General features: G+C 71.8%; 396 protein-coding genes, 4 pseudogenes and 1 riboswitch (2 of these 401 cut by a window edge). Of the genes and pseudogenes, 191 read left to right on the top strand and 209 right to left on the bottom strand.

Annotated features, from left to right (window positions below; translation table 11 throughout):
* Nucleotides 1-786 carry the 3' portion of a hypothetical protein gene (locus tag AB0C28_RS08010; RefSeq protein WP_357842101.1) on the top strand. Its footprint begins 144 nt before the window's first position, so 786 of the gene's 930 nt are visible here — the last part of the coding sequence; its start codon lies beyond the left edge, outside the window; it ends in the stop codon at nt 784-786.
* Nucleotides 787-899: 113 nt separating this feature from the next.
* Complete coding sequence (locus AB0C28_RS08005) at nt 900-1,415, top strand: hypothetical protein (protein WP_346111317.1); 516 nt, start codon at nt 900-902, stop codon at nt 1,413-1,415.
* Between the two features lie 16 nt (nt 1,416-1,431).
* Here the strand turns inward: AB0C28_RS08005 and AB0C28_RS08000 are convergent, their stop codons facing one another.
* Nucleotides 1,432-2,238: a methyltransferase domain-containing protein gene (locus AB0C28_RS08000; protein ID WP_358073424.1), complete on the bottom strand. Its 807-nt coding sequence runs from the start codon at nt 2,236-2,238 to the stop codon at nt 1,432-1,434.
* Between the two features lie 143 nt (nt 2,239-2,381).
* Here AB0C28_RS08000 and def point away from each other — a divergent pair, with 143 nt between their 5' ends.
* From def to AB0C28_RS07975, 5 genes are all read left to right on the top strand, one after another.
* Nucleotides 2,382-2,915 (top strand): peptide deformylase, encoded by a 534-nt coding sequence (def, locus tag AB0C28_RS07995; RefSeq protein WP_358073423.1) that lies wholly within the window; start codon nt 2,382-2,384, stop codon nt 2,913-2,915.
* A 7-nt stretch (nt 2,916-2,922) separates the two neighbouring features.
* The gene (locus AB0C28_RS07990; RefSeq protein ID WP_357842091.1) at nt 2,923-3,561 is read left to right on the top strand and encodes an XRE family transcriptional regulator; all 639 of its coding nucleotides are present in this window, start codon (nt 2,923-2,925) and stop codon (nt 3,559-3,561) included.
* The gene (locus tag AB0C28_RS07985; protein ID WP_357842088.1) at nt 3,554-5,023 is read left to right on the top strand and encodes a pyridoxal-dependent decarboxylase; all 1,470 of its coding nucleotides are present in this window, start codon (nt 3,554-3,556) and stop codon (nt 5,021-5,023) included. The genes AB0C28_RS07990 and AB0C28_RS07985 overlap by 8 nt, the downstream gene beginning before the upstream one ends.
* A gap of 118 nt (nt 5,024-5,141) precedes the next feature.
* The gene (locus tag AB0C28_RS07980) at nt 5,142-5,558 is read left to right on the top strand and encodes a CBS domain-containing protein (RefSeq protein ID WP_357842085.1); all 417 of its coding nucleotides are present in this window, start codon (nt 5,142-5,144) and stop codon (nt 5,556-5,558) included.
* Between the two features lie 109 nt (nt 5,559-5,667).
* Complete coding sequence (locus AB0C28_RS07975) at nt 5,668-6,024, top strand: MmcQ/YjbR family DNA-binding protein (protein WP_357842082.1); 357 nt, start codon at nt 5,668-5,670, stop codon at nt 6,022-6,024.
* A gap of 112 nt (nt 6,025-6,136) precedes the next feature.
* On the opposite strand, the gene AB0C28_RS07970 is transcribed toward AB0C28_RS07975, so the two are convergent.
* Complete coding sequence (locus AB0C28_RS07970) at nt 6,137-7,027, bottom strand: hypothetical protein (protein WP_358073422.1); 891 nt, start codon at nt 7,025-7,027, stop codon at nt 6,137-6,139.
* A 102-nt stretch (nt 7,028-7,129) separates the two neighbouring features.
* Between AB0C28_RS07970 and AB0C28_RS07965 the strand changes: the two genes are divergently transcribed.
* Genes AB0C28_RS07965 through ptsP form a run of 8 tightly spaced genes read left to right on the top strand, consistent with a single transcriptional unit; the run spans nt 7,130 to nt 13,684 of the window.
* The gene (locus tag AB0C28_RS07965; protein WP_358073421.1) at nt 7,130-7,891 is read left to right on the top strand and encodes a DeoR/GlpR family DNA-binding transcription regulator; all 762 of its coding nucleotides are present in this window, start codon (nt 7,130-7,132) and stop codon (nt 7,889-7,891) included.
* Complete coding sequence (gene pfkB / locus AB0C28_RS07960) at nt 7,888-8,832, top strand: 1-phosphofructokinase (RefSeq protein ID WP_357842074.1); 945 nt, start codon at nt 7,888-7,890, stop codon at nt 8,830-8,832. Before AB0C28_RS07965 ends, pfkB begins: the two co-directional genes overlap by 4 nt.
* A gap of 35 nt (nt 8,833-8,867) precedes the next feature.
* Nucleotides 8,868-9,977, top strand: coding sequence for a PTS mannitol transporter subunit IICB (locus AB0C28_RS07955; RefSeq protein WP_357842071.1), 1,110 nt, complete (start codon nt 8,868-8,870; stop codon nt 9,975-9,977).
* Nucleotides 9,978-9,980: 3 nt separating this feature from the next.
* A complete protein-coding gene (locus AB0C28_RS07950) occupies nt 9,981-10,289 on the top strand; it encodes a PTS lactose transporter subunit IIB (protein WP_357842068.1) in 309 nt (102 codons plus the stop codon).
* The gene (locus AB0C28_RS07945; RefSeq protein ID WP_346111329.1) at nt 10,282-10,707 is read left to right on the top strand and encodes a PTS sugar transporter subunit IIA; all 426 of its coding nucleotides are present in this window, start codon (nt 10,282-10,284) and stop codon (nt 10,705-10,707) included. Before AB0C28_RS07950 ends, AB0C28_RS07945 begins: the two co-directional genes overlap by 8 nt.
* Complete coding sequence (locus AB0C28_RS07940) at nt 10,704-11,708, top strand: zinc-dependent dehydrogenase (protein ID WP_357842065.1); 1,005 nt, start codon at nt 10,704-10,706, stop codon at nt 11,706-11,708. Before AB0C28_RS07945 ends, AB0C28_RS07940 begins: the two co-directional genes overlap by 4 nt.
* A gap of 10 nt (nt 11,709-11,718) precedes the next feature.
* A complete protein-coding gene (locus tag AB0C28_RS07935) occupies nt 11,719-12,000 on the top strand; it encodes an HPr family phosphocarrier protein (RefSeq protein WP_357842062.1) in 282 nt (93 codons plus the stop codon).
* Nucleotides 11,993-13,684: a phosphoenolpyruvate--protein phosphotransferase gene (gene ptsP / locus AB0C28_RS07930; RefSeq protein WP_357842059.1), complete on the top strand. Its 1,692-nt coding sequence runs from the start codon at nt 11,993-11,995 to the stop codon at nt 13,682-13,684. The genes AB0C28_RS07935 and ptsP overlap by 8 nt, the downstream gene beginning before the upstream one ends.
* Before the next feature lie 59 nt (nt 13,685-13,743).
* On the opposite strand, the gene AB0C28_RS07925 is transcribed toward ptsP, so the two are convergent.
* The 3 genes from AB0C28_RS07925 to AB0C28_RS07915 all read right to left on the bottom strand — a co-directional run bounded on the left by AB0C28_RS07925 (nt 13,744) and on the right by AB0C28_RS07915 (nt 18,034).
* Nucleotides 13,744-16,260: an ATP-dependent Clp protease ATP-binding subunit gene (locus AB0C28_RS07925; protein ID WP_358073420.1), complete on the bottom strand. Its 2,517-nt coding sequence runs from the start codon at nt 16,258-16,260 to the stop codon at nt 13,744-13,746.
* Between the two features lie 93 nt (nt 16,261-16,353).
* The gene (locus tag AB0C28_RS07920) at nt 16,354-17,388 is read right to left on the bottom strand and encodes an aldo/keto reductase (RefSeq protein WP_357842053.1); all 1,035 of its coding nucleotides are present in this window, start codon (nt 17,386-17,388) and stop codon (nt 16,354-16,356) included.
* A gap of 4 nt (nt 17,389-17,392) precedes the next feature.
* Nucleotides 17,393-18,034 (bottom strand): SDR family oxidoreductase, encoded by a 642-nt coding sequence (locus AB0C28_RS07915; protein ID WP_357842050.1) that lies wholly within the window; start codon nt 18,032-18,034, stop codon nt 17,393-17,395.
* 23 nt (nt 18,035-18,057) lie between these two features.
* On the opposite strand from AB0C28_RS07915, the gene AB0C28_RS07910 reads away from it, so the two are divergent.
* Together AB0C28_RS07910 and gndA are read left to right on the top strand one after the other, a co-directional pair.
* A complete protein-coding gene (locus tag AB0C28_RS07910; RefSeq protein WP_346113881.1) occupies nt 18,058-18,750 on the top strand; it encodes an HAD family hydrolase in 693 nt (230 codons plus the stop codon).
* A 74-nt stretch (nt 18,751-18,824) separates the two neighbouring features.
* The gene (gene gndA, locus AB0C28_RS07905) at nt 18,825-20,249 is read left to right on the top strand and encodes an NADP-dependent phosphogluconate dehydrogenase (RefSeq protein WP_357842048.1); all 1,425 of its coding nucleotides are present in this window, start codon (nt 18,825-18,827) and stop codon (nt 20,247-20,249) included.
* A gap of 47 nt (nt 20,250-20,296) precedes the next feature.
* Here the strand turns inward: gndA and AB0C28_RS07900 are convergent, their stop codons facing one another.
* Nucleotides 20,297-21,076, bottom strand: a complete 780-nt coding sequence (locus AB0C28_RS07900) for an acyl-CoA thioesterase domain-containing protein (RefSeq protein WP_357842045.1) — start codon at nt 21,074-21,076, stop codon at nt 20,297-20,299.
* A 4-nt stretch (nt 21,077-21,080) separates the two neighbouring features.
* A complete protein-coding gene (locus AB0C28_RS07895; RefSeq protein WP_357842042.1) occupies nt 21,081-22,025 on the bottom strand; it encodes a WYL domain-containing protein in 945 nt (314 codons plus the stop codon).
* 63 nt (nt 22,026-22,088) lie between these two features.
* On the opposite strand from AB0C28_RS07895, the gene AB0C28_RS07890 reads away from it, so the two are divergent.
* Nucleotides 22,089-23,171 (top strand): epoxide hydrolase family protein, encoded by a 1,083-nt coding sequence (locus tag AB0C28_RS07890; protein ID WP_358073419.1) that lies wholly within the window; start codon nt 22,089-22,091, stop codon nt 23,169-23,171.
* A gap of 49 nt (nt 23,172-23,220) precedes the next feature.
* Nucleotides 23,221-23,649 carry a type II toxin-antitoxin system PemK/MazF family toxin gene (locus AB0C28_RS07885; RefSeq protein ID WP_357842036.1) on the top strand — a complete coding sequence of 143 codons (429 nt, stop codon included), beginning with the start codon at nt 23,221-23,223 and terminating at the stop codon, nt 23,647-23,649.
* Between the two features lie 94 nt (nt 23,650-23,743).
* On the opposite strand, the gene AB0C28_RS07880 is transcribed toward AB0C28_RS07885, so the two are convergent.
* Complete coding sequence (locus AB0C28_RS07880; protein ID WP_357842033.1) at nt 23,744-25,084, bottom strand: 6-phospho-beta-glucosidase; 1,341 nt, start codon at nt 25,082-25,084, stop codon at nt 23,744-23,746.
* 10 nt (nt 25,085-25,094) lie between these two features.
* Nucleotides 25,095-25,853, bottom strand: a complete 759-nt coding sequence (locus AB0C28_RS07875; protein WP_357842030.1) for a DeoR/GlpR family DNA-binding transcription regulator — start codon at nt 25,851-25,853, stop codon at nt 25,095-25,097.
* Nucleotides 25,854-25,984: 131 nt separating this feature from the next.
* Here AB0C28_RS07875 and AB0C28_RS07870 point away from each other — a divergent pair, with 131 nt between their 5' ends.
* The 6 genes from AB0C28_RS07870 to AB0C28_RS07845 all read left to right on the top strand — a co-directional run bounded on the left by AB0C28_RS07870 (nt 25,985) and on the right by AB0C28_RS07845 (nt 34,115).
* On the top strand, nt 25,985-27,199 hold the full coding sequence (locus AB0C28_RS07870) for a PfkB family carbohydrate kinase (RefSeq protein WP_357842027.1): 1,215 nt from the start codon (nt 25,985-25,987) through the stop codon (nt 27,197-27,199).
* A gap of 3 nt (nt 27,200-27,202) precedes the next feature.
* A complete protein-coding gene (locus tag AB0C28_RS07865) occupies nt 27,203-28,585 on the top strand; it encodes an extracellular solute-binding protein (RefSeq protein ID WP_357842024.1) in 1,383 nt (460 codons plus the stop codon).
* A gap of 2 nt (nt 28,586-28,587) precedes the next feature.
* The gene (locus tag AB0C28_RS07860) at nt 28,588-29,478 is read left to right on the top strand and encodes a sugar ABC transporter permease (protein WP_358073418.1); all 891 of its coding nucleotides are present in this window, start codon (nt 28,588-28,590) and stop codon (nt 29,476-29,478) included.
* A complete protein-coding gene (locus AB0C28_RS07855; RefSeq protein ID WP_357842018.1) occupies nt 29,475-30,275 on the top strand; it encodes a carbohydrate ABC transporter permease in 801 nt (266 codons plus the stop codon). The genes AB0C28_RS07860 and AB0C28_RS07855 overlap by 4 nt, the downstream gene beginning before the upstream one ends.
* Nucleotides 30,276-30,297: 22 nt before the next feature.
* Nucleotides 30,298-33,021, top strand: coding sequence for a sugar-binding protein (locus tag AB0C28_RS07850; RefSeq protein ID WP_358073417.1), 2,724 nt, complete (start codon nt 30,298-30,300; stop codon nt 33,019-33,021).
* 179 nt (nt 33,022-33,200) lie between these two features.
* Nucleotides 33,201-34,115 carry a zinc metalloprotease gene (locus tag AB0C28_RS07845; protein WP_358073416.1) on the top strand — a complete coding sequence of 305 codons (915 nt, stop codon included), beginning with the start codon at nt 33,201-33,203 and terminating at the stop codon, nt 34,113-34,115.
* A 176-nt stretch (nt 34,116-34,291) separates the two neighbouring features.
* Here the strand turns inward: AB0C28_RS07845 and AB0C28_RS07840 are convergent, their stop codons facing one another.
* Nucleotides 34,292-35,170 carry a hypothetical protein gene (locus AB0C28_RS07840; RefSeq protein WP_358073415.1) on the bottom strand — a complete coding sequence of 293 codons (879 nt, stop codon included), beginning with the start codon at nt 35,168-35,170 and terminating at the stop codon, nt 34,292-34,294.
* Between the two features lie 347 nt (nt 35,171-35,517).
* Here AB0C28_RS07840 and AB0C28_RS07835 point away from each other — a divergent pair, with 347 nt between their 5' ends.
* Nucleotides 35,518-37,020: an FAD-dependent oxidoreductase gene (locus AB0C28_RS07835; RefSeq protein ID WP_358073414.1), complete on the top strand. Its 1,503-nt coding sequence runs from the start codon at nt 35,518-35,520 to the stop codon at nt 37,018-37,020.
* A gap of 102 nt (nt 37,021-37,122) precedes the next feature.
* Entirely contained in the window at nt 37,123-37,839 is a 717-nt protein-coding gene (locus AB0C28_RS07830) for a DUF3152 domain-containing protein (RefSeq protein WP_358073413.1), read from the top strand.
* Between the two features lie 129 nt (nt 37,840-37,968).
* Here the strand turns inward: AB0C28_RS07830 and AB0C28_RS07825 are convergent, their stop codons facing one another.
* Entirely contained in the window at nt 37,969-38,541 is a 573-nt protein-coding gene (locus AB0C28_RS07825) for a helix-turn-helix domain-containing protein (RefSeq protein ID WP_357842000.1), read from the bottom strand.
* A 113-nt stretch (nt 38,542-38,654) separates the two neighbouring features.
* On the opposite strand from AB0C28_RS07825, the gene AB0C28_RS07820 reads away from it, so the two are divergent.
* The 3 genes from AB0C28_RS07820 to AB0C28_RS07810 all read left to right on the top strand — a co-directional run bounded on the left by AB0C28_RS07820 (nt 38,655) and on the right by AB0C28_RS07810 (nt 41,720).
* Nucleotides 38,655-39,440, top strand: a complete 786-nt coding sequence (locus tag AB0C28_RS07820) for an oxidoreductase (protein ID WP_357841997.1) — start codon at nt 38,655-38,657, stop codon at nt 39,438-39,440.
* 83 nt (nt 39,441-39,523) lie between these two features.
* Nucleotides 39,524-40,645 carry an MBL fold metallo-hydrolase gene (locus AB0C28_RS07815; protein ID WP_357841994.1) on the top strand — a complete coding sequence of 374 codons (1,122 nt, stop codon included), beginning with the start codon at nt 39,524-39,526 and terminating at the stop codon, nt 40,643-40,645.
* An 85-nt stretch (nt 40,646-40,730) separates the two neighbouring features.
* Nucleotides 40,731-41,720, top strand: coding sequence for a pirin family protein (locus AB0C28_RS07810; RefSeq protein ID WP_357841991.1), 990 nt, complete (start codon nt 40,731-40,733; stop codon nt 41,718-41,720).
* Nucleotides 41,721-41,856: 136 nt separating this feature from the next.
* On the opposite strand, the gene AB0C28_RS07805 is transcribed toward AB0C28_RS07810, so the two are convergent.
* From AB0C28_RS07805 to AB0C28_RS07780, 6 genes are all read right to left on the bottom strand, one after another.
* Nucleotides 41,857-44,271: a protein kinase gene (locus AB0C28_RS07805; protein ID WP_358073412.1), complete on the bottom strand. Its 2,415-nt coding sequence runs from the start codon at nt 44,269-44,271 to the stop codon at nt 41,857-41,859.
* Between the two features lie 79 nt (nt 44,272-44,350).
* Nucleotides 44,351-45,304: an ABC transporter permease gene (locus tag AB0C28_RS07800; protein ID WP_357841985.1), complete on the bottom strand. Its 954-nt coding sequence runs from the start codon at nt 45,302-45,304 to the stop codon at nt 44,351-44,353.
* Nucleotides 45,301-46,281: an ABC transporter permease gene (locus tag AB0C28_RS07795; RefSeq protein WP_358073411.1), complete on the bottom strand. Its 981-nt coding sequence runs from the start codon at nt 46,279-46,281 to the stop codon at nt 45,301-45,303. Before AB0C28_RS07795 ends, AB0C28_RS07800 begins: the two co-directional genes overlap by 4 nt.
* Nucleotides 46,262-47,809 carry a sugar ABC transporter ATP-binding protein gene (locus AB0C28_RS07790; protein WP_358073410.1) on the bottom strand — a complete coding sequence of 516 codons (1,548 nt, stop codon included), beginning with the start codon at nt 47,807-47,809 and terminating at the stop codon, nt 46,262-46,264. Before AB0C28_RS07790 ends, AB0C28_RS07795 begins: the two co-directional genes overlap by 20 nt.
* Nucleotide 47,810: 1 nt before the next feature.
* Entirely contained in the window at nt 47,811-48,878 is a 1,068-nt protein-coding gene (locus tag AB0C28_RS07785) for an ABC transporter substrate-binding protein (RefSeq protein ID WP_357841976.1), read from the bottom strand.
* Nucleotides 48,879-48,938: 60 nt separating this feature from the next.
* A complete protein-coding gene (locus AB0C28_RS07780; RefSeq protein WP_358073409.1) occupies nt 48,939-51,476 on the bottom strand; it encodes a PA14 domain-containing protein in 2,538 nt (845 codons plus the stop codon).
* A gap of 163 nt (nt 51,477-51,639) precedes the next feature.
* Here AB0C28_RS07780 and AB0C28_RS07775 point away from each other — a divergent pair, with 163 nt between their 5' ends.
* The 3 genes from AB0C28_RS07775 (at nt 51,640) to AB0C28_RS07765 (ending at nt 54,701) form a co-directional block, all read left to right on the top strand.
* Nucleotides 51,640-52,440, top strand: coding sequence for a DeoR/GlpR family DNA-binding transcription regulator (locus AB0C28_RS07775; protein WP_358073408.1), 801 nt, complete (start codon nt 51,640-51,642; stop codon nt 52,438-52,440).
* Between the two features lie 89 nt (nt 52,441-52,529).
* The gene (locus tag AB0C28_RS07770; protein WP_357841967.1) at nt 52,530-54,020 is read left to right on the top strand and encodes a sugar ABC transporter ATP-binding protein; all 1,491 of its coding nucleotides are present in this window, start codon (nt 52,530-52,532) and stop codon (nt 54,018-54,020) included.
* Nucleotides 54,021-54,224: 204 nt separating this feature from the next.
* Nucleotides 54,225-54,701 carry a hypothetical protein gene (locus AB0C28_RS07765; RefSeq protein ID WP_358073407.1) on the top strand — a complete coding sequence of 159 codons (477 nt, stop codon included), beginning with the start codon at nt 54,225-54,227 and terminating at the stop codon, nt 54,699-54,701.
* A 95-nt stretch (nt 54,702-54,796) separates the two neighbouring features.
* Here AB0C28_RS07765 and AB0C28_RS07760 read toward each other — a convergent pair whose 3' ends face one another.
* The 6 genes from AB0C28_RS07760 to AB0C28_RS07735 all read right to left on the bottom strand — a co-directional run bounded on the left by AB0C28_RS07760 (nt 54,797) and on the right by AB0C28_RS07735 (nt 63,485).
* Entirely contained in the window at nt 54,797-55,537 is a 741-nt protein-coding gene (locus tag AB0C28_RS07760; protein ID WP_357841962.1) for a dienelactone hydrolase family protein, read from the bottom strand.
* A 235-nt stretch (nt 55,538-55,772) separates the two neighbouring features.
* A complete protein-coding gene (locus tag AB0C28_RS07755) occupies nt 55,773-56,768 on the bottom strand; it encodes a hypothetical protein (protein WP_358073406.1) in 996 nt (331 codons plus the stop codon).
* A gap of 113 nt (nt 56,769-56,881) precedes the next feature.
* The gene (locus AB0C28_RS07750; protein WP_358073405.1) at nt 56,882-58,510 is read right to left on the bottom strand and encodes a serine/threonine-protein kinase; all 1,629 of its coding nucleotides are present in this window, start codon (nt 58,508-58,510) and stop codon (nt 56,882-56,884) included.
* A gap of 243 nt (nt 58,511-58,753) precedes the next feature.
* Nucleotides 58,754-59,821, bottom strand: a complete 1,068-nt coding sequence (locus AB0C28_RS07745; protein ID WP_358073404.1) for an FAD-dependent oxidoreductase — start codon at nt 59,819-59,821, stop codon at nt 58,754-58,756.
* 129 nt (nt 59,822-59,950) lie between these two features.
* Complete coding sequence (locus AB0C28_RS07740) at nt 59,951-60,973, bottom strand: substrate-binding domain-containing protein (protein WP_357841950.1); 1,023 nt, start codon at nt 60,971-60,973, stop codon at nt 59,951-59,953.
* Complete coding sequence (locus tag AB0C28_RS07735; protein ID WP_358073403.1) at nt 60,957-63,485, bottom strand: glycoside hydrolase family 3 N-terminal domain-containing protein; 2,529 nt, start codon at nt 63,483-63,485, stop codon at nt 60,957-60,959. The genes AB0C28_RS07740 and AB0C28_RS07735 overlap by 17 nt, the downstream gene beginning before the upstream one ends.
* 423 nt (nt 63,486-63,908) lie before the next feature.
* Here AB0C28_RS07735 and AB0C28_RS07730 point away from each other — a divergent pair, with 423 nt between their 5' ends.
* Genes AB0C28_RS07730 through AB0C28_RS07720 form a run of 3 tightly spaced genes read left to right on the top strand, consistent with a single transcriptional unit; the run spans nt 63,909 to nt 67,048 of the window.
* Complete coding sequence (locus AB0C28_RS07730; RefSeq protein ID WP_357841943.1) at nt 63,909-65,225, top strand: extracellular solute-binding protein; 1,317 nt, start codon at nt 63,909-63,911, stop codon at nt 65,223-65,225.
* Nucleotides 65,222-66,136, top strand: coding sequence for a sugar ABC transporter permease (locus tag AB0C28_RS07725; RefSeq protein ID WP_357841940.1), 915 nt, complete (start codon nt 65,222-65,224; stop codon nt 66,134-66,136). The genes AB0C28_RS07730 and AB0C28_RS07725 overlap by 4 nt, the downstream gene beginning before the upstream one ends.
* Before the next feature lie 3 nt (nt 66,137-66,139).
* A complete protein-coding gene (locus AB0C28_RS07720) occupies nt 66,140-67,048 on the top strand; it encodes a carbohydrate ABC transporter permease (protein ID WP_358073402.1) in 909 nt (302 codons plus the stop codon).
* A 25-nt stretch (nt 67,049-67,073) separates the two neighbouring features.
* Here AB0C28_RS07720 and AB0C28_RS07715 read toward each other — a convergent pair whose 3' ends face one another.
* Nucleotides 67,074-67,847 (bottom strand): phosphotransferase, encoded by a 774-nt coding sequence (locus tag AB0C28_RS07715; protein ID WP_357841934.1) that lies wholly within the window; start codon nt 67,845-67,847, stop codon nt 67,074-67,076.
* Between the two features lie 101 nt (nt 67,848-67,948).
* Between AB0C28_RS07715 and AB0C28_RS07710 the strand changes: the two genes are divergently transcribed.
* From AB0C28_RS07710 to AB0C28_RS07690, 5 genes are all read left to right on the top strand, one after another.
* Complete coding sequence (locus AB0C28_RS07710) at nt 67,949-68,665, top strand: response regulator transcription factor (protein ID WP_357841931.1); 717 nt, start codon at nt 67,949-67,951, stop codon at nt 68,663-68,665.
* 64 nt (nt 68,666-68,729) lie between these two features.
* Entirely contained in the window at nt 68,730-70,301 is a 1,572-nt protein-coding gene (locus AB0C28_RS07705; RefSeq protein ID WP_358073401.1) for a HAMP domain-containing sensor histidine kinase, read from the top strand.
* Nucleotides 70,302-70,387: 86 nt separating this feature from the next.
* The gene (locus AB0C28_RS07700; RefSeq protein ID WP_358073400.1) at nt 70,388-71,338 is read left to right on the top strand and encodes a VTC domain-containing protein; all 951 of its coding nucleotides are present in this window, start codon (nt 70,388-70,390) and stop codon (nt 71,336-71,338) included.
* A complete protein-coding gene (locus tag AB0C28_RS07695) occupies nt 71,335-72,021 on the top strand; it encodes a DUF4956 domain-containing protein (protein WP_357841921.1) in 687 nt (228 codons plus the stop codon). The genes AB0C28_RS07700 and AB0C28_RS07695 overlap by 4 nt, the downstream gene beginning before the upstream one ends.
* A 10-nt stretch (nt 72,022-72,031) precedes the next feature.
* Nucleotides 72,032-73,759 carry a CotH kinase family protein gene (locus AB0C28_RS07690; protein WP_358073399.1) on the top strand — a complete coding sequence of 576 codons (1,728 nt, stop codon included), beginning with the start codon at nt 72,032-72,034 and terminating at the stop codon, nt 73,757-73,759.
* A 220-nt stretch (nt 73,760-73,979) separates the two neighbouring features.
* Here AB0C28_RS07690 and AB0C28_RS07685 read toward each other — a convergent pair whose 3' ends face one another.
* Together AB0C28_RS07685 and AB0C28_RS07680 are read right to left on the bottom strand one after the other, a co-directional pair.
* Nucleotides 73,980-74,756: a hypothetical protein gene (locus tag AB0C28_RS07685; RefSeq protein ID WP_358073398.1), complete on the bottom strand. Its 777-nt coding sequence runs from the start codon at nt 74,754-74,756 to the stop codon at nt 73,980-73,982.
* 2 nt (nt 74,757-74,758) lie between these two features.
* The gene (locus AB0C28_RS07680; protein ID WP_357841912.1) at nt 74,759-75,526 is read right to left on the bottom strand and encodes a hypothetical protein; all 768 of its coding nucleotides are present in this window, start codon (nt 75,524-75,526) and stop codon (nt 74,759-74,761) included.
* A gap of 1,127 nt (nt 75,527-76,653) precedes the next feature.
* Here AB0C28_RS07680 and AB0C28_RS07675 point away from each other — a divergent pair.
* The gene (locus AB0C28_RS07675; protein ID WP_357841909.1) at nt 76,654-76,989 is read left to right on the top strand and encodes a hypothetical protein; all 336 of its coding nucleotides are present in this window, start codon (nt 76,654-76,656) and stop codon (nt 76,987-76,989) included.
* A 153-nt stretch (nt 76,990-77,142) separates the two neighbouring features.
* On the opposite strand, the gene AB0C28_RS07670 is transcribed toward AB0C28_RS07675, so the two are convergent.
* Complete coding sequence (locus AB0C28_RS07670; protein ID WP_346115027.1) at nt 77,143-77,700, bottom strand: Lrp/AsnC family transcriptional regulator; 558 nt, start codon at nt 77,698-77,700, stop codon at nt 77,143-77,145.
* On the opposite strand from AB0C28_RS07670, the gene AB0C28_RS07665 reads away from it, so the two are divergent.
* From AB0C28_RS07665 to AB0C28_RS07630, 8 genes and pseudogenes are all read left to right on the top strand, one after another.
* Nucleotides 77,701-77,871 carry a hypothetical protein gene (locus AB0C28_RS07665; protein ID WP_346115026.1) on the top strand — a complete coding sequence of 57 codons (171 nt, stop codon included), beginning with the start codon at nt 77,701-77,703 and terminating at the stop codon, nt 77,869-77,871.
* A gap of 23 nt (nt 77,872-77,894) precedes the next feature.
* Nucleotides 77,895-79,472 (top strand): ABC transporter substrate-binding protein, encoded by a 1,578-nt coding sequence (locus AB0C28_RS07660; protein WP_357841906.1) that lies wholly within the window; start codon nt 77,895-77,897, stop codon nt 79,470-79,472.
* 12 nt (nt 79,473-79,484) lie between these two features.
* Entirely contained in the window at nt 79,485-80,507 is a 1,023-nt protein-coding gene (locus AB0C28_RS07655) for an ABC transporter permease (RefSeq protein ID WP_357841903.1), read from the top strand.
* Nucleotides 80,504-81,382 (top strand): ABC transporter permease, encoded by an 879-nt coding sequence (locus AB0C28_RS07650; RefSeq protein WP_357841900.1) that lies wholly within the window; start codon nt 80,504-80,506, stop codon nt 81,380-81,382. The genes AB0C28_RS07655 and AB0C28_RS07650 overlap by 4 nt, the downstream gene beginning before the upstream one ends.
* Entirely contained in the window at nt 81,379-82,152 is a 774-nt protein-coding gene (locus AB0C28_RS07645) for an ABC transporter ATP-binding protein (protein WP_357841897.1), read from the top strand. The genes AB0C28_RS07650 and AB0C28_RS07645 overlap by 4 nt, the downstream gene beginning before the upstream one ends.
* Complete coding sequence (locus tag AB0C28_RS07640) at nt 82,149-83,057, top strand: ABC transporter ATP-binding protein (protein WP_346115021.1); 909 nt, start codon at nt 82,149-82,151, stop codon at nt 83,055-83,057. Before AB0C28_RS07645 ends, AB0C28_RS07640 begins: the two co-directional genes overlap by 4 nt.
* Nucleotides 83,054-84,139: a M24 family metallopeptidase gene (locus AB0C28_RS07635; protein ID WP_358073397.1), complete on the top strand. Its 1,086-nt coding sequence runs from the start codon at nt 83,054-83,056 to the stop codon at nt 84,137-84,139. Before AB0C28_RS07640 ends, AB0C28_RS07635 begins: the two co-directional genes overlap by 4 nt.
* Nucleotides 84,140-84,224: 85 nt before the next feature.
* A pseudogene (locus tag AB0C28_RS07630) lies at nt 84,225-84,671 on the top strand (cation:proton antiporter); the annotation flags it as partial.
* On the opposite strand, the gene AB0C28_RS07625 reads toward AB0C28_RS07630, so the two are convergent.
* Together AB0C28_RS07625 and AB0C28_RS07620 are read right to left on the bottom strand one after the other, a co-directional pair.
* Nucleotides 84,635-85,231, bottom strand: a complete 597-nt coding sequence (locus AB0C28_RS07625; protein WP_358073598.1) for a hypothetical protein — start codon at nt 85,229-85,231, stop codon at nt 84,635-84,637. The pseudogene AB0C28_RS07630 and the gene AB0C28_RS07625 sit on opposite strands and share 37 nt — an antisense overlap.
* A gap of 142 nt (nt 85,232-85,373) precedes the next feature.
* Nucleotides 85,374-86,381, bottom strand: coding sequence for a hypothetical protein (locus AB0C28_RS07620; RefSeq protein WP_358073597.1), 1,008 nt, complete (start codon nt 86,379-86,381; stop codon nt 85,374-85,376).
* A 133-nt stretch (nt 86,382-86,514) separates the two neighbouring features.
* Between AB0C28_RS07620 and AB0C28_RS07615 the strand changes: the two genes are divergently transcribed.
* Together AB0C28_RS07615 and menC are read left to right on the top strand one after the other, a co-directional pair.
* Nucleotides 86,515-87,297, top strand: coding sequence for a GNAT family N-acetyltransferase (locus tag AB0C28_RS07615; protein ID WP_357841888.1), 783 nt, complete (start codon nt 86,515-86,517; stop codon nt 87,295-87,297).
* A 13-nt stretch (nt 87,298-87,310) separates the two neighbouring features.
* Nucleotides 87,311-88,411, top strand: coding sequence for an o-succinylbenzoate synthase (gene menC / locus AB0C28_RS07610; protein ID WP_357841885.1), 1,101 nt, complete (start codon nt 87,311-87,313; stop codon nt 88,409-88,411).
* Here the strand turns inward: menC and AB0C28_RS07605 are convergent.
* The 7 genes from AB0C28_RS07605 to AB0C28_RS07575 all read right to left on the bottom strand — a co-directional run bounded on the left by AB0C28_RS07605 (nt 88,401) and on the right by AB0C28_RS07575 (nt 98,276).
* On the bottom strand, nt 88,401-89,066 hold the full coding sequence (locus AB0C28_RS07605; protein ID WP_357841882.1) for an ATP-binding cassette domain-containing protein: 666 nt from the start codon (nt 89,064-89,066) through the stop codon (nt 88,401-88,403). The two genes, menC and AB0C28_RS07605, sit on opposite strands and share 11 nt — an antisense overlap.
* Complete coding sequence (locus AB0C28_RS07600) at nt 89,063-90,877, bottom strand: dipeptide/oligopeptide/nickel ABC transporter permease/ATP-binding protein (RefSeq protein ID WP_357841879.1); 1,815 nt, start codon at nt 90,875-90,877, stop codon at nt 89,063-89,065. The genes AB0C28_RS07605 and AB0C28_RS07600 overlap by 4 nt, the downstream gene beginning before the upstream one ends.
* A complete protein-coding gene (locus AB0C28_RS07595) occupies nt 90,877-91,818 on the bottom strand; it encodes an ABC transporter permease (protein ID WP_357841876.1) in 942 nt (313 codons plus the stop codon). Before AB0C28_RS07595 ends, AB0C28_RS07600 begins: the two co-directional genes overlap by 1 nt.
* Complete coding sequence (locus AB0C28_RS07590) at nt 91,819-93,402, bottom strand: ABC transporter substrate-binding protein (RefSeq protein WP_357841873.1); 1,584 nt, start codon at nt 93,400-93,402, stop codon at nt 91,819-91,821. It lies immediately after the preceding gene.
* A gap of 92 nt (nt 93,403-93,494) precedes the next feature.
* Nucleotides 93,495-95,084, bottom strand: a complete 1,590-nt coding sequence (locus AB0C28_RS07585; protein WP_358073396.1) for a helix-turn-helix domain-containing protein — start codon at nt 95,082-95,084, stop codon at nt 93,495-93,497.
* A gap of 34 nt (nt 95,085-95,118) precedes the next feature.
* Nucleotides 95,119-96,429, bottom strand: coding sequence for a serine hydrolase (locus AB0C28_RS07580; protein ID WP_357841867.1), 1,311 nt, complete (start codon nt 96,427-96,429; stop codon nt 95,119-95,121).
* Nucleotides 96,393-98,276, bottom strand: a complete 1,884-nt coding sequence (locus tag AB0C28_RS07575) for a S9 family peptidase (protein ID WP_358073395.1) — start codon at nt 98,274-98,276, stop codon at nt 96,393-96,395. The genes AB0C28_RS07580 and AB0C28_RS07575 overlap by 37 nt, the downstream gene beginning before the upstream one ends.
* 302 nt (nt 98,277-98,578) lie before the next feature.
* Between AB0C28_RS07575 and AB0C28_RS07570 the strand changes: the two genes are divergently transcribed.
* Together AB0C28_RS07570 and tuf are read left to right on the top strand one after the other, a co-directional pair.
* On the top strand, nt 98,579-99,874 hold the full coding sequence (locus AB0C28_RS07570; RefSeq protein WP_357841862.1) for a UDP-glucose/GDP-mannose dehydrogenase family protein: 1,296 nt from the start codon (nt 98,579-98,581) through the stop codon (nt 99,872-99,874).
* Between the two features lie 229 nt (nt 99,875-100,103).
* Nucleotides 100,104-101,312: an elongation factor Tu gene (gene tuf / locus AB0C28_RS07565; protein WP_357841859.1), complete on the top strand. Its 1,209-nt coding sequence runs from the start codon at nt 100,104-100,106 to the stop codon at nt 101,310-101,312.
* 221 nt (nt 101,313-101,533) lie between these two features.
* Here the strand turns inward: tuf and AB0C28_RS07560 are convergent, their stop codons facing one another.
* The 9 genes from AB0C28_RS07560 to AB0C28_RS07520 form a co-directional block, all read right to left on the bottom strand.
* Nucleotides 101,534-104,467 carry a glycoside hydrolase family 2 TIM barrel-domain containing protein gene (locus AB0C28_RS07560; RefSeq protein ID WP_358073394.1) on the bottom strand — a complete coding sequence of 978 codons (2,934 nt, stop codon included), beginning with the start codon at nt 104,465-104,467 and terminating at the stop codon, nt 101,534-101,536.
* A gap of 62 nt (nt 104,468-104,529) precedes the next feature.
* On the bottom strand, nt 104,530-105,813 hold the full coding sequence (locus AB0C28_RS07555; protein WP_358073393.1) for a M20 family metallopeptidase: 1,284 nt from the start codon (nt 105,811-105,813) through the stop codon (nt 104,530-104,532).
* Between the two features lie 100 nt (nt 105,814-105,913).
* Complete coding sequence (locus tag AB0C28_RS07550) at nt 105,914-107,065, bottom strand: amidohydrolase family protein (RefSeq protein WP_358073392.1); 1,152 nt, start codon at nt 107,063-107,065, stop codon at nt 105,914-105,916.
* 216 nt (nt 107,066-107,281) lie between these two features.
* On the bottom strand, nt 107,282-110,686 hold the full coding sequence (locus AB0C28_RS07545) for a phosphodiester glycosidase family protein (protein ID WP_358073391.1): 3,405 nt from the start codon (nt 110,684-110,686) through the stop codon (nt 107,282-107,284).
* Nucleotides 110,687-110,797: 111 nt separating this feature from the next.
* Nucleotides 110,798-112,933: a hypothetical protein gene (locus tag AB0C28_RS07540; protein ID WP_358073390.1), complete on the bottom strand. Its 2,136-nt coding sequence runs from the start codon at nt 112,931-112,933 to the stop codon at nt 110,798-110,800.
* Nucleotides 112,934-113,020: 87 nt separating this feature from the next.
* The gene (locus AB0C28_RS07535) at nt 113,021-115,345 is read right to left on the bottom strand and encodes a hypothetical protein (RefSeq protein ID WP_358073389.1); all 2,325 of its coding nucleotides are present in this window, start codon (nt 115,343-115,345) and stop codon (nt 113,021-113,023) included.
* Between the two features lie 64 nt (nt 115,346-115,409).
* The gene (locus AB0C28_RS07530; protein WP_357841840.1) at nt 115,410-116,288 is read right to left on the bottom strand and encodes a carbohydrate ABC transporter permease; all 879 of its coding nucleotides are present in this window, start codon (nt 116,286-116,288) and stop codon (nt 115,410-115,412) included.
* Nucleotides 116,282-117,271, bottom strand: a complete 990-nt coding sequence (locus AB0C28_RS07525) for a sugar ABC transporter permease (RefSeq protein WP_357841837.1) — start codon at nt 117,269-117,271, stop codon at nt 116,282-116,284. Before AB0C28_RS07525 ends, AB0C28_RS07530 begins: the two co-directional genes overlap by 7 nt.
* Nucleotides 117,272-117,274: 3 nt before the next feature.
* Complete coding sequence (locus tag AB0C28_RS07520) at nt 117,275-118,567, bottom strand: extracellular solute-binding protein (protein ID WP_358073388.1); 1,293 nt, start codon at nt 118,565-118,567, stop codon at nt 117,275-117,277.
* A gap of 180 nt (nt 118,568-118,747) precedes the next feature.
* Between AB0C28_RS07520 and pulA the strand changes: the two genes are divergently transcribed.
* Nucleotides 118,748-121,531 carry a pullulanase-type alpha-1,6-glucosidase gene (gene pulA / locus AB0C28_RS07515; protein ID WP_358073593.1) on the top strand — a complete coding sequence of 928 codons (2,784 nt, stop codon included), beginning with the start codon at nt 118,748-118,750 and terminating at the stop codon, nt 121,529-121,531.
* A 126-nt stretch (nt 121,532-121,657) separates the two neighbouring features.
* A complete protein-coding gene (locus AB0C28_RS07510; protein WP_357841830.1) occupies nt 121,658-122,299 on the top strand; it encodes a hypothetical protein in 642 nt (213 codons plus the stop codon).
* Between the two features lie 109 nt (nt 122,300-122,408).
* On the opposite strand, the gene AB0C28_RS07505 is transcribed toward AB0C28_RS07510, so the two are convergent.
* The 4 genes from AB0C28_RS07505 to AB0C28_RS07490 form a co-directional block, all read right to left on the bottom strand.
* Nucleotides 122,409-123,614 carry a DegT/DnrJ/EryC1/StrS family aminotransferase gene (locus AB0C28_RS07505; protein WP_358073387.1) on the bottom strand — a complete coding sequence of 402 codons (1,206 nt, stop codon included), beginning with the start codon at nt 123,612-123,614 and terminating at the stop codon, nt 122,409-122,411.
* A 107-nt stretch (nt 123,615-123,721) separates the two neighbouring features.
* Complete coding sequence (locus AB0C28_RS07500; protein WP_358073386.1) at nt 123,722-124,501, bottom strand: amidohydrolase family protein; 780 nt, start codon at nt 124,499-124,501, stop codon at nt 123,722-123,724.
* A gap of 126 nt (nt 124,502-124,627) precedes the next feature.
* Nucleotides 124,628-125,314 carry an amidohydrolase family protein gene (locus AB0C28_RS07495; protein ID WP_357841823.1) on the bottom strand — a complete coding sequence of 229 codons (687 nt, stop codon included), beginning with the start codon at nt 125,312-125,314 and terminating at the stop codon, nt 124,628-124,630.
* Between the two features lie 9 nt (nt 125,315-125,323).
* Nucleotides 125,324-127,279 carry a PQQ-binding-like beta-propeller repeat protein gene (locus AB0C28_RS07490; protein WP_358073385.1) on the bottom strand — a complete coding sequence of 652 codons (1,956 nt, stop codon included), beginning with the start codon at nt 127,277-127,279 and terminating at the stop codon, nt 125,324-125,326.
* A 187-nt stretch (nt 127,280-127,466) separates the two neighbouring features.
* On the opposite strand from AB0C28_RS07490, the gene AB0C28_RS07485 reads away from it, so the two are divergent.
* The 3 genes from AB0C28_RS07485 to AB0C28_RS07475 are packed head-to-tail and all read left to right on the top strand — an operon-like array spanning nt 127,467 to nt 130,930.
* Nucleotides 127,467-128,222, top strand: a complete 756-nt coding sequence (locus AB0C28_RS07485; RefSeq protein WP_358073384.1) for a hypothetical protein — start codon at nt 127,467-127,469, stop codon at nt 128,220-128,222.
* Nucleotides 128,219-128,947: an amidohydrolase family protein gene (locus AB0C28_RS07480; protein ID WP_358073383.1), complete on the top strand. Its 729-nt coding sequence runs from the start codon at nt 128,219-128,221 to the stop codon at nt 128,945-128,947. The genes AB0C28_RS07485 and AB0C28_RS07480 overlap by 4 nt, the downstream gene beginning before the upstream one ends.
* 45 nt (nt 128,948-128,992) lie before the next feature.
* Nucleotides 128,993-130,930, top strand: coding sequence for a hypothetical protein (locus tag AB0C28_RS07475; protein WP_358073382.1), 1,938 nt, complete (start codon nt 128,993-128,995; stop codon nt 130,928-130,930).
* Nucleotides 130,931-130,935: 5 nt separating this feature from the next.
* On the opposite strand, the gene AB0C28_RS07470 is transcribed toward AB0C28_RS07475, so the two are convergent.
* The 6 genes from AB0C28_RS07470 to AB0C28_RS07445 form a co-directional block, all read right to left on the bottom strand.
* Nucleotides 130,936-133,182, bottom strand: coding sequence for a hypothetical protein (locus tag AB0C28_RS07470; protein ID WP_358073381.1), 2,247 nt, complete (start codon nt 133,180-133,182; stop codon nt 130,936-130,938).
* A 153-nt stretch (nt 133,183-133,335) separates the two neighbouring features.
* Nucleotides 133,336-134,226, bottom strand: coding sequence for a dihydrodipicolinate synthase family protein (locus tag AB0C28_RS07465; protein WP_357841805.1), 891 nt, complete (start codon nt 134,224-134,226; stop codon nt 133,336-133,338).
* A gap of 179 nt (nt 134,227-134,405) precedes the next feature.
* Entirely contained in the window at nt 134,406-135,272 is an 867-nt protein-coding gene (locus tag AB0C28_RS07460) for a carbohydrate ABC transporter permease (RefSeq protein WP_357841802.1), read from the bottom strand.
* Entirely contained in the window at nt 135,269-136,135 is an 867-nt protein-coding gene (locus AB0C28_RS07455) for a sugar ABC transporter permease (protein ID WP_357841799.1), read from the bottom strand. The genes AB0C28_RS07460 and AB0C28_RS07455 overlap by 4 nt, the downstream gene beginning before the upstream one ends.
* A gap of 60 nt (nt 136,136-136,195) precedes the next feature.
* The gene (locus AB0C28_RS07450; protein WP_357841796.1) at nt 136,196-137,443 is read right to left on the bottom strand and encodes a sugar ABC transporter substrate-binding protein; all 1,248 of its coding nucleotides are present in this window, start codon (nt 137,441-137,443) and stop codon (nt 136,196-136,198) included.
* 85 nt (nt 137,444-137,528) lie between these two features.
* Complete coding sequence (locus tag AB0C28_RS07445) at nt 137,529-138,800, bottom strand: DegT/DnrJ/EryC1/StrS family aminotransferase (RefSeq protein WP_358073380.1); 1,272 nt, start codon at nt 138,798-138,800, stop codon at nt 137,529-137,531.
* A 46-nt stretch (nt 138,801-138,846) separates the two neighbouring features.
* On the opposite strand from AB0C28_RS07445, the gene AB0C28_RS07440 reads away from it, so the two are divergent.
* Nucleotides 138,847-140,052, top strand: coding sequence for a hypothetical protein (locus AB0C28_RS07440; protein WP_346106865.1), 1,206 nt, complete (start codon nt 138,847-138,849; stop codon nt 140,050-140,052).
* A gap of 128 nt (nt 140,053-140,180) precedes the next feature.
* Here AB0C28_RS07440 and AB0C28_RS07435 read toward each other — a convergent pair whose 3' ends face one another.
* The 3 genes from AB0C28_RS07435 to AB0C28_RS07425 all read right to left on the bottom strand — a co-directional run bounded on the left by AB0C28_RS07435 (nt 140,181) and on the right by AB0C28_RS07425 (nt 143,587).
* A complete protein-coding gene (locus AB0C28_RS07435; protein WP_357841791.1) occupies nt 140,181-141,236 on the bottom strand; it encodes a dihydrodipicolinate synthase family protein in 1,056 nt (351 codons plus the stop codon).
* A gap of 248 nt (nt 141,237-141,484) precedes the next feature.
* The gene (locus AB0C28_RS07430) at nt 141,485-142,492 is read right to left on the bottom strand and encodes an NAD-dependent epimerase/dehydratase family protein (protein ID WP_358073379.1); all 1,008 of its coding nucleotides are present in this window, start codon (nt 142,490-142,492) and stop codon (nt 141,485-141,487) included.
* Between the two features lie 75 nt (nt 142,493-142,567).
* Nucleotides 142,568-143,587, bottom strand: a complete 1,020-nt coding sequence (locus AB0C28_RS07425; protein WP_358073378.1) for a Gfo/Idh/MocA family oxidoreductase — start codon at nt 143,585-143,587, stop codon at nt 142,568-142,570.
* Between the two features lie 439 nt (nt 143,588-144,026).
* On the opposite strand from AB0C28_RS07425, the gene AB0C28_RS07420 reads away from it, so the two are divergent.
* Entirely contained in the window at nt 144,027-144,749 is a 723-nt protein-coding gene (locus tag AB0C28_RS07420) for a VIT1/CCC1 transporter family protein (RefSeq protein ID WP_358073377.1), read from the top strand.
* 190 nt (nt 144,750-144,939) lie between these two features.
* Here AB0C28_RS07420 and AB0C28_RS07415 read toward each other — a convergent pair whose 3' ends face one another.
* A complete protein-coding gene (locus AB0C28_RS07415) occupies nt 144,940-145,557 on the bottom strand; it encodes a LysE family translocator (RefSeq protein WP_357843085.1) in 618 nt (205 codons plus the stop codon).
* A 129-nt stretch (nt 145,558-145,686) separates the two neighbouring features.
* A complete protein-coding gene (locus tag AB0C28_RS07410) occupies nt 145,687-148,569 on the bottom strand; it encodes a tetratricopeptide repeat protein (protein ID WP_358073592.1) in 2,883 nt (960 codons plus the stop codon).
* Nucleotides 148,570-148,703: 134 nt separating this feature from the next.
* On the opposite strand from AB0C28_RS07410, the gene AB0C28_RS07405 reads away from it, so the two are divergent.
* Entirely contained in the window at nt 148,704-149,903 is a 1,200-nt protein-coding gene (locus tag AB0C28_RS07405; RefSeq protein WP_357841776.1) for a hypothetical protein, read from the top strand.
* Between the two features lie 245 nt (nt 149,904-150,148).
* Here AB0C28_RS07405 and AB0C28_RS07400 read toward each other — a convergent pair whose 3' ends face one another.
* Nucleotides 150,149-150,502 carry a spore germination protein GerW family protein gene (locus tag AB0C28_RS07400; protein WP_106237201.1) on the bottom strand — a complete coding sequence of 118 codons (354 nt, stop codon included), beginning with the start codon at nt 150,500-150,502 and terminating at the stop codon, nt 150,149-150,151.
* 615 nt (nt 150,503-151,117) lie between these two features.
* Here AB0C28_RS07400 and AB0C28_RS07395 point away from each other — a divergent pair.
* Entirely contained in the window at nt 151,118-151,927 is an 810-nt protein-coding gene (locus AB0C28_RS07395; RefSeq protein WP_357841774.1) for a hypothetical protein, read from the top strand.
* A 110-nt stretch (nt 151,928-152,037) separates the two neighbouring features.
* On the opposite strand, the gene zwf (AB0C28_RS07390) is transcribed toward AB0C28_RS07395, so the two are convergent.
* Nucleotides 152,038-153,417: a glucose-6-phosphate dehydrogenase gene (gene zwf / locus AB0C28_RS07390; protein ID WP_358073376.1), complete on the bottom strand. Its 1,380-nt coding sequence runs from the start codon at nt 153,415-153,417 to the stop codon at nt 152,038-152,040.
* A 1-nt stretch (nt 153,418) separates the two neighbouring features.
* Complete coding sequence (pgi, locus tag AB0C28_RS07385) at nt 153,419-155,050, bottom strand: glucose-6-phosphate isomerase (RefSeq protein WP_358073375.1); 1,632 nt, start codon at nt 155,048-155,050, stop codon at nt 153,419-153,421.
* 218 nt (nt 155,051-155,268) lie between these two features.
* Here pgi and AB0C28_RS07380 point away from each other — a divergent pair, with 218 nt between their 5' ends.
* Nucleotides 155,269-156,060: an SDR family NAD(P)-dependent oxidoreductase gene (locus AB0C28_RS07380; protein WP_358073374.1), complete on the top strand. Its 792-nt coding sequence runs from the start codon at nt 155,269-155,271 to the stop codon at nt 156,058-156,060.
* Between the two features lie 5 nt (nt 156,061-156,065).
* The gene (locus AB0C28_RS07375) at nt 156,066-156,899 is read left to right on the top strand and encodes a helix-turn-helix transcriptional regulator (RefSeq protein ID WP_358073373.1); all 834 of its coding nucleotides are present in this window, start codon (nt 156,066-156,068) and stop codon (nt 156,897-156,899) included.
* A gap of 10 nt (nt 156,900-156,909) precedes the next feature.
* Here AB0C28_RS07375 and AB0C28_RS07370 read toward each other — a convergent pair whose 3' ends face one another.
* Complete coding sequence (locus AB0C28_RS07370) at nt 156,910-158,616, bottom strand: IlvD/Edd family dehydratase (protein WP_358073372.1); 1,707 nt, start codon at nt 158,614-158,616, stop codon at nt 156,910-156,912.
* A 62-nt stretch (nt 158,617-158,678) separates the two neighbouring features.
* Here AB0C28_RS07370 and AB0C28_RS07365 point away from each other — a divergent pair, with 62 nt between their 5' ends.
* From AB0C28_RS07365 to AB0C28_RS07340, 6 genes are all read left to right on the top strand, one after another.
* Complete coding sequence (locus AB0C28_RS07365) at nt 158,679-160,982, top strand: phosphoketolase family protein (RefSeq protein ID WP_358073371.1); 2,304 nt, start codon at nt 158,679-158,681, stop codon at nt 160,980-160,982.
* Nucleotides 160,958-162,139, top strand: coding sequence for an acetate kinase (locus tag AB0C28_RS07360; RefSeq protein WP_358073370.1), 1,182 nt, complete (start codon nt 160,958-160,960; stop codon nt 162,137-162,139). The genes AB0C28_RS07365 and AB0C28_RS07360 overlap by 25 nt, the downstream gene beginning before the upstream one ends.
* 222 nt (nt 162,140-162,361) lie before the next feature.
* A complete protein-coding gene (locus tag AB0C28_RS07355) occupies nt 162,362-162,763 on the top strand; it encodes a TrkA C-terminal domain-containing protein (protein ID WP_346106893.1) in 402 nt (133 codons plus the stop codon).
* A gap of 8 nt (nt 162,764-162,771) precedes the next feature.
* Nucleotides 162,772-163,935, top strand: a complete 1,164-nt coding sequence (locus AB0C28_RS07350; protein ID WP_357841750.1) for a cation:proton antiporter — start codon at nt 162,772-162,774, stop codon at nt 163,933-163,935.
* A 32-nt stretch (nt 163,936-163,967) separates the two neighbouring features.
* Nucleotides 163,968-164,585 (top strand): pentapeptide repeat-containing protein, encoded by a 618-nt coding sequence (locus AB0C28_RS07345; RefSeq protein WP_357841747.1) that lies wholly within the window; start codon nt 163,968-163,970, stop codon nt 164,583-164,585.
* A 22-nt stretch (nt 164,586-164,607) separates the two neighbouring features.
* Nucleotides 164,608-166,512 (top strand): hypothetical protein, encoded by a 1,905-nt coding sequence (locus AB0C28_RS07340; RefSeq protein WP_358073369.1) that lies wholly within the window; start codon nt 164,608-164,610, stop codon nt 166,510-166,512.
* Here the strand turns inward: AB0C28_RS07340 and AB0C28_RS07335 are convergent.
* Nucleotides 166,403-167,326: a helix-turn-helix transcriptional regulator gene (locus tag AB0C28_RS07335; protein ID WP_358073368.1), complete on the bottom strand. Its 924-nt coding sequence runs from the start codon at nt 167,324-167,326 to the stop codon at nt 166,403-166,405. The two genes, AB0C28_RS07340 and AB0C28_RS07335, sit on opposite strands and share 110 nt — an antisense overlap.
* 147 nt (nt 167,327-167,473) lie before the next feature.
* On the opposite strand from AB0C28_RS07335, the gene AB0C28_RS07330 reads away from it, so the two are divergent.
* Nucleotides 167,474-168,460 (top strand): aldo/keto reductase, encoded by a 987-nt coding sequence (locus AB0C28_RS07330; RefSeq protein WP_358073367.1) that lies wholly within the window; start codon nt 167,474-167,476, stop codon nt 168,458-168,460.
* Between the two features lie 98 nt (nt 168,461-168,558).
* On the opposite strand, the gene AB0C28_RS07325 is transcribed toward AB0C28_RS07330, so the two are convergent.
* The gene (locus AB0C28_RS07325) at nt 168,559-169,215 is read right to left on the bottom strand and encodes a copper resistance protein CopC (RefSeq protein ID WP_358073366.1); all 657 of its coding nucleotides are present in this window, start codon (nt 169,213-169,215) and stop codon (nt 168,559-168,561) included.
* A gap of 77 nt (nt 169,216-169,292) precedes the next feature.
* A complete protein-coding gene (locus tag AB0C28_RS07320) occupies nt 169,293-169,904 on the bottom strand; it encodes a hypothetical protein (protein ID WP_358073365.1) in 612 nt (203 codons plus the stop codon).
* Between the two features lie 228 nt (nt 169,905-170,132).
* On the opposite strand from AB0C28_RS07320, the gene AB0C28_RS07315 reads away from it, so the two are divergent.
* Nucleotides 170,133-170,423 (top strand): hypothetical protein, encoded by a 291-nt coding sequence (locus AB0C28_RS07315; protein ID WP_357841729.1) that lies wholly within the window; start codon nt 170,133-170,135, stop codon nt 170,421-170,423.
* A 35-nt stretch (nt 170,424-170,458) separates the two neighbouring features.
* Here the strand turns inward: AB0C28_RS07315 and AB0C28_RS07310 are convergent, their stop codons facing one another.
* The 6 genes from AB0C28_RS07310 to AB0C28_RS07285 form a co-directional block, all read right to left on the bottom strand.
* Nucleotides 170,459-171,499, bottom strand: coding sequence for an acyl-CoA desaturase (locus AB0C28_RS07310; protein ID WP_358073364.1), 1,041 nt, complete (start codon nt 171,497-171,499; stop codon nt 170,459-170,461).
* Between the two features lie 305 nt (nt 171,500-171,804).
* Entirely contained in the window at nt 171,805-172,938 is a 1,134-nt protein-coding gene (locus AB0C28_RS07305) for an FAD-dependent monooxygenase (RefSeq protein ID WP_357841722.1), read from the bottom strand.
* 27 nt (nt 172,939-172,965) lie between these two features.
* Nucleotides 172,966-174,582 carry an MFS transporter gene (locus AB0C28_RS07300; protein WP_357841719.1) on the bottom strand — a complete coding sequence of 539 codons (1,617 nt, stop codon included), beginning with the start codon at nt 174,580-174,582 and terminating at the stop codon, nt 172,966-172,968.
* Between the two features lie 106 nt (nt 174,583-174,688).
* On the bottom strand, nt 174,689-176,089 hold the full coding sequence (locus AB0C28_RS07295) for an FAD-binding oxidoreductase (protein ID WP_357841716.1): 1,401 nt from the start codon (nt 176,087-176,089) through the stop codon (nt 174,689-174,691).
* A 66-nt stretch (nt 176,090-176,155) separates the two neighbouring features.
* Nucleotides 176,156-176,431, bottom strand: a complete 276-nt coding sequence (locus AB0C28_RS07290; protein WP_357841713.1) for a hypothetical protein — start codon at nt 176,429-176,431, stop codon at nt 176,156-176,158.
* Between the two features lie 69 nt (nt 176,432-176,500).
* Nucleotides 176,501-177,397 carry a hypothetical protein gene (locus AB0C28_RS07285; RefSeq protein ID WP_357841710.1) on the bottom strand — a complete coding sequence of 299 codons (897 nt, stop codon included), beginning with the start codon at nt 177,395-177,397 and terminating at the stop codon, nt 176,501-176,503.
* A 254-nt stretch (nt 177,398-177,651) separates the two neighbouring features.
* Here AB0C28_RS07285 and AB0C28_RS07280 point away from each other — a divergent pair, with 254 nt between their 5' ends.
* Complete coding sequence (locus AB0C28_RS07280) at nt 177,652-179,376, top strand: exo-alpha-sialidase (RefSeq protein WP_358073363.1); 1,725 nt, start codon at nt 177,652-177,654, stop codon at nt 179,374-179,376.
* Between the two features lie 318 nt (nt 179,377-179,694).
* Here the strand turns inward: AB0C28_RS07280 and AB0C28_RS07275 are convergent, their stop codons facing one another.
* The 3 genes from AB0C28_RS07275 to AB0C28_RS07265 all read right to left on the bottom strand — a co-directional run bounded on the left by AB0C28_RS07275 (nt 179,695) and on the right by AB0C28_RS07265 (nt 183,153).
* The gene (locus AB0C28_RS07275) at nt 179,695-180,651 is read right to left on the bottom strand and encodes a PRC and DUF2382 domain-containing protein (RefSeq protein WP_358073591.1); all 957 of its coding nucleotides are present in this window, start codon (nt 180,649-180,651) and stop codon (nt 179,695-179,697) included.
* A 239-nt stretch (nt 180,652-180,890) separates the two neighbouring features.
* Complete coding sequence (locus AB0C28_RS07270) at nt 180,891-181,433, bottom strand: DUF4142 domain-containing protein (protein WP_357841704.1); 543 nt, start codon at nt 181,431-181,433, stop codon at nt 180,891-180,893.
* A gap of 139 nt (nt 181,434-181,572) precedes the next feature.
* Nucleotides 181,573-183,153 (bottom strand): alpha/beta fold hydrolase, encoded by a 1,581-nt coding sequence (locus tag AB0C28_RS07265; RefSeq protein WP_358073362.1) that lies wholly within the window; start codon nt 183,151-183,153, stop codon nt 181,573-181,575.
* Nucleotides 183,154-183,456: 303 nt separating this feature from the next.
* Here AB0C28_RS07265 and AB0C28_RS07260 point away from each other — a divergent pair, with 303 nt between their 5' ends.
* Nucleotides 183,457-184,437: an acetylxylan esterase gene (locus tag AB0C28_RS07260; RefSeq protein ID WP_358073361.1), complete on the top strand. Its 981-nt coding sequence runs from the start codon at nt 183,457-183,459 to the stop codon at nt 184,435-184,437.
* A gap of 136 nt (nt 184,438-184,573) precedes the next feature.
* Here the strand turns inward: AB0C28_RS07260 and AB0C28_RS07255 are convergent, their stop codons facing one another.
* From AB0C28_RS07255 to AB0C28_RS07245, 3 genes are all read right to left on the bottom strand, one after another.
* Nucleotides 184,574-184,861 carry a Fe-S cluster assembly protein HesB gene (locus AB0C28_RS07255; protein ID WP_346106929.1) on the bottom strand — a complete coding sequence of 96 codons (288 nt, stop codon included), beginning with the start codon at nt 184,859-184,861 and terminating at the stop codon, nt 184,574-184,576.
* A gap of 186 nt (nt 184,862-185,047) precedes the next feature.
* Complete coding sequence (locus AB0C28_RS07250) at nt 185,048-189,103, bottom strand: hypothetical protein (RefSeq protein ID WP_358073360.1); 4,056 nt, start codon at nt 189,101-189,103, stop codon at nt 185,048-185,050.
* Nucleotides 189,104-189,330: 227 nt separating this feature from the next.
* Nucleotides 189,331-190,284 (bottom strand): NAD(P)-dependent alcohol dehydrogenase, encoded by a 954-nt coding sequence (locus tag AB0C28_RS07245; protein ID WP_358073590.1) that lies wholly within the window; start codon nt 190,282-190,284, stop codon nt 189,331-189,333.
* A 99-nt stretch (nt 190,285-190,383) separates the two neighbouring features.
* On the opposite strand from AB0C28_RS07245, the gene AB0C28_RS07240 reads away from it, so the two are divergent.
* Nucleotides 190,384-191,229, top strand: coding sequence for a helix-turn-helix domain-containing protein (locus AB0C28_RS07240; protein ID WP_358073359.1), 846 nt, complete (start codon nt 190,384-190,386; stop codon nt 191,227-191,229).
* A gap of 125 nt (nt 191,230-191,354) precedes the next feature.
* Here the strand turns inward: AB0C28_RS07240 and AB0C28_RS07235 are convergent, their stop codons facing one another.
* Both AB0C28_RS07235 and AB0C28_RS07230 read right to left on the bottom strand, forming a co-directional pair.
* Entirely contained in the window at nt 191,355-191,873 is a 519-nt protein-coding gene (locus tag AB0C28_RS07235) for a hypothetical protein (RefSeq protein ID WP_357841686.1), read from the bottom strand.
* Nucleotides 191,874-192,048: 175 nt separating this feature from the next.
* Nucleotides 192,049-192,933, bottom strand: coding sequence for an aldo/keto reductase (locus AB0C28_RS07230; RefSeq protein ID WP_358073589.1), 885 nt, complete (start codon nt 192,931-192,933; stop codon nt 192,049-192,051).
* A 98-nt stretch (nt 192,934-193,031) separates the two neighbouring features.
* On the opposite strand from AB0C28_RS07230, the gene AB0C28_RS07225 reads away from it, so the two are divergent.
* The 3 genes from AB0C28_RS07225 (at nt 193,032) to AB0C28_RS07215 (ending at nt 195,509) form a co-directional block, all read left to right on the top strand.
* Nucleotides 193,032-193,850: an SDR family NAD(P)-dependent oxidoreductase gene (locus AB0C28_RS07225; protein ID WP_358073358.1), complete on the top strand. Its 819-nt coding sequence runs from the start codon at nt 193,032-193,034 to the stop codon at nt 193,848-193,850.
* Nucleotides 193,851-193,995: 145 nt separating this feature from the next.
* The gene (locus AB0C28_RS07220; RefSeq protein ID WP_357841680.1) at nt 193,996-194,541 is read left to right on the top strand and encodes a GNAT family N-acetyltransferase; all 546 of its coding nucleotides are present in this window, start codon (nt 193,996-193,998) and stop codon (nt 194,539-194,541) included.
* 206 nt (nt 194,542-194,747) lie between these two features.
* Nucleotides 194,748-195,509, top strand: coding sequence for an SDR family NAD(P)-dependent oxidoreductase (locus AB0C28_RS07215; RefSeq protein ID WP_358073357.1), 762 nt, complete (start codon nt 194,748-194,750; stop codon nt 195,507-195,509).
* 84 nt (nt 195,510-195,593) lie between these two features.
* Here the strand turns inward: AB0C28_RS07215 and AB0C28_RS07210 are convergent, their stop codons facing one another.
* The 8 genes from AB0C28_RS07210 to AB0C28_RS07175 are packed head-to-tail and all read right to left on the bottom strand — an operon-like array spanning nt 195,594 to nt 204,536.
* Nucleotides 195,594-197,135, bottom strand: a complete 1,542-nt coding sequence (locus AB0C28_RS07210; RefSeq protein ID WP_358073356.1) for an aldehyde dehydrogenase family protein — start codon at nt 197,133-197,135, stop codon at nt 195,594-195,596.
* Nucleotides 197,132-198,337, bottom strand: a complete 1,206-nt coding sequence (locus AB0C28_RS07205; RefSeq protein ID WP_357841672.1) for a P1 family peptidase — start codon at nt 198,335-198,337, stop codon at nt 197,132-197,134. Before AB0C28_RS07205 ends, AB0C28_RS07210 begins: the two co-directional genes overlap by 4 nt.
* Entirely contained in the window at nt 198,337-199,515 is a 1,179-nt protein-coding gene (locus AB0C28_RS07200) for a M20 family metallopeptidase (RefSeq protein ID WP_358073355.1), read from the bottom strand. The genes AB0C28_RS07205 and AB0C28_RS07200 overlap by 1 nt, the downstream gene beginning before the upstream one ends.
* Entirely contained in the window at nt 199,512-200,360 is an 849-nt protein-coding gene (locus AB0C28_RS07195) for an ATP-binding cassette domain-containing protein (RefSeq protein ID WP_358073354.1), read from the bottom strand. The genes AB0C28_RS07200 and AB0C28_RS07195 overlap by 4 nt, the downstream gene beginning before the upstream one ends.
* A complete protein-coding gene (locus tag AB0C28_RS07190; RefSeq protein ID WP_357841663.1) occupies nt 200,329-201,243 on the bottom strand; it encodes an ABC transporter ATP-binding protein in 915 nt (304 codons plus the stop codon). The genes AB0C28_RS07195 and AB0C28_RS07190 overlap by 32 nt, the downstream gene beginning before the upstream one ends.
* A complete protein-coding gene (locus tag AB0C28_RS07185) occupies nt 201,230-202,105 on the bottom strand; it encodes an ABC transporter permease (protein WP_358073353.1) in 876 nt (291 codons plus the stop codon). Before AB0C28_RS07185 ends, AB0C28_RS07190 begins: the two co-directional genes overlap by 14 nt.
* Complete coding sequence (locus tag AB0C28_RS07180) at nt 202,102-203,040, bottom strand: ABC transporter permease (protein ID WP_357841657.1); 939 nt, start codon at nt 203,038-203,040, stop codon at nt 202,102-202,104. The genes AB0C28_RS07185 and AB0C28_RS07180 overlap by 4 nt, the downstream gene beginning before the upstream one ends.
* Nucleotides 203,037-204,536 (bottom strand): ABC transporter substrate-binding protein, encoded by a 1,500-nt coding sequence (locus AB0C28_RS07175; protein WP_357841655.1) that lies wholly within the window; start codon nt 204,534-204,536, stop codon nt 203,037-203,039. Before AB0C28_RS07175 ends, AB0C28_RS07180 begins: the two co-directional genes overlap by 4 nt.
* Before the next feature lie 88 nt (nt 204,537-204,624).
* Between AB0C28_RS07175 and AB0C28_RS07170 the strand changes: the two genes are divergently transcribed.
* From AB0C28_RS07170 to AB0C28_RS07150, 5 genes are all read left to right on the top strand, one after another.
* Nucleotides 204,625-205,401 carry a FadR/GntR family transcriptional regulator gene (locus AB0C28_RS07170; protein ID WP_358073352.1) on the top strand — a complete coding sequence of 259 codons (777 nt, stop codon included), beginning with the start codon at nt 204,625-204,627 and terminating at the stop codon, nt 205,399-205,401.
* A 29-nt stretch (nt 205,402-205,430) separates the two neighbouring features.
* Complete coding sequence (locus AB0C28_RS07165) at nt 205,431-206,492, top strand: adenylate/guanylate cyclase domain-containing protein (RefSeq protein ID WP_358073351.1); 1,062 nt, start codon at nt 205,431-205,433, stop codon at nt 206,490-206,492.
* A gap of 82 nt (nt 206,493-206,574) precedes the next feature.
* Nucleotides 206,575-207,330 carry an aminotransferase class IV gene (locus AB0C28_RS07160; RefSeq protein ID WP_357841646.1) on the top strand — a complete coding sequence of 252 codons (756 nt, stop codon included), beginning with the start codon at nt 206,575-206,577 and terminating at the stop codon, nt 207,328-207,330.
* Nucleotides 207,331-207,386: 56 nt separating this feature from the next.
* Nucleotides 207,387-208,907 (top strand): acyl-CoA synthetase, encoded by a 1,521-nt coding sequence (locus tag AB0C28_RS07155; protein WP_358073350.1) that lies wholly within the window; start codon nt 207,387-207,389, stop codon nt 208,905-208,907.
* Between the two features lie 134 nt (nt 208,908-209,041).
* Complete coding sequence (locus AB0C28_RS07150; RefSeq protein WP_357841640.1) at nt 209,042-209,695, top strand: class I SAM-dependent methyltransferase; 654 nt, start codon at nt 209,042-209,044, stop codon at nt 209,693-209,695.
* Nucleotides 209,696-209,748: 53 nt separating this feature from the next.
* Here AB0C28_RS07150 and AB0C28_RS07145 read toward each other — a convergent pair whose 3' ends face one another.
* The 5 genes from AB0C28_RS07145 to AB0C28_RS07125 all read right to left on the bottom strand — a co-directional run bounded on the left by AB0C28_RS07145 (nt 209,749) and on the right by AB0C28_RS07125 (nt 215,896).
* Nucleotides 209,749-211,377: a benzoate-CoA ligase family protein gene (locus AB0C28_RS07145; protein WP_358073349.1), complete on the bottom strand. Its 1,629-nt coding sequence runs from the start codon at nt 211,375-211,377 to the stop codon at nt 209,749-209,751.
* Between the two features lie 79 nt (nt 211,378-211,456).
* Nucleotides 211,457-212,866, bottom strand: a complete 1,410-nt coding sequence (boxB, locus tag AB0C28_RS07140) for a benzoyl-CoA 2,3-epoxidase subunit BoxB (RefSeq protein WP_358073348.1) — start codon at nt 212,864-212,866, stop codon at nt 211,457-211,459.
* Between the two features lie 19 nt (nt 212,867-212,885).
* A complete protein-coding gene (boxC, locus tag AB0C28_RS07135) occupies nt 212,886-214,469 on the bottom strand; it encodes a 2,3-epoxybenzoyl-CoA dihydrolase (RefSeq protein ID WP_358073347.1) in 1,584 nt (527 codons plus the stop codon).
* Nucleotides 214,470-214,500: 31 nt separating this feature from the next.
* Nucleotides 214,501-214,848 carry a hypothetical protein gene (locus AB0C28_RS07130; RefSeq protein WP_358073346.1) on the bottom strand — a complete coding sequence of 116 codons (348 nt, stop codon included), beginning with the start codon at nt 214,846-214,848 and terminating at the stop codon, nt 214,501-214,503.
* A gap of 106 nt (nt 214,849-214,954) precedes the next feature.
* Nucleotides 214,955-215,896 carry a LysR family transcriptional regulator gene (locus tag AB0C28_RS07125; protein ID WP_358073345.1) on the bottom strand — a complete coding sequence of 314 codons (942 nt, stop codon included), beginning with the start codon at nt 215,894-215,896 and terminating at the stop codon, nt 214,955-214,957.
* 66 nt (nt 215,897-215,962) lie between these two features.
* On the opposite strand from AB0C28_RS07125, the gene AB0C28_RS07120 reads away from it, so the two are divergent.
* Nucleotides 215,963-217,279 (top strand): MFS transporter, encoded by a 1,317-nt coding sequence (locus tag AB0C28_RS07120; protein ID WP_358073344.1) that lies wholly within the window; start codon nt 215,963-215,965, stop codon nt 217,277-217,279.
* Nucleotides 217,280-217,340: 61 nt separating this feature from the next.
* Here AB0C28_RS07120 and AB0C28_RS07115 read toward each other — a convergent pair whose 3' ends face one another.
* The 5 genes from AB0C28_RS07115 to AB0C28_RS07095 all read right to left on the bottom strand — a co-directional run bounded on the left by AB0C28_RS07115 (nt 217,341) and on the right by AB0C28_RS07095 (nt 221,650).
* Nucleotides 217,341-218,159, bottom strand: coding sequence for an aldo/keto reductase (locus AB0C28_RS07115; RefSeq protein WP_358073343.1), 819 nt, complete (start codon nt 218,157-218,159; stop codon nt 217,341-217,343).
* Nucleotides 218,160-218,254: 95 nt separating this feature from the next.
* Nucleotides 218,255-218,899, bottom strand: a complete 645-nt coding sequence (locus AB0C28_RS07110) for a response regulator transcription factor (RefSeq protein ID WP_358073342.1) — start codon at nt 218,897-218,899, stop codon at nt 218,255-218,257.
* The gene (locus tag AB0C28_RS07105; protein ID WP_358073341.1) at nt 218,890-220,044 is read right to left on the bottom strand and encodes a histidine kinase; all 1,155 of its coding nucleotides are present in this window, start codon (nt 220,042-220,044) and stop codon (nt 218,890-218,892) included. Before AB0C28_RS07105 ends, AB0C28_RS07110 begins: the two co-directional genes overlap by 10 nt.
* Nucleotides 220,045-220,055: 11 nt before the next feature.
* A complete protein-coding gene (locus tag AB0C28_RS07100) occupies nt 220,056-220,859 on the bottom strand; it encodes an ABC transporter permease (protein ID WP_357841613.1) in 804 nt (267 codons plus the stop codon).
* Nucleotides 220,856-221,650 (bottom strand): ATP-binding cassette domain-containing protein, encoded by a 795-nt coding sequence (locus AB0C28_RS07095; RefSeq protein WP_358073340.1) that lies wholly within the window; start codon nt 221,648-221,650, stop codon nt 220,856-220,858. Before AB0C28_RS07095 ends, AB0C28_RS07100 begins: the two co-directional genes overlap by 4 nt.
* 44 nt (nt 221,651-221,694) lie before the next feature.
* Between AB0C28_RS07095 and AB0C28_RS07090 the strand changes: the two genes are divergently transcribed.
* On the top strand, nt 221,695-223,239 hold the full coding sequence (locus AB0C28_RS07090; protein WP_358073339.1) for a recombinase family protein: 1,545 nt from the start codon (nt 221,695-221,697) through the stop codon (nt 223,237-223,239).
* A gap of 397 nt (nt 223,240-223,636) precedes the next feature.
* On the opposite strand, the gene AB0C28_RS07085 is transcribed toward AB0C28_RS07090, so the two are convergent.
* The 4 genes from AB0C28_RS07085 to AB0C28_RS07070 form a co-directional block, all read right to left on the bottom strand.
* A complete protein-coding gene (locus AB0C28_RS07085) occupies nt 223,637-225,136 on the bottom strand; it encodes a replication initiator (protein WP_358073338.1) in 1,500 nt (499 codons plus the stop codon).
* 211 nt (nt 225,137-225,347) lie between these two features.
* Nucleotides 225,348-226,772, bottom strand: coding sequence for an FtsK/SpoIIIE domain-containing protein (locus AB0C28_RS07080; protein WP_358073337.1), 1,425 nt, complete (start codon nt 226,770-226,772; stop codon nt 225,348-225,350).
* Nucleotides 226,773-226,862: 90 nt separating this feature from the next.
* Nucleotides 226,863-227,168: a hypothetical protein gene (locus AB0C28_RS07075; protein ID WP_358073336.1), complete on the bottom strand. Its 306-nt coding sequence runs from the start codon at nt 227,166-227,168 to the stop codon at nt 226,863-226,865.
* Nucleotides 227,165-227,524, bottom strand: a complete 360-nt coding sequence (locus AB0C28_RS07070; RefSeq protein WP_358073335.1) for a plasmid replication, integration and excision activator — start codon at nt 227,522-227,524, stop codon at nt 227,165-227,167. The genes AB0C28_RS07075 and AB0C28_RS07070 overlap by 4 nt, the downstream gene beginning before the upstream one ends.
* A gap of 163 nt (nt 227,525-227,687) precedes the next feature.
* Between AB0C28_RS07070 and AB0C28_RS07065 the strand changes: the two genes are divergently transcribed.
* Nucleotides 227,688-228,413, top strand: a complete 726-nt coding sequence (locus AB0C28_RS07065) for a GntR family transcriptional regulator (protein ID WP_358073334.1) — start codon at nt 227,688-227,690, stop codon at nt 228,411-228,413.
* 224 nt (nt 228,414-228,637) lie between these two features.
* Here AB0C28_RS07065 and folP read toward each other — a convergent pair whose 3' ends face one another.
* The 6 genes from folP to AB0C28_RS07035 form a co-directional block, all read right to left on the bottom strand.
* Nucleotides 228,638-229,504 carry a dihydropteroate synthase gene (gene folP, locus AB0C28_RS07060; protein ID WP_358073333.1) on the bottom strand — a complete coding sequence of 289 codons (867 nt, stop codon included), beginning with the start codon at nt 229,502-229,504 and terminating at the stop codon, nt 228,638-228,640.
* Complete coding sequence (locus AB0C28_RS07055; RefSeq protein ID WP_358073332.1) at nt 229,505-230,584, bottom strand: hypothetical protein; 1,080 nt, start codon at nt 230,582-230,584, stop codon at nt 229,505-229,507.
* A gap of 1,138 nt (nt 230,585-231,722) precedes the next feature.
* Nucleotides 231,723-232,322 carry a TetR/AcrR family transcriptional regulator gene (locus AB0C28_RS07050; protein ID WP_358073331.1) on the bottom strand — a complete coding sequence of 200 codons (600 nt, stop codon included), beginning with the start codon at nt 232,320-232,322 and terminating at the stop codon, nt 231,723-231,725.
* 450 nt (nt 232,323-232,772) lie between these two features.
* Nucleotides 232,773-233,423, bottom strand: a complete 651-nt coding sequence (locus AB0C28_RS07045) for a hypothetical protein (RefSeq protein ID WP_358073330.1) — start codon at nt 233,421-233,423, stop codon at nt 232,773-232,775.
* 1 nt (nt 233,424) lies between these two features.
* Complete coding sequence (locus tag AB0C28_RS07040; RefSeq protein ID WP_358073329.1) at nt 233,425-233,880, bottom strand: ATP-binding protein; 456 nt, start codon at nt 233,878-233,880, stop codon at nt 233,425-233,427.
* Nucleotides 233,881-233,900: 20 nt separating this feature from the next.
* Complete coding sequence (locus AB0C28_RS07035) at nt 233,901-234,200, bottom strand: hypothetical protein (RefSeq protein WP_358073328.1); 300 nt, start codon at nt 234,198-234,200, stop codon at nt 233,901-233,903.
* Between the two features lie 194 nt (nt 234,201-234,394).
* Between AB0C28_RS07035 and AB0C28_RS07030 the strand changes: the two genes are divergently transcribed.
* Both AB0C28_RS07030 and AB0C28_RS07025 read left to right on the top strand, forming a co-directional pair.
* The gene (locus AB0C28_RS07030) at nt 234,395-235,276 is read left to right on the top strand and encodes a helix-turn-helix transcriptional regulator (protein ID WP_358073327.1); all 882 of its coding nucleotides are present in this window, start codon (nt 234,395-234,397) and stop codon (nt 235,274-235,276) included.
* A gap of 18 nt (nt 235,277-235,294) precedes the next feature.
* Nucleotides 235,295-235,621, top strand: coding sequence for a DUF397 domain-containing protein (locus AB0C28_RS07025; RefSeq protein ID WP_358073326.1), 327 nt, complete (start codon nt 235,295-235,297; stop codon nt 235,619-235,621).
* Nucleotides 235,622-235,972: 351 nt separating this feature from the next.
* Here AB0C28_RS07025 and AB0C28_RS07020 read toward each other — a convergent pair.
* Both AB0C28_RS07020 and AB0C28_RS07015 read right to left on the bottom strand, forming a co-directional pair.
* Nucleotides 235,973-236,098 (bottom strand): annotated as a pseudogene (locus AB0C28_RS07020) (ABC transporter ATP-binding protein); the annotation flags it as partial.
* Between the two features lie 91 nt (nt 236,099-236,189).
* Nucleotides 236,190-239,174, bottom strand: coding sequence for a response regulator (locus AB0C28_RS07015; protein ID WP_357841607.1), 2,985 nt, complete (start codon nt 239,172-239,174; stop codon nt 236,190-236,192).
* 155 nt (nt 239,175-239,329) lie between these two features.
* Between AB0C28_RS07015 and AB0C28_RS07010 the strand changes: the two genes are divergently transcribed.
* The 6 genes from AB0C28_RS07010 (at nt 239,330) to AB0C28_RS06985 (ending at nt 244,144) form a co-directional block, all read left to right on the top strand.
* A complete protein-coding gene (locus tag AB0C28_RS07010; RefSeq protein WP_106250915.1) occupies nt 239,330-240,016 on the top strand; it encodes a response regulator in 687 nt (228 codons plus the stop codon).
* Nucleotides 240,013-240,930 (top strand): glutamate ABC transporter substrate-binding protein, encoded by a 918-nt coding sequence (locus AB0C28_RS07005; RefSeq protein ID WP_358073325.1) that lies wholly within the window; start codon nt 240,013-240,015, stop codon nt 240,928-240,930. Before AB0C28_RS07010 ends, AB0C28_RS07005 begins: the two co-directional genes overlap by 4 nt.
* A gap of 136 nt (nt 240,931-241,066) precedes the next feature.
* Nucleotides 241,067-241,810: an amino acid ABC transporter ATP-binding protein gene (locus AB0C28_RS07000; protein ID WP_358073324.1), complete on the top strand. Its 744-nt coding sequence runs from the start codon at nt 241,067-241,069 to the stop codon at nt 241,808-241,810.
* Nucleotides 241,811-241,818: 8 nt separating this feature from the next.
* Entirely contained in the window at nt 241,819-242,649 is an 831-nt protein-coding gene (locus tag AB0C28_RS06995) for a glutamate ABC transporter substrate-binding protein (RefSeq protein WP_358073323.1), read from the top strand.
* 5 nt (nt 242,650-242,654) lie between these two features.
* On the top strand, nt 242,655-243,323 hold the full coding sequence (locus AB0C28_RS06990) for an amino acid ABC transporter permease (protein ID WP_357841594.1): 669 nt from the start codon (nt 242,655-242,657) through the stop codon (nt 243,321-243,323).
* Entirely contained in the window at nt 243,320-244,144 is an 825-nt protein-coding gene (locus AB0C28_RS06985; protein ID WP_346106994.1) for an amino acid ABC transporter permease, read from the top strand. The genes AB0C28_RS06990 and AB0C28_RS06985 overlap by 4 nt, the downstream gene beginning before the upstream one ends.
* A gap of 25 nt (nt 244,145-244,169) precedes the next feature.
* On the opposite strand, the gene AB0C28_RS06980 is transcribed toward AB0C28_RS06985, so the two are convergent.
* Nucleotides 244,170-245,450, bottom strand: coding sequence for a hypothetical protein (locus AB0C28_RS06980; RefSeq protein ID WP_358073322.1), 1,281 nt, complete (start codon nt 245,448-245,450; stop codon nt 244,170-244,172).
* A gap of 127 nt (nt 245,451-245,577) precedes the next feature.
* Here AB0C28_RS06980 and AB0C28_RS06975 point away from each other — a divergent pair, with 127 nt between their 5' ends.
* Nucleotides 245,578-246,939, top strand: coding sequence for an amidase (locus AB0C28_RS06975; protein ID WP_358073321.1), 1,362 nt, complete (start codon nt 245,578-245,580; stop codon nt 246,937-246,939).
* A gap of 68 nt (nt 246,940-247,007) precedes the next feature.
* Here AB0C28_RS06975 and AB0C28_RS06970 read toward each other — a convergent pair whose 3' ends face one another.
* Nucleotides 247,008-249,125: an ATPase gene (locus AB0C28_RS06970; protein ID WP_358073320.1), complete on the bottom strand. Its 2,118-nt coding sequence runs from the start codon at nt 249,123-249,125 to the stop codon at nt 247,008-247,010.
* 166 nt (nt 249,126-249,291) lie between these two features.
* Here AB0C28_RS06970 and AB0C28_RS06965 point away from each other — a divergent pair, with 166 nt between their 5' ends.
* From AB0C28_RS06965 to AB0C28_RS06950, 4 genes are all read left to right on the top strand, one after another.
* A complete protein-coding gene (locus AB0C28_RS06965) occupies nt 249,292-250,371 on the top strand; it encodes a dihydrodipicolinate reductase (protein ID WP_357841582.1) in 1,080 nt (359 codons plus the stop codon).
* Nucleotides 250,368-250,886 (top strand): carboxymuconolactone decarboxylase family protein, encoded by a 519-nt coding sequence (locus AB0C28_RS06960; protein ID WP_357841579.1) that lies wholly within the window; start codon nt 250,368-250,370, stop codon nt 250,884-250,886. The genes AB0C28_RS06965 and AB0C28_RS06960 overlap by 4 nt, the downstream gene beginning before the upstream one ends.
* Nucleotides 250,883-252,478 carry a GMC oxidoreductase gene (locus tag AB0C28_RS06955; RefSeq protein WP_357841576.1) on the top strand — a complete coding sequence of 532 codons (1,596 nt, stop codon included), beginning with the start codon at nt 250,883-250,885 and terminating at the stop codon, nt 252,476-252,478. Before AB0C28_RS06960 ends, AB0C28_RS06955 begins: the two co-directional genes overlap by 4 nt.
* A 215-nt stretch (nt 252,479-252,693) precedes the next feature.
* Nucleotides 252,694-253,788: a glycerophosphodiester phosphodiesterase gene (locus tag AB0C28_RS06950; RefSeq protein ID WP_357841573.1), complete on the top strand. Its 1,095-nt coding sequence runs from the start codon at nt 252,694-252,696 to the stop codon at nt 253,786-253,788.
* An 87-nt stretch (nt 253,789-253,875) separates the two neighbouring features.
* On the opposite strand, the gene AB0C28_RS06945 is transcribed toward AB0C28_RS06950, so the two are convergent.
* Nucleotides 253,876-254,694, bottom strand: coding sequence for a DUF1206 domain-containing protein (locus AB0C28_RS06945; protein WP_357841570.1), 819 nt, complete (start codon nt 254,692-254,694; stop codon nt 253,876-253,878).
* 118 nt (nt 254,695-254,812) lie between these two features.
* Here AB0C28_RS06945 and AB0C28_RS06940 point away from each other — a divergent pair, with 118 nt between their 5' ends.
* Both AB0C28_RS06940 and AB0C28_RS06935 read left to right on the top strand, forming a co-directional pair.
* Nucleotides 254,813-256,228 carry a tetratricopeptide repeat protein gene (locus AB0C28_RS06940; RefSeq protein WP_358073319.1) on the top strand — a complete coding sequence of 472 codons (1,416 nt, stop codon included), beginning with the start codon at nt 254,813-254,815 and terminating at the stop codon, nt 256,226-256,228.
* A gap of 76 nt (nt 256,229-256,304) precedes the next feature.
* Nucleotides 256,305-257,132 carry a PIG-L family deacetylase gene (locus AB0C28_RS06935; protein WP_358073318.1) on the top strand — a complete coding sequence of 276 codons (828 nt, stop codon included), beginning with the start codon at nt 256,305-256,307 and terminating at the stop codon, nt 257,130-257,132.
* Nucleotides 257,133-257,178: 46 nt separating this feature from the next.
* Here the strand turns inward: AB0C28_RS06935 and AB0C28_RS06930 are convergent, their stop codons facing one another.
* On the bottom strand, nt 257,179-257,325 hold the full coding sequence (locus tag AB0C28_RS06930) for a hypothetical protein (protein ID WP_357841561.1): 147 nt from the start codon (nt 257,323-257,325) through the stop codon (nt 257,179-257,181).
* On the bottom strand, nt 257,322-258,017 hold the full coding sequence (locus tag AB0C28_RS06925; RefSeq protein ID WP_357841558.1) for a hypothetical protein: 696 nt from the start codon (nt 258,015-258,017) through the stop codon (nt 257,322-257,324). Before AB0C28_RS06925 ends, AB0C28_RS06930 begins: the two co-directional genes overlap by 4 nt.
* Before the next feature lie 305 nt (nt 258,018-258,322).
* Between AB0C28_RS06925 and AB0C28_RS06920 the strand changes: the two genes are divergently transcribed.
* Complete coding sequence (locus tag AB0C28_RS06920) at nt 258,323-259,693, top strand: PQQ-dependent sugar dehydrogenase (protein WP_358073317.1); 1,371 nt, start codon at nt 258,323-258,325, stop codon at nt 259,691-259,693.
* On the opposite strand, the gene AB0C28_RS06915 is transcribed toward AB0C28_RS06920, so the two are convergent.
* The 4 genes from AB0C28_RS06915 to AB0C28_RS06900 are packed head-to-tail and all read right to left on the bottom strand — an operon-like array spanning nt 259,678 to nt 263,505.
* A complete protein-coding gene (locus tag AB0C28_RS06915) occupies nt 259,678-260,694 on the bottom strand; it encodes a LacI family DNA-binding transcriptional regulator (protein WP_357843072.1) in 1,017 nt (338 codons plus the stop codon). The genes AB0C28_RS06920 and AB0C28_RS06915 overlap by 16 nt on opposite strands.
* Nucleotides 260,695-260,729: 35 nt before the next feature.
* Nucleotides 260,730-261,548 carry an ATP-binding cassette domain-containing protein gene (locus AB0C28_RS06910; protein WP_357841552.1) on the bottom strand — a complete coding sequence of 273 codons (819 nt, stop codon included), beginning with the start codon at nt 261,546-261,548 and terminating at the stop codon, nt 260,730-260,732.
* On the bottom strand, nt 261,545-262,510 hold the full coding sequence (locus AB0C28_RS06905; protein ID WP_358073316.1) for an ABC transporter permease: 966 nt from the start codon (nt 262,508-262,510) through the stop codon (nt 261,545-261,547). The genes AB0C28_RS06910 and AB0C28_RS06905 overlap by 4 nt, the downstream gene beginning before the upstream one ends.
* 8 nt (nt 262,511-262,518) lie before the next feature.
* Nucleotides 262,519-263,505, bottom strand: coding sequence for a sugar ABC transporter substrate-binding protein (locus AB0C28_RS06900; protein WP_358073315.1), 987 nt, complete (start codon nt 263,503-263,505; stop codon nt 262,519-262,521).
* 151 nt (nt 263,506-263,656) lie between these two features.
* Between AB0C28_RS06900 and AB0C28_RS06895 the strand changes: the two genes are divergently transcribed.
* Nucleotides 263,657-264,703: a carbohydrate kinase gene (locus AB0C28_RS06895; protein WP_358073314.1), complete on the top strand. Its 1,047-nt coding sequence runs from the start codon at nt 263,657-263,659 to the stop codon at nt 264,701-264,703.
* 40 nt (nt 264,704-264,743) lie between these two features.
* On the opposite strand, the gene AB0C28_RS06890 is transcribed toward AB0C28_RS06895, so the two are convergent.
* From AB0C28_RS06890 to AB0C28_RS06880, 3 genes are read right to left on the bottom strand one after another with little or no spacing between them, the layout of a single operon-like run.
* Nucleotides 264,744-268,898: a TIGR02680 family protein gene (locus AB0C28_RS06890; RefSeq protein WP_358073313.1), complete on the bottom strand. Its 4,155-nt coding sequence runs from the start codon at nt 268,896-268,898 to the stop codon at nt 264,744-264,746.
* The gene (locus AB0C28_RS06885) at nt 268,895-270,235 is read right to left on the bottom strand and encodes a TIGR02678 family protein (protein ID WP_357841537.1); all 1,341 of its coding nucleotides are present in this window, start codon (nt 270,233-270,235) and stop codon (nt 268,895-268,897) included. The genes AB0C28_RS06890 and AB0C28_RS06885 overlap by 4 nt, the downstream gene beginning before the upstream one ends.
* Nucleotides 270,232-271,893 (bottom strand): TIGR02677 family protein, encoded by a 1,662-nt coding sequence (locus AB0C28_RS06880; protein WP_358073312.1) that lies wholly within the window; start codon nt 271,891-271,893, stop codon nt 270,232-270,234. The genes AB0C28_RS06885 and AB0C28_RS06880 overlap by 4 nt, the downstream gene beginning before the upstream one ends.
* A gap of 283 nt (nt 271,894-272,176) precedes the next feature.
* Between AB0C28_RS06880 and AB0C28_RS06875 the strand changes: the two genes are divergently transcribed.
* Genes AB0C28_RS06875 through AB0C28_RS06865 form a run of 3 tightly spaced genes read left to right on the top strand, consistent with a single transcriptional unit; the run spans nt 272,177 to nt 275,710 of the window.
* Nucleotides 272,177-273,277: a LacI family DNA-binding transcriptional regulator gene (locus AB0C28_RS06875; RefSeq protein ID WP_358073311.1), complete on the top strand. Its 1,101-nt coding sequence runs from the start codon at nt 272,177-272,179 to the stop codon at nt 273,275-273,277.
* Nucleotides 273,274-274,389: a mandelate racemase/muconate lactonizing enzyme family protein gene (locus AB0C28_RS06870; protein WP_358073310.1), complete on the top strand. Its 1,116-nt coding sequence runs from the start codon at nt 273,274-273,276 to the stop codon at nt 274,387-274,389. The genes AB0C28_RS06875 and AB0C28_RS06870 overlap by 4 nt, the downstream gene beginning before the upstream one ends.
* A 34-nt stretch (nt 274,390-274,423) precedes the next feature.
* Nucleotides 274,424-275,710, top strand: a complete 1,287-nt coding sequence (locus AB0C28_RS06865; protein WP_358073309.1) for an MFS transporter — start codon at nt 274,424-274,426, stop codon at nt 275,708-275,710.
* Here AB0C28_RS06865 and AB0C28_RS06860 read toward each other — a convergent pair whose 3' ends face one another.
* Nucleotides 275,711-276,589, bottom strand: a complete 879-nt coding sequence (locus AB0C28_RS06860; protein WP_357841523.1) for a helix-turn-helix transcriptional regulator — start codon at nt 276,587-276,589, stop codon at nt 275,711-275,713.
* Between the two features lie 103 nt (nt 276,590-276,692).
* Here AB0C28_RS06860 and AB0C28_RS06855 point away from each other — a divergent pair, with 103 nt between their 5' ends.
* From AB0C28_RS06855 to mnhG, 8 genes are all read left to right on the top strand, one after another.
* Nucleotides 276,693-277,388, top strand: coding sequence for an SDR family NAD(P)-dependent oxidoreductase (locus AB0C28_RS06855; protein WP_358073308.1), 696 nt, complete (start codon nt 276,693-276,695; stop codon nt 277,386-277,388).
* A 194-nt stretch (nt 277,389-277,582) separates the two neighbouring features.
* Nucleotides 277,583-278,974: an alpha/beta hydrolase gene (locus tag AB0C28_RS06850; RefSeq protein WP_357841517.1), complete on the top strand. Its 1,392-nt coding sequence runs from the start codon at nt 277,583-277,585 to the stop codon at nt 278,972-278,974.
* A 206-nt stretch (nt 278,975-279,180) separates the two neighbouring features.
* Nucleotides 279,181-281,964, top strand: coding sequence for a Na+/H+ antiporter subunit A (locus AB0C28_RS06845; protein WP_358073307.1), 2,784 nt, complete (start codon nt 279,181-279,183; stop codon nt 281,962-281,964).
* On the top strand, nt 281,961-282,773 hold the full coding sequence (locus AB0C28_RS06840) for a Na(+)/H(+) antiporter subunit C (protein ID WP_357841511.1): 813 nt from the start codon (nt 281,961-281,963) through the stop codon (nt 282,771-282,773). The genes AB0C28_RS06845 and AB0C28_RS06840 overlap by 4 nt, the downstream gene beginning before the upstream one ends.
* 15 nt (nt 282,774-282,788) lie before the next feature.
* Nucleotides 282,789-284,345 (top strand): Na+/H+ antiporter subunit D, encoded by a 1,557-nt coding sequence (locus AB0C28_RS06835; protein ID WP_357841509.1) that lies wholly within the window; start codon nt 282,789-282,791, stop codon nt 284,343-284,345.
* 16 nt (nt 284,346-284,361) lie between these two features.
* A complete protein-coding gene (locus tag AB0C28_RS06830) occupies nt 284,362-284,922 on the top strand; it encodes a Na+/H+ antiporter subunit E (protein WP_357841506.1) in 561 nt (186 codons plus the stop codon).
* Nucleotides 284,919-285,179, top strand: coding sequence for a monovalent cation/H+ antiporter complex subunit F (locus AB0C28_RS06825; protein ID WP_358073306.1), 261 nt, complete (start codon nt 284,919-284,921; stop codon nt 285,177-285,179). Before AB0C28_RS06830 ends, AB0C28_RS06825 begins: the two co-directional genes overlap by 4 nt.
* A 46-nt stretch (nt 285,180-285,225) precedes the next feature.
* Nucleotides 285,226-285,543, top strand: a complete 318-nt coding sequence (mnhG, locus tag AB0C28_RS06820; protein WP_357841500.1) for a monovalent cation/H(+) antiporter subunit G — start codon at nt 285,226-285,228, stop codon at nt 285,541-285,543.
* Here the strand turns inward: mnhG and AB0C28_RS06815 are convergent.
* The 4 genes from AB0C28_RS06815 to AB0C28_RS06800 are packed head-to-tail and all read right to left on the bottom strand — an operon-like array spanning nt 285,492 to nt 289,538.
* Entirely contained in the window at nt 285,492-286,007 is a 516-nt protein-coding gene (locus AB0C28_RS06815) for a DUF6328 family protein (RefSeq protein ID WP_357841497.1), read from the bottom strand. The two genes, mnhG and AB0C28_RS06815, sit on opposite strands and share 52 nt — an antisense overlap.
* Before the next feature lie 50 nt (nt 286,008-286,057).
* Complete coding sequence (locus tag AB0C28_RS06810) at nt 286,058-288,085, bottom strand: xanthine dehydrogenase family protein molybdopterin-binding subunit (RefSeq protein ID WP_358073305.1); 2,028 nt, start codon at nt 288,083-288,085, stop codon at nt 286,058-286,060.
* Nucleotides 288,082-289,053 (bottom strand): xanthine dehydrogenase family protein subunit M, encoded by a 972-nt coding sequence (locus AB0C28_RS06805; protein ID WP_358073304.1) that lies wholly within the window; start codon nt 289,051-289,053, stop codon nt 288,082-288,084. Before AB0C28_RS06805 ends, AB0C28_RS06810 begins: the two co-directional genes overlap by 4 nt.
* Nucleotides 289,050-289,538: a 2Fe-2S iron-sulfur cluster-binding protein gene (locus AB0C28_RS06800; protein ID WP_346114460.1), complete on the bottom strand. Its 489-nt coding sequence runs from the start codon at nt 289,536-289,538 to the stop codon at nt 289,050-289,052. The genes AB0C28_RS06805 and AB0C28_RS06800 overlap by 4 nt, the downstream gene beginning before the upstream one ends.
* 114 nt (nt 289,539-289,652) lie before the next feature.
* Here AB0C28_RS06800 and AB0C28_RS06795 point away from each other — a divergent pair, with 114 nt between their 5' ends.
* The 3 genes from AB0C28_RS06795 to AB0C28_RS06785 all read left to right on the top strand — a co-directional run bounded on the left by AB0C28_RS06795 (nt 289,653) and on the right by AB0C28_RS06785 (nt 293,683).
* A complete protein-coding gene (locus tag AB0C28_RS06795) occupies nt 289,653-290,816 on the top strand; it encodes an acetate kinase (RefSeq protein WP_358073303.1) in 1,164 nt (387 codons plus the stop codon).
* Nucleotides 290,817-290,937: 121 nt separating this feature from the next.
* A complete protein-coding gene (locus AB0C28_RS06790) occupies nt 290,938-293,070 on the top strand; it encodes an ATP-dependent RecD-like DNA helicase (protein ID WP_358073302.1) in 2,133 nt (710 codons plus the stop codon).
* A 70-nt stretch (nt 293,071-293,140) separates the two neighbouring features.
* Nucleotides 293,141-293,683, top strand: coding sequence for an RNA 2'-phosphotransferase (locus AB0C28_RS06785; protein WP_357841482.1), 543 nt, complete (start codon nt 293,141-293,143; stop codon nt 293,681-293,683).
* Nucleotides 293,684-293,816: 133 nt separating this feature from the next.
* Here the strand turns inward: AB0C28_RS06785 and AB0C28_RS06780 are convergent, their stop codons facing one another.
* Nucleotides 293,817-294,371, bottom strand: coding sequence for an NADAR family protein (locus tag AB0C28_RS06780; protein WP_358073588.1), 555 nt, complete (start codon nt 294,369-294,371; stop codon nt 293,817-293,819).
* A 129-nt stretch (nt 294,372-294,500) separates the two neighbouring features.
* Nucleotides 294,501-295,496, bottom strand: coding sequence for a WYL domain-containing protein (locus AB0C28_RS06775; RefSeq protein WP_358073301.1), 996 nt, complete (start codon nt 295,494-295,496; stop codon nt 294,501-294,503).
* A 122-nt stretch (nt 295,497-295,618) separates the two neighbouring features.
* On the opposite strand from AB0C28_RS06775, the gene AB0C28_RS06770 reads away from it, so the two are divergent.
* The 5 genes from AB0C28_RS06770 to AB0C28_RS06750 all read left to right on the top strand — a co-directional run bounded on the left by AB0C28_RS06770 (nt 295,619) and on the right by AB0C28_RS06750 (nt 299,752).
* Nucleotides 295,619-296,803, top strand: coding sequence for an epoxide hydrolase family protein (locus tag AB0C28_RS06770; RefSeq protein WP_357841476.1), 1,185 nt, complete (start codon nt 295,619-295,621; stop codon nt 296,801-296,803).
* A gap of 74 nt (nt 296,804-296,877) precedes the next feature.
* A complete protein-coding gene (locus tag AB0C28_RS06765) occupies nt 296,878-297,099 on the top strand; it encodes a DUF2945 domain-containing protein (protein ID WP_358073300.1) in 222 nt (73 codons plus the stop codon).
* On the top strand, nt 297,096-297,425 hold the full coding sequence (locus AB0C28_RS06760; protein ID WP_357841470.1) for a DUF3140 domain-containing protein: 330 nt from the start codon (nt 297,096-297,098) through the stop codon (nt 297,423-297,425). The genes AB0C28_RS06765 and AB0C28_RS06760 overlap by 4 nt, the downstream gene beginning before the upstream one ends.
* A gap of 322 nt (nt 297,426-297,747) precedes the next feature.
* The gene (locus AB0C28_RS06755; RefSeq protein ID WP_357841467.1) at nt 297,748-299,097 is read left to right on the top strand and encodes a potassium transporter TrkG; all 1,350 of its coding nucleotides are present in this window, start codon (nt 297,748-297,750) and stop codon (nt 299,095-299,097) included.
* A complete protein-coding gene (locus tag AB0C28_RS06750) occupies nt 299,090-299,752 on the top strand; it encodes a TrkA family potassium uptake protein (protein WP_181308564.1) in 663 nt (220 codons plus the stop codon). The genes AB0C28_RS06755 and AB0C28_RS06750 overlap by 8 nt, the downstream gene beginning before the upstream one ends.
* Nucleotides 299,753-299,822: 70 nt before the next feature.
* Here the strand turns inward: AB0C28_RS06750 and AB0C28_RS06745 are convergent, their stop codons facing one another.
* Nucleotides 299,823-300,473: an alpha/beta fold hydrolase gene (locus AB0C28_RS06745; RefSeq protein WP_358073299.1), complete on the bottom strand. Its 651-nt coding sequence runs from the start codon at nt 300,471-300,473 to the stop codon at nt 299,823-299,825.
* 156 nt (nt 300,474-300,629) lie between these two features.
* Between AB0C28_RS06745 and AB0C28_RS06740 the strand changes: the two genes are divergently transcribed.
* From AB0C28_RS06740 to AB0C28_RS06710, 7 genes are all read left to right on the top strand, one after another.
* Nucleotides 300,630-301,406, top strand: coding sequence for a helix-turn-helix domain-containing protein (locus AB0C28_RS06740; RefSeq protein ID WP_358073298.1), 777 nt, complete (start codon nt 300,630-300,632; stop codon nt 301,404-301,406).
* 22 nt (nt 301,407-301,428) lie between these two features.
* Nucleotides 301,429-301,872, top strand: a complete 444-nt coding sequence (locus AB0C28_RS06735) for a CBS domain-containing protein (RefSeq protein ID WP_357841458.1) — start codon at nt 301,429-301,431, stop codon at nt 301,870-301,872.
* A gap of 159 nt (nt 301,873-302,031) precedes the next feature.
* Complete coding sequence (locus tag AB0C28_RS06730; RefSeq protein WP_358073297.1) at nt 302,032-302,685, top strand: TetR/AcrR family transcriptional regulator; 654 nt, start codon at nt 302,032-302,034, stop codon at nt 302,683-302,685.
* A 104-nt stretch (nt 302,686-302,789) separates the two neighbouring features.
* Entirely contained in the window at nt 302,790-303,155 is a 366-nt protein-coding gene (locus AB0C28_RS06725) for an STAS domain-containing protein (protein WP_357841452.1), read from the top strand.
* A 303-nt stretch (nt 303,156-303,458) separates the two neighbouring features.
* Complete coding sequence (locus AB0C28_RS06720; protein ID WP_358073296.1) at nt 303,459-307,430, top strand: HAMP domain-containing protein; 3,972 nt, start codon at nt 303,459-303,461, stop codon at nt 307,428-307,430.
* On the top strand, nt 307,427-309,709 hold the full coding sequence (locus AB0C28_RS06715; RefSeq protein ID WP_358073295.1) for a SpoIIE family protein phosphatase: 2,283 nt from the start codon (nt 307,427-307,429) through the stop codon (nt 309,707-309,709). The genes AB0C28_RS06720 and AB0C28_RS06715 overlap by 4 nt, the downstream gene beginning before the upstream one ends.
* A gap of 212 nt (nt 309,710-309,921) precedes the next feature.
* Entirely contained in the window at nt 309,922-312,033 is a 2,112-nt protein-coding gene (locus tag AB0C28_RS06710) for a DEAD/DEAH box helicase (RefSeq protein WP_358073294.1), read from the top strand.
* A gap of 15 nt (nt 312,034-312,048) precedes the next feature.
* Here AB0C28_RS06710 and AB0C28_RS06705 read toward each other — a convergent pair whose 3' ends face one another.
* From AB0C28_RS06705 to AB0C28_RS06680, 6 genes are all read right to left on the bottom strand, one after another.
* Nucleotides 312,049-313,743 carry an NAD-binding protein gene (locus tag AB0C28_RS06705; RefSeq protein ID WP_357841440.1) on the bottom strand — a complete coding sequence of 565 codons (1,695 nt, stop codon included), beginning with the start codon at nt 313,741-313,743 and terminating at the stop codon, nt 312,049-312,051.
* Nucleotides 313,744-313,886: 143 nt separating this feature from the next.
* On the bottom strand, nt 313,887-316,442 hold the full coding sequence (locus tag AB0C28_RS06700; protein ID WP_358073293.1) for a CHAT domain-containing protein: 2,556 nt from the start codon (nt 316,440-316,442) through the stop codon (nt 313,887-313,889).
* 16 nt (nt 316,443-316,458) lie between these two features.
* A complete protein-coding gene (locus AB0C28_RS06695; protein WP_358073292.1) occupies nt 316,459-316,956 on the bottom strand; it encodes a hypothetical protein in 498 nt (165 codons plus the stop codon).
* The gene (locus AB0C28_RS06690) at nt 316,953-317,642 is read right to left on the bottom strand and encodes a sigma-70 family RNA polymerase sigma factor (protein WP_357841431.1); all 690 of its coding nucleotides are present in this window, start codon (nt 317,640-317,642) and stop codon (nt 316,953-316,955) included. Before AB0C28_RS06690 ends, AB0C28_RS06695 begins: the two co-directional genes overlap by 4 nt.
* Complete coding sequence (locus AB0C28_RS06685) at nt 317,642-319,240, bottom strand: S8/S53 family peptidase (RefSeq protein ID WP_358073291.1); 1,599 nt, start codon at nt 319,238-319,240, stop codon at nt 317,642-317,644. Before AB0C28_RS06685 ends, AB0C28_RS06690 begins: the two co-directional genes overlap by 1 nt.
* A gap of 149 nt (nt 319,241-319,389) precedes the next feature.
* Entirely contained in the window at nt 319,390-320,160 is a 771-nt protein-coding gene (locus tag AB0C28_RS06680; RefSeq protein WP_357841425.1) for a phytanoyl-CoA dioxygenase family protein, read from the bottom strand.
* A gap of 118 nt (nt 320,161-320,278) precedes the next feature.
* Between AB0C28_RS06680 and AB0C28_RS06675 the strand changes: the two genes are divergently transcribed.
* Both AB0C28_RS06675 and AB0C28_RS06670 read left to right on the top strand, forming a co-directional pair.
* Nucleotides 320,279-321,253, top strand: coding sequence for an aldo/keto reductase (locus AB0C28_RS06675; protein WP_357841422.1), 975 nt, complete (start codon nt 320,279-320,281; stop codon nt 321,251-321,253).
* Between the two features lie 107 nt (nt 321,254-321,360).
* Nucleotides 321,361-322,482, top strand: coding sequence for a DUF418 domain-containing protein (locus tag AB0C28_RS06670; protein WP_358073290.1), 1,122 nt, complete (start codon nt 321,361-321,363; stop codon nt 322,480-322,482).
* A gap of 22 nt (nt 322,483-322,504) precedes the next feature.
* Here AB0C28_RS06670 and AB0C28_RS06665 read toward each other — a convergent pair.
* Together AB0C28_RS06665 and AB0C28_RS06660 are read right to left on the bottom strand one after the other, a co-directional pair.
* Nucleotides 322,505-323,653, bottom strand: a pseudogene (locus tag AB0C28_RS06665) (NtaA/DmoA family FMN-dependent monooxygenase); the annotation flags it as partial.
* A 210-nt stretch (nt 323,654-323,863) separates the two neighbouring features.
* Nucleotides 323,864-324,481, bottom strand: a complete 618-nt coding sequence (locus AB0C28_RS06660) for an acyl-CoA dehydrogenase family protein (RefSeq protein WP_358073289.1) — start codon at nt 324,479-324,481, stop codon at nt 323,864-323,866.
* Nucleotides 324,482-324,819: 338 nt separating this feature from the next.
* Here AB0C28_RS06660 and AB0C28_RS06655 point away from each other — a divergent pair, with 338 nt between their 5' ends.
* A complete protein-coding gene (locus tag AB0C28_RS06655) occupies nt 324,820-325,419 on the top strand; it encodes a hypothetical protein (RefSeq protein WP_358073288.1) in 600 nt (199 codons plus the stop codon).
* A 167-nt stretch (nt 325,420-325,586) separates the two neighbouring features.
* Nucleotides 325,587-326,630: an endo-1,4-beta-xylanase gene (locus AB0C28_RS06650; protein WP_357841410.1), complete on the top strand. Its 1,044-nt coding sequence runs from the start codon at nt 325,587-325,589 to the stop codon at nt 326,628-326,630.
* A gap of 57 nt (nt 326,631-326,687) precedes the next feature.
* Here the strand turns inward: AB0C28_RS06650 and AB0C28_RS06645 are convergent, their stop codons facing one another.
* From AB0C28_RS06645 to AB0C28_RS06620, 6 genes are all read right to left on the bottom strand, one after another.
* Nucleotides 326,688-327,227 (bottom strand): hypothetical protein, encoded by a 540-nt coding sequence (locus AB0C28_RS06645; protein ID WP_358073287.1) that lies wholly within the window; start codon nt 327,225-327,227, stop codon nt 326,688-326,690.
* Between the two features lie 56 nt (nt 327,228-327,283).
* Nucleotides 327,284-327,700 (bottom strand): Rrf2 family transcriptional regulator, encoded by a 417-nt coding sequence (locus AB0C28_RS06640; protein ID WP_357841404.1) that lies wholly within the window; start codon nt 327,698-327,700, stop codon nt 327,284-327,286.
* Nucleotides 327,701-327,712: 12 nt separating this feature from the next.
* Nucleotides 327,713-328,651: a sulfite exporter TauE/SafE family protein gene (locus tag AB0C28_RS06635; protein WP_357841401.1), complete on the bottom strand. Its 939-nt coding sequence runs from the start codon at nt 328,649-328,651 to the stop codon at nt 327,713-327,715.
* A 237-nt stretch (nt 328,652-328,888) separates the two neighbouring features.
* Nucleotides 328,889-329,281, bottom strand: a complete 393-nt coding sequence (locus AB0C28_RS06630) for a hypothetical protein (protein ID WP_358073286.1) — start codon at nt 329,279-329,281, stop codon at nt 328,889-328,891.
* A complete protein-coding gene (locus AB0C28_RS06625) occupies nt 329,278-330,702 on the bottom strand; it encodes a hypothetical protein (RefSeq protein ID WP_358073285.1) in 1,425 nt (474 codons plus the stop codon). Before AB0C28_RS06625 ends, AB0C28_RS06630 begins: the two co-directional genes overlap by 4 nt.
* The gene (locus tag AB0C28_RS06620) at nt 330,699-331,859 is read right to left on the bottom strand and encodes a hypothetical protein (protein WP_358073284.1); all 1,161 of its coding nucleotides are present in this window, start codon (nt 331,857-331,859) and stop codon (nt 330,699-330,701) included. The genes AB0C28_RS06625 and AB0C28_RS06620 overlap by 4 nt, the downstream gene beginning before the upstream one ends.
* A gap of 257 nt (nt 331,860-332,116) precedes the next feature.
* On the opposite strand from AB0C28_RS06620, the gene AB0C28_RS06615 reads away from it, so the two are divergent.
* The gene (locus AB0C28_RS06615; RefSeq protein WP_357841391.1) at nt 332,117-333,154 is read left to right on the top strand and encodes a PP2C family protein-serine/threonine phosphatase; all 1,038 of its coding nucleotides are present in this window, start codon (nt 332,117-332,119) and stop codon (nt 333,152-333,154) included.
* 60 nt (nt 333,155-333,214) lie between these two features.
* On the opposite strand, the gene AB0C28_RS06610 is transcribed toward AB0C28_RS06615, so the two are convergent.
* From AB0C28_RS06610 to AB0C28_RS06570, 9 genes are all read right to left on the bottom strand, one after another.
* A complete protein-coding gene (locus tag AB0C28_RS06610; protein ID WP_357841389.1) occupies nt 333,215-334,243 on the bottom strand; it encodes a LacI family DNA-binding transcriptional regulator in 1,029 nt (342 codons plus the stop codon).
* Nucleotides 334,244-334,445: 202 nt separating this feature from the next.
* Complete coding sequence (locus AB0C28_RS06605) at nt 334,446-335,537, bottom strand: ABC transporter substrate-binding protein (protein WP_358073283.1); 1,092 nt, start codon at nt 335,535-335,537, stop codon at nt 334,446-334,448.
* Nucleotides 335,534-336,349, bottom strand: coding sequence for an ABC transporter permease (locus AB0C28_RS06600; protein WP_357841383.1), 816 nt, complete (start codon nt 336,347-336,349; stop codon nt 335,534-335,536). Before AB0C28_RS06600 ends, AB0C28_RS06605 begins: the two co-directional genes overlap by 4 nt.
* Nucleotides 336,346-337,128, bottom strand: a complete 783-nt coding sequence (locus AB0C28_RS06595; protein WP_357841380.1) for an ABC transporter ATP-binding protein — start codon at nt 337,126-337,128, stop codon at nt 336,346-336,348. Before AB0C28_RS06595 ends, AB0C28_RS06600 begins: the two co-directional genes overlap by 4 nt.
* Complete coding sequence (locus AB0C28_RS06590) at nt 337,125-338,045, bottom strand: DUF6282 family protein (protein WP_357841377.1); 921 nt, start codon at nt 338,043-338,045, stop codon at nt 337,125-337,127. The genes AB0C28_RS06595 and AB0C28_RS06590 overlap by 4 nt, the downstream gene beginning before the upstream one ends.
* Nucleotides 338,046-338,113: 68 nt before the next feature.
* Nucleotides 338,114-338,746 (bottom strand): GntR family transcriptional regulator, encoded by a 633-nt coding sequence (locus AB0C28_RS06585; RefSeq protein ID WP_358073282.1) that lies wholly within the window; start codon nt 338,744-338,746, stop codon nt 338,114-338,116.
* Nucleotides 338,747-338,791: 45 nt separating this feature from the next.
* Nucleotides 338,792-339,589 carry a class I SAM-dependent methyltransferase gene (locus AB0C28_RS06580; RefSeq protein ID WP_358073281.1) on the bottom strand — a complete coding sequence of 266 codons (798 nt, stop codon included), beginning with the start codon at nt 339,587-339,589 and terminating at the stop codon, nt 338,792-338,794.
* A gap of 59 nt (nt 339,590-339,648) precedes the next feature.
* Nucleotides 339,649-340,896, bottom strand: coding sequence for a cytochrome P450 (locus tag AB0C28_RS06575; protein ID WP_357841368.1), 1,248 nt, complete (start codon nt 340,894-340,896; stop codon nt 339,649-339,651).
* 98 nt (nt 340,897-340,994) lie between these two features.
* The gene (locus AB0C28_RS06570) at nt 340,995-341,609 is read right to left on the bottom strand and encodes a TetR/AcrR family transcriptional regulator (RefSeq protein ID WP_357841365.1); all 615 of its coding nucleotides are present in this window, start codon (nt 341,607-341,609) and stop codon (nt 340,995-340,997) included.
* Nucleotides 341,610-341,746: 137 nt separating this feature from the next.
* Here AB0C28_RS06570 and AB0C28_RS06565 point away from each other — a divergent pair, with 137 nt between their 5' ends.
* From AB0C28_RS06565 to AB0C28_RS06555, 3 genes are all read left to right on the top strand, one after another.
* Entirely contained in the window at nt 341,747-342,973 is a 1,227-nt protein-coding gene (locus AB0C28_RS06565; protein WP_357841362.1) for a cytochrome P450, read from the top strand.
* Nucleotides 342,970-343,788 carry an oxidoreductase gene (locus AB0C28_RS06560; protein WP_357841360.1) on the top strand — a complete coding sequence of 273 codons (819 nt, stop codon included), beginning with the start codon at nt 342,970-342,972 and terminating at the stop codon, nt 343,786-343,788. The genes AB0C28_RS06565 and AB0C28_RS06560 overlap by 4 nt, the downstream gene beginning before the upstream one ends.
* Before the next feature lie 144 nt (nt 343,789-343,932).
* Nucleotides 343,933-344,175 (top strand): hypothetical protein, encoded by a 243-nt coding sequence (locus AB0C28_RS06555; RefSeq protein ID WP_358073280.1) that lies wholly within the window; start codon nt 343,933-343,935, stop codon nt 344,173-344,175.
* Between the two features lie 68 nt (nt 344,176-344,243).
* Here AB0C28_RS06555 and AB0C28_RS06550 read toward each other — a convergent pair whose 3' ends face one another.
* Entirely contained in the window at nt 344,244-345,452 is a 1,209-nt protein-coding gene (locus AB0C28_RS06550; protein WP_357841355.1) for an acyl-CoA dehydrogenase family protein, read from the bottom strand.
* 52 nt (nt 345,453-345,504) lie between these two features.
* The gene (locus AB0C28_RS06545) at nt 345,505-346,431 is read right to left on the bottom strand and encodes a glucosyl-3-phosphoglycerate synthase (protein WP_358073279.1); all 927 of its coding nucleotides are present in this window, start codon (nt 346,429-346,431) and stop codon (nt 345,505-345,507) included.
* A 214-nt stretch (nt 346,432-346,645) separates the two neighbouring features.
* Between AB0C28_RS06545 and AB0C28_RS06540 the strand changes: the two genes are divergently transcribed.
* Nucleotides 346,646-347,290 (top strand): TetR/AcrR family transcriptional regulator, encoded by a 645-nt coding sequence (locus tag AB0C28_RS06540; protein WP_357841349.1) that lies wholly within the window; start codon nt 346,646-346,648, stop codon nt 347,288-347,290.
* Here the strand turns inward: AB0C28_RS06540 and AB0C28_RS06535 are convergent.
* Together AB0C28_RS06535 and AB0C28_RS06530 are read right to left on the bottom strand one after the other, a co-directional pair.
* The gene (locus tag AB0C28_RS06535; RefSeq protein WP_358073278.1) at nt 347,211-349,250 is read right to left on the bottom strand and encodes a cytochrome c oxidase assembly protein; all 2,040 of its coding nucleotides are present in this window, start codon (nt 349,248-349,250) and stop codon (nt 347,211-347,213) included. The genes AB0C28_RS06540 and AB0C28_RS06535 overlap by 80 nt on opposite strands.
* 329 nt (nt 349,251-349,579) lie before the next feature.
* Nucleotides 349,580-350,443 carry a helix-turn-helix transcriptional regulator gene (locus AB0C28_RS06530; protein ID WP_358073277.1) on the bottom strand — a complete coding sequence of 288 codons (864 nt, stop codon included), beginning with the start codon at nt 350,441-350,443 and terminating at the stop codon, nt 349,580-349,582.
* 165 nt (nt 350,444-350,608) lie between these two features.
* On the opposite strand from AB0C28_RS06530, the gene AB0C28_RS06525 reads away from it, so the two are divergent.
* The gene (locus tag AB0C28_RS06525) at nt 350,609-351,538 is read left to right on the top strand and encodes an NADP-dependent oxidoreductase (RefSeq protein ID WP_358073276.1); all 930 of its coding nucleotides are present in this window, start codon (nt 350,609-350,611) and stop codon (nt 351,536-351,538) included.
* 226 nt (nt 351,539-351,764) lie between these two features.
* Here AB0C28_RS06525 and AB0C28_RS06520 read toward each other — a convergent pair whose 3' ends face one another.
* From AB0C28_RS06520 to AB0C28_RS06510, 3 genes are all read right to left on the bottom strand, one after another.
* Complete coding sequence (locus tag AB0C28_RS06520) at nt 351,765-354,047, bottom strand: SpoIIE family protein phosphatase (RefSeq protein WP_358073275.1); 2,283 nt, start codon at nt 354,045-354,047, stop codon at nt 351,765-351,767.
* Between the two features lie 67 nt (nt 354,048-354,114).
* Nucleotides 354,115-354,747 carry a response regulator transcription factor gene (locus AB0C28_RS06515; RefSeq protein ID WP_358073274.1) on the bottom strand — a complete coding sequence of 211 codons (633 nt, stop codon included), beginning with the start codon at nt 354,745-354,747 and terminating at the stop codon, nt 354,115-354,117.
* Complete coding sequence (locus AB0C28_RS06510) at nt 354,740-356,056, bottom strand: sensor histidine kinase (RefSeq protein ID WP_358073273.1); 1,317 nt, start codon at nt 356,054-356,056, stop codon at nt 354,740-354,742. The genes AB0C28_RS06515 and AB0C28_RS06510 overlap by 8 nt, the downstream gene beginning before the upstream one ends.
* Before the next feature lie 174 nt (nt 356,057-356,230).
* Here AB0C28_RS06510 and AB0C28_RS06505 point away from each other — a divergent pair, with 174 nt between their 5' ends.
* From AB0C28_RS06505 to AB0C28_RS06495, 3 genes are read left to right on the top strand one after another with little or no spacing between them, the layout of a single operon-like run.
* Nucleotides 356,231-356,758, top strand: coding sequence for a hypothetical protein (locus AB0C28_RS06505; RefSeq protein WP_358073272.1), 528 nt, complete (start codon nt 356,231-356,233; stop codon nt 356,756-356,758).
* Nucleotides 356,759-356,797: 39 nt separating this feature from the next.
* On the top strand, nt 356,798-357,286 hold the full coding sequence (locus AB0C28_RS06500) for a PH domain-containing protein (RefSeq protein ID WP_357841327.1): 489 nt from the start codon (nt 356,798-356,800) through the stop codon (nt 357,284-357,286).
* A complete protein-coding gene (locus AB0C28_RS06495) occupies nt 357,283-358,899 on the top strand; it encodes a PH domain-containing protein (RefSeq protein ID WP_358073271.1) in 1,617 nt (538 codons plus the stop codon). Before AB0C28_RS06500 ends, AB0C28_RS06495 begins: the two co-directional genes overlap by 4 nt.
* A 16-nt stretch (nt 358,900-358,915) precedes the next feature.
* On the opposite strand, the gene AB0C28_RS06490 is transcribed toward AB0C28_RS06495, so the two are convergent.
* Nucleotides 358,916-360,067, bottom strand: coding sequence for a hypothetical protein (locus AB0C28_RS06490; RefSeq protein WP_358073270.1), 1,152 nt, complete (start codon nt 360,065-360,067; stop codon nt 358,916-358,918).
* A 532-nt stretch (nt 360,068-360,599) separates the two neighbouring features.
* Here AB0C28_RS06490 and AB0C28_RS06485 point away from each other — a divergent pair.
* Nucleotides 360,600-361,127, top strand: coding sequence for a signal peptidase II (locus AB0C28_RS06485; protein ID WP_358073269.1), 528 nt, complete (start codon nt 360,600-360,602; stop codon nt 361,125-361,127).
* 447 nt (nt 361,128-361,574) lie between these two features.
* Here AB0C28_RS06485 and AB0C28_RS06480 read toward each other — a convergent pair whose 3' ends face one another.
* From AB0C28_RS06480 to AB0C28_RS06470, 3 genes are all read right to left on the bottom strand, one after another.
* Complete coding sequence (locus AB0C28_RS06480; protein WP_358073268.1) at nt 361,575-362,174, bottom strand: DinB family protein; 600 nt, start codon at nt 362,172-362,174, stop codon at nt 361,575-361,577.
* A gap of 125 nt (nt 362,175-362,299) precedes the next feature.
* On the bottom strand, nt 362,300-363,064 hold the full coding sequence (locus AB0C28_RS06475) for a SigB/SigF/SigG family RNA polymerase sigma factor (RefSeq protein ID WP_357841313.1): 765 nt from the start codon (nt 363,062-363,064) through the stop codon (nt 362,300-362,302).
* Nucleotides 363,065-363,307: 243 nt separating this feature from the next.
* Nucleotides 363,308-364,747: a helix-turn-helix domain-containing protein gene (locus tag AB0C28_RS06470; RefSeq protein ID WP_357843067.1), complete on the bottom strand. Its 1,440-nt coding sequence runs from the start codon at nt 364,745-364,747 to the stop codon at nt 363,308-363,310.
* A gap of 290 nt (nt 364,748-365,037) precedes the next feature.
* On the opposite strand from AB0C28_RS06470, the gene aceA reads away from it, so the two are divergent.
* Nucleotides 365,038-366,324, top strand: a complete 1,287-nt coding sequence (gene aceA / locus AB0C28_RS06465; RefSeq protein WP_357841311.1) for an isocitrate lyase — start codon at nt 365,038-365,040, stop codon at nt 366,322-366,324.
* Nucleotides 366,325-366,488: 164 nt separating this feature from the next.
* Here the strand turns inward: aceA and AB0C28_RS06460 are convergent, their stop codons facing one another.
* The 3 genes from AB0C28_RS06460 to AB0C28_RS06450 all read right to left on the bottom strand — a co-directional run bounded on the left by AB0C28_RS06460 (nt 366,489) and on the right by AB0C28_RS06450 (nt 370,426).
* Nucleotides 366,489-368,186 (bottom strand): serine/threonine-protein kinase, encoded by a 1,698-nt coding sequence (locus AB0C28_RS06460; protein ID WP_358073267.1) that lies wholly within the window; start codon nt 368,184-368,186, stop codon nt 366,489-366,491.
* A gap of 315 nt (nt 368,187-368,501) precedes the next feature.
* Nucleotides 368,502-369,338: a siderophore-interacting protein gene (locus AB0C28_RS06455; protein ID WP_358073266.1), complete on the bottom strand. Its 837-nt coding sequence runs from the start codon at nt 369,336-369,338 to the stop codon at nt 368,502-368,504.
* A gap of 110 nt (nt 369,339-369,448) precedes the next feature.
* Nucleotides 369,449-370,426 (bottom strand): alpha/beta hydrolase, encoded by a 978-nt coding sequence (locus AB0C28_RS06450; protein WP_358073265.1) that lies wholly within the window; start codon nt 370,424-370,426, stop codon nt 369,449-369,451.
* A gap of 216 nt (nt 370,427-370,642) precedes the next feature.
* On the opposite strand from AB0C28_RS06450, the gene AB0C28_RS06445 reads away from it, so the two are divergent.
* From AB0C28_RS06445 to AB0C28_RS06435, 3 genes are read left to right on the top strand one after another with little or no spacing between them, the layout of a single operon-like run.
* Nucleotides 370,643-371,467: an ABC-2 family transporter protein gene (locus AB0C28_RS06445; RefSeq protein WP_357841299.1), complete on the top strand. Its 825-nt coding sequence runs from the start codon at nt 370,643-370,645 to the stop codon at nt 371,465-371,467.
* A complete protein-coding gene (locus AB0C28_RS06440) occupies nt 371,460-372,248 on the top strand; it encodes an ABC-2 family transporter protein (RefSeq protein WP_357841296.1) in 789 nt (262 codons plus the stop codon). Before AB0C28_RS06445 ends, AB0C28_RS06440 begins: the two co-directional genes overlap by 8 nt.
* Nucleotides 372,249-372,253: 5 nt before the next feature.
* Nucleotides 372,254-372,994 (top strand): ATP-binding cassette domain-containing protein, encoded by a 741-nt coding sequence (locus AB0C28_RS06435; protein WP_357841294.1) that lies wholly within the window; start codon nt 372,254-372,256, stop codon nt 372,992-372,994.
* Between the two features lie 9 nt (nt 372,995-373,003).
* Here the strand turns inward: AB0C28_RS06435 and AB0C28_RS06430 are convergent, their stop codons facing one another.
* Nucleotides 373,004-373,462, bottom strand: a complete 459-nt coding sequence (locus AB0C28_RS06430; RefSeq protein WP_346109332.1) for a hypothetical protein — start codon at nt 373,460-373,462, stop codon at nt 373,004-373,006.
* A gap of 148 nt (nt 373,463-373,610) precedes the next feature.
* On the opposite strand from AB0C28_RS06430, the gene AB0C28_RS06425 reads away from it, so the two are divergent.
* Nucleotides 373,611-374,147 carry an MFS transporter gene (locus tag AB0C28_RS06425; RefSeq protein WP_357841291.1) on the top strand — a complete coding sequence of 179 codons (537 nt, stop codon included), beginning with the start codon at nt 373,611-373,613 and terminating at the stop codon, nt 374,145-374,147.
* Nucleotides 374,148-374,194: 47 nt separating this feature from the next.
* Nucleotides 374,195-374,926: a YcnI family protein gene (locus AB0C28_RS06420; RefSeq protein WP_358073264.1), complete on the top strand. Its 732-nt coding sequence runs from the start codon at nt 374,195-374,197 to the stop codon at nt 374,924-374,926.
* An 80-nt stretch (nt 374,927-375,006) separates the two neighbouring features.
* Here AB0C28_RS06420 and AB0C28_RS06415 read toward each other — a convergent pair whose 3' ends face one another.
* The 3 genes from AB0C28_RS06415 to AB0C28_RS06405 are packed head-to-tail and all read right to left on the bottom strand — an operon-like array spanning nt 375,007 to nt 378,147.
* Nucleotides 375,007-376,032, bottom strand: coding sequence for an ABC transporter permease (locus tag AB0C28_RS06415; RefSeq protein WP_358073263.1), 1,026 nt, complete (start codon nt 376,030-376,032; stop codon nt 375,007-375,009).
* A complete protein-coding gene (locus tag AB0C28_RS06410; RefSeq protein ID WP_357841282.1) occupies nt 376,019-376,990 on the bottom strand; it encodes an ABC transporter ATP-binding protein in 972 nt (323 codons plus the stop codon). The genes AB0C28_RS06415 and AB0C28_RS06410 overlap by 14 nt, the downstream gene beginning before the upstream one ends.
* Nucleotides 376,987-378,147 carry a DUF2092 domain-containing protein gene (locus tag AB0C28_RS06405; protein ID WP_357841279.1) on the bottom strand — a complete coding sequence of 387 codons (1,161 nt, stop codon included), beginning with the start codon at nt 378,145-378,147 and terminating at the stop codon, nt 376,987-376,989. The genes AB0C28_RS06410 and AB0C28_RS06405 overlap by 4 nt, the downstream gene beginning before the upstream one ends.
* Nucleotides 378,148-378,274: 127 nt before the next feature.
* On the opposite strand from AB0C28_RS06405, the gene AB0C28_RS06400 reads away from it, so the two are divergent.
* Nucleotides 378,275-378,949 carry a response regulator transcription factor gene (locus tag AB0C28_RS06400; protein ID WP_357841276.1) on the top strand — a complete coding sequence of 225 codons (675 nt, stop codon included), beginning with the start codon at nt 378,275-378,277 and terminating at the stop codon, nt 378,947-378,949.
* Entirely contained in the window at nt 378,942-380,291 is a 1,350-nt protein-coding gene (locus tag AB0C28_RS06395) for an ATP-binding protein (RefSeq protein WP_357841273.1), read from the top strand. The genes AB0C28_RS06400 and AB0C28_RS06395 overlap by 8 nt, the downstream gene beginning before the upstream one ends.
* 362 nt (nt 380,292-380,653) lie before the next feature.
* On the opposite strand, the gene AB0C28_RS06390 is transcribed toward AB0C28_RS06395, so the two are convergent.
* On the bottom strand, nt 380,654-381,523 hold the full coding sequence (locus tag AB0C28_RS06390) for a LysR family transcriptional regulator (protein WP_106244972.1): 870 nt from the start codon (nt 381,521-381,523) through the stop codon (nt 380,654-380,656).
* A gap of 555 nt (nt 381,524-382,078) precedes the next feature.
* On the opposite strand from AB0C28_RS06390, the gene AB0C28_RS06385 reads away from it, so the two are divergent.
* Both AB0C28_RS06385 and AB0C28_RS06380 read left to right on the top strand, forming a co-directional pair.
* The gene (locus tag AB0C28_RS06385; protein ID WP_358073262.1) at nt 382,079-383,167 is read left to right on the top strand and encodes a neutral zinc metallopeptidase; all 1,089 of its coding nucleotides are present in this window, start codon (nt 382,079-382,081) and stop codon (nt 383,165-383,167) included.
* Nucleotides 383,168-383,300: 133 nt separating this feature from the next.
* The gene (locus AB0C28_RS06380) at nt 383,301-384,881 is read left to right on the top strand and encodes an LCP family protein (protein WP_357841267.1); all 1,581 of its coding nucleotides are present in this window, start codon (nt 383,301-383,303) and stop codon (nt 384,879-384,881) included.
* Between the two features lie 116 nt (nt 384,882-384,997).
* On the opposite strand, the gene AB0C28_RS06375 is transcribed toward AB0C28_RS06380, so the two are convergent.
* The 4 genes from AB0C28_RS06375 to AB0C28_RS06360 all read right to left on the bottom strand — a co-directional run bounded on the left by AB0C28_RS06375 (nt 384,998) and on the right by AB0C28_RS06360 (nt 390,208).
* Complete coding sequence (locus tag AB0C28_RS06375; protein ID WP_358073261.1) at nt 384,998-386,194, bottom strand: cytochrome P450; 1,197 nt, start codon at nt 386,192-386,194, stop codon at nt 384,998-385,000.
* 393 nt (nt 386,195-386,587) lie between these two features.
* Nucleotides 386,588-388,627: a spermidine synthase gene (locus tag AB0C28_RS06370; protein WP_358073260.1), complete on the bottom strand. Its 2,040-nt coding sequence runs from the start codon at nt 388,625-388,627 to the stop codon at nt 386,588-386,590.
* Nucleotides 388,628-388,724: 97 nt separating this feature from the next.
* Complete coding sequence (locus tag AB0C28_RS06365; RefSeq protein WP_358073259.1) at nt 388,725-389,450, bottom strand: ABC transporter permease; 726 nt, start codon at nt 389,448-389,450, stop codon at nt 388,725-388,727.
* A complete protein-coding gene (locus AB0C28_RS06360; protein ID WP_357841256.1) occupies nt 389,450-390,208 on the bottom strand; it encodes an ATP-binding cassette domain-containing protein in 759 nt (252 codons plus the stop codon). The genes AB0C28_RS06365 and AB0C28_RS06360 overlap by 1 nt, the downstream gene beginning before the upstream one ends.
* 66 nt (nt 390,209-390,274) lie before the next feature.
* Here AB0C28_RS06360 and AB0C28_RS06355 point away from each other — a divergent pair, with 66 nt between their 5' ends.
* Entirely contained in the window at nt 390,275-390,898 is a 624-nt protein-coding gene (locus AB0C28_RS06355) for a TetR/AcrR family transcriptional regulator (protein WP_358073258.1), read from the top strand.
* A gap of 2 nt (nt 390,899-390,900) precedes the next feature.
* On the opposite strand, the gene AB0C28_RS06350 is transcribed toward AB0C28_RS06355, so the two are convergent.
* Nucleotides 390,901-391,209, bottom strand: coding sequence for a DUF4190 domain-containing protein (locus AB0C28_RS06350; protein WP_357841250.1), 309 nt, complete (start codon nt 391,207-391,209; stop codon nt 390,901-390,903).
* Between the two features lie 114 nt (nt 391,210-391,323).
* On the opposite strand from AB0C28_RS06350, the gene AB0C28_RS06345 reads away from it, so the two are divergent.
* The gene (locus tag AB0C28_RS06345; RefSeq protein ID WP_357841247.1) at nt 391,324-392,205 is read left to right on the top strand and encodes an ion transporter; all 882 of its coding nucleotides are present in this window, start codon (nt 391,324-391,326) and stop codon (nt 392,203-392,205) included.
* On the opposite strand, the gene AB0C28_RS06340 is transcribed toward AB0C28_RS06345, so the two are convergent.
* A complete protein-coding gene (locus AB0C28_RS06340) occupies nt 392,202-393,467 on the bottom strand; it encodes a low temperature requirement protein A (protein WP_358073257.1) in 1,266 nt (421 codons plus the stop codon). The two genes, AB0C28_RS06345 and AB0C28_RS06340, sit on opposite strands and share 4 nt — an antisense overlap.
* Before the next feature lie 2 nt (nt 393,468-393,469).
* Entirely contained in the window at nt 393,470-394,084 is a 615-nt protein-coding gene (gene rpsD / locus AB0C28_RS06335; RefSeq protein ID WP_357843064.1) for a 30S ribosomal protein S4, read from the bottom strand.
* 74 nt (nt 394,085-394,158) lie between these two features.
* Here rpsD and AB0C28_RS06330 point away from each other — a divergent pair, with 74 nt between their 5' ends.
* Nucleotides 394,159-394,860, top strand: a complete 702-nt coding sequence (locus tag AB0C28_RS06330; RefSeq protein ID WP_357841242.1) for a DUF2470 domain-containing protein — start codon at nt 394,159-394,161, stop codon at nt 394,858-394,860.
* Between the two features lie 73 nt (nt 394,861-394,933).
* Here AB0C28_RS06330 and AB0C28_RS06325 read toward each other — a convergent pair whose 3' ends face one another.
* The gene (locus tag AB0C28_RS06325; protein WP_358073256.1) at nt 394,934-396,166 is read right to left on the bottom strand and encodes an ROK family transcriptional regulator; all 1,233 of its coding nucleotides are present in this window, start codon (nt 396,164-396,166) and stop codon (nt 394,934-394,936) included.
* A gap of 242 nt (nt 396,167-396,408) precedes the next feature.
* Here AB0C28_RS06325 and zwf (AB0C28_RS06320) point away from each other — a divergent pair, with 242 nt between their 5' ends.
* From zwf (AB0C28_RS06320) to eda, 4 genes are all read left to right on the top strand, one after another.
* Entirely contained in the window at nt 396,409-397,875 is a 1,467-nt protein-coding gene (zwf, locus tag AB0C28_RS06320; protein ID WP_358073587.1) for a glucose-6-phosphate dehydrogenase, read from the top strand.
* On the top strand, nt 397,872-399,854 hold the full coding sequence (gene edd, locus AB0C28_RS06315; protein ID WP_358073255.1) for a phosphogluconate dehydratase: 1,983 nt from the start codon (nt 397,872-397,874) through the stop codon (nt 399,852-399,854). Before zwf (AB0C28_RS06320) ends, edd begins: the two co-directional genes overlap by 4 nt.
* A 162-nt stretch (nt 399,855-400,016) precedes the next feature.
* Complete coding sequence (locus AB0C28_RS06310) at nt 400,017-400,982, top strand: glucokinase (protein ID WP_358073254.1); 966 nt, start codon at nt 400,017-400,019, stop codon at nt 400,980-400,982.
* A 162-nt stretch (nt 400,983-401,144) separates the two neighbouring features.
* On the top strand, nt 401,145-401,756 hold the full coding sequence (gene eda / locus AB0C28_RS06305; protein WP_357841230.1) for a bifunctional 4-hydroxy-2-oxoglutarate aldolase/2-dehydro-3-deoxy-phosphogluconate aldolase: 612 nt from the start codon (nt 401,145-401,147) through the stop codon (nt 401,754-401,756).
* 85 nt (nt 401,757-401,841) lie between these two features.
* Here eda and AB0C28_RS06300 read toward each other — a convergent pair whose 3' ends face one another.
* Nucleotides 401,842-402,750, bottom strand: coding sequence for a LysR family transcriptional regulator (locus AB0C28_RS06300; protein WP_357841227.1), 909 nt, complete (start codon nt 402,748-402,750; stop codon nt 401,842-401,844).
* An 85-nt stretch (nt 402,751-402,835) separates the two neighbouring features.
* Here AB0C28_RS06300 and AB0C28_RS06295 point away from each other — a divergent pair, with 85 nt between their 5' ends.
* From AB0C28_RS06295 to AB0C28_RS06265, 7 genes are all read left to right on the top strand, one after another.
* On the top strand, nt 402,836-403,699 hold the full coding sequence (locus tag AB0C28_RS06295; RefSeq protein WP_358073253.1) for a xanthine dehydrogenase family protein subunit M: 864 nt from the start codon (nt 402,836-402,838) through the stop codon (nt 403,697-403,699).
* 1 nt (nt 403,700) lies between these two features.
* On the top strand, nt 403,701-404,162 hold the full coding sequence (locus AB0C28_RS06290) for a (2Fe-2S)-binding protein (RefSeq protein ID WP_358073252.1): 462 nt from the start codon (nt 403,701-403,703) through the stop codon (nt 404,160-404,162).
* Nucleotides 404,159-406,507, top strand: a complete 2,349-nt coding sequence (locus tag AB0C28_RS06285) for an aerobic carbon-monoxide dehydrogenase large subunit (protein ID WP_357841218.1) — start codon at nt 404,159-404,161, stop codon at nt 406,505-406,507. Before AB0C28_RS06290 ends, AB0C28_RS06285 begins: the two co-directional genes overlap by 4 nt.
* Nucleotides 406,508-406,550: 43 nt before the next feature.
* Entirely contained in the window at nt 406,551-407,375 is an 825-nt protein-coding gene (locus tag AB0C28_RS06280) for an XdhC family protein (RefSeq protein WP_358073251.1), read from the top strand.
* A gap of 132 nt (nt 407,376-407,507) precedes the next feature.
* Nucleotides 407,508-408,281, top strand: a complete 774-nt coding sequence (locus AB0C28_RS06275; protein ID WP_357841212.1) for an IclR family transcriptional regulator — start codon at nt 407,508-407,510, stop codon at nt 408,279-408,281.
* A 257-nt stretch (nt 408,282-408,538) separates the two neighbouring features.
* Entirely contained in the window at nt 408,539-409,681 is a 1,143-nt protein-coding gene (locus AB0C28_RS06270; RefSeq protein WP_358073250.1) for a cytochrome P450, read from the top strand.
* 148 nt (nt 409,682-409,829) lie between these two features.
* On the top strand, nt 409,830-411,950 hold the full coding sequence (locus tag AB0C28_RS06265; protein ID WP_358073249.1) for a protein kinase: 2,121 nt from the start codon (nt 409,830-409,832) through the stop codon (nt 411,948-411,950).
* A gap of 82 nt (nt 411,951-412,032) precedes the next feature.
* On the opposite strand, the gene AB0C28_RS06260 is transcribed toward AB0C28_RS06265, so the two are convergent.
* The 3 genes from AB0C28_RS06260 to AB0C28_RS06250 all read right to left on the bottom strand — a co-directional run bounded on the left by AB0C28_RS06260 (nt 412,033) and on the right by AB0C28_RS06250 (nt 414,660).
* Nucleotides 412,033-412,938, bottom strand: coding sequence for a D-isomer specific 2-hydroxyacid dehydrogenase family protein (locus AB0C28_RS06260; protein WP_357841203.1), 906 nt, complete (start codon nt 412,936-412,938; stop codon nt 412,033-412,035).
* A gap of 79 nt (nt 412,939-413,017) precedes the next feature.
* On the bottom strand, nt 413,018-413,638 hold the full coding sequence (locus AB0C28_RS06255) for a bifunctional 4-hydroxy-2-oxoglutarate aldolase/2-dehydro-3-deoxy-phosphogluconate aldolase (protein WP_358073248.1): 621 nt from the start codon (nt 413,636-413,638) through the stop codon (nt 413,018-413,020).
* Between the two features lie 107 nt (nt 413,639-413,745).
* Nucleotides 413,746-414,660, bottom strand: coding sequence for a sugar kinase (locus tag AB0C28_RS06250; RefSeq protein ID WP_358073247.1), 915 nt, complete (start codon nt 414,658-414,660; stop codon nt 413,746-413,748).
* Between the two features lie 164 nt (nt 414,661-414,824).
* Between AB0C28_RS06250 and AB0C28_RS06245 the strand changes: the two genes are divergently transcribed.
* Nucleotides 414,825-416,036: an MFS transporter gene (locus tag AB0C28_RS06245; RefSeq protein ID WP_357841194.1), complete on the top strand. Its 1,212-nt coding sequence runs from the start codon at nt 414,825-414,827 to the stop codon at nt 416,034-416,036.
* 6 nt (nt 416,037-416,042) lie between these two features.
* Here AB0C28_RS06245 and AB0C28_RS06240 read toward each other — a convergent pair whose 3' ends face one another.
* Nucleotides 416,043-417,041: a PfkB family carbohydrate kinase gene (locus AB0C28_RS06240; RefSeq protein WP_358073246.1), complete on the bottom strand. Its 999-nt coding sequence runs from the start codon at nt 417,039-417,041 to the stop codon at nt 416,043-416,045.
* Between the two features lie 94 nt (nt 417,042-417,135).
* A complete protein-coding gene (locus AB0C28_RS06235; RefSeq protein WP_357841188.1) occupies nt 417,136-418,161 on the bottom strand; it encodes a LacI family DNA-binding transcriptional regulator in 1,026 nt (341 codons plus the stop codon).
* 382 nt (nt 418,162-418,543) lie between these two features.
* On the opposite strand from AB0C28_RS06235, the gene AB0C28_RS06230 reads away from it, so the two are divergent.
* A complete protein-coding gene (locus AB0C28_RS06230) occupies nt 418,544-419,827 on the top strand; it encodes an ATP-binding cassette domain-containing protein (protein WP_357841185.1) in 1,284 nt (427 codons plus the stop codon).
* Nucleotides 419,828-419,869: 42 nt separating this feature from the next.
* Here AB0C28_RS06230 and AB0C28_RS06225 read toward each other — a convergent pair whose 3' ends face one another.
* The 9 genes from AB0C28_RS06225 to AB0C28_RS06185 all read right to left on the bottom strand — a co-directional run bounded on the left by AB0C28_RS06225 (nt 419,870) and on the right by AB0C28_RS06185 (nt 427,264).
* Entirely contained in the window at nt 419,870-420,130 is a 261-nt protein-coding gene (locus AB0C28_RS06225; protein ID WP_357841182.1) for a Txe/YoeB family addiction module toxin, read from the bottom strand.
* On the bottom strand, nt 420,127-420,393 hold the full coding sequence (locus tag AB0C28_RS06220; RefSeq protein WP_357841179.1) for a type II toxin-antitoxin system prevent-host-death family antitoxin: 267 nt from the start codon (nt 420,391-420,393) through the stop codon (nt 420,127-420,129). Before AB0C28_RS06220 ends, AB0C28_RS06225 begins: the two co-directional genes overlap by 4 nt.
* A 203-nt stretch (nt 420,394-420,596) precedes the next feature.
* Nucleotides 420,597-421,781 (bottom strand): hypothetical protein, encoded by a 1,185-nt coding sequence (locus tag AB0C28_RS06215; protein ID WP_357841176.1) that lies wholly within the window; start codon nt 421,779-421,781, stop codon nt 420,597-420,599.
* Between the two features lie 305 nt (nt 421,782-422,086).
* Complete coding sequence (locus tag AB0C28_RS06210) at nt 422,087-422,224, bottom strand: hypothetical protein (RefSeq protein WP_357841173.1); 138 nt, start codon at nt 422,222-422,224, stop codon at nt 422,087-422,089.
* A complete protein-coding gene (locus AB0C28_RS06205; RefSeq protein WP_358073245.1) occupies nt 422,208-423,614 on the bottom strand; it encodes an acyltransferase in 1,407 nt (468 codons plus the stop codon). The genes AB0C28_RS06210 and AB0C28_RS06205 overlap by 17 nt, the downstream gene beginning before the upstream one ends.
* Nucleotides 423,615-423,693: 79 nt before the next feature.
* Nucleotides 423,694-424,671 (bottom strand): cation diffusion facilitator family transporter, encoded by a 978-nt coding sequence (locus AB0C28_RS06200; protein WP_358073244.1) that lies wholly within the window; start codon nt 424,669-424,671, stop codon nt 423,694-423,696.
* A 214-nt stretch (nt 424,672-424,885) separates the two neighbouring features.
* Nucleotides 424,886-426,049: an acyl-CoA dehydrogenase family protein gene (locus AB0C28_RS06195; RefSeq protein WP_357841164.1), complete on the bottom strand. Its 1,164-nt coding sequence runs from the start codon at nt 426,047-426,049 to the stop codon at nt 424,886-424,888.
* Nucleotides 426,050-426,059: 10 nt separating this feature from the next.
* Complete coding sequence (locus AB0C28_RS06190) at nt 426,060-426,572, bottom strand: MaoC family dehydratase (RefSeq protein ID WP_357841161.1); 513 nt, start codon at nt 426,570-426,572, stop codon at nt 426,060-426,062.
* An 89-nt stretch (nt 426,573-426,661) separates the two neighbouring features.
* Complete coding sequence (locus AB0C28_RS06185; RefSeq protein ID WP_357841158.1) at nt 426,662-427,264, bottom strand: ACT domain-containing protein; 603 nt, start codon at nt 427,262-427,264, stop codon at nt 426,662-426,664.
* Nucleotides 427,265-427,591: 327 nt separating this feature from the next.
* On the opposite strand from AB0C28_RS06185, the gene AB0C28_RS06180 reads away from it, so the two are divergent.
* On the top strand, nt 427,592-428,752 hold the full coding sequence (locus AB0C28_RS06180; protein WP_358073243.1) for a thiolase family protein: 1,161 nt from the start codon (nt 427,592-427,594) through the stop codon (nt 428,750-428,752).
* Entirely contained in the window at nt 428,749-429,474 is a 726-nt protein-coding gene (locus tag AB0C28_RS06175; protein ID WP_358073242.1) for an SDR family oxidoreductase, read from the top strand. The genes AB0C28_RS06180 and AB0C28_RS06175 overlap by 4 nt, the downstream gene beginning before the upstream one ends.
* On the opposite strand, the gene AB0C28_RS06170 is transcribed toward AB0C28_RS06175, so the two are convergent.
* Entirely contained in the window at nt 429,434-430,105 is a 672-nt protein-coding gene (locus tag AB0C28_RS06170; protein ID WP_357841150.1) for a DUF998 domain-containing protein, read from the bottom strand. The two genes, AB0C28_RS06175 and AB0C28_RS06170, sit on opposite strands and share 41 nt — an antisense overlap.
* Before the next feature lie 229 nt (nt 430,106-430,334).
* Between AB0C28_RS06170 and AB0C28_RS06165 the strand changes: the two genes are divergently transcribed.
* The gene (locus AB0C28_RS06165; RefSeq protein WP_358073241.1) at nt 430,335-431,801 is read left to right on the top strand and encodes a histidine kinase; all 1,467 of its coding nucleotides are present in this window, start codon (nt 430,335-430,337) and stop codon (nt 431,799-431,801) included.
* Between the two features lie 18 nt (nt 431,802-431,819).
* Nucleotides 431,820-432,497 carry a response regulator transcription factor gene (locus AB0C28_RS06160; RefSeq protein WP_357841144.1) on the top strand — a complete coding sequence of 226 codons (678 nt, stop codon included), beginning with the start codon at nt 431,820-431,822 and terminating at the stop codon, nt 432,495-432,497.
* Nucleotides 432,498-432,510: 13 nt separating this feature from the next.
* On the opposite strand, the gene AB0C28_RS06155 is transcribed toward AB0C28_RS06160, so the two are convergent.
* Nucleotides 432,511-432,810, bottom strand: a complete 300-nt coding sequence (locus tag AB0C28_RS06155) for a hypothetical protein (RefSeq protein WP_357841141.1) — start codon at nt 432,808-432,810, stop codon at nt 432,511-432,513.
* A gap of 96 nt (nt 432,811-432,906) precedes the next feature.
* Nucleotides 432,907-434,160, bottom strand: a complete 1,254-nt coding sequence (locus AB0C28_RS06150) for a right-handed parallel beta-helix repeat-containing protein (RefSeq protein ID WP_358073240.1) — start codon at nt 434,158-434,160, stop codon at nt 432,907-432,909.
* A 416-nt stretch (nt 434,161-434,576) separates the two neighbouring features.
* On the opposite strand from AB0C28_RS06150, the gene AB0C28_RS06145 reads away from it, so the two are divergent.
* Both AB0C28_RS06145 and AB0C28_RS06140 read left to right on the top strand, forming a co-directional pair.
* Complete coding sequence (locus AB0C28_RS06145) at nt 434,577-436,070, top strand: glycoside hydrolase family 13 protein (protein WP_358073239.1); 1,494 nt, start codon at nt 434,577-434,579, stop codon at nt 436,068-436,070.
* Nucleotides 436,071-436,249: 179 nt separating this feature from the next.
* On the top strand, nt 436,250-437,617 hold the full coding sequence (locus AB0C28_RS06140) for a HAMP domain-containing sensor histidine kinase (protein ID WP_358073238.1): 1,368 nt from the start codon (nt 436,250-436,252) through the stop codon (nt 437,615-437,617).
* A gap of 39 nt (nt 437,618-437,656) precedes the next feature.
* Here the strand turns inward: AB0C28_RS06140 and AB0C28_RS06135 are convergent, their stop codons facing one another.
* Complete coding sequence (locus AB0C28_RS06135; protein ID WP_357841129.1) at nt 437,657-439,000, bottom strand: cation:dicarboxylase symporter family transporter; 1,344 nt, start codon at nt 438,998-439,000, stop codon at nt 437,657-437,659.
* Between the two features lie 108 nt (nt 439,001-439,108).
* On the opposite strand from AB0C28_RS06135, the gene AB0C28_RS06130 reads away from it, so the two are divergent.
* The 5 genes from AB0C28_RS06130 to AB0C28_RS06110 all read left to right on the top strand — a co-directional run bounded on the left by AB0C28_RS06130 (nt 439,109) and on the right by AB0C28_RS06110 (nt 445,625).
* Nucleotides 439,109-440,590, top strand: coding sequence for a sensor histidine kinase (locus tag AB0C28_RS06130; protein WP_358073237.1), 1,482 nt, complete (start codon nt 439,109-439,111; stop codon nt 440,588-440,590).
* Nucleotides 440,587-441,264: a response regulator gene (locus AB0C28_RS06125; protein ID WP_357841123.1), complete on the top strand. Its 678-nt coding sequence runs from the start codon at nt 440,587-440,589 to the stop codon at nt 441,262-441,264. Before AB0C28_RS06130 ends, AB0C28_RS06125 begins: the two co-directional genes overlap by 4 nt.
* Before the next feature lie 71 nt (nt 441,265-441,335).
* Nucleotides 441,336-443,372 (top strand): N-acetylneuraminate synthase family protein, encoded by a 2,037-nt coding sequence (locus AB0C28_RS06120; protein ID WP_358073236.1) that lies wholly within the window; start codon nt 441,336-441,338, stop codon nt 443,370-443,372.
* A 28-nt stretch (nt 443,373-443,400) separates the two neighbouring features.
* On the top strand, nt 443,401-444,384 hold the full coding sequence (locus tag AB0C28_RS06115) for a glycosyltransferase family 2 protein (RefSeq protein WP_357841118.1): 984 nt from the start codon (nt 443,401-443,403) through the stop codon (nt 444,382-444,384).
* Nucleotides 444,381-445,625 carry an alpha-2,8-polysialyltransferase family protein gene (locus AB0C28_RS06110; RefSeq protein WP_358073235.1) on the top strand — a complete coding sequence of 415 codons (1,245 nt, stop codon included), beginning with the start codon at nt 444,381-444,383 and terminating at the stop codon, nt 445,623-445,625. Before AB0C28_RS06115 ends, AB0C28_RS06110 begins: the two co-directional genes overlap by 4 nt.
* 22 nt (nt 445,626-445,647) lie before the next feature.
* On the opposite strand, the gene AB0C28_RS06105 is transcribed toward AB0C28_RS06110, so the two are convergent.
* Nucleotides 445,648-446,886 carry a DUF6716 putative glycosyltransferase gene (locus AB0C28_RS06105; RefSeq protein ID WP_358073586.1) on the bottom strand — a complete coding sequence of 413 codons (1,239 nt, stop codon included), beginning with the start codon at nt 446,884-446,886 and terminating at the stop codon, nt 445,648-445,650.
* A gap of 2 nt (nt 446,887-446,888) precedes the next feature.
* The gene (locus tag AB0C28_RS06100; RefSeq protein WP_358073234.1) at nt 446,889-447,833 is read right to left on the bottom strand and encodes a hypothetical protein; all 945 of its coding nucleotides are present in this window, start codon (nt 447,831-447,833) and stop codon (nt 446,889-446,891) included.
* 98 nt (nt 447,834-447,931) lie between these two features.
* Here AB0C28_RS06100 and AB0C28_RS06095 point away from each other — a divergent pair, with 98 nt between their 5' ends.
* The 5 genes from AB0C28_RS06095 (at nt 447,932) to AB0C28_RS06075 (ending at nt 452,532) form a co-directional block, all read left to right on the top strand.
* Nucleotides 447,932-448,753, top strand: coding sequence for an aldo/keto reductase (locus tag AB0C28_RS06095; protein WP_357841109.1), 822 nt, complete (start codon nt 447,932-447,934; stop codon nt 448,751-448,753).
* Between the two features lie 97 nt (nt 448,754-448,850).
* Complete coding sequence (locus AB0C28_RS06090; RefSeq protein WP_358073233.1) at nt 448,851-449,804, top strand: Gfo/Idh/MocA family oxidoreductase; 954 nt, start codon at nt 448,851-448,853, stop codon at nt 449,802-449,804.
* A 117-nt stretch (nt 449,805-449,921) separates the two neighbouring features.
* A riboswitch (cyclic di-AMP (ydaO/yuaA leader) is annotated at nt 449,922-450,058 on the top strand.
* 12 nt (nt 450,059-450,070) lie between these two features.
* Complete coding sequence (locus AB0C28_RS06085) at nt 450,071-450,772, top strand: CHAP domain-containing protein (protein ID WP_357841103.1); 702 nt, start codon at nt 450,071-450,073, stop codon at nt 450,770-450,772.
* Nucleotides 450,773-451,292: 520 nt separating this feature from the next.
* Nucleotides 451,293-451,889 (top strand): hypothetical protein, encoded by a 597-nt coding sequence (locus AB0C28_RS06080; RefSeq protein ID WP_357841097.1) that lies wholly within the window; start codon nt 451,293-451,295, stop codon nt 451,887-451,889.
* A 178-nt stretch (nt 451,890-452,067) separates the two neighbouring features.
* A complete protein-coding gene (locus AB0C28_RS06075; protein ID WP_357841094.1) occupies nt 452,068-452,532 on the top strand; it encodes a type II toxin-antitoxin system HicB family antitoxin in 465 nt (154 codons plus the stop codon).
* 230 nt (nt 452,533-452,762) lie between these two features.
* Here the strand turns inward: AB0C28_RS06075 and hemC are convergent, their stop codons facing one another.
* Entirely contained in the window at nt 452,763-453,749 is a 987-nt protein-coding gene (hemC, locus tag AB0C28_RS06070; protein WP_358073232.1) for a hydroxymethylbilane synthase, read from the bottom strand.
* Nucleotides 453,750-453,917: 168 nt separating this feature from the next.
* Nucleotides 453,918-454,268 (bottom strand): hypothetical protein, encoded by a 351-nt coding sequence (locus tag AB0C28_RS06065; RefSeq protein ID WP_358073231.1) that lies wholly within the window; start codon nt 454,266-454,268, stop codon nt 453,918-453,920.
* Between the two features lie 223 nt (nt 454,269-454,491).
* Between AB0C28_RS06065 and AB0C28_RS06060 the strand changes: the two are divergent.
* Nucleotides 454,492-454,707: pseudogene (locus AB0C28_RS06060) on the top strand (helix-turn-helix transcriptional regulator); the annotation flags it as partial.
* Nucleotides 454,708-454,716: 9 nt separating this feature from the next.
* On the opposite strand, the gene AB0C28_RS06055 reads toward AB0C28_RS06060, so the two are convergent.
* A complete protein-coding gene (locus AB0C28_RS06055) occupies nt 454,717-454,962 on the bottom strand; it encodes a hypothetical protein (RefSeq protein WP_357843109.1) in 246 nt (81 codons plus the stop codon).
* Between the two features lie 274 nt (nt 454,963-455,236).
* Between AB0C28_RS06055 and AB0C28_RS06050 the strand changes: the two genes are divergently transcribed.
* Together AB0C28_RS06050 and AB0C28_RS06045 are read left to right on the top strand one after the other, a co-directional pair.
* Complete coding sequence (locus AB0C28_RS06050) at nt 455,237-455,638, top strand: hypothetical protein (RefSeq protein ID WP_357843106.1); 402 nt, start codon at nt 455,237-455,239, stop codon at nt 455,636-455,638.
* Between the two features lie 206 nt (nt 455,639-455,844).
* Nucleotides 455,845-456,567 carry a hypothetical protein gene (locus AB0C28_RS06045; protein WP_358073230.1) on the top strand — a complete coding sequence of 241 codons (723 nt, stop codon included), beginning with the start codon at nt 455,845-455,847 and terminating at the stop codon, nt 456,565-456,567.
* 38 nt (nt 456,568-456,605) lie between these two features.
* Here the strand turns inward: AB0C28_RS06045 and AB0C28_RS06040 are convergent, their stop codons facing one another.
* A complete protein-coding gene (locus tag AB0C28_RS06040; RefSeq protein WP_358073229.1) occupies nt 456,606-456,746 on the bottom strand; it encodes a hypothetical protein in 141 nt (46 codons plus the stop codon).
* The gene (locus tag AB0C28_RS06035; protein ID WP_358073228.1) at nt 456,743-456,898 is read right to left on the bottom strand and encodes a hypothetical protein; all 156 of its coding nucleotides are present in this window, start codon (nt 456,896-456,898) and stop codon (nt 456,743-456,745) included. Before AB0C28_RS06035 ends, AB0C28_RS06040 begins: the two co-directional genes overlap by 4 nt.
* A gap of 195 nt (nt 456,899-457,093) precedes the next feature.
* Here AB0C28_RS06035 and AB0C28_RS06030 point away from each other — a divergent pair, with 195 nt between their 5' ends.
* On the top strand, nt 457,094-457,762 hold the full coding sequence (locus tag AB0C28_RS06030; protein ID WP_358073227.1) for a hypothetical protein: 669 nt from the start codon (nt 457,094-457,096) through the stop codon (nt 457,760-457,762).
* A 130-nt stretch (nt 457,763-457,892) separates the two neighbouring features.
* Here the strand turns inward: AB0C28_RS06030 and AB0C28_RS06025 are convergent, their stop codons facing one another.
* Nucleotides 457,893-458,453: a dihydrofolate reductase family protein gene (locus AB0C28_RS06025; protein ID WP_357841073.1), complete on the bottom strand. Its 561-nt coding sequence runs from the start codon at nt 458,451-458,453 to the stop codon at nt 457,893-457,895.
* Nucleotides 458,454-458,623: 170 nt separating this feature from the next.
* Between AB0C28_RS06025 and AB0C28_RS06020 the strand changes: the two genes are divergently transcribed.
* Nucleotides 458,624-459,655, top strand: coding sequence for a hypothetical protein (locus AB0C28_RS06020; RefSeq protein ID WP_358073226.1), 1,032 nt, complete (start codon nt 458,624-458,626; stop codon nt 459,653-459,655).
* Nucleotides 459,656-459,758: 103 nt separating this feature from the next.
* Here AB0C28_RS06020 and AB0C28_RS06015 read toward each other — a convergent pair whose 3' ends face one another.
* Nucleotides 459,759-461,373, bottom strand: partial view of an ABC transporter ATP-binding protein gene (locus tag AB0C28_RS06015; protein WP_358073225.1) — the 3' portion only. 413 nt of this gene lie beyond the right edge of the window; 1,615 of the gene's 2,028 nt are visible here — the last part of the coding sequence; its start codon lies beyond the right edge, outside the window; the stop codon is at nt 459,759-459,761.

The raw sequence follows: 461,373 nt of genomic DNA, 5'->3' as shown, positions 1-461,373 counted from the left end.
TGGTCCGGGCACTGCCGCGAGCGGCTGGCCGAGGACGAGGGGCTCCTGCTTGAGCTGATCAGGATGTTCCTGTCCAGGGAGCCGCTCAAGGGCGAGGCCCCCGTGACGCTGACGGGCCTCGGGCTGGTCCGGCAGGAGGAGCCGTACACGCTGAGCTGGCTCGGGCTGTGGGTGGCGCGGCAGATCATCGCCGAGACCACCGGGCAGGACATCCCGGTCATGGGCTCGCTCGCGGACGCCGACGCGACGGCGCTGCTGCACGGACTGCGGGCCTATCCGGAGTCCGAGCGAGCCGAGGAGCTGACCGGCTGGCTGAAGGAGCGGGACCCCGCGCAGGCCGCGGCCGAGATCGGCTCGGTGCTGGGCGCGGTGAGCCCGCTGAGCCGGGCGGTCGGCGTCGAGGTGCTGTCGGCGAACCTCGGCGACGAGGGACGGCGGGCCCTGGCCAGGCGGCTGGAGGAGCCGAAGCTGGGCGCGGTGATCGCCGCCAGGACCGGGCGGGACGAGCGGCAGCCGACGCCGGAGGAGATCGCCTGGGTGCTGGTGGACATGGCGGCGGCGCTGCTGGAGTTCGGGGGCGAGACCGGCGAGGTGATCGAGTCGATCGCGCTGGGGATGGACGCCGAGGAGCAGGCGGGGACGATCGCGATCCTCGCGTTCGGGGACCATCCGTGGACCGGGCAGGTGCTGCGCGTCTTCATCGAGCACCACCCGGACGAGCGCGTCTCGGCCGCCGCCCGCAAGGCTCTGCGCCGCCTGCGCGGCCTGGCCGACGTACGCGGCTGAGGTCCTTGAGGCTCTGCGGCACCTGCACGGCCGGTCGGCATACGGCGGCTGAGGTGTGGCGCATGTGAGCGGAGGTGCGCGTGGGGCGGCGGGGCGCCGGTAGAGTCGGATCGGTGAACGAGCATGCGATCTCTCCTCAGACCGGCATCCTGGGTGACGCGTTCGCCTGCGACTGCGGTGTGCTCCTGGGCGGCCGCATGGTCGCCGAGCTGCACGCCGCCGACAACGGGCTCTGCTCGGCCTGCCTCGGCACGACCAGGGAGGAGCCGGCGGCCGGCCTGACGCGCCCGTGCACGTCGTGCGCCGGCAGCGGCCGGCGCAAGGAGCAGGTGCACTGGCAGCTCGCGTACGCCGAGGCCGAGCATCTGATCACGATGACCGTCGTGCGCGGCGTGGTCGCCGGGTTCGACGGCCCATTCCGCCTGTCGGAGATCGCCGACACGGTCAGGAGCGGGCTGGGGCTGCCCACCGGGCGGCTGCCGGTCGGGCCTCGGGTGCGTGACCTGCTGCTGCAACTGCAGGCGGCGGGCGAGATCACCATGTTGTCGGCGCCCGACGAGATGGTCGGCACCGACATGGTGCTCTACCGCGACCCGCAGTGGCAGCGCGCCCGCACCCTCGGCCTCTGACCGCCCGCGAGCCCTCTCAGTCGCGGGCGGGGAGCCGGCAGACGATCTCACCGTGCAGGAGGGACAGCCAGCCGTCCTCCGCCCGGACCCACTCCAGCCACCCCTCCGACATGCGCCGCAGGCCGGCCTGCGTGGCGGCGCCGGTGGCCAGGGCCTGTTCGGCCATCGCCGAGCTCAGGATCCGTTCCGCCCACATCCCGCCCCACCACGCCCGGTCCTCGGGGGTGGCGAAACACCAGGTGGAGGAGGTGGCGGTGACGTCCTCGAAGCCCGCCTGCCGGGCCCATGACAGCAGCCGCCGCCCGGCGTCAGGCTCTCCGCCGTTGCCGCGGGCGATGCGCTGGTAGAGCTCCATCCACTCGTCCAGCGCCGGCACCCGCGGCCACCAGGTGAACGCCGTGTAGTCGCTGTCGCGGGCCGCCACGTAGCCGCCCGGCTTGGTCACCCGCCCCATCTCCCGCAGCGCCAGCACCGGATCGCCGACGTGCTGGAGCACCTGGTGCGCGTGCACGACGCAGAAGGTGTCGTCGGGGAAGCCGAGCGCGTGCACGTCGGCGACGGCGAAGTCGACGTTCGTCAGCCCTCTGGCGGCCACCTCGGCCCTGGCCAGGCCGAGCGTCTCCTCGCTCACCTCGGACGCCGTCACGTGCCCGACCAGGCCCGCCAGCTCGGCGGTGATCGTGCCGGGGCCGCTGCCGATGTCGAGCAGCTTCATGTGCGGCTTGAGGTGGGGCAGCAGGTACGCGGCCGAGTTGGCGGCGGTGCGCCAGCGGTGCGAGCGCAGCACGGACTCGTGGTGGCCATGGGTGTAGACGGCGTTCATCGGCGAACTCCCTCCGTCGTGCGATTACCGCCACCTTAACCACATCTCATCATTCAAGAAACTTTGTCTTATAATTCGAGATACGCGCGGGCGATCGTACACTTGGGCTGACACATGGCGACATATCAGGAGAGGCGGGGATTGTGGGAGAGGTTCGGCCGATCGTGCGCGTGGGCGATCCGGTGCTGCACCACCCGTGCGAGCCGGTGACCGGCTTCGACGGCGAGCTGGCGGCGCTGGTGGAAGACATGTTCGCGAGCATGTACGCGGCGGAGGGCGTGGGTCTGGCCGCCAACCAGATCGGCGTGCCGCTGCGCGTCTTCGTCTACGACTGCCAGGACGCCGACGGGCAGCCGCACAAGGGCGTCGTCGTCAACCCGGTGCTGGAGCTGCCCGGCCTCGGCGAGCGCCGGCTCGACACCGGCGACGAGGGCTGCCTGTCGGTCCCCGGCCAGTACGCGCCCCTCCCCCGCGCCGATCGCGCCACCGTGCGCGGCTTCGACGCCAGCGGCGAGCCCGTCGTGGTCGAGGGCACCGGGCTGCTGGCGCGCTGCCTGCAGCACGAGACCGATCACCTCGACGGCCATCTCTACATCGACCGGCTCCCGGCCAAGCGGCGCAAGCAGGTGCTGGCGGCGTACGAGGAATCCACTAAAGCGGACAAAGCATCGCTATAGTGGAGGAATGACAGGTGAAGGGGTCCTGGCCAGCGGGCTGTCCATGGCCGAGCTGGGGCAGCGGATCCGGGGCGAGCGGCGCGCGCGCGGGCTGTCCATCGAGCGGCTGGCCGAGCTGAGCGGCATCAGCAGGAGCATGGTCTCCGAGGTCGAACGGGGCGCGAAGACGCCCAGCGTGCTGGTGCTCGACCGGCTGGCCACGGCACTGGGCACGTCGATCTCCCGGCTGCTCGACGAGCCCGCCCGCGAGACGATCCGGGTGCTGCGCCACGACGAGCAGCGCGTCCTGCGCGACCCGTCGGGCTGGGAGCGGCGGGTGCTGTCGCCCGTGCTGGGCGAGGTCGAGTTCGAGTTCATGCGGACGACGATCGGGCCGGGGGTGGACGCGGGCGAGTTCGTGCCGCACGCACCCGGCTCGCGCGAGTACCTGGCCGTCGAACGCGGCACCCTGCGGCTGACGATCGACGGCCGGCCGTACGAGCTGGGGTCCGGCGACTCGGCCTACTACCCGGGCGACCGCCGCCACGCCTTCGCCAACGACGGCCCTGCCGACTGCGTCTTCTACCTGGCCATGGAGCTGGGCCCGCGGGCGCAGGCGGGAGCGGCCGGGCACCACACGGCACGGAAGGACACACCCCATGGATGAGCTGCGCCTGGCGGGGGCCAAGGCCATCGACAAGCTGCGCCCGGCGGATCCGCAGGCCGTGAACGAGCTACGCCTGGCGGGAGTCAAGGCGGCCGGGATCTGGGCCGAGCACCTCGGCGGCGTCGCCGACCGGCCGGTCTGGCGGCCGGTGCCGGACGGCGAGCTGGCCTGGCTCACCGGTCAGGAGCTCCCGGAGACCGGGCGGGCGCTGGATGACCTGCTGGAGGACACGCGGGCCCACGTGCTGCCGTACCCGATGGGCAACGGGCATCCGCGCTTCTTCGGCTGGGTGAACTCGCCGCCGAACCCGGCCGGTGTCCTCGTCGAGCCGCTGGCCTCGGCGCTGAACCCGAGCTGCGCCGGCGGCGACCACGCCGGGCCGCACCTGGAGCGCACGGTGGTGCGCTGGCTGGCCGGGCTCGTCGGCTTCCCGCACCTGCCCGGCGGCGGGCTGCTGACCAGCGGCGCCTCCATGGCCACGGTGATCTGCCTGGCCAGCGCCCGGCAGCGGGCGGCGCAGGCCGACGGCTGGGACGTGCGCGAGGAGGGGCTGTCCGGGCGGGCGCCCCTGGTCATGTACGTCACCGAGGAGGGGCACAGCTGCCTGCACAAGGCCGCCCAGCTGCTCGGTCTCGGGGCCAGGCACGTGCGCACGGTGCCGGTGGACGCGGCGTACCGGATGGACGTGGGCGCGCTGCGTACCATGATCGCCGAGGACCTGGCGGCGGGGCTGCGGCCGTTCTGCGTGGCGGGCAGCGCCGGGACCGTCAACTCCGGCGCGGTGGACCCCCTCGACGAGATCGCGGACGTGGCCGCCGAGCACGGCCTGTGGTTCCACGTGGACGGCGCCTACGGCGCGCTCGGCGTCCTGGCCGGCGGCGCCGCGCCGCACTACGCGGGGATGGAGCGGGCCGACTCCCTGGCCCTCGACCCGCACAAGTGGCTCGGGGTGCCGGTGGGCTGCGGCTGCGCGCTGCTGCGCGATCCGGGCGCGGCGCGGGCCGCGTTCAGCCTGGTGCCGTCGTACCTGGTGGACGAGAATGCCGGCGAGCTCGGCTGGTTCGCCGAGTACGGCCCCGAGCAGACCCGCCCCTTCCGCGCGCTGAAGACCTGGGCCACCCTGTCCCACCTGGGCCGGGCCGGGGTCAAGGACCTGGTGGAGCACACCGCCACGCTGGCCCGCGAGCTGGGCGCCATGGTGGAGCGGGCGCCCGACTTCGAACTGCTCGCGCCCGTCACCACTTCGATCACGGCCTTCCGCCACACCCCTCGCGAGAGCGGGCTGGACGCGCTCAACCGGGCCGTCCCCGGCGCGGTGCAGGCACGCGGCAACGCCTTCCTCACCGGCACCCGGCTCGGCGGGCGGGACGCGCTGCGCGCCTGCTTCCTGCATCCGGGGACGACGCGGGCGGACCTGGAGGTGCTGCTCGACGAGATCCGCGTGGCGGCCAAGTCCCTTTAGGGCCGCCGGGAAGCCCTCTGCACATCACCTGGAATTCGCAGAGAAGCGACAAAGTGTCGTGACTCGCCCGGTCGCCCGGGTAGAGGGCCGTCCTCTACCCGTTCACCCGGAGGATCCCATGGCGAAGACCGTGGCAGATGTGATGACCTCGCACCCGGCGACGGTCGAGGCGGACCAGCCGGTGTCCGTCGCGGCCTCGCTCATGCGCGACCACGACACCGGGGCGCTCATCGTCAACGACAAGGGCCGCATGAAGGGCATCGTCACCGACCGCGACATCACCGTGCGCGTGGTCGCCGACGAACGCGGCCCGGACACGCCGGTACGCGAGGCGTGCACCGCCTCCGTGGAGGCCATCGGGCCAGAGACCAGCATCGAGCAGGCCGTCCGGCTCATGCGCACGCACGCCGTACGCCGGCTGCCGGTGGTCGAGGACGGGCGCGCGGTCGGAGTGGTGAGCCTGGGCGACCTGGCGGTCGAGCGCGACCCCAGCTCCGCCCTGGCCGACATCTCCGCCGCCGAGGCCACCCACTGACGGCAAGCGCTGGGGGCAAGCGCTGACGGCGGCCCCTAAGTGCGGCCCCCAGAGGGCGGCCACTGCGTGCGCCCCGGAAAGTGTCGGTCCTGGGCTATAACGTGGCGGCGTGATCACAGTCGACGACGTACGCCAGTTCGCGCGCACGCTCCCCCGCTCGTCGGAGCACCTGATCAGAGACCGCGTGAAGTTCCGCGTGGGCCAGATCGTCTACGTGGCGTTCTCACGTGACGAGACCCAGATGGGGTTCGGCTTCCCCAAGGAGGAGCGCGCGGCGCTGGTGGCGGCCGAGCCGGACAAGTTCCTCATGCCCAGGGAGTCCGACCTGCGCTTCCACTGGGTGGAGGCGCGCACGGCGGCCCTCGACGTCGCGGAGATGCGCGAGCTGGTGCTGGAGGCGTGGCGCATGTGCGTCCCGCAGAAGGTCCGCCGCGAACAGGAACTCACCGCCCGCCTGCGGCCGTAGCACCGGCCGGCCGGCGACGGCACCGGCCCGCGCACGACCGCATGAGCCGACGCGCGACCACGCGGACGAAGGTCGCGGACCGACGCGCGAAGGCGCAGGCGGAGGCCGCCGGTCAGCGGGTGACGTCGCGGTAGAGGTCGCGGGTGAGCGTGGTGATGCGCTTGACCGAGGAGCTCCACGTGCCGCCCGCCGGATGGGCGGTCAGCACCGCCATGACGTAGCGCTCGCCCTTCCCGGCCAGCCCGGTCGAGTGCAGCACCGGCCGCCCGTAGTCGGGCACGCCCGAGCCGGTGGCGCGCTGGGCGATCCACGAGATGGGCGCCCCCACGGCCCTGGCACCGCCGCCGCCACCGCACCTGACCGGCGGCGTCGTGCCGAACCCCGACCAGCCCTGCTTGACCGCCCATGGCCGGGGCAGCGCGTCGGGGATGCCGAAGGTCTGGTCGAAGCCGTCGGTGCCGCACGGGGTCGAGTGCCGCAGGTGGCTGAGGATCGTGTCCCTGACCCGGGCGTTGGCCCGGTCGAGCAGGTAGCGGTAGGTGCGCACGATGTCGTACGCGCTCAGCGAGGTGTAACCCCAGAAGCCCGGCTTGGACGCCGGCGGCGGCGTGGTGTCGGACAGCCCGAGCCGGCGCGCCTGCCTGACGATGATCTGCCCCTTGCCCAGCCGGTCCCAGAACGTGGACGCGGCGTCGTCGTCGCTGGAGCGCAGCATGATCCGCAGCAGCCTGGCATCGGCGGCGGGCACGCTCTTGCGCCGCTCCAGGTAGTCGATCGCGATGAGGATCTTCACCACCGAGGCCGAGCGGTATTTCCGGTGCGCGTTGCGCGTGGCGACGATCTTGCCGGCCTGCCGGTCGAACACCACCCACGCCGCGGTCGTCCCCGCGGGCACCTGAGGCGGCCGGGCCTGGGCGGCGGCGTGAGCCGCTGGAGCGGAGGCCGCGAGCGTGGCGGCGGTGACGGCCGCGAGGGGCACGGCGGCAAGAGGCTTGATTCGCACCCGCCCATAAATACCAGATCGTGACACGACACTCTTGACCAGCAAACGAAAGCGGGTATAAACACAGAGGAAACCAACCCGAAACGGCGGTGAATCAACATCATGTACGCCGAGGAGCGGCAGCAGGAGATCCTGCGGAGAGCGCGGCTAGCGGGCCGTGTCGACGTGGTGACGCTGGCCGCCGAGCTCGACGTGACCACAGAGACGATCCGCCGCGACCTGACGTCGCTGGAGCGGGCGGGCGTGCTGCGGCGCGTCCACGGGGGCGCCATCCCCGTGGAGCGGCTGGGGTTCGAGCCCGCGCTGGCCGCCCGTGACGAGGTCATGACGGCCGAGAAGGAACGCATCGCCAAGGCGGCGCTGGCCGAGCTGCCCGAGGACGGCTCGGTGATCATCGACGCCGGCACCACCACGGGCCGCCTGGTGCAGGTGCTGCCCCTCGACCGGGAGCTGACCGTGGTGGTCAACTCCCCGCCACTGGCCACCGCCCTGGCCGCGCGCGCCAACCTGAACGTGATCATGCTGGGCGGCCGGTTGCGCGGCAAGACGCTGGCCACGGTGGACGACTGGGCGCTGCGCCCGCTCGACCGGCTCAACGTGGACGTGGCGTTCATGGCGACCAACGGCTGCTCGCTCGCCCGTGGCCTGACCACGCCCGACCCGGCGGAGGCGGCCATCAAGCGGGCCATGGTCAACGCCGCGCAGCGCAGCGTGCTGCTGGCCGACCACACCAAGTTCGGCAACACCTACCTGGCCACTTTCGCGGAGCTGAGCGAGATCGACGTGCTGATCACCGACACCGGCCTCGACGTGGCGCTGGCCGCCGACATGGCGGCCGCCGGCCCGGAGGTGATCAGGGCGTGATCCTCACCCTGACCCTCAACCCGAGCCTCGACCGGACCATCGAGATCGCCTCGCTCGACCGGGGCGCGGTCATCCGCGCCGCCACCGCCCGCCTCGACCCCGGGGGCAAGGGCGTCAACGTCTCGCGCGCCCTGCTGGCCAACTCGGTGGCGAGCCGCGCGGTGGTCCCGTACGGCGGCGACGAGGGCAGGCAGCTCATCCGCCTGCTGGCCGCGGAAGGGCTCGACATGGTCACCGTCCCGGTGGCCGGCCCGACCCGGTCGAACGTCACGCTGGCCGAGCCCGACGGCACCACCACCAAGATCAACGAGCCGGGCACCGCCCTGTCGCAGGAGGAGCTCGACACGATCGCCGACACCGTCCTGAGCGCCGCCCACGAGGCGGACTGGGTGGTGGCCTCCGGCAGTCTGCCGCCCGAGGTGCCCTCCGACGTCTACGCCCGGCTGTGCCGCAGGTTCGCCGGGGCCGGCATCCTCATGGCCGTCGACTCCAGCGGCCCGGCGCTGGCGAGCGCGCTCACCGCCGCGCCCGCCCTGGTCAAGCCCAACCTGGAGGAGCTGTCCGGAGCCACCGGCATGCCGATCCGCCGGCTTGGCGACGTGGCCGAGGCCGCGGCCAAGCTGCGGGCCGCCGGCGCGCGTACGGTGCTGGCCAGCCTGGGCGCCGACGGCGCCGTCCTCGTCGAGGAGGACGGCATCTGGTACGGCGAGGCACCGGTCACGGAGCCGCGCAGCTCAGTCGGGGCGGGTGACGCCATGCTGGCCGGATTCCTGGCCGGCGGCGGCTCCGGCCCCGACGCGCTGGCGCTGGCTCTGGCCTGGGGCGCCGCCGCCGTATGCCTGCCCGGCAGCCGCATGCCGGGCCCCGACCACATCGACCCCGGCGCCGTCACCGTCCGCGCGCCCGATCCCGACCGTCCGCTCTCATCCCCCCACCCGTAATAAGCGGCTGCTCACCCCCCTGAAGGAGCACGTCCATGGCCGACACCTACACACCTCGGGTCACCGGAACCGGGGTCAAGGCCACCATTCAGCGCATCGGCGGCCATCTGGCCGGCATGATCATGCCGAACATCGGCGCGTTCATCGCCTGGGGCCTGATCACCGCGCTGTTCATCCCGACGGGCTGGCTGCCCAACGAGACGCTGGCCAAGATGGTCGATCCGATCATCAAGATGCTGCTGCCGATCCTCATCGCCTATACCGGCGGCCGGATGGTGCACGGGCAGCGCGGCGCGGTCGTCGGCGCGGTCGCGGTCATGGGCGTCGTAGTGGGCACGGACTCTCCGATGTTCCTGGGCGCCATGATCATCGGCCCGCTCGCCGCCCTAATCATCAAATATGTGGACAAGTTCACTGAGGAGCGGACCAAAGCCGGCTTCGAAATGCTGGTGGACAACTTCTCCGCCGGTATCGTGGGCGGCGCGATGGCCGTGGTCGGCATGTACGCCATCGGCCCCGTCGTCCAGACGATCACCACCGCCGCGGGCAACGCGGTCGAGTGGCTGATCGTCAACAATCTGCTGCCGATCGCCTCCGTGCTGATCGAGCCGGCCAAGGTACTCTTCCTCAACAACGCCATCAACCACGGCGTGCTCAGCCCGCTGGGCGTGGCCGAGGCCGCCGAGCAGGGCAAGTCGATCCTGTTCATGCTGGAGTCCAACCCCGGCCCCGGGCTGGGGCTGCTGCTGGCCTACCTGCTGTTCGGGCCGCGCGCGATGCGCCCGAGCACGCCGGCCGCGATGATCATCCACTTCTTCGGCGGCATCCACGAGATCTACTTCCCGTACGTCCTCATGAAGCCCCGCCTCATCGTGGCCGTCATCGCGGGCGGCGCGGCCGGGGTCTTCACGTTCATGATCACAGGTGCCGGCCTGGTCGCCACCCCGTCGCCCGGCAGCATCTTCGCCTACCTCGCGGTGACCCCCAAGGGCGGCTGGCTCGGCTCCAGCCTGGGCATCCTCGTCGCGACGGCCGTGTCGTTCGCGGTCGCCGCCCTCCTGCTCGGCTTCGGCAGGGGCGAGAAGGCGGAGCCCGAGGAGCCCGAGCCCACCGCGACAGAAGAAACCGCAACCAAGGAGAGCTGAGCCATGGCCGGCATAGACAGCAAGGACATCCACAAGATCATCGTGGCCTGCGACGCGGGCATGGGCAGCAGCGTCATGCTCGCCTCCACGCTCAAGAAGCAGCTCAAGGGGACGGGCGTGACCGTGGAGCACACCCCGGTCAACTCCATCCCCGAGGACGCCGACGTGGTGGTCTGCCACACGGGCCTGGCCGCCCGCGCCAAGGCCGCCGCCCCGGGCAAGCCGCTGGTGTCGTTCCAGATCTTCCTGGGCGACCCGGCGGTGACCAAGCTGGTGAACACGATCAAGAACGGCGGCACCGTCGATGCGTGACGGCCTGCTCGACCCCCGCGCCGTGCTGCTGCACGAGAGCGCCCCCGACCGCGACGCGGCCATCCGCCGCTGCGGGCAGGCGCTGGTCGACGTGGGGGCGGTCGCGCCGTCGTACGTGGAGGCGATGCTCGAACGCGAGCGGACGATCTCCACGTACGTCGGCGAGGGCGTGGCCATCCCCCACGGGACGGCCGCGTCCAAGGAGGACGTCAAGCGCGACGCCATCTGCGTGGTGCGCTTCCCCGGCGGCGTCGACTGGGACGGCGAGCCCGTCACGCTGTGCGTGGGCATCGCGGCCGCCGGCGACGGGCACGTGCCGCTGCTGGCGGCGCTGGCCGACATCCTGCTCGACCCCGATCGGGCCAGGACGCTGCGCGAGGCCACCGAGGTTTCACAAGTCATCAAGGAGTTGTCATGAAGGTCGCGCGTTTCCACGCGCCGGGCGACATCAGGATCGAGGACGCGCCCGAGCCGGTCGCCGGGCCGGGCGAGCTGAAGATCCGGGTGCGGAACTGCTCGACGTGCGGCACCGACGCCAAGATCTTCAAGTTCGGCCATCACCACATCGTGCCGCCGCGCGTGATGGGCCACGAGATCGCCGGCGAGGTCGTCGACACCGGCGCGCGGGTGCAGGTGATCGCGGCGATCCCGTGCGGCACGTGCGCCGAGTGCCGGCGTGGCCGCCAGACGGTCTGCCCGAACCAGGAGTCGATGGGCTACCACTACGACGGCGGCTTCGCCGAGTACATGATCGTCCCGGCGAAGGTGCTGGCCGTGGACGGCGTGAACGCCATCCCCGACGGTGTCGGGTTCGCCGAGGCGTCGGTGGCCGAGCCGCTGGCCTGCGTGCTCAACGGCCAGTCGCTGGCGCGCGTCGGTCCCGGCGACGACGTGGTGGTGATGGGCGCCGGCCCGATCGGCTGCCTGCACGTACGCCTGGCGCGGGCGCGCGGGGCGGCGCGGGTGTTCCTGGTGGACGTCAACGCGGGCCGCCTGGCGATGGCGGCCGAGCTCGTGCATCCCGACGCGGTCATCGACTCCGACCCCGTGGAGCAGGTGCTGAAGCTGACCGGCGGCCGGGGCGCCGACGTGGTGATCACGGCGGCGGCCTCCGGCGCGGCGCAGGAGCAGGCCGTGCGGATGGCGGCCAGGCAGGGCCGGATCAGCTTCTTCGGCGGGCTGCCCAAGGACGACCCGGTGATCGCGCTCGACTCGAATCTGGTGCACTACCGGGAGCTGACCATCGTCGGCGCGAACGGCTCCAGCCCGGCCCACAACGCCCAGGCGCTGCAACTGGTGGCCGAGGGCGCCGTGCCGGTGTCGGACCTGATCACCCACCGGCTGCCGCTGCCGCAGGTGCTCGACGGGATCGACCTCGTCAGCCGGGGTACGGCCATCAAGGTCACGATCGAACCCTAGGAGGTAGGCGATGGCACAGCGAACGGTGGTCGTGGCCTCGGCCAGCGGCCTGCACGCGCGGCCGGCCAAGCTGTTCGTGCAGGCGGCGGTCAAGGTGGGCGTGCCGGTCACGATCCGGGCCGGGGAGAAGTCCGTACCGGCCAAGAGCATGCTGGGCGTGCTGTCCCTGGGGGCCGTGCGCGGCACGGAAGTGACACTGGAGGCCGAAGGGCCCGGCGCGGACGAGGCCCTGGACACGCTGGCGGCGCTGCTGTCCCGCGACCTGGACTCGGAAGAGGCCCTCGATGCCTGACAGCACCGCTCCCCACCACACCGCCGCGACCGGTGCGGCCGCGGTGCCGCCGCCCGGCGGCTCCGGGACTGCCGGCGGCCCCTGGACCGGGGCCACCGGGCGGCTCAGCGGGCTCGGCGTCAGCCAGGGGCGGGCGGCCGGGCCGGTGCTGCGGATGGCCGGTCCCCCCGCGCTGCCCGCACCCCGCGCCGTCACCGACCCGGACGCGGAGGCGGCCACCGTCTCAGGGGCGCTGGAGTCGGTGGCCGCCGACCTCAACCGGCGGGCCAAGGCGGCGGGCGGCGAGGCGGCGGAGATCCTGGAGGCGCTCGCCATGATCGCCGAGGATCCCCTGCTGCTGGAGGAGGCGGAACGCCTGGCCGGGGAGGGTTCCGACGCCCCCCACGCCCTGGACGCGGCCTTCACCGGCCACCGCGAGGCCCTGGCGTCGCTCGGCGGCTATCTGGCCGAGCGGGCGGCCGACCTCGACGACCTGCGGCACCGGGCGGTGGCGTTCGCGCTCGGCCTGCCCATGCCCGGCCTGCCCGACCCCGGGCACCCGTACGTGCTGGCCGCCGCCGACCTCTCCCCCGCCGACACCGCCGGCCTCGGCCCCGACGTGCTGGCCCTGGTCACCGAGCGCGGCGGGCCCACCAGCCACACCGCGATCCTGGCCCGGGGCAGGGGCCTGCCCGCCGTGGTGGCCTGCGCCGGCATCATGGCGGTCGGCGACGGCACGGTGATCGGCGTGGACGGCGGCACCGGCGAGGTCGCCGTCGGCCTCACCACGCCGGAGGCGGCCGAGGTCAACGAGGCCGACCGGGCCCGCAGGGCGCGGCTGGCGGCCAGCCAGGGTCCCGGCAGGACCTCCGACGGCCATCCCGTCAAGCTGCTGCACAACATCGGCTCGGCCGCCGACCTGCGCTCGGACGACCTGCGTGCCGAAGGGGTGGGCCTGTTCAGGACGGAGTTCCTGTTCCTGGGCCGCAAGCAGGCGCCCTCGTTCGAGGAGCAGGTCGCCGCCTACGCCGAGGTCTTCAGCCGGGTGGAGCACGTGATCGTGCGCACGCTCGACGCCGGCACCGACAAGCCGCTGCCCTTCCTCGGGCTGCCCGCCGAGGACAACCCGGCGCTCGGCGTGCGTGGCCTGCGGGTGGACCGGCTGCTGCCGGACGTGCTGGACATCCAGCTCGACGCGATCGCCGCGGCGGCGCGCGAGACGGGCACGGAGCCCGAGGTGATGGCGCCCATGGTCACCACCGTGGCCGAGGCCGGCGCCTTCGCCCGCCGGGCCAGGGCCAAGGGCATCGTCAGGGTGGGCGTGATGGTCGAGGTCCCGGCGGCGGCCCTGCGCGCGGGGCGGCTGCTGCAGGAGGTGGACTTCCTCAGCATCGGCACCAACGACCTGGCCCAGTACACCTTCGCCGCCGACCGTCAGCACTCCTCTCTGGCCGACCTGCTGGACCCGTGCCAGCCGGCCCTGCTCGAACTCATCGCCATGTGCGCGCGGGCGGGCCGGGAGGCGGGCAAGCCCGTCGGGGTGTGCGGGGAGGCGGCGGGCGATCCCCTGCTCGCTCCCCTGCTGGTCGGGCTGGGGGTGACGAGCCTGTCCATGGCCCCCGTGTGCGTGCCGCTCGTCCGCGAGGCGCTGGCGTCTCTGACGTTCGAGGAGTGCCGCGAACGCGCGCTCGCCGCGCTGGAGTGACCGGCGCGGGCGCGCCCGCCGGATCGGGGGGAGCGCGCCCGCCGCCCTGGAACGAAACGTCAGGCGGCCGGTTCCGGGTTGTGCGCCCTGAGCCGGAGCCGGTTGTCCTCGACGTCCACCGTCACCCGGCCGTGCTCCCTGACCTCCCCGGTCAGCAGCATGGTGGACAGCCGGTTGTCCAGCTCCCGCTGCACCGTGCGGCGCAGCGGCCGGGCGCCGAACTCGGGCTGATGGCCCCGCCCGGCCAGCCAGTCCTTGGCCGCGTCGGTCACCTCCATGGTGACGTCCTGGCCGCGCAGCCGCTGCCGGGTGCGCTCCAGCATCAGGTCCACGATCTGGCGGAGCTGGTCGCGTTCGAGCCGCTTGAAGATGATCGTCTCGTCGATGCGGTTGAGCAGCTCGGGGCGCAGGGTGTGGCGCAGCAGGTCCATCAGGCGGTCCTCGACCGGCCCCGTGGCCTCCAGGATGAGCTCCGCGCCGAGGTTGCTGGTCATGATGACGATGACGTTGCTGAAGTCGACCGTGCGGCCCTGGCCGTCGGTGAGGCGGCCGTCGTCGAGCATCTGCAGCAGGATGTTCATCACGTCGGGGTGGGCCTTCTCGATCTCGTCGAGGAGGACCACGCCGTGCGGGCGGCGGCGTACGGCCTCGGTGAGCTGGCCGGCCTCCTCGTACCCGACATATCCGGGCGGCGCGCCGATGAGGCGGGAGACCGTGTGCCGCTCCTGGAACTCGCTCATGTCGATGCGCACCATGTGGTCCTCGCCCCCGAACAGGGCCGCGGCCAGCGCCCTGGCCAGCTCCGTCTTGCCGACGCCCGTCGGGCCGAGGAACAGGAAGCTGCCGATCGGCCGGTTCGGGTCGGACAGGCCCGCCCTGGCCCTGCGCACGGCCTCGGCGACGGCGGTGACGGCCTCGTCCTGGCCGACGACGCGCCGGTGCAGGTGCTCCTCCAGGCGCATCAGGCGCTCGCGCTCCTGCTCGGTGAGCTGGGTGACCGGGATGCCGGTGCGGCGGGAGACCACCTCGGCGATGTCCTCCACCATGACCTGCGGGACGGTGTCGGCGCCGTGCCTGGCCCGCTCCAGCTCCGGCCGGACCTTGCCGATCTCCGCGCTCAGCTCCTTGGCGCGGTCGTAGTCCTCGGCGGCGACGGCCTGGTCCTTGTCGCGGCGCAGCGACTCAAGGCGCTCCTCCAGCTCGCGCACGTCGCTGCCGGGCGTGCGTGAGCGCAGCCGTACCCGGGCCGAGGACTGGTCGATGAGGTCGATGGCCTTGTCGGGCAGGAACCGGTCGGTGATGTAGCGGGCCGAGAGGCTGGCCGCGGCGTCGAGGGCCTCGTCGGTGATGCGGACCTGGTGGTGGGCCTCGTACGTGTCGCGCAGCCCGGCCAGGATCTCGACCGTCTGCTCCACGGTCGGCTCGGGGACCAGGATCGGCTGGAAGCGGCGTTCGAGCGCGGCGTCCTTCTCGATGTTCTTGCGGTACTCGTCGATGGTGGTGGCGGCGATGACGTGCAGCTCGCCGCGGGCCAGGGCGGGTTTGAGGATGTTGGCCGCGTCCATGCCGCCCTCGGCCGAGCCGGCGCCGACCAGCGTGTGCACCTCGTCGATGAAGACGATGACCTCGTCGGAGTGGGCGCGCACCTCGTCGACGACCTTCTTGACGCGTTCTTCGAACTCGCCCCGGTACTTGGTCCCGGCCACCATGCCGGTCAGGTCGAGCGCGACGACGCGCCGGTCCTTCAGCAGGTCGGGGACGGCGCCGTTCACGATGCGCTGGGCGATGCCCTCCACGATCGCGGTCTTGCCGACGCCGGGCTCGCCGATCAGGCACGGGTTGTTCTTGGTGCGCCGCGAGAGCACCTCGATGCACTGCTCGATCTCGTCCTCGCGGCCGACGACCGGGTCGATGCGGCCCTGACGGGCCTCCTCCGTGAGGTCGCGGCCGAACTCGTCGAGCGAGGGGGTGTCCGAGGCCCGCCGGCCGGCCCCCTGACCGGACCAATGGCCGGCCCCCTGACCGCTCCCGCCGCCGGCCGCGCCGGACAGGATGGCCTGCTGCAGCTCGTTCGCCGAGACGCCCTGCTCGCGCAGGAGCCGGGCGGCGGTGGAGTCGGGGTTGGCGGCCAGCGCGAGCAGCAGGTGCTCCGGCCCGATGTACGACGCCCCGAGCGCCCGCGAGACCCGCTGGGCGTCCAGGACGGCGCGCTTGGCGGCCGGGGAGAGCGTCGTGGGCGGCTCGGCGGCCTGGCCCGGCCCGGCGGCGGCGTCGATGCCGTCGCGCAGCCGGCCGGGGTCGGCCCCGGCCGCGCGCAGCAGGGCGTTGACCGCGTCGTCGTCGATCAGTGCGTCGAGGAGGTCGATCACGTCCAGGTCTGGCGCGCCGCGCTGCCCGGCCACCTCCAGCGCCCGGCTCAGCGCCTCCCTTGCGGAGGCGCTGAGCAGCCTGCCCACGTCCACGCGCTGGACGCCGGGCCGCGACGGCGGCCAGCTCTCCATGCCGCCGAAGACCCGGCCCGTCAGCTCCTCGAAGCCTCGGAACGGGTCTCCTCCGAAGAATGACCTGTACGACATCGCATATCCCCTTCGCGCTCAGGGGACATCTAGCCGCACATGCCGCACTTCATAGTCAGGACTCGGCAAAGCATCCCAGTCCCGGGCGGCGGGTCACGGGCGGCGGCGCAGCCCCGCGTCGCCCAGCTCGGGCGGCTGCCAGCCGGCGTCGGCCGGGTTGAGCGTGACGCCGGGCGGGACGATCTCGTCGATCCGGTCGAGCACGTCGTCGCTCAGCCGCACGTCGGCGGCGGTGAGCTGGCTCTCCAGGTGCTCCATGGTGCGCGGCCCGATGATGGCCGAGGTCACCGCCCGGTGCCTGATCGTGAACGCCAGCGCCAGCTCGATCAGCGTGAGGCCGGCCTCCTCGGCCAGCACGGCCAGCCGCTCGGCCGCCTCCAGCTTGCGCTGGTTGGCCTCGATCGTCATGTCGTAGCGCTGCGGCAGCCGGTCCGAGCGGCGCGTCTCGGGCTGGTCGGCGCCCTTGCGGTAGCGTCCGCTGAGCCAGCCGCCGGCCAGCGGGCTCCACACGATGGCGCCCATGCCGTACCTCTCGATCGTGGGCAGCACGTCGGCCTCGATGCCGCGCACGAGCGCCGAGTACGGCGGCTGCTCGCACACGAACCGCTCCAGCGAGCGCCGCTCCGCGGCCCACTGCGCCTCGACGATGCGGTGGGCGGGGAAGGTGGAGCTGCCGATGTAGCGGACCTTGCCCTGCCGGACGAGGTCGGTGAGCGCGCCGAGCGTCTCCTCGACGTCGGTGTCGGGGTCGAAGCGGTGGATCTGGTAGAGGTCGATCCAGTCGGTGCCGAGGCGGCGCAGGCTGTTCTCGACGGCCTGGAAGATCCAGCGGCGGGAGTTGCCCCGCTCGTTGGGGCCCTCGCCCATGACACCGTGGCACTTGGTGGCCAGCACCACCTGGTCACGCTTGCCGGACTTGGCCAGCGCCCGCCCGACGTACTCCTCCGACTGCCCTTGCGAGTAGACGTCGGCGGTGTCGATGAAGTTGACGCCCGCGTCGAGCGCCCTGTCGATGATCCGGGCGGACTCCCCGGGGTCGGACTCGCCCCACCAGCCGAACATCATCGCGCCGAGGCAGAGCGGACTGACCTTGAGACCTGTACGTCCGAGTACGCGATATTCCGTCACGGTCCTACTCTCCCCCAGCGAGCTCGTCGATGGGCGTGTCACCGGACACCAGTTCCAGCGTCCGCCGCACGCTGCCCGGATCGCGCAGCAGCGCCACGATGACGGCGGCCACGTCGTCGCGCGGCACCGCGCCCGGCGGCACCTCGGGGGCCAGCAGCACCCGGCCGGTGCCCGGATCGTTGGTGAGGCGGCCGGGGCGCAGGATCGTCCAGTCGAGGTCGCGGGCCCGCAGGTCCTCCTCGGCCTCGGTCTTGGCCTTGATGTAGGCGGCCCACACCTCGTCCCCGCCGGGCGCGGGCGGCTTCCCCGCGCCGACGCTGGAGATTTGCACGAAGCGCCGCACGCCCGCCCGCTCGGCCGCGTCGGCCAGCAACACGGAGGCGCCCCGATCGACGGTGTTCTTACGCGCCGTGCCGCTGCCCGGCCCCGCGCCGGCCGCGAACACCACGGCCGAGGCGCCCTCGACGACGCGGGCGACCTCCTCGACGCCGGCCCGCTCCAGGTCGCACACCACGGCCCGCGCCCCGGTGGCCTCGACGTCGGCGACGTGCGCCGGATTACGGACGACCCCGGTGGCCTCAGGTCCGAGAAGGGCGGCCAGCCGGAGCCCGATCTGCCCGTGGCCACCCGCGATGATGATCCCCATAATCGTCATGGTGTCATGGACCCATGCGCGACTTCCCGCAGGCACCCACGCCCGCGTTCCTGTTCGACCTGGACGGCACCCTGATCGACAGCGTCTACCAGCACGTGGTGGCCTGGCGTCAGGCGCTGTCGGGGCTGGGCATCGACCTGTCGGTGTGGCGGATCCACCGGCGCATCGGCATGAGCGGCGGGCTGTTCGTCAGCGCGCTACTGCGGGAGACCGGGCTCAAGCTGACGCGGGAGCAGATCGAGGAGCTGCAGACCACCCACGCCGAGGCGTACGAGCAGCAGGCCGCCTCGGTCAGACCGCTGCCCGGCGCGCCGGAGCTGCTGGCCGAGCTGACCTCGCGCGGCGTGCCCTGGGCCATCGCGACCAGCGGCTACGCCCGCACGGCCCGGCTGGCCCTGGGCATGCTGGGGCTGCCGGACGACACACCCATGGTCACCCGCGACATGGTGCGCCGCGCCAAGCCCGACCCCGACCTGTTCCTGGCCGGGGCGGCGCTGGCCAAGGTCGATCCCGCGCACGCCATGGTGGTCGGCGACAGCGTCTGGGACCTGCTCGCCGCCCGCCGGGCCGGCGCGCTGGGCATCGGCCTGCTGTCGGGCGGGTATGGCAGGGACGAACTGGAGCGCGCGGGGGCGTTCCTGGTGTACGCCGATCCGGCCGAGATGCTGGACCGCCTCGACGAACTCGGCGTGCGGCAGAGTGACTGACGGTGGCGGCGGAGCGGGAATATCCCTCCGAACCACCGAGCTGGATCATGCGTATTCCCCACAGAGGAGCTGAGATGGACTTGGCAGACATCGGCGTCACCGGCCTGGCGACCATGGGGCGCAACCTGGCCCGCAACCTGGCCAGGCACGGTTACACCGTGGCCGTGCACAACCGTTCACACAGCCGCACGCAGCAGTTGGTGAAGGAGTTCGGCGAGGAGGGCACGTTCGTACCCTCGGAGGACGTCGCCGCCTTCGTCGCCTCGCTGAAGCGGCCGCGGCGGGCGATCATCATGGTCAAGGCGGGGGCGGCCACCGACGCGGTGATCGACGAGCTCGCCGCCGTGATGGAGCCGGGCGACATGATCGTCGACGGCGGCAACGCGCACTTCGAGGACACCCGGCGGCGCGAGGCCGCCCTGCGCGAGCGCGGCCTGCACTTCGTCGGCACCGGCATCTCCGGCGGCGAGGAGGGCGCGCTCAACGGCCCCAGCATCATGCCGGGCGGGTCGAAGGAGTCGTGGGAGGCGCTCGGCCCGATCCTCCAGGACATCGCGGCCAAGGTCGACGGCGTGCCGTGTTCGGTGCACGTGGGCCCCGACGGCGCCGGCCATTTCGTGAAGATGGTCCACAACGGCATCGAATACTCCGACATGCAGCTCATCGCCGAGTCCTACGACCTGCTCCGCCAGGCGCTCGGGGTGACGCCGGCCGAGCTGGCCGAGGTGTTCAGGGAGTGGAACAGGGGCGAGCTCGACTCCTACCTGATCGAGATCACCGCCGAGGTGCTCGACCAGGTCGACGCCGAGACGGGCAAGCCGTTCGTGGACATCGTGGTCGACCAGGCCGAGCAGAAGGGCACCGGCCGCTGGACCGTGCAGAGCGCGCTCGACCTGGGCGTGCCCGTGACGGGCATCGCGGAGGCGACGTTCGCCCGCGCCCTGTCCGGCCACCCCGAGCAGCGAGCCGCGGCCCGGTCGCTGCGCGGGCCCGACGAGTCCGGGGTCGGCGGGCGCGAGCTGATCGAGGACGTACGCCAGGCGCTCTACGCCTCCAAGATCGTCGCCTATGCCCAGGGCTTCGACCAGATGGCCGCCGCCTCGAAGGAGTACGGCTGGGACCTCGACCTGGGCGCGATGGCCACGATCTGGCGGGGCGGCTGCATCATCAGGGCCAAGTTCCTCGACCGGATCAGGGCCGCGTACGACGCCGACCCGCAGTTGCCCACGCTGCTGGCCGACCCGACGTTCGCCGGCGCGCTCGACGCCGCGCAGGAGTCGTGGCGGCGCGTGGTGACCACGGCGGTCCAGATCGGCGTGCCCACGCCCGGCTTCTCCTCGGCCCTGGCCTACTTCGACGGGCTGCGCCGCGACCGCCTCCCGGCAGCGCTGGTGCAGGGACTGCGCGACTTCTTCGGCGCGCACACCTACCACCGGGTGGACAAGGAGGGCACCTTCCACACCGACTGGTCCGGCGACCGCCAGGAGCGGCCGGCGTAGCCCTCTCACTCGTCCGAGCGGCCGGAGGGGCCCACGCGCCCGTCCGGCTATCCGTTCATCGCCACGGAGTTGGCGACGGCGGTCACCACGCAGAAGCCGAGCGGCCCGGCGGTGTCGTGCATGGTCACCTGGCCGGCCGCGACACCGCCGGTGCTCACGTGTCCCGTGCTCTCCACCCCGATGAGCTCGCCCTCGGGGAGCCGGGCCAGGGTCATGGTGTAGTCGGCGTTGATGAAGCGCAGCCCGTCGGCCTGGACGTTGCTGAGCGGGCTGGCGAAGTCGGCGGCCAGCGCGGCCCGGACGAACGGGCTCAGCGGCTCGTCGTCCACCAGCGGGTACCGCTCCCGCAACCACACCCGTCCAGGCCCGGGGGCGCCCCACTCGGTCAGCCGCCACAGGTCGAACGGCGGCTTCCAGAACTCGCCCTCGGCCTCAGCCGGCGGCTGCGAGGGCGGCGGCTCGTCCCAGGCGGGCGTCACGATCGAACGCTCGCCCTCGGGCTGCTCACCCCGGCGCAGCAGCACCGCACTGGCCCGCCCGATCACGCCCTGGTCGGTGGAGATCACGGCGTCGGCCACGCGGATCCTGCGCCCGTCCCTGACCACGGCCGTCTCGACGGTGACGGGCAGCATCGGGCTGTTGCGGAACAGGTCGACGGTCAGCCGGGCGAAGTGCAGGCCGGGGCCCGCGTGGCGCTCCTCCAGGGCTCGGGCCGCCAGCCCGCCGAGCAGGCGTCCGTGCAGCATGTCGGGGGACCAGGGGCCGCGGGCGTGCGGCGCGGGGACGAGTTCGTCCCGTTTCTTGGTGAAGAACGCTGACGTCGGCACAGAATCAGATTCTAGAGGAGAGCAGGCGCCGGCCGAGCGCCTGGAGGCGATCTTTCAGCTCGACCGGCTCGATCACCTCGAAGTCGACGTCCAGGAAGGCCACGACGACGGCCATCAGGTGCAGGTCGTCGCCGCGCAGCGTGAGCACGCAGCGGTCCGGCCCCGCGGCCTCGATGACGCCCTGGGTGCGGCCGGCCATCCGCTCGGCCGGCGCGTGCAGCAGGAACCGCCCTTCGATCGGCCACATCCCGTGGGCCAGCCAGTCGTGCAGCCAGGCGGCGACGTCGCGCGCGGGCGGCTCGCGCGGGGTGAAGCGGGGACCGTTGGGGGTGCTCAGCCGGATCCGGTCGGCCCGGAAGGTGCGCCAGTCACGGCGGTCGACGTCCCAGGCGACGAGATACCAGCGGTGGCCCGCGCTGACGAGGCTGTGCGGCTCGGCCCGCCGCTGCGCCGTCTCGCCGTCGTAGGTGGTGTAGTCGAAGCGCAACTGCTCACGGTCGCGGCAGGCTGCGGTGACGTGGGTGAGCACGTCGGCGTCCACGGTGGGGCCGGCCCGGTTGATCCGCACGGTGTGGGCCTGCAGCGTGCCGACCCGCGTGCGCAGGCGGGCGGGCAGGACCTGCTCCAGCTTGGCCAGCGCCCGCAGCGAGGTCTCCTCGATGCCGGTCACGGTGCCGTTCGCGGCCGTACGCAGCCCGAGTGCCACCGCCACGGCCTCCTCGTCGTCGAGCAGCAGCGGCGGCAGCTCCGCGCCCGCGCCCAGCCGATAGCCGCCCGCGGCACCCGGCGTGGAGTGCACCGGGTAGCCGAGCTCGCGCAGCCGCCCGACGTCGCGGCGCAGCGTCCTGGGGGCGACGCCGAGCCGCCGCGCCAGGTCGGCGCCGGCCCAGTCGCGCCGGGTCTGCAACAGGGAGAGCAGGCGCAGCAGCCTGGCCGAGGTGTCCAGCACACCGGCCATTCTGCCCGCCATCGCGGCCTGAATCTGACCGCAGTGCCTCCTAACGTGCCGTGCATGCAATCGTTCGTCATCGACATTTCCCAGGACCGGATCGACGATCTCCGCGACCGGCTGGCCAGGACCCGCTGGCCGGACGCCCTCGACGGGACGGGCTGGTCGTACGGGGTGCCGCCGGAGGCGGTGCGGGAGCTGGCCGCGTACTGGCAGAACGGCTACAACTGGCGGGAGCACGAGGCGCGGCTGAACGAGCTGCCGCAGTACACGACCGTGATCGACGGTCAGCTCGTGCACTTCGCGCACCTGCGCTCCGCCCGCGAGGACGCGCTGCCGCTGCTGCTGACGCACGGCTGGCCCAGCTCGTTCGCCGACTTCTCCCGCGTGGCCGGGCCGCTCTCCCGCGACTTCCACGTGATCGTCCCGTCCATCCCCGGCTTCGCCTGCTCGGGGCCCACCCGCGAGCCGGGCTGGGGCGTGCGGCGGATCGCCGCCGCCTGGATCACGCTGATGGACCGGCTCGGGTACGGCCGCTTCGGCGTGCAAGGCGGCGACTTCGGCTCGCTGATCTCGGCCGCCGTGTCCAGGGCCGCCCCTGGCCGGGTGACCGGGGTGCATCTGAACGCCTCCGTGACCGCGTTCCCCGACGACGACCTGTCGGGCCTGACGGAGGAGGAGCTGGAGCGCGCCGCCGGCGTCGAGCGGTGGAAGGAGGTCAACGGGTACGCCGTCATCCAGGGCACCAGGCCGCAGACCCTCGCCTACGGCCTGGCCGACTCCCCCGCCGGGCAGCTCGCCTGGAACCTGGACGCGTTCGCCTCCTGGGGCCGGGACGCCGGCGGGCTCGACCCCGACGACATGCTCACCGGCATCTCGCTCTACTGGTTCACCGGCACGGCGGGCTCGGCCGGCCGGCTGTACCGGGAGAGCGCCCCCGACTGGGCGCCCCCGGCGGCGCCCGATCCGACGCCCACCGCCTTCGCGCTCTTCCCCGGCGACACGACCGTGCGGCGCTACGCCGAACGGGTGCACCACGTGGTGCGCTGGTCGGAGTACCCGCGTGGCGGTCACTACGCCGCCCTCCAGGCCCCCGACCTGTACATCGAGGACGTCAGGGAGTTCTTCCTCGGGCTGCGGCCGTGACGCGGGGGCCGGGTGGATTTCCGCCGGGCTCGCGCCGTAAGCTCCTGCAATGCGTGATCTAGGTGAGGACCCCCGGCCGGCCCGGGGCGCGGTACGCGAGATCCATTCCCTGCACGGGCCCGCCACGCTGGCCTACTCCCCCGACCTCGACGGCATGGCCGACCCTGGGGAGATCGTCTGGGCGTGGGTGCCGTACGAGGAGGACCCGGCCAGGGGCAAGGACCGGCCGCTGCTGATCGTAGGCCGTTCGGGCCGCCGACTGCTGGGCATGATGCTGTCCAGCAAGGGCGACGACGGTGACGACTGGCTGGAGCTGGGCGAGTGGGGCCGCGACGGCCGGATCTCCTACGTACGGCTGGACCGGGTCTTCGTGCTCGACGAGGACGACATCAGGCGCGAGGGCGCGGTCCTGGACGGCGAGCGTTTCGCCAGGGTGGCGGCCCGCCTGATGAAGACCCACGGCTGGGGCGCCCGCTAGCCCCTCCACCCCGCGCGGCCGGCCGACGGGCGGCCCCGCCGGTCGGTCCGGGAAGACGGCCGCGCGACCCGGTCCCGGTGGCCGGCCCTGGTGGTCAGCGCGGGAAGACAGCCGCCAGTTCCGGGATGCGGGCGCGGTAGCCGTCCAGCAGGCGCTCCGCCGTGGTCGTCGAGTCCACCAGCGGGTGCATGGCGAACGCCGCCGTCGCCAGGCGGGCCGAGCCGGTCAGCGCGGCCTCGATGACCGTCTGCTCGACCGCCTTGACCTGCTGCGCCAGCCCCAGGAAACGGCCGGGCAGCGGCCGGGTGGCCAGGGCGCGGACGCCTGAGCCGTCGACCGCGCACGGCACCTCGACGACCCCGTCCTCGGGCAGGCCCGGCACGGCGGAGCCGTTGCGCACGTTGAGGATCATGGTGGCGGGCTCGCCGCGGGCGATGGCGGCCATGAGGGCGAGCGCGATGCCCTCGTAGCCGCCCGCCTCCAGGTCGGCGGCGTCGCGTTCCCCCGCGTCGGTGACGCCGCGCGCGTCGGCCATGTACGACTCGTCCCGTTCCCTGCGCGCCCGCGCCCACGCGGCGGGAGCGTCGCCCGGCCGGGCGCGTACGGCGGCGTAGAAGCGCTCCTGCTGGCCCAGCAGTTCCTCACCCCGGGTGCGCCCGGCGCTCGCGGCCACGGCCTCCCTGGTCAGGTAGTAGTAGTACAGGTACTCGTTCGGCAGCGCCTCCAGCACCCGCACCCATTCGGTGCCGAACAGGCGGGCCTCCTCCACCCGGCGCAGCGCGTCGTCGTCGGCGAGCAGGCCGGGCAGCACGTCGCGGCCCTCGTGGTGCAGGCCGCGCAGCCAGCCGAGGTGATTGAGCCCCACGTAGTCGGGCGACACGCGGGCGGGATCGAGCCCAAGCGCGGCGGCGGCGCGCCGGATCAGCCCGACCGGCGAGTCGCAGATGCCGATCACCCGGTCGCCGAGCACGCGGCGCATGGCCTCGGTGACGATGCCGGCGGGGTTGGTGAAGTTGATCACCCAGGCGCGGGGCGCGAGCGCGGCCACCCGTTCGGCCACGCGCACGGCGACCGGCACGGTGCGCAGGCCGTAGGAGATGCCGCCTGGTCCGGTCGTCTCCTGTCCGACCAGGCCGAGGTCGAGGGCGACCCGCTCGTCGGCGGTGCGGCCCGCCAGGCCGCCGACCCGGATGGCGGAGAAGACGAACGTGGCGTCGCGCAGCGCGGTGTCGAGGTCGGTGGTCACGCGGACGCGGGGCGGGTCGTCGTGCCCGGCGGCCATGCCGCTCAGCACGTGGGAGACGGCCTCCAGCCGCTCCTCGGAGACGTCGTACAGCACCACCTCCTCCACGCGCGGTTTGGCGGTGTCGCGCAGGAGCGCGCCGTACACCAGCGGGACCCTGAAGCCCCCGCCGCCGAGAACGGCCAGTCTCATCCTCAACCCTTCATGTGAGCAGCACTTCGGCGCCCGCGGCCGCGCAGGCGCGCAGCGTGCTCTCGTCGGCGCCCGCGTTCGTGACGATCATGTCCACGTCCTCGGGCCCGCACACGCGCAGCGCGCCGGTGCCGGGGAACTTGTGGCGGTCCACGAGCAGCACGACCTGCCCGGCCGCGGCGATCATGGCGCGTTTGAGCGGCACCTCGGCGAGCGTGGTGTCGACGAGCTGCCCGTCGGGGCGCACGCCGCTGGCGCCGAGGAAGACGCGGTCGGCGACGACCTGGCTCAGCGCGGCCTCGGTCAGCACCCCGACCAGCGAGTGGTAAGGCCGCCGGATCATGCCGCCGAGCAGCAGCAGCTCGACCTCGGGGTCGGAGCGCAGCACGTCGAGGACGGCGAGGCTGGAGGTCACCACGGTGACGCGGCGCCCGCGCAGCCGCCTGGCCAGGCACATGGTGGTGGTGCCGATGTCGAGCAGGACCACGTCGCCGTCGCCGACGAGCTCGGCGGCGCGGGCGGCCACGGCCTCCTTGTCCTGTTCGTCGGTGGCGGCGACCTCGGCGAAGGGCCGGTCGGTGTCGGCGTCGACGCCGGCCAGGGCGCCGCCGCGGACACGGCGCAGGGTGCCGTCGCGGTCGAGGACCTCGAGGTCCCTGCGGATGGTGGACGGGCTCACCCCGAGCTGGCTCGCCAGATCGCGCACGCTGGAGGCGCCGGAGCTGCGGACGCGGCGCATGATCTCGGCATGCCTGAGGCGCTGGAGCACGCCGGGAGTGTATCAGTCAAATTCGCGCATAAGTAAGCATCTTGCGCCAATCGGTCGCCCGAAACACTTGAAGTGTGCGAGCAAACGTGCAAGATTGCGCACATCCCGCGTGTCGAGGAGGACCTGATCCCGTGTCTGTCCAGGCGTACGACCCTCTCGCCGGCGAACGGACCCCCGAGGGCCCGCAGTTCGACGTCTTCCTGGCCGGAACCGTCTTCCTCGACATCATCTTCACCGGCCTGCCCGCGATGCCCGCGGCCGGCACGGAGATCTGGGCCGAGGGCATGGGCTCCTGCCCCGGCGGCATCGCCAACCTGGCCATCGCGACCAGCCGGCTCGGGCTGCGCACGTCGCTGGCGGCCGCGTTCGGCGACGACGACTACGGCGACTTCTGCTGGCGCACGCTGGAGCAGCAGGAATCGGTCGATCTGTCCCGGTCGCAGCGCTTCGAGCACTGGCACTCGCCGGTGACGGTCTCGATGGCCGTCCACCGCGACCGCAGCATGGTCACGCACGGCCATCCTGCCCCCATGCCGGCCAACGAGATGATCGGCAAGCCGCCGCCGTCCAGGGCCGTGATCGTGACGCTGTCGCCCGAGGAACCCCTGGGCGACCCCGACGCCGCGTGCAACTGGGCTGAGCTGGCCCACCGCGACGGCGCGCTCATCTTCGCGGACGTGGGCTGGGACCCGTCGGGCGCGTGGCCGCGCTCGCTGCTGGACCAGCTCGGCGTCTGTCACGCCTTCATGCCGAACGCGACCGAGGCCATGGCCTACACCGGCACCGAGACGCCGCGCGACGCGCTCTACGCCATCGCCGACAAGGTGCCGCTGGCCGTGGTGACCGACGGCGCCAACGGCGCGATGGCGATCGACTCGACGACGGGCGAGGAGTCGTTCGTGCCCGCGCCGCGGGTGACGGCGCTCGACCCGACGGGCGCGGGCGACGTTTTCGGGGCCGGCTTCGTGCTCGGCACGCTGTGCCACTGGCCGCTCAACGACCGGCTGGCCTTCGCGCAGGTGTGCGCGGCCCTCGCGGTGCAGCAGTTCGGCGGCTCGCTGGCCGCGCCCGGCTGGGGCGACATCGCCGACTGGTGGCACGAGGTGCGCGAGGCGGCCGATCACAGCGGCGCCTACGGCAGCTCGCTGGCCCGCCGCTACGCCTTCCTCGACCGGCTGGTGCCCACGGTCCCGGTCGGAGCGGTACGCCGCGCGGTCGCCACCATCGCCCGGTACGCCGACGTGGGCATGACATCCCCCGCTTCCGGGAAGCGGCCCGACGAGCCGCTGTCCCCGCCCGAGGGCGAGGACCCGGACACGCCTCGCGTACCTGCGCAGAAGGAGTAACCCATGATCGCCCCGAAGCGACAGCCGCGCGGATCCAGGACGCTCGTCCTGCTGGCCGCCGGCGCGCTCGCCCTGGCCGGCTGCGCCCCCGGCTCCTCCGCGCCGCCCCCCGCCGCCACCCCGCAGGCGAGCGCGTCGGCGGTGCGCACCGACCCCGCCTCCCTCGGCGAGGTCACGCTGAACGTGTGGGACCAGGAGGTGCGCGGCGGCCAGGCGGCCCAGATGGAGAAGCTCAACACCGCCTTCCAGGCCAAATACCCCAACATCAAGCTCAAGCGCACCTCCCGCTCGTTCGACGACCTCAACACCACGCTGCGGCTGGCGCTGAGCGGCAACGAGCCGCCCGACGTGGTGGAGGCCAACAACGGCCGCTCGTCCATGGGCGCGTTCGTCAAGGCCGGGCAGCTGCTGCCGCTGGACGCCTACGCCGAGGCGTACGGATGGAAGAGCCGCTACCCCGACTCGGTGCTGCGCTACTCGCGCTACAGCGCCGACGGCAAGCTGTTCGGCGAGGGCAACCTGTACGGCCTGCCGCAGGTCGGCGAGGTCGTCGGCCTGTTCTACAACAAGAGCAAGCTGACCAAGCTCGGCCTGGAGCCGCCGAAGACGTGGGCCGAGTTCGAGGCCGCGCTGGCCAAGGCGAAGGCGGGCGGCGAGGTGCCGCTGCAGTTCGGCAACCTGGACAAGTGGCCGGCCGTGCACGTGTTCGGCACGGTGCAGGGCCGCAGCGTCCCCGCGGAGCAGATCGGCACGCTCGCGTTCGGCCGCAAGGGCGCCTCGTGGAACACGCCGGAGAACACCAAGGCCGCCGAGGAGCTCGTGCGCTGGGTGAAGGACGGCTATTTCGCCAAGGGCTTCAACGGGCAGGGTTATGACGCGTCCTGGCAGGCGTTCGGCAAGGGGCAGGGCGTCTTCCTGATCGCGGGCACGTGGCTGCTGGCCGACCTGGAGAAGACCCTGGGCGACGACCTGGGCTTCATGCTGCCGCCCGGCGCCACGGCCGACGCCGCGCCGGTGGCGACCGGGGGCACGGGGCTGCCGTTCGCGATCACCGCCAAGAGCCCGCACGCCGACGCGGCGGCGGCGTACATCGACTTCATCACCAACGCCGACGCGATGAAGGTGCTCACCGAGACCGGCAACCTGCCCGTCGCCGACACCGGCGCGCAGACGGTCAAGGAGGGGCCGCAGCAGGACGTGTTCACCGCGTTCGGCACGGCCACCGAGAAGAACGGGCTGGTGCCCTACCTCGACTACGCCACCCCGACGTTCGCCGACACGCTGGGCGCGGCGCTGCAGGACCTGCTGGCCGAGAAGGCGACGCCGCAGGAGTTCCTCGACACGCTGGAGAAGGACTACAAGACGTTCGCCGAGAGCAACGGCTGAGCATGGCCCGGATCATGGCGGGGCCGCCCGGGGAGCCCCGCCGCGTCGCCTACCTGTACCTGCTGCCCGCCTTCGTGGTCTACGCGGCCTTCCTGCTGTACCCGATCGGGCGGGCCGTGCAGATCTCCCTGTACGACTGGGACGGCCTGTCCCTCGGCACCTGGGCCGGGCTGGACAACTACATCGCGATCGTCGCCGACGAAGGGCTGCGGGCGTCCTTCGTGCACGCGCTGGTGCTCATGGTGTTCTACGCGGGGGTCCCGCTGGTCATCGGGCTGGCGCTGGCCGCGATACTCAACCACGCCAAGGTGCGCGGGCTGGGCTTCTTCCGCACGGTCGTGTTCCTGCCGCAGGTGATCGCCATGGTCGTGGTGGCGGTGGCCTGGCGGCGGGTGTACGCGCCCGACGGCTCGCTCAACGCGCTGCTCGGCGCGCTCGGGCTGGACTCGCTGACGCGCGGCTGGCTGGGCGACTACACGTTCGCGCTGCCCGCCGTCGGCGTGGTCGGCACCTGGTTCGAGAGCGGGCTGGTGACGGTGCTGCTGCTGGCCGGGATGAGCCGCATCCCCCTGGAGCTGTACGAGGCGGCGCGGCTGGACGGCGCCGGGCCGCTGCGCGAGTTCTTCGCGGTCACGCTGCCGTCGGTGCGCGGGGAGATCGCGGTGGCGCTGACGCTGACCGTGATCGCCGCGCTGCGCACCTTCGACCTGGTGTACATCACCACGCGCGGCGGGCCCGGCGAGTCAACCTCGGTGCCGTCGTACGAGGTCTACCACCGGGCCTTCGGCCTGGGCCAGGTCGGCTCGGCGGCGGCCATCGGCGTCACCCTGACCGTGGTCATCTTCGTGATCTCGTTCGCGATCAACCGCTTCGCCGACAGGAGGGTCTCGTGATCTCGCGCGGGGAGCGGATGGCCAACTACGTCATCCTGTCGGTGTTCGCCGCGTTCGCGCTCTATCCCATCGTGGTGATCCTGGCCGCCGCGCTCGGCCCCGCCGACAGCGGCGGCACGGCCGGGCTGGCGAACTTCGCGGCGGCCTGGGAGATCGGCCGGTTCGGCTCCTACCTGCGTACGAGCCTGCTCGTGTCGGTGTTCGTCGTGGTGGTGAGCGTGGTGCTGTCGGTCATGAGCGGCTACGCGTTCGGGACGATGCGCTTTCGCGGCCAGTCGGTGCTGTTCTACCTGTTCATGCTCGGGATCATGATGCCGAGTGAGGCCGTGGCGGTGCCGCTCTACTTCGACCTGCGCTCGCTCGGGCTGATCGACACGTTCTGGTCGATCTCGATGCCGCAGGTCGCGCTGTCGGTGGCGTTCGGGACGTTCTGGATGCGGGCCTACTTCCGTGCCTCGAACCGGGCGATCGTCGAGGCGGCCCGCATCGACGGGGCGTCGAGCTGGCGCATCCTGTGGCAGGTGCTGCTGCCGCCGGCCCGGCCCGCCGTCGTCACGCTGATCGTGCTGGTGTTCATGTGGACGTGGAACGAGTTCCTCATCCCGCTCATCATGGTCACGAGCGAGTCGCTGCGTACGGCGCCGCTGGGGCTGGCCTTCTTCCAGGGCCAGTACACCTCCGGGTTCACGCTGCTGGCGGCCGGATCGGTCATCGTCGCGACGCCCGTCGTCGTCTTCTACCTCTTCCTCCAGCGTCACTTCGTCCGGGGGCTGCTCCAAGGGGCGGTCCGCGACTAACTTCCCGGAGGTCCGATTGTCCATGAGAGCCGCGGGTCCACCTCGGACGGCGGGCCGCCTGGCGCTGCTCGCCGCCGTCGCCGCCGTCGCCGTCCTGCCCGCCACCCCCGCCCTCGCCGTTCCTTCGCCGAATCCTTCATCGAAACAGGAGCCGGTCGATCTCGACGCGTTGTTCGTCGGCGCCCACCCCGACGACGAGGCGTTCAGCCTGTCCACGCTCGGCCAGTGGAAGGAGGATCACGGCGTCCGCGCCGGCGTCGTCACCGTCACCAGGGGCGAGGGCGGCGGGAACGCGGTCGGCCCCGAGGAGGGGCCGGCGCTCGGCCTGCTGCGCGAGTCCGAGGAGCGCACGGCCGTGGCGAACGCGGGCGTGGGCGAAGTCTTCAACCTCGACGACGTCGACTTCTACTACACGGTCAGCGCGCCGCTCACCGACCAGGTGTGGGGCGGCGACACGCTGGAGAAGGTGGTACGGCTCGTCCGGCAGACCCGTCCCGAGATCATGCTGACCATGGACCCGGCCCCCACGCCGGGCAACCACGGCAACCACCAGGAGGCCGCGCGGCTGGCGATCGAGGCGTTCTACGCCGCGGCCGACCCCAAGGCGTTCCCCGGGCAGATCCGTGACGAGGGGCTGCGTCCCTTCGCGCCCGCCCGCCTGCTCACCGGCGGGGCGCGCGGCACCTCCGCCGTCGGCCAGGACTGCGCCGCGACGTTCCGGCCTGCGTATCCGGCGCAGAACGTGTTCGGAGTCTGGAGCGGGCGCGCCTCGGCCGAGCGGGGCAGGACGTGGGCGGCCGTGGAGCGCGACGCCCAGCGGGTGTACGCCTCCCAGGGCTGGGCCGGCTTCCCCGACGTGCCCACGGATCCCGCGCAGCTCGGCTGTGACTTCTTCACCCAGGTGGACGCGCGGGTGCCGTTCCCCGCTCCGGGCACGCCGGCCGCCGCCTCGCCGACGGCCGTCCTCGACGGCGCGCTGACCAGGCCGGCGGGGACGGCGCCGCTCGGCACCCGGTTCGGCCTGCGGACCAGCGCGTTCGCCGTACGGCCTGGCGCGCCGTTCACGGTCGAGGTGAGTACGGACGCACCACCTCGTGAGCCGCTGGGCCGTTCGTCGGTGGCGCTGCGCGTCCCCGCCGGATGGAAGGTGACCGGCTCCGGCTCCCTCGGCCGGCTCGGCGCCGGGCGCGGCGGTTCGGCCACGTTCACGGTGACGCCGCCTGCGCAGGCGGAGGCGGGCCGGGCCCGCGTCGCGGCCACGCTCACCACCGAGCGGGGCGGCGGCTACACCGACCGGCAGGTCGAGGTCAGCCCGTCCGTACGCGGCGAGCAGCAGCCGCTCCCCCAGGTCGCCCAGCACAGGAAGTGGACCGGCGAGGTCGGCGTGCCGCAGCTCGACGGCCTGGTCACGCCCGTGCTCACGCTGCCGTCCGGCGGCAGCCGCGAGGTCGGCGTCGTGGTCACGAACGTCAGCGGCGCCACCAGGTCCGGCACCGTGCGCCTGGACCTGCCCGCCGGCTTCACCGCCGACCGCGCCGAGGCCCCGTACAGCGGGCTGGCCGCTGGTGAGTCGGCCATCGTGCCGTTCACCGTCACCAACTCCGACCCCTCGCTGAAGACCTCCAACGAGGGCGGCGACTACGCCTACACGATCACGACCACGAGCGAGGACGGCACCGCCACCAGCCGCCCCGCGCTCGAACTCGTCCCGGCGGCCACCGTGCCGCGCGCCGCGTCGGCCCCCGCCGTGGACGGCGTGGAGGGCGACGGCGAGTACGCGGGCGCCGCGCTGAACATCTCCCGCCTCTGGGAGGGCACGGCCTGCTCGTCTGCCGCCGACTGCTCGGGCTCGGCGAAGATCGGCTGGCACGACGACACGCTCTACCTGGTGGTGCACGTCAAGGACGACGTGCTCGGCACCCGGCTGGCGGCGGCCGACTGCAAGCGGCATTGGCGCACCGACGCGGTGGAGGTCACCCTCGACCCGCGCGGCACGTCCGAGAACACCTCGACCACGTTCAAGACCGCGGTGCTGCCGGTCACGGCCGAGGGCCCGCCGTGCTTCCTGCGCGACGCCGACAACCGCCAGGGGCCCGGCGAGCAGACGGCGCCCGGGATGCGGGTGGCGTCCAAGGTGGCGGCAGGCGAGTACACGGTGGAGATGTCCATCCCGATGGAGGTCCTGCCCGGCGCCGTCGATCCCGCCCATCTCGGGCTGAACGTCCTCGTGTACGACTCCGACACCCAGGACAGGACCGGCCAGACCAGGATCGGCTGGTCGACGTGGGGCGGGGTGCAGGGCGACCCGTACCGGTGGGGCGTGGCCTCCCTTCCCGGCTACGAGCCGCCCGCCGACCGGCCGACGACCCCGCCGGACCCGGAGATCCCGGACACGGCGCTGTCCAGCCTCGACTCGCCGCAGTCGCTGGAGCAGGCGGTCCGCGTGCACCTGCCGCTGGCCGGCGGGCCCGCGGCCAAGCCGTCGCGCGGCGCGGAGGTCGTCTCGGCCAGGGGCACGACAGGCGGGGTGAAGGTGACGCTGCGGGCCGCCGCCGGCGGCAAGGCGCACCTGTTCGCCCGCGACGGGCAGGGCACGGCGGGCAGCCGCGTCGTGACCGTCACGCGCAAGGGGACCACGACCGTGACCGTGTCCCTGGACCGGGCGCTGGGCGCGGGGGCGACGGTGGTGGCCGGCTGGGAGGCGTCCGGCGGCGGAACGGCGGCGTCCCAGGTCTCCGTGCGGTGAGCGCGACGTCGCGTTTCTCCGTGCGCTGATCGTGCGGCGGTGATCGTGGTGCGGCCCTCGGCAGGCACCACGATCACCGCCCCGACCTCCATCAATGGTCACTGTAAGTGATTGAACGACTACGCTCCGGGTAGGCGTAAGGGTAGCGAACTTCTGTCCCCCGCCCCCAGGGAGCCCCCGTGACCGACCGTTGCGCCACCATGGCCGTCCACCATCGACTCCTCGCCTCCTCACCCCGCTACGCCATCGCCCTGGCCGCCATCGAGAACGACACCTTCGCCAGGAAGAACGCCCGGGCCGCCGCCCGTGAGGAGGTGGTCACCATTCCCGTGGTCGTGCACGTCGTCCATCACACGCCCGAGCAGGACATCGGCCAGGAGCAGATCGACAGCCAGCTCAAAGTGCTCAACCAGGACTTCCGCCGGGCCAACCCCGACGCCGGCAAGGTGCCCGAGGTGTGGCGGGAGCTCGCCGCCGACGCCAGGCTGGAGTTCAAGCTGGCCGGCACCGCCCCGGACGGCGGGCCGACCAACGGGATCGTCCGCCGCCGGACCGACGTGGCGGAGTTCGACCCCGACGACACGGTCAAGTTCGACGACCAAGGCGGCTCCAGCGCCTGGCCCGCCGACCGCTACCTCAACATCTGGGTGTGCCAGCTCAGGGGCGCCCTCGGCTACGCCGCCTTCCCCGGAGGTCCCGCCGACGCCGACGGGATCGTGATCCTGCACAGCGCGTTCGGCACCACGGGGACGGCGGAGTCGCCGTACGACGGGGGCCGCACCGCCACCCACGAGATCGGCCACTGGTTCAACCTGCGCCACATCTGGGGCGACGACGGCGACGGCTGCTCGGGCACCGACTTCGTCGACGACACCCCCAACCAGGCCGGCCTCAACCGCGGCACGCCCACGTTCCCGCAGGTGAGCTGCGGCAACGGGCCCCACGGCGACATGTTCATGAACTACATGGACTACGTCGAGGACGCGGCCATGTTCATGTTCACGAAGGGCCAGGCGGAGCGGATGGACGCGGCGCTTGCCGGGCCGCGGTCGTCGTTCCTCCCCGCGCGGACCAGGACCGGCGCCCGCGCCTGACCCTCCGCGGCTCGGACGCCGGCGAACCAGAGGACTGCCACCCCTCCGCCGTCCGCGACATCGTGACGGCGCGCTGGGCGTGATCGGCGTTCACGGGGAAGGCGCCGTCCGTCGCGACGGCGGAGGCGGTGGTTCTCCATACACGGCGTCGGTGTACGGCCGGAAACCGGGCGGGCTCATGCCACGATGATCAGCGCCTGCGGGCGGCCGGCGGGGAAGGCCCAGACGTGTCTGCCCGCCGCGATCACCAGCGCGAGCGGGACGTCCAGGCCCAGGCTGATCACGCGCAGGGGCGCGCCGGCCGCCGAGGCGAGCGTGAACAGGTCGCGGGCGCCGCCGGTGAGGACCCCGTTGGCGCAGACGAGGAACGGCACCGGCCCCTCCGGCGCCGCCACGAGCCGGCCCTGTTCCCCCGACCAGGCGGAGACGCGTAACAGCCCGCTGGTGACGCTGATCCACAAGGAGCCCGCGCACACCACCATCGCGCCGCGCCGGTGCCGTCCGAGATCGACCTCCTTCGGCCCGCCGCGCAGGATCGTGTCGCGCTTGGACGTCCACCACAGCCGCTCCCCCTCGGCCGCGCACGCGTCGAGGGCGGGCAGCTCCACGGGCTCGCCGAGCCGGCCGGGGCCGGTCAGCCGCCTGGCCAGGTCGGCGCCGACGGCCCAGATCTCCCCGCCGCCCGCCACCACCCGGCCGTCGAAAGGAAGGTCTTTGTCCGGCGCGCCCGAGGGGCCGAGCCAGTGGAGGCGGTCGCGGGACGTGCCCGCCAGCGTCCCCTCCGACAGCGGTCCCGACGGCGACGCCCCCGCGAACGACCTGGGCATGATCACGGTCTCCGCCAGCATCCCGGGGACGCCGGCGGGGCCGGTCACCGTTCCTGGCACGGCGGCCAGCGACCGCAGCTCGGGCCCCGTACCGCCCTCGCCGAGCGGGGAGCCGGCGGCGGTGTAGGCGCGCACGCCACCGGTCACCGCGCACCAGACGGTCGTCCCGTCGGACGCGGCCGCGCGAACGGGACACGGCAGGTCGATCCGGGTGACCTCGACGCTCATGGCCTGACCTTAGACCCGCGAGAACGAAGCCGGACAGACCTCGCGCAGAGCACGCGGGGACCTCGCACAGAGCACGCGCGGACCTCGGCCCGAGCACGGGCGGACCTCGCGGCGGCCTCGCGCGTACCTCACGCAGACCTCACGCGGGCCTCCCAGCGACCCCACCGACTGTGCGGCGACGGCGCGGCAACGGCGCGGCGAGGGCGCAACGACGGGCGCGGCGAGGGCGCGGCGACGGGCGCGGCGACGGGCGTTCAGGCACGGAGAAGGCCGTGGCGGGGTATCCGCATGGCAAGGGACGGATCCGGTCATCGGCCCAGGTCACCTCGGCTGCGATCATTGTGACCATGCGTGTTGTGGTGATCGGGAGCGGCATCGTCGGGGCCGGCGCGGCCTACCATCTGAGCCGCCGGGGCGCGGCGGTGACCGTGGTGGACGGCGGGTACCAGGGCGATGCGACGCAGGCGGGCGCGGGCATCGTGTGCCCGTGGGTGGACCATCCGGAGGACGACGACTGGTACCGGCTGACCCGCGAGGGGGCCCGCCGCTACCCCGGGCTGGTGGAGGAACTGGGCGAGGACATCGGCTACGCCAAGGTGGGCGCGTTGCTGGTGGCCGAGGATCCGGTCGACCTGGAGCCGGTGCGCTCGCTGTTGCGCCGCCGCCGTCCTGGCGCGCCGGAAATGGGCGAGATCACCGATGTGTCCACCCCGTCCGAGCTGTTCCCGCCGCTGTCGGACACCCTGAGCGCGATCCTCGTGCCGGGCGCGGCGCGGGTGGACGGCCGCGCGGTCCGCGACGCCCTGCTCCGCGCCGCCGTCTCCATGGGAGCCGAGGTACGCACGGGCATCGCCACCCTCACCCCGGACGGCCAGGTCCTCCTCCACTGCCCCGAGAACGACAGCCGGCCGGGCACACAGGACCTGGCACCGGAGGCCACGGCCGGCCCCGGCGAAATCCCGGGCGCGGCCGGCGACGGCGACACCGCGCACCCAGCCACGCCCCAGGACCGGACCGGCGGGCGGAACGCGGGCCAGGACCACCTCGACGGGCCGGACACGGACCGGAACCAGGGCGGCGGACCTGACACGGGCCGGGAGCCCGGCGCGGGCCGAGAGCAGGGCCGCGGACAGGACGGCGCGCAGGACGGCGGCGGGCAGGGCGGCGGGCAGGGCGGCGGGCAGGGCGCGTCGTGGCGGCAGGCCGCGCCGTCAGCGCCCGCCACTGCCGCGCCCGGCACGACCGCGTCCGCTACTGCTCCGCCTGGCACGGCCACGTCCGCCACTGGCGCGCCTGGCACGACCGCGGCTACCGCCGGGGAGGCGGTGCTGCTGGATGCCGACGCGGTGATCGTCGCCGCGGGCGCGTGGGCCGGTGAGGTGTGCAGGCCCTTGGGGGTCGAGCTGCCGGTCTTTCCCCGGCGCGGCCAGATCCTGCACGCGACCCTGGAAGGCGTGGACACCGCGTGGTGGCCGATCATCCTGCCCAGGATGGGCCCGTACCTGCTGGGTTTCCCCGAGTCCCGTGTCGTGATCGGCGCGACCGTCGAGGACGTGGGTTTCGCGCCGCGCGTCACGATGGGCGGCCTGGACGAGGTGATCAGGGCGGGCCTGCGGGTGGCGCCGGGGCTGTTCAACGCGACGGTCACGGAGACGAGGGTCGGCCTGCGTCCGGTGTACGCCCCGGGCCCGGCGCTCATCGGCCCGCTGACCGGGCGGGTGGTGGTGGCGACGGGGCTGAGCGCGTACGGGCTGACGGCGGGCCCGTTCACCGGCCAGATCGCCGCGGCGCTCGCGCTGGGCGAGACCCCGCCGATCGACATCACGCCCTACGCCCCCAATACCCGCTAAATCCAACCAACCAGGGACGACCGGCACCCCTGGCCATCAAGCGCGACAAGCAGCCACGTAGGATCGGATTCCTCCCCACCGTGACTCCGTGGGGAGGCTGCCGTGCCGCCGCGCACATTTTCGCTACTCCTGCTGCTGCTCGTGGCGGCCACCGCCTGCACCCCGGAACCGTCCGTGCCTGAACTGCCGGGGGCCGCATCCGGGACTCCCGCGCCATCAGGCGCGCCGCCGTCCACCCCACCGGCCGGTGCCACCCCTGAACCGCCGGCGCCCGAGCGGGTGCGGGTGCCGCGCTCCGCCTCCGGCCGTTACGCGGTCGTGCGCGGCGGCGCGCCCGCCAGGCCGGGCCGGGGGGCGGTGGTGCGGTATCTGGTCGAGGTCGAGCGGGGGCTCCCGTTCGACCCCGCCGGCTTCGCCGCCGAAGTGCATCGCACGCTCAACGACGTACGCGGCTGGGCCCGCTTCAAGCGGGTCGGCTCGGGCCCGGTACGCGTTCGCGTCGCCCTGTCCAGCCCCCGCATGACGATCCGGCAGTGCCTGCCGCTGCGCACGGGAGGCGAGCTGTCCTGCTGGAACGGCCGCCGCTCGGTCATCAACGCCCTGCGCTGGGCCGAGGGAGTCCCGCAGTACGACGGCGACCTGACCGCCTACCGCCGCTACCTGATCAGCCACGAGGTCGGCCACGGCCTGGGCCACCACCATCGCCGCTGCCCCGGGCCCGGCCGCCTGGCCCCGGTCATGACGCAGCAGTCGAAGTCACTGGGCCGCTGCCGCCCGAACCCGTGGCCCCACCCCCACCGCCACCCGGACGACCGCTGACCCCGCGCCGCCACCCGGACGAGCGCAGGCGGAGGCCGTCGCGGCCGGACGCGCACCGGCGCCCCCACCGCACGCCGGCCGGATGCCGCTGATCCCGGACGCGTGCCGGCACTCGCGCCGGCCGTCGTCTCAGGACAGGCCGCGGCTGGTGCCGACGCCTCTGAGCAGGGTGTCCACCACCTGGGTGGCCAGCGCGTCGGGGTCACCGTCGCGGCACGCGGCGGCCTCGTGGAGCAGCGCGTAGAAGACCCGCCTGGACCAGTCGAGATCGGCGTCGGCCCGCAGCACGCCGGCGTCCCTGGCCCTGATCAGCAGCCGTTCGCAGCGCTCCGCGATGTCCGCGTACACCTTGCCCGCCTCGGGGTCGGCGTCCATGACCCGCATCGTGAAACCCCAGTCGATCTTGACGCGGAGCACGTTGGCCGTGACCTGGTAGAGCGCGACGAGCGGCGGCGCGTTCTCGGGGCAGGCGGCGTCGACGGCCTCGGCGAACTGCTGGGTGGCCCATCTCGCCATGGCCTCCACCAGCGCCTCCCTGGAGGCGAAGCGCCGGTGCACGGTCGTGCGCGCCACTCCGGCGGCCTCGGCGATCTGCTCCATGCTGGCCGCCGGGTTTCTGCTGAGCACGCGTTCGGCCGCCTCCAGGATCGTGCGCACCGTCCGCTCGGCGTCGGACCGCAGCGCCCGGGTCGTCCCACTCATGCCTTGAAGGATACGCCACCGTCCCGAATACTCACCGACTTGCATCATTATCGTTGCAAGTCGTATGTTCGACGCATCGCAACTGACGCAACTAGCGGAAGGACACACACCCCATGGACATGGGACTCACCGGCAAGACCGCCGTCGTCACCGGCGCGAGCAGGGGCATCGGCCTGGCCATCGTCAAGGCGCTGACCGGCGAGGGCATGCGGGTCCTCGCCGCCGCCCGGACGATCACCCCCGAACTGAAGGAGACCGGCGCCGCGCTGGTCACGGCCGACCTGTCCACCGCCGACGGCCCCGGCGAGGTGATCGACCGGGCGCTGTCCGAGCTGGGCGAGATCGACCTGCTGGTCAACAACGTGGGCGGCGGCGACGCGGACGGGGAGCCGTTCGGGTTCCTGAGCCTGAGCGACGACCAGTGGCGGCAGTTCTACGACCTGAACTTCCTCAGCGCCGTACGCGCCACCCGCGCCGCCGTCCCGAGCCTGATCAGGCGGCGCGGCACCGTGATCAACATCTCCTCCACCAGCGCGCACGTGCCGAGCGGCGGGCCGGTCCACTACGCGACCGCCAAGGCTGCGCTGACCTCGCTGGGCAAGGCGCTGGCCGAGGAGTTCGGCCCGCAGGGAGTGCGGGTCACCACGGTCTCGCCAGGCGCCACCCGCACCTCGCTGTGGGAGGGGCCCGACGGGTACGGCGCCGTGCTGGCCGCCGCCCACGGCGTGGACCTGGAGTCGTTCCTGGCAGGGCTGCCGTCGAGCACCGGAATCACGACCGGTAGGTTCGTCGAGCCGGAAGAGGTCGCCGCGCTCGTGACCTGGCTGGCGTCGCCGCACGCCGCGAGCGTCACGGGAGCCGACTTCCTCATCGACGGCGGTGCGGTGAAAACCGCCTGACCTATCGCGATATATCGTAGAAAAGGAACACCGGGGAGTCCCGCCCTGAGCGGGACGACGAAGCTTGCAGGGGAGAGTGGGCTATGGCAGGGATGCGGACGGCACGGCGGATCCTCGCGGGCGGCGCGGTCCTCGCCGCGGCCGGGTGGGCGCTGCGCGATCTGCCCGCCGAGCTGGGCGTGCGGCCGCTGGCGTCGGGACCTGAGCGGGCGGCCAGGATGCGGCACTCGCCGCAGTTCAGGAACGGCACGTTCGTGAACTCGATGCCCGAGGGCGCCGCCCTGATGACGGCGCCGCCCGTCGGGCTGCTCGGCGAGCTGGCCAAGGACAGGAGCCAGCGCCACCCGGCCGGGCCCATCCCGCTGCGCGTCCCGCCCGCCGACCCGCCGCCCGCCGACGGGGTGCGCGCGGTCTGGTACGGCCACGCCTCCACGCTGGTGGAGATCGAGGGCCGGCGGGTGCTGTTCGACCCGGTGTGGAGCAGGCGGCCCTCCCCCTCGCAGCTCGTCGGCCCCAAGCGGCACCACCCGGTGCCGGTGGAGCTGCAGGAGCTGCCCGAGGTGGACGCGATCGCGATCTCGCACGACCACTACGACCACCTCGACCGGACCACGGTGCTCAGGCTGACCCGCACGCAGAAGGCGCCGTTCCTGGTGCCGCTGGGCATCGGGGCGCACCTGGAGCGGTGGGGCGTGCCGGCGTTCCGGATCATCGAGCTGGACTGGAACGAGGAGACCGAGGTCGCGGGACTGCGGTTCGTGGCCACGGCGGCGCGCCACTTCTCCGGCCGCTCCTTCACCCGCAACGACACCCTCTGGGGCTCCTGGGTGGTCGCCGGCGCGACCAGGCGGGTGTTCTACGCGGGCGACTCCGGCTACTTCGAGGGTTACCGGGGCATCGGCTCGGCGCACGGGCCGTTCGACCTGACGCTGATGCCGATCGGCGCGTACAGCCCGGCCTGGCCGGACATCCACATGGACCCGGAGCAGGCCGTCCAGGCCCATCTCGACCTGGGCGGCGGCGTACTGCTGCCGGTGCACTGGGCCACGTTCACGCTGGCCCTGCATCCGTGGGGCGAGCCGGTGGACCGGCTGTGGCGCGAGGCCAAGGCCCGCGACGTGCGCATCGCCGTGCCCCGGCCGGGCGAGGCGGTCGACGTCTCGGCCGTCCCGGCGGTCGAGGGCTGGTGGGAGCTGCTCACCTGACGGGCGTGCTCTCGCGGGCATGCTCTCGCGGGCGGTCTCTCGCGGGCGGTGCGGACGTACGGCCGCGGGAACGTAAAGTCGTGGCGTGAGCAACCTGGAAAGTGATCCGCGGGAGATCCGCTGCGCGACCGGCACGGGCGAGGGCGCCGAGGTGCTGACCGGACGCGAGGTGCCGCTGGGCGGGCCGCGCGCGATGACCGTGCGCAGGACCCTGCCCGGTGTCCACCGGCGCATGATCGGCGCGTGGTGCTTCGTGGACGCGTACGGGCCGCAGCGGGCCACCATGCGCGTGCCGCCGCACCCGCACACCGGCCTGCAGACGGTGAGCTGGCTGGTCGCCGGCGAGGTGCTGCACCGCGACAGCCTGGGCACGCTCCAGGAGATCCGCCCCGGGCAGCTCAACCTCATGACCGCCGGGCGCGGCATCTCCCACTCGGAGGAGTCGCCGGAGACGGTGCTGCACGGGGTGCAGCTGTGGGTGGCGCTGCCTGACTCGCACCGGCACACCGAGCCGGGCTTCGAGCACCATCCGGACCTGCCCGTGCTGTCCGGGCCCGGCTTCGCGGCGACGGTCGTCATGGGGTCGCTCGGCGGGGTGACCTCGCCCGCGACCGCCTACAGCCCGCTGGTCGGGGCGGAGGTGGCCGTGGACGGGACGGGCGAGGTGCCGCTGGATCCGGCGTACGAGCACGGGCTGCTGCTGCTCGACGGCGAGGCGTCACTGCTGGGGCACGCGGCGGACGGGCCCGGCTCTCCGGAGCAGGGATCGCCGGAGCAGGGATCGCCGGGGCACGGGCCGCTGGAGTACGGGCCGCTGGTTTACCTGCCGCCGGGGCGGGCGGCGGTGCGGTTGTCGGGGCGCGGGCGGGTGCTGCTGATCGGCGGTGAGCCGTTCGGGGAGGAACTGGTCATGTGGTGGAACTTCGTGGGGCGCTCCCACGACGAGATCGCCGCGTACCGCAAGGAGTGGGAGGCGGGCGAGGGGTTCGGCACCGTCGAGGGCTTCGACGGCGCGCCGCTCCCCGCGCCCGTCCTGCCCGGCACCCGCCTCAAGCCCCGCGGCCGGGTCCGCTGACCCGCTCGCGGGTGGTCCGGCACGGCGGGTGGTCCGGCACGGCGGGTGGTCAGTTGCGGGTGGTCAGTTGCGGGTGGTCAGTTGCGGGTGGTCAGTTGCGGGTGGTCCGGCACGGCGGGTGGTCAGTTGCGGGTGGTCAGTTGCGGGTGAAGGTGTACATGACATCGAGGTCGGTGGCGTCGCGGGGCACGTCGGCCATCAGGCGCACCGTCGTCCCCGTGAAGTCGATCACCTGGAGCTGCTGGTGGTCGGCGGTGCCGTCCGGGCGTACCCAGCAGACCAGATGGTCGTCGTCGTACCAGGTGGCCAGGCCCGCGCAGGGCGACTCGACCCGCCTGACCTCGGCTCCGGTACGCGCGTCGTAGACGCAGTTGTTGCCGCTGCGCAGACCGGGGCAGTCGGTGACGAACCGTTCGCCGGACGGTGAGAAGAGCGCGTCGGCGATGCCCGCGCCCACGTTCGGCAGCCGGCGCACCCGCACTCCCGAGGCGTCGAAGAAGCGCAGGGCCTGCTGCTCGGCGACGTTCGACAGGGCGACCACGCCGGTGTCGTCGCCGTCGAAGCCGTACCTGATGCCCTTGAGCGAGCCCTCCCGCAGCGAGGCGACACCGGCCTGACGGGTGGTGACGTCGACGATGGCGAACCCGGTCGACTGCCAGGCGTCCTTGGCCGGGTTGCCGACGTTGACGAGCAGGCGGCGGCTGTCGCGCGACCACACCTGCACGTACGCGCTGAGCGGCTGGCGCGACGTCCTGACCGTGAAGCGCTGCGCCGTCACCTTGTCGGTGATCTCCACCGTGTCGTAGCCGTCGACGAAGCGCTTGCCGCGCTGGGCCAGGTAGCGGCCGTCGGGCGACAGGACGCTCTCCCACGTGTTCTTGTAGCCGGTGAACGGGCCGGCCAGGGAGTCGCGGGCGTGGTACACCCATTCGCCGGACTTGGCGTCCCTGGCCAGGTAAGTGGTGAGCCTGATCGGGTCGGCGGGGTTCTCGTAGATGGTGGCGGCGGTGCTGGGGAGCTCGACCGGGGTCAGGTTCGTGGTCGGGACCGGCGACGGGGCCCGGGAGGGGGTCGCCGTGGTCGTGGCACCGGCCCGGGAGGGGGTCGCCGTGGTCGTGGCACCGGCCTGGGCGGACGGGCCGGGCCGGCCGCCGATCCGGAGGTTGACGGCGGTCACGGCGACGACGGCGATGGCCGCCAGCAGCGCCACCGCGGCCACACCCGCCCCGATCATCCACCCCCGCCCGCCCTTCGGCGCTCTGGCCTGCGTCCAAGGCGGCGGGTTCATCCCTTGCCGGGGCGGCCCGAACACCGGCGTCCCCGGCGAAGGCGTCACTGGCGAGGGTGTCCCCGGCGCGGGCGTCGCAGGCACGTGCATCCCGTGCGGCTGGTGGCCGGGCGGCGGTAAATCCGCAGGCCGCCCCGTCGGCGGCGGAAGCGCAGTTGCGGGCTGCGGCGGGCGGACGCCCACAGGTGCGCCCTCGGACCGCGGCGGGCCCGGTGGAGGCGTCCCACGCGGTGAGGCGGCGGGCTGGTACGGGCCTTGCGGAGGAGCGCTCTGAGGCGAGCCGCCGGACTGGTACGGGCCCGGAGGAGAGGCGGCCAGGGGTGAGCCGGGTGGAGGGGCGGCCGGATGGGGGCCGGAGGTGGAGGGCGGCCAGGGTGGCCGGGCTGGCTGAGCCGGTGGCCGGGTGAGGGGGCCGATGACGGTGGTGGCCTGATCCAGCAGGCGCGGATCCGTGACCGGCTGTTCCAGCAGGCGCAGGATGACCTGCTCGGCCGTCGGCCGCCGGCCGGGATCCTTGGTCAGGCAGGCCGCGACGAGTTCGCGCAGCGTGCCGGTGAGCCGCGACAGGTCGGGTTCGGCGTGCAGGACGCGCTGGATGATCGCCGGCACGGTCTCGGCCTCGAACGGTCCCGCTCCCCCGGCCGCGAACACCATCGTGCCGCCCCACGCGAACAGGTCGGCCGCCGGCCCCGCGGGCTGGGCCAGGATCTGCTCGGGCGCCATGAACGCGGGCGTGCCCACCGGCATGGAGGTGATGGTCGAGGTCGCGTCGAGCGCCCTGGCGATGCCGAAGTCGATCACGCGGGGCCCCTCGCCGCCCAGGATCACGTTGGCGGGGCCGAAGTCGCGGTGCACGATGCCGGCCTGGTGGATGGCCGCCAGCGCGGTGGCCGTGCCGACGGCCAGCCGGTGCAGGGCGGGCCCGGCGCGCGGCCCGGTCTCGGCGACCGCCCTGGCCAGGGAGGGGCCGTCCACGTACTCGCTGGCGATGAACGGCCGGCGCTCGTGCACGCCGGTGCCGAGCACCTGCGCGGTGCAGAACGGCGCCACCCGCCTGGCCGCCTCGGCCTCCCTGGCGAAGCGTTCTGCGGCCACCTCGTCGCCAGCGAGGTGGGGCCGCAGCCACTTGATCGCGGCCCGGCCGCCCTGGTCGTTCACGCCCAGGTAGACGACGCCCTGTCCGCCCTCTCCCAGACGTCCCCGGATCCCGTAGCCTCCGAGACTGGTGGGATCTCCCGCTCTCAGCTCAGTAATCGACGGCATAAGCGCATTATGAGCGCCGGATCACGGCCCGGGCCGTCACGATCCGGTGTCCCCGGGAGGGGCCGGGGACACCGGAGGCTCAGGTCAGCCGCTGCGCCTTGCTCAGCAGCCGTTGCGCCACCACCACAAGCGCCAGGAACAGCCCGCTGACCACCTGCTGGAACGCCGACGTCAGGTTGCCGACCTGGTTGATCAGGCTCTGGATGACGCCGAGCAGCAGCACGCCCGCCACCGACCCCGTGATGCCGCCGGCGCCGCCGGTCAGCAGGGTGCCGCCGATGACCACGGCGGCGATGGCGTCCAGTTCGAGGCCGATGCCGAGGATCGTCACCCCGGAGGAGAGCCGGGCGGCGTTCAGCGCGCCCGCGAGGCCGGCCAGCAGGCCGGACATGACGTACACGTACACCTTGGTCCGGGCGACCGGGACGCCCATCAGGGCGGCGGCCTGCTCGTTGCCGCCGATGGCGTAGACGTTCTGGCCGAAGCCGGTGCGCTGGAGCAGCACCATCGCGGCCAGGGCGAGGGCGGCGGTGATGTAGACGGGGTAGGACAGGCCCAGGATCTCGCCCTGGCCGAGCGCGGCGAAGGCGCGGTCCTTGACCAGGTACGTGGTCGCGCCCTCGTCCGAGATCGCCAGCATCAGGCCGCGCACCCCGAGCAGCCCGGCCAGGGTCACGATGAACGGGGCCATGCCGGTCCGCGCGATCACCAGGCCTTGGAGCAGGCCCACGACCCCGCACACCGCCAGCGGCAGCAGCAGCGCGACGAGCATGCCGTACTGCGACCCGTACGCCGCCAGCACCCCGCCGAGGACGAACAGCGACCCCACGGACAGGTCGATCCCGCCGCTGATGATCACGAACGTCATGCCGATCGCGATGATCGCGAGGAACGAGGAGGAGACGACCACGCTGGCCGCGTTCGCCGGCGTGGCGAAGGAGTCGAAGGCCAGGCTGCCCACGATCACCAGCGTGCCCAGCACCATGACGGCGCCGTGCTGCTGCAGCGTCCGGCTGAGCTGCTCGCGGTTCATCGGGTCTCCCGCTTCCTGGTGGCGTAGACGGCGGCCAGGATGATGACCGCCTGGACCATCTGGGTCCACGACTGCGGCAGGTTGTGCTTGATCAGCGTGGCCGCGAGGAGTTGCATGAGCAGCGCGCCCATGACCGTGCTGAGCACCCTGATCCGGCCGCCGGTCAGCGGGGTGCCGCCGACGACGACGGCGGTGATCGCCGACAGTTCGATGAACATGCCGAGCGAGGTCGGGTCGCTGGCCTGCAGCCGGGCGGTGGCCAGTACGCCGGCCAGGGCGGCGAGCAGGCCGGAGATCACGTACACGATCAGCAGCACGCGCTTGACCGGCAGGCCGGACAGCTCGCTGGCCGAGCGGTTGCCGCCGATGGCGACCACCTGCCGGCCGAAGGTGGTGCGCCGCACCACGAACAGCACGATCACGGTCAGCGCCGCCGCGATGATCACGATCACCGGGATGCCGGCCACGGAGCTGCTGCCGAGCGCGATCAGGTCGGGGTTGCGGAACTCGACCAGCTGCGGCACCAGCACGTTGGCCAGGCCGCGGACGCCGACCAGCAGCGCCAGTGTCGCCACGATCGGCTGCACCCCGACGTAGGCGACCAGCGCTCCCCCGGCGGCCCCGACGACCGCGCCGCCGATCACGGCCACGACGAGGGCGGGCAGCCAGCCGTACCCGAGGTAGAGCACGACGAGCGCGGCGGCCAGCGCCATCACCGAGCCGACCGACAGGTCGATGCCCTGGGTGCCGATCACCAGCGCCATGCCGAGCGAGACGATGACGATCGGGGTGACCTGGACGAGCTGGGTGCGGAAGTTGGAGGCGTCGAGGAAGTGGGGGGTGAACAGCACGTTGAACAGCAGCAGCGCCAGTACGGCGGCGTACACGCCGTAGTCCTGCACCCAGGCGAACACCTGCGGCTTGAGCACGGCGACGCGGCCTCGCGGGCCGCCCCGGTCATGCGTCAGCTCGGCCATCGGACTGCTCCGCGATCGTCGCCATGATTCTCTCCTCGGTCACCTCGTCACCCGACAGCTCCCCGACGACCGCGCCCTCGCGCAGCACGAGGATCCTGTCGGCCCCCTCGACCAGCTCCTCCAGGTCGGAGGAGATCAGCAGCACGCCGAGCCCTTCCCGCGCCAGCTCGTCGATCAGCGCCTGCACCTCGGCCTTGGCGCCGACGTCGATGCCCCGGGTGGGCTCGTCCAGCAGCAGCACCTTGGGCCGTACGGCGAGCCAGCGGGCCAGCAGCACCTTCTGCTGGTTGCCGCCGGACAGCTCGGAGACGAGCTGGTGCGGCGAGGCGGCCTTGATCCTCAGCCTCCGCATGAAGATCTCGACGATCCGGTCGATCTTCGCCTCGGACACCACGCCCGCCCGGCCCATGGAGGGCAGGGCGGCCAGGGCGATGTTCTCGCGCACGGACAGGGTGGGGATGATGCCCTCGGCCTTGCGGTCCTCGGGCAGCAGGCTGACGCCCGCCCTGATCGCGGCCGAGGTGGAGCCGGCCCGCAGCGGCGCGCCGGCCACGAGCACCTGCCCGCCGTCCAGCGGCAGCGCGCCGACGATGGCCTTGGCGGTCTCGGTACGGCCCGCGCCCAGCAGCCCGCCGAGGCCGACGACCTCGCCCGGTTTGACGCTCACGTCCACACGGTCGAGCACGTGCCGCCGGGTCAGTCCCCTGGCCTCCACCACGGGAGCGCCGTTGCCCGATCCCTGCGTGTCTCCTTCGGCGTGGTCGCGGGAGAAGCTGGTCAGGCCCGCGGTGCGGACCTCGTTCTGGTCGCGGCCGAGCATCAGCGAGATGAGCTTGAGCCGTTCCAGCTCCGCCATCGGCCCGGTGTGCGCGAGGCGTCCGTCGCGCAGCACGGTCACCTGGTCGCAGACGCGGTAGAGCTCGTCGAGGCGGTGGCTGACGTACATGACGGCGATGCCGCTGTCGCGCAGCCGCCTGATCACCCCGAACAGGGTCTCGACCTCGCGCGGCTCCAGGGAGGACGTGGGCTCGTCCATGATGACGACCCTGGCGTCCACCGACACGGCGCGGGCGAGCGCGACCATCTGCTGCGCGCCGACGCCGAGGGTGCGCAGCGGGCGGCGCACGTCGGTGTCCACGCCGTAGCCGGACAGGACGCGTTCGGCCTCGCCGTACATGGCGGCCGCGTCGATCACCCCGAACCTGCCGCGCGGCTCGCGGCCGAGCAGCAGGTTGCGGGCCACCGACATCATGGGGACGAGGTTGACCTCCTGGTAGATGGTGGAGATCCCGGCGCGCTGCGCCTCCAGGGGGGTGCCGAAGGCGGCGGGCCCTCCCTGGTAGCGCAGCTCGCCCCCGTCCGGCTGGTACACGCCGGTGAAGACCTTGATCAGGGTGGACTTGCCCGCGCCGTTCTCGCCGACGAGCGCGTGCACCTCGCCCGGACGCAGGGCGAGGGACACACCGTCGAGGGCGAGCACGCCGGGGAAGCGTTTGCTGACGCCTCTTGCCTCGAGAACAGCTTCCAACTCAGTACGCCTCACCGAGGGAGTCCTTGGCGTTGCCCGTGTCGTAGTCGCGGTCGGAGATGATCACCTTGTCGGGGATGGCGTCGCCGTTCAGGAACTTCTGGGCGGTCTCGAAGGCGAGCGGGCCGAAGCGCGGGTTGGACTCGATGACCGCGTGCAGCCAGCCGTCGGCGATGCCCTGGACGGCGCTGCGGGTGCCGTCCACCGAGACTATCTTGATGTCGCCCGGCTCCTTGCCCGCGCCCTTCAGCGCGGTGACCGCGCCCAGCGCCATCTCGTCGTTCTCGGCGTAGATGCCGTTGATGTCGGGGTTGGACTGGATGAGCTGCTCAGTGACCTGCTGTCCCTTCTCACGGGCGAACTCACCGGTCTGCTCGAACGAGATCGTGATCTCGGGGGCCTTCTCCTTGACGCGGTCCTTGAAGCCGTTCGTGCGCTCGGTGGTGACGTTGTTGCCCGGGGCGCCGAGCAGGATGGCGACCTTGCCCTTGCCGCCCAGGGCGTCGATCATGCGGTCGGCGGCGCGCTTGCCCTGCTCGTAGAAGTCGGAGCCGATGAAGGTCAGGTAGTCGCTGCACGCCTTGGCGTTGATCTTGCGGTCGACCGTGATGATGGGGATCTTCTTCGCGGCGGCCTGCTGGAGCACCGGCTCCCAGCCGTCGGAGTTGAGCGGCGCGATGACCAGCAGCTGCACGCCCTGCGCGATGAGCTGCTGCACGTCGGTGATCTGCTTGGAGAACTGCGACTGGGCGTTGGTGACCTTGAGGTTGGTGATGCCGAGCTTTTCGGCCTCGTCCTTGATCGACTTGGTCTCCGCGATGCGGAACGGGTTGGCCTCCTTCTCCGACTGGGAGAAGCCCACCGTGGCCGTCTTGAGGTCGAACTTCGTGCCGCCGAACTGCTCCAGCGTGCACGTCGGGCCGGCCGTGCCCGAAGGCGTCTGGACGACCTGCTGGCCGGCCGAGCTGGCGGCGGCGGGCGCGTTCTGCGGCTCCTCGGCCTTGGCGCAGCCGGCCGCGGTGAGGAGCACGGCCAGGGCCAGCGTGGCTGTCCGGAGATGGGGGGTCATCGCGGATCCTTTCTTATCAGGTGCGGCGCCCGGGCCGCAGCGGGCCCGGGCGCCGGTGGTTCAGGTGCAGGTGGGGTTGATCGCGCCCGTCAGCGCCTTGTGGGCGTCGTGGACACGCTTGACGTCGGGCTTGGTGATCGCCCTGTCGTACGTCATGAGGCCGTTGATCTCGGTCTCGACGTCGGTCGTCTGGGTGTAGATCGCGGCGCTGAGCTGCTCGCAGGCGTGCAGCCGCTCCAGTTCCTCGACCATGTTCACGTAACGGTTGGTCAGGGCCTCGGGGTCGGGCTCGACCGCGTAGCCCCAGCCGCCGCCGGACCAGGTGTGGCCGACCACGGGCAGGGCCAGGCCGCCGTACTCGCCGATGACGTTCGCCCTGGTGCCGGAGGGCTTGCCGGGGTTGCCGGGGCCCGGGTAGATGTGGAAGTCCTTGACGTCGCCGTTGCCGCCGTCGACCGCGCCGCAGCAGTTGACGCCGCTCATGTTGTTCACCAGGCGGCTCGGGTCCCAGCTCTTGACCAGGTCGGCCACGCGGGCCTGGTCGTACTGGCCCCAGCCCTCGTTGAACGGCACCCACATCACGATCGACGGGCTGCTGCGGTGCTGGTCCACCAGCTCGCGCAGCTCGGCCTCGAACTGCGGCCTGTCGGTGGTGCGGAAGGCGGAGGGCATGTCCTGCCAGACCAGCAGGCCGAGCTTGTCGGCGTAGTGGTACCAGCGGTCGGACTCCACCTTGACGTGCTTGCGCACGGCGTTGAAGCCGAGGGCCTTGGTCTGCTCAAGGTCGTAGCGCAGGGCCCTGTCGGTGGGCGGGGTGTAGATGCCGTCCGGCCAGAAGCCCTGGTCGAGCGGGCCGATCTGGAAGACCGGCTGCCCGTTGAGCAGCATGCGGTTGCCGGAGAGCGTGATGGAGCGCATCCCGAAGTACGACTCCACCCTGTCCTCCGCCCTGTCCGACTTGAGTTTGACCTCCAGGTCGTACAGGTGCGGGTTGTCGGGGGACCACAGCTTGGGGTTGCGCACCGGCAGGCGCAGCTCCTTGCCGATCGGGCCGCGTACGGTGGCGACGACCCTGCGGCCGTCCCTGGCGGTGACGGTGACGGTGCCCTTCGAGCCGTGGACGGTGACGTACAGGGCCTGGCCGCGCAGGTCGGGGGTGGTGTCCACGCGGTCGATGTGATCCTTGGCGACCGGCTCGATCCAGACGGTCTGCCAGATGCCGGACACGGCGGTGTACCAGATGCCGCTCGGGTTGAGCCGCTGCTTGCCGATGGCCTGGGCGCCCTCGTCGGTGGGGTCGTACACGCCGACGACGAGCTCCTGCGGGCCCGAGCGCTTGAGCGCGCCGGTCACGTCCACGCTGATCCGGCCGTAGCCGCCCTTGTGGGTGGTCACCTGCTTGCCGTTGACGTAGATCGTCGCGTCCCAGTCGACGGCGTCGAGGTGCAGCAGCAGCCGCTCACCCTTCCAGGAGCGGGGCACCTCGAACGTGCGGCGGTACCACATGCGCTCCTCGTGCCGGCCGATGCCGGACAGCTGCGACTCCACCGGGTACGGGACCACGATGCGCTCGGCCAGCCTCCTGCCGAACGGCGCCGCCTCGCCCTCCTTGGCCGGGGCGAACTCCCAGGTGCCGTTGAGGCTGCGCCAGCGGTCCCTGACGAGCTGCGGTCTGGGGTACTCGGGCAGCGGGTTCGCCGGGTTGACGTCGTCGGCCCACCTCGTCTTGAGCACGTAGGTGGAGACGTTGACCACGTGCGCGAAGGGGTAGGCGGCCAGCGGGGTGCCGTCGGCGTAGGTGATGCCGCCGTTGCCGTCGTAGGAGGTGCGGACGGTGCTGCCGGCCTTCGACGGGACCGGATATTTCAGCTTCAGCTCTACTACTTCCGGACTTTTCTGGATTGCTGAGGTGACGGGCCAGGCGGCCGCGCCGACCGTGAACCCGAGCTTCGCGGCCGCGTCGGCGGGCAGCGGGGCCAGGGGCTTGGCGTAGGTGAGCGTCGCGACGTCGCCGGCCGCGTTCAGCCTGGCGTCGTACGGGCCGTCCGGCTGGAAGTCGGCCGGCACGGTGAACGCCTCCGTCGGCACGATGGCCTTCGGCTGGCTCGGGCTCTGCCAGCGCAGGCGCAGGTTGGCGCCGCCGTAGTGCTCGAAGTACTCGACCTTGACGTCGTACTTCCTGCCCGCCTCCAGGGCGATCGGAGTGCCGGTCTGCTCCAGGTCCCAGTCGTCCACCCAGTGGTCGATGACCGGCTGCCCGTCCACCCAGAGGCGGAAGCCGTTGTCGCCGATGATGGAGAAGGTGTAGGTCTCGGAGTACTTCGGGGTGATCTGCCCGGTCCACCTGACGGTGACGTCGTCCTCCCTGCCGGTCAGCAGGTTGAACGTCGGGTTGAGGTCGGGCATCTCGAGGTTGGGGTCGATGATGCTCGCCTTGAGTTCGGCGAAGTCGAACTGGCCCGCCGCCGAGGCGAGGTAGTAGTCGCCGCGCAGCCCGTTCCGCTCGGGGAGGGCCGCGGAGCCGGCTGAGGCGGGGGCCGGCATCTGCCATAACAAGCACATCAGCACGGACAGCAGCAACGTGAGGCGCTTACGCACGGGGGGTTCCTTTCGGAAGGCGCCGATCAGGTTCGGACAGCTTTTGACCCTGACACGCTCCAAAGTAAGCACCAGCGGACCGAGCCGGTCAAGATTTCCGATCAAATTCGTTCGCGTTCGGTCAGAGGTGAACTTCACTTGGCCCGTCGACTATGATCGGGACGTGAGCGACACGCAGAGTGACGGACGCAGGCCCGTGTTCGCCGCTGAACGCCGGCAGCGCATCATCGAACTGGTGCGCGCGAACGGCGCGGTGTCGCTGCGGGAGCTGGCCCAGGCCGTCCACTCCTCCGAGGTGACCGTCCGCCGCGACCTGCGCGCGCTGGAGTCGGAGGGCCTGCTCAACCGCCACCACGGCGGCGCGACGCTGCCGGGCGAGCTGTCCCGCGAGGCCGGCTACACCCAGAAGGTGTCGCTGGAGTCGGCCGAGAAGGCCGCCATCGCCGACCTGGCCGGCGCCCTCGTCGAGGACGGCGACGCCATCGTGATCGGCCCCGGCACCACCACGCAGGAGTTCGCCCGCCGCCTGACCAGGCACGCCGAGCTCGCCGTGGTGACCAACTCGCTGCTGGTCGCCCAGGCGCTGTCCACCTCGCCGCGGGTGGAGGTGATGCTGACCGGCGGCACGCTGCGCGGCTCGATCCTGGCCCTGGTCGGCAGCGCGGCCGAGCACTCCCTGGCCGGGCTGCGCGTGCGCAGGGCCTTCATCTCCGGCAACGGCCTGACCGCCGAGCGCGGCCTGTCCACGCCCAACATGCAGGTCGCCGGCGTCGACCGGGCTCTGGCCGGAGCGGCGGAAGAGGTCGTGGTGCTGGCCGACCACACCAAGATCGGTGTCGACACGATGGTGCAGACGGTCGCGCCCGACCGGATCGACCACCTGGTCACCGACGACGCCGCGCCCCGCGACGTGCTCGACGACCTGAGCGCGCGCGGCGTCCGGCTGCACGTCGCCGAAATCTAACCTTTTTTCTGCGCCCGGATCTGATCGAATGTGACAGGCCCGTTACTATAATGTTTCCTACCTCGACCACCATCGAGGCGGAGGCAACCGTGCTGCAGGTCGCTGGTGTTCTCAAGGCGTTCCAGGGTGTCACCGCCCTCGACCACGTCACCATGTCCGTGCGCACGGGTGAGGTGCACGCCCTCGTGGGCGGCAACGGCGCCGGCAAGTCGACCCTGGTCAAGGTGCTGTCCGGCGTCCATCAGCCGGACGCGGGCGAGCTGCGCCTGCTCGGGGAGCCGGTCAGGTTCGCCGGTCCCGCGGACGCCAGGCGGGCCGGGATCGCCACCATCCACCAGGAGACGAACCTCGTACCGACCATGAGCGTGGCCCGCAATCTGCTGCTGGGCCGCGAACCCCGGGGGCGGCTCGGGCTGATCGACGCCGCGGCCGTGCACGCCCGCGCCGAGGAGACGCTGGCCGCGTACGGGCTCGACGTGGACGTGCGCCGCCCGCTCGGGTCGCTGGGCGAGGGGGCGCGCCAGATCGTCGCCCTGGCCAGGGCCGCCTCGGCGGACGCCCGCCTGGTCATCATGGACGAGCCCACCACGGCGCTCGACCACGCCGAGCTGGAGACCCTGTTCGCGGCCGTGACCACGCTGCGTGAGCAGGGCCGCTCGGTCGTCTACGTCACCCACCGCCTGGAGGAGCTGTACGGGATCTGCGACCGCGTCACGGTGCTGCGCGAGGGCCGGGTCGTGCACACGGGCCCGCTGGCCGGGCTCGACCGGCTGCGGCTCGTCTCGCTCATGCTGGGCCGGCCGTTCCATCCCGTGGAGCCCGCGGTCCAGCACGGCGAGCCCGGCGTGCCCGGCGACGAGCCGGTCCTGGAGGCCAAGGGCCTGACCCGCCACCACGTCCTCGACGGGGTGTCGCTGGAGATGCGGGCGGGCGAGGTCGTCGGGCTGGGCGGCCTGCTCGGCGCCGGCCGCAGCGAGACGGCCCGCGCCATCGCCGGCGTGCTTCCGGTGGACGCCGGCCAGGTCACCGTGGCCGGGGCGCACGCACGCAAGTGGTCGATCAGGAGCGCCGTACGCGCCGGGGTCGGGCTGGTGCCGGAGAACAGGAAGACCGAGGGCATCGTGCCCACCCTGTCCGTACGCGACAACATCGCCCTGGCCGCCCTGCCCCGGCTGTCGCGGGCGGGGATCGTGTCGGACGCGCAGGTCGACAACATCGTGGGCACGTTCATGCGCCGGCTGGGCATCAAGGCCGTCTCCCCCAGGCAGCCGGCCGGCGAACTGTCGGGCGGCAACCAGCAGAAGGTGCTGCTGGCCAGGTGGCTGGCCATGCACCCCAAGGTCCTGCTCCTGGACGAGCCGACACGGGGGGTGGACGTGGCGACCAAGCTGGAGATGCAGGCCCTGCTGGACGAACTGGCCGTGGACGGCCTGGCCATCCTGCTGATCTCGTCGGACGTGTCCGAGCTGGTGGAGAACTGCGACAGCGTGGTGGTGCTCAGGGACGGTGCGATCACCGAACAACTGACCGGCCCCGAGGTCACCGAAGACCGCCTCCTGTCCGCCCTCGCCAAGGACTGACCCGTCCGGTACGCCCCTACCAAGGACTGACCCCGCACCGGCACGGGACCCGGGAAGGAGCGGGACCGGCACTGGACTCATGACCGGCGGGCTGGCCGCCGCAGAGCAGGTCGCGGGCGCATAAGATCACCTCATACGGTCCGACACCGACATGACCGGCCCGCCCCCACCGCCGTGTCGGCCCTGACTGGACGGGAGCCTGTGATGAGCATCAGTCCCCAGCAGCTGCGCGACCTGGCCGCCCGCGCCGAGGCGCTGGCCACCGAGGTACGGGCGCTGTGCGACGGCGCCCCTGCGGCGGCGGCCGAACGCGACCCCCTCCAAGCCGCGCTGCACGCCGCCGGCTGGCTGGACCGGGGCGGCGAGGACCTCCAGCGCGCGGCCGACGACCTGGCCAGGATCCGCTCCATGCTGGAGCGCAAGTGCGGCATCCCGTGGGGCGTCTGCCCCGAGCACGGCAACACCCTGTCGTACAGCGTCAACGTCACGACCTGCCGCGTGTGCGGCCGCACCTGGGAACGCGACCGGCGCGGCCGCCCCTGCGAGGAGCGGGTCACCTGGAAGGTCACGGACCGGGCCGGCACGGTGACGACGATGTGCGACGGCCACGTCCTCGGCGCCCGCGCCACCACCCAGGGCGCAACCTTCACCCACCTCGACACCGAACTCTCCCAGCCGTGAGCCCGGTCATGAGCCCCGCCTTAACCGACGGAGACCAGACCGCGACCAGCGGCCCTGCCCTAGCCCTATGTCAGCAACGCAGGCGGCCAGGGTGGTCAGAGGGTGCGGGCGAAGAGGGCGCGCAGGGTGGTGAAGTGGCGTTCGCAGGCGGCCTCGTCGTACATCGACGTGTCCGACATCGAGTAGCCGTGCGGCGCTCCGGCGTACACCTCGTTGACGGCCGTCAGGCCGGCGTCCTTCAGCGCCCGTCCGAGCCGCTCCACTGCCTCCGGGCCCATGGACGCGTCGTTGTCGGCATGGCCGAAGGCGAACTCGGCGCGGGCCGTGGCCAGGCTCAGGTGCGGGCTGTCGGGCGCGTCGGTGGCCAGGCCGCCGCCGTGGAAGCCGCCGACGGCGCCGACCTCCTCGGGGTGGGCGCCGGCCGCCTGGATGGCCAGCCGCGCCCCCATGCAGTAGCCGACCACACCCACCGGCCCGGCGGACACGCCGTCCTGGGCCCGCAGCGCGGCCAGGTAGCTCGCGTTGTCGGCCGCCACCCGCTCGGCCGTCAGCGAGCCGATCCGCGGCCCGATCGTCGCGAAGAACTTCTCCCGCTCTCCGGGCAGCCGCAGGTCACCCGTCGGGGACGTCTCGGCGGCGGTGCCCTCGCGGTAGAAGATGTTGGGCGCGAGCACGACGTAACCCCAGCTCGCGATCCGGTCGGCCATCTCGTGGATCCTGGGACGCAGCCCGATGGCGTCGATGATGAACAGCACGCCCGGGTGCTCGGCGGAGTCGTCAGGACGGGCCAGCCAGGCTTCCGCCGTGCCGTCGGGAACGGGAATCTCGATCATCATTTCGCACTCCATGGCAAAAGAGGACTCATCGGGCTCGCCCGTACGCCGCCGTCATGCGACTGCGGCGAGGCGGCGCAGGGGGTCGGCGGGCAAGCACGGTGCCGACGCGCCCACCGTATCCCGCTCTCCTGTGGACGCGGGTGGCACCCTTGCCCGGCGTGTCCGAAGTGTCACGACCGCCGATGGAACGCCGTGTGCGAAGCGTCGCGACCGCCCCCGGACCGGCGCGTGAACCTCAGTACACCGAGATGTGCGGATGGTCGTAGTGGTTGGCCGTGGTGCCGCCGCGGTCGGACATCGTTCGCCAGCCGCCCGTGCGGGTGTGCCAGATGCGCTGGCGGTAGATGATGTACATGATGCCCAGCCGCTTGGCGTTCTTGATCGCCCAGGCGGCGATCTCGTCGCCGCGTCTCTGCTCGTCGCCCGACGGGAACGAGCCGCCGCGGCTCAGCATGAAGTCGCAGGCACGCCCGAGCGGATGCTCGCCGCCGTCCTGGATCGCCCGGTAGCACCCGATCCCGTACGGCACCTGGAAGCGCTGCTGGATGAGCTCCTTGACCAGCCGCATCCGGGGGGTGACGTTGTCCGTCCCGCCGGGCAGCTGCGGCACCCAGGTCCCGTCGGGGCGGCGCACCCCCGGGGCGGAGTAGAGCAGGTCGATCCGGTCCTTGATCTTCTCGATCTGCTTCTCGGCCTTCTTCTTGCGCTTCTCCAGCTCCTCCGTGCTCGCGCGGAGTTCCTCGGTACGCGCGGCGGCCTCCTCCTCGGCCTGCCGGCGGTCGTCCCGGACCCGGGCGTAGCCGCTCAGCCTGGCGTCCTGGAGGTCGATCATGTGCTGGGCCAGCGCCATCCGGGCGAGTAGCGCCGACGGGTCGCCCTCCGAGGTCAGCAGGTCGGCCGTGCCGGGGTCGCCGCCGATGTACTTGGCGATGGCCATGGCGCGCAGCTCGGTGGACTGGCGGTCGTAGACCTCCTGGGCGGCGGACAGCTTCTCGCGCGCCGCCTTCTCCGCCTTCTCCGCCTTCTGCCCGGCGATGCGGCTCTCGTAGTAGTCGGCGATGAGCTTGTCCGAGTCCTTCTGCAGCTCGGCCAGTTCCTTCTTCAGCTGCTTGGCGGTGGGTTTGGGGGCCGCCTGCACCGGAACCGCCGCGAGCAGCAGCGCCAGGGTGAGACCGGCGAGGGTCGTACGGGCCGGGGCGCGCAGCCGGTCGGCAGAGGACGCAACCGCCACTCTTCTCCTTACCCTGAAGCACGCAGGGCAGGTTCCGGTCACGAGCTATTCAGTCCGGGGGCCGCCCTCTATTCGACGCACGATAGTAGGGGATCAGCCCTCCTGGCACGCAATCACGATTTTCCGGTATCGCGTCCTTTGCGCGTTCTGCGGACCACGATCTGCCGTCCGAGCAGCACGGAGCCGGGCACCACGAGGATTCCCAGCAAGCTGGTGCCCAGGCCGAGCCCGACGTCGGCGTCCACCAGCCCGTCGCCCTCGCCGCCGAGCACGGGCAGTCCGAGCGACACGCTGACCGACAGGGAGATCAGCGGCTCACGACCGGCCGGCTCAGGATCGAGGTCGGGCGGGTTCGTCGCGGGCGGCTCGTCGCCGGTGCCGGGCGGATCGTCGTCAGGGGGCGGCGTCGCCGGCGGTCTGGACGGCTCCGGCTCGCGGGTGGGCTCCCGCGTCGTGGTGGGGCGGCTCGTACGCGTGGGCCTGCTGGTCGGCCGGGTGGGCCGGGACGTCGCCGGCGGCGGGGTCGCGGCCGGCCCGCCCGTGGCGGGGCGCGCGTCGGACGGCGCCGGCTCGGGACCCGAGGTGCGGCCGGGGGTGATGTCAGGGGTGACGGGCTCCGACGGTTCCGTCGGCACAGGCTCGGAGGACTCCGGTACGGCAGGCGCGGCGGTGGACGCCGGGGCCGACGCGGCGGGCGGGAGGGCACCACCGGTCCCCGGCCCCGGGCCGTCCCCGAGGATCACGAACGCCGACACCACGGCCGCCGCCGTGGCCACCACCAGCCCGCCGGTCATCGCGAGCTTGCCCGCGGGCGAGAGCGTGCTCTGCGTCAGGCTCGTGGCCGTCCCGCCGCCTCCGCTCTCCGCGCCGAAGGCCGCCGCTCCGGCGTCGGGCAGCAGGGCGGCCAGCGGCAGGAGCAGGATCCCGAGCCCGGCCCGTCCGCGCCGCTCCCATTCCTCCCCGTACGCCTCCCGCGCCGTCTCCTCAAGCCTGACCAGGAACGCCTCCGCCGACTCCGGCCGCGCCGCGGGGTCCTTGGCCAGGCCGTGCGCGAGCAGCGGGCGCAGCGGCTCCTCGACGTCCTCCAGCGGCGGTGACACGTGCTGGTGCTGGTAGGCGAGGGCGGCGACGTTCTCGCCGCTGAAGGCGCGGTGGCCGGTCAGGCACTCGTAGAAGACCAGCGCGGCGGCGTACACGTCGGTCGCGGCCCCGGCCGGGGCGTCGTCCCACTGCTCGGGCGCCATGTACGGCGGCGTGCCCGCCAGCTCGGCGTTCTCCCCGAAGCGGGCGGCCACGCCGAAGTCGACGAGCTTGCTGTCGCCGTCCTGCGTGATCATCACGTTCTCCGGCTTGAAGTCGCGGTGCACGACCCCGTGCCGGTGCGCCTCCGCCAGCCCGAGCAGCGCGCCCTTGAGCACCACCAGCGCCGCCTCAGGGCCGGTCGCGCCCTCGTGCGCCAGCAGCCGCCGCAACGTGACGCCGTCGACCAGCTCCATCACGATGACGGCGTCGTCGCCGTCTTCGAGGTAGTCCAGCACGCGGGCGGTGTGAGGGCTGTCGATCTCCTTGATGAGCAGGGCCTCGGCGCGGAAGCGGGCCACGAAGTCGGGGTCCTGGCGCAGCGGGGCGGACAGGTGCTTGACCGCGACCGGCAGCCCGTCCGCGTCGCGCACGGCGAGCATGACCCGGCCGGTCCCGCCATGACCGAGTTCCCGGATCTCCGTGTAGCCGGGAACCTCCATGATGGGGACCTCCTGACCGGATAAAGATCCTAATGTCAGGACGTTATCCTCGCGTCACGGCGTGTGTCGACCCCTCCGGCGGGGGTGACGCCCGACATGTCGGAATCGGTATCCCACGATGATCCATAGGAGATCCGGGCCGGCGGGACGGGGTCAGGCGGGCGGGCCCGAGGGGCGAGCGACCGGCGGTCATATGACCGGGCCTGAGCGGGCGGGAAGGCGGCATGCCTGAGCGGACGGGGGTCAGGCGGCCGGCGTGAGGGGGCGGGCTCTCAGGAGGGCGCGGACGTTGCGGGCGGCCGTGCGGCCGGCTCGGTTGGCGCCGGTGGTGCTGGCCGAGGGGCCGTAGCCGACGAGCTGGAGCCGGGGTTCCCTGATCACCTGCGTGCCGTCCACGCGGATGCCGCCGCCCGGCTCCCTCAGCTTGAGCGGGGCGAGGTGGTCGAGCGCCGAGCGGAAACCGGTGGCCCAGACGATCGTGTCGGCGGCCACGTACGTGCCGTCGTCCCAGACCACCCCGTCCGCCACGATGCGCCCGAACATCGGCAGCCGGTCGAGCGCGCCCTTCTCCAGCGCCTCGCGCGCGACGGCGCTGTAGGTCAGGCCCGTCACGCTGACGACGCTCTGCGGCGGCAGCCCGGCGCGTACGCGCTCCTCGACCATGGCCACGGCCTCCCGCCTGGCCTCCTCGCCGAAGTCGTCGTCCCTGAAGACGGGCGGCCGCCGGGTGACCCAGGCCGTCGCGGCGGCCACGCCGGCGATCTCGGACAACACGTGCATCGCCGACGCCCCGCCGCCCACCACGATCACGCGCCGCCCCGCGAACTCCGCCGGCCCCCGGTAGCCGGCGTAGTGGAGCTGCCGGCCCGCGAAATCGGCCGCGCCCGGGTAGTAGGGCCAGTACGGGCGCGTCCAGGTGCCGGTGGCGTTGACGACCGCGCGGGCGGCCCACCGCCCCGCGTCCGACTCGACCAGCAGCCGGGTGCCGTCCAGGTCGCTGACGGCGCTGACCTTGACGGGGCGCACGACGTTCAGCCCGGTCCTGCGCTCGTAGTCGGCGTAGTAGGCCGGGACCTCCTCGGCGGCAGGACGCCCGCCGTCAGGCCCGGGAGCCCCGGGCAGGCCCGGCAGGTCGAAGACGCCGTGCACCTTGTCCATGGTCAGCGAGGGCGAGCGGTGCCGCCACGCCCCTCCCGGCCCGTCGGCCGCGTCGAGGACGACCGGCTCATACCCGAACCGGCGCAGGAAGTACGCGCTGGACAGGCCCGCCTGCCCGGCGCCGATCACCACGACCTCGCCGCTGTGCTCCACGGTCGGTGCAACCGCGACGCCCCGCCGTCTCTTCCCGCCCGGACGCGGGAACGCCGGGCGGGCCAGGCTCCGCGCCCGGCGCCGCCCCGAGCGCGCCGACCGCGGCCCTGGGGCCGAAAGCGGGCGGCGTCAGGAGCGCGGCGGCACCGGGGCGGTCGAGCCGCGTACGACCAGTTCCGTCGCCAGCTCCACGTGATGGGAGTCGATCCGCTCCCCCGCCGCCAGCCGCAGCGCCGTGCGCAGCGCCACCCCGCCCATCTCACGCAGCGGCTGCCGGATGGTGGTCAGCGGCGGCGAGGTCACCTGGGCGATCTGGGTGTCGTCGAACCCCACGATGCTGAGGTCCTCGGGGATGCGCAGCCCGCGCGCCCGCGCGGCCTCCATGATCCCGACGGCCATCTCGTCGCTGCCCGCGAAGATCGCCGTCGGGGCGCGCGGCAGGTCGAGCACCGCCGCCCCGCCCGCCACCCCATCGTGGTAGCGGAAGTGGCTGGAGCGCACGTATCCGGGCAGCACGGGCGTGCCCTCGGCCTCCATGGCGGCGCGGTAGCCGTGCAGCCGCGCCTGGTTGCACGCGGCGGCGGCCGGCCCGCCGATGTAGGCGATGCGCCGGTGCCCCAGGGACAGCAGGTGCTGGGTGGCGGCCAGGCCACCGGCGAAGTTGGTCGAGCCGACGCTGGTGACCCGGGTGCGCGGCAGGTTGAGCGGATCGATGAGGACGAGCGGTAACCGGGCCCTGGCCAGCGCGGCGGGCTGGCCGGCGGTCAGCTCGCCGGTGACGGCGATCAGCGCGCGCCGACCGGCCGCGACCAGCTCGCGAGCCCAGGCCGTGGTGCGCTCGGTGCCGCTCCTGATGCTGACCACGATCCCGACGCCCTCCTCGGCGCCGGCGGCCACCGCGCCCTGGACGATCTCCGTCGAGTACGCGTTCAGGTCGGTGTCGAACTGCACCTCGACGGTCGCCAGCCCGGGCGGCTCGCGGCGGGGCGCGGGCGCGACGTACTCGTGCTCCTGCAGCAGCGACTGCACCAGCGACCGCGTGGCGGGCGAGACGTCGCTGCGGCCGTTCAGCACCTTCGAGACGGTGGCGACCGACACGCCCGCCGAGGCCGCCACCGTGGCCAGCGTGGCCCGTCTAGGACTGGGCGGCATCGGCACCCCCCTGCCTGCCATTCGCACTGCCGTTCGCCCTGCCGTTCGCCCTGCCGTTCGCGCTGTCGGTCGTTCTTCCGATTTCGTCGGCCCTCCCCTTCTCGTTCTCGATCTCGACGGTGGTCACGAGCCGCCGGTCGTGGCCGACGTGACGGGCCGGCCCGGTCAGCCGGACCGTGCCCCGGCAGGGCAGGTCGGCCGCCGAGGTGCCGGCGAGCACCTCGATCTCGCCGGGCTCGACGACGCGGCGCAGGTCGCGGCCGGTGAACGCGGTGCGGTCGGCGTGCACCGCGAAGCTCACCCGCGTGCTCTCCCCCGGTTCCAGCCGGACCCTGGCGTAGCCGGTGAGCTGCCGGACCGGCCGGGTGACCTGGGCCACGACGTCGCGCAGGTAGAGCTGGACGACCTCCTCTCCGGCCCGGCCGCCGGTGTTGCGCACGGCGAGCGAGACGGTGAACTCCCCGTCGGTGGGCACCTCGGCGTCGCTGATCCGCAGCTCGGACAGCTCGAAGGTGGTGTAGGAGGCGCCGTGGCCGAAGGGGAACAGCGGCGTCGGGTCGAGGTTGCTGATGCCGTGGCTGTCGGCGCCCAGCGGCGGCTGCAGGTAGGTGCCCGGCTGGCCGCCAGGGCCGCGCGGGATCTGCACGGGCAGCCGGCCGACCGGCTGGACGCGGCCGGACAGCACGCCGGCGATGGCCGCCCCGCCCTCCTCGCCGGGCATGAACGCCTGGACGAGCCCGGCGGCCGATCCGTGCACCTCGCCCAGCGCGTACGGGCGCCCTGAGACGACGACCACGACCACCGGGGTGCCGGTGGCGGCCAGCTCGGCCAGCAGGTCGGCCTGCGCGCCCGGCAGCCGCAGGTCCTCGGCGTCGCAGCCCTCGCCCGAGGTGCCGTGCCCGAACAGGCCGGCCAGGTCGCCCACCACGGCCACGCACACGTCGGCCTCGCGGGCGGCGTCCAGCGCGGCGGCGAAGCCGGAACGGTCGTCGCCGCGCACGTCGCAGCCCCGCTCGTAGCGCAGCTCGGCGCCGGGCAGCTCGCGCGCGAGCGCGTCGAGCACGGTCGGCGCGTCGAGGCCGAGCCCGAGGCCGGGGTGGCGGGGCAGGACGTGGTTGGGGAAGGCGTAGCAGCCCATGAAGGTACGCGGGTCGTGGGCGGCGGGCCCGACGACCGCGACGCGGCGGGGCGCGGCACGGCCCTCGCCGAGCAGCGGCAGGGCGGTCCCGGCGTCGAGCAGGATGATCGACCGCTCGGCCAGCTCCCTGGCCAGGGCGCGGTTGCCCGGCGAGTCGAGGTCCACGTCCGCGGCCCCGGCGACCGAGTCCTCGGGGGTCCAATCGGGGTCGAGCAGCCCGAGCTCGACCTTCTGGGTGAGCAGGCGGCGCACGGCCCGGTCGATCAGCGCCTCGGGCAGCTCGCCGCGGCGCACCCGGTCGGCCAGGTGCCGGCCGAAGCCGAGCGTGTCGGGCAGCTCCACGTCGATGCCGGCGGTGAGCGCCTGGACGCCCGCCTCGGCGGGGTCGGCGGCGACGTGGTGCATGGTGGCCAGGAACGGGACGGCCCAGTAGTCGGAGACGACGGTGCCGGTGAACCCCCACTCCTCGCGCAGCACCTCGGTCAGCAGCCACGGGTCGGCGCCGGCGGGGACGCCGTCGACGTCGGAGTAGGAGTTCATCACCGAGCGGGCGCCGCCGAGCGCGATGGCCGCCTCGAAGGGCGGCAGGATCATGTCCATCAGCTCGCGCCGGCCCATCGGCACGGGGCCGTGGTTGCGGGCGGCGCGCGAGGCGGAGTAGCCGGCGAAGTGTTTGAGCGTGGCGATGATCCCGGCGCTCTCCAGCCCGCCCACGTAGGCGGCGCCAAGGGTGGAGACGAGGTAGGGGTCCTCCCCCATCGTCTCCTCGACCCGGCCCCACCGGTAGTCGCGGACCACGTCCAGCACCGGTGACAGCCCCTGGTGCACGCCCACGGCCCGCATGTCGCGGCCGATGGCGGCGGCCATCCGCCGCACCAGCCCGGGATCGAACGTGGCGGCCCAGGCGATGGCGGCGGGGTAGACGGTGGCGCCGTAGGCGGTGAAGCCGGTCAGGCACTCCTCGTGGACGATCGCCGGGATACCCAGCCTGGACGCCTCGACGACGGCCCGCTGGAGCCGGACGACCTCGGCCGCTCCCTGGGCGGCGGTGAGCGGGACGCTGCCGTGGACCCGGGTGAGGTGGCCCAGGCCGTCGCGGACGGCCTCGTCGAGCGGGACGGTGCCTGAGGCGGCGAACACGTCCTGCATCGGGGCCACGTTGAGCGTCTCCGGCTCGGGTCCCCCTGCGGGAGTGGGGTCCTGATCGGGCTCCAGCATGTCGTTGCCGATCCACCGGCTGCCGAGCTGGCCGATCTTCTCCTCAAGGGTCAGCTCCGTGAGAAGGGCGTCGACGCGGTCGGCCACGGCGAGCGCCGGGTCCTGCCATGGGCGCAGGGCCCTGTCCGCCGTGGGGGTCCGGTCTAGAGCCGTCATCTACTGCACTCCTTAAAGAGGTGCGGCGCTGTCGCAAACTTTCGAAATGTTTCGAGACTGTGACCAGACCGCCGCGCCGAACCTTCATCATCCGAAGCGCCTGCTGAAGGCGTGCGCGAAAGTACCTTACACGCGCTCGCCGGGATTTCCAGGGCTTTCTTGATCGACAAGGTCTTGACACCCTTATTGCCGAAACCTAGATTGGCGAACCCCGCGGTCATGTCGAAAATGTTTCGATGAGCTGACACGAGGAGGGGTGGAAGAGTGGCATCGCCGCGATGCCGTTCCACGACCGTCGGCCAACTCATCCAGTTGCGCATCCAGTGACCAGACGCGCCGCGACCCCCCGGCCCGCGGCATTCGAGTACGGAGATCAGCGTGGAGTCCAGGACAACGTCTCGCCGCACATTCCTCAGCCTCTCCATGGGCCTTCCCCTGGGAGCCGCGCTCGCCGCGTGCGGCACCTCGGGACCCACCCAGACCGGCGCGGGCGGAGGCACCGGCGCCACGGGTGGCGGCGGTGGTGGCGGCGGCGCTACCTATTGGTACCTGTCGACGCAGCCGCAGGAGGGCGTGCGCACCAGGACGGTCGAGCGGTTCAACAAGGCCAACCCCAACGGCAAGATCACCGGTACGACGTTCCAGAACGACGCGTACAAGACGAAGATCAAGACGGCCATCGGCGCCGGCCAGGCACCCACCCTCATCTGGGGCTGGGGCGGCGGCGGTCTGCGCAGCTACGTGCAGGCCGGCCAGGTCGACGACCTGACCGAGTGGTTCGGCCAGAACGCGGCACTCAAGGACCGGCTGTTCCCCTCCTCCTTCGGCGCGGCCACCATCGACGGCAAGATCTACGCGATGCCGTGCGAGACGATGCAGCCGATCGTCCTCTACTACGACAAGCGCGCCTTCGACAAGATCGGCGCCCAGCCCCCGCAGTCGTGGGGGGACATCATGGACCTGGTGCCCAAGTTCAACGCCAAGGGCATCGCGCCGTTCTCGCTCGGCGGGCAGTCGCGCTGGACCAACATGATGTGGCTGGAGTTCCTCTTCGACCGCCTGGGCGGCCCCGAGGTGTTCCAGGCCGTGTTCGACGGCGAGAAGGACGCCTGGAACAACCCGGTCGCCATCGACGCCCTGGGCAAGATGCAGGAGCTGATCAAGGCCGACGGGTTCGTCAAGGGCTTCTCCTCGATCACCGCCGACTCCAACGCCGACCAGGCGCTGCTCTACACCGGCAAGGCCGCGATGATGCTGCACGGCGGCTGGACGTACGGCAGCATGTCCACCGACGGCGGCGACTTCGTCTCCGGCGGCAACCTCGGCTACATGAACTTCCCGCCGATCGACGGCGGCAAGGGCGACCCCGGCAACACCGTCGGCAACCCCGGCCAGTACATGTCGATCTCCTCCAAGGCCACGCCGGAGCAGAAGGAGATCGCCAAGAAGTTCTTCTCCACCGAGCTGATGAGCGACCAGTCCGTCAAGGAGTGGGTGTCGACCGGCGCGGTGCCGATCGTCAAGGGCGCCGACGCCCAGTTCGCCGGCTCCAAGGACAAGGCGTTCCTCGACTTCGTGTACGGCATCGCGGTCAACGCCAAGTCCTTCGCCCAGTCCTGGGACCAGGCGCTCAGTCCGACCGCCGCCGAAGTGCTGCTCGACAACATCTCCAAGCTCTTCCAGCTGTCGATCTCGCCGCAGCAGTTCGCCACGAACATGAACGCGGTCATCGGCAAGTGAGCGCGGTAGCGACCGCCACCCGGCCCTCCGCGAAGGCGGGCCGGGGCGGCGGCTCCCTCAGCTGGCTGGCCCTTCCCGCCCTGCTGTTCTTCGTCGCCTTCGGCGTGATCCCGCTGATCGGTGTCCTCGTGCTGAGCTTCACCGCGTGGGACGGGCTCGGCGAGATCCATCCCGCCGGGTTCGACAGCTGGCGGGCCGTGCTGAGCGACCCCGGCCTGCCGCACGCGTTGTGGATCACCTTCCTCGTCATGGCGGCATCCTGGGCGGTCCAGACGCCGGCGAGCATCCTCATGGGCGTCTTCCTGGCCGGGCAGCAGCGTTATCGCGCGATCCTGTCGGTGCTGTACTTCATCCCGCTGCTGCTCAGCTCGGCGGCGCTGGCGATCACGTTCAAGGCGCTGCTCGACCCGAACTTCGGCCTCGGCGCGGGGTTGCAGATCCCCATTCTGGTGCAGGACTGGCTGGGCGATCCGGTGCTGGCCTTCAGCGTGGTCATCTTCGTGGTGTCCTGGCAGTTCATCCCGTTCCACTCGCTGATCTACCAGGGCGGCGTGCGGCAGATCCCGCGCTCGATGTACGAGGCCGCGGAGCTCGACGGCGCGGGCCGCGTCCGCCGCTTCTTCAGCATCACGCTGCCGCAGCTCAAGTACACGATCATCACGTCGTCGACGCTCATGGTGGTCGGCTCGCTGACCTTCTTCGACCTGATCTTCGTGCTCACCGCGGGCGGTCCCGGCGACGCCACCCGGGTGCTGGCCCTGGACATGTACAAGCGCGGCTTCCAGGCCAACCTCATGGGGCCGGCCAGCGCGATCGCGGTCATCCTCGTCCTCGTCGGCCTCGTCCTGGCGCTGCTGCTGCGCCGGCTCGGCGGCCGCGACTCCTCCCACAGCCAGCTCGAAGGGGCCTGACGCATGACGACCGTCCCCACCAGAGCCCCCGAGCAGATCGCCTCTCCCGGCCCGGAGCCGCGGGGCCACCGCCGCAGGCAGCGCCGCAGCCGCGAGCGTCCCAACTGGCTGGCCGGCGTGAGCAGCGTGATCTGGCTGGCGATCGTGATCGTGCCGATCTACTGGATCGTCATCACCAGCTTCAAGTCGCAGAGCAAGTACTACGCCGAGAACCCGCTCATGCCGCCGTCGGAGCCGACGCTGGCCAACTACCGCATGGTCATCGAGGCGGACTTCCCGCAGTACTTCGTCAACAGCGTCATCGCCACGCTCGGCGCCGTCATCCCGGCCGTGCTGTTCAGCTTCATGGCGGCGTACGCGATCGTGCGGGCGGGCCGCGAGAGCCGGTTCCTGCGCTACACGAACTCGCTGTTCCTCATGGGGCTGGCGATCCCGCTGCAGGCCACGGTGATCCCGATCTACCTGATCATCATCAAGCTGGGCCTGTACGACACGCTGATGGCGCTGATCCTGCCGTCGATCGCCTTCGCCATCCCCCTGTCGGTGCTGATCCTGGCCAACTTCATCAGGGACGTGCCGAAGGAACTGTTCGACTCGATGCGGATCGACGGCGCGACCGAGCAGGTGACGATGTGGCGGCTGGCGTTCCCGCTGACCCGCCCGGCCGTGGTCACGGTGACCGTCTACAACGCGCTGCAGATCTGGAACGGGTTCCTGCTGCCGCTGATCCTCACGCAGAGCCCCGACAAGCGCACGCTGCCGCTGGCGCTGTGGTCGTTCCAGGGTCAGTACAGCATCAACGTGCCCGCGGTGCTGGCCTCGGTCGTGCTGACCACGCTGCCCATCCTCCTGCTGTACGTGGTGGGCCGCCGCCAGCTGCTCAGCGGTCTCACGGCGGGCTTCAGCAAGTGAGCCGCCCGCCCTTCATGTGAGTGCGTCATGTTAGAGCGCTTGTGAGAGCGCTCTCGTGGCGGCTCAGGTGCTCCATGTGGGCCTCGTAGAAGCGGTCGTCCCCGCGGGCGACGTGGCCGGCGAAGGCCGCGTCGCCCGCGGCGGCGCGTTCGCGCATAAAGGCGACCAGGTGTTCCAGGCGGGCCCGCGCCGTGCGCACCAGCGCCGCGCGATCGGCCTCGCCGAGCCCGTAGGCGTCGGCGAACAGCCGTAGCCGGCGCGCCTGCTCGCCGAGCGGCAGGCCGTCGACGTCGCCCGGCTGGTGCAGCGGCAGGAACCGGTAGGCGGCGTAGGCCACGTCCCATATCCGGGGGCCCGGGTGCGCCGTGTCGAAGTCGATCAGCGCGACCGGCCGCCCTTGCCGGAACACGCAGTTGTACGGCGCCACGTCGCCGTGGCAGACGACCTCGGCCGGCTCGACCGGCGGGAAGTACCAGACCGCGTCCGGCGGGGCCGCGAAGCCCGCGGTGGCGTCGTGGTAGCCGCGCAGCAGCCGGGCCGCCCCGGCCAGGGCGTCGTCGGTGCGCGACCACGCGGGCAGCGGGTAGTCGGCGGCCTCGCCCGGCACGAAGTCGAGAACCTCCCGCCCCTGCTCGTCGAGCCCGTGCGCGCGCGGCGCGCCGGTGAACCCGCGCGCCTGCAGGTGGCGCAGCAGCGCGTGCACGGCCGGCGTCCAGGGGCCGGCCGGACGGCGTACGGTGGCGCCCGCCCTGACCACGTGGTTGACCCCGCCGCCGGTCAGCACCTCTTCCCCGGGCACCGCCCCTCCTTGATCGCGTCCGGTCAGTGTGCCACGCGGCCCGGCGGCCACGCATCGCGTTTTTCACCGAATTCCCAGGTGGAGCGGGTAGAACAGGCGTCATGCCGGCCAACTCACCCGTGGTGCTCGTGGTGGACGACGAGCCCAACATCCGCGAACTGCTGCTCGACGCCCTGGAGCTGAACGGGTTCCGGGTGCGCACGGCCGCGTCGGCCACGCAGGCCCTCGACGCCGTCGGGCGGGAGCGCCCCGACATCATCCTGCTGGACGTGATGCTGCCCGACCTCGACGGGTTCGCGGTGGCGCAGCGGCTGCGGCCGGACGGCGGCGGGCCGCCGGTGCTGTTCCTGACCGCGCGGGACACGGTGGCCGACCGGATCGCGGGGCTGACGGCGGGCGGCGACGACTACGTCACCAAGCCGTTCAGCCTGGAGGAGGTGGTGCTGCGCATCCGCGCCATCCTGCGCCGTACGGGGCCGCGCGAGGAGTCCTGCGACGACGGGCTGCTGCGGTATGCCGATCTGGAGCTGGACGAGGAGACCCGCGTCGTCCGGCGGGGCGGGCGGCCCGTGCACCTGTCGCCGACCGAGTTCGGGTTGCTGCGGTACCTGATGATCAACGCGGAGCGGGTGGTCAGCAAGTCGCAGATCCTCGACCGCGTGTGGGACCACGGCTTCGGGACCGACAGCCGGATCGTGGAGTCGTACATCAGCTACCTGCGGCGCAAGATCGACGCCGATGGGCCGCCGCTGATCCACACGTTGCGCGGGGTCGGGTACTCGCTGCGTGACCAGCGCCTGCTGGAACGCGGCCGATGAGCCGGACGGGGATGCCAGGGCCGGCGGGTGAGATCGACCAGGTGGGCGTGGGGCGGTGCGGCGGATGAGGCTGGTGCGCCCGCTGGGGCGGGTGTGGCCGTTGCGGCGGCGGCTGCTGGCCGCGCTGCTGGGGCTGTCGGCGGCGGCGCTGGCGGTGTTCGCGGCGGCGGGGGTGCTGCTGCTCGACCGGTCGCTGATGTCGCGGGTGGACACGCAGCTCACCGACTTCGCCGCCTCGTTCGCCAGGCGCCCGCCACCGCCCCCGCCGGCGTCGCCGCCGCCGGACCGGGACGTGGAGCTGCCCAGCCAGTTCCGGGTCGCCTTCTTCACCCCGTCGGGGGCGGAGCTGCGCCGCCTGCCCGGCTCCGGCCAGGGGCCCGCCGTTCCCGCCCGCGCGGTGATCGATCCGCCGCCGGGGCCGTTCACGGTGCCGGCCAGGTCGGGCGCGGACGAGTGGCGCACGATCGTGCTGCGCCTGCCGGACGGCAACCGGGCCGCGGTCTCGATCTCCCTGGCCGACAACCGCGCCACCGTACGGCAGTTGCTGCTCATCGAGGCGGCGGCGGGCGCGCTGGTGCTGGTCCTGCTGGGGACGCTCGCGCACGCCGTGGTACGGCTCGGGCTGCGCCCGCTGACCAGGATGGAGCGTACGGCCACCGCCATCGCGGCGGGCGACCTGGAGCGGCGGGTGTCCGACAGCGACCCGCGTACCGAGACCGGGCGGCTCGGCCACGCGCTCAACGTCATGCTCGGCCGCCTCGCCGAGGCACTGCGCCAGCGGGAGCGCTCGGAACGGCGGCTGCGCCATTTCCTCGCCGACGCCTCGCACGAGCTGCGCACGCCGCTGACCTCCATCCGCGGGTTCGCCGAGCTGTACCGGCACGGCGGGAACCAGCAGGACCCGGCCGTGGCGCGGCTGCTGAGCCGGATCGAGAGCGAGGCGGAGCGGATGGGCGTGCTGGTGGCGGACCTGCTGCTGCTGGCGCGGCTGGACCAGGAGCGAGCGCTGGACCTGACCGAGGTGGACTTGCACGTCATCGCCGGTGACGTGGTGCACGGCGCGCGGGCCCGACATCCCGGGCGCTCGATCGAGCTGGTGCTGGGCGAGCGGCCGGTGCGGGTGATCGGGGACGAGCACCGCCTGCACCGGGTGGTGGAGAACCTGGTCGGCAACGCCGTGGCGCACACGCCGGAGGGGGCGGGCGTACGGGTGCTGGTGGGCGCACGCGATCCGGCTACGGCGCTCGTCGAGGTGCGTGACGAGGGGCCGGGGATCGATCCCGAGCACCTGCCACACGTCTTCGAACGCTTCTACCGCGCCGACCCTGCCCGCTCCCCCGGCGGCGACTTTGCCGACGGCCCCGGCGGCGGGGGTGCCAGCGAGGGTGGCTTCCCCGGCGGCGACGGGGGTTTCCGGACCGGCGGCCCGGGTGGCGAGGACGGCGGCCGCCGGACCGGCGGCCCGGGTGGTTCCGACGGCGGCCGGACCGGCGGCCGGGGTGGTGGGACCGGGCTGGGGCTGGCCATCGCGGCGGCGCTGGTCGAGGCGCACGACGGCCGGATCGAGGTGCGCAGCCGTCCCGGCCGGGGCACGGTCTTCCAGGTCCTGCTCCCCGTACGCGGCCCCGGGGGTTAGCCGTCGTTCACCTTCCGTCCTGGTGTGGTTCACACATTATTCCCAGGTTGGTGCGGTCACCTGTGGGCTGACACGGAAGGAGAGACATGCTGCGTGGATTCCGCAGGCGCGCCGTCTCCGCGGACCGGCCCGCGCTCCCCCGCCAGGACCCCGGCGAGGCGGGGCACGCGCTGCGCTCGCCCAGCAGGCTGCACGCGTTCAACCGGTACGAGATCAAGTATCTCGTGGACGCGCGGACAGCCGGCGAGCTGCGTGAGGAGATCGAGGGCCTGCTCGACCGCGACCGCTACAGCGGCGACGCCGGGTACGGCGTCTGGAGCGTCTACTACGACACCCGGCGGCTCCGCTTCTACTGGGAGAAGATCGAGGGCCTGAAGTTCCGCAGGAAACTGCGCGTGCGCCATTACGGTGACCGGTTCGCGGTCACGCCCGACACCCCCGTGCACGTCGAGATCAAGCAGCGGGTCAACCGGGTCACGCAGAAGCGCCGGGTGCGGCTGCCGTACCGGGACGCGCTGCTGCTGTGCGACGGGCGCGAGCTGGTCGAGCACGAGCCGTCGGAGCGCGGCTTCCTGGAGGAGGTGCTCGACCTCGTCTGCCGGCTCGACCTGCGGGCCACCGCGATGACCGGCTACCAGCGGCACGCGTACGTGGGCCGCGGCGCCGACGTGGGCCTGCGGGTGACCTTCGACCAGCGGGTACGCGGGCGGGACCGGGACTTCCACCTCGCCGCCGACGCCGAGAACCGGCTGATCGTGCCCGCCGGGAAGACGATCGTGGAGGTCAAGGCGAACGAGCGGGTGCCGTACTGGCTGACCGACCTGACCGCGAAGCGGAACCTTCAGGTGATCCGGGTCTCCAAGTACTGCCAGAGCGTGGAGGCGTACGGGCTGGCGCCGCGCTCGATCTTCCACATCCCCGGCCACGACCTCGACCCTCTGTATGGCCCCCGCCCCGCCCCTCGCCCCGACTCCCATCCCGACTTTGACCTGAACCACGGCCGCGCGTCGGCTCTGACGGCTCCCCCGGAGGCATGACCCCCATGGACTTCTCGTTCCAGGACCTGTCCGGCACGTTCAGCGTGGCCGACATCGCGATCGCGATGTCCCTGTCGTTCGTGCTCAGCGCGATGATCGGCTGGGTCTACCGGGCGACGCACCGCAACGTCTCCTACAGCCAGTCATACGTGCAGATGCTGCCCGTCCTCGGCATGCTCATCTCGCTGATCATGCTGGTCGTCGGCTCGAACATCGCCCGCGCCTTCGCCCTGGTCGGCGCCCTGTCGGTGGTGCGCTTCCGCAACGCCATCAAGGAGACCCGCGACGTCGGGTTCATCTTCCTGGTGATGGGCGTCGGCATGGCCGTCGGCACCCGCTTCTACCTGCTGGCCGTGGTGGCCGCGGTGGCCATCTCGCTGATCATCGTGGTGATGCACCGCTTCGACTGGTTCCGGCTGAACGTACGCCGCCAGGTCGTCAAGGTGCAGGTGCCCTCCGACGAGGACTACACCCAGGCGATCCAGGACGTGCTGCTGCGCCACACCGACGAGTTCGAGCTGGTCAGCATGGAGTCGATCAGGGCGGGCGCGCTGGTCGAGCTCATGTACACGACGAAGATCAAGAAGGGCGCCGAACCCGCCGACCTCATCGCCGCGCTGCGCGAACGCAACCACGGCCAGTCGGTCACGGTCCTGACCGGATACGACCAGACGGACCTGTGAGGTCCCCGTCATGGCACAGCCGAAGCGGCTCAAGCACCGCGTTCCCGTCAAACTCCGGCACCACTGGAAGCTGGTGGCCCTGTGCGCGGCTTTCCTGGCAACGTGCTGGGGGGTGCTCGGCAGCGGCACCGTCCGCCCGTACGTCACCGCCTCCGGCACCGCCGGGACCGACGCCGCCGTGCGGAACCTCACCGGGTCGCAGGAACTGTTCGACGCCTCCGCGCCGCACCAGGTGACCCTGACGTTCCGGGACGAGAGCTATCAGGACATGCTGACCGAGTACTTCAAGGACGGCGACAAGAAGTACGTCGAGGCGGACCTGACCATCGACGGGACCAGGATCCCGAGCGTGGGCATCCGGCTCAAGGGCAACTCGACGCTGCAGGGGCTCACCTGGAAGGGGCAGTCGCGGGTGCGGTCCGGGCGGGCGGGCGGCATGCCGGGCGGGCAACCACCCGACGGCCTCCGCCCACCGAACGGCTTCCAGCCGCCGGACGGCCAGACTCAACCCGACGGCCAGACCCAGGGGGACGGCCAGACCCAGGGTGACGGGCAGACCCAGGGGAACGGGCAGACCCAGTCCGATGGCCAGAAGCAGAGCGACGGCCAGACCCAGAACGGTGGCCAGGCTCAGCCCGGCGCCGATCAGCCAGGGGGCGGGCGGCCCGGCGGGTTCGGCGCCTCACTCAAGGCCGAGGAGCCGGAGAACCTGCCGTGGCTGATCAGTTTCGACGAGTTCGTCGAGGGCCGCCGTTACCAGGGCCACACCCAGCTCGCCGTACGCCCGGCCGCCGCGCAGTCCTCGGCCCTCCTGAACGAGGCCCTGGCCATCGCCATGGTGGGCGCGGCGGGCGAGCCGACGCAGCGCTCGGCCTACGCCTCCTTCTCGGTCAACGGCCGCGCCGCGGCACCGCGCCTCCTGGTCGAGTACCTGGACGAGGGGTACGCCGAACGCCTCGGCCACGGCGTCCTGTACAAGTCCCTGGCCTCCAGCCAGTTCGCCTACCAGGGCGAGGACCAGACCGAGTACGTGGACGACTTCAAGCAGGTCAACCTTAAAGGCGAGCGCGACCTGCAGCCCGTCATCGACCTGATCAAGTGGGTGGAGCAGTCGTCGGCCGAGGAGTTCGCCACGGGGCTGGCCACGCGGCTGGACGTGCAGTCGTTCGCCCGATATGTCGCTCTGCAGAACCTCCTGCTCAACTTCGACGACATGGCCGGCCCCGGGCGCAACTACTACCTCTGGTACGACCTGGACACGGCCACGTTCAAGGTGATCAGCTGGGACCTCAACTTCGCCCTCAACGGCAACGCCACCGCCGGCCCCGACGACACGATCAGCATGGGCTTCCCTCGCACGGCCAGGCCGACCCAGTCCCAGTCCGACCTGTCCCAGCCCAACCAGTCACAGGCTGAGCAGTCCCCGGCTGAGCAGTCCCAGGCGGGGCAACCCCAGGCCGGTCAGCGGGCGGGCGGGCCGGGAGGCGGCATGCGGATCGGCCACGCCCTGAAGGAGAAGTTCCTGGCCAACGCCGAATTCAACAAGCTGTACAAGCGCGAGTACGCCGCCCTCTACCGCAAGCTGCTGGCCAACGGCACGGCCACGGGCCTGCTGGACCAGGCGCTGGCCGCGTACGGACGCAATGAGCGCGCCGACACCACCAAGGCCGAGAAGGAGGCGACCACCCTCCGCGAGACCCTCGAAACCCGCACCAAAGCCCTCAAGTCCCTCGCGTGATCACGGATCCGCCGACCTGCCAATGGGCTTACTCGCCTGACCAGGGATCCGTCAGCCGGTTCACCGGCTCGCCCGCCTGACCGAGAAGCGGTTCGCCTGACCGAGGAGCGGTTCGCCTGATCACCCAGTTCGCTCACCTGACCAGGCGAGCCGCCCGCCTGGTCACCCCAAGCCGTTCCCTGACCAGGGGAGCCACTCCCCTATCCCCGGCCTCGCCTGATCATCGGGTCCGGCGGAACGCGACCGCCGTCGTCGAGCTGATGACCGTGACCAGCGCGACCGTCAGCAGCACGGTGTTCAGGGGGTTGTCCCGCCTGGCCGGCGGTTCGAGGCGTTTGACGTGCGACCGGGCCGACGGCGTGGGGGTCGGGGTCGGCGGAGGGGGCACACGTACCGGCTCAACGAGGGACGCGGGCGGCGCGGGAGGCACGACCTTGCGCGCCTCCGCCCTGGACCTGCGGCGCGGGCACTCCCCCACCTCGACCGCGCCCGAGCACACACCGTCCGGGTAGATCGTCACGTGGGGCAGCGTGATCTCGGGCGCGGCCCGCCGGTTCACGTTCGGGATCGAGATCGACACCTTGGGCCGGGGCGCGCGCCGTACCGACACCCGGGGCACCTTCACCGTCGGACCCACGGTGACGCCCTTGGGCGGGACGGGCGGCCGTACGGACACCTTCGGCACGGGCCTGGGCGACGGCACCCGCCCACCACCCCACCCCCTCACCGGCACCCGCCCAGGACCCGCCAGTGGCACCACCCCCGGCAGCACCGTCGCCGCCGGCCCTCGCCCCAACCCGGCAGCCGCCACCGGCACCGCCGCCACCCCTCGTGCCCACCCAGCCGCCACCATCGAGCCTTGACCGGCGTACACCGCTGTGGTCGTCGCCGGCGTGCGGACGGATCGGGGATCGCCGACGGCTGAAACGGGGCCGACGGCGGCGGCGGTGGTGAGGAGGGTGGCGGCGAGCAGCAGCGGCGCGCGTCCGGCTGCCACGGTCACATCCCCCCGGTGATCCGGGCGAACTCCTGCAGCGCCCCCTGGAACGCTTCCGGCCCGACCGCCAGCGGCCCGGCGAAGGCGCGGGAGATGTCCCAGGTCAGGTAGGTGCCGAAGCCCAGCAGCGCCGCCGTCGCCAGCAGCGGCAGCATCGCCAGCCCGCGCGGCCTGGCCCCGGCGAGGAACGGGAAGACGACGACCAGCACGCCCGTGAGGATCGTCAGCAGCAGCAGCCCGTCGGGCGGCGACGCGGCGGCGTCGGCGGTGCGCTGGGCGCGGGCCGTGGAGATGGCGCTGAGCTGCTCCAGCACGCCGGCCTTGGCATCTTCCTCGTCGTTGTCGCTCGTCTGCAACTCGGTGACGCGGCTGCGCAGGTCGTCCATCCGCTCGGCGCCGACCGGGTGCATCTTGCCGTCGGCCATGACCGGCCACTCGTCTCTCACGACGAACGCCACGTAGTCGCGCAACGACCGCCGCACCTCCTCCGGCGCGGAGCCGGGCAGGTCGGCGGCGGCCCAGTAGGCGTCGACCGCGGCCTGACTCTCGGCGTGGGTGTTGAGCCTGGCGGCGTCGGCCGTGGTCCATGGCACGATGATCGCGATCGCGAACACCAGCAGGAACATGGCCGAGAGCATCGCCCCGGCGTGCGCGGCGGACGGGCCGCTGGGATCGCGGTCCTCGCCCGCTCTCGTCACCCGCCTGAACAGCAGCGCGGTGAGCGCCACCGCGCCTACCGCCGCCAAGATCGAGAGCGTGTACGCCACCATGAAGATCTCCCGGATCTCTTTCGGATACGCAGTGTCACATTACTATCACACAGCGCAATGATGGCGTCAGGCGGTGAAAGGTAAAGTCCCGGGCAACCCCATGCCCGGCCCCGCGAGTCGCGCCCCCGGACCGGCACAGACGGCATTCGAGGGGTGTCCGCGTGCGGCGATGTCACTGTCGATGGACGGCCCGGTGAGGCGGCATCCCTTACGAGGCAACACCTCCTGCGAGGCGGCATCCCTCGTGAGGCGGCATCCCTCGTGAGGCGGCATCCCTCGTGAGGCGGCATCCCTCGTGAGGCGGCATCCCTCGTGAGGCGGCGCTGCCGGAGGCAACCACCCCGGAGCGCCGCCTCCGGGCAGGTGCCCGAAAGGTGTCTCTGCGGGGGTGAAGGCACTCGGGGCGGCCCGCATGGCTACGTGCGGGCCGCCCCGATGGCCGCGGACCCGGCGCCGGTATGGCGAGGACCGGCGCTGCGACGTGGCAGCTGCTCCACGGGGGCCGTCGGGCACCTTCCCCTGCGCGGCGAGGACCCCGGCCGTCCCTCCGCGAACGGCCTGAAGATCCACACTGCGCCCCTCCCACAGGGAAGCCTCACATGTCCGACCTAGGGATTCCCCCGGGCGTGATCTCCCTCCAGCACGCAGATCAACTCCAGCCACCCACACCACCCCGGTCACCGCCCCTTCGTGACGCCGACCCACCGGGCGCCATCGCCCAAACGCCCTCCGCTCAAGGCCTGCCGCCCGCCGACGCATGGACGTATCGACGCATCGACGCAACCGTGCCATCACCGCCGCCGTCCCGATCAGCGCCACCATGCCATCGGCGCCAGGGGACCTGCTCTAAGGTCCGGGTGACGGGACCCCGGTGGAGGGACCGCTGGTGGGGATCGGTAGGCGGGAGCCGGACGCGAGGCAGGGAGCTGGGAGCGCCGCCGGCGGCTGAGGACGGCAGCCGGGAGCGAGGGTGGGAGCCGGGCCTGGGAGCCGGGGCGGTGGACGGGGGCTTGGTGATCGTGGGTTGTGGGGCGGGTTGCTGGACGGATTGGCGGGGTTGACTGGGGAGCATCACCAAATGTCCAACGGTTTGGTGATATTTCGGGAATCTGGGGACCATAGGGGGCGTGAATCTCAACGGCCGTAAATTCGTGATGGTGAGCTCCACGGCGAGCGTGGTGAACCCCGACAGCCCCACCCGGTTCGAGTACTGGGAGGACGACGAGGTGGTGTGGGGCAGCTACACGGGCGACACCGTAACCCAGGGGCGCTTCGTCGGCACCAGGGACGGTGACCAGGTGTCGATCACCTACGTGCACGCACTGGTGGCCGGGGGCAAGGCGGCCGGGAGGAGCACCAGCCGCATCGAGGCCGGTGAAAACGGGCGGCTGCGGCTGGTGGAGGAGTTCGCGTTCGAGGGGGATGACACGCCGCACGTGAGTGTGTGCGCCGAAGTGGCCTGATCGCCGAGCCGAGCGCGCACGTCAGCCGTCCCCGAGCTGAGCGCGCACATAAAGACCGTCCCCGAGCCGAGCACACCCGTCAGCCGTCCTGACGCAGCAGCGCAGGTCTTCGATCCTTCTGGTGCAGGGAGGCGGCCGTCCTGGTGAGAGACGTCAGCCGTCCTTGCGCAGGGCGGCGCGGCCCTCGGCGGCGCCGACGAAGCGCATCTTGCCGAGCGGCACGTCCCCCTGCGCCTCAGGAGCCGGTCGTCGCGGGGCGCGCGGCCGGTCACGGTCGCCGTCGCTCGGCAGCACGTACGGCCGCCTGAGCACCTCGTCCAGGATGAACACCGTCTCCGTCGCCTTGACGGCGGGGATGTTGGCCAGCCGGTCGGTCACCATGGTGTGCACGGCGGCCACGTCGGAGACCCGTACCTGGATCATGGCGTCGTGCTGGCCGGTGGTGATCGCGCAGTACTCCACCTCCGGCATCCTGGCCAGCTCGGCCCTGAACTGCTTCCACATCTGCTGGCGTACGGTCACGAAGATCAGCGCCGTGATGCCGAGCCCGGTCCTGACGTGGTCGATCTCGGCGGTGAAGCGCTTGATCGCGCCGTCGGCGCGCAGTGCCTCGAAGCGGGTGTAGGCGTTGGCGCGCGAGATGCCCACCCGCTCGGCCAGCGCGGCCACCGAGATCCGGCCGTTCTCGCGCAGGACCTCGAGGATCTTCATGTGGACGTCGTCCAGTTCGAGCCCGATGCCGATCCGTCCAGGTTGACCGGCACCGCCGACACCATTTCTGGAAATTTCACTCATCATTACCTCACCGCACTTTATATCCGTCTTGCTGACCGCACAGAGCCTGGACGTTCTGCCGGACAATCCTCGACATCCTTCTGCTGAACGTCCAATTTTGGAGGAACTACATGGCGACCCGCTCGCAGACGGCGGCTGTGCTGCTCGCCGGTGCACTCGCCCTCGCCGCCTGCGGAAGCGGCGGCGGCACCTCGCAGACCCCGGCCGCGGCCGGGGGCAAGACCCTCGTCATCGACACCTCCTTCGACCTCAAGACGGCCGACCCGGGCCGCACGTACGAGCCGACCGGCCTGATCATCGGCAAGGCGGTCTACGAGACGCTGCTGACGTTCGACGGGGCCGACGTGACCAAGCCGGTGCCGGCGCTGGCCGAGTCGTACGAGCTGTCCGAGGACGGCAAGACGCTGACGCTCAAGCTGAAGCAGGGGGCCACGTTCGCCGACGGCTCACCGCTGACGGCCGACGACGTGGTGTTCTCGCTCACGCGGGTGCGTGACATGAAGGGTACGCCGTCCTTCCTGCTGGACGGCGTCGAGGTGGCCAAGACCGACGACTCGACGATCACGCTGACGTCGAAGGCGGCCAACCCGGCCCTGCCGTTCATCCTGCCGAACCCGGCCCTCGGCATCATCAACAGCAAGCTCGCCAAGCAGAACGGTGCGACGACGGACCCGCAGGACAAGGCCGAGCAGTACCTGAACGCCTCCTCGGCCGGCTCGGGCCCATACCAGATCGAGTCGTTCAACGTGAGCAGCCAGGTCACGCTCAAGGCGAACCCGAAGTACTACGGGACCAAGCCCGCCTACGACAAGGTCGTCATCCGCAACGTCGAGGCCGCCACCCAGAAGCTGAACGTCCAGCGCGGTGACAGCCAGGTGGCGCTCAACCTGTCGGGCGACCAGGTCACCGGCATGCCCGCGACCCTCCAGGTGAAGAAGACCCCGTCGGCGAACGTCATCTTCCTGCTGGCCAACCAGGACTCCGGCATCAGCAAGACGACCACGAACCCCAAGTTCGTCGAGGCCGTGCGCAAGGGCGTGGACTACGCCGGACTGCTGGAGCTGGCCGGCGAGGGCTCGACGCAGGCCCCCGGCGTGATCCCGTCGCAGCTCCTCGGCGCCCTGCCCGCCGACCAGGGGGCCAAGCGCGACGTCGAGGGCGCCAAGGCGGCGCTGGCCGCCAGCGGGCTGTCCAACCCGACGGTCAAGCTGGAGTACCCGAGCGAGCTGACCGTGAACGGCCTGTCGTTCCAGCCGCTGGCCGAGCGCATCCAGGCCAACCTCAAGGAGGTCGGCATCACGGTCGACCTGCAGCCGGCGCCGGTCACGACGGCGCTGGACAACTACCGCAACGGCAAGGAGGAGATGGGCCTGTGGTACTGGGGCCCCGACTACCCCGACCCGAGCGACTACCTCGCCTTCCTGCCCGGTAAGACGGTGGGCCTGCGGGCCGGCTGGAAGAAGGGCGCGGCGAAGGAGATCGAGGCCGCGGGCGACAAGGCCGCCGTCACGATCGGCGACGAGGCGCGCGGGGCCGCGTACGTGGACGTCCAGACGAAGCTGAACGCCTCGGGCCCGTTCGTGCCGCTGATCCAGCCGGGCCAGAACATCGTGACCGCCGCGTCGGTGACCGGCCTCGAGTACCACCCCGTGTGGACGGTGGACGTCGCCGACCTCGGCGCGAAGTAAGGGCGGCACAGGGTGCATCCGCTCGCGCGGTTCCTGATCCGGCGGATCCTGCTGGCCGTGCTGATGGCCTGGGGCATCACCCTGGTGACGTTCGTGCTGACGAACCTCGTCCCGGGTGACCCCGTGGCCGCCAACCTCGGCCAGCGGGCCCTGGGCGATCCCGCCATCGTGGCGCAGTGGCGGGCCGAGCACGGCCTGGACAAGCCGCTCTGGCAGCAGTACCTCATCCACCTCCAGGGCCTGGTCCAGGGCGACCTGGGCATGAGCCAGCAGAGCCACCGCCCGGTGAGTCAGGATCTGGCCGAGTTCGTCCCGGCCACGCTGGAGCTGGCGGGCGCGGCGATCCTGGTCTCGCTCGTGCTGGGCGTGGGCTTCGGCGTGGTGGCGGCGCTGCGCAGGGACCGTCTCCCGGATCACGCGCTGCGGGTGCTGAGCCTGATCGGCATCTCCGTGCCGACGTTCTGGCTGGCGCTGCTGGCGTTCTACGTGTTCTTCTACCGGCTGCAGCTCACCCCGGGCAGCGGCCGGGTGGACGTCGCGCTCGGCCTGGCGCCGCCCGTGACCGGCCTGCAGACGGTGGACGCGCTGCTGGCCGGCCGGTGGGACATCTTCGCCTCCGCCGCCGGCCACCTCGTCACACCCGCCCTGGTGCTGGCGCTCTACACGATCGGGCTGCTGACCAGGTTCACCCGCTCGGCGGTGCTGGAGGTGCTGGGGCAGGACTACGTGCGCGCCGCGAGGGCCAAGGGCCTGCCAGGGCGCACGATCCTGTTCCGGTACGTGCTGCGCTCGGCCCTGGTGCCCATCATCACCGTGGCAGGCCTGGCCTTCGGCAGCCTGCTGTCCGGCACCGTGCTGGTCGAGGCGATCTTCGCCTGGCCGGGCGTCGGCCAGTACGCCTACAAGAGCGCCACCACCCTCGACCTGCCCGCCGTCATGGGCGTCGGCCTCGTGGTGGGCATCGTGTACCTGGTCATCAACCTGATCGTGGACGTCCTGTACGGCGTCATCGATCCCCGAGTGAGGCTCCAATGAGACGGCGCGACCCCCTCGCGCGCAAAGGCCTGCTGCGCAGGCTGCCGGAGGCGTGGCGCCAGCCGCTGGCCGTCGTCGGCGGCGTGCTGGTCGTCGCCTGGCTCGTGGTCGCGCTGGCCGCGCCCGCGCTGGCGCCGCACGACCCCCTCGCCCAGGAACTGCCGCGGCTGGCCGCTCCAGGGCCCGGCCACTGGTTCGGCACCGACCAGCTCGGCCGCGACATCCTCAGCCGGGTCATGTACGGGGCGCGCGTGTCGATCCCGCTGACGCTGCTGCTGGTGGCGCTGTCGGTGCTGATCGGCGGCCTGCTCGGCGCGTGCGCCGGGTACTTCGGCCGCTGGGTGGACGAGACGATCATGCGGGTGGCGGACCTGGTGTTCGCCTTCCCCACGGTCATCCTGGCCATGGTGGTGGCCGCGGCGCTCGGCGCGAGCCTGACGAACGCGGTGCTGGCCGTGCTCGTCGTCGCCTGGCCCGCCTACGCGCGGGTGACGCGCGGGCTGGTGCTGGGCGTGCGGGAGCGGGAGTTCGTGCTGAGCGGGCGGCTGCTGGGCTTCTCGGTGTGGCGCTCGCTGCGGGTCGACGTGCTGCCGAACGTGACCGGCCCGGTGCTGGTGCTGGCCACGCTCGACATCGGCACGGCGCTGCTGCTGCTGTCCGGGCTGTCGTTCCTGGGCCTGGGCGCCAAGCCGCCCTCGCCCGAGTGGGGGGCGATGGTCGCCTCCGGCGTCGAGGTGTTCGACAGCTGGTGGGTGGCGACGTTCCCCGGTCTGGCGATTTTGACCGTGGTGCTGGCGTTCAACTTCCTCGGCGACACCCTGCGCGACGCCCTCGACCCCCGTACGGCCCGCGCGATCAAGGAGCGTGCGCTGTGACGCTGGACATCACCGAGCTGAAGGTGTCGATCGGCGGGAAGGACATCCTGCGCGGCGTCGACCTGCGGCTGTCAGAGGGCCGGGTGCACGGCCTGGCCGGGGAGAGCGGCTCGGGCAAGACGATGACCGGGCTGGCCGTGCTGGGGCTGCTGCCGCACGGCGCGCGGACCACGGGCGCGATCCGGCTCGGCGAGCGCGACCTGCTGACGCTGCCGCCCAAGGAGCTCAACCGGGTGCGCGGCGGCGAGGTCGCCATGGTCTTCCAGGACCCGGCGACGAGCCTGCACCCGATGCTGACGATCGGCAAGCAGCTCACCGAGCACATGCGTCACCATCTCGGCCTGGGCAAGGCGGAGGCGAAGGCGCGGGCGGTGGAGCTGCTCGGCAAGGTGCGCATCCCGGGCCCGGCGGAGGCGTACGGGCGCTTCCCGCACCAGTTCTCCGGCGGGATGCGGCAGCGCATCGCCATCGCCGTCGCCCTGGCCTGCTCGCCGAAGGTGCTGATCGCCGACGAGCCCACGACCGCGCTGGACGTGACCGTCCAGGCGGGTGTGCTGCGGCTGCTGCGCGGCCTCTGCGACGAGCTGGGGCTGGCGGTGCTGCTCGTGACGCACGACCTGGGCGTCATGTCGGCCGTCGCGGACGAGGTGAGCGTGATGAAGGACGGTCTGGTGGTGGAGTCGGGGCCGCGCGCCCGTGTGCTGCGCGAGCCCGAGCACCCCTACACCCGCTCGCTGCTGGACTCCCTGCCTGATACGGAGCTGTCATGAGCCTGCTGACCATTGACGACCTGGTGGTCGAGCACCGCTCCCCCGGCCGGCCCGTGGTGCGGGCGGTGGCCGGGGCCAGCCTGGCGGTCCATCCCGGCGAGGTCGTCGGGCTGGTCGGCGAGTCCGGCTGCGGCAAGTCGACGCTGGCCCGCGCGGTCTGCGGGCTGAACCCGATCACGGCAGGCTCGGTCGCCTTCGACGGGCAGCCGGTCACCCCGCTCGGGCTGCGCCGCAGGAAACTGACCGGGATCCAGATGGTGTTCCAGGACCCGTACGCGTCGCTGAACCCCAGGCGGCGGGTGGGCGAGCAGATCGCCGACGGGCTGCGCACCTCGCGCGACACCGCCACCACCCCCGCCGACCTGCTGGAACGCGTCGGGCTTCCGCGCGACTTCGCGGGGCGGCACCCGCACGAGTTCTCCGGCGGGCAGCGGCAGCGCATCGCCATCGCGCGGGCGCTGGCGGCCAGGCCGCGGCTGCTGATCGGCGACGAGCCGATCTCGGCCCTGGACGCCTCCGCGCAGGCGCAGGTGGCCAGGCTGATGCGGGACCTGGCCGTGGAGTCGGGGGCGGGGCTGCTGTTCATCAGCCACGACCTGTCGGTGGTGCGGCTGATCGCGGACCGGATCGCGGTCATGTACCTGGGCAAGATCGTCGAGGTGGGCGACACGGCCGAGGTGTGGGCCGAGCCGCGGCACCCGTACACGAAGGCGCTGCTGGGGGCGATCCCCAAGCCGGACGGGCTGGGCGTGCTGCCCGCCGAGCTGCCGGGGGACGTGCCCGATCCGGCGAACCCGCCGGGCGGATGCCGGTTCAGCCCGCGCTGCCCGATGGTGATGGACGTGTGCCGCGAGAAGGAGCCGGACTTCGGGCCGGTCGCCTGCTGGCTGCACGAGCCCAAGTGAGCCGCGAACCGTGCGACGCCGTAGGCGGCCGGGCGGCGGACGCCGGGGGCCCGCACGAGGCGGTGAGCGGCCGGGTGGCGGACGCCGGAGAGCCGCACGACGCCGTGAGCGGCCGGGTGGCGGCGGTGCGGGAGGCGATGGCGGGGGCCGGGGTGGACGCGCTGGTGCTGCGGCCCTCGCCGGACTACCGGTTCCTGGGCGGGGGTCCCGACAGCCGGGCGGGGGCGTTCATCGTCGTGACGGGCGACGCGGTGGCCGAGACCGCCGATCCGGCCGGGCTGGTGCCCGAGGGGGCGCGGCGGGTCGGGGTGGATCCGGAGATGCGGGTCCGGGAGCTGTTCGGGATGGCGATCGAGGCCGAGCTCGTGCCCGCCTCGTCGGTGCTGGCGCCGCTGCGGCTGCGTAAGGAGCCGTACGAGGTGGAGGCCATCGGCCGGGCGGTGGCCGCCGCGGAGGGGGTGCTGGCGCGGGCGCGTGAGCTGGCCTGGTTCGGGGCGACCGAGCGGGCGATGGCGCACCGGCTGCGGGTGCTGCTGGCGGAGTCGGGCTGCGAGGAGCTGGTCGCGCTGCGGGTGGCGGCGGGCGAGCACACGGCGCGGCCCGCGCACGTGCCGGGCGAGCGGGTGATCAATCCCGGCGACGCGGTGACGGTGTCGGTGTGCGGGCGGTGGGGCGGCTACTGCGCCGAGGTGGCCAGGGTGTTCGTGGTGGCCGAGCCGCCGGAGGACTTCGAGGCGATGTACTCCGTGGTGACGGCGGCCTACCGGGCCGGGCTGGGGGCGGTGCGGCCGGGCGTCGCGGTGGCGGAGGTGGCGCGGGCGGTCGGCGAGGTGATCGACGGCAGCGGGTACGGGCGCTTCGCCGCACCCCGCACCTGCCGGGGTGTCGGCCTCGGGCCCGACGAGGGGCCGAGGGACGGCGAGGACACCATGCTGGCGGCCGGGATGACGTTCTGCCTCGAACCGGCCATCTACGTGCCCGACCTGTTCGGGGCCCGGGTGGCGGACGTGGTGGCCTGCGCGGAACGGGGCCCCGTGCCGCTCGGCTCCAGCCCGCACACGCTGCACGTTCTCGACCGTTAGCCCCTGCGCCGCCGTACGGGAGCGCTCGACTACGCTGGTCACCGTACCGGTGGGTGAGCGGCTCGGGCTGCCCCCGCCTGTCCTGATGACGCTGCTGGGCATCGTGCTGGCCGCCCTGCCCTTCGTCCCGAACGTGGACGTACCGCCCGGCATCGTGCTGCCGCTGCTGCTGCCTCCCCTGCTGCCTCCCCTGCTGCCTCCCCTGCTGTACGCGGCCGTCCAGCGCACCTCGTGGCGGCAGTTCGCGGCCAGCCGGCAGCCGATCTTCCTGCTCGCCGTGGCGCTCGTCTTCGTGACCACGGCGGCCGTGGCGGCGGTCGCGGACGCGCTCGTGCCCGGGCTGCCGCTGGCGGCGGCGGTGGCCATGGGCGCGCTGGTGGCGCCGCCCGACCCGGTCGCGGCCACGGCGGTGGCGGGCCGGCTCGGGCTGCCCAGGCGCCTGGTGTCGCTACTCGAAGGCGAGGGCCTGTTCAACGACGTCACCGCGATCGTGCTCTACCACGTGGCCATCGCGGCGGCCGTGACCGGCACCTTCTCGTGGCCGGGTGCGCTGACCGAGTTCGTGCTGTCGGCCGTGGTGGCCGTGCTGGTGGAGACGGAGGGCGGCGGGCCGTTCCCCGAGCGGGCGGTCATCGTGTTCATCTCCTTCGCGGTCATCCTGGTGACGCTGATCGTGCAGGGGCTGACCTTGCCGTGGCTGGTGACCAGGCTCGGAGTGAAGGGCGACACGGCGGCCGAGCGGGAGCTGGAGAAGCGGCTGGCGGTCGAGGCGGCCAGGGCGGCCAAGCGGCGGCTGCGGCAGATCGACGAGGCCGAGGACCTGCCCGAGGAGGTGGTCGAGCTGCTGACCCGGCGCATGATGGACCTGGGCCTGCGGATCAGCCCCGAGATCGCCGACGACGAGCGGCGCGAGGCGTACGAGCAGCGGGCCCGGCGGATCAAGCTGGTGCGGCGGGTGCAGGGCGAGATGTTGTCCGCCGCCCGGCAGGTGGTCCTGGAGGCGCGCCGGGACCGGGCGCCGACCCGGCGGTGGTCTCCCGCGTCCTGCGCCGCCTCGACGCCAGAAGCTGGCGCTGACCCGTCCCGCGCCACCCCGGCGCCAGATGCCGGCCCTAAAGCCAGCGCTGAAGCCGGCCCTGAAACCAGCGCTGAAGCCGGCCCTGCCCCCCGCCTTCGGCTCAGAGGACGGCGGCGGCCAGTTTTCTGGCCTCGTCCGCCCAGCCCGCCAGGAACATCAGGGCCGCGCCGCGTTCCCGGTAACGGCGGGTGGCGTCCACCGGCGGGAGCCGCCGTAGTCGAGCTGCGCCTCCCCCGCCTGCCGCAGCATCAGCGGCGCCAGGAAGTCGTACTTGACCGCCGACGCGCACACGGCCAGCCGCACCAGCCGCTCGTCACCGCGCCACCCCGACTCCCGAAGCCCGCGAAGATAGGCCCCGTAGACGGCCGCGTCCAGCTCGGGCAGCAGGGCGGCGGGCAGGAACAGGTCGAAGACGCTGTCGGGGATGTGATTGCCGACGTCCTCCCCGAGCGCGCCGTCGCCGGTGAACGCCCAGTCCAGCAGCACGCTCTCGCCGCCCGCGTCGATGACGTTGCTCGGCCACAGGTCGAGGTGGCACAGCGCCCTCGGCAGCGACTCCATGACGGCCAGGAACTCCTCGCGGTCGCGGTGCAGCCGGATCAGCTCGCCGCGCAGCTCCGGCGGGAAGTTCGCGGCCACCAGGGGCTGCCGCCAGGCGGCGTCGTCGTCCAGCAGCTCGTACGGGACCCGCCTGGCCTCCAGGTAGTCCCGCAGGAAGGACCGGCTCAGCCACGGCCGTTCCACGGGCGTCGCCGCCCCCTGCGCCAGGCCGAGCTGGTGTCCGAGGCGCGCGTGGCGGGCGACGTCCCACGTGGTGCCCGGCGCTCCCGCGACGTCCTCGGTCCACAGCGCCAGGTCGCCGTCCGGCCGCTCGGCCAGCTCCAGCAGCCGGGGCGCGCGCAGCCCGGTGCCGGCCCAGAGGCCCGGCAGGCCGCTCGCGTACACGTCGGCCTCCCTGCGCCAGTAGTTCCAGTGCCGCGGGTCCTCGGAGTGCTCCCACCCGGCGGGCGCCTCCTTGCGCCTGGTCAGGACCTTGAGCACCGCCGTACGGGAGCCGGCGCGGGCGCGCCAGATGCCTCGGGTGACGGCGTTGTTCGGGTTGTGCGTGAGCGGTTCGAGCACGGCGTCAACCCCGCCGAACACGGTCATGAGCTCTTCTTCCACCCGGGCAGACTAGAACCGCACAACCGCCGTCCGCCCCCTGATAGGGCGGGGCCACGAAAGGGCGGGGTCGTCTTGGTGAATCCGCACGAACACCGGCGAACGGCGATGGCATAGCGTCGCCAAGGAGATGTCCGTGAGAAAGGGTCGGCCGTTGATCGAGGTCAGGGAGCTCCACGAGATACCGGAGCTCGAAGGCGTGCACGCGCTGTTCGACGGCATCTGGCACTTCGGCTCCGGCGACCCGCCCATCACACTGGAGCTGATGCGGGCGCTGGCGCACGCCGGCGGCTACGTGGCCGGGGCGTTCGAGGACGGGCGCATGGTCGGCGCCTCCGTGGGGTTCCTGGCGGCAGGGGGCGCGCTGCACTCCCACGTCACGGGCGCGACGGCCGGGCACGGCATCGGGTTCGAGCTCAAGCAGCACCAGCGGCGCTGGGCCCTGGAGCGCGGCCTGGAGCGCATCACCTGGACCTACGACCCCCTGGTGCGCCGCAACGCGCACTTCAACCTGGCCAAGCTGGGGGCCAGGCCGGTGGAGTACCTGCCGGCCTTCTACGGCGTCATGGAGGACGCGATCAACCAGGGCGACGAGTCGGACCGGCTGCTGGCGTCCTGGCCGCTGAGCGCGCCGCACGTGGAGGCGCTGGCGCGGCGGGAGCCGTACGTGGTGCCGGTCCCCCGCGACGCGGTGGTGGCGCTGGCCGACGAGGGCGGGCGCCCGGTGCAGGGATCCGACGACGCCGACACCGTGCTGGTCGCGGTGCCGGCCGACATCGAGGGGTTGCGCCGGGCCGACCCGGGCATCGGCAAGGCGTGGCGGCACGCCGTGCGCGAGGTGCTGGGGGGCCTGATGGCGCAGGGCCGCCGGGTCACGGGGTTCTGCGGGAAGTCGTACTACGTGTTGGAGAGACGATGAAGTGGGAGAGCAAGTGAAGATCACCGGAGTAGAGCTGCGGCGGATCGCGATGCCGCTGGTGGCGCCGTTCCGCACCTCGTTCGGCACCGAGACCTCCCGTGACATCCTGCTGGTGCGGGTGGTGACGCCCGACGCGGAGGGCTGGGGCGAGTGCGTGGCGATGTCCGGGCCGCTCTACTCCTCCGAGTACGTCGACGGCGCCGCCGAGGTGATCCGCCGTTTCCTGCTGCCGAGGCTGCCGCGGACCCTCGACGCGCAGGACGTCGGCCGCGCCCTCGAACCGATCAAGGGGCACCGCATGGCCAAGGCGGCGGTGGAGACGGCCGTGCTGGACGCGCAGCTGCGGGCGGCGGGCCAGTCGTTCGGCCGCTTCCTCGGCGCGGCCAGGACGCGTGTGCCGTGCGGGGTGTCGGTCGGCATCATGGACTCCGTCCCGCAGCTCCTCGACGCCGTGGCAGGCTTCCTCGACGAGGGCTACGTCCGGATCAAGCTGAAGATCGAGCCCGGCTGGGACGTCGAGCCGGTGCGGGCGGTGCGCGAGCGCTTCGGCGACGACGTGCTGCTCCAGGTGGACGCGAACGCCGCCTACTCCCTCACCGACGCCCGCCACCTGGCCCGGCTCGACCCGTTCGACCTGCTGCTGATCGAGCAGCCGCTGGCCAACGACGACCTGGTCCAGCACGCCAAACTGGCCACGCAACTGCGGACGCCGGTCTGCCTGGACGAGTCGATCGAGTCGGCCGAGCACGCCGCCGCGGCCATCGCGCTCGGGTCGTGCTCGATCATCAACATCAAGCCGGGCCGGATCGGCGGCTACCTGGAGGCTCGGCGCATCCACGACCTGTGCCGGGCCAACGGCGTCGCGGTGTGGTGCGGCGGCATGCTGGAGACCGGCCTGGGCCGGGCGGCCAACGTGGCGCTGGCCGCCCTGCCGGGGTTCACGCTGCCGGGCGACACCTCCGGCTCGCGGCGCTACTACGCCACCGACGTCACCGAGCCGTTCGAGCTGGCGGACGGGCACCTGGAGGTGCCCACGGGGCCGGGGCTGGGCGTCGAGCCGATCCCGGCCGTGCTCGACGAGGTGACGACGGCCACGGAGTGGATCACCCTCTGAGCCTGGGCACCGCGGCCAGCAGGCTGCGGGTGTATTCGTGCGCGGGCTCGCCGACGACCTGTTCGGTGGGCCCGACCTCGACCAGGCGGCCGTGGTGCATGACGGCGACCACGTCGGCGACGTACCTGACCACGGCCAGGTTGTGCGAGATGAACAGCATCGTCAGCCCCAGCTCGTCGCACAGCCCGCGGACCAGGTTGAGCACCGCTCCCTGCACGGACACGTCGAGCGAACTGGTGATCTCGTCGGCGACCAGCAGTCCGGGGTCGCCGCCGAGCGCACGGGCGATGGCCACGCGCTGGCGCTGCCCGCCCGACAGCTCGCGCGGGTAGCGCCCGGCCAGCTCGGCGGGCAGGCGGACGAGGCCGAGCAGCCGCTCCACCTCGCCGGCGCCCGCCCCCTCGGCGATGGTCCTGCCGACGGTCATGCGCGGGTTCAGCGAGGCGTACGGGTCCTGGAAGACCATCTGCACCCGGCGGGCGCCCTCCACGGTGCCGGTGTGGGGCACGAGCCCGCACACGGCCCTGGCCAGCGTCGACTTGCCCGATCCCGACTCGCCGACGAGCCCGACGACGCCGCCGTCGGGGATCTCCAGCGTGACGTCGTCCACCGCGGTGAAGGCGCCGAAGCGCACGCTCAGGTTCTTGATGATCATTTGACCTCCCAGCAGGCGACCCGCTGCTTGGGGCCGTGCGCGACGAGTTCCGGCCGGTCCGACTCGCATCGGGCGGTGGCCAGCGGGCATCGGGGGGCGAACGCGCAGCCGGGGCCGACCTGACCGGGCGCGGGCTGGGTGCCGGCGATGCCCGCCAGCGGCGTGGAGCGGTCGGTGTCCAGATCGGGCAGGGAGGCGATGAGCGCCTTCGTGTACGGGTGCGCGGCCCCGTCCGCCAGCCGGTCGGCGGGCAGTTCCTCGACGACGCGGCCCGCGTACATGACCACGACCCGGTCGCACAGCTCTCCCACGACGGCGATGTCGTGGGAGATGAACAGGGTGGCCGCGCCCGTCTCTTCGACGACCTCGCGCAGCAGCCGCAGGATCTGCCGCTGCACGGTCACGTCGAGCGCGGTCGTGGGCTCGTCGGCGACGATCAGGCGCGGCGTGCCCATGAGGCCCATCGCGATCACGGCGCGCTGCCGCATGCCGCCGGACAGCTCGTGCGGGTGTTGCTTGGCGCGGCGGTCCGGTTCCGGCAGGTGGACGTGGCCGAGCCGGTCCACGGCGCGGCGGCGCGCCTCGGCGCGGTCGGCGCCCTCGTGCACGATGGCCACCTCGGCCAGCTGCCCGCCCACCTTGAGCGCCGGGTTGAGCGCGGCGAGCGGGTCCTGGAAGACCATGGCGAGCGCGGTGCCGAGCTCCTTGTCCGACAGCGTGGCGACGTCCCTGCCGCCCAGGCGGAGCGCCGCGTGCGTGACGGTGCCCGGGTAGGGGACGAGGCCGCCGATGGCGGCGGCGGTCAGGCTCTTGCCGCTGCCGGACTCGCCCACGAGCCCGACGATCTCGCCGGGCGCCACGGTCAGCGAGAGCTGCCGTACGGGGGTGACGCCGCCCGGGAAGGTGACGGTCAGGTCGCGCACCTCCAGCACCGCGCCGGGGTCCGGCTCGCCGGCGTCTTCAGCGGTGGGCGGAGCCGGCGTCTTCTCGCGGGTGACGGACGTCCGCGCGGCGGCCCTGGCCAGGGCGTCGCCGAGCAGGTTGAAGCCGATCCCGGCCAGCGCGACGGCGGCGGCAGGGCCGAGCGCCACCTCCGGCGTGACGTAGATGCGCGGGAAGCCGTCGAACAGCAGCCGGCCCCAGTCGAAGTCGGGCGGCTGCACCCCGAGCCCGAGGAACGACATCCCGGCCAGGCCGAGCAGCGCGCCGCCGAGCGCCTGGGTGAGGTTGAGGATGAGCGGCTCGGCGATGTTGGGCAGCACATGCCTGGTCAGGATGAGGCGGCGGGGCACGCCGAGCATGCGCGCGGCCGAGACGTAGTCGGAGTTCGCGACGGTGGCGGCCAGCGTCTGGGTGAGCCGGGCGAAGCCGGGGGCGATGGCCGCCCCGATGCCGAGCACCGCGCCGCGCGCGCCCAGCCCGGTGACGACCGCGGTGAACATGGCCAGCAGCAGCCCGGGGAAGGCCACCAGGGCGTTGACCGTGCCGGTGGCCAGCCGGGCGGCGCGCCTGGGCAGCACCGAGGGCAGGGTGCCGAGCACGATTCCGGCCGTGGCGCCGATGGCGGTGGCCGCCAGCGCCAGCAGCAGCGAGTAGCGCCCGGCGACCAGGACCCTGGCCAGCAGGTCGCGGCCGAGGTTGTCGGTGCCGAGCGGGTGGCCGGGCGTAGATCCTTGGAGTATCGCGGCGGCGTCGATGCGCACGGCCTCGTCGCCCCAGATGGGCGGGCCCACGACGGCCAGCACGGCCATCGCCGCCACGATGACGGCCCCCGCGGCTCCCGGCGCGTTCCTGCGCGACCAGCCGGTCATCAGGCCTCCTTGATGGCGGACGTGGGGTCGAGCGCTCCGAGCACCAGGTCGACCGCGAGGTTGACGATCAGCACGAGGGCGCCGTAGACGAGGATCACGCCCTGGGCCACCGGATAGTCCTTCTGCGTGATGGACTCGACGATCTTCAGGCCGAGCCCGGGCCAGGCGAAGACGTACTCGACCAGCACGCCGCCCGCGATGAGCGAGGTGAGCAGCAGGCCGCCGACGGTCAGGGTGGCGGTCAGCGTGTTGGGCAGCACGTGCCGCAGGTGCAGCCGGGCGGCGGGCAGCCGTTTGGCGCGGGCCAGCCGCACGTAGTCCTTGCCGAGCTCGCGCAGCGTCTCCACGCGCGAGATGCGGGCGATCATGGCGGCCGGGCCCAGCGACAGGGCCAGGACGGGCAGCACGTACGTGAGCGGCCCCGCCTTGCCCGCCGGTGGGAACCAGCCGAGCGCGATGGCGAAGACGGTCACGAGCGCGATGGCGTACAGGAACTCGGGCACGGCCACGGCGGTGCCGGTGGTGGCGCTGAAGCCGAGCTCGGTGCCGCGGTTGCGGCCGTTCTCGGTGCGGACGGCGGCCCACATCCCGAGCGGCACGGCGAGCAGCAGCGCCACGGCGGTGGCGAGCAGTGCCAGCGACAGGGTGTTGGGCAGACGGCTGACGATCACCTCGCTGACCGGCTCGCCCGTGAGGAACGAGGTGCCGAAGTCGCCCGTCACGACGCCGGTGACGTACGTGAGGAGCTGCTCCGGCAGCGGCCGGTCGAGGCCGAGCGCCGCCCGGCGGGCCTCGACCAGCTCCACGGGAGCGGCCGGGCCCAGGGCGGCGCGGACGGGGTCGCCGGGGATCAGGTGGATCATCGCGAACGACACCACCATGAGCACCCCCAGCGACACCGCGAACCGCACCAGTCGCCGCACGCCGAGACGGCGGGTCATCTAGCCTCCCTGCGTGAGCCGGATCGAGGCGGGCACGAACACCCCGGCGTACTGCTGGTACGTGGCGCCCTTGGTGGCCTGGAGCACGGTCTGCTCGACCACGGGCACCAGGTCGCCCGAGTCGAACAGGGCCGACTCCGCCTGCAGCCACTTCGGGCAGCCCTCGGTGGCCGGGACCCGGCCGGCCTCGGCGACGAGCTTCTCGTACGTCTTGTTCGAAAGGTGCGCGAAGTTGGCGCCCTTGGGGGCGCCGGGGCCGGACAGGAAGCCGATGAGCTGGCTCGGCAGCGTGACTCCGATGGGCAGCCAGACGACGTCCCAGTCCTGGGTGGCGTTGAGCGACTCGGCCAGCTTGGTGTCGATCTGGCCGTTCAGCTTCACCTCGACGCCGACCTTGCGCCAGGCGGCGGCCAGGTACTCGGCGGCGGCCTGGGTCCCGGCGCCCCTGGTGGTGGCGTAGAGGTAGCGCAGGGTGAACCGCTTGCCGTCCTTGACCCGCACGCCGTCGGGGCCGGGCTTCCAGCCCGCCGCGTCGAGCGCGGCCTTGGCGGCGGCCTCGTCGTAGGCCGGCACGTGCCCGGTGACGGAGTCGCCCTGGCAGGGGCGCGGGTGCAGGACGAGACCCGTGGCGGGCTTGCCGGTGCCGCTGGTGGCGATCCCGGCCAGCTCCTTGAGGTTGACGGCCTGGGTGAGCGCCTTACGCACGGCGGGGTCGTGGCCGGGCCGGTCGTCGCCCTGGTGGTAGAAGAACTGGCCGTTCTGGAGCGGTTCGACCGTCTTGCCGATGCCGGGGGCGGCCTCCAGACGGGCGCGGTCGGGGCCGATGACGACGGCGCCGTTCAGGCCGCCGGAGATGAGCAGGTTGGCGGCGGTCTGCTCGTTCGGCATGATCTTCACCACCGCGGTCTCCGGGATGTCCTTACCGGTGCCGCCCTCCTGGCCCCAGGCGTACTCCCTGCGGGCCTTGAAGGTGTAGTGGTCGCCCGGCACCGCCTCGGTGAGCTTGTAGGGGCCGCTGCCCGAGGTGCCGCGCTGCAGCAGCGAGCGGTCCTTGAGACCCGCGCCGCAGACGACGTAGAGCGAGCGGGCGGTCTCCAGGATGAAGCTGAACGGCTCCGGCATCGACAGGGTCACGGTGCCGGCCGCCTCGTCGGCCTCGGCCTTCATGCCGGTGGGCACGATCACGCCGTAGATGGGCGACTTGGTGGCGGGATCGGCGATGTGGTTGACGCTGTCGGCCACGTCGGAGGCTTTGACGGGCGAGCCGTCGGAGCAGGTGGCGTCCTTGCGCATGGTGAAGGTGACCTTGTCGGGCTCGACCGTCCACTTCTCCGCCAGGAGGGGCACGGTCTTGCCGTCCTTGGAGACGCCGACCAGGGTGTCGTAGGCGAGGGACAGCGTGGTGATGGTGACGTTGAGCACGGCCCCAGAAGGGTCGAGCACGCCGGGGTCGGCCGGGAGGGCGTAGGTGAACGTGCCGCCCCCGGCCGGCCCGCCACCCCCTTCGCCACCCCCTTCTGTGCCTCCGCAGGCGGCCGCGAGCAGGGCGAGCGCGGTGAGGGCCGCCGCTATCGGTGTTCTCATGGGCACTCCAGACGAGCGTGGGGGGAGAGCACCACCTTCTCCGCTCACCCCCGGCCCCTTCTTCGTGGCCGGTCACGAAAAAGCCGGGGCCGCTAGTGCTGGCGTCCGAAGATCCTCATCTGCAGCATCACGGTGAGCCTGGCGTCGGGGTCGGCCAGGTCGAGGCCGCTGATCTCGACCAGGCGTTTGAGCCGGTAGCGGAAGGTGTTGGCGTGCACGTGGACGCGGGCGGCCGCCTGGTTGACGTCGCCGAACGCGTCGAGGTAGGCCCCCAGCGTGGCGGCCAGCTCGGTGCCGTGCTCGGCGTCGTGGTCGAGCAGCCGCTGATAGGGGCCTGTGGGCGCCTGGTCCTCGGAAGCGGCCACGTCGGCGACCTGGAGCAGCAGCGACTCGAAGTGCACCTCGGTGTATCCGGCGGCCCGGCCCGCGGTGCCGCCGGCGCGCAGCACGCGCAGGGCGCGGTCGGCGTCGGCCCTGGACCTGGCGACCTGGGCCAGGCTGAGCGCGAGGCGGCCGACGCCGATGTTGGCCGCGTGGCGGGGGCCGACCCTGGCCAGGAAGCTCTCGGCCACGCGTACGGCCCGCGCCTCCTCGTCTCCGCCGGCGGCCAGCGGCAGCACCGCGTACGCGACGGAGCCGACCAGCGCCGCGGCGGCCTTCGGATGGATGGCGGCGACGTGCAGCGCGAGCGCGTCGCAGAAGCGCTGCCTGTCGCTCTCGCCCTGCGCGGGGTCGGCGGGCACGCCCGCGAGCTGGGCGGCCAGCACGCACAGGCGGGTGGTCGCGATGCCGAGCCGGCCGGCCGCCTCGGCCGCGTCGGAGCCGCCGGCGAGGACGGTGGACAGCAGGTCGGCGCGCAGCCGCCGCTGGGTGTCGGCCCCGGCCCGCTCGCGCAGCAGCTGCAGCGCCACGATCTTGGCCGCGTCGGTGAGCGCGCGCTGCCGCTGCGGGCTGAGCGGCTCGTGCACCACCGCCCAGATGGAGCCGAGGATCTCGTCGCCGACCCGCACCGCCATGGCGGCCCGGTTGACGATGTCGTCGTCGTCGAGCTCGATGTGGATCGGCTCGTGGCTCTGGTAGAGGCGTTTGAAGACGCCCTGGGCGTCGAGCTGGCGCAGGTAGCGTTCGGGCACCTGCAGCCCCAGCACGGTCTCGACCCGGCCGGGGTCGGTCTCGTCCTGGCGTCCTGAGAACGCCAGCACCCGCGAGGACCTGTCCTCGATCGTCACGGGCGCGTCCAGCAGCGCGCAGACGGCGTTGGCCAGCGAGAACAGGTCGCCGTAGGCGCCCTCTCCAGGCTCGGCCAGGTCGCCCTCGGCCAGCAGGGAGCGCAGCAGCGCCGCCACCTGGGCCCAGGAGGCGGCACGGGTGAGGCCGAGCACGGCCACGCCGGTCTCCAGCACGGCCGCGCGCACCCGCTCGTCCACGTCCACCGGCAGCTTGACCACCATGCCGGTGGCGTGCGGGGCCCGGGCGAGCAGGGCGCAGATGTCGTCCGCGCCCTGCACGCCGACCGCGAGCAGGATCGCCCCCGAGGGGACGATCAGCTCGTCGAGCGGGTCGTAGATGTGCACCCCCGTCACCTCGGCGTCGAGTGAGCCGGGGGATGCGGCCACGTCGAGCACCGTCGTGCCGAGGTCGTGCAGGATCCGCCCGAGGCTGGCGCGTGGGCGGTTCTTCATCCGGTCACGATAGTCCACGGCGCGGGCGGCCGCCTCAGCCGGTCTTCGGCGTCGCGCGGGCGCCGAGGTGCACGTACGGGGAGCCGTCGGGCAGCTCGTAGAAGACCGCGGACAGCCAGGACGGGTCCTCGGGCGACTTGAGCACGAACGTCGTGTCGTCGACCGGCACGAGCTCGAACTCCTGCGGCTTCTCCAGCGCGGCCAGCGCGCCCGTGGCCTCCAACCGCAACCACGGCCTGCCCTCACGCAGCGACACGTCGAGGATGGCCCCCGCGCGCTCGTAACGGCCCACGTAGCGGGAGGCGTCCACCTCGACCGGCGTCTCGGGCGGGCCCAGCGTGGCCGGCACGGAGAGGCCGTCGAGCTCGGCGAACAGCTCGGTCGCCACCCGGTGGGTGAACGCGCCGGAGTGGCCGCCGTTGACGGTGACGCAGGCGATGGTGCCGGTGCCTGGCACGGCCCAGAGCATCGCGTGCTGGCCGATGGTGTTGCCCCCGTGGGAGATGACCCGCTGGCCGCTCCACTCGTCCACGATCCAGCCCACGCCCCAGTGGCGGCCCAGCGCGTACGGGTTGGGGATGTCCACCTGCGGCTCCCACATGACCTGCGGGTTCTCCAGCAGACCGCCCTCCAGGTGGGCCCTGGCGAAGGCCACCACGTCGGCGGGGCGGGCGCAGATCAGGCCCGCCGGTCCCGCCGAGCGCATGAGCCCCCACACCGGGGCGGGCTCGCCGTCCACGTGGCCCATGGCGGCGCGGAAGCGCAGCACGTCCTCGGGCAGGGTCCAGGTGTGGGTGAGGCCGAGCGGCTCGCAGACGCCCTCGCGCAGCACGTCGTCCCAGCGCTTGCCGGTCAGCTTCTCCAGCACGCGCCCGGCGATGCTGAAGCCGGAGTTGCAGTAGGACTGGGTGACGCCCAGGGGGTGGTTCTGGGCCAGGTCGGCGCAGGCTTCGACGTACTTCTCCACGCAGTCGTCGCCGCGCCCGGTGTCGAGGAACAGGTCGCCGTCGATGCCGCTGGTGTGGGTGAGCAGATGTCTGATCGTCACCTTCTTGGTGACCTCGGCGTCGGCCACCTTGAACTCGGGCAGCACTTCAAGCACCGGCGTGTCGAGGGTGAGCCGGCCCTGCTCGATCTGCTGCATGATCAGGGTGGTGGTGTAGACCTTGGTGACCGAGCCGATCTGGAAGAGCGAGTCGGGGGTGACGTCGACGCCGGTGGCCTTGTTCAGGGTGCCGGCGGCGAACTCGTGCAGTTCTCCCTCGTGCAGGTACGCCAGCGCCGCGCCCGGCACCTCGTACTCGGCGATCAGCTCGGGGAGCCGCTGACCCATTGCTCCAGCCACGCGAGGATCCTTTCGTTGTAGTCATAGCGGTGTGAGGGCCGGCCGTTCAGGATGAACAGGTGGGAGGCCCCCGGGTAGCGCACGAGCCTGACGGGCACCCGCCGCTCGCGCAGCGCGGCGAACCACAGCTCCGACTGGCCGACAGGGCACCGGTCGTCGTTCTCGCCGTGCAGCAGGAGGGTGGGCGCGGTGACCTCGCCCACCCTGGTCGACGGTGACTGGGCGGCCAGGTCGCCCGGGGCCTCCTGGGTCGTGAGCAGGTGGCCCACGTCGGAGGTGCCGCCCACGACGGCCAGGTCGGTGACGGCGCCGCCGGCGATCGCCGCCTTGAACCGGTCGGTGGCGCCGGTCAGCCAGCACGTCATGTAGCCGCCGTAGCTGTAGCCGGTGACGGCCAGCCGCTCGGGGTCGGCGACGCCCTCGGCCACCAGGTCGTCGATCGCGGCCAGGAAGTCCTGGGTGTCGGAAAGGCCCCACGCGCCGACGGCGGCGGTGTAGAACGCCTCGCCGTAGCCGTCGCTGCCGCGCGGGTTGAGCGCCAGCACGGTCCAGCCCCGCGCCGCCAGGGCGTGGTGGTAGAGGTGGAAGCCGTCGAGCACGGGGGCCCAGGCGTTGTGCGGGCCGCCGTGCACGTCCAGCAGCAGCGGGCCAGGGGTGGCGGCGTTCTCGTCGCGCAGGACGAAGCCCTCGACCTCGGTGCCGTCGGGGGCGGTGAACGTGCGCCGGACCGGCGTGTACGGCTCCACGCCGGCCAGGGCATGGCCGGTGAGCCGGCGTGGCTCGCCTCCGTCGGGCGTCAGCACGTAGACCTCGCCCGCGGTACGCGGGTCCGCGGCCACGTACGCGATCCGCCCCGCGGCCACGCTCGCCCCGAACACGCTCACCTCCTCGGACACGAGTCGGCGCCCGGGAGCCAGGTAGAGGTGGGAGCAGCCGCGGTCGCGGACGCAGAACATCAGCTCGTCGCCGAGCAGCGCGGGGGTGGCGCCGGGATAGCCGGGGTAGCCGGTCATGACGTTGCGGTCGAGCCCCGTCTCCACCTCGGCCACGCCGCCGTCGCCGCCGGGGTCCAGCGTGTAGAGCCGGACATGTCCGACGATCTTCCCCTTCAGCCCGGCGATCAGCAGTCTGCCGCCGAGCCACCACGCTCCCGCGCAGACGAGCTCGGGGTCGGTCAGCCGCTCGGGCGTGCCGCCCTCGGGTGGCACCACGTACACCGCGCCGCCGAAGTCCAGGTCGCGGTCGGGCTCCATGTCCGCCACGAACGCCAGGCGGGTGCCGTCCGGCGACCACGACGGCTCTCCGGCGTGGAAGTCGCCCTCGGTGATCTGCGCGGGCTCGCCGGAGTCGACGTCCACCACGAACAGGTGCGTGGTGATGCCGCGCAGCAGCCCTGCCCCGTCGGCCTTGTAGTCGAGCCGGTCGGCCACGACGGGAGCGTTCGGGTCGGGCGCGGCGCCGCCCGGCGCTGTCGGGGCCGCGTAGGCGATGCGGGAGCCGTCCGGCGACCAGCACGCCGCCCCGGCGCCGAGCGCGTTCGAGGTGAGCGCTCTGGGCTCGCCGCCGTCCATGGGCAGCAGGTGGAGCTGCGCCGCGCCGCCGTCGGCGGGGCGCAGGAACGCGAGCGTGCGGCCGTCCGGCGACCAGCGGGGCGAGCTGCCCGTGGCCAGCCGGCGCGGCCGCGCGCCGGTGTCGTCGCAGGAGACGAGCCAGATCTCCGAGCGGTTCTCGTCGGCGTCCCGGTCGACGGTCGTCAGCGTGTACGCGACCGCGCCGCCGTCGGGGCGCAGCGCGGGATCGGACGGGACGGCGAAACGGTGCAGGTCCTCCAAGGCGAGTCGTGGCATATCCGAACCGTAGGCCACCGTTTCGCCCCCTGCTTCGGCGTGCGCGACGAACAGGGCCGCCCCCGTTGTGCTCACCGCCAACCGGGTGCGGGGACGTCCGGGGAGGGGCTCGTGTACAGGAGGTGACGGCCGGTCGGGGAGAATGTGGAGGTCAACGTCAAAAGTGAAGGTCCCGCGCCGATTTCCGCACCACTCGCCCCGCATCTCGCCCCGCGTCTCCCCCGCACCTCCCCTCGTATCTCCCCGAATTTCCCCCGAACGGCGGGCCCGCTCAGGTGGCCCGCGAGAATGGATGGTCAGCCATGGTCGGCAAGCCGGAACGCCACGTCGCCGTGTTCGGCGCCGGATACATCGGTCTGGTGACCGGCGCCTGCCTGGCCGAGCTCGGCCACCGGGTGGTCGTCCGCGACATCGACCCGGAGAAGGTCGCGCTGCTGCGCGCCGGCGACGTGCCCATCTACGAGCCGGGCCTGGGCGACCTGATCGCCAGGAACAAGGAGCGCCTGACCTTCACCCTCGACCTGGCCGAGACGCTCGACGGCGCCGAGATCGCCTACGTGTGCGTGGACACCCCGCCCTCGCCGTCCGGCGACGCGGACCTGTCCCGGCTGTGGACGGTGGTGAAGTCGCTGGAGGGCGCGGCGCACCTCAAGGCCGTCGTGGTGAAGTCCACCGTCCCGGTGGGCACGGGCGCGCGCGTACGGGCCGCGCTCGACGCGGCGGGCCTGGCGCACGTCGGCTACGCCGCCAACCCCGAGTTCACCGCAGAGGGCCGGGCGGTCACCGACTTCCTGCGTCCCGATCGCATCGTCATCGGCTCGGCCGACGAGGCCACCGCCGCCCTGATCGCCGAGCTGCACGAGGGGGTCGAAGGCCCGGTCGTGGTGATGGACGTGCGCTCGGCCGAGATGGTCAAGCTGGCCTCCAACGCGCTGCTCGCCACGAAGATCAGCTTCATCAACGAGATCGCCACCCTGTGCGAGAAGACCGGCGCCGACGTCGAGGAGGTCGCCCGCGCTGTCGGCCTCGACCACCGCCTCGGCCCCCACTTCCTGCGTCCCGGCATCGGCTGGGGCGGCTCCTGCTTCCCCAAGGACTCCGAGGCGCTGCGCCAGCTCGCCAGCAACACCGGCTACCACCTGCAGCTCCTGTCGGCCGTCATCGACGTCAACAACCTGCAGAAGCGCCGCGCCGTGCAGAAACTCCACGACGAGCTGGGCACGCTGGCGGGCATGCGGGTGGCGCTGCTCGGGCTGACGTTCAAGCCCGGCACCGACGACATGCGCGAGGCGCCCAGCACGGTGCTGGCCGCCCGGCTGCTGGCCGAGGGCGCCGAGGTGCGCTGCTGGGACCCGATGGCCCGCCCGGCCGCCGTGGAGCCGTGGAGCTCGACGACCCGGCACCCGACGCCGGAGCTGGCCCTGGAGGGGGCCGACGCGGCGATCGTGGTCACCGAGTGGCCGCAGCTGAAGGAGGTCGACTGGGCGGGCGCGGCGTCGGTGATGCGCCGGCCGGTCCTCTACGACGGCCGCAACCTGTTCGATCCGGCGGCGATGCGGGAGCTCGGCTACACGTACATGAGCGTCGGAAGGCCCTGATCCGGCTGCTGGAATAAACCGTTGCGGCCCGGTGCTGAAGGCCGCACTATGTTCCTCATGTTCCAGCACGCTCACCTCGCGACGCCCGCACTGCCGGGCGCGCTCGGGCGTGCCTGCGACGGCCTGGAGCGCTGACCTCTTCCCGTACGTCCACGTGACCCGGCGGGGAGAGGTTGACCGGCCCTTCACACGGGTCACGCCGACACTCCAGGTCCTGAGGGAAGGAACCATGGCCAAGCAGGCCTACGTACGCAACAAGCCGCATCTCAACATCGGCACCATGGGCCACGTCGACCACGGCAAGACGACGCTGACCGCCGCCATCACGAAGGTGCTGGCCGCGCGCGGGCAGGCCACGTACACCCCGTTCGAGCGGATCGACCGCACCCCGGAGGAGGCCTCCAGGGGGATCACGATCAACATCTCGCACGTCGAGTACGAGACCGCCACCAGGCACTACGCCCACGTGGACATGCCGGGCCACGCCGACTACGTGAAGAACATGATCACGGGGGCGGCGCAGCTCGACGGCGCGATCCTCGTCGTGTCCGCGCACGACGGCATCATGCCGCAGACCAGGGAGCACGTGCTGCTCGCCAAGCGGGTCGGCGTCGAGCACCTGGTCGTGGCCGTCAACAAGGCCGACGGCGCCGACCCGGAGCTGATCGACCTGGTCGAGCTGGAGCTGCAGGAGCTGCTCGCCGAGCACGGCTACCGCGACGTCCCGATGGTCCGAGTGTCCGGGCTGCGGGCTCTCGAGGGCGACCCCGTCTGGACGGCGTCGATCGACGAGCTGCTGCGCGCGGTGGACGAGCACATCCCCGTGCCCGTGCGGTACGTGGACGCGCCGTTCCTGATGCCGGTCGAGAACGTGCTGACGGTCACCGGCCGCGGCACGGTCGTCACCGGCGCCATCGAGCGCGGCACGGTCCGGGTCGGCGACACGGTCGAGGCGGTCGGGTTCGGCGACGGGTTCTCCGCCGTCGTGACGGGCGTCGAGACGTTCGGCAAGACGATGGAGCGGGGCGAGGCCGGCGACAACACCGCCGTGCTGCTGCGCGGGGTCCGCAGGGACCAGGTGCGCAGGGGCATGGTGCTGGCCGCGCCCGGCAGCCAGCGGGCCCTCGGCTCGTTCACCGCCCGCGTCTACCTCCTCACGCCGGAGGAGGGCGGGCGGCGGCGGCCGATCGCGTCCGGTTACCGGCCGCAGTTCTACCTGCGCACGACGGACGTGCCCGGTGAGCTCGTCCTGCCCGCCGACAGCCTCGCCCGTCCGGGCGAGACGGTGGAGGTGGCGGTCGAGCTGGGCAAAGCGGTGGCGCTGGAGGCGGGGCTCGGCTTCGCGATCCGCGAGGGCGGCCTCACGGTCGGCGCCGGCACCGTCCTCAGCGCTCCGGCTGAGATCGTCCGGCCCTCCGCTCCGGCGGAGGTCGCCTGACACCCCCGGCGGAGGTCGCCTGACCTCCGCCAGGGCAGGTCATCCACCCGCCAACGGCCGGGTCCCGTCCTTCGGGACCCGGCCGCTTCATGTCCGGCGCGGGCCCGGCCTGTCACGGCGCAAGCCGCGCCGTGCGGCGCGGGCCTGCTGTGTGGCGTGGGCCTGGGCCCTGCCCTTTGCGACCCGCTGGTTCCTTCCGTTCCGTGCGGGGGGCCGGGCGTTCAGGCCCGGTCGAAGCGGAGGCGGAGGGTGGTGCGGCGGGCCATCAGGTCGTAGGCGGGCAGCGGGCGCGGGCCGCAGGTGGCCGTGCCGATGCCCTGGTGGGCGAGGTCGAGGTGGAGGTGGAGCCGGTCCCCCGCCACCAGGTCGGGCCGGTGCCGAGCGGCGGCCAGCTCGGCGGCGCTCCAGCGGCGCGCGGTCAGCCCGAACATGGGCTCGCCGGACACCCGGATCCCGCCGAGCTCGGCCCACCGCACGTCGGCGCGGTGCCCGTTCTCCTGCGGGCGGACGTACGGCGTCTGCAGCTCCTCGACCGTGGCCGACCATCGGCCGACCCGGGCCGACATGCCCGTGTCCGGGTACGCCTCCCCCGGCCCCGGCCCGAACCACGTCACCCGGTCCACCGCGGCGCCGGGCAGCGTCATCGTCACCCCGATCCGCGCGACCGGGTCGCGCCAGGCGCCTTCCGGCTCGATGTCGAGGACGAGCCGCAGGCCGCCGTCGAACGTCCACCGGTACGTGGCCAGCATGCCCAGATTCGTGGCCGCCGGGGCGACCCGGGTGCGCACGGTCAGCTCCTCGCCCACGGTGATCTCGTCCACCCGGTGGGTGAGCCGGTGCAGGCCGAGACGGTGCCATTTGTCCGCCAGGCCGTCGGCCCGGTCGTTGTCGGTCGGGGCCCGCCACAGGTCGAGCCTGGGCCCCTCCACGTCCGTCCCGAAGAGGCGAATGAGCCGCCCGGTGGCCGCGTCGAACGCGGAGTCGCCCGCGATCACCTCGTCCCGGGCGCCCGCGCCGCCGCCGTACCGGAGTCCGACGCCGTCACGCGGCCCGTCGCCGGCTTCCACTCCGTCGGCCGGCACTCCATCGGCCGGCACAGTGGCGGCCGGCACAGTGGCGGCCGGCACGGCGTCGGCCGGTTCAGTGGCCTCCGACGCGGTGGCGGTGCGGGTGAAGGCGGTGAGGAGGTCGTTCGGGGCGGGATCGTGCAGGGTCAGCAGCGCCTGTCCCCAGGCCACCTCGTGCCCGGCCGGCGCCCACGGCTCGTCCGCGGCCAGCTCGGCGCGTACGGTCAGCCACCGCTCGCCGCCGGGCCTGTCCGGGAAGCCGGGCAGCTTGCACTCGCCGCCCTGCGCGGGCACGTCGAGGCGGTGCTCGGCGACCGTCTCCCCCTCGACCTGCACGGTGGCCACAAACCGCAGATGGGACAGATCGGTGAAACCGTGACCGTTGACGACCCGCACGACCCCGTCGCCGAACTCGAACGTGACCGGTTCGAACACCTTCTTCAGGTCGATCAGCCCGGGGGACGGCGTCCGGTCGGGGAACACGAGCCCGTCGATGACGAAGTTCCCGTCGTGCACGGGCTCGCCGTAGTCGCCGCCGTAGGCGTACCCGTGCTCGGGATGCGTCAGCCCGTGGTCGATCCACTCCCAGACGAACCCGCCGGCCAGCCGCGGATAGCGTTCGAACAGCTCCTGGTACTCGGCCAAGCCGCCGGGCCCGTTGCCCATGGCGTGGGCGTACTCGCACTGCAGGAACGGCATTTGCCGCCGCCGCGCGTCCAGCTCGGGATCGTCGAGCGGGTCCTCCTCGCGCCGGCCGATGGCCTCGACCTCGGCGTGGGAGGCGTACATGCGGGAGTAGACGTCGGTGTGGGCGCACGTCCAGTCGCCCTCGTAGTGCAGCGGCCTGGACGGGTCGCGCTCGCGCGTCCAGTCCGCCATGACGGCCAGGTTGCGGCCGACGCCGGCCTCGTTGCCGAGCGACCACATGATGACGCTGGGGTGGTTCTTGTCGCGTTCGACCATCCGGCGCATGCGGTCGAGCAGGGCGTCCTTGTAGCGGGGGTCGTCGGTGGGGTTGCCGCGCCAGCCGAACCCGCCGAAGCCGTGCGTCTCCAGGTCGCACTCGTCGATCACCCACAGGCCCAGCTCGTCGCACAGGTCGAGGAAGTCGGGGTGCGGCGGGTAGTGGCTGGTCCTGACCGCGTTGACGTTGTGCCGCTTCATCAGCAGCACGTCCTCGCGCATCGTCTCGTACGGCACTGCGCGCCCGTGCTCCGGATGGAACTCGTGCCGGTTGACGCCCTTGAGCAGCAGCGGCCGGCCGTTGGCCAGGAGCACGCCGTCCTCGATGGAGATGGTGCGGAAGCCGACGCGCAGCCGTACGGTCTCGCCGGGGCAGGTCACCACGGCGTCGTACAGGTGCGGGGTCTCGGCCGTCCACGGGCGGACGTCGAGGGTGATCTCGGTGCCCGGTTCGAGGTTCTCGACGCCGAGTTCGGGGACGCTCAGCGTGCCGGGGCCGTCGAAGCTCAGCGTGCCGCGCCCGTCCTGGTAGGACGCGCGCACGAAGACGTCTGCGGCCGAGCGGGTGAGCGTGACGTCGCGGAAGATGCCGGGCAGCCACCACATGTCCTGGTCCTCCAGGTACGTGGCGGCCGACCACTGGTGCACGCGCACGGCCAGCACGTTGCGGCCTGGACGCAGGTACGGGCCGGCGTCGTACTCGACGGGCAGCCGGCTGCCGGTCGAGAAGCCCAGTTCGTGGCCGTTGAGCCAGACGCGGGCGAAGGACTCCGCGCCCTCGAACCGCAGCCGCCCGCCGGTCCAGCCCTCGGGCAGGTCGAAGGCGCGGCGGTAGTCGCCCGTGGGGTTCTCGTCGGGGACCCGCGGCGGGTCCACGGGGATCGGGTAGACGACGTTGGTGTAGGCGGGCGCGCCGTGACCGTGCAGGACCCAGTGGGACGGCACGGGGAGGTCGTCCCAGCCCGAGTCGTCGTAGTCGGGCCCGGCGAAGTCCTCGGGGACGTTCGCGGTCGGCGACAGGCGGAAGCGCCACGTCCCGTTGAGATCGAGGGAAGGGGCGTCTGTACGGAAGGCTGCCCGGGGTTCGAGGCGGCCCGAACCGGGGAAGAAAGTTTCGAGGTCCATCACGGCCGAGCCTAGAGGTTCGACCTGGTTTCGTCAGCGTTGAGGTCTTCGTCCGTAACGGATCATCCCTCGAACGGGCCCGCGGCCCGGCTGGTCCGGCCCCCGGAGGACGACACGCCCCCGGCATCCGACGACGGCCTACGCGCACCCGACGTGCCCGACGTGCCCGGCGACGGGCCGCCAACGGCCGGTGGCGAGGCGGCGAGGTAGCCGGCCAGCAGGGCCTCGGCGACCGCGCCCACGGCGTCGTCGTCCGGCAGGAACCCGGGGCTGTGCAGGCCGGCCGCGGTGTCCACGCCCACGAACATCATCAGCGACGGCGCCACCTCGCCGTAACGCGCGAAGTCGTCGGCCCCGCACGAGCGCAGTTCGTCGTCCACCGTCCACCCCTGCTCCCGCAGCCGCTCCCCCGCCCGCACCGCCAAGGCCCGGTCGTTGACCAGGATCGGCTCGCCGGGCAGGATCTCGACCTCGGCCACGCACCCGTACGCGCGCGCGGTGTCCTCCACCACCTGGGCGAACCGCTCGTGCAGCCGCTCGCGCCACTTGCGGGACATCGTCCGCAGCGTGCCCCTGGCCACCGCCTCGCCGGGGACCGCGTTGGGCGTGCTGCCCGCGTTCACCGTCCCGAACGTGACCACGGTCGGCACCATCGGGTCGGCGACCCTGCTGACCAGCTGCTGCGCCGCCACGATCACCTGCGCCATGGCCAGCACCGGGTCTCGGATCAGATGCGGGTAGGCGGCGTGGCCCTCGGCTCCCCTGACGGTCACCCTGAACTCGTCGGCCGAGGCGTTCACCGGCCCGGGCGCACAGGCGATCGTGCCCCCGGCCAGCACCGGCTGCACGTGAGCGCCGATCATGGCATGCACCCGGTGCCGCCCGAGCACCCCGGACGCGACGACGTCGAGCGCCCCTGAGGGAAAGGTCTCCTCCCGCGGCTGCAACACGACCAGCAACGGCGCGAGGGTATGTGCACCGCGGGGCTGTGCCTCGCGGGCGCCGGTCGCGGCGACGGCGCGGGCCAGGGCGACGACGGCGGCGAGGTGGACGTCGTGGCCGCAGGCGTGCATGGCGCCGTTGACCGAGGCCCACCGCACGCCCGTCTGCTCGGCGATGGGCAGCGCGTCCAGTTCGCCGCGCATCCCCACCGCCGGCCCCGCCCCACCGATCCGCAGCACCGCGCCCGTGCCCGCCACGTGCTCCACGGCTCCTTCCGGCAGCGCGTCGAGCACCCGCTTGAGCGTGGGCTCCTCCTGGCCCGACACCCTGGGCAGGGCGTGCAGCTCGCGTCGCAACGCCGCCGCGGCGGGCAGCTCCCGGCTCAGCGCCTCCCGCAACGCCACCCGTAGCGCCGCCCCCGAATCAGCCCTCGAATCAGCCCTCCGGCCGTTCGCACTCACTTACTGCCCCCGCTCGAAAATCACCGGCCCACGAACGCCTCTCTCATCCCCCGGATCCCAGCCCGTAGACACGGCGCGCGTTCGACGACCCCACCATCCCGGCCACCCGCAGCGCCTGCGCCAGCGACCACTCGCCGTCCGCGACGAACCCGCCCAGCACCCGCGTCATCGCCCGCCGCCACAGCAGCGCCCCCAGGTGGTGCAGCTCGGCGGGCCCGAAGGCGTCGGAGGAGAAGAGGATCTTCGCGAACGGCGCCACCTCCAGGCTCTCCGCCACCAGCGCCACACTGCGCGCCCCCGTGTAGCTCACCCCGAGCCCGACGTCGAAGAACACGTTCGGGTACGCCTGCGCCAGAAACCCCGCGTGCCGCTGGTACGGATAGCAGTGCAGCAGCACCAGGGGCACCCCGGTGGGCTCGGCCAGTTCGATCAGCCCGCGCAGCAGCAGCGGGTCGGCCCGCCGCAGGTCCACGTCGGGATCGCCGTAGCCGATGTGGAACTGCAGCGGCAGCCCCTGCTCCAGCCCGGCCCAGATCAGGTGCCGCACCAGCACCGGATCGCTCAGCCGCCCGCCACCCGACAGCCACCGCCCCGCGGCCTCGGCCACCTCGACCGGCGAGGGCGGTGCGGGGTCGAAGTCGAGCCCGCACCGGTAGGCGGCGATGCTCTTGAGCCCGCGCGCCGTACGGGCGCGTTCGTCCAGGGCCCGCCCGAACCGGTCCGCGAACGCGTCCGCCGTGCACCCGGTCGCGGCCACCTGCTCGGCCACCTGTTCCAGCCGCACCACCTCGTCGGCGGGCGCCCCGCTCGCCTCCGCCATCCCCGAGGGCCCGAGCAGTTCGTCGCCGCGGTAGCCGGTCTCGACCAGGAAGTGCCTGATCCCGCTGGCGCCGAGCAGCCGCCGGTTGACCTCGGCCGCCCCGAGCCTGGCGCGCCGGGCCAGGTACTCCTCCGGCGTGCAGAAGGGATCGAGCCCGAGCACGGGCGCGCAGTGGCGCAGGACGGCGAATCCGAGCTGGGAGTCGAACTGGGTCATCCAGTGCGGCACCGGGCGGTCGGACTCGTTGATCAGCTCCTCGAACGCCGTGCGCGACAGGTCGTGCGCGGTCGCCCCGTGCACGTGGTGGTCCACCAGGGGCAGCTCGTCGACGGCCTGGGTGAGCGCGGCCGGCACGAGATCGAGCTCAGCGGACATCTGCGCCTCCCTCCCGTCTGCGGTCGCACGACCCCGTACCCTCGCCCCCTGCCCGCGACCCGCCCCCCGCACACCCACGGGCCCGGCACGCACGAAGGGCCCCACGGGACGGCGACCGTCCCATGGGGCCCGGAAGTGCGGGCCCGCCCGAGCCCCTGTCCGAGTCCGGCGAGGTCGGACAGGAGCCGGGCGGGGGTCAGGCAGACCGGGCGGCGCTCAGGCGGCGGCCTTGGCGGTCGTCGTCACGGTCGCCTGCCGGGTGACGCCGCTGACCGTGACGGCCACCGTCACCCGGCCGGCGCGCAGTGCCGTCAGTGTGCCCGTGTCCGGGTCGAGCACCGCCACGTGCCAGGGCTTGGCCGTCTTGCGCGAGCCGACGTGCAGGCTCGGCGAGCCGGACCAGGCGGCCGACACCGGGTACGCGGCCGGCACCGTCCTCGTGCCCTGCGCGAGCGAGGCCGTCACCGCGGCGGGCTTGCCGACCGCGACCGTGGCGGGGACGGTGAGCGTGAGCTCGTCCACGTGCGGGCGGACCTGCGTGCCGATCCAGTCGGGCGCGTCGGCGAACCAGTTGCGCTTGACGTGCTCGGCCTCGGCCCTGGTCACCGGGTCCACGCCCCACAGCGACCAGCCGGTGAACCCGCCGTCGTCGGGCGCGGTGGCGGGGTTCTTGCCGGAGTTGCCGTTGATGAAGTACGGCACCGCGTCCACGTGGGAGGCGTGGAAGGTGCCCACGTGCGCCCCGATGAACGCCGCCCCCTTGCCGGTGGTGCGCTGGAAGTCGGCCAGCCAGCCCTCGACCAGCGCGGCCTCCTTGCGGTCGCCGAGCTGGCTGCCCTTGCCGGGCGTCGGGTCGCGCGGCGGCACGTGGAACAGGACGGTGACCGACCCGATCGAGGCGTCCTCGGCCGCCTGGTCGAGCTGGGCACGCAGCAGGGCCACCTGGTCGTAGCCGCCGCCCCTGAGGTTGAGGCGGGAGGTGTCCAGGGTGATGAAGCGGGTGCCCTTGTGGTCGAAGGTCCCGTACGTGTCGCCGAAGACGGCCTGGAAGTTGTCGATCTTGCCGCCCATGACCTCATGGTTGCCCGGGATGTAGTGATATTTCACCGTTCCGCCGAGCTCTTCGTCGAGGATCCGCTTCGCCAGCGCGAAGTCCTCGGGCGACGCCTCGTCCACCAGGTCACCGTTGATCAGCAGGAAGTCCGGCTTGGCCGCCTTGATCTCGCGCAGCGTGCGGCGCGCGTTCTTGACGAGGTCGCTGTCCGGATCCCTGGCCACGAACTGGGCGTCCGACATGACCGCGAACCGCCACGGCATCGTCGCCACCTCGGCCTCGACCACCGGGTCGGCCACCTTGGGCGCGGCCGGGGCCTCGACCGACGGCGGCACCTTGGCCACCAGGCCGTCGATGAGGATCTCGTTGGTGTAGGCCACGTCGGCCTTGGTCTCGGCCACGTAGAAGCGGCGCAGCTTGAGCGGGTAGGTGACGCCGGGCGGCACGGTGAACTCGACGAACTTCCAGCCGGTCCACGTCATGTACGGCCCGCGCAGGATCTGCGACTGCCCGAGCCCGTCGTAGAACTCCAGGCTCGGCCACTCCCCCTTGCCGGTGGAGTTGATCCACAGCCCGAATCCCTGCGGCTGCCCGTCCACCACGATCTGCTGCGGCGGGCTGGCGTAGGCGGCGCGGGTGGCGGTGGAGGTGGAGAAGTCGTAGGAGAGCTTGAGCCCGCCACCGCTCTGACCCGGCGCGGCCGACAGGTTGCCGGTGGCGCGGGCGGCGGCGAACGTCCACGAGGCCGCGTCCTCGAAGTCGGCGACCGGCTTGTCCTCGAACCCGACCGTCACCGGCACCGCCGTGGTCATCTTGCCGACCTTGGCGGTGATCAGCCCGGAGCCGGTGGCGCCCTTGGCCTTCACGGTGAAGTAGCCCTGCTCGGCGGCCGTCACCTCGAACACGTTCTTGTCGTAGTCGAGTGTGAGGTCGGCGGGCTCGATGGGCGCGGAGTTGCCGTTGCGGTCGTAGCCGACCACGCCGAACGTGGCCGTCTCCCCCTGGCCGGCGATGCCGAGCCGGTCGGCGGTGGCGCCGAGCCGCTCCAGCGGCTGCAGCACGGTCAGGTCGATGCTGCCCTTGGCGCCGCCGCGCGCGGCGGTGACGGTGGTCTGGCCGGGCACGAGGGCGTGGAACCTGCCCTCGCGCACGACGCCGTGCACGGCCGGGTTCGAACGCCAGGACGGGGTGCCGGCGGCGGGGCCGTACGTCTCGTCGTAGCCGGCGGCGCGCAGCCGCCTGGTGAGGCCGGGGAAGACGCGGTCGGGACGCCCGCCCGCGACCGGCCCGACGCCGGGCGCCCTGGCCGGGTCGCTCGCGGTCTCCAGCCAGAAGCCCTTGAGCTTGCCGCTGCCCGCCGGCGCGTAGAGCGCCAGGCCGTTGGGGACGTGCCGCTCGCCGCCGTCGGAGGGGCTGTTCTCCACCTGGACGTCGGCCGATCCCGGCTCGCGGGCCAGCATGGTGGAGGAGCCGCCGCCGTCGAGGTTGAGCGCGTTCGCGGCGCCGAGGTCGGCCATCATCGCGGCCAGCTCGTTCAGCGTGACGCCGCGGCTGTCGGCCTGGCGGCCGTCCACGGTCAGCAGGTACATCTTCCTGCCGTCGGCGGAGAACCCGACGGCGGTACGCGGGTGCGCGGCCTGGTCGGTGGAGTTCTGCACGACTCCGTCCTTGACCAGCACCCAGTTGCCGCCCACGGCGGCCTTGACCTCGCCGCCGGCCGACGGCTTGGGCCGGTAGCGCACGTCGACCCGGTCGCCGGCCTTCAGCGCGGACAGCGCGGCGGCCCCGGCGTCGCGGCCGAGCAGGATCGTGGTCCCTGCGGGGATGGCCCCGGTGCCGGCGGAGTCGCGTACCTCGGTGACGACGCCGTCCACCAGCACGACCTCGGCGACGGACGTGGCGCCCTCGACGGCGCGGGCCCGGTTGTAGGAGCCCCACAGGGGCGTGAACAGCCCCACGCCGCCGCTCTGCACGATCTGGTTGAACTGGGTGAGCGCGATCGGCGCGCCGCCGGAGGGGGTGGCGCTGCCCTCGAAGTACATCTTCAGCACGCGGCCGACGCCGTCGCCGCCGACGGCCACCGCGTTCTCGTGCCCGGCCACCGGCGACTGGATGAGCGCGCCGTTCTGCACGCCGATGCCCTGCGCGGCGCCGGAGTTGTTGATGTCGAAGAAGTCGCCGTTGACGGCGGCCACGGCGCGCGAGCGCTTGGCCGGCCCGGACAGCGGCTCGGTCTTGCTCACCTCGCCGGAGAACACGTAGTCGGCCTTGACGCCCGGCTTGCCGCCGAGCTCGGCGGTGACGGCGTCCGCGCGCAGCCAGCCGAGCGCGTCGTAGGTGTCGAACGAGGTGAGCGAGATGCCCGGCGCGACCGGACGGGTCCTCTTGTCCGTCACCAGCCGCGCCTGGTCGGCGGCGGCCCGGGCGAGGAGCGTGGAGGGCGCCGGGTAGGACGACGCGTCGAGCGCGTCCTCTGCGGGGGGAGCGGGTTCGGCCTGTGCGGGCGCGACGAGGGCCATGGGGCCTAACACGAGCGCGGCGGCGGCCAGCAATCGGAGGGTCTGCACGACCGAACTCAATCGCTCGCGGTTATAACTTTCAAGGCTTCAGCATGAACTAAAAGAAAATTTCAGATCTTGTACGGGCCGGGGACGCCTCACCCCGGCCCGTACCAGCGCTCAGACCTCGCCGGCGAGGACGTCGTCGCGGCGCCCCGGCTCCTCCACCGGGACGACGACCTCCTGTCCGCCCTCCTCGTCCGGGGTGCGCACGCCCGCGTGCAGCACCAGCGGCACGGCCAGGGCCACCACCATCGACAGCACGGCCGTGCCCGAGTCGTTGACCAGCATGCCCACGACGCCGCTGACCAGCGCGCCGACCAGCCCGGCCCGCAACATCGGCCACTTGGCGAACGCCCTGGGCACCACGCCCGCGCTGATCTTGCCCGGCCGCATGATCGCGAAGATCAGGAACGCCAGCCCCGCCAGCACGATCGGCATGAGGTTGGGCGAGAGCAGGGTGTTCAGCATCGCGCCCAGCTTGCGCGCGATCATCGGCAGGAACGTCCCGTCGATCACCTGCCCGACGAACCGGCCCAGGTGCGTCTGCGCGGCGGGCGGCCGCAGGAAGTCGAGCACGGCGATGATCGAGACCGCCACCCCGCCCAGCACGCAGAACCCGGCCAGCTTCAGCACCGACACCTTCCGGCCCGCGATGAGCAGCGCGGTGACGGCGATGCCCGGCACGAACGCGATCACGCCGCCGAAGTCGCTGCCCACGCCCGGCCAGCCCGCCAGCAGCATCGCGACCACGCCCAGCGTGACCACCCCGCCGACGGCGGCCCGCATGTGGCCGGCCCGCACGAGGTACTGGGCGGCGATGGCGGTGCCCATGAGCACGGCGGTGGACAGCAGCGCGAACGGGATGTTGGCCAGGCCGTAGTAGCGCCCGCCGACCACGGCGGTGTAGCCCATGAGGCTGTTGAACTGCAGCGTCGTCCCGGTCAGCAGGTCGAACACGAGCACCGCGGCGGTGATCGCGGCCACCGTCGCGGGCGGCCCGAGCGGGTCGCGCCGCCACGGGCCGAGCAGCGCCACGGCGGCGATCAGCGCCGTGGCTCCCAGCACGCCGCCGACCAGGGTCACCACCACGTACGGGCTGCGGTCCCACGGCAGCAGGTTGACCGCGTACGTGGAGACCGGCATGGCGGCCAGCACGATGGCGGCGGCGCCGATCAGGCCGTGCCGCCTGCGCCGGGTGAGCAGGAAGTAGGCCAGCGCGTAGAAGGCGACGGTGACGGTGGCGAAGGCGGTGAAGAAGATGCCCGTCATGCCGCGTACGGTCACCCCGGCCATGTCGTCCCTGGCCAGGTCGGCAGGGGTGGTGGGCGCGCCGAGCCGCCACGGCACGCCGAGCACGGTGTCCGGCACCGCGACGCCGGCGGCGTTCAGGATGGTGGGCGTGATGTCGGGCAGCACGACGATGTCGCCGCGCCGGGTGGAGTTCGCCCCGACGGCGGGGCCCGCCACGCCGGAGACCGCTTCCGTGCCCGCGCGCTTCCACATGGTCACCCGCAGGTGCGGCACGGAGCCGTGGTCGCCGACGCCGGCCAGCACGATCTCGGTGCCGGCGGGCAGCCGGTCGAGTGCCGCGCCCACCTGGGCGTCGGCCCGGCGAGCCAGCTCGCGCCGCTGCTCGGGCGCGATGGCGTCGGGCTCCTGCGGCAGCCGGTCGTCACGCAGGTACGGCTCGATGAGCGCGGGCACATCCACGGCCAGCACCTGGCAGCGCGACCAGTCGGCCAGGCCGGCCGGGTCGGCGGCGTACAGGTCGACCTTGCCCTCCCGGTCGGCGAGCACCAGCGCGGCACCCCTGCCCACGGCGGCGGTGCACTTGCCCGCCGCGTGCACGGCGGAGCCGAGCGTGCCCGCGAAGACGCCGTCACGCAGGGCGTGCAGCTCGGGGACCTCGCGCACGAGGGCGCCCTGGCCCTGGACGACCGGCTCGGGCGGCAGCCCGCAGCGGTGTCCGACGGCCGAGCGCACGCCCGCCGACACACTGAGCCACCCGTCGTACGGGCACGTCACGGTGCCGACGGCCTTGACCGACAGGGATCCGAGCGCGCTCTGCCCGGCCAGCTCCCACAGGCGCGGTGTGTCACGCGCGTCGATGTCGTCCCACAGCAGTCCCGGCACCCCGATGAAGGCCACCCGTCCCCCGGCATCGGCCTGCCTCGCGGGCACCTCCCGCGCGGGCGTGTTCCCCTCCGCGACGGCGGCGGCCGGAGCCGACCACCACAACGGGGAAAACAGCACCAATAACAGCACCCACCTCACCGTTAGCCCCCATCCGGACCTGGCTGATCGACTCGGAACGCGGGCCACCCTATCGGTCCGGTGCGCTCACGCGGCGGGTTTGACGGTGACCAGATGATTCAAGGCTTCGCCATAGGAGGGTTCGAGCCAGTAGTCCGAGTGCCACCGCGTCTCGGGCAGCGGCTCGCCGGGTCCCGGACGCGGCGGATCCCAGCAGAACCGGTCCACCGCGTCCCGCTGCCCGCCGGCGAGCGGATCGACCCGGCGGAAGACGGCTCCGCCGATCGGGTCGCTCAGCCGGTACAGGTTGCACCAGGTCACGGCCTCGCGTACGGCCCTCGGTCCAGGCTCGCCGAAGTAGGCGGGGAAGAAGGGCGCGTAGAGACGGCGCAGCGGCGAGCCGTGCGTGAGCATCCGCACGCGCCCGCGCAGCGCGGGATCGAGCTGCAGGACCACGGCGGCGGCGATCACGCTGCCCTGGCTGTGCCCCGACAGCACGACCTGGTCCCGTTCCGTGGCGGCGAGCGTGCCGATCCTGGCCGTCAGCTCGGGCACGACCCGCTCGGTGTAGCAGGGCGGCGCGAGCGGGTGGATGGCGCGGGGCCAGAACGTGGCGACGTCCCACAGCACGCCGACCGTCCGGCGCAGACGCGGGTCGCGGTACGTGCGGCGGCCGAGCAGCGCGAGCCCGGAGATGAGCGCCACCAGGGCCCAGCCGCCGAACGAGGCGGCCCGTCCGGCGAGGCCGCCGTCCGGGGTGAACAGCCGTAGCTGGTGGATCGTGACCACGGCGGCGGATCCGGCGACCCCGATGCCGGTGAGCACGCCCATCACGAGGCCGGCGCGGTCGGTGAGCGAGGCCAGCGCCCACGTGCGCGCGACGGCCTCGGCGTCGTCGCGTTCGAGGTAGTACGGCTTGAGCTCCGGCGCCAGCCGCCTGGCCTCGGCCCGCCGGATCAGCCACAGCACCACGGTCACCGCGGCCAGCCCGAGGACCATCAGCGGCACCAGGGCGGCCGTCCACCAGACGGGGTCGTCGAGGAACAGCCGCCGGCCGGGCGGGCGCGGGCCGCCGGTCATGGCGGGGTCGCCGAAGAACGCGGCCGTGCAGAACAGCACGCCGAGCGCGAGCACGTTCGCGCCGCCTGCGGCGATCATCAGCACGATCCAGGCACCCACCCCGCCCATGGCCGGCCGCTCCCCCGGCACGTCCTCCCGCCCCTCCGGCTCGGCGGGCGCGGCCGAGTCACCGGACGTGGCGGGCCCGTCAGGGGCGGGGCGGCGGGTCTGACGGTCCAGGCGGGCGAGCAGGCACGTGGAGACCAGGATGAACAGGCCGAGCGCGAGCGTGAGCGCGTACTGGAACGTTCCAATGCCGACGCCGGGCAGGCGCCACAGCGTCGTCCCCGCGGAACTCGCCGGCAGCCCCACCAGGGCGGCCCCCAGCGTGGCCAGGAACACCAGCGGCGCCGTCACCCGCAGCCGGCGGACGGACGGCGTGAGCCAGCGCGGCGCCCGCCGCCCCGAGCGCGGGTCCACCCGCCTGGCGGTCCACGGCAGCACGGCCAGCACGGCGGCGGCCAGTTGCACGCCCGCGTTGGCCACCGTCAGCGCTAGCCCGGGGAACGTCTCCACGAAGGGCGCCGACACCGCCACCCCGATGGAGGCGAGCGAGAAGGCCACGTGCACCACCCGCAGCCGCCACACCGGCGCGCCGCCCCGCCACAACCGCGGCCTGGCCAGCAGCACGTCAGACGATTCACCCGACGAGGGCTCGTGCGCGCCGGGCGGTGCGGGGGTGTTCTCGTCGCGGCGCCAGGTGCGGCGGGCGATCCACCACAGCAGGACGACGAGCAGCAGCGGCACGAGCGCGGCGACCGCCAGCCGCTTGGACGGCTCCGCACCCCACAGCGTGCCGAGCCAGCCGATCCAGCCGGGCGCCGTGGCGAGGGTGCAGGCGCGCCCGGCGGCGGTGCACTGCCAGCCGACGAGGTCCACCGCGGCCCGGGTGACGGCCCCGACGAGGGTGCCGGTGAGCAGCAGGGCGAACAGCCGCTGCGCCCCCTCGGTGGCGTGCCGCAGCCGCTTCCCGCCGGCGGGCCTGGGGAGCATGAAGTAGGACAGGTTCGCCAGCGAGAACGGCAGCAGGAGCAGCCACAGCGCGATCGTCCTGCCGCCCGAGGTGAGGTTGCCCCAGGCGTAGGCCTCCCGGTGGCGGACGCCCGGCACGTCGGGGTGCTCGCCGGTCGGCCGCCCGCCCGGCCACCAGCGCCGGTAGAACCCGGTGGTGCCGTCGCCCGCGACGAGGCGGGGGTGGGGATGGTTGAGTATGCCGGCCGGGGGCGTGCCGGAGACGCCGTGCACCCGTAGTTCGGTCACGCCCCCACAGGTCTGGTCGATGAATCCATCCACATGGCCATGATTCCGTCTACTCACGGTCACGTAAAGTGATTGACCAATTACTTTACGATGACGGCTACGACTTCGTCGCCCCCGCGGTGAGCCCGGTGATCAGATGGCGCTGCACCAGCAGGAAGACCGCCCCGGCCGGGATGGCGATGAGCACGGCAGAGGCCGTCATCAGCCCCCAGTCGGACCAGTGCTGGCCGATGAACTGCTGCAGCCCGACGCCGAGCGTGCGCTTGTCCTCCTGCGACATGAACACGGTGGCGTAGCCGACCTCGCCCCAAGCGGTCATGAAGCAGTAGAACGCGGTGACCGCGATGCCGGGCCGGGCCAGCGGCAGCACCACCCGCCAGAAGACGCCGAACGGGGTCAGCCCGTCGACCATGCCGGCCTGGTCGATCTCTATCGGGACGGTGTCGAAATAGCTCTTCATCATCCAGGCGCAGAACGGCACCGCGATCGTCATGTAGGCGATCACCAGGCCGGGGATCTGGTTGAGCAGGCCGAGTCCGGCCATCAGGTTGTACAGCGGGACGATGAGGATGGCCACGGGGAACATCTGGGTGATCAGCAGCAGCCACATCACCGAGCGGTGGCCGGGGAAGCGGAACCGGCTGACCGCGTACCCGGTGGTCGCCGCCAGGAACACGCCGAGCACCATCGTCAGCCCGGCGGTCAGCACGCTGTTCAGCAGCCACTGAGGGAACTCGGTGGCGGTCAGCACGCGGACGTAGTTGTCCAGCGAGGAGTTGTTGAACAGCTGCAGCTCGGCCGACAGCCAACTGTCGCGCGGCTTGAGCGAGGTCAGCACGAGCCAGACGACCGGGAACAGGGAGATCGCCACCGCGAGCAGCAGGCCGGCGTGCAGCCCGGCGGAGGCCAGCGGGCCGCGCTCGCCACGCGGCCTGGTCGTGGTGCTCCCGCGCGGTCTGCTCGTGGTGCTCACCATGGGTCTCCTTGACTGCGCAGGGTACGCCGGTAGCCGACGGCCAGGACGACCAGCATGGCCAGGATGATCACACCCCAGGCCGCCGACCCGGAGTAGTTGCGGATGCCGGTGAACGCCTCGCGGAAGGCGTAGGTGACGAGGATCTCGGTCTCGCTGCCGGGCCCGCCCCGGGTGACGAGGAAGATGATGGGGAACATGTTGAACGTCCAGATGGTGCCGAGCAGCACCACCGTGGTGGACACCTGACGCAGGCCGGGCAGCGTGATCGCCCTGAACCGCTGCCAGGGGCCCGCGCCGTCCACCTCGGCGGCCTCGTACAGCTCGGCGGGGATCGACTGCAGGCCGCCGAGCAGGGCGACCATCATGAACGGCACCCCGATCCACACGTTGACCGCGATCACCGCGATCTTCGCCGTGGTCGGGTCGTCCAGCCAGCCGACCCCGCTCAGCCCGGCCAGCTTGAGGAAGCCGTTGATGACGCCGTAGTCGCTGTTGTAGAGGTAGCGCCAGATGAACGCGGCCACGAACGCGGGCACCGCCCACGGCAGGATCAGCAGCACCCGGTAGAGGGAGCGGAAGCGCAGCTTGCGGTTGAGCATGACGGCCAGGCCCAGGCCGATGCCGTAGTGCAGAGCGACGCAGGCCGCGGTCCAGACGACGGTCCACAGCAGCTTGTCCCAGAAGACGCTGCTGGTCAGGATCTGCAGGTAGTTGTCCAGGCCGACGAACTCATAGGTGGCCGGGATGACGTTGACGCCGATGGTGCGGCCGATGTTCGCCTCGGTCGCGTCCGTCAGCGACAGGTAGAGGCCCCGCGCGAGTGGCCAGCCGATCAGCACCGCCATCACGATCAGCACGGGAGCGATCATCGCCCACGCGTACCAGTGGGTGGCGATCGAGCGCCGCAGCCGTCCTGGACTGTCGCGGCGACGGCCGCGGGCGGCGCCGCCCGCGGCCTTCACCTGTCCGGTCGACACCGCCACGGGTCAGCTCCAGTCCTTCATGATCCCGCGGTACTGCTCGTCGACCTGCTTGAGCATGTCCGCCGGCGCGGACTTGCCACCGACGAGCGACTGATAGCCCTCAAGCAGCGGCTGGAAGAGCTGGCCGCCCTCGGGGATCCACGGGCGCGGCACGGCCGTGTCCATGATCGGCTTGAACACCGAGACGTCCGCGTTGCCCTGGACGTCGGGGTTGTCGTAGGCGGAGGTCCTGGTCGGCAGCAGGCTGATCTCCTTGGCGATCTTCGCCTGGGCCTCCGCCGTGGTCATGAAGCGGACGAACTCGTACGCCGCCGGGATGTTCTTCGAGCCGGCGTAGATGGCCAGGTTCCAGCCGCCCGTGGGGGCCGCGGCCTTCATCGAGCCGGCCGGGACCGGCGCGATGCCCAGGTTCGCCTTGTCCTTGAACTCCTTGCCCTGGTAGATCTCCGACAGCGCCCACGGACCGTTGTAGATCATCGCCGCCTTGCCCTCTTTCAGGGCCGTCATCGCGTTGGCGTAGCTCTCGGTGGTGGCGGGCTTGGGGGCCGCGCCCGAGCTGATCAGGTCGGCGACGGTCTCCATGGCCTTCACGTTCGCCGGGGAGTTGACCACGATCTTCTTGTTGGCGACGTCGAGCAGGTCGCCGCCCTCGCCGTACATGAAGGGCAGCAGGAAGTAGGAGTCGACGTTGAGCGCGAGGCCCTCGGCGTCGGTCTTGGCCTTGACGTCGAGCGCGGTCTGCTTGAGCTCGGCGATCGTCTTGGGGGCCTCCTCGTGGCCGGCCTCCTTCAGCAGCCGCTTGTTGTAGATGAGCGCCAGCGTGTCGGTCACCTGCGGCACCGCGTACGTCTTGCCGCCGAACTTGGTGCTGCTGAGCGGGCCGGGCAGGAAGTCCTCGGGCTTGTCCACAGCCCGGCTGCCGTCCAGCGGCTGCAGATAGCCCAGCGAGGCGAACTGCGAGGTCCAGGCCACCTCGGACCGGATCACGTCGGGGGCGCCGGTCCCGGCCTGGGCGGCCGTCTGGAACTGGTTCTGCGCCTGGTCCGACGGCACGTTCACATAGTTGACCTTGACCTGCGGGTACTTGGCCTGGAACTCCTTGATCAACGCCTGGAAGGTCGGTCCCTCACTGTCCGGGCGCGTCGTGTCCCACCACGTCACTTCGCCGCTGACCTTCGACGGGTCGGAGACCGACGCGGCGGGAGCGGCGGCGCTCTCGCCACCGCCGCCGCCACAGGCGGCCAGCACCAGAGTCACCGCGGCGACGGCCGCCGCTGACGGTAAAAGTCGTCGCATGTCCTTCTCCTCACAGCTCTGTCGGAGGTCGGAGTAAGCCGGAGGTTACGCCGACGGAACGCTCGCCGGTAGATGGCGGCGCAAGGTTTCTGCAAGTAGTTACCAGAGTGAGCCCTTTGGTTTCTGAAATTTCCAGAAAGCGTTGCAAAGATCGTAGACGCTCCGTAATCTCCCGGCAACATTCCGGACGAGTCCGCGAGCGGGCGGACCCGGCCGGGGAACACCGCGTCGTACCGCGTCGCCGCCGCCCTGACGGGAATCACGAACGGGAACGCACGAACGGAAACGCACGAACGGGATCCACGAACGGGATGCGCGAAGGCGGACGGGAATCACGAGAGCGGGGCGAAGATCCTGAAGCACGACATCCGCGAGTCACCCGGCGGCGAGGCCAGGGCCCACTGGATCGACCGCGGCACTGTGGCCTGGCGGGCCGGGCCGGCGGCGCGCCACTTCCTGGCCTTCAGCGCTAACGGCGGCATCACCTGCCGGGACGGCGACCTGCGCGGCGTGCAAGGGCTGATCCGGCTGCTGCCCGGCGCGCTGAGCGAGCAGCAGCGGCGCGCGTGGCCGCACCTGGCCGCCCTTCGTGCGTTCACGGTGCATCCCGGGGACGCGGAGCTGGTCCGCGAGGCGCTGCGCGGGCAGGTCGTGGCCGGCTGCCGGGACGGCTCGGGCGCGCTGATGGCCGCGACCGGCGTGCAGATCCCGGGTGTGCTCGACGACCTGTACGCCACCCGCGCCCAGACCGAACCACTCGGCCCATCGCTCGGCTCGTCCGGCGGCTCGTCCGAAGGCATTGGCACGAGGCTGGCCGTGTGGGCGCCGACCGCGCGGAAGGTCGAGCTGGCGCTGCACGGACCGGGGCCGGGCGGCGTGCATCCGATGCGGCGCGACGACGAGAGCGGCGTGTGGTCGGTGCAGGGGCCGCCGTCGTGGCTCGGCCGCGAGTACACCTACCTGGTCACCGCGTACTCCCCCGAGGCCGGTGCGGTCGTGACGAACGAGGTCACCGACCCGTACGGGCTCGCGGTCACCCCGGACGGCGGGCGCAGCCGCCTGGTGGACCTGGACGCCGCCGCACTCAAGCCGCCCGGCTGGGACGAGCTGGTCAAACCGCCCCCGGTCCCGCAGCACCGGGCCTCGATCTACGAGCTGCACGTACGCGACTTCTCCGCCTCCGACGCCACCGTGCCGCCCGACCTGCGCGGCACGTACGCGGCCTTCGCCGACGACCGCTGCCAGGAGAGCGCCGGGATGCGGGAGCTGCGCGCGCTGGCCCGCGACGGGCTGACGCACGTGCAGCTGCTGCCCGTGTTCGACTTCGCCACCGTCCCCGAGCGCAAGGAGGACAGGACCGAGCCCGCCTGCGACCTCGCCGCGCTGCCGCCCGACTCCGAGGCGCAGCAGGAGTGCGTCGCGCGCACGGCCGCCGAGGACTCCTTCAACTGGGGGTACGACCCGCTGCACCACACGGTGCCCGAGGGCTCGTACGCGACGGACCCGGACGAGCGAACCAGGGAGCTGCGCGCCATGGTCGCCGGGCTCAACCGGGCCGGGCTGCGCGTGGTCATGGACGTGGTCTACAACCACGCCCACTCCACCGGCGTGCTCGACCCGATCGTGCCCGGCTACTACCACCGCCTGCTGGACGACGGCGCCGTGGCCACCTCCACCTGCTGCGCGAACACCGCTCCCGAGCACGCCATGATGGGCCGGCTCGTGGTGGACTCGATCGTCACGTGGGCCACGCGGTACAAGATCGACGGCTTCCGTTTCGACCTCATGGGCCACCATCCGAAGGCGAACCTGCTCGCCGTCCGCCGCGCGCTCGACGCGCTGACGCTCGCGAAGGACGGCGTCGACGGCAGGTCGATCCTCCTGTACGGCGAGGGCTGGGACTTCGGCGAGGTGGCCGGCGGCGCCAGGTTCGAGCAGGCCACGCAGGGCAACCTGGCCGGGACCGGGATCGGCACGTTCACCGACCGGCTGCGGGACGCGGTGCGCGGCGGCGGCCCCTTCGACTCCGACCCGCGCGTGCAGGGGTTCGGCTCCGGGCTGGCCGGCGACCCCAACGGCGCCCCGGCCAACGGCACGCCGGGCGAGCGGCGGGCGCGGCTGGCGTACTACGCCGACCTGATCAGGGTGGGGCTGACCGGCAACCTGGCCGGTCACCTGCTGCCGTCGGGCTCGGAGGTCGGCTACCACGGCTCGCCCGCCGGGTACACCGCCGCGCCGGGGGAGGCGGTGACGTACGTGGACGCGCACGACAACGAGACCCTGTTCGACGCGCTGGCGTACAAGCTGCCGCAGGCGACGCCGATGGCCGACCGGGTGCGCATGCAGGTGCTGTCGCTGGCCACGGTACTGCTGTCGCAGGGGGCGGCGTTCGTGCACGCGGGCTCCGAGCGGTTGCGCTCGAAGTCGTTCGACCGCGACTCCTACGACTCGGGCGACTGGTTCAACCGGCTGCTGTGGGACTGCGAGCAAGGCAACGGCTTCGGCGCGGGCCTGCCGCCCCGGGCCGCCAACGAGGCCGCCTGGCCCTATGCCAGGCCGCTGCTGGCCGACCCTTCGCTGCGCCCCGGCTGCGCCGACATCGCCGCCGCCCGAGCCCGGTTCGGCGAGCTGCTGCGGATCAGGGCGTCGTCGCCGGCGTTCGCGCTGGGGTCGGCGGAGGAGGTGCGGCGGCGGCTGACGTTCCCCGGCTCGGCGGAGGGGGTGATCGCCATGCACGTGGACACCTCAGGGCTCGATCCGCGCTGGGCGTCGGTCACGGTCGTCTTCAACGCCACCCCGTCGGCCCAGGAGCAGCCGTTGCCGCAGGTCGCGGGGCGGGAGGTGGCGCTGCATCCCGTGCAGGCCGCCTCTGACGACCCCGTGGTGCGGGAGTCGGTGTTCGATCCCGCCACCGGCACGGTGACGGTTCCCGGGCGGACGGTCGCGGTGTTCGTGAGTGCCTGAGTGTGATCCGGCGGGGTAGTGGGAACGTTCAGGACATCACTGGCATTGCGCGGCACGACGGCGCAGACTGTAAAAACGGCGATCGCGTGGAGCAGTGGAGCACCCGTGGACAATCACCTTGATCACATGCCGGTTCTTTCCCGCGGCAGGCATCGCAATCCGAAGCGCGGCGCCTGCTTCATGGAGCTGGCCTCCTACCTGGCCGGTGAGCGGTGGAGCGACCATCCGGCCTGCACCCATCCGTTGCTGGCCGCGCTCGCCCGCCTGGTCAACGACAACACCGGCGACGAGAGCCGGGCCAAGCTCGTCCATCTAGTCCCGTCCATCATCGGCCTGAACAGCGACGACCTGCGCGTGGACGCGCACATCGCGCTGCGCTGCGCCACCACGGCCCTGCCGGTCGCGGCGGCCGAACGCCAGCTCGCGCTGGCGGTGTCGGTGCTGGCGGCCGAGGAGATGCTGGCCAGGCTCGACGGCGCACCGCCAGGACGGCTGAGCGAGCGCAGCAGGCGGGCCATGGAGGAGGTCCCGCACGCGGCTGAGCAGGCCCGGCGCTTCAGCAGGGCCGCGCGGATCACGGAGAAGGGCTTCCGCAGGTACGCGGCCCCGAACGCGGTGCAGCTGGCCGTGGTGGGGATCGTACAGGCGTGCATCCCCGATCCGGACGCGCTGCTGCGTACGCTGCTGGAGGAGACGATCGCCGAGTGCGACGCCTTGATCCGCACCGAACAGACCACCACCGCCCCCGCCACCCCGGCGACGGTCTGACCCGACGCCCGGCCGGCCTGACGCCCGGCCCGTATGACGTCTGGGCCGTCTGACATCTGCCGGTCCTGTGACCGGTTGATCCGGCGGCCGGCGGGGCCGGTCGCGCGGGTCAGGCGGTGAGGACCTTGGCCAGGGCCTCGGCGACGCAGGCGGCGCCGGTGGCGGGGTCGTCCATGAGCATGGACTGGCGGATCCAGACCACCTCGCGGGCGGCGGCCTCGGCGGCCGGGCAGGGCTCCGGCCTGGCGCCGGCCCCGGTCAGCGCCGTCATGGTGCCGAGCGGCGGGTAACCGCCGTCGAGCGGCACCCCTTCGGCCGCCATGGCCTCCAGCAGGAACGCCCGGTCGACCGGCACGTGCAGGCGGAGCATCAGCAGGTGCCGCGAGTCCCGCGTGGTCCCCGGCGGCTGCGGAACCACCGTCACGGGCCGCCATCCGACCGGCTCTCCCGCGCCGTCGTAGCCTGGGGGCGCGGGGATGGAGGCCAGTTCGCGTTCGAGCGCGGCGCAGAACGCGTTCCTGCGGTCGATCTCCGCGTCGAGCCGGTCCAGCCAGGGCAGCAGGAGCGCGGCCTGGATCTCGGTCAGCCGCAGGTTCCAGCCGACCGAGGGATGGCCGTACCAGGCGCCGCCGGGGTCGCGGCCGAGGTTGCAGACCGACCAGACGGCGTCGTGCACCGCCCGGTCCCGGCAGACGATCAGGCCGCCCTCCCCCGCCGTCATCGCCTTGCTAGCCTGGAAGCTGTAGACGCCCGCGTCGCCGAGCCCGCCGACCGGGCGGTCCCGGTAGGTGGCGCCGTGCGCCTGGGCGGCGTCCTCGACCACGGCCAGCCCGTGCCGGGCGGCGAGCTCGGTCAGCGGGTCCATGTCGGCCGGGCTGCCCGCGAGGTGCACGGGCATGATCGCGGCGGTACGCGGGGTGAGCGCCGCCCGTACGGTGTGCGCCGGCAGGTGCAGGTCGTCCGCGTCCACGTCGGCGATCACCGGCGTGGCCCCCGCGAGCAGCACGGCGGTGGCCGAGGCGACGAACGTGTACGCCGGGACGATCACCTCGTCACCCGGCCCGATCCCGAGGCCGCGCAGCGCGGCGAACAGGCCGAGCGTGGCGTTGCCGACGGTCACGGCGTGTTCGGCGCCCGAGCGGCGGGCGAACGCGCCGGCCAGCTCCGCGCACACGGACCCGCCCTGCGTGGCGCCCCACAGGCCGCTCTCCAGTACGGCGGTGACCCGTTCGCGCTGGGCGTCGTCGAGCGGCGGCGGCCAGGCCGGCCAGGGGCGGGTACGGACGGGAGCTCCGCCGTGAAGGGCGAGCGTCATGGGAGTGGTCCTTGTCTGCACGAACGCGACTGCTACGAACAGTGCTGCTATGAACTGGGCTGCTACGAACGGGGCCATCACGGACAGGGCTACTACGAACGGGGCCGCTACGAGCTGGGCCGCATGGACGCTTGCGGTCGGGCGGGTCCGGCCGGTTCGCCTGGTTCGCCTGGTTCGCCCGGTGGCAGCAGGCGGGCGAGGTTGCCGCCCTGGACGAGGGCGCGGTCGGCGTCGGTGAGGGGGGCCAGGGCGACGCGGCCGAAGCCGATCCGCAGGTCGAGGAAGCAGGCGTCGGAGCCGTAGATCACCCGGTCCGCCCCGATCAGCCCGGCCAGGCGGGCGATCCAGCGGCCGGTCATCTTGGAGCCGCAGATCTCCAGGAAGAGGTTCGGGTACGGGCCCGCCAGCTCGGCTGCCCTGGCGAAGCCGTTCGGCCAGAGCCCGGCGTGGCCGAGCAGCAGCGGCACGTGCGGATGCCGCCCGGCCACGGCGACGAACTGCGCGGGGTCGCTCCACGGGGAGCCGGTCTGGCCGTGGGCGAGCACCGGCAGGCCCAGCTCCCAGACGGGGTCGTAGCGGCGGTCGTCGAGCCGGCATTCGTGCACGTCCGGATGGATCTTCACGCCCCAGACGCCCTGGTCGGCGAGGTGGTTGCGCTGGTGCGGGTTGTAGACCTGCCAGACGCCGATCCGGCCGGGATGCCGCTCGGCGGCGGCGAACGCCAGCCGGTTGCCCTCCTCGGCGTCCGGGCCGACGGCGAGCAGGTGGCTGATGCCGATCGCGTCGATGCCGAGGCGGTCCATCAGGGACACCATCCCGTCGGCGGACGGGTCGGGGATGAGGAAGTCGGGCCACGATCCGAGGTGGCCGTGCGCGTCGAGGATCATCACACATCTCCTTGCCTGAGCAGGCCGATCCGAATGGCCCCGACAGGTTGCCCGCCCGAGGCGGTCAGGTTAATGCGGATCAACGCGAGTCTCCTGGCCCGGGCAGGGCGTCCAGGTCAATGGGGATCACCGTAGGTCTCCTTGGCCGAGCAGGCTGCCGCCTGAGGCGATCAGGTCGATGTCGGCCTCCGGGAGTTCGAGGTGGTCGAGCAGGAAGCGGGGCCCGCAGTCGTCCATGACGGGAGCCCCGGTGCCGAACACCAGCCGCTCGGCCCCGTAGTGCGCGGCCAGCCATTCGACGCCGCGCTGCGTGTTGACGGTGCCGATCTCCAGCCACAGGTTGGGCATCTCGGCCATGAGCTCGCCGATCGCGCGCAGCCGCCGGTAGCCGGGGCTGAGCAGCAGGACGCGCAGTCCCGGCAGCCGGCGGGTGAGGGCGACGAGCTCGGAAGGCGAGGTCTCGTCGAGTTCGATCGCCGCGACGGCGCCGAGGTCCGCCAGCCGGCGCAGGGCGGTGGGGCCGGTGAGCTCGTACCGGTGGCGGGCCGGGCAGAGGCGGACCATCGGCACGTCCCAGTCCTGGGCGGGCGCGAACGCCTCTGGGAGCAGGACGGGCACCGGGACGAGCCGGGGGTCGCGCAGGCCGAGCAACGCCTCGTTGCCCGCGTGGACGTCGGAGTAGAGGCTGAGCGTGTGGGTGACGCAGGCGCGGTGGATGCCCAGCCGGTCCATCTCCTGCCCCGGGTCGCGGGGCAGGTCGTCGAAGGGCACGGGCCCGATGAGCCGGTGGGCGTCCAGCACTAATTTCGGCACAGACCGAAATTAGCCTTGCGGCGGAGTGACGGTCAAGAGCGGGCAGCGCGGGTTCAGGTCCACCCTGGCCAGCTGCCGGCCGCTCATGGTCCACGCCTTCCACGAGCCGGGTTCGAAGTGCAGCTGCGGGTTGGTGTACCAGTCGTCGCCGAGACCGGTGGCCAGGTGCCTGGCGGGGCCGAGCGGGCCGGTGCCGGGCTCGTCCGTGCCCAGCTCGTACGCGTTGCCGCCGCCGAAGAACGTGGCGGCGAACACCCTGCCGCGATGCACCGTCAGCTCGCCGTACCCGGACAGCGTGCCCCGCTGCCTGACCGTCCCGGTGGCGAGGTCCATGGCGATCCAGGTGCCGGAGTCGCGCTTGTAGACCCCGTACAGCAGGCCGCCGTGCACCTTGACGTCCTGGAACGTGCGCATGCCCGGGACCGGGTCCACCTGCCAGCGCACCGTACGGGTGCGCAGGTCGAAGGCCGCGACGGAGGCCGACGTCCTGACCGGCGGGGTCCCGCCGCCGCCGAGCACGTCGCCGCCCAGGTAGACGACGCCCGCGCGGGAGTCGAGCGACAGGCTCATGAGGCTCTGATCGGGGATGACGCCCGGGTAGGAGTCGATCGCGCCGGTGGCCGGGTCGATGATCGACAGGGCGCCCTCCAGCCTGGCGCCCAGCGGGGCGGAGGCGACCAGCAGTTTGCGGGTCACCGGGTCGTACTCGATGTCCCACGGGCGCTGCTGGTCGTGGCCCAGGCGGGCCAGCGGGCGGACCTCGTCGGTGCGCAGGTCGATGGAGACGACCTGGCCGCTGGGGTAGAGGGCGGCGTAGATCTTGTTCCCGTGGCGTACCAGGTCCTTGGGCTCGCCGGGGACGCGGAACCTCCGCTGCTCGCCCGTACGCAGGTCGCGTACGTCCATGAAGAAGTGCCCGCCGACGTAGACGGCGCGGCCGGGCACCAGCAGCATGCTCTGCGGGCGCTCGGCGCCCGCCGGCAGGCCCGCCTCGATCAGGTCGGTGAACGAGGACGCGCCGGTGCGCAGGTCGAGCGACCACATGCCGCCGCTGCCGGAGAAGCCGAGGAGGGTGTCGTCGCCGGTGAGCGCGATCCGCCTGGTCTCGTCGTCCTTCGACGGCGGAGCCGCCACCTCGGTGAGGGCGGTGTCGCCGGTGCGGTAGCGGTGGACCGCGCCGTCGGGGCGGGAGGTGGCGTAGACGGTGCCGTCGGCGGCGACCGTGAGCGCGTCGAGGCTGAGCGGGCCCAAAGGGACGTTCCTGGCGTCGGCGCCGTCCTTGCGCACGTCGATCAAGGTTGACGCGCTGACCGCGAGGACCCGGTCGCCGTGCTCGGCCACCACGCCGATGCCGGTCGTGCCCTGCGCCAGCTCCCTGACCGCGCCCGTGGCCCGGTCGATCGCCATCAGCTTGCCCTTGTCGAGCAGGCCCGCGTAGACGTTGCTCTCGTCGGCCGCGACCGCCCTGACGTAGCGCTCGCCGGCGGCGAGCACGCCGAAGTCGCGCACCGCGCCGGTGTCCGGGTCGTACTCCCTGACCCGGCCGTCGGGGTACGTGCCGGCGTAGAGGGTGCCGTCGGGCGCGGCGGCCAGCGACCAGATGAAGCCGCCGTTGCGGCCGAACGAGGCCAGGTGCGCCACCTCGCCGGTGGCCGGGTCGAAGCGGTAGAGGTCGGGGACGGGGTACGTGCCGACGTAGATCTTGCCGCCGGAGACCGCCGTGGCCCAGCCGCCCTCCGGCTCCCCCGTCGCGGGGGCGTCGGGCAGGCGGGCGGTCCTGACGACCCGGCGGGTGGCCAGGTCGATCTCGGCCAGTACGGGCGGTTTCTGGCCGCGGGTGACGACGTACGCCTTGCCGTCGTGGACGGTGGCGCCGACGATCGCGCCGGTCAGCGACGCCGGCCCGAACGTCTCCACCCGCGTCCCCGAACAGGACCGGGACCCGCCGGCGGTGGTGACTGTCACGTCGGACGACGTGGGGGGCGTAGGTAAGACCGCTGCCGAGGCCGGGGCCGCCGTGGTGAGGAGCACGGCGGCCAAGGCCGCTGAGAGCGTGAGGGAACCGCGCGGCATGGCCGCACCTCCGCGAGTTGTTGCCCAATTTTGGCCCAGACCGTAATCTGCGGGACGGGAATAGTCAATGGAGGCGTACGTGACGGCGTTCGACGCTGGTGAACTGGTCGGCGAGCTTGAGGTGACGTTCGACGTGGACGTGCTGGTCGGCGCGTATCCCGACCGCGACGGCCCGCCGGGCACCCCGGAATCCGTGCTCGCGGCCCTGGCCGGGCACCGCGTCAGGGCGGGCGCGGTGGCGTCGCTGCGGGCCGCCCTGTTCGACGTGCGCTCGGGCAACGACGAGGTCCTGACCCTGCGCGGCACCCCGCAAACTGACGGCGCCGGGGCGGCGGATGTGGTTCCGGTCGGGACCGTGGATCTGCGCGACCCGATCGGCGCCGTACGTGAGATCGACCGCCTCGAACCCCTGGGCGTGCGGGCGATCAGGCTGTTCCCCGACGAGCAGGGCGTCGAGGCGGGCTTCCCCTCGGTCCGCCACGTCGCCAAGCGGGCCGCCGCGTCGGGCCTGGTCGTGCTGACCGGCGGTGACGTGCGCAGGTTCTGGCAGCCGTTCTCCGGCCTGGACGCCAGGGTCGTCTTCCTGGACACGCACTTTTACCACCTCGGCGACTTCCTGGTGGCCGCCGCCGACGAGCCCGGGTTCCACGCCTCGACCCGCCTGCTCAACTCTCCCGACGCGCTGGAGACCGTCCCGGCCGATCGGCTCGTGTTCGGCTCGCGCACCCCCCACTACGAGCCGGTCGTGCCGCTGCTGCGCCTGGCGACCAGTGGCCTGACGCCGGACGAGATCGCCGCGGTGGCGGGCGGCAACGCGAGGAGGCTGTTCGGATGATCATCGATGTGCACGCCCACTGGGGCCCGTGGTTCTTCACCATGGACGTGGCCGGCGCGAACCTCTCGGCCATGGACCGCTACGGCATCGGCCTGTCGATCGTGTCGGCCACCGAGGCGGTGATCTACGACGCGCCGGCGGGCAACCGGGCCCTGGCGCGGTGGCTGGCCACGACCGAGCGCCATCTGGGCTACGTCACGATCAACCCGCGCAGGCAGGCCGACGCCGAGCGCGACCTGCGCGAACATCTCCCGACCGGCAAGTTCGCCGGAGTCAAGATCCACACCGACTACACGGGGTCGCCCGTCTCCTCGCCCCAGACGCGGGAGGCGCTGGCCATGGTCGCCGAGGCGGGGGTGCCCGCCCTCGTCCACACGTGGGGCGCCACGGTGCTGGACCTGGCCGAAGCCTGTGCGGACACACCCGGCCTGCGGGTCATCGCGGGGCACATGGGCGCCGACGGTTATCCGTACGCGATCGAGGCCGCGAACGCCTGCGACCGGCTCTACCTGGAGCCCTGCTACTCCCACGCCCCTGCGGGCCGCGTCGCCCGGGTCGCGGCGGCGGTGGACCGCACCCGGCTGCTCTTCGGCACCGACTCGACCCTCATCGACCCGGCGTCGGCGTTCGGGGCCGTGGCCGCCGCCGGGCTGGACACGGAGACGGCCGAACTGGTCGCGTGGCGCAACGCCGTACGACTTTTTGATCTGGACATTACGGCCTAGGCCGTAATAGCGTGCGGCCCAACCCGTCCTGAGGAGTGCCAGCGCATGATCCCCCGCCGCCGTTTCCTCCAGGCCGCGGCCGCCTCCGCGGCCGTGACCTCCCTGCCCGCCCTCACCGCCGCCCCCGCACTGGCCGCGGCCCGCGAACGTGAGGGCACGATCACCGACCTCGGCCCGGCCAGCGTGACCAGCCCGCTGGGCAACGCCGAGTTCGTCGGCGACGTGCTCTACCTCGGCTCGCGCGGCCTGGCGCCCAACGTCGTCGGCGCCTGGGACCTGGGCCAGGACAAGGTCACCGCCCACTTCGACATTCCCTCGGGCGTGGGCATCTGGGCGATGTGCAAGGTCGGCACCGACGTCTACGTGGGCACCCACTCCAGGTCAGACCTGTACAAGATCGACACCCTGACCGGCACGACCACGAAGGTCGCCGAGTATCCCGACCCCTACATCTGGACCATGGCCTCCTCCCCCGACGGGAAGGTCTACCTGGGCACCTCACAGCCCGGCCGGGTGGTCGAGTACGACCCCGCCACGGGAACCAGCCGCGACCTGGGCCAGCCGGCCCCCGGCGAGGCGTACGTGCGCAGCATCCAGGCCGACGACACCCACGTCTACGCCGGCGTCGGCAGCAACGCCCACCTCGTCGCCATCGACAGGAGGACCGGCGACAAGCGCGAGCTGCTGCCCGCCGAGGTGGCCGACCGCGACTGGGTGTCGAGCATGTCGATCAGCGCCACGCACATCGCCGGCGGGATGAACTCCCTGGGCGAGCTGATCGTGCTGGAGAAGGCGGACCCGGCCGCGTACCGGGTGGTCAAGGCCACCGCGCCGGGCGAGAAGTACGTCGTGTCGGTGCTGATCCACGACGGCTGGGTGTACTTCGCCGGGCGGCCGTCCGGCACGTTCTACCGCTACCGCATCGAGGACGGCACGTACGAGGTGCTCGGGGTGCCGTTCCCCGAGGCGCAGACCGTGCGGATCCTGGAGCACGGGGGCCGCATCTACGGCGTCCAGGAGCCGGGCGTCTTCGTCTACGACCCCGCCACCGGCGGCATCGACTACGTGAGCCACGTGCAGAAGGGCTTCAAGGCCGCCCCCGAGGAGCCCATGTCCGTGCACAGCGACGGCGAGCGCGTCTACGTGGGCGGCAAGGGCGGCTGCGACGTGCACGACCTGGCCTCAGGCGCGGTCACCCGGCTGCCGATCCCCGGCGAGCCGAAGACCATCATGACCGCGAACGGGACCACGTACCTCGGGGTCTACACCCAGGCCGCCCTCTACTCCCACCGCGCGGGCGACGCCGAGGCCGAGCTGCTCCTGCGTACCGGCCACAACCAGGACCGGCCCAAGGACCTGTGCCACGACCGGGCGACCGGCCTGATCGTGATGTCCACCCAGCCGGAGCCCGGCCACCAGAACGGCGCGCTCGACGTCTACGACCCGCGCACCGGCCGGCTCGACACGTACCGGCCGATCGTCGAACGCCAGACGGTGTTCGCGCTGACCGCCCGGCTGGGCACCGTCTACATGGGCACCAGCACGCAGGAGGGGCTCGGCTCGCCGCCGGTGACGTCCACGGCCCGGCTGGCCGCGTTCGACCTGCGCCGCCGCGAGGTGAGGTGGGAGGTCGAGCCGGTGGCCGGCGCGAGCTCCATCACGAGCCTCAAGCACACGGCGCTCGCGCTGTACGGCATCACCGGCGACGGCGTGCTGTTCGAGTTCGACCCGCGCCGGCGCAAGGTCACCCGCACGCTCAAGGTCTGCGACCGCGGGGGCGACCTGGTGCTGTCGGGGACGAAGGCGTACACGAGCGACGAGGACGCCGTCTACAAGGTCGACCTGGTCGCCTTCACCGCCCGCAAGCTCGTGGAGGGGCTGGCGAGCGACTGGTTCGGCGGCGGCTCCCGCATCGCCCGCGACCCGTCCCGCAGGGCCCTGTACGGCCTCAAGGGCCGCAACCTCATCCGCATCGCCATCTAGGCAGGTCAACGCCGCCTTGTGGCCGCGGGCTCGCCCGTCGCGGCGATGAAGTGCTCGGCCAGGAGCTGGTGCCGGAACCGATAGTCCCTGCCCTCGCTCCTGAGCAGGTCGTGACGGGCGCAGTAGCGCAGGAAGCGATTCAGCCGCCAGGGCAGGTAGCCCACGGCCACCAGGCAGAGCGTCACCAGCGGACTGAGGAGGTGGGCCTCGCGCCCTGTCTGGAAGGCCACGTACACCCCGCCACACGCGCCCACTCCGACGGACATGAGGTGGAAGACGAGCTCCGAGGGGAGCCAGTGGTGGGTGTCCGCCCCTATGAGGAACACCGCGAGCAGCGCCACCCCCAGCCCGACGAAGGGCACCCAGCCCACCTCGTCTTCGTTCTCATTGACGCTGTACCCTTCGCCATCCAGCAGGAAAGCGATCCCGAAGCAGACCGAACCGACCACGGCGAAGAAGCCGAGCGCGCACGCGCCGGAGAACACGTACGAGGCGGGAATCCCCGACAGAACCAGGTAACCCAGGCCCACGAAGTAGACCGCGCCCCCCAGAACGATCGCCGTGATCACGATGCTCGCCCCGGCGCGGCGGAAGAACACCCACGGCAACGGTTCGGAGCGCGAGCCGGAGCGACGGTCGGCGACCGTCACGACCACGGCCAGGATCAGGCCCACCACGACGACCGAACACCCGAAGACCGCCAGCAGCGCCAGCCAGTTCACGGACGTGGGCGGCTCCGGCAGCAGGCCCACCAGTGTGCTCACCGTTTCGGCGACGGTGAGGGCGAGCGCGGACAGGATCGTGCCGAGCACGGCGACCGTCGCGCCGAGACGCGCCGGCCCTGCCGGCCACACCCGCGGTGGTTTCCGGCTCCGCCGGCGCCCGATCAGCCACTGCGCCAGCACCATGATCAGCAGGCCGGCCGCGGCCGCGAGCGCGACGACGACTCCGGCGTGCCGCAGGAGAACCGCGGCCCCGGCGAGGGCGATCAGGGCCATCAGCGGCACGGCGAATAGGGAGCTGACAACGCGGGACATCTCCGCGGGCACCTCGTCACCGACCCTGATGACGCCCGGGCCCCACCGGGACGCCACGACCGGATCTCCCGGGGCGGCCAGCCGGCCGAGCCACCTCACCACGTCGGCACGTGTGTAGCCGGCCTGGTCGCCGCGCTGGATCGCCTCGTCCACGAACGCGTCGAGCAGCGCGCCTCGCCGCGCCGAGACGGACCCGCCCGCGCCTTCGTCGCGGGCCGGCTCGGCCACCGCCGCCACCACGGCCAGCCAGAGCGGGGCGTCGAGCAGATCCCACAGCGTCGGATCCCTGGTCACGGCCTGGCGGACGTGCTCCGCCTCCGGTCCGCCCTCCTCCAGCCAGGCGATCACCTTCTCGCGGTGCAGCGGCACGATGCGCACCGCACGCTGCAGCGCCAGCAGCTCACCGATCTCGGCGTAGTCGAGATCCCGGCCGCACACGACCATCGGCGGCACGGTGAAGCGGTCCTGGAGGTGGTTGATCCAGCGCAGACAGGCCCGGCGGCGGGCGGGCGGCACCTCGTCCAGCCCGTCCAGCAGCAGGACGATCCGCTGCGTGGCCAGGTATTCCACGGCCACCCGGTGGCCCAGCCCGTATTCCCCGGCAAGGATCTTCAGCAGCCAGCGGGTCCCGCCGTCCTGGTCGTCGTCCGCCGCGTGCCGCCGCCACACCCTGCGGGCGCTCACCGGCGAGAACGAGACGAGGTCGACCACCACGGGAACCGGCTGCGTCTCATCGGCCTCCGCGGCCGTCAGCAGGTGATCGGCCAGGTCGAGGAGCTGCGTCGTCTTTCCCGCTCCCGGTGCGCCGAGCAGCAGCAGCGACCGGCTCGCGTCCTCCCACGCGGTCCACACGCCCTGCGGTGCCGGCACCTGTTCGGCCGCCACGCTCAGCGCGTCCGGCGGACGCACCCGTTCCACGGCCTCCTCCAGGCTGATCTCGACCCGGCCGGCCGGTCGATGCACCAGGCGCGCGTCCAGCGTCGACCGCGCCCTGCTCAGCATCCGTTGCCGGAACCCCGGAGGAAACCGCCCGCCCTCCCTCATGCCGTGGTCGGCCCAGTACTGCCGCAGGGTCAGCCAGGTCGCCGCCGCGCCTAAGACCAGCACGGCCGGCACCGCCCACACCGGCGCGTCGTCGCTCGTCGCCACATTGATCAGCACGGGCAGCGCCACGAGGCCCAGGGCCGCTGAGACGATCACACGTGCTCGTGCCATCGCACACCCCTCGATCCCGCCCGTCACCCGGTGCCAACGACAAGCCGACCCTACTCCGCGCGGTGGCGCCCGACATGAGTATGTCTATCCCGTGTCAGCTCGATACCGGCGGACATTCGGTCCGGCCGTTTCAAGAACGGGCGGGCCGGGGTGTCAGGTGGAGGCCGCGGCCAGGACGCCGGGGCGTTCGGCGTCGGGGAGGCCGGGGCCGTGGGGGTCGAAGGCGTGGGTGGCGGGGATGAGGCCCTCCGCCTCGGCCAGCCAGAGCATGCGCTGCACGTACCCCTCCATGGGGGCCGTGAACGTGGCTGCGGCCAGCCGGTCCAGCCGCGCGGAGGCCCGTTCGAACTCCCGCAGGTCGTCGCCGCGGAAGGCGCGCAGCACGGCGGCCGTCGCCGGCACCGACGCCGCCGCGATGCCCACCAGCGCCGCCTCGGCCCCCCACAGCAGCGAGGGGCCGAACATGCGGTCCTCACCGGTGATGGCCAGCCGGCCGGCCTCGCGGGTGAGCGCGATGGCCTCCTGGCAGCCCATCGCGTCCGACAGCAGCGCCGTCTTGAGCCCGGCCACGCCCGGGTGCCGGACGACCTCGCGCAACATGGCCGGCGGGCACGGCGCGGTGTAGAGGTCGAACGCGATCATCGGCAGCCCGGCCGCCGTCCACACCTCGTCGTGCAGGGCCGCCCGGTCGCCCGGCGACGGGAACACCAGCACGCCCCCGGCCCCCGCCGCGGCCGCCGCCTTGGCCTCCTCGGCCGCCGGGGCCGCGCCGCCGCCGACGCCGGCGATCACCGGGACGCCGGCCCGGCACGCGCGCTCGATCAGCCCCGCCCGTACGTCCGGCGCGAGGTAGGGCCCGCGCCCGGTGTGGGCCAGCACCGCCAGGGCGTCGGCGCCGGTCTCGGTCAGACGGCGGAAGTACGCCTCCGCCACGTCGAGGTCCACCTCGCCGGAGGCGGTCATCGGCGTCGCGGCGGCCGCCACCAGGGCGCCACGCAGGCGGTCGCGCAGACCGGCGGCCCGCGGGTCGATCGGCGTGCTCATCGTCGCTCCCCTCACCGGCACGGCCACGTCGGCCCGCCGGACGGTTTCACCGGCCCGCCACGACCGGCCGGACGGCTTCGCCGGCCCGCCACGACCCGCCACGACCCGCGACGACCCGCGACGACCGGCCCCGGCGACCAAGCGTAGGCCGTCAGGCCCGGATCACCTCAGCCCCGGGTCTACTTCAGGCCGGTCATGGCGATGCTGTTGACCAGGTAACGCTGCAGCACGAAGAACACCAGCAGGCACGGCACCGCCGAGACCGCGGCCGAGGACATGAGCGTCGCCCACTGCATCTCCTCCGTCTTCAGCACCGTCAGGCCCACGGTCAGCGTGCGGGTGGCGTCGCTCTGCGAGATGACCAGGGGCCACAGGAAGTCGTTCCAGTGCCACAGGAAGACGAACACGCCCAGCGTGGCCAGAATCGGCTTGGTCAGCGGCACCACGATCGTCCAGTAGACGCGCAGCTCGGAGGCCCCGTCCACCTTGGCGGCGTCGAAGAGCTCGTCGGGCAGCCCGAGGATGAACTGGCGCATCAGGAAGACGGCCTGCGAGTTCGCCAGCGTCGGGACGATCAGCCCCCAGAAGGTGTCGGCCCCGCCGAAGTCGGACACCAGCACGTAGAGCGGGATGAGTGTCGCCTGGAACGGCACCATCATGGTGGCGAGGAACGTCCACAACATGGCGTCGCGGCCGGGGAAGCGCTTCTTGGCGAACGCGTACCCGGCCATCGACGCCGTCAGCAGGATGATCACCACGGAGACGGCCGAGTAGACCAGCGAGTTGATCGTCCACTCGGCGAACCCGGAGGCGTTCAGGACCCGCGCGATGTTGTCGAAGGTGAGCGAGGCGGGCCAGCGCACGGGCAGGGTCGGCTCGCCGCGCGGCGAGAGCGCCACGACGAGCATCGCGACGAACGGGCCCATCGTGAGCAGCGACATGATCGTGAGCAGGGTGTAGAGCGCCCACTTGCGGCCCCGGCGGCGGGGCGCGGGGGCCGGGCGGCCGGTCCTGGCGGCGGTGGGACGTGCGGCGGTCAGCGTCACGTGTTCTCCCTGCCGACGAAGCGGCGCTGGATCAGCGAGACGACCAGGACGACGGCGAACAGCACCATCCCCCACGTGGCCGCGTAGCCGAACTCCCAGAACCTGAAGCCGCGTTCGAAGATGCCGTAGATGAGGGTGTAGCTGGCCTTGGCGGGCCCGCCGCCGGTCATCACGTAGATCGTGTCGAAGACCTGGAACGAGGCGATCGTCTCGATCACCAGGACGAAGAAGAGGGCGGGCTTGAGCAGCGGCAGCGTGATGGAGCGGAAACGCTGCCAGGCGCTCGCGCCGTCCACCTTGGCCGCCTCCAGGTACGAGCCCGGGATGGCCTTCAGCCCGGCCAGCAGGATCAGCATCGAGTAGCCGAAGCCCTTCCAGCAGGAGACGAGGGCCAGCGCGGGCAGCACCAGCTCCGAGCGTTCCATGAAGGCGACCGGGGCCACGTCCAGCTTGGCCAGCAGGCCGTTGATCAGGCCGTCGAACTCGTAGATCCAGCGCCAGACGAGGCCGGCGAAGACGAAGCTGGTCACGTACGGCAGGAAGAGGATGCCGCGGAACAGCCCGCGCATGAAGACGACCGCGTTGAGCAGCAGCGCGGTGCCGAGGGAGACCAGCACGACCAGCGGCACGTAGATGGCCGTGTAGACGAGCGTGGCCCGGAGGCTGGACCAGAAGTTCGGGTCGTTCACGAGCCGGGTGTAGTTGTCGGCGCCGATGAAGTCCCACTCGCCGCCGATGTTCCAGTTCGTCAGGCTCATGCCCGCCGCGCCCAGCGTGGGGAAGATCTTGAAGATCAGGAAGAGCACGAGCATGGGCAGGACGAACAGCAATCCTGTGATCGGATCGCGCAGGCGATGACGCACCGGGTTCACACCTTTCCGAAAGGACGGGGCCCGCGCGGTGACACGCGGGCCCCTGTCGGGTCAGCTGCCGGCGGCGAGCAGCTCGTTCGCCTCCTTGGCCGCCGCGTCCAGCGCCGTCTTGGCGTCCTCCTTGCCGATCAGCGCCGCCTGTACGTGTGCCGCGATCATCGACATCACCTGCCGGGCCTTCGGGTGGGTGTCGCCGGGGAAGGCGAACTCCAGCGACTTGGCGAACTCCTTGGACGCCTCCGACTGGCCGGGGATGGTCACGTCCGTACGCGCGGAGAAGAAACCCGACTCCTTGGCCAGCGGCCCGGCCACCTCGGCGGAGGCGACGTAGGCGGCGAACTTCTTGGCCGCGTCCTTGTTCTCGGAGTGCTTGGCCAGGATCAAGCCGCCGGGGATGCCGAACGCGACCCGCTTCGTGCCCTCCAGCGGCAGGCCGATGCCCACGTTCTCGGCGCCGATGGCGGCGCCGAGCTGGTCGGCCTGGATGGCGGTGGCCGCGTGGTAGAGGGCGGTCTTGCCGGCGGCGAGCGGGCCGCCCTCGACGTCATTGCCCTTGCTGGCGGTGTTCTCCGGCAGGCCGCCGGCGGCCTTGAGGTCGAGCAGGTACTGCAGGCTGTCGATGCCCTGCTGGTTGTTGACGACCACGCTCTTGCCGTCGGGGGCGAAGACCGAGCCGCCGTTGGCCCACAGGATCGGGTAGAAGCTCTGGTTGAGCGAGACCTCGGGCTTGCCCGGGTAGTCGAGCACGGCGACCTTCTTGGCGGCCAGCTTGGGCGCGGCCTCCTTGAGCTCCGCCCAGGTCTCGGGCGCCTTGGTGACGCCCGCGTCGGCGAACAGCTTCTTGTTGTAGATGGGGGCCGTGATCGTCTGGTAGATCGGCACGCCGTAGAGCTTGCCGTCCACGCTCAGCGCGGTGAGCGAGTTGGGCAGGTAGGCGGCCTTGTCGGGGGCGACGACGTCGTCCACGGGTTCGAGGGTGCCCTGCTGGGCGTACTGCGGGATCTGGTCGGGGCCGAGCACGACCAGGTCGAAGCCCTTCCTGGAGGCCAGCGCGGTGGTGACCTTCTCCTGGCGGCCGTCCCACGGCTGCTGGTCGATGGTGACGTCGATGGCGGGGTTCTTGGCCTCGAAGTCCTTCTCGACCTTGTCCCAGAAGGACTTGTTCGCGGCCTGGTCCATGATGACGGGGTACATCCAGAGCGTGACCGTGCTCTTGTCCGAGCCCGAGCCACCGGATCCGCACCCGGCCATCACGACGCTCAGGGCGGTCACGATTCCGGCTGCCGCTGCCTTCCTCATCGGTGGCTTCCTTTCCTGAATACCGGTCCTGACCGAAACCTAGTGAGCAGGGGACAACCGGTCAATGGCTGATACATGAACGTAACTAGGCCCTCGCCTGGTAGTTGCGGACGGCGTCGGCGATGGCCGCGACGTGCTCCGACGTATAGTGCTCGTTCCAGTCGATCACCAGCAGCGTGCTGTCGACCAGGCGTTCCGCGGCCGGGCAGGCGGCGGGACGGTAACCCTCCAGTGGGTAGTGGGAGGTCCCGTAGATCGGCCTGCGCCACAGCGGCGCCCGGTTGAGCGGATCCTGGAGATATCCGGGCCGTGCCGGAATGCCGGCCGCGCTCAGGTGCTCGGCCAGCTCGGGGGCGTCGCCGCCGGGGAGCACGAGCGGGAAGAGCCACCACGTGTGCCCGTCCGGCCTGGGCAGCAGGATCACGCGCCTCCCCTCCCCCGCACCGGCCCGCTCGCCGCCGCGGACCCCGTGCTCCCCGTTTTCGAGCTCCCCGTTCTCGTACCCGCCGGTTTCGAGCCCGCCGGTTTCGAGCACGCCGTCCAGGCCGCGCAGGGCCTCGACGAGCGCTGCGGCGGTGCGGCGGCGCGCCGCGACGACGCCGGGCAGCTTCGCGAGCTGGGCGCGGGCCACCGCGGCCTGGAGCTCGGTCATCCGGTAGTTCAGGCCCAGGCTCTCGTGCGAACGGCCCGCGGCCCGGTCCCAGCCCTTGTCGGCGAACAGCCGCATCCGCCTGGCCAGCTCGTCGTCGTCGGTGACGGTCAGCCCGCCGTCGCCGCAGGTGATGTGCTTCCACTGCTGCAGGCTCAGCGTGCCGACGTGCCCTGCCGTGCCCGCGAGCGCTCCGCCGGGCAGCTCGGTGAGCCACGCCTGGGCGCAATCCTCGATGAGCGTGAGGCCGTGCTCGTCCGCCAGCGCCCGCAGTGCGGCGATCCTGGCCGGCGCCCCGAACAGGTGCACGGCCATGATCGCCCGGGTGCGCGGCCCGATGAGCGCGGCCACCGCGTCCGGGTCGAGGTTGCCGTCGGACGGGTCCACGTCGGCGAAGACAGGAATGGCGTTCTGCGCCAAGATGGGGGCCACGGTGCCGAAGTCCGTGATCGGCGTCGTGATGATCTCGTCCCCGGGGTCCGGCGCCGCCGCCACGACCGACAGATGGAGGGCCGCGGTGCCGGAGCTGCACGCGATCGCGTGGCGCGAGCCGTACAGCTCGCCGATCTCGCGTTCGAGCGACCTGGCCTCGGTCCCCCACACGGAGTTGAGCATGCCGGAGCGGATCACCCGTTCCAGCGCCGCCACCTCCTCGTCGCCGAGGGTACGGCCCGCTGGTTCGGCCATGTTGGGAAAGTGCAGGGTCACCGGATAACCTTTCGGTCTAGACCGTTATAAGGAGAAGGAGGCGTGGGTGGGTATCGTCATCGGAGTCGTCGGCCCGCACGATCTGGTCGACGACGTCGCGGCCACCTGCGAGGAGCAGCCGGGCGTCACCACGACGCGGCTCGACTACGACCACGAGTCGCAGGCCCCGGCCATCGTCGAGGCCCACGCGGGGTCGGTCGAGGGCTGGCTGTTCACCGGCGTCGTCCCCTACATGCTGGCCCGCGCCGCCGACGTGCTGGCGCGTCCGGCCGCCTTCGTCGACTACTCGGGCGCGACGCTGCTCAGCGCCCTGGTCCGGCTGCAGCACGAGGGTCACGACATCACCAGCCTGTCCATCGACACCATCTCCCCCGCCGACGTCACCGCCACGTTCCACGAGGCCGGCCTGCCCACCGAACGGCTGCGCACCCTCGGCTACCGGCCGGAGACCACCTCCAAGAAGGTCGTCGCCTTCCACCGCCGCGGCCCGGCGCACCCGGTGATCACCTGCCTCAGCTCGGTGCACGAGGCGCTGCGCGACGAGCTGCACGTGCTGCGGCTGGCGCCGTCGGTGCACTCGGTCCGGGTGGCGCTGCGCCAGCTCCTGCTGACCGCCGAGGGCCAGGCGCAGGAGGACGCGCAGATCGCGCTCGGCCTGCTGGAGGTGGACGGCGAGGAGGGGCTGCTGCGCGAGGCCGGCGCGCTGGGCGGCACGCTGGCCGCGTTCGGCGGCGGCACCCACCTGCTCGTCACCACCCGGGGCCCGCTGCACGACGCCACCGGCGGCTTCACCAGGCTGCCCATGCTGGCCAGGCTGGCGGCGCGCGGCGGCGTGGCGCGGGTGGGGTTCGGTCTCGGGCGCAGCGCCGCCGAGGCCGAGAGCCTGGCCCGCCGGGCGCTGTCCAGGGCCCGGCGGATCGGCAGCGTGGCGGCGGTGCTGTCATTGCGCGCCGACACCGACATCGTCCTGGAGTCGGTGGCCGACGAGCCGCCTGGTGAGCACAACCTGCCGATGCTGGCCCGCAGGGTGGGGCTGTCGGTGCCGACGCTGGAGAAACTCCTCGAAGCGCGCGACGCGGCGAAGGGGGCGGCGCTGACCACGCGCGAGATCGCCGACCGGCTGGCCGTGCAGCAGCGGACGGCGCGGCGGATGCTGCACCGGCTGGAGCTGGCCGGGCTGGCCGAACGCACCGGCAACCTGACCAGCGGCTCCAGCGGCCGCCCCCTGACCCTCTACCGCCTCACCCTCTGACCTCAGGGCCCGCTCCTCCGAACCCGCCGCACGTTCCGAGGCGGCCTCACGCATCGAGACCGGCTCACGTTCCGTGTCCGCTTCCCGCGGCGAGCCCGGCGCTCCCGTACGGCGCCGTGCCGGGAGGGTCAGGCGAGCCATCGGTCCAGGCCCTCCGCGACGAACTCGTCGTCGCGCAGCCACGGATAGGCCGCCCAGATCCGGTCGATCTCCGCGAGCTGGCCCGGCGAGAGCTCCTCGGCCGGGTCGAGGCACCACCGGCCGGCCAGCAGGCCCTGCCGACGCAGCACCTCGTGGATGCCGGGGATGCACCCGTGGAAGCCGTTCGCGGAGTCGAAGATCGCCGCGTTGGCGTCCGTGAGGTGCCCGTCCAGGCTGAGCAGCCTGCGTACCGCCGCGTCGTCCCCAGAGCGGGCCAGCGTGGCCTCCTCCAGCAGCTCCACGGCCCGCCGCACCCAGACCGCCCACTGGCCGAGCAGCCCGCCGACGAACTCCACCTCCACCTCCCGCCCGTCCACGACCACCCGGTGCGCGGTGATGAGGTCGGCCAGGATGTGATCGTCGTTGCCGGTGTAGAGCGCCACCTCTCCGGCCCGGCCTGCCCGTACGACGCCGTGCAGCACGTCGAGGGTGCGGTAGCGGTCGAAGGGCGCGACCTTGACGCCCACCACCGACTCGATCGCCGCCAGCCGGGTCCAGAAGTCCCGCGACAGCGGGCGCCCGCCCACCGCCGGCTGGAGGTAGAAGCCGATCACCGGCAGCACCTCGCCGACGGCCCTGGCCCGCTCGATCAGGCCGTCCTCGTCCAGCTCCCGGTACGGGCTGAGCAGCACCATGTGATACCCCAGCGACCTGGCCAGCTCGGCCTCCGCCACCGCCTGCGCCGTGGGCCCGGTCGCGCCCGCGACCAGCACCACCTCGCGGTCGAACTCCGCGGCCGTGACGGCGGCCAGCTCCAGCACGGGCGGCAGCAGGCCGGTGCCGTGGATGGCGAACTGCGTGGTGTGCACGCCCACCGCCAGCCCGCCCGCCCCCGCCTCCACGTAGTAGCGGGTCAGGGCGCGCTGGCGGCGCTCGTCCAGCCGCCTGTCGCCCGTGAGGGCGAGGGGATGAGCCGGGATCACCAGACCGCGCCTGAACAGATCGCGCACGGACGTCTGCGCCTCTGGAACCGTGCTGAGCACGTGAGGTCCCCCTCTTTCTGCCGAATTGGACACGCCGGACACGTGGGACACGCGGGTCGCCGCCGGATCGGGCCCGCGAACGCCTGCTGACGCGGACCCGCCAACGCCTGCTGGCACGAGCCCGCGGACGCCTGCTGACACGAGCCCGCGAACGCCCGCTGACGCGACCCCGCGAGCGCCTGCCGCCCTGAGCACGCGTCCTCCTGTCAACCTGGGCACGCGTGCTTCCGCTGACCTGGGCACGCGGGTCAGAAGCGCCCGTCGCGGCGTTCGAACTTGGTGGGCTTGCCGAGCAGCGGACCGCCGCCGGCGACCCAGCGCGCCGTGTGCTCGATGAGCTCGGCGGGGGTCAGCTCGGGGTAGCCGAACAGGCGATGGCAGCGGGAGGCGTTCGAGAGCAGCGCCGTCGGCGCCTCCTCGCCGGTGAACACCGGCTCCTTGCCGAGCGCGGCGCCGAGGTCCAGCGCCGCGCGACGCACCGAGACGAGCTCGGGGCCGGTCACGTTGAGCACGTACGGCGGCACGTCGGCGAGCAGCAGCGACCGCAGCGCGACCTCGTTGGCGTAGCCCTGCCAGACCACGTTCACCTGGCCCGTGGCCAGGTCGATCGGCTCGCCCGCGAGCACCTTCTGGGCCAGGTCGACCAGCACGCCATAGCGGAGTTCGACGGCGTAGTTGAGCCGGATCAGCGACATCGGGGTGGCGTTCGTCTCGGCGAAGTGGGTCAGCACCCGCTCCCGGCCGAGGCAGCTCATCGCGTAGTCGCCCACAGGGCCGGTGGGCGAGTCCTCGGTGCTGCCGCCGCCCCCCGCGGGCACGAGGGGGTAGACGTTCCCGGTGGACAGGGCGGCGATCCTGCTGCCGGCGAAGCGGTCGGCGACCCGGCCGGGCAGGTAGGCGTTGGTGAACCAGGTGGCGTGCTCGCGGCCCTGCGTACCGAACTTGGCGCCCACCAGGAACACCACGTTCGGCGCGTCGGGCAGCTCGCGCAGGGCGCGGTCGTCGGCGACGTCGGCGGCCACCACGGTGGCGCCCTCGTCCTGGAGGGTTTGCGCCAGCCCGGGCTCGGAGAAGCGGGAGACGGCGATGATCCGCCTGTCTCCCTGAACGGCGTTCAGCGCCAGCCGCACCAGGCTCGGGCCCAGCTTGCCTCCGGCGCCCAGGATCATGATGTCGCCGTCGAGCCTGCCCAGATCGTCGATCAGCCCAGCGCTCGGCCGGGCCAGCCGCTCTTCGAGTTCCGCCGTCGTCCGCACGCGGTCTCCTTCTCCCTGATTTACGGTCCAGACCGTAACCGGGTAGGACAGCGCCTGTCAACGGGTGCGGCCAGGTCAGGCCCGCTCGCGCGCCGAGACGATCACGTCGAGAACGGCCCTCGTCTCCCGCCACGGCACCGGACTGGGCGCCCCGCCCACCATCGCGAGAAACGCCTCGATCGTCCCCTCGTAGCCGAGCCCGCGTATCGGATCGTCGCCGCCCTCGATCACGACGGTCTCGGTGGAGTGGCGGCGGTGCACGGTGACGGCGTACGACTCGGACTCGGAGACGCCCAGGATCTCGACCGTGCCGGTGACGCCGTCGTCCCAGCGCAGCGCCATCACCCCGGTGTCCTCGGAACGCAGGGAGGTGTAGTGCCTCCTGGCCCCGGCGGCCCCCACCAGGGCGACCTCGGGACCCAGAAGTGCCACCAGCAGCTCGACCCCGTGAATCCCCATGGTCACCATCGTCCCGCCGCCTTCGCCCGGGGTGTCCTGCCAGGCGTTGTACCCGTCCGCCCAGAGCCCCACGTCATGCCGCACCGTCGCCCGCACGGCCAGCACATCACCTCTGACATCCGTGGCCGCATCGCTCCCGGCCTCCGCCCCCTCCACACCGCCCACCCTTAGACTCCCGCCGACCAGGGCGTTCGCGACAGCCGGGGCCTTCACACCCCCCGGAGCCTTCGTCAGGGCGGGTGCGTTCGCGAAGAAGGGGGCATTCGCGAAGGCGGGGGCGAAGCGCAGCACCGAACTCGACAGCACGCGGTCGTGGATCGGCAGCGCGTCGAGCTGCTCAAGCTGGGCGCGGCTGGCGGCGGCGGGCTTGTTGACGAAGCACGCCGCCCCCGTCTCCAGGACCTTGGCCAGCGCTCCCGGCACCGAGGGGTTGGGCACGGTCAGCACCACCCCGTCGACCCGCCCTGCCAGCACCTCCTCCAGACTGCCGGCCACCTTCACCCCGGGATGCTCATCGGTGAACCGCCGCAGCCGCTCCGGATCCGGCTCCCATACGACGAGCTCGGCATGGCGGGCCAGGCTGCGGGCGTCGGTGTAGGGATGGCTGGTGGCCAGCCCCGCGAGAGCGATACGCACAGTCGTCTCCGATCTGTCGAAAAAGGGAGGCCATCATCGCAGCGCACCTCGCGCGAATGTGGAACGAGGGTGCCGCCAGCAGCAAGGATGCTACGCCTTTACGGTCTAGACCGTTATTCACATCAAAAGCACAACCCCACGACCCCTGATCCCAGACTCCGGACCCGAGACCCCAAGCCCAGACCCGGCCCCAAACCGGTCCCGAACCAGAACGGGACCCGAACCGGACTCGGACCCCGTATTTGAACCCCGAACCCCGAACCCCGAACCCCGGACCCGGACCCGGACCCGAACCCGGACTTCACGCAAGCAGGAGAAGTTCGGCGAACGACACCCCATCCCTCCACGTTTCCGCAGTTCAGGCAAGGCTTCCCTTCGTTGCGAACTTCCGTTCGACATGCCAGATTTGTGTGGAGAGATCCACAAATGGAGGGAATCCATGACCATCGAGCTCGCCCGCCCGCTCTCCACCGAGCAGCACCACAACCACCGGGACGTGACCGGCGGCTGGTTGCGGCCGGCGGTGTTCGGAGCGATGGATGGGCTCGTGTCCAACTTCGCGTTGATCGCCGGAGTGGTCGGAGCCGCGGGAGCCGGGCAGGGGGCCGTGCTGGCCGGGTGCGCAGGACTGATCGCCGGGGCGTGCTCCATGGCGGCCGGCGAGTACACGTCCGTGAAGTCCCAGACGGAGCTGATGCGGGCCGAGATCGCCGTCGAACGGCGCGAGCTGGCCCGTGACCCGGTGGGCGAGCGGGCCGAGCTGGCGGCGCTCTACCGGGCCCGCGGGCTCGACCCCGAGCTGGCCGAGCGGGTGGCCGAAGGGCTGTCGGCCGACCCCGAGCAGGCGCTGCGGGTGCACGTACGCGAAGAGCTCGGCGTCGACCCCGACGACCTGCCCTCCCCCTACCTGGCCGCCGCCTCGTCGTTCTTCGCCTTCGCCGCCGGGGCGCTGGTGCCGCTGGTCCCGTTCCTGTTCGGGGCGTCCGGGCTGCTGGTGGCGCTGGTGCTGAGCGTGCTGGCGCTGTTCGGGTTCGGAGCGGCGGTGGCGGTGATGACAGCCCGCCCGTGGTGGCTCGGCGGCCTGCGCCAGCTCGCCCTCGGGGTCGGAGCGGCCACTGTCACGTTCGGCCTGGGTCATCTGCTCGGCGTGAGCGTCTCCTAGTAGTCCAGTGACAGGGTCGTGGTGAGCCCATCTGGCCCATCTGGCCCATCTGGCCCGGCTGGCCCCGCTGGCCCCGCGTCATTCGGCGGGTCCCCATCACGGGCTCCGGGTCATTCACCGGAGCACGTCACGAACCCCGGGTCATTCACCGGAGTCCGTCACAGTCGCCGGAGCATTCGCCGGGGGCGCGTCACGGGCGGCTGGTGGTGGCCAGTTTGACGCCGAGGCCGATCAAGGCGACGCCCGTCAGGCCGTCCACCGCCCTGCGGACGGCTGGCCGGGCGAACACGCCGCGCAGCAGGCTCACGACGTTCGCCACCACCAGGAACCAGGCGACCGTCCCGGCGAGCGCCACCGCCGACAACGTCAGCGCCGACAGCCCGGACGCGAGAAACTGTGGCACCAGGGCCACGAAGAACAGGGCCGCCTTCGGGTTGAGGACGTTCGTCAGCAGCCCTTCGGCGAAGGCCGCCCATGAGCCGCGCCCGCCGGATTCCGGGACGTTCAGATCGAGGGTCCCTCCCCCGCGCAGGGCCGCGCGCAACGACTTGACGCCCAGGTAGATCAGGTACGCCGCTCCGACCACCTTGACCACGGTGAACGCGAGCGCGGAGGCCGCCAGCAGCGCCGCCACCCCGGTGGCCGCCGCCACCACCCAGACGAACACCCCCATCGCGATACCCGCCGCGGCGGCCATGCCGTGCCCACGCCCGGAGACCGCCGAACGGCGCACGACCACCGCGAAATCGGGCCCCGGCGACATCGCCCCGAGCAGCACCACTCCACCGAAAGCCGCGATCTGCGCCATAGAAGTCACGGCGTCCACCTTACGAGCACCGGCCTCGCACCCCGATTCACCGCACAACCCCTGTTACCCATCGGAGCCCGAGGAACGAAGGGAGGTCGCCGAGCGGCGCCGCCCCATGACCGACCGTGCTCAGCCGAGGCTTTCGAGCGCGGCGGCGGCACGTCCGCGCTCGTCCTCGTCGCCGGTCTCGGCCGCGATCGCCAGCGCCAGCCGATGCCGCTGCGCCGCCTCGCCGTCACGACCCATGGCGCGCAGCGTCTCACCGATCCCGTTGAGCACGCTCGCCTCGCCGTACCTGTGCCCGGTCGACCGGAAGATCGAGAGTGCCTGCTCCAGGTGCCGCAGCGACTCCTCGAGCTCCCCCTGCCGGCCCAGGGCGGCGCCGAGGTTGCTCAGCGCGGTCGCCTCCCCGTCACGGTGCTCGATCTCGCGGAACAAGCTCAGCGCCGCGCGCAGCCGGGCGACGGCGAGCGTGTCCTCGCCCAGCGTGCTGTGGATCTGGCCGAGGTTGCACAGGGCGATGGCCTGCCCGGAACGCTCGCCGAGCGCGGCGAAGATGTCGTGCGCGGCCAGGAGGTTCCGCGCCGCCTCGGCGTGCTCGCCGATCGACTCCTCCAGGTTGCCCAGGTTCGTCAGTGCGGCCGCCTGGCCGAAGGGATCGTCGAGGTCGCGGTAGAGCGCGAGGGCCGCACGGTGCCGGGCGGCGGAGGAGGCGAACTCGCCGAGGCGTTCCTCGATGATGCCCAGGTTCGATAGCGAGCGGGCCTGGCCGTGCCGGTTGCCGACGCGGCGGCACAGCTCCAGCGCCTCGGTCAGCTCCTCGGCGGCCGAGTCGTAGCGGCCGAGCAGCCGCAGGACGACACCGGTGTTGGTACGCAGGTGCGCCTCGCCCTGCGCGTCCCGCATCGCCCGCGCGGCCTCGACGGCGCACTCGTAGATCGGCAGGGCCTCGGTGCCGTGCCCCGCCTCCAGGTAGCGGTGCAGCGCGGCGGCGAGGGCGACCGCCCGCTCCGGCCGTCCCCGCCTCACCGCGAACTGGCAGATCGTGCCGAACGCGGCCAGCTCGCCGTCCAGCCACGCCAGCGCCGCGTCCGGCGAGAGGGTGACGTCGCCGGGCGTGAGCGCGAGCCCGGCATGCCGGCGGCTGCCGCTCCACCCGGGGTAGAGGGTGTCGCTCGCCGCGACGGCGGTCGTGCTGTAGTGCTCCAGCAGCCGGTCCACGGCCGCCTGCCGGTCGGCCTCGCCGTCCACGGCCAGGCTCAGCTCGGCGGCGTACGCGCGCAGCAGGTCGTGGAACCCGTAGCGGCCCAGGGCGTCGCAGCGCAGCAGGTGCGCCGAGGCGAGCCGGTGCAGCAGCCGGGCCGCGCCGAGCTCGTCGAGGCCGGACAGCGCCGCCGCGCACGCCACCGTGGAGTGCGCCGCCGGATTCAGGCTCAGCAGCCGGAACAGGTGCTGCGCCGCCGCGTCGAGCAGCCGGTACGAGCAGCCGAAGACGTGCCGGATCGCCGCCCCGCCGCCCCCGTCGAGCAGCTCGAGCGGCCCGTCCCGGTGCAGCCGCGTCACCACGCCGGCCAGCGGCAGGTGCGCCTGCGCCCCGGCGTACTCGGCGGCCAGGCGCAGCGCCAGCGGCAGGCGGGCACAGATGGCGGCCAGGGAGTCGACGCTGCCGGGGTCGTCACCCGCCGGCTCCCCCAGCAGCCGGCGCAGCAGGTGCGCGGCGTCGGCGGGGGGCAGCAGGTCCAGCTCGACGCGGTGCGCGCCGTGCAGGGCGACCAGGGCGGCCAGCCGGTCCCTGCTGGTGATCACGATGAGGGTGTCGTGCGTACCGGGCAGCAGTGGCCGTACCTGCTCGGCCGAGGCGGCGTTGTCGAGCAGCACGAGCAGCCTCCGGCCGTCGGTCTCGGTACGCCAGAGCGCGGCCCGGGCTTGGGTGTCGGCCGGGATGTCCTGGTCGGGCACGCCGGTGGCGGTCAGCAGGCGGCCCAGCGCCTCATGCGGGGAAAGCGCGTGCCCGGCGTCGTCGCCGCGCAGGTCGAGGTGGACGCGCCCGTCGGGGAACAGTGCGCGGTTGCGGTGGGCCCAGTGGACGGCGAGCGCCGTCTTGCCCACGCCCGCGGTGCCGCAGATCGCCACGATGCCCGGTGCGCGACGGGCGTTGGCGGAATCCAGCAGGGCCAGCTCGCCGGCGCGGCCGGTGAAGTCCGGCACCGGCGCGGGGAGCTGCTGCGGAACCCTCGGTGCGCCACGGCTCTCCTGCTCCTGGAGCAGTTGCCGGTGGGCCCGTTCGAGCTCGCCGCCCGGCTCCACACCCAGTTCCCCGGCCAGGACGAGGCGGGTGGCCTCGTACCGTTCGAAGGCGAGTGTGCGCTGGCCCGTCGCCTGGTAGGCGCGGATGAGCGTGGCCTGCACCGCCTCGTCGAGCGGGTTCGCCGCGCCCTGCACCGCCAGCGCGGCGACGACCTCGGCGGCGTTGCCCGCCCGCAGCATCAGGTCCCAGTAGGAGAGCTGCGCGCGGCGGCGCTCGACCTTCAGACCCCACACCTTGGGGTGGCCGTCGAGCGCCGGCACGTCGCACAGGGGCTCGTCGTCCTGCCACAGCCGCAGCGCCTCGCGGAACAGCGCGGCGGCCCGCGCCGGGTCGCCGTCGCTCTCCGCCTGCCGCGCGGCCGCCACGGTACGCCGGAAGCGCAGCAGGTCGAGGGCGCTGTCGGGCAGGCGCAGCAGGTAGCCGTCGCCGACGGTGGCGAGCACGCCGCCCTGGTCGCGTGGGCTGTGCGCGGGGTCGAGCAGGCGGCGCAGGTGCTTGGTGTGGGTGTGCAGCACGTTGACAGCGCTGGACGGCGGCCGTTCGCCCCACAGCGACTCGATCAGCTCCCGGCGCGTGGTCAGCCGTCCGGCGTTGAGCGCCAGGACTCCCAGCATCAGGCGGCGGGCGGGCGGCCCGGCGTCGATCTCGCGATCATCGTGCCACACCCGAAGGCGGCCGAGCACTTGGACGACCAGCACCGCCACAGTGTTCAACAAACGTCCAGAGCCTGTCCAGAGGTCGGGGTTCTGCTTCGCTCGACAGATCCTTTTTACGAAGGGAGAGACCCGTGGTCAGGTGGAAAGCGGGGATGGTAAGTGTCGCTTTAGGACTGTTATCCGTGTTCGTCCCCACCCCGTCGGCGACCGCGACGACGACGACGGCAACGGCGGCGGCCGAGACGACGGCGCCGGACAAGCCCAGGCCGGAACCCGCCGCCACGCAGGCGTGCGGCACCGATCTCAAGCAGGAGGCGGCGGCACTCGCCGCGGACGGCAAGTCCGGGAACGCCACCTGCGTCCGCAAGCAGACAAGGAAGGCCGGCGCGTCCAAGACCACCAAAAGCGAGGCCGGGCTCGCCGCCGACATCTGCGGCGGCAGCCCTACCCTGAGCCGGTCGGCCAACTGCGTGATCGAGGACGGCATCCTGCTCATCTTCACGGTGCCCAACGGGGTCGTCATCGGCTCGATCCAGTACACCGTCTCCAGCTTGACGACCCTCGACCACAGCTCGCTGCGATGGACCCAGTCGTGGCACTACCAGGCCAACAGCGTGGCCGGCCCGGCGATCCCGGCGGTACTCGACAGCTTCGTCTACGCCGAGCCGCAATGCCTGGCCAGTTGCACGGTGTCCAGCAGCGGGCTGATCGGCGGGTCGGCGCTTCCCGGCCGCGTCCACTCGGCCACCACGTACTTCCACAGCCCGCCCGGCGGCTACAAGTGGGACGCGCACGGCGGGATCAGATACTGGTTCGCCAACTCGGCGTGGGTCAACCCGACGACGAACGCCTCGATCACCACGCCGGCCGTGCACCGCTGCGACGACGCACTGCCCGGTTACCCCACGGGCTGCGTCTACGCCTCGGTCCGCCCGGTGCACGACGTGCTGACCTACCGCTATCCGGCGTACGCCCGCCACCTGCGCCTCGCCATCGTCAAGTACGGAATGACGAGCGTCCTGACCAGGACGCAGAACCAGACGCTGATGGACAACAACTACAACAGGGCCTGTCCGCCGGGGCATCCCAAGCCCACGACGCCGGGAACCTGGTCGTGTGACGAGTACCCGTTCAAGTCCACCTACAACGGCGCGTACTCGCAGCCCTACGGCCGCAACATCTTCTGGATCGACTGGAACACCGGGGACGGGTTCACCTGCAACGCGGTATGGCTGGAAGCCCGCGCCGCAAACGACTCCGGCGGCTACAGCGTCTGCATGATCCCCCTGGCGGAGAACACCCTCGGCGGAGCCGACCTGGGCGCCTTCTACTACAGGTCCCGCGTCCTGGACGGGGACCAGTTCCAGGTCCGCGTCGTCTGACCACCTCTGCCTGGCGACGCGGCACCGCACCGGGTCGCGGCAGCGCGTCGCCAGGCAACCCTTGCGATCACGCCGACCCACGCCACACTCGGCGGATGGTCTTCGGCTGACGTCGCATTCAATCCTGCTGGACGCGACGATCAAGTGGCGGGATCGTGTGTCGCGATCATCGCTGTGCCGAGCTGCGGGTGGGTGCGGGCCGCGCGTCGTCCTGACGTCCCGCACCCATGCGGTCGCCGGGGTGGTCAGCGCTTGCGGCGGCGGCGCTTGAAGATGGCGCGGAGGGTGAGCAGCAGGACGACCGCGACGAACTGGCCGCCGATGACGATGCGGTTGACGTCGACGGCGGGGCGCCACAGCGCCTCACCGTTCTTGAGTACGTACACGCCGGCCGGCGTGGCACTGAAGCCGAAGCCGCCGCCGGAGCCGCCGCCCTCCTCCCCCTTCTCGCTCCTGCCCTGGCCACGGCCTCCCCCGCCACCCTGGGCGACCCTGGCGACGGGGATGATGACGATGTCGCCGTGGTGGATCGGCTCGCCGAAGACGCGATTGACGGTCGCGGCGTCCTTCGACTGCTCCATCAGCTCCATGATGTCCATCCCCCCATCGTCACTCCCAGGAGGCTCCCCGTCGAACGTCGCCCACGCCACTGACAACTTTCGGACAGTCCCGAGGAAGAGGCGCCGCAAAGGATCGCGCGTTCCCGGGAAATTACTGGCAGGAGTCGCGGAAGGCGAAGGGAGGGCTGACGGAAGGTGGCGGGGCACCCCGCCGACGAGCCGGAGGGCGCGCCGTGAGCGGCGCCATCGGGGACATCGTGGCGCCCCTGGCAATCTGGTGGGCACTCGAAATCGGCGCATGTCGCGGGCTCGGCTGGAGTCGCCTCGTTGAGGAGATGAGTGAAGGCGTTCGCCCACTAAGCTTCTGACCTGGTGCATCTGGAGGAAGAGCGCTAACTCGACGCGTTCCACTTCAGCGCTGCCCTGCGTGCCTGCGGGCAGCGACTCTGGTCGCTTCTCCACCGCCCAATCAGGTGCGGACTCCAGGGAGACCAGGAGCCAAGCGAGTTGCACACGAAAGTCACTCATGCTGGCCGAGCGCTGACGGCCGCCTCCCCTCGCGAGGCCGCCCCTCATCCAGTACATTTCCCTTCATCGCGTCCAGGCTCGGTGTCTCCTTGCTGGTTTTCCTCTGGGTGTGAACGGGATGGTGGCATGGATTTCCAGCTTGCCGTGGTCGCCGACCATGTCGTCTGCGTGACCAGCATCCTCATGCTCGTCCTGTCGGCGGCATTCCTCGCCTTCTCCGCATTCAAACGCGACGCTGCGGAAAATGCTGGAAAGAGAGGGCATGTGTTATCTGCCGGCGCCCTCACTCTCATGGGCAGCCTTCTGGCCAGCGCCACCTGCCTGCCGACCTGGTTCGGTATTTCCTACGAGGATGCCAGCAAAATCCTGCAAGCGATCGGCGGCGTCTCGGCGGTGATGGGCGCGACGATGGCCATAAAGTCGCTGCCCGGTTTCATGCGTTTCATCCGTCCTGTGCTCCGCCTGCTCCAGGCCCTGGGCGCCCTCGTTTTCTTTCTCACCGTGATCATGGGCATAGCCACGATCCCTAGGGCAGCCACCGGGTATATGGACATCGAATACCTGAAGGGTGACAAACCGGCCAAAAGCCGCGAATGTCAGCCAATTCTAGGCTTCGCCTATTGCACCGACCACTACACCCTACGACTCCCCAGCCGCTCCCAAACGGACACGACATACCGGGTCAACTGCCTGGCCTACTGCGGTGGAAACACCATCATCCGCCTTCAGGTGGCCGGATGCCCAGAAGCGAAGTCCAGCTACGAAATCACCGGAATCGTTCCTGCTCTCCGAGGTGAACTCGACTCCGCCGACTCACCCCTCCAGATCAAGACGGACGATATGTCGCCCGGCCAGGGTCTCCGGATCCACCTCCGCAGAACCGACCCGGCCACTTGCCCCGCCGATCTCATCCTGATCTCCGGCAAGCTGATGTAATTGACACGAACGAAAACAGATCGTCCAACCCCCGCCGGGCGACCGGAGCCGGGTCGCCGAACCACCCCGGGAGCCACTCACCTCCCGCGACACCACTGCCCGCAAGCAGGTCAGTCGAAGGTGGTGGAGATCTCGTGCCAGCCGCCCGGCGGGATCTCGGCCGCCGGTTCGGGCCCCCAGGAGCCCTGCTCGTACGGCAGCGGCTGCTCCGCCAGGTCGAGCACCGGCTGGACGATCCGCCACGACTCCTCCACCAGGTCGAATCGGGCGAATCTGCGCGGGTCGCCGCTGACGGCGTCGGACAGGACGCGTTCGTAAGCGGCCTCCATCGGCCCGAGCACCTTGGTGAAGTCGACGCTGACGGGGACCGGGCGGGTGTGCTGTTTGCCGGGCTCCTTGGCGAGCAGGTCGAAGGTCACGCCGGCGTCGGGCTGGAGGCGGAAGCGGATGAGGTTGGGGGCGTCGGGCGCGCTGCCGTTGCCGAACATCGTCACCGGGGGTCGGCGCAGCTCGGCCACCACCTCCAGGTCGGTGACGGGCAGGGCCTTGCCGGAGCGGATGCACCAGGGCACGCCGGCCCAGCGCCAGTTGTCGATGTAGGCGCGCAGGGCGACGTAGGTCTCGGTGGTGGAGTCGGGGCGCACGCCGTCGGTGCCGAGGTAGCCGGCGTATTGGCCGCGTACGACGTCGGCGGGGTCGATGGCCTGGACGGCGCGCAGCACCCGCCATTTCTCGTCGAGCTGGGCCCGCGCGTCGGTGGAGGGCGGCGGGTCCATGGCGAGGATGGCGAGGAGCTGCAGCAGGTGATTCTGCACGACGTCGCGGACGGTGCCGTTGGCGTCGTAGAAGCCGCCCCGGTCGCGGACGTCGAAGTCTTCGGCCATGGTGATCTGCACGCTGCGGATGTGGGACCGGTTCCAGATGGGTTCGAGCAGCGTGTTGGCGAAGCGGAACACCATGAGGTCCTCGACCGGCTCCTTGCCGAGGAAGTGGTCGACCCGGCGCAGGTGGTCCTCGTCGAAGAACTTGAGCAGCTCGCCGTTGAGCTCGCGGGCCGAGGCGAGGTCGTGGCCGAACGGCTTCTCCACCACGAGCCGCGCGTCGCGGTTGAGCCCCTCGCCCGCCAGCCCTTCGGCCACGGCGGAGAACAGCGCCGGGGGGACGGCGAGGTAGTGGACGAGGAAGCCCTTGCCCTCGGTCTCCTCGCGCAGACGGGCGAACGTGGCCGGGTCGCGGTAGTCGCCGGGGACCAGGCGCAGGTTGCCGGCCAGCTTGTCGAAGGCCGCGTCGTGGACGCCGCCGCAGGCGGTGCGGGCGAACTCGCGCAGCCCGTCGAGGCCCATGTCGGTCTTGGCCACGCCGATGATCGGCAGGTCGAGCCGGCCGTCGGCGGTCAGGTGGTAGAGGGCGGGCAGCAGCATCTTGCGCGCGAGGTCGCCGGTGATGCCGAACAGCACCAGCGCGCCGGCCTGCGTCGTGTCGGGCCGCATCTCAGGCGCGCCTTCCGCGCAGCTGCCGGTATCGGCGGACGAGCTGCTCGGTGGACGGGTCGGGGAAGGTGGCGGGCGGCTCGTCCGCGGTCAGCGCGGGCGCGAGGTCGAGCGCCATCTTCTTGCCCAGCTCGACGCCCCACTGGTCGAAGGAGTCGACGCCCCAGATCGTGCCCTCGACGAAGACGATGTGCTCGTAGAGGGCGACGAGCTGGCCCAGCGTGGCGGGGGTGAGCTTGGTGGCCAGGATCGTGGAGGTGGGGCGGTTGCCCGGCATCACCTTGTGCGGCACGATCTCCGGCGGGGTGCCCTCGGCCGCGATCTCCTCGGCGGTCTTGCCGAACGCCAGCGCCGTGGTCTGGGCCAGCAGGTTGGCGGTGAGCTGGTCGTGCATGCCCTCGCGGTCTTCGTGGGGCTCGGCGAAGCCGATGAAGTCGGCCGGGACCAGCCGGGTGCCCTGGTGCAGGAGCTGGTAGAAGGCGTGCTGGCCGTTGGTGCCGGGCTCGCCCCAGAAGATCTCGCCGGTGCCGGTGGTGACGGGGGCGCCGTCGGCGCGTACGGACTTGCCGTTGGACTCCATCGTGAGCTGCTGCAGGTAGGCGGGGAAGCGGTGCAGCCGCTGGCTGTAGGGCAGCACGGCGCGGGTCTCGGCGCCGAAGAAGTCGCTGTACCAGACGCCGAGCAGGGCCATCAGCACCGGCATGTTGGCTTCGAACGGGGCCGTGCGGAAGTGCTCGTCGATGGTGTGGAAGCCGGCCAGCATCTCGCGGAAGCGCTCGGGCCCGATCGCGATCATCAGGGACAGGCCGATGGCGCCGTCGTAGGAGTAGCGGCCGCCCACCCAGTCCCAGAAGCCGAACATGTTGGCGGTGTCGATGCCGAACTCGGCGACCTTGGCGGCGTTGGTGGAGACGGCCACGAAGTGGCGGGAGACGGCGTCCTCGCCGAGCGCGTCGACCAGCCAGCGGCGCGCGACCCTGGCGTTGGTGAGCGTCTCCAGGGTGGTGAAGGTCTTGGAGCTGATCACGAACAGCGTGGTCGCGGGGTCGAGGCCGGCCAGGTTGCCGGTGATGTCGGCCGGGTCGATGTTGGAGACGAAGCGGGCCGTGATGCCGGCGTCGGCGTAGTCGCGCAGCGCCTCGTAGGCCATGGCGGGGCCGAGGTCGGAGCCGCCGATGCCGATGTTGACGACGGTCTCGATCGGCCTGCCGGTGGCGCCCTTCCACTCCTTGGACCTGACCCGGCCGGCGAAGTCGCTCATCTTGTCGAGCACGGCGTGTACGTCGGCCACGACGTCCTGGCCGTCGACGACGAGCTCTGCCTCGCGCGGCAGGCGCAGCGCGACGTGCAGGACGGCGCGGTCCTCGCTGACGTTGATGTGCTCGCCGCCGAACATGGCCGCGATCCGCTCGCGCAGCCCCGCCCGCTCGGCCAGGGCCGTGAGCAGGCCGAGGGTCTCGTCGGTCGCGCGGTGCTTGGAGTAGTCGAGGTAGAGGTCGCCGGCGGTCACCGTCATGCGGCCGGCTCTGCCCGGGTCCTGCGCGAACAGCTCGCGCAGCTGCCGACCGGCCAGCTCTTCCTGGTGCTTGCCCAGGGCCGCCCACTCCGGGGTCTGGGTGATGTCGCCGTTCACGTGTTTCCTCCTCGCGTCGCCAAGCCGATCATGCCTGGCCCCATCGTCCCGTAACCGTGTACCCGCCGTGGTTGATTCCGCGCATGGCGGAGCCGAGTCTTGAGCAAGGCATCTCATTTGCCGGCCGTGCGTGCGGGAGCGGATGGGGAACCGGCCTCCTGCCCAGGGGTCTGACAGGGCCCCCTCAGCAGTGCGGTTCCGGTCTTACCTTCGAAGACATGGACATTTCCTCACGTACTGTTTTCATGATCGGCGGCACCTCGGGCATCGGGCTGGAGCTGTCACGCCGCTTTCTCAAGGCCGGCAGCGCCGTCGTCGTCGGCGGGCGGCGCGGGGACGTGCTCGCGCGGCTGGCCGGTGAGGGCTTCGGGACGGCCGAGATCGACGTGACCGACGCCGGGTCCGTCGCCCGCGCCCGTGACCAGGTGCTCGGCACGCATCCGGGCCTGGACACGGTGGTGACGATGGCCGGCACGGGGATGCCGGAGGAGCTGCGCGACCCGGCTCACTTCGCGGCGACCGAGACGATCATGGACGTCAACTTCCTGGGCACCGTCCGGGTGATCGACGCGTTCACTCCGCACCTGGTCGCGCGCGGCGCCGGGACGATCGTCACGGTCAGCTCAGGAATCGGCTTCCTCCCCTTCCCCGTGATGCCGACGTACGCGGCGTCGAAGGCCGCGGTGCACGCCTACAGCGAGGCGTTGCGGGCGCAGCTGGCCGGCACCGGGGTCGAGGTGGCCGAACTGGTCCCGCCGGCGGTCGCGACCGGCATGGGCGGCGCCAGCCCGAGCGCTCTGGCCCTGGAGGACTTCGGCGCGGAGGTCATGGACCTGCTGGCCCAGGACCCGACGCCGGACGAGATCCTCGTACGGGGCGTCCTCATGCACCGCTGGGCGGAGCGCGACGGCACCTACGACGAGCTCGTCGCCCAGCGCTCCCAGGCGCTGGCGACGCTCCCCAGCCGGGCCCCGGCAAAGGCCCAGGCCCAGGCCCAGGCCCAGAGCTGACGGTCATGCCCGGCAACAACTCGGAGACGAACCGGCTGGGCGCCTACCTGCGGGCAAGGCGCGACCTCGTCTCCCCCGAACAGGCCGGCATCCCCTCGGGAGGGGCGCGCCGGGTGCCCGGCCTGCGCAGGGAGGAGGTGGCGATACTGGCCGGGATCAGCGCCGACTACTACCTGCGGCTGGAACGAGGCCGCGACACCCGCCCGTCCCCGCAGGTTCTCGACGCGCTCGCCCGCGTGCTGCTGCTCGACGAGGTCGAACGCGGCTACCTGCACGACCTCGCCGGAGCCGCCGCCGCGCCCCGGCGCCCCAGGCGGCGCAGACCGCCACCGCGCGTCCCTGCGCGGCTGCACCATCTCCTCGCGGTGGTGGGGGTGCCCGCCTTCGTGGAGAGCCGCACGTTCGACGTCCTGGCCGCCAACGCGCTGGCCACGGCGCTCTCGCCGCGGCTGAGGCCGGGCGAGAACCGGCTGCGCTCGCTCCTGCTCGACCCGGAGGAGCAGGCGTTCCACCAGGACTGGGAGGCGGCCGTGGCGGGCATCGTGGCCGCGTTCCGCCAGACCGCCGGCGACGGCGCCGACGACTACGCCGACGACGCCCGCTCGGTCGAGCTCGTGGGCGAGCTCTCCCTGGCCAGCGGACGCTTCCGGAAGCTGTGGGCCCGCCACGACGTCAGAATGCTCGACGGCGGCAGCACCACCGTCAACCATCCCACGCTCGGGGAGCTGCGCCTGCACCGCGACAAGCTCCCCGTGGGGGACGTCCTGCTCGTCCTCTACTACCCGGACGCGGAGAGCGAGACGGCGGAGAAGCTGAAGCTCCTCGGTTCTCTCGCCTGAGAGTGGGCGGTCAGTGGGATTCGCGGCCGACGTGGTCGCCGCCGGAGCCGAGGAGGAAGTCGAGGTCGGCGCCGCGGTCGGCCTGGGTGACGTGCTCGACGTAGAGGCGTTCCCACCCGCGTACGGGCCGCGCGTGCCCGGTCATGACCGGCTCCCTGGCGGCCAGCTCGGCGTCGGGGACGTCCACGTCGAGGCGGCGGGCGGCCACGTCGAGCACGATCGGGTCGCCGGTGCGCACCCTGGCCAGCGGCCCGCCGGCGGCGGCCTCGGGGGCGGCGTGCAGGACGACGGTGCCGTACGCGGTGCCGCTCATGCGCGCGTCGCTGATCCGCACCATGTCGCGTACGCCCTTCTCCAGCAGCTTGGCGGGCAGCGGCAGGTTGCCGACCTCGGGCATGCCGGGATAGCCCTTGGGCCCGCAGCCGCGCAGGATCAGCACGGAGGTCTCGTCCACGTCGAGGTCGGGCGAGTCGAGCCGGGCGTACACGTCCTCGACGCTGTCGAAGACGACGGCCCGGCCGCGGTGGCGCAGCAGTTCGGGCGAGGCGGCGGCGGGCTTGATCACGGCGCCGGAGGGGGCGAGGTTGCCGCGCAGGACGGCGATGCCGGCGTCGGGCAGCAGGGGGTTCGAGCGGCGGCGGATGACGTCCTCGTCCCAGATCTCGGCGTCGGCGAGGTGCTCGACGAGCGGCCGTCCTGTGACGGTGATCGCGGCGGGGTCGAGCAGGTCCTCGACCTCCTTGAGCAGGGCGGCCAGGCCGCCCGCCCGGAACAGGTCGTCCATCAGGTGGCGTCCGGCCGGCTGCAGGTCCGCCAGCAGCGGCACGCCTGAGCCGGTGCGGTCGAAGTCGTCGAGGTCGAGCCGGACGCCGAGCCGGCCGGCCACGGCCAGCAGGTGGACGACGGCGTTGGTCGAGCCGCCGACGGCGGCCAGGGCGACGATGGCGTTGAGGAAGGAGCCCCTGGTCATGACCTGGCTGGGGCGGCGGCCGCGTTCGACCAGCTCGACGGCCAGGCGGCCGCTCTCGTGGGAGAGCTCCAGCAGGCGGCTGTCGGGGGCGGGGGTGCCGGCGGTGCCGGGCAGGGTCATGCCGAGCGCCTCGGCCATGCAGGCCATGGTGGAGGCGGTGCCCATGGTGTTGCAGTGGCCGCGGCTGCGGATCATGGAGGATTCGGAGCGCAGGAACGCCTCCCGGGAGAGGGTGCCGGCGCGTACCTCCTCGCTGAGCCGCCACACGTCGGTGCCGCAGCCGAGCGGGGCGCCGCGGAAGTGCCCGGTCAGCATGGGGCCGCCGGGGACGACGAGCGCGGGCAGGTCCACGGAGGCGGCGGCCATGAGCAGCGACGGGATGGTCTTGTCGCAGCCGCCGAGCAGCACGACGCCGTCGATGGGATTGGCGCGCAGCATCTCCTCGGTGGCCATGGCGGCCAGATTGCGCCAGAGCATGGCGGTCGGGCGCACGTTCGTCTCGCCGAGGGAGACGACGGGCAGGTTGAGCGGCACACCACCGGCCTCCCAGACGCCGTTCATGACGCTCTGGGCCACCTCGTTCAGGTGGGAGTTGCACGGGGTGAGGTCGGAGGCGGTGTTGGCGATGGCGATGTGCGGCTTGCCGCCCTCGAACGCCTCGCGCGGCAGCCCGCGGCGCATCCAGGCCCGGTGAATGTAGGAGTTACGGTCGTTCCCCGAGTACCAGCGCGAACTCCTCAAATCCATGTTCGGCACCTTATCGGCGCTTCGGGGGATTCATCACGCTCTGTGGAGGAAGCAGCAGGGGCATGGAGCACATAGACGCGTATTGGCGGGCGGCCAACTATCTGTCCGTCGGGCAGATCTACCTGCTGGACAACCCGCTGCTCACCGAGCCGCTGCGGCCGGAGCACATCAAGCCGCGCCTGCTCGGCCACTGGGGCACGACGCCCGGCCTGAACTTCTGCTTCGCCCACCTCAACCGGGTGATCCGCGAACGGGACCAGGACATGATCTACATCGCGGGCCCCGGCCACGGCGGGCCCGCGGCGGTGGCGCACGCGTGGCTGGAGGGGTCGTACTCCGAGCGGTATCCGGACGTGTCGCAGGACGTGGAGGGCATGCGGCGGCTGTTCCGCCAGTTCTCCTTCCCCGGCGGCATCCCCAGTCACGTGGCACCGGAGACGCCCGGATCCATCCACGAGGGCGGCGAGCTGGGGTACGCGCTCGCGCACGCGTACGGCGCCGCCTTCGACAACCCCGACCTGGTGGTGGCCTGCGTCATCGGCGACGGCGAGGCCGAGACCGGCCCGCTGGCCGCGAGCTGGCACTCCGGCAAGTTCACCGACCGCCGCCGCGACGGCATGGTGCTGCCCATCCTGCACCTGAACGGCTACAAGATCGCCAACCCGACCGTCCTGGCCCGCATCCCCACCGGCGAGCTGCTCAAGCTCATGGAGGGGTACGGCTACCGCCCCCATCTGGTCGGCCCCGACCACGAGGAGATGGCCGGCACCCTCGACACGGCGTTCGAGGAGATGGCCGCGTACAAGGCGGGCGACGCCGAGCGGCCGCCGATGATCATCCTGCGCACGCCGAAGGGCTGGACCGGCCCCAAGGAGGTGGACGGCAAGCCGGTGGAGGGCACCTGGCGGGCGCACCAGGTGCCGCTGGCCAAGGTCCGCGAGAACTCGACGCACCTGGCCATGCTGGAGGAGTGGATGCGCTCGTACCGGCCGGAGGAGCTGTTCGGCGCGGACGGGCGGCCGGTCGAGCAGATCCTGCGCACGGTCCCCGACGGCCCGCGCAGGATGAGCGCCAACCCGCACACCAACGGCGGCGAGCTGCTGAAGCCGCTGCGGCTGCCGGACTTCCGCAGGCTCGCGGTCGAGGTCAAGGCGCCGGCCGAGCAGTCCAGCGAGCCCACGCGGGTGCTGGGCGGGTTCCTGCGCGACGTGATCGCCGCGAACCCGGAGACGTTCCGGCTGATGGGGCCGGACGAGACCGCCTCGAACCGGCTGTCGGAGGTGTTCGAGGTCACCGACCGCGCCTGGAACGCCGAGACGCTGCCCACGGACGAGAACCTGGGGCCGGGCGGCCGGGTCATGGAGGTGCTGAGCGAGCACCTGTGCCAGGGCTGGCTGGAGGGCTACCTGCTGACCGGGCGGCACGGGCTGTTCAACTGTTACGAGGCGTTCATCCACATCATCGACGCGATGTTCAACCAGCACGCCAAGTGGCTGGAGTCGTCGCAGAAGATCCCGTGGCGGCGGCCGGTGGCGTCGCTGACGTACCTGCTGTCGTCGCACGTGTGGCGGCAGGACCACAACGGCTTCAGCCACCAGGATCCCGGCTTCCTCGACGTCGTGGTGAACAAGAAGGCGTCGGTGGTGCGGGTCTACCTGCCGCCGGACGCCAACACGCTGCTCTCGGTCGGCGATCACTGCCTGCGTTCGCGCGACTACGTCAACGTGATCGTGGCCGGCAAGCAGCCGGTGCTGGACCTGTTCACGATGGAAGAGGCGATCGCGCACAACACGCGCGGGCTGGGCATCCTGCCGTGGGCCTCCACCGACCAGGGCGCGGAGCCGGACGTGGTGCTGGCCTGCGCAGGTGACGTGCCCACCCTGGAGACGCTGGCCGCCGCCGCGCTGCTCCGCGAGCACCTGCCGGAGCTGCGGGTACGCGTCGTCAACGTGGTGGACCTCATGCGCCTGCAGCCGCCGACGGAGCATCCGCACGGCATGTCGGACGCCGAGTTCGACACCCTGTTCACCCGGGACAGGCCGGTCATCTTCAACTTCCACGGCTATCCGTCGCTCATCCACCAGCTCACCTACCGCCGCAACGGTCACGCCAACATCCATGTGCGCGGTTACAAGGAGGAGGGCACCACGACGACGCCGTTCGACATGTGCATGCTCAACGACATCGACCGCTTCCACCTCGTCATGGACGTCGTCGACCGGGTGCCGGGGCTCGGCTCCAAGGCCGCGCACCTGCGCCAGCACATGAGCGACGAGCGGCTGCGGGCCCGCGCCTACACGCGGGACCACGGCGAGGACCCGGCGGACATCAGGTCGTGGACATGGCCGGGCGCATCCTCGTCCTGAACACGGGCTCCTCCTCGATCAAGTACGAGCTCGTGGACATGGGCACGGGCGATCGTCCGGCCCGCGGCCTGGTGGAGCGCATCGGCGAGGAGTCCGGGCGGCTGGAGCACCACGCGGGCGCCGGGCCGCCGTACGAGCGGGCGGAGCGCTTCGCCACGCACGAGGAGGGGCTGGCCGCGGTCATGGACGCGTTCGCGCGCCAGGGGCCGCGGCTCGACCCCGTCGCGGTCGGGCACCGCATCGTGCACGGCGGCGAGCGCTTCACGGAGGCGGTGCTCATCGACGACGGCGTGATCGCCGCCGTCGAGGAGCTGGCGCCGCTCGCGCCGCTGCACAATCCGGTCAACCTGGCCGGCGTACGCGTGGCGCGGGCGGCGTTCCCCGGCGTCCCGCAGGTGGCGGTGTTCGACACGGCGTTCCATCGCACGCTGCCGCCCGAGGCGTACACGTACGCGGTGCCGCGCGACTGGCGCGAGCGGCTCGGCGTGCGCCGCTTCGGCTTCCACGGCACCTCGTGCGCGTACGTCTCCCGCCGCGCCGCCGCCGTCCTGGGCCGTGACCTGACCGATCTCAACCTGATCGTGCTGCACCTCGGCAACGGCGCGAGCGCGACCGCGATCTCCGGCGGGCGCAGCGTCGACACCTCCATGGGCCTGACCCCGCTGGAGGGGCTGGTCATGGGGACGCGCTCGGGCGATGTGGACCCCGCGCTCGGCGGCTACCTCGCCCGGGTGGACGGGATGGACGCCCGGCGGGTGGAGGACGCGCTCGGTTACGAGGGCGGCCTGCTCGCGCTCGCCGGGACCATGGACATGCGGGAGGTACGCGCCCGCGACGACGAGGAGGCCAGGCTGGCCCTCGACGTCTACACCCGCCGCATCCGCAAGTACGTCGGCGCCTACTACGCCCTGCTCGGCCGCCTGGATGCGATCGTCTTCACCGGCGGGGTGGGCGAGCACGACGCCGCCACCCGGGCCGAGTCGCTGGCCGGGCTGGAGCGCCTGGGCATCGTGGTGGACCAGGAGCTGAACGCGGCGGCCTCGCGGGCGGAGCGGGCGGTCTCGCCGCCGGACGCGCGGGTGGCGGTGCTGGTCGTCCCGACGGACGAGGAGTGGGAGATCGCCTGCCAGGCCCACGCCCTGATCGGCGGCGCCTGACCAGCTTCCCCCCGGTAAAAACCCGGAGCATTTCCCACCGAACACGCAAAGCGCGACCGGATGGTCATAAGGCATGAACCACCCAAGGTAAGCCGTTGGTAAGGTTGTCCAGAAATGTTCGAGTTTGGACGGGTGGGATAGGTGGAGGTCGAACAGACAGCGTTGCCGGGAATCGGCTTGAAACATGACTTCCTTACCCGCAAGGGACAGCGGGTGGGCGTCGTGTCTCATCGCACCGGACGCCGGGATCTGGTCATCTACGACAAGGATGACCCGGATTCGGTCTGTCAGATGGTCAAGCTCAACGACGAGGAGGCCGACGCCCTGGCCGAGCTCCTCGGCGCCCCTCGCATCGTGCAGCGGCTCAACCAGCTGCACCAGCAGGTCGAGGGCCTGGTCAGCGTGCAGCTCCCCATCCCCGACGGCTCCCCCTACGCGGGCCGTCCCATGGGTGACGCGCGCGTGAGGACCCGGACGAGCGCCTCGATCGTGGCCGTCGTCAGGAGCGGGCAGGTCTTCGCCAGCCCCGGACCTGACTTCACCTTCCGCGTCGGTGATGTCGTGGTCGTCGTCGGCAGCGAGGACAGCACGGCCGAGGTCGCCGGCATTCTGGCCGAAGGATAGGGCCGCGGGTGCACGAAACCGCGATCATCTTTCTCGAATTCGGTGCCGTTCTTCTCGGTCTTGGCGTCCTGGGCGCTCTGGCACTGCGCGGCGGAATCTCCCCCATCCCGCTCTACCTGATCGCCGGCCTCGCGTTCGGCACCGGCGGCGTGCTGCCGCTGGCCACCAGCGAGGAGTTCATCTCGGTCGGCGCCGAGCTGGGCGTGGTGCTGCTGCTGCTCACGCTGGGTCTCGAATACAACGCCGACGAGCTGGTCACCAGCCTCAAGAGCAACGCCCGGGCCGGCATCGTGGACCTGGTGCTCAACGCCGCCCCCGGCGCCGCCTGCGCGCTGCTGCTCGGCTGGGGGCCGGTCGCCGCCGTGGCCATGGCCGGCGTCACCTACGCCACCTCGTCCGGCATCACCGCCAAGGTGCTGTCCGACCTGGGGTGGATCGGCAACCGGGAGACGCCGACCGTCCTTTCGCTGCTGGTCTTCGAAGACCTCACGATGGCGATCTACCTGCCGGTCCTGACGACCATGCTGGCCGGGCTGAGCCTGCTCAGCGGGGCCATCTCCGTCGGCATCGCGCTGCTCACCGTGAGCGTCGTGCTGGTCGTGGCGCTGCGTTTCGGGCGCTTCATCGAGGCGTTCGTGTCCAGCCCCAACTCCGAGGTGCTGCTGCTCAAGGTCGTCGGCCTGGCCCTGCTGGTCGCCGGTCTGGCCCAGCAGCTGCAGGTCTCGGCGGCGGTGGGCGCGTTCCTGGTCGGCATCGCGCTGTCGGGCGAGCTGGCCGAGGACGCGCAGGCGCTGCTGGCGCCGCTGCGCGACCTGTTCGCGGCCGTGTTCTTCGTCTTCTTCGGCTTCCAGACCGATCCGGCGAAGATCCTCCCGGTCGCGGGCCTCGCCGCACTGCTGGCCCTGATCAGCATGATCACCAAGCTGCTGACCGGTATGTACGCGGCCAAACAGGCGGGCATCGCCAAGGCCGGCCAGGCGCGAGCGGGCATCGCGCTCATCCCGCGCGGCGAGTTCAACATCGTCATCGCCGGTCTTGCGGTGGGTGCGGGCGTGCATCCCGACCTGGGAGCGCTGGCGGCGGCATACGTGCTCATCCTGGCGGCGTTCGGCCCGCTGGCGGCCAAGCTGGTGCAGCCGCTCATCACCTCCATCGCCAACCGGGCGGTCTGACGCCGGGAGCGCCGATCCGCTAGTTTGTTCGCATGGCAGACCGCAGGCTCGGCGTTCCCGCACCCCCGGTGGAGCAGACGATCAGGTCCGCAGACTGGGACAGCCTCGACATCTCCGGCGAAATCCATCGCCGGGTGCTGTTCCAGGACGTGGACCTGACGGAGCTGTCCGACCACGGCTCCTCCTTCGAGGAGTGCCAGTTCAGAAACGTGCGCTTCAACGTCTCGGTCCACGAGGACGCGCGCTTCCTCAACTGCGTGTTCTCGCGCTGCTCGTTCTTCGACGCCACGTTCACGGGCTGCAAGCTGACCGGCTGCGTGTTCGACGGCTGCACCTACGGGCTGCTCAAGGTGTCCGGCGGCGACTGGTCCTACGTCGCCCTGCCCGGCGCCGACCTGCGCGGCAGCACCTTCCACGGCACCCGGCTGCGCGAGGCCGACCTGTCGGCGGCCCGGCTGTCGGGCGCCGAGCTGCGGCGCTGCGACCTGTCCGGAGCGTGGCTGCGCGAGGCCGACCTCACCGGATGCGATCTGCGCGGCAGCGATCTGAGCACGCTCGACCCGCGTGAGGTCACGATCAAGGGCGCGATCATCGACCCGTTCCAGGCGACCGTGGTGGCGGGGGCTCTAGGGTTTGACGTACGAGACTGACCCCCACCCCCCGGGACACCTCTTGCCGAACGCCGAACTCACCCCCGCCGAGCAGGCCGTCTCCGCCGCCGTGGCCCGCGGCGCCAAGGTCGACCTGCGCTCGGGCGACCCCGCCCGCGACTCCCCCGCCGGCGCCGCCTCCTGGGGCGCCGAGCGCGAGATCCGCGCGGAGGTGCTGGAACGGCTGCTGCTGGCCGAATACAGCGAGCCCGCCGACAAACCCGGCCTGCGCCTGACCGGGGCGCGCGTCACCGGCACGCTCAAGCTGGCGTTCGGCGAGATCGACTTCCCGGTCATCCTGCACGACTGCGCGTTCGACGAGGTCCCCGACCTCTACCAGGCCCGCACCCGCTTCCTCAGCTTCGCCGGCTCGCACCTGCCCGGCCTGATCGCCTCCAACATCCAGGTCGAGGGCAACCTGCGGCTGGTCGGCTGCCACGTACGCGGCGAGCTGCGCATGCCCGGCGCCCGGATCAACGGCAACCTCACGCTCAACGGCGCCCGCCTCGACCATCCCGGCGCCACCGCGCTCAACGCCGAGCACCTCGACCTCGGCGCCAGCCTGCGCGCCGAGGACGGCTTCAGCTGCGACGGTGAGATCCTGCTCACCGCGGCCAACATCGGCGGCGCGGTCCAGTTCGACGGCGCACGCCTGCGGGCGCCGGGCGGACTGGCGTTCGGCGGGTCCAACCTGGTCGTGCAGGTCGCGCTGTTCGCCAGGGACGTCGAGGTGGACGGCGAGTTCAGCCTGCGCTTCGCCCGGGTCGGCGGGCCGCTCTCGCTGCGCGGATCCCGGCTGCGCAACCCCGGCCGGCTCGCCGTGCGCGCCGGCGGGCTCAACGCCGAGGGCGGGTTCTTCATGTCGCTGACCGAGGTGGAGGGCATCGTCTGGATCGAGGCCGCCGCCGTCAGCCGCTCGTTCAACCTCAACGGCGCCCACCTGCGCAACCCCGGTGACCTCGTGCTGGCGGGCGACGGCCTCGTCGTCGACGGCGCCCTCGTGGCCCGCGACGGGCTCATCGCCGAGGGCGAGATCAGCCTGCTCGACGCCTCCGTCAGCGGCCCCGTCCACTTCGAGGGCGCAACACTGGTCAACCCGGGCGGCGCGGCGCTGTCGGCCAACGGGCTCACGGTCGGCAAAGTGCTCAACCTCTGCGACGGCTTCACGGCGCGCGGGCGCATCCGGCTGACCAACGCCAGGATCGGCAGCCGCCTCTGCCTCAAGCGCGCCACGCTGGAGGCGCCCGGCGACGTGGCGCTCAAATGCCTCGGGATGGAGACGCGGGAGCTGTCGCTGCACACCGCCAAGCCGGTCGAGGGCACGGTCGAGTTGCGGCACGCCCGCATCGGGGTGCTGCGCGACAGCCCCGGCGTGTGGCCGGACGAGTTACGCATGGACGGGCTGTCGTACGAGGCGCTCGAACCCATGCTGCCGGCCGCCGAGCGGCTGGGCTGGCTCGGCCGCGATATCGACGGCTACCTGCCCAACGCCTACGAGCAGCTCGCCGCGCTCTACCGGCGCCTCGGCAGCGACGCCGACGCCCGTGACACGCTGCTGGCCGGTCAGCAGCAGCGCCGCACATCACTGCCCTGGTACGCGCGCCTGTGGGGGCACCTCCAGGACGTCACCGTCGGCTACGGCTTCCGCCCGCTGCGCGCGGCCGGCTGGCTGCTGGCGCTGCTGGGCCTGGGCACGCTGGTGTTCGGGCAGAACGAGCCGCCGCCGCTGAAAGCGGGTGAGGCGCCGGAGTTCAACGCGCTGGTCTACTCGCTCGACCTGCTGCTGCCGATCATCGACTTCGGCCAGGAGAAGGCGTTCAACCCGGGTGGTGGGACGCAGTGGCTGGCGTACGGGCTGATCGCGGCGGGCTGGGTGCTGGCCACGACGATCGCCGCCGGCCTGACCCGCTCACTGCGCCGCGCGTGAGCTGGTCGAGCGCGGCGGCGGTGGCGGCGTCGGCGGGCAGGTAGACCACGATGCGCTGCTCCGACCCCGTCAGGTCGAGCTGCTCCCTGGCCAGCCGCAGCTCGCCGGCCTCCGGATGCGCGAAGCGCTGCACGTCGTCCGGCACCGGCGGCCCGGGCGTCGCGGCAAGACGCCCGGTGAAGGCGTCCCCCGCCACGAAGGACAGCTCGTCGAACAACTCGGCCGCCCAGGGGTCGTCGGCGCCGGCCTCGTACTTGAGCGTGGCGGCGTGCTCGTCGGCGACCCGGTCCCAGTCGGGGTAGGCGGTCCTGGCCCGCGCGTCGGTGAAGACGAAGCGGGTCAGATTGGGGACGTCGTGCTCCAGCAGGCCGACGGGGCCGTGCAGCCGCTCGAAGCCGGTGGTGTGGGCGAGCACGTCGCCCAGCCGGTTGAGCAGCGCCGCGGGGGCGGGTTCGAGCCGGTCGAGCAGCGCCCGCACGGTGGGCCGCACGGTGCTGTGGGGCGCCTGGGCGCCCGCCGGGCAGAGCGCGATGCCGCCGCCGGCCACCTTGGCCAGGTGACGCAGGTAGATCCGCTCCTGCGGCGTCAGGCGCAGGGCGTCGGCGAGCGAGGCGAGCACCGCCACCGACGGGTTGCGGTCGCGGCCCTGCTCCAGCCTGGTCAGATATTCGACGCTCACCCCCGCCACGGTGGCCAGCTCCGACCTGCGCAGCCCGGGCGTGCGCCGGCGGCCGCCGCCGGGCAGGCCGACGTCGGCGGGCCTGGTCGCCTCCCGGCGTGCGCGCAGGTAGGCCCCCAGCTCGTTCTCACTCACGGTGCCGAGTCTAGGGGCCGGCCGCTCCGTTATCGTGGCCCTCCGGGGGCCAGTCTGGGCCCGGCCTTCCTGCGCCTGCGGCGGCACGGCAGGGTTGGTGTCCATGACGAAGACGACAGTGATCACCTCCGGCCCGGGGAGGGCGTGATGCGGTATCGGCTGCTCGGGCGTACCGGATTGCGGGTGTCCGACCTGTTCCTCGGCGCGATGACCTACCAGGAGTCCTCGCCCGAGGTGCGGCGGATCTTCGGCACGTACGCCGACGCCGGCGGCAACGTGATCGACACCGCCTCCATGTACGGCGAGAGCGAGAGCGTCGTCGGCGAGCTGCTCCAGGGACGTCGCGACCGTTTCGTCCTGGCGACGAAGTACACCGGCACCCGCGACCGCACCGACCTGAACGCGGCCGGCAACCACCGCAAGAACCTCGTGCTGTCGCTGGAGCAGAGCCTGCGCCGGCTGCGCACCGACTACGTCGACCTGTTCTGGGTGCACGTGTGGGACCGCCACACGCCCATTGAGGAGACGATGCGGGCGCTGGACGACGTGGTCCGCTCGGGCAAGGTGCTCTACGCAGGCATCTCCGACGCGCCGGCCTGGCTGGTCAGCCGGGCCAACACGCTGGCGGAGTGGCGCGGGTGGACGCCGTTCGCCGGGCTGCAGGTGCCCTACAGCCTGCTGTGGCGGGACGTGGAGCGCGAACTGCTGCCGATGGCGCGGGCGTACGGGATGAGCGTGGCTGCGTGGGGCGTGCTCGCGCGGGGCGTGCTGTCCGGCCGGTACGCCCGGCCGGGGGCGGCGGCCTCGCGGGTGTCGCCGGAGTCGATCAGCGAGCGGGACCGGGCGGCGGTGCGGGTCGTGACGGAGGTGGCCGGCGAGCTGGGCGTGACGGCCGCGCGGGTGGCCATCGCCTGGGCGGTGTCGCGTGGCGTGCATCCCATCCTCGGGGCGAGCACCGCCGAGCAGCTCGCGGAGCTCCTGGGGGCCTCGGACGTACGGCTGCCGGAGGAGACGGTGCGGCGGCTGGAGGGGGCGGCGGAGTTCGAGCTGGGCTTCCCCGGCGACTTCATCGCCCAGACGGACGCCAGCCAGGACCTGTACGGCGACGCCCTCCCCCGCCTGACCGGCCGCTGACCCCGCCCCGCCCGTCCCGATCGGTAAGGCCCTCGCGAAGCCGGGCAGCGCGCCGCCCCTCTCGCGCGCCTCCTGCCGCGCGATCCGCCCCGGGCTGCTCAGCCCGGGTCCACGTCCTCCCGGTCACGGCCCCGGCGCGTGGTCCTCAGCAGGACGAACGCGCCCAGCACCACCAGCACGGCCAGCCCGCCCCAGATCCATCCGGGAACGCCCGCCGAAGACGCGGGCTGCTGCCCGGCCACCACGGATGCGTCCGTCCCGTCGGCCGCTCCCGTGGCGGAACCGCTGGCAGGAGCGCCGGTGGTGGGGGTGGTGGTGGGGGCGGCGGACTGGCCGTCCGCCGGCGCGGTCTGCTCGCCCGAAGGCGACGCCGTCGAGGAGGATCCGCGCACGCCGAAGGGGATCTCCCCCTCGATGGGATGCCCGTCCGAGGAGACGACGCGCCAGGCGAGCACGTACGAGCCCGGCGGGAGAGGCTGCGGCACGTCGGCGAGGACGAGGGGGCCGTCCAGCCGGGGCTCGCCGAGGCCGATCTCCTTGCCCGCCGCGTCGTGGAGCACGACGAACGGGAACTTCACGCTGGCGGTGAATTCGAGTTCGATCTCCTTGGGCGAAGACACCTGGGCGTTCTTCGCGGGCGAGCTGCTCTTGAGCGAGTCGTGGGCCAAGGCGGGCGAGGCCGGAAATATCAGGAAAAGGGCGCAGGCGAACGCCGCCAGCGCGGCCTTGCGAATGTGTCGCGGCGGGAATGTCATGCTGGTCTCCAGAGATCATCCGGACGACCGCGCCCACGGCGCCGCCGTCCGGGCACAGGCAAGGGCGGGGAGGTGCGTCAGTGACGCGCCATCGCCGGTGGTCCTCGCCTGCTGATCGTCCCCGGTACGGCCCTGCCCGAGCAGGCGGCGGCGCCGTACGCCATCGACCGCCCGTCCCGCCCCGCCGTTCCCGCGCCGTCCGGTGCCGGGGCGGGGACGAGCAGGCGTACGAGCGAGCCCACGAGAGGCCCCACGGCCGGGCACTCCGTGCCGCACAAGCGGATCATGGTCCACAACGCGCGCTCGCCCCGATGCAGCCACCACGCCGTCAGCGCCGCGACCGTGAGATGGGCCAGCGCCATGCTGAACGAGGGGTGCCCGCTCGGCGAAGTCCCGTGAAGAAGGTGGCCGGGGTCTGGCTGCGGTCCGAAAGGACCAGGGAAGTGGGTCCGCGCGGGCGCGAGCCGTTCGAAGAGCAGGTGCAGCAGCGTCTGGGTGCCCACGGTGACGGCCAGCACGGCCGCAGGGCCCCGCTCGCGCCCGTCGATCAGGTACGCCAGCGCGAACGCGGCGAGCGTCCCGGCCAGGTAGGCCCCGAACGGCACCGCTCCCCCGCCGGCCAGCGCGTGCCCACCGGCCGACACCGCCCCGCACACGGTCGCGAACACCACGGCCCGCGCCAGCCGCAACCCCGCTCCCCCGGCAGCGGCCCCGATAACGCCCCCGGCAGTGCCCGGGAGAGGTGTCACGTCCGCGAAGGCCACCCCGCCGAAAGCCCTCCCGCCCGAAGGCGCGCCACCGGACGCGGCGCGGGCGAAGGGCCCGGAGAGGGACGGAGTGGGCACAGCCGACATCTTTCCACAGAGTTCGTCAGGACCCGGAGGTTCGAAACGCCCGCGTGGGGGCAGCCGATTCGGATGGACATCGTCACGAACTCCGGCGAGGACCTGGAGCGCGTGGTCCGTCAGGAGCTCGCCGAGGCCGGCTTCACTGTCGAACCGTCTTTAATGTCCGCCGACGGCGGGCTCGGCATCTGGCACGATCCGGCGCGCGGAGTGGTCATCGTCTGGGGCGCCTCGGCGGAGCAGCTGGTCAAGTACGCCACGATCCGCGCGGCGGTTCAGCTGGCGCTGCGGACCGTGCTGACCGACGCCGGGCATCAGGTCCGCCAGGACGACAACGGCATGGAGCTGATCGTCACGTCCTGACGCCACCCGGCGGCCGGCCCGCCTCGTGCGAAGCGTCACATCCTGGCCTCGCGCAGCGGCCGGCCCACCTCGTGCAGGTGGCGCAGCGCCTGCGTCCATGACTCCACCAGCCCGCATTCGACGTAGTCGACGCCGAGCGAGGCGCAGTAGTCGCGCACGATCGGCTGCGCCTTGCGCAGGTTGGCGGTGGGCATGCTGGGGAACAGGTGGTGCTCGATCTGGAAGTTGAGCCCGCCGAGCGCGGTGTTGACCAGCCGCCCGCCGCGCACGTTGCGCGAGGTGAGCACCTGGCGGCGGAGGAAGTCCAGCTCGTCCTCGGCGGTGAGCACGGGCATGCCCTTGTGGTTGGGCGCGAAGGTGCAGCCGAGGTAGACGCCGTAACACGCCTGGTGGACGACCAGGAAGAGCAGCGCCTTGGGCAGCGGCAGCACCAGGAACACCGCACCCAGGTAGGCCAGCACGTGCGCGCTCAGCAGCAGCCCCTCGGTGCCCCTGCCCTTGAGCGACCTGCGGCGCAGCGCGCGGAAGCTGGAGAGCTTGAGGTTGAGCCCTTCGAGGGTGAGCAGGGGGAAGAACAGCCAGGCCTGGTGCCGGCCGATGAAGCGCGGCAGCCCCCGGCTCTCCTCGGCCTGCTTCTCGGACCAGATGAGGATGTCGGGGGCGACGTCGGGGTCGTGGTCCTCGTGGTTGGGGTTGGCGTGGTGGCGGGTGTGCTTGTCCATCCACCAGCCGTAGCTGAGGCCGACGGCCAGGTTGCCGACAAACAGCCCGGCGATCCTGGCGACACGCCGCGACCGCGCGATCTGCCCGTGCGCCAGGTCGTGGGCGAGCAGGGTGACCTGCGCGAACGCCACCGCCAGCAGCACCGCGACGGGCAGCTGCCACCAGGAGTCGCCGACGACGGCGAACAGCGTCCAGGTGCCCGCGAACAGGGCGGCGACCAGGCCGATCCGGACCGCGTAGTAACCGGGCCGTTTGTCGAGCAGCCCTTCCTGGGCGATGCGCCGCGACAGCCGCGCGAAGTCGCTTCCCCGCCGTTGTCCCGGGGCCGGGCGGGAGGTCTCTGCCACAGTCACGTACGTCTCCGATGCCGAGGAGGGGAATGGTCCTCCTAGCATCGCCAGGGACAGGGGGCTCGCGGACCCCCGCTGTCACCCGGTTTCACGGTAGTGCCCGCCCTACCATGGGCGTCCCCGCCGCCTGGGGGATCGGGACCGCCTCACGCCCTCAGCGTCGGCGCCGGGCGGCCCCACCTGGTGGGGAATGGCGGGCGGCGGGGACACCGGCTCGGCACGTCCGCACGGGTCCCTCGCCCGGCCCTGCGCGGCTCACGCGGCGCCCGTCCGGTCCCGTGCGGCTTCCGCTGCCGGTCCCGCACGGCTCACCCGGCCGGTACCAGGTGGGCCGTGGCCGCGGACTCGCCGTGGACGTGCAGGTCGGGGCGGAAGGCCGCGAGGTAGGCGGCCCGGTCGCGGAAGGTGGAGGCGAGGGCGTCGCCGTAGTCGATGAGCTCCCTGTGGGCCTGCCTGCGCGGCTCGTAGCGGGCGCCGAGCAGCCGGTCGAGCAGGTCGTGGTCGCCGCCGGCCGCGCAGATGACGTCGGCCAGGATCTCGGCGTCGTGCAGGGTGTAGCTCATGCCCATGCCCGTCATCGGGTGGCAGGCGAACGCGGCCGAGCCGAGCAGGGCGGCGTTGCCCTTGTGGTAGGACTCCACCCGCAGCGAGGAGACCTTGATGCGCTGCCAGGTGGCGGGCAGCAGGAAGTTGAAGGCGTCGGAGCTCTCGGTGACGAACTTCTTCAGCTCGTCCAGCAGCACCGGGATGCCGTCCTGGAAGATCTCCTTGTCCGCCTCAGGCGGCAGGCCGACGAACACCCTGGCCTGGTCCCTGTTGATCGGGTACAGGTAGGTCATCCAGCCTTCCGAGCTGAAGTAGAGCCGGTTGAGCTGGGCGACGCTGGCGCTCAGCGGCACGGTGGCCACCCGCATGAGCAGCCGTTCGTACGGCATGGTGAGCTGTTCGATGCCGAGCGCGCGGCGGATCGCGGACTTGGTGCCGTCGGCGCCGATGACGACGTCGGCGCGCAGCCGCCGGCCGTCGGAGAGCGTCAGCTCCTCCACGTGGTCCCCGTCCGTGGCGATGTCGTCGATGCTGACGTCGAACCGGAACTCGACGCCCTCCATCGCGCAGGAGGTGTAGATGAGCTCGACCAGCTCACGGTACGGGCGGATGAGGAAGCCGCCGTCGGGGAAGTGGCAGTCCTGGATGGGGTCGCCGTCGTGGTAGTAGCGGACGAGGTCGCGTCTGAGTCCGTGGCGTCCGACGAGGTCCGCCAGCCCGTGCCGGGCCAGCACCCGCAGTCCAGGCGGCTTGAGGAAGTCGGCCCCCGCGCTGGGGACCGAGGGTCCCTGTTCGATGACGACGACGTTGCGGCCGCGGCGGCCCAGGAGTAATGCCAGGAAACAGCCGCCGAGACCGGCGCCGACGATGGCTACGTCGCAGGATGTGGTTGCCATGACGGGGAGCCCTTTCGAATGGTTGAACTAGTGCGTGTGCCCGCGCGTGCCGGCGAGCGGGCCTGGTTCGGCCGCCCTGGGACGCGGGACAGGGTCCGGGTAGTGATCCGGGTTCGGGCCCGGATAGGGGGGTGCGGACGGAGCACGGGTCTCGACCGGCAGCAGCGCGTCGGCCTCCGCCGCGACGGTGGCGAGGGTCATGCGCAGTTCGAGCAGCATCCGGCGCGGCACCTTGATCATCACGTCACCCGGGTCCGGCCGGAGCCGGGTGATCTTGGTCAGGGCCAGTGCCCCGATCAGCACCGAGATGGCCACGCACAGCGCGAGCGCGCCGGCCAGGCCCGCGTAAGGCCCGGTCATGAACGGGTGGTCGATCACGACCGACACGACGGCGACGCCGACGGCCCCGCCGACCATCCGGGCCATGGTGGCCGCGCCGACGGCGGAGGCGTACTGGTGCGGGTGGGCGGCCAGGGTGGTCGCGACGGAGGTGCCGGGGGCGAGCGCGCCGACCCCGATGCCGACCACGACGCTGGCGATCAGGCCCCACACGGTGGGTCCCGCCTGGACCAGCACGAGCACGCACGCGCCGCCGCAGAGCAGGGATCCGGCGTAGATGAGCCCGTACGCGCCGATGCGCTTGACCATGCGCCCGGCCAGGAAGCTCGTGACGACGACGGCGACCGATGTGGGGGTCAGCCACATGGCCACTTCGAGCATCGGGTAGCCGAGGTGGAGCAGGTAGAGGGGCTGCACGGTCAGCAGCCCGTACGACAGCGCGCCGAACCCCCAGGTGGCCAGCCAGCCCCAGACGAACTTGGGCCGCCGCCACAGGGCCAGGTCGATGGCCGGCAGGCGGTGGTGCCTGGCCTGCGCGAGCGCGCCGCCCAGCAGGGCCAGCGCGGCCAGCGCCAGCCACACCACGTCCATGCCCCAGGCCATGGCCTTGGAGATGGCCAGCACGATCACGGCGATGCCGGCGGCCAGCAGCCACGCGCCGAGCACGTCGGGAACGCCCTTGGCGGTGTTGCGCCGGCCCGAGGGCAGTCCGGCGCAGGCGATGAGGAGGGCGACGCCGATGACGACGTCGGGGACGAACAGGGACCGCCAGCCGACGGTGGCGGCCAGCCAGCCGCCGCCCGCCTGCATGAGCAGGCAGCCGAGCCCGGAGGCGGAGCTCCACAGCGCGATGGCGCCGCGCCGCTGCGATTCCGGCAGTTCCCCGAGCAGCAGCCCGAGACTGGCCGGGATCATCGCCGCGGCTCCCGCGCCCTGCACGGCCCGTGCGGCCAGCACGTACGACCAGGGTTCCACGGTGACGGTGGCGATCCCGCCGAGCACGAACACGACGAGCCCGACCGCCAGCACGCGGCGGCGGCCGAACAGGTCGGCCCAGCGGCCCGCGGTCGCCAGCAGTGCCGCGATCGGGATGAACGCCGCGCTGGTCAGCCAGACCAGGTCGCCGAGCGGCATCCCGGCGCCGGCGGGCGTGTATCGGAGCACGCCCACTGCCAGGGTGGTGGCCGTGGTGTCGGCCATCACCGTCAACATGACACCCGCACCGACCAGGCGCAGCATCACTCCGTGACGCCGGTTCACGCCGGGCGTGCCCGTCCCCCTGCTGGCCGTTGGTGACGAACGCACGTGGTTCCTCCTATGTGAGCGTCGATCGTTCTCCGCCGCGGGCGCACTCCGGCGGGTGCCGGCGGCGGAGCCGGACGTGATGTCTCGTGCTGTCTGTGGCGAGTGCTCAGGCGCCGTACCGGCCGGGCGACAAGAGGCCGTCCGGGTCGAGCGCGGTCTTGAGCCGGTGGAGCATGCCGAGTCCGGCGGTGCTGGTCTCCGACCAGACGTCGGCGGCGGCGTGGTCGATGTCGGAGCGGTAGATGGCGCAGCCGTTCCCGCGCAGCAGGCAGTTGCCGTCGTTGCGGAGCTGGTGCGCGCGGTAGGCGGCGTCGGGGGTGCCGCGGTCGAAGAAGATCTGGATGACGCCGTTGGCCAGGTGCTCGCTGACCATGTTCCACTCGACCATGAGGGCGGTGGTGTGGGCGTCCACGGCCGTCTGGAGCGCCGCCAGGATGTGCTCGGTCCTTCTCTCGTGCATCGGCATGACCGGCAGCAGGGCCAGGAAGCCCATCGCGCCCTCGTCGATCTGGTCGCAGGAGGTGACGCCGAGCGCGGCGTGCACGCCCCGGCAGGTGGGAATGCCCTGCGCCATGAGCGCCCTGGGGTAGAGCGGGTCGTCGGGGGCCACCTCGGCCGCGTCCACCACGCGCAGGGCCTCGGCGCCCTCGACCTCGATGAGCGCCTTGCGCAGCAGCTCCTCCGCCAGTTCGACGGTGGCGTCGCTGCCCATGAGCGGGCCGAGGACGGTGAACAGGCCGGGGTCCACGCCGGGCGGCAGCGCCCAGTCGCCGTGGCCGGGGACGAGGGACAGCTCGCGTACGCGCAGCAGCCCGTCGGCCGGGTTGCCGCTGCGCAGGAAGCCGGTGACGGCGCCGACCGCCGCGCCGACCTGGTCGCGCGGCATCCGGCCGTGCACAAGCCCGATGGTCTGCGGGCGCGGCACGAGCGAGACGGCCATCGCGGTGACGATGCCCAGGTTGTGCTGGACGAACGCGGACGTCAGGTCAGGCCCGGCGACCCGGCCGTGGTAGCGGCCGGCAGGGTCGAGCCCGCCGGTGGTGACCACGCTGCCGTCGGCCAGCACGGCCTCCAGGCCGGCCACGTCGTGCACGCGGGAGCGGACGCACCCGTCGCCGCGGTCGAGTGCGTTGCCGATCACAGAGGTGTCGGCGCACGAAGCGGTGACGTTCAGCATCCACGGGGTGTCGCGCAGGACGGCGGCGAGCTGCCGCTGGGTGACGCCCGGCTCGATGACCGCGTAGCCGGCCTCCAGGTCGAGGCTGCGCACCCGGTTCATGCCGCCGAGGTCGACGACGAGGTTGTCGTCGGTGACCGGCATGCCGGAGCCCATGCCCCAGTTCCTGCCGGTGCTGATGGGATAGAGACGGAGCTTGGCCGCGGTGGCCCGCCGGACGAGCGCGCGTACCTCGTCGAGGGTGCGCGGTGATTCGACGCCCGCCACGGAGCGCGGCTGGTGGCCCCCGACGTCACGCGACCTCAGCTCCGGTCGCGACAGATCCTGCATGACTCTCCTTGAATGGTGCGGTCCATTTCTCCGGCTCCCCGGCGAGGGAGCCACTGGGGGCACACGTCAGGCGGTGTGCGTGAGCAGGTCGTCGATGGAGCCGATGGCCTGGTTCGACATCTCTCTGATGTCACGCAGCCGCTGCTCGACGAAGACGTCGGCCTCGCCGTACGGGTCGGCGGGCGGGCTGACGGGCGGGACGCTCTCGGGGAAGGCGGGGAAGTCGAGGCTGCCGCGCGGCGGGGTCTGCGCGGGCACGTCGTGCAGTCCGTACGGGTGCCGCCGGACGTGGTCGGTGTGCTCGCGCCGGGAGCGGGCGGGCAGGTGCGGGGGGGTTCGCATGACGGGAGCTCTCCTACCGGATTCGTATGGGGTTTTCCGGGCGACCGCTCGCCGTTGAGCGGGTCGAGGTCAGCGTGCGCCCTCCTCGATGCCGGGGTGTCCGGCCCGTGGAGTGACGGCCGCGGGGGTCGCCCGCGGCACGCCGTGGTTGATGACGCTCGCGGCGATGCGGCGCTCCGCCAGCCCCATGTGGGGTCGGCCGGCACCGGGGGTGCTCGGCCTGGGAGTGGCCGAGCCGCGGATCATGGAGCTGGCGTGCACCCATCGGCGCGTCTCCGCCAGCACCTCTCGCTGCGCGCGGACCAGGTCCGCGTGCCGCGCGTAGTGTTCGCAGACGGCCCGCGCCAGCACCCGTGCCATGACGAGGTGCTCTTCGCAGGCACCCGCGACCTTCGCCTCCAGGCCGGCGACCTGGGCGAGGAGCAGTTGCAGGTGCGGCAGGCCCGAGCTGCGCTCGAAGCCCTTGAGCTCGGCCAGCCGCTCGGGCCAGCGCAGCCGCCGCTCGATGGCGGCGCACACGTCCGCGACGAGCCGCGCGGCCGGCTCCTCGTCGGGGTCGTGCCCGTCCAGTTGCACGGCCCGCTGGGCCGTGGGTTCGAAGTCGGCGAGCCGGCGCAGCCCGCTCTGCAGCAGGCGTACCCGGTTGTGCAGGCACGCGGCGCTCCAGCCGAGTACCAGCAGGCGGTCCGCGTCCGCCTCGCAGTGCCAGCCGACCAGCGCCACTTCACGAGCCATCTGGTGGTGCAGCACCCATGACTCGTGTCCGGCCGGCGGTACCGGGGTGTCGATCCACACCTGGAGGCCGCCGGGGGGCAGCTCCGCCACGCCGATGTCCATGCCGTCGGGCGCGACCCTGGCGCAGATCCGCTGCACGACCCGCTGCTGTGCCGCCGTCTCCGGCGACATCGGCACCGGGCCCGGCAGCACGCGCTCCTGGGCCACTCTCGCCCTTGGCTCGATGCTCATCTGGGGCCACCTCCTGACCCGCACGGTCTCTCGACCTACGTAAATTGACACTTAATAGTGCCGCTCTGATCGTCGTAAGACACCGGTTTTCTGTCAACTGGCACTTTACGTAGCCGGATTTGGGGCCAGGTTTATCCGGCCCCCGTTGCGGGGAGGCGGCGCGTTCTCGCAGGTGAATGCCGTGTCGTCGCAGGTGGATGATCTAAAGTCCGTACGGTGCGGTGAACCGTGGACGACAGCCGAGGAGTGAGCCGGTGCCGATCTGTAAAGTCATGGTCGCGGCCGTGACCGTGGCCGCCGGGCTGCCTCCGCATCCCGGCCCGGTGCAGGCCGGGGCCGGTTACTGCGTGCTACCCGATCACTCCCTGCGGTCCCCTGCGGCGGAGCCTTACCTGATCGATACTGCTTCCTTCCTAGACTGGATTCATCCCAATCCGCCGCCCGCCGAGCGCGAGCCGACCTCCTCAGAACGGCTCGACTTCGCCGGGTTCCCCAACGTCTCGGCGCTCGACGTCACCGATTCCGACGGCGGCCCCGCGCTCAAGGTGATCTCGACCTTCACCACCAACGTGGACAAGGTCGTCACCCTGACCAGTTCGGCGGCGGTCTCGGAGGACGGTGGCGTCACCTTCGGCCCGTCGGGCGCCACGCCGCTGCGCGAGTCCCCGGTCGAGCTGCACGACGGCCGGTTCTTCGCCACGGAGTACTACCTGGAGCGAACCGGCCCGCACACGGCCCGGCTGGGGGTACTCACCTCGTCCGTGCTGGACGACGGGGAGAGCTGGCTGCGCTCGGAGGCGCTGCTGTCCACGCCCGGCGAGCTGCTGCCCGGCGGGGCCGCGCACGGGGCGCCGATCCAGCTCGCCGACGGGACGATCCTGATCACGGCGTACGCCCAATACGCCGAGACGGGGACGTACCAGGCCGAGGTGTACGCCAGCGGCGACGGCGGCGTCACCTTCGAGCGGCGCGGCGTGATCGCCGGGCCCGAGCCCGGGTTCGTCTACAACGAGGCGGCGATCGAGCAGGCGATGGACGGCAGCCTGGTGGCCGTGCTGCGCCGCGACGGCGGGCAATACTCGACGCTGCACCAGAGCCGCTCCACCGACGAAGGCCGCACCTGGTCGCCGGTGCGCGAGCTGCGCTTTTCCGGCCTGGACTGCGTGGTGCGCGGGGTCGCCCCGCGGCTGCTGCTGACCCCCGGAGGCGTCCTCGTGCTGAGCGCGGGGCGGCCGGACAACTGGCTGGCCGTCTCCCCCGACGGGCTCGGGGACGAGTGGCGGGAGCCGGTGGTGACCTACCACAACCGCGACGGCATCTGGGACGCGCACGGCTCGTCCGGCTACACCGGCCTGGCCGCCGTGGGGCCGCACCGGCTGATCCAGGTGTTCGACAACTGCAAGCTGCCGGGGGTGCGGCCGAACGGGCTGCTCGACGAGACGGCCTGCCCCCTGCACGATCGTTTCGAGCACGGCGGCTGGTACGCGATCAAGCGCCTGCTGTTCAGCGTGGCCACTCCGGGCGCGGCCGGCGGCACCCGGATCGACCTGGGCGAGCTGTACCGGCGGGGCGCGGTGCGGGTCTCGACCGATATGCGCTGGTCGAGCCCGTACCGGCCGCGGACCGGTCCTGGGGGCGCGCTCGACGGCAGCACCGGCTACTGGTCGAGCGCCGTCGGCAAGGGGCGCGGACGTTACGTGCTGCACCTGGACCGGCCGTACCGGCTGAGCCGCATCGGCCTCAGCCTGCGTCCCGGGCATCCGGCCGGGGCGCGCGTGTACGTGTCGGGGGACGGGCGGGAGTGGGGCGAACCCGTCGTCACGATCAAGGACAGGACCGATCACGCCCTGCGTTACGACGACCTCGGGGGGCGCACGGCCCAGCACGTCAAGATCGTCGTCGAGCCCGCGGCGGACTGCGACCCGGAGATCGGCCGCTCGTGCACCATGCTGAACGAGGTCGAGCTGTACTCAAGGTGATTTCCGGTCGTCACCGCCGGTGATTCCGGTCACCGGCGGGGCCGGCGGACACGGTCCCACGCGGCGCCCGCGTTCATCGGGGCCCGCTCGCCGTCATCGCAGCCGATCGGACGGACTTTCGACGCGGACACGCCTTCCACGCAGACACGCTTGCCGCGCGGACACGCCCTCCGCGCGGACACGCCTTCCGCGCGGACGCCGGGGAGTGACGGCACCAGCGATGCCGTCACTCCCCGCGGCGCTTCTCCGCGCGCGGCCCCGGCCGGCGCGGCCGGTGGACCTCGGCCGGCCCGCCTCGAACCGGCGCGGCCGGTGGTCTCACCGCTCCGGCGGCAGGTTCCTGTCGCGGCGGCCGGAGCCGGTGCTGTCGTTCCTGGTCTCCTCGTCGATCTCCAGGCGCTCCTTGCGGACCTGGCCCTCGACGGTCTCCTCGTGCTGGACGTCCTGCTTGTGCACGTGCACGCGCTCGACCGGCCTGGTCTCCTTGCCGACGACCGGACGCTCCTCGTGCAGGATCATCTCCCGGTCTTCCTCGCCGATCTCGAACGTCCCCGCCGTCTCGCCCTCGCGGATGACCTCGCGCTCGATGACGACCTCCTCGTGCGAGAGCGGGATCGTCTCGCGGACGACTTCGGTGTCCACGTACTTGTGCAGGTGGACGCGGCCGGACTCCCGGCTCTCCTTCCCGATGTGGATCCGCTCCTCCGACCGGATCATGTCGATGTCCCGCTCGTCGCGCAGACCGCCGGACGTCTCCCTGCCGGTCGTTCCGGGCATCGCAGCACCCATCGCACCACCGGTCAGTCCGCTGCTCATCTCGCCGGACGTTCCGCCGCCCATTTCGCCGGACGTTCCGCGAGGCATGTCGCCGGTCGTCTCGCCGGCCAGTCCCGCTCGCCGTTCCGCGCTCTCCCCCGTGATCGGTTCCCTGGTACGGGTCTCGCCGGGACGCTGGCGCGGTATGTCCGACGGGTGCATGCCGTAGTAGCGGTAGAGGTCGGCCTCCTCGTTCAGCGACAGGCGGCCGTCCACGTCGATGTTCGGCGCGCCTTTGATCATCTCCTTGTCGAAGGGGACCCGGATCTCCTCACCCGAGCGGCGGGCGTTGGCCAGAGGCACGAACGTCTGCTTCATCCCGAAGAACCCCGTGCGTACGGTCACCCACTCCGGCTCGCCTGTCCGATCGTTCAGGTAGACCTGGCCTACCTTGCCGATCGACTGTCCGTCCGAACCCACCACGTGGCAGTCGAGCAGGTTACGGATCTCTGTTTGCATAGCCACGTCGATCCCCCCGATGTTTCTCTCGTGGTTCAAAAGGGACAAATACCCTAAATCGCCACATATTCACACAAGGGAAGGTCAGTTTTGGCCCTACTCCGGGCGACCGGGCCGGTTCACGGTCACCCGGCCCGGATCACCTACCCCGACCCGGTTCACCACCACCCGGCCCGGTTCACTACCACCCGGCCCGGCCTGCCGTCAGCCGACCCGGCCCGCCGTCACCCGGGCGGCGTTCAGTTGCTCTGAGCCTTGCGCAGCGCGGACAGATGCTGCCGCAACGACGGGGCGGCCGTCTTGGCCAGCGCCACCACCGCCGGCGACGAGCCCTTGGTGATCTCCTTCTGGGTGGCCGCCAGCGCCTGCTTGTGCGCCTTGACCATGCCCGACAGGAAGTCCTGGTCGAAGTCCTCACCCATGGCTTCTTCCAGGCGGTTCAGCTCCTTGTGCTGGCCCGCGTCCGGCGAACTGGGCAGCCGCACGCCCAGCCGCGTCGCCGCCTGGGTGACCTTGCGGTCGAGCTGGTTGTGATCCTCGATCAGCATCCTGCCGATGGACTTGACCTGCTTGGTGGTGCCCTTGTTCCTGGCCAGCCCGCCGGCCTGGACCTCGGCCAGGTTCCCCTGATGGATGGCGCCCAGCCAGGCCTTGTCCTGCTCGGACGGGGGCGCGACGGTGGGGGTTGCCACCGCCGCATAGTTCTGCGCCGTGTCACCGGCGCAACCGGGCAGGGCGGCCAGGGCCGCGACGGCCAGGGACAGGGTGAGGCGAGTACGCATGAGGATTCCTCTGACCAGGTGAAATGACTCTGATACGGAGAGTAACCACCACGGTCGGAAGCACCCCGGCATTGCGGCCGAGGTGGCGCGTCCACGCCGCTCGCCGTCACCGTCACCCGGATCTGGACCCGGTGTTTCCTCAGGCGGGGCCGCGGTAGTCCGTGGGCGGGCCTTCGGCTTCGTAGGTGTCCACCGGCCGGTCCGTGAGGAAGGCCCGGAGGAGACCGAGATAGGCGGTACCGCGCCCGGGGAAGCCCTCGTCGCCGGCGGCGTAGGCGAAGCGCGCGTCGGGGAGGGCACTCCGGTAGTCGGTGGCATCCGCCCAGCTCTGCGCATCACAGGGACCCTTGACGATGAGCACGGGCGCCTCCACCGCGCTCAACCCTCGCCGGACGGACGCAGGCACTGTCCTCCCGGCCAGCGCGACATACCCGCCATACCCGGCAGGAGCGGCATCGGTCTCGGGAACGCGCACGGCGGCATCGCTTCCGGCACGGGGCGAAACAGCACCGGCCCCGGGACCGAGCGCAACGACGTCCTCTCCAGAACGCGGCGAAGCGGCGCTCCCAGCCGCCCTAAGCCTGAGCCCCGTGACACCGGCCCCCTCCTGCCCGAAACCCACCGCCCCCGGACCGGAATCCGCCGCTCCAGAGCCCTCCGACCGGGAGCTCGTCGCACCGAAACCCGTCATCCCCGAGCCGCCCTCTCCAAGTCCGGCCACCCCTGGACCTGCCATCCCCGGACCCGCCGCCCCGGAACCAACCGCTCCTGAGCCGACCGCCCTTCCATCGGAGGATGGGCAGGGAGGTGGGGTTTGGTGGCGGAGGAGAGTGAGGTGGGTGGCGAGTTCTCGGTCGCCGGCGAAAGCGTGGGCGGCGACCGGGTCGACCCGCAGCAAGGTGGACACGGCGAGCGTGCGCGGATCCGGGACCGCTCCCGGGCCCAGCAGGATGGCCGAGGCTCGCGGCCGGTCACCAGCGCGCCCAGCCGGCAGGCCGGTGAGGCCCGCCGGGGAGTACAGGACGGTTCTGGCCACCCGGGCCGGGTGCTGTGCCAGGTAGGCCGCCGCCAGCTGGGCGCCGTAGTCGCGGGCGACGAGGTTCAGCCGTTCGGCCCCGATGGCCAGGCGGACGGCCTCCAGGTCGGCGACGTCGCGGGTCAGCCCGTACCCACGGGGATCGGCCAGCCGTCCCGAACGGCCGGCGCCGAGCTGGTCGTAGACGTAGACCCGGAACCCGTCGGCCGCCAGTTTGCCCAGGAACGCCGAGTCGCCGGCCAGGTCGCCCACTCCGGGGCCGCCGTGCAGGAACACCACCGGTTCCGGCCGGGTGACCCGCCGGGGCGAGACCCGTACGTACGCCAGCCGCGACCCCGTCTCCAGCCGCCACTCGCGCTGCCCGGCCACCTTCGCGGGCGTGGCGGGGACGGCGGACGGGCGCAGCGTGGCCGCGGAGACCTGCCAGACCACGGCCGCCTCGACGCCGAGCAGCACCACGGCACGTGCCCAGCGGCCCCAGCCGGCCGCCGGCCTGGGCACGCACAGCAGCAGCCCCAGGAAGAACACCGAGGCGAACACCGCCAGCCCGGTCACCGCGAACACCTGGGGCCGCGCTCCCACCATGGCCGTCCCGGCGAGCGCGGCCAGCCCCAGGACCGGCGAGAGCGCCAGCACCACGACGCCCGCCACCGCCCGCCCGGCCAACCTGCCGAAAGAAGCCACGAAGGGGACGTTAGCCCACGTTCCCCACCAGGGTCGGAAAAACCCCAGGAAGCACCCGCCACCAACGCCCGGGACGAAGGACAAGCAGGGTTGGAGGGAGCAGCCGACGCTCGGAACGGAGAGAGGCTGGGAGCGGGATCGGGGTCAGAGGAGGTGGGAGTACGCAACCTCGGCAACATGCTCAGTCACGTGCCGACGTCTACCCAGATATCACGCTTTCAGCGGAAGCGGATGGCGGGATAGCGCTTTCCGGCGCTATGGGATGAAATGGCAGCATCCTTATCTACAGGCTGGAGTACCACCGTGCCACTGTTCGACCTGCCGCTCGACCAGCTCCGCAGCTACCTCCCCGACCGTGACGAGCCCGCCGACTTCGACGCGTTCTGGTCCGCCACCCTGGCCGAGGCCAGGGAGTTCGACCTGGCCGCCGAGTACGTCCCCTACGACCTGCCGTTCACCGGCGTGGACGTGTACGACGTGTCGTTCGCCGGCTGGGGCGGCCACCGGATCTGCGGCTGGTTCCTGCTGCCGCGCGGCGCGGAGGGGCCGGTGCCGTGTGTGATGCACTACATCGGCTACAGCGGCGGGCGTGGTTTCCCGAAGGATCATCTGATGTGGCCCGCCGCGGGGTACGCGGTGTTCGTCATGGAGACCCGCGGCCACGGCGGCGCGAACGTCGGCAGCCCCGGAGCCACCGGCGACCCCCACGGCAGCGCCGGGCCGCAGGCCCCCGGCATGATGACCCGCGGCATCCTGGACCCGGAGGACTACTACTACCGGCGCGTGTTCACCGACGCCGTCAGGGCGATCGACGCGGCGGCGGAGCATCCGGCCGTGGACGTCTCCCGCATCGTGACGTCGGGCGGCAGCCAGGGCGGGGCCATCTCGCAGGCGGCGGCCGCGCTGCACCCGGGCGTCAAGGCGGCGCTGATCGACGTGCCGTTCCTGTCGCACTTCCGGCGGGCGGTCGAGATCACGGGGCGCGACCCGTACCAGGAGCTGGTCCGTTATCTGTCCACCCGGCGCGACACCGCCGACCAGGTCTTCCGCACGCTGAGCTACTTCGACGGGGTCAACTTCGCCGCCCGCGGCACCGTGCCCGCGTTGTACTCGGTGGCGCTGATGGACGACATCTGCCCACCGTCCACGGTGTTCGCCGCCTACAACCACTGGCAGGGCCCCAAGGAAATCACGGTGTGGCCGTGGAACAACCATGAGGGCGGCGGCGGCTACCAGTCGGAGGAGCAGCTGCGCTACCTGCACAAGCTTCTCAACGACGGCTGAGGCCGGTAAAGCGGCTGAAAGCCTCCGAAAGCCTCTGAAAGCGGCTGAGCGGAGTCCCCGCCGCGCCCGTGCGCCCCGCCGCGCCGCAGCCCGCGTGGGCCGCGGCACGGCGGGCTGGGGCACGGCGGGAGCCGCGTCAGGCGGTCTGCTCGGTCACCAGGAAGGAGACACTCCCCTGGTCGTCGGCTCCCGCGTCGAGGGCCTTGTCGTCCAGTACGGTCGCCGCCACCGGGTCGAGGTAGACCCGAGCGCCTCCCGCCTCGACCACCGCGTCGGCCGGTTCGGGGGCGGTGGCCAGGGTCAGGGTGAGCGAACTCGCGCCCTCTCCCTGCGACGAGATGCGGATCCCGCTCTGCGAGGGCTCCGGCGCGGTCGCGGTCAGGTCACGGATCGCCTGGGCGGCGTTTTCGGTCAGGGTGAGCACTACGGCTCCTCCTCACGTTCGACGTTCTTTGAAGTTGCCTGCCCTTCCCTCGACTCGGCGCCCTAACCCTTCTTGACTGAATTCTTTTCCCACTGTTCCGCGTGTCGCGGGCCTTGCACAAGATCGCGCACACAGCGCAGTGCCGCGGTCCCGTCGTACGGGACCGCGGCGAGGGAGCGGCTGGAATTACCGGGCGTCGGACCTCTTGCCGGTCTTGGAGTCGGCGCTGGGGCCGCAGGAGCCGGCCTTCGTGCTCGCCACCTTCCACTCAGAGCCCGGGAACGGGCTCATGAAGTGCGTCAGCAGGTCAACCGCGTAGTCGGGCACCTGCCCACCCGGATCCAGCATGGAGACCATCTGCGGCCCGTCGGCGCCGCGCAGCGTGATCGTGTTGGCGCCGGTGCCGGCCGCGAAGCCGGGTTTGGCGTCCACGGCCACGCAGGCCAGGCTGATCCCGGCCGCCTTGATCTCCTGCTTGGCCCCGATCCTGCGCATGCGCTGGTCGTAGCGGCGCAGGGCGAGCGAGGTGGTGGGTCCGATCCTGACCGCTTCGCGGAAGACGTCGTCGCCGACCTCCCTGCTCAGCTTGACGTCGAGCTTGACGTCGGGCCGCAGGTTGACGCCCTTCGCGGAGATCTTGACGGTGCCGTAGTTCCCCTCGAAGCCGGGGGCGAGGTAGCCGACGGCCGCGGGCGCCTTCACGCCGAAGGGCACCTTGCCCGGCCTGATCCGCAGCCAGGACACGCGCCTGATGCTCACCCCGACGTCCTCGATCGAGCTCTTCGCGAGCCCGAACTTCCCGCCGATGTGGTAGGTGAGAAAGCCCTTGGTGTACGGGAGCTCCTTGCTCACCGCGATGCCCTGCGGGGCGACCGCGTCCATGGTGAGCCCGGCGCGCAGCGTGATGCGGCCCGTGGGGACCGGCCTGGAGACCAGGTCGAGCGTGTGATCGGGGTTGAGCCTGACCGTGGTGTCAGCGGCCAGGTCCTTGACCGCGAACGCCACGTCGCCCAGCCGCCCCGACGGGTCCACCAGGCCGCCCTCCACGCCGAAGTAGCCGTCGAGCGTGCTGGCGCCGCCCTCCGCCTTGTACGTGACGGCCGGCACCTTCAGCCCGGCGGACGAGGCGTCGGCGTCCACGCCGAAGACGGCGGGCACGTCGCCGAAGCGCAGTTCCCCGGTGCCCTTGCCGGGCAGGGTGACCTTGGCGGTGAGATGCTTGACGGCGGCGGAGTTGCTCACGCGGATGCGGGTCTTGGCCCCGTACGTCCCCTGAAGTGCCACCTGCGCCGGCACCGGGTCGACGGCGACGTGGCCGCGCAGCCCGGCCGCCTCGGCGTGCAGGTCGAGGGAGCCGAGCGTGGCGGGCGGCTCGATCCGGTACGCGGCCTGCACGGTGTTGCCCTGCCCCACCCCGAACGGCCCGATCGCCATCGAGGTGATCTCGGCGGGCAGTCCGGTCAGGGTGGCCCTGGCCTTGATCGGCACGGGCGACAGGACACTGCTGGACAGGTAGACGCCGAGGTCGGGCCGCTTGGGCCGGAACCCGGAGAACGCCAGCGTGCGACCGGTCAGGTCCACCGTGACCTGGTCGGGCAGGCCGGTCACGTCCACGTACCCCTGCAGGCCGAAGCAGCCGCGCTGGGCCACGCAGAACGGACCCTGCGCGCAGCCGGGCGATCCGGCGGCGCAGCCGCCGTCCACCAGCGACACGCCGCCGGGCACGGCGGGCGCGGCCTGCATGCGGGCGAGCGCGGCCTTCTTGCCGAGCCAGGCGCGGGCGCGGACGTCCAGGCGCGAGCCCGCGTAGGTGAGCTTGCCGTCGGCCGAGGTGACGGACAGGCGTCCGGGCACGGGACCGACCGTGCCGATGAGGCCGAAGCGATCGTCGCCCCGGACGAGGTCGGCGTCCACGGCGAGGATCTGCTTGGCCGAGCGGAAGTCGGCGCTGAACCCCTGCTCGGCCGGGCTGAACTCGACGTGCGAGAGCCCGTTGACCAGGACGCTGGCGTCGAGGTCGCCCGTGCTCTGGTCGTAGTGGGCCGCCAGGTGCGGCCCGGTCGGCGCCTTGGCGCCGTCGTGGTTGGTGAACGCCAGCTCGGCCGTCTCGACCGGCCCCGACAGGCCGCGGAAGCGGTAGCCGGCCGGGTCCCATGAGGCGTCGAATCTGGCGGGCACGCCGCTGACCTCGGCGGCGGCCCTGGCGTACCGGTCGCCCAGCTTGACCCTGGCCAGCGCCGACACCTTGGCGACGGGGGCGTCGGAGGTCCAGGTCAGGGTCCTGGCCTTGGTGTCGGCGACGAGTTCCGCGCGCTTGCTGACGCCTTCGACGGTGGCGGTCAGGTCCTCGCCGCCCACCCGCGTCACGTGCGCTTTATTGGCATAAATCGCCATCGTGGCGAGCTTCGAGGACGTGCTCACCTTGACCGTCGAACGCTCGCCCAGCTCCCACGACGCCTTCACGTCGTCGCGCACGCCGTTCAGGGTGCCGTCGATGGTGGGGCCCGACTTGAGGTTCGTGTACGTGGCCCGCACCCGCTTGATCGGGCCGCTGGCCTGGTACTCCGCCTTCCTGGCCGACGGGTCGAGCATCACGTCCACGTCCCCGGGCGTGTTGCTGATCTCCAGACCCGCCACATGGGTGCGGTCGATGACGGCCGCGCCGACGAACGAGCTCCCGCTGGCGTTCGTCTTCAGGTGGGCGTGCGGCGCGGACCCGTACGTGACGTCGAACCCGGACAGCCCGGACACCAGCCCCGACACGCCGATGGCGGAGCCGTCCTTGATCATGGTGACGTGGCCGCCGCGTGGGGTGGCGACGGCGCCCCCGTTGCGCTGCAGCACGGCGGAGAACCTGCCGATGGGCGAGCTGGACGACTGGGTGATCTGGTGCCGCTCGGGGTCGTTGACCAGGCGCGCCCTGGCGGGCAGCTCGCTCAGCTCCGCCTTGAGCACGGTCTTGGCGGCGGCCCGGTCGTAGAAGAGCATGCTCGCCGCACCGGCGCCCGCGCGGCCCGCGCCCGCCGCGACGGCCAGGCTCTGCTTGCCGCCCGCGGCCACGTACTTGGCGGTGAAGGTGCGCGGGACGCGCTGGAGCTCGGCCTTGACCACCCGGTTCAACTGGCCGTCGCGGTAGTCGAGGTCGTCGACCCGGGCGTGGGCGATGGGGGTGGGACTGGTGAAGCGGACCTCGCCGTGCGCCAGCCGTACCTTCGCGCTGGTGCCCATGCGGTCGAGCACGGCGTGGGTGAGGCGGGCGCCGCGCACGGCGACCGCCTCCAGCTTGGCGGGCGCGGAGGCGGCGACGTCCAGGGCGCGTGTGTCGAGGGCGGCGTTCACGGTGAGCCGGGTGGTGGCCGGGGTCTGGCGCATGCTCACGGCGCTGCGGCCGGTCAGGCCGGCGACCATGGCCGCGGACTGTCCCGGCTCCTTGCGCTCGACGACCGCCTTGACCCGCTTGCCGGTCGAGTCCATCGTGAACGTGCCCTTGTCGGAGGCCGACAGCGAGGTGCCGCGGCGCAGGCCGTCGAACCCGACCGAGACCTTGCCGTCGTACTCGGCCCAGACCTGCGCCTTGAGGTTCTCGTCGCCGAGCCGCTTGACCGCGAACCGCAGCCCGAAGGAGCCCCCGCCGAAATCGGCGGAGGGCACCAGGTCGGCGGCCAGGTCGGGCTTGCTGTCGCCGGTCACGTCGGCGGCCACCGGGATGCCGACCGGCTGCCTGATCGAGCAGGAGACGGGCACCGCCTCGCTCTCGACGCAGAGCCGGTAGGTCAGCCCCGGCACGGCCTGCCCGAGCCCTTCGAACGACTTGGCGATCACCGCCAGGGGCTTGATCAGCCCCAGCGTCGCGGCCTGGGAGGTGTCCGGCAGGATGTCGCCCGGATCGGGCGCCTGCTTACCGAACCCCTGTTCTTCCTGGACGGCGGTGGCGGCCGCGGTGATCTCGTTGACGAGCCCCGGGCCGGCCGGCGTGGTCACCTCGGGCGTGGCGGGGCCCACCCCGCCGTTCGCGGCGGGGCGCAGCGCGAGTGAAGCCTGCTGCGGCACCGTGACGACGGCGGGAGCCGGCTCCCGGACGGCGGGCACGGGCCGCACCTTCTGGGTGGAGGCGGCCTGCGCCCGTACAGGCTGAGCATGTGCCGGTACGGGCCCGGCCTGCGCTCCGGCCGGCGGCAGGGCCACGAGGGCGGCGCCGGCGATCGTCGTCGAAGCGAGCACGCGCAGGAGGGCGTGCGGCATGTAGCGTTCTCCCCCGGACCTGGTTAATTCATCCCATCAGAAACATAGGTCACGAGACGACCATACTTCCTCACTTTCCGTCAAACTGCTTCCGACATGGGACTCCAATTTTCTGGTGGAAGGGATGTTTCGCCGCAGGTGGGGCGTCTCGGGCGCCGCTGCCGGGCGCGGCGTAGGTTTTGGACGGGGCTGAGGTCAGGGATCGGAGGTCCGGACGGGGCGGCGGATCAGACGATCCGGACGACGATCTTGCCGCGTACTCCCCCGGCCTCCAGCGCCCGGTGCGCGCCGGCGATGTCGGCGAGCGGGTGGACCGCGTGCACGAGCGGGCGGAGCGCGCCCTCCTCGACGTAACGGGTCAGCGCGGCGAAGTCGCGGTGGGTGGGGTCGCCACTGAAGAAGCGCACCCGCCGGGAGCCGAACACGGCGGAGGCCAGCACGTACGACAGCGACGCCACAGGCCGGCCGAGGTCGAAGGCGATGGCCACCATGCGCCCGCCCGGCGTCAGGAGACGGCGGAACGGCTCCTGCGCCACGCCCTTGGTGTCCATGACGACGTCGAACGGGCCCAGATCGGCCGGGCCGGTGACCGCGTAGTCGTGGGCCTCGTCGGCGCCGATCTCGCGGACGAAGTCCAGTGTCCTGGCCGAGGCCAGCGCGGTGACGTGGGCGCCGAAGTGCTTGCCCAGCTGGACCGCGGCGCTCCCGACGCCGCCGGCCCCGCCGATCACCAGCAGCCGCTCGCCGGGACGCAGCCGGGCCTTGTCGCGCAGGGCCGTGATCGCGGTCGTGGCCACGGGCAGGGCCGCGGCCTCGACCAGGTCGATGCCGGACGGAACGAGGGAGAGCTGACGCGGGCGCACGGCCAGGTACTCGGCGGCGCTGCCGAAGGTGCGCGACAGCGCGCCCCAGACCCGGTCGCCGACGGCGGGGCCCGGCTGCCGCGAGCGCGCGGCGACGACCTCGCCGGCGAAGTCGATGCCCACGGTCTTGGGGAACCCGCGCTGCATCAGGTCCGTCAGCATCCGCAGTTTGCCCGCGCGGCCGTGCAGCTCACCGCCGTTCACGCTGATGGCGTGCACCTTGACGAGCACTTCACCGGGGGCGGGGGACGGCATGGGGCGCCTGCCCTCGTAGAGCACCTCAGGGGGGCCGTACCTGTCGTAGAGGGCCGCGCGCATCTCGTCCACTGTGTCTTTCGTCCTCTCTGCCGGAATCGTCATCAGTGACGCTAACGCGGCAAACGGACGGGGTGCTCCACTTAAGCTAATGTGAGAAACATGCCTGCTCATCCCTCTCGGATAGCGCCCGACACCCTCCCGCCCACGACAGCCGGCGACCACCACGGCCCGCGCCCCGCCGTACCGGATGAGCCGCGCGCGGCCGTACCCGAAGGGGATCGGCCGGCCGGGCTTCCCACGGCCAGTCCGGGAGGGGATCGGCTGGCTGAGCTGCGCGCGGCCGTGCAGGCCGATCTACGCGTGCCGCCGCAGGACGGGCCTGACGCCGACCTGCGGGCCGACGCGCGGCACAACCGCGAGCGGATCCTCGGCGCGGCGCGGGAGGCGTTCGCCACGCGCGGGCTTGACGTGCCGATGGCGGCCATCGCGCGGCGGGCGGGCGTCGGCGTGGCGACGCTCTACCGGCGCTTCCCCTCACGCGAGTCGCTGGTCGTCGAGGTCTTCGCCGACCAGCTCACGGCCTGCGCGTCCACCGTGGACGACGCGCTCGCCGACCCCGACCCGTGGCGGGGCTTCACCACGGCGATCGAGGAGATCTGCGCGATGCAGCTCGCCGACCGGGGGTTCGCCGCGGCGTTCATGACGACGTTCCCCACGGCGACCGACTACGAGCACACGCGGGCGCACGCCGAACGGCGCTTCGCCGAGCTGGTACGGCGGGCCAAGGAGGCCGGGCGGCTGCGGGCCGACTTCGACCCGGCCGATCTGGTCCTGCTGCTCAAGGCCGTCTGCGGCGTCACCGTCGACGCCGGCGAGGCCGCGGCGGCCTCGTCGCGCAGGCTGGTGGCCTACCTGCTGCAGTCCTTCGAGGCCGGCCACACCGCCCCCTTGCCACCCCCGCCCCCGCTCGACCTCGGCCACCTGCACCCGGCCGCATCCCACTGATTCCTCCCCCGCGCACCGCGTCGCGGGACGGCACGTCCGGGGCGGCGAGTCCGGGGCATCGTGGGGGTGAAGTCGAGCCCGCGCGGCAGGAGAAGTGGTCAGCGGGGTGGATGCTTCTCTGGAGGTCAGCCGCCCAGCGACCGCAGGGCCTGGGCGATGCCGTCGCCGGAGCCGGCCGCGATCACGTTGCCGTCGCGGTCGCGGGCGATGGCGGTGATCCCGTCGCGGACGTCGCGGGCCAGCGTGATCGTGGCGTCCTCGGCCAGCAGCCGCTCGGCCACCGGCGGCCTCGACCCGGGCTTGCCGAGCAGGCGCCTGGCCGCGATCAGCGCGACGACCGGGGTGCGGTGGCGGGTCAGCAGCACGGGCTCGTCGTGCGGCCCGACGGCCTGGCGGACGAGCTCGCCCAGCTTGGACCGGGCGGCCGACAGCGACAGCACCGGCAGCCCGCTGAGCACCCCGGACAGGTTCGACAGCGGGACCAGTGCGGCCCACTCCCAGCGTTCGCGCGTGATGAGGACGGTCGAGCCGTTGGTGGCGGCGTCCACGAGCGAGCCCCACCGGCCGCGGGCCTCCTCCACGCCGACGGGGGCGCCGAAGCGCGCCTCCAGGTCCTCGTACGGGGGCCGATCCGAGTTGATCATCGCCGAATCGTAAGCCGCCTTACAGGAATTTTGCAAGCCGCCTTACATTTCGGCGCCACTATGGGACGGTCGGGCCGAGCTCAGGAGAGGGGCCGGACTCATAAAAGCGGGCCCATGAAAGCGGGCCCGTGAAAGCGGGCCCGTGAACGTGGGGCCCCGTAAGTGAGGTGGCCGTTCAGTGGAGGCGGTCCAGGGCTGCCAGGTCGTCGGGGGTGAGCTCCACACGGGCCGCGTCCAGGTTCTCCTCCAGATGGGCGAGCGATCCTGTGCCGGGCGTCGGCAGGGTGACGGGCGAGACGTGCAAAAGCCACGCCAGCGCCACCTGCCCCGCACTCACCCCATGCCGCCGCGCCACCTCCCCCAGCACCGCCGATCCCGGCACCGCCCCCGCCGGTGCCACCTCCCCCGGCGCCGTGTCGTCGGCGGTCAGGGTGCCGTTCCCGAGGGGGAACCACGGCAGGAAGGCCGGCCCGCGTTCCTCGCACAGCCGCAGCACCGGCTCGGACTCCCGGTCGAGCACGTTGTAGCGGTTCTGGACGGAGGCGATCTCGGTGATCTCCAGGGCCTGCTCCAGTTCGCCCGCCGTGACCGTGTCGAGCCCGATGTGCCGGATCTTGCCCTCCCGCCGCAGCTCGGCCAGCGTGCCGAGCTGATCCGCGAGTGGCACCGCGGGGTCGAGCCGGTGGAGCTGGTACAGGTCGATGGTCTCGGTCCGCAGGCGGCGCAGGCTCGCCTCGCACATGGCGCGCAGCCGTTCCGGCCGCCCGTCGACGTGCCAGACGTTCGGTCCCGTACGAACGACGCCGCCCTTGGTCGCCACCACCACGCCCTCCCGGTACGGGTGCAGCGCCCGGGCGACCAGCTCCTCCGCCAGCGACGGCCCGTAGTTGTCGGCCGTGTCGACCAGGGTCACCCCGCGCTCGACGGCGCGGCGCAGCACGGCCACCGCCTCGGCAGGCTCCATTCTGGGCCCCCAGTAGCCGTGCCCGGTGAGCCGGCCGGTGCCGTACCCGAGCCGCCGCACCCGCAGTTCGCCCCCGATGGTGAACTCCTGACCGATCACGGTTCCCCCTTCGTCAGCCGTGGCTCGCCATGACCTCGGTGGACGCGGGCCCGATCGGAGAGAGTAGCGTCCCACACAGGTGATGGGAGGTGGGCATGAGGCCCATGGAACAGCGGACGATCCTCGTCACGGGCGCGACCGACGGCCTCGGGCGGGGGCTGGCCGCCGACCTCGCGGGCCGGGGCGCGACCGTGCTCGTGCACGGCCGCGACGACGAGCGCGGGCGGGCCACGATGGCGGAGATCAGGGCCGGCGTCCCGGGGGCGCGGCTGCACTGGTACCGCGCGGACCTGTCCTCGCTCGACCAGGTACGCGAGCTGGCCGCCGCCGTCGCCGCGGAGCACGAAGGGCTCGACACGCTGGTCAACAACGCGGGGATCGGCACCACCGTGCCCGGCGGCGAGGCGCGCCAGGAGAGCGCCGACGGCCACGAGTTGCGTTTCGCGGTCAACTATCTGGCGGGCTTCCTGCTCACCAGGCTGCTGCTGCCGGTGCTGCGGGCGGCGGCGCCGTCCAGGATCGTCAACGTCAGCAGCCTGGGGCAGGAGCCGATCGACTTCGGCGACGTGATGCTGCGCGAGGGATACAGCGGCGCGCGCGCCTACCGGCAGAGCAAGCTGGCGCAGGTGATGTTCACCGTGGACCTGGCCGAGGAGCTGGAGGGCACGGGGGTCACCGCGAACGCGCTGCATCCGGCGACGTACATGCCGACCAAGATGGTGCTCGCGTCGCCCCTGAGCGAGCTGCGCGAGGGGGTCGAGGCGACCTCGCGGCTGGTGACCGACCCGGAGCTGGACGAGGTGTCGGGAGGCTTCTTCGACGGGACGCGGTCCGCGCGGGCGATGCGGCAGGCGTACGACCCGGAGGCGCGGGCCAGGCTGCGCGAGTTGTCGCGCGAGCTCACGGGCGTCTGACGGGCACCTGACCTCGACGGGGTGCCCGGGACGCGCCCCGCTCCGGGCGCCTGACCTCGGCCGGTGCCCGGAGACGCGCCCCGGCCTCGACCGGCGGCGGAAAAGCGTTCGAGCGGCGCCGGTCGCCTCGGCTAGCCTGCCGCCGGTGCACGTGTATCTGGAGACCGAGCGGCTGATCCTGCGCCGCTTCACCGAGTCCGACGCCGACGACCTGTTCGCCCTGAACAACGATCCCGACGTGATGCGCTACCTCAACGGCGGCGCGCCGACGCCGCGGGTGGTGATCGAGGAGCGCACCCTGCCGCGCCTCATCGCGGGCGGGTTCTACGCCGCCCTGGAGAAGCCGGCGGGGCGCTTCCTCGGCTGGTTCCACCTGCGGACGGTCGAGGGCCGGCCGCCGGACGAGCTGGAGCTGGGTTACCGGCTGCGCAAGGAGGCATGGGGGCGGGGGTTCGCGACCGAGGGCTCGATCGCGTTGATCGCCAAGGCGTTCACCGAGCTGGGCGCCGGTCGGGTGTTCGCCCAGACGATGGCGGTCAACCTCGGGTCACGGCGGGTGATGGAGAAGTGCGGGCTGCGTTACGTGCGTACGTTCCACCCGGACTGGCCCGATCCCATCGAGGGCTCGGAGCAGGGCGAGGTGGAGTACGAGCTGCTGCGCTCCGACTGGGAGGCCGCGCACGGCGCCTGAGCCGCGCGCCCGAATGGCGCTGGAGCCGAGGGACCGCACGGCTGACCCGGCCGGCTGAACTGCCTGGCCGGCCCACCCGGCTGGGCCGACCCACCGGGGCGACCCATCGGGGCGACCCATCGGGGCGCCCGGCGCGTTGGCGACGCGCCCATCTGATCGGCGACCCAACCTGGTGCACTGGTCGGACCAGTCGCTAGGGTGCCTGTATGGGATATGACGCGCTGTTCCGCCTGGACGGGCGGCGGGCCGTGGTGATCGGGGCAGGAAGCGGGATCGGCAGGGAGTCCGCGCTGGCGCTGGCCGCCCACGGGGCCTCCGTGGTGTGCGCGGACCGGAACCTGGAGGCCGCGAAGGAGACCGCCGACGGCTGCGGCGGGGACGCCCGGCTGGTCGACGTGCTGGACACCGAGGCGGTGCGCGCGCTGGCCGCGGAGCAGCCGGCCGACGTGCTCGTGTTCACGGCGGCCACCAATGTGCGCAAGCGGCTGCTCGACTACACCGGCGAGGAGTTCGACCGGGTGGTGGGGCTGAACCTGCGGGCCTCGTTCGACGTGGTGCGCGCGTTCGGGGCGGGCATGGTCGAGCGGGGACGCGGCTCGATCATCGGCTTCGCCTCGATCAGGGCCTCGGTCACCGAGCCGGGCCAGAGCGTCTACTCGGCCACCAAGGCCGGGCTGGTGCAGTTGCTGCGCACGGCCGCGGCCGAGTTCGGGCCGCACGGGGTACGGGTCAACGCCATCGCGCCCGGCGTGGTGGAGACGCCGCTGACCCGGCAGATCCAGGACGATCCCGCCTGGTACGCGGCGTACTCGGACAAGTCACCCCTCGGCCGGTGGGCCAGGGCGGACGAGATGGCCGGCGCGGTGGTCTACCTGGCGAGCGAGGCGGCCAGCTTCGTCACCGGCTCCGTCCTGTACGTGGACGGCGGCTGGACCGCCGTGGACGGCCGCTTCGACCCACCCAACTGACCACCTGCCGGCCCACTGCCCACCGGCTGACCGCTTCCCGGCCCGCCCGCCCGGCCACCTTCCGAGCGGGCGGGCCGGAACGGGTCAAGGGCGGATGATGGCCATTTTGGTGACCGTCAGCTCCTCGATGGCGAATCGAGGGCCTTCTCGGCCGATGCCCGAGTCCTTGACGCCCCCGTACGGCATGTTGTCGGCCCGGAACCCCGGCACCTCGTTCACCACCACACCCCCGGCGTCGATGCGTTCGATCGCCGCGAACGCCGTGGCCAGCGAGCGGGTGAAGACGGAGGCGTGCAGACCGTACCGGGAACGGTTGACGGCGGCGAAGGCGGCGTCGAGGTCGGGCACGGGGCGCACGCACACGACGGGCCCGAAGATCTCCTCGTCCCAGGCGGCGACCCCGTCCGGCACGCCGGACAGGACGGTCGGCGCGATGGCCCGGCCGTCGCGGTGCCCGCCCGTGACCACCTCGGCCCCGGACGCGGCGATCCAGGCGAGGACACGGTCGGTGGCGGCCTCGTCGATGAGCGGCGCGACGCGGGTCCCGGGCAGGCGCGGGTCGCCGATCGTCACGGCCTTGACGCGCTCGGCCAGCAGGGACAGGAACTCCTCGCGTACGGGCTCCTCGACCAGCACCCGCTGCACCGCGATGCACGCCTGACCCGAGGCGTAGTAGCCGCCGCGCACGACGGCGTCGGCGGCGGCCTCCAGGCCGGCGTCCGCGGCCACGATGAGGGCCGCGTTCGAGCCGAGCTCCAGCAGCACCTTGGTCGGGGCGGCGGAGCGGGCGATGGTGTGGCCGGCGGCGGCCGAGCCGGTGAAGGAGACGGCGCCGATCCGCCGGTCCTCGACGAGCGTCCGGCCGACCTCGACGTCGCCGGTGACGAGCTGCACGGCGGCAGGGGGCAGGACGCCGGACGAGCGCAGCAGGTGCACCAGCCACAGGGTGGCCAGCGGGGTGGCCGGGGCCGGCTTGACGATCACGGGGCAGCCGGCGGCGACGGCCGGGGCGATCTTGTGGGCGGCCAGGAGGAGCGGGTAGTTGAAGCCGGTGATGCCGACGACGACGCCGACGGGCCGGCGCGTCCAGAAGCCGACCAGGCCCTCGCCGGCGGGCAGCAGGTCCAGCGGGACGGTCTCACCGTGCAGCCGGGCCACCTCCTCGGCGGCCGTGGCCAGCGTGACGAGCGTCCTGGCCACCTCGACCTTGCAGTCCACCAGCGGTTTGCCGGTTTCGAGTACGAGCAGCCGTTCGAACTCCTCCCGGTTGGCCGCGACGGCGTCGTGAGCGGCCATGAGCGCGGTACGGCGGGCGTGGGAGGGCAGGGCGGCCATGGCGGGGGCGGCGGCGAGCGCCTCGTCGAGGGCCAGTCGTGCGTGCTCGGGCGTGCCCAGCGGGGCTGCGGCCACCGTGGACCCGTCGTAGGGGAAGATCACGTCGGTGGTGTCGGCGGTCTCCATCCATCCCCCGCCGACGGGCAGCCCGCCGGGCCAGTTCCGCGTCATGGCGGCCTCCATTGGTTCGTAGGTGGTGCTCCCGTGGGCTGCGGTCCCGTGGGCGGTGTGCTCGTGGGCGGTGTGCTCGTGGGCGGGGTGCTCGGCGGGGCCGGGCCGGGCTGTCGTCATGGCCGCCTCCGCAGGGCGCTCGGGAACACGTCGAGGTACGCGGGCGCGCCCTCGCGGCCGGTGGCGGCCAGGACGGCGTGAGCGACGGCCCGGCTGAACACGTCGGCCGCCACCGCCAGCACGTCCTGGAAGGCGTCGTGGTCAGGGGCGGGACGGGCGCAGGTGGCCAGGCCGAAGATGGTGTCGCCGTCGGTCATGGTGTGGGCCGGCCTGATGGCCCTGGCCAGGCCGTCGTGGGCGACGGCGGCGAGCTTGCCGCACTGGGCCTTGGTGAGGGTCAGGTCGGTGGCGGCGACGCCGATCGTGGTGTTGAAGGCGGGCGCCTTCTCGGGTTGCCACGCCTGGGCCTCGCGCGCGTCGGGCGGCTGGAGGTGGTCGAACTCGCCCGGCAGGCCGTACCTGACACCGGCCAGGGTGGCGTCCCGGGGGTCCAGGACCGAACCGGCCGGGTTGGCGACGGCGAGCGCGGCGACGGTCGTGCCGCCGGGCAGGACGACGCTCGCCGTCCCCACGCCTCCGGCCAGCCCACCCGCCACCGCCCCGGTCCCGGCCCCGACGGACCCGCTCGCCACCGCCGGCGCCGTCCCCTGGAAGAACGGCGACGCGGAGGCCCCAGGACCGGGCACGGAACGGCCACGGGAAGGCCCGGGATCGGGCTCGAAGGCGGCAGGGTCCAAGGTGGTGCTGTGGGAGGCGGTGGCGCTCGGGCTGCCGTCCCATGCGGCGTCGTAGGCGGTGGCGCCCTGGCGAGGGGCGTCGGCGGTGACGGCCTGGGGAGGGGTGCAGGCGGCGTCGTAGGCGGCGATGCCCAGGGCGGCGTCAGGTGTCGCGCGGAAGGTGCCGCCGCGGCCCAGGTCGAAGATGACGGCGGCCGGGACGATCGGGACCGCGCCCGCCGCCACCGGATACCCCGCCCCCGCGTCCGCGAGCCGCTCCATCACCCCGCACGCCGCCCCCAGCCCGAACGAGCTGCCGCCCGACAGCACCACCGCGTGCACCCGTTCCACCAGGTTGCGCGGGTCCAGCAGCTCGGTCTCCCGCGTCCCAGGGGCGGCCCCGCGCACGTCCACGCCCGCGACGGCCCCGTCGAAGGGCGCGAGGACGACGGTGGTGCCGGTACGGTAGCCGCCGCCCACCCGGTGCGCGTGCCCCACCCGCAGCCCTGCGACGTCGAGCAGGGAGTTCGTCGGCCCGGCCCGCATCAGTGGTCGCCGCTCAGGAACCGGCGTGCCGCCTCGGCGAACACCCGGGTGCAGCGCACGATCTCGTCGATCTCGACGTATTCGTCCGCCTGGTGCGCGATCCACTTGCCGCCGGGCCCGTACACGACGGACGGGATCCCGCCCCAGTGCGTCAGCACGGTCCCGTCGGTCGAGCCGGGCACCCCGCCGTACACCGGCTCCTCCCCCGTCACCGTCCGGTGGGCGGCGGCCAGCGCGGCCACGACCGGGTCGGTCACGGGGACGTCCACCGGCGGCCGGTCCACCAGCACGGACACCTCGGCCGTGACGCCGTCGCCGCCGGCCAGCGCGGCCACCCGGTCGGCGATCTCCTTGTGCTCGACGCCGGGGATCGTGCGCACGTCCACGAAGACCGAGGCGACCGCCGGGATGACGTTGACCTGCTCCTCGGTGCCGGCCCGCAGCACGGTCGGCGTCACGTACACCTCGCCGAGGTGCTCGTGCGCGGGATGGCGGGCCTGCAGTTCCTCCTGCAGCGTGCGCAGCGTGACCAGCAGCGTTCCCGCGGCCTGGATGGGGTTGCGGCCGTGCTGGGGCATCGCGCCGTGCGCCATCTTGCCGGTGAGGTCCACCCGCAGCCGCAGCGCGCCCTTGGCGACGGCGCAGATCTCGCCCGCCTCGGGCTCGGCCACGATGGCGCCGTCGACGTCGGCGGTCAGGCCGGAGGAGACGAAGTGGTGGGCGCCGATCATGAGACCTTCCTCGTCGGCCAGCGCGCACACCTTGATCCGGCCAGGGAACGGTCCCGCGAGCTGGAGCGCGCGGGTGGCGTAGAGGGTGGCGGCCAGGCCGGACTTCATGTCGGCGCTGCCCCGCCCCCACAGCCGGCCGTCGCGGATCTCCCCGCCGAACGGGTCCACGGTCCAGGAGGACAGGTCGCCCTCGGTCACCACGTCCGTGTGGCCCTCGAACATGAGGGTCGGCCCGTCACCGCCGCCGCCCTCGACCACGGCCACCACGTTCGGCCGGCCGGGCGCGGCCTCGTACACGACCGGTTCCCAGCCCCACTCGCGCATCTTGGCCTCGACCAGCTGGGCGGCGGGCCGCTCGCTGCGCCCGCGCGCGGGGTCGTTGGTGCTGGGCACGCGCACCAGCGCCTGGGTGAACTCCACCACTCCGCCGGCATCGACGTCGATCATGCAAACCCCTCCAGAGTCGGTACGGCCGCCAGCAGCTCCCGCGTGTACGGGTGGGCGGGCGCGGCCCAGACGTCGTCCACCAGGCCCCCTTCCACGATCTCCCCGTGGCGCATGACGGACACGGTCTCGCACACGTGCCGCACCACGGACAGGTCGTGCGAGACGAACACGAGGGTCAGCCCCAGCTCGTCGACGAGGTCGGCCAGCAGGTTGAGTATCTGCCCGCGTACGGAGACGTCCAGTGCGCTCACCGGCTCGTCGGCGACCAGCACCTTCGGCTTGGGCGCAAGCGCGCGGGCGATGGCGATGCGCTGCCGCTGTCCGCCGGAGAACTGGTGCGGATAGCGGCCGGCCGCCTCGGCGGGCAGCCCGACCGCGTCGAGCAGTTCGGCGACCCGGTCGCCGACCGGCAGGCCGAGCGCGGTCAGCGGCTCGGCGACGAGGTCGCGCACGCGCATGCGCGGGTCGAGCGAGCTCATCGGGTCCTGGAAGACGATCTGCAGGTTCTCGCGCAGGAAGCGCAGCCGCCGTTCGGGACGGCCGGTGATCTCCTGTCCGTCGAAGCGGATCGTTCCGCTGGTGGGCTGGTCGAGCGCGCACAGCAGGCGCAGCAGGGTGGACTTGCCCGATCCCGACTCGCCGACGATGCCGTGGCGCTCGCCGCGCCGTACGGTCAGGGAGACGTCGCGCAGGGCGTGCACGGCGGCGCCCGGCCTGGTGAGCGAGGTGCGCGGGCGGTGGTAGACGCGGTTGAGCCGGTCTGCCTGGATCAGGGGTTCAGTCGGCCCATTAATCGGCCCATTAATCGGCCCATTAATCGGCGGGGTGCCAGCATGCGAAGGCATGGCCGTCTCCTGTCAGCGCCGGGGGAGTCTCGCACTCGGGGGTGGCGTGCGGGCAGCGGTTCCTGAACACGCAGCCGTCGGGGAAGCGCCCGGCCGCGGGGACGCCGCCTTTGATGACGGGCAGGCGGGTGCCGCGCGGGGTGAGCTTCGAGGCGGCCAGCAGCCCCTGCGTGTAGCGGTGTCGGGGGCGGGTGAAGACCTCGCGGATGGGGCCCGACTCGACGACGCGGCCGCCGTACATGACCAGGACCCGCTCGCAGACGGAGGCGACGACGGCGAGGTCGTGGGTGATGAACAGCAGCGCGGGCGCGACCTCGGCGATCAGCTCCAGCATCTGTTTCTGCACGGTGACGTCGAGCGCGGTGGTGGGCTCGTCGCAGATGAGCAGCCGGGGCTCGTTGGCCAGGGCGATGGCCAGCATGACGCGCTGGCGCTGGCCGCCGGAGAGCTGGTGCGGGTACGCGCGGGCGATCTGGGCGGGTTCGGGCAGGCGGACGCGTTCGAGCAGCTCGGCCGAGCGCGCCCTGGCCTCCTGGCGGGAGCGGCCGTGCAGGGTCATGACCTCGGCGACCTGGGCGCCGACCCGCATGAGCGGGTTGAGCGCGGTCATGGGCTCCTGGAAGACCATGGACAGCTCATCGCCGCGCAGGCCCTTGATCCTGCTCTCCGGTACGCCGACCAGGTCGCGCTCGTCGAGCGTGGCCCGTCCGGTGGCGGTGACGCCTTCGGGGAGCAGGCCCATGAGCGACAGCGCGGTCAGCGACTTGCCCGATCCGGACTCGCCGATCAGGCCGACCCGCTCGCCGGGCGCGATGGCGAAGGAGACCTCGTGGACCAGGTCGGTCGCGTCCGCGCGGACGGTCAGGCCCTCAACGCTCAGCACGGATCCTCCTGAGCTTGGGGTCGAGGAAGTCGCGCAGGCCGTCGCCGAGCAGGTTGAAGCCCAGCACCGCGAGGGCGATGGCGAGCCCGGGCCACAGGGCCAGGCGCGGGGTGGAGAACAGCAGCTCCTGCGACTCCTGCAACATCCGGCCCCATGACGGGGTCGGCGGGCGGGTGCCGAAGCCGAGGAACGACAGCGCCGCCTCGGCCAGGATGGCGATCGCGAACGACACCGACGCCTGCACGATCAGCATGGAGCCGATGTTCGGCAGCACGTGGCGCAGGGCGATGGCGCCGCGGCGGCGGCCTGCGGCCCTGGCGGCCAGGATGTAGTCCGTCACCATGACCTGGAGCGTGGCGGCGCGGGCCACGCGGGCGAACGCGGGCACGGTGGCGACCCCGATGGCGATCATCGCGGTGAGCGTGCCCGCCCCGTACACGGCGCCGAGCATGACGGCCAGCAGCAGCGCCGGGAAGGCGAACACGAGGTCGTTGACCCGCATGATCAGCTCGGACAGCCAGCCGCGCGGCGTCATCCCGGCGGCCAGGCCGAGCGGGACGCCGAGCGCGGCGGCGATGCCGACCGCGACGACGCCGACGTAGAGGGTGGTGCGGGCGCCGACCATGAGCTGACTGAAGGTGTCGCGGCCGAACTTGTCGGCCCCGAGCAGGTAGCCGCCGCCGGGTTCGCGCAGTTTGTTGGCGGCGTCCACGAGGGTGGGGTCGTGCGGGGTCCAGAAGAACGAGACCAGCGCGGTGAGCACGACGAGCGCGACGAGCGCGCCGCCGACGAGCAGCCCCGCGTTCATCCGGCCCCGGTTCGCCTTCGCGGAGGTCCGGCGGCCCGGCGTCCGGCCGCTCATCGCAGCCTCGGGTCGAGCAGGTGGTAGGTCACGTCCACCACGAAGTTGATCAGCAGTACGGCGGCCACCAGGACCATCACCACGCCTTGAACGAGCAGCAGGTCGCGCCCGGCGACGCCGTTGAGCAGCAGGTCGCCGAGCCCGGGGATGACAAAGACGCGCTCGACGACGACCGCGCCGATCAGCAGCGTGGCCAGTTGCAGGCCGAGCACGGTGACGACGGGGATCGAGGCGTTGCGCAGCCCGTGCCGCCACAGCGCTCCGGTGCTGCCCCGCCCCTTGGCGCGGGCGGTGCGCAGGTAGTCCTCGCGCATGACGTCGAGCACGGCGCTGCGGACGTAGCGGGTGAGCACCGCGCCCTGGACGAGCCCGAGCGACAGCCACGGCAGCAGCAGGCTGCGCAGCCACTCACCCGGGCTCTCCGCGATCGGCACGTAGCCGCCGGACGGCAGCGCCTGGGCCTGGACCGCGAACACGAAGACGAGCAGGATGCCGGCCAGGAAGGCCGGGATCGCGATGCCGAGCTGGCTGGCCGCGCTGATCGCCGCGCCCAGCGGGTCGCGGTGGCGGACGGCGGCGAACGTGCCCAGCGGCACCGCCAGCACCACCGCCACGGCCATGCCGCCGAGCACGAGCACGAGCGTGACGCCGAGCCGCTCGCCGATCTGCGGGCCGATGGGCGAGCTGGTCACGTAGGAGGTGCCGAAGTCGCCCTGGAGCAGGCCGCCGGCCCAGTCGAGGAACTGCGCGACGGCGGGCCGGTCGGTGCCGAACTGCTTGCGCAGCTCGGCCACCGCGTCGGGGGTGGCGTTGACGCCGAGCGCGATCTCGGCGGGGTCGCCGGGCAGCACGGCCATGAACGCGAACACCGCCACCGCGGCCACGGCGGTGCTCGCGAGCAGGACGGCGAGCCTTTTGAGCAGGTAGAGGATCACTGTTTGGCGAGCGCGGTGAAGTCGAAGGACTCCGCGATGGCGTTCTTCGGCAGCCCGGTGACGCCCTTCTTCGCCACGATGAGGTTGGGGAAGAGGAAGAGCCAGTCGGCCGCGGCGTCGTCGGACAGGAGCTTGGCGGCCTGCTTGAGGTCGTCGGTCTGCTCCTGCTCGGTGCCCTCGTCGGCGGCGGCGAGGAGCTTGCCGAACTCGGGGTTGTCGTAGCGGAAGTAGTACGACTTATCGGCAAAAATCCCCATATCGCGGGGTTCGACGTGGTTGATGATCGACAGGTCGTAGTCGCCCTTGGTGAACACCTGGTCCAGCCAGCGGGCCGGGAACTCCAGCGGCTCGATCTCGGCGTTGATCCCCACCTGGGCCAGCTGCGACTTGACGACCTGGGCGCTGTTGACCGCGTACGGGAGGTTGGGGATGCGCATCTTGACGTTGTAGGTCTTGCCGCCGAGCAATTGCTTGGCCTTGGCCGGGTCGTACGGGTAGTCGCCGGTGCGGTCCTCGTACCAGGGGTCGGTGGGCGGCGTCATCGAGCCGATGAGCTGCCCGCGCCCGGCCCAGGCGGTGTCGAGCAGCGCCTTGTGGTCGATGGCGTGCCTGACGGCCTGGCGTACGGCCTTGTCGTCGAACGGCGGGCGGCCGTTGTTCATCGACAGCACGACCTCGCCGTTCGTGGTGCCCTCGACGGTCTCGAACCGGTTGGGGTCGGCGAACTGCTGCAGCGACTCGGGCGCCTGCACGCTGGAGATGACGTCGATGCCGCCGGTCAGCAGCGCGTTGTTCATCGCCGTGGCGTCCTTGAAGTACTTCAGCGTGATGGCGCTCAGCGGCGGTTTCGTGCCCCAGTAGGAGGGGTTGGCGGCGAGCTGGATGGAGTCGCCGCGCCGCCAGGAGCTCAGCACGTAGGGCCCGGTGCCGACGGGCTTGTTGGCCAGGTCGGCCACGCCCGTGCGGCTGAACATGGCGCCGAGCCTGGTCGCCATCGAGTAGAGGAAGCCGTTGCTGGGCCGCTTGAGCGTGACGACGGCGGTGGAGTCGTCCTTCTTCTCCACCTTGTCGATGACGTCGAGCTGCGACTTGATCTTGAGCTTCCAGTCCGACTTGACCCGGTCGAGGGAGAACGTCACGTCGTCGGCGGTGAAGGGCGCGCCGCCGCTGAACGTCACGTTCTTGCGCAGCGTGAACGTGTAGGTCTTGCGGTCGGGCGAGACGTCCCACTTCTCGGCGAGCAGGGGCACGATCTGGCCGTTCTGGTCGAGTTTGACCAGGCCCTCGTAGACGTTGACGAGCAGCGCCTGCGGGATGGCGGCGCCCTCGGTCGAAGTGAAGTCGAGATTCGCCGGCTCGGCCACGAATCCGACGGACAGCGACTGGGCCTTGGGGGTGCCGCCGGTGCCGGCGCTCCCGTTCCCCGATCCGCCGCCGCAGGCGGCGGTGGCCAGCAGGAGACCGCCGGCGGCGATCCAGATGCCGATTCGCCTCATGTCTTACAGCCTCCTGGCTAGTGCACTGGTCGGACCAGTAGGCTCTGCACATTGCCAGTCGGTGGCGGCTCGGGTCAAGGGGGCTTGCATGGGTGGACCGCGCTTCGAGCCGGTGCGTGCCGTGCGCGCTTACGAGCGGGTCGTGGAGCAGGTCGAGGAGGCCATCGAGAGCGGGGCTCTGACGCCGGGCGGGCGGCTGCCGAGCGAGCGCGAGCTGATGGTGCAGTTCTCCGTCAGCCGCTCGACCGTACGCGAGGCGCTGCGGGTGCTGCAAGCGCGCGGCCTGGTGCGCTCGCGGCCGGGCGATCCCAACGGCGCGGAGGTGCTGCCGTTCACGCCCGCCGCATTACACAAGTCGATGACCACGCTCGCCCGGGTGGAGGAGCTGTCGCTGGCCGAGCTGGTGCAGTTCAGGATGGTGCTGGACTCCGCGGCCATCCTGCTGGCGGCGCGCCTGCGCACCGAGGAGCAGCTGGCCGAGATGGACGCGGCGGTCGCGGCGATGCGCGAGGCGCTGGAGGCGGGTGAGACCGGCGCCGGTGAGGGGGACGCGGATGCCTTCGGAACGGCCGACCTGGCCTTCCACGACGCCGTCGTGCGCGCGAGCGGCAACAAGCTGATCGAGATCTGCACCGACGTGGTCCGCTCGATCGTGCTGAAGCTGATCGCCGGCCGGATCGCGGACGAGCCGGACCGGGAGGCCCTGATGCGGCGCAGCATCGGGAACCACGAGGAGGTGATGGCCGCCATGCGTGCCGGCGACGGGCCACTCGCCGCCCGATTGTCGAGAAAAGCGATGTACGACTACTACGCCGGGTACGTACCAGAAAGAGAAAGAGGTGCCTTGCGGGCCTTGCTGGAGTGATCTGGCCCACAGGGTGTTATCTTGCCGAGGTGGCGGCGGTGCACGGGGACGAGCCGGCCGGGGGGCTGGGCGGCGGACCGACAGACGGACCGGTGAGCGGGCCGGCGGACGGGCCGGCTGATGGGCTGATGAACGGGCTCATGAGCGGGCTCACCGAAGCCTTCCTGCGTGAGCCGCGCCGATACACCAGTCACCAGGTCGCCGACATGGCGGGGGTGCCGGTCTATCGGGCGCGGCGCTTCTGGCGCGCCCTGGGCTTCCCCAACGTGCCGGACGAGGCGGTCGAGTTCACCGACTCCGACGTCGAGGCGCTCAGGACGCTCGTCGGCATGGTGGCCTCGGGCGTCTACGACGAGGAGCACGTGCTGCTGCTGGCGCGCTCGCTGGGCCGGGCCACGACCCGGCTGGCCGAGTCGCACGCCGAGCTGGGCGTGGAGGAGCTCGACCAGGCCGGTGTGCCGCTGGCGGAGCGCCCGCGGGCCTGGCGCAGGCGGGCCGAGCTGGTGGTGCCCGACCTGGCGCGGCTGCTGGTCTACGCCTGGCAGCGCCAGCTCGCCGCCGCGGCCGGGCGCATCGCCGTCCAGGACATGAGCGCCGTGCGCCTGGCGGTCGGGTTCGCCGACCTGGTCGCGTTCACCCGGCTGAGCAGGCAGATCACCGGCGGCGAGCTGGCGCGGCTGATCGACAGGTTCGAAGGGCGCTCGGCCGACATCGTCACCTCCTCAGGCGGGCGGGTGGTCAAGACGCTGGGCGACTCGGTGCTGTTCGTCTCCGACAAGGCGCACGTGGCCGCCGAGATCGCGCTGCGGCTGGTGGAGACGCACGCGCGCGGCAAGGACATGCCGGAGCTGCGGGTGGGGCTGGCCTCGGGGCCGGTGATCTGGCGGATGGGCGACGTGTTCGGCACCACGGTCAATCTGGCCAGCCGGCTGACCGCGTTGTCCCTGCCGGGAACGATCCTGGCCGATCCGCAGCTGGCCGAGGAGTTGGAGGGCGATCGGGCCTTCCGGCTGCGCGAGGTCAACCGGCTGTCGGTGCGCGGGCTGGGCGAGCTGGCCCCGTTCACGGTGATGCGCGCGGAGAGCACCTGACGCTGCCTTGAGCGGTCATGCGCGGAGAGCATCTGAACGCCCGGTGCGGTGGCGTGCGGGGGTGTCCGTAGAGTAGATCGTCATGACCGGACGCACCGCTGTCGACGGGCAGCTCGTGGGCGCCGAGGCGCGCCTGCTGCTGGAGGCCCGCTACGGCCACTTCACCGCCATGCAGGTCAGGGAGCGCCGGGTGCGCGGCCTGGACCTGCACCTCGACCGGCTCGACGCGGCCTCGCGCGAGCTGTTCGGCGGCGGGATCGACCGGGCGGCGGTGCTCGCCTCCATCCGCGCCGTGCTGGACGGCGGCGTACGGGACGCGAGCGTCCGCGTCTACGTGCTGGACGGCGACCCCCCGCACGTCGTGGCCAGTTCGGGCCCGCCCCACGGGCCGCTCGCCGGGCCCCTGAGCGTCAGGTCGGTGGTCTACCAGCGCTACCTGCCGCACATCAAGCAGGCGGGCGGCTTCCAGCAGGCCCACATCAACCGCATGGCGGCCCGCGACGGGTTCGGCGAGGCGCTGCTGACCACCGCCGACGGGCTGATCAGCGAGGGCTCGATCACGAACCTGGGCGGCTTCGCGGACGGCCGGCTGGTCTGGCCGGACGCGCCGATGTTGCACGGCATCACGATGCGGCTGCTGGAGCGCCTGGACGTGCCGCAGGAACGGCGCCCGCTCAAGGTGGCCGATCTGACCGCCTTCGACCTCGTCTTCGTCTGCAACTCCTGGGGAGTGACGCCGGTCGGGCAGGCGGACGGCCTGCCCCTGCGCCACGACGACGGCCTCGTGCGGCGGCTGCTCGATCACTACGAGACGATCTCCGGCGACCCTCTGGACTGACGCGGGCCGCGGGTTAGGATCACCCGAACGTCGTTCTGTGGACGAAGGGTGCCTTGATGACACGTCAGCACGCCATCAGTGACCTCCTGCGGCGCTCGGCCGCCCGTTATCCCGCCAAGACCGCCGTCGTCTACGGCGACCTGCGGCAGAGCTACGCCGACCTCGACTCCATGGTGAACAGGACGGCCAACGCGCTGGCCGCGAGGGGCGTGGGCAAGGGCGACAGGTTCGCCGTGCTGAGTCACAACAACCACGCGTTCGTGGTGGCGTACTTCGCGCTGGCGCGGCTGGGGGCGATCTCCGTGCCGGTCAACTTCATGCTGGGGGCCGAGGAGGTGGCGTACATCCTTCGGCATTCCGGGGCGAGCGGGATGCTGGTGGAGGACACGCTGCTGCCGGTGGCGGCCGCGGCGGTCACCGGCGAGGTACGGGTGCGCGGCGTGATCGGCGCGGGCGCCGACGGGTGGGAGCCGTTCAGCGCGTGGTCGTCGCACGACGATGCGACGGAGGTGACGGCGGAGATCGGCGACGACGAGCCGATCCAGCTCATGTACACCAGCGGCACCGAGTCCCGGCCGAAGGGCGCCACGCTGTCCAGCCGCAGCCTGATCGCCCAGTACGTCACCTGCGTGATCGACGGCGAGATGAGCCACGACGACGTCGAGGTGCACGCGCTGCCCCTCTACCACTGCGCGCAGCTGCACTGCTTCCTGACGCCCGGCGTCTATCTCGGCGCGACCAACATCGTGCTGCCGGGGGCGAGCCCGGCGGCCATCCTGGCCACGATCGAGGGCGAGCGCGCCACGAAGCTGTTCTGCCCGCCCACGGTCTGGATCTCGCTGCTGCGCCACCCCGACTTCGACCGCAGGGACCTGTCGTCGCTGCGCAAGGGCTACTACGGCGCCTCGATCATGCCGGTGGAGGTGCTGAAGGAGATCGCCGCGCGCCTGCCGGACGTGCGCCTGTTCAACTTCTACGGCCAGACGGAGATGGCGCCCGTCGCCACCATCCTCGGCCCGGACGAGCAGCTGACCCGGCTCGGCTCGGCCGGGCGCCCCGCGCTGAACGTCGAGACGCGGATCGTCGACGACCAGGACCGGCCGGTGCCGCCCGGCGTGGTGGGCGAGATCGTGCACCGCAGCCCGCACGCGATGCTCGGCTACTGGAACGACCCGGACAAGACGGCGGAGGCGTTCCGCGGCGGCTGGTTCCACAGCGGCGACCTGGGCGTCATGGACGGCGACGGCTACCTGTCGGTGGTGGACAGGAAGAAGGACATGATCAAATCGGGTGGCGAGAACGTGGCCAGCCGTGAGGTGGAGGAGGCCATCTACCAGCATCCGGCCGTGGCGGAGGCGGCGGTGTTCGGGGTGCCGGACGAGAAGTGGATCGAGGCGGTCACGGCCGCGGTGGTGCTGCGGGAGGGGGCGGGGCTGACGGCCGGGGAGCTGACCGGGTTCCTGCGCGGGCGGCTGGCGCCGTTCAAGACGCCCAAGCGGGTGGTGTTCGTGGACGCGCTGCCGAAGAACGCCTCCGGCAAGGTGCTCAAACGCGAGCTCCGTGAGTCCATGTCGTGAAAATGTCGTGAAAAATGCTCATGCCATACCTCTGACCAGGCGTTATCCGGTCTGATAGCGGGCATCCCCTCTCGGCGACGACTTCACCTAGAAGCCCCGGGACGTCTGCGTGCGTCCCGACCGGGAGGGGCCGCATGCCACGCCTGCCCGAGCTCATGCACCGCGCGCTCTTCCGCGCGCTGTCCCTGCTGTCGGCGAAGGGGCAGGGGCTGGTCCTGCGCCGCTACTTCGACTGGCGGCACCGGGTCCCCGACCCGTGGCGGCTCGCGACCGACGACTACGAGCAGCAGAAGTACCTGGTCACACTCAAGCACCTGCCGCCGGGGCCGTACCGGCGGATCATCGAGGTCGGGTGCAGCGAGGGGGTGTTCACGCTCGCGCTGGCGGCGGCTTACCCGGAGGCGGAGATCATCGGGGTGGACCTCTCGGAGCGGGCGCTGACGCGGGCGCGGGCGCGCGTGCCGCAGAACGGACACGTGCGCTTCGTCCGCGCCGACCTGCTCACCCACCGGCCGGGTGACCGCTTCGACCTGGTGTTCTGTTCCGAGACGCTCTACTACCTGGGGCGCGAGGAGCGGCTGCGGCTGGCCTCGTCCCGGCTCAGCGAGTTGCTCGCGCCCGGCGGGGTGCTGGTGGCGGTCCATCCGTGGCCCGAGTCGGACCGGCTGCACGGCTTTCTGGACGCGCACGGGTCGCTGGCGCGGCTGAACGAGCAGGTCTACTCCTCCTCGCCGCGGCCGTTCGCCATCACCGTCTACCGGGACGTGTGCCGCCGCCTGACCGCCTGACCGCCGCTCGGCCGCCTGGCTCTCGCGCCGCCGCTCAGCCGCCGTCGGGCCGCCTACTGCTTGCCCAGGAGGTCGGCGGCGATCCGGCGGACCACCACGCGCTGGATCTTGCCGGTCGCCGTCTTGGGCAGCTCGTCCAGCACCAGCACCTCGCGCGGCCGTTTGAACGAGGCCAGCCCGTCGCGGCAGAAGCCGATGAGCTCGCCGGCGTCCACCTGGCGGCCGGGGGCGGGCACCACGCAGGCCACCGGCTTCTCCAGCCCCTCGCCGTCGATGTAGGCCACGACCGCGCACTCGCCGACCGACTCGTGCCGCAGCAGCCGGTCCTCGACCTCCATCGGCGAGACCCAGATCCCGCCCGCCTTGATCATGTCGTTGGAACGGCCGAGGCAGCGGTAGGAGCCGTCCTGCTCGCGGATGTAGGTGTCGCCGGTACGCAGCCACTCGCCCTGGAAGACCTGGCGGGTGGTGGCCGTGCGGCACCAGTAGCCGGTGGCGATCGAGTCGCCGCGGACGAGCAGATGGCCGGGTTTGCCGTCTTCGACGGGGGCGCCCTGGTCGTCGAGCAGCCTGGCCTCGTAGCCGGGCACGACCGTTCCCGAGGTGCCAGGACGCACCTGGCCCGGCGTGTTGGAGACGAAGATGTGCAGCGCCTCGGTGGAGCCGAGCCCGTCGATGATCTCCACGCCGAAGCGGCCGGTGAAGCGGCGCAGGATCTCGGCCGGCAGGGCCTCCCCCGCCGAGACGCCCAGGCGTACGGAGGCGAAGGTGTCGGCGGGCAGACCGGCGGCGAGCAGCGCGGCGTAGAAGGTGGGGCCGGCGAAGAACAGCGTGGGCCGCTCGGCCACCACCTGCGCGGCCACGCCGGCGGGGGTGGGGCGGGCCGGGTCGAGCACGGCGGTGGCGCCGGCGGCCAGGGGGAAGAACATCGAGTTTCCGATGCCGTACGCGAAGAACAGCCGCGCCACCGACAGGCACCGGTCGTCCGGGCGGATGCCGAGCACCTGGCGGCCGTAGGTCTCGTAGACGTCCCTGATCGCGCCGTGCCGGTGCATGGCGGCCTTGGGGGCGCCGGTGGTGCCGGAGGTGTAGAGCCACAGGGCGGGTGAGTCGCGCCAGGTGTCGTATGCGGGCCCGGCCGGCCGCCCCGAGGCGAGCACGTCGTCCCAGGACAGGTCGAGGTCGCCACCCTCGCCGCCCTCGCCGCCCTCGTGGGCCTGGCCGCCCTCGCCGCCCTGGCGAGCCTCGGCGCCCTCGCGGGCCTCGCCGGGCTCGCCCGTGAGGATGAGGGTGGTCACCTCGGGGGCCTGGGCCAGGGCCGCGCGGACGACCGGCTCGAACTCCGGCGTGGCCACGACCGTCCTGGCCCGCGCGTCCCTGATGAGCGCGCCCAGCTCGGTCCCGTTGTACATGGTGGACACCGGCACCGCGACCGCGCCCATCCGCAGCACGGCCAGGATCGTGATCACGGTCTCCGGCCGGTCGGACATGACGAGCAGGATCCGTTCCTCGGGCCGAACCCCCAGGCGGGCCAGCCCGGTGGCCAGTTCGGCCGTGCGGGTGGCGAGCTGGGCGTAGGTCAGCGTGCCCGCCGGGCCGGTGACGGCGACGTGGTCGCCCCGGCCGGCCTCGACCTGGCGGTCGGTGAGAAAGACGCTGGCGTTGAACGATTCGGACGTCATGGCCGTCCCCATCCGCAGGCGGGCGATCGTGACTGAATCTTCTACACAGGATCGGTGAGCCGTCAATGACTTGTAGAGCTCAAAGGTGCACGTACTCGTAGTCGAAGGGCCGGCCGTTGATGCCCGAGCGCGGCGGCGCGACCCAGGCGGCGATCTTCCCCGGCTCGTAGACGGGCCGCATCAGCGACAGCACGTGCGTCTTGTCCTCGGCCGTCGGCAGCCAGCGGCCGGCCGCCGCCTCCCACTCGTGCCGGGCCAGCACCCCCCCGTCCGGGGAGACGTGGTGGCCGGCGAACGTGCCCACCTTGCGGTTGAAGCCCACGTGCGGCAGGTAGAGGACGGGGTCGAGGCCGTGGGAGTCGAGGATGCGGTTCCAGCGGTTCACGCCGGTGACGCAGTCGGCCACGTACTCGCCGCGCAGGTCGGCGTTGAGCGCCGTCAGCGCGGGCAGCCGGGCCTCCGCCAGGCGGCCGTCCTCGATCCGCGGCACGACGGCGACGGCCTCGGTGAGCAGGTGGTCGTCCTTGCGGCGCTCCTCCTGCCAGCGTCCCTTCAGCCCGGCCGTGTAGTAGTTCGCCACGTTGGTGGAGGTCTCTCCGCCGAACAGGTCGAGGCTCACGCTGTAGTGGAAGTTGATGTACTTCTGGATGACGTTCAACGGGATGCCACCATATTTCCGGACATCGTCGTCGTCGTGCTCGCGCATCAACTGCGCCGTCCGCTCCACCACCCGGTCCACGCCCGTGGTGCCCACGAACATGTGGTGGGCCTCCTCCTTGAGCATGAACTCGCACGTCCGGCTGAGCGGGTCGAACGCCGACTCCTTGAGCGTGCCGAGCTGGTACTTGCCGTCGCGGTCGGTGAAGTACGTGAACATGAAGAACGACAGCCAGTCAGGCGTCTCCTCGTTGAAGGCGCCCAGGATGCGCGGCGAGTCCTCGCTGCCCGAGTTGCGCAGCAGCAGCGCCTCGGCCTCGTCCCTGCCGGACCGGCCGAAGTAGGCGTGCAGCAGGTAGACCATGGCCCACAGGTGCCGGCCCTCCTCCACGTTGACCTGGAAGAGGTTGCGCAGGTCGTACAGGGAAGGGGCGCTCAGCCCGAGCCGGCGCTGCTGCTCGACGCTGGCCGGCTCGGTGTCGCCCTGGATGACGATGAGCCTCTGCAGGTCGGCACGGTACTCGCCGGGCACCTGCTGCCAGACCGGCTGCCCCTTGTGCTGGCCGAAGGCGATGCGCCGGTCGGTGTCGCGCTCGGCCAGGAAGATGCCCCAGCGGTATTCGGGCAGCGGCACGTGGTCGAAGTGCGCCCAGCCCTCACGGCCGACGGCGACGGCGGTGCGCAGGTAGACGTCCTGGGTGGGCAGCGCCGGGCCCATCTCCGCCCACCACTGCAGGAACCGCGGCTGCCACGACTCCAGCGCCCGCTTCAGCCGCCGGTCCTCGGCCAGGTCGACGTTGTTCGGGATCCGCTCGGTGTAGTCGATGCCCATGCTCGCCTCCGGTGGCTGGTCATGCTCGCTCGCGGTCGTAGACGGGGCGCCGGCCGGTGCCGTAGCTGCGCAGGGCGCCCTCGGGGCCCGAGGCGTTCGGGCGGGTGAAGATCCAGTTCTGCCAGGCGGCCAGGCGGGCGAAGATCTTGGTCTCCATGGTCTCGGGGCCGGCGAAGCGCAGGCTGGCCTCCATGCCGGTGAGCGCGTCGGGGCTGAGCGCGGCGCGTTCCTCCAGCGCCAGGCGTACCTCGTCGTCCCAGTCGAGGTCATCGGGCGCGAACGTCACCAGGCCGAGCTCCAGCGCCTCGGCCGGGCCGAGGCGCCGGCCCGTCTCCTTCTCCAGCTCGGCCACCCGGCCGGGCTCGGCGTGAAAGCGGGCGGCCAGCCGCGACAGGCCGTTGCCCATCGGGTAGTCGCCGAAGTTGGCGGGCGAGAGCTCGACCTCGGCGGGCCGCTCCGGGTCGTCCAGCATGTACTGGCGGTCGCAGGCCAGGGCCAGCTCCAGCAGCGGGCCGGCGAAGCAGCTGCCCGGCTCGATCAGCGCGATGAGGCTGCGGCTGGTGACGTCGAGGCGTTTGAGCGTGCGCTTGAGGTAGTGCCTGATCTCGCCGTGCGGCCAGGCGTCCGTGCCCGGCTCGGCGGCCAGGACCGCGCCGATGTCGCCCTCGGTCCTGATCACCCAGGTGCCGAGCTCCGGCTCGTTCGTCCGCAGGCGCAGGATCAGGTCGTCCAGTTCCCTGGTCATGCGCAGCAGCCAGCCGTCGTCGCCCGATTCAGGGCCGCGTACGGTGATCGTGACCCGGTGCTCCTCCGGCGCCGCCGTGACCGTGGAGTAGGCGTAGCCGTCGGGGCGCAGCGGCGGCAGCGGCACCGGTCGGGCGTCGGCGGGGCGGGCCGAGCGGGCGGCCGCCTCCTTCGCGCGCTCCCGTACGGTCTCCTCGAACCTGCTGCGCGGCACCGCCTCGTCCACCAGCCGCCAGGCCACCGCCGTCTTCCCGCGCACGCCCTCGCTGCGGGTGGCGAACACGTCGGCCAGGTCCTTGCGCACGCCGCGCTTGTCGGTCAGCCGGGTCAGGCCGCCCGTGCCCGGCAGCACGCCGAGCAGCGGGACCTCCGGCAGCGACACCGCCGTGGAGCCGTCGTCGACCAGGATGATCCGGTCACAGGCCAGGGCCAGCTCGTAGCCGCCGCCCGCCGCGGTGCCGTTGACCGCGGCCAGGTACGTCTGGCCCGAGCAGGCAGTCGCGTCCTCGATGGCGTTGCGGGTCTCGTTGGTGAACTTGCAGAAGTTCACCTTCCACGGGTGGGACGACTGGGCCAGCATGCGGATGTTCGCGCCCGCGCAGAACACCCGGTCCAGGCCGCCGGTGAGGACGACCGCGCGGACCTCGGGGTGCTCGAAGCGCAGGCGCTGGACGGCGTCGTACAGCTCGATGTCGACCCCGAGGTCGTAGGAGTTGAGCTTGAGGTCGTACCCGGGGACTATGCCGCCGCTCTCGTCGACCGCCAGCACGATCCTGGCGACCTCGCCGTCGAGCTCAAGCCTGAGGTGACGGTATCTGCCGGGATCGGTGTCGAAGGACACCTCTGGCTGTCCGGTCATGCCCCAAGTTCAACAACCATCGGGCGCCGCGTCAAGGTTCTGTAGAACTTTCCGGGCGGCGGTCGAGGGCCTGCGTCCACTTGACGGCCACCGCCGCCACCTGGATCAGCTCCGCGCGCAGGCGCTCGGGGTCGGACTCGGCGAACGCCTCCATCACCTCCTCCGCCAGGATGTGCCGCCAGGTCAGCCGCCCGTCGCCGGCGGCCTCGTCCGTGCTGCGCCTGGCCTCCTCCGACTCCTTGGTCGTCCCCTCGCCGCCGGTGCCGTCGGGCAGCAGCTGCATGCCGAACCGCACGTCCTGCGCCACCCGCTCGGCCGCCACGTCGGCCAGCACCCGCTCCAGCGAGCCCGGCACGCCCGCATCGCCGTCATGATTCATGGCTCTCAGTCTGGCGGAGCCGCGCCCGCCCGAACGACGTTCGGAATGGCGCATGCGTTCAGAAGGGCGCGTGCATGTGCGTTCAGAAGAGGGTGTGCATGTGCGTTCAGAAGGGGGTGTGGGGGCGGAAGCCGGGGCCGAAGTCGGTCAGGCCCGAGCAGACGTGGTCGCGGAACGCGCGCGCCGCCGGCGTGAGCCGTTCACCGGCGGGCCAGCTCACCCCGATCGTCCGCGACACCGGCGGATCGAGCGGGATCTCCACCACGCCCCCGGCCGGCGGCTGCTCGGAGCGGGGCAGGACGGCCACGCCCAGCCCCGCCGTCACCAGGCCGCGCACGGTCTCCGTCTCCTGCCCCTCGAACGCGATCCGCGGCTCGAACCCGGCCGCCGCGCACAGGCTGTCGGTGATCTGGCGCACCCCGTACCCGTGTTCCAGCGTCACCAGCTCCTCCCCCGCCAGTTCCTCGGCCCGCACCCGGCGCCGGCCCGCCAGGCGGTGGGACGCGGGCGCCGTCAGCACCATCTCCTGGTCGGCGAGCGGACGGCTGACCAGGTCGGGATCGTCGAGCGGCATGGGGCCGACGAACACCAGGTCGATCTCGCCCTCGCGCAGCGCCCGGAGCATGTCCTGCCGGGACCCCTGGGCCAGGCTGAACCGGATGTCCGGGTTGCGCTCGCGGAAGCCGCCGATGAGGGAGGGCACGAGGGTGCGGCCGAGCAGGTGCAGGAAGCCGAGCACGATGCGGCCGCTGCCCGGGTCGATGTCCTCGCGCACCTCGCGGGCGGCGGCGGTCACGACGGCCAGGGCTCTGGTGGAGGCGGCGGCCAGCGTACGTCCTGCCCTGGTCAGGCGGATGCCGCGGCCGGAGGGCAGCACCAGCGGGGCGCCGACCAGGTCCGCCAGGGCGGCCAGGCGGCGGCTGGCCGTGGGCTGGGGGATGCCGAGCAGCTCGGCGGCGCGGGTCACGTGGCCGGTCTCGCCGACGGCGGCCAGCAGCGCGAGCACGGGGGCCAGGCGGGCGGCCAGCCGGTCATCCGATTCATCCATCACAGTATGAATTATCGCCTATATGCGTATTAGACGTATTTATTAGCCTGGCTTAGCGTTTGTCGGGTGGTAGTGCTCGAAGTCCCCTCCGCCGCCGCCGGGACGCGGCGGGTCAGCGTGGCCGTGGCGGCGGCCGGGCTGTCGTCGTTCGCCCTGCTGTACGCGCCGCAGCCCGTCCTGCCGCAGCTCGCCGCCGCGTACCGGCTGGATCCCGGTACCGCCTCCCTGGCCATCGGGGTGGCCACCGCCTCGCTCGCCGTGGCGGTGCTGCCGCTGGCCTGGTTCGCCGGGACGGTGGGGCGGCGGCGGGTGATCGTCTGGTCGGTGGTGCTGTCGGCGGTCATCGGGCTGCTGCTGCCGCTGGCGCCGTCCTTCCCCGTGCTGCTGGGGATGCGGGCGGTGCAGGGGGTGGCCATCGCCGGGTTCGCGGGGGTGGCGGCGGCGTACCTGGCGGACACCCTCGGGACGGCGCGGCTGGCCGGGGCGGTCGGGGCGATGATCGCCGGCAACTCGGTCGGCGGCATGCTCGGCCGCTTGGGGGCCGGCTTCGCCGCCGAACCCCTGGGCTGGCACGGGGCCCTCGCGGCGGTGGCGGCCGTCTCCCTGGCCTGCGCCCTCTTCACCGCCGCCACCTTGCCCCGCGACCCCCGTACATCCGAGTCCCGGCGCGTCGCCACGCCGGACGCGAACCACGCTCCCGCTGCCCGCTCCTGCGACCCGACGGACGCCATGACGCGCGCGGGTGGCGGGGGCCGGGTTCGGGTGGGGCTGGTGGTGCCGGTGGTGGTGGGGGCGCTGGGGATGGGGGCGTTCGTGGCGTTGTACAACGCGGCCGGGTTCCGGCTGGCCGCGCCGCCCCTGTCGCTGGCCCCGGCCGCCGCCTCCCTGGTCTTCCTGTCGTACGCCATGGGCACCGCCTCCTCGGCCGCCGCCGGACGCCTGACGGCGCGCCTGGGCCGGACGCCGGCGCTGGTCACCGCGCTGGCCGTCACGACGGCGGGCTCCGTGCTGACCGTGTCGGCGTCGCTGCCCGTGGTGGTGGCCGGGTTCGCCGTGCTGACCGCCGGGTTCTTCGCCGCCCACGCCATCGCCAACGCCTGGGTCACCGCCGACGCGCCCCCGCCCGCCAGGGGCAGGGCCGCCGGCCTCTACACCCTCTTCTACTACCTGGGCAGCGGCGCGGGCGGCACGGCCGGCGCCGTCGTGTACGGGCACGCGGGCTGGACCTGGCTGATCGTCATGACCTCCGCCTGGCTCCTGCTGGCCGCCCTCATCGTCCTCGTCACCACCCGCCGCTCGGCCCTGCCCACCCCGGCGACGGCCCTGGCGACGGAAGACGGGAGCGCGAAGGCGCAGGAGACACACCGGACCACGAGCGGCTGAGCGTCCACCCGGCAGCCTCGCCCGGGGAACCCCACCCTCCCAAGGAGACCGGGCGGAGCGGTCAGAGTTCGACGTGGTGGTCGGGGTCGGCGCCGATGCGGCCGCCGTCGATGGCGTCGAGGCGGGCCGTCTCCTCCGGTGACAGGCTGAAGTCGAACACCTCGAAGTTCTGCCGCATCCGTTCGGGATCGCCCGACTTCGGGATGGGCACCGCGCCCGCCTGCACGTGCCATCGCAGCACTACCTGGGCCGGCGTACGACCGTGGGCGAGCGCCAGGTCGGTGACGGCCGGGTCGTCGAGCAGCTTGCTCCGGGCGCCGAGCGGGCTCCACGACTCGGTCATGATGCCGTGCTCGGCGTGGAAGGCGCGCAGCTCGTGCTGGGGGAAGCCGGGATGCATCTCGATCTGGTTGACGACCGGCAGGACGCCCGTCTCGTCGGCCAGCCGGCGGATCTGGGTGGGCGTGAAGTTGGAGACGCCGATCGAGCGTGCGAGGCCCTGGTCGCGCAGGTGGATGAAGGCCCGCCAGGTGTCGGTGTAGAGGTCGCGGCCGGGCAGCGGCCAGTGGATGAGGAAGAGGTCCACGTAGTCGAGGCCGAGGCGGGCCCGGCTCTCCTCGAAGCCGCGCATGGCCGCGTCGTAGCCGTGGTGGGAGCCGCGCAGCTTCGTGGTGACGAACAGCTCGTCGCGGGCCACGGACGCGTCCGCGACGCCGGCGCCCACCTCGGCCTCGTTGCCGTAGATGGCGGCGGTGTCGATCAGGCGGTAGCCCAGCGAGATCGCGTGGATCATCGCCTGGCGGGCCGCCTCGCCGCGCATGGGATAGGTGCCCAGCCCCAGGCGTGGCATCGGGCGGCCGTCGGAGAGCATGACGGTCATTTCGCGGTCCTTCCCCCTCTGTCGTGCGGATCAAGTGTCCTCCCTTACCCGGCGGCATGACGGGCAATCCGTGACGTGCCGGGGAAGGGGGTCGTTCAGGTCTCCAGGTAGCGCAGGATCGCCAGCACGCGGCGGCTGTAGCCGGGGTCGCGGGGCAGGTCGAGCTTCTCCATGATCGCGTTGACGTGCTTCTCGACCGTGCTGAGCGAGACGTGCAGGCGTTCGGCGACGGCGACGTTGACGAACCCCTGGGCGAGCAGCCGCAGCACCTCCCCTTCGCGGGGGCTGAGCCGGCTCAGCGGGTCGGCGCGGGTGGTGCGGGCCAGCAACTGGCGCACCACCTCGGGGTCGAACGCCGTGCCGCCGGCGCGGACCCGTTCGAGCGCGCCGAGGAACTCGCCGACCTCGGAGACCCGGTCCTTGAGCAGGTAGCCGAGCCCTTCGGTGGACCCGGCGAGGAGCCTGGCGGCGTAGTGCGGCTCGACGTACTGCGACAGGACGAGCACGCCGACGCCCGGCAGCCGCTCGCGGATCTCCAGCGCCGCCCGCAGCCCCTCGTCCTTGTGGGTGGGCGGCATGCGTACGTCGATCACGGCGACGTCGGGACGGTGCCGATCGACGGCGTCGAGCAGCGCGGGCGCGTCGCCGACGGCGGCGACCACCTCGTGCCCGGCGTCGTCGAGTAGCCGGGTCAGGCCCTCGCGCAGCAGCACCGAGTCGTCGGCCAGGATCACCCGCACGGCGGCGCCTTCGGCAGGGTCGCGGTGATCCGGGTGGGGCCGCCGGGCGGGCTGTCCACGGTGAACGTCCCGTCGAGCGCCAGCACGCGCCGGGCCAGGCCGGACAGCCCGCCGCCCGAGGCGTCGGCGCCGCCCGCGCCGTCGTCGGAGATCGCCACGCTCACCGTCCGCTCGTCCTCGCTCAGGACCACCAGGATGTCATGCGCGCCGGCGTGCTTGACCGCGTTGGTGATGGCCTCGCGGGCGACGAAGTACAGGGCCGTCTCGACCTCGGAGGCGAGGCGGCCGGTCAGCCCGTGGTGCACGGTGACGGGGACGTCCGACCGTTCCGCCACGCCGGCCAGCGCGGCGCGCAGGCCGAGCTCGTCGAGCGCGGTCGGGTAGACGCGCCAGGCCACGCTGCGCAGCTCGTCGAGGAGCCGGCGGGCCTCGGTGTAGGCCTGGTCGACCAGCTCGGCGGTCCTGTCGGGGGCGGCGCTGAGGCGGGCGCGGCCGAGCAGCATGGCCAGGGCCACGCCGCGCTGCTGCACGCCGTCGTGCAGGTCGCGCTCGATCCTGCGGCGCTCGTCGTCCACGGCCCTGACGATGCCGGTACGGGTGGCGGTCAGCTCGGCGATGCGCCTGCGCATGAGCTCCTGGCTGCCGGGGCCGAGGAAGCGGGCGGCCAGGCGGCGCTCCAGTGCCGCCAGGGCCATGACCATGAGGACGAGCACGGCCAGCAGGACCGCTCCCAAGGTGAGGCCGAGGATGCCGCTGCCGGTCACGATCTTGACGCCGGGCAGGTTGAGCGGGACGGGCTCCATCCTGTCCCTGATCAGGTCCCAGGCGCCGCCGACCGTGAGCAGGCAGGCCAGGAACAGGGTGGACGCGCAGACGTACCCGCCGAGGAGGGACAGGGCGGCGCGGGCGGCCAGGAACGTGTACCCGCCGTCCCGCGTTCCCTGCTCCTGGTCCAGGTCGAGCCAGCGGAACAGGCGGGCGCGTTCGAGGGCGGTGAGGCGGGCGCGTACGCGGGCGAGGGCGGGACGCAGCGCGGGGACGAGGGAGGCGGGGGCCGCCGCGCACAGGAAGGCCAGCTCGGCGAGGCCGAGAACCGTTCCGAGAAGGACCCCGGCCGCCGTCCGCACGATCCGGCCGCCCCACACGGGCGTGAAGTCTAGGCGTCGCGGCGGCGCATCACGACCAAGCCCGCCACCAACGCCGCCGCCGTCCAGACCACCAGCCATGCCAGCCCCTCCCCCGCCGGGTACGGGATCGGCCCGCCGGTCGGATTGTCGGTGCTGCCCATGAACGCCAGCCCGGCGAACATCGGCAGGCGCATCGAGATGTACACCGCCGCCTGGCTCCCGGTCATCAGCAGCATCAGCGGCAGGCCCATGAGCAGCATGAACACCACGGTCAGGGTGCCCGCCGCGCTGCGCACGGCCGCGCCGACGCCCAGGGTCAGCACCGAGACGAAGGCGTAGAAGACGCCGGTGCCCAGCAGGTCGAGCGCGACGTCGGCGGCGGGCAGCACGACGAGCCCGCCGAACACGTCGATGGACAGCAGCAGGTACACCGCCGCCGTCGCCACCGCCCCGGACAGGACTCCGGCCACGAACATCACGGGGGCGACCACCAGTGCCTTGGCCGCCAGCACCATGCCGCGCACGGGCGTGGCCTGGAGCGTGACGCGGATGCCGCCGGAGGCGTACTCGGTGGTGATCGTCAGCATGGCCAGGGCCACCAGGGCGAACTGGACGAACGACGTGGCCGAGACCACGGGCTCGCTGGCCGTGACGCGCACGCCCGCCGCGCCGTCGCGCAGGGCGTCGGTGACGGTGGAGCCGCCCAGCGTGACGGCGGTCAGCACGGTGAGCACGAGCGCGCCGGCCAGGCACCACCAGGTGGACCTGACCGACCACAACTTCCCCCACTCCGCCCCGGCCACCTGCCACAACGTCCGCGCCTGTGCGCTCATCGGCCCGCTCCGTACTCGACGCTGTCCGAGGTCAGCTCCTGGTAGGCCTGCTCCAGGGACGCCTGTCTGGTGCGCAGTTCGTGCAGGCGGATCCCGGCCTCGTGGGCCAGGTCGCCGACGCGTTCGACGGGGGCGCCGGTGGCCTCCAGTTCGTTCTCGCCGAACCGGTCCACCGCGATCCCGGCGGCGCGCAGCCGGGCGGCGAGGGCGTCCGCGTGCGGGGTGCGGACCAGCACGGCCGTCAGCGAGCTGCCCGCGATGACGTCGGCCAGCGGCGCGTCCGCGATGAGCCGGCCCCTGCCGATCACCACGAGGTGGTCGGCGGTGAGCTGCATCTCGCTCATCAGGTGGCTGGAGACGAACACCGTCCGGCCCTCTTCCGCGAGAGACCGCATAAGCCCGCGCACCCACCGCACGCCGTCCGGGTCGAGCCCGTTGACGGGTTCGTCGAACATCAGCACTTCGGGGTCGCCCAGCAACGCCGCGGCGATCCCGAGGCGCTGGCTCATGCCCAGGGACAGCGTCCCGGCCCGCTTGCGCGCCGCGCCGGCCAGGCCCACGGTCTCCAGCACCTCGCCGACCCGTCGCCGCGCGATCCCGTTGCTGCGGGCCAGCGCCACCAGGTGGGCGTGGCCGCTGCGGCCGGGGTGCACGGCACGCGCGTCGAGCAGCGCGCCGACCGTGCGCAGGGGGTACCTGATCCGGTGGTACGGGACTCCGCCGACGAGCGCGGTGCCGGCGCTGGGCCGGTCAAGGCCGAGGACGAGGCGCATCGTGGTCGACTTCCCCACGCATAAGTTAGGTACATAAAGCAGAATAGAAGTAAGGGGGAGACATGACCGACCTGTTAGCGTCCGCTACTCGCCTCACCGTCGATTACTGTCGGATCAGCAGGGACAGGATCGATGCTGGCGAAGGCGTTGATTCCCAGCACCTTGATTGCGAGGAATCTGCTGACGAGCTGCAACTGTCCATCGCGAAGACCTACACGGACAACGACATCAGCGCGTTCTCTGGGGTGGAGCGGCCCGAGTATCAGCAACTTCTTAGGGACATCAAGACCGGAACAATCGGTGTTCTCATCATCTGGCACGCCAAGCGCCTACACCGACTTATCGACGAAGCAACCGCGTTCATCAGGCTTGCTCGTAAGTACAAGGTCCGGGTCTACTCACACTGCGCTGGCTGGTACAACTTCGAGAAGGCAGCGGGCAGGAAAGCATTCCTCCAAGACACCCTAGACGGACAGGGCGAGTCGGAGGAGCGCGGGGAACGTGTGGCACTGGCCCGCAAGCGTCAAGCCCGCACCGGTGCCTACGGAGGCGGAGTCCGCCCCTACGGTTGGGGCGTTGACACTGGTCGCGTACGGTCCCGGTGCATCAACCCCAAAGCCCCGCCCATGGATCGCATCTACGAGGATCATCCGGTCTGGGACATGTCGAAGCACCGGCCGGAAGAAGCCGAGGAAATCCGGACGTGGGCTAAGAAGATCCTCTCAGGCGTTCCCATGGCGCACATCGTGGTCGATCTCAACGCGCGAGGCGTTCCGACGCAGTCACGGACGGACGGGCGTATTTTCCGCCGCAAGGGCACGGTCACCGATAACACGCGGTGGGGTTCCCGAACGATCAAAGCGATACTGACCAACCCCCGAGTGTCAGGCCATACCGTCTACCAGGGCAAGATTCTCAAGCACAACATGTTTGAGCCGATCATTCCCGAGGACACGCGCCAGGCGCTTATCACTCTTCTCAATGATCCGAGCCGCGATGTGTCCGGGGGCAACACTCCCAAGTGGCTTGGATCACTCATCTACGAATGCGGCGACTGCAACGACGGCACCACCGTTAAGCAAAGAGTCCGCAACGGCCGACCGTGCTACGTCTGCATCAAGCACGGACACTGTCTACATCCAGCCGAAGAAATAGACGCCTTCATCGAAGACGTTCTCATCGAACGTCTCGGACGCCACGATGCCGCCGCATTATTGCCCCTGCACGCCGCAGTGGACGCAACAGCTCTCCGTGAAGAAGCAGTCATGCTCAACGCCAACCGGCGCACTCTCGCCACCAAGCTTGCTCTAGGACAGATGGCTGAGGACGTCTACGACATCGGTATGGCCGCCGCAGACGCGCGTCTTGCCGAGATCTCAGCCGAGCTAAAGAAGGCCAGCCCCGAGAGCCCGCTAGCTGACTTCGCCGTCAGCGACGACGCCCGCAAGACCTACCTGTCTAAGGACCTAGGTCAACGCCGAGAGATCCTGAGAACCGTGCTCCGAGTCACGCTGATTCCGGTTGGCAAGGGCCGCCGCTACGTCCCGACCGCCGACAGAGTCGATATCACCGGCGCTAACTCCCCGAGACTGCGAGCTGTGGCCTGACAGCACAAAGCGCTCCCGCCATCAACGACGGGAGCGCTCACTGTGTCCCCAGCTCCGGCCTAGCCCAGCAGCAGCCCCAGCCGGTCTCTCTGCGCTTCGGTCAAGGGAGGCAGTTGATCAACTATCTCCCTGATCTTCCTAGCTCTCTCCTCATCGATCTCCGCCGAAGGAGGTTGCCCCGTCAAGGATCTCCCATCCCCGGCATGATCCTTCCCGCGCTCCCCAGCACCGCGCCGGGAAGCGTCCCCGTGCCCCCGCGCCCTTGATCGCGCCGTCCCCGTCACCTCCTCTGGCCAGCCCTCCCGCCCTCCCAGGGGTCCGCGATGGCTGACCGCCGCCCTTACCTGCACCTGCCGTCCACACCCCGTCAGCCCTACATCGTGCCTTCGGCGCGCTCTTACTCGACTGCGTCCCTCGCCTCTTCACCCCCGCACCGTCCCGCCTCCTCCCTTCGCTTCGCTATCGCCTCGTACGCTGCCCGCCGTTGCCGCACCGTCCGCCACACGCGCGCCGCCAGCGGTGGCACCCCTTCCTCACCTTCCTTAGCCGCCTCCCACAGGTATCGCCCCTCTTCTGCTGCGGCCTCTTCCTCCTCCGCCCCCAGCGCTTCCAGGACCCAGGCCCGTCGCTCCTCCTTGTAGTCACTCACCCGCCGCCCCGACCACCGGCGCGAGACCAGCACCCGCCGTCCGCCGTAGCCCAGCCGATCGGCCCGATGCGCCCGCCGAGGACAAAGCCCCGCCCGCAGGCCCGCTCTGGCCGACTTCGGCTGAACTCCGATACGAAGCCAGTTCGCGCACTCAGGAGAGCACGGCTCCACCCGCACCGCCTCTATCAGCCGTGCCGCGTGCGCCTGCTCCGCCCCGCTCAGCGCGCCCCACCGGCTCAACAGAGCCTCGTTCATCGACTTCGTGAGGTACTTCGCCAGGTACCACACCCCCTTACTCGCCTCTTCGCTCCCGACCAGCACGCCCCGCATGCTCATCTGCCGCCCGAACCGGAGCACGTGACGCGGCACGTCCACCTCTTCCCGCGCCTCCTCCCACGTGGGCAGGACTTCCCCCGTCACCGGATCGACGTAGCCCGCGCCCTCAGACCAGACCGGATGCCCCGCCCCCTCCATGACTGGCCTGCCATCCGCAGGCCACCACAGTTGGTGATAGGTAGCCGCCACGATCTGACGCAGCTCCCGCCGAGGCAGCGTTCCCCGGAAGGCCATGTGCAGGTGCGGCGCTAACCGCCGTTGCGGCTCGACCACCCCGAAGTACTGGACCTGATAGCCCGCCACCCGGCGAAGGTTCTGCACAAAGCGATCCACCAGCTTCCCGAAGTGCATCGCGTCGGCCGCCGCTTGCCCGTACTCATACGCCGCCGGATCCACCGGCACCCCGTCACGCACGGGACCGTATGAGGGCAGCGTGAGCGTCAGGAACATGGACGGCCGATACAGTCGGCCGTTCCCGTCGCCGTACGTCCGCCCCAACGTGCCATCCACGCGCCGCCGCCTAGGCAGCTTCGCCGCGTCCTGCCGCCGCCGCGTCGAGCGGACCACCCGCTCTTTCCCCTGGTCATCCGTACTCGCACCGGCCGCAGCACGCGCCGGCAACCCTCGCTCCGCTCGCCCTTCGGGTGACACAGTCAGCTTGACGGCCCGCCCTGCTCCGTCCTGTTCCTCCTTCCCCCGTGCTTCCGGCTCCTCTTCCAGATGCCAACCCTCACGACACTGCGCCGTGCGAATCTTCCGCGCGTTCTCCGCACAGCCCGGACACTTGCTCGCTACCAGCGCCCCGCAGGCGACCTCTACCACCCAGCTACGCCCGCTCACCCGGTCATGAACGCGAAACGGCAGCGGCCGGACGCACACTCCGCCCAGCTCCGCCGCCGCCGCTTCCGCCATCTCCAGAGACCGAGCGCCCGCCGCCAGATGACCAGCGCCGCGCAACTCTTCGCCGTTCAGCGGTCCGTCTCCTCCCGCCCGGCATCCCCGTTCTCCACCTGCACAGCCGCCCTAGCCCCGCATGCGCCGCATTCCACCAGTGCCCGCACGACGTCCAGGACTAGCGCCTCCTCCCCGCACTGCATACACCCGAGCGCCCTCAGCAGCTCTTTCACCACGTTCCCCCGTCCACGCCATAGCCGCGTTCCATGTTCCGAATGTCGTCGTCCGACACGTACGCCGCCCGCACCCGCACAGGGTCCGGCGATCCTTCTAAGCGCACGTAGCCGACGCCCGCGCCCTCCACTTGCGTCTGTGAGATCTCATCCGCCAGCGCCCCGCGATCCCGTGCCCCGTCCCCTAGCACCATGTCCACCTGTTCCGCCTCATCCAGTCGCAGCGCGATCTTGTCGGGAAACAGGTTCCGGATCGTCAACACCTCCTTTCTCGGGTCTTGCAGCGCAGCCAGCACCCCAACCCCGACCGCGCGCCCCTGTGTCGTCAGCGTGGCCAGCGCCGCCAGGATCCGGTGACGCAGTCCCCGGTCCTCCTGATAGGCCGTCAGGAACGCGACCTCATCCACGATCACCAGCACGAACGGATCATCCGGTGTCGGCACGTGTGACCGCCGCCGACCCGCGTACCGGTCCGCCCGCTCCTGCATCACCCGGACCGCCCGCTCAAGCAGCTCCGTACACTCTTCCGGAGTGGCCGCGTACCGCTTGCCGAACAGACGCCGCCCAAAGGACAGCTCCATACGCTTGGGGTCGAGCGCCCACACCTCCACCAGCCCCGCAGCCATCGCAGGCAGCAGGCCCCGGATCACGCTCCAGATGTAGGAGCCCTTACCCGCTCCCGTTGCCCCAGCGACCAGCACATGTGTCCCGTGCACCTTGAGCCGGTACGGTTCCCCGTTCTCCTGCCGTCCGATCTCCACCGGCCCGACCGTGGCCACTTCCGGGACCGGCAGCGCAGCCAGCGGCACAGCCAGTTCATCGCGCCGCACGATCGTCACCCGCAGCCGTGCTCCTTTCAGCACGGCTACCCGGCACGACACCCCGCCGAGTCCGCTCAGCAGGTTAGGCGTTCGCTCTGCCCACGCCCCAGGTGCTTGGCCGCGCAGCATCCGCACCGTCAGCACATCAGCCCACCCCGAGCACCGCACCCGCACCAGGCGCGGCACGAAGACCCGCCCCTTGATGGAGGCCGTCAGGCCCGCTATGGCCATCGTGCTTTGCCAGCGTGGCCCGTACACGAACGTCATCCGCGCCCAGGCCACCAGCCGCCAGCCGATCCACCGCGCCCACAGGCGAGGCGCGACCACCCACAGGAGACCGACCTCAGCCAGCATGACCCCCGTCACCATGGCCGCCTCTTGCCAGTCGAAGCGAACCCACAGCGCCGCCGTCCCGCCCGTCACCGCCACCGCGATCGGATGCCTGATCACTAGACGGACGACCCCTGCCACCAACCGGAACGCCCAGATGACCAGCGTCACAATCGCTGGCGTCCGTATGACGGTGGGCGCGAACACCACCGACGTTTCCGGAGTCGTTGTCACCAGCCCCGACGTGTCGCCGGGAAGGCGCTTGAACATCGTTACGTCGCTCGCCTTTCTTGGGTAGACGATGGGTTGTTGTGCGACGTAGGGGAGACTGACGCGCTGCCAGCCTCCCCGCCGTTGTTCCTACGCCTCGTTGCCGCTCTGCCGCTTGTAAGCCAGGCAGACCGCGTCCATGTAGGTCGCCGCCGCCCGCGCGATCCGCCGTGCCGCCTCGACATCAGCCGGAGTGACCGGCCCGCCGCCCGTGGTCGAGATCGTCACTTCCGCCAGGCTCGTACCGATGTGGAGATAGGGGCGTCCGTACTCCGGTTGCACCACCCCAGTCCAGGCCCGCACCCGCGCGTCATAGAAGCTGACCGCCACCGCCTGATCGTCCCCGGTTTCGATGTACGTGTACCCCGCGCCCCCCGTGTTCCCCCGTTCCATCACGCCGTGCCCCCTGCCGCCCCCGTGGCCGTGTTACCCGCCCGCCGACCGCTGGGCTTCATGCCCGACGCCCGGAAGGAGTAGGCCAGCCGCCCCGTGCGCTGATCCACGTACGGCGTGACCCACATGTGTTCGAAGGTCACCGGCACAATCGGCATCTCTGCCGTCAGTGCCGGTGCCACAGGCTGATCGGTGCTCGCGATCTTGACCGTGACCGTCTTCTGCGACGGCTTGCACTTGGGGTCCCCGTCCATGACCGCCACCTGCCAAACCGGCTCCTGGCTCAGCTTGTCGCGTGCCTGAACCGGCTTGTCCTTCGTGCTCTGGTCGAAGTCACGGACCGGTTCGACCTCGCCCACGAGGTAGCACCCGTGGGGAAAGACCGTATCCGGATGAACCGGGATGGGTCCCTGTAACAATCTGTCTCCTCTCTTGCCCTACACGATGCGTAGGGGCTGTGGGCTTCGTACACTAAGCCCACACTGTAGACAGAGTTGGCACACATTCCCGGAAGGTATAACTGTGACCCAGCGCACACCCGATTACGTCCGCATCGCGGACCGCATCGGCGCGAAGATCCGCAGCGGTGACATGCAGCCCGGCGATCTTGTGCCGAGTCATGCCCAGCTTGCCCGCGAGCACAATGTTTCGGACAACACAGCCCGCGCCGCTCTCGCCCGCCTCCGCAGTCAGGGCTTGATCATCACCAAGCAGGGCAAAGGGTCTCTCGTAGCCGACACGCCCTCACCGATCATTTCGGAGCGGGACGGCCGAGACATTCGCCCGGACGCCGAAGGGGAAGACCGCGCCCTCAGCGCGCACGTTTCCCAGATAAGCGCTCCCACGGATATCGCCGAGCAATTGGGTTTGTCCGCAGGTGACCGCGTGACACAAATCCTCTACCGCTGGACTGTTAACGGCGATGTCATCGAGATGTCCGAGTATTACGAGCCGTTGTTTCCCGGCACTCCTACCGTGCAGCCAGCACCCGGTGAAACTTCTACTCAGCCGGACACCATCTCCCGCTTCTCTAGGGTCGGAATCGGCGTTACGGATGTGGACGAGATGACCAGCGCTCGCATGCCGACGCCAGAAGAAGAACACCTAATGGGGATTCCGCCCGGCACACCCGTTCTCACTGTCCGACGCATCCACTACGCCGACACAAAGCCCGTAGCAGTTACCCACAGTGTGTTCCGAGCCGACCTCTTCATCTTGCACACCAGGCAGCGCCTTTCCCCAAGCTAGTCAATGGCGCACCGTTCCTACATCTTAGAAGCTATTTTGGGAACCCCCACGGGTTGACCGCCGTCATGCGTGCCTCTGGCCCGCTGTTCCCGCCGTAGTTCACGCGCGAATACCGCGCCTCCGAAATCGGCCACGGGAAGCGCCGGCCTCACTAGCCTGAACGGCTGCCCTAGCGGGTGCCTACGGCATAGAGGCTGGCCCTTCCCGTTCCCGCCGTCCTGGTTCTAGGCCATACCTAGCAGCGTTTCCACCGACTTCATCGCCGTGACATTCGGAGCGACTTCGTGAACGCGTATCACCCGCGCCCCCAGATAGGCACAGATCGTATTCGTAGCGACAGTCCCCACCCTCACCTCATCGCTACCCCGCTCCGCTTCTAGGCTCTCCTCTATGAAGTCCTTATTTGACACTGCCGCCACCAGAGGGAAGCCCAGCACGGCTATTTCTGCCAGTCGCCGAGTCACCTCGATTGACTCTGCCGTGGTCTTGTTGAGATCGTGTCCCGGATCAATGAAAATCTTCTCTGGCTTGATTCCAGCGTTCAGAGCCATGGTCACCCGATCGCGCAGGAAGTCACACACATCCCGCACCACATCGGTGTAAGGCGTTCTGATGTCTGGGTCCGCTGGTCCGCTCTGACTATGGGTTATCACCACCCCCATTCCTGTCTTCGCTACCAGCGCCGCCAGGCCCGGCGTCCTCAGACCGTTCGTGTCGTTGACGACATCGGCCCCACACTCGAAAGCCGCTTCCGCCACTTCCGGGAGATGCGTATCCACGCTGATCACGGCATCCGTAACTCCCCGAATGCCCTGGATTACCGGCGTAACGCGGTTGATCTCCTCTTCGGTCGTGACCACCCGACCAGGACGGAATGCCCGCCCGCCTACATCGACCCACTCCGCCCCTTCTCTTACTGCCCGCTCTGCCGTTGCTATCAGGGGCTCCACCGACATCGACCGATTCGGGTCAAGCCCAGAATTCGGCGTGCGATTGATGATTGCCATCACCGCGATATGCCGGGAGAAGTCAAAGTCTATTTTCCCTATCCTGCGCACCGGTTCGACCAGTCGCGGGTAATACGCCTCCACCTAGATACGCCTCCTCTTCGCCCAGACGACCCACCGAAGAAGCATGAAGAAACCAAGCGACCCGCCGCCGATTATCGCAACCGTCGTAAGTCCCTGGGTCCAGTTCGTTGTCCGCATGAGCAGCAGAGCCCCGCCACCAACCGCGAAGGTTACGAGCGTCACGAACAGTCCCAGAATTTCGACTACACGTGCGAGCCCATCCGAAACCATGGCCTCAGCCGCCTTGACTCTGGCCTCTGCCTCTTCTCGTGCTTTAGCCACTACTTCGGTTGCGAGATCCCTTGCTTTCTGCTCCATCGCCATTTCGGCACAGATGATCTGCCATTCGCGTACGTAATCCGCATGCACATCGGTCTGCCCAGAGCCGAGCAGATCCATTGCTCGGTATATGTCGTCCAGAGCCCTTTCGTATTGTCCCAGCCGACTATGGCCCCTTGCTCTCCGGAAATAGAGAACCGCGTCACCTTCGCCAAGCGTGATCATCCGACCCGCCAGCTCAAGTATCAGCGTTGCTTGCTCCGGAAGATACTGCGCCATCCACGCCGCCGTAAGGCTCACGTGCCGCGATACCTTATCCGCGTCTGCTGCTTCCACCGACGCCCGGAAAAGCGAAAGGCCATCGGGGAGTCTCAGTCCACACGCCGCGAAAGCGCCGAACGCACACATGAGCGCGTCATCGGGATAGATCCGCCGCCACTCTTCGGCGGCCGAATAAAGCTCTTGGAATCGGAAGTCAAACCGGAAACGCTGGCCACGCACATACGCGAGGACGATTCCGAAAACCTCCGCGTCGATGCCCTTATCCGGCGCAAGATCAGCGGGCGGCATCTCCTCGCCCGCCTGCCTACTCCGCCAGGCCACCTCTGACGACACGTCCCGCACTTCGGCCAGCGTCAGGTGTGCGGACTTCGCAACGCGCGCCAGCTCCCCGACCCACGGCCAGTCACCCTCTTCCCCCACTAGCCAGCCGACATGATCCACTAATATCTGGATTCGGTCAGCTCTGGAGCTCTCGCCCAGAATTCGGCTTAGCTCCTGTCCGAAACGCCCCGTCCTAACCTCTAACTCGTTCTCGTTCACGGCATCACTCCCGCGCAGAGTCGGATTCGTCCGTGCACCTGATCTCGTTCACCTTAAGGCGAGATCGACTCTCCGTGAACCTGCTAGTCGTATCGCTCAGTCCACGGCGTTAAGTTGCCGAATTTCTCTTATGAGGTATCAAGGGGCGGCGTCCCCGCCGCCCTGCCAGGCCGGGCATGCGGCCTAGCGGCCGGTCCCGGCCTGGCAGCTCCAGGAGCGACCGGGCCTGATGTGGCAACGCCCTATCCGACATTGCCGACATTTCTGCCGACCCTTCTCAAAGGATCCATTGTGCTTAGATCTGTCTCGAAAAGGGTCGTAAGCGGTCGCCGGCTGAACTGGCAGCCTGAACGGCTGCCGCCCTTACGGGTGCCTACGGCATTCGACCGGCAACCGCTTACTCAGGTCATCTCGTGCTGGCCGTCACGCAGGTTGCGAAGATGTACCCGACCGTGACACGCCAACCTAAGTTGTTGACGAAGTTGCCTCTCACGGCCCACCAGGTGTTACCCGACCGCCCGCACTTGTTGGTGTAGGCGTTTATCCGAGCCCCCTGGAGGAACCCACAGGACCGGGCTTTGCTCCCTGTCGGCTTCGACCGCAGGACCTCTGCGTTGATGAACGGAAACTCCCTGATGCTGACGTTCGTACCCGTCATGGTCAGCGTCCTCTGACGCGCCACGACCGGACGCCCCGAGAAGGAGACCGGGAACGACTGACCGCACACCGCCGCTGCCTGCCTCGTGCTCTCGGTACTCGCTACTGCGCCTTCTGCCGTGGGCCACAGGATCGCGGCGCTCGCCAGAACGCTCACCGTGAACGCGGTTGTTCTGCGCATGACTGACTTCCTTTTCTTCGGGTTGGTTGATCGTCCAGTCATACGCACATGCAACAAAGAAAGGTTCACGCCACATCAGGAAACTTTCGTTTCGGGAATTGCGCGAATCCGGAAAGCTATCAGCCGTCCCATAGGTCACATAAAAAACAGAGACCCCAGCCGCCTTCTGGCGTCACCGGGGCCTCTGCTCTCGCATCAATTAAGTGGCCTACCTATGTAACTTCTCTCAAACGCTCTCCTCTCTCGACAAATACTCAATTCTGGGGAACCGTTCCGGCTGCCACCGGAAAGGCTTCCCCATTAGTCGGTATGACCCGGGTCGCTCTCCCGTTTGCCGCTCGCAAGGGAGAAAACGTTCTTAGACACACGCACGGCTATTCCAGCCACTTCACTAGCTTTTAACCCCCCTCCCTCACGCCAGTCCATCAGTACCCCATCGATCGCCCCTAGAACACATACCAGGCGTACGCGGATCATGCGCTCGCTCAATCCATGTTCCTTCAATAACGGCTCTAGTGTGCTCATCAACACCCCCCGCCACCGTCCCCCAACTTTGACGTGATGTGACTCCCAATGAAGGATTCGGAGCAGCTTCGGGTTTTCCGTCATCAGTCGCACATAGCGTTCAATGATGTCTCCTACTTGTTCCTCTAATGCTTTCTCCGCCCCCTCCTCAGCTTTGACCTTTAACACCGCTTCTACCTCTTCCGACACGTCGAGTACGACTGCGGATAGCAGCGCCCCTACATCCCGGAATAACGTATAGAATCTTCTGTTGGATATCTTCGCCGCCCTCGTTATTTCGTCGTGTCGAACATCAACGTAACCACGCGTTCCAAAAAGCTCTCTGCCAGCTTCCATGACGCGCGCCCGAGCTTCGTCTTGCGTGCTCCTACTCACCCTATGCCCCTTTTCCCTGAATCCCTGACAATGCTATTTCTCTACATACTGAACACACCGAGTCCTCCTTAATCTCCCACCTCATAGCTTCCCCGCTCGCTCGTGGCCCCCGAACCCGAAGCAGGCACTCACCCTGCCCGCACAGCACATCGACCGAACTCCAGTAATCGAGGTCCTCTTTCCACCTCACCAGATGATCCGGCATCTCCCCGGTCATCGCCAAAACGTAGATATGAGGTTTGCCCGATTGGTCGCTCAATTCGGCCTCTGACCAGCTCGAATCTTTCCGCCGATTATCCGCCGCAGCTTTTAGCCGCTTAGTCAATAGCCCTGGCGTTACTCCGCACTCCTTCGCTACTTCCTTATATGTCGCCCCCTTCGCCAGGCGAAGACGAACCTCCTCCTCGCTCATCGCCAGGGTCCAAGTCCTCACCCTCGACTTTTTCGGTTTCACCCCAGCAATCGCAATCTTGACTCGCGTCCCGTATCACTTCGCGGAACCGTCGCTCCCGCATTCTTGAGCCATTTCTTCGCGTAGTACGGCGTTGCTCCTAGTTCTGATGCGACCCCTCTAACCGAGCCCACTCTGCCGTAAATAGCTAGAAGCTTTCTGTTCGATACCGGACACTTGCGCCCCACTCGACCGCGCAACCTTGCGCCAGCCTTTTGCAATCTGAACGTGATTAATCCAGTACTAACCTCCGCCGCGCGAGCGATATCGCTTATCGTTTTTTTCTCCTTCACGTACATCGCTACTATTTCTCTATCTGTTAGCTTTCCAGTTTTCATGCGTGCTCTTCGCGACTCTCGCACACCGATGACAATCCCCGCGTCAGCTATCCACCTCCTCACCGCTACGGGCCCCGCTCCGCAGGATTTTGCAATTGCCCTGATTGACTCTTTCGGGTACCGCTCCCTTAGCTCCTCCTCTGAGAGGAGCGGCTTTTTCCGTTGATCGACGACAATCCCCGCGCTAGCTATCCACCTGCTCACCGTTTCGCGCCCTACTCCTACTGACTTCGCGATCTCCTGCATTGATTCTCTCGGGTACCGCTCCCTTAGCTCTTCATTCGAGATGAGCTGTTCTTTCCGTGGCGTCATATCAAACTTCCCGCGTGTTGTTTTGGAGTAGAGCGAAGACGACCTTCCCGCCACATCGCGGGAATCTGTACCCCCATACTTTGGCGACTGCCTCAACGATGGCCAGCCCTCGACCCGTCATCTTGAGGGAATCTGTTTCTCGCTCTGGCTTAGGCGGTATACGACTGCAATCCCAGACCTCTATTACGGCCCCTTGCCTCCGATGCGCATATACGCTCACACACACAAGCCATGGTCTCCACCAACCGGCGAAGGTCCCCTCAGCGAGTATTTGTTCCAACGGCACTTTGCCGTCATAAAGCTTGATGTTTTCGTGCCGCTCAGTTTCTTCTACGGCGTTCGTAACTAATTCGCTCGCGACTAGTGCGGCATCATCTGCGAAGCGTCTATACCCCAGCTCTGCCATTCTCTCTTGTACGAAATGACGCGCCGAAGGAACTGCGGCTGCGGTCGGCATGAACCGCCTAAAGCCGCTATCTACAGGCCCACCGCTTCGGCAATTCGCACAGCAGCCTCGCTGTCCTCCGCCGCAACCCAGGCCCGTCGCCCCCGCCCCCATGCCAGCGCCCAAGCTCCCTCGCGCAGTGTCGCCGTCACTTTCACCGTGTCTCGCGCGGTACTGATCACTACGGCCGGGTCCGTCGCTCTCAACAGTTCGAGCCGGACGCTCAGGTTCAGGGCTCTGAGCTGCCATGCGACCTTGACCAGGCAGAGGTACTGACCTTCTGCGCTGCATATCTCACGCGCCTCCTGTGCTGTCTGATCGTGCGTGCTCATCGCTCGCCTCCACACCGGCACGACTCCGGCACTTTCTGCTGTCGGCTTGCTCGTTCAGCTCCCGTCACGTCGCCCCGCCTGAGACCCTGACGCCTAGGCCCAGTGTGCACCTCCATGGCATGCAAATGCAAGGCCGCTAAATGCATACCCTGCAAACGTCGAACAGGTAGGTCTACATGCAAGGTGATCCCCAGATGCGACATGATGAGCAGGTGCCACCGAGACGCCAGCCGCCCAGCGCCCGATTGCGAACCCTGGCCGCCGCGCTACGCAGGTACAGGGCTAACGCCGGGCTTTCGCAGGAGGATGTAGCGGCGGAGACGTCCGTCAACGTCACGACGCTCTACAGGATCGAGACGGGCAGGACGAAGCCTCAGGCTCGTACTCTCAAGGCTCTACTCGCTGCCTACCAGGTCCCGCCGACCGAGCGGGCAACGCTCCTTGACCTGCTCAAACACGCTAGCAAGAAGTCGTGGCTAAATACGGACACGGACTTGCCTGAGCAGTACACCGCGTACATCAACTTCGAGGAAGAAGCGCGCGAGATCCTTAACGCGGAAACGATCTTCGTGCCGGGGTTGCTTCAAACGCGGGACTACGCCACCGCCGTCATCACCGGGGTTCTCCCTTTCGCTACCGCTGAGGAAGTTCAGGAGCGTGTTGACGCTCGCATGACGCGGCAACGCTTGCTTGCCGCTTCTCCTTCTTCATCTTCTCCGCACTTTTGGGCAGTGATCGACGAAGCTGCCTTGCATCGCCGAGTCGGCGGAACGGCCGTCATGCGGGATCAGCTTCGTCATCTCGCCGACCAAGCACGACAGCCCAACATCACCCTTCAAGTTGTCCCGTTCGACGCAGGCGCTCATCCGGGTATGCCAGGGTCCTTTGTGATCCTTCGCTTCGGTGCGCTGGCCCCTGACATCGTCTACATCGACAGCATGGGGGGTGACCTCTTCCTTGAAGAGGAGGAGGAGCTAGCCAGGCATAACATGGTATTTGAGCATCTACGAGCGGTAGCTTTGGCACCGCAAGAAACCATCACGCTGTTGACGACTCTTAGTGAGGATCCGAATTGAGAGGGAGATGCGACGAACTTGAACGTTTCCAACCTCGCCTGGCGCATCAGCACCTTTAGCGGGAACGGTCAGAGCTGCGTCGAGGTGGCTCCGGCTGCCGAGTCCGTGTTGGTCCGTCACAGCAAGAACCCTGCCGCAGGGCTGCTTTCCTATAGTTATCCCGAGTGGAACACATTGATCGTCGGGGCTCGCGGGGAGCGGTGTCCCTTCGCTGAAGTGTCATCTTCCGCTGTAGTCCTCACGGACTCGGGGCACCGTTCCATTGCCTACACCCCCACGGAGTGGCGCGCTTTCGTCAGGGGGGTGACCGCCAACGAGTTCAGTTTCCGCAGAGAGGAAATCTGACCTCACTCTGTTGGTGCACCTTCAAGCAGCCTCCGGCGGGGGCTCCGCTCAAGGATGATCATTCGAGCGGCCCAGCCCGTCCGTAGGTGGGCTTAGCGTGAAGGCGCTGATCTTCCCATTGCTGTCGCCCCAACTACGAGAGCACGGCAGGAGGGGGGTGTCACGGTCGTTCGTCCAGTTGGGCGCTCCACCGTGACACCCCCCTCCTGCCGTGCTTTTCCCCCAGTGGGGCGACAGCGATGGGAAGATCAGCTCAGGTAGGGTCTGGCGTTCGGCCGAGACCCCCAAGACAGAAGCCCTGCGCAACGAGCGTTGCAACGGAGCGAAAACAGTTCAGGTACCCAGCTTGACAGTGGGCTTCCCCGCACCGTTGGGGCCGAGGAAGCCGGTCACCGTGCCCGGCCTCAGGTCGAGGGACAGGTCGTCCACGGCGAGACGGTCGCCGTACCGTTTGGTCAAACCGCGCAGACTGATCACGCCGCCCCACGCTAGGAGCCCGCGGCGGCGGGAACCATGGGGGCGACCCGCCGACCTCGATGGCGGAAAACCGTAACCCGGACGCCCCCGCTCAGGAGTGGGCCGCGCTCATCCATTCGGGGACGTCGCTGAGCAGGCCGCCCAGCTCCTCCAGCAGGTCCTCGTCCACGACGGCACCCGACGCGGACAGGTCCTCGACGCGCCGGCAGAGCTCCGCCTCCCTGACCGCGCCGACCGTGGCGCAGGCGCCCCTGAGCCGGTGGGCGAGCGCCGTGGCGGCCGGGCGGTCGCCGTCGCGTACGGCCTGCCTGAGCTCGTCGAACGTACGCGTGGCGGTGGCGAGGTAGGCCCGCGCCACGTCCGCCAGCGCCTCCTGGGACAGCCCGGCCAGCTCGGGCGGGAGCCCGGCCGAGGCCGTCCACTCCGGGATGCGGGCCAGCACGCGCGGCCAGTCCACGGGCTTGGCCAGATGGTCGTCCATGCCGGCTTCGAGGCAGCGGATCCGGTCGTCGGGCATGGCGGCGGCGGTCATCGCGATGATCGGCGTGTGGACCTCCTCGCGGCCCCTGATCTCCTCGGTGGCGGCCAGTCCGTCGAGCACGGGCAGCTGGCAGTCCATGAACACCAGGTCGTAGCCGCCTTCGAGCACGGCCCGCACGGCCTGGGCGCCGTCGTCGACCACCTCGACCTCGTGACCGGCCTGGCCGAGGACGAGCATCGCCACCTGGCGGCTCACCTCGTCGTCCTCGGCCACGAGGATCCGCGCTGCGGCGGCCGGGCTGCCGTTCTGGCCGGCCGGATGGTCGCCGGGGGACTCGGCGGTGCCCAGGGCGTTCTCCACGGCGGCGACCAGGCGGCGGCGGCTCAGCGGCCGGGTGATCGACTGTACGGCCCGCTCGCCGGCCGGCGCCGGCCAGGCGAAGCCGGAACGGCCCGGGGTGACGACCACGATGACGCTGGTGGCCTGGAGCAGCGGGTCGGTGAGGATGGCGTGGGCGAGCGAACGCGGCGCGCCCGGGTCCGCCCCCAGCGAACCGCCCAGTGGGTGACTCGACGAGCCGCCCGGCGAAGTGCTCAGTGCGGCGTCAGGTGAAGTGGCCAGCCCATTGCCCCGTGCGGCATCCGGCGCGGTGGCCAGCCCATTGCCTGGCGACGGGTCCGGGGTCGTGCCCAGGTCGAGGGCGACGACCGCCAGCTCGTACGGCTCCCCCGCCGCGGCGGCCGACCGCAGGCGGGCCAGGGCCTGCTCCTGGTCCCTGGTCTCCTCGACCTCGGCCCCGGCCTGGGCCAGGTAGCGCGCGGCCAGCGTACGGTCCTCGGGCCGCGAGTCGGCGACGAGCGCGCGCCGTCCCTCCAGGGTGTGCGCCCCGGGCTCGGCCCAGGTCACGACGTCGACCGGCAGCGTGGCCCAGAAGCGGCTGCCCACGCCCTCGACGCTGTCCAGCCCGATGCTGCCGCCCATGAGCTCGACGAGCTGCCGGCTGATCGCCAGGCCCAGGCCGCTGCCGCCGGTCCTGCGCGTGATCGGCGAGTCCACCTGGCGGAAGACGCCGAAGACCCGTTCCCGGTCGTTGGGGCCGACCCCGATCCCGGTGTCGGCCACGGCGAACCTGAGCGTCACCCGTTCCTGGCCCGGCTCGCCCTCGTCGAGGGTGACCCGCAGGTCCACGCCGCCCTGGAAGGTGAACTTGAGCGCGTTGCCGACGAGGTTGGTGAGCACCTGGCGCAGCCGGGCGGGGTCGCCCGACACCTGGCTCGGGACGTTCTCGTCGAGCCGGAGCGTGAGCCAGAGCCCCTGCTCGTACGCGTGCGGCGCGAACGGTGCCACGACCTCGTCGCACAGGCGCGGCAGGTCGAAGGCCACGGCGTCGACCTGGAGATGGCCGGCCTCGATCCTGGACAGGTCGAGGAAGTCGTCGAGCAGGCGCAGCACGTTGTGGGCCGACTCCTGGGCGGTGGTGGCGTAGTAACGCTGCTCCTCGTCCAGGCGGGTGCCCATGAGCAGGGAGTTCATGCCGAGCACGCCGTTGATGGGGGTGCGGATCTCGTGGCTGATCTTGGCCACGAACTCGGACTTGGCGTTGGAGGCGCTGAGCGCGTCGTCCCTGGCGGAGGCCAGTTCGGCGGCGTACCTGGCCAGCGTGGCCTGGGCCCGGCGGCGGCCACGCGTGGAGTGGATCTGCAGGCCGAGGCCGATGAGGATGAGCAGGGCGAGCAGGGCGGCGACGGTGAGCACGTTCGTGCGCAGCTTGTCGGCCGAGGCCAGCGCCTCGGAGGCGGAGACCTCGGCGGTGACCGTCCAGCCGATGCTCGGGATGGGCTCGGAGGCCGACATGACCAGGCCGTCGATGCCGCGGTACATGCCGCTCCACGCCTGCCCGGCCAGCGCGGCGTCCACCCGGAAGTCCTCGCGCAGGGAGGTGAGCGCGTACACCTGCCTGCCGGGGTCGGCGACGAGCACGCCGGCCTTGTCGGTGATGAGCAGCCGGATGTCCTGCGCGTTGGCGGCCTCCTCGGCGAACGCCTTGATCGCGTCCAGGCTGTAGACGATGGCGAGCATGCCGAACATGCGCACGCCGTCGGCGCTCATGATGGGCGCGGCCACGGCGACCGCCCTGGACACGTCGCCCATCGTGGGCGTGTACGCCTGGGAGACGTGGGCCTGGCGGCCGTCGCGCACCGCGCGGTACCAGTCGGTGCTGGTGATGTCCTGGGGCAGCGCGCTCGGGGGTTCGGCGCCGAGCATGCTTCCCTCGGGGGAGATCAGCATGAGCCCGCTGACCCCGTCGCGCATGCGTTCCAACTGGCCCAGCCAGTCGCGCAGCGTCGTCGGCGTGGCGTCGCCGACGGAGGCGCGCACCTCGGGGCGCTGCGCGAAGGCGGTGACGAGCTGTTTGAGCGAGCTCATCTGCTGGTCGACCACGACCCTGCTGACCGACGCCGTGGTCCTGACCCGGTTGCTGACCTCGTCGCGCACCGCGCCCTCGGACAGGGAGATGCTGGACGACGTCAGTGCCGCCAGTGGCAGCAGGCCCAGGAGCGTCCACAGGGCTGTCACCGCGAACAACCACCGCACGGGCGTCCGTCCCTCCCCCCAGCCGTTCGGGTACAGAGTAGGAGGTAACCGGCGCGTACGCCGGATCCGGATGAGCAGAACGAGCAAAAGTCGATCTTTTGTAATAAAACACGCTTAAGCTGCAAGAATCTACTGCTTGGACGAGGAGCGTGGCGATGCCTGAGCCCAGGGACATCACCGTACTCATCGTGGACGATGATCCGGTCGTCACGGCGGCGCTGCACGCGCAGGTGAACCGGGTGCTGGGCTTCAGGGTGGTGGGCATCGCCCACACCGGCCACGCGGCGCTGGCCGCCGCCGGCCGCTTCGCGCCCCGGCTGATCCTGCTCGATCTGCACCTTCCGGATATGCCCGGCTTAGAGGTCGCGCACCGGCTGCGCCGGCCGGAACAGCCGCCCGCCGACATCATCGTCGTCTCCAGCCGCAAGGAGTCGGCCACCGTACGGGCGGCCATCCAGCGCGGCGCCCTCTACTACCTGGTCAAGCCGACCAGGGCCGGCACGCTGGAGCAGACCCTGCTGCGGTACGCGGCCACCGCCGAGCAGCTCGACGGGGGCGGCCGGTTCGCCGAGCAGCAGGAGATCGACCGCCTCTTCCGCTCGCTCCACCTCGACCAGGGCACCCGTCCGAAGAGCATCTCGCCGGCCACCGAGCAGAAGATCCTGGACGCGCTGGCCGAGGTCGAGGAGGACGCCTCGGCGCACGAGCTGGCCGGGATGGTCGGCGTCAGCCGGGCCACCGCCCGCCGCTACTTGGAGCACCTGGCCGATCGCGGGCTGGTCGAGGGCCGCCCGAAGTACGGGGAGACCGGGCGTCCGCAGCACCGGTACCGCGTCCGATGAGCGGCCCGCCCACCGGCCAGCCGACCGACCGGCCGACCGGCCTGATGACCGGCCTGATGACCAGTCCGGTGAGGATCCCCGTGCGGCGCGGGCTGCGCGTGGTGCTGGCGGCAGTACTGCTCTGCGTGCTCGCGACCGGCTGCGGCGAGGCGGACGCGTTCGCCACGGAGTCCACGATGGCGCGGATCAAGCAGCGCGGCGTGCTGACCGTGGGCACCAAGTTCGACCAGCCGATGTTCGGCTACAAGGACCCGGCCAGCGGGCGGATCACCGGGTTCGACGCGGAGATCGCGCGACTGCTGGCCAAGGACCTCACCGGCAGCGAACGCAACGTCCGCTTCGTCGAGACCGTCTCCCGCGAACGCGAGAACTTCATCACCCAGGGCGTGGTGGACCTCGTCATCGCCACCTACTCGATCACCCCGGCCCGCTCCGAGCTGGTCTCGTTCACCGACCCGTACTACTACGCGGGGCAGGACCTGCTGGTCAGGATGGGCGATTCCACCATCAACCAGGTGACCGACCTGGGCGGCAAGACGGTCTGCACGGCCAAGGGCTCCACCTCCGTGGACCGGCTGCGCGAGCAGGTGCCGACCGCCAAGCTGGAGATCGTCGACGCCTACAGCATCTGCATCCCCGCCCTCATCTCCGGCCGGGTGGACGCGCTCAGCACCGACGACACCATCCTGCTCGGGCTGCTGGCCCAGCATCCCGACACACTGCGCCTGGTACGCAAGCCGTTCGGGCGCGAGCCGTACGGGATGGGCGTGCGCAAGCAGGACACGGCCTTCCGCGACTACCTCAACGGCCTGATCTGCCGCTGGCTGCGTGACGGCCAGTGGGACCGCGCCTTCATGGCCACGATCGGCGTCCACGGCAACACCGCCGGGCCGTCCAGGCCGGCCAACTGCTGACCTGGCACCCGACCTGGCTCCTGGGCCGGCTGCTGAGCTAAACGAGCACAAACAACCAAAACGATCACAAGCCTTTCCGCGGAACATGCGGCTCCTACGGTTACGCCAACGCTGACCAAGACGAGGAGCGTGGCGCATGTCCCAGTCGGACCTGATCGTCCTGGACCAGGTCAACAAGAGATTCGGCGATCATCACGTCCTGCGGGACGTGAACCTGAAGGTCCGGCAGGGCGAGGTCGTCGTGATCATCGGCCCGTCCGGGGCGGGCAAGTCCACCCTCTGCCGGGCGATCAACCGGCTGGAGACCATCGACTCCGGCACGATCACCCTCGACGGCACCCCGCTGCCGTCGGAGGGCAGGGAGCTGGCCAGGCTGCGCGCCGAGGTCGGCATGGTGTTCCAGTCCTTCAACCTCTTCGCGCACAGGACCGTCCTGGACAACGTCGTCCTCGGGCAGGTCCACGTGCTCAAGCGGCCGAAGGACCAGGCCGTGTGCAAGGCCCGTGAGCTGCTCGACCGGGTCGGCATCGGCGCCCAGGCGGACAAGGTGCCGGCCCAGCTCTCGGGCGGGCAGCAGCAGCGGGTGGCCATCGCCAGGGCCCTGGCGATGGACCCGAAGGCGATCCTGTTCGACGAGCCGACCTCGGCGCTGGACCCCGAGATGGTCAACGAGGTGCTCGACGTCATGACCACGCTGGCCCGCGAGGGCATGACGATGGTCGTCGTCACCCACGAGATGGGCTTCGCCCGCCGGGCGGCCGACCGGGTCGTCTTCATGGCCGAGGGCGAGATCGTCGAGCAGGGCGCCCCCAGCGCCTTCTTCGGCGCGCCGAGCAGCGACCGCGCCCAGTCCTTCCTCGCCAAGATCCTCACCCACTAAGGAGTGTCATGTTCGGCAGATCCCTTTACGCCGTGTTCGCCGTGGTCGCCGTGACCGCCACCGGGTGCGGAGGCGGGCAGGAGAGCTACGCCTCGATCGTGGACAAGGCCAAGACCGAGAAGAAGCTGGTCATCGGCGTGAAGGCCGACCAGCCCGGCCTCGGCCTGCGCACGCCCGACGGGAGCTTCACCGGGTTCGACATCGAGGTCGCCACGTACGTGGCCAAGCAGCTCGGGGTCGAGCCGTCCGGGATCACGTTCAAGGAGACCGTGACGGCCAACCGGGAGGCGTTCATCGAGCAGGGCCAGGTCGACATGGTGGTGGCCACGTACTCGATCACCGACGCGCGCAAGCAGAAGGTGTCGTTCGCGGGGCCGTACTTCGTGGCCGGCCAGGCCCTGCTGGTACGGGCCGACGACGCCGCGCTGACCGGGCCCCAGGCGCTCAACGGCAAGAAGCTGTGCTCTGTCGCCGGCTCGACTCCGGCGCAGAAGGTCAAGACCGAGTACGCCAAGGAGGTGCAGCTGCAGGAGGAGCGGACCTACTCGGCGTGCGTGGACCGCGTGCTCGGCGGCCAGCTCGACGCCCTCACCACCGACAACGTCATCCTGGCCGGCTACGCCGCGCAGCACGCGGGCAAGCTCAAGGTGGTCGGCGAGCCGTTCAGCACCGAGAAGTACGGCATCGGGATGAAGAAGGACGACACGAACGGCCGCAAGGCGGTCAACGACGCCCTGGCGAAGATGTTCGCCGACGGTAGCTGGACCAAGGCGCTGCAGGCCAGCGTGGGCTCCTCCGGCTTCACCGTCTCGCAGGCCCCGCAGCTCGAACGGTACTGAGGCCCATGGACGCGTTGCTGACCGAGGGCGGCACCATTCTGGCCGCCTTCTGGATGACGGTCCGGCTGACGGCGGTCAGCGCGCTCGGCTCTCTGGTGCTGGGCACGCTGCTGACCGCCATGCGGGTGGCCCCGCTGGGCTCCCTGCGCGCCACCGCGACCGCGTACGTGACCGTGGCCCGCAACACGCCCCTGACGCTGGTGCTGCTCTTCACCGGCCTGGGGCTCGGCGCGAACCTCGGGCTCGAACTGTCCGACGACATCGCGACCAACAACTTCTGGCTCGCCGTCATCGGACTGACCGCCTACACCTCGGCGTTCGTCTGCGAGGCGCTGCGCTCGGGGCTGAACACGGTGCCCGTGGGGCAGGCGGAGGCGGCCCGCTCGCTGGGGCTGGGCTTCGTCAGGACACTGGCGCTGATCACGCTGCCGCAGGCGTTCCGCGCCGTGGTGGCGCCGCTCGGCAGCATCCTCATCGCGCTGACGAAGAACACCACGATCGCGCTGGTGGTGGGCGTCGCGGAGGCGTCGGTGCGGATGCGGGAGCTGGTCGAGACGTACGGGGACCAGGTCATCGAGGTCTTCCTCGGCTTCGCCGCCGGGTTCGTGCTGCTCTGCCTGCCGATGGGGCTGGCGTTCGGCTGGCTGTCGAAGCGGATGGCGGTGACCCGATGACCTACGCGAACCTGTACGAGGTCGCCGGACCGCGCGGCGTCCAGCGCAACCGGGTGCTGACGGGTGTCGTCGCGCTCGTGCTGCTGGCGCTGGCGTACGTCGTCTACGTGCGCTTCGAGGAGAAGGAGCAGTGGGCGGCGGAGAAGTGGGCGCCGCTGCTGCGGGCGGACGTGTGGGCCACGTTCATCCTGCCCGGCCTGGCCGGGACGCTGGCGGCGGCCGTCGCCGGGGTGGTGCTGGCCGGGATCTTCGGGCTCGTCTTCGCCACCGCCCGGCTGTCGGAGCACGCGTGGGTGCGGGTGCCGGCGGCCGTGGTGGTGGAGTTCTTCCGGTCCGTGCCGCTGCTGCTGCTGATCTTCTTCGCCTTCTTCGGGTCGTACGCGCTCATCGGCGTGAACGTCTCCGCCTTCGCGGCGGTGGTGTTCGGGCTCACCCTCTACAACGGCTCGGTGATCGCCGAGATCGTCCGCGCCGGCGTGCTCAGCCTGCCGAAGGGGCAGCGGGAGGCGGCGTACGCGGTCGGCATGCGCAAGGGGCAGGTGATGCGCCTCGTGCTGCTGCCGCAGGCGCTCAAGACGATGCTGCCCGCGCTGATCAGCCAGTTCGTGGTGCTGCTGAAGGACTCGGCGCTCGGGCTGATCGTCGGCTACGACGAGCTGGTGGACCGCGGCCTGAACGGGATCGCGGCGAACTTCTCGAACGTGATCCCGGCGGCGATCCTCATCGCGGCCATCTTCATCGTCATCAACATGGCGCTGGACCGGCTGGCCCACCGCCTGAGCAAGACGGGCACCCGCCGCCCGGCCAAGCCCGCCTCCTGACCCCAACCGGGCGGCTCGCCGGGTCTCAGCGGGCCCTTCCGGCCCGGCGGCGGAGCGCCGGCAGCCAGGGGGCGGCGCCGAGCACGGCGAGCAGCGCCAGCAGGGGCAGCCGCCACCACCACGACACGGTCGCGGGCGGCGGCTGCGCGGGTCCCGCGGCCGTCCACGGCCGGGCGCTCTTCGACCAGGCGAGAAAGGCGTCGCCGATCGGCATCAGCCCGAAGGCGTAGCGCTTGGTCCACGGGGTGCCGACAGGCAGGCCGGCCAGCTCGCCGTAGCCGGCCAGTGCCCCGGCCAGCGCGGCGTCACCGTGCACCTGGGCGGCGCCCAGGGTGACCGCCGTGGCCGACAGGCTCACGCCCAGCGGCAGCGGCCCCGAGTCGACGTCGCCGGGGCCGTCCATCCCCTGGGGGTACTCCCGCACGGCCGGGCCGAGGCCGAGCGGGGTGACGACGTAACGGTCGCGAAAGCGCAGATACTGCCCGGCGGCGAAGCCGGGATCGATGTCGGGCAGGAAGCGCTGGATCATGCTCTGCGAGCTGCCCCTGGCCACCTCCTCCGGCTCGCCGGTGCCGGGAGCGGCGCGGTGCGGGAGCAGCCCGGTGCGCGGGTCCAGCCGCTCGCGGGCCAGCTCCAGCCACCGCGCGACGGTCGCGGCGTGGCGGGGCGGCTCCAGGGTGTCGTGCAGGCGCAGTGACGCCATCGCCACGGTCGAGTCGACCGGCCACGACTGGCCGGGGTAGGCCTCCAGGAACGGCGACGGCGAGGCGTCGAACGCCTTGGCCAGCGCCGCCGAGTCCGCGGCGAAGCGGCGCGACTCCCCGGCGTCCCGCCGCCCGGCCGGCTGGAGGCTCAGCACCCCGCCGCGCAGCCAGTTGCCCCAGCCCCGGTAGAAGACGCCGTACTCGGGGACGAGCTCGGCGCTGAACGGAGCGCGGCCGGGCGGGGTGTCCAGGCGTTCCAGCGCCCAGCGCGCCTCGCGCAGCGCCTCGGCCCTGGTCTCCCCCGGGACGCGCCGGCCCAGCTCCACCCAGGTCAGGCCGTACAGGACGTGCAGGAAGAAGTAGCCCTCGGGGAACAGCGCCTGCGCGTCGTCGCCGGCGCCGGCGTCGAGGGCTCCGCGCAGGAACGCGAGCTGTCGCCGCACCCCCGGCGGCTCACCCTCGGGGCCGCCCGGCGTGGCGGGGACGATCAGGCGGACCGCTCCGGCGAGCGCGCAGAGGCTGATCACGACGGCGGCGAGCCGGCGCGACCAGCGTAAGACCCTGCGCAGGGTAGGGCGGAGGAGGGAGGGCGCTTCCGGCATCCGCCGATGCTAGCGGTCCGGCGTCCCACCCGGATCCGTTGGTGCTGGGGCAGGGGTGATGTGTAGACCGGCGGTCTGGCCCGTCTCCGTTGGTGCTTGGGCCGGGGTGATGTGTAGAAAAGGGTCCATGCCGATTCCCCAGGGACCCTTCACCGGCCGTACCGTCACCGACCTCGCCCGGGAACTGCGCGACCGGAAGACCACCTCCGTCGATCTGGTCGAACAGGCGCTCGGCGCCGTCGCCGTGCTCGATCCCGCGCTGAACGCGTTCGTCACCGTGGACGCGGGCGGGGCGCTGGCGGCCGCGCGCCGGGCCGACGAGGAGCTGTCAGGGGGCGGCGACCGGGGGCCGCTGCACGGGGTGCCGGTCGCGGTGAAGGACCTGATCATGGTGGCGGGGGTGCCGGCGACCATGGGTTCGCGGCACTTCGCCGGATACATCCCCGACACCGACGCCGCCTGTGTGACGCGGTTGCGGGAGGCGGGCGCGATCATCGTCGGCAAGACCACGACGCACGAGTTCGCGTACGGGCCGACCGGCGACCGCTCCGCCACCGGCGCCTCGCGCAACCCGTGGGACCCGGCGCGCATGTCGGGCGGCTCCAGCGGCGGCAGCGGGGCGGCCGTCGCGGCGGGCATGGTGCCGCTGGCGATCGGCACGGACACGGGCGGCTCCGTCCGCATCCCGGCGGCTCTGTGCGGGATCGCCGGGTTCAAGCCGGCGTACGACGCGATCCCGGCCGACGGCGTGTTCCCGCTGTCGGCGACGCTCGACCATGTGGGCGTGCTCGCGGGCACCCCTGACGACTGCCTGATCGCCTACCGCCACCTGGCGCGGGACGGCGGGGCGGTCAAGGAGGGGACGGGGCCCGTGCGGGTGGCGTGGCTCGATCCCGGCGTCGTCTTCGACGGCGATCCCCGGGTGACCCGCACCGTGCGGGCCGTGGCGGCGTCGGTGTCGGGGGCAGCTTCGGGGGCCGCCGATGAGGTGCGGCTGGCCGAGGAGGTCGTCGCGGAGCTCAGGGAGACGTACCTGGCCATCCAGAGCTGCGAGACCGCCGCCGTGCACGCCGAGCGATTGGAGCGGGCGCCCGAGCTGTTCGACGACGAGGTGCTCGAACGCCTGCGCGTCGCCGCCGAGTTGCCCGGCTGGCGCTACGTCCGCGCCCTGGAGGCCAGGCGGCGGCTGGCCGAGACGGTGGGGGCGCTGTTCGAGCGGCACGACGTGCTCGCCCTGCCGTCCGTGCCGATCGTCGCGCCGCCGGTCGGCGCGCGTGAGGTGGAGGTGGACGGACGCGCCGTCGCGGTGCGGCCCGCGCTGCTCGCACTGACCAGCCCCTGGAACGTGCTCGGCTTCCCCGCGCTGACCGTCCCGGCGGGAACGGTGGACGGCCTGCCGGTCGGCCTGCAACTCGTCTGCCGCCCCGGCGACGAACCACTCCTCTTCGAGGCGGCGGCCCGCGCGGGGTCCGCACCGACGCCGGGCTGACGGCAGGACGCGGCGAGGTCCGCGCCGACGCCGGGACGACCGCGGGCGGCGCGCCGGGCGGACGGAGGTCAGTGCTCCTGGGCCGGGCGGGACGAATCGACCGGGCCGGGGTCGAGGGCGTTGAAGATCCCGGCCTCCAGCCCGGTCCCGTACCCGGCCAGGAACGCGTCCCTGTACTCCTGGTCGCCGATCGCCGCCCGCGCCTGCCGCTCGCACCGTTCGCGCGCGCTGACCCACTCGTGGATGCCGAGCTGCGCCCGCCCGATGGTGTCCCACACGTGCTGGGCCAGCCCCAGCCGGCGGGCGGCGCACGCGCCCTCCCCCGAGGCCGCGGCGGCGCAGGCCAGCACGTCGAGGGCGAGCGCGATGCCGATGCTGTCGTGCAGCCGGTACTTGACCTCGAGCGCCGCCCGCGCGTGCGTCTGCGCGGCCTCGTACCGGCCCAGCGTCAGCTCGGCCTGGGCGCGGAAAAGGTCGGCGTAGGCGCGCATCCACCGTTCGCCGCGCTTGTCGCACTCGGCGCACATCTCCTCCAGCACCTTGACCGCGTCCTCGACGCGGCCCTCGGCGGTGTGCACGTGGCACTGGCCGAGGCGGGCCAGGAGGCTGGGCAGGCTCAGCCCGTGCTCGGGCCGGTGCACGGCCAGCAGGCTGTCGGCCAGGGCCAGCGCGAGGGCCAGGTCTCCCCTGATCGTGGCCGCCGCCATCACCATGGCCTGCGCGCCCAGCGCCGCCTCGGTGTCGCCGAGCCGTTCGGCCGCGCCGGCGCACTCGGCGGCCCAGGACATGCCGGCGGTGGCGTCGCCCTGCACGATGAGGGTCAGGCTGCACACCCACAGGGCGCGGTTACGTAGCGTGCTGGGCTCGGTGTCGAGGCGCAGGGCACGTTCGAGGTAGTGCTGGCCCTCTCTGAGGAAGCCGCAGGGGTACCAGAAGAACCAGAGCGCGGCGGCGAATTCCAGCGCGCTGTGGTCGTCAGGGGTGTTGAGGCTGTGGTCGAGGGCGGTGCGCAGGTTGTCGTGCTCGACGGTGGTGCGGTCGTTCCAGGCGATCTGCTCGGGGCCCAGCCAGGAGGCGTCGCCGCGGCGGGCCAGGTCGAGGTAGAAGTCGCGGTGGCGGCGGCGGATCTCGTCCTGCTCGCCGAGTGCGCGCAGCCAGATGGCGCCGTACTCGCGGATGGTGTCGAGCATCCGGTAGCGCTCGCCGCCGCCGGTCGGCGCCCAGATGAGGATCGACTTGTCGGCCAGCCCGGCCAGTAAGCCGGCGGTGGCGTCGGCGGGTAGCAGGTCGTCGGCGCAGACGTCGATCGCGGCCTGGTCGTCGAAGCTGCCCGCGAACACCGAGGTCCGCGCCCACAGCAGCCGCTCCTCGGGGGTGCACAGCTGGTGGCTCCAGCCGATCGCGGTGCGCAGCGCCTGGTGCCAGGGCGGGTCGGCGTCGAGCACCTCGTCCTCGGTGTCGCCGAGCAGCTCGAACCGGTCGTCCAGCCGCGCGGCCAGCTCGGCCGGCGCCAGCTCGCGCAGCCGGGCCGCGGCCAGCTCGATGGCCAGCGGCAGCCCTTCGAGCCGCCGGCACAGGCGGGCCAGCTCGGTACGGTTGCCGTCGCCGACGGCGAAGCCGGGCACGGTGGCCGCGGCGCGCTCGGTGAGCAGCCTGACCGCCTCCTGCGGGCCTTCGCCGTCGTCGTCGGGGACGGGCAGCGGGTCGATGATGAGCACCTGCTCGTCCGGCACGCCCAGGGGGCGGCGGCTGGTGGCCAGGATCGACAGCCGGGGGGCGGCGACGAGCAGCTCACGGGCCGTCCTGGCGCAGTCCTCGATGAGGTGCTCGCAGGTGTCCAGCACGAGCAGCAGGTGCCGGTCGCCGAGATATTCGGTCAGCACCTCCAGCATCGGCCGGGTCGTCTGGTCGGCCAGGGGCAGCGACTCGGCGATCGTGTACGGCACCAGCGCCCCCTGGTCCAGCGCCGAGAGCGGCACGAGCCAGGCGCCGTCGGCGAACCCGGGCCGCATGAGCGAGGCGGCCCGCAGCGCGAGCCTGCTCTTGCCGACCCCGCCCACCCCGGTCAGCGTCACCATGCGGAACTCGCGGCATAACCGGCGGATCCGGGCCAGCTCTCCGCGGCGGCCCACCAGGCTGGTCGTCTCCGGCGGCAGATTCCCGGTGTGCCGCCCACCCATCGTCATGGCCCTCACCTGTCCGGCTCGCGCAACTTGCCGCCTCGGTGAACAGCAGCTTGCCGGACGCGGAGTGGATCCGCCACGAAAAGTGAGAAAGTGACTACCCGTCAGGGCCGTAGTGAAGGCCGGGAAACCTCTAGGCAACAAACCAAGCGCTTGCTACGCTCCGGCCATGGTGTCCACGATCGTCTGGGGTACCGGCAACATCGGCCGCGCCGCCATCCGCGCCGTCGAAGCCCATCCGGCGCTCGAACTGACCGCCGTCCTCGTCCACGACCCGGCCAAGCTCGGCCGTGACGCCGGAGACCTGGCCGGCCTCGGCCGCCACCTCGGTGTCGCGGCCACCGGCGACCCCGAGGCGGTGCTGGCGACCGGCCCCAGGGCCGTCGTGTACGCCGCCTCGGGCGACATCCGCCCGGCCGAGGCCCTGGCCGACATCGTCAAGGCCGTGCGCGCCGGCGCCGTGGTCGTGACGCCGTCCCTGTACGCCCTCTACGACCACCGCAGCGCCCCGCCCGACATGCGCGAGCCGGTACTGGCCGCCGTCAAGGAGGGCGGCGGCTCCCTGTTCGTCTCCGGCGTCGACCCCGGCTGGGGCAACGACGTGCTGCCGCTGCTGGTCAGCGGGCTGGCGACCACCGTGGACGCCGTACGCTGCCAGGAGATCTTCGACTACTCCACCTACGACCAGCCCGACGCGGTCCGCTACCTGGTCGGCATGGGCCAGCCGATGGACTACGAACCGCCGATGATCGCGCCGACCGTGCCGTCCATGGTCTGGGGCGGCCAGATCCGGCTCATGGCCAGAGCCCTGGGCGTCGAGCTGGACGAGATCCGCGAGAGCGTGCACCGCCGCGAGCTCGACACCACCGTGACCACCGCCTCGATGGGCGCCTTCGAGGCGGGCACGCAGGGCGCGGTCCGGTTCGAGGTGCAGGGCGTCGTGGACGGGGAGGCGCTGATCGTGATCGAGCACGTCACCCGCATCCACCCGTCCTGCGCACCCGACTGGCCGCTCCCGCCGGACGGCGTGGGCGCGCACCGGGTGATCATCGAGGGCCGGCCGCGCATCGAGGTCACCGTCGAGGCCGCCGACGAGGACGGCAACCGCTCGGCGGGCGGCAACGCGACCGCCGTGGGCCGGCTGGTCGGCGCCATCGACTGGCTGGACCAGGCCCCGCCAGGACTGTACGACGCGCTCGACGTGCCCCTGCGTCCCGCCACCGGCAAGCTCGGAAGGAGACGGTCATGAAGATCGACATACCGGAGGGCAAGGACGCCATCGCGTACGTGTGGGGCGAGATGATCCCCGGGATCGGCCCGGCCGCCTCGCGCTTCTCCCTGTCGGTCTACACCCACACGACTCTCGGCCTGCGCGAGTTCGAGGCGGCCAGGCTGCGCATCGCGCAGATCAACGGCTGCGCGTTCTGCCTGGACTGGCGGACGGAACGCGACGGCGTCAAGGTCGAGGAGAGCTTCGCCGACGCGGTGACGCACTGGCGCACGACCGGCGACTTCGACGAGCGCACCCGGCTGGCCGCCGAGTACGCCGAGCGCTACGCCCTGGACCACCACAACCTCGACGAGGAGTTCTGGGGCCGGATGACCGCGCACTACAGCCAGCTGGAGATCGTCGAGCTGAGCATGAGCATCGGTTCGTGGCTGGCGTTCGGCCGGCTCAACCACGTCCTGGGCCTGGACACCGTGTGCCAGCTGCCCAGTGGCGCTTCGCCCGCACCCGAGCCGAGAGTGAGGCCGGCCAGATGAGTCAGAACGAGCTCTCCCGCCGCGGTTTCATCGCCGGGACCGGCACCCTGCTGGGCGCCGCCGCCCTCGGGGTGCACGCCCCGGCCGCCCGCGCCATCGCCTCGGGCGCGCAGGTTCCCGCCCTGGTGATCGGCACCGGGTACGGCGGCGCCGTCGCCGCGCTGCGCCTGGCCCAGGCGGGCGTGGACGTCCACATGATCGAGATGGGCATGGCCTGGGACACCCCCGGCACCGACGGCAAGATCTTCTGCAACACGCGCGAGCCCGACTACCGCTCCTACTGGCTGCGTACGAGGACCAAGGCGCCGCTCAACTACTTCCTCGGCTTCCCCATCGACCGCGACATCCCCCGCCACACCGGCGTCCTGGACGCGGAGGAGTTCGGCGGCATCACCGTCTACCAGGGCCGCGGCGTCGGCGGTGGCTCGCTGGTGAACGGCGGCATGGCGGTGACCCCGAAGCGGGCGAACTTCGCCTCCGTGCTGCCGTCGGTGAACGCCGCCGAGATGTACGACGTCTACTACCCGCGCGCCAACGCCGGCCTCGGCGTCGGCACCATCGACCCGGCCTGGTTCGAGAGCACGGCCTACTACCAGTACGGCCGCGTCGGCCGTAAGCACGCCCAGCGCTCGAACTTCCCGTTCGTGTTCGTGCCCGACGTGTACGACTGGGACTACATGAAGGCGGAGGAGGCCGGCACCGTACCGAAGTCCGCCCTGGCCGGCGAGATCCTCTACGGCAACAACCACGGCAAGAAGTCGCTGCAGAAGACCTACCTCGCCCAGGCCAAGGCCACGGGCCGGGTCACCGTCTCGCCGCTGCACCGGGTCACCTCGGTCGCGCCGGCGTCGGGCGGCCGGTACACGGTCACCATGGAGCAGCTCGACACCTCCGGCAACGTCATCGCCACCAAGACCGTCACCGCCGACCGGGTGTTCTTCGCCGCCGGCAGTGTCGGCACCAGCAAGCTGCTGGTGAAGCTGAAGGCCACCGGCGTGCTGCCCAATCTCAACGGGGAGGTAGGCAAGGGCTGGGGCGACAACGGGAACGTCATGTGCGGCCGGGCCAACCATTTATGGGACCCGACCGGCTCGCTCCAGTCGGCCATCCCGTGCTGCGGCATCGACAACTGGGCCGCAGGGGGCGCGTTCGCCGAGGTCGCGCCGCTGCCGACCGGCATCGAGACGTGGGCCTCGTTCTACCTGTCCATCACCAACAACCCGCATCGCGCGCAGTTCTCCTGGAACGCGAGCGCGGGCAAGGTGGAGCTGAACTGGCAGACGGCGTGGAAGCAGCCGTCGATCGACATGGCCAAGACGATCTTCGACCGGATCAACGCCAAGGAGGGGACGATCTACCGGACCGACCTGTTCGGCGTCTACAAGATCTGGGGCGACCACCTGACCTACCATCCGCTGGGCGGCGCGGTGCTGAACCGGGCGACCGACAACTACGGGCGGCTGACGGCGTACCCAGGGCTGTACGTCATCGACGGGGCGCTGATCCCCGGCAACACGACCGTCAACCCGTTCGTCACGATCACGGCGCTGGCCGAGCGCAACATCGAGCACATCATCGCCACCGACCTCTGACGGCCCTCCTGACGGCCCTCCTCGCGGCCCTCTGACGGCATCGCGGCCGAGCGGCCCCACGGGGCTGCTCGGCCGTCCGGTCCTGTTCCACCGACCGCGGTCCTGTTCCACCGACCGCCTCCGTTCGCCCGATCCGACGGGGTGACGGCCCCACCGACCGCGTCCGTTCGCCCGGCCGTGACCCGCCGTCCACCTGGCGGCGCTACGGTGCGCGCATGACGATGCGCAGGTTGCTCGTGAGCGTGCTGGCCGGCGTCCTCGCCGGCGGTAGTGTCGCCGTCGTGCCCGCCCAGACTCCTCCCGCCACGGCCGAGCGCCGTGGCCACGCCCCGCTCGTGATCGGCCATCGGGGCGCGAGTGCCCACCGGCCCGAGCACACGCTGCTGTCGTACGAGGCCGCCATCGCGATGGGCGCCGACTACATCGAGCCCGACCTCGTCTCCACCAAGGACCACGTGCTGGTGGCTCGGCACGAGAACGAGATCTCCGGCACGACCGACGTGGCCGCGAGGCCCGAGTTCGCCGGCCGGCGCACCACCAAGACCGTGGACGGCCGGCCGGTCACCGGCTGGTTCACCGAGGACTTCACGCTGGCCGAGCTGAAGACGCTGCGGGCCAAGGAGCGCGTGCCCGACCTGCGGCCGGACAACACGGCGTTCGACGGGCTGGCGGAGATCCCGACGTTCGAGGAGGTCGTGCGGCTGGCCCTCGCGCACGGCGTCGGCGTCTACCCCGAGACCAAGCACCCCACCTACTTCGACTCCATCGGCCTGTCGCTGGAGGAGCCGCTGCTCGACGTGCTCGGCCGGCACCGGGTGCGGAAAGCGTACATCCAGTCGTTCGAGACCGCCAACCTACGCGAGCTGAGCGGACGGACGCGGCTGCCGCTGATCCAGCTCATCACCTCCGGCGGGGCGCCCTACGACTGGGTGGCGTCCGGCAGCACGCGGACCTACGACGACATGGTCACGCCCGAGGGGCTGCGCGAGGTGGCCCGGTACGCCGACGGGATCGGCGTGGACACGCGGCGGGTCGTCCCCGTGGACGCGGCCGGCCGGACGCTGGAGCCCACGACGCTGGTCGCTGACGCGCACCGCAGGCGGCTCGACGTGCACGTCTGGACGGTGCGGAACGAGAACTCCCAGCTGCCCGCCGACTACCGGCTCGGCGACGCCGCCAGTCCGGCCTACCCGCGGGCCACCGGGAACGTGATGGGGTGGCTGTCGCGGCTGGTCGAGCTGGGCATCGACGGCGCCTTCTGCGACGACCCTGCCATGGGCCGCGCGGTGGTGGCCAAGCACTCGGCCTGAGCCGGCCCGCTCCCCTTTCGACAGCCCGACCGGGCGCTCGGCCCGGTCGCTCGGCCCGGTCGGCCGGTCCGGTCGCCCGGCGCCAGGTCAGGTGCGGCGCCAGCGGGACTCGCCGAAGCAGTAGCCGGCGAACAGCAGCAGCCCGAGCGCCACCACCACCAGCAGCCACGGCCCGACCGGCGTCTCGGCGAACTCGCGCAGGGTCGCGTCGATGCCGCCCGCCTTGTCCGCGTCGTACGTGATCGCCGCCTGGACGACCAGGACACCGGCCAGCCCGGCGATCACGCCCCTGGCCACGTACCCGCCGACGCCGAGCCGCTCCATGATCGTCCGGGCGCGCGGCGACATGCTCCCGAGCCGCAGCTCCTCCTTGAAGCCCTTCGTCACGCCCCGGTGGATCCAGTACACGCCCAGCGCGATCAGGCCGAGCCCGGCCACGCCCACGATGATCTGCCCGCCGGGCAGCTCCAGCAGCTTGGCCGTCATGTCCTGCGACTTCTGGTCGTCGGACTTCGCCTTGTGCGTGGTCAGCACGCTGATCAGGGTGAGGACGAGCAGCACGTACACCACGACCCGGGCGACCGCCTCGCCCTTCTCCAGCGCCTTGCCGGAGCCGAACAGCGCCTCCGAGGTCTGCCAGAGCGCCAGCGCGACGAATCCGGCCGTCATGACCCACAGGATGACCGAGCCGAACGGCAGCCCGGCCAGCGTGGTGATCGCGCCCGCCTTGTCGGCCTGCTGCGAGCCGTCGCCGGTGGCGATCTGCAGGGCCACCACGCCGATCAACGCGTACAGCACACCGCGGCAGGCCAGGCCCACACGGGTCAGCACGGCCATGGGCCGGCTGGAGGTCGCGCGCCGCGTCGCGGCCTTCGCCTCGCGGCCCGCCTGTTCCGCTGTGTTCACGATTCCTCCCACTTGGTCGATGCCGGTCCCGAGTGCCCAGGAACCGCGCATGTAGGCATCGAAAATCCGGTGCGGCAGGTCTTCCCGCTGGTCACAGTGGTCCGGTTACAGTGGTGCGGTGAGCTGCGATCAGCACGGCCTGGCCATGTCGGGTGCGAGCGCCGCGGCGGTGCGGCACTACGACCGGGCGATCGACGAGTTGCTGCGGTTCAGGGCCGAGGTGGACGCCGAATCGGGGGCCGCGCTGGCCGAGTCGCCCGACTTCCCGATGGGCAACGTGCTGGCGGCGTACCTGGGGCTGCTGACCACCGAGGTCGAGGACGCGCGCACGGCCCGGGTCCGTTTCGAGGCGTTCCTGCGCAGGATCGACGCGACCTCGCTGCTGCCGCGCGAGCGCGCGCACGTGGCGGCCGTGCGGGCGCTGTTCGGCGGCGACTACCTGACCTGCGGCGAACTGCTGGCCGGCATCGCGGCCGAGCATCCGCGCGACGCGCTGGCGCTGGCAGCCGGCCACCAGATCGACTTCTTCACCGGCGACGCCCGCATGCTGCGCGACCGGATCGGCGGCGCGCTGAACGCCTGGCGGGAGGAGGACCGCCATTTCGGTCATGTGCTCGGCATGTACGCCTTCGGTCTGGAGGAGGCGGGCCACTACGACCGGTCCGAGGAGGTCGGCCTGCGGGCGGTGGAGCTCGATCCGCGCGACGTGTGGGGCATCCACGCGGTGGTGCACACGTACGAGATGCAGGGGCGTTTCGGCGAGGGTCTGCGCTACCTCGACGCCCGCATGGGCGACTGGTCCACCGGGACGTTCTTCAACGTGCACAGCTGGTGGCACTACTGCCTGTACGCGCTGGAGAGCGGCGACGAGCGGCGGGTGCTGGCGATCTACGACGCGGTGCTCGCCGACGGGCAGTCCTGCATGGAGCTGCTCGACGCCGCCGCGCTGCTGTGGCGGCTGCACCTGGAGGGCTCCGAGCAGCCCGAGCGCTGGCGGGTCCTGGCCGAGGCGTGGCCGCCGCGCATGGGTGAGCCGTTCTACGCCTTCAACGACATGCACGCGGTGATGTCGTACGTGGGGGCGGGGCGGATCGGCGAGGCCGAGCGGCTGATCGCGGGGCGGGAGGCGTACGTGGCGCGGCCGCGTCCCGGCGTCACCAACCACGGGATGACGCTCAGGGTCGGGCTGCCGGTGTGCCGGGCGATCGTGGCGTTCGGGCGGGGCGACTACGAGACGGTGGTGGAGCTGCTCCATCCGATCAGGCACCGGGTCAACGAGTTCGGCGGCAGCCACGCGCAGCGCGACGCCGTGCAGCGCACGCTGCTGGAGGCGGCCCTGCGGGCGGGGCGGCGCGACGTGGCCAGGGTGCTGGTGAGCGAGCGGATCAGCGTGCGGCCGTGCAGCCCGTACAACTGGCTCAAGCAGGCGGCGCTGGCCGACACGATCGGCGACGGCGCGGCGGCGGCCGTGGCCCGCACGCGGGCGCGGGAGCTCGCGACGGGCGGGCGCCGGCTCGCCGGATCGCCGGAGTAGCGCTCGCCGGCCCCTGACCAGTGCTCGCGACGGGCGGGCGCTCGCTTGTCGGACCCGGCGAGTAGTGTTTCCGGACATGAACCGGCAACTCACCCTGATGGTCGTGCACGCCCACCCCGACGACGAATGCCTGACCACGGGCGGCATCCTGGCCCGCTACGCCGAAGAGGGCGTGCGCACCGTCCTGGTCACCTGCACCAACGGTGAGCAGGGCGACGACCAGAACGGCGTCAAGCCGGGCGAGCCCGGTCACGACGACGCGGCGGTGGCCGCGAAGCGGCTGGAGGAGCTGCGCGAGTCCGTGGGCCACCTGGCCGTCGAGCACCTGGAGCTGCTCGGCTACCGTGACTCGGGCATGGACGGCTGGGAGGGCAACGGCCATCCCGACGCCTTCGCCAACGTCCCCGTGGAGACCGCCGCGGCCCGGCTGGCCGAGCTGATGGAGCACTACCGGCCCCAGGTCGTGGTCACCTACGACGAGACCGGCGGTGGCGGCTACGGTCACCCCGACCACGTCCAGACCCACCGCGTCACGGTCGCCGCCACCGAGCGCAGCGGCATCCCCGACAAGCTCTACTACACCGCCATCCCCAGGTCGGCGATCCTGCGCATGTTCGAGATGATGAAGGAGAGCGGCGTCGACGTCGGCGACTTCGACCCCTCAGGCGACTTCGGCACCCCCGACGAGCGCGTGACGAGCGTCGTCGACGTCACCCCCTACGTCGAGCGCAAGATCAAGGCGCTGCAGGCGCACGAGAGCCAGGGCGACAACATCTTCCTGCTGCGCATGCCCGACGAGGCGCGGATGCAGGCGTTCTCGCACGAGGCGTTCGAGCGGGTGCTGAGCAAGGTCGACACGCCCCAGCACGAGGAAGACCTGTTCGCCGGCCTGCGCGACTCCTGACCCCACCGGCGCCGTCCCGGCTCGGTCCGGCTCCCCCGGGACGGTGTCACTTCTGGGCGAGATCTCTGCCGGGACCCGTCCCTTCGGCGCGGCCGGGTCGGGGCGTGAGGGCCATGGCCAGTTCCTCGGCGGCGCGGGTCATGTCGCCGGTGCGTGCGACCGCCTGGAGGATCCTCAGCTGGGTGAAGGTCATAGCGCCGCGCGCAGCAGGCCGACGATCAGTGGGTGCGGGGCTTCGGGGCGCGAGCGGGTCTGCGGCACGAACAGGGTGGCCAGGTAGAAGGGATGCCCGGGGATCTCCAGCACCCTGGCCTCGCCGTCGCCGTCCACTCCGGTGACAGACAAGCCGCCGTCGTGCAAGGTCTCCTGCCGGCCGGGGTCGAGACCGAAGTTGCAGTAGTAGTTCTCTTCGACGTCGGTACGTCCGTACAGTGCGGCCACCCGGGTGCCGGGGGTCAAGGTGACGGGCATGGTCTTGCCGGCCAGTGAGCAGGTCAGTTCGGACACGAAGAGGGTCGAGGCGTACGGGTCGTACTCCGCGTGCTGGGCGTCCTGATAGCCGAGCACGTGGCGGGCGTACTCGATGATCATGTGCTGGCAGCCGCCGCACGTCCCCAGGGTGGGCACGCCGTGCTCGCGGCCGTGCCGGAGCGCGGCGAGTGCGCCGCGCAGGCTGCGGTACGGGCTGCCGGGCGCGCACCACAGCACGTCGGCGGCCTTGACCTCGGCCAGGTCGGACTCGAGTGATGCGGTGGCCACCCAGCGGACGTCCACCTCGATGCCGAGGTGCGCGGCGGCGTGCCGCAGCGCGTCGTCGGTGGCCGCGTGCGTGGGAGCGGCGGGGTCGCGGTCACCGATGACCGCGACGCGCAGAGATCGATCCATGGCCTCAACTATGCGATGTTCCGGCCTGAGCACCAATGCCGGACCATGCGTGTGCCATGGGCGATCACTCATGTCCAGGCGGGAAGCCTCTGGGCGATCACCTTGGCGGCAGAGACCGTGAGCTCGGCGGTCTCGGGGGTGAAAGTTTCAATGGGGCGGAGGCCGCCCCCACGGATCGCCGCAGATCGCCGGAAGCCTCCGATATGGGGCGGCGGGGTGGATTGTGATCTGGTGGCCGGTCTGCCTACGGTGCTGGCATCACGGTGTTGACATCCGCACCCGGTGGCCCGGTCAAGGAGTCCGTCATGCGCGCGAGAGTCGTTCCGGCCCTGATCCTGATGCTGCTCGCGCTGGGCATCGGTGTCCCGGCCGCCCACGCCCAGGGCGGCTTCGACTTCTCCAGGGCGGAGGTCTCCGTCACCGGTCTGCAGGTGCCCTGGGCGATGGCGTTCCTGCCCGACGGCAGCGCGCTCGTCTCCGAACGGAACACCGGGCGCGTCATGCGGGTGCGTCCCGGCCAGGCGCCCGCCGCCGTCGTCACGGTCAGCGGGGTCAGCGCGTCGGGCGAGAGCGGGCTGCTCGGACTCGCGGTCTCCCCCGCCTACGCCCAGGACGGCTGGGTGTACGCGTACTTCACCAGCACCAGTGGCGACAACCGCCTGATCAGGTTCCAGCTGAGCGCCCCGCAGACCCAGACGGTGCTCTTCTCCGGGGTGCCGAGCGCGACGATCCACGACGGCGGCCGCATCGCGTTCGGCCCCGACGGCATGCTGTACGTCGGCACGGGCGACGCCGGCAACACCGCCAACGCCCAGAACCTGAACAGCCCGGCCGGGAAGATCCTGCGCCTGACGCCCACCGGCGGCGTCCCCTCGGACAACCCGTTCCCCGGCTCCCGCGTCTGGAGCTACGGCCACCGCAACGTGCAGGGCCTGGCCTGGGACGCGCAGGGCCGGATGTACGCCACCGAGTTCGGCCAGAACACCTGGGACGAGATCAACCAGATCGTCGCGGGCGGCAACTACGGCTGGCCTGCCTGCGAGGGCGACTGCGGCAACGCCTCCTTCCGCCGCCCGATCGTCACCTGGCCGACCTCACAGGCCTCGCCCAGCGGGCTCGCGTACGCGAACGACACGCTGTTCGCGGCGGCCCTGCGCGGGCAGCGCCTGTGGACGGTGCCGCTGTCCGGCACGGGCACGCCGGGCACGCCGCAGGCCGAGTTCACCTCCGCGTACGGACGGCTGCGCGCGGTCGCGGCCGGGCCCGACGGCTGGCTCTGGGTGGCGACCAGCAACCGCGACGGCCGGGGCAGCCCGGTCGCCCAGGACGACCGGATCATCCGCGTCCCACCGGCCGCCGGCGGCAACTCGGGCGCGTGCGCGGCGACGGCTTCCGTCCAGTCCCAGTGGGGCACGGGCTATGTCGTGCAGCCGGTCACGGTCACCAACACGGGCACGGCTGCGACGACGGGGTGGACGGCGACGTTCACGCTGCCCGCCGGCCACACGGTCACCGGCTCGTGGAACGCCGTCCTGACCACGTCCGGCCAGAACGTCACGGCCGGGAACACCACGCACAACGGCGCCCTCGCCCCAGGCCAGAGCACCACCTTCGGCCTCCAGGCCACCCGCCCGGCCGGCGACACCCAGCTCCCGGCCGCCTACACCTGCACCTGATCCCCCGGCCCGGGGGGCGGTTGTTCGCCGGAGCCGCGGGTGAGCAGGCGGGTGGGGACGACCACGCGGCGAGCACGGGAGCGGTCGCCGTCCAGCCGGGACAGCACCAGCTCCGCCGCCGCGGCCCCCACCGCCGCCGGGTCCTGGGCGACCACCGTCAGCGGCGGGTCCAGGACCTCGGCCAGCGGCAGGTCGTCGAAGCCGACGAGCGCGACGTCCTTGCGTCCGGCCCTGGCCAGCGCCAGCACCGCCCCCATGGAGGCGAAGTTGTTGCCGGCGAAGAGCGCGGTCGGCGGGTCGGTCAGGGCCAGCAGCCGGAGGGTGGCGCGGGCCGCGGCCTCCATGTCGTGCCCGGTGTCCACGAGCGACCGGTCGAACGGCAGGCCGGCCGCCTCCAGGGCGTCGCGATAGCCCTGGAGCCGCTCGCGGCGGGTGTAGAGAGTGGCGGGCACGTCGCCGACGAAGCCGATCCTGCGGTGGCCGTACCCGATCAGGTGGGCGACGCCCGCCCTGGAGCCCTCCCGGTTGGCGCTGACCACGCAGTCCGCGGTCAGGCCGACGGCCGGCCGGTCGAGGAAGACGATCGGCAGCCCGGCGACCCGCTCTAAGCGCAGATGACGATGGTCGCCGCCGGCGGCGGGGACGACCATGAGGGCGCTCACCCGGCGGGCCAGGAACGTGGCGATCAGCGACTGCTCCAGCCCGGCCGTCTCGTCGGACGAGCCGACGATGAGCGTGAGCCCGCGAGCCCGTACGGCGCTCTCGACACCGCCCGCGACCGTGCCGAAGAACGGGTTGCCCATCTCGGGGATGACCAGGCCGATCGCCGCGTCGCGCGCGCCCACCCGGGTGTTGCGGGCCATCAGGTTGGGCTGGTATCCGAGCCGCCTGACCGCCGCCAGCACGCGCTCGCGCGTCTCCACGGCGACCGGCCCCTCGTCGTTGAGCACCCGGGAGACGGTCTTGGCGGTGACTCCGACCTCGCGTGCCACGTCTGTCATCGTCGGACGCCGCATTCGGCTCATCCTAGGTCCCGTTACAGGCCGATCGCCTTCGCCGCGTCCTCGTCGGCGACCACGGACTTCCCGTCCGACAACTGGAGCGCGCCGGTCATGATGGCCACCACCTCGGCCATGCTGTGGTCGCGCGGGCTGAGCTCGGCGACCCTGCGGCCCAGGCGCTGGACGTGGACGCGGTCGGCGATCTCGAACACGTGCGGCATGTTGTGGCTGATCAGCACCACGGGGGTGCCCCGGTCACGGACCTGCCGGATGAGGTCGAGCACCTGGCCCGACTCCTTGACGCCGAGCGCCGCCGTGGGCTCGTCCATGACGACGACGTTCGTGGCCCACGCGACCGCCCTGGCCACGGCCACGCCCTGGCGCTGCCCGCCGGACAGCGACTCGACCGGCTGGGTGAGCGAGCGCAGTCCGATCTTGAGCTCGGCCATGTGCCGGGCCGACTCCTCCCGCATGCGCTTCTTGTCGAGCATGCGGAAGACCGTGCCGAGCAGGCCGGGTTTGCGCACCTCGCGGCCCAGGAACATGTTCGTCGCGATGTCGAGCGAGGCCGCGATGGCCAGGTCCTGGTAGACGGTCTCGATGCCGTGCCGGCGCGCGTCGAGGGGGTCGCGGAAGCGCACCGGCTCGCCGTCCAGCAGGATCTCGCCGGAGTCGGGCTGCAGCGCGCCGGTCAGCGCCTTGATCAGGCTGGTCTTGCCGGCGCCGTTGTCGCCGATGACCGCCAGCACCTCGCCGGGCATGAGGTCGAAGTCCGCGCCGTCGAGCGCGGTGACGTGGCCGTAGCGCTTGACCAGGCCACGTGCCTGGAGGACCGGCTTACGGGGGCTCGTCATCGGTTCCTCCTGCGGGAGAGCTGGTCGACGGTGACGGCGAGGATCACCAGGATGCCCGTGATGAGCGTCTGATAGATCGACGGTACGCCCATGAGCTGCAGCCCGTTGCGGAAGACGCCCACGATGAGCGCCCCGACGAGCGTCCCCAGGACCAGGCCCCGGCCGCCGAACAGGCTGGTGCCGCCGAGCACGACCGCGGTGATGCTGTCCAGGTTGTCGGTCTGGCCGGCCTGGGGGTCGCCGACGCCGGTGCGGCTGACCAGGAGGAGGGCGGCGATGCCGTAGACGAGGCCGGCCACCGTGTAGACGCCGACGGTCAGGCGGCCGGTCCTGATGCCGGTCAGGCGGGCCACCTCCGGGCTGTTGCCCAGCGCGTACACGTGCCGGCCCCACGCGGTGGAGCCGAGCAGGTACGCGAACAGCACGAACAGCAGGATCGTCAGCAGCGAGCCGTAGGTGACGTTCGTCTGGCCGACCTGGAACGTCTGCCCGAGCACCGTCAGCAGCGCGGGCAGCTCGGTCACCGTCTGTTCGTTGGAGTAGATGTGCGTCAGGGCGAAGACCACGTTCAGCATGCCCAGCGTCACGATGAACGGCGGCAGCGAGATCCGCGTCACCAGCAGCCCGTTGACCAGCCCGAACCCGGCGCAGACGGCGAGCCCGGCGGCCAGCGCGAGCACCGGCGGCAGGCCGGAGTCCACGGCCAGCTTGGTCATCACGATCCCGCCGAAGGCCATGATCGCGCCGCAGGCGAGGTCGATGCCCGCGGTCAGGATGATCAGGGTCTGCCCGATGGCCAGCGTGCCGACCACCATGACCTGCTGGATGATCAGCGAGAAGTTGGGCCCGGTGAAGAACTGGCCGCTGTTGACCCCGAAGAACAGGCAGGCCAGCACGAGCGCCACCAGCGGCCCGGCGACGGGGGTGGCGGCCAGGCGGCGCGGCAGCGTTGCTTGCGTCACTGCCATGCTCAGCCCCAGCAGTTGGCCAGGCCGAAGGCGGTGTCCTTGGCCTCGACGCCGGAGACGGCCTTGTCGGTGATGAGCGTGACGCCGGTGTCGGTGTAACCGCTGGCCTTCTGACCGCCCTTGGCGAACGCGGCCACGGCCTTGACGCCTTCCTCGGCCATCTTGAGCGGGTACTGCTGGCTGGTGGCGGCGATCTGGCCGGACTGCACGGCCTTGACGCCGGTGCAGCCGCCGTCCACGGAGACGACGAGCACGTCCTTGTCGCGGCCCTTGGCCTTCAGCGCGGTGTGCGCGCCGAGCGCGGCCGGCTCGTTGATGGTGTAGACGAGGTTGATGTCGGGGGCCTTCTGCAGGCAGTTCTCCATGGCGGTCTGGCCCTTGGCCTGGTCGCCGCGGGTGTCTTGAGAGCAGACGATCGACGGGTCGCCCTCCTGGACGCCGAATCCCTTGAGGAAGCCGTCGTGCCTGAGCTGGCCGACGGTGATGCCGGGGGCCAGGTCGAGGGTGGCGATCTTGGCGGGTTTGCCGGCCATGGCGGCCTTGGCGTACTGGCCGATGAGCTCGCCGGCCTTGAAGTTGTCGGTGGCGAACAGCGCGTCGGTGGCGTCCTGCGGCTCGGTGGGGGTGTCGAGGGCGATCACGAGCACGCCCGCGTCGCGCGCCTTCTTGATCGCCGGGACGATGGCCTTGGTGTCGCTCGGGGTGATGAGGATGCCCTTCACCCCGGCGGCGACCATGTTCTCGATCGCGGTGATCTGGCTGGCGTTGTCGCCGTCGAACTTGCCCGCGGCGCTCATCAGCTCCAGGCCGCCGTCCTGGGCGGCCTTCTGCGCGCCTTCCTTCATCTTGACGAAGAACGGGTTGGTCTCGGTCTTGGTGATCAGGCCGACCTTGGTGGCGGAGGCGCTCTGCGTGCCTCCTCCTCCGCCGCCGCAGCCGGCGACGAGCAGCACGGTGACCAGAATTCCGGCAGGAAGCTTCGCGTTCATTGCGGTTCCTAACAGGGTGGATTCGATGTCATCGTTGACATATGTCATCGTTGACATCGGCTGTGTTGCGATGATGAGCTTCGATCCGGGAAACGTCAATGCCCTGGTGCCGTAACGAATCGGCAACAGGCGGCGAGAGGCAGGCCGCACCATGATCGCTGTCCTGGGCGAGTGCGTCGCCGACGCCTTCACCGACACCCCCACCGCCCCGTCATCGGACGGGTCACCGGACGGACCGGCGGGCGGGTCAGGGATCGGGGTGGCGACCGGGGCTGTCAGCGGGTCAGCGGCCGGGGCTGTCGGCGGGCCGGTGGGGATGGCGTTGCGGGTGCTGCCTGGTGGCGGGCCCGCCAACACGGCGGTGGCGCTGGCGCGGCTGGGCACCGCCGCCCGGTTCCTGGGCCGGATCTCCCACGACGTCTTCGGCGACCTGTTCCGGGCACACCTGACCTCCTCGGGCGTGGACCTGTCGGCGGCCGTCGCGGCCGGGGAGCTGAGCACGCTGGCGGTCGCCGCGCTCGACGCCGACGGCCACGCCGTCTACACCTTCTACGCCGACGGCACCGCCGACTGGGGCTGGACCCCCGGCGAGCTGGACGATGACCGTCTCGGCCCGGCGTCCTGCCTGCACACCGGCTCGCTCGCGCTGGTCAGGCGGCCGGGCGGGGAGGCGGTGGAGGAGTTCGCCCGCGCCGCGCGCGCCCGTGCCACGGTCTCGATCGACCCCAACGTCCGCCCCGGCTTCGCCACCAGGGACGACTACCGGGTGGAGCGCTGGTGCGCGTGGAGCGACATCCTCAAGCTCAGCACCGACGACGTCGACTTCCTGCTGCCCGGCGTGCCGTACGAGCGCGCCTGCGACACCTGGCACGCCGCCGGCGCCCGCCTCGTCGTCGTCACCAAGGGTGCGGACGGCGCCCTGGTGTCCCTGGACGGCGAGCGCGCCGAGGTGCCGGCGCCCCGGGTGCGGGTCGTGGACACGGTCGGGGCGGGGGACGCGTTCACCGCTGGGCTGCTGCACGACCTGGAGGGCAGGGGCTTACTGGAGGGCCGCCTCGACGCCCTCGACCTGGAGACCGCCGTGGCGGCGGCCACGTTCGCGGCCGAGGTGGCGGCACTGACGTGCTCGGTCCCCGGCGCCGACCCGCCCTGGCGCGCCCAGCTCACCGGACGCCGGTCGCCCGGCCCCACCCGGTAGCCGTTCCCCCGCGAACGACGCCGATCGCCCGTACCGGACGTCAGTCGCCTGGGACCGTGCGGTAGCCGTTCCAGACGAAACGGGCGGTCGTCACCGCGTCGTCGCCGTCGCCCGTGATGAGCTGGTGGATCGCGATGCCGTCCAGCTCCCGGTATTCGCACCACTCGTGGTCGGAGGTGAGCACCAGGTCCAGCCCCAGGTCCACGAGCAGGTCGAACACCTGCCCCCGGTTCGTCCTGTCCACCCCGACGAACACCTCGTCCAGCAGGATGAACCGCGGGCACCCTGGATCGGTCTGATAGTGCGCGGCCACGGCGGCGAACAGCGGCAGGTGCAGCGCGATCGCCTTCTCCCCGCCCGACAGCGCCCCGTGCAGCTTCCTGGTCAGCTCCTGCCAGCCCTGCCCGTCCCCTCGGTCGAGCCGGACCACGAACCGGTGCCAGGCCGTGTAGTCGAGCACCCTCATCAGCTGGTCCTCCCAGCTCGCCGAGGAGTCGTCGGCCCGCGCCTCCTCCACGCGGTCCATGAAGAAGACGTACAGGGCCTCCTTGTCGGCCTCGCTCAGCCCGGCGGGGTCGCGCAGCAGCAGGTCGCGGGCGGCACGGGTGCCGGGCGCCTGGGTGGGGTCCACCTGCCACACCAGCCGCACCGCGACCCGGGAGGCGGTGCGGACGCGTTCGAGACGCTGGTTCATGCTCTCGACCAGGGCGGTCGCCTGCCTGATCCGGTCGGCGAGGTGCCGCCGCGTGTCGCCGGCCAGCGTGCGGTCGAACAGGTCCCGCTCGGCCTCCGTGATGTCGGTGCGCCGCTCGTCGCGCTCCTCGCGCAGCGCCTGGCTGAGCGCGGTGGCGCCCGCCCGCACGCCGTTGACGGTGGCGGTGAGCACCTGCACGTCCTCGTCCGGCGCCAGTTCCAGGTCCGCGCGGCCGGCCAGGATCTCCCTGGCGTGGTGGAAGGCGTCCTGCAGCCGCGTCTCGGCCTCCCTGACATGCTTGTGCTCGTACGGGACCGCCGCCAGCTCCCCTGCCACGGCCCTGGCCGCCTCCAGCACGGCCCGCGTCCCGGCCTCCGGCGCCAGCTCGATCGTCACCCCGGCGTCGACCGGCAGGTGCCCGGCCGCCAGGCGGCGGAAGCGCCTGGACACCTCGTCGCGCGCCCGCCTGGCCTCGGCGTGCCGCTCCTCGGCGGTGCCGAGCTCACCCCTGAGCCGGCCGAGCTCGGCGTTCAGCTTCGCCAGGCCGTCGTTGATCGACTTGATCAGTCGGCGGCACGCCTGGTGAGCCCCTTGGGCCTCGCGCAGCCGTTCCAGGACGTGCGCGTGCGCGGGCCCGTCCTCGCGATCGATGCCCGGCTTGATCGCGGACTCGACGGCGGTCAGCCGCTCGGCCAGCACCATCGCGGCGGCGGCGGCCTCCTCGGCCCGTTCGACGGCCTGGACGGCGAGGCGCTCGTACTCGCCCGCCGTCGCCTCCGCCTGCTCGGCGCGTTCCCGGGCGGCGCGGGCGTCGGCGCGGCGGTCGTGCCAGACGGTGCCGGTCGTCTCGGCGGTGCGCAGCGCCTCCTCCAGGTTGTCCAGCGCGGGCGGCGCGGCGGGCAGGGCATGCCGGTCGGCCAGCTCGGTGAGGCGGCGCAGCGACCGGCCGACGTCCTGCTCGCGCTCGCGCAGGCGCTGCTCGCCGGCCCGCAGCCGGTCCTCCAGCAGCGCGACCTTGCGCACCGCGCCGTCGAGGTCATGGAGCGCGTCGGCGTACGGCGTCCTGTCGGGCCTGCGCCGCAGCTCGGCGACCAGCGTGTCGCGGTCGGCCTCGATGACGGCGAGCAGGTGGTCGCACTCGGCGATCCGACCGGCCAGCTCGCCGAGCCGGTCGTCGAGCTCGGCGACGCGGCGGCGCCTGGCGCGTTCGCGGGCGGTGGCGCCGATGTAGGAGGGCTCGGGTTTGACCCAGCGGCCCGCCGCCGGGCCCAGCCGCCAGGTGCCGTCGGCGCCGATGACGGCGGGGTGGTCGACGCCGATCGCGGTGGGCGCGAACGCGATCCCGGCCAGCACGGTGTCGGCGGACACCGGCGAGTCGGACTCGGTGAACAGCACGTGGGCCAGGCTGTAGCCGGGCGCGGGCCTGGACAGCGCGGCCACGGCGAACGCGTCGTGCTCGCCCGCGTCGAACCCGCCGTCGGGGCGCAACCACAGGTCGAGCAGCCCCGACGCCTCCAGCGCCGCCTCCAGCCCGGCCTGGGCGACCGGGTCGAGCCCGGACCTGAACGCGATGGCCCGCCACAGCGGGGTCCCCGGCCGTCCCGGCCTGGCGGCGGTGGCCCGCGCGTGCGGGGCGGGCGGTTCCAGTAGGGCCTGGTCGGTGAGGCTTTCGCGCTCCCTGGCCAGCTCGGCCCGCTCGGTGAGCAGCCCGGCGCGCCGGCTGGTGACGTGCTGCTCGCGGGTGGTCAGCTCGACGGCGGCCATCGTACGGGCGGTGCCGACCAGGTCGTCGGCCCGCTCGAAGTCGGCGGCCAGGCCGGCGAGCGTGCCGGGGTCGAGCTGGAGCTGCGCGCAGCCGCCCGCCCAGTCGGCCAGGGCGGCGGCCAGGTCGCTGGCGCGTTCCTCGCACCGGCGCCCGGCCCGTTCGTGCGCCTCCTGAGCGGCGGCCAGGTCGTCGCGGGCCTGGTCACGCTCGTGCTCGGCCTCGGTGCGGCGCCTGACGGCCTCGTCGTGCCGGACGGCGCCCGCCCTGACGTCCCTGATCTGCGCGGCCCGGCTGGTGACGGCGGCCCGCAACAACTCCCGCGCCCGCCGCACCACCTCATCACTGTCGGCCCCCCGGCCGGCAGTCACGCCACCGTCGGGCTCGGGGATGGGTCGTGGGGGGTCGCTCGTGTCGTCAAGCTGGGTGGGCTCGGCCGGGGGGCCTGCGGGGGCCTCGGCGGCGACCGCTCGTTCGCTCTCCTCGTGCACGCTCAGCAGGCCGGCGCGTTCGGCCGCGTGGCGGGCCTCCGCGCGGGCGCGATCCGCCAGGGCCGCGGCGGCGCGGGCGACGCCGGCGGCGCGGGCCGACAGGTCCTGCTTGGCGGTCACCGCTCGGGCCGCCTGGCCCGCCTGGTCGCGCAGCCCTGCGGCCAGGTCGTGGGCCGCGCGCGCCTCGGTGCGCAGCCGGTGCAGGTCGCCGCCCGTCCGGTACGCCTCGCTCTCCTTGAGCCCGTCGATCTGCGCGGCCAGGGCCAGCTCCTGGGCCTCCTCCTCCCCCAGCCGCATCGACGTGGCGTCGAGCTCCCGTTCGGCCTCCTTGAGCCCGTCGCGCCTGGCCTTGACCTCGGCGGCGAGCGTCTCCAGCGTGTGGCCGGCCGAGGTGACGGCGTGGGCGGCGGCCCGCAGGACGCGCTGGGCGTAGCCGCGCTGCCGGACGGCCAGCCGGTCGGCCTCCTCCACATCGCGGTCGAGCAGCCGCAGCTCCTCGCGCCGCCGGTCGAGCCGTTCGAAGCCTTCGGCGATCTCGTGGATCTCGCCCTCGCCCAGCGGTGGCAGCGCGCTGGACAGCAGCTCCGACAGCAGCCCAGGGTCGAGCCGCTCGGACAGCTTGGGGGTGCGGAGCTGGCGCAGTGCGGTGAGCAGGGAGTCGTAGCGCTGCTCGTTGAGCCCCGGGTAGAGCGTCTGGCGCACGGCGGTGCGGTAGGAGGCGGCCGATTCGTGGACCGTGCCACAGCCGTCGAGCTCGTCGGCGAGCTGCGCCTTGGTCAGCGGCTGGCCGGCCTCGCCGCTGAGGCTGACGCCGTCGGGGGTGCCGACGCGGGCCTCGGTGGTGAAGTAGGTGGCGGTGACGTTCTTGGTGTGGACGGTGGCCTGCAGCCGGGCGCCGCAGGTGAACCAGCGGCCGTCGGCGTGCCGGAACTCCAGCCACACGTAGCCCACCCGGGTGGCGCCGCCGGCGCCGTCGCCCATGAGGTTCCAGTGCATGGTGCGCTCGGTGCCGCCGAACGTGGACAGCCGGCTCGGCTTGAGGCTGGCGTCCAGCACGTACGGCAGCAGCAGCTCCAGCACCTTGGACTTGCCGCTGCCGTTCGGCCCGCGCAGCAGCAGCCGCCCCCGGTGGAACTCGAACACCTCGTCGTAGTAGCGCCACACGTTGAGGATCCCGGCGCGTACGGGAGTCCAGCGGGCGTCCATCCCGTGCGCGGGGCGCGACGGGGTGAGCTCGGTGACCGTCAAACTTCCTCCTGTACGTGCGAGGCCCGCAGCCCGAGGCCTGGGTGCTGCGGACGGTTGCGGTAACGGGCGGCGGCGGGCAGGGCGGCGATCCGGCCCCCGGCACGGCGGGCCAGCCCGAACGACGTGAGCACCTCAAGCGCGTCGGCGGCCAGCCGCGGCCCGCCCCCGTCGGACTGGTACGCCTTGGCCCACTGAGGGAAGCGGCGCAGCAGCCCGGCCGCCTCGGCGTCGAGCCTGGCGTCGGTGACGGGGCCGGAGGTGACGAGCAGGTCGAGCATGAGCAGGGCGGCCACCTTGGCGTGGCTGCCGTCGTCGGGGAAGCGGGTGTCGGTGGCGATGCCGTCGGGGTCGATGAGCAGGAAACCCTCGGCCCGCTCCTCCAGCACGAACCCGGCCTCTCCCGCGGCCCGGCGCAGCAACCGGCGGCCGGTGAGGGAGTCGGCGTAGGCGGCCTGGTCGGGGGTGAGCTCGTCGCGGTGGACGACGGGCTCGTCCAGCAGGCGGCGGATGAGCGAGTGGCGGGCCCAGAGGGTGCGCTGCGTCGTGGTCGGCTCGTCGCCGCCGTAACGCGCCTCGAACGTCAGCCCCGCGAGCACCGGTGACCCCTCCCCCACTAGATCCTTCGACACCGCGCCCTCCCTCATCGGGGCGGCGCCCGCGGCCGGATGCCCGCCGGACGGCGCGGTGCCGGCGTGCGCGTCCGGCGCGGCCGGATGCCCGCCCAGCTCGGCGGCCACGCGGGACGGCGGGACCGGGGCGGCCAGCAGCCGGATCACGCGGGTGGTGTCCACCCGGTAGAGCACCTTGGCGTCCTCGTCGTCCAGGTAGGCGTCGGTGGCGCCGTCCATGGCGGTGAGCGCCCCGTAGTGCTCAAGCAGCTTGAGCGCGTCCACGAACGCGGCCCGCTCCTCGCTCCTGACCGGGTCGAACGCGGGCACCCCTTCCTCCACGGCGGCCGCCTGCACGACCCGCTGGGCCAGCATCCCGATCGTGGTGACCGGCGAGGTGAGCAGCTCGGCCGCGCACAGGCAGAGCAGCGTGTAGCGGCGGCGGTCGAACGGCGCCCTCGTGGTACGGCGGCGGCGCGCGGGCCGGGTGGCGCCGGGCTCGGTCTTGACCTTGACCAGGCGGGCGTACCCCTGGCGCGGCTCCACGACCAGCCGCCAGCCGCAGAAGTAGTCGAACCACTGGATCAGGGGCCGGCGCCGCTTCCTGATGAGGTCGAACGCGGCCGGGTCGTCGTGCCGGGACACCAGGGGGCGGCCGAGCAGGGTCCTGATCGCGCGGGCGATCTCCTCCTTCTCGGCCCGGACGAGCTGGTTGGCCAGGCTGCTCATTCGCCCGCCGCCCGCCCGCGCAGCCCGGCCCCGCCGCGGAGCTCACCACGGAGATCGCGGGCCTCGCCCAGGGCGCGTACGTCGATGAGGTAGTCGGGTCCCCTGAACCAGCCCTCGGGCGTGCGCAACACCGCCACCGCGCCGTCGTCGGGAGCCCGCAGCACGATCTCCACCCTTCCGTCGGAGGTGACGGCCCGCCGGAAGCCGGTGGAGTCGGGCCGCTCGGCCAGGGCCCGGCCGAGCAGGTCGAGCAGCCGGCCGAACGTGTCGTGGTCGAGGTCGCCCATCCGCGACAGCCGCATCGCGCCGGTGGTGACCAGCGCCGCCCAGGCGGCCTCCAGCTCGGCCCGCTCCCGCCCGGCCCGCGCCCTGCGCTGGGCCCGCAACGCCGCCACGTCGCGCACCCGGCCGGTCCGGCCCATCCGCTCGGTACGGCCGCGCGAACGCAGCAGCGCCGACACCTCCACCGGCTCGGCCAGCGCCCAGGGCACCCCGGCCGGGATCAGCTCGGCGTCGGCGTGCCCGAGGTGGGCGTGGCGGGCCGAGCCGAGCCCGAAGGCCGCCTCCCACAGCCGGTGCGCGTCCTGCTCGCCGGGCGCGGCGGCGAACCAGCGGGCCAGCGTACGGAAGTCGGCGGCGGCGCTGGAGGAGCGGCGGCGCGAGTCGGTGATCCGGTCGAGCACCTGGAGCAGCGAGACGATGGCCCGCCGCGCCACGTCGTGCAGCTGCCGCACGCGCGGCCGCGGGTCGGCGGCCCCCTCCTCGGGGGCGAACCACTGCCGCAGCCCCTCCCACTTGGCCTGCCTGGCCACCAGCCACGGGCCCGCGTGGTCGGCGCCGGGCACGGCGGGCAGGTCGGCGCCGTCGAGCGCGCGGGCGTGCAGCACGGCGACCCCGTTGCCGGAACCGTGGCCGGCCCCATGACCGGCCCCGTGACCGGCCCCGTGACTGGCCCCGTGACTGGCCCCGTGACCGGCCACCGCCCGCACGCCGGCCGCGACGGCGTCGCCGCGCTGCTCCAGGTTGGTCACGAACTCCTGGAGGTAGGCCACCGTGGCCGCCTTGACCTCGTGGAACGTGCCAATGTCCGCGCCTTCGACGCGCAGCAGGCGTTGCAGCTCGCCGTTGAAGCGCTGGGTGTTGCCGCGCAGCCCGTCGAGGTGGCACTCCAGCTCCTGGAGCGCGGTGAAGATGCGCCGGTTGCGCCCGGGGTCGGGGTCGCGGAGCAGGCCGTCCAGCTCGCGCAGCCGGTCGGCGATGGCGTCGAGCACGGCCGTCTGCAGCGCGCCGGCCGACTCCAGCGCGGCCATGGCGTGCCGTACGCCCGCGACCGCCGCCTCGCCCCGCCTGGTCAGCGAGTAGTGCAGGTTCCTGCGCTCGTACTCCTCGGCGGTGGCGAAGCTGCCGGCGTGGTTGAAGATCACGTCGAGCAGGCCCCAGCCGGCGAGCTGTTTGAGCGTGGCGGCCAGCTCCTGCTCGCGTACGGGGGCGTACCAGCCCGTCTCGCGCAGCCGTTCGCGGACCTGCTCGACCGTCAGGGCCGTTTCGAGCCGTTCGCCGGCCTCGCCGAAGGCGTGCAGGACCGCCGTGTGCAGGTCGGCCCGCTCGGTGGTGGTGAACCGGAACATCTCCGGCGGCACCCGTGGCGGCTCCGCCATCGCCCCGCTCCCCTCGCCGCACGATTGTCCGGACGCCACCGTAGCGGGAGAGACCGGCGGCGGGACCGCTGTTTGCGAGCAGATCACGGGCGTTCGGCGCACGCATGGGAACGCCAGGGGGCGGTATGGCCGGGTTCGGGATAGCGCGCGTGATCCCGGTCGGCCAGGACGGCCCCTGGCGTCACGGCCGGAGTCCGGAGGGGGCTTGTCGCTTCGTCCCACGACGAGGTAACGTGCGGCTTTGTCCACAGTTATCGATAACAGCGCGGAGAGTAGCCGGACGGTGGCGGAGACGAAGGCGACGATCTACACGGTCGCGCGGGCGGTCGGGGTGAGTGCCCAGACGGTGTCGCGGGTCCTCAACGGGACCGGCCAGGTCAGCGAGAAGACCAGGGCCGCCGTGCTGGCCGCGATCGAGGCGCAGGGCTACCGGCCCAACGCGGTCGGCAGGAGCCTGCGCGCGTCCCGTACGCCGATGGTCGGGGTGCTGGTGGCCGACATCGGCAACCCCTTCTACGCTCGGTTGCACCGCGCCATCGAGCGCCGGCTGTCCGGCAGCGGCTACTCGCTGATGCTGATGAACTGCGACGACGACGCCCGCATCGAGCGCCGCCAGCTGGAGCTGCTGCGCTCGTACCGGCCGACGGGGCTGGTCATCGTCCCGTCGGTGGGCAGTTCGCTGAGCGCGGCCGACCTGCCGGCGTTCGGGCACGTGGTGAGCGTCAGCCGGGTGCTGGAGGGGCTGCCCGTGCCCGCCGTCGTCACCGACGAGCGGGAGTCCGTCGGGGCGGCGGCGGAGGAGCTGATCTCGTACGGGCACACGGAGATCGCCCTGATCGCCGGCCCGCAGAAGGCGTCCACCACCCGGGCCCGCGAGGAGGGCTTCCGCGCGGCCCTGGCGCGGCACCCCGGGCGGCGCGGGATCGTCCGGCACACCGACGGGACCCGGGCGGGCGCGCAGGCCGCGGCCGCCGAGCTGCTGAGCACGCGGCCCGGCCCGACCGCAACGGGCCCGACCGCGATGATCGGGTTCAACGCGCTGGTCACGGAGGGGATCGTCAGCGCGATCATGGCGGCCGGCCTGCGCTGCCCCGAGGACGTCTCGGTGATCGGGTTCACCGACGCCGGCTGGATGACACTGCACCGCCCGCCCATCTCCGTGATCGACCAGCCCGTGGAGGAGATGGGCGCCCTGGCCGGGCGGCTCCTGCTCGACCTGGCCGCGGGCGAGAGCGTCGCCCCGGGCCCGCGGGTGGTGCCGAGCACGCTGGTCCGGCGCGGCTCCGTCGCCGCGCCCACCGCGACGGGTGCCGCGCCGGACACGGAGGGCAGCGCGCCGTCCACACAAGTCACCGTGTCGGCCGCGAAGGAGGAGGGGTCATGAAGATCGTCGGGGTGGAGACGCACGTCGTCACCGAGCGGCTGCGCACGCCGTTCGGCATGTCCCAGTGGCACTGGGAGACGCGCTCCAGCTGCCTCGTCGAGATCGTGACCGACGAGGGCGTCACCGGGTGGGGCGAGTGCTTCGGCCCGGCCGAGGGGAGCCGGGCGCTGATCGAGACGGTGTTCGCCCCGCTCCTGCTCGGGGCGGACGCGTTCGAGCACGTGGTCCTGTGGGAGTCGATGTACAACCGCAGCCGCGAGTGGGGCCGCGCGGGGGTGCCGATCGCCGCGATCTCGGGCATCGAGATCGCCCTGTGGGACGCCGTCGGCAAGGCTCTGGGCCAGCCGGTGCACCGGCTGCTCGGCGGGCGTGCGCCGGCCTCGTTCGACGCGTACGCCTCCGCGTTCTACTACGACGGCGAGTGGGCCGGCGACCTGGAGGCGGAGGCGCGCCACCTCCTCGATCAGGGGTACCGGCACGTCAAGATGAAGGTCGGCGCCGACCTGCGCTCCGACGTCGAGCGCGTGCACCGCGTCCGCGCGGCGCTCGGCCCCGAGACACAGCTGGCCGCCGACGCCAACCGCGGCTACACGACGGCGGAGGCGCTGACGTTCGCCCGCGAGACCGAGTCCGACGGGCTGTGGTTCTTCGAGGAGCCGGTCATCCCCGAGGACCTGGCCGGCTACCGCGAGCTGCGGGCGGCCACGGCGGTGCCCATCGCGGGCGGCGAGTCGGCGTACACGCGGTGGGGGTTCGCCGAGCTGATCGAGTCGCGGGCGGTGGACCTGCTCCAGCCCGACGCCACGGCCTGCGGCGGGCTGCGCGAGACGCTGCTGATCGCCGGCATGGCGAGCGTCCACGGCATCCCGACGCTGCCGCACGTGTGGGGGTCGGCGATCACGGTGGCGGCCGGGCTGCACCTGGCCACCGCGCTGCCGGTGGTGACCCCTTCGCTCGGGCGCACGCCGCCGGTCATCGAGCTCGACCAGGCGCCCAACTCGTTCCGCCAGACCCTGTCGGACCTGGAGATCGGGCCGGTGATGTCCGTGCCTCAAGGTCCTGGGCTCGGCATCGAGATCGACCGTTCGGTGATCGAGGCGTATCGGGCCTGACCACCACCACAGTTCCAGCACTAAGGAAGACCCCGTGCCATCGGATCAGCGTTCCACCCCGCACCCCCTCCCCTCCACCGCCCCCTCGCTTCCGCACAAGTGGCTGCGCATCAGCGGCCTGCTGCTCGTCGGCCTGTTCGTCGCCTACCTCGACCGCTCGAACCTGTCGATCGGGATCAAGAACATCAGCACCGACCTCGGCTTCGCCGGCGACGGCTTCGCCGCCACGTCGAGCCTGGCGCTGACCGCGTTCCTGGTCGGATATCTGATCTCGAACTTCCTCGGCGGCTTCCTCACCGCCCGCGTGGACGCCAAGTGGATCCTGCTCGTCACGGTCGCGGGCTACTCGGTGTGCACGCTGCTCATCGGGTTCACCGACTCCGTGGGGGTGCTCGTCGCGCTGCGCGTGGGAGTGGGCATCTTCGAGGGGGTCTACTGGCCGCAGCAGTTCAGGATGGCCAAGGCCTGGTTCGACGAGCGGGAGATGACCAGGGCCAGCGCCATGATCCAGTACTACGGGCAGTATCTCGCGCTGGCGCTCGGGTTCTTCCTGCTGACCCCGATCGAGGCGTCGTTCGGCTGGCGGCCGATGTTCTGGGCGCTCGGCGCGATCGGCCTCCTCGTGATCCTGCCGCTCTACGCCCGTTTCCTGCCGACGGCGCCGGGCACCACGATCCGGGCCACCCCGGAGGAGGGCGCGCGCAAGAAGCTCACGTTCGCGTCCTTCGGCGGCGGGCGGTTCTTGCTGCTCGTCTTCAGCTACTTCGCCAACGGCATGCTGTTCTGGGGCATCACGCTGTACATCCCGCTGATCGTGCCGACGTTCGGGTTCGCGCCGAGCGTCAACGGGCTGCTGTCGGCGGCGCCGTACCTGGTCTCGCTGCTGCTCACGGTGCCGATGATGATCCTCGGCGACCGTTCGGGTCGGCGCGGGCCCATCGCGATCTCCGGCCTCGTGGTGGGAGGCGTGCTGCTGGCGTGCGTGGCGCTGACCGGGTCACCGGTGGCGCAGTTCTCGCTGATCTGCCTCGGGCTGGGCTATTTCACCGCCGCGTACACGCCGAACATCTGGGCGATCGCGGTGACCGACCTGCCCGCGCACGTGGTGGGCCCGGCCACGGGCATCATCAACGGCTTCGGGGCCGGCGGGGGCGGCGTCGTGGCGGGCGCCCTGGTGGGCGCGCTGCTGGCGGCCACGGGGACGTACACGCTGGGGCTGTCGATCCTGGGGCTGGTCGCCATCCTGGGCGGGCTCTCACTGTTCCTCTATACGAGGATGCGCCCCGCGGTCCCCGAGGTCCCCGAGGTCACCGCCGCCTGATCACGGCGTGGGGAACGGGCCGCGCGGCGAGGGCGGGGAGCCGTCGGCGGACAGGCCGTTGGTGACCCGCAGGAACTCCAGCTTCTCCGCGTCGGCCGAGTTCGCCGCCACCGTGTAGACGACGAGCCTGACCTCGCAGCCGGGCACGGTGAGCACGTCGCAGTCGCACGTCACCTCGCCGACCTGGGGATGCACGATGACCTTGCGGGCGGAGACGTGCCGGCCGACCGCGCCCTCGTCCCACAGCCGGGAGAACTCCGCGCTGGTGGCGCGCAGTTCGGCGACGAGGCCGCTCAGGCCGCGGTCGGCCGGGTGGTCGACGATCGCGGTCCGCAGGTCGGCGACGAGGGCGGGGCCGAGCGCGTCGCCTTCGTTCAGGACTGGCCAGGCGGCAAGCCCGCGCGGCCCGGTGGCGAAGACCGCCCGCACCAGGTTCCGCTCGGCCGGTGACCGGGTGGCGGGGTCGCCGAGCAGCACCGCCCACGCGGGCGTCCAGGACAGCAGGGTCCAGTCGGCGGCGAAGACCCCGACGGGGAACTCGCCGAGGCGGGCCACCATCCGCTGCACCCCGGCGGGGACGTGCGTGGAGATCGTCCCGTCGCGCGGCGGGAGCAGGCCCGCCAGCCGGTAGGCGTGGTCGCGTTCGGCGGGCGCCAGTTGCAGCGCCCTGGCCAGGCTCGCGACGACCTGCTCCGACGGGCGCGTGGCGCGGCCCTGCTCCAGCCGTACCACGTAGTCGACGGACAGGCCCGCCAGCTCGGCCAGCTCTTCGCGGCGCAGCCCGGCCGCGCGCCGCCCGGCCCGCGCGATCCGCCCGACGTCGGCGGGAGAGAGCCGGTCGCGCCAGCGGCGCAGCGCCGTTCCGAGAGTCTCGTCCACGATTTCCATCCTGCCTCGCGCCCGGCCGTCCTGCCTGGTACTGGCCGACCCACCGTCGCGCGGGGCACTGGCCGGCCGTCCAGCACCGGCCGAGAGTGGACGCATGACCACGACGTTCATCACCGGAGCCAACAAGTCCCTCGGGTACGAGACCGCCCGCCGCCTGATCGAGGCCGGGCACACGGTCCTCGTCGGCGCCCGCGACCCCGAGCGCGGCCGGGCCGCCGCCGACGCGCTCGGCGCCCGTTTCGTCCAGATCGATGTGACCGATGACACGTCGGTGGCCGCGGCCGCCGCCGACGTCGAGGCGCACGAGGGCCACATCGACGTCCTCGTCAACAACGCGGGCGTGCACGGGACGCACAAGCCCGCCGACCGGATCACCGCCGCCGACGCCAGGGAGGTGCTGGAGGTCAACGTGGTGGGAATCGTCCGGGTGACGCACGCGTTTCTGCCTCTGCTGCGCCGGTCGGCGAACCCGGTCATCGTCAACGTCTCCAGCGGCATGGGGTCGTTCGCGGCCACCCAGGACCCTTCCCGCCCCGAGTCGAAGGCGGTCGCGCCGCTCTACTCGCCGTCGAAGGCGGCCGTGACCATGCTGACGATGCAGTACGCCAAGGCGCTGCCCGAGGTGAAGGTGAACGCGGCCGACCCGGGCTACACCGCGACCGATTTCAACGCGCACGCGGGGCCGCAGACGGTGACCGAGGGCACGGACGCGATCGTCGAACTGGCCACCATCGGTGAGGACGGGCCGACCGGGGTCTTCCGTGACCGGAGGGGCCCGATGGCCTGGTGAGACCGGTCGGAATGAGGGCGGGGAGGCGCGATTTTTCTTTACTAAAATCGCTATCCCTTGCCCTGCCGCCGACCTGGGCAAATGCGCGCCCTAAACGATCTGACGGCACTTGCGGTGGATCTTTTCGGTTGCCTATAAAGGTCCTCGAATCATTTGCCTACCCATGTCTGAGTATGCGAATTCTAAGTAGAGTCATGACGCCCGCCGTCGCAGGCCTGCTCGCTGTCGCGGGCCCCGCCTGCCCGGTCAGGGCCGCGGAGTCCGGCGGGCTTGACGCTTACTACCGACAGCGACCGGCCTGGACCGCCTGCGGCAACGGTTACGAGTGCGCGGACATCACCGTCCCCCTCGACTACGCCAAGCCGGACGGCAAGAAGATCAAGGTCAGCCTGACCCGTCTTCCCGCCACCGGCAAGAGGATCGGCTCTCTCGTGCTGAACTTCGGCGGCCCGGGCGGCTCGGGCGTGGCAGCGCTGAAGGGCAGCGGGGCCACGGTCTCGGCGGCCGTGCGTGAGCGGTTCGACATCGTCAGCTTCGATCCCCGGGGCGTCGGCGGCTCTTCGCCGGTGCGCTGCCTGGACACCGTCCGGCAGGACACCTACCTCGCCCTCGACCCCACCCCGGACAACCGCACCGAGGCCAAGCGGGCCGACAAGTGGGACAAGGTGTTCGCCAAGTCCTGCCTGGCCCACTCGGGCAAGGCGCTGCTGTCCCACGTGGGCACCGTGGACGTGGCCAAGGACATGGACGTGCTGCGCTCCGCGCTGGGCGACGAGCGGCTCAACTACCTGGGCTTCTCCTACGGCACCTACCTCGGCTCGATCTACGCCGACCTGTTCCCGAAGCGCATCAGGACGATGGTGCTCGACGGCGCGGAGGACCCCTCGCAGCCCGCCGCGGACTTCTACGCGGACCAGGACCGCGGGTTCGACGTGGCGACGAAGTCGTTCCTGCGCAACTGCTTCAAGTCGAAGGACTGCCCGTTCCGCGTGCACACGGTCAAGGCGGCGATGAAGCAGCTCGACGAGCTGTACCAGCGCGCCGACGCCTCGCCGCTGCGCAACGACCACGACGGCAGGCAGGTCAACGAGGCCATCGTGCGCACCGCGGTGAACGCCGCCATGTACCAGTCCTCCAGCTGGCCGCTGCTGCGGCAGGCGCTGGCGAAGGCGTACGAGAGCGGCGACGGCACCAGGCTGCTGCTGCTGGCGGACGGCTACAACGGGCGCATGCCGGACGGCAGGTACGACAACAGCCTCGACGCCCTCATGGCCGTCAACTGTGTCGACCACCCCGAGGAGCCGTGCCCGTACTGGCCGGTCAAGGGCACCCGCTACCCGAAGAAGGTCAAGGCCGACGGCGCCCCGCCGATCGTGGTCGTGGGCACCACGCGTGACCCGGCGACGCCGTACAAGCTGGCCAAGGCGCTGGCGGGGCAGCTGTCGAAGGGCGTGCTGCTGACCAACGACGCCGACGGTCACACCGGCTACGCCACCGGCTCGGACTGCCTGGACGCCAAGGTGGACCGGTACCTGATCACGGCGGTGGCGCCGAAGCCGAGCACCTGCACGAGCACCAAGACCTGAGGGCCGCGCACACAAAACCGCGCGCACGACCGCGCACACAAACCGCGCACACGACCGCGCACACAGAACGTCACCAGTCCCACCCCTCGGTGTGGGACTGGTGACGTTCGGGTCAATCCCGGCCGCGCCTGCGTGGCCGCGGTGGCGCGGAGGGGCAGATTGGGCGGATGTAACCGGAGATTCCCGCCCGAGAGCCCGAGGAGCCCGTGGGTCCCCTGCAGCCTGTCGAGTCGCTGCTGATTCTGCACGCGGTCGCCGCGGTCTGTGCTCCCTGGCTGGTCCCACGCCTGGGCCGGGCCGTATCCTTCGCGCTGCTGGCCCTGCCTCCTGCGGCCGGCTTCGTCTACGCGGGCTGGGCGGGATGGCGCGGGCTGCCCGCCCGCGAGAGCACCCCGTGGGCGCCGGTCATGGGCCTGGAGTTCTCCTTCCGCCTCGACCCCCTGGCGCTGCTGATGACGGCGCTGGTGACCGGGGTCGGCGTGCTCGTGCTCTGCTACAGCGCCCGTTACTTCCCCGAGGGCGACGAGGGGCTCGGCCGCTACGGCGGTGTGATGGTGGCCTTCGCCGGGTCGATGCTGGGCCTGGTCACCGCCGACAACCTGCTGCTGCTGTACGTGTTCTGGGAGCTGACCACGGTCTTCTCCTACCTGCTCATCGGGTCCGACCCGCAGAGCCGGGTGAGCAGGCAGGCCGCGATGAAGGCGCTCACGGTCACCACGCTCGGCGGGCTGGCGATGCTGGCCGGGTTCGTGCTGCTCGGGCAGGCGGCGGGAACGTACCGGATCTCGGAGATCGTGGCCAGTCCGCCCGGTCTCACGCCCGTCGCCGTGCTGCCGGTGCTGGTGGGCGCGCTGTCGAAGTCGGCGATCTTCCCGTTCAGCACGTGGCTGCCGGCCGCGATGGCCGCGCCCACGCCCGTGTCGGCGTACCTGCACGCGGCGGCCATGGTGAAGGCCGGGGTGTACCTGCTGGCCCGGCTGGGGCCCGCGTACGGCGACCTGGTGGTGTGGCGGGCGGTCGCGGTGCCGCTCGGCGCGGTGACGATGCTGCTGGGCGGCTGGCGGGCGCTGCGGGAGAACGACCTGAAGCGGCTGCTGGCCTACGGGACGGTCGGCCAGCTCGGCTTCCTGGTGCTGCTGTTCGGGGCGGGCACCAGGAGCGCGGCGCTGGCCGGCGTGGGGATGCTGCTGGCGCACGCCTTGTTCAAGGCGGCGCTGTTCCTGGTCGTGGGCATCGTGGACCGCGCGGCCGGCACCCGGGACCTGCGCGAGCTGAGCGGGGTCGGGCGGGCGATGCCGTGGGTGTGCGCGGCGGCGGTGCTGGCGGGCGCGTCGATGGCGGGGCTGCCGCCGCTGGCCGGGTTCGCCGGTAAGGAGGCGGCGCTGGAGGCGCTGGTGGGCTCGCCGGCGCTGGTGGGCGTGGTGGCGGGCTCGGCGCTGACGGCGGCGTACACGCTGCGCTTCCTGTGGGGGGCGTTCGCCGGCAAGCCGGGCGTGCCGGCGCGTCAGGTGCGCCCGACGCCGGCGGCCATGTCCGCTCCCGCGGCGCTGCTGGCCGTGCTGGGGCTGGTGCTCGCGCCGCTGACCTCCTGGTACGGCGGCGCGATGTCCGGCTACACGAACACCTTTCGCGAAGCGGGTCATCACGCCCATCTCGTGCCGTGGAGCGGCTTCACACCCGCGCTGCTGCTGTCGGCGCTGGCGCTGGCGGCCGGGCTGCTGCTCTTCCTGACCAGGGCCCCGGTGGCGCGGGCGGGGGCGGCGCTGCACGTGGCCGACTCCGGCCAGCTCTTCTGGCTGGCCGTCCGCCGGCTGGACCGGTTCGCCATCCAGCTCACCGGTTTCATCCAGCGCGGATCCGTGCCCGACTACCTGATGCTGACGCTGCTGGCGGGGGTCGGGGTGGGGCTGTTCTCGGTCGTGTACGGCGGCGCGCCCCACGTGGACGTCCCGATCCTGCTCTGGCAGCGGCCCGAGCAGCCCGTCGTGGTGACGCTGCTGGCCGCCGCCGCCGTGCTGGCGCTGTTCTCCCGCGCGTACGTGCTCCTCGCCCTCGTCGTCGGCCTCACCGGCTACGGCACCGCCCTGCTGTTCCTCGCCCACGGCTCGCCCGACCTGGCGCTGACCCAGTTCCTGGCCGAGACGCTGAGCCTGGTGGTGTTCGCCCTGGTGCTGCGGCGGCTGCCGATCCAGCCGGTCAGGGGACGGGTGCCGGTCGCGGTCAGGCTGGCGCTGGGCCTGGCGGCGGGCGTGGTGGCCGCGGGCGGCGGCATGGTGGCCATGGCGGCGCGCGGCACCGAGCCGGTCGGGGCGCTGATGGAGGAGGCGGCGGAGCGGTCCGGCGCGCGCAACGTGGTCAGCGCCATCATCCTCGACATCCGGGCGTGGGACACGCTGGGCGAGAGCGCGGTGATCATCGTGCTGACGCTGGGCGTGACCAGCATGGTGTTCCTGCGGCGCAGGTCGTACAGCATCGAGCGGGGCGGGGCCGGGCACCGCGCGGAGGAGCGCCCGCACTGGCTGGCGGCCACGCTGCCGCGCGGGCAGGCGGCGCTGGCGCTTGAGGTGGTGGCCAGGCTGACGTTCCACACCGTGCTCACGCTCTCGGTGTTCCTGCTGTTCATCGGGCACAGCGGCGTCGGCGGGGGGTTCGCGGGCGGCATCGTGGCCGGGCTGGCGATCACCGTGCGCTACCTGGCGGGCGGCAGGAACGAGCTGGCCACGTCCGTGCCCGTGCACGCGGGCGTGCTGATGGGGGCCGGGCTGACACTGTCGGCGGGCACGGCGCTGATCGGGCTGCTGTTCGGCCGGGCGGCGCTGGAGATGCTGGCCACGGACGTGAGCGTGCCGCTGCTGGGGCACGTGCACCTGTCCACGGGCCTGCTGTTCGACCTCGGCGTGTACGTCTCCGTCATCGGCATGGTCCAGGACGTCCTGCGTGGCCTGGGCGCGGAGCTGGACCGGCAGATCGACGCGGAGGAGACCCCGTGAACAGCGTCTCCCTGCTGCCCTTCGCCGCCTGCTGCATCATGATCACCGTCGGGGTGACGCTGCTGCTGGAACGGAGCCTGGTCCGCGTCCTGGCCGGCGTCATCGTGCTGGGCAACGGGGTGAACCTGCTCATCGTGACCGCGGGCGGCGACGCGGGCGGCCCGCCCTTCGTCGGCCGGTCCGGCATGGCCGACCCGCTGCCGCAGGCCATGGTGCTCACCGCCATCGTGATCACGCTGGGCGTGACCGCGTTCCTGCTGGCCATGGTGCACCGCTCGTGGCAGCTCACCGGCAGCGACGAGGTCCAGGACGACACCGAGGACCGCCGGGTGCGGCTGCGTTCCCGGCGCGGCGAGCTGGGCGACGCCGTCCGCGCCAAGCGCGACGCCTACCGGCGGCTGGTCGTCGAGCAGCGGGCCGAGCTGGCGAACCTGGAGGCCGAGCAGGCCGAGCGGGAGCGGCTGGAGGAGGCCGACCTGGAGCAGCGCATCTCCCGGGTGCACAGCGAGCTCGAACAGTGGGCCAGGCGGCTGCGCGAGCAGGGCCTGCCGGAGGAGGAGCTGCAGCTGCGCCTGGAGGAGGCCGGGCTGCGCGACGACACGGGCGCCATGTCGAACCTGGAACGCATCGAGCAACTGCGCGAGGAGTACGAGCGCAGGCGGGCCGGGCAGGCCGCCGGCGAGAAGGAGATGCTCAAACAGCTCAAGGCGCGCCAGAAGGAGGCGCGTAAGCAGATGCGGCAGGCCATCAGGGAGGAGCGGGAGCGGCAGGCGCTCGCGCAGGACCCCGAACTGGAGGGCGACGACTGACCCATGGACGGTCCCGTGCCCCTTTCCAGCCTCGTCTGCGTGCCCGTGCTGCTGCCGCTGCTGGCGGCCGGGGTGAAGCTGGCGATCGGCGGGCGGCTGCGCCGGCTGCAGTCGCTCATCAGCCTCGTCACGCTCGGCCTCTCGCTCGCCGTCTCGGTGGTGCTGCTGGTCGCGGCCGACACGAGCGGGCCACTGGTGACCGAGCTGGGCGGCTGGGCGGCCCCGGTCGGGATCTGCCTGGTCGCCGACCGGCTCTCCACGCTGGTGCTGGTGGTGTCGTCGGCGGTGACGCTGTGCGTGATGGCGTACTCGGTGGCCAACTCCTACGACGAGCAGGAGCACGACGCGCCGATGGCGATCTTCCATCCGGCGTTCCTGGTGATGGTGGCGGGGGTGGCGGACGCGTTCCTGTCGGGGGACCTGTTCAACCTGTTCGTGGCGTTCGAGCTGCTGCTGAGCGGTTCGTACGTGCTGCTCACCTTCGGCGGCACCGAGGCCAGGATCCGGGCGGGGGCGACGTACACGCTGATGGCGCTGGCCTCGTCGATGTTGTTCCTGATCGCGCTGGCCATCACCTACGGCGCCACAGGGACGCTGTCGATGGCGCAGCTGGCCGAGCGCTTCGCCACGCTGCCCGAGCAGGTGAAGCTGCTGGTGGAGCTGACGCTGCTGCTGGCGTTCGCGATCAAGGCGGCGATCTTCCCCATGTCGGCGTGGCTGCCTGACTCCTACCCGACCGCGCCCGCCCCGGCCACGGCCGTGTTCGCCGGGCTGCTCACCAAGGTCGGCGTCTACTCGATCATCCGGCTGGAGGCGCTGCTGTTCCCCGGCGGGCCGGTCTCGACGCTGCTGATGTGGGTGGCGCTGGCCACCATGCTGACCGGGGTGCTCGGCGCGGTGGCGCAGACCGACATGAAACGCATGCTCTCCTTCACGCTGGTCAGCCACATCGGGTACATGGTGTTCGGCGTCGGCCTGTCCACGGTGGCCGGGCTGGCCGGGGCCGTCTTCTACGTGGTGCACCACATCACCGTGCAGACGAGCCTGTTCCTGGTGGTGGGGATGGTCGAGCGGCGCACCGGCACCACGTCGGTGACCCGGCTGGGCGGGCTGATGCGGGCGGCGCCGCTGATCGCCGTGCTGTTCTTCGTCCCGGCCATGAACCTGTCGGGCATCCCGCCGATGTCGGGATTCCTGGGCAAGCTCATGCTGGTGCAGGCGGGGCTGGCCGAGGGAGGGTGGCTGCCGGTCACGCTGGTGGCGGCCGGCCTGGTGACGAGCCTGCTCACGCTGTACGCGGTCGCGAAGGTGTGGGGCAAGGCGTTCTGGCGCGGCCCGAGGGCCGACCGCATGGGCCGGGTCGTGGAGAGCGAGGAGCGTACCGGCGAGGACCCGGTCGTGACCACGACCGCGCTGCCCGCCGCGCTGCCGCTGTCGGTGGCGGCGCTGGTCACGCTGGGGTTGTCGTTCACGGTGCTGGCCGGGCCGCTGTCGGCGCTGGCGCAGCGGGCGGCGGCGGAGCTGATGGCGCGTGAGCCGTACATCTCGGCGGTTCTGGGGAGGCATCCGTGATTTCGGGGAGGCATCCGTGAGACGGCGGGATCTGACGACCGGGCGGATCTCCAGGCGGTTCGTCGTGCGGATCTTCGGGCGGCGGGTGCCGCTGCCGCTGGTGGCCTGGCTGGCGCTGGTGTGGGTGACGTTGTGGGGCGACGTGTCGGTGGGCAACGTGCTGGGCGGGGTGGCGGCCGGGCTGGTGGTGACGTGGCTGCTGCCGCTGCCCGTTCTCGACCCGGGGATCCGGATCCATCCGGCGGGGCTGGTGCGGTTCCTGCTCTGGTTCGGCTGGGACATGGTGACCTCGACCGTGCGGGTGGTGTTCTGGGTGGCGCATCCCGGCCGGCCGCCGGCGCAGCTCGTGCTGGTGCCGCTGCGCACGTCGTCCGAGGCCATGACCGTGATCGTCATGGTGGCGCTGTCGACCGTGCCCGGCAGCCTGGTGCTGGAGGCCTACCCGAGGGCGCTGATGCTGCACGTGCTGGGGCGGCCCGGCGACATCGCGGACGCCGTACGGACGGACGTGGCCGCGCTGGAGGCGCGCGTGGTGGCGGCGTTCGGCACCCGCGGGGACCGGAAGGAGCTGGAATGACGTCGGTGTACGCGGTGACGCTCGTGCTGCTGGGGGCCGGGGCGGCTGCCTCGCTCTACCGGGTGGCGCGCGGGCCCACGATGCTGGACCGGGCGATGTCGCTGGACGTGTTCACGTCGCTGTCGATGTGCGGCGTCGGGGCGTTCGCGGTGGCCAGGGACGACTACTCGGACCTGCCGATCCTGCTGGTGCTGTCCCTGCTGGGCTTCGTCGGGTCGGTGTCGCTGGCCAGGTTCTTCTCGGGGAGGTCGCGGTGAGGTCTCGTGGTGCCGGTTCCGGCGGCGTGACAGCGGTGATGGCGCGGTGAACGTGCTGGACGTGGCCGCGGCGGCCTGCCTGCTGGCGGGCGCGCTGCTGGCGCTGTCGGCCGGGGTCGGCCTGGTGCGCTTCCACAACACGTTCAACCGTATGCACGCCGGCACCAAGCCGCAGGTGCTCGGCGTGCTGCTGGTGCTGCTGGCCATGTGGCTGCACCGGCCCGGCTGGGCGACCGCCGGGCCGCTGCTGCTGGTCGCGATCTCCCAGGTGATCACCGTGCCGGTGGCGGCGTACATGATCGGGCGGGCGGCCTACTCGCGGGAGTCCTCCGACGACGACACCGAGCTGCCGTCGGCCGACTGATCCCGGGGACCGACCTCGCCCTGCCGGTTGAGCGCGGCCTGGCCGAACCACGTCCACAGCGCGAACACGGCCAGCAGGCCCGCGGTGACCCACGCCAGCGTCGCCTCGAACAGGTAGTCGATGACGAACATGGTCGACGTGGTCATCGACACCACCAGCGCGAGCGCCCCGGCGATGCCGTACAGGTTGGACCGGCGTACCAGCGTCTCCTTGAGCCCTTGCCGGAACAGCACGCGGTGCTGCGCCGTCGGCGCGATGTAGCAGATCGACGCGACCGCGGCGCTGATCAGCGCGGCGTAGTAGAGCCACCGGTCGGCCTGGTCCATCCGGGCGAACCCGGTGGAGAAGGGCACGGTGAGCAGGAACGCGAACAGCACCTGCACGCCGGTGACCGCGACCCTGGCGCCCTGGAGCAGCTCGACGAAATTGCGATCAGCGCGCTCCTGATCCGACTCGTTCTTCAACGCCGCCTCCCGCCTTCCACGAGAGACTTCCTCTTCCTTGCCAAAGGGGGTTAAAACCTCATGAGGATCTTCGCCGGAGTGATCGGGAGTTCGCGCACCCGGTGGCCGGTGGCGTGGAAGACGGCGTTGCCGATCGCGGCGGCCGTCCCGACGATGCCGATCTCGCCGATGCCCTTGGTGCCCATCGGGTTGAGCTCGCCGTCGCTCTCGTCCAGCCAGACCGCCTCCACGTCGCGTACGTCGGCGCAGACGGGGACGTGGTACTGGGCGAGGTCGCGGTGCAGGAAGCCGCCGAACTCCGCGTCGGTGAGCGTCTCCTCCATCAGCGCCATGCCCATGCCCATCGTCATCCCGCCGATGAACTGCGACCTGGCCAGCACCGGGTCCACGATCCGCCCGGCGGCGAAGACGCCGAGCAGGCGCGCGACGCGGATCTCGCCGGTCACCGAGCTGACCCGCACCTCGGCGAACTGCGCGCCGAAGGCGTGCCTGGCCAGCTCGGCGTCGCCCTTGATCTCCTCGGCGGTGTCGGCGCGGCCCTGCTTGCCGTCGCGTTTCAGCTCCTCGCAGGCGCGCACCACGGCCGAGCCCCACGAGGCCGTGCCCATGGACCCGCCCGCCACCGGGGCCCGCGGCAGGTCGCTGTCGCCCAGCTCGACGTGCACCCGCTCGGGCGCCACCTCCAGCGTGTCCGCCGCGATCCTGGTCAGCGCCGTGCGCGCGCCGGTGCCGATGTCGGCGGCGGCCACCTGGATCAGGAAGTCGTCGTCCCGCACGGTCGCCACGGCCTGGCACGGCAGGCGCCTGGCCGGGTAGGTGGAGGCGGCCACGCCGGTCCCGACCAGCCACTCCCCCTCGCGCCTGATCCCCGGCGCCGGGTCGCGGCGCTCCCAGCCGAACCGGCGGGCGCCCTCGCGCAGGCATCCGACCAGGTCGCGGGAGCTGAACGGCAGGCCAGTCCCGGGTTCGGTCTCGGCGTCGTTGACGATCCGCAGCTCGACCGGGTCCAGGCCGGCGGCGTAGGCCAGCTCGTCCATGGCCGACTCCAGCGCGTACATGCCGGGGCACTCGCCCGGGGCGCGCATCCACGACGGCGTGGCCACGTCCAGCCGGACGAGCCGGTGCGTGGTGCGCAGCGCGGGGGTGGCGTACATGACCCGCCCGGGAACCGCGGTCTGCTCGGCGAACTCGATCAGGGTGGAGCTCTGCTCGTACGCCACGTGCTCCAGCGCCGTGAGCCGGCCCTGGGCGTCCGCGCCGAGCCGCAGCCGCTGGATCGTGGGCGTGCGGTAGCCGGTGATGTCGAACATCTGCTGCCGGGTGAGCACGATCTTGACCGGGCGGCCCACCGCCCTGGCGGCCAGCGCGGCCAGCACCGCCTGGGGCCTGGTGGTGCCCTTCGAGCCGAACCCGCCGCCCACGTGCCTGGCCACCACGCGGACCTGTTCCGGCGGCAGGCCCAGGGCGGTGGCGATCATGTCGCGGCTGGTCGAGGTGCCCTGCGCGGTGTCGTACACCATCAGCCTGCCCTCCGCGTCCCAGTAGGCCAGCGCGGCGTGCGGCTCCATCGGGTTGTTGTGCAGGACGGGCGTCTCGTAGGTGACCTCGACGGTGGTCGCGGCCTCGGCCAGGCCCGCCTCGACGTCGCCTTTGCCCACGTCGGTGGGGAAGCCCGGGTTGACGACGTCGGGCTTGTAGAGGCCCGGATGGTCGGCGCTCAGGGTGACGTCGTGGTCGTCGGGGTCGTAGTCGACGCGGACGGCCGCGGCGGCGGCGCGGGCGTCCTCGTAGGTGTCGGCGACGACGGCGGCGACGATCTGGCCTCGGTAGGCGACCTCGCGGCGCTGGAACAGGGCCAGCTCGGGATCGGCGTCATCGGACATGGCGGGCGGGTCCTCGCAGGAGAGCACGGCCAGCACGCCGGGCAGCTCCAGCGCGGGCCCGCCGTCGACGCGCTTGATCCGGCCCTTGGCGATCCTGGACTGGACGGCGAAGGCGTAGGCGACGCCCTCGGCCGGGTACTCGGCCGCGTACGTGGCCAGCCCCGTGACCTTGACGCGGCCCTCGATGCGGTTCACGGTGCGAGCTCCTCCAGCGTGGCGACGATCAGGTTGCGGGTCAGCGGCACCTTGTAGGCGTTGCCCGGCAGCGGGGCCGCCTGCTCCAGCTCGGTCTCTGCGGCCTGGAGGAACGCCTCCCCGGTCGCCGGGCCGCCGATGAGGGCCTGTTCCGCGCGCTCGGCCCGCCACGGCGCGTGCGCCACGCCGCCGAGCGCGATCCGGCAGCCCGCCACGGTGCCGTCGCGCACGTCGATCAGTGCGGCGATGGAGACCAGCGCGAACGCGAACGACGACCGCTCGCGCACCTTCCGGTAGCGCGAGGCCCCAGGGGGCGGCGGCGGCAGCTCGACCGCGGTGATCAGGTCACCGGGTTCGAGCACGGTGTCGCGCTCGGGCTCGTCGCCGGGCAGCCGGTGCAGGCCGGGCATGGGGATGACGCGGTCGCCGCCAGGCCCTGTGACGTGCACCTCCGCGTCGAGCGCGGCCAGGGCGACGGCCATGTCGGAGGGGTGGGTGGCCACGCAGGCGCCGGACGTGCCGAGCACCGCCAGGCCTGCGTGGTCGCCCTCGATGGCAGGGCACCCCGAGCCGGGGCGGCGCTTGTTGCACGGCCTGCTGACGTCCTGGAAGTAGGTGCAGCGGGTGCGCTGGAGCAGGTTGCCGCCGACGGTCGCGACGTTGCGCACCTGGCCGGAGGCTCCCGCCAGCACCGCTCTGGCCAGCATCGGGTAGCGGCTCCTGATGGCGGGGTGGGCCGCCAGGTCGGTGTTGCGCACGGTGGCGCCGATGCGGACGCGGTCGCCCGGCTGCTGCTCGATCGTGTCGAGCGGCAGGCGGCTGACGTCGAGCAGCCGTTCGGGCTCGGCGACGCCCAGCTTCATCAGGTCCACGAGGTTGGTGCCGCCGCCCAGGTACATGGTGCCGGGGGAGAAGGCGCGCACGGCCTCGGCGGGGCTGGCGGCGCGGGCGTACTCGAAGGGTTTCACCGGGCCACCTCGCCGATCGCGGTGACGATGTTGACGTACGCGCCGCAGCGGCACAGGTTGCCGCTCATCCGTTCCCTGATCTCGTCGGGGGTCAGCCCCGGGTCGGTCAGGAGGTCCTCGGTGATCGCGCTCGGGCCCGGCTCGCCCAGCATGCCCTCGGCCGAGCAGAGCTGGCCCGGCGTGCAGTAGCCGCACTGGAAGGCGTCGTGCTCGATGAAGGCCGCCTGCAGCGGATGCAGGGTGTCGCCGTCGGCCAGCCCTTCGACGGTGGTGATGTCGCGGCCGTCCACCGCCACCGCCAGCGCCAGGCAGGAGTTGGCCCGGCGGCCGTCGATCAGCACCGTGCAGGCGCCGCACTGGCCGTGGTCGCAGCCCTTCTTGGCGCCGATGAGGCCGAGTCGTTCGCGGAGCAGGTCGAGCAGCGACATTCGCGGGTCCACGTCCGCCTTGCGCGGCACGCCGTTCACCCGCAGGGTGATCTCCATGGCGCTCGACTACCCGACCTGACGACGAGACAACCTATGAGTGCGGCAAAAGGTGTAACCGTTCGTCCACGGATGCCCGGTTTTGCTGGGGCGGCCGGGGGTAGCCGGGCGGGCATGGGCCGGGCCATGGACGAGCAGGTGACGGAGTCGGCGGCGGTACTCACCGTCAACGCCGGGTCGTCGAGCCTGCGTCTCGATCTCGTACAGGGCGGGTGCGTGCTGGACAGCGCCCGCTCCGAGCGCCCCGCCGACGCCGGCTCGGCCGGGGAGGAGCTGTCGGCCTTCCTCGGTGGGCACTTCGACCGCGACATCAGGGCGGTGGCGCACCGGGTGGTGCACGGCGGCGACGTCGTACGCGCTCCCGTGGTCGCCGACGACGAGACGGCAGGCGCGCTGCGCGGCCTGACCGGCCTGGCGCCGCTGCACCTGCCGCCGGCGCTGGCGCTGCTGGCGGCGGCCCGCGAGCAGTTGCCCGCCGTGCCGCACGTGATCTGCCCCGACACGGCCTTCCACGCCGGGCTGCCGGACGAGGCCGCCGTCTACCCGTTGCCGCGCGAGTGGCGTGAGCGGCACGGCCTGCGCCGTCACGGCTTCCACGGGCTCTCCTACGCCTGGGCCGCCGACCGGGTCGCCGAGCTGCTCGGCCGCCCGGTGGCCGAGCTGGACCTGCTGATCACCCATCTGGGCGGCGGCTGCTCGGTGTGCGCGCTGTCGGGCGGGCGCAGCCTGGACACCTCGATGGGGTTCACGCCGCTGGAGGGCATGCCCATGAGCAGGCGCTCGGGCAGCGTGGATCCCGGGATGCTGCTGTGGCTGCTCCGGTACGGCGGGCTGACGGCCGAGGAGCTGGCCGAGGGCCTGGAACGCCGCTCCGGGCTGCTCGGGCTGTCGGGCGGGCGCTCAGGGGACACCCGCGAGCTGGTGGCCGCCGAGCGGGACGGCGACGCGGCGGCCGGACTGGCGCTGCGGGTCTTCGCCCACCGGGTGAGCCGGGAGATCGCCGCCGCGGCCACCTCGCTCGGGCGGATCGACGCGCTGGTGTTCACCGGCGAGATCGGCTGGGACCAGCCAGAGGTACGCGAGGCGGTGTGCCGGCGGCTCAGCCTGCTCGGCGTGCGGCCGCCGGTGCTGGGCAACCGCCACGACGACGGGCCGATCAGCGACGGCGGCGTGCCCGTCCTGGTGGTGCAGGTACGCGAGGAGCTGCAGCTGGCCCGCGAATGCCTGCGCGCCCTCGCGGAGGACGCCGAGCCGGAGTCGTACCCGACGGCGCTGTAAGCCCGCCGACCGAGCCTGGGGTCGTCTCTGATCTGACAGGCGGGGTTCTGATCCAACAGGCCGGGAGTGCTCCCGTGGCCCTGTGAGGCGTTTGTCGGTCGCGGATGGTTGGATCTGCCGTGTGGAGGCGTCCGTCGAGCAGCTCGTCTACGTCCGTGATGACGAATACACCGTCGCGCGCATGAGCGCCGACGGCGAGCCCGACTTCGTGGCCACCGGGCGGGCGCTGGCCGGGGTGCAGCCGGGCGAGACGCTGCGGCTGTTCGGCGACTGGAGCAGGCACGCGCGGTTCGGGCGGCGGTTCGCGGTCACCGGGTGCGAGCGGGTGACGCCGTCGTCGGTCCGGGCGATCCGCATCTATCTGGGCTCGGGGCTGATCAGGGGCATCGGGCCGAAACTGGCGTACGCGATCGTCGACCATTTCGGCGAGGCCACGCTCAAGGTCATCGACGGCGAGCCCGAGCGGCTCACCGAGGTCGTCAACATCGGGCCGCTGCGGCAGGGGCAGATCGTCGAGGCGTGGCAGGAGCAGAAGGCCATCGCGGCGCTGATGGTGACGTTGCAGGGGCTCGGCGTCAGCCCGCTGCTCGCGGCCAAGATCTACCAGGTGTTCGGGCAGGACGCCGACGAGGTCCTGACCACCGACCCCTACCGGCTGATCGGCCGGGTCAGGGGCGTCGCCTTCCGGGTCGCCGACCGGATCGCCCTCCAGGCCGGGGTGCCCGAACGCAGCCCGCAGCGGGTCAAGGCGGCGCTGCTCGACCGGCTGGAGGCGGCCGGCAGCCGCGACGGCCACTGCTACGTACCGGCAGCCACCCTGGTCAGGGAGGCGGCCGAGCTGATCGAGCAGGACCAGGAGCTGGTGCGGCCGATGGTCGACGCGCTGGCGGCCGAGCGGCGGCTGGTCCTGGAGGCGGCGCCTGACCAGCCCGGCCAGGTGGTGGCGTACGCGAAACACGTGCACAGCCGCGAGGTGGCGCTCACCGCCCAGCTCACCGCGCTCATGGAGGCCCGCTCAACGCTGCCGCTGCGCTCCTACCGCGAGGACCCTGGCCTGCACGAAGACCAGCGCGCCGCGCTCACCATGGCCCTGACCAGCACCGTCTCGATCATCACCGGCGGCCCCGGGTGCGGCAAGAGCCACACGGTCAAGTCCATCGCGACCACCGTGCGCGCGGCGGGCGGCACGGTGACGCTCACGGCTCCCACGGGCAAGGCCGCCAAGCGGCTGTCGGAGCTGACCGGGCTGCCCGCGATGACCGTGCACCGCATGCTCGCCCAGCAGCCCGACCCCGATCCCGAGACGCTCTTCGACGAGCTGCCGGCGCAGGCCGACCTGATCGTGGTCGACGAGGCGTCCATGCTCGACCTGCACCTCGCCACCCGGCTGACCGCCGCCGTCCGGCCCGGCAGCCACCTGCTCCTCATCGGCGACAGCGACCAGCTGCCCAGCATCGGCCCCGGCGACGTCCTGGCCGACCTGCTGCGGGCGCCGTCGATCCCCCGGGTCCAGCTCACCCACGTCTTCCGCCAGGCGGGCGGCAGCGGCATCATCGACGCCGCCCACCGCATCCGGGCCGGCCGGCTGCCTTCGACTCCTGGCGGCGGCGGGTTCTGGTTCGAGGAGCTCGACGACCCCGAGCAGGTGGCGCGGCGGGTGGCGCACCTGGCGATGGTGGCGATCCCGCGCAAACAGAACGTCGAGCCCGGGCAGGTGCAGGTGCTGTGCCCGATGCGCAAGGGCGACACCGGCGCCACCGCGCTCGGCCGGCTCATCCAGGACCAGCTCAACCCGGCCGCCGACGACAAACCCGAGCACTGGTCGGGGTCGTCGGTGTTCCGGGTGGGCGACCGCGTCATGCCGATCCGCAACAACTACGACAAGGGCGTCTTCAACGGCGAGACCGCCACGGTGACGGCGGTGGTGCGCGAGGAGCGCGTGGTCGAGCTCCGCACGGACGACGGCGAGAACGTGACCTACTCCTTCGACGAGCTCGACGACCTGACCCACGCCTACGCGATCAGCGTGCACCGGTCGCAGGGCAGCGAATACCCGTTCGTGGTGGCGCCGATCGTGGCCGAGTCCGGCGGGGTCATGCTGCGCCGCAAGTTGCTCTACACGCTGGTGACTCGGGCGAAGGCGTGGGTGGTGCTGGTGGGGCAGCGGGAGGCGCTGGAGCTGGCGGTGCACCGGCTGGGCCACCGCCGCAACACCGGCCTCGCCCGCCGCCTCACCTCGGCCCTCGACGCCTGACCGAGAGTGGGCGAAACGGGGGGCTTATCCGGTTGGCGGGGGTGCCTCGGGCACGGCAGCATGGCCGGTGATGGACGAACCGCGCATGATCCGCATCTCCAAATACCTCGCCAGGCACCTGCGGCACGACCCGCGGCGCATCGGCCTCACCCTCGACGAGGGCGGCTGGGTGGAGGTGGACGAGCTGCTGCGCGCCGCCGCCGAGCACGGCTTCACGATCTCGCCGGAGGAGCTGCGGCAGGTCGTCGCGGCCAACGACAAGCGGCGCTACACGATCGAGGGCGGCCGCATCAGGGCCAGTCAGGGGCACTCGGTGCCGGTGGACCTCGGCCTGCCCGCCGTCGAGCCGCCCGAGGTGCTCTACCACGGCACCGTCGGCCGCTTCCTGGCGGCGATCAAGGCGGAGGGGCTGCGCCCGATGAGCCGGCACCACGTCCACCTGTCGCCCGACCGGGAGACGGCCCTGCGGGTGGGGGGCCGGCGCGGCGTTCCGGTGGTCCTGGTGGTGGCGGCGGGAGAGATGCACCGGGACGGGCACACGTTCCGGCGCAGCGCGAACGGGGTGTGGCTGGCCGACCACGTCCCACCAACCCACCTGCGCTTCCCGTCCTGACGCCCCACCCGGCTCTGAACCGGCACCCGGGCGCGGGCCTGGGGCGAGGCGGCGCAGTCAGCCCGATGGATGCGTAAAGGTCAACGGTCGCGGTCGGCGGATGCGTGCGGGTCAGCTGACCCGGCAGCTCCAATCAGCGGGTGCGGTCGGCGATGAGGGTGGTGCGGGCCACCATCAGGGCGAAGCCGAGCAGGTTGAGGCCCTTCCAGGCGGACGGCGCGGCGGCACGCTCGTCGTCGGCGGCCAGGCCGATGCCCCACACCCGGTCCAGCGGGCTGGCCTCCACCAGGACACGGCCGGCCGTCCCCAGCAGATAGCCGGCCAGTGACGGGTTCTGCCCGAACTTGGCCGCGTTCCCGCGCACCACGATGTCGAAGCGGCGCTCCTCCCACACCGCCTCGTCGAAGTCCCGTACGCCGCGGCCGAGCTTCTTGGCCTCGCCCGGATGCCCGGCGGCCAGGATCGCGGCCGCGGTCGCCTCGTCCCCGAACAGCCAGGACTTGTGCGCCATCATGTAGTGCTCGGCGGAGGCGAACGTGTGCCCGTCCTCGGTGAAGGTCACCGGCCACCACTGACTCAGGCAGCCGGGCCCCACGCTTCCGTTGCGGGCGGGCTGGTGACCCCAGAAGTACAGGTACTTGAGACGCCGGCCGGATCGCTCGGCGGCGACCGCCTCGTCCACGGTCATGGGCAGAGACAGCGGCACAGGGGCCTCGGCGGACATGGCGGACATGGCGGACTCGGCGGACTCGGCGGACATGGCCTTCAGCGTGCCACAAAACCGATCACATCACTCCTGTTTAATCCCCGTGCCGCCTCACCGCTCCCCCGTTCCCGCGGCCCGCGCGAGGCGGTCGGAGAGGGCGCGTAGCACCGGGACCAGCTCCGCCGGCTCCAGCACCTCGAAGTCGAACCCCTTCGTCGCGACATAGACGGCCAGGTCGTCGAGCGAGTCGGAGCCGGCCAGGAACAGGCACGTGCCCGCGTCCACGGCCTCCAGCCGCCCCGCTCCGGGCGAGGTGCGCGGCGCGACCGAAGCCAGCGGCGCGTGGAAGAGGATGCGGGCCTGGTAGCGGTAGGGGGCCGAGGTGATGGAGCGCGACACGTAGGCGGCCACGTCGTCCTGCGGCAGCGGCCGGGGCGTGAACCGGGCTCCGGGCAGGCCCAGCGGCCCCTCGATCCGGTCCACCCGGAACGTGCGCCAGTCGTCCTTGCCGGTGTCCCAGGCGAGCAGGTACCAGCGCCGCGGCGTGTGCACGAGCCGGTGCGGCTCGACCTCCCGCTCCGTGACCCCGCCGACCCCGCCGACCCCGTCGACCCCGTCGCGCCCTCGGTAGCGCAGCCGTTGCCGGCGCCGGTCGCGGCAGGCGGCGGCCAGGTCCGCCAGGAGGTCGGCGCCGACGGCGGGCGCGGCGGCTCCCGTCAGCGGCACGGTGGCGGCCTGGAAGGCGCTCACCCGGTGCCGCAGCCGCGACGGCAGCACCTGCCGCAGCTTGGCCAGCGCTCGCAGCGCGCCCTCCTCCAGCCCCGCGACGCTGCCGGTGGCGGCCGTGCGCAGGCTGATGGCCACGGCGACCGCCTCCTCGTCGTCGAGCAGCAGCGGCGGCAGCGCGGCGCCGACCCCGAGCCGGTAGCCGCCGGCCACGCCGGGGGCGGCGTCCACGGGGTAGCCGAGCTCGCGCAGCCGGTCGATGTCGCGCCGCACGGTACGCAGCCCGACCTGGAGGCGTCCGGCCAGCTCGGCCCCGGTCCAGTCCGTCCGCGACTGCAGGAGGGACAGCAGGCGCAGCAGCCGCGCCGAGGTCTCCAGCATGACCTCGATTCTGCCGTGGAATCGAGGCCAGGGGATGACACCAATTTCCACCAATTCTCCCAGCGTTTCTGCTGTCGAATCGGTGCCAGAAGTTGACACCAATTGTTCCTATCGTCGGAGACATGACGAAGAGCGACAGCACCTCCCAGATCAGCGCCTCCCAGATCCGGCCGTACCGCATCGAGATCCCGCCGGCGGAGCTGGACGACCTGCGTGACCGGCTCCGGCGTACCCGCTGGGCTCCCGACCTGCCCGGCGCCGGCTGGGAGCGCGGCGTGCCCACGAGCTACCTGCGCGACCTGGCCGCGTACTGGGCCGACGGCTTCGACTGGCGCGCCCAGGAGGCGGCGCTGAACGCGTACCCGCAGTTCGTCACCACCGTCGACGGTGCGGACGTGCACTTCCTGCACGTGCGCTCGGCCGTGCCGGACGCCACCCCGCTGCTGCTCCTGCACGGCTGGCCGGGCGGCGTGATCGAGTTCCTCGACCTGATCGGCCCGCTCACCGACCCGGCCGCGCACGGCGGTGACGCCGACTCGCCCGCATTCCACCTGGTGATCCCGTCGCTGCCCGGCTACGGCTTCTCCGGGCCGCTGCCCGGCACCGGCTGGACCGACGGCCGCACGGCCGCCGCACTGGCCGCGCTGATGGACCGGCTGGGCTACGACCGGTACGGCGTCCAGGGCGGCGACGTCTCGGCCTTCATCGGGCCGCTGATCGGCCGGGCCGCGCCGGAGCACGTCATCGGCGTGCACGTCAACGCGCTGCTGACGTTCCCCACCGGCGACCCGGCGGTGATGGGCGCGCTGACGGAGACCGAGCGGGCCCGGCTGGCCGGGATGGAGGAGTGGCAGGAGCGGCTCGGCGCGTACATGCGGCTGCAGGGCACCCGCCCCCAGACCCTGGCCGCCGCCCTGCACGACTCCCCTGCCGGGCAGCTCGCCTGGATCGTCGAGAAGTTCAAGGACTGGACGGATCCGGCCGCCGAGCAGCCCGAGGACGCCGTGGACCGGGACCGGATCCTGGCCGACGTGAGCGTCTACTGGTTCACGGGGACGGCGGGTTCGTCCGCGCACACGTACTTCGAGCGATTCACCGATCCGGACATGTGGCGGCCGGTCGAGCGCGGGAGCGTGCCGACGGCTGTGGCGGTCTTCCCGACGGACTTCTCGGTGCGGCCGCTGGCCGAGCAGGCGCACCACGTGGTGCGCTGGTCGGAGTTCGGCCACGGCGGCCACTTCGCGGCCCTGGAGACGCCGGAGGTGCTGGTCGCGGAGCTGCGCGCGTTCTTCGGCTCGCTCACCTGAGTGCTCCGGCGCGCAAGCGTAAAGAAACGGCAGGCGGCGGGTACGGGGCGGGGCGCCGGGTAGCCCGGGTCGACATGACGAAGAAGAGGGAGCCCAAGCCGGGCGACGAGGTCACCTGGCGCAGCCATGGCTCCACCGCCAAGGGCAAGGTCGAGAAGAAGCTGACCGAGCGGCAGCACGAGGCGGGCCGCGAGGTCGCCGCCTCGCCCGACGACCCCCAGTACGTCGTACGCAGCGAGAAGAGCGGCAAGAAGGCCGTGCACAAGCCGTCCGCGCTGCGTAAGGGCGGCAGGTGAGCGAGGACGGCAAGGCGGTCGCGGCCGAGTTCGGCGAGGTCGTGAACATGACCGCGAAAGAGCTCGAACGCTGGCTGGCCACGGACGAGTCGAAGTCCGTCGGTCAGAAGGACGGCGGCGGCGAGTCCGTGGGCCACGAGTCCGGCCGCAAGATCGTCGAGCTGCTGCAGGGGAAGGCGTCCGACCGGACCGACGCCGACTACGCCCACATGCGCAAGGTGATCGGCTACGTGCGCCGGCACCTGGCCCAGCGTCCCTCCGGCGACGTGAAGGACACCCACTGGCGCTACTCGCTGATGAACTGGGGCCACGACCCGCTCAAGTGAACACCCCCGCCCGGGCGCGTGTGTCGCGTATGTTTCGCGTAGGAACGCGCGTATGTTTCGCGTACGAATCCGTCGTTTCTCCGTCAAGGAGTCGTAGGTGCGCTGGCGGCGGCGTGGCCTGTTACGGTAGTGCGCGGCACGCCGGGAAGTAGGGTCGGCATCGACTGCCGGTCTGCTGCCTGGGGGAGGCGTTCACCATGGATGGCCGTTGCCGGAGCCGGCGCCAGAACCGCTGCCGGGGCCGCTGCGAGGGCCACTGCCCGAGCCGGCGGTGGGGCACGCGCGAGTGCCACGGTGACGGCTGCCGCCGCAAGGCGCGGTGGTGAGCGTGCGACTGCCCTTCACCTTCCGCTTCCGGCAGCCGGCCCAGGTCGTCGTGGCCGGGTTCGGCCTGGTCATCGCGGTCGGCACACTCCTGCTCGCCCTGCCGGTCGCCAGCGCGTCCGGCGAGTCGGCGGGCTGGATGGCGGCGCTGTTCACCTCGACGTCGGCCGTGTGCGTGACCGGGCTGGCCGTCGTCGACACCGAGTCGCACTGGTCGGCGTTCGGCGAGGTGGTGATCGCCGGGCTGGTCCAGGTGGGCGGTCTCGGCATCATGACGCTGGCCACCCTGTTCATGCTGCTCGTGTCGGGCCGGTTAGGACTGCGGGCCAGGATCGCGGCCCAGGCCGAGACCAAGACGCTGAGCATGAGCGACGTGCGCCGGGTCGTGCGCAAGGTGGTGCTGTTCAGCCTGCTGTGCGAGAGCGTGGCCGCCGCCGTCCTGGCCGCGCGTTTCCTCATCGGGTACGGCGAGCCGTTCGGCCGCGCTCTCTACCTGGGCGCCTTCCACGCGGTCACCGCGTTCAACAACGCCGGCTTCGCCCTCTGGCCGGACAGCCTGGTCCGGTTCGTGTCGGACCCCTGGATCTGCCTGACGATCGCGTTCGCCTGCATCGTCGGCGGGCTCGGCTTCCCCGTCGTGTTCGAGCTGGCCCACGCCTGGCGCCACCCGCGCAAATGGTCGGTGCTGACCAGGATCACGGTCGGCACGAGCCTGGCCCTGCTGCTGCTCGGCACCCTGGTCTTCCTGGCCACCGAGTGGAGCAACCCGGGGACGCTCGGGCGGCTCGACGACCCGGGCAAGGTGCTGGCGGCGTTCTTCACCGCCGTCATGCCGCGCTCGGCCGGGTTCAACACCCTCGACATCACCCAGCTGTACCCGTCGAGCTGGCTGGCCACCGACCTGCTGATGTTCATCGGCGGCGGCAGCGCGGGCACGGCGGGCGGCATCAAGGTCACCACGATCGGGCTGCTGGCCTTCGTCGTGTGGGCGGAGATGCGCGGCGAGAGCCGGGTCAACGTCGGCCGGCGCAGGCTGCCGGACACCACCCAGCGCCAGGCCGTCACGATCACGACGCTGGGGGTGGCGCTCGTGGGGCTGGCCACGTACCTGCTGCTCGCCCTCACCCCGCACGGCCTCGACGTGGTGCTCTTCGAGGTGATCTCGGCGTTCGGCACGGCGGGCATGACCACCGGCATCACCGCGAGCCTCGGCACGGCCGGCCACCTGCTGCTGGTCGTGCTCATGTTCATCGGCCGGATCGGCCCGCTCACGCTGGGCTCCGCGCTGGCCCTCAACACGCGCGCACGACACTACGAACTACCCGAGGAGCGAGTCATCGTTGGTTGAGTACAAGGGCGACCCGGTGGTCGTCATCGGGCTGGGCCGGTTCGGCACGTCGCTGGCCCTGGAGCTCACCCGGCGCGGCACCGAGGTCCTGGCCATCGACCACCGGCCGAAGATCACGCAGAGCCTGGCCGGACACATCACCCAGATCGCCACCGCCGACGCCACCGACATGGAGGCGCTGCGCCAGCTCGGCGTCCCCGACTTCTACCAGGCGGTCGTGGCCGTCGGCAGCGACATCGAGGCCAGCATCCTGACCACGTCGCTGCTGGCCGAGCTGGAGATCAACGACATCTGGGCCAAGGCGATCAGCACCCAGCACGGCCGCATCCTGAGCCGCATCGGCGCCCACCACGTCGTCTTCCCCGAGCACGACATGGGCGAGCGGGTGGCCCACCTGGTCAGCGGGCGCCTGCTCGACTACATGCAGGTGGACGAGAGCTTCGCGCTGGCCAAGACGCGCCCGCCGAAGGAGTACGTGGGAGTGCCGCTGGGCCGCTCCAACCTGCGCCGCAAGTACGGCGTCACGATCGTGGCGGTGAAGCCGCCCGGCGAGGACTTCACGTACGCGACGGCCGACACGGAGCTGACCTACGGCGACATCGTCCTGGTCTCGGGACGGACCGAGCAGGTCGAACGCTTCGCCGAGCTGCCCTGAGGAAGATCACCGGCGGAGCGGGGGCGTGCCCGGAGGCGGGCCTGCGCGCGATCTGGGCGGGTCGTCCCGTTCAGTCCGCGCGTGCGGCGTGGCGGGCGGTGAAGGTCAGGAGGGACGCGGCCGTACGGGGCGGGTCCTCCAGGATCGGTGAGTGCCCGAGGTCGGGCAGCAGCTCCACCCTCGCGCCGGGGACGACGCGGTAGCGGTCGGCCGACGATGACCGCCACCTGCGGTCGTCCGCGCCGAAGAGCACCAGGAGCGGCTTGCCCAGCTCCGCCAGCCGCTCAGGGAGCGCCCGCCGCGCCAGGTATTCGCTGGTGGCCGCCATCGTCGCGGTGAGGCTGTGGTAGGTCATGGCCCGCAACTCGGCGAGGGCGGTGGCGGCCACGCCGCCACTGGAGTGGCCGGCGACCACGGCCCGCCGGACGCCGAGCAGGTCCATGACGGCGGCGACCCGGCGCGCCTGGCCGGGCAGCGCGTAGTGGTCTCCGTGCGGTTTCGCCGACCGGCCGTGCCCGAGCAGGTCGATCCGGATGACGCGGTGGGATCCGGTCAGCAGCGGGACCAGCGCGTCCCACGAACGGGCCGAGGACGCGGATCCGTGGACGAGCAGGAGCACGGGGGCGTCGCGCGGGCCGTCCTGGCACCCGTGGACGTCCCCGCCGTCCACGGGCAGCAGCGAGCTCTCCGTCGTATGCGATGTGCTGTCGGAAGGAGTCATGGCGCCACTGTGGCCGCCGGTGGGTGGCGGCGTCTTGAACGAATGTTCCCTTCGCCCGGCTCGCGTAGCATGGCCCGGTGCGTAGGTTCGTGCACGGTGTGGCGGAGTGGGGGGGTCCCGCGCCCGCGCCGGCCCAGCCGGGCGGCCGGAGTGACCATGGCCGGGTTCCGCGTCGGCGACCTGCACGCGCTCAGGATGGTCCCGCACCCGGCCGTGACGCTACTGCTCGACTTCGGCGCCGGCACGTCCGTGGTGGACTGCGGCGCCGGGCGGCGGCAGCGGGGCTGCCTCGTCGCCGGGCCCGGCTTCGGCTCAGGCGGCACGGCACGGGCGCGGGGCGAGAACGTCGAGTGCGTGCAGGTGCGCCTGTCGCCCGTCGTCGCACGGGCGGTCCTGGGCGTCTCCCCCGCCGAGCTCGACGGAGACCTGGTCGCCCTCGACGACCTGTGGGGACGGGACGTGCCGCGCATCCGTGAACGGCTGAGCGAGGCCGCGTCCTGGCCGGAACGCTTCGCGCTGACCGAGGCGCTGCTGGCCCGCCGCCGCGCGTGCGGGCCGCCGGTGGACCCCGAGGTGGCCTGGGCCTGGCGGCGGATCGTGGCCGGTCACGGCCTGCTCCGGGTGGACGGGCTGGCGGACGAGGTCGGGTGGAGCCGTAAGCGCCTGTGGTCCAGGTTCAGGTCCCAGCTCGGGCTGGCTCCGAAACGGGCCGCGACGCTGGTCCGCTTCGACGAGGCCGCGCACCGCCTGGTCGCCGGTGAGCCCGCGGCCGCCGTCGCGGCGGGCACCGGGTACGCCGACCAGTCCCACCTGCACCGGGACGTCATGGCGTTCACCGGGACGACCCCCGCGGCCGTGGCCGGCGAGACGTTCCTGGCGGTCGACGACCTCGCCTGGGCCTGGCCGGGAACACCGGCCGCGCAGGTTGGCTAGGCTGGCCCGCGGAGGATCACTGATGCGCGCACGCGATCTCGCCGTCGAGTTCCCGACGGTCACCCTCGACACCCCGGCGCTTGAGGCCGCCAAGCTGCTGGCGGACCTGGATCTGCCGGGCCTCATCCTGGTGGACGAGAGCGGCCGGCCGCACAGCATCCTGCCCGGCACGCAGGTGCTGCGGCTGGCGGTGCCGGCGTACTGCCAGGACGATCCGGCGCTGGCGCGGGTGGTGGACGAGGCACACGCGGACCGGTTCCTGCACCGGCTCGGCGGCAAGAGCGTCCGGGAGTGCCTGCCCGAGCAGCGGCGCGAGCTGCCGGTGGCGGATCCGGACGCGACCGTGCTGGAGCTGGCGGCGCTGATGGCGCGGACGCACAGCCCGCTGGTGGCGGTGGTGGAGGGTGATCGCCTGATCGGGGCGGTGACCCTGCAGTCCCTTCTCGACCGGGCACTGCTGCTCTGACGAAGGCGCCCCTGGGCACGGCCTTCGGCAGAACAGGTGCCGGTCAAGGGCGATGCCTACCGGAACGGGTGCCGGTCAACGGTGGTGCCTAACGGAACCGGTGCCGGTCAAGGGTGGTGCCTGCGGAAACGGGTGCGGACGGGGTCGTAGGCTGGTCCCATGGTCAGGACCGCGGCACGTCAGCCCGTACCCGCCCGGCACGCGGAGGCCGAGCGGGACGTCGCCGCGATCCTCGACGCCGCGACCAGGCTGCTCAGCGCCGATCCCACGGCCGGCATGACCGACGTCGCAGAGGCGGCCGGCGTGGGCCTGCCCGTCCTCTACCGCCACTTCCCCTCGCGGGAGGCGCTGGTCGGCGCCGTGCTCGACCGGGCGGTGGACCTGACGGACGCCGCGCTGGAGCACGAGTGCATCGACGCGGCGCCGGCCCCAGAGGCGATGGCCGGGCTGCTCCGATCGGCGTGGGAGGTGCTCGACCGGCATCGCCGTCTGTTCCTGGCCGCGGACCGGGCGCCGGCCACCGATCCGGTCGGGGAGCGGAACAGGGAGCGGCACGAGCGCCCGCTGCGCCACGTGCGGCGGCTCATCGAGCGCGGCAGGCGCGACGGCGACTTCCGGCACGACCTGCCGCTGCCGTGGCTGGTGACCACGTTCTTCGCGATCATCCACGCCGCCGCGCGGGAGCGGGACGCGGGGCGGCTGAAGCCGGAGGAGGTCGAGCACGTGCTGGTCACCACGATGTCGTCGCTGCTCGCGCCCGGCCCGGCAGACGGCCCGGCAGACGGCCTGACCCGGCCTGACCCGACGCCATGACCCGGCCTGACCCGACGGCATGAACGCGGGATGTCGCGGGCGAGTCCGGCGGTCTATATTTCGTTGATGGCCGCATTATCCCGGCGAGAGCGGTGACCCCGCCGATGCCGTCCCTGACGCTGGCGTACCAGCACCTGCCCGAGGTGACCGTGATCGCCGTGACCGGCGAGATGGACGCCACCAACCGGGCGCAGCTCGAAGGTCATCTGCGCGAGGTCAGGCGGAGCCCGGCCGAGACCCTGGTGTTCGACCTGTCGGGAGTGCCGTTCATGGACAGCTCGGGCCTGCACGTCCTGCTGATGTGCGCCACCGACTGCCTCAGGCAGGGCGGGGCGGTGCACCTGGCCGGCGTGCAGCCGCTGCCCTCCCGGCTCTTCGAGATCACGGGGGTGGTGGCGCACCTGCCGCTGCACGACACGGTCGAGCAGGCCGTGGCCGCCGCCGCCCGCTCCTCCCAGCCCTCCCTCTGAGCAGGGCTGAAGGGCCTGGCCGCGGCGACGGGATGTGCGGGTGAGAGTGTTCTCACCACCCGTACACGTCCTGTGATAGATAGATGACAACTCGCGGCTAGCGCGCGCGGCGGGCACGTCCGGCTACTCTCTCCGCTACCTGAGCAACTCAGGCACGCAGGACCGGTATCCATCCTCTCCCTCCGGGGAGAGGCGCTCTGCTTCATCGCCGATCGCCCGCCGAGGAGGATTCCTCTTGAGGTCTTACGCATCGCGCAGACGTTCCGTCCCGCAGCACCTTTCCGCGTTGCTCAAGGAGATGCGATGAGCGATCCCAGCGTCGGCTCGTCCCGTTCGGCGGCACGGGTCAAGCGCCCCAGAGGCTCAGGCGAGGCCGGCGAGGAGCAGGAGCTGCGCCGGCTGCTGGCCGGGCTGACCGCCGTCAGGGACGGCGACTTCCGTACCAGGCTGCCCGACGACGCCGACGGGCTGCTCGGCGAGATCGCCTCGGTGTTCAACGGCATGGTCGACCAGCTCTCGCTGTTCACCTCCGAGGTGACGAGGGTGGCGCGGGAGGTCGGCACGGACGGGCGGCTCGGCGGGCAGGCCGACGTGCCGGCGGTGTCCGGCACGTGGAAGGACCTCACCGAGTCCGTCAACGCCATGGCGGGCAACCTCACCGACCAGGTACGCAGCATCGCCCAGGTCACCACGGCGGTGGCCAAGGGCGACCTGTCGCAGAAGATCACCGTGCACGCGCGCGGCGAGATCCTGGAGCTGAAGAACACCGTCAACACGATGGTGGACCAGCTCTCGTCGTTCGCCGACGAGGTCACCAGGGTGGCCCGCGAGGTCGGCACCGAGGGCCAATTAGGCGGCCAGGCCGACGTCAAGGGCGTGGCCGGCACCTGGCGGGCGCTGACCGACTCGGTGAACTTCATGGCCGGCAACCTCACCGACCAGGTGCGCAACATCTCGCAGGTGGCCACCGCCGTCGCGCGCGGCGACCTGTCGCAGCGCATCACGGTGTCGGCGCGGGGCGAGATCCTGGAGCTGAAGAACACCCTGAACACGATGGTGGACCAGCTCTCGTCGTTCGCCGACGAGGTCACCAGGGTCGCCCGCGAGGTCGGCACCGAGGGCAACCTGGGCGGCCAGGCCACGGTCAGGGGCGTGTCCGGCACGTGGAAGGACCTGACGGAGAACGTCAACGTCATGGCCTCAAACCTGACCAACCAGGTACGCAGCATCGCCCAGGTGGCCACCGCCGTGGCCCGCGGCGACCTGTCGCAGAAGATCACGGTCGAGGCGAAGGGCGAGGTCGCGGCACTCGCCCAGACGATCAACACCATGGTCGACACGCTGGGCGCGTTCGCCGACGAGGTGACCAGGGTGGCCCGGGAGGTCGGCACCGAGGGGCAGCTCGGCGGGCAGGCGCGGGTCCCCAACGTGGCCGGCACGTGGAAGAACCTCACCGACAACGTCAACTCGATGGCCGACAACCTGACCAACCAGGTCCGCAGCATCGCCCAGGTCACCACGGCCGTGGCCAGGGGCGACCTGACCCGCAAGATCGACGTGGACGCCCGCGGCGAGATCCTCGAACTCAAGACCACGATCAACACGATGGTCGACCAGCTGTCGTCGTTCGCCGCCGAGGTCACCAGGGTGGCCCGGGAGGTCGGCAGCGAGGGCAGGCTCGGCGGCCAGGCCGAGGTCGAGGGCGTGTCCGGCACGTGGAAGCGGCTGACGGAGAACGTCAACGAGCTGGCGGGCAACCTGACCCGCCAAGTCCGCGCCATCGCCGAGGTGACCAGCGCCGTCACCTCCGGCGACATGACCAGGTCCATCACCGTGGACGCCGAGGGCGAGCTGGCGGACCTGAAGGACAACATCAACTCGATGGTGAAGTCCCTGCGCGAGACGACCAGCGCCAACGAGCAGCAGGACTGGCTCAAGTCCAACCTGGCCCGCATGTCCGGGCTGATGCAGGGCCACCGCGATCTGGCCGCCGTGGCCGAGCTGGTGATGAACGAGCTGGCGCCGCTGGTCGCGGCCCAGTACGGCGCGTTCTTCCTGGCCGAGGAGAGCGAGCTGCAGCTCATCAGCGCGTACGGCTATCCGGTGGCCCCCGATCGCCCGGCCCGGTTCAAGCTGGGCGAGGCGCTGGTCGGGCAGGCGGCGCGCAGCCGCAGGACGATCGCGATGACCGACCTGCCGCCCGGCTACATCACGATCTCCTCCGGGCTCGGCCGGACGGAGCCGACATCGGTGATCGTGCTGCCCATCGTGGTGGAGGAGCAGGTGCTGGGTGTGATCGAGCTGGCCTCGGTGCAGGCGTTCACGCCGGTGCACCGGGCCTTCCTCGACCAGCTCATGGAGACGATCGGCGTCAACCTCAACACGATCGTGGCCAACGCGCGCACCGACGAGCTGCTCAAGGAGTCGCAGCGGCTGGCCGTGGAGCTGCAGGCCCGTTCGGAGGAGTTGCAGCAGCAGCAGGAGGAGCTGCAGCGCTCCAACGCCGAGCTGGAGGAGAAGGCCACCCTGCTGGTCCGCCAGAACCAGGACATCGAGACCAAGAACCTGGAGATCGAGCAGGCCAGGCAGGAGCTGGAGGAGCGGGCGCACCAGTTGTCGCTGGCGTCCACGTACAAGAGCGAGTTTCTGGCGAACATGAGCCACGAGCTGCGCACGCCGCTCAACTCGCTGCTCATCCTGGCTCAGCTGCTGGCGCAGAACCACACCCGCAACCTGACGCCCAAGCAGGTCGAGTACGCCGGGATCATCCACTCGGCCGGCTCCGACCTGCTGCAGCTGATCAACGACATCCTCGACCTGTCGAAGGTCGAGGCGGGCAAGATGGACATCAACCCCGAGTGGGTGCAGCTGCCGCAGCTGCTCGACTACGTCGAGGCCACGTTCCGGCCGATGACCGGCCAGAAGAGCCTCGACTTCCGCGTCACCACCGCGCCGAACGTGCCCGCCGAGCTGCTCACCGACGACTCGCGGCTGCGCCAGGTGCTGCGCAACCTGCTCTCCAACGCGGTCAAGTTCACCGAGACGGGCAGCGTGGAGCTGCGCATCGAGCCGGCCGCCGCCAGTGAGCTGCCGCCGTCGGTGCGCCCGAACGGGCCGGCGATCGCGCTGCGGGTGATCGACACCGGCGTGGGCATCCCCGAGCAGCAGCTTGAGGTGATCTTCGGGGCGTTCCAGCAGGCGGACGGCACCACCAGCCGCAAGTACGGCGGCACGGGGCTGGGCCTGTCGATCTGCCGCGAGATCGCGTACCTGCTGGGCGGGGCCATCACCGTGCACAGCACGCCGGGGCAGGGCAGCGTGTTCAGCCTGTATCTGCCGGTGGCGCGGCCCGGGTTCGACGCCCAGGTGGCCGTGGTGCCCGCGGAGAAGCGGCAGAGCGCGCAGCTCGCGGAGGGTGCGCCGATGGCGGCGCGGCGGCTGCTGGTCATCGAGGAGCGACAGCACGGGCTGCTGTCGCTGGTGACCGAGAGCGTCGTGGGTGACCTGGCGAGCGCGCACCATCTCGGCGGCTCGCTGGAGGTCGTGACGGCGGCCGGGGCCGAAGAGGCGGGCCGGGTGCTGCTGGCCGGCGAGACCTGCCACTGCATCGTCATCAATCTCGACATGCCCGACATCTCGGCATATCGACTGTTGGAGGTCATGGACGGGGACGCGCGCCTGCACGGCGTGCCCGTGCTGGCGTACAACAACTGGCGCTCCCACCCGCAGCAGGAGGTGAGCCTGGCCAACCAGCCGCTCGAACTGCTGTCCAGCCTCGACGAGCTGCGCGAGCGCATCGCCCTGCACCTGACCGCCAACCAGCCCGGCGACGTGCTGCCCCTGGTCAGGAGCGGCGCCGTGACCGCGGCGGAGGGCCGGGAGATCGACAACACCCTGGCCGGCCGCACGGTCCTGGTCGTGGACGACGACGCCCGCAACCTCTACGCCCTCACCAGCATGCTGGAGATCCACGGCATCAACGTGCTGCACGCCGAGAACGGCCGCAAGGGCATCGACACGCTGACCGCCCACGAGGAGACCGACCTGATCCTGATGGACGTCATGATGCCGGAGATGGACGGCTACACGGCCACCGAGACGATCAGAGCCATGCCGCAATACGCCGACCTGCCCATCATCGCGGTCACCGCCAAGGCGATGCCGGGCGACCAGGAGAAGAGCCTGGCGGCGGGGGCCAGCGACTACGTCACCAAACCGGTCGACGCCGACCATCTCATCGAGCGCATCCAGCACTGGATGGACCCGTCCCGATGACGGGCCACTCCCACCCCTCGCGGGCCGAACCCGGCCTGGACCGGCTGGCGGCGACCGTCGAACGGCTGCGCCGCGAGGCCGAGCGCACCCGGCGCGAGGCCGACGACCGCGCCCTGATCGAGCTGGCCAAGGGCGTCCTGATCGAGCGGCTCGGATGCGGGCCCGCGCAGGCGGCCGAGCAACTGGCCACGCTCGCCGCCAAGGCGGGCGTCTCCCGGCTGGAGGTCGCCGCCGACGTGCTGCGCGCGGTGGCCGGCGACCGCATCGGCGCGGCCGGCGAGGCCGATCCCGAGGCCGCGGTACGGCTGCGCGTGGCCGAGAGTGCGGCACTCGGGGCCCCCGACACCCAGGCGGCCGCCGCGGGACTCCTGGAGCACGCGCTCGCCCCGCTGGGGGCCACGGCGGTGGCGGTGTGGGCGGCCGAGCCCGGCGGCGCCCTCACCCTGGCCGGCTACGCGGGCTTCGGCACCGAGGAGGCACGGCGCTGGCGGCACGTGCCGCCCGGCGTGCTCACCCCGGCCGGGCGGTCGCTGACCGAGCGGCGCATGATCTGGCATCCCGACTCCAGCCTGCCCGCCATCGGCCGCCCCACCTCCGCCGGCGGCCGGGTCACCGTGCCCATGACCTCGGCCGGGCGGCAGCTCGGCGTGCTGGAGATCTGCTGGCCGCGCGCGCTGCCGCCGCGTCCGCCCAGGATCGAGCGGCAGATCGAGGCGCTGGCCGAGCTGTGCGCGCACACGCTGGACGCGCCGTTCGCGACTCTCGCGCCCGCCACGCCCGCCAGGACGGAGATCGTGGACCTGGCCGACACGCTGCCCGATCCGGCGGTGGTGCTGCGGGCGCACCTGGGCGCGGACGGCGAGCCGGCCGACTTCCGCGTCCGGCACGTCAACGAGCGGATCACCGCCGGTGACGGGCTCCTGCTGGAGGCGTACCCGCTGGTGCCCGGCTCGCTGCTGCTGGAGGTCTGCCCCGTGGCCGCCGAGGACCTGTTCGCGCGGCTGGAGCACGTCCACGCCACCGGCCGGCCCTTCCGCGCGGAACGCATGCCGTTCGGCCTGACCACGACCGGCGTGGCCGACGTCAGCATCACCCGCCACGGCGACAGCCTGCTGCTGGTGTGGCGCGAGCACGACGAGGACGCCCGGCTGGCGGGGCTGCTGGAGCACGCGCAGCGGCTGGGCCGCATCGGGGGCTTCGAGGAGAACGCGCTCACCGGACAGATCACCTGGAACGCCCAGCTCTACTCCCTGTACGGCCTCACGCCCGGCGACCCGCCGATCCCCCTGGAACGCCTGCGCGACCACGCCCACCCCGACGACGAGGTGGCCCTGGGCCGCTTCCTGCGCACGGTGCTGCACCACCGGCGCTTCTCGGCCACGGCGTTCCGGCTCCAGCGCGCCGACGGGGTGGACCGCCACATGCGGGTGGTGGCCGAGCCGGTCTTCGGGCCCGACGGGCGGCTGATGGCGGTCAGGGGGGCGTACCAGGACATCTCCTCTCAGCACTGGACGGAGGTCGCGCTTGCCGTCACCCGCGACCAGCTCGCCCACACCGAGGAGCAGTCGGCCGCGCGCGACCGCCTGGCCCTGCAGCTGCAGCAGGCCATCATGCCGCCCTCGCACGGCCGGATCGACTCGCTCGGGCTGCGCATCGCCGTCCGCTACCGGCCCGCGCAGAAGGAGCACCTGGTCGGCGGCGACTGGTACGACGCGGTCGCGCTCCCCTCGCGGCAGGTGCTGCTGTCGGTGGGCGACGTGGCCGGGCACGGCGTGGAGGGGGCCACGGGCATGGTGATCCTGCGCAACGCGCTGCGCGGCCTGGCCGCCACCGGGGCGGGCCCGGCCCAGCTCCTGTCCTGGCTCAACCAGGTCGCCCACCACCTCGCCGACCGCATGACCGCCACCGCCGTCTGCGGCCTGTACGACCCGCCGACCAGGACCCTGCGCTGGGCCAGGGCAGGCCACCTTCCGCCCATCCTGCTGCGCGAGGGCGACGGGACGGAGCTGGCGCAGGTCAAGGGGCCGCTGCTGGGGGCGTTCACCGACGCCAGGTACGAGGAGGGGCTGGTACGGCTGCGGGCCGGCGACACGCTGCTCATGTACACCGACGGGCTGATCGAGCGACGCGACCACAACCTGCGGCACGCCCAGGACCGGCTGCTGGCCATCGCCAGACGGCCGGCGGCCACCCTCGACCACCGCCTCGACGACCTGCTCACCCACTGCAACTCCGACACCGACGACGACACCTGCCTCATCGGCGTGCACGTCACCTGACCGCGTCACCTGACCGCGTCACCCGACCGCGTCACCCGACTGCGGGGCCCGGCAGCGGGACCCGGCAGCGGGACCCGGCAGCGGGACCCGACGATGGGGCCGGGCCGCCGGATCGGGGCTGCCGGATCGGGGCCGTCAGGGCAGGCCGGCGAGGCGGAGGCCGTACCGCTGGGGATTTCGTGCGGCGGCCCGGCTGGGGCATGCTTGATCCGGTGGACTTCCATGACGCGGACCGGCTGCTGGCCGACGCACGCGCGCTGCTCGACGAGCACGGCTCGGTGCGCGCGCAGGCCGCGCACGCGCTCGACGCACTGCGCCGCGACCTGGCCAGGGCCGGGCTGGAGGCCGTGCCCGTCTCCCGGCTGAAGGACGTGACCGACGGGCGGCTGCGCGTCGGCACGCTGGAGAAGGCCGGATACACGACGGTGCGGCAGGTGCTGGAGACGACGCCGTACCAGCTGCAGCTGCTGCCGGGGATCGGCGCGCGCACGGCGGGGCAGATCCACGCGGCCGCCCGGCAGATCGAGCAGGCCGCCGCCGAGGCCGCCGGCCTGCGGCTCGACGTGGACCAGCCCGACCACCACACCACCGAGCTGGTGATCGCCCTGCACCGCCTGGTGAACGTGGGCCCCGACCTGCCGCGCGCCCTCGGCGCCGCCCGCGACGTGGCCGGGCGGCTGGAGCCGCTGCTGGCCGAGGCGCGCCCGGCGCGCAGCCGGCTGCGGATGGCGCTCACCCTCCCCCGGCGGCGCCGGCGGGCGCGCGCGGCGGTGGCGGCGATCGAGGAGCTGCTGGCCGGGTTCGGGGAGCGGCTGCTGCTCACGCAGGTCACCACCGACCTGCTGCGACCGGCGGCGCGGGACTTCGAGGCGTGGGCGGACTTCGAATCCCGTTCGCCGGAATATTTCGGCTTACTGGCGGAGATGGCCGGGGAGCCGCTCGGGCGTGAGCAGGGGCTGCTGCCCGACGACCTGGCCGCCAAGGTCGCGGCGCAACCGCTCGACGACGCCCACCGGCGCGTGTCGCTGCGCGGCTACCAGGCGTTCGGGGCACGGTTCGCGCTCGCGCAGGAGCGGGTGATCATCGGCGACGAGATGGGGCTGGGCAAGTCGATCGAGGCCATCGCGGCGCTGGCGCACCTGCGGGCGGGCGGGGAGACGCACTTCCTGGTGGCCTGCCCGGCGAGCGTACTGATCAACTGGGTACGCGAGATCGAGACGCGCAGCACGCTGGGCGCGTACCCGCTGCACGGGCCCGACCGGCTCGCCGCCCTGCGGGAGTGGACCCGCGCCGGCGGCGTGGCCGTGGTCACCTTGGACAGCCTGCACCGCCTGGAGCCCGGCACGACGGGCGTGCCCGAGGTGGGCATGCTGGTCGTGGACGAGGCGCACTACGTCAAGAATCCGGAGACCAGGCGCTCGCGGGCGGTCGCCGCGTGGTGCGGGCGGGCGCGGCGGGTGCTGTTCCTGACCGGGACGCCGATGGAGAACCGGGTCGAGGAGTTCAGGACGCTGATCGGCTACCTGCGGCCCGAGCTGGCGGCGGGGCTGCGCAGCAGTGACGTGGTGGCGGGTGCGCAGGCGTTCCGCAAGGCGGTCGCGCCCGTCTACCTGCGGCGCAACCAGCAGGACGTGCTGTCGGAGCTGCCCGAGCGGGTGGAGGCCGACGAGTGGGTGGAGTTCAGCGGCGCCGACTTCGAGGCCTACCGGCGGGCGGTGGCCGAGGGCAACTTCATGGCCATGCGGCGCGCCGCGTACGCCGAGCCGGCCACCTCCGCCAAGCTCAAGCGCCTGCTCGAACTGGTCGAGGACGCCGAGGCCAACGGGCTGAAGGTGGTCGTGTTCTCCTACTTCAAGGCGGTGCTGGCGGCCGTGGGCGACGCGCTGGACGGGCGGGCGCACGGGCCGCTGTCCGGTGGCATGGCGGCGGAGCGGCGCCAGCAGGTGGTGGACGACTTCTCGGCCGCCGCCGGGCACGCGGTGCTGCTCAGCCAGGTGCAGGCGGGCGGGGTGGGGCTCAACCTCCAGGCGGCGTCGGTCGTGATCCTGTGCGAGCCGCAGGTCAAGCCCAGCATGGAGACGCAGGCGGCGGGCCGGGCGCACCGGATGGGGCAGGTACGCCGGGTGCAGGTGCACCGGCTGCTCAGCGTGGACTCGGTCGACCAGCGCATGCTGGACATCCTGCGGCGCAAGTCGAAGCTGTTCGACGCCTACGCCAGGCGCAGCGACCTGGCCGAGTCGTCGGGTGACGCGGTGGACGTGTCGGAGCAGTCGCTGGCACGCCAGGTCGTGGATGAGGAACAGCGCCGCCTGCTGCCCTCCTGACCGCCCGCCGCCCGGTCAGGGGCCGGTGGTCGCGGGCAGTCTGACGATACGGAAGCCGGCGTCCTGGAGGATGTCGGGCAGTTGCGCGACGGCCTCCCTGTCCTTGTCGCGGGCCTGCTCGGACAGATACTCCCAGTCCAGCAGGTCGGGATGCCGCCGCCCGCCGTAGTCGCGCTCGGCTCCGTGTGCCCACCCCCTGTCGGTGAGGTATCGCATCCAGCGCGTGTGCTCCATCCTGGCCAGCCGCTCCACCTCCTCCCCGGTGAACGCGAACGTGTGCGGCGCCGCGGTGCTCGGCGCCGGCACGCAGCCGACGGCCGCCAGCTTGGCCCCGATGTGGGCGGCCTGGTCGCGGTTCTGGCCCTTCTTGGCCTCGCTGAGCTCCTCGTACGGGACCATGGAGGCGTTCCCGCCGGGCGTGTCACCCCGCTGGACGCACGCGAGCACGTACCTGTCGTGGATCGCCCGCGCGATGCGCTCGATCACGTCCTCGTCGATCAAATCGGGCTTCCCCGCCTCCTCGGTGACGGCGAAGATCTGGAGGGACCCGGCCAGGTCCTCCATCAACCGGCCGTCGCGGAACACCTCGCCGAACATCCGCCGCCGGCTCACCCGCACGACCACAGGCGCGCCCGTCCACAGCGGGGCGACGGTCAGCGTGGCGGTCAGGGCCAGGTGTTCGTCGGCGTAGCACACGTACACCCGCTGGGGGTCCTCCTTGCCCGCTTCGAGCAGCTCCCGCAGGTCGTCCACGCCGCCGTTCTCGCAGGTCAGCGCGCAGTTCTCGGCCACGAACGGGTACGTGCGGCACAGCACCGCCACTTCGGACTCCGCCTCCGGCGCGATCACCCGTACGGGGAGCCGGGTGCCGGGCGGCGGCGCGAGCAGCCGCCACCGCCTGGCCAGCTCGACGAGCAGCGCGGCGCCGAACGTCTTGAGCCCCAGCAGCAGCACCGGCCTGGGCTGGTCGACCGGATCGCGCGCCAGCAGCACACGGACGGCCAGCTCGTCGAGGTTGAAGAAGTCGAGCCGGTGGTCGCGCGGCTCGCCCACGCCCAGCCTGCGGGCCCGCAGCGCGGCGCACAGCCCGGGGTCGGGGACGTGCGCGTACGCCGCCACCGGCGCGGCCGGGTCCATGCCGTGTACGGTGGCGGCGATGGCCACGTTGACGGTGGCGTCGTCCTCGCAGGCGTAGACGGTCCTGGCCCGCCCGGCGCCGGCCGCCCGCAGCACGAGCGGGTCGGTGGCGTCCCCGGTGACGTGCAGGACGCCGGGGGCGCGCGGAAGGTCACCGCCCGCGGAGCCGATGACGACGACCTTGCGGCCCTCCTCGCGCAGCCGCTGGGTCACGGCCTGGCCCAGCGCCCCCGTGCCGCAGACGATCGCGTGCCGGCTCGACTCCCGTGCCCTGAGCCGGCGGAACTCGCTGCTCAGCAGCAGCCGTACGGTCTCGATCAGCGCGTAGACGGTGACCGCGGGAGCGGTGAACCTGGCGATCTCCAGCGGCCACGGCAGCGGGCCGCCCTCGCCGAGCGGCGTGCTGTCGATGACGAAGAGCTGCAGGTCGTAGTAGACCAGGTCGAGGAAGGAGACCTGAGGCTCGTCCGCGAGGTAGACGCGCAGCCCCGCGTAACCCAGGACAAGCGACAGCACCGCCAGCACCCCGAACGCCACCATGACCGAGGACCTGATGGAGGTCGTTTCCTTCATCTAACCTCGCTCCGCATCCGGGAGACGACGGGAATCGCCACCCTCTTCATACCCGGGCACGGCCGCCGCGTTACCGCCTGAAGGGCCGGGGGCGGCCGGGAGAGCTCAGCCGGCCTGAACCGCCGGAGGCCGGCCCGGAGAGCTCAGCCGGCGCCGAAGCAGACGAAGGTGGAGGCGGGTTCGGCGGCCGAGGCGGTGGCGAGCGCGTCGGCGGGGCGCGCGCCGTCGGCCACGCCCTGGTGGTAGGCCAGCATGACCCGCTCGGCCACCTGGTCGGGCACGCGGGTGAGACTGGAGACGACGGTGGAGGCGCCGAGGTGGAGCAGCGCGGCGGTGAAGCCGAGCAGCTCGTCGCCTGGCCTGACCACGGCCTGTCCCACGTCGCAGGCCGACAGGACCACGTGTCCCGGCGCCCGGTGCAGGCTCTGCAGGTCGTGGGCCATCAGCGGGCCGTCGGCCAGGTCGAGGCGGGAGAAGAGCACGTTCTCGCGCTCGTGGTGCCCGTGCACGGCGAAGTGGGCGAACGGCGCGCCGTCGAGCGCCGCGAGCGTGGCCGGCACGGTGGCCTGCTCGCCGCTCAGCCGCAAGGCCTTGGGATGCACGGCGCCGAGCCGTTCGACCTCCCGCTCGGCGTGCTCCAGGTCGGGCCCGGCGACCAGGACGGGAGGGCCGCCGTCGTACGGGTCGCCGGCGCGCCTGGCCGCCAGCCAGACCAGCGCGGACGGGGCCACCACCAGCGGCATGCCGTTCAGGCCGGGCAGCAGGCCCCAGGGCACGGCCGACAGGCCCATGGTCGGGACGAGCACGATCCCCCTGGCCCCGGAGAGCGCCTGCCGCAGGGGCGCCTCCAGCGCGCCGGCGATGACGCCGAGCTGGCGCCGGACGGACGCCTCGATGACCTCCTTCAGCGCGGGCCGCAGGGCGCGTCCCGCCTGGGCGTTGAGGTCTCCGGCCAGCCGTCTGGCGGCCTCCGCGACCGGTTCGTACGCGCTCAGCCGGTGCAGGTGGCACCGCCCGCGGACGAGGACGAGCGCCAGTAGCGTGCCGTCCACGTTCAGCAGGCTCACCATGGCGAGATCGTCCTCGGCCAGCGCCGACTCCACCTCGGGGGCCGGGGCGTGGGCCAGCCGCTCGCCGACGCCGGGCAGCTGCCAGCCGCGTTCCCTGATCACCTGCTCCAGCTCCAGGCAGCGCCTGCGCAGCGCCGGGCGGCGGCGTCCTGCGGCCTCGTCGGCGTGCATCCGCTGGGCCAGTTGCCGCAGCTCGGCCAGCGCCTCGGCGGTCCGGGGGTCCTGCGCGGCGCGCGGCGGCCGGTAGCGGAACGCCTGCGCCCGGCACCGTTCCGACCAGACGAACACCTGGCGGGGCGAGCCGCCGTCGAGGGCCGCCCTGAGGCCGTAGGCGGCCAGGTCCGCGCCGAGGGCGGCGACGCCGGTGAGCATGTCGAGGCTGCCCAGCCGGCCCCGATGGGAGTCGATGAGCGCCAGCCCCGAGCGCACCTTGCGCAGCGCCGGCCCTCGCCGCCCCTGCGCCCCGGCCAGCTCGGCCTCCGCCAGGTGCCGCATGAGCCGCACGTCGAGCGGCCCACCTCTGGACCCTGCGGTCGTGCCGGGCATGGCGCCTGCCGCGACCTGGGCCCGGAGTGCGACCAGGCGGGCCATCTCCGCGTCGTCGCGCATGTCCAGCTCCGCGAAGCGCGCCGCGAGGTCGTCCGCGCGCCGGGCCACGGAGCCAGGGGCCTTGCCCAGCGCCAGCTCGGAACGCAGCCGCATGAGCGCCGCGCGCAGCGCCCACGCCGTGCTCCCCCTGCGCCGGAAGTGCGTCTCCGCCTGCCTGGCCCGGTCGCGGGCCTCGTCGTGGCGGCCCGCGTCGAGCGCGCACTGGGCCCTGGCCAGCTCGGCCTCGGCGTAGTCCTGCATGAGGCGCTGCCTGCGGAAACCGTCGGCGGCCCGATCGAGCGTGCGGCCCGCCTCGTCGGTCAGGCCCACGGCCAGCAGCGCCCGGGCCCGGTCGAGGGCCAGCACGGGCAGGAAGCCGGGGTTGAGGTCGCGATAGAGCTCCTCCACCCGGGCGAAGACCCCCAGCGCGGCCGGCACGTCCCCGAGCAGCAGGTCGCAGTAGCCGTCGTTGTGCAGGGCCTTGGCGGCGATGACCCGGTGGCCGTGGGCGTGGGCGAGCTGGGCGCTCCTGCGGGCGTCGTCCCTGGCCTGACGGACGCTGCCGGTCATGAGGCGGATGACCGACCGGTTGAGCAGCACCCTGGCCAGCTCGACCGGGTCGCCGCCGACCAGCCTGGGGACGGCGATGTCCAGCTCCCGCAGCGCTTCGGCGTTGGAGCCCATGCGCAGGTGCAGCAGGCCGCGCTGGGCGTGCACGATGGCCTCCTCGCCGGCCGGTGCGCGGCGCTGGGCCTCGTCGAGCAGCTCCATCCCGAGCCCGGTGCGGCCCTGCTCGGCCTCGGCGTGAGCGAGGCTGGTCAGCAGCCGCGCGAGCAGCCCGTCGTGCCCCTCACCGGGCCCCTCGCCGGGAGCGGACTTCGCGCCCGGCGTGGCGGCGGCGGTCCAGCCGAGCAGGCGGAGGCCCTGCCGCAGCCTGCGGGCGGCCAGCGCCGGGCGGCCGTCGTCGGTCGCCTCGACGCTGAGCCTGTGCAGGCGTTCCACCCGCTCGCGCAGCTCGGTCACCGGCTCGTGGTCACGCAATCGGACCTCGCGGGGGTCAGAGGATGAGTGAGGGAGTCACCGCCAGTATCGTCGCCCGCGCCGGATCATCAAGCCCCTGGCGCACCACGAGTTGCGACAATCCCCTCGGCACCACGTCCAGCACGAACCTGCCCTGGTCGTCCGCCCTCACGTGCTGAGCACCTCCCCCGGTACGCAGCTCGACCAGGTGCTCGCCGGGCGGCGCCAGCCAGCCGTCCACCCGTACGGCGTGATCGTCGCGCGCGCTCACGCTGATCATGATGGTGAGGATCTCGCTGTCGAACGTGATCGTGCGGCTGTCCTCGCCGCCGCGCACGCCCGACGGCAGCCCGGCCTCCTCGAACGGCCGCAGAACGGCGAAGTCCGCCGACTCCAGCGCCAGCGCGAAGCGCAGGCGTTCGACCAGGGTCGCGGGGACGGGATCGATCATGTGGTAGACGTCCGCGATCTCCTCGGCGAGCAACTGGTCCTCGGGGGTGAGATGGGGAGAGCTGCTCCCCTCAGTGATGTTCATCGGGGACTCCAATCGGGATCCTTCGCGAGCACCAGACGCAGCTTCGCGAAGCACCGGCCGCGCGTGGGCCCGATGCTGCCCAGCGGCATGTCCAGCGCGGCGGCCACCGCGTCGTAGTGCGGGCGCGGCACGAAGGCGATGATCCTGAGCAGCTCCGCGCACCTTTTCGGCAGGCTCTCGACCGCCTGCCAGAGCGCGCGCCGCCGCTCGTCGTTCACGAGCAGCTCGTCGGGGGTCAGCACGCCGTCGGGCAGGTCGTCGAACACGTCGTCGCCGGGCAGGTCGTCCTTGCGGGAGGCGGCGCTGACCCGCCACGCCTCGCGCCTGGCCGTGGTGACCAGCCATTCGATGAGCGCGCCCGGCGCGGCGATGGTGTCCAGGCGGCGCAGCAGGGTCAGCCAGGTCGTCTGGACGACGTCCTCGGCGGCCTGGCTGCTCAGGCCCTGGTTGCGCGCGGTGTGCCAGAGCACGGGCGTGAGCTCGGCGACGATGGCGTCCAGGGCCGCGCGGTCGCCCTGCCTGGCCGCCACCAGCAGCTCCGCGAGCCGGGCGCGGCGCTCGGCCCCGGCGGCGCGAGCACGGGCCCTGCCGGACGGAGCTCCCGAGGCTGCGTCCCTGGAAACGGGGGCCCTGGAAGCCGGCGCCCCGGCGGTGGGGGCATGGCCTGTCACCGGGTCGCCGGCCATCAGATGCGCACGACTTCCGGCCGGGCCACCTTGTCCTCGATCATCCGGTCGATGACCGCCCTGGCCCGCTCGACGGGATCGACGCCCACCTGCCCGATGGTCCTGGTCAGCTCGGCCGCGATGACGCCCGCGACGATCGGGGCGGCGAAGGAGGTGCCGCTCCAGCCGCAGAACGGCCCCATGGCGTCGCAGTCGAGCGAGGCCCGCTCCCCCGTGGCGAGCAGCGCGCTCTGGGCGCCGCTGAACTGGGGCGGGAAGGTGCTGACGACCATCGCGCCGGGGGCGCGCCAGCGTACGGCGGGATGCTCGTTGCTGAAGATGGCGATCGTGCCGTCGGGGTTCTTGGCGGCCACGCCGAGCATGGGCGCGACCGGCGGGCCCGGCACGGCCGTCTCGGAGAGGGCGGCGAGGTAGAAGGGCCGGCTCGTGGCGTAGTTGCCGGCGGCGTTGACCACGATGACGCCACGCGCCCGGAGCTGGTTGACCTTGTCGAACAGCGCCTGCATCGCCGCGTCGCCGGTCTCGGCGAAGCCGCCGAAGGAGCAGCACAGCACATCGATGTTGCGCCCGGCGTCCATCAGCGCGAGCAGGCGGTCGAGCGCCGCGTGCACGGCCTCCTCCGGCACCACGCCGTCGCTGTGCATGACCTTGTACGAAAGGACGCGGGCGTCCGGCGCGATCTGGGCGATCAGGCCGGCCAGCATGAGGCCGTGGCCGGTGTGCGAGTTGAGCGTGCCGATCAGCGGGTTGGGCAGGTGGCCGAGGTCCTCGTAGCCGACGAGCCTGGCGATGTCGCGGCCCTCGTAGGCGGGGTGGGTGTCCTCGATGAGCTGCTGCCCGTCCGGGTCGACGGTGAGGAACGCGTCGGGCTCGGTGACCGGCAGGAACCAAGGGTGCGCGGCCACGCCGGTGTCGAGGATGACCACGGTGATCCTGGGCCCGCCGAGCTCTTCGAGCGTGCGGCGGCGCGGCGGCCCGGCGACCACGGTCAGGGGGACGCGGCCGTATCCGGGGCGGGTGGCGGTACCGGGCTCGTCGGTGACGGCGTGTCCGCTGGTGGCGGGCTCGCCGCCGAGGCTGAGCGAGCCGATCCCGCTCGTGGCCGAGCCGACGAACAGGTGGTCGAGCGAGATCTGGGCGACGCCGTCCCTGATGGCCTGGGCGGTGTCGGACTCCTCGGTGAGCCGCCTGCGCAGGGCGCGGAGCGCGGGCCAGGCGTCCGCCCGCACGTCCCGGCGTTCCGGGGCGATCTCCAGGACGGCGGGCATCCAGACGGTCTCGGCGCCGAGCTCGCGGTCGCGGGCGCGGTCGATGCTGGCCTGCGACAGCCTCAGGCCGACGTCGTACAGCGCCGCGTCGATCCAGTCGGTGGCCTCGCGGGCGCGCAGCACCTGGCCGGGGACCAGCAGCACGTCCGCGCGGTAGACGGTGGAGTCGGGACGGGTCTCGCCCGGGTCCAGGCCGACGGCCCACGGATCGAGGACCTTGGCGCCGTGCCGGTCGAGGATCTCGCGGGGAAGGGTGACCCCCTGCCAGGACGGCCCGAAGGGCTCACCTCCACCGCGCCCGGTCGGCTCGGGGATGTAGTCGATGGTCAATTGCACCGCCTCCGTTCTTCCCTCTGTGGCTACGAGAGCGGATCGGCGGCGGCGATACGCGGCGCCGGGTAACGGAAGCATCACGATCCCGTCTGGCCAGGCCGGCGTAGGTGGCCGGGCGGGCGCGGGTGGTCAAGCGGGTGCGGCGGTCAGCGGCCGGCCAGCGGGTCGACGCCGCGCAGCATCATCCCCTGCCCGCGTGAGCGGTGCACGTCGTCGGCCGGCAGGTCCTCGGGGTCGCGGAACTGCACCAGCAGCGTCGTACGGGCCTCGTCGGACCGGTTCACCCCGGACCCGTGCACGGTCAGATAGTTGAGGAACAGCACGTCACCCGCCCGCGCCTCGACCGGCACCGCCTCCTCCAGCGGCCAGCTCGACGGCGGCAGGTGCCAGCCGCCCTCCTCGACGTGCGGCAGCGGGCCCTGCCGGTGGCTGCCCGGCACGACGCGTACGCAGCCCTTCTCCTCGGGCGCGTCGTCGAAGTGGAAGATGGCCGCGCCGACCGTGTGCTTGGTGTGCGGGAAGTGGGCGGCGTCCTGGTGCATCGGGAACGGCGAGCCCTTCTCCGCCGGCTTGACGAAGATCTTGGTGTGGTGGAGCTGGACGTTGCCCGAGCCCATCAGCTCCGCCGCCACGTCGGTGAAGCGGGGGTCGACGATGAGCCGGGCGAACGCGGCCGAGTAGAACTGGGCGTCGTGGCAGTGGCGCAGCTCGGTGGCGCCGCCTCCGGCGATCCGCCGCGCGCTGCCCCAGGTGGGGTCGGAGGGGCGCAGCCGCGCCAGCAGCGCGTGGCACTCCTCGCGGTACGCCCGTGCCTCGTCGGCGCTGATCAGGCCGCTGACCAGCGCGTAACCGTTGTCCCGGTAGAACCGTGCCGGGGAGATCTCGTTCATGCAGCCCTCCAGTTCCTCCATGGTCATGCCCACTGTGGGCCGCCTGTCCACTTCGTACCGGTACGGCCGGGCATCGGACGCCGGAAAGATGATTGACTGTGCTCCGTAAAACGTTTCATTGCGATCTTTGCGGAAGGTCACCCCCGTGGACTACGAACGCCAGCCGTACCGGAGGTGCGGCCGCAGCGGACTGCTCCTCCCCGCCGTCTCGCTCGGCCTGTGGCACAACTTCGGCGAGGCCAAGCCGCTCGAAAGCCAGCGCGCGATCCTGCACAAGGCCCTCGATCTCGGCATCACCCACTTCGACATCGCCGACCGGTACGGCCCGCCGATCGGCGCCGCCGAGGCCGCGTTCGGGCGGATCTTCCCGCGGTCGCTGCGCGACGAGGCCGTGGTGACCACCAAGGGCAGCAACCCCATGTGGGACGGCCCGTACGGCAAGGGCAACTCGCGCAAGCACCTGCTGGCCACCCTGGACCGCTCGCTGGCCCGGCTCGGCCTCGACTACGTGGACATCTTCTACCTGCACCGCGACGACGAGGACACACCGCTGGAGGAGCAGGTCGCCACGCTCGACCACATGGTCCGCACCGGCCGCGTCCTCTACGTCGGCGTCTCCAACTTCTCCCCCGAGCGCACCGCCGAAGCCGCCCGCCTGCTGCGCGGGCTCGGCACGCCGCTCCTCGTGCACCAGCCGTCGTACTCGCTGCTGAACCGGCGCATCGAGGAGTCGCTGCTGGGCGTGCTCGAACAGGAGGGCATGGGCTGCGTGGTGTACTCCCCGCTGGCCCAGGGCCTGCTGACCGACCGGTACCTGAACGGCATCCCGGCCGACTCGCGGGCGGCCGAAGGCCGCTTCCTGACGCCGGACCGGGTGACGCCGCAAGTGCTGACGTTCGTCCGGGCGCTGGCCGAGCTGGCGAGCGCGCGCGGGCAGACGGTGGCCCAGCTCGCGCTGGCGTGGGCGCTGCGCGACCCACGGATCACCTCGGTGCTGGTGGGCGCCTCCAGCCCCGAGCAGCTTGAGGCGAACGTGGCCGCGGTGGACCGGCTCGACTTCACCGAGGACGAACTGGCCACCATCGAACGGGCCGCCAAGGAGTCAGGCGTCGAGTCCTGACCCAACGTGGGTGACCAAAGTATCGGGGCGGTACATCAATCGATGTACCGCCCATTTCGCTCCTGGGGACGATCAGAACGAGCCCGCCCGCCAGCAGGCTTGAGTGCGTGGACAGACGCATCGGCGCGCTCGACGTGCTGCGCGGCGTGGCCATCATGGGCACGCTGGGCACCAACATCTGGATCTTCACCGACCCCGGCGGCCCCGGGGCCTTCCTGAGCCTCGGCGCGGACGCCGGCGGGGCGGAGACGCTCCTGCGGTTCCTGTCCAACGGCAAGTTCCTCGGGCTGCTGACCCTGCTGTTCGGCGTCGGCCTCGAACTGCAGTACCGCAGTGCGGTGCGCAGGGGCCTGACCTGGCCGGGACGCTACCTCTGGCGGGCCACGCTGCTGCTGGCCGAGGGGATCCTGCACTACGTGCTGATCTTCGAGTTCGACGTGCTCATGGGGTACGCGATCACCTCGATGATCGTGGCGTATCTGATCGGGCGGAGCGAACGCGTCGTCACGGCCTGGATGGTCGCGGCCGGGACGCTGCTCCTGGCCATGGTGGGCCTGCTCACCGCGCTGCTCATGATCGTGCCGGCGGGCGGGGGCACGGCGGCACCCCACCCGTCCGGCTGGCTCGAGCAGGTGGAGCTCCGCCTGCGCCACGCCGCGATCTTCCGCGCGGAGCTGCTCTTCATCGTGCCGCTCGGCATCGTGCTGTTCCTGCTCGGCGCGCGGCTGATGCGCGCCGGCGTCTTCGAGGAACGCGGCGCGCGCCTGCGCGGCCGGCTGATCGCCGCCGGGATCGGCGCGGGCGTGCCGCTGAACCTGCTCACCTCGTTCTCCGGGCCCGCCTGGTTCATGGTGGACCGCTACCTCGTGGCGCCGCTGGTCTCCCTGGGCCTGCTGGCGCTGATCACCTCGATCGTGCTGCGGGCGCGGAGCGCGCCCGGCGTCCTGCGCCGCGGCTTCACCAACGTCGGCCGTACGGCGCTGTCGTGCTACGTCTTCCAGAATCTGGTCGCCGGCGCGCTCTGCTACGGCTGGGGCCTCGGCCTCGCCACCCGCCTGGACGGGTTGCGGCCCTGGTGGGTGCCGGTCGCCTGGGCCGGGATCTGCTTGCTGTTCATGTCCCTGTCGTCACTGTGGCTGCGCCGCTTCGACCGCGGGCCGATCGAACTGGCCTGGCAGTGGGCTTACCAGGCGCCGTGGCGGCAGGCACCCGCCGAGGCGAGCCGATAGCCGGCCGGTGGAGCGGGCGGGGTCAGGGGCGGCGGTGGGCGGCGCCCGGGTGGGTGGCGGGCAGGCGGTTGACGCCGGGGCCGAGCAGCCGCTCACGCAGCGTCGAGTCACCGTACTCGGTGCGGTAGCGGCCCCGCCGCTGCAGCTCCGGCACGACCAGCTCGATGAAGTCCTCCGCGGTGCCCGGTGACAGGTACTGCATGAGGTTGAACCCCGTCGCGCCCGTCTCGTCGGCCCAGCGCTCGATCTCGTCCGCGACGTGCCCCGGCGTGCCCGCGACGAAGAACGGACCGCCTGCGCCGATCCGGCCGACCGAGTCGAGCACGTCGCCGACCCGCAGGCCGCGGCCGGCCAGTGGACGCACGGCCCGCTCGGTGAAGTCGCCGCCGCGGGCCACGATGTCGTCGATCAGCTCGCCCGGATCGTAGGCGGCCAGGTCGATGCCGCTGCCGCGCTGCGCCAGGAAGCCCTCCGGCCTGATGTGCCGCTGCAGGCCGGCCACCTTGGCCTCCACCTCCCGCTGTGTACGCGCCACGATGACGGACGCGCCGGGGAAGAAGGTGATGTGGGCGGGATCGCGCCCGTACGCGGCGGCCCGGCGCCGGGTGTCGGCGATGTCCTCGCGCAGCGCCTCCAGGGACGCGCCTCCGGTGAAGACCGCCTCGGCGTGCCTGGCCGCGAACTCCTTGCCGCGCTCGGAATTGCCCGCCTGGTAGAGGACGGGGGTGCGCTGCGGCGACGGCTCCAGGTGCGGCCCGGCGACCCGGAAGTGTTTGCCCACGTGGTCGATGGCGTGCACCTTGGCCGGGTCGGCATTGACGTGCCGCTCCCGGTCGCGGAGCACGGCGCCGTCCTCCCAGCTGCCCTCCCACAGCTTGTAGAGCACCTCCAGGTACTCCTCGGCGATCTCGTAGCGCAGGTCGTGCTCGATCTCGTCGTCCAGGCCGAAGTTGCGGGCGGCGCTGCGCAGGTAGGAGGTGACGACGTTCCAGGCCACCCGGCCCTTGGTGAGGTGGTCGAGGGTGGACATGCGGCGGGCGTGCGCGAACGGCGGCTCGTACGTGGTGGAGAAGGTCACCGCGAAACCCAGGTGCCTGGTCACGGCGGCCATCGCGGGCACCACGAGCAGCGGGTCGTTGGCGGGGATCTGCACGGCCTCGCGGATGGCGGTCTCGGGGCCGCCCCGGTAGCGGTCCGTAGGCGCCTACGACGTCGGCCAGGAAGACGGCGTCGAACAGGCCGCGCTCCAGCAGCCTGGCCAGGTCGGTCCAGTACTCCAGGTCGGTGTAGCGGTGGCGGTTGTTGCCCGGGTGGGTCCACAGGCCGTGCTGGATGTGGCCGACGCAGTTCATCTCGAACAGGTTGAAATGGATGATGCCGCTCATCGGGGGAAACCCCTGGGGGCGATGCCGTTGAGGTGGTAGTTGCCGACGTCGTGCACCTTGGCCCGCCGCGGGTCGTGCACGGTGTGCGTACGCGCGTTGCGCCAGTGCCGGTCCAATCCGAGCGGGCCGCGGGCGGCGCTCGCCCCGGCCAGCTCGAACCATTCGGAGGTGACCCGGTTGGCGGCCCGGTCGGCCTGGGCCCGCGCGGCGGCCATGGCGACGGCGGCCTCTCCCGCCAGCTCCTCGAACTCCTCCGGCGCCGCGGCGCGGGCCCGGTCCACCGCCTCGCCCGCGCTCTCCAGCAGCGCCCTGGCGGCCCTGGTCAGCACGGCCAGCTCGCCGAAGCGCTGGACGACGACCGGGTCCTCGACCACCTTCTCCGGCAGGGCGCCCGGCCAGCCGCCCTTGGTGTAGCCGCGCAGGAAGGCGTCGGCCTCGGTGAGGGCTCCTTCGGCGATGCCGGTGTCGATGGCGGCGTGGATGAGCAGCCCGAAGCTGCGGAACGTGCTGAGGTCGTCGCGGCGGACCGGCATCACGTGCTCGGCGGGCACGGTCACCACCTCCAGCGGCTTCCTCTCCTGGAGGGGCGGCGTCCGTACCTCCGGCAGCGTCACGAGCCGTCTCCGATCGGGTACGGGACGGCGGTCGAGGCATGGTGGATCACGAATCTCTCCTCTTCGGGAGGGACAAAGGGGTGAAACGGCGAGATTTCGTGATCAGCGACATTGCGCGCTGGCGACGTGACCGAAGTCCACGTGCGGGCGCCGGGTCAGGTGGAGGCCCTGGCTCATGCCCTTGAAGCTACGAGCCCTTCTGGAGAAAGTCAACATTTCCTACTGGATATACATATAATTCGGACGACCGGGGCCCGGCGGACAGGGTGCCCAAGATTGCGGACCTGGCCTTTCCCACGACTCGGCGGAGGATGGGGGCGTGCGTGACAGTCGTGTGCATGACCGACATAACGCCCTCAGCCGAGCCCACACCCACCCCCGCAGGCGCGGAGCGACCGCTGCCGATCCGGGCGCTGCTCGGCATCGCCCACCGCTGGCCCACCTGGCTGGGGCTGGCGGTCATGGCGCAGAGCGCCTTCGGCATGGACGACGGCCGGCCCCAGGCGCTCATCGTGTTCCTGGCCGCGCTCATCTACCTGGGCACCGCGCTGCTCGGCCGGCCGGCCGTGGTCTGGCCGCTGTTCGTCGCGTCCGTGGTCGGGGTGGCGGTGGCACGGGTGCTCGACGCGGACCCGTGGCCGGCGCTGGTGGGCGGGGCGGTGTGCGTGACCGTACTGGCCCTGGTGGCCGGCGTGGCGCGGCGGCCGCCGCTGACCGCGCTGCAAGTGCCCTTCATGCTGGTCTTCGGCGGCGCCGCGGTCGTCGCACTGTCCCTGTCGCCGGTCGCGGGAAGTTATCTCGTCGCCGCCGCCCTCATCGGCCACGCCGTGCAGGACGTCGTCGTCTGGCGGGCGAACCAGGTGGTGACGCGGTCGCTGGCGGAGTTCTGCGCGGTGCTCGACTTCACGCTCGGGGTCGCGATCCTGGTGCTCGTCTGATCGGACCGGCGGAGTCCGCCGATTGACCCTTGCCCGGAGGTTGACGACCTGTCCGGGCAGCGCTTACGGTTCCGGCAGCCGGTGAAATTATCGGACACACCACCGAAACTTTCGGTCGCGTGTCGCGCTCGTCTGGCACCCCCGGCTCCGGCATCGGAGGTAACACGGTGAAGCTCCTGATCATCGCTTTAGCGCTCGTCCTCGCCACCCCGGCCCTGCCCGCGTCCGCCCATCCGCGCCCACCGCGCGACCTGCGGCAGCTCGCGCAGCAGACCGGCGTCAAGATCGGCTCTGCCGTCGACATCGCCGCCCTGCGCGCGGAGTCCGACTACCGCAGGGTGCTCAACCGCGAGTTCAGCCACGTCACCGCGGAGAACGCGATGAAGTGGGAGTCCGTAGAGCCGGAGCGCGGGGTGTTCACCTGGGCCGACGCCGACGCACTGGTCGAGAACGCGCGCCGCAACCACCAGCAGGTACGCGGCCACACCCTCGTCTGGCACAACCAGCTGCCCGCCTGGCTGACCAGCGGCGTGGCCGACGGCTCGATCGACGCCACCGAGCTCAGGAAGATCCTGCGCGACCACATCACCACCCAGGTCCGCCGCTACAAGGGCAAGATCAGGGCCTGGGACGTGGTCAACGAGGTCGTCGAGGACGACGGCACGATGCGGCAGACCCTCTGGCTGACCCACCTCGGCCCCGGCTACATCGCCGACGCCTTCCGCTGGGCGCACCAGGCCGACCCGCACGCCAAGCTCTACATCAACGACTACAACCTGGAGTGGAACGCCCCCAAGATCGAGACCACCTTCGCCCTGGTCAAGGACCTGCGGGCGCAGGGGGTGCCGATCCACGGGGCCGGCTTCCAGGGCCACCTGGGCATCCAGTACGACTACCCGGGCGACTGGGCGAACGTGATGCGCCGCTTCGCCGGTCTGGGCCTCGAAATCGCGGTCACCGAGCTGGACGTGCGCATGGTGCTGCCCGTGACGCCGGAGAAGCTGGCGACCCAGGCCACGTACTACAGCCGGGCGCTCTCCGACTGCCTCAGCGTCCGCGCGTGCCGCGAGCTGACCGTGTGGGGCTACACCGACCGGCACTCGTGGGTGCCCGGCTGGTTCGAGGGTGAGGGCTCGGCCTGCCTGCTCGACGAGAACCTCGCGCCCAAGCCGGCCTACCGGGCGCTGCTGACGGTGAAGCGCCCCCGCTGACGCCACCCGGCCCAGGTCCGCGCCAGTGGTTCGGCGCGGACCTGGGCGGCGGTCTCGTCAGGACGGGTCCAGGCGCTGGAGCAGGCCGTACACGAAACGGGCGCGGTACGTGCGGCCGTCGTGGGGGAAGTCGACCGTCCAGTGCTGCGGGGCGGGGCCCTCGATCTGGACGGCGCCGGGGAAGCTCGCGCCGAGGTCGGCCACGACGCACGTCCACGGTGTCAGGTCCGCGAACGCCACCTCCGCCGGGCCCTCGGGCCGGACGAACCACTGGTTCCACACCTCGCCGCCGGGGCCGACCAGGGCCTCGAACGCCAGGCCCGGCCAGCTCGGCAGCGGCCAGCGCAGCACGTCGCAGGTCAGGCTGCCCGCGGGCCTGCTGTCCCGGTACGGCGGCGCCCCCAGCGCCATCCGCAGCGCCGCGGCCCCCTTGGGCGCCCTCGGGGCGTGGGCCAGCCGCGTCCAGTGGGCGTGGGCCTCACGGAGCTCGGCGCGGGAGGCGCCCATGCCGTGCAGCGCCTCCTCCACCTTGCCGGCGTTGAGGTCCTTCATGCGGTGCATCAGCGCCAGCTCGAACTCGCGCACCCGGAAAACCACGGGATACAGCTTGCCAGCCCGTCGGGGTCACGGCGCCCGTCAACGGCCGGAGGTCTTCACCGCACCTCCCGACCGGCTACCGCCGAATCGTTGGAGTCGCCGGCGGCGATCACGTCGGCCAGGGTGATCTCGCTGAGCAGGGCGTTCTCGTGGCTGCGCAGCCGGTCCCAGATCTCGGCCAGCGGCGCGGCGGCCGGGGAGAAGGGCCGGGCGGGCGGTTCCGCGCCCTCGGTGACGCGGATGACGTCGGCGAGCGCGATCTGCCCGGCCGGGCGGGCCAGCCAGTAGCCCCCGTCGGGGCCCCGCTGGCTGCGGATCAGGCCCGCCCGGCGTAGTTGGAGCAGGATGTTGTCGCAGAAGCGGCGCGGGATCTCCTGCGTGACGGCGATCCGCTCGGCGTGCACCGGGCGGTCGGCCACGGCCAGGGCGAGCATGGCGCCTAGGGCGTACTGGGTACGGGCGGAGATTCTCATGGGCGGCGGGCTTCAGGCGGAGGCCGTCTCCTCCTCTGAGCCGCGGGCGCGCAACTCGCTCTCCACCGCCTCGACCGACTCGTTGGCCTTGTCGCGGCGGTACTCGCGTACCGAGTAGGCGATGGCCGCCGCCCAGATGACCGCGATGACGATGTACGCCACGGTCTGGACGCCGGTGGAGGCGTCGATCCAGTCGCTGCGCAGCAGCGTGCGCACGTTCGTCAGGACGATGACGCCACCGACGGCCGAGCCGAGGATGCGCGGCGGGATGTGCCGGACCAGCCAGGCGGCGATCGGCGCGGCGATGACGCCGCCGAGCAGCAGCACGGCCACCCAGGAGAAGTTGATGTTCTCCGAGCCGATGCCGACGAAGAAGCCGACGCTGGCCGCGATGGCGACGAGGAACTCGCTGGCGTCGATCGAGCCGATCACCTTGCGCGGCGCCATGCGCCCGCTGGCCAGGATCGCCGGGGTGCCGACGGGGCCCCAGCCACCGCCGCCGGTGGCGTCCACGAAGCCGGCCACCAGGCCGAGCGGCGCGAGGAAGCGCCGGCGCAGCGGCTTGCCCAGGTTGCCGCGCGGCAGGCCGAAGGCGGTGAAGCGGATGAGGATGTAGACGCCCAGGGCCAGCAGGATGATCGACATGACCGGGGCGGCGATCTCGGTGGAAAGGCTCGACAGGAACGTCGCGCCGGCGAACGCGCCCACGGCTCCCGGGATGCCGATCTTGGCGACGACCTTCCAGTCCACGTTGCCGAAGCGCCAGTGGGAGATGCCCGAAGCGAGCGTGGTGCCGATTTCGGCGAGGTGGACGGTGGCGGATGCCGCCGCCGCGTTGGTGCCGATGGCCAGCAGCAGCGTGGTCGAGGTGACGCCGTAGGCCATGCCTAGGCTGCCGTCGACCAGCTGAGCCGCGAGACCGACCAGCCCGAGCAGGATGAGTGCCCGCACGATCTCCCCTTTCCCACCATTCCTACTATACAAGTAGGAATAATAATTTAAGGCGGGAGGCGTCCTGTCAACCCCTGGCCGGGGAACAACTGAGCGTCGGCTGCCTGAACGACGACGGCCGCCCCACCCCTCGAACGGGGCGAAGCGGCCGCGGCGGCTCGTCTGGAGCGGTTCTGCGGGAACGGTTCTTGTAGAGCGTTGATCAGCCGGGATCACGCGGATCGGGATCGGGCGGGATCAGCTGGGGATCAGGGCCTTGACGGCGAGCTCCTCCTGGCCGGCCGGACCGTCGAGACGGATCGACAGCTCCCACACACCGCTCATCGCGAACAACTCCCCCTCGGCCACGAAACGGCCGGGCTCCCGCTCGCGTGCGGCGACCTCGGGCGTCGAGTGCCCCATGTCGGCCATCACCGCCGACAGGGTCACGGTGTCGGCGTCGCCCGAGGTCACCTCGACCTCGGCGGCGACCCGCCCGGGCGCCGGATTCTCGATCAGTACGGTGACGGCGTAGCGCGTGCCCGTGGTCGTCAGGCGCAGCGGCTCGGCCGCCATGCTCCTGCCCACCACGAACAGCGTCACGGCGACGACCACGAGCGCCAGGGCCGGGAGGGCCCATTTCCGGCTCATCGCGTGGCCTCCGATGCCGTCACGTCCACGGCGAAGGGCACGGTGACGACGCCCTCGCCGGTGGCGTACTGGGCCCAGGCCAGATAGCGGCCCGCCTGCGGGAAGCTGAAGGTGAACCGCAGCCGGGAGCCCGGGGCGCCCATCTCGTGGACGTGACCGAAGAAGGTGCCGTCCTGGCTGCGGATGAGCAGGTGACCGGCCATCCCGAGCCAGGGCCGCACGCCCGCGGGCGCGTCCAGCTCGATCGTCGCCGGACGCCCCGCCACAGGAACGTCAGGCCGCAACCGCGGCACAGCACCCACGCCACCGGCACCCGTCTCAGTCGGGTCTGTCGCAGCCGAGTCGGTGGTGGCCGGATCCGTGGTGGCCGGATCCGTGGCTGAACGGTTCGACGACGGTGGGTCCGACAGTGGGGCCTCGCCGCCTATGGTGACGGTCGCGGTGGCGAGCTGGCCGCCTGAGTTCTCCCGTTCCAGCTCGGCATGGGTCAGGTAGCGGCCGGGGCGGTCGGCGCGCAGCCTGACTTCCAGCCTGCCCGGCGCCGTGCGCAGGGGGTGCAGGTGGCGGAAGTAGCGGCCGTCCTCGCTGGTCACGACCACATGGGCGAGCGCCTCGTGGTGCACGGTGAGGTCGTCCACGGGACGGCCGGTGGAGCCGTCCACGAGGTCGATCCGGAGCGTGAACTCCTCCCCCGCCGCCGGCCGCGCCGGCACCGTCGCCACCCGCGTCTGCACGTACGGCCGCCCGCCCGTCACCACCCTCGACCCCGCCTCCGACCCCGCCCCGGACAACGGCTCCGACGACGCCTCGGGTGCGGCACCGTCGGGGACGGGCGGCGGCATCCAGGGTTCGAACACGATGACCATGACGGCGACCGTCACCCCGGCCGCAGCCCCCGCCGCCAGCAGCATCGCCGTGCCCCGCCGGGCGAGCGCCCCGGTGAGCAGGCCGCCCACCAGCAGCATCGCGGCCACGAACAGGCCGCCGTAGATCAGGAAGTCGCCCGCGGAACCGCGGTCAACCAGCACCCGGAACGGGATCACGGCGACCTCGTTCCCCGCGCTCAGCTTCAGCTCGTGCGGCCCGGTCCGGTTCACCCGGAGCTCCGCGTACTGCGGATCGCGCGCCGCCGCCCGCGCCGTGGCGGTCGCGGTCCGCCCGTCCTCGACCGAGCGCACCTCCAGGCCGACCGGCAGCGCGGTGACCGGCTGGTACGCGATCACCCCGATGCGCAGCGGCCCCGGCACGCGAGGCGTCCCCTTGATCACCACCGTGACCTCGGCGCCGGCGATCGTCTGGGCGATCCGCAGATCCGCCCCCACCGTGACGTTGTGCGCCGCGGCGGGAACGGCGGTGCCCACGACCAGCACGGCGACGAGACACAGCACCTGGACCGCCGCCGCTCGGAGCCGTCGGATCATGCCCGCTCGGTGTCGTCGAGCACGTTGGAGCGGGCGAGCACGCCGGAGTCGGCGGACGCGCCGGGATCGGCGAGCGCGTCGCGGTCCGGTGCCGCGTCGGGGGCGGGGAGCGCGTTGGGCAGGAACAGGGCTCCGAACGCCAGGCCGATCAGCCCGGCCACGACCGGCGCGCCCGTCCACAACTCCGGGACGGCGGGCAGGCCGCCGCCCGCCACCGAGGCGACCGCGAAGTAGAGCGACCAGGTGGCGAACGGCGACAGCCCGGCGAAGGCCCAGAAGGCGCCCCTGCGCGCGGCCGACGGGCGCAGCCGGAGGATCAGCAGGTCGCTCACCAGCCCGCCGGCCACGAACGCCAGCAGGATCGGCAGGTTACTGAACTCCGTCTGCGCGCCGGGCATGAGGACGCTCAGCGCGTACAGGACGGTCACCGCGCCGAACGGGAGCCGCCAGCGGCGGACGAGGAACAGCACGGGGGTGAGCGTGACGACGTTGGTGATCACCAGCGCGGACGCCAGCCGGGCGGCGCCCTGGTTGTCGGTGGCGGAGAAGCTCTCGACGATGCGCTGCGGCCCGTACTGCATGGCGTCGCCGTAGGAGAGGAAGAGCCACACCAGCGCCGTGGCGAAGCCGAGCCCGATCAGCGCGGGAAGCAGGCGTCCGAGCGACGGCCTTTCGCCCACGTCGGGGGCGTTCCAGGTGGAGCGGAGTGGGGTCGTGATGATGATGAGCATCGTCACGATAAGGCCGAGATGCGAAGGGCTGAAAAGAATGTCAAGATTCGTCTCGATGCCGAGGATCGTGTGCCACATCATGTCCACGAATCCGAAGGCGGCGAACCCGGGAATCGCCACCAGCCCGGCCAGATATCCGTTGGGCACGGCCGCCGGCCCCTGCCGACCGGCGCGCACCCCGCGCCACACCTGCCAGCAGATCCAGCCCGAGACCACGGCGAACCCCGAGTAGAACACCGCGTGCCACGGCGTGAAGAACGTCTCCAGTTCGGTGAGGTTGGTGTGCGCCCACGCGTCGATCATCAACCCGACGCCGAACCAGATGCCCAGCAACGCCGTCACGAGGTCCGTCTGGGGAGAGACCCAGCCGCGCGGCTCGCCTGAATCCGCGAGTAAACGCCGCATGCCGGTATTGGTCAACGCCACTTGATGTCCCCTTTCGGCGGCCCGATTTTCCGACGCCTCGAATCTAGCGCGGCGCGCCAAAATACGCGTAAGTAGAATTGCAGTACAATTTCACGCTACGTACCTGCACGAACACGATTCCGCGCCTTTCTGGCGAAAAGGGGGATTTCTGGCGTCCGGAATACACAGGAAACCTGGAACTATCCCGCTTGAGAACAGCGGGCGTCCTGCGCGATGCTGGTGTGTCAACAGCGCGTGAAGTCCGTACCGGGGGTGGGATGAGGTCGTCTCTGCGGGTCCTGCGCTGGCTGCCGTTCATCGTCATGCTGGGCGTCACCCTGGTCGATCTGCTCGCCGGCCAGAACCTCGTCTTCCTGCCGCTGCTCACGCTGGGCCCGGCCTTCGCGTCGGTGTCGGGCGGTGTACGACGCACGGCCGCCGTCGGAGCGGTGGCGCTGGCCATCTGCGTGCCCATGGCGATCTACAACGACCTGCTGTTCACCTGGGCCAACAACCTCACCGTCATCTCCATCGCCGGGGTGACGGCGGCGAGCATGCTGGCCAGCCGGCTGCGCTTGCAGCGCGAGCGCGAGCTGGCCAGCGTGCGGCAGGTCGCCGAGGCCGCTCAGCGCGTGCTGCTGCGGCCGGTGCCGCGGCGGGCGGGCGACGTGCGGGTGGCGCTGTCCTACACCTCCGCGGCGGCCGAGGCGCGGATCGGCGGCGATCTGTACGAGGTCGTCACCACCCCGCAGGGCGTCCGGCTGCTGATCGGCGACGTGCAGGGCAAGGGCCTGGCGGCGGTCGAGACGGCGGCGTGGGTGCTCGGCGCCTTCCGCGAGGCCGCCTACGACGAGGCCGACCTGGGCGACATCGGCGACCGCCTGGAGGCCAGCCTGGCCAGGCACTTAGGCGGCGAGCAGTTCGTCACCGCGATCATCGCGGAGATCCACGAGAAGGAGATGTCGCTGGTCAACTTCGGCCACCCGGCGCCGCTGCTGATCACGGGCGACGGCGAGCTGCACGCCCCCGAGCCGGCTGAGCAGGGGCTGCCCCTCGGGCTGGGCGTGTTCGAGACCTCGGCGCCGAAGCCGCAACGGATCCCGTTCGGCTCCGGCGACCGCGTCCTGTTCTTCACCGACGGGGTGATCGAGGCCAGAAACGCGGCCGGCGAGTTCTACCCGCTGATGGAGCGGGCGTGGCTGCTGCGCCGCGACGACCCGCAGGAGGCGCTCGACTCTCTGCGGACGGACCTGGTGCAGCACACGGGCGGCCCGCTGCACGACGACGCCGCCATGCTCCTGCTCCACCGTCCGTAATACCCCACCGCCCGTAACACCCCAGTTCCCGTGACGCCCCCAACCGCCCGTGACGGCTGGTCAGGCGATGCCGGGAACCAGCGGCACCGTGGTCGACTCCCGCACCACCAGATGGCACGGGCGGGCGTGCCGCCCCGGCGACGGCGAGCCGTTGATGGCGGCCAGCAGCATCTCCGCCGCCGTCCTGCCCAGCCCTTCCAGGTTCATGTCCACGCTGGTCAGCGGCGGCTGGGAGCCCTCCACCATCACGCCCCAGTTGTCGAACCCGACCAGCGCCACGTCCTCGGGCACCCGCCGCCCCACCGAGCGCAGCGCGTCGGCCACGCCGCGGGCGATCTGGTCGCTGCCGCAGAAGACGGCGTCGAACTCCGTCCCGCCGGCCAGCAGCATCCCGATCGCCTGCCGCCCCCACACCTCGCTCCACGCCCCGAACAGGGCCGGCCCCGCGGGCGCGAGCCCCGACTCCGCCAGCCGCTCGGCCGCGGCGCCGGCCCTGACGCGGGCGGAGTGATGGTGTTCTGGACCGGTGATCTGCGCGACGCGGGTGCGGCCGATGGCCAGCAGGTGCTCGACCGCCTTGCGCGCCCCGCCCGCCTCGTCCGGCACCACGGAGCAGTCGTCGGGGTCGGTCGAGCCGATGTAGGCGTACACGACGGGGACGGGCAGGGCCGGGGAGATCGGCGCGCGTGCCTCGGTGCGGCGGCCGGTGACGATGATGCCGTCGACCCGGCGGCCGATCAGGGTCTTGACGTGGTACTGCTCCCTGATCGGATCGTCGCGCCCGTCGCACAGGAACACCGACATCTGCCCCGCCCCCAGCGCGTCCTCCGCGCCCATGAGCACGGGGATGCTGAACCGCCCGATCGTGTCCGTGGTGATCATGCCCACGGTGTACGTCCGGCCCGAGTGCAGGCTGCGCGCCCCCGCGTTCACCTCGAAGTTGAGCTGCCTGGCCGCCTCCCTGACCCGCGCCCTGGTCTCCTCCCGCAGCGATCCGCGCCCGTTGAGGGCCTTGGAGGCCGTGCCCACCGACACCCCGGCCAGCGCCGCGACGTCGGTGATCGTGACGTGCCGCTCCAATTTCCCCATTTTTCCTCCGCTTTCCCCATCCCTCGCCACCCCCACTTTATCCTCCGTTGACGTTCACTCCAGGGCGGCACCGGCCGGAGGCAAACGCTTTCCCCCGCTTTCCGCACCAGCGCCGGATCATACGGGTGCGTCCGGACAGCAAAAGGCTCCGGCGTTGGCCGGGAGGCTGGGGTGGGCGGGAGGGGGAGCCCGCCCCAGCACGTCAGGTGGCGTTCGCCCGCAGCGCGGGCGGCACGATCTGCTCGTACGACGGCAGGTGCTTGACCAGCCCGGTCGTCCGGTGGAAGGCGATGGCGGCGTCGAAGGACGACCGGGGGAAGCCGATGCTCTCGGGAATCTCGCTCCGCATGAGCGCGGGCAGCTCGGTCAGCGCCTTCGGGTCGATGCCCTTGAGATAGACGCCCAGCAGCCGGATGATCTCGGCGGTGTCGGCCTGGTGGATGAAGCGCTGGGCGCGGCCGAGCGCGTTCTGGAAGGCGGCGACCTCCTCGGGCTTCTTGTCGATGATCCGCTGCGTGGTGAACACGACGCCGTGCGAGGTCCGTTCCAGTCCCGGCACGTCGCCGGCGGCGGGCGAGATGAACCGCACACCGATCCCGGCCGCGGTGGCCTGCTGGGCGATCGGTTGGAAGAAGGCGAGCGCGTCGACCCGGCCCGCCTTGAGCGCGCCCAGGGCGGCTGCGGCGGTGCTGCCGAGGTTGACCAGTTCGCTGTCCGTGGCGGAGTTCATCCCGGTCTTGGCGAACAGGTACGTCACCAGCGCCTCGGTTCCGCTGCCCGGCCCGGTGATGCCGATCTTCTTGCCGCGCAGGGCGCGGATGCGCTGGTCGAGCGGGTCGGACGGGGTCGCGCCGGTGAAGGAGGCGCCGACCACGACGTCCACGTAGTAGCGGTCGACCAGGTTGGCCACCAGCCTGCCCTTGTCGTCGATCCTGGCCAGGTTGAGCGCATCGGTCATCACTCCGGCGCCCAGGTCGATGCTGCCCGACTTCAGGGCCGCGGCGACCTTGGCCCCGGTGCCGAGCCTGGGCCGTTCACCGAGCTTGACGCCCTCCTCGGCGAAATAGCCCTTCTGCTCGGCCACGAACAGCGGGAAGAACGCGAGCGAGTTGCTGATCTGGCCGACGTTCAGGACGCCGGGCGGCGTGGTCGAGCTGCGTTGCGCGCAGCCGGTCACGGCCAGCAGGAGCGTGGCGAGGATCAGCACGCTCAGCGCGGCGGGCCGGGGGCGGGTCCTGAGGATCGGCACGCGCGGGGCGGCCGTGCGGGAACGGGGTGCCCTGGCGCGGGTCACCGCTCCTCTCCCAGCGGCTTCCACCGGCTGGCGCGGCGGTCGAGCATCCCGACGAGCAGGTTCAGCAGTGCCGCGATCACGCTCAGCACGACGAGGGTGGCGAACACGCCGGCGGTGTCGAACTGCGCGGCGGCGTCGTTGATCAGGTAGCCGAGGCCCCGGTTGGAGGCCACCAGTTCGCCGATCACGGCGCCGATGAGCGCGTACGGGATGGCCACCTTGAGCCCGGTGAGCAGGCCGGTCATGGACGAAGGGACGACGACCTTCACCATGATGTCGCGCCGTCCGCCGCCCATCAGGCGTACGGCGTCGATCAGGCCGCGGTCCACCTCGCGCACGCCCGCGGCGGTGTTGAGGAAGACGAGGAAGAACACGGTCGCGGCGGCCAGCAGCACCTTCATGCTCATGCCGATGCCGAACCAGACGATGAACAGCGGCGCCAGGGCGACCTTCGGGATGGCGTACAGGGCCATGATGAACGGGTCGAGCACCTGGTAGAGGGCCCGCGCCGAGGCCAGTGCGAAGCCGGTCAGCGCGCCGGCCGCGGCGCCGAGCAGGAAGCCGTAGACCACCTCCTGGACGGTGATCCAGGTGTTGGACCACAGCGTCCCGTCCTGGTGCCACTGGACCAGGCGGGTCCAGATGTCGCTGGGCCGGCTGGTGAAGGTGATGTCGAACCAGCGTTCGGCGGTCAGCTCCCACACGACCAGCAGCGCCACCACCAGCAGCGCTCTCAGGGACCACACCGTGGCGGTGCCGCCGTGCCGGGTCCACCAGCTCCTGTCGAGCCGCACGGTCTGGATCGCGGTCATCGGGCTCCCTCCCGCAGCGCGGCGGTGAGCTCCCGGTGCAGGGCGACGAACTCGGGGTCGATCCTGAGTTCGTCGGCGTCCCTGGGCCGGGGCAGGTCAATGGGCCGGTCGAGCACGATGCGGCCGACCGGGCCGAGCACCACGACCCGGTCGCCGAGCAGCAGGGCCTCTTCGATGTCGTGGGTCACGAACACCACCGTCTGGCCGCCGTCCGCCCACAGGCGCAGCAGCTCGGCCTGCAGCTCGCCGCGGAGCTGGGCGTCGAGGGCGCCGAACGGCTCGTCCATGAGCAGCGTCTCCGGATCGCCCGCCAGCATCCTGGCCAGGCTGACCCGGCGGCGCATCCCGCCGGACAGCTCGCGCGGGTAGTGCCGTTCGAAGCCTTCGAGGCCGACCTTCCCGATCAGCTGGGCCGCGCGTTCCTTGCGTTTCTGCGCGGGCACGCCGCCGATCTCCAGGGGCAGCTCGACGTTCCTGTGCACGCTGCGCCACGGCATGAGCGTGTCGGACTGGGTCAGGTAGCCCACCTCCGTACGCGGGCCCGCGACCGGCCGGCCGCGGTAGGAGACCGTGCCCGAGGTCGGCGTGGTGAGGCCGGCGAGCAGGTTGAGCATGGTGGATTTGCCGCAGCCGCTGCGGCCGAGCACGGTGACGAAGCTGCCCTCGGCGATCGTGAGGTCGAAGTCGCGCAGTGCCACGACGCCGACGGCGTCCTTGACGAACTGCTTGCCGAGCCCGCTCACCTCGATCACGGTGTCGCTGATCACGGTGTCGCTCATCGGGGGCCCGCCAGCCGACGGGAGTTGTCCACGGCCATGGTGCGTACGTCCTTGTCGGTGAAGCCCTCGGCGAGCAGCCGGTCGGCCAGCAGGGCCAGGCCGTCCTCCACGGGCGGGTTGAAGGGCTGGCCGAGGTCGCTGGAGAGCACGGAGTGCTCGGGGCCCACGGCGTCGATGTGCTCGAACCAGGTCCGCCAGGAGACCTTGCCGGAGTGCGGGGTGGTGAAGCAGCGTTCGAGCAGGGCGCCCTTGGCGGCCAGGGCGCGCTGGCGGTCGATCGCGACCCGCTGTGAGGTGAACTCGGGATGGGTGACCACGATGCGGCGTACGCCCTCCGCGACGGCGGCCGCGACCACCGCGTCGATCTCGTCGGCGCTGAGGTGCCCGGTGGCGAGGGTCAGGTCGTGCTGGGCGATCAGCCGCAGCACCTGCCTGGTCCGATCCGGCACCGCGCCGTCCGGCCCCACCACGTCCACGGGGTCGGCGGCCATCCCGGCCTCCCGCAGGTCGTTCTGGAGCCTGGCCCACATGGGCGGCGTGGCGCCCTCGGGGTCGCTCGCGGTGCAGGCCCGCTGGTTGGCGCTGTCCACGGTGGGCAGCCAGACGAACCGGGCGCCGCCGCGTGCGGCGATCTCGACGGCGATGGGGTTCATACCGCCCACGGAGGCGTTCAGCGTGATCGCCCCAACTGCGTCGACGCCGGGCACCGCGGCCCGTACGACCTCGGCGCGTTCCGCGGTGGGCACGTAATGGGACTTGAGCACGAAGCCGGCGAGCCCGACCTCGGCGAAGCGCGCCGCGAGCGTCAGGTCGTCGATCCGCCTGCGCATCACATCCGGTGCCACGTGGACGTGGACGTCGTAGGCGTCCGCGACGAGGTCACGCGCTCGCGCGGAGGGCTGGGGGTGATCCGGCATGCATGTCTCCCACGATCTGTTTGCTGAAACAGATTGTTAACAATATGGGCGACAACCGTCAAGGGCGATCAGTCCCGAGAATCCCGTAAAGCCGCGATCACGCTGCGCAGATGACGGCGGGCCGCCTGTTCGGCCGCGCCGGGGTCCCCCGCGCAGATGGCGTCGATGATGGCCAGGTGCTCGCCCAGCGACCTGGCCGGGCGGCCGCGCTGCATGGACAGCCGGAACTGGTGGCGGACGACCTGGCCGCGCAGCCGTTCCAGCACCCGTTCCGCGATGGACTGACCGCTCAGCTCGCGGACGCGGCGGTGCAGGAGCTGGTTGAGCTCCGAATAGCCGAGGACGTCGCCCGACCGCACCGCCTCGGACATGAGCGCGCCGATCTCGCGCAGCTCGGCGACCGCGCCCGGGGTGACCCGGCCGGCCGCCTTGGCCGCGCACAGGCCCTCGACCACCATGCGCACCTCGGTGATCTCGATCGCCTCCTCCACGGAAACCGCCCGCACCCGCGCGCCGCGGTTCTGCACCCGCTCCACCAGGCCCTCGTTGGCCAGCTGCAGGAGCGCGGAGCGCACGGAGCTCCTGCTCGCGGAGAAGCGCTCGGACAGGTCGGCTTCCACGAGCCGCTGGTCAGGCACGAAATCGCCCCGCATGATCCCTTGACGGATCGCGTCGAGGACCGTTCCCGCGTCTGTGGACACGTTCCCTCACTCAGATTGTCAACAATCATGTGAGAGATATCGTAATCACTCAGCTCGGCGGCGGCAGATCATCAACTCCGTCGTGGGGCTCTCGCGGACGACGCGGACGAGCCGCCGCTCCACCAGCGACAGCAGCGCCCCGGCCACCCGGCCGGTGGCCTCGGTGAGCGTGACGCCGCGCAGGAAGCCGCCCCAGAGCTTGCGCCACACCGGGTTGGCGTCGACCTGGGCGTTCATCAGCACGAGCATGGGCGCGCGCCGGACGACGTCGAAGCCGGCCTCGCCGAGCGCCGTGGTGATCCACGGCAGCGTGTGGTTGACCTGGTGGTCGCCGCGCTGCTCGGGCCTGTGCAGGAAGTTCTCCGACAGGACGAGGACGCCGCCCGGCTTCGTGGCCCGCCCGAGCGTGCGCAGGGCCGAGCGGTAACGTTCGTCATCGGTGATGTGGAACAGCATGTCCATGGCCGAGACCGCGTCGAACGAGGCCGGCTCGATCAGCTCGCCCGGGTCGGCGAGGTCGAGCTGGAGGATCTCGGACTCGGGGAAGCGGGCGATCAGGCGCTCGACCGCGGCCTTGGTGAGGTCGGCTCCGGTGATCGACCGGGCGCCGAGCGCCCGCCACTGGCGCAGGTAGAAGCCGGTGCCCGAGCCGACGTCGAGCACCTTCGCCGAGGCCAGGTCGAGCCCGAGCCGTCCCACCTCACGCCGGAAGACCTCTCCTCGAATCAGATACATGTACGAGTTGAAGGCCCGGCCGAGCTGCTTGTAGCCGACTCCGCTCTCGGTCCAGTCGGCCTCCAGGCGGCGCTCCCAGAAGTCCTTCAGTTCGGTGTGCCTCATCAAGCAGCGCTCCCCACTGAGCCATTCCGAATGGCAAAGCCTTTCGGCAGTAAGCCCGGCTGTCAACACGGCACGGGCTGTTCGAGGATGACGGGAAGGGCTTCCAGGCCGCGCAGGATCATCATCGCGCTCTGCGAGCGCCACTGGAGCCGTTCCGGCGGGCAGGCGAGCCGGATCCCGGGAAAGCGGCCGAGCAGCGAGGTGAACGCGATCGTGCCCTCCAGCCTGGCCAGCGGCGCGCCGAGGCAGAAGTGCGGGCCGTGGCCGAAGGCGAGGTGCTGGTTGTCCGGCCTGGCCAGGTCGAGCTCGTCGGGCCGGTCGAACCGGGCGGGGTCACGGTCGGCGCAGTTGAGGGCGACCACGACCAGGCTGCCCGAGGGGACGGTGACGCCGTCCACGTCGATGTCCTCGACGGCGGTGCGCAACGTGGCCCGCTCGACCGGCCCGTCGTAGCGCAGCAGCTCCTCCACCGCGGCCGGCACCAGCCCGGGATCGGCGGCGAGGGCGCCGAGCACGTCCGGGGCGCGCAGCAGGGCCAGGGCGCCGTTGCCGATGAGGTTGACCGTGGTCTCGTGCCCGGCGACCAGCAGCAGCATGAGCATGCCGAGCAGTTCGGTCTCGTCCAGCTCGCCGTGCCGGTCGGCGGCCACGATCAGGGCGCTGATCAGGTCGGGCTGCGTCTCGCTCGCCGGCTCCCTGTCCATCCGCCTGTCGTCCATCCGCCTGTCGTCCATCCGCTCCCTGCGCTCGGCGACCAGGCCGGACAGGTAGCCGGTGAGCGCCGTGGTGGCGGCCTCCCGCCGCCGCCTGAGCTCGGGGGCCGACGCCGTGGTGATCAGGTCGCGGCTCCACGTACGGAATCGATCACGGTCGGAGACGGGCACGCCGAGCATCTCGCTGATCACCGTGATCGGCAGCGGGAAGGCGAACTCCTCGATGAGATCGACCTCCTCGCCGACCGGCAGGGCGGCCAGGAGGTCGTCCGCGATCTCCTGGATGCGCGGGCGCAGGGCCAGCACCCGCCTGGCGGTGAAGGCTTTGCCGATCACCCGGCGCAGGCGGGTGTGGTCGGGCGGGTCGGAGGAGAGCATGTTGACGCCGAGCGGCCCGGCGTCGCCGGTGACGAGCCCCGCTTCGCGCAGGAAGGCCGGCGCGTTCTTCGGATGCTTGGACAGGCGCGGGTCGTTGAGCGCGGCGCGGGCCTCGGCGTATCTGGTGATCAGGTACGCGTCGCCGCCGAACGGGGTGCGGACGCGGTGCACGGCGCCGCGCTCACGGAGCCGGGCGTATTTCGGGTACGGATCAGCCATGTGGTTGCCGCCTTCGTGCTCAGCCTGCACCGGCGCGCCTCGCGGAGCCCGCGCACCCATTTTACGACGGCCCGCTCTGCCCGATCCGCCCCCCTGCGTCACAACGTGTCGAGGCCGTGCATGACGAGGTCGACGGCGCGCCGCATCGTGGCCAGGAACTCCTCCTCCGACTGCCCCATCTCCAGGCTGACCAGCCCGATCGCCCCCACCGCGCCCATCAGCGCGCCGACCGCCGCCAGCGCCGTCAACCGGTCGATCTCGCCGGGGAACGCCGCGACGAACGCGTCGGCGATCCTGCGCTGCGAATCGAACATCACATGCAGGCCCTTGGCCTGGACGCTGGGGACGGTGGCGACCAGGTTGCGGTAGACGTCCGTCAGCTCAGGGTCGGCCGAGATGGGCCCCTCGGCCATGTATCCGGCCGACAGGGACAACTCACAAGTCCGCAGCAGCAGGTCGGCCACGCGTTCGCCGGGCCGGCGTCCCTTGATCACGTCGAGGGTCAGCTCGTAGTAGCGCTCGGCGTCGGTGAAGACCACGTCCTCCTTGCTGGAGAAGTAGTTGAAGAAGGTCTTGGTCGCTATGTCCGCCTCTGCACTGATCTGCGCGATGGTGGTCTGCTCGTACCCCTGCTCCTTGAACAGCCTGAAGGCCGTACGGACCAGCAGCTCCCTGGTCTGGCGTTTCTTGCGCGCCCGCCGCGTCTCCTCCACGGTGACACATCTTACACGCCGAAAATTTTTACACATCTTGTACTTTTACACGTCGTGAGGCTAAATGGATCGCATCGGCCGTGCGAGTGACGCCGGGCAGGACGCCACTCGCACGGCGTACCCACCCGAGGAGTGACATGTCCGATCCATCAGATCTGCCGAGACTGCTGGTCCAGCACGCCGCGGCCTGCCCCTTCGATCCGCCGGACGAGCTCGCGCGGCTGCGTGCCGAGCGGCCCGTGACGCCGATGATCTACCCGGGCGGCCACGAGGGCTGGCTGGTGACCGAGCACGCCCTGGTCCGCGAGGTGCTGGCCGACCCGCGCTTCAGCCATCGGGCCGAGCTCCTGCGCAACCCGCTACCGGGAGCCTCGTTCAGCGACGAGCCGCAGCCGGCGCCGCCGGGCGCCTTCACCTCGATGGACCCGCCCGAGCACACCCGCTACCGCCAGCTCCTCACCGGCCAGTTCACCGTCCGCCGGATGCGCCGGTGGACCACCAGGATCGAGGAGATTGCCGCCGAGCTGCTGACCGTCATGGAGCGGCACGGCCCGCCGGCCGACCTGGTGGAGATGTTCGCCGGGCCCCTTCCCGGGCTGGTGATCTGCGAGCTGCTCGGGGTTCCCACCGGCGACCGGGAGGAGTTCGTCCGGGCGATGAGCATCCTCGGACGCCTGGGGGTGCCCGCCGGCGAGAAGATGGCCGCCTTCGGCAAGATGCAGTCCTTCATGCTCGACCTGGTGCGCGCCAAGCGCGAGCGGCCCACGGACGACCTGCTCGGCGGGCTCGTCGGCAGCAGTGATCTGACCGACGACGAGCTGGCCATCATCGGCGGCATCCTGACCGGCGCGGGCTTCGACACCACCGCGAACATGATCGCCCTGGGTGTCTTCGCCCTGCTCGACCACCCCGCGCAGCTCGCCGCCCTGCGCTCCGAGCCCGCCCTCATCGGCAACGCCGTCGAAGAGCTGCTGCGCTATCTGAGCATCATCCCCGCCACGGTGCGGGCCGCCCTGGAGGACGTCGAGCTCGGCGGCGAGCTCATCAAGGCCGGCCAGTCGGTCACGGTCTCCGTCCCGGCCGCCAACCGCGACCCGAAGCACTTCCCCGACCCCGACACGCTCGACCTGCGCCGGACCACGTCCGCGCACGTCGCCTTCGGCCACGGCGTCCACCAGTGCCTCGGCCAGCAACTCGCCCGGGTCGAGATGCAGGTCGCCATCCCCGCCCTGTTCGACCGCTTCCCGTCCCTGCGCCTGGCCGTGCCACCGGAGGAGGTCCCCACGCGCGAGGACATGATGATCTACGGCGTGCACAGCCTCCCTGTCACGTGGGACGTGCCGCAGGAGGAGGCCCGCTCATGAGAGTCGCCCTCGTCACCGGAGCCTCGTCCGGCATCGGCAAGGCCACCGCGCTCGAACTTCTGCGGGCCGGTCACACCGTCTACGGCGCGGCCAGGCGCCTCACGGCGATGGACTCCCTCCGCGACGCCGGCGGCCACACCCTCCCCATGGACGCCCGCGAGCCCGAGGACCTGGAGCGGGTCGTCCGCACGGTCGTCGAGGAGCAGGGCAGGCTCGACGTGCTGATCAACAACGCGGGCACCGTCCTGCACGGGGCCGCGGAGGACGTCCCGCTGGAACGGGCGCGCGACCTGTTCGAGGTGAACGTGTTCGCCCCCGCCCGGCTGACCCAGCTCGCCCTGCCCCACATGCGCGCCCAGGGGTCGGGCACGATCATCAACGTGTCGTCCGTCGGCGGCGAGATCTCCCTGCCGCTCGGCTGCTGGTACTACGCCTCGAAGCACGCACTGGAAGCGTACTCGGACACGCTCCGCATGGAGGTGGAACCGTTCGGCATCGACGTCGTGATCATCCAGCCCGGCATCATCAGGACGGGCTTCGAGGACCGCACCGCCCAGGACCTCCGCGAGATCTCCGGCTCGACCGCCTACGGACCGATGGCCGAGAAGATGGCGCAGAAGGCCGAGACCCAGAACACCGCCGACGCCCCGGCCTCCGACCCCGGCCTCGTCGCGACGACCATCCGCGAGGCCGTCGAGGCGGACAAACCCCGGACGCGCTATGCCGTCGGCTGGCTGGCGGACAAACTCCTGGAACTCGACCGCACATTGCCGGACCGCGACTTCGACGCCCTCGCCACCAAATCCCTCAGGTAGCGACCTCCTTGCGAAGGGAATGGCAACCCATTCGCTATACCACCAGTAACACCGCTTTCTCCGCCGCCTCCGGGTTATGAAACGCGTTGACTTCACTGCTTCAGGAAGGAAGAGTGTTGTTCCCGGTAAAAGGAGGGAGCCGTCGTGCAAACGCGCGTGAAGGTCGTGCTGACGCTGATGGGGGCGCTCTTCCTCTTCGTGCTGGTCTTCCGGGAAGTAGACGGCATCTGGTCCCTCGTGCTCTTCATCTTCCTCGCTTTCCTGCTCCACGTATTCACGGACGACTCACCCAGCGGGAGTTCCGGCCGCGACGGAGGCGCGGGATATGACGGAGGCGGGAGAGGCGGAGACGGGGGATTCGGCGGCGGCGGAGACGGGGGCGACTAAGAGAATCAGGGAGCATTCCTGATAATGACCTGCATCCACCGGCGCTTGGAGCGGGGTGCCGGGCTCTTTCAGCGGACCGGCAGACCGGTGACCGCGCGGCCGATGATGAGCCGCTGGATCTCCGACGTCCCCTCGAAGATCGTAAAAATTTTGGCGTCGCGGTGGAAGCGTTCCACCGGGTGCTCCCTGGTATAGCCGGCGCCGCCCAGGATCTGGATGGCCTGCTCGGTCACCCATACCGCCGTCTCCCCCGCCACCAGTTTCGACATCGAGCCCTCCGCCTGCTCGAACTGCCTGCCGTTGCGGGCCATCCAGGCGGCTCGCCAGGTCAGCAGCCTGGACACGTCCACCCGGGTCGCCATCTCGGCGAGGAGGAAGGCGATGGCCTGGTTGGCGCCGATCTTGCGGCCGAACTGCTCGCGTTCGCGGGCGTAGTCCCTGGCGTACTCGAAGCCCGCGCGCGCGATCCCGACCGCCATCGCGGCCACCGACGGGCGGGTGGTCTCGAACGTGCGCATCGCGGCCTGCTCGCCCGCCCGTCCCCCCTTGCGTACGCGGGCCAGCCTGGCCTCCAGCTTCTCCCTGCCGCCCAGCAGGCACTCCCCGGGCACGCGCACGTCGTTCAGCACCACCTCGGCCGTGTGGGAGGCGCGGATGCCGTGTTTGCGGAACTTCTGCCCCATCGACAGCCCTGGCGTGCCCGGCGGGACGACGAAGGAGGCCTGGCCCCTGGTGCCGAGCGACGGGTCCACGGAGGCGACCACCACGTGGACGTCGGCGATGCCGCCGTTCGTGGCCCAGGTCTTGACGCCGTTGAGCACCCAGTCGGATCCGTCGGGGACGGCACGGGTGCGGATGGCGCCGACGTCGGAGCCGGCGTCCGGCTCGGAGGCGCAGAACGCGCCCAGCTTGACGTCGTCCGCCGTGCCGAACATCCGCGGCAGCCACTCCCCCATCTGCTCGGGGGTGCCGTTGGAGGCGAGGGCCGCGGCGGCCAGGCCGGTGCCGGTGATGGACAGGCCGATGCCGGCGTCCCCCCAGAAGAGCTCCTCGAACGCCACGGGCAGCGCCAGCCCGCTCTGCTCGAACCACTGGGTGGCGAAGAAGTCGAGGGAGTAGAGCCCGATCTTGGCCGCCTCCTGGATGACCGGCCAGGGCGTCTCCTCGCGTTCGTCCCACTCGGCGCCCGCGGGGCGGATCACGTCGCGGGCGAACGCGTGCACCCAGTCGCGCACCTCGACCACGTCGTCACTGAGCTCCGGGCAGAATCCCGTCATCGCGCCGCTCCTCGAACCGAGACGTTACCGGTGGTAACACCTTACCGGCCGGTCACTCGTCCAGGGTGAGCATGGGCGGGCGTTCGCCGATGCCGACGTCCCGCGTCCGCACGCCGTACCCGGACCGCCGTCTCTTGAACTGCGCCAGCCGGACCGAGGGCTCGGCCAGCGCCGCGATCTTGCCCTGCCGGTCGAGCCGCGACCAGGCGGCGAGCATGATCTGCGCGGCCATGCCCCCGAGTGCCTCGGTGGACTGCGGCGCGTGCTCGCGCGAGCCCAGGTCCACCTGGGCGAACGCGTCCAGCCCCGCCAGTTCGAGCAGGTCGATGAGCAGCCCGAGCTCGACGCCGTAGCCGGTCAGGAACGGTACGCGTTCGAAGGCGGAGCGCCGGCCCGCGTACTCACCCGCGAGCGGCTGCACGAAACCGGCCAGCTGGGGCCAGTGCAGGTTGATCAGCGGCCGGGCGACGAGCTCGGTGACCCGCCCGCCTCCGTCGGGGACGCCGTGGAGCGGACGGTCGTAGCACCCCTTGGCGTAGACGATCGTGGGATCGGCCAGCAGCGGCCCGAGCACTCCCGTGATCAGGGAAGCACGGAAGTTCCTGATGTCGGCGTCGGCGAACACCAGCACGTCCCCCGACGTGACGGCCAGCGACTTCCACAGCGCCTCCCCCTTGCCGTCGAGCGGCTTGAGCCGCGGCAGGATCTCGTCCTGCGCGTGCACCGTGGCCCCTGCTCGCGCGGCCACGCGCGCGGTGTCGTCGGTGGAACGTGAGTCGATGACGACGACCTCGTCGACCAGCGTGCCGAGGTCCCGCAGGATGATCGCGACGATCTCCCCCACGGTCTCCCGCTCGTCCCGGGCGGGAAGCACCACGCTGACCGTGCTGTCTCCCTTGGCGGCCACCAGGTCCCGCAGCGGCCAGTCCCCGGCGGTCGAAGTACGGCGCCCCAACCATCCGCGCACCTCAGGCAGCATGCCAACCCTCCCCCCGCTATCCCATTTGTCAGCTTATGCGAAGTCTTCCCGGTCGGCCGGTCGCATCCGTGTCTCTGGTCATCCGTAGTCCCTCGGGTCACAACCGTCTCCAGGCCCGTCTGACGGCCGGAACGCCGATGCGCACGGGGATTCCGGGTGACAACCCCTACGCTGAACGGTCAATCCGGTGTGGTCTTATCGATAAGGTGGCTGAGTGGCAGAACAGCCGGCTGAACGGCGTACCAGAGGGCCCGGCGCGCACCACGCGCAGCGGCGCGCCGAGATAGCCGACGCCGTGCTCGCCATCGTCGCCGAACGCGGCCTGGCCGCCGTCTCCCTGACCGAGGTGGCCGCCCAGGCTGGCATCTCTCCGGGCCGGGTGCAGCACTACTTCCCGGCCAAGCGGCGGCTCATCGAAGCGGCCTTCGAGCGCGGCAACCACCTGTCCAGCGCCCGCATCCGGCAGCGGGTCGGCTCAGAGCTCGGCGCCGCTGAGCCGCGGCTGGTCCTGACCACGGTGCTCACCGAGCTCATCCCGTACGACGCCACGACCGAGGCCCACATGCGGGTCCGCCAGTCCTTCCACGCCTACGCCTTCGCCGACGAGGCCATCGCCGCCCGGCTGCGCGTCCTGTACGCCGCCTTCCACCGCGACATGGCCGGCCTCGTCGAACGGGACCAGCGGGCGGGGCGCATCCCCGCGGCCATCGACCCGCACGGGGCCGCGCTGTCCTTGGTGGCGCTTGCCGAAGGGCTGGCCGCCTACGTGCTCACCGGCGTCACCCCGGGGGCCGTCGCCCGTGAGCGGGTGCTGGCGGCCGTCGCCGGCCTTTATCAAGGAGCAGCACCCCGTCCGTGACCGGCAGGGGATCGTCCAGAGCGGCATCACCGTGCTCACGGCCGGCGCTCACGCCTGTGCTCGCCTCGGTGCTCGCGTCGGCGACGCGGATGTGGGGCCAACGCCACCGCGCGGCTGGTCGCCTCCGGATCAGGCGCACAGCCAGGGGCGCGAGGGCCAGCAGCGGCACGACCAGGAAGACGGCCGCCGCCACCCGCTGACCGGTGAGCAGGTCCGGTGCGCCGGGCGGCGCCGTCTGCACCAGCCAGTCCGCCGCGACCGGCGGCCCCACCAGCAGGTATGCCCCCACCACCAGGTGCGTCACGGCCACCACCGTCAGCAGCCGCACCAGCTCACCCCGCGCGAACGGCCGGGGCAGCGGATCGGCACCCGCCAGCACCCATGACGTCACCAGGCCGACGCCGAGGAAGAGCAGCTCGGTGACCAGGTGCGGCGCGTACCCGGACAGCGACCACGCCAGCCAGTCCGTCCCGTACAGCAGCAGGAAGAGCAGCGGATAGGCGGCCAGGAGGACGGGCCCGGTCAGGCGCCGCCCGAAGGCGGGCGAACCTGGGCCGCCAGACCGGGACCCAGGCGAGCTCAGAGCACCGGACCGGGACTCAGGCGAGCCGAGGGCGCCGAACCGGGACGCCGGCGAGGTGGCCCGGCCCGCCAGCGTCAGCGGAGCACCCAGGCAGAGCAGCACCGGCACCACGACGGCCAGCGCCACATGCTGGAGCGCCTGCGCGGGCAGCATCGCCCTGGCGTAGCCGGCCACCCCGCCGAGCAGCACGAGCGCGGCCAGGCCGAGCCCGGCGTACCAGGCGATCGTGCGTCCGTACGGCCACGCGGCCACCCTGCGCACGGCGAGCGCGTAGGCGACGGCGGGCAGCGCCAGCAGCAGCGCGACCAGGACGTCCAGCCGCCCCTCGACGATCAGCGCGCCGGGCGAGAACGGGGCCAGCGTGTACTCCAGCAGGGGATGCGCGTGCCCGCCGCCCTCACCGCCGGGTGGCGGCGGGGTCCTGGCCAGGCCGACGCCCAGCCCCATCGCCACCGCCATCACGCCCAGCTCACCGGCCGCCAGCCGGACGAAGGTACGGCGGACCCCGCGATCGGCGACACCCGCGACGGTCCTGCGCCGGTGGACCCACCCGAACCAGCCGAGCACCGCCAGAGCGGCGATCTTGGCCAGCAGGAGCAGCCCGTACGGGCTCTGCCACAGGTCGGAGACGGCGTTCAGCCGTACCCAGCCGCTGACCGCGCCGGAGAAGGCCACCGCCGCGAAGCAGCACAGGGCGATCGTGCTGAAGCGCGGCAGCACCACCGGCAGGTCGCCGGAGCGGCGGAAGTAGACCAGCACCGCGCCCAGCCCGCCGACCCACAGCGCCATCGGCACCAGGTGCGCCATCAGCGCGGACACGGCCAGGTCGTGATCGCCCGCGGAGGCGGCGTGGCCGACGTACGCGGGCGGCAGCAGCCCGAAGACCGCGACCGTCACCGGCACCCACCTCGGCAGCCGCGGCACCATCGTCGCCACCGCCACCACGAACGTCACCGCCGTCACCACCAGCAGCGCCCGCGTCTGCGGCAGGTCCGTGCCGAAGCTGAGCATGCCGGGAGCCGCGAGCAGGTCCGCCACCGGCATCGGGATGAAGCTGGACAGGGTGAGCATGTAGCCCAGCAGGCTGGAGAACGCCCAGCCGAGTGCCCACCATCCGGCCGCGCGCAGGCAGCGCGCCGACTCGGGCGAGGCTGCCGAAGCCAGTGCGGCCGCCAGCGCGGTGCCCACGCATGCCACCGCGCACAGCTCGTGCGCGAACCGCGCCAGCGGCAGGCCCCAGTCGGTCAGCGGCCCCGCGGCCGGCAGCCCGGCGATCGGCGGCGCCCCGGCCCCGCCCCCGAACCGCAGCGCCGCCACCAGCACCAGAACGCCCGAGCCGACCGCGAGTACGGCGTACAGCCGTGCGGAAACTGTCATCAGGAAACCGCCACGTCGTCAGGAGGCACACCATCACACGCGACGGCCCGCCGTGAAGTCGCCGCGTACCTGAGGTACGCGCAGCCGGCGACCGAAGTTCAGCTGAAACCGGTCAGCGCTGGTGATTCCGGGTGGTGCCGCTCCGTTCACCGCCGGTCGAAGCCCTGCCAGGGCCGCTCGGTACCGGTGCCGCCGTGCCGTTCACCAACGGCCGAAACCGAGCCAGCACCGGCCAGCGCCAGTGAGGCCCTGCCAATCGCCACCTGTCGGCGGCGTTCTGCGCCATAACAGAGCAGCGACCGGCGACGGTGCACCGCAATCCTCCTCGGTCAGCGGCGGGCGGGGCTGGCGGAGACGAAGTCGTTGTGGGCGAGGACGCGGAGCAGGCTCAAATGCTCGATGGCGGACGTCCCCGGCACCGGGGTGTAGATGACGAGCCGCTGGTCCTCGGCGGGGCTGAGTAACGTCTCGCAGTTCAGCTCGATCGCTCCGACAGCGGAGTGGGCGACCCGCATCCGGCTGGAACGGCGTACCGCCACTTCGTGCAGGTCCCACAGCCGGGCGAACTCCTCGCTTGTGGCGCGCAGCCGGGCGACCAGGCGGGCGGAGGGCTCGTCGCCGCCCCGGCGGGCGTAGGAGGCGCGCAGGTCGGCGACGTGATCCCGGCTGAGCGCGGCGCGTTCGTCCGGATCGTAGGCCTGGCTCATCGCCGGGTCGGTGAACCACCGCCAGACGAAATTGCGGTCCTGCTCGCGGACCGAGCAGATGCAGCCCAGCAGCGCCTCGGCCATCTGGTTGCGGGCGAGCAGGTCGCCGAGGTCGTTGGTGATGTGGGCCGGGGTCTCGGTGAGCCGGTCGAGGAGGTAGAGCAGGCCGGGGCTGACGTGGTCGTGGGCCAGCGGACCGCTCGGCGGCCGGTGGCCGGACAGCAGGTAGAGGTGGTCGCGCTCGTCGTCGGTCAGCCGGAGCCCGCGGGCCAGCGCGGCCAGGATCTGCAGCGAGGGCTGCGGGCTGCGGGCCTGTTCGAGGCGCATGTAGTAGTCGGCCGACATGCCCGCGAGCTGCGAGACCTCCTCGCGGCGCAGCCCGGGCGTGCGGCGGCGCGGCCCGGCCGGCAGCCCCACCTCCTGCGGACGCAGCCGCTCGCGGGCCCGGCGCAGGAAGTCGGCGAGCTGCTCCCGGTCCATGTCCATGAATCCATGATGACGCGGCCGCGGGGCCTGCCCGACCTCACAGCCTAGGACCGTGGATCCTAGGGAGACCTGTCCGATTCCGCCGGTCGTCAACGCTTGGCAACGTGTCTCCCGAACCGGGTTTCACCACGTCACCCGGAGCAAGAACAGGTCAGGGAGGTCGAGATGACGGTCGAGACGATGCGAGCGGTCCGGTTCGACGACTACGGCGGGATCGAGGTGCTGCGGATCGTCGAGGTGGAGCGCCCGGCGCCCGGCCCGGGGCAGGTCCTGGTGAAGGTGGTGGCCGCCGGGATCAACCCGGGTGAGGCGGCGATCCGCTCGGGGGCGCTCCGCGACATCTGGCCGGCCACATTCCCCTCCGGCCAGGGCAGCGACCTGGCCGGGGTGGTGGTCGCGACCGGCGACGGGGTGGCGGATTTCGCGGCGGGCGACGAGGTGCTCGGCTTCACCGACAACCGGGCCAGCCATGCCGAATACGTCGTGGTGGAGGCGTCCAACCTGGTCCGGCGCCCGCCGGAGGTGTCGTGGGAGCAGGCGGGCTCGCTGTATGTCGCGGGCACGACGGCGGTGGCGGAGGTGCGGGCGGTCGGCCTGCGCGCCGGCGACACGGTGGTCATCGCCGGGGCCGCCGGCGGGGTCGGGACGATCGCGACGCAGCTCGCGGTCGAGGCGGGCGCCACGGTGATCGGGCTGGCGAGCGAGCCCAACCACCAGTGGCTGCGTGATCACGGGGCCGTGCCGATCGCGTACGGCGAGGGGGCCGCCGCCCGGATCAAGGCCGCGGCCGGGCACGTCGACGCCTTCATCGACAACTTCGGCGGCGGTTACGTGGAGATGGCGATCGAGCTCGGGGTGAGCCCCGACCGGATCGACACCATCATCGACGTCGCCGCGGCCGAGCGCTACGGCGTCAAGAACGAGGGCAGCGCCATGGCGGCCACGGCCGACGTGCTGGCCGAGCTGACCGAGCTCATCCGGACGGGCCGACTGGAGGTCCCGATCGCCGCCACCTACCCGCTGGACCGGGTCCAGGACGCCTACCGCGAGCTGGAGCAACGACACACCCGCGGCAAGATCGTCCTCAAGCCCTAGCACGTGCGACCCGACGTCGATCTCCCGAACGGTCCGGCACCGGCCTTCGGGAAGGCCAGACTCAGTAGTCCGGACGGTCCGGTGGGAAGAGCCGACGTCGACCTCCGGTGTCAGTCCTCTCCCGGACGGCCCGAAACCGGCCTACGACGAGACCCCGCTCAAGTCCTCCGACCGACCCGCCCTCAGCTCGCGGAAGGGCGGCGTCGATCTCCGGTGCGGCCCGGTGTCAGTCGTCTCCCGGTCGTCGCAGGGCCAGGACGGCGATGTCGTCGAGCCCTGTCGTCGGCAGTCCGCTGAGCAACTGGTCGCAGAAGGCGTCCACGGGCTCGCGGGCGAGCGTCCCCGCCAGCTCGCGCAGCCGTTCCAGACCCAGGTCCAGGTGCTCGCCCATCCGTTCGACCAGGCCGTCGGTGTAGAGGAGCAGCGTGCTGCGCGGCGGCAGCGGCACCGTCGCCGAGGGGCAGTCGAACACGTCGCCGATGCCGAGCAGCGAGCCGGTCGGATCGTCCAGGAAACGCGCCGTTCCCTCATACGTGACGAGCAGGGGCGGCGGATGGCCGGCGACGGCGTAGTGCAGCCGGTGACCGCCGCCGGCCTCCTCGACACGGGCGAGCACGCAGGTGGCCGTGACCTCGCCAGAGAGGGCCGCCATCACCTTGTTGAGCCGGGTGAGGACCTCGCCCGGCGGCCCCCAGCGGTCAATCGCGAGGGCGCGCAGCATGTTGCGGAGCTGGCTCATCTCGACGGCGGCGGCGAGGTCGTGGCCGGCGACGTCGCCGATGGCGATGATGACGGCGCCGTCGGGTAGGACGAAGGAGTCGTACCAGTCGCCGCCCACCTCGGCGGCGGCCGGGCTGGCCCGGTAGCGGGCGGCGATGCGCAGGTCGGGCAGGAGCGGCGGCTCGGCCAGCAGGCTGTGCTGCAGCGCCAGCGCGATCTGCTGCGCCCGCTGGAAGCGGATGGCGCTGCTCAGCGCGTCGTGCGCGTGGTCGAACATCTGGGTGATCAACGCGCTGTCCGCCTGACTGAGCGGCGCGCGATGCTGGCAGGTCAGCGCCGTCACCACGGCCGGGACCGCGCCGTCCACCACGACGGGCAGGAGCAGCAGGCTGTTGACGCCGTTCTCCGCCACCCACTGCTGCGCTCCCGACGGAGCGAGGTCCGGCGGCGGGTTGCCCGGCGCGAACGTCGCCAGCATCGGGCGCCGCTGCCGGACGGCCTGGACGAGCATGTTCTCGGGCCGCACCTGCTCCTGTCCGTACGGGGTCATCATCGGCAATCCGGGACGTACGGCGGCCGCGACCCGCTCGACCAGCAGCGGCCCCCCGCTATCGGCGCTGGACATGTCGGTGATCAGGTGGATCCCGCAGCCGTCTGCCAGCTCCGGCACGATCACCCCGGCCAGGGCGTGGAGCATGTCCGGCAGGCTCGACAGCTCCCCCATGGCCGCGGCGGCCCGGTCGAGCAGGTCCTGGGAACGGCGTTCCTGCCACTGCCGCTCGACGTCGCTGCAGCTCCCGACCCATTCCACCAGCCGCCCGTGCTCGTAGACGGGCACGGCCCGCACGCGGAAGTGCCGGTAGCCGCCCTCGGTGACGCGCAGCCGGCAGATGTGGTCGTACGACTTCGCCTCGCTCTCGAGGGTGGCCTGCCACGTCCGCAGGACCTCGGGCTGGTCGTCGGGGTGCACCATCCGCAGCCAGCCGTTGCCGCGGAAATCCTCCCAAGCCTGCCCGATCACCCGCTCCCAGCTGGGGCTCGGCTCGATCGCGTCGCCCTCGGGCCCCGTCACCCAGATGATCTGGGCGCTGACCTGGATCAGGCTCCGGTATCGCCGCAGGATGCGGCGGCGCTCGTCGGCGATGGCCTGGACCTGCCGGGCTGCGGCGATCTGCTCGGTGACCTCCATGGCCATCACCAGCACGCCGTGGTCATCGGGCCCGAACGTGATCCGCGACAGGCTGGAGGTGAAGAACCGCTCCTGGTCTACGTCCTCGTCCGCGTCCTGGCCCTGTCTCGGGGCCCGATCCTGAGTCGGGCTCGTGTCCTGGTCCTGATCCTGGACCGTGCTCGTGTCCTGGTCCTGATCCTGGACCGTGCTCGTGTCCTGGTCCTGATCCTGGGCCAAGCTCGTGTCCTGGTCGTGGTCATGGTGCTGGTCGTGGTCATGGAACTGATCCTGATCCCGGGCCGGGCACGCGCGCCGGCCCCGGTCCTGCTCGGGCGGCGCCTCCGTACCCAAAGGAATGGCGGTGAGCACGACGGACTCGCCCGTCCTGAACACCTGGTCGCACAGCCGGCGGTAGCGTTCGCGCGTCGGCGAGGTGAAGGCGCTGGGGAAAGGGCTGCCCAGCTCGGGATCGCCCAGCTGCGCGCGGCACATGCGGTTCATGTAGATCAGCCGGTGCTCGGGGCCGCGCGTCACCGCCACGCCCACCGGCGCCGGATCCAGCATCTCGAAGGCCGGCCCGTCACCGCAGCCGGCGCCGGCGCCGATACCACCACCCATCGTGACCTCCCCCTGGCCACAGTCCCCGTTGATCCTCATCCCCCGCGACGCGGCGGAAACACCCGGATCAGGACAGCAGGCCGCGTTCGATGGCGGTCATGACGGCGGCGGTGCGGTCGGAGACGCCGAGTTTCTTGAACGAACGCAGCAGATACGTCTTGACGGTCGCCTCACTGATGAACAGCTCGCCGCCGATCTCGGCGTTCGTCAGCCCCTGACCGACCAGGCGCAGCACCGCGCACTCACGCTCGGACAGCGCGGCCGGGTCGGGCGTCCGCGCGCGGAAGAGCTTGCCCGCCAACGAGGGGGTGAGCACGGTCTCCCCGCGCGCGGCGGCCCGGACCGCGTCGATCAGCTCCTGCCGTGAGCTGCCCTTGAGCAGGTATCCGGCCGCGCCCGCCTCCACCGCGCGCAGGATGTCGGTGTCGTTCTCGTACGTGGTCACGATGACGATCTTGGTGGAAGGCAGCTCGCGCAGGATGCGCCCGGTGGCGGCGACGCCGTCCATGCCGCCCATGCGCAGGTCCAGCAGAACGACGTCGGGCCGCAGCGCCGGCGCCCTGGCGACCGCCTCCTCCCCCGAGCCCGCCTCGCCCACGACGGTGATGCCGTCGGCGGACTCCAGCATGGCGATGAGCCCCTCGCGGACCACTGGATGATCGTCGGCCACCAGGATGGTGATCGGTTCCGCCTCAGCCACGCGCCCGCTCCTCGCCCGCCGTTCCAGCCATTCCCGCCGTTCCAGCCACTCCGGCCGCCCCCACGGCTTCCGCCGGCAGGGGAACGCCTGCTTGCGCCGGCACGGGAACGCGCACCTCGACGGCGGTGCCCCCGCCGGGGCGGCTGCCGATGCTCACCGTCCCGTTGATCTCCGAGACCCTGGCCCGCATGCCGCGCAGCCCGTATCCGTCGTGGTCGCCCTCCGGGGTGAAGCCCTCGCCGTCGTCGCGGACGAGCAGGCGCACGGCGTCCGGCTCGTACGTCATCACCACGTCCACCGAGCGCGCCCCCGCGGCGTGTTTGCGCACGTTGGCGGCGGCCTCCTGCATCGAACGCAGCAGGACGACGTTGACCGGCATCGGCAGCGGCTCCTCCGCGCCCCGCACCGACGTGCGCACATCGAGCCCGGTGTCGGCGACCAGGCCGTCGGCCTGCCTGCGCACGGCCTGCACGAGCGAGCCGCCGCGCAGGGTGGGCGGGGTCAGGGCGGCGACGAACTCGCGCGCCTCGGCGAGGGATTCCCTGGCCACCTGCCCGGCCCGCGACAGGTGCCTGCTCGCCTGGTCGGGCGCGTCGCGCACGCTCGACTCCGCCGCCTGGGTCAGGCTGATGATGCTGGTCAGGCCCTGAGCGAGGGTGTCGTGGATCTCCCTGGCCAGCCGCTCGCGCTCGGCCGAGATGCCGGCCTCGTGGGAGAGCCTGGCCACCCGCTCCTGGGTGCGGCGCAGCTCCTCGATGAGCTGGGCGCGCTCCCGGCTCTGCCGGGTCACCCGCTTGATCCAGACGCCCAGCAGGATCGACAGCGCGTAGCTCAGCAGCGAGAGGGGCAGCGCGCTCCAGGGCGGGATCCCCAGTTCCTCGCTCCTGATCCAGGTCACCAGCACGGGGAACAGGTTGGCCACCGCGAGCCAGCCGACGGCCCGCCTCATCGGCAGCGTCATGATCAGCATGGGCGCGACGGCGTACAACGCGAAGGAGCTGATGAGGCCGAACCACGTGGTGACGCAGAACAGCGCCACCAGCCCGGCCGCGAAGATCAGGTTTTTCCGCCCGTACGTCTGGACGGCCATCAGGCGGCGGCCGAGCCCCGCGTACCAGGGCACGATCAGGGTCAGCGCGCCGATCGAGACGGCCTGGGCGGCCGTGGGGTCGCCGGAGAGGAACAGCAGCACCGCGGTGAGGAGGTAGGAGACGGCGAAGAAGCCGTCCCACAGGCCGAACCAGCCGGTACGCGGCTCGGTGGCGGGGGGATGGTCGCCTGTCTCTCCGGTATCAGGTCGTACACGCACGGCAACAGTCGTACCACGGAAACGTCCGTGTCCACTGATCGGTTGACAACCGGACCCACCGTTCGGTCGTCTCCGGGCGGGAGCCCCGTCTCTAGCGTGGAAAGCGCCGAAGAGAACGTGCGAAGCGCCAAGCCGCACGGGATCTCCCCACTCAAGATCCGGAGTAACCCCCTGATGAGTCAGTTCCTCACTGCCCTCATAGCCAGCGGAACCATCCTGCTCGTCATCCTGGCCACCGACCTCGGACAGCGCCGCATCACCATGACGCGGGTGCTGCGCTCGGTGATCGTCGTCGCCGTCATCATCCCCATCTTCGTCCACTCCTTCCCGTCGCAGGGGAACGACCTGTCGCTGCAACTCGTGGGCATCGGGACGGGGATCATCTGCGGGCTGATCGCCGGCTCGCTGCTGCCCGCCCACCGGCGCCCGTCGGGCGAGCTCTACACGACCGGCGGGCTCGGCTACGCGCTGGTGTGGATCGTGCTGTCGCTGGGGCGGGTGGTGTTCGCGTACGGAGCCGAGCACTGGTTCGCCGCGGACCTGGTCCGTTTCTCCATCGACTACCGGATCAGCGGCCCCGACACCTACGCCAACGCCTTCGTCTTCATGTCCCTGGCCATGGTGCTCTCCCGCACCACCGTGCTCATGACCAAGATGCGCAGGCTCAAGGCCGCCGCCGTACCGGTGCCCGCGACCCGATGACAGGCGAGTCAGCGACAGGTGACAGTGAGAGGTGACGTCATGGACGAGCTCAGGCTCAGGCCGCCGCGCAACCGCGTAGAGGGCCGTGCGATCGGCTGGTGGAGCGCGCAGGCGGCGGTGTTCGCCCTGCCGCTGCCGCTCACCTTCGGCATCCTGTGGGCCACCATCCCGCCCACGCGCGAGCTGTTCATGTGGTTCACCCTGGGCTCCCTGGCACCCGGGCTGCTCTACCTGGCCGTGATGCCGGTCTGGCGCTACCGGGTGCACCGCTGGGAGGTCACCGCCGACGCCGTCTACACCGCCTCCGGCTGGCTGTGGCAGCAGTGGCGGGTCGTCCCGCTGTCGCGCGTCCAGACCGTCGACACGCTGCGCGGGCCGCTGCAGCAGCTGTTCGGGCTGTCGGGCATCACTGTGACGACCGCCTCGTCCTCGGCCGTCAGCATCAAGGGGCTCGACGCGAAGGTGGGGGACGAACTGGTGGCCTACCTGGCCGACCGGACTCAGGTCGTACCCGGAGACGCCTCATGACGACCACCACCGGCACCCGCCCGCGTACGGCGCCGCGTGACCACGAGGGGCGGCTGAGCGGCCGGCTCGTCCTGGTCAGCCTGAGCGCCCTGCTCGCCCCGGCGGCCCTGTTCGCGGTCAGCCTGCTCGTCACCGGCGGCGAGCCGAACCTGCAGATCCTCATCACCCTCGCCTCGTTCCTCCTCACCGGCCTGATCGTCGGCGGCATCGGGCTGTCGCGCCTGGCGACCACCCGCTACCGGCTCACCGGCGACCGGTTCGAGGTCAGCGCCGGCCTGCTCTTCCGCAGCCGGCACTCGATCCCGCTGGTCCGCGTCCGCGGCATCGACATCACCGCCCATCCGGTGCACCGCCTGTTCGGCCTGACCACACTCCATCTCGACACCGGCAGCGGCCAGGGCGGCGCCGCCCGCCGCGGGGTCCGGTTGGACGGCATCACCGAGGATCAGGCCGCCGAGCTGCGCCGCCTGATCCTCGAAGGGAGCGACACCGCACACGCCGCCGACAGCGACAGCTTGATCAGCGAGCTGGACCGCTCGTGGCTGCGCTACGCCCCGCTCACCGTCTGGGGTGTCGGCACCGTCCTGGCCGCCGCCGGCACCGGCTACCGCACGCTGCACGAGATGAAGATCGACCCGCTCGAACTCGGGGTCGTCCAGGACCTCGTGCGCCGCTTCGGCTCGGTCCCGCTCTGGTTCGGCCTGCTGGTGACCGTGCTCGCCGTCGTCGCTCTCGGGGCGGCCTGCTCGACGCTCACGTTCATCGAGAACTGGAGCGGGTACGAGCTGCGGCGCGGCGAAGGCGGCGTCCTGCGCGTGCGCCGCGGCCTGCTGGCCACCCGGTCGGTGAGCATGGAGGAGCACCGGCTGCGCGGCCTGGAACTGGTGGAGCCCCTTCCGCTGCGCTGGGCCGGCGGCGCCAGACTCAACGCCGTCACCACCGGACTCGGCGACCGCGACGAGAACCGCAGACGCCGCGCCCTGACCCCGGCAGTCCCCCGCCCCGAAGCCCTCACCATCGCCGCACAAATCCTGCCACCAACCGGTTTGGCCGTGTGGGAGCCACGTGACCCGGCCGTGCGAAGCCTGCCGGCCCAGCGCGACCTGACCGAGCGGGAACTGCTGGACGGGCGGGAGTTGCTGGAGCGGCGGGGGCTGGGCGCTCATCCTCGTGTCGCTCTGCGCAGGCGGGTCAACCAGGCTCTGACGGCGTCGGTGCTGATCGCAGCAATCCCCGCCGGCCTCGGGCTGTGGCTCGGACCCGCGTTCGTCATCACCGGCGCGATCACCTGCCTGGTCCTGGCGCCCGTCCTGACGGCCCTGGCCCGCTCGGCCTACCGCTCGCTCGGTCACGCCATCCGCGGCCCCTACCTGGTCACCGCCTATGGGGCGTTCGCCCGCCGCACCGTCGTCCTGCGGCGGGACGGGGTCATCGGCTGGAGCATCACACGCTCACCGTTCCAGCGCCGCACCGGCCTGCTCACCCTGGGGGCCACCACGGCGGCGGGAGACGGCATCTACCGGATCCGCGACGTGTCGGTGGACCAGGGACTGACCCTGGCCGAGACAGCGCTGCCCGGCCTGCTCGCCCCCTTCATCGAACGCCGACCATGACCACCCAGTCCCTCGGTCATCGATGCCGGCTTCCGCCATCCTCGCCCGTCGCAGGCCGGGTGGGAGCCGGTGGGTTCTCCGCGTGCGGTCGTCCGGGGGCCGTCGAGGTGGAGGGCGCGGCGTCCGGCAGTGCGGCCTCCGGTGCTTCGAGCGGGGCTGTCGTGGATGAGCCGGGTGGCGGCGCGGACGTGGCGTGGGCCGAGCCGCCAGGTGGGGCGGTGCCGTTCACCGCACCGCCTCCGCCGATGCCCGCGCCCTCCCCCAGGTCGCTGCCGGCGCCGTTGACCGCGCCCGCGTCCGGTCCGGTTGTCGTACCGCTGCCTGGACCGATGGATGGATCGGTGAGTGGGCCGGTGACCGCCGAGGGCGACCCGGACGGGCCTGTGGGGGACGGTGTGGCGGGCGGCCCCGACTGGACCGGACCGTACTGCTGGGACCCCCGGGCGGCGCGCCGGTCGCGGTCAGGAGCGTGCCGCTTGTCTGACTTCGCTTTCCTCGCGCTCGTGCCGTTCCCCTGATCGGCCGCCATCTGTCCGCTGAACGCCTGGTAGATGAGGACGCCACCGAAGCTGACCGTGACCACGAGCGCAAGCACCGCCCCCACCCGCAGCCAGCCCAGTCGCCCGCGCATCCCATGCGACCAGGCACTGCTCCCGAACGCCGGCCCACCCACCGACGCCTCATCCGCCTGCACCTCACCCGAGGCCGCGCCGCCTACGAGACCTCCGCCCGCCGGAGCACCGCTGCTTACCCAAGCTCCGTCCGCCGGCGTGTCGAGTGGCCAGGTGTCGCCTGCCGAAGCGCTGCCTGCCGGAGCGCCGATCACCCAAGCGTCACCTGCCGGATCACCGCCGGCCGAAGCGTCGCGACCCGCTGGAGCGTCATCCCGGGTTGGGCGGGTTCGCCGGCTGGTCGTGGTGTGTTGTTTGACCCTGTGGCCGGTGCGCCGCAGGAGATGGGCGTAGAACTCGGTCCCCACCGTGGTGGCCACGCTCATCACGGCCGCGCCGATCACCGTGCCCGTCACCCCGAGGTACGAGGCCGTGACGGCGGCGGTGAGTGCGGCCAGGCCGCCGCCGGTGATCTGCGCGCCGCTCAGGCGCGCCACGCGCCGCTTGCCGCGGTCGCGTCTGGTGGTGCTGGTCGGGGTTGGTCGCCTGCCGGTCATGCCTGCGCTGGCCAGCCTTCCTCATGGTCGGGGCGGGCGCGCCCCGTGGTGGGTGTGCGGATGCCTGCGCCCGTGCGTGCCTGCGGCCAGGGTGCGGTGCTGGGACCGCGACCTGGTCGTGAGCGTGATGTGCGAAGCGCCGGTGGCCGGTGACGGCCGGACGGCGGACCCTCGGGGGCGCTGCTGGAAGCAGCCACGATGGCATACCCGGGCAAAGCCGTCAGCAGCGACGCGCGGGACATGTCCTGCTCCTGAGCTGGACATTGCCATTTTGGGGACATCCCCGTGCATGAGTAGCCGCCAGGAGAGGCGCCCTCAGGAGGGGGCTTCATCTCATTCCTGAGCCGCGCCGCCCGGACAGGCGGCGTCAGGAGGAGGGCCATCGCCTTGCGGGCGGGGAACCCGGCGGGGGGAAATCCGCGACGGCATCCAGACGTCGCGAAGGCGCTTTCGGTAGATTCGTTCGCAAACGACGGTGATGGCGAGGTACCGGGTGCCGGACGAACACATTGCGCAGGCGACAGGACGTGAAATGCGGCGATACGGGTGGATGCTCGCACTCGCCGCCGTGGTGCTCGCCGTCGACCAGGCCTCCAAGTTCTGGGCGGTCTCGGCGCTCGCGGACGGTGAACGCGTCACGGTCATCCCCCAGGTGATCCAGCTTCTCCTGCTGCTCAACCCGGGCGCGGCGTTCTCCATCGGCGAGGGCGTGACGTGGGTGTTCGCCCTCACGGCCGCCGCCGCGGTGATCGGCATCCTGTACGTCGGCAGGCGGCTGCGCTCGTCGGCGTGGACCGTCGTGCTGGGCGCGCTCCTGGGCGGCGCCGCCTCCCACCTGCTCGACCGGCTTTTCCGCCCGCCCGCCTTCGCCCACGGCCACGTCGTCGACTTCATCGACTACGGCGGCCTGTTCGTCGGCAACGTCGCCGACATCGCCCTCACCGGCGGCTGCGCCCTGCTCATGCTCCTCAGCGTGCGCGGCATCCCCCTCGACGGCACACCAGCCAAAAATCCACTGGCAATCCGAAGAGCCGGCCATGTCGATGGCCCCCTTCGTTGAAGGCGACGCGCCGTTGAGGACCGGCTTTACTCCAGCTGACGGGACGTGACCCGCGCGGAGGGGGTCTGGGTTACCGGGTCAGGCGGGTGGACTCTGAGGGCAGCCCAGGGTGGATGACGCGGGCGGGCGGGGGATGACCACGTGGCTGGTCAAGATGGGCTCGCGTTACGGCGCTCAGCCGGTGAAGGGTCAGAGGCCGTCTCCCTGGAGGGTCGCCGGCCGGAGTGCGGCGGGTGGGAGGCCACGGCGCCGCCGTAAAGGATGGGGCTGGAACCACAGCCCCGCGGGGGCGGGGCTGGAACAACCGCACCGCAAAGGACGGGTCTGGAACGACGGCACCGCAAAGAACGGGGCTGAAGCCACAGCGCTGCCGGCAACGACGCCGCAATGGATGATGGCACGAAAAGGTGCTCCCACCCGAAGAAGGCGTATCGACCGACCGCGTATCTACCGCGCCGACGCCTGGTCGGCCTCCCGGGCCGCCTGTTCGACGCGGGCGTGGTGCTCCGCCCACCACTCCTCGCCGACCCGCGGCAGGTTGTCGACGCCCTGGCGCAAGCCCGCCGAGCCGTCGATGAACTCCCTGACGATGTCGGCGTGGCCGGCGTGCCGGTTGGTCTCGGCGATCACATGGACCAGGATCCGGTGCAGGGTCACCCGCCGCCGATCCTCCGGCCACCACGGCACCTCGCCGAAGTGGTCGAGCGGCAGCGCGTCGAGCGTCGCGTCGGCGTGCGCCCACACCCGGCGGTAGAGCCCGATGATGTCCTCGCGCGACTCGTCGGGGGTCGCCCACAGGTCCTCGTTGGGCTCGGCGTCGTCCTCCATCCACGGCATCGGCTCGGCGAACGGTCTGCCGAAGATGTCGCCGAAGTAGCCCGCCTCCACTCCGGCCAGGTGTTTGACCAGCCCCAGCAGGTTGGTGCCGGTGGGCGTCAGCGGCCGGCGGACGTCGTATTCCGACAGGCCGTCCAGCTTCCACAGCAGTGCCTCGCGCACGGTCTGCAGGTAGTGCCGTAGATCCGCCTTCGGGTCCCAGTCAGTCATGCGGGCATCCTTGCACCCGGCCCCGACAGAATCATGCCGTTATTCGTGCCGTCCGCCGAGGCCGGGTGCCAGTCAGCCGGTGAGTCGAACCCTGGGAGGGCAGGCGCTCGTCTCCGTCATCGCCGTCAGTCGGTGAGGGCGGTCCGGAGCTGGGTGAGGACGGCGCGCAGGATGCGGGAGACGTGCATCTGGGAGATGCCGAACTCCTGGGCGATCTCCGATTGGGTCATGTTCCCGTAGAAGCGCATGAGCAGGATGTTCTTCTCGCGGGGAGGCAGGGCGTCGATGAGGGGCTTGACGGCGTGCCTGTCGAGGAGGTGGTTGAGGGAGTCGTCCTGGGCGGGCAGGAAGTCGCTCAGTTCGGCGGCGTCGTCCTCGCCGTTGTTGACGGGGGCGTCGAGGGACAGGGTGCTGTAGGCGGTGGAGGCTTCGAGGGCGAGCAGGACGTCTTCTTCGGAGATGCGGAGCTTGGCGGCGAGTTCGGCGACGGTGGGGGCGTGGCCGAGGGTCTGGGTGAGTTCGGCGGTGGCCTTGTTGAGCTCGATGCGGCGTTCCTGGTAGACGCGGGGGACGCGGATGGCCCAGGTGCGGTCGCGGAAGTGGCGCTTGACTTCGCCCATCATGGTGATCATGGCGTAGCCGCGGAACTCGTGGCCGAGGTCGGGGTCGTAGCCGTTGACGGCCTTCATGAGCCCGACGTAGGCGGCTTGGCGCAGGTCTTCCATGGGTTCGCCGCGGTAGCGGTAGCGGCGGGTGACCTCGGAGACGAGTCCTTCGTGCAGCTGGACGATGCGCTCACGGATGCGGGCGGCGCGCAGGTCGGAGATGTGCGGGTCGGCGAGTTCGGCCAGCAGGTCTTCGGCGGTGAGCTGCTCGAATGCGACGGTCATGAGGGACATGTGCTGCTCCAACAGGTGCCAGCGGCTCCGCCCATGACAAAAAGCCCAGGCAGAGGCACGCTTCGGTAACGCGTGAGGGAAGCCCTCTGCTGGACTTCATGATCAAGAATGCCCGCAAATGGCCGACTAAACACTTGATTTGGATAACAAATGCGTTACGACGGCGGCTGCGTTCGACGGCCGGGTAAACCATCAAGCCCGGTTCGAGCACCGACGGTCCGCACCGCCCGGCGTTCAGCCGGCGGCGGCGTGGCGTTCCAGGAAGGTGTAGACGTCGGCCTCGTCCACCCCGGGGAACGACCCCGGCGGCAGTGCGGCGAGCACGTGGGAGTTGGCTCTGGCCGACGGCCAGGCGTACCCCTCCCAGCGTTCCGCCAGCTCGGCCGGTGGGCGGCGGCAGCAGTCGCCGCTCGGGCAGCTGGACTTCGTGCGGTTGGTGGTCTCGCGGCCCCGGAACCAGCGCGACTCCTTGTACGGCACCCCCAGCGTGATCGCGAAGTCCCGCTCGCGCGAAGGATCGACGTGGGCCACGCAGAAGTAGGTCCCGGTGGGCGAGTCGGAGTACTGGTAGAACACCGAGAAGCGGTCCGGCGAGGCGAACACCTGCCGCCCCGACCACTGCAGGCACATCCGCTGCCCCTCGATGGCCCCCTGCTCGTCGGCCGGGAAGACGATGCCGTCGTTCTCGTACGCCTTGTAGATCGTGCCCCCCGCGTCGTTGCGGACGAAGTGGCAGACCAGCCCGAGATGGTGAGTGGCGAGGTTGGTGAAGCGGTGGGCGGCCATCTCGTACGACACCGCGAACACGTCCCGCAGGTCCTCCACCGACAGCGCCCGGTCGGACTTGGCCTCCTGGAGGTAGAGCGCGGCGGCCTTCTCGGGGACGAGGACGGCGGCGGCGAAGTAGTTGGCCTCGGTGCGCTGGCGCAGGAAGTCGGCGAAGTCACGGGGCTTGTCGTGGCCGAGCGCGAGGTGCCCGAGCGTCTGGAGCAGGATCGTGCGCGGGGTGTGCATGCCGAGCTGCTCGTGTTTGACGTAGATGCGGCGGTTGCGCATGTCGGTGATGGAACGCACCGAACGCGGCAGGTCCTGGGCGGTGTGCACGGTGTAGCCGAAGTGCGTGACGAGGCTCTGGATCATGCTCTGCGACAGCGCGCCCGTACGGTATCCGACCGCTTCGAGCGCCTCGGCGGCGGCCTTCTCGATCTCGGGGAAGTAGTTGCCCACCTCCCGCTGCCGGCGCCGCAGCTCGGCGTTGGCGGCCCTGGCCTCCTCCGGCGTGGCGGTGCCGCGGGCCTGGCGGGCGCGCAGTTCGCCGTACAGGCCGAGGAGGTGTTCGAGCACGTCGTTCGGCACGCGCGCGGACACCTTCAGCCGGGGCAGGCCGAGCCCGGCGTAGACGGGGTCGCGCTGGGCCTCCTCCAGCGCGATCTCCAGCTGGGCGCGGCGGTTGGGCGGCTGGCGGCGCAGCAGCTCCTCGACGGGGACGCCGAGCGCGGTCGCCAGCGACTTGAGCAGGGAGAGCTTGGGCTCGCGCTTGCCGTTCTCCAGCAGGGAGAGCTGGCTCGGCGCCCTGCTGACGCGCGAGCCCAGGTCGGACAGGGTGAGCCCGCGCTGTTTGCGCAGGTGACGCAGGCGCTGGCCAAACGCGATCAGATCGAGCTCCTGCGTCAAAGACAGCGGTTCTTCGCCCAGCAAGGAGGCCATACCGAATCTTAGACAGAAATTCGGCTCATCTTCCAGCGCTTCGGGACTCCTCGGCGCAGGATCTTGGACGGCGCCGCCGCAGAGGCGATTGGTCTAGGCCAACGGTAAAACCTGCGAATTCTTCACTGCTGAATACCGGCCGGTAATCCTCAATACGAGAATATCGGCGATTCTTCTCGCAGGTTAACCCTATTTGTCGCAGGTGGCCGGGGCAGAGACTCGGCGTGAGCACCCAGGGGACGACAAAGGAGTGAGCCATGATCGATCGCCTCAAGGGAGCTGCTGAGCAGCTGCAGGACGAATGGGACAACGACCCTCGCTGGAAGGGCATCGAGCGCACCTACAGCGCCGAAGACGTGATCAGGTTGCGCGGCAGTGTCCAGGAGGAGCACACGCTCGCCCGGCTGGGCGCCGAGCGGCTGTGGAGCCTGCTGCACACCGAGGACTACGTCAACACCCTCGGCGCGCTCACCGGCAACCAGGCGGTGCAGCAGGTGCGGGCGGGGCTGAAGGCGATCTACCTGTCGGGCTGGCAGGTCGCCGCGGACGCCAACCTGGGCGGGCACACCTACCCCGACCAGAGCCTCTACCCGGCCAACTCCGTGCCCGCCGTCGTGCGCCGGATCAACAACGCGCTGCTGCGCGCCGACCAGATCACCTGGTCGGAGGGCGACGGTGACGCCCCCCACTGGCTGGCCCCGATCGTGGCGGACGCGGAGGCCGGGTTCGGCGGCGTGCTCAACGCGTTCGAGCTGATGAAGGGCATGATCGCGGCCGGCGCCGCGGGCGTGCACTGGGAGGACCAGCTGGCCTCGGAGAAGAAGTGCGGCCACCTCGGCGGCAAGGTGCTGATCCCGACCGGCCAGCACGTCAAGACCCTGAACGCCGCCCGCCTCGCCGCGGACGTCGCCGGAGTCCCCACGCTGGTGGTCGCGCGGACCGACGCCCAGGCCGCGACGCTCCTGACCAGCGACGTGGACCCGCGCGACCAGGCGTTCACCACCGGCGAGCGCACCGCGGAGGGCTTCTACCGGGTCAGGAACGGCCTGGAGGCGTGCGTGGCGCGCGGCCTGGCGTATGCGCCGTACTCCGACCTGCTCTGGATGGAGACCGGCACGCCCGACCTCGACGTGGCCCGCGAGTTCGCCGAGGCGATCAAGGCCGAGTACCCGGACCAGATGCTCGCCTACAACTGCTCACCGTCGTTCAACTGGAAGAAGCACCTCGACGACTCGACGATCGCGAAGTTCCAGCGCGAGCTGGGGCACATGGGGTACAAGTTCCAGTTCATCACGCTGGCCGGGTTCCACTCGCTGAACTTCGGCATGTTCGACCTGGCCCAGGGCTACGCGGCCGACGGCATGACCGCGTACGTCGAGCTGCAGGAGGCGGAGTTCGCCGCCGAGGCGCGCGGCTACACCGCGACGCGGCATCAGCGTGAGGTCGGCACCGGCTACTTCGACCTGGTCTCCACGGCCGTGGCACCCGACTCCTCGACCACCGCGCTGCGCGGCTCCACCGAAGAGGAGCAGTTCGGCCACTAGGTTCCCCCGATCTCGCCGGCCACCTCCAGGGCATGGGACGGTTCCCCGGCGACCGGGCCGCGCCGGCTCCCAGCGCCGGCGCGGCCCGCTTTCATGTGCACCGGCCGCGCACCCGACCCGCTCAGGGGGCGGGGGCCTGTTCACTTGCCGCCGGCCTGACCTGCTCAGGGGGCGGTGGTGCCGCCCGTCGGGGTCGGGGTGGTCGTGACGGTGGGGGTCGGGCCGGGTGACTCGCCAGGTCCGTCCTGCGGGATCGTGGTGATCGAGCCCGAGGGCCGCGGGCAGTCCCGTCTGGCCGCGGCGTTGCCGCGTCTGCGGGCCGCCGGGTTCGCGCACTCTCCCGGGTCGTTCCCGCCCGGGTCGCCGGGGCCGAACGTGTGCGACGTCGGGACGACGCTCCGCCTGCGGTCGCGCTCGCGTCCGGGCGTGAGCACGGAGACCGGGCTGGTCGTACGGGTTCGCGTGACGAACACCGTGGGCGTGGCGGGCGACGGCAGCGCGGTCGTCGCCAGGCGTACCGGGGGCGGATTCCTGGTCGTGATCGCGGGCCGCACGGTGGAGCCGGCACTGCTCTGCGGCTGCGCGGCGGGCGGGTCGGCGGGCAGGAGCGCGCCTCCTCCCATGTTCGTCCCGTCCCCGCCCGAGGCCGCGATGACGGTGAGGGCCGCGATCGAGACCGTGGCCAGGGCGGCGAACGTCGCGTGCGAGAGCTGCGCCCTCGACTTCGCCCTGCTCCCCCGCCCTCGCGCCCCGGACCGCCCCTTGCCTCCAGTACCGCCCTCGTCCCGGCCACCGCCCCGACCCGTGGCAGCGTCGCCGGCACGCCCCCCGGAACCAGGGGCCGCGTCATCGGGACCGCCACCGGAACCCTCGCCCCAGACGGATCCGGCTTCGGAACGGTCCACGAACGGGGCGTCCTCGTCTCCGGATGACTCCGGGTCGCCGGGCGAGCGCGCCAGCCGCACCAGCCCTCCCCCGGCCGGATACGGCACCGGCGTCCAGATCTCCGCCAGCACCTCCGCCACCGAGTGCCGCAGGTCCCACGGATCCCCGACCCCGCCGGCGGCCAGCAGCGCCCGCAGCAGGTCGGCGGCCCTGGGACGGTCGCCGGGCTCCTTGGCCAGGGCGGCCTCGACGGCGGGCCGCAGCAGGGCCGGCACGTTCTCCACGCGCGGCGGGTCGAACAGGATGCGCCGGGTCAGCACGTCGGTCTCACCGCCGCCGAACGGATGGTGCCCGCCGGCGGCGAAGGCCACCAGGCATCCCCAGGCGAACACGTCGGAGGCGGGCACGGCGGACCCGCCCGTCAGCCGTTCCGGCGCGACCCATCCAGGGCTGCCCATGACCTGGCCTGCCTGCGTGTGCGCGGACAGCGTGTCCACGTCCCGTGCGATGCCGAAGTCGATGACCCGCGGGCCCCGCGGGGATAGCAGCACGTTGCCCGGTTTGAGGTCCCGGTGCACGAGCCCCGCCTCGTGCACGGCCACCAGCGCGGCCGCGACGCCGAGCGCCACCCCGTAGGCGAGGTCGGGCGGGAGTGGCCCCTTGGCCTTGACGACCTGGGAGAGCGCGGGGCCCGGGATGTACTCGGTGACCAGGTAAGGGCGGTCCTTGTCGGTGCCGTCCTCCACGACGGCGGCGGTGCAGAACGGTACCAATCTCCGCGAGAAAGCCACTTCCTCGGCGAAGCGGGCCCGTAACGTGGCATCGTTGAGATGCACCGCATGCGGTGTCTTGAGGGCGACCAGGCCCCCTTGAGGGTGTTCGGCCAGATACACCACTCCCATCCCGCCGGTTCCCAGGCGGCCGAGGAGTAGATATCGGCCGATGATGACCGGGTCGCCCACCGTCAGCGGTCGCACTCCGGCAGGCATGTCCCTCGCCCCACGCGCCATCCGGGTTTCGCCTCTCCTGATCAGGGTCACGGCAAAGCACACTGTGGCGGCTCCCGTGGAGGCTTTCCGCATGTCTTACATAAGGGGTATTGGAGGTAAGGCTGTCATTCCCTCTAGGTAAGTAAATGCTGTGACATAGCGGTCTGAAGTGGCACTTCGCGCCTGCCGTGCCGGGCGGGAACGAGGTCCGCCGGGCCACCGTGGCCGGGCGCGAAAAGCACCGCGGCCGGGTGCGAAAGGCATCGTGGCCGGGCGCGAGAAGACACCGCCGCCCGGCGCGGTTCAGGAGGCGATGGCGGCCGATTCCTCGGCCTCGACCTGGCGGTTCCACTCGCGCTTGACCTCACGCCACGCCTCGTCGTCGACCCCGGTCCGCCAGTAGCCGGAGATCGACAGCCGGTCGAGCCCGATCCCGCGCTCGATCCGCAGATGCCGGCGCAGTTCCTTCACGAACCCGGCCTCCCCGTGCACGAACGCGTGCACCTTACCCTCGGGGAACTCCAGCGCCCGCACCGCCTCCACCAGCCGCAGCCCCACGGGCCCATCGCCCCGGTAGACCCAGGTCACGTGCGCCTCGGCGGCCGTGCCCAGCTTCTGCTCGTCCTCGGGCGCGTCCACCTCCACCAGCACGTACGCCGTGGCGTCCGCCGGCAGCGCCTCCAGCGAGGCCGCGATGGCCGGCAGCGCGCTCTCGTCGCCCACGAACAGATGCCAGCCCGCCTCAGGGTCGGGCGCGTAACCGCCGCCGGGACCCAGCATGAGCAGTTCGTCCCCGGGCACCGCCCGCTCCGCCCACGGCCCGGCCAAGCCCTCGTCGCCGTGGACGACGAAGTCGAGGGTGAGCTCGCGGGTGTCGGGGTCCCAGGCGCGCACGGTGTAGGTGCGCAGGCGCGGCCACAGCTCGCGCGGCATCTGCTCGCGGCAGGTCTGCACGCTGAACGGCTGGGGGTAGTCGACCCCCTCGTACGGGAACACCAGCTTGACGTAGTGGTCGGTGAGCCCCGTCGTCGCGAAGTCCGCCAGCCCGTCGCCGCCCACGACGACGCGTACCATGTGGCGGGAGATGCGTTCGGTCCGCTGGACCACGCCCCGGTGATGATCCGTGCGCTTGTTCGCCATCGAACAGCCCCCTGGTGCAGTTAGGTATACCTAACCTTATACTGCCCTGGCCTCCTGGCGTATGCCAATCCCCTCATTCCGGACAGGCGAAATGCCGGGCCGGCAAAAAGTCAGGCCGCCGCCGAGTCGCCCGCGGGCATCGACGCCGCCCCCACCGCCGCCAGGAACCGGGACACGTGCTCGAAGGCCAGCCGCGCCTCGGGCAGCACGTCGGCCAGGATCGGGAAGACGTGGGGCATCCGCGGCCACTCCTCGTAACGCACCGGGACCCCGGCCAGCCGCGCCCGCCGGGCCACCTGCCTGCCCTCGTCCCGCAGCACCTCGGTCGAGCCGGTCACGATCATGAGCGGCGGCAGGCCGGTGAAGTCCCCGTGCACCGGCGAGACCAGCGGGTCCCACGGGTCCAGCCCCGACGTCCACCTGCGCGCCAGCCAGCGCACCCGGCCGGCCGGCAGCATGGGGTCCTGCCAGCGGTTGGCCCGGCGCGGCACGTCGGTCAGGTCGGCCCACGGCGACAGGCAGATGGCCGCGCCCGGCAGCGGCGTGCCCCGGTCGCGCAGGGCCAGCAGGGTCGCCAGGGTCAGGTGGCCGCCCGCCGAGTCGCCGGCCAGCACGACGTCCTCAGGCGCGTACCCGCGGCCCAGCAGGCAGTCGTAGGCGTCGAGCGCGTCGGCCAGCGAGTCCGCCAGCCGGTGCACCGGGCCCTGCCGGTAGTCGAGCGCCAGCACCGGCCGCCCGGCCGCCACCGACAGCCGCCAGGTGATGGACCTGTGCGTACGAGGCGAGCACGAGAAGTAGCCGCCGCCGTGGAAGTAGAGCACCACCTTGCCCTCGTCCAGGTTTTCCCCGCCACGCACCCACTCACCTCCGCACGCGGAGAAGGCCGCCGGCTCGATCGTCACGTGCCCGGGATGGGGCACCTTGACCATCCGGGTGAGGTCGTTCAGGCGGGCCGCCCCCGACAAGGCGAGGGGATGACGCATCAGCAAACTGGAGGCCGGCTTGAGCGTGCCGCGCATGAGACCGGTGAGCGCGCGGGCCTGCCAGCTCAAGGGGTAGCCGGGTATCACGTCCTTGTCGATGAGCATTCTCGACCCTCCGAGAGTGATTCTTCCCCCGTTCAAGATCGTCCTACCCATCAGTAGGTAACTAATCTCTTACGCCCGCATTTCGGCCTCGCCACACGCGGACGAACCACACCAGCGCCGGATTTGTCCGGGATTAATCGCGTTGCGAGCCGCCACACGGCCCCCCGATAATTCCGTGCTTCCCACTCGACAGACCCGTGCGCGGGTCCAAGCACGGTGCGCAACCGTGCCATCACCCCCCGGAGGTGCCAAACCATCCCGCTCTATGCCCGGCTCGTCCGGTACGGCTTCCGCAAACACGCCACCTACGTCTGGGCGGCGCTCGCCGGCGCGTTCACCAACAGCGTCTTCGGCATCCTGCGCGCCTACATCCTCATCGCACTGTGGCAGGCCCGCCCCGGCCTGGCCGGCTACGACATGACCGACGCCATCACCTACTGCTTCGTCACGCAGGCGTTCATCGGCCCGATGCAGCTGTTCGGCGGCGGCCTCGGCCTGCCCGAGCGCATCCGCAGCGGCGACATCGCGCTCGACCTGGTCCGCCCCGCGCCGCTCCAAGCCTGGACGCTCGCCGAGGACGCGGGCAGGGCCGCCTACCTGTTCCTGGTCCGCGGCATCCCGCCAATGCTGGTCGGCGCGCTGGTGTTCGGCATCCACTTCCCGGCCGGCCCCGGCCAGTGGCTGGCCTTCCTGACCGGTTTCGCGCTCGGCGTCGTCGTCAGTTTCGGCTGGCGCTACCTGATCGCGCTGTCGGTCTGCTGGCTCCTCGACGACCGCGGCGTGGCCGTCGTGTCGCTGGTCCTCAGCACGTTCTTCAGCGGCATGATGATCCCGCTTCATCTGTTCCCCGGCTGGCTGGGCGACCTGGCCGCGGTCCTGCCGTGGGCCGCCATGGTGCAGCTGCCCACGGACCTCTACCTGGGCAAGGCGCCGGTGGCGCCGACGCTCGCCCTCCAGGCGCTCTGGGCCGTGGTCCTGCTCGGGCTGGGCACGGCCGGCACCAGGGCGATCCGCCACAAGGTGGTGATCCAGGGTGGTTAGGACGTACTTCCGGCTGGTCTGGACGTGGACCAGGGCGGCCGCCGCGTACCCCGCCTCGTTCGCGCTGATGAGCGTGCTCGGCTTCGTCATCGCCGCGATCGACGTCGCCGTGATCCTGGTCGTCTTCGCCAACACCACCACGCTCGCGGGCTTCTCCCGCGACGAGGTCCTCTTCCTGTACGGGGCCGCCTCCCTGGCGTTCACCAGCTGCGACACGTTCGTCAGCAACCTCGACCGGGTCAGCGCGCACATCAAGGCCGGCACCCTCGACACGTTCCTGATCAGGCCGGTCGGCGCCTGGATCCAGCTCGCCACCGACCGCTTCCAGATCACCCGGATCGGCCGCATCCTCCAGTCCGCCCTCGTGCTCGGGTACGCGGTCACGGCGCTCGGCCTCGACCGGGAGCGCGTCTGGATGATCCCGGTCATGGTGCTCACCGGGATCGTCATCTTCGGGGCGCTGTGGACGCTCGCCGGCGCGGCGCAGTTCGTGCTGACCGACGCGCCGGAGGTGGTCAACGCCTTCACCTACGGCAGCTACCAGCTCACCCAGTATCCGCTCGGCATCTACGCCCGCGACGTGGTCAGGGGCGTGACGTACGTGCTCCCGCTGGCCTTCGTCAACTGGCAGCCGGGCCTGTACGTACTGGGCCGCGACGATCCCTTCGGGACACCCGAGTACACGCGTTTCGCCGGACCGGCCGCCGCGCTGGTCCTCGCCCTGGTGGCCGCGCTGGCCTGGCGGCAGGGCATCCGGCACTACCGATCGACGGGGAGTTGACGTACATGATCGAGCTTGACCAGGTGGGACGGTCGTTCAAGGTGAAGCGGGACGTCGTGCACGCCGTGCGCGACCTGTCCTTCACCGTGTCGGCGGGCGAGTTCGTCGGCTACCTCGGGCCGAACGGCGCGGGCAAGTCCACCACGATCAAGATGTTGTGCGGCATCCTGACCCCCACCACGGGCCGGGTCAGGGTGGCCGGGCTGGAGCCGTCGCGCCGGCGCACCACGCTGGCCCGGCGCATCGGCGTCGTCTTCGGCCAGCGTACGACGCTGTGGTGGGACCTGCCGCTGAAGGACAGCTTCGAGCTGATCCGCCACCTCTACCGGGTGGAGCGCGGCGCCTTCACCGCGCGCCTGGCCGAGCTGACCGAGACGCTCGACCTGGGCGCCTTCCTGCGCACGCCGGTGCGCCAGCTGAGCCTCGGCCAGCGCATGCGCGGCGATCTGGCGGCGGCGCTGCTGCACGCGCCGGACGTGCTGGTGCTGGACGAGCCGACGATCGGGCTCGACGTGGTCAGCAAGAACGGCATCAGGCAGTTCCTCAAGCGGCTCAACGCCGAACGAGGCACGACCGTGCTGCTGACCACGCACGACCTCGGCGACATCGAACGCCTGTGCCGCCGGGTCATGCTGATCGACCACGGCCGGCTGGCGTTCGACGGCACGCTCGACGACCTGATGGCCACGGCCCCGGAGGAGTCGTCGATCGAGGACGTGGTGACCCGCCTCTACACCGGCGGGTAGCGCCGCCGGTCAGTAGTAGCTGCCCTCCGGCGTGGTCTCGTAGTCCTCGTCAAGATCGTCGTCCTGCCGGCGCGACCAGCGCGACGGCATCAGGACGGGGATGAACAGGGCCACGCCGATCAGGGCGAGGACGCCGGTCGTGAGCATCGTCCTGGCGCCGAAGCCGGCGTCGCGGATGATCTGGTTGACCGAGGGCTCGGACGGGATCAGGGAGAGCGCCCGGTTCATGTCGAGCGCGTAGACGACCGTCCAGGCCAGCAGGACCATGGACGGGACGAACGTCGCCAGCGGCGAGATCCGGCCCGCCGTCACGAGCCCGAAGACCAGCCCGACGGCGGCCATCGCGCCCAGCGCGATCCAAATCTTCTGCATGTCGGGAGGGTTCGCCGCGGCGTTCCCGACGGCCTGCTGCACCGCCCAGCCGCCGCCCCCCAGCACGGCGACCGTCACCACAAGCCCGATGAGCAAACCACCTAAGTGCCGCAACGTTCTCACCTCAATGTCAACGTGGATCGGCACGACCCTAGCGACAAATGCCAATTTCGGACATGGCATTGGACAGCTTGGGACTCGAGGTCTCAAGCAACCCTGCCCCGTGAGAGCATGGGGCACACCCATGCGTGCGCAACTCCCCCTGAGGCTCGCGCGGACGGCCGCCTTCGCCGCCGTCTGCGGGGCTCTGGCCGCGCTCGCCCACGTCCTCGGCGGCGGATCGGCGCCCGCGCCGGCGACCGCCGCGCTCGGGTTCTGCGGCGTGGCCGCGCTCGGGCTGGCGCTGGGCGGCAGGGAGCGCTCGGCGGGCACGATCAACCTGATGCTGGTCGGGGCGCAGCTGGGGCTGCACGAGCTGTTCGCGGGCGAGGGCGCCGCCTATGTGTCGGTGCACGGGCACGCCCAGGGCGGCCTGGCCGTCAACGCCGGCATGCTGCTCACGCACCTGACGGCGACGGTGATCACGGGCCTGTGGCTGTCGCGCGGCGAGGCCGCGCTGTGGTCGCTGCTGCGCCGCCTCGGCCGGCGGCTCACGCCGCTCGCGCCCGTGAGCGTTCCTCTTCCGCGGCCGTACACGGCGATCGTGCACACCAGGGTCGTCCCGCTCCAGCCGGGGTTCCGGCACAGCGTGGCCAGGCGTGGTCCTCCACTTCCCGCCTGACCTTCTGACACCTGTCCTGCCCCCTGAACACCAAGTGGAGCCTTCCCATGTCCTTCGTACGCCGTGCGGCGACCGTGCTCGCCGCCACCACCGCCCTCACCGCCGGCCTGGCCCTGCCCGCGCTGGCCCACGTCACCATCCAGCCCGGCACCGCCGAGGCGGGCGGGTTCACCAAGGTCGCCTTCCGGGTGCCCAACGAGCGTGACGACGCCTCGACCACCGAGGTCGAGGTCAGCTTCCCCGCCGACCATCCGCTGGCCTTCGTCTCCGTCAAGCCCGTGCCGGGGTGGAAGGTCAAGGTCACCGAGGGCAAGCTGCCCGCGCCGGTCAAGACCGAGTACGGCGAGCTGAAGGAGGCCGTCACCAAGGTCGTCTGGTCGGGCGGCAAGATCGCCCCTGGGGAGTTCCAGGAGTTCGAGGTGTCCATGGGGCAGTTGCCCAAGGGCGTCGACTCGCTGATGTTCCCGACGAAGCAGACGTACTCCGGCGGCGAGGTCGTGGACTGGTCGGATGCCCCCAAGACGGACGGCACGGAGGCCGAGCACCCGGCGCCGCTGCTCAAGCTGGTGCCCGCCGCCGACGCCACCGCCTCCACCCCCGCGACCACCGCTCCCGCCGCCGCGGCGGCGCCGACGATGAGCCCGGTGGCCGGCGCGGCCTCGGCGTCCGCGGAGTCCTCGGACGGCACGGCCCGGCTGCTCGGCGGGGCCGGGCTGGTCGTGGGCGTCATCGGCGTGGTGGTCGGCTTCCTCGGCCTGCGCCGCCGCCCGTCCGCCTGACCCGCCCGCCTGACCCGCCCGTCCGAAGGCCCTCCGGGCCCGTCGCTGTCCCCGCGCCGCGTGCGCGGGGACGGCCGCCGTCAGGACGTGATGTCCTTGCCGGAGAAGCGCGCCCACGCGATCGTGCCGGACAGCAGGATGTAGGCCCCGAACGTGAGCAGCCCGTCCATCAGCGCCCCCGTGTCGATCGGGCTGCGCAGCACCGCGTCGAAGCTCGTGAACCTGGTCGGCAGCAGGTACGGCGTGATCGAGCTGAGCTCGGGGAAGGCCCGCAGCACCTGGCAGACGATGACCAGGATCATGGTGCCCGCGATGGCCCCGATGGAGACCTCGGTGAACACCGACAGCGCCAGCGCGATCGCGGCCAGCGCCGCCATGCCCGCGCCGACGTACCCGACGGTGATGGCGATGCGCACCAGGCCGTCCAGCATCGGGATCGTCGTCCCCGACAGCAGCGTCACGGGCCCGGCGGGGAACAGCGCCAGCCCCGTCAGCAGCGCCGACAGCGCCACGACCGCCGTCACCGCGTAGGCGTAGACGACCGCGTTGAGGTATTTGACGGCCAGCAGCCGGGTGCGCCCGGCCGGCGCGGCGAGCAGGTAGCGCAGCGTCCCGCCGCCCGCCTCCCCCGCGATCGAGTCGCCCGCGACCACGCTGACGGCCACCGGCATCAGCAGCAGCACCAGGAACGAGAACGACGCGAACGTCAGCATCAGGCTGTTGCCCGCGACGGCCTGGATGATCCCGCCCACCCCGTCGTCGGAGCCGCCGACCAGGCGCAGGGCCAGGCCGATGACGACCGGCACCACGGCGAGCACGGCGAGGATCGCCAGGTTGCGCGGGCGGCGGAAGGTCAGGCCCAGCTCGGAGCGGAGCAGCCGCCAGAACGCCCACGTCGCCCGGGCCGCGGAAGCCCGCCCGGAGACCGGCTCCGACGCCTGTCCAGAAGGCCCGGAAGGTCTGGAAGGCCCAGAAGATCCGGTCGTCGCGGGGCGATCCGCCGCATGCTCTTCTGTTCGCTCGGTCGTCCGCATGGTCTCCGTCACCGGCACCAGGCCGGGCGTCCGCCGCGTGGCCGTCGAGGTCGCGCTTTCAGCCGTCGACATCGAAGCCCTCCCCTGTCAGTCCCACGAACACGTCCTCCAGGCTCGGCCGCACCACGGCCAGCCCCCGTACGGCCACGCCCTCCCCCACCAGAGCGGCGTTGATCTTCTCCGGCGCGTGCCCGCCCAGCTCCGCCAGGACCTGCCCGCCCTCGATCCGCACCTCGGCCAAGCCGAGCGAGTCCAGCACGCGGGCCGCGCCGGCCTCGTCGGGCGTCTCCACCCGGATGCGGGTGACCAGCCCGCCGTTGAGCGAGGCGATCGTGCCCTGCGCGACGAGCTTGCCGGCGCGCATGATCGCGGCGTGCGTGCACATCTGCTCGACCTCGGCCAGCAGGTGCGAGGAGACGAAGACCGTGGTGCCGTCCGCGGCGATCTCCTTGACCAGCGCGCGCACCTCGCGCGTGCCCTGCGGGTCGAGCCCGTTGGTGGGCTCGTCCAGGATGAGCAGTTCGCGCGGGCCGAGGAGGGCGGCGGCGATGGCCAGGCGCTGGCGCATGCCGAGCGAGTAGTTGCGGTAGCGCTTGCCGGCCGCGGCCGACAGGCCGACCCGCTCCAGTGCCTCCTCGACGCGCCGCTTGACGGTGCCGGGGACCGCGTACGGGTCGGCGGCGTCGAAGCGCATGAGGTTGGCCGTGCCCGACAGGTACGGGTAGAAGGCCGGGCCCTCGACCAGCGCGCCCACCTTGGGCAAGGCCTCCGCCTGCGGCAGCCCGAGCACGGAGTACTCGCCGGCCGTGGGCGCCACCAGGCCGAGCAGCATGCGGATCGTCGTGGTCTTGCCCGAGCCGTTGGGCCCCAGGAAGCCGAAGACGGAGCCGCGCGGCACCGCCAGGTCGAGGGCGTCCACCGCGACCTGGCCGCCGCGGAAGCGCTTGGTCAGTCCCTCGGTGACGATCGCGTCCCCGGAGGGCGGGGCCGCCCCGAAGGGCGCCCCCGCTTCCTGCATGACGGCGGTCACTTGGTGCCCGCCGCCTTGGTGATCTCCTCCGGAGTGACCGCGCCGACCAGAAGGCGGCCGTCGTCGGTCAGCAGGGCGGTGACGAGCTTGGTCTTGATCAGCTTGCCCGAGCCCCACGTGCCGCTCACCGGGGTGGCGGACTTGAGCACGCCGTCCAGCAGCGCCTGCGGGTCGGCCCCGTCGCCGAAGCCGTCGGGCCGCTCGGACGCGTCGGGCTTCGCGGCGGTCAGGTCCGACAGCGAGAACGGGATCACGGCCACGCTCGCCCAGCCGTCGCCGACGACCTTGGCCTCGCCCGCGACCCGCTCGGCCCGCTCGGCGTGCTCTTCGGCCCGCTTCTCGTGCGTCTCGTCCAGGCCGATCGTCTTCTCCTCCACCTTGGCGCCCGCGGGCGGGGTGAAGGTGAAGTTCTCGGCGGCCGGCGGCGTGAACGTGATCTGGGTGAAGCCGAGCTGGAAGGCCGGCTCGGCCGAGCCCTTGGCGTATACCTGGACCTGGAGGGGGACGTACGTCTCGCCGTCGAGCGCGATCCGCACCTCCTGCACCAGGGAGCCCTCCTCCTTGGGCGACAGGACGAGCTGGTAGACCGGGCGGCCCGCCACCTCGGCGTTGTTGATCACCCGCACCGCGGTGTGCTCGTCGGCGTTGGCCAGCACCCGCGCGGCCACCTGCTGCGGGGTCAGGTCACTGGCCTGGGGCACCGGCGTGGCCGGCGTGTGCGTGTCGCCCTTCTTGATGGTCAGCTTGGTGGCGGTGTTGGTGGCGCTGTCCCAGTACCAGCCCTCGCCGCCGTTCACGATCAGGTTGGTCTCGTTCAGCTGGGTCGGCATGGCCACCCTCAGCTTGTCGGCGGCGCCGTACCAGACCTTCACCTCGTGCGAGCCCGACAGCAGGCTCAACGGCGAGGCCGGTCCGGACGACGGCAGGGCCGGCAGGCCGAGCGAGGCCGTCTGCTGCACCGTGCCGGACATCGGCGCGATGCCACCCTCCTTGTGGGTGGCCGCCACGGCGTCGGCCAGTAGTTGCGCCGCCGAGCGTTCCGGCAGCGTGGGCTCGCCACTCACGGCGGCGATGACGGGGCCGGCGCCGATCGCGGCTCCGATCACGGCCGCTGCCGCGATCGGGACTCCCCACCTCACGAACGTGCCTCTGCGCATTTCACTCCTTAACGGTATGTCGATGCCCAGAGCCTGCGTCATGGATCCTGTGGCAGACCTGAGACAGTCTGAGATGGCTCTCAGCCTTCTCAGCGTTGTCTCAGGGCCGGAACAGGAGAATCGCCACATGAGAGTACTTGTCGTCGAGGACGAGCGGCGGATGGCCGCCGCGCTCCAGCGGGGGCTCCAAGCCGAGGGTTTCGCCGTGGACCTCGCGCATGACGGCGAGGAGGGCCTGTACGCGGCCAGGCAGGGCGACTACGACGTCGTGGTGCTGGACATCATGCTGCCCCGGCTGTCGGGCTACAACGTGTGCAAGCAGCTGCGCGCCGAGGAGAACTGGGTGCCGATCCTGATGTTGTCCGCCAAGGACGGCGAGTACGACATGGCCGACGGCCTCGACCTGGGCGCCGACGACTACCTGACCAAGCCGTTCTCGTACGTGGTGCTGGTGGCCCGGCTGCGGGCGCTGATGCGGCGCGACGCCGGGCGGCGGCCGTCGGTGCTGACCGCCGGCGACCTGTCGCTGGATCCGGCCAGGCGCAAGGTGGAGCGCGGGGAGAGCCCGATCGAGCTGACGCCCAGGGAGTTCGCGCTGCTGGAATACCTGATGCGGCGGCGCGACGAGGTGGTGTCGAAGTCGGAGATCCTGGAGCACGTGTGGGACACCTTCGACACCGACCCCAACGTGGTCGAGGTGTACGTCGGCTACCTGCGCCGCAAGATCGACGCCCCGTACGGGAAGAACTCGCTGCAGACCGTGCGCGGCGCGGGCTACCGGCTGGCGGGCGACGGTGGCTGACTCGCCGCTGGCCTGGTGGCGGCGGCAGGGGCTGCGGTTCAGGCTCACGGTGGCCGCCGCGGCCGTGCTCGCGCTGGCGCTCGCCCTGTCGGCGTCGGTGCTGGTGAGCGCGCTGGAGCGGGCCCTGATGAGCACCGTGGACGAGAGCACCAGGCAGCAGGCGCAGGCCGTCCGTGTGGCGGCCGACGCGGGCACGCTGACCAGCCCGATCACCACGCACGACGGCACGCTCGTGCAGGTCATCGACTCCCGGGAGCGGATCACGCACGTCACGTACGGCACCGACCGGCTGGTGCCGCTGCTGGACGCGTCGGCCAGGGCGAAGGTGCTGGCGAAGGGGGAGGCGACGCTGCTGGACGGGCGGCCGTACGCGATCCCCGGGTTCCTGCGGGTCGTCGTGCTGCGCGCGGACCGGGGGCAGACGGTCGTGGCGGCCAGGCCCATCTCCGAGATCCAGACCAGCCTCGTCACGGCCGGGCGGGTGCTGCTGGTCGGCACGCCGGCGCTGGTGGTGCTGCTGGCGGTGGCGAGCTGGCTGATGATCGGCAGGACGCTGCGTCCGATCGCGGCGCTGCGCAGGGGCGCGGCTGACATCACGCACACGGCCAGGTCGCGCCGGCTGCCGGTGCCCGAGTCGCGGGACGAGGTGCACTCGCTGGCCACCACGCTCAACGGCATGCTGTCGCGGCTGGAGGAGGCCGAGCAGCGCCAGCGGGCGCTGGTCTCCGACGCCGCCCACGAGCTGCGCAGCCCGCTGGCCAGCATCCGATTGCAGCTTGAGGTGGCGCTCGGGCATCCGGAGGGCCAGGACTGGCGCGAGACGGCCGAGGGCGTGCTGGAGGACACCATGCGGCTGTCCCGGCTGGCCGAGGACCTGCTCGCGCTGGCCAGGCTGGACGAGCGCGGCGGCGTGCCCGCGCGGCGCGAGCCGGTCGACCTCGACGAGGTGGTGCGGCAGACCGCCGACCGCTACGCCGAGGCCCGGCTGACGGTCTGCGACCCGGTCGTGGTCCGCGGCGACGCGCTCGACCTCAGCCGGGTGCTGACGAACCTCATGGACAACGCCGTACGCCACACCGCCTCCAAGGTCGAGGTGGCGCTGACCGCCGACGGTGTCCTGACGGTCACCGACGACGGTCCCGGCATTCCCGCGCAGGACCGCGAACGGGTCTTCAACCGCTTCACCCGGCTCGACACCGGGCGCAGCCGCGACGAGGGCGGGGCCGGGCTGGGCCTGGCCATCGTCAGGGAGACCGTGCGGGCGCACGGCGGGACGGTGTCGCTCGAAGACGCCGAGCCGGGACTGCGGGTGGTGGTCACCCTGCCCGTCGCCCGCGACTGACCCCGTCAGGGGAGCACGCGGGCCGGAACCTGTACGCCGTGGCGCGGGCCGGGACCTGACGGCGTCGCGTGCGTTCGCCTGGCGGGCGTCGCGTGAGCGAGACCGGTTGCGTCCTGTCGGAGGCGAGGCCCTGGTCAGCCGACGGGCCGCGTGCTAGGCACGAGGCATGCGCGTATCACGGGTGCGGGTTCGCGGGGAGGTGCTGCGGATCAGGAGCTGACAGCGGATTCCGGTGACCCTCAGGGGCACGGCGTCGTCGCCGGGCCCCCTGGGCTCGGTGTGTGCCGGGCCCTGTCAGTTGATCGTGGTGCGGATCTTCGGGGATGGACTCTGGGGATGGGCATGGAGCGTTCCGAAAGTGGTCAGGCGGCTGTCCCCTTTTCTGCGGTGGCCAGGAAGTCCTGGGCGATGAGCGGCAGGCGGCGGCGGGCGTGCACGACCGCGATGACGCGGCGCACAGCGGGTTCGAGCGAGCGCACCACCAGGCCCGCGCGTCCGGCCTGCTCGGCCATCCCGCGGTACCACAGCAGCGAGGCCTGCCCGGCGCGTACGGCGTTGAGCCAGCCGTTGCGTTCGTCGGTCTCGAGAACGACGACCGGGGTGACCGCGTACTTGCCGAACATGGCGTCGAGGTCCCTGCGCCGCATGCTGCCGCGGGCGGGCAGCGCCAGGCGCATGCCGTGCAGTTTGCCCATCGGCACCGGGTTGGGCAGTTCGAGCCCCGGCGGTGAGATCAGCACGATCTCCTGGCGTTCGAGCGGATGGGTGATGAGGTCGGTGGGCACGGGAAGGTCGGTGAGACCCAGGTCGGCCCGCTGATCCCGGATGGCGCTGACGACGCCGTCACGGCCGTCGCAGCGGACGATGTGCACGCGCACTCCCGGATGCTCGGCCGCGTAGGCGGGGAGCAGCCGTCCGGCCAGGCCGGGTTCGAGGCTCGGGGTGGCGGCGATGCGGAGCTCCGCCTCGGTGGCCGTGCTCTGGTTGGCCAGGCCCTCGATCTCGTGGACCGCGTCGAGTGCCTCCCTCGCCAGCTTGACCACCCGGCGTCCCTGCGCGGTGACGACCACCCCGCGTCCGGAACGGGCGAAGAGCGTCATGCCGAGCTCACGCTCGAGATCGCGGATCGCGCGAGACAGCGCAGGCTGCGCGATGTAGAGCGATCTGGCCGCGTCGGTCATGGTGCGGTGCTCCGCTGTCGCGACCACATAGCGGAGCTGCTGGAGATTCATGCCAAAGAAGCTAGGACACCGCCCGCCGCCGGGACCGGGAGATAGCGGAGATCACCTCGAATGATTTCGGACTGTAACCGAGCACAGCTACATCCGTGACGGGTGTTAAATCAGTATGCTTTTGCCCCAAATTTGCCAAGGGTCCGACAAGTCGCGTCGCAAACCAGGCATTGCACTCAACGGGGCAAACGGGGAGACAAGGTGACAGGGAACGGGCAGTATCCACCCCCGCCACATGAGCCAGGACAGCCACAGCGGCCACCCTCGTTGCCCTGGCCGCCGCCCGGTTACCGGCAGCCGGGCGGCGGCGGGCAGGGCGCTCCCCCGCCACCGCCGCCTCCCCCACCGCCGCCGCCGCGGGGGAATCCGTACCATCCCGCGCCGACGCGGCCGCTGGAGCAGCCGTACCCGCAACACGGCCAGCCGCCCTACGGGCCGCCGCAGGGACCCCCGCAGGGCCGGCAGTACGGACCTCCGCAGTACGGTCCTGGGCCGGGATACCCGCCGCCCACTCCCTCGATGCCGCCCCCGATGCCGCCCCCGATGCCTCCGCCCATGCCGCCGCAGCAGTGGCAGCGGCCGCCGCAGAAGAAGTCGGGGATGGGCGTCGCGGGGGTGCTCGGCACGATCTTCGGCTCGCTGGCGGCGGTGTTCGTGCTGCTCGTCATCGCGGTCGCGGCGATCGGCAGCTCGTCGAGCTCGGACACCTCGAACCCGGTCGCGATCCCGACGTACGACCCCGACGACGACTACGAGCCCGATCCGTATTCCAGCGACGGGCCCGCGCGCCCCAGCGAGCGTCCCACGGAGCGGCCGACCCAGCGTCCTACCGAGCGGCCGACCCAGCGGCCGACCCAGCGGCCGACCCAGCGGCCGACGACGCGGGTCACGCCGCCCGCCAGGGTGTCGGTCAACACGAGCCTGAGGAACAACTCGATGTACCGGGCCGGCTCGCTGCCCCGGCTCAACTGCCGTGGCGGCAACATCAACCAGTTCAACCACAGCCAGCTCAAGGCGCTGATCCTGAAGACCGGCAGGTGCATGGACAAGGCGTGGCAGCCGATCCTGGAGAAGCAGGGCATCCAGTTCCGCCCGCCCAGCTACGCCATCGCGTCCAGGAAGGGCAGGGGCGCCTGCGGCGACTATCCCTCGCCGGGGAGCATGGTGCCGTACTACTGCCCGCGCAACAGCACCATCTACGCCTCCACCTCGGCCCTGGCGTCGGGCGTCGGCAACTCCCCCGGGTACGGCGAGATCATCAGCTGGCACGGCGGCACCATCAGCATGATGGCTCACGAGTACGGCCACCACGTCCAGAACATCACCGGCCTGATGAACTCCTGGTGGTCCTCGACCCTCGACTCCGGCAGCCAGAGCGGCAAGCTGGCGCTGAGCCGCCGGCTGGAGCTGCAGGCCACCTGCTTCGCCGGCATGTGGATGCGGTCGGTGGCGTCGTCGTACCCGGTGAACACCTCCCAGCGCAGCCGGCTGTTCTGGTTCTACGGTCAGGTCGGCGACTGGCCGGGCCGGCCGCGCGATCACGGCAAGCCGGTGAACAACAATCGCTGGTTCCGTCAGGGATGGGAGAGAAGCAAGACATACCAGTGCAATACGTGGCTGGCGCCCTCGTCGACGGTCTCCTGACAGCCGCGTGGCATTCATCTCATGTTGAGCACATGTCTCTGTTGTCCAGATATGGGGACTAGAATCCTGGCAATCTTGTGCCCATCGGGGGGCAAACGTCAGTTTTGCCTGGTAGGCGTGTAAGGAGCCGGGTGTGAGCAAGCGCGATGGGGTAGACACCGTGCCAGAAGGCAAGAAACGGCGCCCCATCCGACGATCGCGGCCGAACGCCCAGCGGGGCGCCGGCCGCCCCTCGGGCGCGCCCGCCGCCCCGCGCTTCGCCAAGCCACTGACGCCCGGCGCGGTCCTCGGCTGGACCGCCCTGTCGGCCATCGTGCCCGGCGCCGCTCACCTGCGGGCCGGGCACCGCCGTACCGGGCTGATCCTCGTCAGCGTGTACGCGGTGTTGCTGCTGGCGGTCCTGGCCTACGGCCTGAGCGTGGCGGGCGATCTGTCGAACGCGGCCGGCCTGGCCGGCGACGGGGCGATGCTCGCGGTGGTCATCGGCGCCTCGGTGCTGGCCCTGGCCTGGTTCGCCCTGCTGGTGACCTCCTACGTGGCGCTGGGGCCGAACAAGCTGCCCCAGCAGGGCCAGATCTTCACCGGCATCGCGGTGGGCCTGCTCTGCGTGACCGTCATGTCGCCGTTCGCTCTCGCCGCCAACAGCGTGCTGACCGTACGCGACGCGGTCGGCTCGATCTTCCCCTCGGAGCCCGACGCCGACACGCCCACCGTCGCCCAGAACCCGGAGGACCCCTGGGACGGCAAGGAGCGGGTCAACTTCCTGCTCATCGGCGGCGACGCGGCCGGCAACAGGACCGGCGTGCGCACCGACAGCATGAACGTGGCCAGCGTGGACCTCAAGACCGGCACCACCGTGCTGTTCAGCCTCCCGCGCAACCTCCAGCACGTCCGCTTCCCCCCGTCCTCGCCGCTGCACAAGCAGTTCCCGAACGGCTTCATGGCGGAGCTGCCCAACGGCGGCCTGCTCAACGAGGTCTGGCAGTACGCCAACGACAACCCGCAGCTCATGGGCGGCAGGAACAAGGGCCCGCGGGCGCTGATGGACGCCATCGGCTACACGCTGAACCTCAAGATCGACTACTACATGCTGATGAACATGTACGGCTTCGCCGACCTGGTGGACGCCATCGGCGGCCTGCGGATCAAGGTGGAGCAGGACGTCAAGTGGGGCGGCCTGTACGGCACCGCCGGCGTCATCAAGGCCGGCGAGCGCAAGCTGACCGGCGAGCAGGCCCTCTGGTACGGCCGCTCCCGCGTCGGCAGCGACGACTTCTCCCGGATGGGCCGCCAGCGCTGCGTCATCGGCGCCTTCGCGCAGCAGGCCACGCCCACGGTGATCCTCACCCGGTTCAACAAGATCGCCGGCGCGGCCAAGCGGCTGGCCCAGACGAACATCCCCCGGCACCTGGTGCAGCCGCTCCTCGAACTGGCCGTCAAGGTCAAGGAAGCCAAGATCTCCAGTCTGCAGTTCGTGCCGCCGGAGTTCTACTCGGGCCGGCCGGACTGGGCCAAGATCCGTACGGCCACCAAGAAGGCGATCAACGACTCGCTGCGCCCGGCCCGGCAGGCGCAGACGGCCAATGTCAGCGCCTCCCCGAGCGTGGCGGCGTCCAGGACCCGCACGGCGACGCCGCAGCGGCCCACGCAGACGCCCACCCGCAACTCGCAGCGAGCCGGCGCCAAGGGCCTCGACGAGCTCTGCGGCCTCTGACCCCAGCTTCTAGAAGACGAGCTCTGCGGCCTCGACCCTGCCCTCTTGGAAGGGGCCTCTGGAAGGGGCCAGGAGCGTGGTCCAGGGGGTGGAACCGGCGGGGTGAGCCCGGAGAGTCAGCCGAACGTCACCGGAAGGCTCACGGGCCCACGCACGGTCAGGCTGGCACGCCAGCGCAGGCGCTCCGGCGGCACCGCGAGGGCCAGCCCCGGCAGCCGGACGACCTCGCTCAGCGCGGCGCGGCCGGTGAGGCGGGCCAGCAGGGCGCCCAGGCAGTAGTGCGGCCCATGGCCGAAGCCGAGGTGCGCGTTGTCCGTCCGGGTGAGGTCGGGCAGGTCGGGGTCGGTGAAACGGCGCGGGTCGCGGTTGGCGGCGGCCAGCGCCACCAGGATCGGCTGCCCGGCGGGAAGGAGCACCCCGCCCAGCTGCACCGGCTCCAGCGGGAAGCGCCAGGTGGCCAGCTCGACCGGGCCGTCGTGGCGCAGCAACTCCTCCACGGCCTGCTCGATCAGCTCGGGCCTGGCCCGCAGCAGCTCCAGCTGCCCGGGGTGGCGCAGCAGCGTGTACGTGCCCAGCCCGATCAGCCCCACGGTCGTCTCGTGCCCGGCGACGAGCAGCAGGAAGATCATCGACAGCAGCTCGTCCTCACTGAGCCGGTCACCGTCGAGCGCGGCGGCGGTGATCGTGCTGATGAGGTCGTCGCCCGGCGCGTGCCGCCTGCCTTCGACCAGCCCGCGCACGTAACCGGCCAGCGCCCGCAGCGCCTCGGGCCGGCTCTCCCCCGCCACCGCCTCCGACGACACCACCGCCGTGGTCCACCGCTGGAAGTCCGTACGGTCGGCCACCGGCACGCCCAGCACGTCGCACAGCACCCCCGACTGCAGCGGCGCCGCGAACCCCGCCACCAGGTCGTCGCCCGAGGTCAGCCCGGCGGCGAGCGCGCGGGCCGCCTCCTCGATCCCGGGCCGCAGCTCCGTCAGCCGGCGCGGGGTGAAGAAGCCGGAGACCAGGCGGCGCAGCCGGGTGTGCTCGGGCGGGTCGGTGGTGAGCAGGTGGGTGCCGAGGCCGGCCCGGTCCTCCAGCGGCCGGCCGCGCCCCGCCTCCTGCCAGTCGGCGGGCGCGTGCCGCGGGTCCTTGCTCAGCCTCGGGTCGGCGAGCGCGGCCCTGGCGTCGTCGTAGCGGGTCACCAGCCAGCCGTACAGGCCGCCGCGGAGTTTCACGAAATGCGGGGCGCCCGACTCGCGCAGCCGGGCGTAGGCGGGATAGGGGTCGGCGAGCAGCCCTTCGTGGCCGGGCAGCATCTCCTCCAGCATGCGTCCTCTCCGGGTGAGTCGATTCGATTTCGGAACGGGGTCGCGCGGAATCCGGTCATGTCATGAAAGCGGCCCGCGGGGCGGCGCGGCAACCCGCGGGCCGATTCCCCGGCTGTTCGCCGAGCCGTCCCGAAATTCCCGCGGCGAGTGCGGCGCTCACCCGGCCGAGCCAGGAGTTCCGGGAATCGCACGGGTGTCGCCGGGCCGGCCGTGCCCCCGGCGACGGGGAAGAGGAATTTCCCCTTTTTCAACGGACGATCACCGTTATCGGAGCGTACCCGATATCTCTACCTCACCTCGCGACCGGCGACAAATCAACCTCCGGAAGAACAAATCTCCTGACCGGTGGTCAATCAATTGTCGAAGTCAATTCCATCATTCTCGAACGGCCGGTCACACCAGGGCGGAATCCTTCTTCGGCAGCAGGACGAGCGCGCCGACGTAGAGCAGGGCCGCCACGATGAGCAGGCCCTTGTAGCCGATCACCAGCGCCACGTACTCCAGGCAGCCGCCGACCATGGCGCCCAGCAGGTTCGCGCCGAAGGAGGTGGTGGCGTCGGCCGTCTCGGCGAAGCGCTTGGCGAAGATCACGTTGGCGGCGAAGATCGGCAGGAACGCCACCGTCACGGCGGCCACCGCCCGCACCGGGAGCGGCAGGCCGAGCAGCCATTCGTTCGGCACGAGCCAGGCCAGCAGCAGCCCGGCGAAGAGCACGCCGTACATGACCGGCAGGGGCGGGACGCGGAAGCGGCGGGTCACCTCGACGGCGGCGAGCACCGCGACGAGCACGCCGGCGAAGACGATCGCGTTGACCACCCACGTCGTGCCGAACAGCAGCGCGAACCCGGTCACGCTCTTGGTCTCCAGCAGCATGAACCCGACGCCCAGCAGGAACAGGTCCGCGTACGGGCGCATCCGCTGGTAGGGGCCCGCCACCACGCGCACGGCGAGCAGGCTGACGATGAGGATCAGGCCGAGCGTGATGATGTAGATCGGCGGGATCGTGGCGTCTTTGAGGTAGAGGAAGGGCCGGTCGTCACCGGCCGGCTCGGGGGTGCCCGCGGCGGCGCCCGGCCATTCGGTGGCGCAGCGCTGGTCGGTGGCGGCCAGGCCGGCGGTGATCACGGCCTGCTGCCCGGCGGTGCTGACCACGTCCACGCACGGCTTGTGGCCGAACGCGCGCTGCATGGTCGAGGCGAGCCGGTCGACCAGCCAGCTCTCCCGGTAGTAGTTGTACATCGAGAAGGTGCCGCCGGGCCGCAGGTGGGCGCGGGCGGCCCGCATGGCCTCCTCGGTGAACAGGTAGCTCTCCAGGCGCAGCGAGCTGGCGCCGGAGACGAGGGTGAGCGAGTCGGGCAGGGCGAAGAGGATCAGGTCGTACTTGTCGCCGGTGCGCTCAAGGAAGGCGCGGCCGTCGGTGACGTGGGTGGTGACGCGCGGGTCGTCGTAGGGCCGGTCGGGGTGGACGGAGCCGCCGAGCTCGCGCAGCTTCGGGTCGATCTCCACGGCGTCGACCTTGCCCGCGCCCTTGGACAGGGCGATGGCCACGTCGGTGCCGCTGCCCGCGCCGACGATGAGCACGTCCTTCGGGGGCTTGGTGGTGCGCTCGTACGGCAGGCCGTACTGGGCCTCCCACTGCAGGCGCGCGGCGGCGGGCACGGCCTGCTGGTGCGGGATGCCGTTGACCGCGATGTCGGTGACGGGGATGCCGAGCTGCTGCAGCTGCCGGGTGGTGACCTTGTAGTACGGCGACCAGATGGCCCCGGCGGTGAGCGTCTCGGCCAGCAGCAGCCCGACCACGGCCACGGACGGCACGCTCACCAGCAGCACGTAGAGCGTGCGCGGCCGGGGCGCCAGGAGCACGCCGTAGCAGGCGGCCGCGATCAGCCCCCAGAACACCGGCGGCGCGCTCAGGAACGACAGCGCCGTGAACGCCACGATGCCGGTGAGGCTGCCGATGAGGTCGTAGCGGTAGGCCTCCAGGCGGGGCAGCTCGGGGAAGCAGCGCCCGACCAGTTCGGCGGGCCCCATCAGCACCACGGCGGCGGCGCAGAAGATCACCGGCAGGATCGCCCAGGCGGGCGGCCCGCTGGTGGACAGGCTCGTCCAGTAGAGGACGCCCTCGGTGTTGCGGTCGACGGTGACGGGGAAGGTCAGCACGACGATGACGAGCACGGCGAGCACGACGGGCGAGTAGTAGGGCTGCCGCCGCGAGCGCCCCACGCGCAGGAAGCCGAGCCCGATGCCGAGAAACGACCCGAGCAGCACGAAATTGGTGAAATAGCTGAGGTGGACGATGTTGGACCCGGTCCACCTGATCAGCGCCAGCTCCAGGAAGAGCATGAAGGCACTGGCGAGGATGAGCCTCGGCCGCACGGCCAGCCAGTGTGCTTTTTCTCCGTCGTCGACCGGCTTCTGCGCCTGGAGCGTCATGATGTCTCACCGTAGTGAACGGACGGAGAACAAGGAAGTCCGACGCTCCGGAAGAAATGCCGGTCGCGCACGGTGAGTGGGGGCGCTCGCCCCTTCCTCACTCCTGTTCGCGGCCGAACACCCGGGTGCCGATCGTCAGGCTGATCGCGGCGAAGACGACGGTGACCGCCACGCCGACAGCCACGGTGCCGGTCGTGTACCGGCCGGCGAACAGGTCGCGCAGTGCCTCCAGCACGTACCGGAACGGGCTGAGGTAGGACAGGCCGACGAGCCAGCCCGGCGCCATCGACATCGGCAGCAGCGCGCCGGACAGCAGGATCAGCGGCATCACGGCGGTGCTCATCACCGGCGGGAAGAGGTGCTCGTCGATCGTCAGCGCGATCGCGTACGACAGCGCGGCCAGGCTCGCCCCCAGCACGACGACCAGCACGAACCCGGCCGCGAGCCCGCCCACCGGGGCCCGCAGGCCGAGGGCGAAGGCCACCGCGAGCAGCAGCGCCGTCTGCAGGATCAGCGTGACCACGTTGTTGAGCACCCGCCCGAGCAGCAGCGCCAGCCGGCTGGCCGGGGTGACGCGCATCCGCTCCAGCACGCCCATGCGCTTGTCGAAGACCACCCCGAACCCGGCCATGCCCGTGCTCAGCAGCCCGAGCTGGAGGATCAGGCCGGGCACCAGCGTCTCCCACGTGCCGAACGTGGCGAAGATGGGCCCGAACAGCACCAGGAACAGCAGCGGCTGGATCGCGCCGAACGCGATGCCGACCTTCTGCCGCAGGGTGACGCTCAGGCCGTGGCGGAACAGCACCCAGGTCTCGCGCGGCATCACGCCTCCTTCCCGGTCAGCGCGCCGCCCTGCTCGCGCAGCGATCTGCCGGTGATGTCGAGGAACACCTCGTCGAGCGTGCGCCCGCCGGTCTTGAGCTCGGCGGGAGCGCCCTCGGCCACGATGCGGCCGTGGTCGATGATCAGCACCCGGTCGCAGAGCGCGTCGGCCTCGTCCAGGTAATGGGTGCTCAGGAACACCGTCATGCCCTGGCCGGCGCGCAGCGAGCGGATGAGGTCCCACAAGCCGGCCCGGCTCTGCGGGTCCAGGCCGGTGGTCGGCTCGTCGAGGAAGAGCAGCGCCGGGTCGTGCAGCAGGGCGAACGCGAGGTCGAAGCGGCGGCGCTGCCCGCCCGACAGGGCGGCGGGGAACGTGGTCTCCAGCCCGGTGAGCTCCAGCCGGGCCAGCACCTCCTGCGCCCTGGCGGCGACCTCGCGCCGGCTCAGGCCGTACAGCATGCCCTGCAGCTCCAGCTCGCCTTTCACCGGCGAGACGGGGGGCATGGCGCCGCTCTGCGCGACGTATCCGATGCGCCGGCGCACCTGCTTCGGCGCGCCGATCAGGTCGTGGCCGGCCACCGTCGCGGTGCCGGCCGTGGGGCGCAGCAGCGTGGTCAGCAGGCGCATCGTCGTGGTCTTGCCGGCGCCGTTCGGGCCGAGGAAGCCGACGATCTCCCCCGGTTCCACGGAGATGTCGACGCCTCTGACGGCCTCGTTGCCGCCCTTGAAGATCTTGCTCAGACCCTTGGTCTTGATCATTTCATCGCCTCCAAAATTTAAGTAACCACAATTTTGGGGTCACTGCAAGTTGGATAGGATGAGGGCATGGCGGAAGGGCTGCGGGAGCGGAAGAAGCGCGAGACGCGGGAGCGCATCTCCGACGTCGCGACGGGCCTGTTCCTGGCCCGGGGGTTCGACAACGTGACGGTGGCGGAGGTGGCGCAGGCCGCCGACGTGTCGGTCAACACGGTCTTCAACTACTTCAGCACGAAGGAGGACCTGTTCGCCGACCGCTACGACCTGGTGGTGGACCTGCCGCAGCAGGTGCTGCGCGAGCGCCTGCCGGGCGAGGGCGTGGTGCGCGCGTTCAGGCGCGACTACCTCGGCGCGATCGAGACGCGCGACTGGCGCTACGGGCTCAACGCGGGCAACGACGCCTTCTCCCGCGTGATCAACGACAGCCCCGCGCTGACGGCCCGGCTCCGCGACGTGCATCTCCAGCGGGAGCAGGGCCTGGCGCGGGCGCTGGCCGGCGAGCTCGGCGCCGGCCCCGACGACGTCGTGCCCCGGGTCGCGGCAGCGCAGATCCTGGCCGTCACGCGGCTCCTGAGCGAGCGCGCCCTGGCCATGATGCTGGCCGGCGAGCCGTGGGAGAAGATCGGGCCGCTGCTGACGGCCCAGGCCCACCAGGCGTTCGACCTGCTGGAGCAGGGGCTGGGCGACCTGTAGGGCTACGCGTCGGACAGCGCGCCGAGCAGGCCGAAGAGCAGGCCGATGGCCACCAGGCCCAGGGTGAAGATCAGCAGCGCGCTGCTGATCATGCCGCAGATGCGGCCGGCCTGGACGTGGCCGCGATTTTCGTAGAAATAGCCGCTGTCGTCGATCTCACGCAGCGCCTTGTTGCCCATCGACCAGGCGAAGGGGCCGATGAACGTGCACACCACCAGGCTCAGGATGCCCAGGACGAGGATGGTGGTGCCGTTGGGGTGGCTCTGCGGCACGGGGCCGTAGGAACCGGCGCCGTAGTCGGGATAGGACATGATCGTTTGATCCCCCACATGGACAAGTCAGGGGGGCTTTATACCACAGTCTCTGGGTTGATCATCTTGCGTCATCATGGTGCGGACCTGATCCATCTTGAGGAGCCTGCACCCGTGCGCGAACGCACTCGAGCTCTGCTCGCCCATCGGCATTTCCAGCGGTTCATCATCGGCCTCATCGTGCTGAACGCGGCCACTCTCGGCATGGAGACCTTCCCTCCCCTGGTCGAGCGGTACGGCACCCTGCTCACCGTGGTCGATCACCTCGCGCTCTACATCTTCGCCGCCGAGCTGATCGCCAAGATCTACGTCGAGCGCGCCGCCTTCGTGCGCGATCCGTGGAACATCTTCGACACGATCATCGTCGGCATCGCCTTCGCCTCCACGGCCGGCGGCCTGTCGGTGCTGCGCGCGCTGCGCATCCTGCGGGTGCTGCGGCTGCTGTCGGTCGTGCCCAGCCTGCGCCGCGTCGTCTCGGCGCTGCTGCGCGCGATGCCGGGGATGAGCTCGATCGTGGTGCTGCTGTCGCTGGTGCTGTACGTCGCCGCCGTCATGGCCACGAAGCTGTACGGCCAGACCGCGCCCGACCGCTTCGGCGACCTGCCGACCTCGCTGTTCACCCTCTACCAGACGATGACGGGCGACGACTGGGGCAACATCGCCAGGGAGGTGATGAGCCGGCACCCGACGGCGTGGATCTTCTTCACCATCTTCATCCTCGTGTGCACGTTCGTCGTGCTGAACCTCTTCCTGGCGGTCGTGGTGAGCGCCATGGACGAGGAGAACGAGGAGGAACGCGCCGAGGAGCGGGCGGAGCGGGCCGAGGAGCTGGCGGCGATCGAGGACACCACGGCGCACACGCAACGGATCCTGGACGAGCTGGCCGCGCTGCGCGACGAGGTCGCCCACCTGCGCAAGCAGTGGCCGAACGGGGCATCGGAGCGATCCGAGCCGCAACCCAGGCGCTCCCGCCGCGCCAAGGCCGGCCGCAACTAGCCGCCGCCCTGGTGCTGGGCAGGGGCTGTGTCGGGGGCTGTGCCGGGGCCAGCGTCGGGGGCTGTGCCGGTGACTGGGCCGCCGCGGTGGCGGTAGGCGACCCGCCACAGGGCCACGAGGAGCAGCAGCACGACCACGAGCCAGCCGGGCAGCAGCCCGGACACCGCGGCCACGATCGGCGGCACGAAAACGGAGGGCACGGCCCAGCCCCAGATCCAGCGCCGCGAGGCCCGCATGGCCACCCCCAGGGCCGCGGAGGCGGCGAAGTACACCGCCAGCCCGCCGCCCAGCACCCAGCCGGAGCCGGCGTGCAGGTGGGCGCCGGGCTCGGCGGCGACCACGCCCAGCCCGGCCGCCGTGGCGGTGAGGCCCGCCGTCATGGCGAAGTGCGCGGGTAAGGCGATGTACGCCTTGAGGCCGCGTTCCGTGGCGCCGGGGACGGCGCTGAGGCCGTACTGGAGGGTGATCCACCACAGCGAGACGATCAGCCCGAACCCCGCCAGGGCGGCCAGCCCGAGCTCCGGACCCCAGGACTGCCCGGAGGCGGCCAGCACGACCTGCATGACGGCCTCGCCGAGCACGATGATCACGAACAGTCCCAGCCGCTCCCCCAGGTGGGCGGGTTCCAGCACGGCGGGGGCGTAGTGGTCGGGATCGGGCAGGGGGCGCCGGGAGACGTGGAGGCGCCGATCGCGCTTGAGCCGGCGCCGGATCTGCTCGTTCAGCTCCTCGATCATGCGCTCGGGCCGGCGGCCGCGGGCCATGGAGAAGCCGAGGTCGAGCAGGACGCCGATGCCCCACAGCACATAGCGCCAGGGGCCCTCCACCCAGCTGGACGCGATCCACGGCGTCAGCCCCGCGCCCAGCTGAGCCGCGGGCCACGCCGTCATGATCGCGCCGGCCCGCTGCAGGCTTCTGGAAGCGCTCGTCCTGGAGATGATGTACGCGGCGATGAACCAGCCCTCGTGCGTGCCGCCCGTGCCCATCTCGCGGGCGACGTCGGGCGCGGCGGCGGCCATCACGGCGATGCCGAACATGCCGATCAGCATGCTGAGCATGCGGGTGCGCTCGCCCCGCACGTTGGAGTAGAGGGTCAGGGCGGTCCACACGCTCCAGATCGCGTAGTACAGGACGACGAAGAGCGCCACGTCCGGCCAGGTCGGGTGGGCCAGCCGGTGGGCGAGCTGGATCACCGCCACCACGACCACCAGGTCGAAGAACAGCTCCAGCCAGCTCGCGTGACGCTCTTCCGCTCCACTCACGGCTAACGAGAATAGAACTCCACCACGAGCTGCTCGTCCACGGGGACCACGATCTGCTCGCGCTCGGGCCGGCTGACCAGGGTGAAGCGCAGCTCCTTGAGGTCCACCGAGAGATACGCGGCCGTGCGCTCGTCGGCGTGCACGCCCTCGGCCGCCGCCACGAAGGGCTGCATCTGGCGCGAGCGGGCCCGTACGGAGATGACCTGTCCTGGCTTGACCAGATAGCTGGGGATGTCGACCTTGCGGCCGTCCACGGCGATGTGGCCGTGGGCGATGTACTGGCGGGCCGCGTAGATCGAGGGAGCCAGCCCCGAGCGCAGCACGAGGGAGGCCAGGCGGGTCTCCAGCAGGGTGACGAGCTCGGCGCCCGAGGCGCCCGGCTTGCGTACGGCGAGGTCCCAGTAGCGGCGCAGCTGGCGCTCCGACACGTCGTAGTACCAGCGCAGCTTCTGCTTCTCCATCAGCCGCAGCCCGTAGTCGCCGGTGTTGCGGCGGTTGGTCTTGCGCCCGTGCTCGCCCGGCGGGTACGGGCGCGTCTCGAAGTAGCGGACGGCTTTCCTGGTCAGCGGGACGCCCGCGCGACGCGACAGTCGCACCTTCGGGCCGGTGTAGCGCACGTTCACCTCGATGTGATTAGGTAATCCTTACTTAGGCAAGCCTAACCTACACCATTGTTCTCCTAGGAGGCGTCATGCTGCCGATCCCCGAGCGGGTCCGCACCCTCGCCGCGACCGCCGACGTCGCCAAACTCACCGTTGACGGCGCCCCCTCCCCCGCCCGCGGCGGAGTGGACGAGCGCGGCCGGCCCGTGCTGCTGGTACGGCCCGGCGAGACGCTGCACGGCCTGCGCGCGGACGCCGTCGTGGCGGTCAACCTGACGTCGATGCGGCAGCTCGGCCCGGTGACGCATCCGCGCGGACTGCTGGAGGTGCAGGGCTGGGCGGAGGCCGTACCGGAGGCCGAGGCCCGCGCCGCGGCGGTGGCGGTGGCCGCGCACAGCGCCGACGAGAGCCTGTTCGAGGCGCTGGAGCGGTTCGGCCGGCCGGACGCGCCGCGGCTGCTGCGGCTGGACGTGGGGCAGGTCGTGTACCTGACCGGGCAGGAGTCCGGGCTGCTGGACGCCGACGACTACCTCGGGGCGGCGCCCGACCCGCTGTCGGAGACGGCCGAGCGAGTGCTCGCGCACGTCAACTCCTCCCACCGGGCGCAGCTCACCGCCGGGGTGACCAGGCAGCTCGGGGAACCGGCGGCGGAGGTGTGGCTGTGGGAGCTGGACCGGTTCGGGGCGACGGTACGGGTGGACGAGACGCTCATCCGCTTCCCCTGGCCGACGCCGGCCCGCTCCAGCGTGTGCCTGGAGACCGCGCTGCGCGGCCTGCTGTGCACCTGCTGACCCGCGCATGATGCAGCGCGTTCTGACCCCAGCGCGTTCTCACCCGCGCACGGGCTGAACGTGCGGCGGGAGGTCAGGACTGGCCGGCCTCGACCGGGGCCGGCAGGGCCGGGGCGCGGTCGCGGCGCAGGGCGGTGAGGGTCATGGTCTCGTCCACGGCCTCCGGCGACAGCACGTGGTCCAGCACCATGACCGCGCAGCCGCTGATGCCCGCCCCCGCCCCGAGCCGGCTCGGCTCGATGCGCAGGCGGCGGGTCGCGAGGGCGGTGGAGCGGCGGTAGACGACCTCGCGGATGCTCGACACCAGCGGCCCGAACGCCTCCGCCACGTCGCCGCCGAGCACCACCACCGACGGATTGAGGATGTTGACCGCCCCGGCCAGCACCTCCCCGATGCGCCGCCCGGCCTCACGGACCGTGGCCATCGTCTCGGCGTCGCCCGCGCGCACCAGCGCCGTCACGTCGGCGATCGTGCGCACGTCCTTGCCCCTGCCGCACAGCTCGCGCAGCAGCGCGGTGCCGCTGGCGACGGAGTCGACGCAGTCCAAGTTGCCGCAGCGGCACAGCACGCCGCCGCCGTCGATCACCGGGATGTGCCCGATCTCGCCGGCCGCGCCCATCGCGCCGCGCAGGATGCCGCCCCCGGCGATCACGCCGGCGCCGATGCGGGTCGAGATCTTCACGAACATCAGGTCGTCCAGCTCGGGGTAGACGCCTCGGTGCTCGCCGATGGCCAGCACGTTGACGTCGTTGTCCACCAGGACGGGCACGGGGAAGCGCGCGCGGATGATCGGCGGGATCACCACGCCGGTCCACGAGGCCATGACGCGGGCGCTCTCCGTACGGCCCTGCGCGAACTCGACCGTGGCCGGCACGCCCATCCCGACGCCCCTGATCATGCTGCGCGGCCGGTCGCCGAGCAGGTCGTCCCAGGTGTCCATGAGCAGCGGCAGCACGGTGTCAGGCCCCTGCTCGACGTCCATCGCGAACTCGCGCCCGGCCAGCTCGTGGCCGGCCAGGTCGCACACGGCCACCCTGGTGCGGCTGGCGCCGAGCGCCGCCACGAGCACCACGCCGCCCGAGGCGTTGAACTCCAGCCGGACCGGCGGGCGCCCGCCCGTGGACGGGGCGTCGGTCCGCTCCACGACGAGTCCGCGTTCGAGCAGTTCACCGACGCGCAACTGCACGGCGGGACGCGACAGGCCGGTGACCCGGCCCAGCTCGGCCCGCGTCACGGCCTCTCCGGTGCGGATGAGGCGGAGCACCTCGCCACTCGTGGCGAGCGCGGCTGCGGTACGTCGAGACATCGGCTAAGTGAACCACATGGGGTTGTGTAATGAAAAGTCACTACTTTTTCATCTCAAATGCCAAAACTCCGCTTGTGTACGACCCAAACTCTCGTTAGTGTCCGTTCTGTCCCTGCTTGGTAGATCCCCCGGAGCCCGGAACCGTGTCGACCGCACCACCGAACGCCCCCACCCAGCCCGACATGCACCCCGACATGCACCCCGACGTGCACTCCGACGTGCACTCCGACGTGCACCCCGGCATGCACACTGCCGACCTCGTCGTCTTCGGCGGCACGGGCGACCTGTCCATGCGCAAACTGCTGCCGGCGCTCTACCACAGCGACAGGGACGGAAGACTCTCCCCGGAGACCCGCGTCATCGCCCTGTCCAGGGGCGGGCTGACCGATGCCGACTTCCGCGGCAAGGTGGACGCCGAGGTACGCGACAGCGTCCCGGTGGACGACCCCGCCATGTGGCAGCGCTTCCTCGGCCGCCTGCACCACGTCTCGGTGGACGTCGGCAGTGGCATCTACGGGGGCGCAGAGGGGAACTCTGGCTGGAGCACGCTCGCCGGCCTGCTGGCCGGCCACGAGGACCGCGACCGGATCTTCTACCTGGCCAGCCCGCCCAGGACGTTCGGCCCCTTCTGCCGCGAGGCGCACGAGGCCGGCCTGGTGACGCCCCGCTCGCGCGTGGTGCTGGAGAAGCCGCTGGGCAACGACCTGGCCAGTGCGCAGCGCATCAACGACGAGGTCGGCGCCATCTTCGACGAGCGCCAGATCTTCCGCATCGACCACTACCTGGGCAAGGAGACGGTGCAGAACCTGCTGGTCCTGCGCTTCGCCAACGCCTTCCTTGAGCCGATCTGGAACTCCCTGTGGATCGACCACGTCCAGATCACCGCCGCGGAGACCGTCGGCACACCCGGCCGCCGTGGCTACTACGACCACGCGGGCGCGCTGCGCGACATGGTGCAGAACCACCTGCTGCAACTGCTCACCCTGACCGCGATGGAGCCGCCGGCCCGCAACGACCGCGAGGCCATCCGCGACGAGAAGGTCAAGGTGCTGCAGGCGCTGCGGCCGATCGCGGGCGGCGAAGTGGATCGCTTCACCGTGCGCGGCCAGTACACCGGGGCCGGGGACCTGCCCGGCTACCTCGACGAGCCCGGCTCCACGCCGCCGACCGAGATGTCGAGCCGGGTGGAGACGTTCACCGCGATCCGGGCCGAGATCAGGAACTGGCGGTGGGCGGGGGTGCCGTTCTACCTGCGCACCGGCAAGCGGATGCCGTACCGGCGCTCGGAGATCGTGGTGCAGTTCAAGGACGTGCCCCACGCCATCTTCCCCGGCGGCACACCGAACCGGCTGGTCCTGCGGCTGCAGCCGGACGAGGGCATCCGGCTGCACATCATGGCCAAGGAACCGGGCGCGGGCGAGGTGGCGCTGAAGCCGGTGCCGATGTCGCTGAGCTTCGGCGAGACGTTCACGGCGCGGGTGCCCGAGGCGTACGAGCGGCTGCTGGGCGACGTGCTGGCCGGGAACCCGACGCTGTTCATGCGCCGCGACGAGGTCGAGGCGGCCTGGCGCTGGATCGATCCGATCCTGGACACCTGGAAGGCCGCCGCCGGCCTGCCCGAGCCGTATCCCGCCGGCACCACCGGCCCCGCCGGCGCGCATGAGCTGCTCGGCCGCAGCGGTCGCGCCTGGCACGAGGAGGAAGCGTGAACGAGCGAACCAACCGATCCGGCGAAGGGAACCCCGTGAACACCCTCATCCAGGAGGTCACCGACCGCATCGCCGAGCGCAGCGCCGTCAGCCGGGCCGCCTACCTCGATCGGATCCGCCGGGACGGCGAGCAGGCCAGGGCCAAGGGCCCGGCGCGGGCGCACCTCGGCTGCGCGAACCTCGCACACGGCTTCGCGGGCGTCACGGGTGAGGACAAGCCGGCCCTGCGCGCCGCCGCCAAGCCGGGCGTGGCCATCGTGACCAGCTACAACGACATGCTGTCCGCGCACCAGCCGTACGAGACGTACCCGCCGGAGCTGAAGGCGGCCGTGCGCAAGGCCGGCGGCGTGGCCCAGGTGGCGGGCGGCGTGCCGGCGATGTGCGACGGCATCACCCAGGGCCGGGCGGGCATGGAGCTGTCGCTCTACAGCCGCGACGTGATCGCCATGGCCACCGCCATCGCGCTGTCGCACGACATGTTCGACTCCACGCTGCTGCTGGGCGTGTGCGACAAGATCGTGCCGGGCCTGTTCATCGGGGCGCTGCACTTCGGGCACCTGCCCGCGATCTTCGTGCCCGCCGGGCCCATGACGTCGGGCCTGCCGAACAAGGTCAAGGCGCGCACCCGCCAGCTCTTCGCCGAGGGCAAGGTCGGCAGGGTCGAGCTGCTGGACGCCGAGGCGAAGTCGTACCACTCGCCCGGCACCTGCACCTTCTACGGCACCGCGAACTCCAACCAGGCGCTGATGGAGGTCATGGGCCTGCACCTGCCCGGCTCGACCTTCGTCAACCCGCACACCGAGCTGCGCCACGCCCTCACCGAGGCCGCCGGGCGCAGGGCGGTGGAGATCACCGCGCACGGCGCCGAGTACACGCCGATCGGCGAGCTGGTGGACGAGAAGTCGATCGTGAACGCCTGCGTCGCGCTGCTGGCCACCGGCGGCTCCACGAACCACACGCTGCACCTGGTGGCCATGGCCGCCGCCGCGGGCATCGTGCTGACCTGGGACGATCTGGCCCAGCTGTCGCGGGTGGTGCCGTCCCTCACCAAGATCTACCCCAACGGCCAGGCGGACGTGAACCACTTCCGCGAGGCCGGCGGCATGCAGGTGCTCATCGGCGACCTGCTCGACGAGGGCCTGCTGCACGCCGACGTGCTGACGGTCGCGGGCCCCGGCCTCGACCGCTACCGCGAGGCGCCGGAGCTGGTGGACGGCGAGCTGGTCTGGTCGCCCGTCACCGGCGGCAGCTCCGACCTGGACGTGCTGCGGCCGGTCGCCAAGCCGTTCTCGGCCGACGGCGGCATCCACATGGTCGAGGGCAACCTGGGCCGCGCGGTCAGCAAGGTGTCGGCGGTCAAGCCGGAGCACCTGGTCATCGAGGCGCCGGCCAAGGTCTTCCACGACCAGCTCGACCTGCTGAAGGCGTTCGAGGCGGGCGAGCTGGACGGGCAGGACTTCGTGGCCGTCATCCGCTACCAGGGCCCGAGCGCGAACGGCATGCCCGAGCTGCACAAGCTCACCTCGCCGCTGGCCGTGCTGCTCGACAGGGGGCAGCGGGTGGCGATCGTCACCGACGGCCGCATGTCGGGCGCGTCCGGCAAGGTGCCGGCCGCCATCCACCTGTCGCCCGAGGCCGCCGACGGCGGGCCGATCGCGCTGGTGCGCGAGGGCGACGTGATCAGGCTCGACTCCGCGGCGGGGACGCTGGAGCTGCTGGTGCCCGCCGAGGAGCTGGCCAGGCGTGCGCCCGAGGGCCGGCCGCTGAGCGACGCGCAGTGGGTCGGCACCGGGCGCGAGCTGTTCGCCGCCTTCCGCCGGATGGCGGGGCACGCCGAGCAGGGCGCGGGCATCTTCGGGGTGAGCGGCGCCGAGTCGCCGCACCACGGCCCCGGCCTGGGCTTCCCGGCCGAGGCGGGCTCCTCGCACCTGGAGACGAACGCGCCGGTGGGCGCACGAGCGGCCGGGCTGGCCCGGTGACCGGTCCCACGTCTGTCCGGCGAGCCGTGCCGGTTCGGGGGGTTCGCGACCTGACTGAGCCCGTACGTACTCGCCGTCCCCTCTGGGGTGTCGCGGGCGGTCGTGGGATCCTTCGGAGTACGGCGAGCGATCTTGCCGCCGCCCCGGACGCCGGAGGTATGCGTGAGTGCCTTTGACCTTCCCTGGCTGGTGGCCGACATCGGGGGGACCAACGCCCGGTTCGGCCTGGTCACCTCGCTCGGGGCGCCCCCGTCGAACGTCGCGGTGCTGCCAGGGGCCGACCACCCGACCCTCGCGGACGCCGTCGCCGCCTACCTCGCGACCCACGCGGGCGGGGCGCGGCCGGGAGCGGCCTGCCTGGCTCTGGCCGGGCCGATCGACGGCGACGACTACCGGCTCACGAACTCCTCCTGGGCCGGCTCCGTACGCGATCTCGGCATCCCCTACGCCCGGCTGCTGAACGACTTCGAGGCCCTGGCCGTCTCGCTCCCCCACCTGGAGGGCGCCGACCTGGTCTCCCTGGGCGGGCCCGCGCCCGGCCACGGCGTCAAGGCGGTGCTCGGGCCGGGGACCGGGCTCGGCGTGGGCGGCCTGGTGCCGTGCGACGACGGCTGGACCCCGATCCCCGGCGAGGGCGGGCACGTCACGGTGCCGGTGGTGGAGCCGCGGGAGTTCGAGGTGGTGCGGGCGCTGCGCGCGCAGGGCCTGCCGCACGTGGTGGCCGAGCACCTGCTGTCCGGCCCCGGGCTCGTCCGGCTGCACCGGGCGCTGGCGGCGGTGAACGGCGTCGGCGCGCCCTACCTGACCGCCTCCGACATCGTGGCCAGGGTGGACGACTCGCTGTGCGCGGAGACCGTCGAGGTGTTCTGCGGGCTGCTCGGCGGCTTCGCCGGCAACGTGGCCCTGACCCTGGGCGCCAGAGGCGGGGTGTATCTGGGCGGCGGGGTGCTGCCCCGTATCGTGGAGCGGGTGCGGGCCAGCGGCTTCCGTGCCCGGTTCGAGGACAACCCCGACATGGCCGCCTACCTGGCGGGCATCGGGACCGTGCTGATCGTCGCGCCGCAACCGGCGCTGACGGGCGCGGCGGCCTGGCTGAGCCGGCGGGCCCGCAAGGAGCTCGTGAGCTGACGGCGGCCCCACCACGGGGCCGCCTGCCCCCATGAACGACCCGAACTGAACTGCCTGATCTCGGACGACCTGGACCGAACGGCCGGATCTTGGACGACCCGGACTGCACGACCTGAACTAGAAGCGGCCCCGTGGTGGTGGCCGATGAGGAGAGACGCATTCATGAGCCTGCTCGATCTCGCCCCGGTGATCCCCGTCGTGGTGATCGATGACGTGGAGACCGCGGTGCCGCTGGCCCGAGCGCTGGTGGCCGGTGGGCTGCCGGCCATCGAGGTGACCCTGCGCACGCCGGCCGCGCGCGAGGCCATCGCCAGGATCGCCGCCGAGGTCCCCGAGGCGACCGTGGGCGCCGGGACGGTCAGGACCGCCGACGACATCTCCGCGTCCGTGGCGGCCGGGGCCACGTTCCTGGTCTCTCCCGGGACGACCCCGTCGCTCGTCGAGGCGCTGGAGGCCAGTGGCGTGCCGTTCCTGCCGGGGGCGGTCACCGTGTCCGAGGCGATGGCGCTGGCCGAGCGGGGGATCAAGGAGCTGAAGTTCTTCCCCGCCGAGGCCGCGGGCGGCGTCACGTACCTGAAGTCGCTCGGCGGGCCGCTGCCCGACGTGCGCTTCTGCCCGACCGGGGGCATCCGCGTGGACACCGCGCCCGACTACCTGGCGCTGCCGAACGTGGGCTGCGTCGGCGGGACGTGGCTGACCCCGGCGGACGCGCTCGCCGCGGGCGACTGGGCGCGCGTGGAGAAGCTGGCCGCGGAGGCCGCCGCACTCCGCTGACGCGCCCGTACAGCCCCCGCGGCCGGCGAGACGGGGCCCGATCGATGAACGACGCCGGTTCCGAATCCGGGACCGGCGCCAGGCGTCAGCTCCAGATCGACACGTGGACCGTGGGGCGGAAGCGGCTGCGTGGGACGCCCTCGTCCGGGGTACGCATGACCTGGGTGGCCGCGGGCGTCGTGAGGAAGTCCATGAACGTGCCCGCCGCCCCCGAGCGCGCCGCCGGTTCGAGGGTGGTGGCATACCAGTAGGAGGCCAGCGGGGTCGCCGCGGTCTCGATGGGCACCAGTTCGCCCCTGCGCAGCTGGGAGGCCACCAGATGGGCAGTGGCCGGCGCGAGGCCGGCGCCCTCGGCCGCCGCCTTCCAGGCCGCCGTCTGGTTGGCGAAGACCCGTACCTGCGGTTCCTGGACCCGTAACAGGCGCAGCAGGCGGCTGGTGTCGCTGGCCGGGTCGGTGCCGGACGGGCCGACCAGCCAGTGGTCCCTGCGCCCGCGCGGCGAGCCGACCACGATGAGGCGGCAGCGCAGGACCGGCCGGCTCACCAGGCCGTCCCCCGTCAGCTGGGCCCCGAGCGCGACGTCGGCCAGGCGGCTGGACAGCAGCAGCGGGGTCTCGGCGGTCGCGGCCACGCCGGTGGTGGCGTCCACCTGCTTGCGCTGGGTGAAGAGGCAGAGCAGCGGGCCCGCCACGTACTCGGCCAGTCCCGCGTCCATCACCACGTGCAGGCGGGCGGGGCGGCCGGGCTGGACGGCGGCGACCGCCTCGGCTCCGAGCGCGACGATCTGGGAGGCGATGCCGAGTAGCCGGCTGCCACCCTCGGTGAGCACCATCCGGTCGCCCGAGCGGGTCACCAGCGGGTCCCCGAGGTGCCTGCGGAGCTGGGCCAGCGACTGGGAGACCGCGGGCTCGCTGACGCCGAGCGCCCGTGCCGCGGCCTTGACGGATCCGAGCCGGGCCACGAAGACGAACGCGCCGAGCTGGCTGAGGGTCACCCACCCTTCATAGTTCGCCGCCCCTCATTAAGGAAAGCCTTATTTACCGATTGTCGTGATAAATCGGTAACAGCAATGTGCAGTCATGCAGGTTCCCGCGACGTTCGAATACGAGAGGGCCGACAGCGTCACGCACGCCCTCGAACTCCTGGAACGGTACGGCCCCGAGGCCAGGGTCGTGGCGGGCGGGCACAGTCTCATCCCGATGATGAAGCTCCGCCTGGCCCAGCCGGAAGCGCTGATCGACATCAACGGCCTGGCCGCCGAGCTGGGGCGGATCATCGTCGAGGGCGGTGAGCTGGCGATCGGGGCGCTGGTGCGCCACGCCGAGTTGCTGGAGAGCACGACCGCCACCGATCTTTTCCCGATATTTCGTGATGCGGAGCGAGTTATCGCCGACCCGATTGTGCGAAATCGGGGGACCGTTGGCGGCTCCTTGTGCCAAGGAGATCCGTCCGAGGATTTGTCGGCGGTGTTCGCGGCATTGCACGCGACCGCCGTCATTCAGGGCCAGGGCGGCACTCGTACGGTGCCGGTCAGACAATTCCACGAGGGTCCTTACGAGACCGCCGTCGGGCCGGGCGAGCTGCTGATCCAGCTCCGCGTGCCCGTCGCACCCGGGACGGGCAGCGCGTACGAGAAGGTCGAGCGACGCGTCGGCGACTGGCCGGTCGCGGCGGCGGGCGCGGTGCTCAGGGTCGAGGACGGCGTGATCGCTCAGGCCGGCATCGGGCTGACGGCGGTCGGCGCCGCGCACTTCTGCGCCCCCGAGGCCGAGCAGCACCTCGTCGGCCGGCCCCCGGGCGCGGAGGCGTTCGCGGAGGCGGGCCGCATCGCCGCCGAGCACTGCGCGCCCAGCGCCGACCAGCGCGGGCCCGCCGACTACAAGCGTCACCTGGCCGCCGAGCTGACCCGGCGCGCGCTGGCCACGGCAGCGGGGAGGATCTGACATGCGGATCACGGTCACGGTGAACGGGCAGCCGTACACCAGGGACGTCGAGCCGAGGCTGCTGCTCGTGCACTTCCTGCGCGACGAGCTGGACCTGACCGGCACCCACTGGGGCTGCGACACCTCCAACTGCGGCGTCTGCACCGTCCAGCTCGACGGCGTGCCGGTCAAGTCGTGCACGGTGCTGGCCGTCATGGCCGACGGGCACGAGGTGACCACGGTCGAGGGCCTGGAGCGGGACGGCGAACTGGACGCGGTGCAGAAGGGGTTCGTGGAGTGCCACGGGCTGCAGTGCGGGTTCTGCACGCCGGGCATGCTGCTGACCGCGCGCTGGCTGCTGGACAAGAACCCGGACCCGGACGAGGGGCAGATCCGCGAGGCGATCTCGGGTCAGCTGTGCCGGTGCACGGGCTACGAGAACATCGTGCGGTCGATCCGATGGGCGGCGGAGGCGGGCAGATGAGCTACGGACCCATGCACCGCAAGGAGGACGCGCGCTTCATCAGGGGGCGCGGCAACTACACCGACGACGTGCGGCTGCCCGGCATGTTGTACGGCGCCATCCTGCGCAGCCCTCATGCCCACGCCCGCATCGTCTCCGTCGACACGAGCGCGGCTGAGGCGCATCCGAAGGTCAGGGCGGTCATCACCGGCCAGACCCTGGCGGGGCTGAACCTGGCCTGGATGCCCACGCTGTCGCAGGACACGCAGGCCGTGCTGGCCACGGACAAGGTGCGCTTCCAGGGGCAGGAGGTCGCGTTCGTGGTGGCGGAGGACGCCTACTCGGCGCGCGACGCCCTGGAGCTGATCGACGTCGAGTACGAGCCCCTCGACGCGGTCATCGACGCCAGGCACGCCCTCGACCCCGGCGCCCCGGTGATCAGGGACGATCTCGAAGGGCGTACCGACAACCACATCTTCGACTGGGAGGCCGGGGACAAGGCGCGGACCGACGCGATCTTCGAGCGGGCGGAGGTGACGGTCGCGCAGGACATGATCTACCCGCGCGTGCATCCGGCGCCGCTGGAGACGTGCGGCGCGCTCGCCGACTTCGACAAGGTCACCGGCAAGCTCACGGTCTGGTGCCCGACGCAGGCGCCGCACGCGCACCGCACGCTGTACGCGATGGTGGCCGGGCTGCCCGAGCACAAGATCCGGGTGATCTCGCCGGACATCGGCGGCGGCTTCGGCGGAAAGGTCGGGATTTATCCGGGATATGTCTGTGCGATCGTCGGCTCGATCGTCACCGGCAAGCCGGTCAAGTGGATGGAGGACCGCTCCGAGAACCTCATGAGCACCGCCTTCGCCCGCGACTACCACATGCGCGGCGAGGTCGCCGCGACCCGCGACGGCCGCATCCAGGCGATCAGGGTGAAGGTGCTGGCCGACCACGGCGCGTTCAACGGCACCGCGCAGCCGACCAAGTTCCCGGCCGGCTTCTTCCACGTCTTCTCCGGCTCGTACGACGTCGAGGCCGCCCACTGCGAGGTCACCGGCGTCTACACCAACAAGGCCCCCGGCGGCGTCGCCTACGCCTGCTCCTTCCGCGTCACCGAGGCCGTCTACCTGGTCGAGCGCATGGTGGACGTGCTGGCCGCCGAGCTCGGCGCGGACCCGGCCGAGCTACGCATGCGCAACCTGCTCAAACCCGACCAGTTCCCCTACACCTCGCCCACCGGCTGGGAGTACGACTCCGGCGACTACCCCAAGGCGCTGCGCCTGGCCATGGACATGGCGGGCTACGACAAGCTCCGTGCCGAGCAGGCCGACAAGCGGGCCAGGGGCGAGCTGATGGGCATCGGCGTCAGCTTCTTCACCGAGGCCGTCGGGGCGGGCCCGCGCAAGCACATGGACATCCTCGGCCTCGGCATGGCCGACGGCGCCGAGCTGCGCGTGCACCCGACGGGCAAGGCGGTGCTGCGGGTGTCGTGCCAGTCGCAGGGCCAGGGGCACGAGACCACGTTCGCGCAGATCGTGGGGCAGGAGCTGGGCATCCCGGCCGACGACGTGGAGGTCGTGCACGGCGACACCGACCAGACGCCGTTCGGCCTCGGCACCTACGGCTCGCGCTCCACCCCCGTCTCCGGCGCCGCCGCGGCCCTGGTGTCGCGGAAGGTGCGCGACCGCGCCAAGATCGTGGCGGCGGCCATGCTGGAGGCGTCGCCCGACGACCTGGAGTGGGCCGACGGGAAGTGGTCGGTGGTGGGCGACCCGTCCGCCGGCCGGTCGATGGCCGAGATCGCGCTGGCCGCGCACTCCAGCCTGGAACTGCCCGAGGGCGTCGAGGGCCACCTGGACGCGGTCACCGTCTACAACCCGCCCAACCTGACCTATCCGTTCGGGGCCTACATCTGCGTCGTGGACGTCGACCCCGGCACGGGGCAGGTGAAGGTGCGCAGGTTCGTCGCGGTGGACGACTGCGGGGTGCGGATCAACCCGATGATCGTCGAGGGGCAGATCCACGGCGGTCTTGCCGACGGCGTGGGCATGGCGCTCATGCAGGTGATGGCGTTCGACGAGGACGGCAACCACCTGGGCGCCTCGTTCATGGACTACCTGCTGCCGACCGCGATGGAGTGCCCGTCGTGGGAGCTGGGCGAGACCGTGACGCCCTCGCCGACGCATCCGATCGGGGCCAAGGGCGTCGGGGAGTCGGCCACGGTCGGGTCGCCGGCGGCCGTGGTCAACGCCGTGGTGGACGCGCTGGGGCCGTACGGGGTGCGGCACGCGGACATGCCGCTCACTCCGGCGAACGTGTGGCGGGTCGTCAACGGCGATCCCTTCCGTACGGACCTGGCGATCCCGTGAGCGGGCGGGCCCGCGCGCGCGGCGGCCCCGTGGAGGAGAAGCCGTGAGCGAGTTCCTGGGCATGCCGGCGCCCCGCCCCTCCGGCCGGGCGCCGGGCCCGGAGGCGGCCGGTTCCCCGGGCCCGCACGCCGCTCAGTCCCCGGGCACCGGGGCCGGCCGGGCCCGGGATCTGGAGGCCAGGGTGGCCTCGTTGCGGTCGGGGCGGGAGCCGTACGTGCTGGCCACGGTCGTGCGGGCGCAGCGGCCGACGAGCGCGAAGGCGGGAGATCGCGCGCTGGTGCTGTCCGACGGGACCATCGAGGGGTTCGTCGGCGGGATCTGCGCCACCGACACCGTCCGCGCCCAGGGCCTGCGGCTGCTGCGCACCGGCGACTCCACGCTGCTGCGCATCACGCCCGAGGCCGAGGCGCCGCACGAGGAGGAGGGCCTGGTCGCGGTGGGCCAGCCGTGCCTGTCCGGCGGCACGCTGGAGATCTTCCTGGAGGCCGTGCTGCCGCCCGTACTGGTGCGGGTGCACGGCGAAGGACCCATCGCGCGAGCTCTCGTCGCGGTCGGCGCGGCGCTCGGCTACACCGTCGAGTCCACCACCGGGTCCGCCGGCGGGTCCGTCGCTGGGCCGATCGCCGCCGACACCTCGGCCGTGCTGGTGGCCTCGCACGGCGTGGGCGAGGAGCCGGTGCTGCGCGAGGCGCTGGCGCGCGGCGTGCCGTACGTCGGGCTGATCGCCAGCCGCAGGCGCGGCGCGGCGGTGCTGGCGCGGGTGGAGGGAGGCGAGCGGGTGCACGTTCCCGCCGGTCTGGACATCGGGGCGAGAACGCCAGGGGAGGTGGCGGTCTCCGTGTACGCGGAGATCATCGCACTTCGCTGAGCGGTGGTATCAGCGCGTGACGGTCCGGGTACGTCATGCAAGGTAAAAACGCAGCCCCGGGAAGCTCCCTGCCGCTCCTCGGCGACCGAAAGGATGTCGATGCCGACGGAAACGGCCGGTCAAGCACTTCAGGTGACGGACCTACGCCCCGCCGCGGACCAAGTCCGGTCCCAGCCGGGCAGCCTGGAGCGGGGGATCGACCTCCTGCTCGCGCTCAGCGCGGCCTCGCGGCCGGTCACGCTGTCGCAGCTGTGCCGGAGCACCGGCCTGCCCAAGTCGACGGCGCACCGCATCCTGGGCGTGCTGTGCTCGCGGGAGCTGGCGCGGCGGGTGGGCAACGCGTACCTGCCGGGCGAGCTGCTGGAGTCGATGGCGGGCATCACGCGCGCCCGCGTCCCCGGCACCCGCACGGTGGTGCTCCCCTACCTGCTCTACCTGTACGAGACCACCAGGCAGACGGTCAACCTGGCCGTTCCCTGGGGCCTGGAGGCCCGCTACGTCGAGCGCCTCTACGGCCACGACCGGGTGCGCTCGCGCTCCGACTGCTCCGACCGGGCGCCGCTGCACTGCACGGCGACCGGCAAGGCGCTGCTGGCCTACGACCCGAGGCTGCGCAGGGAGGTGCTGGCGCGCGGCTCGTTCGAACGGATGACCCGCCGCACGATCACCACCCTGGCCGGGCTCGAACGCGAGCTGGCCCAGGTCCGCAGGCACGGCGTCGCCTACAGCCAGGAGGAGTTCACCGAAGGCGTGGCCTGCGTGGCCGCGCCGGTGTTCGGCCCCTGTGGGCGCATCCGCATGGCGGTCGGCGTGGCGGCGCCTGCCCACGCGGCGCCGCTGGCCAAGCTGGGCATGTCCGTACGCGGCGCGGCCCAGGCCATCTCCGCCGCCTTCCTCGGCGCGTGACCCCGTTCCGACGCGCCATCGCCTCCGCCTTCCTCGGCGTGAGGCGCCGTTCCGGCCACCGGAACGGCGGCAGATCTTGAGGCCGGAAGTGTTCCACTGACCGAAACCCTCGATTGCGGACGCGGGCCCGGGACGATCACATCGGCATATGAACGTCCCCCTCGCCCCGGCCACCGAGAAGGCGCTTGAGGCCCGCCGGGTCCTGGACCGCAGAGCCCAGGATGCGCGGGCGCGGGCCGGATCGCGGGAGGTCACCCGTGCCTAGGGGGCTGCCCAGGGCCACGGTGCTGGAGAACCTGCGCCTGGCCGCGACGCTCGTACCGCCCGGCTCGGCGCACCTGACCCACGGCCGCGACCCGCTGCACTGCCGGGCGCTGCTGGCCGCGCTGGAGTCCCGCTACAGCGGCCGGCCCGTGCTGGTGCGCGGCCTGCGCGGCCGGGTCCTGCTCATCATGTCCAAGCGGGACGTGCTGCGGGTGCTGGCCCGCGACGACCCCGCCTACACCCCCGTGCTGGAGCAGCACGCCTTCGAACTGCCCATCGACGTGCTGCGCCCGCGCTTCATCGAGATCGCCGCGCAGGAGGCGGCCGAGCTGAGCGGCGGCGTGGTGGACCACGCCCGCCTCGACGCCTGCTGGCGGCGCGTGGCCAGGCGCTGCGTGTACGGAGACGGCGCGGCCAGGGACGAGGAGCTGACCCGGCTGCTGGAGGACCTCACGCGGGCCGGCCGCTGGCGGGCCAGGCGGCGCCAGGAGATCCTCTCCGGCCGCTACGACACCCGCGTCATCGACCATCTGCGCCGAGCCGAGCCGGGCAGCCTGGCCGGGCTGATCGCCGAGACGCCGGAGAACGAGTCGCGCGGGCTCATGCAGGCCGCGTACTGGCTGATGGGTCTGGGCTCGACCGCGCCCGGCCTGACGCAGACCCTGGCGCTGCTCGCCGCCCACCCGGCCCACCGCAAGGCCGCCCGCGCCGACCACGACCACCTGCGCGCCTGCCTGCGCGAGGGGCTGCGCCTGTGGCCGCCCGTGCCGGTGCTGTCGCGGGTCACCACGACCGAGACCGACTGGTACGGCACCACCCTGCCGACGGGCACCACCGTGCTCGTCCCGGTCGCGGCCCACCAGCGCAGCCCGCGCCTGCCGTACGCGAACACGTTCGCGCCCGAGATCTGGATCGACGGCACCGCCGCGGACGAGTGGTGGGCCATGTCCGGCTGCGACGGGCTGCGCCTGATGCTCGCCGTCGGCACGGCCTTCCTCGGCGGGATCCTGCGCACCTCCCGCCCCAAGCCGATCGGGCGGCTGCTGTCGCCGCATCGCCCGCTCCCGCACGCGATCGACCTCACGCGGCTGCGCGTCTCGATGCGCCCGCTGCGACGCGACCCTGCTCAGGGCTAGTGGCCAACGGGCGGCTTCTTCCTCCGTTAGAGTCTGGGGTACAAACGGGATGCCGGGCGGCGGAACGGTTCGGGTTGTCACAGGGACGAACCGGCGGGAGGAACGGTTCGGTTTGCGACGGGATGACGACGGCGAGAGGACGGCGACGTTGGGGCGCTCGGGAGGCACTCCTCTGCAGCCGGAAGATCCGCCGGCGATCGGCCCCTATGAGCTGATCAGCCGCCTCGGCTCCGGCGGCATGGGCGTGGTCTACCTCGCCAAGGCGGCCGACGGCGCCCGGGTGGCGCTCAAGGCCATCCGGCGCGACTACACCGCCGACCCCGTCTACCGGGCGCGGTTCCACGAAGAGGTGTCCAACGCGCGCAAGGTGGCCTCGTTCTGCACCGCCCGCGTGCTCGACCACGGCGAGGACCGCGGCGTCCTCTACCTCGTCACCGAGTACATCGACGGCATCTCGCTCGAAGACCACCTCATCGAGCACGGCGCCCTGTCGCCGTCCGTGCTGCACGCCGCGGCCGTGGGCGTGGCCGCCGCGCTGACCGCGATCCACGCGGCCGGGCTCGTGCACCGCGACCTCAAGCCGGCCAACGTGATGCTGACGCTGGCCGGGCCCCGGGTGATCGACTTCGGGCTGGCCCGCTCGACCCACGTCAACTCCCGCCACACCAACGCCGGCATGGTCATGGGCACGCCCGGCTGGATCGCTCCCGAGCAGGTCTTCGAGGGGCGCACCAGCCCGGCGGGCGACGTGTTCGCGTGGGGGTCGCTGATCGCGTACGCGGGGCTGGGCGGGCATCCGTTCGGCGAGGGCGACGCGTACGTGATGGCGGCCAGGGCCCGCCAGGCGCCACCGGACCTGCGGGGGCTGCCCGCGCCGCTCGACCGGCTGGTCGCCGCGGCCATCCACCCCGACCCGGCGCGCCGACCGGCGGCCAAGCAGCTGCTGCTCGAACTGGTGGGTGCCGCCGACGAGCCGGCCGCCCAGCTCGCCGCGACCAAGCATCTGACCAGCGCGTGGAACCCGTCGGAGTTCGGCCCCCTGACCCCTCCCGACCGCACCGGCCAACTCCCCGGCCCGCCACCGGGCCACGCGCCGGGCCCCGCGCCAACCCACAGCGCCGTCCCAGGCCACGGCCCCACCCCCGGCCACGCGGCGCCAGGCCAGGCCGTCCCGGGCCACGCCGTCCCTGGTCCGGGCGCACCGGGCCATGCCGGGCCGGGCCACGGCCCCGCCTCCGGCCAGCCGCCGCTGGCTCCCGAGGCGCGCTTGCAGCAGCCCCCGCCGGCCGAGCGCACCGGGCCCACACCCGGGTCTTCGCGGGCACCCCTTCAGCCGCCGCCTGCCGAACGTACGGGACCGACGCCGGGCTCTTCGCATGGGCCGCACCAACCGTCGCCCGCCGAACGCACCGGACCGACCCCCGGATCGCCGACGGGGTCGCCGCGCATGCCCCACCAGCAACCACCCGCTGAACGCACCGGACCCACGCCCGGGTCGTCGCGGGCGCCGCACCAGCCCCCGCCGGCCGAGCGAACCGGACCGACGCCCGGGTCATCGCGGATGCCGCACCAGCCGCCGCTCATCGAGCGCACCGGGCCCATGCCGAGGGTGCCGGGCGGGCCACAGCAGCCTCCGCCCGCCGAACGTACCGGGCCCACGGCCGGGTCGTCGCGCGGGCCTGTGCCGATGCACCAGACCGGGCAGGTGCCGCTCCCCCACCAGACGGGGCAGGTGCCGCCGCCGCACCACTCGACCACCGGCTCGGGACGGTTGCCCGGCTATCCGCCCGCCAAGCGCAAACGGGGGCTGTTCGCCGGCTGTCTGACCGCCCTGGTGATCGCGGTCGTGCTGATGGTGGTGGTGCTGGCCGTGCTGGCGTGGGTGTTCCGTTCGCCGGCCGCCGGGGACGACGGGCCCGTGCAGGACGGCAAGCTGCGCTTCACCGTGACGGGCACCACCTGCCCCAAGCCGGCCAAGACGGCGGCCAAGCGCACGTGCCGGGTCGGCGTACAGGTCAGGAACGTCGGCCAGGAGGCCAGGGTGCTCTACCCCGGCCAGCAGAAGCTGATCGACGAGGACGACGCGCAGCACGGCGGCACCGAGCTGCTCGACAAGGACGGCAAGGAGATCACGCCGATCCGCATCGAGGCGGGCCAGTCGTTCGCCGGCACCCTGATCTTCGAGCTGCCGAAGGGCCTGGAGGTGACCAGCCTCGAAGTGCACGACTCGGGGCTGAGCGCCGGAGCCAGGGTCAACCTGGGCACGTAACCGCCCGGCCGAGGGCGACGGTGCCGGCACCACCGAACCCCAACGCCGCCGGACCCACTGACCGGCGGAGGCGGTGGTCAGGCTAGAAGCCCTGCTTCGGGGAGACCACGCCCTCCAGCGGCGCGCCCGTGCCGAAGCGGCGGACGTTGGAGATGACGCGTTCGGTCAGGCCGCGCCAGTAGGCGGGGCGCGGGTTCGCGCTGTGCGGCGTGATGAGCACGTTGTCCAGCTCCCACAGCGGATGCCCGTCCGGCAGCGGCTCGGGGTCGGTGACGTCCAGCGCCGCCCCGCCGATCAGACCGGCGCGCAGCGCCCGTACGAGGTCGTCGGTGACGACGAGGCTGCCTCTGGCCACGTTCACCAGCCACGCGTCCCCGCGCATGAGCTCGAACTCGCCCGCCCCGAACATGCCGGCGGTCTGCGGGGTGGCCGGAGCGGCGACGACGACGTAGTCGGCCTCGGGCAGCACCTCGCGGTACCGGGCGCGCGGCACGACCTTGGCCGCGCCGGGCACCTCGCCGCGGTCGCTGACCGCCACCACCGTGCAGCCGAACGGCTCCAGCAGCCGGATCAGCGACTGGCCGATGCCGCCGCTGCCGACGATCGCGACCGTCGCGCGGGCGAGCTCCGTGGATTCGTTCGGTCCCCAGCTCTTCATCCTGGCCGACCGGTAGAGCCCCTTGGCCGCCGCCAGCATCATGGCCAGCGCGTGCTCGGCGACCTGCGGGCCGTACGAGCCGGTGGCGGCGGTGAAGACGGGGTCGTCGGTGATGACCCCGGCGGTGGCCCAGCGCTCGACGCCCGCGTGCGGCAGCTGCACCCAGGAGATGCCCTCGTGGATCATCGAGCGCAGCTCGGCCGGGTCGTCGCTGCCGTAGTAGACGATCGCCTCGGCCTCCTCCAGGGGGACGACGCGCCCGCCGGCGCGGCGTACGGCGTCGATGAGCGCGGGCACGGGCTCGGGCCCGACGTGAACGGCGACGGTCATCGAGGGCGGCCTTCCGGTCGTAACTCATTGATCACGGGTGAGCATATATCGCACACCTCGACGGCCCCGGCGCGGGTGTTCAGCGGGCCTGGGCGAGGCGGGTGAGAAGGGCGGTCACGCGCTCGCCCGCCGCCTGGGCGCCGCCCGAGGTCAGCGCCGAGCCCATGCCACAGGCGACGGCGCCGGCCGCGATCCAGTCGGGCGCGTTGTCGATCGTCACGCCGCCGGTGGGGATCGCGGGCGTCTGCGACAGCGCGGCGCGTACGTCACGCAGCCAGGACGGCGACACGGCGGACGCCGGGAAGATCTTGACCGCGTCCGCCCCCTCCTCCAGAGCCCGGACGATCTCGCTCGGCGTGGCCACGCCGGGGAAGACGGGCACGCCGTAGCGGTGGCCCGCGCGGATCACCTCGGGGTGAAGGTTGGGCGAGACCAGGAACCGCGCTCCCGCCTCGACGGCGGCACGGGCGGCGGCGGCGTCGAGCACGGTGCCGGCCCCGATCAGCGCCTCGGGCCGCTGCTCGGTGAGCCGCGCGACGGCGGTGAGCGCGCGGGGCGTGGTGAGCGCCACCTCCACCGCGCGCAGCCCGGCGTCGAGCACCGCCTCGGCGGCGGCGACCGCCTCCTGCGGCCCCGCGCTCCTGACGATCCCGAACACCCGCTGCGCGGTGACGGCCTCGACGATCTCCCAGCGGTACATGACTCCCCTTCGATCGCGCCCCGGTGAAGGTGGCGGCTTGCGGTAACGGTCTCCCCGGTGCAGGTGGCGGCCAGCCGTAAACAGTCTCCCCGGGTAGCAGGTGGTGGCTAGCGGTGCACGGTCTCTCCTGCCTCGGTGAAAGCGGCCAGCGCGCGGTCCAGCCCCGCTCGGTCGGGCAGACCGTCGGTGTCGGTGGCGCACTGCACCACCAGCGCGGCCACGGCCGCCGCCTCGCGCAGGCACACCTCGTACGGCATCCCCCGCAGCAGCCCGGACAGGAACCCGGCGGCGAAGGCGTCCCCCGCGCCGACCGGATCGGTCACGGGCACCGGGAACGCCTCCTGCCGTAACGCCCCGCACGTGGCCGACTTGTCGCGGTGCTTGACCACGACCAGCCCGTCCAGGCTCGCCGGATCCACCTGCAGCAGCTCCAGCTCGTCCGCCCCGGCCAGCACCACGTCGGCGCGGCCGAGCAGCGGCGCGACCCGCTCGCGCCACAGCGCGGGCGTGCCCAGCTTGAGCCGGATGTTCGGGTCGAACGAGACCAGCGCGCCCGCCTCCCGGGCCAGGTCGAGCAGCCGGAGCGTGGCCTGGTGCGCCGAATCGGACAGCATGGGCGTGATCCCGGTGACGTGGACGAGCCGCGCCCCGTTCACCGTCTCCGGCGTCAGCTCCTCAGGCTCCAGCCGGGAGGCGGCCGAGCCGGCGCGGTAGTACTGCACGTCGATGGCCCTGGCCGGATGGCTGTCACGCAGCAGCAGCCCGGTCGGCGCGGACGCGTCGGTGACGGCGTGGCGGGTGTCGATGCCCTCGGCGCGCAGCATGGCCAGCACGGACGCGCCGGTCGGATCGGCGCCGACCCGGCCGAGCCAGCGCACCTCGTGGCCCAGCCGGGCCAGGCCGGCGGCCACGTTGGTCTCCGCTCCGGCGACCGAGCGGCGGAACGTGGTGGCGCGTTCCAGCGGGATGCCCGGCTCGGCCAGCATCAGCAGCATCGCCTCACCGCACACCACGACACTCACGCTTCGAGCTCCTCGATCGTCTCTGCTCCACCAGGGGCGGTGAACCGTACTATCAAATCACCTTTATTACGACTTATCGGTCACCAGCCCCGCAGGCGGTTCCCTTGACCACGAGCCGCCCCTGAGTGACGCTGAACCAGGAGAACAGTGCGGGGGCATCACTCGTGAGGCGTCCATTCATCACCTTGCTGGCCGCCAACGCCCTGTCCACCACCGGCAACATGCTCTCCATCCTCGCCGTCCCGTGGTTCGTCCTCGACACGACCGGCAGCGCCGCCCTGACCGGGCTGGCCGCGTTCGCGATGACCTTCCCCATCGTCATCTCCGCCGCCTTCGGCGGCACGCTGGTGGACTGGCTCGGGTTCCGGGTCACGAGCGTGCTGTCCGACCTGGTCAGCGGCCTGCTCGTGCTGGCGCTGCCGATCCTGTTCCTGACCGGCGGCCTGAGCTATCCGCTGCTCCTCGTGCTGCTGTTCCTGCGCTGGATGGCCTCCACCCCCGGGGAGACCGCGCGCAAGGCCATGCTGCCCGACCTCGCGGCCCTAGCCGGCGTGCCGATCGAGCGGGCGACCGCCGCCTACGACGGGGTGTACCGGGGGTCGGCGATGGTGGGGGCGCCGCTGGCCGGGGTGCTGATCCTCTGGCTCGGGCCGAGTCTGCCGCTGTTCCTGGACGGGGTCACGTTCCTGCTGTCCGCGCTGCTGGTGGCGGGCGGTGTGCCGCGGGTGGCCCGGCGCGAACGGGAGCGCGGCGGCTATCTGGACGGCCTGCGGGCGGGGCTGGCGTTCCTGTGGCGGGACCGGCTGCAGCTGAGCGCCACCGCGATGATCGTGGTGGTCAATCTGCTCGACACCGGCGTGACGCAGGTGCTGCTGGCGCTGTACGCGCGCGACGTGGTCGGCGATCCCCGTGCGTTCGGCCTGCTCACGGGGGCGGTGGGCGCCGGGGCGGTGGCGGGGACGGTCGTGTACGGGGCCGTCGGCAGCCGATTGTCGATGCGGCTGACGTTCGGGCTGTGCTTCCTGATCGCCGGGGTGCCGCGCGTGCTCGTGCTGGCCCTGGACGTTCCGTTCTCCGTCGCGATGGCGGCCACCGCCCTGTCGGGGTTCGCGGCGGGCGCGATCAACCCGATCCTGGCCATCCTGCAGTACGGCCGGATCCCGGTGCGGCTCAGGGCGCGGGTGATCGGGGCGATGACGGCCGCCGCGTACGCGGGCATGCCGGTGGGCGGCCTGCTGGCCGGGACGCTGTCCACACTGACCGGCCTCGGGACCACGCTGTTCGCCTTCACCGTGGTGTACGTGCTGATCTCGGTGCCACCATTCGTCCTGCGGACCTGGCGGGAACTGGACAGCGGCCACCCGGCCGACGCCTGAACGGGCTCAGCCGGCGGCTCTGGCGAGCAGGAGCGGCTCGGTGATCGGGGACTCGTGAGTGCCGGTGACCGTGCAGGCGTGGGCGCCCGCGATCGCTCCGAGGCGGACGCATCGCTCCAGGGGCTCGCCGCGCAGGCTGCCGTACAGGAACCCGGAGACGAACGCGTCGCCCGCGCCGTTGCTGTCGGCCACCGGGCCGGGCAGCGGCGCGGCCGGGAACGCGCGCACCTCGCCGACGCGCGTCCCGCCCTCGCGGGGATGCGTCTCGCCCTCGCCGGCCCGCGTCCCGCCCTCGCCTGCGCACGCCTTTCCCGCGCGGCTCTCGGCCTCGCGGGTCTCGGCCTCGCGGGTCTCGGCCTCGCGGGTCAGGACGAGGCAGCCGTCGGCTCCGCGCGTGCACACGACCGTGTGGGCGCGCCCGCGCGCGATGATGTCGCGCATGACGGCGATCGGGTCGGACAGGGCCGCGGCCGACAGGAAGACCAGGTCGCAGCCGTAGGCGAAGTCCTTCTGGTAGCCGGCGGCGCCGTCCCAGTCGTGCAGGTCGGTGGAGAGCGGCACGCCGTCGAACTCGGGGATGAGGTGGCGGCAGAAGTCCATGATCGACAGGTGGACGTGGCGGGGGCGCACGTCCGCGTACAGCTGCCTGGGCATGAGCTCGCCGGGCGTCGCCTTCGCGTCGTAGAAGGACGTGCGCCGGCCGTCGGGACCCACGAGCAGGACGCTGCGCCGGGTGCCCGCCACGGCGGTGCCCCAGCGGCAGTCGACGTCGCGCAGCGCGTGGCGGATCAGCGCGCCCTGCGGGTCGTCGCCGATGAGGTCGGCGAAGGCGACGCCGAGCCCGAGCGCGTGGCAGCCGAGCGCGACGCCCGCGCCGGTGTTGCCGATCCGGTCGGTGACCGGCGGCACCTGATAGGTGTCGCGGTACGGAAGCGGCAACTCGGGCACGTAGACCGTCGTGTCGACCCCGGCCCCGCCGAGAACGAGAACGTCGTGGCCGCTCACCGGTCGGCCGGCGAGCCCGAGGAACCGACGATGAGGGCGTCATGACCGCCCACCGGTTGACCAGCGGGCCGTGGACGAGGACGCCGGTACCCGTTCACCGGTTGACCAGCGGGCCTGAGCCGGTGGAGCCGCGGACGACCAGTTCGGGCTGGAAGATCAGCTCGACGTGCTTGGCCGGGGCGCCGTTGACCTCTTCGAGCAGGGTCTGCACGGCCGCCGACGCCATCGCCCCGATCGGCTTGCGCACGGTCGTCAGCGGCGGATCGGTGAACGCGATCAGCGGCGAGTCGTCGAACCCGACCACGGACACCTCGCCCGGCACCGACAGCCCCTTCTGCCGGCACGCCCGGATAGCGCCCAGCGCCATCAGATCGCTCGCGCACACGATGCCGGTGCAGCCGCGGCTGAGCAGTTGCGCGGCGGCGGCCTGCCCGCCCTCGACCGAGAACAGCGAGTGGGCGATCAGGTCGTCCACGTCGTCCGCGCCGAGGAGCTGCGCCATGGCCTGCCGGTAGCCCTCGATCTTCCTGATCACCGGCACGAACCTGGGCGGCCCGAGCGCGATGCCGATCCGCTCGTGGCCGAGGTCGACCAGGTGCTGCACGGCCAGCCGCGCGGACAGGCGGTCGTCGGGCGAGATGAAGGGGGCGTCGATGTGCTCGCTGTAGCCGTCGACCAGCACGATCGGCAGGCCGCGGTCGGTGAGGCGGGTGTAGCGGTCCATCCGCGCGGTGGTGTCGGCGTGCAGCCCGGAGACGAAGACGATGCCGCTGACGCCGCGATCGACGAGCAACTCGGTGAACTCGTCTTCAGGCGCGCCGCCGGGCAGCTGGGTGCAGAGCACCGGCGTGTAGCCGTGCTGGGTCAGCGCCTTCTCGATGGCCTGCGCGAACGCGGGGAAGATCGGGTTGTCCAGCTCAGGCGTGACCAGACCGACCAGCCCGTTGCTGCGCTGCCGCAGCCGGGGCGGGCGTTCGTAGCCCATCAGGTCGAGCGCGGTCATCACCGATTGGCGGGTGGCGGCCGAGACTCCGGGCTTGCCGTTGAGCACCCGGCTGACGGTGGCCTCGCTCACCCCGGCCTGGGCGGCGATGTCGGCGAGACGAGCGTGACCGTTCATGGGCCTTACTTTACTTTCCGCCGGGCCGCCGAATCCGCTGCTACGGGGACATCGGAGGCGATCACGAGCTCTCCTTCGACGTCGTGGCGCAGAGACTCCCGGCCTGGTGGATCATCGGGTTCGGCTTCCGAGCGGCCATCGTCTCCCCTGCGCGCACCGCGTGCCTCCCCCGGACGTCCCCCACATGAAATCTCTTTCCGCAAGTTTACGCAAGCCCTTTCTAACTCGAAATACGGAAATATCGGCTACGGGCCGCCAAAACTCCTGACCGAAACACTGCCGAATGAGATTCTTTATCTCCAGGGTGGACATGCAGCGTTAAACCGCGATGTACTACCTCTTCAATCAGCCTCGTCACAGGTGACACGCAAGGTGTGGGCCCATGAGCTCGGTCGTTCTCGACAAAGTGACCAAGGTGTATCCGGGCGACTACCTCGCAGTCGACCGGCTGAGCCTTCGGGCCGATGACGGCGAGTTCCTCGTCCTCCTCGGCCCCTCAGGATGCGGCAAGTCCACGCTGCTGCGCATGATCGCCGGGCTGGAGGAGATCACCGAGGGCGACCTGTGGCTGGACGGCGAGATGGCCAACCACCTGGCCCCGCGCGACCGTGACGTGGCGATGGTGTTCCAGAACGGCGCGCTCTACCCGCACAGGACCGTACGCGGGAACATCGCCTTTCCCTTGGAGATCGCCAAGTCAGACCCGTCGATGGTCCGCGAGCGCGTCACCGAGCTGTCCAAGGCGCTGCACATCGACGAGACCCTCGACCGCCGCCCCGGCACGCTCTCCGGCGGCCAGCGCCAGCGGGTCGCGATGGGCCGGGCGATCGTGCGCCAGCCCAAGCTCTTCCTCATGGACGAGCCGCTGTCGAACCTGGACGCCGGCATGCGCACCGAGCTGCGGATGGAGATCTCCTCGCTGGTCAGGTCGCTCGGCGTCACCACGATCTACGTCACGCACGACCAGGTGGAGGCCCTGACCCTGGCGGACCGGATCGCGATCCTGAACCGCGGCGTTCTTCAGGACGTCGGCACTCCGGCCCAGATTTACAACGATCCAGCGACGGCGTTCGTGGCGGCCTTCCTCAACTCCCAGCAGCTGAACCTCTTGACGGCGGGCGTCAGGACGCCACAGAACCAGTACGTGCTGCTCGACTTCGGCCCGCACCGTCTCACGTTGCCGTGGAGCGATCCCAGGGCGTACGCGATCTCGCAGCACACCGGCGGGCAGGTCCTGGTCGGGCTGCGCCCTGACGGGCTGGCTCCGGTGCCGGAGTCGTACGAGGGGCCGTCCTTCTACGGACGGGTGCGGGCTCTTGAGTATCACGGGCACGAGTGGCTGGCGTACCTGGAGTGCGGGATGCCCGCCGTACCGGTGCCCGAGCCGCCGGACCCGCGCCGGCGCGTCAACGGCGCCAGGAACGGGTCGGGGAAGGTGTCGGGCATGATGCGGCGGCTCTTCTCGCCACGCGTGCCGGAACCGCAGGACCAGGAGCAGGTGGGCGCGCACGGCAACAGCGGCATCCACCGCCGCTCCGACCTGATCGTCCGCCTCGGCAACCGCCCCGTCTGGCGCACCGGCGACGCCGCCAAGGTGGCGGTGGACCTCTCCCGCATCATGATCTTCACCTCGGACGGCGCCCGCATCGACCCCCCGCGCCGCTGACCGAAACACACTCCGCACGGGACGTCTTCGGCCAGACGGACGCTACTTCTCGTAGTGAAAGCGGCAGGCGGCGATCATGATGGTGTCGTCGGTGACGCGGTAGACGAGCCGGTGTTCCGAGGTGATGCGCCGGGACCAATAGCCGGACCATTCATACTTCAGCGGTTCCGGCTTGCCGATGCCTTCGTTCTCGTGCCGGGTTATGTCGGCGATCAGCTGGTTGACCCTCTTGAGGATGCGCCGGTCTTCCCGCTGCCAGTAGCAGTAATCTTCCCAGCCGAGCTCGGCGAAGAGGATCTTCACGAAGCGAGGTCCTCATCAGCCAGTTCACGGATGGTGCCGCCGCCAGCCTCCAGGCTGGCGATCGCCTCCGACAGCCGCCTGCGATTCTCGGGAGAAGCCATCAGGTAGAGCGTCTCGCGCATCGACTCGTACTCGCGCTGAGACACCATGACCACTCCTTCCCCGCCCGGGCGCGTGATGAGGACCTCTTCCTGGTCGTCGATGACGGCATCGAGAGTTGCCGCATAGTTGGCCCGCGATTCAGACATGGTCATCACCTTCATAGCGCCAGTGTACATGATGGTGTACATCCTTTCCCTTAAGAGAGGCGTCGGCGCACCCCCAAACCCTCGCCCGGCGCAGACGTGGCACGGTCGAAGAAAAGGGGAGTGCACCACTCCTAGGCAAAGGGTAGCAATTCAACTACCTAGAGTGGCGACACCACATTGCCCTGCCTTTGCCGAGGTGCGCAGTCATCCGCAGGTCATCAGGAGATCGTCCAGCGGGAGCTGTCAGGGGTGTCCTCGATGGTGACGCCGCCGCGGGTCAATGCCGTGCGCAGGGCGTCGGCGACGTCGTAGCTGCCCTGGCCGCGCAGCTCGGCCCGTAGCGCGAGCAGGGGCTCCACCAAGGACGGGAGAGCCTGGGAGCGCTGGGCGGCGGTCGAGGCGAGCTCGCCGAGGCGGGCGATCAGCAGCCGCATCAGCTCTCTGGCCTGCTCGACCCCGCCGGAGTCCTCCTCCGTGTCGGCGGCCCACTTGACCATCTCCGCCTCCAGGTCGAGCACGGCCTGCGCCGCCGCCACCATGTCGGTCCGGTCGGCGGCGGCCTTGAACAGCTCTTCGCAGGACCGGATCGACTCCTCCAGCGTCACCTCGGCGGGCTGCGTCTCCGGCTCGGGCGGGGCGGGGACGGGACCGCCCGAGCCGCCTTCGGCCAGGCGGCGCAGCTCGGCCAGGTCGAGGCGAGTGCCAGTGGGCAGGACCGTCTGCGTGCCGGGCCTGCGCACGGTCAGGCCGCCCCGCCCCGCGATCCGTACGGACTCACTCTCCAGGTCGATGACCAGCGCCGTGTGCTCGTCGAGCCCGAGCACGGCGGTGCCGGGCGGCAGCTCGCGCTCCATGCGTGACAGCCGGCGCTCGCCCAGGTAGCAGTAGCGGGTGTCGTGGGTGCCGCCCTCGGCGTTGTCGTAGTGGGGGATCAGCACGGCCTGCAGCCCCAGCGGCTCCAGCAGGTCGATGCCCTCGCGCCAGTGGGGCTCGGCGCCCACCTTGTAGATCTCGTAGACCGGCACGGTGGCCAGGCCCGCCGTGCAGGCCGCCGCCGAGGCCAGCACGGTCACCCCTTCGCGGGCCCGGATCCTGGCCCGCAGGTCGCCGGCCACGCCGGAGCCGGCCCATCGGTCGAGGGCGTAGGTGGGGCTGCCGGGGCCGGAGAACACCCAGTCGGCGCCGGTGATCGCGGGAGCCACCTCGACGTCGAGGCCGACGCTGTGGGAGAAGTATCCGCAGGCGCGGGCGGAGATGTCGGCGCGATTTTCCTGGAAGGCGTAGGGAGTGTCGAGCAGCACGGCCCGCGCCCCCGCGCGCAGGGTCCGCGCCGCGGCGCGGTGAATCTCGACCATGGTCGGGCTCGTCTCGCCCGACCCCATCAGCACCAGCACACCGGGCATGAACGTCGGCCTCTCTCTCCCACGCCATCGACTACAACCCGGCTCACCACGCTGGTGCAAGAGCGCCGACGACATGCCTAAGAGACGCACCTGCACATGATGGGCAGTAAGTTGTGGGTGGTGACGGGAAGACACGTGGTCTCGGTTGAAACGCTCATGCTACGGGTGGGCACCGACAATCGCTGGGCGTACAGGCATGCCCTTACCCGGCCGCTACGTGGGGAGAGCCCCGACGAGACAGCGCGCCGGCTGAGCGGGGTCGCGCCCGGCGACCCCGACACGGTGCTGCATTCCACCAGCTGGCGCTACGAACCGGACGGCGAGATCGTCCTGACGTACGCGGTCTGCCCCGATCCGTCGCCCTGGCTGCCCGCGACCGAGGTGCCGGCGCTGGAGATCGCCAGAGGGCGGGCGCCGGCGACGCCGTCACCGCAGGGCGTCACCCTGGCCAACGTGGTCGCGCACGCGGTCAGGCACCTGGCCTTCCTCCTGGCCGAGGACCCCGTCGTCGCCCGCGCCCTGTCCCGTCACCCGCGCATCGGCCCCGCCCTGGAGCCGGTCACGGCACCGGCGTGAGATCCGCCGGCCGAGGTCCTGCATGGGCCGTTCGACGTACCGGTAGGTCAGCGCGCTGACGCCGACGAGCAGCGCCAGGGCCAGGGCGGTCATGGCTATCTGGTACGCCGGCTCGGCCCGCCGCAGATCCCCGCTGACCTGCACGAAGTACTTCAGCACCGGATGGTGCACCAGGTAGAGCGAGTAGCTGATCAGCCCGAACCAGACCAGCACCCGGGGCAGCCGCCTGCCGCGCAGCGCCATCCCGCCCGCGAACGTGGCCCCGGCCAGCGCGATCGTGGTGAACCACACGTCGGCCTGCACCCACCACCAGCCGCTCTCGATGGCCCACAGCGGCGCGATGCCGACCAGGACGACGGTGACCGCCACCGGCCACAGCCGGCCGGTGCCGCGCTCCCACCGGTGCACGGCCGTACCCGCGAACATCACCGCCAGCACTGCCGCGCCCAGCCACGGCACCCGGCTGCTCATCAGCAGCAGCACCACCGCCATGACGCCCAGCACGCAGGCCGAGGCGGTACGGAACCGGCCCGCCACCACGCCCGTCAGCCCGACGACGAACACCGCACACGACACGTACGCCGGCCACGCCCCCTTCAGCACCGCCCCCGACACGATCAGCCCGACCACGACCGCGGCCACCGCGAAGAGCACCGACAGCAGCCCGCTGCGATCGTGCCCGCGCGTCAGGAACAGCGCCGTGACCAGCAGGTAGAACACCATCTCGTACGAGAGCGTCCACATCGTGTCGGCCACGCCGCCCACGCTGACGACGTCGAGCAGCATGGTCGCGTGCGCCGCCACCGCGCTCCCGTCACGGGGGACGGCCTCCCGCACCGGCACCCACCAGGACAGCGCCAGCACCGCGACGATGACGCCCAAGTAGAGGGGGTAGAGGCGGAAGAAGCGGCTGATCCAGAAGGCGCGTACGTCGCCGTGGCGTTCCAGGGACGTCGGGATGATGTAGCCGCTGACCAGGAAGAACACCAGGATGCCGTAGACGCCCAGGTTGAACCAGTAAGGGCGCAGGCCGGGCAGGAACCAGGGCAGGAGGTGCTCGGCCACCACCGCCATCGCGCCGATGCCGCGCAGGGCGTCCAGCCAGGCGAGCCTCGTGGCGGAGGTGGACGCGTCGGTCTGGGTGGGTGCCGTGGCAGGTGCGGATGTGGCGGTGCGGGAAGGCGCGGAGGCCGGGGCAGGGGCGGACGCGGGAGCGCGCGGATGGGTGGAATCGGGATGCGGGGCGGCTGCGGACACCCGGCCCAACCTACCCGTAACGGGGTGAGTGATGCGGGCGTCTTTCCCTGGCCGGCGCCGGATTCCGGCCCTCGACCGGCTACGGGGACTGATGGTCGGCCAGGGGCGCGTGGTGGTCGGCGCCGTCGGGGCCATCGGGGTCGGTGTGAACGGTGGCGGCCCTCAGGCGCGGCACGCCGTGGATGAGCCGGTGCTCGGCCCCCACCGCCACCTCGTGCGCGCGTATAACCGACATGTCGTGATCGACGAGGATCTCCACCTCGGCGTGCAGCGCGTGCCCGATCCAGCGCAGTCGCACCGACTCCACCCGCCGCACTCCTTCCACCCCGGCCAGTACGTCTTCCGCGGCGTCCACGAGCGCGGGGTCAACGGCGTCCATGAGCCGGTGGTAGATCTCGCGCGCCGCGTCGCGCAGGACGTAACAGATGGCGACCGTGATGAGCAGCCCCACGACGGGGTCGGCGAGCGGGAACCCGAGCGCGGCGCCGCCCGCGCCCAGCAGGACGGCCAGCGAGGTGAAACCGTCCGTCCTGGCGTGCAGGCCGTCGGCGACCAGCGCCGCCGAGCCGATCTCCCTGCCCACCTTGATGCGGTAACGGGCCACCCACTCGTTCCCGGCGAACCCGATCACCGCCGCCGCGGCCACCCAGCCCACGGCCCTGATCTCCTGGGGGTCCAGCAGCCGCCGGACGGCCTCGTACCCGGCCAGGGCGGCCGAGGCGGTGATGAGCAGCACGATGACGATGCCCGCCAGGTCCTCCGCCCGGCCGTAACCGTAGGTGTAGCGGCGGGTGGCGGCGCGGCGGCCGAGCGAGAACGCGATGGCCAGCGGTACGGCGGTGAGCGCGTCGGCCAGGTTGTGCAGGGTGTCGCCGAGCAGCGCGACCGAGCCGGAGGCGACGACGACGACCGCCTGGACGGCGGCGGTGAGCATGAGGGCGGCGAACGAGACGGCCAGCACGCGCATGCCGCGACTGCTGGACTCCAGCGCGGTGTCCGTCTTGCGGGCGGAGTCGTGGCTGTGCGGGGTCACGGCGTGGGCGACCCACCCCAGCACCGCCCTGATCCCCCGCTCTCGCTGATGACCGTGCCCATGCCCATGCCCATGCCCATGCCCATGCCCATGCCCGTGGTCGTGGTCGTGGTCGTGGTGCTTCGACGGGTCGGAGTCCCGCTGGTCACCCATGGCATCCCCCGCTAACGCACCTCATCCCTTCGAGCAGGATATGCAGCCATGTCCGCGTACCAACGGAAGGACCCGCGTACGTCCCCTACCAGCCCACCTTCCCCTTCCCGGAGATCAGCGCGCGGGCGATGACCAGCCGCTGCACGTCGTTGGTGCCCTCGCCGATCGCCATCAGCGGCGCGTCCCGGTAGAGCCGTTCGACGACGAACTCCTGCGAGTACCCGTACCCCCCGTGGATGCGCATCGCCTCCAGGGACGCCTTGAGCGCCACCTCCGAGGCGAAGTACTTGGCCATGCCCGCCTCCATGTCCACCCGCTTGCCGCCGTCGGCCTGAGAGGCGGCCCAGTACGTGAGCAGCCGGGCGGCCTGGATCTCCGTGGCCAGGTCGGCGAGTTTGAGCTGGACGGCCTGGAAGTCGGCGATCGGCCGGCCGAAGGCGGTGCGTTCGCGCGAGTAGGCCAGCGCGGCGTCGTATGCGGCCTGGGCCACGCCGACGGCGCGGGCGGCGATGTTGATCCGCCCGATCTCCAGCCCGCCGAGCACCTGCTGCATGCCGCGCCCCTCGACGCCGCCGAGCAGGCACGACACCGGCACGCGTACCTCGTCGAGCACCACCTCGCACGTCTCGGTGCCCTTGTAGCCGAGCTTGGGCAGGTCGCGGCTGACGCCGAAGCCGGCCGACGAGGGGTCGACGAGCAGCACCGACATGCCCTTGTGCGCGGGTTCGGCGACGGAGGTCTTGACCAGCACGGGCAGCGGGTCGGCGTGGCGGGCGTTGGTGATCCACGTCTTGGTGCCGGTGACGATGTAGTGGTCGCCGTCGCGTACCGCCCTGGTCTGGATGCCCTGCAGGTCGGTGCCCGCTCCGGGCTCGGTCAGCGCGATCCCGGTACGGCGGGCGCCGCTCGCCAGGTCGGCGAGGTGCAGCCGCTTCTGCTCCTCGGTGCCGTGGCGGGCGATCATCCAGCAGGCCAGCGAGTGGGAGCCGATCGTGCCGGCCACGCCCATCCAGCCGCGCGCGATCTCCTCGAAGACCAGCGCGAAGGAGACCATGTCGGCCGCCATGCCGCCGTACTCCTCCGGCACGGACAGCCCGAACAGTCCCATCTGCTTCATCTTGTCGACGATCTCGGTGGGATAGCGGCCGGAGTGCTCCCACTCGGTGGCCACCGGCACGATCTCCTTGTCCACGAACGCGCGCAGGGTCTCGCGGAACGCCTTCTGCTCGTCGGTCAGCTCGAAGTCCATGTGCCTCTTCTCAGAGCGGGCCGGTCTTGGCCTGGGGGAAATAGCCCTTGTCGTACGGGGCATCGCGTTTGTAGACCATGACGGTCCGCGTCCACGACATGACCTCGTCGCCGTCCTGGTTGAGCCCGCGCGTGTAGCAGGTGACGATCCCTGCGTACGGCCGCGACTTGGACTCCCGCTTGCCGGTCACCTTCGACTCGGCGTAGAGGGTGTCGCCCACGAAGACGGGATGGGTGAGTTTGATGCCGTCCCAGCCCAGGTTCATGATCGCTGTCTGGCTGACGTCGATGACCGACAGGCCGAGCACGATGGCCACGCTCAGCCCGGAGTTCACGATGATCTTGCCGGTGGGGGCCCTGGCGGCGAAGTGCGCGTTGAAGTGGTTCTGGTTGGTGTTCATGGTCAGCAGCGTGAACCAGGTGTTGTCCGACTCGCCGATCGTCCGCCCCATGGGGTGCTGGTAGACGTCCCCTATGGTGAAGTCCTCGTAGTAGCGGCCGATGCTGGGCTCGTGGACGGTCACGGGCGGCTCCTGTTCACCACGATCAGACCGTTCACGTTAGTGACCAGATGATTGTTCGGTCAATCACCCCGCACGTCGGTGGCGAGCCCTCAGGTGCGGGCCGCGAGCTTCGCCACCACGTCCACGATGCGGGCGGCACGTTCCACCTCGGCCCGGTGGAACACCGGCCCGTCGGCGCGGGCGACCACCACGTGCATCCCGGCCGTGACGACGGGCAGCAGCAGCAACTGCATCTCCTTGGCGTCCACGGTGATCGCCCGCGGGGGCTGCTCGGGCAGCTCGAACTCGGCGGGCGCGGTCATGGAGGCATGCTGTACGGCGCCGTCGGCCACCGCCAGCGACCATTCGGCGCCGCAGAGCCCCGGCAGCGCGTCGACCAGCGTGGCGTATCCCCTGGCGGGTTCGGCCGCGACGTGCATGAGCAGGTCGTAGTCGGGCGCCGAGCCGGGCATCTCCTTGGTGGGCCAGACTCCCTCGACGCGCACGCCCGGCATGGCGGACATCCGCTCGCGCACCTCGGCCGCGCTCACCTGCCCAGGCCAGGAGACGGTGAAGTCGTCCACGGCCCGGCCGGCCTCCCGTTCCAGCACGGTGACCTGGAGGATGTCCGCCCCCAACGCGCCCAGCGCCTTCGCGACCTGACCGAGACCGCCCGGCCGGTCCGGCAACGACACCCTCAGTCGCAGCAGCATTCCCGCCTCCCCTCCGAAGGCTCCCAGATTGCCGCGCAAAGGTTTCCAGGATGTTCCATGCATATGTCGCACATGATGCGCTTATATCCCAGGATGAAGCGTTAAGTCCGTATTGTCGATAAAGGGCAGTTGTGGTTTTCGCAGGCCAACGGGTGGTCATCCCCCATGCCGAGCCCTTACGCCAGGACACCGACCGACCCCACAACCGCGCGAACCCGTCCGCCCGGCGCGGCACGGTGTGACGCGGCTCTCCAGGCCCCGGAGTTGCGTTGGAAAATCCAACCCACCTAGAGTGGGTCTGGTTTTCCAACTGACAAGGAGGGCGCGATGCGCGACGCCGTCATCGTGGAGGCCGTACGCACCCCGATCGGCAAAGGCAAGCCCGGCGGCGCCCTGGCCGGGGTGCATCCGGTGGACCTGCTCGCCCACACCCTGCGCGCCCTGATCGAGCGCGGCGGAATCGATCCGTCCCTGGTGGACGACGTGATCGGCGGCTGCGTCGACCAGGTGGGCGAGCAGGCCATGAACACCACCCGCAACGCCTGGCTGGCCGCCGGCCTGCCGGAGTCCGTGCCGGCGGTCACCGTGGACCGCCAGTGCGGCTCGTCCCAGCAGGCGGTGCACTTCGCCGCACAGGGGGTGCTGTCCGGTGCATACGACCTGGTCGTGGCCTGCGGGGTGGAGTCGATGAGCCGCGTCCCGATGTGGTCGAACGTGCTCCCGGGAGCCGATCCGTTCGGCGCCGCCCTGGCCGCCCGCTACCCCGAGGGCCTGGTGCCGCAGGGCATCAGCGCCGAGCTGATCGCCGCCAAGTGGTCGCTCGGCCGCGAGCGGCTCGACGCGTTCTCGGCCCGCTCGCACGCCAAGGCCGCCGCCGCCTCCTTCTCGGCCGAGCTCGTCCCGCTGGCGGGCCTCGACCGGGACGAGTCGGTACGCCCCTCCACCACGGAGGAGATCCTGGCCGGGCTGAAGCCCGCGTTCGCCGACCCCGGCTACGCCGAGCGGTTCCCGCAGATCGACTGGTCGGTCACCGCGGGCAACTCCAGCCCGATCAACGACGGGGCGGCGGCCGTGCTCATCACCACCTCGGAGACGGCGGCCCGCCTAGGTCTCAAGCCGCTGGCCAGGCTGCACAGCTTCGCCGTCACCGGGTCCGACCCGATTCTCATGCTCACCGGCGTCATCCCGGCCACGGAGAAGGTCCTGCGCCGGGCGGGGCTGCGGCTGGCCGACATCGACCTGTTCGAGGTCAACGAGGCGTTCGCGAGCGTCGTCCTGGCCTGGGAGCAGGAGACCGGCGCGGACCCGGCCAAGGTCAACGTCAAGGGCGGCGCCATCGCCCTCGGCCATCCTCTGGGCGCCAGCGGCGCCCGCATCACCACCACTCTCGTCCATGCCATGCGTGAGCATGGCGCCCGCTACGCCCTGCAGACCATGTGCGAGGCGGGCGGTCTGGCAAATGCCCTCATATTGGAGCGAACCTCATGAAGATCTCCGGCAGTGTCGCCCTCGTCACCGGCGCGAACCGCGGCCTCGGCGCCGTCTTCGCCCGCGCCCTCCTGGAGCGCGGAGCCCGCACGGTCTACGCCGCCGCCAGAAACCCGGCCACGATCACCGGCCCGGGCCTGACCCCGATCGCGCTCGACGTCACCGACCCCGTCTCCGTGGTGGCCGCCGCCGAACGCTACGCCGACGTCGACCTTCTGATCAACAACGCGGGCGTGTCCATCGGCGGCTCCGACCCGGAGGCGGCCCGCGCGGAGATGGAGGTCAACTACTTCGGCCCGCTCGCCATGAGCCGCGCCTTCGCCCCCGTGCTGGCCGCCAACGGCGGCGGCGCGCTGGTGAACGTCCTGTCGGTGCTGTCGTGGGTGACGTTCCCGAGGCCCAAGACGTACGCGGCGTCGAAGGCGGCGGCGTGGTCGCTGACGAACGCGCTGCGGCTGGAGCTGCGCGAGCAGGGCACCCACGTGCTCGGCGTGCACGCCGGCTACATCGACACCGACATGGCCGCCGGCATCACCGGGCCCAAGATCAGCCCGGAGGACGTGGTGGTGCAGGCGCTCGACGGGCTGGAGGCGGGCGCGTACGAGGTGCTCGCCGACGACGTCAGCCGCAACGTCAGGGCCGGCCTGTCGGGCGGCCTGGAGCTGCTGTATCCGGAGCTCGTCACTCCCCCTCAGGACGCTCCCGCCCAACCCGGTCGCTGACCGGGCCCGCCTGATCCGCTGTGTCTTCCCGGCGGATCAGGTGTACGGCGAGCAGGGTGAGCCAGGTCCAGCCGGTCACGATGAGCACCCGCTGCAGCAGGCCCGCGTTGGCGGCGTCGTCCGTGAACGCCTGCCCGTACACCGGGAAGAGGACGAGCGTCGCCACCGCCGTGACCGCCGAGTAGAGCCGCCACCAGCCCTTGAGCCGGATCGCGACCGCCACGCACGCGACGGGCAGTCCGAAGAAGACCGGCAGGGACGCCAGGTCGTGCGCGGTGTGGTGCCAGCTGCCGGTCAGGACGACCCCTTCCGGGGCTCCGGGCGGATAGCCCTGCATCGGGTCCATCACGAACACGCCGGCGCCGATCAGGCCCGCACCGATCAGCCCGATCGGCACGGCCGCCCACCACGACGCCAGGCTGCGGCGCACGCCCGCCGCGAAGGCCGTGATGAGCAGGCCGCTGACGACGAAGCTGGCGATCTGGATCCAGCCGCGCTCACCGAGGCTGAGCTGGCTGCCCGAGTGGTAGAAGGGGTCGTAGCCGGGGCGCAGGGCCCCCTCGACGAGCAGCACGATCACGAACAGCGGCGCGCCTGCCGCACCACAGAACAGCAGCCTTCTGGTGGTCATCGAATCTCTCCTGCGGATCGGGCGGATCGGGCGGGGATGGTGGCCGGGTTCTGAGCCTCGGGCGGGGATGGTGGCCGGGGTCCTGGGTCTCAGACGGATCCGGGCGGCGATGGTGGCCGGGGTTGTCAGCCCAGCAGAGCCGATCGGGGTCGCGCACTGGCCGGACGGACACGATCCGTGGCCGATCGGCCAGGGATAGGCGGGCCTGTGCTCGATTAAGCTCCCCGGCATGACGGTCGTGCCCCGCTGGCTGCTGCCGGCCCAGCTCGCGGCGCTGGACGGCCGGCCCGCCGGGCGCCGTACGGCCCGCGACTGGGCGGCCGACGCGGGGCTGTTCGCGTTCGCGGTGATCATGGCGATCGAGCAGGCCGCCGCCTATCCGCCGCCCGGCGCCGAGTTCGTGCCCGGCTGGCTCGTCGCGATCAACCTCTGGGTGGCGGGGCCCGCGTGCCTGGCCCTGTGGTGGCGGCGGCGCTTCCCCCTGGTGCTGGGCGTCGTGATGCTGGTCGCGCTGTCCTTCTCGGCCTCTTCTGTGGGCGCGGCGATGGTGGCGGGCCTCACCGTGGCGATACACCGGCCGTGGGGCCGGGCGGCGGCGGTCTCCGGCTCGTACCTGGCGATATGCGGTTACTACGGCCTTTTCGCCGAACCGCCCGGGGTGGAGCGGCCGGTGCTGATCGCCTCGCTGCTGATCATGTTCGGCGGGCCCCTCTGCCTGGGCATGGCGGTCCGCGCCCGCCGCCTCCTGCTCCTCGGCCTGCGACGGGAGGCCGAGGTACGGTCCCGCGAACACCGCCTGGAGCTGGCCGAAGCGCAACGAGCGGAACGCGAACGCCGGCTGGAACTGGCGGAGGCGCAGCGGGCCGAACGGGAGCATCGGCTCGCGTTGCGGGAGGCGCGCCGGGCCGAGCGAGAGCGGTTGGCCCGGGAGATGCACGACGTGCTGGCCCACCGGGTGTCACTGCTGAGCGTGCACGCGGGCGCGCTGGCCTACCGCACGTCGCAGGCCGCGGCCGGGACGGGCCCGCCGGTGGACGCGTCCGAGGTGGGCGGGGCGGTACAGGTCATCCAGGACAACGCCCGGCTGGCCCTGGACGAGCTGCGCGAGGTCCTGGCGGTCCTGCGCGACGGCGAGCCCGCCGCCACCCGGCCCCAGCCCGGCCTGGCCGACCTGCCCCGCCTCGTCGCGGAGGCCGAGGCGGCGGGCCAGCGGGTCGACTACTCGGTCGGGGACGAGGTGGCGGCACTGACCGGCGCCGCGGAGGGGACCGGACGCGCTCGGGCCGGGTTGAACGAGTCCGGACCTGAGGAGGATGGGTCTGAGGGGGCCGCATCCGAACGGGCGGACTCAGGGCGGACAGGGGCGAGGCAGGGTGGAGCGGGCCCGAGTGGGTCGGTACGGGCGCAGGTGCAGCGCACCGCGTACCGGACGGTTCAGGAAGGGCTGACGAACGCGCGCAGGCACGCCCCCGGGGCACCGGTGCGGGTGCGGATCGAGGGCAGGCCCGGCACCGACCTGATCGTCACCGTGGGCAACCCCGCCGCCGGGGCGGGTGGCGTGCGGGGAGAGGGGGGCGGGGCGGGCAAAGGGCTGGCCGGGCTCGGTGAGCGGGTGGCGCTCGACGGTGGCAGTCTGGAGCATGGAGTACGCGACGGCGTGTTCGTGCTGTCGGCCCGCCTGCCGTGGCAGGTGTGACGAGCCGTTGGAGGCCCGATGGATGAGCCGCCGATCCGGGTCCTGCTGGTGGACGATGATCCGCTGGTGTGCGCCGGGCTGCGGATGATGTTACGTGGCGCGCCCGGCGTGGACGTGGTCGGGGAGGCGGCCGACGGGGCCGACGTGCCGGGGGCGGTCGAGCGGCTGGCCCCCGACGTGGTGCTGATGGACATCCGCATGCCGTACGTGGACGGCATCGCCGCCACCCGGGCCGTGGCCGCCCGTACGGGCCGCGCCCCGCGGGTGATCGTGCTGACGACGTTCGACACGGAGGCGACGGTGATCGAAGCGCTGCGGGCGGGCGCGTCGGGGTTCCTGGTCAAGCACACGCCGCCCGAGCAGATCGTCGAGGCCGTCCGCCGTGCCGCCGCGGGTGAGCCCGTCCTGTCACCCGGCGTGGCCCGTACGCTGATCGCGCACGTGACCGGCGGCGCGGATCGCCGCACCGTGCAGGCCCGCGACCATCTGGCCCGGCTCACCGGGCGGGAGCGCGAGGTCGCGCTCGCCGTGGCCGAGGGGGCCGGCAACGCCGAGATCGCCGCACGCCTGCACCTGTCGGTCGGAGCGGTCAAGGCGCACATCTCCAGCGCGCTCACCAAGCTCGGGCTGACCAACCGCACCCAGCTCGCGATCCTGGCCCACGACGCCCGCGACAGCCACGACCTCGGCCCCTGACCGACCGCCTGGGTCAGCCCGTCGCTTCCCAGACCGCTTCGAACGCCTCGCGCGGGATCTCGGTCAGCTCCCAGATCTCCAGCGGCTGATCGGTGAGGAATCCGGCCTCGTCCTGCAGATGCCGCCACCAGTAACGGCGGGCGCCGCGGTCGGTGCCCACCTCGACCTGGCGCACCGCCCACTGCTCGCCGTCGCCCTCGACGCTCTCGAACAGCCAGGCGCGCCCGTCCTCGTCGCCCATGTGCCAGTAGCGGCGGGGATTGTCGGACTCGGCGAGCTGCCGCACGAGCGGCTGGCGAAGATCTGGAACCACGGGGCCCACTCTAGAACGACAGGACGACAGGACGACAGAACGAGAGGACGACGGTGCGGCAGAACGAGGGGGCGCCAGAGCGACCGGGAGCGGGCCTCAGCGCTGGTAGGCGCCGGCGTCGGGCGCGGCGGGCAGGGCCTTGCCCTTGACGTCCTTGCCGAACGCCTTGCCGCCGTACCACCTCGGGGTGAGCACCAGGCCGCGGCCGAGCGCCGGCGAGCCGGGACGCAGGCGCAGGTCGGTGCGGGAGACGAACTTCGGGTCGGCCATGACCGACTTCGGCCCGAGCTTGAACCTGGCGCTGCGGCCCTTGTAGACGCCGCCGTCCTCGTCGGCGCCCGAGCCGTCCTCCCAGCCGGCCTCCCCGCCCACCGCGATCACGTTGTTGCGCAGCTTGAGTATCGACGGCGCGCACCCGTCGTGGCAGGACCAGCCGATGGTGTCCCTGGCCGGCAGGTAGACCGAGTTGTGCACGGCGACCGTGCCCTTGACCGGGCCGACGATGTGGCGGGGGCCGCGGGTGATGAGGAAGGAGCCGCGGCTGCGGGAGGAGGTGACGACGTTGAAGGCGAAGACGTTGCCGGTGGCGGTCTTGCCCTTCTGGGCGCCGAGCTCGGTGAAGGTCTCGTTGTTCCTGGAGACGTTGTGGGTGATGCGGTTGCGGTCGCCGTTGAAGATCTCGACGGCGGCCCCGTCGGTGCCGTAGTCCTTGCTCTTGGCGAAGCTCCCGGAGATGGTGTTGCCGGTCACCACGTTGTCGTCGCCGTTGAGGAGCACGCCGAAGGCGCCGGAGTCGTTGTCGCCGCCCTCGTCGTTGACGCTCATCCGGTTGTTGTCGGTCAGGACGCTGTCGCGGATGGTGTTGCGCGAGCCGGACGCCGGGACGTAGACGCCGGTGATGTTGCGGTCGGCCTGTACGCCGATCAGTTCGTTGGAGTCGCCGCCGATCGCGAAGCCGGCCCAGCGGCAGCCGGAGACGCGCAGGCCGCTGATCCGCCAGTGGTTGCCCTTGACGCTGACGCAGTCGGCCTCGGTGCCGGTGATCGTGGCCAGGGCGCCCTTGCCGTACGCCTTGACGGTGATGGGCTGCCCGGCGGTGCCGCTGGCCTCCAGCGTGAGCGGCCCGGTGAACTTGCCGCCGCGCTTGAACAGGACGGTGTCGCCGGGCTTGAACTCGGCCGCGTTGACCTTGTCCAGCGACTTCCAGGCGCTCGACGCGCTGGTGCCGGCCGCGCCGTCGTCGCCCGCGCGGGAGTCGACGTAGTAGGTGGTGCCCGCCTGTGCTGCGAGGGCCGCGGACGGAACGGCAGGCAGGAGCGTGGCCATCACGGCTACGGACAGCAACCTCATAACAGGCACACCACTATCTAGTTGGGGGACACGGAGGATCAGCAGACGCCACCGTAGCGTGATGGGTGTGGGAGGCGCCACAGACGTTACGAAGGTGTTCACTTGGCATGACGCAGTCGTGAGAGACGGCGGGAGCCCCTGTGGACGCGGGGGCGGAAGGGCGGCCCCGCCGGTACGGAGTGTGCATGGTGCACACACTCTCCGTACACATGACGAACACGTAGGCGAAAGCCGTGGAAGAACTTGCGAAAGAAGGTCCTCACCGAGCGCTCATCTGACCTGCTCAGCCTCCCCGCCGGCCCTCATGGGGAGATCTGCAACTTTCCGCAACTTACACTTGACCACTCGCGGGTGATCGCGACATCGTTGACCAGAAAATCCCCCGGCATCCGGGTCATCCCAGAAGAAGGACAAACATGCTCGGCAATGACGACTGGTGGCGTGATGCCGTCGTGTACCAGGTCTACCCCCGCAGCTTCGCCGACTCCGACGGCGACGGCATGGGAGACCTCGCCGGCGTGCGCGAGCGCCTGGGATACCTGTCGAAGCTGGGCGTGGACGCCATCTGGCTGAGCCCCTTCTACACCTCCCCCATGGCCGACGGCGGCTACGACGTGGCCGACTACCGGGACGTGGACCCCATGTTCGGCACGCTCGCCGACTTCGACGCGCTGGTCGCCGACGCCCACGGCCGGGGCATCAGGGTCATCGTGGACCTGGTGCCCAACCACTCCTCCGACCAGCACCCCTGGTTCAAGGAGGGGCTGCGCGAGCGGTACGTCTTCCGCGACCGCCCCAACGACTGGGAGTCGATCTTCGGCGGCCCGGCGTGGACGCAGGTCGAGGACGGCTCGTGGTACCTGCACCTGTTCGCCCCCGAGCAGCCCGACCTCAACTGGGACAACCCGGACGTACGGGCCGAGTTCCGCGACATCCTGCGCTTCTGGCTCGACCGGGGCGTGGACGGATTCCGCGTCGACGTGGCGCACGGCATGATCAAGGCCGAGGGCCTGCCCGACGTGGGGCAGAAGGACGGGCCGCAGGCCGAGATGCTGGGCGACGAGCAGGTGCCCTACTTCGACCAGGACGGCGTGCACGACATCTACCGCGAGTGGCGGCCGATCCTCGACTCCTACCCCGGCGGACGGATGGCGGTGGCCGAGGCGTGGGTTTCCTCCCCTGAGCGGCTGGCCCGCTACGTGGGGCCCGACGAGCTGCACCAGGCGTTCAACTTCGAGTTCATGATGGCGGACTTCCACGCGAAGTCGTTCCGTACCGTCATCGAGAAGTCGCTGAAGGAGGCCGACCTGGTCGGCGCGCCCACCACGTGGGTGCTGTCCAACCACGACAAGCCGCGGCACGTCACCCGCCACGGCGGGCTCGCCCGCGCCCGCGCGGCGACGCTGCTCATGCTGGCGCTGCCAGGCTCGGCCTACCTCTACAACGGCGAGGAGCTGGGCCTGCCGGAGGTGCTCGACCTGCCGGACGAGCTGCGCCAGGACCCGGCGTTCCTGCGGCGCGGCGAGAGCCGCGACGGCTGCCGGGTGCCGATCCCGTGGATCTCCACGGGCGACCTGGGCTGGCGCGACCCGTGGCTGCCGATCCCGGCCGGGTGGGCTGCGCTGTCGGCCGAGGCCCAGGAGGACGACCCCGCCTCGACGCTGAACCTCTACCGGGCCGCGCTGAAGCTGCGCAAGACGCATCCCGCGCTCGGCGGCGGCACGCTGACGTGGCTCTACTCCCCCAAGGACGTGCTGGTCATCGAGCGCGATCCGGGGCTGGTCGTGGCGCTCAACACCGGCGAGACGCCGGTGCGGCTCGCCGTGTCCGGCGAGGTGCTGCTGTCCAGCGGCCCGCTGGCCGCCGACGGATCGCTCCCGCCGGACACGACGGTCTGGCTCCAGCGCTGAAGATGCCGCCTCGGTTTCACCTCGGCGCTGCTCCGGCGCCGAGGATGCGCCCCTGCTCAAGCTCCGGCGCCGAGGAACCGGCCCGGCTCAAGCTCCGACGCTGACGGTTGGCGCAATCTTTCCCTTTTCACGGTATATACCCGACATAGCGGAGCAATCACTCTCGGTAGCCTCGGGGGATGGCACCCTGGTGGGCCAGGTCCCTGCGCGCACGCGTCACCCTCATCGCGACGGCCGTAGCCGCCCTCGTGCTCATTCCCGTGGGCATGGTCGGCGTCGTCGCGGCCCGTTCCCTGGTCGCCGCCAGCGTGTTCGGCCAGACCAGGGACGCCGCCGAGCGGATCGCGTTCGAGATGCGCGGCGGCACCCTGCCCACCGGCGCCGCCATCCCCGTGCCCAACCCGTCCGTCGACCTGATCCAGATCGTCGGGCCGGAAGGGGAGCTGATGGCCACCAGCGACGCGGCCAGGAACCTGCCGCCGCTCAGCGACGTGCGCCCCACCCCCCAGAACCGGATCATCAACACCACCACCTGCCTGCCGACGGAATGCGTGCACGTGACGGCGGTGCGGGTGAGCCTGTTCTCCGACTCCCCTGTCGTCTACGCCGGCCGCAGCACGCCCGAGGTGCTGTCGAGCCGGATACTCGAGATCGTCGTGCTCGGCGAGGTCGCCCTGCTCATCGCGCTGACGGGATGGGCGACGTGGCTGGTCACCGGCAAGGCGCTGCGGCCGGTGGCGACCATGCGGACCGAGCTGGACGCCGTGCACGCGGGAGACCTCAGCCACCGCGTGACCGAGCCGCCGGGCGACGACGAGGTGGCGCAACTGGCCCGCTCCATCAACGGCACGCTGGCCCGCCTGGAACACTCGGCCGAGCAGCAGCGCCAGTTCGCCTCCGACGCCTCCCACGAGCTGCGCACCCCCATCGCCGGGCTGCGCGCCCAGCTGGAGAGCGCCCAGCTCTATCCGGACGACACCGACATCGAGGCGCTGGTGGACAGCGCGCTGCGCGACACCGACCGGCTGGAGGCCATCATCAGCGACCTGCTGCTGCTGGCCAGGATCGGCTCCCGGGTGGACCTGGTCAAGGAGCGCGTCGACCTCGCCGATCTGGTGCGCCAGGAGCTGGCCGTGCGCAGCGACAAACTGCCCGTCCAGACGGACCTGGCCGAGGGGGTCACGGTCGAGGGCGTACGCCTCCAGCTCGCCAGGGTCCTGACGAACCTGCTGGACAACGCCCAGCGGCACGCCGAGCACACGGTACGGGTGGAGGTCGGCCACGAGCCGGGCCCAGGGGCGGGGACCGCCGTGCTGGCGGTCGAGAACGACGGCGTGGAGATCCCCGTGGCCGACCGCGAGCGCATCTTCGAGCGTTTCACCCGCCTGGACGCCGCCCGCGACCGCGACTCGGGCGGCACGGGGCTGGGCCTGGCCATCGCCAGGGACGTGGCGCTGGCCCACCGCGGCCAGATCTGCGTGGAGGACTTCGCGGGAGGCGCGAGATTCGTGCTGCGGCTGCCGGCCGTGAACCGGCAGCCGCGTTAGATGTCCCGTCCCGGTGTCCCGTCCGGGATCCCGGTACGGCTAGGCGGGCGACATCTCCTTCTCGGGCTCCCCACGTGGACCTTCGGCGGCGGGCGTGTCGTCGTGGTCGTCCAGCAGCGTGGCCTCGTCGAACGGCGCCTGCCCGGCCAGCACCCGTCCGGCGCGCTCCCGGTCGAACTCCCCGGTCCAGGTGCCGACGAGCACGGTGGCCACGGCGTTGCCGGCGAAGTTCGTCAGCGCCCTGGCCTCGGACATGAACCGGTCGATGCCCACGATGAGACCCACGCCGTCCACCAGCTCGGGCCGGTGCGCCTGGAGGCCGCCGGCCAGCGTGGCCAGGCCCGCGCCGGTCACGCCCGCCGCGCCCTTGGAGGCGATCATCATGAACAGCAGCAGCGCCACCTGCTCCCCGAACTCCAGCGGCGAGCCGGTCGCCGAGGCGATGAACAGCGTGGCCATGGTCAGGTAAATCGCGGTGCCGTCGAGGTTGAAGGAGTAGCCGGTCGGCACCGTGATGCCGGCCACGGTCTTGCTCACGCCCAGGTGCTCCATCTTGGCGATGAGGCGGGGCAGGGCGGTCTCCGACGACGAGGTGGACAGGATCAGCAGGAACTCGCGGCCCAGGTAGCTGAGCAGCGACCACAGGTTGATCCGCGCGACGGCCCAGAGGAGCGCGCCCAGCACCACGCCGACGAACAGCACGCAGGTCACGTAGAAGGCGATCATGATGATGGCCAGGCTCTTGAGCGCCTCGATGCCGGTGGCGCCCACGACGGCCGCCATCGCGCCGAACGCGCCCACCGGCGCGGCCCACATGATCATGGCGAGGACGCGGAACACGAGCCGCTGGAAGTGCTCGACCCCGCGCAGGATGGGCGCGCCCTTGGGGCCCATGGCCTGCAGCGCGAACCCGGTCAGCAGCGCGACCAGCAGCGCCTGCAGCACGGAGCCGTCGGTCAGCGCCGACACCACCGTCTTGGGGATGATGCCGAGCAGGAAGTCGACCGTGCTCGCGTCCGCGCCCTTGGCCGCCTCGGCCTCGGCCGCCTGCCTGGCGGTGTCGGTGAGCTGCAGGCCGGAGCCCGGGTCGATGACGTTGCCGACGGCCAGGCCGATGACCAGCGCTACCGTGGACATGACGATGAAGTAACCGAGGGCGAGGCCGCCGACCTTGCCCACCTGGGCGGCCTGACGCACCGAACCGATGCCGAGCACGATGGTGCAGAAGATGATGGGGCCGATCACCATCTGGATCAGTGCCACGAATCCGGTGCCGAGCGGTTTGAGTTCCTTGCCCACGTCCGGCCAGATGAAGCCGACCAGGATCCCGAGCAGGACCGCCACGATGACGGCCAGGTAGAGATAACGAGTGCGATCGCGCATAGGGGGCTGCTCCGGCGTTTTGGAGGGACCTTCTTGATGTGCGAATATGCGCCTCACGAGTGATGCAGGTCACCATTGCGTAAGTTTCGTTCACGGGAGAGTGCTCAGATGCGGCGCTGGAGCCTGGCGGGGCAGATGCTCGTCCTGCAGCTGCTCGTGGTCGCCGTCACGGTGGCGGGCGGCGCGGTGCTCGCGCTCGTGCAGGCCAGGCAGGTGCTGACCGAGGACGCGGGTCGCACGGCGAGCGCCGTGGCGCTCAGCGTCGCGGTCTCGCCCGACGTGCTGGCCGCCCTGGACGAGCCGGACCCGAGCGTGCGGCTGCAGCCGTACGCCGAACGGGTGCGCCTGGCGACGGGGGTCGACTTCATCACCATCATGCGGCCGGACGGCACCCGCTACACCCACCCCAACCCGGCCGAGATCGGCAAGCGCTTCCTCGGGCACACCGGCAGGGCGCTGGCGGGCGAGACGTTCACCGAGACCTACACCGGCACGCTCGGCGCGTCCAGGAGGGCCGTGACGCCGGTCGTGGCGGGCGGCCGGGTGCGAGCCCTGGTCAGCGCCGGCATCACGATCGACAAGATCAGCGCGAGGCTGCGCGACCAGTTCGCGTGGGGAGCGCTCGTCATCGCGCTCGCGCTGTCGCTGGGCGCGGCCGGCACCTGGCTGGTCACCGCGCGGCTGCGCCGCCAGACGCACGGGCTCGGACCGGTCGAGCTGGGCCGCATCCACGAGCACCACGACGCCGTCCTGCACGCGGTCAGGGAGGGCCTGCTGCTGGTCGGCAAGGACGGCACGCTGACGCTGTGCAACGACGCGGCCAGGCAGCTGCTGGGCCTGCCCGCCGACGCCGAGGGCCGTCACGTGGGCGAGCTGGGGCTGGGCGAGCTGCTCACCGGCGCGGAGGAGCGGGTCCACCTGGTCGGCGACCGGGTGCTGGCCGTCAACGGCGCCGCCAGCAGGCTGGGCACGGTCGTCACCGTACGCGACCACACGGAGCTGCAGGCGCTGACCGGCCAGCTCGACGCCGAGCGCGGCTTCGCCGACTCGCTGCGCTCGGCCGCGCACGAGGCGGCCAACCGGCTGCACACGGTGATCACGCTGGTCGAGCTGGGCCGCACGGAGCAGGCGGTGGCGCTCGGCACGGCGGAGCTGCGGGCGGCGCAGGAGCTGACCGACCGGGTGGTGGGCTCGGTACGCGAGCCGGTGCTGGCCGCGCTGCTGCTGGGCAAGAGCGCCGAGGCCGCCGAGCGCGGCGCCGAGCTGGTGATCAGCCAGGACAGCGAGCTGGACGACCCGGGCCTCGACCCGCGCGAGCTGGTGACGATCGTGGGCAACCTGATCGACAACGCGCTCGACGCGGCCGGACGGGTCGAGGTGCGGCTGCGCGGCGGGGAGGATGAGGTCGTGATCAGGGTGGCCGACGACGGGCCAGGGCTGGCCGACCAGGCCGCGTTCGAGAAGGGCTGGACCACCAAGGGCGACGGGCACGGGCTCGGCCTGGCGCTGGTCGGCCAGGCGGTGCGGCGGCTGGGCGGCTCCATCGAGGTGGCCGGCTCGGAGTTCACGGTGAGGCTGCCGGTCCCATGACGATCTCCGTGCTGGTGGTCGAGGACGAGGAGATCACCGCCGAGGCCAACCGCATCTACGTGGAGCGGGTGCCCGGGTTCGCGGTGGCCGGCGTGGTCAGGTCCGGCGGGGAGGCGCTGCGCTTCCTGCGCGGGCGGCCGGTGGACCTCGTGCTGCTCGACCTCTACCTGCCCGACATGCACGGGCTGGAGGTGTGCCGGGCGATCCGGGCCGGCGGCCTCATGTGCGACGTCATCGCCGTCACCTCCGCGCGCGACCTGGCCATGGTGCGCTCGGCGGTGTCGCTGGGGATCTCCCAGTACCTGCTCAAGCCGTTCACGTACGCGACACTCGCCGAGAAGCTGACCCGTTACGCCCGGTTCAAGCAGGAGGCGGGCGGCGGCGCCACCGCGGTCGGGCAGGGCGACGTGGACCGCGTCCTCGGCACCCTGCGCGGCTCGTCCGAGCTGCCCAAGGGCATGGCCCGCGACACCCTCGACAGCGTGGTCGCCCGGCTGCGCGAGCACCCCGGCGGGGCCGGCGCGCAGGCCGTGGCCGACGCGGTCGGCGTGTCCAGAGTGACGGCGCGGCGTTACCTGGAATACCTGGTGGAGCTGGGGGTGGCGGTCCGCATCCCGCAGTACGGCGGCGTGGGCCGGCCAGAGTTGCTCTACCGGATCCCCATGGAAAGTTAATGAGGGTGACGCTGGGCGTTCAATCCGGCCTTCTAGCTTCTGGGTGCAATCCGATGCACTGAGGAGACACCTTGCGAGTCCTGGCCGTAGTTCCCGCCCGCGGAGGTTCGGCGGGCGTACCCCTGAAGAACCTCGCCCTGGTCGGGGGCGTTCCGCTGGTCACCCGGGCGGTGCGGGCGTGCCGGCGCGCCGAGCTGATCGACGAGGTCGTGGTCAGCACCGATCACGACGGGATCGCCGAGACCGCGCGCGAGGCGGGCGCGCTGGTCGTGGAGCGCCCCGCCGAGCTGAGCGGCGCCACCGCCTCCAGTGAGTCCGCGCTGCTGCACGCGCTCGACACCCTCGGCGAGGACCCCGAGGTCGTCGTGCTCGTGCAGTGCACCAGCGCGTTCATCGACCCGGCCGACCTGTCGGCGGCGGTGCGCAAGGTGCTCGACGGCGAGGCCGACTCGGTCGTGTCCGGGCTGCCCACGCACGAGTTCCTCTGGACGGCGGGCGGCGCGGGCGTCAACCACGACCCGGCATTCAGGCCGCGCAGGCAGGACCGCGAGCCGGAGTTCCGCGAGAACGGCGCCTTCTACGTCATGCGCACCGCCGGCCTGCGCGAGCACGGGCACCGCTTCTTCGGCTCGGTCGCCGTGCAGCCCGTGCCCGCGCAGCACGGCATCGAGATCGACAACCCGGAGGACCTGGAGCTCGTCCGCGCGCTGGCCCCCTTCGTGGACGCGCCGGAGCCGATCGACGTGGACGCCGTCATCACCGACTTCGACGGCGTGCACACCGACGACCGCGCCTACATCGACTCGGAGGGCCGCGAGATGGTGCTGGTCAGCCGCTCCGACGGGATGGGCGTGTCGCTGCTGCGCCGTTCCGGGGTGAAGGTGCTGGTCATGTCCACCGAGCAGAACCCGGTGGTCGCCGCCCGCGCCCGCAAGCTCGGCGTCCCCGTGCTGCAGGGGCTGGCCGACAAGCGCACCGTGCTGCGTGACTGGCTGACCATCGAGGGGCTCGACCCGGCCCGCGTGGCCTACGTCGGCAACGACGTCAACGACCTGGGCCCGATGAGCGAGGTCGGCTGGCCGGTGGCCACCCCCGACGCCCACCCGCGCGTGCGTGCCGCGGCCAGGGTGGTGCTGACCAGGCCCGGCGGCGACGGCGCGGTGCGCGAGCTGTGCGACCGCGTGGTGGCCGCCCGCCCCGAGCCGGCGGCCGCCGCGGCGCGGACCCGGCCGCAGTTCGGGCCGGTGGCGATCGGCGACGTCCGGGTCGGCGACGGCGAGCCCGTCTACGTCATCGGCGAGATCGGCATCAACCACAACGGCGACGTCGAGCTGGCCAGGCGGCTGATCGACGTGGCGGCCGAGGCCGGCTGCCAGGCGGTCAAGTTCCAGAAGCGCACTCCCGCGATCTGCGTGCCCGAGGAGCAGAAGGGGCAGATCAGGCAGACGCCGTGGGGCGAGATGACGTACCTGGAGTACAAGGAGCGCACCGAGTTCGGGCGCGCGGAGTACAGCCAGATCGCCGAGCACTGCCGCGAGCGCGGGCTGCACTGGTTCGCCTCGCCGTGGGACGTGCCGTCGGTCGCGTTCCTGGAGGACATGGGCGTCCTGGTGCACAAGGTGGCCTCGGCGAGCGTGTCCGACCACGAGCTGCTGCGCGCGCTGGCCGCCACCGGCAAGCCGCTCATCTTGTCGACCGGTATGTCCACGCTCTCGGAGATCGACGCGGCCGTGGAGATCCTGGGCACCGAGCGGCTGATCATGATGCACGCGACGTCCACGTACCCGCTGCCTCCCGAGGAGGCGAACCTGCGCACGATCACCACGCTGAAGGAGCGCTACGGCGTGCCCGTCGGCTACTCGGGGCACGAGCGCGGGCTGCAGATCTCCCTGGCGGCCGTCACGCTCGGCGCCGTCTGCGTGGAGCGGCACATCACCCTCGACCGCACCATGTGGGGCTCCGACCACGCCGCCTCGCTGGAGCCGTCGGGGCTTGAGCACCTCGTCCGCGACATCCGCATCATCGAGCAGGCCATGGGCGACGGCGTCAAGCGCGTCTTCCCCGGCGAGGAGGCCCCCAAGGCCCGCCTGCGCCGGGTGACCGTCTGATCCCGTCACCTCTCAGGAGAAACCCCCCTTGATCACCCTCTCGGTCGTCGTGCCCGTGCGGGACGGCGAGCGCTTCATCGCCGACGCGCTCACCTCGCTGTCCCGCAACGCGCGCCCCGGCTTCGAGTTCATCGTCGTGAACGACGGGTCCGCGGACGCCACGGGCGACATCATCGACGACTTCGCCGGTGACCTGCCCGGGCTGACCGTGCTGCGCAACCCCGCCCCGGTGGGGCTGGCCGACGCGCGGAACACGGGCCTGGCGGCCGCGACCGGCCGGTACGTCACGTTCATGGACGGCGACGACTGGCTCGCCCCCGGTTACCTGCAACGGCTCGTCGAGGCGATCGACGGGCTCGGCTGCGACTTCGTCCGCGCCGACCACGTGCAGGTCGAGGGCCGTAAACGGGTCGTGCACCGCGCCCCGCAGGCGCGGCGAGGCGCGGTGCTCGACCCTCGCGCCGCCATCCTGCCCGCCGGGGTGCGGACCATGGTCGACTACCCGTACGCGTGGGCGGGCGTCTACCGGCGTTCCCTGGGCGACCTGCTGCACTTCCCCGGCTCGCTGCACACCGCGGAGGACCGGCCGTGGATCTGGCGGCTGCACCGGGAGGCCGCCACGTTCGCGGTGGTGTCGCTGGCCGGGGTCTTCTACCGGCGCATGGTGTCCGGGTCGCTGACGCAGGTGGGCGACGAGCGCCAGCTGCACTTCTTCGACGCGTTCGAGCTGGTCTTCAAGGACCTGGAGCCGGAGTTCCTGCCCAAGGCGGCGCGTAACTTCTGCGCCCTGCTCGCCCACCACCTGGAGCTCGCCGACCGTTTCACGCCCGCCCTGCGCGCCCGCTTCGAGGAGCGCGGCGCGCAGATGGTGCGGGCGCTGCCGCCTGAGCTGGTGGCGGAGTCTGTGGCGCGGATGTCCGTCGAGCGCGAGGCCGCGCTGCGCGCCCTGGTGCCCGATCTGCCCCCCAGCCCGCACGTCCGGGTCCGCCGTGACCGGGAGGAGACATCGTGAAGGTCTTCTACGCCTCGACGCTGTTCGGGGTGATGTCGCTGGCGGCCGCCATCGACGACGGCCGGTTCGGCACGGGCCGCCGGGTCCTGATCGTGTCGAACAACGCGGCCGTCCCCGAGGTGGCCATGCCGGCCGACCAGGCGCCCGGCTTCGCCGCGCTGCGCTCGCGCTTCGACGAGGTGCGTTCCTGGAACGAGCTCATCGCGCCGCTGCATCCGTCGGACTGGCGGGCTCGGGTGATCGAGGTGCCGATGACGGAGCGGCTGATCCGCTCCCACTGGGGGCTCGACGGCGTCGAGGAGCTGGTGCTGGAGTCGATCGCGGTGCCGCCGGCGCGGACGATCGCGGGGCTGGTGCGCGACTGCCCGATCTCGGTCTACTCCGACGGGCTGATGAGCTACGGCCCGACGCGCGATCCGCTGCCCGCCGAGATCTTCCGGCGCATCGACCGGCTGATCCACCTGGACCTGGTGCCGGGGCTCGAACCGCTGCTGCTCAGCGAGTACGGCGTCGCCCCCGAGATCCTGCCCGGCGAGCGCTTCCTGTCAGTCGTGCGCGAAGTGTCGGAGATTTCGGAAATATCCGGAGTGTCCGGGCCGGCGATGATCCTCGGCCAGTACCTGTCGGCGCTGGACCTCCTCACGCCCGAGGAGGAGGCCGGCCTGCACGAGACCATGCTCAAGGCCCTGGTCGCGCGCGGCCACACCGACGTCGTCTTCAAGCCGCACCCGGCCGCCGGCCGCCGCCACGCCCAGTTACTGCGGGCCGCCGCGAAACCGCTGGACGTGCGGCTGACGGTGGCCCCGGAGAGCGTGCCGGCCGAGGTGTGCTTCGCCGCGCTGCGGCCCGAGCTGGTCGTGGGCTGCTTCTCCACGGGGCTGGTGACGGCCTGGCGCTACTTCGGGCTGCCGGTGGCCTCGTACGGGACCGAAACGGTGCTGCGGCGGCTGACCCCGTACGAGAACAGCAACCGGATCCCGGCCACCATCGTGGACGCCCTGCTGCCCAGGCTGTCGGCCGAGGGCCACATCGAGCGGCCGCCCGAGCCGGACCTGCCCGCGCTGCTGCGCGCGGTGGGCTATTGCATGCAGGCCGACGCCTACCCCGACCTGCGGCCCGACGGCATCGCGTTCGATCCGCGCTACTTCAAGCGCAGGCGGCTGGAGATGCTGGGCCTCGCCGACGCGGCCAGGCCCAGCGCGTTCACCAGGATCCGCAGGAAGCTCAGGTCAGCGCTTTGAGGCCGTCGCTCTGGCGTACGGCTCAGGTCAGCGCTTTGAGGTAGCGGCGCATCCGGCGCTTGGCCCGGTAGCCGGCCCGCAACATCTTCGGGGGCACCTCCACCCGGAGCCGGGCCCGGCGCCGGGCCGCCGCGTGCCCGGGGCCGTCGAGCAGCGACCTGGCGGGCGTCCGCGGCCCGGCGACCAGCCCGGCCAGCAGCCCCGTCCAGGAGTCACGCTCGGCCGGATGGAAGTAGTTGGCCGCGCACCAGGCGGGCGAGGCCGCGCGGAAGTCGCCCTTGGCCAGCTCCTCCATCGTGCCCAGCAGGTCGCTGCCCTCGAACACCAGGTTGATCATCTCGGCGCTCACGCCGAAGTCGCGCAGCACCAGCGACGGCACGCCCATGGCGATGGCCTCCAGCGCCGCCGTCGAGCTCACCGTGACGAACCCGGCCGCCCGTTCCAGCTGCTCCTGCATGGACCCGGCGGCGAACGTCAGCCGGCCCGGCTCGCCCATCTCCCGCCACAGCCGCTGGTAGTGGTGGCGCTCGTTGTGCGTCTGCCGCTCGCCCTCCAGCGCGCGCAGCTTGACCACCACGTCGAGGTCGGGCCGGTGTTCGGCCAGCTCGGCCAGCGACAGCAGGATCCGCTCGCGCCGCTCCCGCTCGCGCGGCACCTTGGCCTGGGTGGCGAACACCACCCGGTTCCCGCTGCCCGTGCCCGCCTCGGGACGCAGGAACGGCAGCCGGGCCAGCCCCACCGCCCCTCCCCCGCCGAGCCGGCCGGCGATCGCGGCGAACTCGGCCACCTCCCGCTCGCTGTGCACCACGAACAGGTCACAGCCGCTGCGGAACAGCCACGCCTTCTCGGTGGCGGGCACCGAGATGCCGGGCAGGCCGCTGACGAACACCGGCCGCGGGCGCAGCCCGCCGAGCACCTCGGCCACCAGCACGTCGACCACCGGGCCCGTACAGGCGACGAGGATCACGTCGGGCCTGGTGCGCTCGGCCAGCCGCCGCACGGAGCGCGCCGACAACACCGGCGGCCGCCCGCCGCCCTGCCCCTCGTCCTGCCCCTCGTCCTGCCCCTCGTCCGGCCCGCCTCCCCGCCTGCCGCTCCGCCCCTCGCCCCGCGTGCCGCGCACGGCCGCGGCGATCTGCTCGGGCGAGGGCGCGATCGGCGTGCGCACCACGACCAGCTCCGTCACGCAGCCCTCGGGCAGGTCACCGAGCAGGCAGGCCGCCCATTTCAGATACGAGTCGGAGTCGGCGACCGCCAGCACTCTCAACCGGACACTCCTGTCAAATGCGAGCGCAGGGCGGGAGCCGCCCTGCTGGTCCACCAGTCATCGGGTACGTCCACGGGCTCGACGGCGACGCCGCGCGGGCTGAGCAGCACCCGCAGCGAGGTGATCGCGGTCGAGGGCAGGCTGAGCACGCGCTGGCCGGGGTCCAGGCCGCGCAGCGTCAGCTCGGCCGGCGCGCCGGCGTCGTGGACGGTGATGCCGGGACGCTCCCGGATCAGCGCGACGTCCACGGGGTCCTCGCGGCGGTGCGGGTAGTAGGCCAGGGGCTCGCGGGTGGCCAGGTCGGTCAGCCAGCGCAGGTAGTGGTCGCGGTGCACGAGGCCGTTGCGGACCAGCGAGGTGCCGAGCACGACCGTGCGCTCGGCCGGTCCTTCGGCGCTCGGCGGCTGGGCACGCAGCCAGGCGAAGTCGTGGCGCACGAGATCGACGCCGGCGCGGCGGACGGCCGCTTCGAGCCGTTCGTCCACGGGCAGCGCGGTGAACACCGCCACCTCGCTCAGCCGCAGCCGCACCGCGGCGGCCAGCCCGAGCAGGGCGCGCACATTCGTGGAACGGGCGCGGGCGCGCAGCAGCGGCCGGTGCGGGCCCGCCGCCAGCAGCTCCAGCAGCCGCAGCGTGGCCAGGCCGTCATCCACGATGACGATGCGGCCAGGGCCGGAGGTGAGCCAGCGCAGTTGCACCCGTCCGGAGAAGGCGTCCCCGACCGCCTGCACGCGTCTCGGCATGCGCTCGCGCGGCTCGGCCAGTTCGAGGCCGTCGGGCAGCCCCAGCGCGCGCAGCTCACGCCGCGTGGCCTTCAGCGGCCGCAGGCCCGCGCGGGGCACGACGGCCGTCGCGGGGCCGAGCAGCCCGGCGTGGTGGGCCTCGACGGCGCACAGCATCTGGAGCGGGGACTCCACCCAGGCCGACGCCTGTTCGACCACTCCTTGCCCTCCCAGCGGGGTGATGGGCCGTTCACGACCGCTTCAAGCTAGCCCCACCGCCTTAAGCCCGCAGGAACGCGGTATGAACAATGGAGAGTATGAACTCGCTCTTGCTCAACACGGACGGCGTGCAGATCCCGCAGCTCGGGTACGGCGTCTTCCAGGTGCCGGCCGACGAGGCCGAGCAGGCGGTCGCCATCGCGCTCCAGACCGGCTACCGCCACATCGACACGGCCGCCGCCTACGGCAACGAGGAAGGAGTGGGCCGGGCCGTCCGCGCGAGCGGGCTGCCGCGCGAGAAGGTGTTCGTCACCACCAAGCTGTGGAACGGCGACCACGACCGCGCCGAGGCCGCCTTCGACGAGAGCCTGACCCGGCTGGGGCTCGATCACATCGACCTCTACCTCATCCACTGGCCGGTGCCGCGGCAGGACAAGTACGTCCAGGCGTGGAAGGCTCTGGAGCGGATCTACCGCGACGGGCGCGTCAGGGCCATCGGCGTGTCGAACTTCACCGTCGCCACGCTCACCCGGCTCATGGACGAGACCGACATCACGCCGGCCATCAATCAGATCGAGCTGCACCCGTACCTGCAGCAGCGGGAGCTGCGCGCCTTCCACGAGGCCAACGGCATCCTCACCGAGGCGTGGAGCCCGCTCGGGCAGGGCAAGGGGCTGCTCACCGATCCGGCGCTGACGATGCTGTCGGACAAGTGCGGCAGGACGCCGGCGCAGATCGTGCTGCGGTGGCACCTGCAGCTCGGGAACGTGGTCATCCCGAAGTCGGTCACGCCGGCGCGGATCAAGGAGAACATCGACGTGTTCGACTTCATTCTCGACCCGGAGACGATGGCGGCCATCGGGGCGATGAACAGGGGGCAGCGCATCGGGCCGGATCCTGACACGTTCAACGTGGCGTGACGGGCGGTTCACCGCCTTTGTGACGGGAGAGGTTTTCGGGGTGTCCCGATTTATCCCCACATAACCATATTTTTACCTTTCCTGTACGATCTGCGGCGTGCGAGAATTCACCTGGGGAATAGCGGCGACCGGCGGCATCGCGCGTACGGTGGGGGCGGCCATAGCCGCCGAACCGGGCATGCGGGTGGGCGCCGTCGGCTCACGAGATCTGGCCAGAGCGCAGGCTCTGGCCTCGACGCTGGAGGCGGAGTCGGCCTACGGCTCCTACGAGCAACTGTGCGCCGATCCGGCGATCGACGCCGTCTACGTGGCCACCCCGCACGCCCAGCACCTCCAGGTGGCCGAGGCCGCCATCGCCGCCGGTAAGGCCGTGCTCTGCGAGAAGCCGCTGGCGGCCACCATGGACGACGCCGAGAAGATGGTGCGGCTGGCGCGCGAGGCGGGCGTGTTCCTGATGGAAGCGATGTGGATGCGGTTCAACCCCCTCATCCAGCAGATCGCGGCCGATCCGCGCTTCGGCGAGCTCCGCTCGGTGCAGGCCACCTTCGGCTTCGCCGCCCCGTACGATCCCGCGCATCGCCTGTGGGCGCCGGAGCTGGGTGGCGGCGCCCTGCTCGACCTGGGGATCTACCCGTTCAGCCTGGCTCAGCTGCTCCTCGGCACGCCCTCGGGCCTGAGCTTCACCGGCTCCCTGGCCCCGACCGGGGTGGACGCGGAGGCGGCCGGCACGTTGCTCTACCCCGGCGGACGGCACGCTCTCGTGGCGGCCTCGTTGCTGGGGAATTACCCGAACATGGCCAGTGTTGTGGGTACTCAGATGCGGGCGGACATCCCGGCGCCGTTCTGGGCGCCGAAGCGGATCCTCCTCACCGGGCCCTCCATGGAGCCGGAAGAGCACGTTCTCGATCCGGCGGACAACGGATACGCCGGGGAGCTTCGCGAAGTCCGTGCCGCCACGGCCGAAGGCAGGACCGAATCCTCGATCATGCCGCTTGACGAATCCCTTGCCATGATGGGACTTCTGGCCGACGCGCGCAGACAACTCACCTGACTGCGCTTTTATGGATTTGTAATCCTCTTGCCTCATGTATTACCTTATGAGGCACCTTGAGGCATACGCCCGGTTTGTCCGGCTATGTCTGACCATCGCACGAAAGATCACAGGATCGTCCTGTGACCGCTGAATCCGTCTTCGTACGGAACCGGGGACCCATGTCCTTGGGGTGAATCGGCACTCCGGTGCCGTAGGGCAGCTTCCACGCCCGAACCCGTCAGCTAACCCGGTAAGCGGCATGGAAGCAAGGAGTAACCCCCTCGATGGCCAAGTACCGTCTTACTGCTGCGCCCAAAACCGGCATCACCCGCGCCCTCCTGGGCGGAGCCATCCTGGCCTCCGCCCTCGGCGCCCCTCTCGCGGCCAACGCCGACACCGCGACCGGAGTAGCCGCGGCCACCGCCGCCAGGCACCCGGACTCCGCCACCGCCGCCCACAAGGCCGGTGACAGGAGCGAAGAGACCAAGGTCAACGTCACGGCCGACCAGGTCCTGTCCGTGGCCAAGGCCCAGATCGGCACCTCCGAGAACGCCTCCGGCGGCGGCACCAAGTACCAGCAGTGGTACGCCAACTCGAAGCGCGCCGCCGAAACCGTGGCCCGCGACGGCGGCAACCGCAACGCGTACCTGAACGCCGCCTGGTGCTCGATGTTCGTCTCCTGGGTCGGCGAGCAGACCGGCGCCCGCCCGCAGGTCGGCTGGGATGCCTACACCGTCGCCCACGCCAAGTGGTTCCGGGCCAACCACCGCTTCGGCGACGTCGCCAAGCCCGGCGCCGTGGTCTTCTTCTCCTGGAAGGGCGGCAAGTCCCTCAGCGACATCCAGCACGTCGGCTTCGTCCTGAAGGACAACCAGAACGGCACCATCTCCACGATCGAAGGCAACACCGGCAACGGCCGGGTCGAGGAGCGCGTCCGTCCGAAGTCGCAGGTCGTCGGCTACGGCTACCCGGACTACGCCGCCTGACAAACCCACCCACGAGCGCGCGCCCCACGAGGGGGCGCGCGCTCGCGCCTTTCCGGAGGTACGGGCCCCGCTCGGGGGCTCCCGGGCCCAGCCGGAGCGAGAGGTACGCCACCGCGAGCCTCGATCCGTCGAGCCGCCTCCACGACGCAGCGCAGGAGCACCTGCCGCCGATCCTCGCTGAAACCGTCCAGCAGGACCGCGGAACTGCTGCCGGCCAACGCGTGCGTGCGGAGATCCTGCTCCAACTCCGGCCACCACGAGGGCCGAAGATCCACCGGCTCCTCCGCCCCGACTCGGGCGGTTTCGATGAAGAGAACCGCGAGCGCCACGTCATAAGCCCAGAACATCGCGTCACCGGAGATCACCGGCACTGTCTCGCTCAACAGGACTCCTCCGCAGCCAATCGCTCCCAGCGCACATCATGGCCCGAAGACGCGTATGGGGACGCCGCTGCACCGGACAGAGCGAGACCCGGATAGGACCGGTCGAACCGATCACGTCCGCCGTACGTCATCAAGGCATGATGATGCGTGTGCTCGCGGCGTTCTCCATCGCGACAGTCCTGTTCCTGGTCACCGCCGGTCCGGTGACCGCCGCTTCGGGCTGCTCGTGTGCGATGCTCACGCCACGACAACAGGTCAGCGCGGCGACGGCCGTCTTCTCCGCTACCGTCACGGACGTCCGCGTGGGCGAATCGATGCTGAACGGCGGCTCCGTCACCGCCAGCCTCCGTGCCGACCACGTCTACAAGGGCGCGCCGACCGCCGAGTTCGAGGTCTTCACCAAGGCGCAGGGGCCGGCCTGCGGGTACAAGTTCGTGGAAGGCGCTCGCTACCTGGTGTTCGCCCGTACCCGAGGCTCAGAACTGAGCACGAGCCTGTGCTCGGGCAACAGACGTCTACCCGTCGGCGACCACCCGCTGCGACTCTCCGACCGAACCCAGGGTGCGAGACCGCTCACCCCCGAACTGATCACCGCCCTCGGAACCCCTGTCCGGGTCGAAGCCGAACCCCCGCCCGCTCCCGACAGGACCGGTGTCATGGTGATCGCCGCGTTGGCTGGGGCGGTCGTACTGGCAGGAATCGCATGGGCACGCCGGAGGGCTCGGGCACGCTGATTGCCAGGCGGTCACCTCCGGGCGATCATCGTGACCGGGTGCCGTGACCTGGGAGAAGAATCCACTCTCAGAGGAGGGACCGTAAACAACGGATGAGACCAGTGTCAACCAATGGCGCTAGACGATGTCCATCTAGTCACGCTAGACGACTCGCGTATCGCCCCCTAGAATCCCCCGCATGGAACACTTCGAGAAGATCTTTGACGAGCCCGAATGCGATGGCGACCCGGACGAGTTCGTCGACGTCAAGTTCGCCCAATACCCCGCCACAGCCACCCGCGACGGCAACCAGTGGACCGTAACCGTCCATGACCTGCCCGACGGGCGCGCCGTCCTGGCCCAGGGTTCGCACTGGACCGAAGCTCACCGGAACACACACAAGCTCGTCGCCGAACTGCTCGGCGAACAGCCTCACGCCGTCGGCATCACCATGCGACCGGACGACCCGGAGATCGTCGCCGCCCTCGACGCGGTCACCCTCGCCCGCACTGCCCGAGCGGACGCCGAGCAGGCCGAGCGCAACACGGTCGCCGGCGCGGCTCGCCTGCTCACCGGCAAGGGGTGGACGGTGCGGGACGCCGGGGGCGTCCTGGGCCTGTCGCCGCAGCGCATCAGCCAGCTGGCGCCCCGCAGCACCGAGTAGGGCCACTGGCGGGGCCCTGAATGTGCCGGACGGGTTACTCGACATAGGCGCCGGTCTTCTGGCCTGAGCCGGCGCACTTCTTGCCCGTCCCCGGATTTGTGTGATGAGGGGCCTTCGAGCCTGGCCTGACGCCGAAGAAGACCTCGGCGCACCATCTGCACTGGGAATCGCTCATGGGCATGTGCGGTTCATTTCCCGCGGTGACGGTTCCGAGCCGGGAAGTCAGGTGCTCATTTGCGGGTCGTCGTGATCAAGTCGCGGGCGCCCTGGTGGAGCAGGTCGGAGGCGACGCGGGAGCCGAGCGTGGCAGGATCCGCGGGGTCACCCCACATGTGGGTCCTGACGAACGTGGAGCCGTCACGGTTGAACACCATCCCGGACAAGCTCATGAGGCCGTCCGCCGTCGTCGAGGCGTACCCGGCGATCGGGCTGTTGCAGTGGCCGCGCAGCATGTGCAGCATCGTCCGCTCGGCCAGGATGTGCGCGGCCGTCGCCGGGTGGTTGAGCTCGCCGAGCAGTCGCATGATCGGGACGTCCGCCTGCCGTGCCTGGACGCCGATCACCGCGGCGCCCACCGCGGGCACCATGGACACGACGCCCTCGTCCGCTGGATGGAACTCCACCGGAAGGACCTCGACGTGCCGTCCGGTGGCGCCGATCCGCCGCAGGCCGGCGCGGGCCAGGATGAGGCCGGCGTACGTGTGATCGTTGTCGAGCTTGCCGAGGCGGCTGTTGACGTTGCCGCGGATGCGCTCCGCGCGCAGGTCGGGCCGGACCATGTGGAGCTGCGCGCGGCGGCGCACGCTGCTGGTGCCGATGACGGAGCCCGCGGGCAGCTTGTCGAGGGGCGTGCCGTCGCGGGTGACGAGCACGTCGTGCACGTCGTCACGCTCCAGGTAGGCGCCGAACGCGAGACCGGGCGGGAGCGGCACGTCGCCCGGAACGTCCTTCATGCAGTGCACGGCGATGTCCACCCGGCCGGCCATGAGGGCCCGGTCGATCTCCTTCGTGTAGAGGCCCTTGCCGCCCAGCTCGGACAGGTCGCCGGGCCAGAGATCGGCCGTGGTGGTCATGGGCACGATCTCGATGTCGAGGCCGGGCACGCGCTTCTGGATGCGGTCGCGTACGCCACCGGCCTGGTGCAGCGCCATGGGCGAGCTACGCGTCCCGATCCGCAGCGGCCGGTCGGGGAACGCGTCTTGCAGAGCATCGGTCATAGTGGTCTTCCGGTCGGCCGCTGGCGGGTGGCATGCGTACGGTTATCGACGCTAGCGGAGGGTGGTCCTGGTCCTCGGTTCGGGGCTCGCAGGTGCGCTCCGGGAAGTCGATCACCGGCTTCGCACCGAAGATGAGGACGGCCGGATACAGCCACATCAGGACGTCTCTCACGACGCCGCCTTATGGTCCTTGTGGTGCTGGTCGTCGAGGTCTTTCATCAGAGCGGACACGCCGCCGTGGAGCCCGATGCCCCACAAGCTGATCCGCAGTTGCGGAGGCCCGACCGCGGCCGGCTTCTCGTCTGTGCTCTTCGCGGTCACGGGGGTGCCTCCCTCGAGTGAGTGGTGCGATGACGCCGGGCGCAGAGGGCCGGCCTGAGCGAGGGCATAGGAGATCACCCACTGGGGAAAGCTGAGCCGCAACACGGCGAGCTGACGATCACGCAAGTCGAGCTCCAGCCACGCCCCGATCACGGCGTCTCGTTGGGCGAAGGTCGTGTCCCGATCAATGAGGCTCATTGCGGGCACCACCCGGCGAACTCAATTGCGTCGGCCGAATTGATGGCTATGCCGGAATTCACTTCGGCGGCCTTTCTGATCAGGGCTTACGCGCCGTCCAGGAGTTTCGCGTTTCCAGCAGGAAGCGCAGTGTCATAGTGAGAGAATTCGGGGAGCGCATCCAAGGGGGTGGATGTTGGAACGCGAGTTTCCACCAACCCCACCAACGAGGAGATGGGCTTGAATGCCTCGCCGCCCTGACGCCGTCGATCCCGCCGCGTCGCCCTGGCACCTGCTGGGCTCAGAGCTGCGCTACTGGCGCGATGAGGTGCGCGGCCTCAGCCAGCGCGACGCGGCGGCCCAGGCACGCTGCGACCATGGCGATCTGTCAAGATGGGAACGCGGCCAAGCGCCGGTTCAGCCCGATGTGATCGAGCGACTGGATTCCTTGTATGGTGCACAAGGGCGGCTAAAAGCGCTTCATGCCTTTGCCGGCGAATTTGACCGCCTTCGCCAGGCCGCGCCTGAAAGGGCCCATAATCTTGCCGAGGATGATGACATGCATCGGCGCGCTGCGATGAGACTGATCGCCGCTTTGAGCGCGGGAGCGGTCATACCGCCAGGCACTATAGAGACGTTGTTCTCCGGGATCGAGAACGCCGTCGCCGAACGCGAGGTCCGCTCCGACGATTGGCAAGAAGTCGCGTGGGAGCACGGCTTCGCCTACTACACCCAGGCGCCGGGAACACTCGTCCACGCCGTGGCCGCTGACCTGGCCGAGGTCTCTCGGCTCCTCGGGCGAACCTCCTCCGCGACCGCTCGCACCGGTCTGCTACGGGTCGGCGCGCAACTCGCCGTACTCATGGGCATGGAGTTGAGCGACGTCGGCGAGCCCCGGCCTGGCCGAGGCACTCCGCGCACGGGCGTTCATCTCCGCCTCGCAGGGCGACGTCCACACGACCCGCGCCGCCCTGGGCGATCTGGGAGGCGTGTTCGAGAGGCTGCCCGACGACGCGACCAGCGACCGGACAACGCCGCTGTGGAGCTTCGTGGAACGCGATGCCGCGTGGGCGGACGCCTACTCGCTGGCTCTGATCGGAGACACCGCGGACGCGACCCGCGCGGTGGACCGGGCGATCTCGCTGTGCCCGACCACGTTCATCGGCAACATCACGCACTACGAGCTCGTGCGCGCACTGGCCCTCGTCGGGGACGGCCACGTCAACGACGGGCTCGCGCACGCCGTGACCACCGCGCGGGCGTGGCCTGTCAGCACGATCCGGCGCCGCACGCTCGGCCGGATCCTCGACGCGTTGCCGGAGCAGAGCCGCGCGCTGGAGGCGGCTCGCGAGCTACGCAGCTTGACCGCCGGATCGCCCGCGGACGTCTAGATCATCGCGCGCGGGATGCTCATCATGGTGGCCGCTCGCGGCCTATCTGACCTGGCCCTATGGCAGTTTCGCTCGCGAGGTGAGGCGCTGAGATTCGCTCTCAGCGCCTCACCTGTTTCAAGATCAGGTACGGCGGGGCAGGCATCGTCCCTCCCTGACGCCCTCGCCCATCCATCTATAGGGCTGCATCATGGCATCATGCTCGCATGCGACAGCTGTGGGATCTCTGGTCGCAGTGGTGGTCTGGATCCTCCCTGACCGGTAGCCAGCTCTGGGGTCTCCAGCTGACGTACTGGGCCCGGATCGGCAAGCTCCTGCAGTTCATGGCTGGACTGACGGTGATCCTCGACCTCATCGGTCCCGAACCGCTGCGTGCTTTCGGCAAGCGGTTACTCCGGGTGCCCTGGGCCCGAGGTTTCTCCTCCGGTGCCGAGAAGGTGGCCGTGGTCACCTTCGTTACCACGCTGTTGGCCTACATTGCCCTGTGGGTCTTGATGTTCGTGTCCGAATTCGTCGCACCGGTTGAGCAGTTCTTCGCCCAGCTCTTAACCCCGCTTTGGACAGCCGGCCGGTGGATCGACCAGAGGCCCTGGCTGCTCCCCCTGCTGATACTCGGCTTTTTCTCTTTCCTGGCGCTCTCCTCCGTTGTTCATAAGCGGCTGTGGCCTCAGGACGACACCACCAAGACACGCAAGGAACTACGCGGCGAGCTGGACCTGGCGCTGTTCGTCACCCCAGTGGCGCTGATCGCGGCCATCGCCGTCGGACTCCTGCTTCTACCGTGGCTGATCTTCATCTATGGCCTCTGCGTACCGCTTAGCCGAGGCATCGGATGGTTGCTGGACCGTCACCGACCGGCGCACCCGGCCCGCTGGATCGCTCTCGTTCTGTTCATTGTGGGGTTCCATTTCGATCTCCTGGCTTCCTGACAGTCTCCGCTTCGTGCGTTCCACGCACGGCTTCAAGATCATTTGATGCGTGGCACCTTCTTGTACCGGCCGCGCAGGGCCTCCGCCGAGACCTGGCTGAGCTGGTCAGCGGGCACCCACTCCACGAGCTTCTGGTGAATCTCACCCGCCTCCGACCGGGACGTCACCACCCACGTCACCAGCCCCTCCCACGAGTCGGGCGCGGTCTGCCGCCACGCCGGCAGGAACGCCCCGCGGTCGTAGACTCGCCCTCCGGTGCGTACGCCACCAGCGGCGGGATCGCGACCGGGTACGCGGCCTCGTCGTACAGGTTCGGCTTCCTGGTGCTCACGAAACGTCACCTTTGCGAGGACCTGATGCGCCGTATCGAACACATGCCCCTCCCCGAGATCGCCCGCGCCGTCCGGAACCCGAAGGAGCACGACCTTCCGGCCATCAGGAAGTCGATCGAACCCTCGCCGGCGAACTCGACGAGCGCACCGGCCGCCTCGTCGCTGGGCATGGGCGGCTACACGTCCTGGAGGAGATGGCCGGCGAGAGCAAGGCGCCACCCGAGGGTGTGAAGATCGGCGACGACGGGGTGTGGCTGGTGCCCATCCTGCGCGGCTGGACCTCGCGCAGCGACGCGGAGGCGGAGGCGTACCTGGTGGCGGCGAACCGGCTGACCGAGCGCGGCGACTGGGATCACGGCATGTTCGAGCTGGTGATGCAGACGATGATCGCCGAGGCCGCTGCTCGCGGGCAGGCTGACCTCGACCTGGTCAGTGTGGACTCCACCACCGCTCGCGCGCACCATCATGCTGCCGGGATGGCCTTGGACGGTGAACTGGCGGCAGCGCTCGAAGAAGCCGCCGGACGTGAAAAGGTCCGACAGCTATCTGGCCGACCTCCACCTAGCGAGCCGTCTTATGGATTCGAATCCTCTGACAGGCCTGAACATCCGAACTTCGTACAGGCTCTAACATCAGCTCCTGATCGCTCACTTATTCGGCGACGTGTTTTCGACTACAGCGGGGTTGCTGGCAAAGCTTCTATCACAATAGACACTTCCATGGTAGGTCATCAATGCCCCAGAGGGGCGAATAGGGTGAAGTTCGGCAACGACCTGATCGGGAACACCGCGAACGCACAAGCTAGTAGCGACCGTGCCGCCTGGAGCGAGCTGGGCGCTCATAGTGACAAACCAGCCGACTAATCTTTCGGCCCGAAGACGAGGCCCTTTTGTAAGGCCGGCGCCGCAACACCCGTATCCTCTCCGCGGTACCGGCCCGGCTCCGGACGCCGCACCCGCAGCGCACGCGTGGCCCCTTCGAACGACGCCTGAGTCAGTGGCGGACGCGGTAACGGATGTGGGTCGCTTCCGGCGTGTCGATCACCCGGACGATCTCCAGCGTCACCCGCGACGCCAGGACCTCGAACAGCCGTATGCCCCCTCCGTACAGGACCGGCACCTGATGGATTCGTATTTCATCCAGTACGCCGGCCTCCAGTGCGCGCTGTGCCGTATAGGCGCCGATCACATGCACGTGCCGGTCTCCGGCAGCGGCCTTGGCCTGTGCCATCGCGCTTTCGATCCCGTCGTTCACGTACGAGATCAACGGATACTCCGCGACCGACGGGTCGGGCTGCCGATGGCTGAGCACGAAGACCGGGACACCATCACCATGATGAACACCGCCCCAGTGATCGACCTGTTCCGCGGTACGCCGTCCCGACACGACCGCCCCAGCCTCATTGATCTCGTGCATCAGTTTCCCGGCGGATCCCGACCTACGGAAATCACCGTCCGGGGTGAGGGCCCAATCGTGCAGGATGAATCCATCCCCTCCCGGGTTGCCCGGTCCGTCGTTCGGGCCTGCGACGTACCCGTCGACCGATACCGACATGTCCAGCACTGATATCGCCACATCTACCTCCGGTGGTCTCGATCCAACTCGCTTTGACATGCCGCAGGTCGGGGGCACTTATTCTCCGCGGCTGAAATGCATCGCACCAGGTTTCTGGCCGGACATTCTGCGGACATTTGGCGGCACTAGAGCAGCTCAGGCCCGGTCACGTGTTCGACCTAATGTGTTTCGCGATCGAATTTGAGGATCGAGGTTCGAAGGCACCCTCTCAGGACAACCAGCGCGGCCGGCTCGACGACCTCGGCGCTCGTCGCGCTACCCGGCGCACGCCGGTCGTCCAGGCCCGGCCGCTCCAGCCGTGCCGAGCGGTGCTCGCGCGGCGACGCCGAGCCGAGATCCCGAGAAGTTGTCGGTCGCGCCCGCTAAGTTTCGTGATCTCAAGACCCCTCCGCGACACAGCCACGGGAGCCCGCAGCATGGGAGCGAAAACCAGCCTGATCGCCTACTCCGACGGCGACCTGCCCGGGCTCCTCCGCACTCTCCACCGACCTGACGCCTCCGCGACGGCCGCCCTGATCGACCGGGTTTTTCCCGACTGGACCGTCTCCCCCGCCGAGCCGGGTAATCTCTCGGACGACGTGCGGCCGCCCGAAGATCTGGCCTATGCGACCAGCTTTCCCGGGGTCGAGCTGATCTGCGCCGACAGCTTCATGCTGGACAATCCGTCCCTTCTGCCTTCCCATCTCGTCGAGGCGAGCAGGGGCCGCCGGCTTGTGCTGCATGCCATGCACAGCGTGGTCGACTGGCTGGCGTTCGCCGTCTGGGAGGACGGCCGGCTCGTGCGGTCCCTCAGCCTCTCCCCCGGCCACGGCGTCATCGAGGACATCGGCGAGCCCTTCCCTTTCGAGCTGCCGTTCTGGGAGGGGCTGCATCCCGTTGAGCCCGATCCCGCCTGGGGCGGCACGGAGCCGTACGCGCTGCCGTTCCATCCTCTCGAACTCGGTGAGATGGCTTTGCATGTGTTGTTCGGCTTCACCATCGAGGGCGAGGTTCATCCGGACGATGTCGATCCTGAGGACGTGGCTCTGCTCGGGTTCAACGTCGTCGACCCCGACGGGCCGACTCCCGAGGAGCGCCGGGCCGAGCTGATGGCGATCCGAGAGCGGATGGGCGAGCCGCGGTTCTTCCGGCCTCAGGGTGACGGCTCCTTACAGGAGATCGGCATCGACGAACTGGCCTGAGCGTCGCGTCCTGTGAGCGTCCCGGCCGGGCGTTCGTGGTCGGGGGCCTGGGCTCGGGGATCGCGCCGCTCGCCGCCGGTTTCGGGTGGCGTTGTCGCTGAACTCAGATGAACGCGTCTCGTTGGATGGTGTGCAGGTCCGCGTACGGGCCGGGGCGGGTGACGAGGTCCGCGTGGGTGCCCTGCTGGACGACGCGGCCGCCGTCGAGCACGACGATCAGGTCCGCCATCCGTACGGTCGGGAACCTGTGGGTGATCAGCAGGGTGACGGCGCCGGGGTGGCGGCGGGCGGCTTCGGCGTAGCGGGCGAAGACGGCGCTCTCGGCCGGGGCGTCGAGGGAGGCTGTCGGCTCGTCCAGCACCAGCAGCAGTGGGGCGTCGCGCATCGAGGCGCGGGCCAGGGCCAGTGTCTGCCACTGGCCGCCTGACAGGCGTACGCCGTGCTCGAAGGTGTCGCCCAGTTCGGTGGCCAGGCCGTGCGGGAGGCCGGACATGAGGCCGGTGGCGTCCGCTCGGGTCAGTGCGGTTTTCACGGCGGTGTGGTCGTGGAGGCGGGGCAGGTCGCCGACGCCGACCGTCTCGGCGGCGGTCAGCTCGAAGCGGGCCAGGTCCTGGAAGACCGCGCTGATGCGGTTACGCCAGTAGTCGGGGGTCAGGCGGTCGAGGGGGACGTGGTCCACCAGGATCTCGCCGTGGTGCGCGCGGTAGAGGCCGCACAGGAGTTTGGCCAGGGTGGTCTTGCCGGAGCCGTGCGAGCCGACCAGGGCGACGGTGGATCCGGCGGGCAGGTGGAGGTCGAGGTCGTGCAGGACCTGGCGGGACGTGCCTGGGTAGGTGAACGACACCCGGTGCAGGGTGATGCCGTGATCGAGGCGGTCGCCGAGCGGCTGCCCGTCTTGGGAGGAGGTGGTGTCCGGCGTGATCGGTTCGGGGGCGGGCTTCTTGGTGGAGAGGCCAGGCGCGGCTGGGCGAAGCGTTCCGGCGTCCGGGGCTGTTGGTGTGGGAGAGGGCTGCAGGACGGAAGGCTTCGGTGGGTGCGGGCGGGTGGTGGTGGCGTAGTGGCGGAGCCAGGACAGGCGGGAGACGGCGCGTAGACCTGAGGCGACCGAGCCGAAGTGGAAGGCCAGGCGGGAGGCCTGGGTGACGAACTGGACGCCGACCGTGGCCACCAGCACGATGTCCCCCGCCGTGGCTTGGTGGTTTCCGGCCAGCCAGGCCGCGTAGCCGAGTGCCGAGACATAGCCGGCCAGGAACGCGGCTGAGCCGGCGAACGTCAGCAGGCCGGCTCGGATCCCGGCGTTGGTCAGTGCGGCTGACGTCTGCTCCCATCGGTGGTCGGCCATCGTGTCCAGTACGGGTGCGGCGCCGCTCAGGCGGGCCTCCTTGGCCGAGCCGGCTGACGTGATCGTCTCCGACAGCGCCTCTTCCAGGCGGGTGGTCTCGGCGGTGCGTTCTGCGGCGGCGTCGATGTGGCGGGCCGCGCGGCCGCGTACCAGGAGGGACGGGAGGACGGCCGCGCCGAGCAGGAGCAGGAGGAGGGGGTGTACGGCGGCCATCAGCCCCACGCCGAACGCGATCTGAGCCGTGTGCTCCGCCACGAGGGCGAGGGCCCACACGGCGAAGTACAGGTGCCAGCTCTCCTCGCGCAGCGTCCGCAGTTTGTCGAGGTACGCGGGGCGTTCCAGGTGCTCGATGGTGGGGATGGACGAGGTGAGGGTG

Origin of the sequence: Nonomuraea sp. NPDC048892, from assembly GCF_040649735.1 — a bacterium.
GTDB lineage: Bacteria > Actinomycetota > Actinomycetes > Streptosporangiales > Streptosporangiaceae > Nonomuraea > Nonomuraea maheshkhaliensis.
The sequence above is the reverse complement of the archived record's forward strand: the minus strand, read 5'-3'. Positions and strand labels throughout refer to the sequence as shown.

Coding starts and splice junctions, on each gene's coding strand:
- AB0C28_RS08000 (WP_358073424.1), bottom strand. CDS start 2,238: ATGAACGCCGTCTACACCCATGGCCACCACGAGTCCGTGCTGCGCTCG.
- AB0C28_RS07990 (WP_357842091.1), top strand. CDS start 2,923: ATGACAGGTGAAGGGGTCCTGGCCAGCGGGCTGTCCATGGCCGAGCTG.
- AB0C28_RS07985 (WP_357842088.1), top strand. CDS start 3,554: ATGGATGAGCTGCGCCTGGCGGGGGCCAAGGCCATCGACAAGCTGCGC.
- AB0C28_RS07980 (WP_357842085.1), top strand. CDS start 5,142: ATGGCGAAGACCGTGGCAGATGTGATGACCTCGCACCCGGCGACGGTC.
- AB0C28_RS07965 (WP_358073421.1), top strand. CDS start 7,130: ATGTACGCCGAGGAGCGGCAGCAGGAGATCCTGCGGAGAGCGCGGCTA.
- AB0C28_RS07955 (WP_357842071.1), top strand. CDS start 8,868: ATGGCCGACACCTACACACCTCGGGTCACCGGAACCGGGGTCAAGGCC.
- AB0C28_RS07950 (WP_357842068.1), top strand. CDS start 9,981: ATGGCCGGCATAGACAGCAAGGACATCCACAAGATCATCGTGGCCTGC.
- AB0C28_RS07945 (WP_346111329.1), top strand. CDS start 10,282: ATGCGTGACGGCCTGCTCGACCCCCGCGCCGTGCTGCTGCACGAGAGC.
- AB0C28_RS07940 (WP_357842065.1), top strand. CDS start 10,704: ATGAAGGTCGCGCGTTTCCACGCGCCGGGCGACATCAGGATCGAGGAC.
- AB0C28_RS07935 (WP_357842062.1), top strand. CDS start 11,719: ATGGCACAGCGAACGGTGGTCGTGGCCTCGGCCAGCGGCCTGCACGCG.
- ptsP (WP_357842059.1), top strand. CDS start 11,993: ATGCCTGACAGCACCGCTCCCCACCACACCGCCGCGACCGGTGCGGCC.
- AB0C28_RS07925 (WP_358073420.1), bottom strand. CDS start 16,260: ATGTCGTACAGGTCATTCTTCGGAGGAGACCCGTTCCGAGGCTTCGAG.
- AB0C28_RS07915 (WP_357842050.1), bottom strand. CDS start 18,034: ATGGGGATCATCATCGCGGGTGGCCACGGGCAGATCGGGCTCCGGCTG.
- AB0C28_RS07910 (WP_346113881.1), top strand. CDS start 18,058: ATGCGCGACTTCCCGCAGGCACCCACGCCCGCGTTCCTGTTCGACCTG.
- gndA (WP_357842048.1), top strand. CDS start 18,825: ATGGACTTGGCAGACATCGGCGTCACCGGCCTGGCGACCATGGGGCGC.
- AB0C28_RS07890 (WP_358073419.1), top strand. CDS start 22,089: ATGCAATCGTTCGTCATCGACATTTCCCAGGACCGGATCGACGATCTC.
- AB0C28_RS07885 (WP_357842036.1), top strand. CDS start 23,221: ATGCGTGATCTAGGTGAGGACCCCCGGCCGGCCCGGGGCGCGGTACGC.
- AB0C28_RS07880 (WP_357842033.1), bottom strand. CDS start 25,084: ATGAGACTGGCCGTTCTCGGCGGCGGGGGCTTCAGGGTCCCGCTGGTG.
- AB0C28_RS07865 (WP_357842024.1), top strand. CDS start 27,203: ATGATCGCCCCGAAGCGACAGCCGCGCGGATCCAGGACGCTCGTCCTG.
- AB0C28_RS07860 (WP_358073418.1), top strand. CDS start 28,588: ATGGCCCGGATCATGGCGGGGCCGCCCGGGGAGCCCCGCCGCGTCGCC.
- AB0C28_RS07850 (WP_358073417.1), top strand. CDS start 30,298: ATGAGAGCCGCGGGTCCACCTCGGACGGCGGGCCGCCTGGCGCTGCTC.
- AB0C28_RS07840 (WP_358073415.1), bottom strand. CDS start 35,170: ATGAGCGTCGAGGTCACCCGGATCGACCTGCCGTGTCCCGTTCGCGCG.
- AB0C28_RS07835 (WP_358073414.1), top strand. CDS start 35,518: ATGCGTGTTGTGGTGATCGGGAGCGGCATCGTCGGGGCCGGCGCGGCC.
- AB0C28_RS07825 (WP_357842000.1), bottom strand. CDS start 38,541: ATGAGTGGGACGACCCGGGCGCTGCGGTCCGACGCCGAGCGGACGGTG.
- AB0C28_RS07820 (WP_357841997.1), top strand. CDS start 38,655: ATGGACATGGGACTCACCGGCAAGACCGCCGTCGTCACCGGCGCGAGC.
- AB0C28_RS07815 (WP_357841994.1), top strand. CDS start 39,524: ATGGCAGGGATGCGGACGGCACGGCGGATCCTCGCGGGCGGCGCGGTC.
- AB0C28_RS07805 (WP_358073412.1), bottom strand. CDS start 44,271: ATGCCGTCGATTACTGAGCTGAGAGCGGGAGATCCCACCAGTCTCGGA.
- AB0C28_RS07800 (WP_357841985.1), bottom strand. CDS start 45,304: ATGAACCGCGAGCAGCTCAGCCGGACGCTGCAGCAGCACGGCGCCGTC.
- AB0C28_RS07795 (WP_358073411.1), bottom strand. CDS start 46,281: ATGGCCGAGCTGACGCATGACCGGGGCGGCCCGCGAGGCCGCGTCGCC.
- AB0C28_RS07785 (WP_357841976.1), bottom strand. CDS start 48,878: ATGACCCCCCATCTCCGGACAGCCACGCTGGCCCTGGCCGTGCTCCTC.
- AB0C28_RS07765 (WP_358073407.1), top strand. CDS start 54,225: ATGAGCATCAGTCCCCAGCAGCTGCGCGACCTGGCCGCCCGCGCCGAG.
- AB0C28_RS07760 (WP_357841962.1), bottom strand. CDS start 55,537: ATGATGATCGAGATTCCCGTTCCCGACGGCACGGCGGAAGCCTGGCTG.
- AB0C28_RS07750 (WP_358073405.1), bottom strand. CDS start 58,510: ATGGAGGTTCCCGGCTACACGGAGATCCGGGAACTCGGTCATGGCGGG.
- AB0C28_RS07740 (WP_357841950.1), bottom strand. CDS start 60,973: ATGCCGCCCAGTCCTAGACGGGCCACGCTGGCCACGGTGGCGGCCTCG.
- AB0C28_RS07735 (WP_358073403.1), bottom strand. CDS start 63,485: ATGACGGCTCTAGACCGGACCCCCACGGCGGACAGGGCCCTGCGCCCA.
- AB0C28_RS07730 (WP_357841943.1), top strand. CDS start 63,909: ATGGGCCTTCCCCTGGGAGCCGCGCTCGCCGCGTGCGGCACCTCGGGA.
- AB0C28_RS07720 (WP_358073402.1), top strand. CDS start 66,140: ATGACGACCGTCCCCACCAGAGCCCCCGAGCAGATCGCCTCTCCCGGC.
- AB0C28_RS07710 (WP_357841931.1), top strand. CDS start 67,949: ATGCCGGCCAACTCACCCGTGGTGCTCGTGGTGGACGACGAGCCCAAC.
- AB0C28_RS07705 (WP_358073401.1), top strand. CDS start 68,730: ATGAGGCTGGTGCGCCCGCTGGGGCGGGTGTGGCCGTTGCGGCGGCGG.
- AB0C28_RS07700 (WP_358073400.1), top strand. CDS start 70,388: ATGCTGCGTGGATTCCGCAGGCGCGCCGTCTCCGCGGACCGGCCCGCG.
- AB0C28_RS07695 (WP_357841921.1), top strand. CDS start 71,335: ATGACCCCCATGGACTTCTCGTTCCAGGACCTGTCCGGCACGTTCAGC.
- AB0C28_RS07690 (WP_358073399.1), top strand. CDS start 72,032: ATGGCACAGCCGAAGCGGCTCAAGCACCGCGTTCCCGTCAAACTCCGG.
- AB0C28_RS07680 (WP_357841912.1), bottom strand. CDS start 75,526: ATGGTGGCGTACACGCTCTCGATCTTGGCGGCGGTAGGCGCGGTGGCG.
- AB0C28_RS07670 (WP_346115027.1), bottom strand. CDS start 77,700: ATGAAGATCCTCGAGGTCCTGCGCGAGAACGGCCGGATCTCGGTGGCC.
- AB0C28_RS07660 (WP_357841906.1), top strand. CDS start 77,895: ATGGCGACCCGCTCGCAGACGGCGGCTGTGCTGCTCGCCGGTGCACTC.
- AB0C28_RS07650 (WP_357841900.1), top strand. CDS start 80,504: ATGAGACGGCGCGACCCCCTCGCGCGCAAAGGCCTGCTGCGCAGGCTG.
- AB0C28_RS07640 (WP_346115021.1), top strand. CDS start 82,149: ATGAGCCTGCTGACCATTGACGACCTGGTGGTCGAGCACCGCTCCCCC.
- AB0C28_RS07605 (WP_357841882.1), bottom strand. CDS start 89,066: ATGATCATCAAGAACCTGAGCGTGCGCTTCGGCGCCTTCACCGCGGTG.
- AB0C28_RS07600 (WP_357841879.1), bottom strand. CDS start 90,877: ATGACCGGCTGGTCGCGCAGGAACGCGCCGGGAGCCGCGGGGGCCGTC.
- AB0C28_RS07595 (WP_357841876.1), bottom strand. CDS start 91,818: ATGACCCGCCGTCTCGGCGTGCGGCGACTGGTGCGGTTCGCGGTGTCG.
- AB0C28_RS07590 (WP_357841873.1), bottom strand. CDS start 93,402: ATGAGAACACCGATAGCGGCGGCCCTCACCGCGCTCGCCCTGCTCGCG.
- AB0C28_RS07585 (WP_358073396.1), bottom strand. CDS start 95,084: ATGAAGAACCGCCCACGCGCCAGCCTCGGGCGGATCCTGCACGACCTC.
- AB0C28_RS07575 (WP_358073395.1), bottom strand. CDS start 98,276: ATGCCACGACTCGCCTTGGAGGACCTGCACCGTTTCGCCGTCCCGTCC.
- AB0C28_RS07570 (WP_357841862.1), top strand. CDS start 98,579: ATGGTCGGCAAGCCGGAACGCCACGTCGCCGTGTTCGGCGCCGGATAC.
- tuf (WP_357841859.1), top strand. CDS start 100,104: ATGGCCAAGCAGGCCTACGTACGCAACAAGCCGCATCTCAACATCGGC.
- AB0C28_RS07560 (WP_358073394.1), bottom strand. CDS start 104,467: ATGGACCTCGAAACTTTCTTCCCCGGTTCGGGCCGCCTCGAACCCCGG.
- AB0C28_RS07550 (WP_358073392.1), bottom strand. CDS start 107,065: ATGTCCGCTGAGCTCGATCTCGTGCCGGCCGCGCTCACCCAGGCCGTC.
- AB0C28_RS07530 (WP_357841840.1), bottom strand. CDS start 116,288: ATGGTGAGCACCACGAGCAGACCGCGCGGGAGCACCACGACCAGGCCG.
- AB0C28_RS07520 (WP_358073388.1), bottom strand. CDS start 118,567: ATGCGACGACTTTTACCGTCAGCGGCGGCCGTCGCCGCGGTGACTCTG.
- AB0C28_RS07510 (WP_357841830.1), top strand. CDS start 121,658: ATGCCGGTTCTTTCCCGCGGCAGGCATCGCAATCCGAAGCGCGGCGCC.
- AB0C28_RS07505 (WP_358073387.1), bottom strand. CDS start 123,614: ATGACGCTCGCCCTTCACGGCGGAGCTCCCGTCCGTACCCGCCCCTGG.
- AB0C28_RS07500 (WP_358073386.1), bottom strand. CDS start 124,501: ATGATCCTCGACGCGCACGGCCACCTCGGATCGTGGCCCGACTTCCTC.
- AB0C28_RS07480 (WP_358073383.1), top strand. CDS start 128,219: ATGATCATCGATGTGCACGCCCACTGGGGCCCGTGGTTCTTCACCATG.
- AB0C28_RS07475 (WP_358073382.1), top strand. CDS start 128,993: ATGATCCCCCGCCGCCGTTTCCTCCAGGCCGCGGCCGCCTCCGCGGCC.
- AB0C28_RS07470 (WP_358073381.1), bottom strand. CDS start 133,182: ATGGCACGAGCACGTGTGATCGTCTCAGCGGCCCTGGGCCTCGTGGCG.
- AB0C28_RS07465 (WP_357841805.1), bottom strand. CDS start 134,226: ATGAGCACGCCGATCGACCCGCGGGCCGCCGGTCTGCGCGACCGCCTG.
- AB0C28_RS07450 (WP_357841796.1), bottom strand. CDS start 137,443: ATGAGGAAGGCAGCGGCAGCCGGAATCGTGACCGCCCTGAGCGTCGTG.
- AB0C28_RS07420 (WP_358073377.1), top strand. CDS start 144,027: ATGACCATCGAGCTCGCCCGCCCGCTCTCCACCGAGCAGCACCACAAC.
- AB0C28_RS07415 (WP_357843085.1), bottom strand. CDS start 145,557: ATGGCGCAGATCGCGGCTTTCGGTGGAGTGGTGCTGCTCGGGGCGATG.
- AB0C28_RS07400 (WP_106237201.1), bottom strand. CDS start 150,502: ATGGACATCATGGAGCTGATGGAGCAGTCGAAGGACGCCGCGACCGTC.
- AB0C28_RS07395 (WP_357841774.1), top strand. CDS start 151,118: ATGGATTTCCAGCTTGCCGTGGTCGCCGACCATGTCGTCTGCGTGACC.
- zwf (WP_358073376.1), bottom strand. CDS start 153,417: ATGCGGCCCGACACGACGCAGGCCGGCGCGCTGGTGCTGTTCGGCATC.
- AB0C28_RS07380 (WP_358073374.1), top strand. CDS start 155,269: ATGGACATTTCCTCACGTACTGTTTTCATGATCGGCGGCACCTCGGGC.
- AB0C28_RS07375 (WP_358073373.1), top strand. CDS start 156,066: ATGCCCGGCAACAACTCGGAGACGAACCGGCTGGGCGCCTACCTGCGG.
- AB0C28_RS07370 (WP_358073372.1), bottom strand. CDS start 158,616: ATGGATTTGAGGAGTTCGCGCTGGTACTCGGGGAACGACCGTAACTCC.
- AB0C28_RS07365 (WP_358073371.1), top strand. CDS start 158,679: ATGGAGCACATAGACGCGTATTGGCGGGCGGCCAACTATCTGTCCGTC.
- AB0C28_RS07360 (WP_358073370.1), top strand. CDS start 160,958: ATGGCCGGGCGCATCCTCGTCCTGAACACGGGCTCCTCCTCGATCAAG.
- AB0C28_RS07345 (WP_357841747.1), top strand. CDS start 163,968: ATGGCAGACCGCAGGCTCGGCGTTCCCGCACCCCCGGTGGAGCAGACG.
- AB0C28_RS07330 (WP_358073367.1), top strand. CDS start 167,474: ATGCGGTATCGGCTGCTCGGGCGTACCGGATTGCGGGTGTCCGACCTG.
- AB0C28_RS07325 (WP_358073366.1), bottom strand. CDS start 169,215: ATGACATTCCCGCCGCGACACATTCGCAAGGCCGCGCTGGCGGCGTTC.
- AB0C28_RS07315 (WP_357841729.1), top strand. CDS start 170,133: ATGGACATCGTCACGAACTCCGGCGAGGACCTGGAGCGCGTGGTCCGT.
- AB0C28_RS07305 (WP_357841722.1), bottom strand. CDS start 172,938: ATGGCAACCACATCCTGCGACGTAGCCATCGTCGGCGCCGGTCTCGGC.
- AB0C28_RS07295 (WP_357841716.1), bottom strand. CDS start 176,089: ATGCAGGATCTGTCGCGACCGGAGCTGAGGTCGCGTGACGTCGGGGGC.
- AB0C28_RS07290 (WP_357841713.1), bottom strand. CDS start 176,431: ATGCGAACCCCCCCGCACCTGCCCGCCCGCTCCCGGCGCGAGCACACC.
- AB0C28_RS07285 (WP_357841710.1), bottom strand. CDS start 177,397: ATGAGCATCGAGCCAAGGGCGAGAGTGGCCCAGGAGCGCGTGCTGCCG.
- AB0C28_RS07275 (WP_358073591.1), bottom strand. CDS start 180,651: ATGCAAACAGAGATCCGTAACCTGCTCGACTGCCACGTGGTGGGTTCG.
- AB0C28_RS07270 (WP_357841704.1), bottom strand. CDS start 181,433: ATGCGTACTCGCCTCACCCTGTCCCTGGCCGTCGCGGCCCTGGCCGCC.
- AB0C28_RS07250 (WP_358073360.1), bottom strand. CDS start 189,103: ATGCCGCACGCCCTCCTGCGCGTGCTCGCTTCGACGACGATCGCCGGC.
- AB0C28_RS07245 (WP_358073590.1), bottom strand. CDS start 190,284: ATGCGCGCGGCCCTCTACGACAGGTACGGCCCCCCTGAGGTGCTCTAC.
- AB0C28_RS07240 (WP_358073359.1), top strand. CDS start 190,384: ATGCCTGCTCATCCCTCTCGGATAGCGCCCGACACCCTCCCGCCCACG.
- AB0C28_RS07235 (WP_357841686.1), bottom strand. CDS start 191,873: ATGATCAACTCGGATCGGCCCCCGTACGAGGACCTGGAGGCGCGCTTC.
- AB0C28_RS07225 (WP_358073358.1), top strand. CDS start 193,032: ATGAGGCCCATGGAACAGCGGACGATCCTCGTCACGGGCGCGACCGAC.
- AB0C28_RS07215 (WP_358073357.1), top strand. CDS start 194,748: ATGGGATATGACGCGCTGTTCCGCCTGGACGGGCGGCGGGCCGTGGTG.
- AB0C28_RS07210 (WP_358073356.1), bottom strand. CDS start 197,135: ATGACGACAGCCCGGCCCGGCCCCGCCGAGCACCCCGCCCACGAGCAC.
- AB0C28_RS07205 (WP_357841672.1), bottom strand. CDS start 198,337: ATGCGGGCCGGGCCGACGAACTCCCTGCTCGACGTCGCAGGGCTGCGG.
- AB0C28_RS07200 (WP_358073355.1), bottom strand. CDS start 199,515: ATGATCGACGTCGATGCCGGCGGAGTGGTGGAGTTCACCCAGGCGCTG.
- AB0C28_RS07195 (WP_358073354.1), bottom strand. CDS start 200,360: ATGCCTTCGCATGCTGGCACCCCGCCGATTAATGGGCCGATTAATGGG.
- AB0C28_RS07185 (WP_358073353.1), bottom strand. CDS start 202,105: ATGAGCGGCCGGACGCCGGGCCGCCGGACCTCCGCGAAGGCGAACCGG.
- AB0C28_RS07175 (WP_357841655.1), bottom strand. CDS start 204,536: ATGAGGCGAATCGGCATCTGGATCGCCGCCGGCGGTCTCCTGCTGGCC.
- AB0C28_RS07170 (WP_358073352.1), top strand. CDS start 204,625: ATGGGTGGACCGCGCTTCGAGCCGGTGCGTGCCGTGCGCGCTTACGAG.
- AB0C28_RS07160 (WP_357841646.1), top strand. CDS start 206,575: ATGACCGGACGCACCGCTGTCGACGGGCAGCTCGTGGGCGCCGAGGCG.
- AB0C28_RS07155 (WP_358073350.1), top strand. CDS start 207,387: ATGACACGTCAGCACGCCATCAGTGACCTCCTGCGGCGCTCGGCCGCC.
- AB0C28_RS07150 (WP_357841640.1), top strand. CDS start 209,042: ATGCCACGCCTGCCCGAGCTCATGCACCGCGCGCTCTTCCGCGCGCTG.
- AB0C28_RS07145 (WP_358073349.1), bottom strand. CDS start 211,377: ATGACGTCCGAATCGTTCAACGCCAGCGTCTTTCTCACCGACCGCCAG.
- boxB (WP_358073348.1), bottom strand. CDS start 212,866: ATGGGCATCGACTACACCGAGCGGATCCCGAACAACGTCGACCTGGCC.
- boxC (WP_358073347.1), bottom strand. CDS start 214,469: ATGACCGGACAGCCAGAGGTGTCCTTCGACACCGATCCCGGCAGATAC.
- AB0C28_RS07130 (WP_358073346.1), bottom strand. CDS start 214,848: ATGAATCATGACGGCGATGCGGGCGTGCCGGGCTCGCTGGAGCGGGTG.
- AB0C28_RS07125 (WP_358073345.1), bottom strand. CDS start 215,896: ATGGATGAATCGGATGACCGGCTGGCCGCCCGCCTGGCCCCCGTGCTC.
- AB0C28_RS07115 (WP_358073343.1), bottom strand. CDS start 218,159: ATGACCGTCATGCTCTCCGACGGCCGCCCGATGCCACGCCTGGGGCTG.
- AB0C28_RS07100 (WP_357841613.1), bottom strand. CDS start 220,859: ATGAGCGCACAGGCGCGGACGTTGTGGCAGGTGGCCGGGGCGGAGTGG.
- AB0C28_RS07090 (WP_358073339.1), top strand. CDS start 221,695: ATGACCGACCTGTTAGCGTCCGCTACTCGCCTCACCGTCGATTACTGT.
- AB0C28_RS07085 (WP_358073338.1), bottom strand. CDS start 225,136: ATGGCGGAAGCGGCGGCGGCGGAGCTGGGCGGAGTGTGCGTCCGGCCG.
- AB0C28_RS07080 (WP_358073337.1), bottom strand. CDS start 226,772: ATGTTCAAGCGCCTTCCCGGCGACACGTCGGGGCTGGTGACAACGACT.
- AB0C28_RS07045 (WP_358073330.1), bottom strand. CDS start 233,423: ATGACGCCACGGAAAGAACAGCTCATCTCGAATGAAGAGCTAAGGGAG.
- AB0C28_RS07040 (WP_358073329.1), bottom strand. CDS start 233,880: ATGCCGACCGCAGCCGCAGTTCCTTCGGCGCGTCATTTCGTACAAGAG.
- AB0C28_RS07035 (WP_358073328.1), bottom strand. CDS start 234,200: ATGAGCACGCACGATCAGACAGCACAGGAGGCGCGTGAGATATGCAGC.
- AB0C28_RS07030 (WP_358073327.1), top strand. CDS start 234,395: ATGCGACATGATGAGCAGGTGCCACCGAGACGCCAGCCGCCCAGCGCC.
- AB0C28_RS07010 (WP_106250915.1), top strand. CDS start 239,330: ATGCCTGAGCCCAGGGACATCACCGTACTCATCGTGGACGATGATCCG.
- AB0C28_RS07005 (WP_358073325.1), top strand. CDS start 240,013: ATGAGCGGCCCGCCCACCGGCCAGCCGACCGACCGGCCGACCGGCCTG.
- AB0C28_RS07000 (WP_358073324.1), top strand. CDS start 241,067: ATGTCCCAGTCGGACCTGATCGTCCTGGACCAGGTCAACAAGAGATTC.
- AB0C28_RS06995 (WP_358073323.1), top strand. CDS start 241,819: ATGTTCGGCAGATCCCTTTACGCCGTGTTCGCCGTGGTCGCCGTGACC.
- AB0C28_RS06990 (WP_357841594.1), top strand. CDS start 242,655: ATGGACGCGTTGCTGACCGAGGGCGGCACCATTCTGGCCGCCTTCTGG.
- AB0C28_RS06985 (WP_346106994.1), top strand. CDS start 243,320: ATGACCTACGCGAACCTGTACGAGGTCGCCGGACCGCGCGGCGTCCAG.
- AB0C28_RS06980 (WP_358073322.1), bottom strand. CDS start 245,450: ATGCCGGAAGCGCCCTCCCTCCTCCGCCCTACCCTGCGCAGGGTCTTA.
- AB0C28_RS06975 (WP_358073321.1), top strand. CDS start 245,578: ATGCCGATTCCCCAGGGACCCTTCACCGGCCGTACCGTCACCGACCTC.
- AB0C28_RS06970 (WP_358073320.1), bottom strand. CDS start 249,125: ATGACGATGGGTGGGCGGCACACCGGGAATCTGCCGCCGGAGACGACC.
- AB0C28_RS06965 (WP_357841582.1), top strand. CDS start 249,292: ATGGTGTCCACGATCGTCTGGGGTACCGGCAACATCGGCCGCGCCGCC.
- AB0C28_RS06960 (WP_357841579.1), top strand. CDS start 250,368: ATGAAGATCGACATACCGGAGGGCAAGGACGCCATCGCGTACGTGTGG.
- AB0C28_RS06955 (WP_357841576.1), top strand. CDS start 250,883: ATGAGTCAGAACGAGCTCTCCCGCCGCGGTTTCATCGCCGGGACCGGC.
- AB0C28_RS06950 (WP_357841573.1), top strand. CDS start 252,694: ATGACGATGCGCAGGTTGCTCGTGAGCGTGCTGGCCGGCGTCCTCGCC.
- AB0C28_RS06935 (WP_358073318.1), top strand. CDS start 256,305: ATGAACCGGCAACTCACCCTGATGGTCGTGCACGCCCACCCCGACGAC.
- AB0C28_RS06930 (WP_357841561.1), bottom strand. CDS start 257,325: ATGACCTTCACCCAGCTGAGGATCCTCCAGGCGGTCGCACGCACCGGC.
- AB0C28_RS06925 (WP_357841558.1), bottom strand. CDS start 258,017: ATGGATCGATCTCTGCGCGTCGCGGTCATCGGTGACCGCGACCCCGCC.
- AB0C28_RS06920 (WP_358073317.1), top strand. CDS start 258,323: ATGCGCGCGAGAGTCGTTCCGGCCCTGATCCTGATGCTGCTCGCGCTG.
- AB0C28_RS06915 (WP_357843072.1), bottom strand. CDS start 260,694: ATGACAGACGTGGCACGCGAGGTCGGAGTCACCGCCAAGACCGTCTCC.
- AB0C28_RS06910 (WP_357841552.1), bottom strand. CDS start 261,548: ATGACGAGCCCCCGTAAGCCGGTCCTCCAGGCACGTGGCCTGGTCAAG.
- AB0C28_RS06900 (WP_358073315.1), bottom strand. CDS start 263,505: ATGAACGCGAAGCTTCCTGCCGGAATTCTGGTCACCGTGCTGCTCGTC.
- AB0C28_RS06895 (WP_358073314.1), top strand. CDS start 263,657: ATGATCGCTGTCCTGGGCGAGTGCGTCGCCGACGCCTTCACCGACACC.
- AB0C28_RS06885 (WP_357841537.1), bottom strand. CDS start 270,235: ATGAGCAGCCTGGCCAACCAGCTCGTCCGGGCCGAGAAGGAGGAGATC.
- AB0C28_RS06880 (WP_358073312.1), bottom strand. CDS start 271,893: ATGGCGGAGCCGCCACGGGTGCCGCCGGAGATGTTCCGGTTCACCACC.
- AB0C28_RS06870 (WP_358073310.1), top strand. CDS start 273,274: ATGAAGATCGTCGGGGTGGAGACGCACGTCGTCACCGAGCGGCTGCGC.
- AB0C28_RS06855 (WP_358073308.1), top strand. CDS start 276,693: ATGACCACGACGTTCATCACCGGAGCCAACAAGTCCCTCGGGTACGAG.
- AB0C28_RS06850 (WP_357841517.1), top strand. CDS start 277,583: ATGACGCCCGCCGTCGCAGGCCTGCTCGCTGTCGCGGGCCCCGCCTGC.
- AB0C28_RS06825 (WP_358073306.1), top strand. CDS start 284,919: ATGACGTCGGTGTACGCGGTGACGCTCGTGCTGCTGGGGGCCGGGGCG.
- AB0C28_RS06800 (WP_346114460.1), bottom strand. CDS start 289,538: ATGGAGATCACCCTGCGGGTGAACGGCGTGCCGCGCAAGGCGGACGTG.
- AB0C28_RS06795 (WP_358073303.1), top strand. CDS start 289,653: ATGGGCCGGGCCATGGACGAGCAGGTGACGGAGTCGGCGGCGGTACTC.
- AB0C28_RS06785 (WP_357841482.1), top strand. CDS start 293,141: ATGGACGAACCGCGCATGATCCGCATCTCCAAATACCTCGCCAGGCAC.
- AB0C28_RS06780 (WP_358073588.1), bottom strand. CDS start 294,371: ATGACCGTGGACGAGGCGGTCGCCGCCGAGCGATCCGGCCGGCGTCTC.
- AB0C28_RS06775 (WP_358073301.1), bottom strand. CDS start 295,496: ATGCTGGAGACCTCGGCGCGGCTGCTGCGCCTGCTGTCCCTCCTGCAG.
- AB0C28_RS06770 (WP_357841476.1), top strand. CDS start 295,619: ATGACGAAGAGCGACAGCACCTCCCAGATCAGCGCCTCCCAGATCCGG.
- AB0C28_RS06765 (WP_358073300.1), top strand. CDS start 296,878: ATGACGAAGAAGAGGGAGCCCAAGCCGGGCGACGAGGTCACCTGGCGC.
- AB0C28_RS06745 (WP_358073299.1), bottom strand. CDS start 300,473: ATGACTCCTTCCGACAGCACATCGCATACGACGGAGAGCTCGCTGCTG.
- AB0C28_RS06740 (WP_358073298.1), top strand. CDS start 300,630: ATGGCCGGGTTCCGCGTCGGCGACCTGCACGCGCTCAGGATGGTCCCG.
- AB0C28_RS06735 (WP_357841458.1), top strand. CDS start 301,429: ATGCGCGCACGCGATCTCGCCGTCGAGTTCCCGACGGTCACCCTCGAC.
- AB0C28_RS06730 (WP_358073297.1), top strand. CDS start 302,032: ATGGTCAGGACCGCGGCACGTCAGCCCGTACCCGCCCGGCACGCGGAG.
- AB0C28_RS06725 (WP_357841452.1), top strand. CDS start 302,790: ATGCCGTCCCTGACGCTGGCGTACCAGCACCTGCCCGAGGTGACCGTG.
- AB0C28_RS06720 (WP_358073296.1), top strand. CDS start 303,459: ATGAGCGATCCCAGCGTCGGCTCGTCCCGTTCGGCGGCACGGGTCAAG.
- AB0C28_RS06715 (WP_358073295.1), top strand. CDS start 307,427: ATGACGGGCCACTCCCACCCCTCGCGGGCCGAACCCGGCCTGGACCGG.
- AB0C28_RS06705 (WP_357841440.1), bottom strand. CDS start 313,743: ATGAAGGAAACGACCTCCATCAGGTCCTCGGTCATGGTGGCGTTCGGG.
- AB0C28_RS06695 (WP_358073292.1), bottom strand. CDS start 316,956: ATGAACATCACTGAGGGGAGCAGCTCTCCCCATCTCACCCCCGAGGAC.
- AB0C28_RS06690 (WP_357841431.1), bottom strand. CDS start 317,642: ATGGCCGGCGACCCGGTGACAGGCCATGCCCCCACCGCCGGGGCGCCG.
- AB0C28_RS06680 (WP_357841425.1), bottom strand. CDS start 320,160: ATGACCATGGAGGAACTGGAGGGCTGCATGAACGAGATCTCCCCGGCA.
- AB0C28_RS06655 (WP_358073288.1), top strand. CDS start 324,820: ATGACCGACATAACGCCCTCAGCCGAGCCCACACCCACCCCCGCAGGC.
- AB0C28_RS06640 (WP_357841404.1), bottom strand. CDS start 327,700: ATGAGAATCTCCGCCCGTACCCAGTACGCCCTAGGCGCCATGCTCGCC.
- AB0C28_RS06630 (WP_358073286.1), bottom strand. CDS start 329,281: ATGAGCCGGAAATGGGCCCTCCCGGCCCTGGCGCTCGTGGTCGTCGCC.
- AB0C28_RS06625 (WP_358073285.1), bottom strand. CDS start 330,702: ATGATCCGACGGCTCCGAGCGGCGGCGGTCCAGGTGCTGTGTCTCGTC.
- AB0C28_RS06615 (WP_357841391.1), top strand. CDS start 332,117: ATGAGGTCGTCTCTGCGGGTCCTGCGCTGGCTGCCGTTCATCGTCATG.
- AB0C28_RS06610 (WP_357841389.1), bottom strand. CDS start 334,243: ATGGGGAAATTGGAGCGGCACGTCACGATCACCGACGTCGCGGCGCTG.
- AB0C28_RS06600 (WP_357841383.1), bottom strand. CDS start 336,349: ATGACCGCGATCCAGACCGTGCGGCTCGACAGGAGCTGGTGGACCCGG.
- AB0C28_RS06595 (WP_357841380.1), bottom strand. CDS start 337,128: ATGAGCGACACCGTGATCAGCGACACCGTGATCGAGGTGAGCGGGCTC.
- AB0C28_RS06590 (WP_357841377.1), bottom strand. CDS start 338,045: ATGCCGGATCACCCCCAGCCCTCCGCGCGAGCGCGTGACCTCGTCGCG.
- AB0C28_RS06575 (WP_357841368.1), bottom strand. CDS start 340,896: ATGGCTGATCCGTACCCGAAATACGCCCGGCTCCGTGAGCGCGGCGCC.
- AB0C28_RS06565 (WP_357841362.1), top strand. CDS start 341,747: ATGTCCGATCCATCAGATCTGCCGAGACTGCTGGTCCAGCACGCCGCG.
- AB0C28_RS06560 (WP_357841360.1), top strand. CDS start 342,970: ATGAGAGTCGCCCTCGTCACCGGAGCCTCGTCCGGCATCGGCAAGGCC.
- AB0C28_RS06550 (WP_357841355.1), bottom strand. CDS start 345,452: ATGACGGGATTCTGCCCGGAGCTCAGTGACGACGTGGTCGAGGTGCGC.
- AB0C28_RS06545 (WP_358073279.1), bottom strand. CDS start 346,431: ATGCTGCCTGAGGTGCGCGGATGGTTGGGGCGCCGTACTTCGACCGCC.
- AB0C28_RS06535 (WP_358073278.1), bottom strand. CDS start 349,250: ATGACAGTTTCCGCACGGCTGTACGCCGTACTCGCGGTCGGCTCGGGC.
- AB0C28_RS06530 (WP_358073277.1), bottom strand. CDS start 350,443: ATGGACATGGACCGGGAGCAGCTCGCCGACTTCCTGCGCCGGGCCCGC.
- AB0C28_RS06525 (WP_358073276.1), top strand. CDS start 350,609: ATGACGGTCGAGACGATGCGAGCGGTCCGGTTCGACGACTACGGCGGG.
- AB0C28_RS06520 (WP_358073275.1), bottom strand. CDS start 354,047: ATGGGTGGTGGTATCGGCGCCGGCGCCGGCTGCGGTGACGGGCCGGCC.
- AB0C28_RS06505 (WP_358073272.1), top strand. CDS start 356,231: ATGAGTCAGTTCCTCACTGCCCTCATAGCCAGCGGAACCATCCTGCTC.
- AB0C28_RS06500 (WP_357841327.1), top strand. CDS start 356,798: ATGGACGAGCTCAGGCTCAGGCCGCCGCGCAACCGCGTAGAGGGCCGT.
- AB0C28_RS06495 (WP_358073271.1), top strand. CDS start 357,283: ATGACGACCACCACCGGCACCCGCCCGCGTACGGCGCCGCGTGACCAC.
- AB0C28_RS06490 (WP_358073270.1), bottom strand. CDS start 360,067: ATGACCGGCAGGCGACCAACCCCGACCAGCACCACCAGACGCGACCGC.
- AB0C28_RS06485 (WP_358073269.1), top strand. CDS start 360,600: ATGCGGCGATACGGGTGGATGCTCGCACTCGCCGCCGTGGTGCTCGCC.
- AB0C28_RS06480 (WP_358073268.1), bottom strand. CDS start 362,174: ATGACTGACTGGGACCCGAAGGCGGATCTACGGCACTACCTGCAGACC.
- AB0C28_RS06475 (WP_357841313.1), bottom strand. CDS start 363,064: ATGACCGTCGCATTCGAGCAGCTCACCGCCGAAGACCTGCTGGCCGAA.
- aceA (WP_357841311.1), top strand. CDS start 365,038: ATGATCGATCGCCTCAAGGGAGCTGCTGAGCAGCTGCAGGACGAATGG.
- AB0C28_RS06455 (WP_358073266.1), bottom strand. CDS start 369,338: ATGGCGAACAAGCGCACGGATCATCACCGGGGCGTGGTCCAGCGGACC.
- AB0C28_RS06450 (WP_358073265.1), bottom strand. CDS start 370,426: ATGCTCATCGACAAGGACGTGATACCCGGCTACCCCTTGAGCTGGCAG.
- AB0C28_RS06435 (WP_357841294.1), top strand. CDS start 372,254: ATGATCGAGCTTGACCAGGTGGGACGGTCGTTCAAGGTGAAGCGGGAC.
- AB0C28_RS06425 (WP_357841291.1), top strand. CDS start 373,611: ATGCGTGCGCAACTCCCCCTGAGGCTCGCGCGGACGGCCGCCTTCGCC.
- AB0C28_RS06420 (WP_358073264.1), top strand. CDS start 374,195: ATGTCCTTCGTACGCCGTGCGGCGACCGTGCTCGCCGCCACCACCGCC.
- AB0C28_RS06415 (WP_358073263.1), bottom strand. CDS start 376,032: ATGTCGACGGCTGAAAGCGCGACCTCGACGGCCACGCGGCGGACGCCC.
- AB0C28_RS06405 (WP_357841279.1), bottom strand. CDS start 378,147: ATGCGCAGAGGCACGTTCGTGAGGTGGGGAGTCCCGATCGCGGCAGCG.
- AB0C28_RS06400 (WP_357841276.1), top strand. CDS start 378,275: ATGAGAGTACTTGTCGTCGAGGACGAGCGGCGGATGGCCGCCGCGCTC.
- AB0C28_RS06390 (WP_106244972.1), bottom strand. CDS start 381,523: ATGAATCTCCAGCAGCTCCGCTATGTGGTCGCGACAGCGGAGCACCGC.
- AB0C28_RS06385 (WP_358073262.1), top strand. CDS start 382,079: ATGCCGCCGCAGCAGTGGCAGCGGCCGCCGCAGAAGAAGTCGGGGATG.
- AB0C28_RS06375 (WP_358073261.1), bottom strand. CDS start 386,194: ATGCTGGAGGAGATGCTGCCCGGCCACGAAGGGCTGCTCGCCGACCCC.
- AB0C28_RS06370 (WP_358073260.1), bottom strand. CDS start 388,627: ATGACGCTCCAGGCGCAGAAGCCGGTCGACGACGGAGAAAAAGCACAC.
- AB0C28_RS06365 (WP_358073259.1), bottom strand. CDS start 389,450: ATGCCGCGCGAGACCTGGGTGCTGTTCCGCCACGGCCTGAGCGTCACC.
- AB0C28_RS06360 (WP_357841256.1), bottom strand. CDS start 390,208: ATGATCAAGACCAAGGGTCTGAGCAAGATCTTCAAGGGCGGCAACGAG.
- AB0C28_RS06355 (WP_358073258.1), top strand. CDS start 390,275: ATGGCGGAAGGGCTGCGGGAGCGGAAGAAGCGCGAGACGCGGGAGCGC.
- AB0C28_RS06350 (WP_357841250.1), bottom strand. CDS start 391,209: ATGTCCTATCCCGACTACGGCGCCGGTTCCTACGGCCCCGTGCCGCAG.
- AB0C28_RS06330 (WP_357841242.1), top strand. CDS start 394,159: ATGCTGCCGATCCCCGAGCGGGTCCGCACCCTCGCCGCGACCGCCGAC.
- AB0C28_RS06325 (WP_358073256.1), bottom strand. CDS start 396,166: ATGTCTCGACGTACCGCAGCCGCGCTCGCCACGAGTGGCGAGGTGCTC.
- zwf (WP_358073587.1), top strand. CDS start 396,409: ATGCACACTGCCGACCTCGTCGTCTTCGGCGGCACGGGCGACCTGTCC.
- eda (WP_357841230.1), top strand. CDS start 401,145: ATGAGCCTGCTCGATCTCGCCCCGGTGATCCCCGTCGTGGTGATCGAT.
- AB0C28_RS06295 (WP_358073253.1), top strand. CDS start 402,836: ATGCAGGTTCCCGCGACGTTCGAATACGAGAGGGCCGACAGCGTCACG.
- AB0C28_RS06290 (WP_358073252.1), top strand. CDS start 403,701: ATGCGGATCACGGTCACGGTGAACGGGCAGCCGTACACCAGGGACGTC.
- AB0C28_RS06285 (WP_357841218.1), top strand. CDS start 404,159: ATGAGCTACGGACCCATGCACCGCAAGGAGGACGCGCGCTTCATCAGG.
- AB0C28_RS06260 (WP_357841203.1), bottom strand. CDS start 412,938: ATGACCGTCGCCGTTCACGTCGGGCCCGAGCCCGTGCCCGCGCTCATC.
- AB0C28_RS06255 (WP_358073248.1), bottom strand. CDS start 413,638: ATGTACCGCTGGGAGATCGTCGAGGCCGTCACCGCGCAGCGGGTGTTC.
- AB0C28_RS06235 (WP_357841188.1), bottom strand. CDS start 418,161: ATGAACGGTCACGCTCGTCTCGCCGACATCGCCGCCCAGGCCGGGGTG.
- AB0C28_RS06230 (WP_357841185.1), top strand. CDS start 418,544: ATGAGCTCGGTCGTTCTCGACAAAGTGACCAAGGTGTATCCGGGCGAC.
- AB0C28_RS06220 (WP_357841179.1), bottom strand. CDS start 420,393: ATGAAGGTGATGACCATGTCTGAATCGCGGGCCAACTATGCGGCAACT.
- AB0C28_RS06215 (WP_357841176.1), bottom strand. CDS start 421,781: ATGCCCGGTGTGCTGGTGCTGATGGGGTCGGGCGAGACGAGCCCGACC.
- AB0C28_RS06195 (WP_357841164.1), bottom strand. CDS start 426,049: ATGGACTTCGAGCTGACCGACGAGCAGAAGGCGTTCCGCGAGACCCTG.
- AB0C28_RS06185 (WP_357841158.1), bottom strand. CDS start 427,264: ATGCTGCTGCGACTGAGGGTGTCGTTGCCGGACCGGCCGGGCGGTCTC.
- AB0C28_RS06180 (WP_358073243.1), top strand. CDS start 427,592: ATGCGCGACGCCGTCATCGTGGAGGCCGTACGCACCCCGATCGGCAAA.
- AB0C28_RS06175 (WP_358073242.1), top strand. CDS start 428,749: ATGAAGATCTCCGGCAGTGTCGCCCTCGTCACCGGCGCGAACCGCGGC.
- AB0C28_RS06170 (WP_357841150.1), bottom strand. CDS start 430,105: ATGACCACCAGAAGGCTGCTGTTCTGTGGTGCGGCAGGCGCGCCGCTG.
- AB0C28_RS06165 (WP_358073241.1), top strand. CDS start 430,335: ATGACGGTCGTGCCCCGCTGGCTGCTGCCGGCCCAGCTCGCGGCGCTG.
- AB0C28_RS06160 (WP_357841144.1), top strand. CDS start 431,820: ATGGATGAGCCGCCGATCCGGGTCCTGCTGGTGGACGATGATCCGCTG.
- AB0C28_RS06150 (WP_358073240.1), bottom strand. CDS start 434,160: ATGAGGTTGCTGTCCGTAGCCGTGATGGCCACGCTCCTGCCTGCCGTT.
- AB0C28_RS06145 (WP_358073239.1), top strand. CDS start 434,577: ATGCTCGGCAATGACGACTGGTGGCGTGATGCCGTCGTGTACCAGGTC.
- AB0C28_RS06140 (WP_358073238.1), top strand. CDS start 436,250: ATGGCACCCTGGTGGGCCAGGTCCCTGCGCGCACGCGTCACCCTCATC.
- AB0C28_RS06135 (WP_357841129.1), bottom strand. CDS start 439,000: ATGCGCGATCGCACTCGTTATCTCTACCTGGCCGTCATCGTGGCGGTC.
- AB0C28_RS06130 (WP_358073237.1), top strand. CDS start 439,109: ATGCGGCGCTGGAGCCTGGCGGGGCAGATGCTCGTCCTGCAGCTGCTC.
- AB0C28_RS06125 (WP_357841123.1), top strand. CDS start 440,587: ATGACGATCTCCGTGCTGGTGGTCGAGGACGAGGAGATCACCGCCGAG.
- AB0C28_RS06095 (WP_357841109.1), top strand. CDS start 447,932: ATGAACTCGCTCTTGCTCAACACGGACGGCGTGCAGATCCCGCAGCTC.
- AB0C28_RS06085 (WP_357841103.1), top strand. CDS start 450,071: ATGGCCAAGTACCGTCTTACTGCTGCGCCCAAAACCGGCATCACCCGC.
- AB0C28_RS06080 (WP_357841097.1), top strand. CDS start 451,293: ATGATGATGCGTGTGCTCGCGGCGTTCTCCATCGCGACAGTCCTGTTC.
- AB0C28_RS06075 (WP_357841094.1), top strand. CDS start 452,068: ATGGAACACTTCGAGAAGATCTTTGACGAGCCCGAATGCGATGGCGAC.
- hemC (WP_358073232.1), bottom strand. CDS start 453,749: ATGACCGATGCTCTGCAAGACGCGTTCCCCGACCGGCCGCTGCGGATC.
- AB0C28_RS06065 (WP_358073231.1), bottom strand. CDS start 454,268: ATGAGCCTCATTGATCGGGACACGACCTTCGCCCAACGAGACGCCGTG.
- AB0C28_RS06045 (WP_358073230.1), top strand. CDS start 455,845: ATGCGACAGCTGTGGGATCTCTGGTCGCAGTGGTGGTCTGGATCCTCC.
- AB0C28_RS06030 (WP_358073227.1), top strand. CDS start 457,094: ATGGCCGGCGAGAGCAAGGCGCCACCCGAGGGTGTGAAGATCGGCGAC.
- AB0C28_RS06025 (WP_357841073.1), bottom strand. CDS start 458,453: ATGTCGGTATCGGTCGACGGGTACGTCGCAGGCCCGAACGACGGACCG.